The sequence below is a fragment of the Halomonas litopenaei genome (assembly GCF_003045775.1).
GTDB classification, from domain to species: domain Bacteria; phylum Pseudomonadota; class Gammaproteobacteria; order Pseudomonadales; family Halomonadaceae; genus Halomonas; species Halomonas litopenaei.
This window is the reverse complement of record NZ_PXNS01000001.1, coordinates 625,039-1,012,110: the sequence shown is the minus strand read 5'-3', so window position 1 is coordinate 1,012,110 and position 387,072 is coordinate 625,039. Positions and strand designations below refer to the sequence as shown.

Genomic DNA, 387,072 nt, shown 5'->3' with positions numbered 1-387,072 from the left:
GCTCAGGCGACTGTTGCTGCTTCTGGCGATGTGCTTTTCACAGGTATTTGAGACGCTTCTCGATACTGGAGCGGGAAACGAGATTCGAACTCGCGACCCCAACCTTGGCAAGGTTGTGCTCTACCACTGAGCTATTCCCGCTTGATCGATGCAGTCCAACGATGTCTTCATCGTGTCCTGCCTGCGCTGCGAAGTGGCGTCCCATAGGGGGTTCGAACCCCTGTTCCCGCCGTGAAAGGGCGGTGTCCTAGACCACTAGACGAATGGGACGCATGGAGCGGGAAACGAGATTCGAACTCGCGACCCCAACCTTGGCAAGGTTGTGCTCTACCACTGAGCTATTCCCGCTTGATCGATGCAGTCCAACGATGTCTTCATCGTGTCCTGCCTGCGCTGCGAAGTGGCGTCCCATAGGGGGTTCGAACCCCTGTTCCCGCCGTGAAAGGGCGGTGTCCTAGACCACTAGACGAATGGGACGCATGGAGCGGGAAACGAGATTCGAACTCGCGACCCCAACCTTGGCAAGGTTGTGCTCTACCACTGAGCTATTCCCGCAAACGCATCGCAAATTGTACCGGAAAGTGGCGTCCCATAGGGGGTTCGAACCCCTGTTCCCGCCGTGAAAGGGCGGTGTCCTAGACCACTAGACGAATGGGACGCATGGAGCGGGAAACGAGATTCGAACTCGCGACCCCAACCTTGGCAAGGTTGTGCTCTACCACTGAGCTATTCCCGCAAACGCATCGCAAATTGTACCGGAAAGTGGCGTCCCATAGGGGGTTCGAACCCCTGTTCCCGCCGTGAAAGGGCGGTGTCCTGGACCACTAGACGAATGGGACGCATTGGAGCGGGAAACGAGATTCGAACTCGCGACCCCAACCTTGGCAAGGTTGTGCTCTACCACTGAGCTATTCCCGCGCTGCGCACTACTGCCGCATTCCGGCCTCGAGATTCGAGTTGGCGTCCCATAGGGGGTTCGAACCCCTGTTCCCGCCGTGAAAGGGCGGTGTCCTGGACCACTAGACGAATGGGACGCATCCGCCTCGTCTCATCTCGAGGTGGCGCGTATGTTACTGAGCACCCTCAAAAGTGTCAACCCCGGCTGAAGGATTTCCTGCTCGATTCAGCGCCCTTCTCTATATAGGCTCTTTCTATACGCATTCGCTCTCCATCGACGCTTTAGCCACCCTCCCCTGCATCGTGGAACGCAGGAGTTGGTCAAACTGCAGCAAACGTCTTAGCTTGAATACCGAGGCTGCGACTTTGATGCAGTCGTGGGTGCCGCATCGACGCGAACCACGATGCGCAAGCCTCGACCGAACGTCACGGGAGACCGTCCATGCGCAAGAAGATCGAGAAGTCCGACGCCGAATGGCGAGAGCAGCTTACCCCGGAGCAGTACCACGTCACCCGCGAAAAAGGCACGGAACGTCCCTTTACCGGTGACTACCAGATCACCGAGGTGCACGGCATCTATCACTGCGTGTGCTGCAACGCCCCCTTGTTTGAAAACGAGCACAAGTTCGACGCTGGCTGCGGCTGGCCCAGCTTCGACCGCCCGCTGTCCTGCGAAAGCGTGCAGCGCCACGAGGACACCAGCCACGGCATGCACCGCATCGAGGTCACCTGCCATCGCTGCGATGCCCACCTGGGCCATGTGTTCCCCGACGGGCCGACCAGCACCGGAGAGCGCTTCTGCATCAACTCGCTGGCCATCGACTTTCATGAGGGGGAGTAGGCGTTGAGCCATCCCCTGGCCTACGCCTCAGACGTCTCTCTCCCCTTGCCCCTTTCCTTCTCGCTGCAAGCCCCTGTGCCCGCCGCCAGGTGTTTTTCGGCGGGCCTGGCGCGCTTGTCGCCCGGACCTTGCGACCTCGCCTCCCGCCGTGTGCGACCCTGCCCTCCATCATCTGCGGCCTTGTCATCCACCGCTCGCGACATTTGCCTCGCATTTCCATAAGATGGGGAGCCATTTGCGCAACACCCTTTAGAAAAGGCAGGAGAACGAGATGCTGGGCTGGTTTCCGGGACATATGAACAAGGCGCGACGCCAGATTCTCGAGGCGCTGCCGGAAATCGACGTGGTCATCGAGGTGCTGGACGCGCGCCTGCCCTATTCCAGTGCCAACCCGATGCTGGCGAGCCTGACCCGCCACAAGCCGGTACTCAAGATCCTGTCCCGAGCCGATCTGGCCGATCCTGAGGGTACCCGCGCCTGGACCGCCCACTTCGACGCCCAGCCAGACACCCGCGCCCTGGCGGTGACCACCACCAATACCCGCGAGCTCAAGCGCATTCCCAAGCTGTGCCATGAACTGGCTGGCCAGGTGCGTGCCGACCGCGACGTGCGAGTGATGGTGATGGGCATCCCCAATGTCGGCAAATCGACGCTGATCAATGGTCTGGCGGGACGCACCATCGCCAAGACCGGTAACGAACCGGCGGTGACCAAGCGCCAGCAGAAGGTACGCATCCAGGGTCGCGTGGCGCTGACCGACACCCCGGGCGTGCTGTGGCCAAAGATCGAGGATCAGGCCAGTGCCTATCGTCTGGCGGCCAGCGGCGCCATCCGCGATACCGCCATCGACTATGTCGATGTGGCCCTGATCACCGCCGCCGAGCTGGCCAAACGCTATCCAGAGGCGCTCAAGGCACGCTATAAACTCAAGGCGCTGCCGGCCTACGAGGCCAATCCCGACGCCGACAAGGTCGAGGCCGACGGAGACGCTCGCCCGGACCTGATGGCGCTGGCCGGCTTTGATGGCCACGCCATCCTCGCCGAGATCGCCGCCAAGCGCGGTGGCCTGCGCGCCGGTGGCGAGATCGACCTGCACCGCGGCAGCGAGGTGCTGTTGCACGAACTGCGTGACGGCAAGCTCGGGCGCCTGACCCTGGAGACCCCGGAGGACATCCCGGCGCCTGAGGAAGCCGCTGTCGAGGCCGAGGAAGATGCCTCGGAAGACGGCTCGCAGCAGGCCCCGGAAGGCACCTCGAGGGAAGCACCTCACCAGGGCGGCCAGGGCGAAGCGGCGAGCGACGACTAGGCCGCACGCCCGGCCACCGCCGCCCCGGCAACGCATCGACAGGACTCACCAACAACGACACTCCCGCCCCGGCGGGCACGGACACACGGACCCAGCGAGACCCGCGCCATGGACACGCCCACCCTTTCCAAGTCTCACAAGCTCGACAACGTCTGCTACGACATCCGCGGGCCCGTGCTCGAGCACGCCAAGCGGCTGGAGGACGAAGGACAGCGCATCCTCAAGCTCAATATCGGCAACCCGGCGCCGTTCGGCTTCGAGGCGCCGGAAGAGATCCTGCAGGACGTGATGCGCAATCTGCCCACCGCCCAGGGCTACTGCGACTCCAAGGGGCTCTACTCGGCGCGCAAGGCGATCATGCAGGAGTGCCAGCGCAAGGAGATCCCTGGCGTAGGTATCGAGGACATCTACATCGGCAACGGCGTCTCCGAGCTGATCGTGATGGCCATGCAGGCGCTGCTCAACGACGGCGACGAGGTGCTGATCCCGGCCCCCGACTACCCGCTGTGGACCGCTGCGGTGAACCTGTCCGGCGGGCGTGGCGTGCACTATCTGTGCGACGAACAGGCCGACTGGGCGCCGGCGATGGACGATATCCGCGCCAAGGTGACCAGCCACACCCGCGCCATCGTCATCATCAACCCCAACAACCCCACCGGTGCGGTCTATCCCCCCGAGGTGCTGCGCGAGCTGCTCGACATCGCCCGTGAGCACAACCTGGTGGTGTTCTCCGACGAGATCTACGACAAGATCCTCTACGACGACACCGTGCACGTGGCTACCGGGGCACTGGCCAGCGAAGACCAGCTGGTGGTGACCATGAACGGTCTGTCCAAGAGCTACCGCTGCGCCGGCTTTCGCAGCGGCTGGATGACCCTGTCCGGGGCGGTGGCACGTCAGCGCGCCAACGACTTTATCCAGGGCCTGACCATGCTGGCCTCGATGCGCCTGTGCGCCAATGTGCCCGCCCAGCACGCCATCCAGACCGCACTGGGGGGCTACCAGTCGATCAACGACCTGATCCTGCCCGGCGGGCGCCTGCTGGCCCAGCGCGACATCACGGTGGAAAAGCTCAACGCCATCCCAGGGGTCAGCTGCACCACGCCCAAGGGGGCGCTCTACGCCTTTCCGCGCCTGGACCCCAAGGTCTTCAATATCCAGGACGACCAGCAACTGGTGCTGGACCTGCTGCTGCAGGAGAAGATCCTGCTGGTCCAGGGTACCGCCTTCAACTGGCCCGACCCGGACCACGTGCGCATCGTCACGTTGCCCTGGGCCGATCAGCTCGGCGACGCCCTGGATCGCTTCGCCCGCTTCCTCTCGCGCTATCGCCAGTAAGCGGTCACGCCGACGTCATCGCCGGGTGCCAGCATCGAATCCGCTATCTCGACGCTGGCACGGTGATAGCGTCATCCGCGCCCGGGCGCTTGAAACTTGTCGCTCCAGGGCTTATCTAAGCATCTGATTCCTCCCGTCGAGCCGATTGGCTCGGCAGGTTTCCTTCCTTACGGAGAATGTCGGCAATGATGAGAATCCTGCTCTTCCTGGGCACCAACCTGGCGGTGATCCTGGTGGCGAGTATCACCCTGCGCCTGCTCGGCGTGGAGCCCTACCTCAACGCCCAGGGCATCAACTTCAACAGCCTGCTGATCTTCTGCTTCGTGTTCGGCATGGCGGGTTCCATGGTGTCGCTGTTCATCTCCAAGTGGATGGCCAAGCGCTCCACCGGCACGGTGATCATCGAAAATCCCTCCAACGCCACCGAGCAGTGGCTGGTCGACACCGTCGCCGAGCTGGCCCGCGAAGCCAACATCAAGACCCCGGAGGTCGGCATCTTCCCGGCCCAGCAGTCCAATGCCTTTGCCACCGGCTGGAACAAGAACGATGCGCTGGTCGCGGTGTCCGCCGGCCTGCTCAACCGCATGCAGCCCGAAGAGATCAAGGCGGTGCTGGCCCACGAGATCGGCCACGTCGCCAACGGCGACATGGTCACGCTTGCCCTGATTCAGGGCGTGCTCAACACCTTCGTGATGTTCTTCGCCCGGGTGGTCGCGCAGGTGGTCGACAGCTTCCTGCGGCGTGACGACAACGAGGGCCTCGGCTTCTTTGGCTACATTGCCGTGGTCATGGTCGCCGAGATCGTGTTCGGCATCCTGGCCTCGATGATCGCCGCCTGGTTCTCGCGCTTCCGCGAGTACCGCGCCGACGCCGCCGGGGCCAAGCTCGCCGGTTCCGGCGCCATGATCAATGCCCTGGCTCGACTCAAGGCCGAGACCCAGATGCCCGACCAGATGCCGGACACCCTGACCGCCTTCGCCATCACCACCGGCCAGACCCGCAAGCTGATGGAAAAGCTGTTTGCGAGCCACCCGCCGCTGGACGACCGCATCCGCGCGCTCAAGGAAGCCGCCTACCGCCAGTAAGCGCACACTTGATGCGCTCGCAACGCCCCCGCCCGGCCCTGCCTGGCGGGGGCGTTATCGTTGGAGCCGGCTTTCACTTACTCCTCTCGGCACACCCAGGATCGCTTCGCCATTTGCGCGTACGCCTCGTCACGACAATAGTTAAGCAGCGTACAACGAGGCGTTCTGGCCGCACGGCCAGCGGCCTGCAACGATCTACCGAAAACACGAGGGTATGCCATGTCAGTCTCCTACTCCCTGCGCGGGGCAATCGCAGGCTCGGCGCTAGGGCTCGCTCTGGGTCTCGTCTCGACCTCGGCGCTGGCCGACAGTCAGGCGATCCTGGAAGGTGAACGCTTCCATCCTGAGGTCAGTACCCGCGGCATGGTCGCCACCAGCCACTTCCTGGCCTCCGAGGTGGCCCGAGAGGTGCTGGCCAACGGCGGCAATGCCGTGGACGCCGCCGTCACCGCAGGCTTTGCGCTGGCGGTCACCCAGCCGCGTTCGGGCAATATCGGCGGCGGCGGCTTCATGCTGATCTCCGACGAGAACAGCGATGAAGTCATCGCCATCGACTACCGCGAAAAGGCGCCCAAGGCGGCCTACGAGACCATGTTCCAGGACGACAACGGCGACGCTGTGGCCGAGTTGTCCCGCTACACCCACAACGCCGCCGGCGTACCCGGCACCGTGGCTGGTCTGGCACTGGCGCTGGAGCGCTACGGCGCCATGAGCCTGGCCGAGACCCTGGCCCCGGCCATCAAGCTTGCCGAAGAGGGCTTCGCCGTGCCCCAGCGCTTCGTCGACGGCATCGACAGCGCCAGCGAACGCTTCGAGCCCTGGGAGGCCAGCCGCGCCAAGTTCTTCAAGGAGGATGGCTCGCGCTACCAGGTCGGCGACATCTACCGCCAGCCGGACCTGGCCGCCACCTTGAAGCGCATCGCCGAACAGGGCCCCCGTGAGTTCTACGAGGGTGAGACCGCCGAGCTGATCGCCGCCGAGATGGAGCGTCACGACGGCCTGATGACACTGGAGGATCTGGCCAGCTACGAGGCCACCGTGCGCGAGCCGGTGCATGGCAGCTACCGTGGCCACGACGTTTACGCGATGAGCCCGCCGTCCTCCGGTGGCGCCCATATCGTGCAGATCCTCAACATCCTCGAGGACGACGATATCGGCGAGCTGGGCTTCAACTCGGCCCGCACCATCCATCTGATGGCCGAGGCGATGAAGCGGGCCTACGCCGATCGCTCCCAGTACCTGGGTGACACCGACTTCGTCGAGGTGCCCCTGGCCGGGCTGACCTCCGAGGAGTACGCCGCCGAGCTACGCAGCGATATCGCCGCCGACCAGGCCACCCCGAGTGCCGATATCGCGCCAGGCAACCCGCTGCCCTACGAGTCCAATGAAACCACCCACTTCTCGATCGCCGACGGCAACGGCCTGGCGGTGTCCAACACCTACACCATCAACTTCAGCTATGGTTCGGGCATCGTGGTCGACGGCGCCGGCTTCCTGCTCAACAACGAGATGGACGACTTCTCGGCGAAGCCCGGGGTACCCAACGCCTACGGCCTGATCGGCGGCGAAGCCAACAAGATCGAGCCGGAGAAGCGCATGCTGTCGTCGATGACGCCGACCATCGTCAAGCGCGACGGCAAGAACTACCTGATCACCGGCAGCCCCGGTGGCTCGCGCATCATCACCACCACCCTGCAGGTGCTGATGAACGTGATCGACCACGACATGAATATCCAGGCGGCGGTCAGCATGCCGCGCATCCACCACCAGTGGCTGCCCGACGAAATCCGTATCGAACAGGGCGTCAGCCCCGACACCCTGGACCTGCTGGAGAGCATGGGCCACACCGTCAACCAGCAGGAGGCCATGGGTGCCGCCCAGTCGATCCTGATCGAGGACGGCGTCTTCTACGGCGGCGCCGATCCGCGCCGTTCCACCTCCTCGGCCATGGGGCTGTAACCTGCTGACACCCAGGCAACGCCAAGACTTGGCCGCAACACACGATGGAAGTCGCAGTAGAGGGTGTCCGCCCCAACAGACAAGGGCCCGGCGCATGGCGTCGGGCCCTTGGGGTGTCCATGCAGCTGGTCGGGCAAGACCACTTGGGCGGCGGTACCGTCTGTGTCAGCAGGTGCCGTCTGTGTCAGCGGTGCCGTCTGAGTCAGCGGCAGTCCACTTGAAAGCCGGCCCCGGACAGCAGGGGCGCCAGCTCCTGCGCCTGGCCGACAAGCTCCAGCGTCAGGGTCGAAAACTCACGACGCAGCGGATAACTCGCCCGACACTGATCAAAGCCCTTGCCCGGGTCATCGACGGCCATGGCTCGCAGCAGTCGATCATGATCGCGCCGCGGGTCATACACCGCCCGCATGCAAAGCGCCAGCGCCTCCTCCGGCGACAGGCCGCCATCGAGCACCAGGCGTGACAACGCGGGAGCGGGCAGCAGCTCCGCGAGGGAAACCCTTTCCCCCAGCCCCAGGTGGGCCACCAGCGCCTGATGGATCTGATGGGTACCGCGCAGCTTGCCGTCCAGGCTATGCCCCGCGATATGGGGCGTGGCCAGGGCGACCTGGTGCGCCAGTACCTGGTCGATGGAGGGCTCTTCCTCCCACACGTCGAGCAGTGCGGCGAGGTCATCACCGCGAGCCAGGCGTCGGCTCAGCGCCTGACCGTCGACGCAGTCGCCACGTCCGGCATTGAGCAGCAGCGTACCGGGCGCCAGCGCCTCGATGCGCCGGGCGTCGAGCAGGTGGCGAGTAGCGTGGCGTCCCTCGCGCACCAGCGGGGTATGCAGGCACAGCACGTCGCAGCTGTCGATCAGGGCGTCCAGCTCGACAAAGTCCTGGCCGTTCTCGTCACCGGCTCTGCTGCCGGCTTCTCTCTCTGCCCTTGGTGGGTCGCACAGCCGGTGCTCGATGCCCATGGCAGCCAGACGGGCCGCCAGCCGGCCGCCTACATTGCCGACGCCGACGATACCCACGCGACGCTCGAGCAGCGACTGACCACGACGCTCGCAGGCCAGCATCAACGCCGACAGCACGTAGTCCACCACCGGCTCGGCATTGCAGCCAGGGGCGCTTGCGAAGGTGATGGCATGGCGCGCCAGGGCGGCCTGGTCGACGTGGTCGGTGCCAATGGTGCAACTGCCGACGAAAGACAGCGGCGAGCCCTTGGCCTTGGCGGCCTCGATCAAATCGGCGTCGAGACGCGTAATCGAGCGAATCACCAGGGCATCCACATCGGCCAGGCTGTCGGCGTCGATCTCGCGCCCCGGCCGACGGCTGACCTGGCCAAGCGGCGCAAAGCAGGCATCGGCGGCGGGCACGTTGGCATCGACAAGAATCTTCATGGGGCTCCCCGGGTCGCAGGTATCGGGCTCCCGGTCATGCAACCGGGCTATTTGTGGATTAGCCTCAAGGGCTTACAATGCCCATGATAACCATAATGGAAACACTGCAAAGGCTTTATCAGCGTTTCCAGACACGGAGCCGGCGCCCGCCCTCCGTAGCCACCAAGTGATATGACGGGAGTCGCCGTGATCGTCCGCTGGGAAACCGACCATGACTATGTCCTCGTGCACGTGCACCAGGACATGTTCGGCGACTGGATCTTCAGCCGTGCCTGGGGCCAGATCGGTACCCAGTTCGGCGGGCTCAAGCATCAGCTGGCCGATGACTACGGTCAGGCCATGATGTGGCTGGAAGACGAGAAGACCATCCTCGGATCGCGAGGTTTCACCAAGGTCCTGGAAGCCGACGACCATAGCCCGGAAGGCCGTGAGGCCATGGGGCAACTGTCACTGCTGGACGGCCACTGAACATGGCGGACACCTCCCCTGCCAGCCTGGCTCCCCGACTGCGTGCCCTGCTGGAGAGCCTGCCCGACAGCGCCCTGCCGATCACCTACCAGCAGGCCGCCGAGGCCCTCGGACTCACCCCGCCACGCACCATCCGCCGGGTGGCCGAAGCCCTGGAAATCACCATGCGCGAGGACGTCGCGGCCGAACGACCGCTGATCGCCGCCCTGGTGGTCAGCCGCCAGGCACCCCAACTGCCGGGCCCTGGCTTCTTCGAACTGGCGGTGGCACTGGGGCGTCTTGACGAGGAGCCGACGTCACATCTCGAGGCCTACCAGCGAGAGCTGGCGGCTGCCCTGGCGACCCGCCGCTAACGCGGTGGCCGCCATGGCGACGAGGCCACCACCACGGGCGCTCTCGACATAGCCCTTGTTACAGTCATCCTACAGCCATCCCGGCACCCGTTCAGAGCTTGCCGAAGACGCGGCGTCCTTTCACCCGGGTCGCTGTTACTGCGGGAGCCTCCCTCCCCTGGCTCGCCGAGTCCGCTTCGGCTTGCACAGCGACCGCTTGCTCGCTCAACCACCCGCGTGTCGCCAGCCAGCGCACGACGGCGTCGGGCTCCACCCGCCCCTCCAGGACGTCATCGGGACGTTCAGCGTCGATCAGCACCGGGATCCTCTCGCCGTACCGGCGAAGCAGGGTGTCGTCTTCGCTGATCTCGATACGCTCGATGGTGAACTCCACCCGGGCAAGGGCACGCACCAGGGCTTCCATCTGCTCGCACAGATGGCAGCCCAGGGTGGTGTAGAGCGTCAGCACCATCACGACGCCTGCCGATGGCGGATGAGGAAGCAGTGGTGCAGGTCCGGCCGGCGGCTGAAGTCAGGGTCGAAGGTCTGACGCGAGATGTCCTTGACCTCGAAGTCGACGGCAAGCTCGTCATCCATCTGAAAGCGCCGCTGGTTGTTGGAGAACACCAGGGTACCGCCCGGCGCCAGCCGAGCCATGGCCAGGCGCACCAGGCGCGGATGGTCCCGCTGGACATCCAGGGTGTCTTCCATCTTCTTGGAGTTGGAGAAGGTCGGCGGGTCCATGAAGATCAGGTCGAACTCGCCGCCTGCGGTCTCCAGCCAGCGCAGGCAGTCGTCGCGCACCACCCGGTGGCGCGACGGGTCGAGCCGGTTGAGCGCGAAATTGTCCCGCGCCCACTCCAGGTAGGTGTTGGACATGTCGACGCTGACACTGTCACTGGCGCCGCCCTCGGCCTCGCTGCCGAGCGCTGCCTGCACCGTGGCCGTGGCGGTGTAGCAGAACAGGTTGAGAAAGCGCTTGCCGGCAGCCATCTCGCCGAGCATACGGCGCACCGGGCGATGATCGAGAAACAGCCCGGTGTCCAGATAGTCACGCAGGTTGACCCATAGCGTCGCGCGACCTTCGGTGACCTGGAAGCGCTGGCCGCTGCGCCCCTGCTTCTCGTACTGGGACTTGCCCTGCTGACGCTTGCGCCGCTTGATCACCACCTTGCCGGGGTCCACTTCCAGCACCTCGGGAATCACCCCGAGGGCATCGAACAGACGCCGCTGGGCCTGGGACGGGTCGATGGACTTGGGCGCGGCGTACTCCTGGACGTGGACGTGATCGCCGTAGACATCGATGGCCAGGGCATACTCGGGCATGTCGGCGTCGTACAGCCGATAGCAGCTCTCGCCGCTGCGCTTGAGCCACTTGCGCAGCTTCTTCTGGTTCTTTTCCAGACGGTTGGCAAACATCTGGGCGCCCTCGCTACGAGGTGCCGTGGATGTTGCCTGGGTATCGGAGGACGCCGCCCCTTCACCTGCCCCGGTGGCCGGGCTGGCCTGGCCGTCGACCGTCGACGTCGCCTCACCGTCATGGCCGCGACCCTGGCTCCGATCCCGGTTCTGATCCTGGTTCTGGTTCTGGCTCTGGCCATCGCGGCGTGCGATATCGATCAGCAACAGCTTGGCCTCGAGCGGGCCGTTTCTCAGCGCGTACTGCTTGTGGGCGCGCATGCCGAGACGGTGGCCAAGGTCCGGATTGCCGGTGAACAGCGCCAGGCGCCAGCCACCGAAGTCGGCCTTGAGCCGCTCGCCCAGGTCCGAATAGAGCCGCACCAGCTCCGGCAGCTCGCCGATACGCTCGCCGTAAGGCGGGTTGCTGATCACCAGCCCCGCAAGCTCGGGGTCGAGCACCCGCGGCCGCGCCAGGCGATGCACGCTGGCGCCATCGAGGTGGATCAGCGCCGGGATGCCGGCGCGCATGGCGTTGGTCTTGGCCGCCGACAGCGCCGGCGGGCTCTGGTCGAAGCCAAAGATCACCGAGCGCGCGCGTTTTCGTCCGATGCTCGCCCGGGCCTCGGCCTCGCGCAGGACCTCGCGCCACAGCGCCGGGTCGTGGCCGGCCCAGCGGGCAAAGCCGAAGCGCTCCCGGTTCAGGTTGGGCGCCATGTCGGCGGCCATCAGCGCGGCCTCGATCAACAGCGTGCCCGAGCCACACATGGGGTCAACCAGCGGCGCGCCCTGCTTGGCCAACTCCGGCCAGCCGGCGCGCACCAGCAGCGCCGCCGCCAGGTTTTCCTTGAGCGGGGCGTGGCCGGTATCGCGACGATAGCCGCGCCGGTGCAGGCTGTCGCCGGACAGGTCGATGCCCAGCGTCAAGCGGCCACGGTGCAGGTGGGCATACAGGCGCACGTCGGGATTACGGACGTCGACATCGGGACGCGCCTGGCCGGCCGCACCAAGACGGTCGACCACGCCATCCTTGACCGTCTGGGCGCCGAAGCGGGTATGTCGAATCTCGTCACTGCGACCATGAAAGTCCACCGCGATGGTGGCACCGGCAGGCAGATGGCGCTGCCAGTCGACGGCGGCGGCGGCATCGTGCAGGGCATCCGGCGTTTCGACGCCTTCCGTTCGCGACAGACACAGGATGACCCTGTTGGCCAGGCGCGACCACAGACAGGCCCGGTAGGCACCCTCGAGATCGCCCTCGGCGTTCACGCCTGCCACGGTGGTCTTGCCCGGTGTCAAGCCGAATGTGACTAGCTCGTCGGCTAACAGTTGTTCGATGCCCCGTGGACAGGTTGCCAGAAGGTCAAGCTTCTCAGGCACTTGCTTCTCCTACATTAATGATGACTGCGAAAGCCATTATTCGGTTAACCATTTCATGACGACAAGGTGAACAGGTTGTTACAAAACAACAGTCGACAATGCCGAGCGGCTTACGCTATCAATGGAATGGTAGCTACGAGATACGACACATGTGTCCCTGTCAACAAGCCTTCATTTCGTGCGACTCGGGAGAGCCTGCACATCGCAGGGCTTGGGCATCACGGGCCTGCCGCTTGCATCCCCCGAATTTCCCGCAGGGGCAGGTCAGATTGGTACCTTTGTCACGAGGTAGACCCATGAAACGACAGAAACGTGATCGCTTCCAGCGTGCCTATGTACATGGCTACAAGGCCGGTCTCTCGGGTAGATCCCGCGATGACTGCCCCAGCCAGGACATCAATCTACGGGAATACTGGATGAGCGGTTGGCGTGAAGGTCGTGGGGACCAGTGGTCGGGCATGACGGGAGTGTCCGGCATTCACAAGAACCCCATGGTGCTCTGATAACGCAGTACTGTCGAGGTAAAGGAAAGACCCGCCAAGCCCATGGCACAAGACGCCATGGGCTTTTTGCTGCCCGCCCTTTCAGCGCGCCGACGCCAGCGCCCTGGCGCACTCCCGGACCAGCCCCGGTCCGCGGTAGATAAAGCCCGAATACACCTGCACCAGATCCGCCCCTGCCTGACGCTTGGCCACCGCCGCCTGGCCACTGTCGACGCCGCCGACGCCGATGATCGGCATGTCGGGCAACGCCTGGCGCAGCCGCTCGATCACAAGGTTGGAGGCATCGAACACCGGGCAACCCGACAGTCCGCCCTGCTCATCGGCGTGCGCAAGCCCTTGCACCGCTTCACGGGATACCGTGGTGTTGGTGGCAATCACCGCGTCGATGCCATTGTCCGCCAGCGCCCGCGCCACCAGAACGACCTCTTCCTCGTCCATGTCCGGGGCGATCTTTACCGCCAGCGGCACACGACGCCCACTCTGTTCATCGAGGCGAGTGCCTGTCGAGCGCAGGCGTCCGAGCAACTCATCGAGGTGGTCGCCGAACTGCAGGTTGCGTAGCCCCGGAGTATTCGGTGACGAGATATTGACCGCCACGTAGTCGGCGTGAGCGTGAACCCGCTCCAGGCAGTAAAGGTAGTCGTCACCGGCGTCCTCCACCGAGGTGGTCAGGTTCTTGCCGATATTGATGCCGATCACCCCGCGGTAGCGGCTGGCCTTTACCTGCTCCACCAGGTGATCCACGCCGAGGTTGTTGAACCCCATGCGATTGATGATGGCGCCACGCTCGGGCAGGCGGAACAGCCGGGGCTTGGGGTTGCCGGACTGGGCCCTGGGGGTCACGGTGCCGACCTCGACGAAGCCGAAGCCCAGCGCCCCCAGGGCGTCGAGGTGATCGGCGTTCTTGTCGAGCCCCGCCGCCAGGCCGATACGGTTGGGGAAGCTCAAGCCCATCACGTTGACCGGATCGTCCACGCGGGCACCTGCCAGCAACCGCGTCGCCTTCACGCGCGCCGCCCAGTCCAGCGACGTCAAGGACAGGCCGTGGGCCCGTTCGGGATCCAGGCGAAACAACAGGGAGCGGGCGAGATCGTACATGGCGTCTCCGAGGCGAAAAAGGACGAGGGCGCGCGGCCGGGCGCGAGTATAGCGCAGCCGCGACGCCACGACGACTTCCTGAATCAGACCTCAGCCGTTTTGCCCAAACGGGCTTTCATCCCAGGTCGTCAGTGTCCAATGTCCCCTTCGGTAAACAGAAACTCGCGTAGATACTTGTCCATGGCGGGATCCTTGCGGCGCAGCCACTCCAGGGTCATGGCCGCGTGCTCCTTTTCCTCATCACGGTTATGTTCGAGGATCTTGCGTAGATCTTCGTCCTGACAGGCGTCAACTCGCTGGTTGTACCAGTCGACTGCCTCCAGTTCCTCCATCAACGACACGATGGCGCGATGATAATCCCGGGTCTGCGCCGTCAACTCTTCCACCGGTTCGTGGTAGCCCTCGCTCGATCCAGCCATTCGCCACTCCTTTTCTTTGTAAATAGTTGTGTTCTACTAACTCCATCAACGTAGGACACGATCGTTGTCTTGTCAGTCAGCGACATATGCCGGGAGGGCCCATGACAGAAGTGACCGAGACGTTTGAAAGCCAGCTGTCGCGCATCCACCTGGCCCTGGAAGACGAGAACCCCCAGGAGGTCTCCGAGGCCCTGGAGGATCTCGAACCCGCCGAGGTCGCCCTGCTGCTCGAATCGCTGCCGCTGAGCGAGCGCATCAGGCTATGGGAACAGGTACCAGCGGAGGACGACGGCGAAGTCCTGCTGCACGTCCATGACGAGGTGCGCAGCACCCTGCTCGAGGACATGGACCCCGAGGAGATCGTCGCCGCCACGGCAAGCCTGGACACCGCCGACCTGGCAGAGCTGTTCGAGGACCTGCCCAAGCAGGTGGCCGAGGACATGCTGCGCACCATGGACGAGATGCAGCGCACTCGTCTGCAGGAGACCCTGTCGTTCGAGGAAGACAGCGCCGGGCGCCTGATGCGCACCGACGCCATCGGGGTGCGCTCCGACGTCACCCTCGAGACGGTGCAGCGCTTTCTGCGCTGGAAGGAGTCGATCCCGGACAACACCGACAACCTGATGGTGGTGGACCGCATCGGCCACTTCGTCGGCGTGCTGCCGCTGGCCCGGCTGGTTTCCCATGATCAGGAGACCTCGGTGGCGGAGCTGATGGACGCCGACGTCGACGTCATCCAGGGCGACATGAAGTCCCGCGACGTGGCCACCCTGTTCCAGACCCACGACCTGACGTCGGCCCCGGTGGTGGACAACGACGGCATGTTGATCGGCCGTATCGTCATCGACGATATCGTCGACGTCATCCAAGAGAACTCCGAACAGGCGCTGATGAACATGGCCGGCCTCGACGAGGAGGAAGACCTGTTCGCGCCGGTGTTACCCAGCGCCAAGCGTCGTGCGGTATGGCTCGGCATCAACCTGCTGACCGCCTTTCTCGCCGCCTGGGTCATCGGTCAGTTCGAGGATGCCCTGGAGAAGGTGGTGGCGCTGGCGGTACTGATGCCGATCGTCGCCAGCATGGGCGGCATCGCCGGCAGCCAGACCCTGACCCTGGCCATTCGTGGCCTCGCCCTTGGCCAGATCAGCAAGACCAACAGCAACTGGCTGCTGCGCAAGGAGGTCGGCATTGCCCTGCTCAACGGTGTCGTCTGGGCACTGGTGGTGGCGGTGCTGGCGGTGCTCTGGTTCAAGAGCGTGGCGATCGGCGTGATCATCGCCGCCGCCCTGGTCATCAACATGCTGGCCGCCGGGGTCTGCGGCATCGTGATTCCCCTCGTGCTCAAGCGCATGAACATCGATCCAGCGCTGTCCGGCTCGGTCATTCTGACCACCGTCACCGACGTGATCGGCTTCATGTCCTTCCTCGGCCTGGCGACGATCTTCCTGCTGTAGCGCTTCGCTGAGCGGATTCATCGACCGGCCATCACTGCCCCACGGGCACTGATGGCCGATCGATGGTCCCGCCACCTGCATCGCTAGTCTGCCGGCACCTGCCTCCCGCTTGGTGCGCCCCTCGTCTGCTGTCGCTTATCTGCCGGCTCTTGTTTACCATCCCTTGCCTGCCGTCTCCTGTCTGCGACACCCCCCGTCGCCGGTACGCTACTCTTGTGCTGCTGTGCTGATTCGTTAGCATGGTCAGCAAGGCGCGGGTGACAAGCGCCCATCCCTGCTGGAAACAGGGATCCCCGAGACGGAAAAGGAGAGACCGCATGATGATCAAGACTCGCCCCATGATGCTTGCCCTCGGCGCCGTTGCCGCCCTCGGCCTTGCCGGCTGCGCCAGCGACAGCGCCTCGATGGAGAAAGAGAGCACCGACTACATCGTCACCGGGCTCGGCGATGATCGCCAGGAAGCCCTGGAAGAGGCCAAGGAGCGCGCACTGGAGCAGTGCGAGGCCCAGGATCGCGACGAATTCATCATCGAGGAGCAACAGGTGCTTGGCCCCAACACCAGCCCGGAAAAGCGTGAGCGCGCCGAGGCCATGGTCGAAGGCGGCACCGTCAACGAAGACACCAACCTGGCGGCGCTGAACGACGACAGCGAAGGCTTCAAGGCAATCTGGAGCATCAGCTGCCGCTAAGCCTCGGTCCGTTGGTTGCCGACAATGCCTGCAAAGGCCAGACGCAAGAAGGGCGCCCCTGGGGGCGCCCTTCTTGCGTTGTGTGTACCGCCACTTAGCAAAAACCACCGCGTTGTGTGAACCAACGCCACGGATTCACTCGATCGGTGTCGGCTACGACGAGGACGCCCGTGGGCGTCCTCTAGTGGTCGACTCACTGACCCGGGGTCTAGACCTCGCTGTTGCTCTCGGCCAGATCCACCAGCTCACGCACCGCCACGGCAAACAGCGGGAAGCCGCCCTGGGCGCCACTGTCGACCTCGTTGATCAGGCGGCACCAGCGCTTGTGCATGGACTCGTGGTGCTTGAGCCACTGATCGACACGTCCGGCGGTATCGCGGGCGCCGCTCTCCATCTTCATCACGCTGGCGGTCAACGCCATCTGCTGACGCTCGATGTCGTCGCGGAAGGTCTCCCGCGCCTGGGCCTGCCAGCTATCCTTCACCGGCAAGGCGGTAACCTGCTGGATCATCCACGGCAGCTCCAGACGGGCGCCGATCTCGTAGCAGACCTCGGCCACCTTCTGCGGCTTCTCGTTGACCTGGCGGGCGGTCTGGATGATGCCCAGCGCCGCGTACAGGCTATCGGCCGCGGCCACGGTGGAGGCCAGCGCCTCGGGCACCCCGGCGTCGACGAGTTCGTCACGGCGGGCCTGCCAGGCCTCGAGTTCCTCGCCACGCAGACGCTTGCCGATATTCTCCTGCAGCTGGGCAATACGCGGCTGGTAGTACTCGATGCAGTCACCGGCAGCCTGGCCCGAACGATGGCGCAGGAACCAGCGTGAAGCGCGGCGAATCATGCGCATCAGGTCGAGCATCATGCCGTACTGGATATCGGTCGAGATCTGGTTGTCGAGCGCTTCGATCTGCTCCCACAGCTTGGGCAGCTGGAAGCTGTCACGGGCGATGACGTAGGCCCGCGCGATGTCCGCACGCCCCATGCCGGTGGAGTCGATCAGCCGGCGGGTGAACACGATGCCCATGTGGTCGACCAGATCGTTGGCCAGCTGGGTCGCCACGATTTCGCGCTTCAGGCGGTGGCTCAGGACCTGGTCGCGGTAGCGCTCCACCAGGCTCTGGGGGAAGGCCCGGGTGGCGTGCTGGGCGATGATCTCGTCGTCGGGCACGTCGGAAGCGATCAGGTCGCCCTTGAGCGTGCTCTTGGCGTAGGAGATCAGCACCGACAGCTCCGGCAACACCATGCCCTGGTCATTGGCGGAACGCTCCTGGAGCTCCTCGTCGGAGGGCAGGAACTCGAGTTCGCGATCGATCTGACCGGCCGCTTCCAGTTCGCTGATAAAGCGGCGATAGGGCCCGATCCCCTGGTGGGACAGCCGCTCGGACAGATCCAGCGCCAGGGTCTGACGATAGTTGTCGGTCAGCACCAGCTCGCTGACTTCCTCGGTCATGTCCGCCAGCAGCTGATTGCGCTGCTTGTCGGTCATGTCACCGTTGGCCACCACCTCATCGATCAGGATCTTGATGTTGACCTCATGGTCGGAGCAGTTGACCCCGCCGGCGTTGTCGATGAAGTCGGTGTTGACGCGCACACCACGCGCCGCCGCCTCCATGCGCCCGCGCTGGGTCAGGCCAAGGTTGCCGCCCTCGCCTACCACTCGGCAGTTCAGTTCCTTGCCGTCGATGCGCAGCACGTCGTTGGCCTTGTCGCCGACCTCTGCGTCGGTCTCGGTGCTGGCCTTGACGTAGGTGCCGATGCCGCCGTTCCAGATCAGGTCGACCTTCGAGCGCAGCATCGCCTGGATCAGCTCATTGGGCGGCAGCTTGTCTTCGCTGATGCCGAAGACCTCCTTCATCTGCGGCGTGATCTTGATCGACTTGGCCGCACGGGAGAAGACGCCGCCGCCTTCGGAGATCAACGAGGAGTCATAGTCTTCCCAGCTGGAGCGCGGCATCTCGAACAGGCGCTTGCGCTCCTTGAAGGTGCTGGCCGCATCCGGCGTCGGATCGACGAAGATGTGCATATGGTTGAAGGCACCGACCAGGCGAATGGTCTCGGACAGCAGCATGCCGTTGCCGAAGACGTCACCGGCCATGTCACCGATACCGACCACGCTGAACTCGTCGGACTGGGTGTTGATGCCGAGGCCACGGAAGTGGCGCTTGACCGACTCCCAGGCGCCCTTGGCGGTGATGCCCATCTTCTTGTGGTCGTAGCCGTTGGCGCCGCCGGAAGCAAAGGCGTCACCCAGCCAGTGGCCATACTCGATGGAAATCTCGTTGGCGATGTCGGAGAAGGTGGCGGTGCCCTTGTCGGCCGCCACCACCAGGTAGGGGTCGGCCTCGTCGTGGCGTACCACGTTCTTCGGCTCGACGACCTCGCCACCGACCAGATTGTCAGTCACGTCCAGCAGCGCGCGGATGAAGGTCTGGTAGCAGGCGATGCCTTCCTTCTGGGTGGTCTCGCGATCGGCACCTTCCGGCATGCGCTTGCACACGAAGCCGCCCTTGGCCCCCACCGGCACGATCACCGAGTTCTTGACCTGCTGCGCCTTGACCAGCCCGAGCACCTCGGTACGGAAGTCCTCGTGGCGGTCCGACCAGCGCAGGCCGCCACGGGCGACCTTGCCACCGCGCAGGTGAACACCCTCGACCCGCGGCGAGCAGACGAAGATCTCGAACATCGGGCGCGGCTTGGGCATGCCGGTGACCTTGGACGGTTCCAGCTTGAACGACAGGTAGTCCTTGAAGCCGCCGTCTTCGGTCTTCTGATAGTAGTTGGTGCGCAGGGTCGCCTGGATCAGCTCCACGTAACGACGCAGCAGCCGGTCGTCGTTGAGGCTGGCGACGTCGTCGAGCAGGCCATTGATGCGCTCGACGCAGGCCTCGATCTCACCCTCGGCGGGACGATCCTCGGGATCGAAGCGCAGCTCGAACAGGGTCACCAGCTCGCGGGTGATCTGCGGGTGGGCCACCAGTGCATTGGCGATGAAGTTCTGGGAGATGCCGAAGCGGATCTGCTTCAGATAACGCGCGTAGGAGCGCAGCATCGCCACTTCACGCCAGTCGAGGTTGGCGCCGATGATCAGACGGTTGAAGCGGTCGTTGTCCGCCTCGCCGGCCCAGATGCGCTGGAAGGCCTCGATGAACGGCTTGCGCATCTCCTGCAGGTTGACCTCGGTGTCGGTGTGATGCTCCAGATCGAAGTCGTGGATCCAGTAGCTCTCGTCCACCGCCTCGACCTCGTAGGGGCGTTCACCGATGACCCTGAGCCCCAGGTTTTCCATCATCGGCAGCACGTCGGACAGCGGAATCGGCTTGCGCTTGTGGAACAGCTTGAGGTTGACGCCGCTGCCCTCTTCCTCGATCAGTCGGTACAGCGACAGCGCCAGCGGCTTGCCGTTGTCCAGCTCGCCGATGTGCTGCAGGTCGTAGACCGCGGTGCGGGCACTGAAGTCTTCCTGGTAGCTGGCCTGGAAGGCGTCGCGGAAGCGATCCAGCAGCTGGTTGGCGTGTTCCTCGCCGAAGCCTTCGATGGCGGCATTGAGCAGATCGTCACGCCAGTTGCGGGCGAGCCGCGCCAGCTTCTCTTCCAGCGCCTTGATGTCGTAGTCGGTCGGCGTGTCGCCGTTGAAGCGCAGGATGAACTGGATCCGCGCCAGCACCGATTCGGACAGGTAGGTGTTGAAGTCACCGAAGGTGGCGTCGAGTTCCTCGCAAAGCAGGTTCTGCAGACGCAGACGAAGCTCGGTCGAGAACACATCGCGCGGTACGAATACCAGGCACGAATAGAAGCGACCGAAGCGATCCTCGCGGATGAACAGCCGCACCCGGCGACGTTCACGGATATCGAGGATACCCAGCGCCGTCTGGGCCAGCTCGTCGGTGTCGATCTGGAACAGGTCGTCGCGGGGATAGACCTCGAGGATCTGGGTCAGCTGCTTGCCGTTGTGGCCCTTGGGGTTGAAGCCGGCGATATCCATCACCGTCTTGAGCTTGCGCCTCAGGATCGGAATATGACGCGGCGAGTCGTTGTAGACCCCAGCGGTGAACAGCCCCAGAAAGCGACGCTCGCCGATGACGTTGCCCTTGTCGTCATAGCGATCGATGGTCACGTAGTCCGGATAGGTGGGACGGTGGACGCGGGCGTGGAAGGCGCTCTTGGCGAATGACAGAAGCTGCGGCACCAGCACGTAGCGATCGCCCTCGACTCCCTGGTCGGTGCGGATACGCTGGCGATACTGGGCATCGGACAGACGGAACAGACCGAGCTCGCTGCCGTCGACCTGATTGAGGCTCTGGCCACCGTTGTCCTTGTCGACGGTGAACTCGTCATAACCGAGGAAGGTGAAGTTGTCTTCCAGCATCCATTCGAGGAAGGCCACCGCCTCGTCGTGATCGGCCTTGTCGATCGGGCCCGGGCAGCAATTCTTGAGCTCGTCGATGGTCTCGCGGATGCGCGCGCGCATCGGATCGAAGTCCGCCACCGCCGTGCGCACTTCCTTCAGCACCTCGTGGATGCTCTGCTCGATGGCCGACAGCTCCTCGGGGTCGGAGTGACGATCCACCTCGATGGCGATCAGCGACTCACGATGCTCGGGGGCGTCCTTTTCACCCGGAGACGACACACGCTCGACCCGGTGCTGCTTGTCACGAGCGACCGACAGTACCGAATTGTGGATGGCGTGGACGGTCATGCCACGACGGTTGAGCTCGATGCGCACCGAGTCGACCAGAAACGGCATGTCTTCGTGCAGCACCGCGACAAAGGTGTGGGTCGACTGCCAGCCGTGCTCCTCGAAGTCAGGGTTCATGACCTTGACCTTGGGTGAGGCCGGATCGAACTGCTGCAGGAAGTGCCACACCGACAGGGTGGCGCCGTACAGATCATCCAGGCGCCGCTCGCTCAGATCCTCCAGCGGCACCGTGGAGTAGAAATGGCGAGCGAAGTCACCCACCAGACCGGCCTTTTCCTGATCGAGGCGTCCTTCCAGCTTTTCCTCGAGTTGCTTGAGCAGATCCTCGCGACTGTCATCCTGTGCGACGTGTAACATCCTCACCTCGGTTGGCGGCGGCCACTTCACTGTGGCCTGTGTAAAGGTAGTGACGAGCGTGCTGCGCGGCGCTACGCATCCGGCGCTCCTGGCGCATTCGGCAAGCTTACGCCAATCCCCACCCCACCCCCATCCAGATGCCCGCCTTCTCATGGAGCATGACGGTTACGCATCCCCCCTTGACAGCACGCTTGCGTTAGGCTCGTTGGCGCCTCAGGAGCGCCGTTCCAGCAAGACCCCGCACTCACAGTGATGGGTGAAGGGGAACTGGTCAAACAGAGCGAAACGAACGATGCGGTGCGTCCTGGTGAGCTGTTCGAGATTGACGGCCAGGGTGTCCGGATTGCATGAAATATAGACGATACGCGGGTATTCACTCAGTTGATCACAGCTGTCGGCGTCCAGACCGGCCCGCGGTGGGTCCACCAGCACTGTGGAGAAGTCATAGTCACCCAGGCACATCTCGTCCACTCGCCGGCCTGTTTTCTCCCCTTTGAGCGCAGAAGAGAAGTCTTCGGCAGACATCCGCGCGACAAAGGCATTGGTCACCGCGTTGGCCTCGAGATTGACCCTGGCGCTGGCCACCGAGGTGCGCGAGATCTCGGTGGCCAGAACCCGGCGAAAATTCTCTGCCAGGGCGATGGTGAAGTTGCCGTTGCCGCAGTAGAGCTCGACCAGGTCCTGCTGCTGGCTGCCCGCGGTCACCTCCCGTGCCCAGGACAGCATGGAGGCGCAGATGCGCGCATTGGGCTGGGTAAAGCTGTTTTCCACCTGCTGGTAGTGCAGTACCTGTCCGTCCACCTCGAGACGTTCCCACACGTGGTCGCGGGTCAGCACCAGCCGCTGCTTGCGTGAGCGGCCGATGATCATCACCCCAAGCTCGCGCTCGAGTTCCCGGGCATCCCGCTCCCAGTCGTCTTCCAGCGGCCGGTGGTAGATCAGGCTGATCAACGTCTCACCCGCCAGGGTGGTCAGAAACTCCACCTGAAACAGCTTGCGCCGCATCACCGGGTTGTCACGGATGGCGTCGAGCAGCGCCGGCATCAGGGCATTGATGCGTTCACTGGCCACAGCGAACTGGTCCATGCGTACCAGCCGCTTGTCGTCGGGGTCCTCGGGATTGACCTCGAACATCACATAGTAGAGATCGTCGCCCTCATGCCAGACGCGAAACTCGCAGCGTTGCCGGTAGTGACTCGGCGGTGACGGATAAACCTCGAGCTCGGGCGGAGAAAACCGCGCAAACTGCTCGACCAGGCGATCACGCTTGGCGGCGAGCTGTTCGGCATAGCGTTCGGGTTCAACGACGGGTATGGCCACGGAAACTCCTGGAAAACGATGAACAATAAACAAATGACGTGGGCGATGACGGCGTGGTCAACGCCGCTGCCGGACGGTGTACAAGAGGTGGGTCAAGCGCTGGGCACGTCCAGCAGGCAAGGGGCCGCAAAGCCGAAGGACGCAAGCCCTCGCGTCAGCCTTTCCGAGGCGTCCGTCGCACCTGACGAATCCCGCAATAGACTCGTGACCCAGGCCGCATCGAGGCCCTGTCGGGCATCCGGGCCCACCGCCACCTGGGCCGTCCGTCGGGCAATGGCGTCGCCGGAGTCTACCCAGGTGACGGCCCGCGGCATGGCCTCGTCGAGCCAGCGACGCAGCAAGGGAAAGTGGGTACAGCCCAGCACCACCGTATCGATACGGGCATCCTCCACGAGCGCTGACAGCGCCTGGCGAACCACCGCAGGATCGATAGCGTGCCCCTGGATGGCGCGCTCCGCCTCGGCCACCAGCGCGTCGGCGGCCACCTTCTCGACCTGGCAGTGCGGCGCATAGCTGTCGATCAGCCGCTGGGTGTAGGGCCGGGCGACCGTTGCGCTGGTGGCCAGCAGTGCCAGATGCCCACTGCGACTGGCCTGGGCGGCCGGCTTGATCGCCGGCACCGTGCCCACCACCGGCACGTCCAGGCGTTCGCGCAAGGCCTCCAGTGCCAGGGTGCTGGCGGTATTGCAGGCCACCACCAGGGTATCGGCACCGGTACGATTCACCGCCGCCTCGCACACCGCGACGATCCGCTCGACCAACCAAGGGTCCGGCCGCGTACCGTAGGGCAGCATGGCGTTGTCGCAGCAGTAGGCAAGCGCCGTATCGGGCAGATGGCGTCTGAGCGCCGCCACCACGGAAAGCCCGCCCACGCCGGAGTCGAACACCAGCACAGGTCCGGCCATCAAGCCTCCTCCCTGACGGGCAAAGCCCATGCCCACCGCCACTGCCGGACGGCGGGGAAATATCCACCACGATCGGATCGGGCCGCCATCGAGGCCGACCGGAGACGGGGAAGGAGGAGGGGCAAGAGGCTGAGCAAGGGAAACGGCACCTGAATCAACATGGGCGCCATTCTACCCGACATTGGCGGACCTGCATAAGCGCAGCAAGGGCGCCCACGGATACGCCAGCGCGCCGAGGTGAGCGCAGACGTCATGCGGCCCGAACCGGAGTTCGGGCCGACGACGTGATGCTCGAGAAGCAAGGAACGAACGAGGGAAAAACCGATCAGGCGGGTACCGGCTCCTCGCGTAGCTCGGCATAGAGTTCAGGGTAGGCCGCCTGGAGTCGCTCAAGTTCGGCGGTGGCGTTCTCCGGCAGGGCGTGGGCCAGGCGATCGAGATCTTCGTCCGAGAAGTGCTCGCTGATCAGCGGGAAGAGTTCCTCACGCTCTTGGCGAAGGTAAGCACGGTGGCTGTCCAGGTACTGCTTGAGGTCATCGGCAAACTGGTCCATGGGGATGGCGACATCCATCAGGATCATGTCGATGTCACGGGACAGGCGCGTCAGCCGGGCCTTGAGCTTGCGGTAGTCGCCGGACAGTTGCTCGGCCACTGCCTCGCTTTCGGGGGCCAGCTCCTTGAGACGGTCGGTACAGATCTGCTCCAGGGGCAGGGTGAACCCCGCCATGTAGTCGAGAATATAGTCAACCACCTCCCTGACGAGCTGGAAGTTGGGCCGCTCTCCCTGCGCGAGGGTCTTTTGCTTGAGTTGCAGGACGTGCAGTATGCGCGCCATGTTGGCATGATCCCGTCGCAGTTGCTTTAGCATGGGCATGACGGAAACCTCCTGTGGTCAGCATGAGCTGAAGGCACCCTAGCTTAGACTGGCCTTCTCGGGTCAGGTTCCGGATCGTGCGGGAACCGGAATGTATCACCCTAGACGCATAATCGAGTTTTTGCCCGACGAAAATTGCCACATTCAGAAGGGTTGATTTCCTACACACCGCCTGAGCGTTGACGTCTGGCGCTCAATTCATTCTTCCCAGGAGTCGACGATGGACATGTTCGAACAGGCCCACCAGGAAGACGCCGCGCCCCTGGCCTGGCGCATGCGCCCGAGGTCCCTGGACGACTACGTGGGCCAGCCGTCGCTGGTGGGGCCAGGTAAGCCATTGCGGCGCATGGTAGAAGCCGGCCAGGTACGCTCGATGATCCTGTGGGGGCCACCCGGCGTCGGCAAGACCACCCTGGCCGATATCCTCGCCAGCGCCTCCAGCGCACGGCTGGAGCGCTTGTCGGCGGTCATGGCCGGGGTCAAGGACATTCGCGAGGTGGTGGAGCGCGCCCGGGTGGCCCAGGGCCAGGGGCAGACCACGGTATTGTTTCTCGACGAGATCCACCGCCTCAACAAGAGTCAGCAGGACGCCCTGCTGCCCCACGTCGAGTCAGGCCTTCTGACGCTGATCGGCGCCACCACCGAGAACCCCTCCTTCGAGGTCAATTCGGCGCTGTTGTCCCGGGCCCGTGTCCATGTGCTCAAGGCGCTGGACGAGGCCGCGCTGATCGAGGTCATGCGCCGCGCCCTGGCCGACCCCGAGCGCGGCCTTGGTCACCGCGACATCCGCGTCGAAGACGAGGTGCTAGCGATACTGGCGCGCGCCTCGGCCGGCGACGCCCGGCGCGCCCTGGGCCTTCTGGAGACCGCCTGCGACTTCACCCTGGCGGAAGGCGGTGCAGAGCGTCTGCCCCGCGAGGCGCTGGAAGACGTCATCGGCCACACCGCCAGCGCCTTCGACAAGCAGGGCGATCACTACTACGACCTGCTGTCGGCGCTGCACAAGTCGGTACGCTCATCACGCCCCGACGCCGCCCTTCTGTACATGGCCCGCTTTATCCAGGGCGGTGGCGATCCGCTGGACGTCATCCGTCGCCTGGCGGCCATCGCCTCGGAGGACGTCGGCAACGCCGACCCGCGTTGCCTGCCGCTGGTCATGTCGGCCTGGGATGCCTACCTGCGTCTGGGCGACTACGAAGGCCAGCGCGCCATCGCCCACGCCGCCATCCACCTGGCGGTGGCGCCTAAGAGCAACGCCATCGACCAGGCCTGGAAGAAGGCCCAGGCCTTTGTCGCGGCCCAGCCGAGCCTGGAGGTGCCGACCTACCTGCGCAACGCACCGACCAAGCTGATGACTTCCCTGGGCCACGGCGACGGCTACCGCTACGCCCACGCCGAGCCCAACGGCTACCCGGCGGGGTCGGCCCACGACTGCTGGCCCGAGGCAGTGCCGACCGAGCGCTTCTACCACCCCACCGATCATGGCCAGGAAGAGCGTTTCGCTCGCATCATGGCCTGGCGGGCGCAGCTCGATGAGGCCGCGGATGGCGGATGAGATAGCAGCGGAGGTGGCAGCGCAGATACCACTTGAGAAAAACCATCGGTCTTCGACGTGGGAAGGAAATAGGCCGCTGCAGCACAACCACGTATCGTAAGGAGCGAGCCAGGACCGCGACTACTGTGGGACTCAAGTGCCCATGGTGGGCACCCGATGCTCCGGAGGGACTGTCATGTCGGCCACCCAGCTACAGCAAGCTCGTCAGATCCTGGTACAGAACGCCCGTCACCCCAACCATCACGACGTGCTGCTGGCCTACGCCCGCCAGCAGGCGACACCCGCGGTACGTCGTGCGCTGTTCAAGCTGCTGTTCGGACCGAACTGAGGCCCACTGTCTGCCACATGTTGACCGCTCAGGCCGGCGCCTCTGGCCAGGTCTGGGCCGCCCACGGCGACCCAAAGGGACAAGTTCGCCGGCCACGTTGATCAGCCCTTGGGTGCCTCGCCCGGCTCAGCCGCCGACGGCGACTCCTGCTCCCAGCCGGGTTCGACGGGCGTTGGCTCGATAGCGGCGGCGTCTTCATCAGACTCGTGATGGTTCACCTCCAGCACGCCATCGTGGTAGCCGTCTTCATCGAAATAAGGCACGTACTGACCTTCTTCCGCTGGCGGCCCCACCATGGGCTCGGCCACGTCCACGTCCGGCACCACGTCGGACAGGTCTTCCATATGCTCGTGCTCCTTGGCGCCCGCCACCCACTCGTCGGTGACCACGAATTCCGCACCCACCGACGACAACGGCGTCGCCGGGGAGAACGGCACCACCGGCACCGGCGCCGGACGCACCAGGCGACGCCAGGCGAAGAACAGCACCAGGGCGCCACCGAGGGCGCCGAAGGCCATGAACAGGGCGGTATCGCCAAGCGCCGCCATTACCGGGCTGACCAGCGGCGGACTGACCGAGGAGCCAAGCGCGCTGATCAGCAAAAGGCCCTGACTCATGGGCACCAGGGCGCCGGCGGGTGCACGGTCCGCCGAGTGGCTGACCGAGACCGGATACAACGAGAAGACGCCACCGCCCAGCAGGAACAGCAGCGCGGCCAGCCCCCAGCTCGGCAACGGCAGCAGCAGCACCGCCAGCGAGATGGCCAGGCAGAACAGACCGATCAGGATCAGCACCAGCTGGCGGTCGTGACGATCCGACCAGCGGCCCACCGGATACTGCAGCAGCATGGCGCCGAGTACCGTTATCGCCATCAGCTGGCCGACCTCGGCCAGATCAAAGCCGGTACGCTGCAGATACAGCGGCATCAGGGCGTACACCGCAGCCGCCAGCATGCCGGAACCGAAGGCCCCCACCACCCCGGTGGGGGTGAGGATCATCAGGCGCAGCGGCGACAGCGGCTCGACCTTGTCGAGCAGTGGCGTGACCCGCGGAATCATCGCCATCGGCAGCACCGACAGCGAGGCCAGGGCACCGATGACCATGAAGGGGGCCGTTTCGCCCATATTCTGGGTGATGCCCAAAAGCAGCTGACCGAGCACACCTGAGCCGTACAGGGCGATCATGTACAGCGCCAGCAGACGCCCGCGCACCTTGGAGTCTCCGGAGGCCAGCAGCCAGCTCTCGATCACCAGGAAGACCCCGACCGTGGCCCAGCCACCGATCAGACGCAGGCCGAACCAGGCCACCGGATCCAGGATCAGCCCCTGCAGCAACACCGTCACCGCCACCAGCGAGGCGAAGCTGCCGTAGGCACGAATATGGCCGATGGCGAGCAGCAGCCGGTCGTTGAACAGGGCACCCAGGCCAAGACCGATGAAGTAGGCGCCGGAGACCCAGCCGATGACCACCGGCGATTCACCGGCGGCGTCCAGGCGCAGGGTGATAAGCGAAGACAGAAAACCGTTGCCGATGCCCAGAATGAATAGCCCCAGAACGGGGGGCAGGGCCATGGCCAGGAGTTGGGGAGACATGAGGAGTCGGGCTCCAGGGATGCGGACGACGCGGACGGCGGCGGCGGGTGGGTGTTGATGTTTCGAGTCCGTCCGTCGCGGTGCGTATCGACGACTCTTGGGCGGCGAATATACCCCCCTTTTCGCGCCTGTCAATGTCTTTCGAACGGCGTCACCCATGCATCTGTAACGCATTGTTGGTCAAGCATAAATCCGGCCTCAGTGACTCGTGTCACGGCGCATCAGAACCACATCGGCCGCGGGGAAGTCGACACTCATGCCAAGTGCCTCGGCCAACCAGCGAAAGCTCGTCTCGCTGAAGAACACCACATGGGTGGGATCACGAATATAGTGCCAGCGGGCAAAGTCCTCCGGCGTGCGCTTGGTCATCAGCCCCAGCCAGCCACCGGGTCGCAGTTGTCGCGCCAGCGCAAACAGCACCGGGCCGGGCGCGAACAGGTGCTCGACCACCTCGGTGGCGGTGATGAAATCGTAATACCGCTTCAGGTTCTCCGGCGCGGGATGGTAGTAGGGATCATGGATCCGAGTGGCAAACCCCGCCTCCTCGAACATCAGCGACAGCGTCGGACCGGGCCCCGCACCGAAATCGAGCCCCTCGGCACCCGGCGACAGACGCTCGCTCAGGGGATCAAACAGGCGCCCCAGAAAACGACGGTAGCCGGGATCATCCGGGCGGTTGTCGTGCTGATCGTAGACCGCCTTCTCGGCCTGCGGTCCCAGTCGCTGCTCGGGAGGCACCGCCACCAGGTCACATACCGAACAGCGAAAATAGTCGCGGCGCCCGTCCGCATGAAAGTGGTGCGTCGTCGGGTTTGCGCATAGCGGACAGCTTGGCATCGTCGTATTCTCTGGGACTTGGATCATTTGTGGAGAGAGGCATGCTGTCAGGTCTAGATCACCTGGTCATCACCGTGACCGATATTTCCCGCGCCGTGGACTTCTACACCCGCGTTCTGGGCCTGGACGTCCGCTATCGCGATACCGAGCGGGTCGACCTGATGCTCGGCGAGCTGGCCCTGCGCCTGCACTGGACCGCCACCGACGTGACCCCCAGGGCCGCCACCCCTACCCCAGGCAGCCTCGACGTCTGTTTCAAGAGCCATCTGCCGCTGGCTGAGGTGAAGGCTCACCTCGATGCCCTGTCGGTCGAGGTGGAACTGGGCCCCGTGGAACGTCAGGGTGCCACCGGCAAGATCGAGTCGCTGTATCTTCGCGACCCGGACGGCAACCTGCTGGAGATCAGCCGTCCGCTCAAACAGGAGTAACGTCGGTCGTCCCTGCGGGTCGCTTCGCCTGTCATGGCAATGCGGCACAGGCTGGGTATGATAACGGGGCCGTATGACATGCACCCAAGGGACCATGGATGAGCCAACACGACCTTACGCCTCAACGACCCACTGTCGAGCCTCCCTCACCTGGCGACACGCCCCCCGCCGACACCACCATGTCGCTGGTGGGCTACGCGCTGCTGCTGGCCAACCTGGTCACCGGCTTCACCGCGGTGATAGGGGTGATCATCGCCTACGTCTACCGTGGCAAGGGCCCCGAGTGGCTAGACGAGCACTATCGCTACCAGATCCGTACCTTCTGGATAGGCCTGCTCTACGGCATCGTGGCGTCGATCCTGACCTTGATCGTGATCGGCCTGCCGCTGCTGCTGGCCCTGGCGGTGTGGTTGATCGTGCGCTGCGTCAAAGGCTTCAAGGCACTGCAGGAAAAGCGCGCTCCGGACAATGTGGAAAGTTGGTTGATCTGATATGAACGTCCCCTGGCAACAGCGACTCCAGGCTACCGCGATATCACGCCTGTGGCGGATACTGTCGCGTCTGTCACCGACGACCCTGTGGCGACTCAGCGTCGCCCTGGTCAATGTGGCCTACCCCCTGCTCAAGCGCGAACGCGCGGTGACCAGGCTCAACCTGGAAGTGGTCTATCCCGACCTTACCGAGGCCCGTCGCGCCACCCTGGGGCGCGAAAGCCTCAAGCATTCCACCGCCACCATGCTGGAACTCGGCTTTGCCTGGCAGGGCGACCCCGACCGAGTGGCCGACAGCATCGTCGAGGTACATGGCCGCGAACTGCTGGATGATGCCCGCGCCGAGGGCAAGGGCGTGATCATCCTGGCGCCTCACTTCGGCAACTGGGAGGTGCTGAACTTCTGGCTGTCGAGCCACTTCCCCTTCACCGCCATGTACGAGCCGCCCAAGCTGGCACCGCTGGACCCGATCATCCGCGCCGGGCGCGAGCGCTGCGGCGCCAGCCTGGTGCCGACCAACCCCCGAGGCGTGGCGGCGCTGCTCAAGGCGCTCAAGCGATCCGAGGCCGTCGGCATCCTGCCCGATCAGGAACCCAGCTGGGGCAGCGGCGTTTTCGCGCCCTTCTTCGAGCGCCCCGCCTACACTGCCACCCTGTTGCCCAAGCTGGTGTCGCGCACCAATGCAAGGGTCGTGACCGGCGTCGCTCTGCGCCGTCCCGGGCGGGGCTTCGCGCTGTACTTCCTGGCCGCCGACGAGCGCGTCTACGATGAAGACGAGACCATCTCCTGCAGCGGGGTCAATGCCAGCATCGAGGCGGTGATCGCACTCGACCCGGCCCAGTACCAGTGGGAATACAAGCGCTACACCAAGACCCTGGAAGAACAACGTGGCGATCCCGACTTCCGCCGTTACCGCCTCTACAGCTCGAGGAACATGAAGTGACGACAGCGTCAGTGTCACCGCCGCCGGAGACTCGCGTCGGCCACGTCCTCTATCTGCTCTACCTGGCAGGGCTGGTGAGCGGATTCGTGACACTGTTGATCGCGCTGGTCGTCGCCTACGTCTATCGCACCGACGCCGCCCCCTGGCTGCGTGCCCACTACCAGTTTCTGATCAGCACCTTCTGGATCGGCCTGCTCTACATGGTCGCCGCGGTGGTACTGTCGGTGCTGATCATCGGCCTGGCACTGCCCCCACTGCTGGTCACCGCCTGGTTCGTGATCCGCTGCATCGTCGGCTGGCGTGCCCTGCACCAGCGCCTGCCGCCGCCCAGGCCATCCAGCTGGCTATGGTAGGCGCGGCAAGACTCTTCCCCCAAACATGCAACCTCCCTTCCTGGACTCCCAGTCGTTCGCTCTTGGCCACCTGAACGTTACCGCTCAGTAACCTGCCCACCCCGACACCGTCGCTAATCGGCGACACGGAACCCGAACTGGCACAAATCCTCAAATGCACTCCGCTGACATCTATTGCAACTTTTGTCTCGGCCAATAGGCTAGATTAAAGACTGGCTCGATTTGGCATAGAAAGCGACATAGAAAGTGGCATAGAAGGTCGCATAGAACATGCCATCGATGTGAACGGCAGAAGGATCCCCTACACCCCCAGCGGGCGACCCCGAGCCACCGGGCGTTCGTCCGCTCGCAAGGAGAGCGCACTTGGACACGGCAATATCTCGAGCACGACACACCCTTGCACGGCGGCGACCTGGCTCGCGCAACCTGGCGCTCGCCTTCGTCGGCGTCATCACCAGCGCCGCATTGACGACGCCGGCCATGGCCGTCGAGACCGGCGCGCTGTTCGAACAGGTCACGAACCGGGCCAAGGAACTGGCCGCGTCCCCCTATGAAGAGGCCTCTGCCGAGCTGCCCGAGGCCCTCACCGAGATGGACTACGACCGCTACCGACAGATTCGCTACCGCGATGAGCGGGCACTGTGGAAGGATGATGGCGATTTCGAGGTTGAGCTCTTCCACCCAGGCTTTCTGTATGACCAGCCGGTGGATATCCACCTGCTGGAGGATGGCGAGGTACGCTCGCTGCCCTTCGAGCCTGAGCGCTTTCGCTACGACGACGATGCCGCCGACCTCGCCGAGCTCGACCTGAGTGGGCTCGGCTATGCCGGCTTTCGCCTGCACTACCCGCTCAACCGCGCCGACTACAAGGATGAGTTCGCGGTATTTCTGGGCGCGTCCTACTTCCGCCTGGTCGGCCGCGACCAGGGCTACGGCCTGTCGGCCCGTGGCCTGGCCATCGACACCGCCCTGCCCCAGGGCGAGGAGTTTCCCGCCTTTCGTGAATACTGGCTGGTCAAGCCGCAGCCCGGCGATACCCACATGACCGTGCTGGCGCTGCTGGACAGCCCGTCTCTGGCCGGCGCCTACCGCTTCGACATCGCCCCGGGCAAGCGCACCCAGGTCGACACCGAGGCACGCCTGTTTGCCAGGGAAGACGTCGAGAAGCTCGGCGTCGCACCGCTGACCAGCATGTTCCTGCATGGCGAGATGGATCGCCGCCAGGAGGACGACTACCGCATCCGGGTACATGACTCCAGCGGCCTGCTGATGGCCACCAGCACCGGCGAGTGGACATGGCGCGTGCTGGAAAACCCCGAAAGCCTGCAGATCTCCGGGCTGCAGGACACCTCGCCCAAGGGCTATGGCCTGGTCCAGCGGCCCCAGCACTTCAACGCCTACCTGGACATGGAGGCCCGCTACGAGCGTCGCCCCAGTCAGTGGGTCGAACCCCAGGGCGAGTGGGGTGAAGGCCATGTCGAGCTGGTGGAGATCCCCACCGACAGCGAGGCTCACGACAACATCACCGCCTACTGGGTGCCCGCCACCCCGCTGATGGCCGGCGACTCCCGCACCTATCGCTATCGTACCTGGACCTTCGGCGACACCCCCACGGCCGAGCCGCTGGCTCGTGTGGTGCGTTCGCGCCAGGGCTGGGGCGGTGTGCCGGGACAGAGCGATCCCCCCGACGAGCGCCTGCGCCAGTTCATCATCGACTTCCGCGGCGGTGAGCTCGAGGGACTCGATGCCAGCCAACCGGTCGAGATGACCCTGACCACCTCCAGCGGCGAGACCGCCGAGGCCAAGGTCACACCGCTGCCCGACAACGACACCTGGCGCGCCAGCTTCACGCTGCTGCCCGACGGCGACCAGCCCGCTGATATCCGCCTGACCCTCATGCTTCGTGGCGAGCGCCTGAGCGAAACCTGGAACAGCATCTGGAGCCCCTGATGAACGCTCATACTCCCGAGGTACCCTGGCCACGCCTGCGACGTCTTGGCGTCGGCCTGGCCATTGCCGCCACCACGGCGCTGGGGGTCTGGACCATGTTCAGGATCCTCTACGTGGAGGGCATCAGTCCGCTCGAGATGGCGATCATCGGCCTGTTCGCGATCACCTTCGGCTGGATCACCATGGCCTTCTGGAGCGCGCTGATCGGCTTCGTGCTCAACCTGACCGGGCGTGACCCGCTGAGCCTGAAGCCGCGCCATTCCTATCCCATGCGGCCCGAAGGCTCCCACTCCCGCACCGCCCTGGTGATGCCGATCCACAACGAGGACGTGCTGCGAGTCGCCGCCGGACTCGAGGCCACCTGCAAGGATCTGGATGACCTGCCGCAAGGCATCGAGGTGGAAGCCTTCGTGCTCAGCGACAGCACCGACGACGAGGTGGTGGCCGAGGAAAAGGCCGCCATGGCCGAGCTCCAGAAGCGCCTGGAAGGCCACTGCCAACTGCACTACCGCCACCGTGACAGTAACGTCGGGCGCAAGGCAGGCAACCTGGGCGACTTCTGCACCCGCTGGGGCAGCCACTACGACTACATGCTGGTGATCGACGCCGACAGCCTGATGAGCGGCACCACCGTCATCGAGCTGATCGACGAGATGATGGCCAACCCGCGCCTTGGCCTGTTGCAGACGGTGCCGATTCCAGTGCGCCAGGACAGCCTGTTTGGCCGCGCCAACCAGTTCGCTGCTGCACTCTACTCGCCGATGCTGGCCAGCGGTCTGAGCTTCTGGCACGCCACCGCGGCCAACTACTTCGGCCACAACGCCATCATTCGCGTGGACGCCTTCACCGATGCCTGTGGCCTGCCGGAGCTGCCCGGCAAGCCACCGCTGGGTGGCGATATCCTGAGCCACGACTTCGTCGAGGCGGCGCTGCTGCGCCGTGCCGGCTGGCAGGTGCGCATGCGCACCGACCTGGGCGGCAGCTTCGAAGAGATGCCGAGTCATATCCTCGACTACGCCAAACGCGACCGGCGCTGGGTCCAGGGCAACCTGCAGCATATGCGCCTGCTCGGCGGGCGCGGACTGCACGTGCTCAGCCGTCTGCACTTCTTCTTCGGTGCCCTCGCCTACCTGTCGTCGCTGGTGTGGCTGGCGATCCTGGTGATCAGCACCATCGACGCCCTGATCCGGGCGCTGGTGCCGACCAACTTCTTCACCTCGAGTTCGCAGCTGTTTCCCGACTGGCCGATCGCCCCACCCAACCTGATCATGCCGCTGCTGATCGGTACCCTGGGCATGCTGCTGATGCCCAAGGTACTGGGGCTGGTGCTGGGGCTGATCCAGAACCCGCAGGCTTATGGCGGACGGGCCCGGCTCGTCGCCAGCATGCTGCTCGAGACGCTGTTTGCCATGCTCATCGCGCCGCTGATGATGGTGTTCCACAGTCGTTTCGTGATTCAGGTACTGAGCGGCCGCACCGTCGCCTGGGATCCACAGTCCCGCGAGGGCCGCGCCCTGCCCTGGAAGGAAGCCTTTCGCCACACCTGGCTATGGTCACTGATCGGCGCCTTGTGGGCGCTGGTGACCTGGGCCTTCACCCCGAGCTTCTTCATCTGGCTGACGCCGGTGTGGCTCGGCCTGGTGATGGCCGCTCCGCTGGTCCGCTGGAGCTCCAGCCTGAGCATCGGCCGGGCCCTGAGGCGCGCCGGCCTGTTGCTGGTCCCGAGCGAGACCCGCCCCCCGGCGGTGGTAGGCGAGCTTCGCGTCGCCGAGGCACCACCGCCGCCGGCGACCCCGGCCGAGCCGCCACGGGAAGTCCCCCGCGAGATGCCGGTGCAGTCCTTTCGCGAGCACGGCACGGAATCGGCGCCGGAGGTCTCCGGCGAGAAGCCCGTCGACTGAGCCGGTGCCGTGGCACAGCGTTGTGTCCTCCCCCTCCTTTTGCATCATCCGGAGGGGGAATCCCAGCGGACTACGACACGTCAAGCATAGTAGCGTGATCCATGATTCATCTGTTTGCCGCTGTCTGGTGGTAACGCTTTGCTCTACAAAGAGCGTTCTCCAGCTCCGAATAACACACATCCGCCAGGAAAACCCTTTGTCAATCTCTACTTAAAAAGCAGGATAGCCACTTTTTCCCGAACTCTTCGTTCATATGCCTGATATCATGGTCTGGATGCGCTTCCTCATCCATGGCATCCCCTACAGGCAATCTTTTACTTCCCTTCGAGAGCTCCCGCTCCGTAAAACATCCGTTGACGATGGTATCAGCAGGCTGAGCGATCAACTCGGCATTGCATTTATCATACACTTCATCGTTCATCAAATTTATTCCGGACAGGTAGCTTTCCGGAGGATAACTTCTATCATCACCTTTCTTCTGAATAGGCAGGGGATTATGTCCAACATATATCTTTTTGTTGGTCACGCTCCTGATCATTTCCATGATCTTCCAGGACGTCGTACCCTTGACACTATCCAGCACGGTTTGCTTTATTACTGCTGATGAAAAAAATTTGCCAGGTTCGACAAAAAAAACTTCCATCTGAAGTCCGTAAATCAAGAATAGATCATACTCAACGATATCAATCTCACTCTTGCCACCCGATGTATAGGTGATGGTTCTCTTTAATCTATCTGTTTTTGGAACCAGTTTATTATCGATGAGAATCAGTCCACCCAAGCCATTACTTCTAGCGGTAAAGAAGACAAGATTATATTCTTGATGCCACTCTGTCATCAGGTCCCAGGCTCTTTTCAAAGCACCAACGTGGCTATTGCCCAGCACACAAATATTCTTCTTCATTCCTTACCTCCAAAGGCGTCGAAGATCTCTTCTTCGCAAACCAGATCATTCATTTTCTTTACGCTACCTACCCTCTTGTTTTGTTTTCCGAAAATCTCAGCGCCGAACTTTGTCCTCAGAGAAGAAAAAAAATGATTCATCACAAAATCGACACCGTGGGGGTTAACACTTCGTTGATTGGGTTCGAAAAACACCCCCTTGAAAACCGGGCTGTTGATTATTTCATACGAAGGAAAATAATCCACATAATTACAACCTCTAGAAATCTGCCCAGCCACGGCACGCAACACTGACTTGGATTCCATTGTAGCGACGATCACGTTGTTCCTGGAGTTTGTCGCTACCAAAGGAACAGGGGAAACTGTCAATATAAAGCGTAACTCAGGATTCTCATGACGCATTATTTCTATGGCATCTCGCAGATCATTCATCACAGAGGGATACATCTGATTCTTGAACGCATGGATACCTTTCAGGTAGGTCCCTGCTGAAGTCCCGGGACACATCGGATACTCGTAGCCGTATTCCGAATTGAACCAGCTTTCAGTCAACCCTAGGGTGAAGACAAAGAAGTCTGATGAGACGATGCATTCCCTAAACGCTTTTATTGTCTCCTCTCGAGAGAGCATTAACTCTTCTTTACTACAGAAACCCTCTGGTTCCACCACGGGGCGAAAGGGATCATAGAACCGTCCGTTCTTTTCCCAAATCTCCTCAGGCGGCTCTTTTATCCCTGTTGCCCACTCTACCCACTGCTTCAACAATGAGGTGGTGTATATATTCCCGGTTCTTGCCGAAAATATATTGTAATTGTATTTTTTTGCATTTTCCTGCGAGAGCCCCTTGGGTGGAGTTTCTGTCGAGACCCAGTTGAACCCTCTGCTATCAAGAGCATTTCCAATATGTTGCGCAAAGCAGGAACCGAAGGTAACCACCCTACTATCCTTTGTGATCTTGAACTTTGGAGACCACAAATTGGATATGTCAAAAATCGACTTTTCGGATACAGCTTTTTTCCAGAAGGCACGGTCTGGAAGTGTCGAATATGGATTCATATTAATCACCTCAGATATAAGATATAACATCGGTCGTGAACGAACAAAATTGATAACGTCTATCTTAAATCACACATTGCCACGACGAATAGGAATGTTTACGCCAACACTGGCATCTCGTCTTCCTTTCTAAAATATTTGCATAAAAAAAGATAGGCGAAATATTTGTCTATTGTGTTGAGAAACGAGCACTGACAACGGCCCCGGAGCCCTTCATAAAAACCTTCCCCATGCACCATTTACCTGACCCACGGGTGGTTCAAAAGAGAACAAAGCAAGCATTTTTAGCTTCCATGAAAACTCGGCGAACCAATGCTGCCAATAAAACGGGACCAACACACCTGTCACTTTCTTCCCTTCTTCACAAAGGAGTCATCAAGCGCACAAAGACTGTCAGAATATCGATAAAACAAACGTACTTTTTTCACTCTAGATTCTCTCACATATTCTCTATCAGGCAGCCGCAAAACACGCAAATACAATCCAGAGAACATCCAGGAAAAACCACGCAAATATCCCTTTAAACAACAACAAAATCGTCGAAACTTTGTCGAATTGATCAATGAGGACTCTACTTCGCCACTTTTCCTCAATCGGATAAAATGCATTCTCAACCATGCGGAAACTTCTCCAGATATCTGGGCAGTTGCACTCTCGCGATATCGTGGAAACCTCCTCCCCCCAGCGGCGTATCTACTGATCGGGATCGGTTCTTGCCAAGCCGAGGTGGACTCCCTTCGAGGTCATGCTAGACTCGATCCAGACTCGCTTGACGGGGTGCCGGTGAATCCGGCTGAGATGGCGCAGGGCCAGGGTGACGAATCACCGGCCGCCAGCGCCGATCCCGTGGAACCTGATCCGGGTGCGGTGTGGCTTCACACCTTGAACCGGCGTAGGGAATCAGGCGGTGGTGCCAGCCCCTGCGCGCGCACCTCCCTCCTTTCTCGTCGCCGTGTCCTTGGCCGCCGCCCTCCGGATTCGCACCAACCGGAGGCAACATGGGCTACCGCTTTACCGATCTTGTCGACGCCTGCCGCGATGACTGGCACGCCTACATCGAACACGACTTCGTGCTCGCCCTTGGCCGTGGTGAACTGGCCGACGCCAGCTTCCGTCACTACCTGAAGCAGGACTATCTGTTTCTGCTGCAGTTCTCCCGGGCCTACGCCCTGGCGGCCTACAAGAGCCACAGCCTCGACGAGCTGCGCGGCGCCTTCGACGGCATGAAGACCATCCTCGACGTGGAACTCGGCCTGCATCTCGCCTTCTGCCGCGACTGGGGCATCGGCGAGGCCGAACTCAGTGAGCTGCCCGAAGCCCGCGCTACCCTGGCCTATACCCGCTACGTGCTGGACGCCGGCAGCCGCGGCGACCTCTTGGACCTGCACGTGGCGCTGGCCCCCTGCATGGTCGGCTACGCCGATATCGCGAGAACGCTCAACGCCCGTTCGGACACCCTGCGCGGTGCAGACAATCCCTTCGACACCTGGATCGCCATGTACGAAAGCGACGACTTCCAGGCCGCCGCACGCCAGGAGCAGGCCTGGCTCGACGATCAGCTGGCCCAGGTATCCGGCGAGCGCTTTGCGCGACTGTCACGGATATTCGCCGACGCGACACGACTCGAGATCGACTTCTGGCAGATGGGGCTCGATCTAAGCGACTAACACAATCAGCACCACGCTTGACGGGGGGCCGCCAGAGGCGGCTGAGATCATGCAGCGCATGGGACCCGTTGAACCTGATCTGGGGGTAACCCCGATGCCATGGCATCGCGGTGAGGACCAGCGTAGGGATCAAGCGCTCACGGCCCAGGCCACGACGCCCCCTCCTTCCTCACGCGATGCACACAACAACGCCAGCACCCAGTGCCGTGAGAAGGACAAGCCTATGCCACTCGATCAACCCGTTTCCGCCAGCAAACCCCGCCATAGTGCGCACTTCCTGGCCGAGACCGCCCAGGTCGACCAGGCCGCGGTTACGCCCCTGCCGGGTTCGCGCAAGGTCTATGTAAAGGGCTCCCGCGACGACCTGCGGGTGCCGTTTCGCGAGATTTCGCTGTCGGCGACCCGCACCTCCGGGGCCGACGAGGCCAATCCGCCGCTCTTGGTCTACGACACCTCCGGCCCCTACACCGATCCCCAGGTCGAGGTCGACCTGCGTCGCGGGCTTGCCGAGTTGCGCCGGCCCTGGATCGAGGAGCGCGACGACACCGAATGGCTCGATGGCCCGACCTCGGACTACGGTCGCCGACGTGCCAACGACCCGACGCTCGCTCCGCTGCGCTTCGAACTGACTCGTACGCCGCGCCGCGCACGTCGTGGCGCCGATGGCCGCGCCGGCAATGTTACCCAGCTGCACTACGCCCGCCGCGGCATCATCACCCCGGAGATGGAGTTCATCGCCATCCGCGAGAACCAGCGTCGACAGGCCCTGGCCGATGGCTATCGAGGCAGCGATGAGGTCGAGCGCATCCTCGGCCACCAGCATCCCGGGCAGGGCTTCGGCGCCCGTCTGCCAGAGGAGATCACCCCCGAGTTCGTGCGCCAGGAAGTCGCCGCCGGGCGCGCCATCATCCCCGCCAACATCAACCACCCGGAAGCCGAGCCGATGATCATCGGGCGCAACTTCCTGGTGAAGATCAATGGCAATCTGGGCAACTCGGCGGTGACCTCCTCCATCGAGCAAGAGGTCGAGAAGATGACCTGGGGCATCCGCTGGGGCGCCGATACCATCATGGATCTGTCCACTGGCCAGAACATCCACGAAACCCGTGAGTGGATCATCCGCAACTCGCCGGTACCGATCGGCACCGTGCCGCTCTATCAGGCGCTGGAGAAGGTCAAGGGCGTGGCCGAGGACCTCACCTGGGAGGTGTTCCGCGACACCCTGATCGAGCAGGCCGAACAGGGCGTGGACTACTTCACCATCCACGCAGGCGTGCTGCTGCGCTACGTGCCGCTGACCGCCAACCGGGTCACCGGCATCGTCTCCCGCGGTGGCTCGATCATGGCCAAGTGGTGCCTTTACCATCACCAGGAAAGCTTCCTCTACACCCACTTCGAGGAAATCTGCGAGATCTGCAAGCAGTACGACGTGGCCTTCTCGCTGGGCGATGGCCTGCGCCCGGGCTCGGTGGCCGACGCCAACGACGAGGCCCAGATGGCGGAGCTCAAGACCCTGGGTGAACTGACCCGTATCGCCTGGAAGCACGACGTCCAGGTGATGATCGAAGGCCCCGGCCACGTGCCCATGCACCTGGTCAAGGAGAACATGGACAAGCAGCTCGAGTACTGCGACGAGGCGCCCTTCTATACCCTTGGGCCACTGGTGACCGATATCGCCCCGGGCTACGACCACATCACCTCGGGCATCGGAGCGGCGATGATCGGCTGGTACGGCTGCGCCATGCTGTGCTACGTCACCCCCAAGGAGCACCTGGGCCTGCCCGACAAGGACGACGTCAAGACCGGCATCATCACCTACAAGATTGCCGCCCACGCCGCCGACCTGGCCAAGGGGCATCCCGGCGCCCAGCGCCGCGACAACGCCCTGTCCAAGGCGCGTTTCGAGTTCCGCTGGGAGGACCAGTTCAACCTGGGCCTCGACCCTGACACCGCCCGCGCCTATCACGACGAGACGCTGCCCAAGGACTCCGCCAAGGTGGCCCACTTCTGCTCCATGTGCGGCCCCAAGTTCTGTTCCATGAAGATCAGCCAGGAGGTCCGCGACTACGCCCGCGACAACGGCCTGGAGGGTGACGGCGACGCCGTCATGGCTGGCATGGAGGAGCGCGCCCGGGTCTTCCGCGAGCAGGGCGCTGAGCTCTACAAGGAAGTCTGAACAAGGAGGTCTGAGACAAGCCACTCCCCTGCGCATCCCCGGGCAGCGTTCGACCGCCCGGGAATGCACGTCTTGTACGCTCAGGCTCAGCCCTGCCGCACAGAGTTAGACAAAAGTCTAACTCAAAGATTCATGCACTTGACGCTCATCACGGCTTCGTCGGATCCACCAGCAAAGCCGCTCGACTACCTCCCCAGGCCAATTATTCGTGCCCCGGGGCGGTGCTAGATTCGGCGCCATCCCACGCATTCTCGCCTCACCAAGGCGTCTTTTCTGGAGATGGCATGAAAGCCCCGATTCTGGTGATCAACTGCGGCTCCTCTTCGATCAAGTTCGCGCTGATCGATCAAGCTCCCGACACTCCTCGACTGTCCGGTATCGCCGAGCGCCTGGGCAGCCACGAGGCTCGCCTCAAGCTGACGGACGAACACGGCAGCGCCCGTGATATCTCGCTTCCCCGTGCGACTCATGCCCTGGCGCTCAAGACCATCCTCGAGCACCTTGAAGTCCACCGGCCCATCGGTATCGGCCACCGGGTGGTGCATGGCGGTGAGCGCTTCACCGCCGCCACCCTGCTCGACGACGCCGTGGTGCGCACCATTCGCCAGACCATCAGCCTGGCCCCCTTGCACAATCCAGCCAACCTCGACGGCATCGTTGCCACTCGCCGGCTGTTCGAGGCGTTGCCTCAGGTGGCGGTGTTCGACACGGCATTCCACCAGACCCTACCGCCCCACGCCTACCGCTACGCCATCCCCGAAGAGCTCTACAGCCGACACGGTATTCGTCGCTACGGCTTCCACGGCTCGAGCCATGCCTACGTGGCCAGCCGTCTGGCAGAGGTCAGCTCCCGTGGCGAGGGCGGCTGGCTGATCGCTCACCTGGGCAATGGCTGCTCCGCTACTGCGGTATGGGCCGGCAGAAGCCTGGACACCAGCATGGGCATGACCCCGCTGGAGGGCCTGGTGATGGGCACCCGCAGCGGCGACGTCGATCCCGGCCTGCACCTGCATCTGGCCCGCCAGTTGGGCATGTCGCTGGAGGGCATCGATCAGTTGCTCAACCAGAAGAGCGGACTGCTGGGGCTGTCCGAGCTGACCAATGACATGCGTGAGCTCGAACAGGCCGCCAGTGAAGGCCACGCCGGTGCGAGCCTGGCCATTGAGGTCTTCTGCTATCGCCTGGCCAAGACCCTGGCGGGCCTGGCCTGTGCCCTGCCCAGGGTCGACGGCATCGCCTTCACCGGCGGCATCGGCGAAAACTCTCCCCTGGTGCGCGCGCGTACCCTCGGCCACCTGGAGGCCCTCGGTGTGCGCCTGGACTCTGACGCCAACGAGGGCCTTGGCCGCGGTGTGGAAGGCCAGATCCATGCCCAAGGCGCCACCCCGACGCCGGAGATCCGCGTCATCCCCACCGACGAAGAGGGCTATATCGCCAGCCAGACCCGGGCACTGATCGCGAGCCTGGCGTCCACGCACCAGACCGAGGAGGTTCTGTGAGCACCCAGTCCCGCACGCTGCTGCTGATCCCCGTCGACGATGGTGTCGCCCTCACTTCTGCTGGCCTCGGCTTACTCCGGGCACTGGATACCCTGGGGCTGGACGCAGGGTTTCTTCAGCCCTTCAGCCAGTCCGAAGGGGGCGAACAGGCGGGCCACAACGACGAACGCGCCCGCTCGCTGGTGGCCAGCACCCTGGGCATAGGTTCGCCACGACCGATCTCGCGCCAGACACTGGAGCAGTATCTCGGCCGCGACGATCGCGATGGTCTGCTGGAACTCGCCGTGGAGCGCCACGCCCGCGTCGCCCGCCCTGCCACCGGCAAGGCACCGGCGCTGATCGTGGTGGAGGGCGTTCGTCCACTGCCGCGAAACGCCTACGCCTTCGATCTCAACGTGCGCCTGGCCAGCGCCCTCGACGCCCAGGTGGTACTGGTCGCCGATGGCCAGGTTGCCGATCCCCAGGAGCTTGCCAAGCAGCTGCAGTTCCATCGCCAGAGCATCGACGCGGTGGGATCGGTGCGCACCCTGGGCGCCATGCTGATGCGCCTGCCGGGAGACGGCGACGGCTCGGCCATCGACCAGACCCTGGCCTCGGTCAGCGAAGTCGAGGCCCGAACCCACCGCCAGCACTGGCAGCAGCAGCTCGCTATCGGCGCCGACCTGACCCTGCCGGTGGTCGCGGCGGTGCCCTACCGGGCCTCCCTGACCGCGCCGCGGGTGGTCGACGTGGCCCGCGCCCTCGATGCCAGGATCCTGCACCATGGCGAGGCCGATCGCCGCCGCGTCGCCCATTCGACCCTGGGGGCCCGCAGCGCCGAGCACTTGCTCTACGCCCTGCGTCCCGGCGAGCTGATCGTGTCCCCCGGGGATCGCGACGACACCCTGCTGGCGGCGGCCCTGGCCACCATGAACGGCGTGCCCCTGGCGGGTCTTCTGCTGACCCACGGCGAGTCACCCAGCCAGCAGCTGATCGACGTCTGTCGCCCGGCGCTGGCCTCGGGGCTGCCGGTCCTCTCGGTGGACACCGACAGCTATGCCACCGTGGCCCGGCTCACCGAGATGTCCGGCGGCATTCCGGTCGATGATCACGAGCGCGCCGAGGCCATCTGCGCCTTCGTCGCCGATCACCTGGATCGTGACTGGCTGCTGGCACTGATCCACGACGACGCCCAGCGCCGCCTGTCACCGGCAGCCTTCCGCCATCAACTGGTCAGCATGGCCCAGCACAAGCGTCGGCGAATCGTGCTGCCTGAAGGCGACGAGCCGCGCACCCTGGAAGCGGCCATCCTGTGCCAGCGTCGTGGCATCGCCAACTGCGTGCTGCTGGGCAAGCGTCGCGCCATCCTGGAGGTGGCCAAGGCGCGTGGTCTGGAGCTGCCCGACGACCTGCAGATCCTCGACCCGGACGCCGAGCGTGGCCGCTTTATCGCGCCCATGGTCGAGCGCCGACGTGGCAAGCTGACCCCACTGACCGCCGAAGCCCAGCTTCATGACAGCGTGGTGCTGGGCACCATGATGCTCGCCGAAGGCGAGGTGGATGGCCTGGTCTCCGGCGCCGTGCATACCACCGCCAACACCGTGCGCCCGGCCTTTCAGCTGATCAAGACCGCCCCCGGTTACGGCCAGGTGTCGTCGGTATTCTTCATGCTGCTGCCCGACCAGGTGGTGGTCTACGGTGACTGCGCGGTCAACCCCGACCCCGACGCCGAGGCGCTGGCCGAGATCGCCCTGCAGAGCGCCACCAGCGCCGAGGCCTTCGGCATCGAGCCGCGGGTCGCCATGATCAGCTACTCCACCGGCGAATCCGGCAGCGGTGCCGACGTCGACAAGGTCCGCGAGGCCACCCGCATCGCCAGGGAACGGGCGCCGCACCTGGCCATCGATGGCCCGCTGCAGTACGACGCTGCGGCCATCGCCAGCGTGGCCCGGCAGAAGGCACCGGAGTCACCGGTGGCCGGCCGCGCCACGGTGTTCGTGTTCCCCGACCTGAACACCGGCAACACCACCTACAAGGCGGTCCAGCGCAGCGCTCGGGTGGTCAGCATCGGCCCCATGCTTCAAGGCCTCAACAAGCCGGTCAACGACCTGTCCAGGGGCGCCCTGGTGGAGGATATCGTCTATACGATTGCGCTGACCGCGATCCAGGCCGGTCAGTAACGACCAGCACAGCGCCACAGACCGTCAGAAATGCCAAGGCCCCGGAGAACCGGGGCCTTGGCGTTTGTGTGGATTCGCGTTCTAACTCGCCCGGGACCGCTCGCTACCACTCGGCGATGCCGGTATACAGGCACACCAGCACCAGCCCTAGCAGGAAGACGGTCTCGGCGACCATCAGGATGACGGGCTTCCAGCCGACCACGGCAAGCTTCTGGAAGGAGGTCTTGATACCGAGTGCGGCGATGGCGGTGACCAGGCACCAGCGCGACAGGTCGGTCATGCCCTCGACCATCACCTGGGGGATCACGCCAAGACTGTTGATCAGCACCAGCACCACGAAGGCCACCAAGAAGCTCGGGAACATCGGTACCTTGCCGCCTTCACCGCCACGGGCGCGGCGAAACAGCAGCATGAACACCATCACCGCCGGTACCAGCATGGCGACCCGCAACAGCTTGACGAAGGTAGAGATGTCGCCGGTCTCGTCGGAAATCATGTAGCCGGCACCGACCACCTGGGCGACGTCATGGATGGTGCCACCAAGAAAGATGCCGGCCTGGGTGTCGGTCAGTCCCAGCGCACCGACCAGCAGCGGGTAGAGCACCATGGCGGCGGTGGACAGCGTCGTCACGCCAACCACGGTCAGGATGGTATTGCGCTCGGCGATCTCGTTGCGCGGCATCGCCGCAGACAGTGCCAGCGCCGCCGAGGCGCCGCAGATCGCCACCGACCCGCCGGTCAGAAGCCCCAGGTCATTTTTCAGCCCCAGCAGTCGCGCCAGCACGCTTCCCGCCAGAATGGTCAGCACCACCCCGGCGACCACCGTCACCACCGGACCGATACCGAGTTCCGCCACCTGCTCCAGGGTGATGCGCACCCCCAGCAGGGCAACACCCAGCCTGAGGATGGTGCGGGCGGCAAACTCCACCCCCACCAGGCACGGGCCCTGCTCGCTGAGAAAGTGCAGGGTCATGCCGAACAGCAGTGCGTACAACAAGGTCGGGCCACCGTAGTGATCGGCGATAAAGGTGGTGGCCAGGGCAATGGTGATGCAGATCAGCACCCCCGGCATGCGCTCCCGGGCGGGCTCCAGATGGCGACGCCATCCGGTCACGGGCGTCTCGGGCTTGGCGTGTGTCGTTGGCTGGGACATGGGCGTCCTCTCGTTTATTCGTTGTTCGCGTATCAGGGGTCGCGCTCAGCGGGTCAGCCGATGACGCGCTATTGATTTGATCCTGGCCCAGCCCGCTACCGCGACGTTAGGGCCAGAGCGCGGCCTCGAGTAAGGCCAGGCCCCGATGGCATCGATCCGCTGTCGAGGTTCCAGCGCTGCACGTCAGGCGACGCGCGCCTGGGCACGGCGATCGGCCTTGATCATGTCCGCCGCGCGTTCGGCGATCATGATGGTCGGGGCGTTGGTGTTTCCCGAGACGATGATCGGCATGATCGAAGCGTCCACCACCCTCAGTCCCTCGAGGCCGTGCACCCGCAGTCGGTCATCGACCACCGCCAGGTCGTCGTGGCCCATCTTGCAGGTGCCCGCCGGGTGGTAGATGGTCTGACTGTAGCGCCGGGCAGCCTCGAGCAATTGCTCATCGCTCTGATACTCCCGCCCCGGCACGTATTCATCGGTGATCACCTCGGCAAGCGGTGCCTGCTCGGCGATGCGTCGCGCCACCTTGATGGCGTCCACCGCCACGCGACAGTCTTCTTCGGTGCTCAGATAGTTGGGCTGGATCGAGGGATAGACGGCGGGGTCGGCGCTGGTGATGCGAATGCGCCCTCGGCTGGTCGGGCGAAGCTGGCACACCGAGGAGGTGAAGGCCGAGAACGGATGCACCCCTTCGGCCGGCTTGTCCGCCGACAGCGGCTGCATATGGAACTGGATATCCGGGCGATCCAGGCCGTCCCGCGACTGGGTGAAGATGCACACCTGACTGGCCGCCAGGGTCAGCGGTCCGGTGCGGGTCAGGGCGTACTGGGTGCCTACCGCCAGCTTTCTCAGCGGATGACGCACCTCGTCGTTGAGGGTGCGGCAGGAGGTCTTGAACACCAGCCGGATCTGCAGATGGTCCTGCAGGTTCTCGCCGACGCCTGGCAACGCATGACGGCAGTCGACGCCGACCTCGGCCAGGTGGTCGGGATCCCCGATGCCGGAGCACTGCAGGATCTGCGGCGAGCCGATGGCGCCGCTGGACAGCAGCACCTCGAGTCTGGCACTTGCCCGCTGGATGCTCTGCCCCTGGCGGTACTCGACCCCGACCACCCGCTTGCCCTCCAGCAACAGCCGCTGGCAGTGGGCGCGCTTGACCAGGGTGAGGTTGGACCGCTTGAGCGCCGGACGTAGAAACGCCTTGGCGGTGGAGCAGCGAAAGCCCTTGTAGGAGGTCTGCTGGAAGTAGCCCACCCCTTCCTGCGTGGCCCCGTTGACGTCGCGATTCTCCGGGATTCCCGAGGCCTTGGCCGCCTCGATGAAGCGCTCGGCGATCTCGCGGCGCAGGCGCAGATCCGAGACCTTCAAGGGACCGTCGGCACCGTGGTAGTCATCGGCGCCCCGCTCCTGGCACTCCGACTTCTTGAAGTAGGGCAGCACCGAGTCGTAGTCCCAGCCGTCGTTGCCCAGCTGCGCCCAATCGTCGTAGTCCTCGCGCTGACCGCGAATGTACAGAAGCCCATTGAGCGAGCTTGACCCTCCCAGCACCTTGCCTCTGGGCCACTGCAGCCGGCGACCGTCGATGCCCTCGTCGGGATCGGTGAGGTAGCACCAGTCGGTGGCCGGATTGTGCATGGTCTTGAAGTAGCCCACGGGCACGTGGATCCACGGATTCCAGTCGGACCCGCCGGCCTCGAGCAGCAGTACCGACACCTCGGGGTCCTCGCTCAGGCGGTTGGCCAGCACGCAGCCGGCGGAGCCCGCCCCCACGATGATGTAGTCGAAAGCCTCTGGCGGTGGTGTTGTGGTTGTCATGTCGCTCACTCAATCGAGACGTTTTGTCTCAATTGATGCTAGACAATTTTCTCAAAAGATCAATATCGAGACAAAAAAACTCATTTTTATTGATCTATTCCCGAGAGACTTCTAAGGTGTGGTCAAGGCCCTTTGTCGGGCCCGGTGCCAGGCGACGATCGCCAAGCGCGAACGCCTCGGCACTACCCTGCATCCCTACACCAAACACAAGACTGGGAGCCTTCCATGAGTTCACGCCTCTTCTCATCAGACGTGTCGCGCCGCGACTTCCTGAATATCTCGGGTCGCTTCGGCATGACCTCCACGCTGCTGGCCGCCAGTGGTCTGGGCGCTGGCCTCACCGCCTCGAGCCTGGCCCGAGCCGCCGACGCCGAGCAGCAACGCCGCTATCAGACCGAACCCAAGTTCCAGCTGCGCTTTGGCGCCTCGGGCTTCAACGAGCGCAATCTCGATATCCAGAAGTCCGGGCAGCTGTTCTTCGCCCGTGACGTCGAGGAGCGCACCAACGGCGCCATCCGCGTCGAGTTCATGGGCTCCAACGAGGTCTGCAACCAGCTCGACTGCGTCAGCAAGGCCCAGCAGGGCATCGTCGACATCTTCTCGGCCTCGACCCAGAATTCCGCCGGCGGCGCGCCCTACCTGAACGTGCTGGACTTCGCCTACATGTTCCCGAGCGTCGCCTCGATGTTTCACTTCTTCTACGACCCTCGCAGCGAGGCCCTGCTGCGCGAGCCGATGCGCCAGCGCCACAACCTGCAGTTCCTGTTCACCCACTGCGACCTGCGCGGGCTGATGATGGGCCAGAGCTGGGCCGACAAGCCGCTGGTGGACAGCCTCGAGGTGCTGCAGGGCACCAAGAACCGCGTCACCGGCACCCAGCTTGGCCGCATCGCCATGGAACAGCTTGGCCTCAACCCGGTCCCGGTGGCCTGGGAAGAGACCCTGGACGGCCTGCGCCAGGGCCTGCTGGACGGCGCCGAGACCTGGATGAGCGCGGTGGCCTACGCCGGCATGGCGCCGGTGGTGTCCCAGGCGGTCGACCTGCGCTTCTTCGCCGGTACCGAGCACACAGCCATGAACCTGTCGAAGTTCGAGGCGCTGGATGCCGAGCTGCAGGATCAGGTGATGGAGTCGGCCTACGCCGCCCAGATCTTCACCCAGGGCATGAACGAGGCCGGCCGCTACCAGATCGTCGGCGCCACCGAACACCCCGCCGCCGGCACCGTGTTCGCCGAGAACAACGTGCGGGTGGCCCCGCTGTCCGACGAGATCCGTGCCCAGGCCGAGCAGCTATGCGCCCCGGAGTTCAACCCAGAGCCCTGGGAGCAGTGGCGCGAGCGGCTCAATGCCTGGGCCGGCGACGTCGACATCTACAAGGAAATCCACACCATCGCCCGGGAGATCCCGCGTGAGATGGCGGCGGTCAACGTGGCGCCGAAGCGCTGGTGGAGGGCGTAATGACCGATCACAAGGCCACCGCGGCCCAGGCGACGTCGAACGACGTCGCCGATCGGCCGACCCCCGCCTGGCTCTCGCCACTCAAGTGGCTCGACGCCAATCTTGAGAAGGTGATCATCCTGGTCTCCTACAGCGGCATGGCGGGCATCATCTTCGTCGAGGTCATCCGCCGCTTCTTCTTCAGCCTGCAGGCGCCCTGGAGCACCAGCATTCCGGTGCTGCTGTTCCTGTGGCTGACCTGGTTCGGCGCCTCGCTCAACGTCAAGCAGCGTACCCACCTGTCGCTCAACGAGATTCGCATGCGCCTGCCCTACGCCGGTCAGTTCGCCTGCCAGGTGCTCGACGCCGTGCTGTGGATCGGCTTCGGCGCCCTGGTCATCCACTTCACCATCGCCCAGGTGGAACTGGCGCACATGAACTTCGCCATCGTGCCGGGCACCGACAACGTGATGCAGTGGTGGTTCTACCTGGCCACGCCGCTGGCCTGGGCGCTGATCATCTTCCGGGTGCTGCAGAACCTGGCCAGCGACATCGCGCGCTTCCGGCGCCGCGAGCCGTTCAACCTGCAACCGTCCATCATGGACTAGGAGAGACGTCATGACCGACGGCATGCTTATCGGCCTGGTCACCGCGGGCTGCACCACCATCTTTCTGCTGGGGGTACCGATCTTCCTGGTGATCGGCCTGTGGGTGGTCGGCACCAGCCTGATCATCGACTTCACCCTGGCCAATATCGGGGTCACCCTGTTCCAGGGCCTGAGCTTCTTCGGCCTGCTGGCCCTGCCGCTGTTCATCCTGACCGGCGACTTGATCAATGCCGCCGGCATCGCCAAGCGACTGTCCGACTTCGCCTACTCGGTGCTGGGCTGGCTGCGTGGCGGCATGGGCATGGCCACCCTCGGCGCCTGCGGCCTGTTCGCGGCGATCTCCGGGTCCAACGCCGGCACCACCGCCACCATCGGCTCGATCATGCAGCCGGAGATGGTCAAGAACGGCTACGACGAGCGCTTTTCCGCCGCCACCGCCGCCTCCGGCGGGACCGTCGGCATCATTATCCCGCCGTCGATCATCTTTATCGTTTACGGCTTCATGATGAACCTGTCGATCAGCGACCTGTTCATCGCCGGCATGATCCCCGGGGCGATGATGGTGTTCGGCATGATGGCTGCCTGTCACCTGGTGGCGCGACGCCACGGCTGGGGTACCCTGATTCCGTTCAAGGCCGGCGAAAGCGCACGTTTTGCCAGGCGCGCCTATCTCGGCTTCGCCACCATCGGGGTGGTGATCTACGGCATCTATTCGGGCAAGTTCTCGCCCACCGAGGCCGCCGCCATCACCGTGGGCTTCACCCTGATCGCGGGGCTTCTGATCACCCGCGAGATCCGCTTCACCGCACTGCCCTCGATCATGCTGCGCTCGGGCCAGATCGCCGGCATGCTGGCGCCGTTGATCGCGATCTCGGTGGTGATGCAGCAGCTGCTGTCGGTGCTCGGCGCGGGCCAGGCGCTGCAGGACCTGCTCAGCGGCCTGGGCAACTACTACGTGATCCTGGGCGCCTGCATGCTGATGATCCTGCTGGCCGGGATGATCCTCGAGAGCCTGCCGGTGACCATCATCCTGGCACCGATCCTGGCACCCATCGCCCAGAACGCCGGAGTGGACCCGATCCACTTCGCGGTGATCTTCCTGGTCGGCGCCGCCATCGGCTTCGTCACCCCGCCCTTCGGCCTCAACCTCTACGTGGCCTCGAGCATCACCGGGATCCCCTACCTGCGTCTGGTGAAGTTCGTCATCCCCTACTTCATCGCGCTGATCACTTGCTGGATCGCCATCTCGATGTGGCCGGCGCTGTCACTGATGCTGGTGAACCTGTAGCACCAACAGGCAGGCAGGAGCACGCGGCAAGCCTCACCGGGCTTGCCGCGTTATCATGAGTGCCTGCCACCATTTTCCGTCGTCAAGGATCGCGTATGTCTACAGCAAGCACTCGGACCACGACCAATTCGACGCTGCAACGAGGCCTGGTACTGCTGGAAACCATCGCCACCTCGATCCACGGCGTCAGCGCCTCGGACCTGGAGCGTCAGCTCGACATTCCCAAGCCCACCCTGCATCGCCTGCTCAAGCAGCTCGAAGAGCAGGATCTGATCGTGCGCGACGTGGAAGGACGGCATCTGCTTCCCGGCGAACGACTGCACCGCATGGCCATGGGCGTGCTCGCCAACGAGAGCCTCAAGGCGCCGCGCCGTATGCTGCTCAAGCGCCTGGCCGAAGAGGTCAACGAAACCTGCAACCTGACCCTGCTCGAAGGTCACGAGGTGCTCTACTACGAACGGGTGGAGACCAACTGGCCGGTACGCATACAGCTGCCGCCGGGCTCACGTCTTCCGCTGCACTGCACCGCCAGCGGCAAGATGTTTCTGGCGCTGATGGGGCCGGCCCAGCGCCGCCAGCTGCTCAAGCACCTGCCGCTGGAGGCCTATACCCCCTACACCGCCACCGAAGCAGACGAGCTGGAGCGACGCCTGGCGGACATCGCCGAAAAGGAGCTGAGCACCGACAACGAGGAGTTCATCCAGGGCATGGTGGCCATCGCCGTGCCGGTGTACGACCAGACCGGGCGCATCCAGGCGACGCTGGCGATCCACGCGCCCCGGCTGCGCCACAGCATCGACTCGCTGATGGAGTGGGCGCCCTTGATGCGGCGTATCGCCGGGCAGCTGCAGGATACCTTCGACCACTGAGCATACGAACGCATGAACGCATGAACGCATTGCCAAGGTACGCTGACTGACCGATCGGGTCAGGACACGCTCGGCCAGCCAGACTGACGTTCTTCGTGGCTACATCGGTGGCACCACCACCACCGGCACACTGGCACGCTTGATCACGCCCTTGGTCACCCGGCCTGCATAGGACGAGGCGAAGCCGCGCTTGTTGGTGGCCATGATGATCATGTCGCAGTCATGGCGCACGGCGTAGCGGGTAATCTCCGATGCCGGGTAACCCTCCAGCACCGACTTGGCGGCCACCACCTCGCGCCCAGGCAGGTTCGCTTCGTGCTCTTGCCAGAAGGCCTCGACAAATTCGTCCAGACGCTCTCGCGCCAGACGCAGGCGCTGCTCCATCAAGCCATCCAGGGTGGCGCGTTCACCGATGTTGGCCTTGAGGGTATGCATGACGTCATCGGACAACGACTTGACCGCATGCAGCACGTGAACCTCGGCCCCGGTGGCCTTGGCCAGCGTCAGGGTGTGGGCAAGCACCTGGCGGCAATCGTCCTTCAGCCCCAGGCAACAGAGAAGACGCGAGATCGAAACAGGCATGGCGTGACTCCTTGGCGAGAGGCCGGGTCGCCGCGACATGCGAAGACACCCGGCCTTTTTTGCGGTGCGCTGACGGTGCGCAATCAATACCCCAGCATACGGGGTAGCCACAGCGATATTTCCGGGAAGTAGGCGATCACGAACAGCGCGAACACCGAGCTTGCGGCAAACGGCAGCGCCTTGATCGATATCTCCTCGATGGAGGCGCCGCCAATGCCCGAGGCCACGAACAGGTTCTCCCCCAGGGGCGGCGTCTGGAAGCCGATGGCCAGGGCACAGACGACGACGATACCGACGTGCACCGGGTCCATGCCCAGCATGTACATGATCGGCAGCAATACCGGCGTCAGGATCATGATAGCCGCCAGGGTTTCCATGAACATGCCGACAAAAAGCAGAAATGCGATAACCATGGCCCAGATCAAGTACAGGTTATCGGTCAGTCCCAGCATGCCCTCGGCGATCACCGCCGGCACCCGCTGTTCGACCAGCAAGCGGCCGAATACCGTGGCGGTGAACAGGATCAACAGCACCCGTCCGGTGATCCAGGTGGTGGTCTCCAGAGTCTTGAGCGTAGGCTTCCACTTGAGCTCGCGGTGCAGGAAGATGCCGACGATCAGGGTGTAGGCGATGGCCACGATGGCCGACTCGGTGGGCGTGAACAGACCGCTGTAGATACCGCCGAGGATGATCAGCGGCGCCAGGATCGACCACACGCCACGCTTCAGACTCCTGGCGATGGTGTCCCAGGACCAGCTGTCGCTCAGCCCGCTGTAGCCGCGCCGGCGCGAGATGATGTAGTTGACGGTCAACAGGCAGCCAGCGATCACCATGCCGGGCAGGATGCCGGCGATGAACAGCTTCGGAATCGACAGCGTCTGGAAGGCGCCGTGAGCGGCCACGGCCTCCGCCGGTGGCTGCAGCCCCATCCCCGAGATACCAAAGATGACCATGGGAATGGACGGCGGTATCACCACGCCGAGGCCACCGGAGGACGCCGTGATGGCAGAGCCATAGCCGCGATCATAGCCGCGGTTGGCCATGGCCGGGATCATCAGCATGCCCACCGCCGCGGTGGTGGCGGGCCCTGAGCCTGAAATCGCGCCGAAGAACATGCAGGCGAACACCGTGGCGGCGGCGAGACCGCCGGTCACCGGCCCGGCGAAGGCCTCGGCGATATCCACCAGGCGTCGCGAAATGCCGGCGGCTTCCATCAAGGCCCCGGCGAGGATAAAGGCCGGCAGCGCCATCAGCGGAAAGGACCCCACCGAGGTGAAGGCGATCTGCACGAAGGCCATGGGGTTCTCCCCCAGCGACAGATAGGTGGCAAGCGCGGCCACCCCCAGCGACACCGTGATCGGCGCGCCCAGCACCAGCAGCAGAAAGAACACCCCGAACAGCACGTAGATGATGGTCGTCTCCATGGATCAGTCTCCCTTCTCGTTGGATGACGACAGCGTCGAGGACTTGGCCTCGGCGATGGCCTCGGCCTCGGGATCGACGGGCTCGCGATGCTTGACGAAGCGCAGGTAGTTGTTCTGCAGGATGCGCAGGGTCATCAGCACGAAGGCCAGCGGCAGGATCAGGTAGAACACCTTCATCGGAATGCCCAGGGTCTGGGACTTCCAGAAGGTATTCATCTTGTTGAACACGAAGTCGTAACTGAGCCAGATGAAGACCAGGTTGAAGGCGATCCAGATCAGGTCGGTCAGCGCACCGCAGGCCAGCTCCACCCAGCGCGGGAAGAAACGGAACTGGAAGGTGACGCGGTTGTGGGCCGACTTCTTGGCGGCGTAGACCGCCCCCAGGTAGGCGAACCAGACGAAGGCGTAGGTAGCCAGCTCATCGGCCCAGGGCAGCGAATAGCTGAACAGGTTGCGCAGCATGATCTGGGCAAACAGCAGCGCCACGAAGGTCACCAGCAACAGCTGGCACAGCCAGTTCTCGAGGTTGTCCACGAGCTTCCATAGACGATTCATCACGACGACCTCTGAGCAGGCACCACCTGGCGTCCAATGGCAGACGTCCGGCGGTGCCATGATTCATGGCGCCTGGAGTCAGGCGCCGGGAGGATTCAAGACGATAGCGACGTCGTGACAGATCAGGGAGCTGGCTCACGTCCCAGCGCGGCGAGCGCCTCGTCGAGCTTGGCCTTGCCGCCGATGCTGTCGTAGAAGTCGGGCCAGATGGAGGTGGCCTGTTCGATCCACGCCTGCTCGCCATCGGCAGGCTCGGTGATCTCCATGCCGTGCTCTTCCACCAGCCGGGTCTTGATCGCGTCTTCCTGGGCCAGCAGATACTCGTAGCTGTGATCGGTGGCCTCCTGAGCGGCCTCCAGCACCCACTGCTGCTGCTCCTCGGACAGGCTCTGGAACATGCCTTCACCCATGATCAACGGCTCCATGGAGAACACATAACAGCTGTCGGTGACGTGATCCTGGACCTCGTAGAACTTCATCGCGTCGATGGTGATGTAGGGGTTGTCCTGACCGTCGACGACGCCCTGCTGCAGGGCGGTAAAGGTTTCCGACCAGGCCAGCGGGTTGGGATTGACGCCCCAGGACTGGTAGGCGGAGATCATGATCTCGTTCTTGGGCACCCGGATGACCAGGCCATCCAGATCCTCGGGGCTCGCCACCGGCCTCGCCGAGTTGGTCAGACGGCGACAGCCGGAGTAGGCCCAGCCCAGTATCCGCACGCCGGCGTCACGGATGGTGTTGTCGACCATCTCCTGGCCGATCTCGCCCTGGGTCAGGGTGCGGGCGTCCTCGGGACTCTGGATCACGTAGGGCAGCGTCATCACCCCGACCGTGGGCGAGAACGGCGTGATGTTGTTGATCGCCAGTACCGACAGGTCGAGCAGGCCCATGCTGGCGTTGTTGACGGTGTCCTGCTCACTGCCCAGCTGGCCGTTGGGAAACAGGTCCACGCTGACGTCGCCGCCGGACTTTTCCTCGATCAACTTGGCGAAGGTCTGACCCATCTCGTGCTGGGTGCCGCCGGCGGCGTCGCCCAGCGCCATCTTCCAGGTCGCCGCCTGGGCCGAGCCAGCGGCGCCCAGCAGCGCCAGGGCGACCGCCGCCACCAGCGGGCGTGGGCCGAAGCGCCGGGTCGAGGCGGCAGCGCCGATGGCCGCAGGGGTCATGTTGCGCGGGGGCGTGGTACGGAGGAAAGGGGACTTGGTGTGCATGCGGAACTCCCATCATTGTTGTGCCGCTTAAAGCGGAATCTTGTTGCGGGTGTCACATCTTGATCGTCATTGGCTGGCGAGCGCCGTCAGGTCCGACCCGCCATGTGACTCACTCTCCCCCGTCGAGCATCGACGCCATAGGACCAGTGGCCCCACATCGATTGGGCCAGGCACCCGCGAGCCCTCGACAAGACGCCGACGCTGTAAGATCGTAGGCGGGCGTGGCCGCCAGGCCTGGGCCACGCCGGAACTCGTCCAACAACCACCATCCGGGAACCCGTCGTCGGTATGAGCGCCCCCCTGTTTCGACTCGACGCAAAGCGTCAGGAAAGCCTTCAGTGCCAACTTCGCGAGCAGATCGCCCACGCCATCCTCGAGGGGCACCTGCCCACCGGTGAGGCGCTGCCTTCGAGCCGCAAGCTCGCCAAGGAGCTGGGTGTGGCCCGCAACACGGTGATGATCGCCTACGAGCAACTGCTGGACGACGGCTACCTGGTCGCCCGGGAGCGCAGCGGCTACTTCGTCAATCCGGATATCCTCGCCGGGCGCGTCACGCCCCCGGCCGACATCGCCCCCCCAGCCGCCAGTGCGTCCCTTCACTCCGGCACAGCGACGCCCTGGGACGAGCTGTTGACGATGCGACCCTCGCGCCAGCCGACCATCGTCAAGCCGGCCAACTGGCTCGACTATGACTACCCCTTCCTCTACGGCCAGATCGATCCCAACCTGTTTCCCACCCAGCACTGGCGGGAGTGCAGCCGCGACTCGGTCAGCGTGCCAGCCATCCGCCGCTGGTCGGCAGACCACCTGAGCGAAGACGACCCGCTGCTGATCGAACAGATCCACCAGCGACTGCTGCCCCGCCGTGGCGTCTGGGCCCGACCGGAGGAGATCCTGATCACCGTGGGCGCCCAGCAGGCGCTATGGATCACCGCCATGCTGATCCTGGGGGCGGGTCGACGCTTCGCCATGGAGAACCCTGGCTACGTCGACATGGTCAATATCGCCCGCACCTTCACCGACGATATCGTCGCGGTGGACGTGGACGACCAGGGCTTGGTGATCGACCAGCGCCTGGCCGATTGCCACCTGGCCTACGTCACCCCAAGCCACCAGTCGCCCACCGGCGTGACCCTGCCGATGCAGCGCCGCCGCGACTTGCTCGACAGCGCCAGCGCCAACAACTATCTGGTCATCGAGGACGACTACGAGAGCGAGACCAACTTCGTCGACAACCCGACGCCGGCACTCAAGAGCCTCGATAGCGATGGCCGGGTGATCTACGTGGGCAGCCTGTCCAAGACCCTGGCGCCGGGCCTTCGGCTCGGCTACATGGTGGCGCCCCCCGCCTTTATCGCCGAGGCGCGCGCCCTGCGCCGGCTGATGCTGCGCCACCCCGCCACCAACAACCAGCGCAGCGTGGCGCTGTTTCTCGACCGCGGCTACCACGACGCCCTGCTGCGCCAGATTCGCCAGACCTACCAGCGCCGCTGGCTGTTGATGCGTGACGCCCTCGCATCCCACCTGCCCGAGCTGCGTATCCGCTCCACCTTCGGCGGCTCCTGCTTCTGGCTGGAGGCCCCCGCCGACACCGACGTGGCACTGCTGAAACGGCTGGCCGAGGAGCACAGCATCCTGATCGAGAACGGCGAGGTGCACTTCCTGACCCCGGCGCATCGCCCCACCCTGAGGCTCGGCTTCTCGGCCATCGACGAGACCCGCATCGAGCGCGGCATCGAACGCCTGGCGGCCCTGCTGCCCCAGGCACGTCGCACCAGCTGAATCCGGGAGGCACTGGGCTAGCGCCCGATCGGTGCCATCGGCGCCGTATCAGTCTCGCTGTCGAGCTGCGCAAGCTCCTCCATCAACCGAGTAAAGCGTTCGCCCCGGCGACCGATGCACACCAGCACGGCGCCGGTGGCGGGCGGCCCGTGGCTCTGCCAGGCGAGGCGCTGTCCGCTCAACTGCAGACTTCGCCATTCTTCCCCGTCCGCCAGCCGACAGCGGACGAAGCCCTTGGCGCGAAACAGGCAGTCGCGGTAGCGCTCGAGCAGCGCTTGCAACTCCTCGGCCACCAGGGGGTGGCGAAGGTGCAGGGTGGCATCGGTCAGCCCCGAGTGTCGGGCACGCTCGGCGAACGGCTCCGCCGATGGCTTGGCGCCATTTCCCTGCCAAAAGGCCGGGCCAGAGGACGTCGTCCTGGACGACGCGGGAGCGACTTGTACCGGCTCTGTCGCCACCGCCGCACCAGGGGCGAGCTGGCCCAGCCACCCGAGCAGCTGGTCGCGCGCGCTGTCCTCTTGGGGCAGACGATTGACCAGCAGACGATGGGCGGCGTGCACCTGGGCGCGCCATAGCTCCCCCACCTGGGCGTCCAGCGCCAGACGGCCAGCCTGGCTCGCATCCACCAGTACCACGATATCGGCAAGCTCAAGCCCCGGCGCCAGCCTGGCGATATCGGCGATCCGTTGAGGATTGGCCACGCCGCTGGCCTCGATCAGAATTTCCGTTGGCCTGGCCTTGAGTCGCAGCGCCTGGGACAGCTGCTCGGCCAGGGTGCCCCCCAGGGTGCAGCAGACGCAGCCGTTGGACAGCGACAGCACTCGATCATCGCGGTAGTCGATCGCCGCTACATCGACGTTCACCTCGCCGACGTCGTTGACCAGAATCAGAGCATCCTCGATATCCCCCGACGCCAGCCGACGGTTGAGATAACTGGTCTTGCCCGCCCCCAGGAAACCTGCGATCACCGTCACCGGCACCCGATCATCACACCTCATGCACCTGTCCTCCCGACACCGTGGCGTGTACCCGGATGTGTCGCAGATCCTGTGCTAAAACTTGCAATGGGTCGTCATCCAGTACCGCCATATCGGCAAACTTGCCGACGTCCAGGCTACCCACACGGTCGTCCATGCCCAGCGTGATGGCAGCGCCCAGGGTGATCATTTCCAGTGCATCTTCCACGCTCACCGCCTCATGGTGACCCAGCGTCTGGCCACTGGCGCTCTGCCGGTTGACCGCACACCAGGCGGTGAACAGCGGCCCCAGCGGGGTCACCGGCGCATCGCTGTGGATAGCGGTGACGATGCCCAGTCGGCGGGCCGAGGCCAGCGGCTCCAGGCGCTGGCAGCGCGTCGGTCCCAGGGTGCGTTCCAGGTGCACATCGCCCCAGTAGTAGAGATGATTGGCGAACATGTTCAGGCACAGTCCAAGACGGGCGGCGCGACGTAGCTGAGCATGGTCGATGATCTGGCAGTGCTGCAGGGTATGGCGGTGATCGAAACGCGGCCACAGGGTCAGCGCCTCCTCCAGGGCGTCCAGCATCAACTCCACGGCCTCGTCACCGTTGGTGTGAATGTGCAGTTGAAGCCCCGCCTGGTGGTAGGCGTGTACCAGCGCCACCAGTCCCTCTGGCTCGGCGTTCCACAGCCCGTTGGGATGACCATCATGGTAGTGGGGCCACTTCAGCCGCGCGGTGTAGCCCTGGATCGAGCCGTCGGTCATCAGCTTGGCCGGGCCAAACACCAGCCGCTCATGGCTGTGGCCCATCGCCGCCTGGAGCCGCGCGATGCCCTCCTCGGCCGACCACGCCAGCACCCCCATGGCCGGCACCAGGCGCACCGGAAAATCGGCCTCCCGGGTCACCTCGACCATCGAGGCGATGGCGTCATCGCTCAAGGGGTTGTACAAATCGGTGATGGTGGTGACGCCCTTGGCCGCCGCGATGGCGCCGTAGCGCCTGAGCACCTCGGGTGACGCCACCGCCTCGAACAGATTCCTGCCAAGGGCATCGAACACCACGAACATGGCGGCCATTTCCTGGAGCTCGCCATTGGGCTGGCCGTCCTCGTCGAGCATGATGCCCTCGACCCGCGGCCCCTCGCTGATGCCGGACAGTGCCAGCATGGCCGAATTGACGGTCATCACGTGCAGGCTTGCGTGCAGCACCACCAGCGGTCGATCTCCGACCGCCTCGTCGAGCTGGTGGCGACTTAAGCGCTGGCCGGGAAAGTAGACCGGATCAAAGCCCCAGGCGACCAGCGGCTCGCCCGGCGGCAGGCTATCTGCATGCTGGCGCAGCCGTGCCTGCATCTCGGCGACGCTCTTCAGCCCCGGCCACTCCTTGCCCTCGGCATCGACCCGACTGAAATACCCGAGATAGAGGTAGTCCCACATGGCGCCTTCCAGAGCGTGGCTATGGCCTTCGACGAAGCCCGGCAGGATCACCTTGTCGGCAAAGCGATCATCGATGCGGGCGTCGATTGGCATCGCTTGCGCATCCCCCACCGCCAGGATGCGATCTCCCTGCACCGCGACATGGGTCGCCTCGGGCTGGGACGGATTCATGGTCAGGATGCGTCGAGCGGGATAGACGGTGATGCTCATCAGGAGGCAGCTCCCTTGCTGATGGTGGGCGAAGACGCGGAGGCTGAGTCTGACTGGGCAGCGGCATGGCCTTGTGTGGGAACACCCTCGGCCCAGCCCGACGAGGGCGATGAGGCTCTGCCGTGCCGCCCCCACATCAGCATCAGCGGGATGCAGGCGATCAGGGCGATGGCGGTGCCGCCGAACACCAGCAGATAGATCGCCGGCGTCAGCGACGGCACGATGGGGGCGAAGATCATCAGGATGTGCAGGTTGACCACCACGATGGCCAGATTGAAGAAGGCAAGCTCCTTGGGCACCGAGGTGGAAAAGTCGGCGTCCATCATGCGCAACAGCAAGAGCCCGGTACCGGTGGAGCCACAGCAGCATCCAAACGAGGTCACGGTACGCTCTGGTCCCAGATTGCCGCTCAACCGCCCGATCAACAGACAGCCCACCAGGGTGGCGATCGTCACCGTCACGGTCACCAGCAGGATCGGCGCCAGCAGCGCGTAGAGCACCGCGAACTGGATGCTCATGAGGGTCCCCACCACCATGAAGTCCACCGCGCTGCCGGTGATCCGCTTGAGCGTCTCGTCATCGACACGGTGGGAAAGCCCGAGCCGATCGATCACCATGCGCATCAGCACGCAGACACCCAGCCCGTGCAGAAAGAACAGGTTGTGGCTGAACAGCACCCCGACGTTGATGCCGAACGGCGAGGCATTGCCGATGATGCCCTGCACGAAGGTCAGCCACAGGTGGGTGATCACGTAGGCGATGGCAAGCAGGCCCAGATGGTAGGCCAGCGAATCCAGATTGCCCGGGTGCGACACCATGCGCCCCATCCCGGGAGCCTGCTGGTTGCCCTCGTCGTCGCCCGCCCGGGTAAAGAAGCCCAAGCGAAAGTTGTCATCCAGGCGCGAGGCGCGATTGGCGTTCAACCCCTTGGTCAGGTAGCGCCGGGCAAGCGGCACGCCCAGGGCAAACGCCATCAAGAATCCCAGAGAGGCATAGATCAGCCCCACCTGGGCGGCATTGGCGATGCCGTACTCGGTCTCCCAGATGGTGCCGTAGGTCAGCGCCTGGCCCGGCCCCTGGGTAAAGCCGTGGGTCACGATGGCTCCCAGAAATCCGCTGACGTCGCTGCCGGTCACGGCGTCGTAGCCGGTCACCACCAGAAAGCCGATGGCACCTTGCATGCCCAGGCTGATGCTCCAGGCAAGCGTCAGCCAGAGTCCGCCGCGCACGATACTGCCGCCACCACCGGGCGCGTCCTGGCGACCACCCCCGGTAAGGCATAGCGACATGAAGCTCAGGGTGAAGAAATGAAAGGTCAGAGCGGTGAAGTCGGCGGGTGAGTAGCCCGGCAGCAGATCCAGCGAAAGCGCCAGGAAACCGATCAGGCCGCCGACGATGCTGGCCGGAACCAGCGAGGCCCGAAGCCAGCTCAGCCGGCTTCGCAGCTGGCTGCCGACCCACAGCATGAGGGCAAGCAGCGCGAAGGCGATCACCCCGTGAAAGGAGTCTTGCATGATGGAGTCACCTCGACGTTGTCGTTGTTGGAAGTGAAGCGAACACTTCCAGCCTAGGCACGCCATCGTTGCGCGTATAATATCATTTAACGTTCACTTGATACCTGTGAGGCATCAATGCGCATTGAGCTTCGCCACCTTTACGCCTTTGTCGCCGTGGCCGACAGCCTGCACTTTCGCCGCGCCGCCGAGCGTCTCAACGTCGCCCAGCCGGCGCTGAGTCGCACCATCGCTCAGCTCGAGGACGCCATCGGTGAAGCGCTGTTCGTGCGCAACAATCGCCAGGTCCGCCTCACCGATCCGGGACGCATCATGCTCGAGGAGAGCCGCCAGATACTGCGCCAGGTCGATGATGCGGTGCTCAAGACGCAGCGAGCGGGCCGTGGAGAACTGGGCCGGCTGGCCATCGGCTACACCGACTTCGCCATCACCGGTGAGTTGCCGGCACTATTGGACGACTTTCGCCGCCAGAATCCGGACATCCACTTCGACCTGAGCTTCGGCTCCACCGCCCAGCAGCTCGACGAATTGACCGAGGGACGCCTGGACTTCGGCTTCGTTACCGGCCCGGTGCTGACCCCGGGGCTGCGTTCCCGTCCCATCCAGCGAGATCACTTTATCGCCGCGGTCGGTGACAACCACCCGTTGGCCGGGCGCAAGAGCATCCGGCTGGAGGAGTTGGCCCGGGAGCCGTTCATTCTTGGCGCCCGCAGCATGTGGCTGCACTTTCGCCAGATGCTCGAGCAGATCTGTCGGCAGGCGGGCTTCGAACCCCATGTCGCCCAAGAGACCTTCAACAGCGAGACCATGTTTGCCTTTGTCGCCTGCGACTTCGGCGTCACTGTGCACCTGGAGTGCGCCACCAACTATGTGCGCAAGGGCGTCACCCTGCTGCCGCTGGAGGGGGTGAAGGAGTGTCTGGTCACCGAGGTGGCCTGGCGGGAAGACGGCGTGACAGCGGTTCAGCAGGCCTTTCTCGACCGTCTCGACAAGATGCTGCCACCGGAGGAAGTGAAGTAGCCGCAGCACCCGCCGCAGCACTGCAGACATTGAAAAGCCGCGACCCCAGGGTCGCGGCATCGTCGTGAGGGTTACCCATATCCAGAACGGGACCGATCAGGTTCAGAGCACCTCGTCCTTGAAGTAGTAGTAGCGATAGAGGAAGCGCTGGCCGAATCGGCGGAAGGGGGCGAAGGCCTCCGACTCGATACGTTCGCGCAGGTTGGGAAAGGGCAGCTTCGAGGTGAAGATCGGCAGATCCAGCGACCTGCCCTCCCCGGCGATCCACTGGGCCAGGCGCTTGCCGGCCTGGGCCGAGTACATCACCCCGTTGCCGCCATAGCCCAGGGCGTAGTAGACGCTCTCCTTCGGGTCCGGCTGATGGATGCGCGGCATCATGTCATGGCTGACGTCGACCCAGCCCCACCAGGAGTAGTCGATCTCGATGCCGGCGAGCGCCGGGAACTTGCGCTCCAGATCGCCCCTGAGCACCGCCGCGTAGCGCTCCCTGGGGGCATCGCGGCCACTGATGGCGCTGCGACTGCCGATCTGCACGCGGTTGTCCGGCAGCAGCCGATAGTAGTGGCGCAGGATTCGGGTGTCGGTCAGCACCTGACGTGTGCGGAAACCGGTGGCCTCGATCTCGGCCTCGCTCAGCGGCCGAGTGACCATGGAGTTCGACAGAATTGGCAGCAACCGGTTCTTGAGGTGGGGGCTCAGCTGGCCGGTGACGTAGCCGCCGGTGGCCATGCCCACCGCCCGCGCCTTGACCACGCCGCCTGGCGTGCGCAGATGGTGCACGTCGCCATGGGTCTCCCAGCCAAGCACCGGGCTCGCCGGGTGGATCTTCACCCCCAGGGCGCGCGCCTTGCGATGGTAGCCGAAAGCCAGCTTGGCGGCGTGGATACCGATGCCCTCGGGCTCGTGCATGGCGCCGGCCGCCTCGCTGTCGCCCACCCACTCGCGCTTGACGGTGTCGCCGTCGATGATGCGAGCGTCGTAGTCGAAGGTCTCGCGCAGAAGCCGTGCCTCCTTCTCCAGGCTCGGCATCACCCTATCCTTGTGGGCGATATACAGGTGCCCGCCGGGCTGCGGGTCGCAGTCGATATCGGCGATCAGCGACTTGAAGGTCTGCATGCCTTCGACACACTCGCGGTGCAACTTGAGTGCGGTATCGAGGCCATAGCGCTGGATCCACTGAGACCGCTTGAGTCGCCCCGAGGCGCATTGGGCCTGGCCGCCGTTGCGGGTGCTGCATCCCCAGCTGACACGGTTGGCCTCGAGCACCGTGGCCTTGATGCCGTAGCGCTCGGCCAGAAAGATCGCCGCCGTAAGGCCAGTGAACCCGGAGCCGATGATCACCACGTCGGCGTCGGTGTCCGCCACGATCGGGCCATCGTCGGCCGGGGGCTCGCCGGCGGTGGCGATCCAGTAGGTCGGCGCATAGTCACAGCCGGTACCGACCTGCCTGGCGGTCAACGGGTCATAGGCGGGATCATAAGGGGCCTGGGCCGGAGTGGCCCGGGCGGCATCGTCCGACGAAGCGGCCAGCGGGGTCTGTAGATCCAGCATGTCGAAGCTCCCGAGTCAGGTATCCGAGGTCGCTCAGCCGTTGTTGACCGGCGTGGCGGGGCGCTGCTTGCGGTAGGCGTTCTTCACCGCGATCTTGCCGTCACGGAAGGTGAAGGCGTCGATCATCCGCGCCTCGGAGCGCATGCCATCGGCGGTGGTGCCGCTATAGGTGCTTTCGCTGTAGCCGCGATCTCCCACGACCTGATGCACGCCGTCGAGCCATTGGGCGTCCGGCGCGTTTTCCCAGGCGGCACGCAGCCCGGCGCGAACCTCCTGCTGACCACGAAAGGTCTTGCCGAGCAGGTCTGGACCTGCGACTGCATGAAATTCGCAGTCGTCGGTCATCATCGACATCACCGCATCGATATCGTGACGGTTGAGGGCGTCGGCGAAGTCGGCGAGAAACTGGGCGTCGGGCTGGCTCATGGTGAGACTCCTTGTTATTGGCAGCGCGGGTGGGTGTCGCTCACGCTGTGTCAGCAAAGTGGTGGCGAGGCGCAGCGCGCCTCGACTCACCTTGAGCCTATAGGGGCCGGTCGTCTGCCACTTAGCACCAGTTGCCCGCCGTCGATTGGGCCAGCCCCGCCACGGACATCGAGCCAGGGGTAGAGACAGGGCCCGCCGGCTCTTCGCGCTGGATGCGATAGGGAGCCGGATCCACGCAAGGGGTGCGCCCCAGCATCAGCTCGACGCCCAGCCGCGCCGCCGCCGGCGCCAGCACCAGGCCGTTGCGAAAGTGACCGGCATTGACGTGGAGGCCACGACATCCCGGCACCTCACCGATAAAGGGTATCCCCCCGGGGGAGCCCGGACGCAGACCCGCCCAGTGGTGCTCGATCGACGCCCGGGCGAGCGCCGGCAGCAGGCGCACGGCACTGCGATACAGCGACACCCGGGCCTCGCTGGTGGTGCGCTTGTCGAAGCCTTGATGCTCAAGGGTGGACCCCACCAGGATGCGGCCATCACGCCGTGGAATCAGGTAGCGTCCATCGGCCAGCACCACCCGCGACAGCGGCCGCGGCGTGCCGGGAGCCGGTCGCAACACCATCATCTGGCCCTTGACCGGTGCCACCGCCATGCCGACCCCGAGGTGCTTGAGCAGGGCACCGCTCCAGGCGCCGCCGCATACCAGCACCCTGGACGCGGTGAGCACGCCGGCGGCGGTGTCGACGCCCTGGATCTGCCCGGCCACGGCCTTGAAGCCGGTCACCTCACAGCCCTCGCGCAGCTCGACCCCCGGATGCCGCTCGAGCCGCGCACGCAGGGCACGGCCCAGGCGCGGATTGCGCAGACTACCCAGGGTCGGCATCCACAGTCCGCCCTGGCCCTGGCGGACCCAATGGGTGTCGGCCAACGCCGGCTCCATCCGGCGGATGGCATCGGCGTCGATGTCCTCGAGCGGCTTGGCCTGACACCTGGCCCAGCGACGCGCCGCGTCGGCATCTTCCACCGCCAGGTACAGAAGCCCGTGTCGGCTGAACTGAGGGTCGACGCCGGTGGTCTCTCTGAGTTCATCGCAGAGCCCCGGATAGACCTCTTCCGATAGTGCCGACAACGCCGACACCGGGGCGCTGTAGCGCCAGGGGTAGAGTGGCGAGACGATACCGCCACCGGCCCAGGAGGCTTCCCGGGCACAGCGCCCGCGCTCCACCAGGGTCACCGAAAGCCCCGCCTCGGCTAACTGCCAGGCGCTCATCAGGCCGATGACCCCGCCGCCTACCACCACTACATCGCTCATGCTCGCCTCCTCGCTCGTCTGCCCATGTCAATTCAGCGCCGCTGTCGCGACCGCTGCCACCGCCGTTATCACCGCTGTTATCACCGCCAAAGGCCAATCGTCGCAGCGACACAAGATCAATCAAATCTCATTTTTCGATACAATTTGCGTTATTTTTTAAAACAGGTCTATAGTAACGACACACCTTTCCACCGCGTTTCAGGATTGACGACCATGGCCGACGCCTCACCCCTGCTCGACGACGCCCTCCCCGCCCAGCGTTGGCACAGCGCCCGGGAAATCTTCGGCATCGACTCCGACCTTCAGGTCCCGGTGTTCGAGACGCGCGACGACCATGTGCCGGCCATCGATGACGCCTATCGCTTCAACCCCGACGTGACCCTGGCGATCCTGGCCGGTTTCACCCGCAATCGCCGGGTGATGGTTCAGGGCCTGCATGGCACCGGCAAGTCGACCCATATCGAGCAGGTGGCCGCCCGCCTCAACTGGCCCTGCGTCAGGGTCAACCTGGACGGCCATATCAGCCGCCTCGACCTGGTCGGCAAGGACGCCATCGTCATTCGCGACGGGGTCCAGGTCACCGAGTTTCAGGAAGGCATCGTGCCCTGGTCGCTGCAGCGCCCGGTGGCGCTGATCTTCGACGAGTACGATGCCGGGCGTCCCGACGTGATGTTCGTGATCCAGCGCATTCTGGAGCGCGACGGCCAGTTCACCCTGGTCGACCAGAACCGGGTCATCAGCCCGCATCCGATGTTTCGTCTGTTCGCCACCGCCAATACCGTGGGGCTGGGCAACCAGGACGGCCTCTACCAGGGCACCCAACTGCTCAACCACGCCCAGGTGGACCGCTGGAACATCGTCGCCAAGCTCGACTACCTGCGCCGCGACGAGGAAGTGAAGATCGTGCTCGCCCGGGTGCCGAGCAAGGACAACGAACGTGGCCGTCGCCACATCGACGCCATGGTGGCGGTGGCCGAGCTGACCCGTAAGGGCTTCGCCAACGGCGACCTGTCGACGCTGATGTCGCCGCGTACCGTCATCACCTGGGCCGAGAACTGCGAGATCTTCCGCGACCCGGCGCTGGCCTTCCGGCTATCGTTTCTCAACAAGTGCGACGAGCACGAACGGCCCCTGGTCGCCGAGTTCTACCAGCGCTGCTTCGATGCCGAACTCAGCGAATCCGTGGCCAGTGTGTCGTCAGACGACGATTCACAGGCCAGCGATTCACTGGACAAAAAAGAAGACGCCGGGGAGGCGCCATGAGCGCAGCGGGCGAGGCGGCGCTGGCGCTCGCCCGCCAGCGCCGCCAGCAGTACCTGGAGGAGTTGGAGGCCGCCGTGCTGCGCGCCCATACCGGTGAGCACGACTGGTTCTACGCCGGTCGCAGGCTCTACCGAGGGGCGTCCCGGGTGGCCCTGCGCGCGCCTCACCTCAAGCTTGCCGAGGACTGCCTGTCACTCGCCGACTATCGCGCCGTCAGCGACGCCCTGGCATTGCGCCAGCGCTTCAGCGACGACCGGCTGCACCAGCGCCTGCGCCCCGAGGAACCCGAGCCGCGACTGATCTACGACTGGCTCGAGCAGTGTCGGGTCGAGGCCCTGCTGGACGGGCCTGCCCCAGGCATGGCGCGCAACCTGAAGGCACGCTTCGAGCGCTGGTCGCTGGACTATCACCACGCCCAGCTCACCGAGAGCGCGCTGGGCCTGTTGCTGTTCTGCGTGATCCAGATCAGCCGTTCACGGCTGATGGCGGCGCCCATGCTCGAGGAATTCGAGGACTTGCTGGAAGCGACCCGCGCCAATATCGTACCGGCGCTGGGCCACGCCCTGGCGGGACTGCGGCGCGAGCGCCACGACCAGCAAGGATTCCAGCGTCACGCCCGCGACATCGCCGACTGGATCGCTGCCCAGCTCGAAGGTTACGAGCCCCAGGGCGAGCGCGAGGACGAAGCCAAGGACCCACGCCGGGCGCTGGCACTGCTGCTCGACAGCGAGGACGAACTCGACGACGAGGTGCCCCTGGCCGCCACCGGCCAGAGCCGCACCCTAGCCGACGGCGCCCATCGTTATCGCGCCTTCACCACCGCCTACGACAGCGAGCGCGAGGCCGACAGCCTGGTGCGTCAGGCCCAGTTGGAAGAGTACCGGGCGCGCCTGGACGAGCGCCTGCACGCCCAGAAGGTCAATGTGCGTCGTCTGGCCCGCCAGTTTCGTCGCCACCTGTCGGTGGCCGATCGCGATGGCTGGCAGGACGGCGAGGAAAGCGGCGTCATCGACGGCCGCCGACTGTCCCAGATCGTCTCCTCCCCTCAGGAGCGGCGCGTCTTTCGGCGCGAGCGCTACCGTCCGGTCAGTGACGCCCAGGTCACCCTGCTGATCGATTGCTCCGGCTCGATGAAGGCCCACGGCGAGTCCATCGCCATGCTGGTCGAGCTGTTGACCCGGGCGCTGGACATGGCCGGTGTCGACAGCGAGGTGCTGGGCTTCACCACCGCCGCCTGGAACGGCGGCCGAGCCCAGCGCGACTGGCTCAAGGCCGGGCGCCCCGCCACGCCGGGACGGCTTAACGAGGCGCGCCATCTGATCTTCAAGGACGCCCAGCAGCCGTGGCGACGCGCGCGAAAGCGCTTTGCCGCCCTGCTCAAGGCCGACCTGTACAAGGAAGGGATAGACGGTGAAGCGGTCGAGTGGGCCTGCCAGCGCCTGATTGCGGCAGACGTCAATCGCCGCCTGCTGGTGGTGATCTCCGACGGCAGCCCCTCGGACAGCGCCACCAACCTGGCCAACGACCGCCACTACCTCGACAGCCATCTGCGCTCGGTGGTCGCGACCTTCGGCGGTGGCAACGGCCGTCGCCCTGGTCCCATCGATATCATCGGCCTCGGCGTCGGCCTGGACCTGAGCCCCTACTACGCCCGCCACCGGGTCATCGCCCTGGACCAGACCCTCGACAACGCCCTGCTCGACGAAGTAGTAGAGCTGATGTTGTCGAGGCGTCGTTACTAGGGCTTGTCTGAAAAGTGCCTACGCTCGGTAATACGGCGTTAAAAATCGGATCAACATGCTCATTTACACCCCGTAAACTGCGCTGTCTCACCGATTTTTGCCTTGTCTAACCTTCGCTCGCCGACTTTTCGGACTAAGCCTAGCGCTCGTCTATCAGTGCTGATCTCAAAGTGCTCGTCTAGAATCGCCCTTCCTAAAACCGTGCTGGAGACAGGCTGGCGACGTAGTCAGGCAGGGCTTCGCCGTGGATCATGGCCGCGATCAATTCGCCGGTGTGGGCGGACTGGGTCAGCCCCAGGTGGCCGTGGCCGTAGGCCACGAAGAGCCCTTTTCTGCCCGTTACCTGCCCTACCACCGGCAGGCCGTCCGGTGTCGAGTGGCGCACGCCCATCCAGCGCTCCGCCAGGCTCAGGGGCCGTCCGAACAGCGCTTCCCCCCAGCCCTTGAGCCTTTCCCAGCGGCGCTCGTCGGCGGCGCGGTCAGGAGCGGTAAACTCGGTGGTGCCGGCCAGGCGAACGCCGCCATGCATGGGGGTGGCATAGAAGTGGCGGGCCAGCCAGCCCACCGGGCGCGACAGCGAAAGCGGCGTTTCAAGCCGCACATGGTAGCCGCGCTCGCTCACCACCGGCAGCGACACACCGAGCGACTTGAGCAAGGCATCATTGGCGATGCCCGCGCACAGCACGACCTGGTCGGCCTGGTACTCACGGGGCTTGCCATTCTTGCCATTCTCGCCGTTCTCACCATTCTCGCCGTTCTCGCCGTGCTCACCATTCTCGCCGTTCTCACGGTTCTCACAGATCAGGCGCCAGCCCCCCGCGGCCAGCGGCACCAGCCCCCTGATGCGGGTACCATGCTGCACCACGCCCTCGCCTGCTAGTCGCTTCCACAGGGCTCGGCTCACCGCCAGGGAATCCTTGAGGTGGCGCGTCTCGGGGAAGTACAGGCCGCCGACGAGATCCGCGGGATGGATCGCGGGTTCCAGATCGCGCACCTCCTGCGCCGTAAGCGCCTCACAGGCCACCCCATCGGCCCGCTTGGCACGGGCCGACGCCTCCAGGGTCGCGGCCAGGGGGTCGCCTTGGCGGGCGAGTTGCAGACAGCCGGTGTCGGCGTACAGATCCGGCGCCTCGAGCGACTCCAGCAACGCGTGCTGAGCCTTGACCGCATCCTGAATCAGCGCCACCAGATCCGACTTGTGGCGGGCAAAACGCGACGGCGTCGCCGCCTTGAGAAAGCGCGGACCAAAGCCCGCCAGGCGGGCCAGATAGCGAGGGTCAACCGACAGCGAGGCGTCACGCCGACACAGCTCTCCAGGCAGTTGCCTCAAGGTATCGATACTGGCCATGGGCGAGGTGGCGTAGTTGGCGATCAGGCCGGCGTTGCCGAAGGAGGTGCCCTCCCCCGGCGGGCCCGGGTCAAAAAGCTGTACCCGGTGGCCACGTCCCGCCAGCGAACGCGCCACGGCCAGCCCGACGATGCCGGCACCCACGACGGCGATGGTATTCATGCACTGTCTCCTGTTGGACGAGGGCGGCCGGCCCGTCTATGGGGCCAGCCGCGTCTTGTGGGCGATATCGTGGGTTCAGTTGTCGCGGTAGAAGCGCCAGGAGGCGATACCCACCCCCACCGCGGTAAGGATGCTGACGGCACTGACGGTATACAGAGCAAGAGCGTACAGAGTCATGGGAATCTCCTTCACTGAGCCTTGGCGGCGACAGGGGCGTCGGGGACCGAGCGGAACAGCCGGTAGACCAGTACAAACACCAGCACATTGGCGATGACGCCGGCGATCAGCGCGGTCAGACCGGTCGCCGCCTGCAGGTCGAAGGGCCCCCACTTCCACAGGATGGTCACCAGGGCGCCGGCGAGCATGGCGGCGACCGCCGAGCGGGTGCAGCGCAGATCGAACAGCACCGCGAACACGAAGGGCAGCAGAATGGTCGGCGCCCACAGCGCGTAGCTGAGCAGCAGCGCATCGATGATCGAGGTGGCGTAGAGGGCGAAGACCACCGCACCGAGGCCAATCAGCAGGTTGACCAGTCGCTCGATCCACAGCCGCTTCTTCTCGCTGACGTCAGGCTCGATAAAGGGCTTGTAGATGTCACCGACGAAGATCACCGCCGCCGAGTTGAGGTAGGAGTCGGCGGTGGACATCACCACGGCCAGGAGCGAGGCCAGCACCAGTCCGGTGATGCCCACCGGCAGGGCGTCGCGGATCAGGGTCGGCATCGCCTGGTCGGGCGAGATGGTCGGATAGAGCACCAGCGCGACCAGCCCGATGGTGGCGCTGACCAGATAGAACAGGAAGCCGAAGCCGCCGGCCACCGAATAGCCGATGCGGGCGTGGCGCGAGTCAGGGGCCGACAGGGCGCGCTGGGTGTAGGGCGGCACCAGGGTCTCGCCGAGCAGAAAGGCGATGAAGATCGACAGGAACATGCCCACCGAATAGTCGCCCATCAGGCTGAAGTGGCCCTCGGGCAACCGCTCCACCAGCGCCTGGGGGCCGCCCAGATCATGGATGCCGATCAGCATGGTCACCGGCAGGAACACCGCCAGCATCAGAAACTGCACCACGTCGGTCTGGATCACCGCCCACATGCCACCCACGGTGGAATACAACAGCACCACCGCCATGCCGATCAGGATGCCGGTGGAGACCTCGATACCGAGGATGGCGTGGAACACGGTGCCTACCGCCAGGGCCTGGGCGCCGAGGATGCCGATGCAGAACACCAGCGAGAAGATGCCGGTGAACAGTCGCGCGCTGGCACCGAAGTGCTGCGCCATGATGTCGCCTACGGTCTGGGCGTTGACGTAGCGCTTGAGCCGGGGGGCGATGAACAGACCCGCCAGTACCGTGGCCAGGGGAAAGGCCGAGGCGGCGACCATGAAGGCGTAGCCTTCGTCGAAGGACTTGCCGGCACGCCCCATGGAGGCGCCGCCGCCGAGGAAGGAAGCCGCCAGGGTGGCGAACAGCACCGGCCAGATGATCTTGTTGCCGGCCACCGCAAAGTCCGCGCTGCCGGACACTTTCTTGGCGCTGCGATAGCCGATGTAGATCAGTATCGCGAAATACAGAAGCAGACCGCCGAGGTCGATGGGATTCATGGAACTACCCTCGTTATGGTTGTTGGGGGTGGTGTCAGCATCGACCGCCATTGCCATAAAGACAACTTTGAGATAACTATGAAACCATAAATACAATTTAGAGGCGCTCGCTCACTTCCTGAGGGCGCCCGGAGGGACGCCCATGAAGGTTCGTCACCAGCTTCGCCAGCTCCAGATATTTCGCGAGGTTGTGCACACCGGCAGCCTGTCGAAGGCCGCTCGTCGTCTGGAGCTCAGCCAGCCGGCGGTCAGTTCGGCCATCGCCAATCTCGAGCAGGAGGTGGGGTTCTTGCTGTTTCGCCGCAACAACTACGGCACCGAGCTGACCCCCGAGGCCCGCTATCTGATGGAGGGGGTCGACAAGGTACTGGCGTCGGTGTCACATCTGGACGAACTCGCCGATGGCCTGCGCCAGGGCCGCGCGGGCAAGCTGATCCTGGGCTGCATGCCGGGGCTCTCGCCCACCGCCATGCCCGGGATCATGGCCGAGTACCTGGCCGACTATCCCGATACCCGGCTGTCGTTGCAGACCTTCAGCTCGCGCAAGATCCGGGACTGGGTGGCCGAGGGCCAGTTCGATGTCGGCGTGATCGAACGCCAGGATGACCTTAACGACCTCGATGCCCGCCACCTGTCCCTGCGCATGCACCTGGCGGTACCGCGCCACAGCCCGCTGGCGGGCCTTGCTCAGGTAGAGGCGGCGGATCTTGACGGCAAGGCTCTGGTGACCCTGGACGAGCACCACCAGAGCACACTCAAGTTGAAGCAGGCGCTCAGACAGGCCGGCGCCGACTGGCAGATCGCCGCCGAAACCCACCTGTTCCCTTCCGCCATCAGCCTGGTCAATGCCGGCATCGGCCATGCCCTGGTGGACCCGGTCTCGGCCTGGAGCTTTCTGATGCGTCGCGACTGCGCCGTAGCGATCCTGCCCTTCGTTCCCGCCATCGACCTCGATATCGCCGTGATCACCTCGCGCTTTCACACCAGTTCGCGCCAGTGCCAGCGGTTTCTGCCCTATCTGGAAAAGGGACTCGACACCTGGCACCGGCGCGCGCTGTCGCCGCTCAGCCCGTGACGAGCGGGTCCGGCGCCGATTGCTGCCTGCCGGCAGCGGAGCGAAGGATCAGCTCGAGTGCCGGCACAATATCGTAGACCGGGCAGCCCGCCTCCCGTCGCACCACCTCCACGAAAGCGCTCAGGTCGGTACACTCCAGCACTACCGCGTCCAGCGGCGCTTGCGCTTTCAGTCTTCGGGTTGCCTGTGCCAGCTCCTGCGCCATGGCGGCGAGATCCAGGTCATCGCGTCGACCTTCCAGGATCACCTGACGAAACTCATCACCGTCTTCGAGCCCCTGCACCACCGGCAGAGGCCCTTGCCAGCCAGCGCCGACGAAGTGGGCGCGCTTGAGCGCCCCCGAGTCTGCGGTCAGCACGCCGATCCGTCCTGTGCCACCGTGCACGCTGGCGAGCCACGGCAGCAGGGTCAGGCTGGACAATACCACCGGCACCGTCACCGCGGCCGCGACCCGTTCCTGATAGCGCGCCATGAAGCCACAGCTCCCGGCGATGGCACACACCCCCTCACGCTCCAGACGCCTGGCGCGGTCCACCAGCAGCGCGCCCAGCTCATCCCCGGGTGCATGCAGCAGGCGGGGAATATCGATGCCCTGCAGCACCTCGTAGCGTATCGGGTGGCGAAAGGTGTCGGGGTTGCGCAGATGACCAAGCGGCTTGGTAAAGGAAGAATCCAGACACAGCACCCCAAGCGGTGCCTCTTCCATGGCGACTCTCACGGGCAAACTCCTGTTCCGTTGTAGTATCTGTGCGAACCTCAAGCCCTGGTCCACAGCGCCAGGCTGCCGTCGAGCATCAGCCCCACGCCTATCACCATCAGCGTCAGCATGGCCACTCGTCTCAATAGCACGGCGCTGCAGGGCGGCGGATAGCGGCGTCCGGCCCAGGTGGCCAGCGCCACCGCCGGCAGGGTCCACAACGCCAACAGCCAGACCTGGGCATCGAGCCCGCCGGCGGCGCCGACATACAGGGTGCGCACCCCCGAGGTCATGGCGAAGCAAGCGATCAGCAATAGCCGGATGGTCTCGGTGGGCAGCGGCTGGCGATAGCAGTGGTAGATGACCGGGGGCCCGGGCATGCCAAACATCCCGGCCAGAAGGCCGGTCATGACGCCGTTCGCGGCGAAGCCTGCCGAGGACGATACTGCCGCGCGTGGGCGCGGCCGCAAGCCCACGCTGAGCCCGCCGTAGAACACCAGCGCCCCCAGCATCAGCATCAACAGCGCCTCGGCGCTGACGCTCAGCCAGTTCAGCGCCCACACCCCGAGGCCGATGGACGGCACGATGCCGAGCCCCAGTGCCAGCAGGTGGCGCCGGTCGAGATGATGCAGCTTGCCGGGCAGCGCCACGGCGCTGTTGACCAGGGTCACCAGACTGACCACCGCCACCAGGGTGGCGACGCTGACCAGCTCTAAGCCACTGGCCACGCCGATGATGATCATGCCGATACCGAACCCGGACACCGTGTGCAGGTAGCCTGCCAGAACGGTGATCAGTATCACCGCCAAAAGGCCAGACAGCTCCATTCCCTCGGGTACCAGTGTCATCTTCCCTCCCGGCCGGCCAGATGAATGTTACGCCACCGACAGGCGCTGGGCCTGGACCGTGGTGACGGCGATCACGTTGACGATATCCTCTTCGCTGCAGCCCCGCGAGAGGTCATTGGCAGGCCGCGCCAGGCCCTGCAGCAGCGGACCGATAGCCTCGGCGCCGCCGATCCGCTCGGCCAGCTTGTAGCCGATATTGCCAGCCTCAAGGTCCGGGAAGATCAGCACATTGGCGTTGCCCTTGACCCTGGAGTCCGGCAGCTTGCGCTCGGCGATCTCGGCGACGATGGCGGCGTCGAGCTGCACGTCCTCGTCGATGGCCAGGCCCGGGCGCGCGTTCTTGACCTTGCGCGCCGCCTCCACGACCTTGTCCACCGAGGCGTGATGAGCGCTGCCGCTGGTGGAGAACGACAGCATCGCCACCCGTGCCGGTTCGTCGAGCAGCGCCTCGGCGCTGTCGGCTGCGGCCATGGCGATCTGCGACAGCGCCGAGGCGTCGGGGTCCACCACCAGCCCGCAGTCAGAGAAGATCATGCCTCCCTTCAGGCTATGGAACTCCTTGCACAACATCATCAGAAAGAAGCTCGACACCAGGCTCGCCCCCGGCGCCTTGCCGATCAACTGGATGGCCGCACGGACGACGTCGGCAGTGGTGTGCACCGCCCCGGCTACACAGCCGTCGGCCAGGCCGTCGCGGACCATCAGGTTGGCAAAGATCAGCGGCTCACGTACCCGCTGGGCGGCATCCTCCTCCGTCATGCCCTTGGGCCCGCGCAGTTCAAGCAGGAGCGTTGCCAGGCGATCGGTGTGCTCGGAGTCGGCGGGATCGATCAGCTCGATCGCGCCAAGCTCGAGCCCTTCGGCCTCGGCGCGGGCGTTGATCGCCTGACGATCCCCCACCAGCAAGATGCGGGCATAGCCGGCCTGGCTTGCCGCCAGTCCTGCCTTGAGCACCCGCGCATCGTCGCCCTCGCACAGCACGATACGTCTGGGGTCCTGGCGGGCCATGTCGCGTATATGATTGAGCGCTTTCATCGGAACAGCTCTCCCGGGGTCATTGTTATCGGAGACTCCGCCCATCCCTTCACTCGGCCGGGGCTCTTTACCACCCTCTGGCGAATGTAAAAAAGCCCTGGCACCAGGCCAGGGCAATGTCGTCATACCGGACGAGAGAGTCTTGCGTGGCGAGTCAGACAGGGGAGTCCTTCGCCGCCGGTATCAGACGTAGTCCTGGTACTTCTCCAAGAGACGCACCGGCTTCTTCAGGGCGTCACGGCGGAAGGGGTCGCCCAGTTCGCGGGTACACATGATCTCGATGATGCAGGTCTTGCCCTCGTTCATCTGCATGTCCACCGCCTTCTTCAGCGCCGGGCCCACGTCTTCCAGACGGTCCACGGTGATGCCCTCGGCACCCATGGCGCGGCCGATCTCGGCGAAGCTCTCGTTGTCGAGCTCGCCGGCCACGAAGCGGCGATTGTAGAAGTCGACCTGGTTCTTCTTCTCGGCGCCCCACTGGCGGTTGTGGAACACCACCGCGGTGACCGGGATGCCATGACGCACGGCGGTCATGGTCTCCATCAGGCTCATGCCCCAGGCACCGTCACCGGCGTAGGCGATGGCCGGACGATGCGGCGCGGCGGTCTTGGCACCGATGATGGTCGGCAAGGCGTAACCACAGTTGCCGAAGCTCATCGGGGCGAAGAAGCTGCGCGGCTTCTCGAAGCGCAGGTAGCTGTGGGCCACCGAGTTGATGTTGCCGATATCGGTGGAGACCATCACGTCTTCCGGCATGGCCTTCTCGAGCTCACGCAGCACCTGACGCGGGTGCAGGTACTCGCCGCCGGAGAACGGCTTTTCGTCCTTGGCTTCCTCGATGGCGTCGAGGCTGAACGGATCACGCTCGTGGGTCCACTCGTCGAGTTCCTTCTCCCAGGCGTCCTTCTCGGCCTTGATCTTGGCAAGACGCTCGTCCTTGGAGGCGTCGCAGGCCAGGTCACGGCCCTCGAGGCGCTGGCTCAGCTCGACCGCGGCGGCCTTGGCGTCGCCGCAGATACCGACGGAAATCTTCTTCACCAGGCCGAGCATCTTGTGGTCGGCGTCCACCTGGATGATCTTGGCGTCCTTCGGCCAGTAGTCCATGCCGTGCTGCGGCAGGGTACCGAAGGGCCCGAGACGGGTGCCGAGTGCCAGCACCACGTCGGCCTGGGAGATCAGCTTCATGCCGGCCTTGGAGCCCTGGTAGCCCAGCGGACCACACCACTGCGGATGGCTGGCGGGGAAGGAGTCATTGTGCTGGTAGCTGTTGACCACCGGCGCGCCGAGGCGCTCGGCCAGGGCCTTGCACTCTTCCACCGCGTCGGCCATGACCACGCCACCACCGGAAACGATCACCGGGAACTTGGCCTCGGCCAGCAGGGCCGCCGCCTCGTCCAGTGACTGAGCGCCACCGGGGCCGCGGTCGATGCGACGCGGCTCGGGAATCTCGGCCTCGATCTCGCCGTAGAAGTAGTCACGCGGAATGTTCAACTGGGTCGGACCGATCTCCGACATGGCCCGCTCGAAGCAGCGACCGGTGTACTCGGCCATGCGCGCCGGGTGGGTGACGTGGCCCTGATACTTGGTGAACTCCTGGAACATCGGCAGCTGGTTGCACTCCTGGAAGCCGCCCAGGCCGATCCCGGTGGTGCCGGTTTCCGGGGTGATCATGACCACCGGGCTGTGGGCCCAGTAGGCCGCCGCGATACCGGTCACGCAGTTGGAGATGCCGGGGCCGTTCTGGCCGATGACCACACCGTGGCGGCCGGAAACACGGGCATAGCCGTCGGCCATGTGGGCCGCGCCCTGCTCGTGCACCACCGGAATCAGACGAATGCCGGCGGGGGCAAAGATGTCCATGGCGTCCATGAAGGCCGAGCCCATGATGCCGAACATGTCGGTGACGTCATTGGCGACGAGGGTTTCGACGAAGGCCTCGGAGGGCGTCATCTTCTGCTTACCCTTCACGACCTGGCGCTTGTTGGTGTTGTCGTTGTGACTCATGGGGCTCCTCCAGGGAACAAAAGCGGATGCTGGCGGCGTCGGCCATCAGGGCCTCGGGCCTTGTCTTGGCTTGAGCCGCTCCGGATCGGTCGCCTCAAGCTTTTCGATACCATAAGTTCCGATTTGCGAAACTTGACCCAAAGGTAGCGGCCGATTCGTGCCCGGTCAAGACGAATTTCATTATTTGATACGTTACGGTTCGTTTTTTATAAAAAAAGACCGTCGTCGTGCCACCCTGTTTGCTCCGCCAAGCCCCTGCAGCGCCTCCCGCCGCTCGCCCGCCCCTCCATCCGCGCCCCTTGCACCCTTGCCTGCAGGATCGATCACGCGCCTTTTGCCGAACACCCGCATCCCGCTGAAAGGCCCGCCATTGCTGCATTGCAGCGGCATTTCGGAGGGAAAAATACGTTGACAGTCCCGCGGGAGACTTCTAGACATACAACTCATGTACATCTGTTAAATGACTTGATCAAAACCCTCTACACACTCACCAACCTTGATGCGACCGCCATCAAGCCCGTGAAAGAAAGCACGCCAAAGGCAAACGCGCTTATCCCAACTGAATGACAACGACAACAGACGCCCGCCCCTGTGGCGTCACGGGAGGCTCAAGGTGGAACTACTGCATTACCTTCCGCAGGTTCTCAGCGGCTGGAACCTGCTTATCCTGATCGGCGGCACGATCGTCGGATTGATTCTGGGGGCGACGCCGGGGCTCAGTCCGACGATGGCGGTGGCGCTACTGATCCCCTTCACCTTCAAGATGGACGCTACCTCGGGGCTGATCCTGCTCGGCGTTCTGTATACCTCGACGGTCGCCGGCGGCGCGGTCAGCGCCATCCTGATCAACATCCCCGGGGCGCCCGCCAACATTGCAACGATGCTGGATGGCCACCCCATGGCCAAGGCCGGCAAGGCGACCCAGGCGCTGTACTACTGCTTTATCAGCTCCGCCGTCGGGGGCGTGCTGGGGGTCCTGGTGCTGATCTTCCTGACCCCTTACCTGGTCAATGTGGCGCTGAAGTTTGGCCCCCCGGAGCTGTTCTGGACGGCCATCCTCGGCATCACCGTCATCGGCTCTCTGGGCAGCGCCTCGGTACTCAAGGGCTTGCTCGGCGGCGCGATCGGCGTCTGGATCTCGCTGATCGGCTTCAACCCGGTGACCGGCACCGAACGCTTCGTCTTCAGCGAGCATCTGCAGGGCGGCATCACCATCATCCCGGCCCTGATCGGCCTGTTTGCGATACCCCAGGTGCTGCAGATGGTAGAGGGCGCCAAGGGTGCCAACGGCGGCGAACGCTTCGACATGGCACCCACCTCCGTGATCAAGGCGATCATCTTCAACCTGAAGAAGGTCAAGGCGCTGGTGATCGGCAGCCTGTCCGGCATCATCGTCGGCATCATTCCCGGCGCCGGTGGCCAGATTGCCGGGCTGATTGCCTACGACCAGTGCAAGAAATTCAGTCACAACAAGGACAATTTCGGCAAGGGCGAGCCGGAGGGCATCATCGCTGCAGAAAGTGCCAACAACGCCATGGTCGGGGCGTCACTGGTGCCCATGCTGTCGCTTGGCATACCGGGCAGCCCCACCGCCGCGGTGCTGCTCGGCGGCCTGTTGATTCAAGGCCTCTTTCCCGGACCAGACCTGTTCACCCAGCATGCTTCGGTCGCCTGGACCTTCATGGGAGCACTGCTGATCAGCCAGATTCTGCTGGTGGTGTGTGGGCTGTGGATCAGCGGGATCGGCAAGTACGTCATTCGGATTCCTCGCCACATCATGGCGGCGGCGGTGACCACGCTGGCCATCTTCGGCACCTACAGCGTCCAGAACAGCTTCTCCGACGTCATCATCATGATGTCCATGGGCTCTCTGATGTACTTCGGCATGCAGTACGGCTTCACCCCCGGGCCCATCGTACTCGGTATCATTCTCGGCCCTATTGCCGAAACCAACTTCCTGCAGAGTCAGATGCTGGCCCAGGCCGGCGACGGCATGCTGCGTTACATGTTCGGTGGCTGGCTCAATATCCTGCTGGTCTCGCTGTGCCTGCTGTCGGTGGCCTACAGCCTCTACGCCAGTTGGCAGGCCCGCAAGACCCGCCAGCGTGCGACGCCCGATCATCGAGTCCAGGTACATCCGGAGGCCAACCATGATGCTCACTAAACCGCGTCAGGTGGCCCTCGGCGCACTGATCATTGCACTTGGCCTGGTAGCCGCCTCCTGGGCAGGCGGGGCATACGGCTACAGCTTTCCCCGAGTGGTGTCATTGATCGTACTGACTCTGGCAGTCGTGCTGCTCGCGGTGGAAATCCTGGCCCCAGGCCAGGCCGAGGAAGGCGCCATCTCCATCCCCTGGGGCAGCATCATCCCGGCGCTTGCCATCTTTTTCCTGCTACTGCTCGCACTACGAATTCTCGGCTTCTACGTCACCACCCTGGTGGGGTTCGTCGTCATCAGTAGCGTCTATATGCCCGGGCTTTCCTCGAGCCGAAAGATCCTTCTCAACATCGTCATCGGTACCGGCTTTCTGGCGGTGCTCTTCGGCGTATTCACTGCCCTGTTAAAGGTGCAGTTTCCCAAAGGCCTACTTCTGTAGAAGGCATAAAACAATGACCATTCACGCCACCTCAGTAAAGCGTCAAACAGCGTCAACCCTCGCGGTCTGTCTGTTGCTTGCTCCCCTCCCCAGCCTGGCGGACTTCCCGGAAAAGCCCTTGAATCTGACGGTCGCCTATTCGGCTGGTGGTGCAACAGACTTCCAGGCCAGGATCGTCACCTCGAAGGGCGATGAGTACCTCGGGCAGCCGGTCACGGTGATCAACCGCCCGGGTGCAGGCGGACAGATCGGCTGGAATCAGTTTGTCAGTACCGGCGCTACCGATGGCTACGATATTGCGGCCTATAACGTGCCGCACTTCATCGCTCAGTCGATCATGTACGACACCGATTACAGCATCGAGAACCTGCAGCCCATTGCAAACTGGGGCGCAGACCCTGCCGTACTCATCGTCGGCAAGGACAGTGAGTTCGATTCCATCGATGACGTGGTGGAGTACGCCAGAGCCAATCCTGGAAAGTTGACGGTCTCGGGCGCCGGGCTCTACGTCGGACACCATATTGCTGCCCTTCAGCTTCAGCAAAGCGCCGAGGTGACCCTGAAGTACCTTCCTACCTCAGGAGGAGTGGACGCCCTCAGGTTTGTTGTCGGTGGTCAGGTGATGGCGGGATTCAACAACTTGTCCGACGCCTTCCGCAACCAGGACCGCATCAAGATCCTCGGCATTGCCGATCTCGAAAGAAGCGAAGATTTCCTGCCGGATGTACCCACCTTTATCGAAGCGGGATACGACGTCGACGACACCAGCCTCAACCTCAGGGGGATCATGGTTCCCAGAGGGGTCGACGCGGAAACGGTCGACTACCTCTCTTCCAACTTCATCGACATGTTCCAGGACGAGGGAATCGCCGAGCAGATGAAAGAAGGCGGATCGACCCTTCGCGTCATGGAAGCGTCCGACCTCGAGGCGCTGTGGAAACAACAGCAAGCGTACCTGACTGAACTCTTCGCTCAGCTCGAGACACCGTGACCTCTGCGGATTTCAGGCCAACGGCAACAAAAGCAAGGGTAGCGACGCGTGGAACACAGGCCTCATTCCCCTGCACCGCAGGGAGCCGCCATCCATACCCTGAGCCGCCCTTGCTTACCCCATCGACACGTCGAGGTAGCAACATGGATACCAACCACAAGCATTCTTCTGACGACAATAGCGCCTACCGGCTGGTAGCCCCCATTGTCGAACGAGCCCGAGAAGCCCAGCGCCGGTTCGAGCAATACGACCAGCAGCAAGTCGATGAAGTCGTGCTGGCCGCCGCCTGGGCGTTGATGGAGCCCACGCGAAATGAGGAGCTGTCACAACTCGCAGTGGCCACCACCGGGCTTGGCAAGGTTTCCGACAAGATCGCCAAGAACCACCGCAAGACCCTTGGATTGCTGGCCGACCTCGAGGGCAAGCGTACCGTGGGTATCGTCTCCGAAGACCCGAGCACAGGCATCGTCGAGATATCCCGCCCGATCGGCGTGGTCGGCGCCGTGGTGCCTTCCACCAACCCTGCGGCCACGCCCACCAACAAGACGATCAACGCACTCAAGGGTCGCAACGCCATCGTGCTGGCTCCCTCGCCCAAGGGCTACGCCGTGTGCGAACGGCTGGTGAACTACATGCAGGACGAGCTCGCCCGTATCGGAGCCCCCCGGGATCTGGTGCAACTGCTACCGGACCCGGTGACCAAGGCGAGCACCCATGCCTTGATGCAACTGGTCGACCTGATCGTCGTCACCGGCTCCCAGAACAATGTGCGCTCCGCCTATTCCAGTGGCACCCCGGCCATCGGCGTCGGGGCAGGCAACGTCCCGGTCATCATCGATGAAAGCGCCAATATCGCAGATGCCGCGCGCAAGATTCTTGCCTCCAAGACCTTCGACAATGCGACCAGCTGCAGCTCGGAGAACAGCCTGGTCATCCTCGACAGCGTTTACGACAGCATGGTCTCGGCACTGCGCGACCACGCGGCGGTACTGCTGACCGAACAGGAAAAGCGGATTCTCGAAGGTCGTATGTGGACGGATGGCAACCTCAGTCGTGACGTGATCGCCCGGGATGCCGGCAGTATCGCCAGCACCGTGGGGCTCGATCGTCCGGCGTGTCTCGACGCCTCGATCCTGCTGGTGGAAGAAAGCGGTATCGGGGCGGACTACCCCTTTTCGGGCGAAAAGCTGTCACCGGTGCTGACCCTCTACCGGGCCAGAGACTTCGAGGACGCCTTTGCTATCACCAGGGAACTGCTCGAATACCAGGGCAAGGGGCACTCCTGCGGTATCCACAGCACCACCGATGAGCACATCGAGAAGCTGGGACTGGAGATGCCGGTCTGCCGGGTGATCGTCAATCAGGCCCACGCCTTCGGCAATGGTGGCAACTTCGACAACGCCCTTCCGTTTTCCTTGTCGATGGGCTGCGGTAGCTGGGGCAAGAACAGCATTTCCGACAACATGAACTACCGCCACTACCTCAACACGACCCGCATCGTGCGCACCATCGAGGCCTCTCCCCCTCTGCCACAGGATCTGTTTTCCGGTTTTTTCGACAAGCACGGCATCGCCAATCCCTTCTAGAGGCCGGCCAGATGATGACCATTCAAGACACCATCAAGCATCAGTGTGAACGCCAACCCGCCACTGATTTCCTGATCTGTCCCGACACTGGCGAGACGGTCTCAATGTCCCGACTCCAGGAGCGAGTCGAGTGGGTGCATGGCCTTCTTCAGGCGCGCGGCTGCCAGCCCGGCGACTATGTGGCCATGCTGATGGACAACGGACTGTGGACCGCCTCACTGCTGCTGGCGATCATGGCCAGCGGTCGTGTCGCGGTCTCCTTGAACGCCATCGCAGGGGATGCCCAGTTGCGCTACGTGCTGGAGCACTGTGATGCCACGACTGTCATCGTATCGCCCCACTACGAGCAGCGCCTTGATGGCCTGCTCGACGGGAGCGAGAAGGAAATTCTGGTCGCCTGTCCTCGCAACGGGCCGCGGCAGCAAGAGCGTATCGCGTCTTCGCCCTTGCCCGTGGTAGCGCCCGACGACACGGCATTGTTGATGTATACCTCGGGCACAACAGGCAAGCCCAAGGGCGTCGTGCTGACCCACGCCAATCTGATCGCGGGGGGAAGGTGCACCATGGAGGCCCACTCGCTGTGCCAGAAGGATCGCGCCCTCTGCGTTCTGCCGCTTTACCATATCAACGCCCAGGTGGTCACCATCATGGCGCCACTGATCAGTGGCGGCAGTGTGGTGCTGCCGGAGAAGCTGAGTGTCTCGGCATTCTGGGACTGGCTGCTCGACAACCAGTGCACCTGGTTCAGTATCGTGCCGACGATTGTCGCCTACCTGCTGGAGCATGCCGAGAAGCCGGAGTCGAAGGACCTGCGCGAGGATCCGCGCATGCGTCAGGTGCGTTTCGGGCGATCTGCCTCTTCGGCACTGCCGGCGGAGAGCCACCGCCGTTTCGAGACCACCTTCGGTGTCAGCCTGGTGGAAACCATGGGACTGACCGAAACCGCGGCCCAGATCCTGTCCAACCCCTTGCCCCCTTTCGAATCTCGCTACGGATCCCCCGGTATCGCCTACCGCAACGAGGTCAGTGTCTTCGACTCGACAGGACAGGTACTGCCCTGCCACCAGATCGGTGAAATCGTGGTCCGCGGCGACAACGTCATGAAGGAGTACTACAAGAATCCCGAGGCCACAGCAGACACCATCGATAACGAGGGTTGGCTGCACACCGGCGACCTTGGCTATCGCGATGAGGAAGGCTTCTTCTTCATCACGGGCCGCATCAAGGAGCTGATCATCAAGGGTGGCGAGAACATCGCCCCGCGCGAGATCGATGACGCCCTGCTGGCCCATGAGGCGGTGCTGGAGGCAGCCGCCTATCCCATGGAAAACCGGCACTACGGGCAGGTCGTAGAGGCCGTCGTGGTGCTCAAGGAAGGCCATCGGGCGACCCAGCAAGAACTTCTCGACTACTGTCGCGAGGGGGTCGGTGACTACAAGGCGCCTGAACATGTTCACATCGTGAAATGGCTGCCCAGAGGGCCCTCCGGCAAGGTCCAGCGCCTCAAGATTGCGGAGATGATCGACCATCTGCATCAAGCACCGGCCTAGCCTGGCGCCCGATGCCCTGGCCTGCGCTCGCGGTACCCAGGGTCCTGCCTGATCGATGTTTCGGGCGGGCCTGGCGCCGGCGAGCCCGGCCTTGGCGTCGAAGGTGCCTCGGCCACGTCGGTTCACCGCCTGCGCCATCCAACCTTTGTGAGGATGAAGCCATGAGCTTCCAGATATCCCGGCTGCTGTATGCCACTGACCTCAGCGCCCACAGCCCCGACGTCTTCCGCAAGGCCATCGGTATCGCCGAACGCTTCGGCGCCGCGGTCCACCTGCTGCACGTCGTCGAAGATCCGGCACTGTTGAAAGACAGCCTGGCCAGCCGCTATACCGCCGTTTCCCCGCTGGACAACTATCGCGAACGAGCGACCCGGCAGGCCATCGATGAAATCAAGCGCCGCCTTGAAGACTTCGGCCACTCGACACTGGCCTCGGAAGACAGCTACCACGCCTCCCTGAAGGAGATTCACGTCCGCATTGGCAAGCCATCCCGAATCATCCTGCAGGAGGCCGACAGAATCGATGCCGATTGCATCGTCATGGGAACACAGCGCCAGTCCGGGCTGGGTCATATGGTGCTTGGCTCGGTGGCGCGCAAGATCAGTCGTCGCACCCGCCGCCCGCTGTTTCTCTTTCCGGTCTGAGGCCAGGGGTCACACGGCCGGAAAGGTGTCTGCACAGGAGCCCCGTGATAGATTGATGAAATACCACTTAAGAATGAAACGGATGAATCAAGGTGTGAAAGGGGCGAGCGCCGTCACGCTGCTGCAGGGCAGCGGCGAGTCAGACAAGCGCCTGACCCGAGCAGCCTCCCCTTCCGACCTTGCCAGCAGCGGGATCTTGCGAATGACCAGTGAAAACGAATCTGATCGCCTTGGCCTCTTCTCCCCCGAGGTGATGGTGGCACAGCCGGGGAAACCGCTGTACCGACTGCTGCAGGACCATATTCGCGGCCTGATCGAACGGGGGGACCTGGCCCCGGGCGACCTCATTCCACCCGAATGGCAGCTCGCCGACCGGCTGCAGATCAGTCAGGGAACGGTCAAGAAGGCCATCTCCAATCTGGTCTGGGAAAAACTGCTGTTCCGCCATCAGGGCAAGGGCACCTATGTCTCGCGGACCGACTTCGAGGAAACCCTGTTTCGCTTTGTCAGCTACGGGGACGCCGACGGCAAGGACGTGCGTATCCACAAGACCACCACCGATCGCGCCATCCGCCAGGCTCCCGATGAGGTCTATACCCGCCTCGGCCTGAGCCAGACCAGTCCAGTCACCTATATCGAGCGCCTGGGAGTGGTCGATGACGCCCCGACCCTGGTGGAGTACAGCTGGTGGCCAAGCGTACTGGTGCCGGGGCTGGAAGATTCCGAGCTTTATATTCCCGACTACTTCTATGCCTTGATCCTCGACCGATTCGGCATCCCCGTCGTCCGGGCCGACGAAACCCTGACCGCAGAAGCCGCCGATACCCACACCGCCGCCCTGCTGGACATCGCTCCCGGCACCCCGGTGGTGGTGCTCAAGCGGATGACCTACACCAGCCACGACCGTATCGTGGAAGTCCGTACCACCAAGGGAAGGGCCGACCGCTTCAGCTACCGTGCCGAAATCCGCTCGGACTTTTGACTCGGTGCAAGCTCAGACAGGGCAGCCTATGCCGGATACCGCGACAACCGGTTGGCCATGGCCGAGTCCTGGCTCATGGGTGCCTGTCCACTCACGTCCACAGCCCGGTTCCCGACGCCGACGTGCTCCAGTCAGAGACGACAGCGATCTCGGTGAATTCCGTTTTCCGATACACATTGATTAATTTTTAGATACGTATAGGCTTGTAGTATCGAGGAGACCCCGCCATGAGCACAGCAAGCTTTGACACCCGGATCATCGAGGGCGACACCCCGGCCCAGCGCCTGCTGGCGCTGCTCGAGGTGATCGCGGAGAAGGACCAGTACTTCACCCTGCAGAGCCTGGTGGACGAGACCGGCCTGCCCAAGCCAACGCTGCACCGGATGCTGCAGCAGCTCGAGAACTCCGGCATGCTGCAGCGCGAAGCGGACAACCGTCACTACAGCAAGGGCAGCCGCCTGCGCCGGCTGGCCGAGACCCTGCTGCTCAACGACACCGTTCAGGGCGCACGTCACGGCGTGCTGGCTGAGCTGGTCCGCGAGGTCGGGGAAAGCTGCAATATCACTGCCCTGTCCGGCAGCGAGGTGCTCTATCTGGACCGCGTCGAGACCTCGGCGCCGCTGCGCTTCTATCTGCATCCCGGCTCCCGGGTGCCTGCCCATTGCTCCGCCAGCGGCAAGCTCTTTCTGGCCCAGATGAGCGCCTCCCAGCGCCGTCGGCTGCTCGCCGATGCCACCCTGGAGGCCTTCACCCGAAACACGCTTACCGACATCGACGCTCTGGAAGCGGAGATCGAGCAGGTCAAGCGCGACGGCTACGCCTTCGACGACGAGGAATTCCTGCCGGGGCTTCTGTGCATCGCAGTGCTGGCCCCCAACCCCACCGGGGTCTCCAACGTCGGCCTGGCGATCCAGGCACCGGTGATGCGCATGGATAAACAGCGCGCCCTGGATTGCCTGCCCGCGCTGGAGCGCGCCGCCGCCGCCATCGCGCGGATCAACCAGGGTGCCCTGCCCGAGCCCATCGCAGAACCGGAAACCTCTGCCTGACGCCCTCGCCTGGTGGCAACGCCCGCCATGTCCGGAATGCGTGCCCCCGACGTCAACCCGCAAGACGTCAAACAGCCAGGCATCAAACAGCAAGGCGCCACCACCGCGACAACGGTGATGGCGCCAAGGTGCATCGGTTAGTCGCTCACGCAACGAGAGCAACGAAAGCAACGAGCGCTGCCGAGGTGACACAGGCCTCAGTTGTAGAAGAAGCTGACGCAGCGCACGAAGCTGCTGCCTCCCGCGGTCACACAGCGATGTCGTATCCAGCGGTCTCGCTTGGATAGCCCCTCATACCGGGTCCACTGCCAGTAGCCTGAAGGCAGGTGAAAGGTATGTAGATGCTTCCAGTTGCCAAAGACATTCTTGTAGTAGTGCAGGGTGGCCGCCGGCCCATGGCAGGCAGTGGTGACACCAAGAGAGTTGCGACGCTTGCGGTCAGAGGTCCAGCGATCCCGGAAGGAATAGTGGGCCTCCCGGTCGCACCACCACCAGGTGTTGCTCGGGAAGGAGACGGTCTCGCAGTTGTGGTTGCGAAACAGATGATAACCATCGCCCGGGACACAGTATTGCTGGCCTGCTCCGCCTCCTGCCGAGGACCCTGCCCTGGCAGTGTCCGGCGTTATGCCCAACTCGTCCAGATCCACCTCGATGGGTTCTTCCAACCGCTCCACGGTGCGATTCTTGAACGCCTTGCGGTCGATGTCGGGATTCAGCTCGAGCAGCATCTTCGGGATGGGCACCTCCTGCGGGGCGAGCATAAGGTAGTGATCCAGCGCGGACTTGCCAACTTCGCTTGCAAAGGTTCGCGGGGTCGCACGATCGCTCACGCCCAACTCCCGCATACCTACCTGGGCCTCCTTGTCGTCGCCTCTAAGCCCGACGAATTCGACGCGGTTGCCGTTGCTGAGATCGAAACGGGCCAGCGGCATGGGCTCCGCAGGACCGCTGACCAGCGGCGCCCCGTCCGGCCCCAGTCCCACCGCGGCCAGGTCATCTGGCCTGTCCAGCTCTGCCGGTTCGGCCAGTGTTTGCTGATATCGTGCCGACAGTTCCTGTGCCAATTGCGGGTTTCGCGCCAGCAGCACGTCGAGCTGCTCAGGCGTCAGTCCAGCGGCCTGACACGTACATGATGATGGTTCGTTCATGATCGACGTCCTCCACCTGGGAAGATCGTGCTCCGCCGGCCGGACCTCCCGGCGTCACCGACGGCGTTAGACGAAACACGCTGCGACGCCTTATTGGCAGCGGTCTTCTCAGCATGGTCAAAGTTTGCTTTGCCAGCCATCGGTCATGCCGCGCTGCTTCAGCTACTGAGATGACATCTACGCGAAATGGCTGATAAGTCTCATGAAAATCCTTATTGGCGGGTTAGGCCGTTTTTTACTCGAATCAGTACAAAAACACATATCACGACGGACTCGGATGTAACGACAGTCACACAAGGAAAATGACCGCGCCACGCGCGAGCCGCCGTCCTCTGGCCGCCACCGCCCTTTAACCTTATGCTGTAGAGAATAATGAGCGCCGAGCCCTAGCCGCTCGGCGCCGTCGTCGCTGACGCAGTCCGCGTCTTCGGCTTGTTCAACGCCCACTGTAAGGATGCGCCTCATGCCTGGCTTGCTCCCGGACGTCGATCCCGATGGCCTGCTGGAATACTCCGTGGTCTATACCGACCGCGCCCTGAACCATATGTCGCAGAGCTTTCAAGGCGTAATGCGCGACATCTCCACCACCTTGAAGCAGGTGTACAACGCCCACAGCGCGGTCATCGTGCCCGGGAGCGGCACCTTCGGCATGGAGGCGGTAGCCCGCCAGTTCGCCCAGAACCGCAGCGCCCTGGTCATCCGCAATGGCTGGTTCAGCTACCGCTGGCACCAGATCCTCGAGATGGGCAAGATCCCGGCGGAACTGTGCGTGGAGAAGGCCCGACGTCAGCAGGACAGCGATCCGACCTCGGCGTTCGCCCCGCCCCCCATCGAGGAGGTCGAGCAGGCCATCGAGCGACTGCAGCCGGACATCGTCTTCGCCCCCCACGTGGAGACCTCGTCCGGCATGATCCTGCCGGACGACTACATCCGTCGCGTGTCCGATGCGGTGCACGCCCACGGCGGCCTGATGGTGCTGGACTGCATCGCCTCGGGCACCGTCTGGGTGGACATGCAGGATACTGGCGTCGACCTGCTGATCAGCGCCCCCCAGAAGGGCTGGAGCGGCTCACCCTGCTGCGCCATGGTGATGCTCTCGGCCCAGGCGCGAGAGATCATCAAGGAAACCACCAGCACCAGCTTCGCCGCCGATCTCAAGAAGTGGCTCGAGATCATGGAGGCCTACGAGAATGGCGGCCACGCTTACCACGCGACCATGCCCACCGACAGCCTGCGCGAACTACGCGAGATCATGCGCGAGACCGACGCCTACGGCTTCGACAAGGTGAAACAGGAACAGTGGGCCCTGGGTCAGGGAGTGCGCAGCCTGCTGGCCGAGTACGGCTTCAAGAGCGTCGCCGCCGAGGGTTACGAGGCGCCCGGTGTGGTGGTCTGCTACCACAACGACCCGGGGCTGGTCGGCAAGTTCGCCGCAGCCGGCGTCCAGGTCGCCGCCGGGGTCCCGCTGATGTGCGATGAAGGCGACGATTTCCAGACCTTCCGCATTGGCCTGTTCGGCCTGGACAAGCTGCATCAGCCCGAGCGCAGCATCGACCACCTGCGCAAGGCGCTGGACAGTATCAAGGGATAGACGGACTGGCACCCACCAGATCGGGCCGCACAGAAAAGCCCAGATAGAAAAAGGGGCGACGCATCAGCGTCGCCCCTCTTGTCTTACCCGTGTTGTCGGACTGAACGGCCAGGTCTTGCACGCCTCGAGTTTCATTGCTCTCGGGTCATCCCCGTCAACTTGTCACTCTTTAGCCGACCTTTGATCGATCTTTAGTCGACCTCTTGCCACCCTCCAGTCACCCTCTAATCACCCCAGCAGCGACAGAATGATGCGCTCTCCGTAGCCCCACAGCAGGACGGTCATGCCGAGCAGTCCTTCGAGCACCAGTACCCCCACCGCAAGGGTGGTGCTGGAGACGACGAAGCCTTCCTTTTCGCTGATATCGAGAAAGGAGGGAATGCCCAGATACAGCAGGTAGGCGGTGTAACAGAGGCCGATAACGCCGGCCAGCAGGCACAGCCAGATGATCGGGTAGATCGCCACGATGCCGCTCAGGAACATCGGGGTCGCCACATAGCCGGCAAAGATGATGCACTGGCTCTGGCTGGGTGTCTTGGGAAAGCGTTTGGCCGAGTAACGGATGGTCTTGCCGACGATGTAGACCGCCGCCAGGATCACCAGATAGAAGGCGATCCCCGCCCCCAGGGCGTCTAGATAACTGAGCTTGATGGTCGTGCCGCCGCCGAGACTCCAGCCGACCTGGGTGGTACCGATGTACGAGCAGATCACCGGTATGGCGGCCAGCAACAACACGTGATGCGCGTACAGGTGCGTTATCGTCTCCCTTTCCTGCTTGATCTGCTTCCATTCGCGATTCGGGTGGGCCATCAATCCCCAGACGTGTGTCAGCATACTGACTCCCTCCTGCTACCGCTGAAGTAAGTCCCGAGACCGGCACTCGGCGCCCGCGACTCCGTTGTCCTTAACTTGCAGTATAGAAGCGATTTTTCGCTTCGCTACCAACGTTACCGTACATGCTATACAAGTCCTGTACAACACTTGATCTCCAGTCACGCTTCACCCATACGACTGATAAACACAAAAAAAACCCCGCATCGGTGAAGATGCGGGGTTTCGGTTTCAGCGCCACCCGATCAGGACATGGAGGTCCACATCGGCGTGCTTGGCATCAGCGTCGCGTCCAGTGACATCATCAGGCTCAGCGCCGTGATGGTGAGGATCGAGATGCCGAATACCTGTCGCGCCCAACGCACGTTGTCGTCGGTACGGTAGCCCTTGGCCGCGATATACAGCCAGTAGACGCCCAGCACCAGGGCAACGATGAAGTAACCGGGTCCAGCGTAGCCGGCCAGACTCAGCGACAGCGTCGCACCGATAAAGGCCAGGATATAGCCCAGGATATGGTGCTTGGCCGTACCGATACCGCGAACCACCGGCAGCACCGGAATGTTGGCGGCGCGGTAATCTTCCATGCGAAAGATCGCGATCGCGTAGGAGTGCGGCATCTGCCACAGGCTGAAGATCACCAGCAGGGTCAAGGCCCCGGTATCGAAGCTGCCGGTCACCGCGCAATAGCCCACCACCGGCGGCACCGCCCCGGAGAGGCTGCCGACCAGAGTGCCGAACTCGGAATTGCGCTTCATGTAGAGGCTGTAGGCCCCCACATAGATGACGAAGCCGAAGGCCGCCAGACCCACCGTCAACGCATTGGTCCCCAGCGCCAGCAGACCGAAGCCGGCGATGCCCAGCAGGGTGGCAAACCGAAGTGTCGCCGCTTCGCTGACCCGCCCCTGCACCAGCGGGCGGTTGCGGGTGCGCTCCATCAGGGCATCGATGTCCTTGTCGATGACGTTGTTGTAGGCGCAGCCCGAGGCGATTACCAGGGCCAGACCCAACAGCGCCGACAGGAACACCACGGCATCGAACTGGCCCTGGGCGGCCAGGAAGTAGCCGCCCAGAACAGAGATCACGTTGCCGCCGATGATGCCCGGCTTGGTGATGGTGAGGTAGTCCCTGAGAGTGTCCCTGAACATCATGCGAGTCGGCGTCAGCCGATCATCATGTTGCGATGCAGGTGGTACATGATCCATAGGGAACCTCCGATGACCAGAACCAGGATCGCCACGGTGAAGACGAAGGACATGAAGTTCCAGCCTTCATCGGCCTTGGTGTTCATGTGCATGAACAGCACGAGCTGCACCAGCACCTGAGCCACCGCGGTACCGACGATCACGATCAACGTCGCGAAGGTGTCGAAGGCGCCGGTCATCACCGCCCCGAAGGGAATGACGGTCAGCACGATGGACAGGATCAGGCCGATCACATAGGACTTGACGCTGCCATGGCTGTGATGGTCGTTGGCGTGTCCGCTCATATCACAGGGCTCCCATCAGGTAGACGAAGGAGAAGACGCAGATCCAGACGATGTCCAGGAAGTGCCAGAACAGGCTCAGACACATGATGCGCGGACGCACCATATCGTCGAGACCACGCTGCTTCACCTGGATCATCATCACCAGGATCCAGATCAGACCGGCGGTCACGTGCAGACCGTGGGTACCGACCAGCAGGAAGAAGGCCGACAGGAAGCCTGAACGATCCGGACCAAAGCCCTCATGGATCAGGTGACGGAACTCATAGAGTTCCAGCGCCACGAAGGCCGCGCCCAGCAGGAAGGTGATCCCGAGCCACTTCATCACCTTGGATGCCTGATTGGCGTTCATGGCGAGCACCGCCATGCCGTAGGTGAAACTCGAGAACAGCAGCAGGAAGGTCTCGACCAGGATGAACGGGAGCTGGAAGATCTCGCCCGGGGTCGGACCATCGGCCGTGCCCCGAAGGAGCACGGCGTAGGTGGCGAACAGTGACCCGAAGATCACCAGGTCGCTCATCAGATAGACCCAGAAACCGAAGACCTTGGTGCCCGCGGCATCATGATGGTCGTGGTCGTGATCATGGTCATGCCCGTGGGCATGACCTTGCTGGTTGAGGGTGTCGGTTGCCATGGTTATGCCTGCATCTCCACACGGTTCTGGTGTTCGCGCTCGATACGCTCGACTTCCGCGGCCGGCACGTAGTAGTCGACGTCATCGTTGAAGATACGCGCGATGAAGGTGGCAAACATGCCCAGTGCGGTCACGATGGCAAGCCACCAGATATGCCACACCAGGGCGAAGCCGAAGACCGCGGAGATCAGACCGATCACCGGACCTTCCCAGGTGTACTTGGGCATGTGAATGTCCTTGTACGGTCCCTTGGACACGCCGGCCTTGCCGCCGTTGGCCTGCTTCTGGTTCCAGAAGTCGTCGATGTCCTTGATCTCGGGCAGATGCGCGAAGTTGTAGAACGGTGCGGGAGACGAGGTCGCCCACTCCAGGGTACGCGCATCCCAGGGATCGCCGGTGACGTCCTGGTTCTTCTTACGATCACGGATACTAACGTAGAACTGGATCACGGTGCAGGCGATACCACACAGAATCAGCACGGCGCCGATCCAGGCGATGATCATCCACGGCTGCCAGGCGCCGTTGTCATAGGACTGCATGCGACGCACGGCACCGAAGAAGCTGAGCACGTACAGCGGCATGAAGGCCACGTAGAAGCCGGTCAGCCAGAACCAGAAGGAGCGCTTGCCCCACTTCTCGTCGAGGGTGAAGCCGAAGGCCTTCGGGAACCAGTAGGTCAGACCCGCCAGCATGCCGAACACCACGCCGCCGATGATGACGTTGTGGAAGTGGGCGATGACGAACAGGCTGTTGTGCAGCACGAAGTTGGCCGCCGGTACCGCCAGCATCACACCGGTCATGCCACCCAGGGTAAAGGTGATGATGAAGCCGATGGTCCACAGCACCGGAGAGGTGAACTCCAGACGACCGCGGTACATGGTGAACAGCCAGTTGAATACCTTCACCCCGGTGGGGATGGCGATGATCATCGTCATGATGCCGAAGAAGGCATTGACGTTGGCCCCGGCCCCCATGGTGAAGAAGTGGTGCAGCCAGACGATGAACGACAGGAAGGTGATGGCGATGGTCGCCCACACCATGGTGCCGTAGCCGAACAGCCGCTTGCGAGCGAAGGTCGCGATGACCTCGGAGAACACCCCGAATGCCGGCAGGATAAGGATGTACACCTCAGGATGGCCCCAGGCCCAGATGAGGTTGACGTACATCATCATGTTGCCGCCAAAATCGTTGGTGAAGAAGTGAGTCCCCAGGTAACGATCCAGCGTCAGCATCGCGATGGTCGCGGTCAGAATCGGGAAGGACGCGATGATCAGCACGTTGGCGCACAGCGACGTCCAGGTGAAGATGGGCATACGGAACAGGGTCATGCCCTTGGTGCGCATCTTCAGGATGGTGACGAAGAAGTTGATACCGGTCAGGGTCGTACCGATGCCAGATATCTGCAACGCCCATATCCAGTAATCCACCCCGACGCCGGGACTGTACTCTATCCCCGATAGTGGCGCGTAGGCCAGCCAGCCGGTCGCGGCGAACTCACCGACCACCAGCGAGACGTTGACCAGGATGACACCGGCAACGAACAGCCAGAAGCTCAAGTTGTTAAGGAAGGGGAAAGCCACGTCGCGCGCGCCGATCTGCAGCGGCACCACCAGGTTCATCAGACCGATGACCATGGGCATGGCGACAAAGAAGATCATGATCACACCGTGGGCGGTGAAGATCTGATCATAGTGGTCAGGCGGTAGATAGCCCTCGGCTCCGGCCGAGGCCATGGCCTGCTGGGTACGCATCATGATGGCGTCGGCGAAGCCACGGATCAGCATCACCAGCGCGACCAGGAAGTACATGATACCGAGCTTCTTGTGGTCGACGGAGGTGATCCACTCGCGCCACAGATAGCCCCACTTCTTGAAGTAGGTCAGGCCGCCGACCACGGCGATCCCGCCCAGGGCGATACCGATCGCCACCACCATGATGATGGGCTCCTGGATCGGAATCGAGTCTAACGTCAGTTTTCCAAACATGATTTACTCCGCTGCCTCTGCGCTCATGGACTCGCCGTGAGACTCGCTCTCGTCGCCATGGCCGCCTGCGCCGTGCCCGTTGACCACGCCGCCGTAGGTCTCGACGAACTCGGCATGCTTGCCGCCGGCCAGGAAGCTCTTGATGATGCGCTCATAGAGCGCCGGGGTGATCTCGGAGAAGTACTGGACCTCGTTGTCCTCGCTTGGCGTGGCGAGATCGTAGTACTCCTCGGGGAAGGTCAGCGTATCGGACGAGGAACGCACCTTCTCCACCCACTCTTCGAAGTCCTCGACGGAACCCACGTGGGCGTCGAAGGTCATCTCGGAGAAGCCTGCACCGCTGTAGTTGGTGGAGCGGCCCGGATAGACGCCCTGCTCTTCGGCGATCAGGTGAACGTCGTTATCCATGCCGGCCATGGCGTAGATCTGGCTACCCAGGCGCGGAATGAAGAAAGAGTTCATCACCGAACCGGAGCTCACCCGGAAGCGCACCGGAGTGTCCTCGGGGAAGGCCAGTTCGTTGACCGTGGCGATGCCCTGCTCCGGGTAGATGAACAGCCACTTCCAGTCCAGCGATACGGCCTGGATTTCCATGGGCTCGTTCTGTCCTTCCTTGGCCTCGAGACTGCGGTGCGGGTCGAGGCTATGGGAGGTGTACCAGGTCAACAGCGCCAGGAAGACGATGATGACGCAGGGAATGAACCAGACGATGGCCTCGATCTTGGTCGAATGGGCCCAGTCGGGTGAATAGGTGGCATCGGTGTTGCCACGGCGATAGCGCCAGGCAAACCACAGGGTGAGCACGATGACCGGCACCACCACGATCTGCATCAGACCGAAGGCGGTGAGGATCAAGGTACGCTGCTCACGGCCGATCTCCCCCTTGGGGTCGAGCAGCGCCGATTCGCAGCCCGCCAGCAACAGGGGCAGCGCCAGCATCAGCACAACGCTGAGCACGCGCAGGTACGACTTTCTTCTCATGTAGCAACCTCGTCAGGGCTTGGAGGCGGAATACCAGAGATTACGAGCTCAGGCTCGCGCGATGTGCAGGGGCCGCTGAGGTGGAACATTGCATGCACCTTTGGCAAAAGTTGCATGAAATGTGCCGAACCACGGACTAGACCCGCAAAATTTCGCATCCCCTACCCTGCCTCGGTACCACGACAAGACGTCGTCACCTGAACAAAAGAAGTAGATGGAATGCGACCGGGGCGTATTGTCGACAGAGCGACCAGACTTGAGAAGCGACGATTTGCCGCAGGGGTGTCGCACCTTTCCTTGATCTGTCGCACCCAGACGTCGCAACAGTGCACAAATGGCCAATTGCCTGGGCTAGCAGAACCTGCCCTGCGACCCAACACCACACCCAGCAAGCACCACCAGGAACCGTATCAGCGAGGCCGGACCCCACCCCCATGGGAAAGGCGATCTGATGGAAAAGAACGATATCCGTCGCCACGCTATCGTCTGACGTTATTTCCCCCGACGCCATCGCCCCAACGCCCCAACGCCAGGACGAAAGCGATGACGATGCCGAGAGGGCCAAACCGTGAAGTGTCAGATAAGGAAGGGACAGATAAGGGAGGATCGATAAGGAAGGGCCGGCTCACCAAGGGCCTGGTCATGAAAGAGCGAATCGGCGACGAGGGCCAGATCAGCAAGGAGGCCAAGGGAAGGCTCGAGCAGAAGGGACAGACCACAACGAGAGGCGCAACCGTGCGCCCAGGGGACCACTATCGAGAAAGGCCGTCAGAGACTGAAAGGCCAATGATCCGCAAGACAAGAAGTCACAAGACAAGGATCCACAAGCCAAGAATCCGAAAGACAAGGATTCACGCTGGGCAAGAAACCGAAACCGGGGAATCAGGGATGAACCAGCCGAGACGCCACTTCCGGCGTGCGTGACAGGCCTGCGGCACCCTCGCCGTGGGTGATGATGACATCGGCGTCGATCAGGGCGCCAAAGAAGGCGGGACGCAGCACGCCCCACTTGCTGTCGTCGAATACCAGGATCCGCTGGGCGGCGGTTTCGATGGCGGCCTGCTTGGGCGCCACTTCATGAAAGTGAAAGCAGCTCAGGCCCCGTGCGGCATGCACCCCGGCGGCGGAGAGAAAGGCGCGATTGATGCCGAGTCCCCGGACCTGGCGGGCAATATCTTCGCCGTCGAAGGACTGGGAGACGCCCTGATAGACGCCGCCCAGCAGGATCAGTCGGATGCCATCGAAATGGCTGACCGCATTGGCCACGTTAAGGGCGTAGGTCACCACCGTCAGGTCTCGTCGGCTGGCAAGTTCTGCGATCATCGGCACCAGGGTGGTGCCGCAATCGATAAACAGGGTATCGCCGTCTTCCACGTAGCCACTGGCGCGGCGACACAGACGCGCCTTGATATCGGCGCCGCGATCCTGTTGAGTTTCCAGGTCGTAGACTGGCGTGAAGTGGGGGTCGTCGCGGCGAACCAGATGCCCGCCCATCAGCATCAGAGGGCTGTCCTTGGTGGACACGTCGCGCCTCAGGGTCATCTCTGACACACCGCAGAGGATGGCGGCGTCCGCCAGCCTCAGGCTGCCGCCTCCGGCGAGCGCCTGCAAAAGGCGCTCCTGTCGCTGAATACTGCGCTGATTCATGGATTCTCCCCCGCGCCTCGACGGTCATGGCTTGCTGCCGTCGTTTTTCAATAAGCATGCCCTGAACTACCGGGTTCAGCCAGTGCCCGGGCAGGTAAGAAAACGCCACTGCACAAATGTTATTTTTCTCACATCAGGTGTTACTATACACTCATTGACGGATGGGCCCAGCCCGTGCCGGCCAATTCCGCTCGACAACAATCACTCGACACGAGCCGCCGCCATGCCCCATCACCTCTATAATTCCTGTTCTGATACCCCATTCGGCATAAGAGATTTCCGCCCCGTTCGAGGCAATTGCCCGCTATCAACGCGATGCGGGACGCCAGACCAGGCCCGAAGTGCGATGATCTATTCTTCAACGTTCATATTTTGATGAGGCGAAGGAACCTATGACACTCCTGATGAGCCTGGTCGGCATGGCCACCCTGATCGCCATCGCCGTCGCGTTCTCCTACAACCGCCGTGCCATTCGCCTGAGAACCGTGGGGGGCGCCTTCCTGATCCAGGCTGGTCTCGGGGCCTTCGTCCTTTACGTGCCCTTTGGCCAGAAGGTCCTGAAGACCGTATCGGACGCCGTCAGCCAGGTGGTGCTGTACGCCAACGACGGCATCGATTTCCTGTTCGGCGGCCTGGCCAACGCCGACAGCGTCGGCTTCGTGTTCGCGGTCAAGGTGCTGCCGGTCATCATCTTCTTCTCGTCGCTGACGGCGGTGCTCTACTACCTGGGCATCATGCAATGGGTCGTGCGGCTGCTCGGCGGCGCGCTGCAGAAGCTGCTCGGCACCTCACGCACCGAGTCGCTGTCCGCCACCGCCAATATCTTTGTCGGCCAGACCGAGGCGCCGCTGGTCGTGCGGCCCTTTATCGCCCGCATGACCGCCTCCCAGCTATTTGCGGTGATGTGCGGTGGCCTTGCCTCGGTGGCGGGCTCGGTGCTTGCCGGCTACGCCGCACTCGGCATCCCCATGGAATACCTGGTGGCCGCCTCCTTCATGGCGGCCCCCGGCGGCCTGCTGTTCGCCAAGCTGATCATGCCGGAGACCGATCCCGAGGCGGACAAGGCCGACCGCGTCTCCGAGGTCATCGAGGACGAGGACAAGCCGGCCAACGTGCTTGACGCCGCCGCCGGTGGCGCCTCGTCTGGCCTCAAGCTGGCGGCCAACGTGGGCGCCATGCTGCTGGCCTTCATCGGCTTGATCGCCCTGCTCAACGGTATCCTCGGTGGCGTCGGTGGTTGGGTCGGATTCGAGGATCTCAGCCTCGAGCTGATCCTGGGCTGGGTGTTCTCGCCGCTGGCCTTCCTGCTCGGCATTCCCTGGGAAGAGGCGACCCTGGCGGGGTCCTTCATCGGCCAGAAGCTGGTGGTCAACGAGTTCGTCGCCTTCATCAACCTGGCCCCCTATATCGACGGCGAGCAGCTCGTGGCCGCCACCGGCGAGGTGATGAGCGACCATACCGCCGCGGTGCTGTCCTTCGCGCTGTGCGGCTTCGCCAACCTGTCCTCCATCGCCATCCTGCTGGGCGGGCTCGGCAGCATTGCCCCGAGCCGTCGTCACGACATCGCCCGCTATGGCCTCAAGGCGGTACTGGCCGGCACCCTGTCCAACCTGATGTCGGCCTGCATCGCCGGCTTCTTCATGACCCTGGGCGCCTGATCCCACGTCGCGGATCCAGCGCCCGCCCTCATATCTTCGGCCGCCCGAGGCGGCGGCCTGTCCCACTCCAGGAGCCTCCCATGTCCCCCCAGTCGACCAACCCCTCCGTGATCGCTCGCCAGGCACTGTCCTTGATGGATCTGACCAGCCTCAACGATGACGATACCGACCATGTCGTCGAGGCCCTGTGCCAGCGGGCCAAGACGCCGCTGGGCCACACTGCTGCGGTGTGCATCTATCCGCAGTTCGTGGTGCCGGCGCGGCGCGCCCTCACCGCCCACAACCTCAGCGGCCAGGTCAAGATCGCCACCGTGACCAACTTCCCCCACGGCGAAGACGATGTCATGGCAGCCGCCCGCGCTACCCGCGAAGCGGTGGCTTCCGGTGCCGACGAAGTGGACGTGGTCTTCCCCTACCGCGCCTTCATGAATGGCGATGATCAGATCGGCCAGGAGCTGGTCGAGATGTGCAAGGCCGCCGCCAGCGGCCGCACCCTCAAGGTGATCCTGGAAACCGGCGAGTTGAAGGACGCCGAGCTGATCCGCCGGGCCAGCGAGCAGGCCATCGCCGGTGGTGCCGACTTCCTCAAGACGTCCACCGGCAAGGTCGCCGTCAACGCGACGCCCGAGGCCGCCCGAGTGATGCTGGAAGTCATCCGCGACGCGGACCGCCCGGTCGGCTTCAAGGCCGCCGGGGGCGTTCGCAGCGTCGAGGACGCCGCCGTCTATCTGGAGCTTGCCGCCGAGATCATGGGTGCCAACTGGGCCCGTCCCGAGACCTTCCGTTTCGGCGCCTCGGGCCTGCTCGACAACCTGCTGATGACCGCCGGTGTCGGTGTCGACGGCGGGGGCCAGTCCGGAGGCTACTGATGCTGTTGCAGGATATTCTTGCCGCCAAGCGTGACGGCCAGGCGCTGTCCAGCGAGGCCATCCGCCAATTCGTGATGGCCATCGCCGATGACAGCGCCGGTCAGGAGCAGATCGGCGCCTTCGCCATGGCCACCTATCTCAACGGCATGACGCTGGATGAGACGGTGGCGCTGACCGAGGCGACCCGGGACTCCGGCAGCGTGCTGGACTACCGACAGCTGGACCTGCCGGGGCCTATCCTCGACAAGCATTCCACCGGCGGCGTGGGCGACCCGGTATCGCTGATCCTCGGCCCCTGGCTCGCCGCCTGCGGAGCCCACGTGCCCATGATCTCCGGTCGTGGTCTGGGCCACACCGGCGGCACCCTGGACAAGCTCGAGGCCATCGCCGGCTATGACGTCACTCCTCGGCGCACCACCTTCGAGCGCCTGCTCAAGGACGTCGGTGTGGCCATCGTCGGACAGAGCGGCGATCTGGCGCCGGCGGACAAGCGCCTCTACGCGGTGCGCGACGTCACCGCCACCGTTGCCTCGTTGCCGCTGATCGTTGCCTCGATCCTCGGCAAGAAGCTCGCCGAAAACCTCGATGCCCTGGTCATGGACGTCAAGATCGGCAACGGCGCCTTCATGGCGAACGACGACGAGACCCGAACCCTGGCAGCCACCATCGCCGACGTCGCCCGACGTGCCGGCACCCCGACCACGGCGGTGCTCAGCGACATGAACCAGACCCTGGCCGAAAGCGCCGGCAACGCCATCGAGGTACGCGAGTGCCTGGCGATCATGCGCGGTGAGCAGCGCGATTCGCGGCTGTTGACGCTGACCCGCCGCCTGGCGGTGGAAGCGCTGCTGGCCGGCCGACTGGCGACGTCCAAAGAGGACGCCGAACGCCAGCTCGAGGCACGCCTGGCCAGCGGCGACGTGGCCGAGCGCTTCGAGCGCATGGTGGCAGGTCTTGGCGGACCGACCGACCTGCTGGAAAACGCAGGCGCCCTGCCCGCCCCGGCCCCGGTGATCCAGGACGTCCTGGCCGAGCATCCGGGACGGGTGGCACGCCAGGACGTCAAGGCGCTGGGCATGGCGGTGGTCGAGCTGGGCGGCGGGCGCCGCCGTGCCGGCGACGCCATCGACCATCGTGTCGGACTGGACGCCATCGCCGCCATCGGCCAGACGGTCGACCGTCACACCCCGCTGGCGCGCATTCACGCCGCCAGCCAGGCGGACGCTGACAGACTCGCAGCACGAGTACGTGAGGCCTTCACCCTCGGCGACGAGGGCACGCCCCCGCCACTGGTGCACGAGACCTTGTGCGATCCTTCGATAACGGGAGAGACACCATGAGCCGCGCGATCGTGCTGGTGATGGATTCCTTCGGCATCGGTGCTGCCCCCGACGCCGAGCGCTTCGGCGACGCCGGCGCCGATACCCTGGGCCATATCGCCGAGGCCTGTGCCCGCGGGCAGGCCGACGACCGTGGCCGCCGCGGCCCGCTGCAACTTCCCAACCTGGCCCGCCTGGGGCTCTATCACGCCCACCGCGAGGCCACCGGCGCCAGCGCCGCAGGCATCCAGCTAGGCGAGATCGACGGCGCCTACGCACACGCCATGGAGGTGTCCTCGGGCAAGGACACCCCGTCCGGGCACTGGGAAATCGCCGGGGTCCCGGTGCGCTTCGACTGGGGGTACTTCGAGGACAGGGAGCAGAGCTTTCCGCCGCAACTGCTCGAGGCATTGATCGAGGAGGCGGCGCTACCCGGTGTGCTGGGCAACTGCCACGCCTCAGGCACCGAGATCATCGCCCGTCTGGGTGAAGAACACTGCGCCAGCGGCAAGCCCATCGTCTACACCTCCGCCGACAGCGTCTTCCAGATCGCCGCCCATGAGGACAGCTTCGGCCTTGAGCGCCTGCTGTCATTGTGCGAGACCGCCCGGCGGCTGCTCGAGCCCTACAATATCGGTCGGGTGATCGCGCGCCCCTTCGTCGGTGACGACGCCGCGAGCTTCCAGCGCACCGGCAATCGTCGCGACTATAGCGTCGAGCCGCCCTCGCCCACGGTGCTGTCGAAGCTTCACGACGCCGGCGGCGAGGTCGTGGCGATCGGCAAGATCGCCGACATCTATGCCCACTGCGGCATCAGTCGTCTGATCAAGGCGTCGGGCCATGACGCTTTGATGGCGGCGACCCTGGCGGCCATGGATGAACCGGTAGCGAGCGACACCCAGCGCCTGATCATGACCAACTTCGTCGACTTCGACATGGTCTACGGCCATCGCCGCGACGTCTCCGGCTATGCGGCGGCGCTGGAAGCCTTCGACCGACAGTTGCCGGCGCTGCTCGAACGGCTGACCGACGACGATCTGCTGGTGATCACCGCCGACCACGGCTGCGACCCCACCTGGCAAGGCAGCGACCACACCCGCGAGTTCATCCCGGTACTGGCCAGTGGCGCCGGGCTTGCGGCCGGATCGCTGGGGCGTAGGCAGAGCTTCGCCGACATCGGCCAGAGCCTGGCGAGCTATTTCGGTCTTGCCCCCATGGCCGACGGTGAAAGCTTTATCGAGCGCAAACGAGCATTGGATAGACGAGGAGCTTAGATGGCTACCCCCCACATCAAGGCCGAACGTGGTGATTTCGCCGACACCGTGCTGATGCCCGGCGATCCCCTGCGCGCCAGATACATCGCCGAGACCTTTCTCGAGGATGCGCGACTGGTCAACGAGGTGCGCAACATGTACGGCTACACCGGCCGCTACAAGGGACGCGAGATCTCTGTCATGGGCCACGGCATGGGCATCCCCTCGGTATCGATCTACGCCAAGGAACTGATCACCGAATTCGGCGCCAGACGGCTGATCCGCGTGGGTTCCTGCGGCGCCGTGCGCGACGACGTCAAGGTACGTGACCTGATCATCGGCCTCGGCGGCAGCACCGACTCCGGCGTCAACCGCTCGCGCTTTCGCGGCCTCGACTTCGCCGCCATCGCCGATTTCGACCTGACCCGTGCCGCCGTGGACGCCGCCGGCCCCCAGGGCACCCCGGTCAAGGTCGGCAACATCTTCTCCGCCGACCTGTTCTATCACCCGGACCCGGCGCTGATCGACTGCCTGCGCAAGTTCGACATCGTCGGCGTCGAGATGGAGGCCGCCGGGCTCTACGGCGTCGCCGCCGAATTCGGCGCCCGCGCCCTGACCATCTGCACCGTATCGGACCATATCGTCAACGGCGACAGCCTCTCCAGCGACGAGCGCGCCACCAGCTTCGACGAGATGATGACCATCGCCCTCGAGACCGTGCTCGAGGACGACCGCCAGCAAAACAGCCGCCAGGAGACCACCCGATGAGTGATCCAAGGACGCCAGAGACCATCGACGCCGATATCGTCAAGGCGCTGATCGAGGTACGCGGTCGCGCCTACGTGCCCTACTCCAGCCACCCGGTAGGTGCCCTGCTGATCAGTGACTCGGGAGCCCGCTATGTCGGCGCCAACGTCGAGGTCGCCCACTACAAGGGGCTGTGCGCCGAGGCCTCAGCCATCGCCGCCATGGTCACCAGCGGAGAGACCCGGCTGAAGGAGGTCTACGTCATCGGTCCCGGCGAGCACCTGTGCACCCCCTGCGGTGACTGCCGTCAGCGCCTGCGCGAGTTCTCCGCCCCCGACACCCTGATCCGGGTGGTGGACGCGGACGGCCGACTGCTCAGGCGCTACACCATGGACGAGTTGCTGCCGGACTCCTTCGGGCCGGAAAACCTGGGCAAGGACTCCGCCTTCGCCAGCTAGGCGAGCGAATTCACTTCCTCGGAGTTGTCCGATCTGACGCTGCCGAATCGGCTCGATTTGCTTGGCAGACCTGCCTGAGCGCCAAACGAACTGACTCGGCAACCGGAGCGCTACTGGATGCCCTGAAACAATCTCGGATTGTAGATCCGTGCCCGGATGTCGATGAGCGAGACTTTGTCCATGTCCGGGTGCAGCGGGTTCACCACCGCCACCTGATCAATACCCGCAGCAGCGGTACTTGGCACCAGCAGTATCAAGTTGCGGGCCGCCGACAGGAACGCGGTACCGAGTCGCCGCGTGTGTTCAGGAGGGGGAAACAGGTCCCAGCCATCAGGCAATTCATCGACTCCGACCTTCTCGACGGCACTGCTTTGTACGTCATAGATGCCCAGGCGAAAATCCTTCGGGACCAATCGCGGGTCTGGAATATAGTTACCCATTTCCAGCATGGCGACGGAGGCACTGGTACCGAAATACAGCACCGGATGGCCGGGGTCATTCCAGCGCGCTCCATCGTGATAGCTGGCACCGCGCCCGGACAGGTTCGCCAGAAAACGCTCAGGAGCGATACGGTACAGCCTCATCAACTGAAGTCGCCGTGACTGATCTTCCGCAGCACCTGTCGTACCAGTTCACGGCCAGCAAAGGTATCCAGGAGTTCGATCGGGCGCGAGCCGGCGAGTGCGGGTACCTCGGCGTGCAGCCATTGATGACCGACCGCTTCGTCAGCGAACACCTCACCTACCTCGACAAACAACTTCAGCGTGTCGAGCACTTCTTCGCTTTGCGCACGCCCCAGCGCCTTGCGCTTGTAGAAGCGATGCAGATTGCCGGAGTCCGTCTCCAGCAGTCGTACAAAGAGATCGCGGTCGGCCGACAGTGCATCGATCGCCTGTTTGAGCACGCTTCCCGGCAGCCCTTGCCTGACGGTTCTGATAAAAGCGGCTGAATCGGTGTACACCTCGCGGGGCAGGTCGATCTGCGCCATCACCCCGCCACCCGCTGCACGGTCCTTTTCGAGAAGCTCCATCGCGTTCTCCCGGCGCTCACTCGCTGGCACGGCGCCAGCAACATTCCCACCTGTACGCTTCAGCATACCTCAGATCGAAGTTTTACCAACATCAATATGACCTAAGCCCAGCAAGGGTGCCGACTCGCCACCGCACAGCTGAACGCGTCACCGCCAGCGGGCAGCACCGGCCCGAGCCAATTCGGCCTATGCTCAATACTGTTCAGCGCGACCCCGCCCGGCTCACCACACTCGCTCGAGACGTGACATTCGCTTTGGCCGCGAGGCAGGACGAGGGTCACCCGCGCTGCATCACCCTGTGCAGGTCATCGGGGTGGCGGCCATCACGGCGCAAACTCCTGCGTTCAAGTACCCGCCTCAATTCAAACAACAAGGTAACGGTCCATGACCACAGACTTCTCTCCCGGCGAAAATATCGCCATGAAGATTCCCGCCCACGAGTACGAGGCGACCGTTGCCTTCTACCGCGAGATCCTGAAGTTCGAGGAATTGACGCCACCCGGTGTCCGGGAGACGCCGCGCTTTGCCTTCGGCGACAAGATACTGTGGCTGGATCGCGAGCCGCACTTGAGCCAGGCGGAGATCTGGCTTCAGATCGTTGCCAGCGACATCCAGGCCGCCTCGAGCTACCTCGAACAGCGTGGCTGTCAGCGCTGCGACGAGATCGAGCGCCTGCCGGAAGCATTCAACTCGTTCTGGATCACCAGCCCCTGCAATATCATCCACCTGGTGTCACCCGCCGATGACTCGCCCCCCGACGATATGACAAAGGAAAACTGAGCCGACGGTATTGCGACTGCCACCGCGCGCCAGACGCAAAAAAGGCCACCACTGGTGGCCCACAAGGCTTGCTGGACTTGCCTGAGATCGGTTCCATCAGACGTGCTGTAGCGTCTTTCGCGTGGCGAGACTGGCGGTGACGCCACGCGATGCGAAGGCTCGTTTGTCCCAAGTGGTGGCCGCCCTTGCTTCAGGCCACCATTGCTTCAAGCCACCCTTGTTTCGAGCCGCTTCCACTTCAAGAGCCCCACAGCGTCAGACGCTTTGCTTCAGGCTACCTTTCCCTTGCTGAAGCGCTTCTTCAGATAGGCGACGATGTCCATGGATTCGTACATCCAGGTCTCGCTGCCGTCTTCATTGGTGATCAGCAGGCACGGCACCTGAATCTTGCCGCCGCCTTCCTTCAGTGCCTTGCGGTGCGCCGGGTTGGCGCCCGCGTCGCGGATATCCACCTCGACGCCGAGCTTGTCGAGTTCACGGCGCACAAAGGCGCAGAACGGGCAGTGGGCGAAATGGTAAAGCGCGAGATCCTTGGCAACGGTCATGGTGACGACTCCCTCGTGGGTGATACCGCTCGTTGACGATATGGTCGGTGACGTCACTCCCTTCAAGAGTCGACGACACCCGAAACAGTTGGTGCAGGCGACGGCGCGTTCCGGAGGTTCAACCTTGGCGCTGAGCCTTGGTACCAGACCTTGCCGCCGCCCGACTTGCTAACTTGGTGTCGCCGCTCGCGAGTTCCTGACAGCCTTTCCCGACTTTTCTCACCTCAGTGCAATGCATGCCGGGCACAGCACAACGCTGTCAGGTCCCCGGATCGGGCGAGGCGCCGGTAGCACTGGTTTGATGGTGGGGGTCTGCCACCCCGGCCTGGCCTCGGGCGCGGCCGCTGGCATCGCGCCCCTGGTGGTCGGCCTCGCCCTCGCTGGTGGTGCCATCGAGACGCCCGCCGCCACGGCCTTCCATGCTGACGCTGAGGCGCGGCGCTCCGAGTTCGACGCCCATCTCCTCCATGCGCTGCTTGAGCAGCATGTTGAAGGCACGGGCCACGTCCCACTGCATTTCCGGCGAGGTGCGAAAGCGCATCCGCAGGATCGCGCAGCCATCCTCGAAACGATCGATACCCTGCATTTCGAGCGGTGACCAGATGTGGTGGCGCATGATCGGATCCTGGCGCAGATCCCGGGCGGTCTCCTGCATCAGGGTGGTGGCGTCGTCGATCTTCATGTCGAAGGGAATGCGGATCTTCATCAGCGCCACACCGAACTGCCGCGACATGTTATGGATGGAGTCGATACGCGAGAAGGTCAGGATATGCACGATGCCATCCAGGTCACGCAGGCGTACGGTCCTGAGCGTCAACCCTTCCACCGTGCCCATGTGGCCGTTGATCTGAACAAAGTCGTCCACCGCCAGGGAGTCCTCGATCAGGATGAAGATGCCGGTGATCAGGTCCTGCACCAGGGTCTGGGCGCCGAAGCCGATGGCCAGACCGATCACCCCGGCACCGGCCAGCAGCGGCGTCACGTTGACCCCCAGATTGGCCAGGCCGACGATGGAGGCGATGATCACGATGGCTGCGAAGATCACGTTGCGAATCATCGGGGTGATGGTCTGGGCCCGTGCCTGGTTGACCCGGCGCCCCCGCGAGCGCGCCGAGGAGGTCAGTGCCCGCTGGATGGCGGTATCGGCGAAGATCCACACCAGCCAGGCCAGCAATACGGTAAAGGCGATCGCCAGGATCGCCTGGCCGATGCGCACGCTGGCCACCCCTTCGCGGCCGATGCCCACCAGCGAGCCGCCCCACACCTGCAGCGACAGCTCGGCGAACACCAGCCAGGCAAGCACATGCCCCAGGGTATAGGCGAAACGTTCGAGCCTGCGGCGATACTCGCTGTGGTGGCGGTGGCGACCCCGGCTGTGGTCATGACGCTCGTTCTGGCGGCGCAGCAGCGCGGTGACCACCAGCGTCAGCACCAGCAGGGCGGCGTTGATGATCGAACGGGCCAGTGCGGTACCCACATCACCGACGGTGACGAAGATCGCCACCAGCGAGGCCCCCACCAGCAGCAGAGCGGGAATATGCCACAGCCGACCGATCACCCGGGTGACCTCGGTAGGACTCGAGCAATCGCTGCGGATGGCATAGGTGCGGTTGCGAATCAGATGCTTGATCGGCCGCTTGAAGCGAACGATGAAGCGGAAGGTCAGCACCGCGGCCAGGATATTGGCCAGCACCGAGGCTAGCGAGGACAGATCGACCCCCAGCAGGTCCACCAGACGTTCGGTCTTGAAGGCGTCGCCGAGGGCGATCAGTGCGCCGATGACGAACAGCGGACGCAGAGCCCGCTGCTGCAGCAGCTTGACCGCGGTATAGCGATGCCCGCGGGTGAACACCGAGATGACGATCTCGACCACCACCGACAGGATGCGCCCGCACAGTGCGGCGTAGGCGATCACCGATACGACGGTGCGCCCGGCGCTGCCGGGCACCAGCTGTGACACCCCCAGCACCGCCAGAAAGGCCAGCGCCCAGGGCAGCATGCGGCGCAGAAAGTGAGCCGCCAGCAGCCACGCCTTGGGCTCTCTCGGCAGGTCCATCGGCCAGCCTCGGCGGGACCCGATCAGACGCCCCAGCGCCACCAGGATGATCACCATGCCACCCCAGATCGTCAGCAGGATGCTGAACTCCACGGCGAACTGGGCCAGCTCGCTATGGCTGGTGTCGGCGATCAGGTCATTGATATCGCGCCAGCCCTCCGCCAGCTTGGCGCGCCACTGGGCCATGGGCGACCCGGCGCCTTCGGCCTGCTCGCCAAGCTCGGTGAAGGTGTCAGCAAGCGCCCCCAGCAGTCCCTGGGAACTGGTGCCGGTTTCCGCTGCGGCCTGGCCCGCGTCGCGCAGTGACCTGAGGCTATCGAGCAACTCCTGACGGCTCTGGTCGCTTTCCAGCGTCTGGATCAGGGTATCCAGAGATCGCTGCAGCTCTTCGGAGGAGGCTTCCTGTGGGGCCTGTTCACCGCCCCCGGCCAGGGCCTCCAGCGCCAGGCCCTGGGCCGACGCCTGAACGGGCAAAATACATGCCCCAATTAGAAAGAGAAGCACAAACCATTGAAATATGTGAACTATTTTACTTCTATGCAGCAACATTCGTGCTCCCTGCCGGTGAGGACTCGGCGCCGCCGCCGATGAAAAGTGACCGCCTATGGTAGTCTGCGAAGTAACGTCCCACTAATGCCTTATCAGGATGCCGCCATGAAAGCTCAAGCGCCACCCGAGCCCACCACCGCCGACGGAGACATCCGCAAGGTGGGAGTGGAAATCGAGTTCGCCGGCCTGGACCCCATGGCCACCGCAGAGATGGTCCAGTCCCTGTTCGACGGTCGTATCGAGGTCCAGAGCGCCCACCGGATGAAGGTCAGCGACACCCAGTGGGGCGACTTCAAGATCGAACTGGACTCTCAGTACGTCCACCCCGAATCACCCGAGGACGCGGCCAAGACACCCGGCGACGACTGGGATCGCATGCGCCGCGACCTCGACCGTCGCTCTCGCGAGCTGCTTGGCGACATGGTCACCGGACTGGTGCCGACGGAGATCGTCTGCCCCCCGGTCCCCTGGGATGAGCTCGACAAGCTCGACGCGCTGTTCGACGGACTGCGCGAGCACGGCGCCAAGGGCACCGAGGCCAGCCTGATGTACGGTTTCGGTCTGCATCTGAATCCGGAGCTCCCGAGTCTTGAGGCCGAGGACATCCTGCGCTATCTGCGCGCCTACCTGCTGTCCGCCGACTGGCTGCGCGAACAGATCCGGGTCGATATCACCCGGGAGGTGCTGCCCCACGCCAATCCCTTCCACAAACGCTACTGCCTCAAGCTGTTCGACGAGGACTATGCTCCCGATATCGACCAGTTGATCGATGACTATCTGGCCGACAACGACACTCGCAACCGCGATCTGGACATGCTGCCGTTGTTCGCCCACCTGAGGCCCGACCATCCCCACGAGCTGTTTCGCAAGGAACTTGTCCAGCCGCGACCCACCTTTCACTACCGTCTGCCCAACGCTCAGCTTTCCGAAGCCGACTGGGGCGCGGTGACCGAATGGAACCGCTGGCTCGAGGTAGAACGCCTGGCCTGCGCGCCCGAGACCTTGCATGAGCGTATGGCGGAGTATCGAGCCCGTCACCTCGACAGCTCGCTGTGGCAAAAGATAAAGCACAAGCTCAAGGGAGACTCCAAGGATGGCTGAACGCCCGGTGATCGGTATTTCCACCTCCGACCACAAGAGCCTGCTGGCCTGGTGCTTCGACTGGTTCGCGGTGTGGCGCCATGGAGGCAAACCGCTCAGGCTATCGCCGTCGCGGCCACGACCGGACCGGCTCGATGGCCTGATCGTCGGCGGAGGTGATGACATCCAGGCGCATCTGTACGGCGGCGAGATGCAGCTCGACGTGCGCGTCGATCCAGAACGTGACGAACTGGAACTCGAGCTGCTGGCCCGCGAGATCCCGCGCAATACACCGGTACTCGGTATCTGCCGCGGCTCGCAACTGATCAACGTCCACCTGGGTGGCACCCTGGACAGCGACATCTACACCACCCACGAAGGGCTCAAGCGCCGGCGCACCGTGCTGCCACGCAAGACCGTGGACATCGTCGAGGGTAGCCGACTACATCAGCTGCTGCGGGTCAGCTGGTGTCGCATCAACAGCCTTCATCACCAGGCGGTGGAACACACCGGTCGCGGTGTCGATATCGTGGCACGTGACCGGGACGGCCTGGTTCAGGGGATCGAGTCCCGTGAGCACGACTTCCTGCTGGGGGTTCAGTGGCACCCGGAATTCCTGATCTTCAATCGCCCCCAGCAACGACTCATCCGCGCTCTGGTCGACGCGGCGAGAAAGCCCCACGCCGAGCGCCAGGTGCCACCGGAACCCCGCGCCGAACGTCCCACGCAAAGCGCCTCCTGAGCACGAGCCTTCGAGGGTCAATGCAGCTGCGCGAAAAAGCCCGCCAATCGGCGGGCTTTTCCATGTGGCAACAACATCGTGGCAACGACGTCGCTGACGCGACCCGGCCGGATCAGGCCAGCTTGGCGTCCAGGCTGATCTCGGCGTTCAACAGCTTGGAGATCGGGCAGCCGGCCTTGGCCTTCTCGGCGGCCTCCTGGAACACCGACTCGTCGGCGCCGGGGATGCTGGCGCGAGTGGTCAGATGCACCTTGGTCACGGCGAAGCCACCGTCGACCTCATCGAGGGTCACCTCGGCGCTGGTGTCGATGCTGTCGGCTTCAAGGTCGGACTCGCCCAGAATCATCGACAGTGCCATGGAATAGCAGCTGGCGTGGGCCGCACCGATCAGCTCTTCCGGATTGGTCCCGGCCTGGCCTTCGAAGCGCTGCTTGAAGTCATAGGGAACATCGCTGAGCGCGTCGCTGTTGGTGGACACAACGCCCTTGCCCTGCTTGAGACTACCCTTCCACTGCGCGGATGCGGTGTTGGTGATACTCATGACGACTCCTTCCAGTTGAGATACACGGGCTGGTAAACACACTACGGTGGCGCCTCTTCCTGAGGCGCTCGCCCCGCCACCTCCCATCAATGGGCGGTACCTGCGGTGCCAATCATCCCTGGCGGGACAACTGATGACTTCACCATGCATCTTGTACCGAGGTCTGTCCAGCCTCGTCTTGCGCGCCGACGGTCATGGCTGCGATAGTCGATCGCATCTCTGGAAAACTATTCCGCAAAGGTGTGCGACATGACGACTGCCAAGGTTCTGCTGGAAACCGGAAGCACCGCCGAGGCCCTGCCTGCCCTGGGCCAGGGCACCTGGTACATGGGTGAAGGGCGTGCGCCCCGGCGCCAGGAAATCGCCGCCCTGCAACGTGGGCTGGAGCGAGGTCTGCGGCTGATCGACAGCGCCGAAATGTACGGCGACGGTGCCGCCGAACGCCTGGTCGGCGAGGCCATCCAGGGTCGCCGCGACCAGGCGTTTGTGGTCTCCAAGGTCTACCCCTGGAACGCCGGTCGCGACAGCGCCATCGCCGCCTGCGAAGCGAGCCTTGAGCGCCTGGGCACCGATTACCTGGATCTGTACCTGCTGCACTGGCCGGGGAGCATCCCGCTGGACGAAACGCTGGAGGCCTTCGATCGCCTGGTCGCTGCCGGCAAGATTCGTCGCTTCGGTGTGTCGAACTTCGACGTGGACGATATGCAGACGCTGGCTCGCCTGCCCGGTGGCGGCGACTGCGCGGTCAATCAGGTGCTCTACCATCTGGCGTCGCGGGGAATCGAGGTCGCCCTGAGGCCATGGCAACGCCGGCAACGGATGCCGCTGATGGCTTACTGTCCGCTGGCCCAGGCCGGCGCCGTCGGCGCAGATCCCCTGGCCGACCCGCAACTTGGCGAACTCGCCACGGACCTCGGCTTGACCCCGGCGCAACTGCTGCTGGCCTGGGCCATCCGACCGGTCGAGGGCCAGCACGAGGTCATCGCGATTCCCAAGGCCGCCTCCCCCGAGCACGTCGACGACAACGCCAGGGCGCTGGAGGTAACCCTGGACGAGGCAACACTTGCGCGACTCGACGCCCTGTATCCGGTGCCCCAGCGCAAGGTGCCGCTGGATATCGTCTAGCCGGGCCGGGCTCGACGAGACACGGGAGTTCGCCTTCGACTCAGCGAAAGCGTGCTTTCAACTCGGCCAGTTGCTCGGCCAGACTGTCACTGCCGATCTCCCTCAACCTTTCGATATTACGCTCGGGGATAGCCTCGGGGTCGGGATAGTGGGCCAGCGCCCTTTCCAGGCCCTCTTCACGCAGCAGATGCCAGACCGGCCAGGGAGAACGATTGGTGAAGTTGGCCGGATCATCATCATCCACGCCGTCGAAGACATAGTCAGGGTGGAAGCTCGCCAGCTGGAAGACGCCCTCGTAGCCGCGGTCGGCGAGCAATGCCTCGGCCATGGCCAGGGCGTCGAGATAGTCGTCGAAATCGGCAAGCCCTCGGGTGAACACCAGCAGACTGGTCTCCACCTCGGGTGTCGTCTCGAGGTGGTGGCAGGCCTCCATCAGCGCCACCAGGGCGTCCTCGAGCCTGCGCCCGTCGACCTCGATATAGCGAATCGACCCGCGAGTGACCTCTCGTCCGGCGAAGGGGCAGACGTTGAGGCCAACCACGAATTCCTCGACCCAGGCTGCAGTGGCGGCAACGCCGGGTGATACCTCTGTGTCGGACATGGCGAGTTCTCGGATGCTTGAGTGAAGGCCGGCTCAGCGCCGTGACGCCAGCCTGTCGGCCAGCCTTGTGGGTTCTGGCAACTTGTAGCGGCCGAGGCAGGCCACCGCCCAGGTCCTGGCCGAATCCACCGACAGCCGGTGGCCCGGCGACACGAACACCGGCTTGACGCCGGCGCGCGAGCGTAGCACGACCCCGATGCGCTCGTCGCCGTCCATCAGGTCGGTACTTTCCGCACGCCCCTCGGGGACCTCGCCATGGCGCCCGGTCAGGCGTTTCTTGGCCACGCCCAGGGTGGGCAGATCCAGCCACAGTCCAAGGTGCGCCGCCACCCCGAGGCGCCGGGGATGGGCGATGCCGTGGCCATCCACCATGACCAGATCCACGCGGCTGTCGAGTCGTTCGAAGGCCGCCAGGGCCGCCGGTATCTCACGAAAGGACAGGAGCCCCGGCACGTAGGGCATGCGCGTCGGCTGACGCGCCACCACCTGCTCGATCGGCGCAAGCCCCGGCCAGGACAGCACCACCACCGCGGCGCGGGTGGTGTCGCCTCCATCTTCGAAGCCGATATCCACTCCGGCAATGTGTTTCACTTCACCGAGAGCGTCCTCGCGTATCAGGCGTCCTGCCAGGGTACGCTGCAAGGCGATGGCCTCCTTCGGTGCCAGGTCCCAGTCGTGCAGCGCAGTCTCTCGTGTTCTGGGGTGCTGGGTCATGTCACCTCCCTGTTGATGACCTGCGGTGGCTGAAGACACCACCCGCTCGCGGTAGACTACGCGCCAGTCACGGGGATCAACAAGCTGCCGGCCGCAGGGCCTGGCGCTCCATCAGGGAGGACGGATGAGGATCATCCACACCGCAGACTGGCATCTGGGCCAGAGCTTTCACGGCCAGGAACGTCACGAGGAACATCGCGCCTTCCTCGACTGGCTGGTCGACATCCTCGCCGAACGCCAGGTGGACGCGCTGCTGGTCGCCGGCGACGTCTTCGATGTGGTCAATCCGTCGCTGCGCGCCCAGGAGCTGCTCTATGACTTTATCGTCAGGGTCCACCAGCGCTGTCCCGACCTGACCATTGCGCTGATCGCCGGCAATCACGACAGCGGCAGCCGTATCGAGCTGCCCGCCCCGCTGATGCAGCACCTGCGCACCCATGCCCTTGGCCGGGTGCGCTTCGTCGATGACGGCGCGCTGGACAGCGATCGCCTGCTGGTGCCCTTGCGCGATGCCCAGGGTGAGGTCCGCGCCTGGTGCCTGGCGCTGCCCTTCCTGCGTCCGGCGGAGATCACCGGTCGTGGCCGGCAGAGCAGACAAGCGGCGGACGCAGCAGAAGAAGAGACGAACGCCGGCGACGACTATGTGGCCAGCGTCGAGCGGGTCCATCGCGAACTGATCGCGGCGGCCCGGGAAAAGCGCGAGCCTGGCCAGGCGCTGATCGCCATGAGCCACGCCCATCTGCGTGGCGCCACCGTCTCCGAGGCCAGCGAACGCCCTATCGTCATCGGCGGCGAGGAATCGCTGTCGGCCTCGCTGTTTCCCGAGGACATCGACTACGTCGCCCTGGGGCACCTGCACCGCGCCCAGCGGGTCGGCGACGAACGCATACGCTACAGCGGCAGCCCGCTGCCGCTGGACTTCAGCGAGGTCGACTACCCCCATCAGGTGCTGATGGCGGACTTCGCCGATGGCGCCCTTGCCCATGTCGAGCCCATCAGCGTGCCGCGGGCGGTGGCCATGCGTCGCCTCGGACCTGCTCCGCTGGAAGAGATCCTGGGCGCGATCGAGGCGCTGCCGGCCCGCGACGGGGCCGGCCCGGTCGAGCGCTGGGACTGGCTCGAGATCAACGTGCGTCTGGACGCCCCGATGCCGGAGTTGCGCTCGCGCATCGAGCAGGCGCTGGGCGACCGGGCGGTACGCCTGCTGCGACTGAAGCGCGAGCTGCCGGTCACTGAGTCACAGGCACCCGGACGTGGCGAGCGCCTTGAGGACATTGGACCCCGTGAGCTGTTTTCGCGCACCTGGAAGGAGCGCTGGGGCGAGGCGCCGGACGACAGCGTGATCGCCGACTTCGACTGGTTGTGCCAGCGCGTCCAGGACGCGGATGCCGACGACCAGAGCGCGGATGGACAAGACCAGGGCGCCGCCGAAGGGAGCACGCAGCCATGAAGATTCTCGCCCTGCGCCTGTCCCAACTGGCCTCCCTGCCCGGTCCAGTCGAGCTGGACTTTACCGCGGCGCCACTGGCCGATGCCGGCCTGTTCGCCATCACCGGCCCCACCGGCGCCGGCAAGAGCACCCTGCTCGACGCCCTGTGTCTGGCGCTGTTCGGCAATACGCCCAGGCTTCGCCACGCCCCGGGGCGCGACTCCCATCTGGAGGACCTGGACGGCTCGCGGATCGCCACCGCCGACCCCCGCAGCCTGCTGAGGCGCGGCGCCGCCAGCGGCTACGCCGAGGTCGACTTCATCGGCCGCGACGCTCGCCGTTACCGCGCGCGATGGGCCGTGCGGCGCGCCCGGGACAAAGCCGACGGCAAGCTGCAGGCGGTGGAGCAATCGTTGACCGACCTGGACGACGAACGCCTGTTGACCGCCCAGAAGCGCGAATTCGCCGAGCTGATCCCCGAGCGCCTGGGGCTATCGTTCGAGCAGTTCACCCGCGCCGTGCTGCTGGCCCAGAGCGAGTTCGCGGCCTTTCTCAAGGCCGACGACAACGCCCGCTCGGACCTGCTCGAGAAGCTCACCAACACCCAGGAATACTCGCGCATCTCGGTCGAAAGCTACGCCCGGGCCAAGGAGGCCCGCGACGCGGTGGCCCGCCAGCAGGCGCTGCTCGCCGAGGACGCGCCCAGCGACGACAGCGCACGCCAGGCCATGGAGCAGGAACTCGCCGAGGCCGAAGGCGAGCTGGACACCTGCCAGCGACAGATGAAGGCGCTGGACGAAGAGGCCCAGTGGCTCGTCCAGGACGCCCAGTGGCGCCAGCGCTGTGAACAAGCCGACGCCAGCCTGGTCGAGGCAGAGGCCCGATGGGAGGCACTGAGCGACCAGCGCCGTGAGTGCGAGATGCTCGAGCGAGTCGCACCCTGGCGCCCCCAGTTGCTGCGCCAGCGTAGCCTGTCCCGACAGTTGCCGGACCAGCGCCAGCAGCTCGAACTAGCCACGTCAGCCCTGGCCCAGGCACGCACCGCCCTGGAACAACAGCACCAGCAAACCAGCCGTCGTCGCCAGACCCTGGAGGACAGCGAGCAGGCGCTCGAGCAGGCCCGTCCCGCCATCGCCCAGGCCCGTGAAATTGCCAGCGAACTCAAGGGCCGCGAGCAACAGCATCGACAGCTGGAGGACGAACACCAGAAGCGCAAGCGCCAGCGCGAGGATCTCGACGGGCAGCAGCGAGCGCTGGCAGAGCGCCATCGCCGCCATCTGGAGCAGCGCGACGCCGCCACCCGCACCCTGTCACGCCATCTTGGCCAGCATCAGCAGGTTGCAACGGCCAGGGCCGAGGCCCAGCAACACCTCGAGGACGCCGGCCATCGTCTGCTGGCGCTGTCCGAACTGGAGCAGCGCTGGCGTCTGCTGCGCCAGCTCGATGAGCAACAGCGCCGGCTCGACGCCGAGCGCCGCCGCGACAGCGCACAGCGCGACGAACTGCTGGACCAAGGCAAGCAGGCGCGGGCGCGCCTGGACCACGCCACGGCGGAGCACGAGCAGCTCACGCGCTTTATACAGCGCGCCCGCGCCACCCGAAGCGACAGCGTCGCCGACATGCGCGCCACCCTGGAACCGGACACCGCCTGTCCGGTGTGCGGCAGTCACGAGCACCCCTGGCGCGACTCGCCCCCCGCCACCCCGGAGGCCACCCAGCTCGCCGCCCAGATCGCACTGGAGGATGATCAGCTTGCCGTGTCCGAAAGCCGACTCGGCGAGCTGCGCGAGCAGCGTGACGCCCTGTTCGGGCGCTTTCAGGCGCTGAAGGCCAGCGTCGAACAGGCCGAGACCAGCCTGCTCGCGCTTGAACCTCGACGCAACGAGGCCCAGGCCGGTCTCGAAGAAGCCCAGGCCAGGCTCGACGACCCGGCGCTCGCCGAGCAGTGGCGCGCCCTCGACGCCGACGCCCGCCAAGCCTGGCTCACCGAGCACAGCGAAAAGGCCCGCCAGCGCCAGCAACAGGCTCGCGAGCGCCTCCAGGCACTGGACGACGCCGAGCGCCAACTGGCCCCGCTGGCAGAGGCCATCGAAGACGACGAGCGAGAGCGTCAGGCGCTTGCCTTGCGCGCTGCCAACTTCGACGAGGAACTCAAGCGGCTCGACGATCAGCGTCCCGAACTGACCCGCAGCATCGACGAGCACAGACGGCGCCTGGCCGAGGCGCTCGGCGATGACCGCTCGGCAGATGCCTGGCTCGAGCGCCTCGAAGCTCAGGTCCGCCAGGCACGTCAGGACCATGAGCAGGCCCGCCAGACCCATGACCAGGCCCAGCGTCAGGTGCTGAGCCTGACCCAGAGGATCGAGCACGAGGGCAAGGCGCTCTCGGTGCTGGAGGACGAAAAGACCCGCCTGGACGCGGAGCTGGAACGCTGGCGCAACGAGCACCCGGACATCACCGATGGCGACCTGGAGCGGCTGCTCGACCAGGCCGATGATGCGCTCAAGGCCCTGCGCGCCCGGCTGGACGGCGCCCGCGAGGCCTGCCAGACCGCCCGCACCAGTCGCGACGAGCGTCGCCAGGGCTGGCGCGCCTGGCGCGCCCGCCATCTGCCAGAGCAGGACCCGCAGACACTGCTCGACGAGGCCACCCAACGCCAGCTGGATGCACGCCAGGCCGACCTCGACGCCAGACGTGAGGCCAACCGGCCGCGGCTGGAGGCCGCCCAGCAACGCCGCGATGGCGCCCTGCACGCCGTGCGCGACGATGATCGACGCCGGCAGCGCCAACGTGACGGCCTCGAGGCCCTGGAAAGGGCCAGGGCCGAGCATCATCGCTGGGGCCGCATCGCCGAGCTGATCGGCGCCGCCGACGGCAAGACCTTCCGGCGCATCGCCCAGGCCTGGAACCTGGAGCGCCTGATCGACGAGGCCAATGTCCACCTGGCGGGCCTCAGCCGGCGCTACCGCCTGGTGAGAGGAGGCAGCCCGCTGGGGCTCCTGGTGATCGATCAGGACGTCGCCGACGAGCGCCGCTCGGTGCACTCGCTATCCGGCGGCGAGACCTTTCTGGTGTCGCTGGCCATGGCGCTCGGGCTCGCCTCGCTGGCCTCGGGGGAGCTGGCCATCGAGTCGCTGTTCATCGATGAAGGCTTCGGCAGCCTCGACCCCCAGTCGCTGGCGCTGGCGATGGACGCCCTCGACGGCCTCCAGGCCCAGGGCCGCCGGGTCGGGGTCATCTCCCACGTCCAGGAAATGCACGAGCGCATTCCGGTGCAGATCCAGGTGCATCCCGCCGGCAATGGCGAGAGTCGGGTCGCGCTGTCTGACTGAACCCCGTCCGCCCCGCACGTCGCTGTTGGGCGGACCTGGTCTTGGGCGGACCAGTCTTGGGCGGTTCCTGTCTTGGGCGGCCTCAGTCTTGGGTGACTCAGGAGAGCAGCGTGCTCGGGCGGTAACCCGGGGCGATACGCTGGGGCGCGTCGCCTGGCCATGGTACATTGACGCTCCTTGTGACCTCAGTCGACGGAGCCTTCATGACCGCACACGACCTGCTCAAGACCCTGGTGGGCTTTGCCACCGTGTCTCGGGATTCCAACCTGGAATTGATCGCCTTCGTCGAGCAGTGGCTCGACCGCTACGGCGTCGATCACTGGCGGGTCGAGAGCGACGACGGTTCCAGGGCCAATCTGCTGGCGCGCATCGGCCCGGCGGTCGAGGGCGGTGTGGTGCTCTCGGGCCATACCGACGTGGTGCCGGTGGTGGGCCAGCCATGGACCAGCGATCCCTTCACCCTGACCGCCGGCGAGGGCGACAATGCCGGGCGCCTGTACGGTCGCGGCACCTGTGACATGAAAGGCTTCATCGCCTGCGCCCTGGCCGAAGTACCGCGCTGGAGCGAACTGGAGCTTGAGGTGCCGATCTGGCTGGCGCTGTCCTACGACGAGGAAATCGGCTGCGTCGGCGCCCCGCGCATGATCGAGACGCTGATGGCCGAACACCCCCGCCCTGCCGCCGTGGTGGTCGGCGAGCCGACCCTGATGGAGCCGGTGGTGGCCCACAAGGGGGCCAGCAACTTCCGCACCACGGTGATCGGACGCGAAGCCCACTCGAGCCAGGTGTATCAAGGGGTCTCGGCGATCCACGTCGCCGCCCGCCTGGTCACCCGCATCGAGGACGTGATGGCGGAGCTCAAGGAAGAGGGTCGGGTCGACGAGGCCTTCAGCGTGATCCACTCGAGCCTGCACGTGGGCAAGATCGAGGGTGGCACCGCCATCAACATCATGGCCAGGCGCTGCAGCTTCGAATGGGAAATTCGCCACCTGCCCACCGATGACGCCAAGGAGCTGCTGGCCCGGGTCGAGACCACCGCCCGCGAACTCGAAGCCCGCATGCGCCAGCGCGCCCCCGAGGCCTCGATCACCACCGAGGCGCTCAACACCACCGTGCCGGCCCTGGCCGATCGTGACAACAGCGAGGCGCTGGGCCTGTGCCGCGAACTGCTCGGCGACAGCCCCGACGGCGCCGCCGTGGCCTACGCCACCGAGGCCGGTCAGTTCCAGCTCGCCGGCCTGCCCACGGTGATCTGCGGTCCCGGCAGCATCAGCCAGGCCCACCAGCCCGACGAATACATCGAGCGCGAACAGCTCGACGCCGGCAGCCGCTTCATGGTCGCCCTCGGTGATCGCCTCAAGCGCGGCTGAATCTACACCTGCAAGCGCCCCTGGATTCCCCTTTTCGAGCCAAGACCGTGACCCACACTGCTTCAAGCCCGGCGAGGCCTGTTGAGCCGCCTCGCCTAGCCATCTTCAAGACCGGCGACAGCTTCGCCGATGTCGTCGCCGAGCACGGCGACTTCGAGGACCTGTTCAGCGCACGCCTCGACGGCTTTCGTCGTCGTGGCGGCGTCATCGAGGTGATCGACGTTCGCCGCCAACCGCTGCCGGCAATCTCTGATCAGGACGGGGTGATGGTGACCGGGTCACACGCCATGGTGTCCGACCGGGAAGCCTGGAGTGAAGCGCTCAAACCCTGGCTGAGGGAGGCGCTCGACTGTGGCCTGCCGATGTTTGGCGTGTGCTATGGCCACCAGCTGATGGCCGAAGCCTTCGGCGGCAGCGCCGGCTACCATCCCCGAGGGCGGGAATGCGGCACGCGTACCCTCACGCTGACCGAGGCCGGTCGTGGGGATCCGCTGTTCGGTGCGCTGCCCGATGCTTTCGCCGCCCAGCTGACCCACGCCCAGAGCGCCCTGTCACGCCCCGAGGCCGCCACGGTCCTGGCGGCCAACGACCATGACCCCAACCAGGCCCTGCGCTATGGCCCAGCCCAGTACAGCGTGCAGTTCCACCCGGAATTCACCGTCCAGGTGACCGCGGCCTACCTGGCGCACCAGCGCGACATTCTTGTCGCTCAGGACGAGGACGTCGAGGCACTCGAGCGGTCTGTGGTCGAGACCCCCGAGGCCAGCAGCCTGCTGGACGCCTTCGCCCTGACCCTGTTCGATCGGCGAAGCTAGCCAGACGAGACATCTCCAGGCAAGCAGGTGGCCTGGCGCTGGGCGACACGCGGCGCTGCACCCTGGTGCGGCGTCGCCTCGCGTTGCGGCTCCAGTGTCAGGCGGCAGCGCTCCCGCGGGCTCGGCCCCCAGCGAAGCTGATAGCCCCGGTGTGCATCGATTCCCCTGACCACTGCCATGCGCCCCTGACCCAGCACCGCCAGCACGTCGCCATCGGCGTCGATCAACTGCGCGCCGAAAGGCGCCGGCGTGGTCACCCGCACCAGGGTCGGCGCCCCCACCAGGGTGTCGTAGGTCAGCCTGACGATAGCGCCTCGGCGAGGCGCTACCCGCCTGGCATTGCCCTTGAGCTCGACGCCATCGGTCATGCCGGAGGGATCCAGCGCCACCCGGTTGTAGCGGTAAGGTGTCAGTCCGCTGATCGCCCCCTTGCCCCGCCCGTCCAGCAACACCTGGTCATGTTGAGAAATCGCCGCGCCCTTGGCGCCCGGCGCCTCGATGACCGCCATGGTCTCGCCTTGATCCCGCGTCAGCACCAGGCCACCCGCATAGGCAATGGCGGTGCCATCGGCGCTGGCGCTGTAGCTGCGGTAGTCATCTCCGGCGCTGAGGTTGAGGCCAAGACGTACCCTGGAGGTGTCCATCCCCAGGTTGCCGCCATAGCTTGAATCGTGCGACCGGTCATCACGGCTGTGGTTGACGTAGACACCATAGTTCAGCGCACCGCTGTCGCCGCTGAGGTTCAACTGGCCCGAGCGATGATCGCCCCGATGGGCCAGATTGGAGGTCAGTTGCAGGTGGCCTCCCAGCGGAACGCTGAGATTGAGGTAGAACTCGTTGGTGTAGTCGCCTTCGGTCTCGCTACGGCCTGCGGTGGCGCTCAGGGTGCCCCAGGAGAAGCCACGACTGACACCGACCTGATAGGTGGTCGCGTCCTCGCGATCCCAGTAGTCGGCGCTGATGCCAGAGGCAAACAGCCTGGTGCCGCCGGCCAGGGTCTGGGTCAGATTGACCTCGAGACGTTGGCGCTCGCGGTCCCGTGGTGAGGATGTCGTTCCGTCATCGCGCAGCAGCGCAACGTCCGAAAGGCTCAGATAGTGCTGACTGGAAAAACGGTAGTTGACCACCGACAGCTCGGTGTCGGTGGGATCAAAACGGGTGTTGTAGCTCACACGAAAGCTCTCGCCACGCGGGCTCTCCGGCTCACCGCTCAGCGCCTCCAGGTGATTCGCCCGGGTCATGGTGGCATCCAGCGCGAAGGCGCCCAACAGGGTCGACACGGCGCCACCGGCAAGCCCCGCCATATAGTCCTCGGCCAGGATGGCGCCGGAGTATAGCGTCAGCCGATTGCTGACCCCGCGTCGGTATTCGGCCTGAACGAACCGGGGCAGGTCGACGAGGCCGTCATCCCGATACTCCCCCAGGGTCAGGTGGAAGCGGTGGGCGCCGGGTCGCAGCAACTGTGCCACCGAGGTATAGGGCAGCACGAAGGCGCGCTCGCTGCCGTCGGCCTCGGTAATGGTGACCTCAAGGTCGTCAGCCACATTGGTGGCGTAAAGGTCGTCGATGGCAAAGGGGCCGGGCGTCACGCTGGTCTCGTAGATGACGTCCTCCCCCTGACGGACCGTCACCCTGGCGTTGGTGCGAGCGGTGCCTCGCACTACCGGGGCGTAGCCCCGCCGGGAAGGAGGCAGCATGGCATCGTCGCTGGCGAGCTGGACGCCGGTGAAGGGTATCGACTCGAATCCCATCCCGGAGGTCTGATACTCGCCGATGACCAGGTCGGCCTGCCAGGGCGTCACGTCGTGGCGCAGGTAGGTGTTGGTGACATGATAGTGGGCGGTCTCGCCACTGGCGTCATCGAGACTGGCATTGTGACGAAGCTGCCAACCGCCAAGGTTCACCCCGGCGTTGATCCCGAGTCGATAGTCCTCACGGGACTCCTGCCCGTCGCGCTCGCCACGGAAGGCATTGCTGTTGTAGCGAACAAAGGCGCCATTGATGCCGTCCTGCCACGCCTCGGCCGGCACCTTTCCCCTGACGCGATGCCGCAGATAGGCCTGGGGCACGCTCAGTTCAAGTCGCATGTTCGCCGAGTCGATCGAGCTATCGACGTAGGGATAGCGAGCGGCCAGATCGACGCACTCGCGGCCTGAGTCGCCTCCCCCTGCCGCGGGCTTCAGCGGCAGGCGCTTTATCGCATCAAGCGACAGACACAGACGCGTCCCTTCCGGGTCCTCACCGATCGTCACCGTCTCGCGACCGAACGCCTGGCCATTGACCAGAACGTCGAGTTCATAGCGACCAGGGGGGATCGTCATACCCTGCTCGAAGCGGGTCAGGTCCATGCCCTGGAGTGATCCTTTCAGCAGCTTGGCGTTGAAGGCGTACTCGACCCGGCGCTCGGACGCACCACCGGTCACCCTGCTACCGTCGTCGGCCCGGGCGGACAGACCGGCGTCGGTGACGAGTGACAGCCCCAGCGCAATGAGCACAGACAGGCCTTCGTGCCGCCGCAAGCCTCGAACCTTGCCGGCTGCTGTGCCAGACAGACGTTTCACAGCTCGAATCGGCGCCGCTGCGTCACCCCGTAGTCATTGATCCAATCGAAGAAACCCTGGGAGGTTGCCAGCGGTTCGATGCCGAAACGGCGGGAGCTCTGGGCCGGGATCAGGCTGCCACGAGCCGTGACCTGGTGCTCTTCGTTGCCTAGCCCGACCCGACGAAGCGACACACTGTAGGGGCTCTCATTACGGGCCACCAGCGTCCAGCGGCCTGGCCCCCGCTCAAGCTCCCAGTGAAGCTGCTCGGCGGCCTGCTCGGGGGAAGCGGCAAGCCCGACGGGTCGATAGAACAGCTTGATGCGGGTGCGGTATGCCAGCTGCAGCACGTTTCGGTCCGGCGCCGCCTGGGTGGCGGGCACCTCCAGCACGTTCAACCAGTAGACAGACTCGCGATCGACAGGCGCCACCTCGCCCAGATAGGCGATCCGAATCGCCTGTCCGCCATGGGCATTGATGCGTGTCACCGGCGGTGTCGTCAGAAACGGCACCTCGACACTCTCCGGCGTGGAGTCCGGGTCGCCACGATCGATCCACACCTGCACCAGCGAGGGCGTATCGCCCGCATTGGTCAGCGCGACGCTCACATCCCTGGCATCGGCGGGGTAGATCACCCGGGTGCCCGAAACCACCACACTGGCATCGACACGACTGACAAGGCTGCAAAGCGCCACCAGCGCCAACAGCGCCACTCCCCTTCCCCACGACTCCCGTACACGCATGATCCCTATGCCTTTCTGTAGCCTTTATGAAGCCTTGCCAGACGCCCTACCTCCGCGCACTTCTGCCAGTGCGGGCGGACTGCGAGATCTATTGGTAGTTCAGGGTATACACCGCTGAGGTGCTGACGGTCCCCGCGACGGCGTCCGCGCCACTGGCGTAATAGCGCGCGGTGTAGCGAAGTTGAGTCGCCGTGGTGTCGTCGGCCAGATCCATCGCGGTGGCATCATTGGCGATCAGATTGATCACCTTGTTGGTATGGTCGAGCAGTTGTATCTCGACGTTCTTGGCGCCGGCGGTACCTGCGGTATTCACCAGATAGCCGGTGGCGGCATCGACATTGGTAGGCTCGAAGTACGGCTTCACATTGTCCACGGCAGCGGAGCAGTTCATGTCGATGGTGAAGGAGGTGTCACCCGCCGTCTCACCGCTCTTCAAGTCGCTGACACTGACCGTGGGAAGCACCACAGTGCCATCCCCGGTTCCCGCATTGTTGACCTTTACCGTACAGGTCGTGGCAAGCACCTTCCCGGATATCGTGATGGTGCCGGTGGCGGCGTATCCATTGCCTGCCAGGGTAAAAAGCATGACGCCAAGCAGCCATCCCTTGCCTGTTTTCCGTTCCATGTCCCGTCGCTCTCCATTGCAATCATGCCTTCAGCCCGGCCGGGACAAGAGAGACCCTGTCACCGCACCCGGATGTTACACTTTGCAACATTATGTCGTGCTTCGGCCATCAGGAGCGGCAGCATCGGGTCAGAGGTTGACGTAGGTCAGGCGGGGAGAAAGTCGACATGCAAGGGAATGGGATGAACATCGGGCCCGATCCCCGGGAGCCAACGCCCAGGAAGCAGCGAAACATGCACACGCAAACGGGCCGGTGGATATCCACCGGCCCGTTCACGAAACTTGCCTTGTCGTGATCCGATGCGTCATCGGATCAACAGGGGCCTTGTACCAGCTGTCGGCTCAGGCCCCTGGCACCTCGATCAGGCGCGCGACTGGCGACGCACAGGCGTCTCGTCATCGCGACGACGACGGGGAGCACGCTCGCCGCTGCGCTCGCCACCACGCTCAGCGCGATCACCGCCACGGTCTTCGCTGATTTCCAGCGGACGACCGGCCACACGGGCACGTGCCATCTTGGCCAGGATGCTGGCCGGCAGACCATTGGGCAGCTCCACGGTGGAGAAGCCGTTACGGATGTCGATGCGGCCGATACGGGCGCCTTCGATACCACCTTCGTTGGCCAGGGCTCCGACCAGTTGGCCAGGCTTGACGCCATCCTTGTGGCCGACGGAGACGCGGTAGCGGGTCATGCCTTCGCTGGGTCCACGGCTCTCGCGGCGACGCTGCGGCTTGCCGTCACGCGGGGCGCGGTCATTGCGCTCCTTGCGCGGCGCCTGCAGGCGACCGATGGGTGCCTCGTCGGCGCGCGCCATGGCGGAGAAGGCACAGGCCAGCTCGATGGGATCGTAGCCTTCCTCGACCAGACGCTCGACCAGAGCACGCTGCTCTTCGGCACCCTTGGTGACGGAGGCGATCACGCGCTGATGGAAGACGTTGTCGCGGTGGGCACGAATGGCGGCCTCGTCGGGCAGCTCCATGACCGCCATCTTCTGGCCGGTGGCCTGCTCGAGCCAACCTACCTTGCGGCCTTCACGGAAGCCGGCGAAGGTGATCGCCACACCGTTGCGGCCGGCACGGCCGGTACGGCCGATGCGGTGGGTGTAAGCCTCGGCATCCTGGGGCAGGTCATAGTTGATGACGTGGGTGATGCGCGGCACGTCGAGACCACGAGCGGCCACGTCGGTGGCGATCAGCACATCGACCTTGGCGCGCTTGAGGCGAGTGATGGTGCGCTCGCGCAGGCTCTGGTCCAGATCACCGGACAGGCTGGCGACGTTGACGCCACGCGCAGACAGCTGCTCCATCAGAGTGGTACAGGCGGCACGGGTGCGCACGAACACGATGGCGGCGTCCACCGGCTCGACTTCAAGGATGCGCGACAGCGCTTCCAGCTTGGCGCCACCATCGACGCGCACCAGGCGCTGTTCGATGCTCTCGGCGGTGGTGGTACGCGCCTCGATGGCGACCTTGACCGGATCCACCAGGTAGCGATTGACGATGCGCTCGATCTCGGTGGGCAGGGTCGCCGAGAAGAACACACGCTGGGCGTTCTCGGGGGTATCGGCGACAACACGCTTGACGTCGTCGATGAAGCCCATGCGCAGCATCTCGTCGGCTTCGTCCAGCACCAGAGCGTTGAGGCCGGAAAGCTTGAGGCTGCCACGATCCAGGTGATCGATGACGCGGCCGGGGGTACCGACCACTACCTGGGCGCCACGACGCAGCGCGCTGAGCTGCTCACGGTATTCCTGGCCGCCGCACAGGGTGGCGACTTCCAGACCCTTGAGGTTCTGGCCGTACTTGCTGAAGGAGACGGCTACCTGCTGAGCCAGCTCGCGGGTCGGCGCCAGCACCAGCACCTGGGGCTCACGCCGATCGAGTTCAATACGAGACAAGATGGGGAGCGCGAAGGCAGCGGTCTTGCCGGTGCCGGTCTGGGCCTGGCCCAGCATGTCGCGGCCTTCCAGCAGGGCTGGAATGGTCTGCGCCTGAATGGGCGAGGGAGTCTCGTAGCCCAGGGTCTCGATGGCGGAGAGAACGGCAGGCAGCAGGGCCAGATCACCAAAAGACGGTGAAGCGACAGTCGTCGAGGTCATGAATCACACCTTGGTAGGCCGGGGTTACCGGCAAAATAACGTGGTTGGCGTCCCTGACGCGCCCGTATTCGGGGCGAACAGAAATACGTCGCTCTACTCGTGGTAGAGCAAGGTCAACAAGTCTGTTGTCAACATTCGGAGTCGGGGACGCCGGTCGCACCTGGCATCGGCTCACGCAACTGCGTGGAGCCATCGTGGCGACCGTTTGCACCGCGGGCGTCGGGATCGACGTCGGGTGCTCCATCTTCACAATTCGAACGCGTCTTGCGCGTTGCAGCATCTGTTTGAACTCTCGAGGCCGCTTGGGCGTCGGAGGTCGCTGCGTCATGATGGTGGGGTCAACACATGCGAGGAGGGCGCATGCTACCATCGACTCATGGCTCTGACCAGCCCTTTTATGATCGAGCCCCCTTTTTCTGCCCCGGAGACACCAATGCCCCAACTATGGGTCGACGCCGACGCCTGCCCCAGAGTCGCTCGCGACATCATCGTCCGCGCCGCCGAACGCACCACCACCCAGACCTGGTTCGTCGCCAACCACCAGATCCCGTTGCCCAGTTCGAAGTGGGTCAAGGCCATGGCGGTGAGCCACGGCTTCGACGCCGCCGACAACGAGATCGTCAGCCGCATCGCTCCCGGTGACCTGCTGGTCACCGCCGACCTTCCGCTGGCACTGGAGGCGCTGGACAAGGGGGCCATGGTAATGACCAACAGAGGCGAGACCCTGGATCGCAACAACATCAAGGCACGCGTGCAGATGCGCGACTTCATGGAGACGCTGCGTGCCAGCGGCGAGCACACCGGCGGCCCCAAGGGCTACTCGGACAGTGATCGACGGGAGTTTGCCAACGCCCTCGATCGCTGGCTGGCCAGGCACGCACGCTGATCGAGCCGCCCGGACCGGCTCGCGAGCCGGTCCCCTCCTCCCCCACCAACGGCTCACCCGCGGATCCTCTCCGCCAGCGTCTGACTCAGCCCTGGTAGACGCCTTCTGAGGCCAGACGCTCTCTGTCGTGGTCCCGATCCAGTCTCAGCACAGGTCCCAGCGGCACGATGGCGTTGGGATTGATGGTGTCGTGGCTCATATAGTAGTGGCGCTGGATATGATCCAGGTCCACGGTCTCGGCGACACCCGGCCACTGGTAGAGCTCGCGCAGGTAGTGCGACAGATTGGGATAGTCCTCGATGCGATAGAGATTGCACTTGAAGTGGCCATGGTAGACGGCATCGAAACGCACCAGGGTGGTGAACAGACGAATGTCGGCCTCGGTCAGCCAGGCTCCGGCCAGATAGCGATGATTGGCAAGCCTCGCCTCGAGCCTGTCGAGACAGGCGAACAGCGCCGAGACGTGACGTTCGTAAACCGCCTGATCGGAGGCAAATCCCGCCTTGTAGACACCATTGTTGATGTTGTCGTAGACGTCGGCGTTGATCTCGTCGATGGTCTGGCGCAGGAACTCGGGATAGAAGTCGAGGCGATTGCCGGTCAGCTCGTCGAAGGCCGAGTTGAACATTCGGACCAGTTCGGCCGACTCGTTGTTGACGATGCGCTTGCGCTGCTTGTCCCACAGCGCCGGGACGGTCACCCGACCGGTGTAGTGAGGGTCGGCCAGGGTGTAGAGCTCATGATGAAAGCTCACGCCGTTGATCGAGTCACCACTGGAGCCTTCGGCCTCGTTGTAGCTCCAGCCCTTGTCGCCCATCAGCGGACTGGTGTGGGAGACGTCGATCAGCGCGTCAAGCCCCTTGAGTCGGCGCATGATCAAGGTGCGATGGGCCCAGGGACAGGCCAGACACACGTACAGGTGAAAACGTCCCGCCTCGGCCTTGATGCCTGGCTGGCCATCGGGGCCCGGCGCGCCATCGGCGCTGACCCAGTCTCGCAACTGGGCGGACTCTCGCACGAACTCGCCGCCGGTACTCTCGGTGTCGTACCACTGGTCGTGCCAGACCCCATCGATTAACAGTCCCATACGGTCTCTCCCGTGAAGCGCCTTGGAGAGCCCAGCATACGGTGGAAAGAATCGACTACAAGCGCACATTTTGCCGCCAACCTTTCGATTCTTTCGAACCCATTGCCTCCGATGTGCCCAGACCTCAGCAACTGCAGTCCCGGACAGCCTGGCGCAGATGCTCCGCCATGGCCCTGGTGGCGGGTCCCGCCCGGTCGGCGTCGCGATGATACAGCTGGATGGGCACCTCACGCGTACCGCCGGCCTGCAGCGGCAATGGCTTGAGCCGGCCACTGGCCAGTTGGTCGCGAATGCGGGTCTTGGGCAACCAGGCAAACCCCAGCCCGTGCTCGAGCATCTCTACCGAGGTGGCGATATGGCTGACGGTCCAGCGCTGCTCGGCCTTGAGCCAGCCCGAATCACGCGACGCCCTTTGCGACGAGTCCCTCACCACGACCTGGCGATGGTGCTCCAGATCCCTGAGGTCCAGCGGCCTGCTCATGGCATGTAGAGGGTGGTCCGGGTGAGCGACCGCGATAAATGGCACGCTGACCAGGGGTTCGCCCAGATAGCCCGACGTGGTCACCCCTGACACCACCAGGTCGGCTCGGCCATCCTCGAGCATTTCCACACCACCATTGAGTACCGACTCGTGCAATTGCAGCCTGACTTGCGGAAGAGCGCTGGAGAAAGCTTCCATCGCCTTGGCCAGTACGTTCGAGGGAAAGATCTGGTCGATGCTCAGCACCACCTCGGCCTCCAGGCCTTCTCGCAGTCGAGCGGCGATATCCACGAGCGCGTCGGAGCTCTCCAGCAGCTGGCGGGCACGGCGCAGCAGCAAGGCCCCTTCCTCGGTAAGCCGAACCTGGCGCCCCACCGGTTCCAGCACCTTGACCCCCAACTGCTCCTCCAGCTTGTGCACTGCATGGTTGAGGGTCGAAGGGCTCTTGTGAACGGCTTCGGCGGCCCTGGCAAAGCCACCGTGATCGACCACGGCGGCCAGCATCTGCCACTGTGCGAGCGTGACACGCGACATGCTTGAATCCTTTTGACGATATCCATTGAGCATGCCAGCCGACGGCGCCAATGGCACGACTTGGCATCGATGAACGTCGCATCGATGAAAATCACGATACGCCCCTCCCGCGCGAGGCCTTGTACGGCGCCTGGCCAGTCATTGGACTTATATCAACAAAATGAGACTTATCGTCCTTCAGGGGGAGTAGAAAGCACTACGACTTACCGGGGGGTTGCATTTGTTCAACGCTAAGGGTCCAATGAACAACAGTTAATAAACAGCGTTCGAACAAGGTTTTGTCACAGCTTCATCCATTCCTGGCGCCCCCGGTCACATAAATCACCGGGCGATGCGCCATCCGCTGTATGGCCATACAGTCTAGGCATACCATACTTCATGGGGTATGGTGCAATAGCCTATATATTTACCTTCATCAATTTTTCTATGGCCCTTTTACCATGATGCGAATCCTCCATTCGCTGCCCCGCACGCACAAGCTGCTGCTGTTACCCGTTGCCACCATGGTCACCGTGCTGGGCGCCCACAAGATTGTCACCACCTACGAAGACGTTCAGCGAGGCAATGAATCGCTGGAGTCAGTTCTGGTTCCGCTAGGAGAGTCTGCCTCGCCGGAACTGCCATCGCTGAACTTCGAGCGAACCCAGGTCGCCGAAGCCATCGACCTGGCGCTGGATGCCACCAGCCAGCACATCCCGATTTCTCAGCTCAAGGCCAGCGAAATCGTCGACATCGACTTCGTCGACGAGGCCCACGCCGACGTCAAGTTCGAGAACGCCATGCGTTCATCGTCGGGACTACCTCCTCTTACCTTACAATCCTCTCGCACGCTTCCTGGCGCCGCTGATTCATCTACCGCGGCGCCAGTTGCGTTGGACGGCAATCCGCAGCCGCCCGCCTTCAAGCTCGACGAAGGCTCCCTGCATATCGCCGTGGTGCTCGGTACCGTGGCCAGTGGGCTGCTGGAGCAGCAGTCACTGGACGTCGCCAGCGACGCCACTTCCTATGAGGATGTCAGCGAAGACGAGCTCGAACTGTTCGATGAAGGCCCGATCGTGCTCGAGGAAGAGATTGCGGCCAACGAGCCGTTCGTCCCGACCTGGCAGACCTATCGCGTCCAGCAGGGCGACACCTTTGCCGAAATGGCCGAAAAGACCCTGGGGCTGGGCTACAGCGAGGTCATGGCGCTGCTCGAGGACCTGCCCGACCAGAACGTGCTGACCCGCTGGCGCGTCGGTAACACCTTCGAGTATCAGCTTGGCGAGGACGGTCGACTGCTGGCGCTGCGCATCATGAAGAACGTGCGCGACGGCTACCTGATCGAACGCCAGGATTCAGGCTTTGACGTGGCGACCATCGAGCGTGCCGGCGAAGCCTCACAACGCCTTTACGCCGGCACCGTGAGCGGCAGCTTCGCTCGCTCCGCCGAGGCCGCAGGCCTGAGCCGTGCCGAAGTCTCGGAGATGGCGCGGGTGCTCGAGAAGAAGCTCGACTTTCGCCGCGACACCCGTCGCGGAGACAGCTTCCGGGTACTGGTCGAGTCCGACATCATCGACGGCCAGCGCCTGGACCCCCGCGTGCTGGCGGTGTCCTACGACGGTGAGCGCATGGACCTGACGCTGGTGCGCAATCCCGAGGACAACAACTTCTACACCCCCGAAGGCCAGAGCCTCGACCCGGCCTTCAACCGCTACCCGTTCTCCGGCAGCTACCGCATCAGCTCCAACTTCAACCTCAACCGCCGCCATCCGATCACCGGCCGCGTCAGCCCGCACAAGGGCACAGACTTCGCCATGCCGATCGGTACCGGCATCGAGACCCCGGCCAATGGTCGCGTGGAAAAGGTCGGCAACCACCCAGCGGCGGGTCGCTATATCGTGATTCGTCACGACAATGGCTACAAGACACGCTACCTGCACCTGTCGCGCCCGCTGGTCAGCACCGGACAGCGCGTGACCATGGGCGAACGGATCGCCCTGTCGGGTAACACCGGTCGCAGCACAGGACCTCACCTGCACTACGAGGTCATGGTCAACAACAATCAGGTCAATGCGATGCGCGTGGCCCTTCCGGAAAACCAGAGCCTGTCCGGTCAGGCGCTGGCCTCCTTCCAGCAGGAAACCGGCCCCACCCTGGCCGCGCTTCAGACCGCCAAGCCCGGCTCCGAAGTGGCGCTGGCCAACGACCTGGCCGCCGACAGCGACATCTGATGCTCCGCTGCGGTTGATCACGACAAGACCCTGCAACAAGGCCCTGCTGCGACACAGCAGGGCCTTGTCGTTTCAGCCCAGGAGACAGAGCCAGAGGAGACAGAGCCAGAGGAGACAGGGACACACGAGAGACAGGTGCAGAGAAGACAGGCTCAGTCGGTTCGGCGCCAGGCGCAGCAGCACCCTACAGCGCGTGGTATTCACCCGCCTGCCGTCCTCAGGCGCGCCCGCGCCAATAGTCCATGCGCCGGACCAGCTGGTCCTTCCAGTGTTGCGCCAGGGCTTCGACACCGTGCAATTCGGCCATGGTATCCAGGGGCGCCCTGCGGTCTTCCAGCACCCGCCAGCAGGCCTCCACGCTCCACCTTTCATCACCGCGCTCGACCACCTCGATGACAGGCCCCGGCGCAATCCATCCTTCCTCCAGCACGCGGTAGAGCCAGCCCATCCGGGCCTCCTGCATAAAGGCCCGCGCCAGCCCCGGCTGGCCGGTACGGGCATCGACCTTGGCGCAGGGTTGCCTGGGCTGGGTCACCTGCACCAGCGCTTCGCCGATGCGATAGACGTCACCGATACGCACCTCGCGCTCATCGGCGCCTTGGCTCGCAATATTCTCACCCAGCACGCCGGCCTCCAGCACCACACCGGCGTCGGGATAGCGCTCGTTCCAGCGGGGATAGTGATCGGCGCAGTAGTGACACAGGGCGCGGTCCACCCCGCCGTGGTCGACCTGATTGGCCTGGCTGTCATTGGAAAGCCCCAGTCGGGACAGCCATTGAGGCTCAGCGGCGGCGACCTTGTAGATACCGCTCTTCTCACCGAAGCCCGGCAGCATCTGGGGCTCGCTGATATAGGGCCCCCTGACATCTGAAAATTCCATCCTTGCCCCCATCCTCCTTCTCTTGTCGCTATTCGCCGCCCATGCTTGAGCGCTTGTCGTGCTCCTTGCCCCCGCTTGCGAACGCCGCCTGGGAGTCCTCCGGCTCCGCTGGACGCCCTGCAGCAAGACGCACCGTTATTCAGCCGCCACGAGCGCCTTCATACATGACCATCCAGGCGACGCCGAAGCGATCCTTCACCAGGGCAAAACGCTCGGCCCAGAAGGTTTCCGACAGGGGCAACATGATCTCTCCACCTTCAGCAAGCCCGGAACAAAGCCGTTCGGCTTCTTCGCGCGTGTCCACTGACAGCGCCAGAGAAAAGCCCTGAGGCGCCTCCCCAGAGGCGTCCGACCCCATCAGCACATGACCCGCCACCTCGATCTGCATATGCATGATGTGCTCTGGTGACGGTGTGCCCGCTTCCCCGCATCCAGCATCAGGTGTATCGGCGGGCATGTCCCTGTAGCGATGAAGCTCGCTCACTCGGCCGTTCATCAGCTCGGCATAGAACGCCAGGGCCTCTTCACACTGGCCGTCGAAAAACAGGTAAGGGTAGATTTGCATGAGCTTTTCCTGATGACTCAACGACGTTCTTTCGATGCTCGGGTCGGCGGTCCGAAGGACTGGCGCCGGACGTCATCAAGATAGCCCAGAAATCACTTCGACGAGGCGTAGTAGTCGTCCAGCAGCCGCATTCCCTGCTCGATGTCGGCGGTCACCGCGCGACAGAAGGCGTCCCTGTCCCCCCGGCGCAGCGCCTGGGTAATCTCACGATGGTGATCGTCGGCGATGGCGGAGCCGCCCCAACGCGTGCAGATAAAGCCCATGCTGGGACCGTATTGCTGCCATAGCTGCTCGACCAGCGGCAGCAATACCGTCGAGCCGCTCAGCCGGTAGATCAGAAAGTGAAAGGCGTGATTGCCACGCATATAGCTCTTGAGATCAGCAGCTTCGATGGCTCGATTGATGCCATCGTCCAGCGCCTCCAGGGCGTCGATGTGCTGGTGCTCGATCGCGGTAAAGGCTTGCCGGGCCAGCTCGGTTTCCAGCCGCCTGCGGGCGAACAGCACCTCGGTGAAGCGCTCCCGGCTCAAGTGCGGCACGATGATCTTGCGGCTGTCGACAAACTGCAGAGCCCCCTCGCTCACCAGCCAGCGCAGCGCCTCCCGAGCAGGCATGGCGCTGGTGTCATAGCAGGCGGCGATGCCGCGGATCGAAAGCACCTCGCCCGGACTGAAGGCCCCTTCGCACAGACGACGCCTCAGGTCCTGGTGAATTCGGGTCGAGGCGGTATCCGGCAGGTAGGGCGGAGGCGATGGTTCCGTGCCGATCGGCGCGACCATGGCGTCATCGCTATTGTCAGTATGAACGTCGGTCATTGCGCTTCCTTGTCACTCCTCTGTCCATTCCTCTCTCCATTCCCCTCGCCATTCATCTCTGCCATTCCGCTCTCTATTCCCTTCTCCATTCCCCTCGCCATTCCTTTCTCCACTTCACTCCTCACGCCAACCCACTATAACTTTTCTATCACTCCCCTTTTGCTTCTTTTGCCGGCCGCCCGTCGACCGCTCATCTGTCGCCATCGGCGAAAAATCCGACAGGCCGCTGGCCTGCCACCATCACGGCGATATCTACCTGCGTCTGGCGTCAAGACTAGCCCATCGCGATGACGATAGCCCAGGCCGGGACGCCGCAGCCTGGGCCGCCCAGGGTCGAATTCGCATCTTGTGCGCATCTGCAAGCCCTGCTAGTGTGATCACAACATGTGATCACACCAATAACAAGCTGTCATCGTTTCGGGAGTCGTCATGAGCGAACCGCGCTGCGCGTCCTACTACGCCGCGACCATCCACGAAGAAACCGAATATCCCACGCTCGAGGGCGAGCATCGGGTCGACGTTGCGGTGATCGGAGGCGGCTTCACCGGCGTCAACACCGCGCTGGAACTCGCCGAACGTGGCTACCGGGTAGCGCTGGTCGAGGCCAACCGGATCGGCTGGGGGGCCAGCGGTCGCAATGGCGGTCAGGTCACCGGCAGCCTGTCGGGGCAGGATGCCATGCTCAAGCAGCTCTCCGGCCCGCTAGGGCGAGAGGCAGCCGAGAACTTCGTCTGGGATCTTCGCTGGCGAGGCCACCGCATTCTGCGTCAGCGTGTCGACAAGTACGCCATCGCCTGTGACCTGAAGTTCGGCCACCTGCACGCCGCCTACCGACCGAGCCACATGGCCGAGCTTAAGCGCGACGTCGAAGCGGCCCAGGGCCACGAGATCGCCCAGCACCTGAGTTTGCTGGACGCCGATCAGACGCGCGAACTGGTGGGCACCGAGCTCTACCATGGCGCGGTGCGCAACGACTTCAACATGCACCTGCACCCGCTGAACCTTTGTCTTGGCGAGGCCCGCGCCCTTGAGGACCTGGGCGGCTTGCTGTTCGAGGACACCCGGGTCACCGAGATCCGCCACGGCGCTACTCCTTGTGTCGTCACCGAGCGTGGCCAGATCCACGCCGACAGCGTGGTGCTGGCCGGCAACGCCTATCACCGGCTGGAGCGCAAGGCGCTCAAGGGCAAGCTGTTCCCCGCCTCTCTCGGCATCGTCACCACCGCCCCGCTGAGCCGGGAGCAGCAGGCCGCGATCAATCCCCAGGACCTGGCGGTCTACGACACCCGCTTCGTGCTCGACTACTACCGCCTGACTGCCGACGGTCGCCTGCTGTTCGGTGGCGGCGCCAACTATTCCGGCCAGGACTCAGCGGATATCGGCGCCGAACTGCGCCCCCGGCTCGAACACACCTTCCCGCAGCTCAAGGGCATCGCGCTCGACTACCAGTGGCAGGGCAAGGCCGGCATCGTGATCAACCGCATCCCTCAGCTCGGCAAGCTGTCACCCAACGTCTTCTACGCCCAGGGCTATTCGGGGCACGGCATCGCCACCTCGCATATCGTCGGCAACATCATGGCCAGGGCGGTCAGCGGACAGCTGGAGGAGTTCGACCTGTTCGCCGACATGCGCCACTGGCGCATCCCGGTCAGCGAGCGCCTCGGCAACGGCCTGTTGGCCGCGGGCATGTGGTACTACCAGTTGCGCGAAAAACTGCGCTGAGCGTCCGCCACCGACTCGCCGTCGGCAGCTCGATATCGACCGGACCTTTCACCATCAACGACGCCAACGACAACATCAACGACAACATCAACGACAACCAATAGCTGTCACGCCACGCTCCTGATCGACGCGACCCACGGCCATCGCCAGGTCGCTTCACCAACAACAATGATCGTCCAGGAGGACATCCATGGAAGCGTTTTTCCCCGCAGGCGGCTGGCTGGTGCTGCTGCCCACCGCCGTTGTACTGCTGCTGGCACTGTGGAGCCGTCGCGCGCTCGAGCCGCTGGTGGCCGGCGCCTTCGTCGGCACCCTGTTGATCGAGCCGACCAGCGCCCTGTCCACCCTCTCGGAGAGCCTGCTCAACGTCCTGACCGACGAGGACGTGGCCTGGGTGATCGCGGTATGTGGGCTGATGGGTTCGATTATTGCGCTGCTGCTGAAATCCGGCGCCTCGCGTTCCTTCGCCGAAAGCCTGTTGCGCTACATCACCAGCAAGCCTCGGGCGCTGCTCGGCTGCTGGTTCATGGGCATCGTGCTGTTCGTCGACGACTACCTCAACTCCCTGGCGGTCGGCACCTCGATGCGTCAGGTGACGGACCGCTTCAAGACGTCGCGAGAGATGCTGGCCTACGTCATCGACTCCACCGCCGCACCGATCAGCGTACTGATCCCGATCTCGACCTGGGCGGTGTTCTTCGGCGCGCTGATCGAAAAGAACGGCCTGGCCGCCGACGGCCAGGGAGTCTGGACCTATATCCAGGCCATCCCCTTCATGTTCTATCCGTGGATCGCGGTGGCCATGGTGCCGCTGGTCGCCTACGGCAAGATTCCGCTGTTCGGCCCGATGAAGCGCGCCGAGCAGCGCGCCCAGCTCGAGGGTCGCTGCGTGCCGCCCGGCGCCGAGCACATCGATGAAGAGATCGCCCACCTGGCGGCCAAGGACCAGACACGCAGCAGCGTCTGGATGTTCCTGCTGCCGATGATGTCGCTGGCCTTCTTCACCTGGTACTTCGATCTCGATTTCCTGATGGGTATCTTCGTGACCCTGGCCGGCATGATCGTGGCCTTCATCGGCCTGAAGAAGCTGACCCCCGGCGAGACCTTCGACAACATTCTGGAGGGCTTCAAGTCGATGCTGGATGCCCTGGCGGTGCTGGTGGCGGCCTTCATGTTCAATGACGTCAACACCACCCTGGGACTCAACGAGTACATCATCACCACGGTCGAACCGCTGATCAACGCCCAGATCCTGCCCTTCATCATCTTTGCGCTGATGGGCTTCGTCTCCTTCGCCACCGGTTCCAACTGGGGCGTGTTCGTGATCATCCTGCCCATCGTCACCACCCTGGGCCACAATCTGGGCGCCGACATGACGCTGGTGATCGGTGCCACCCTCTCGGCCAGTACCTTCGGCAGCCACGCCTGCTTCTATTCGGACGCCACGGTGCTGACGGCCCAGGCCAGCGGCTGCACGCCCTTCCAGCACGCCTTTACCCAACTGCCCTACGCGGCCCTGGCCGGCTTGCTGGCCGCCGCCCTCTATCTGGTACTGGGATTCATGTGATGACGAAAGCACCGTCCAACGACGCCATCTTCTGGTCACACCGAGACAACGGGCGAGTCCCACTCGCCCCCCTCTCCATTGATAAACAGGCCATCAACGAACAGGCCATCGATGAACAGGCCGGGGATAAACAGGCTATCGATGAACAGACCGGTGATGAGCAGGCAGACGTGGTCATTGTCGGCGGTGGCTTCACCGGCCTGTGGACCGCCTATCACCTCAAGCGCCTGGCCCCCGAGAAGGACATCCGGGTCCTCGAGGCCAGGCGCTTCGGCCACGGCGCCTCGGGCCGAAACGGGGGCTGGGTGGTGGGCAACCTGGCGGGCCTCGAGCGGCACCTGAAGGGCCTGCCCCTGGCCCGGCGCCAGGCGCTGTGCGAGCTGTTGTCCGCCAATGTCGACGAGATCGGCGCGACCCTCTCGCAGGAAGCCATCGACGCCGACTTCCACAAGGGCGGGGCGCTCTACGCGGCGGCCCGCTACCCGGCCCAGGAGGCGCTCCAGCGGGACTACCTCGCACACCTGCTGGAACTCGGCCATCGCCAGCATGACTGCCGCTGGCTGTCCGCCGACGAACTCAGCGACCGGGCCCGCTTCCGCCGCCCCTTCGGTGGCATCTTTCATCGTCAGGTCGCCACGCTGCACCCCGGCAAGCTGATCGTTGGGCTGGTCGCGCGACTCGCGGCCATGCAGGTCAGGCTTTACGAACAAAGCCCGGCGACGAGCATCGACGACGGCAAGGTGACCACGCCCCAGGGCAGCATCCGCGCACCGATGATCGTGATGGCCACCGAAGGCTACAACACCCTGTCCCAGCTGCGTCCCCACCTGGTCCCGGTTTCCAGCCTGGTGATCGCCACCGAGCCCTTGAGTCAGAGCCAGTGGGACGCTATCGGCCTGGCACAGCGACCGACCTTCGCCGACGCCAGCCGGTTGATCAACTACGGCCATCGCAGCCGCGATGGTCGCCTGATCTTCGGCGCCAGGGGTCGCTACCGCTTCAACGCCCGTCCGCGTCACCAGGCCTCCATCACCCAGGGCGACATCCAGATGCGCAAGGCGCTGCTCCAGGATCTGTTTCCCGACCTCGGCGAGGTCGATATCAGCCACGGCTGGGGCGGCACCCTGGGCCTCTCGCGCAGTTTTCGCCCCCACGCCCTCATCGATCGGCGAGCCGGCATCGCCACCGCCGGCGGCTATGCCGGCGAAGGCGTCGCCGCCAGCCACCTGATGGCGCGCACCCTGGCCGAGATGCTCTGTGGACAGGACACACCGCTGACACGGGCCCCCTGGGCCTTCGATGGCTGTGCACTGGACCAGGTGGTTCGTCGCTGGGAGCCCGAACCCCTGCGCTGGCTGGGCGCCCAGACCATCACCCTGAGCTACGCCACCGAGGAGGCCCTGGCGTCGCGTGAGCGCCACCTGCCGCTGATCGGCCCGGCGCTGAGCCGACTCAACGACCGTTTTGCCGCCGTGATCGAGTAGACAGCGACAGCCGCGATGCAGGCCGCACACTCGTCACCTTGCCCCGGAACTGCCAAAGGAGACACCGCCATGTTGATCGTTCATAGCGACGCCACCCGCGACCGTCGCACTCTCACCGAGCTGTTTGCCGGCCAACTGGTCGCGCCCTTCGAGTGTCCCGAGCGGGTGGACTACATCATCGAACGCGCCAGGACCGAGTCCATCGGCGAGATCCGCGGCCCCGACGAGCATGGACTGGAGCCGGTGCTGGCCATCCATGACGCGGACTACATCGACTTTCTGCGGGTTGCCTGGCGCGACTGGCAGGCGGCCGGTTACGAAGGCGAAGCGATTCCCAATATCTGGCCGACACGACGGATGCCCGGCGGCCCCATACCCCGCCATATCGAGGGCCGCCTTGGCTACTACGCCCTGGCCGGAGAAACCTCGCTGAACGCAGACACCTTCGAGGCGGCCCTGCTCAGCAAGGACATCGCCCTGACCGCCGTGGACCAGGTGCTCGACAGCGGCGCGCCAGCCTTCGCCCTGTGCCGACCGCCCGGCCATCACGCCGCGCGGGACCAGTACGGCGGTTACTGCTTCATCAACAATGTGGCGGTATCCGCCCAGCGGGCACTGGACCGGGGCCACCAGCGGGTCGCCATCCTCGACATCGACTTCCACCACGGCAACGGCACCCAGGACATCTTCTACGAGCGCAGCGACGTGCTCACTCTCTCGCTGCACGGCGACCCCATGGACGAGTTCCCCTACTTTCTCGGCTTCGCCAACGAGACCGGACGAGGTGAGGGCGAGGGCTACAACGTCAACTACCCCCTACCCAGCGGCACCGACTACGCCCGTTGGGCGCAGGCGCTGGATGACGCCATCGCGCGCGTCAGGGACTTCGCCCCGGACATGCTGATCATCGCCCTCGGGGTCGACACCTTCGAGAACGATCCGATCAGCTCCTTCACCCTGCAAAGCGACGACTATCTGGACATCGGCGCCCGCCTCAAGCGCATCGGTCTGCCCACACTATTCGTGATGGAAGGCGGCTACGCGGTGGAAGAAATCGGGGTCAATGCGATCAACGTGCTCAAGGGCTTCGACAACGCCTGAGCCCCGGCACACGGCACAGGGCACAAGGCACAAGGCACAAGGCACGACCGATTCGACGAAAACGCTCGACGCCCCGTACGACATCAGTAGGTCGCTTGTCCCGGACGGGCGTCAGCGCCACGCGAGCACCGCCGGTTTCCCATACTGGTTTGCCACGGGGACCGTGCACAGCTCGGCGAAACGTCTCCCCCGACGCAGCCGCCAGACCGCATCGACGACGGCAACCTGGAACGGGCGGTAGACCACGCCCTGAGCAGCGCTCAGAACAACAACAGCAACAACAGCAACAACAGGAACCGACCCATGACACAACAACGACGTTCCAGCCTCCCCGAGGCCCCCGACGGCCAGGACAGCGGCCTCAAGCGCATCCTGGGCCTGCCCGCCCTGGTGTTCTTCGGCCTCGCCTACATGGTGCCGCTGACCGTATTCACCACCTACGGCGTGGTCACCGAAACCACCGGCGGCCATGTGCCCATGGCCTACGTGATCACCCTGGCGGCGATGTTCTTCACCGCCTACAGCTACGGCAAGATGGTCGAGCACTACCCTACCGCCGGCTCCGCCTACACCTACACACGCCGCGCCTTCGGTGGCCGTGTGGGCTTCATGGTGGGCTGGGCACTGCTGCTCGACTACATCTTCCTGCCGATGATCAACTACCTGGTGATCGGGATCTACATGAAGGAGGTCTTCCCCGCCATCGACCAAGGCGTCTGGGTGGTCGCTGCCATCATTGCCGTGACCGCGCTGAACATCCTGGGCATCAAGCTGGTGGCCAAGATGAACCTGATCATCATCGGCTTTCAGTTCGTCTTTCTGGCCACCTTCATCGCCATCTCGCTGAAGGTCATCGCCGGTGGCGAAGCCCCCTCGCTGCTGGCGCCTTTCCACAGCGAAGGGCTCCAGTGGACCACCATCGTCGGTGGTGCCGCCATCCTGTGCCTGTCGTTTCTTGGCTTTGACGCCGTCTCAACCCTGTGCGAGGAAACTCGCGAGCCCAAGCGTGACATCCCCCGCGCCATCATGCTGTGCACCCTGATCGGCGGCGGCCTGTTCATTCTGGCCTCCTGGGTCGGGCATCTGGTGTTTCCCGACTATCACAACTTCGGCAGCGCCGACTCGGCCGCGGTGGACGTGATGCGCCGCGCCGGCGGGGGCTTTTTGGTCGCCTTCTTCACCGCTGCATATGTAGCAGGCTGCTTCGCCTCGGCCATGGCCGCCCAGGCCAGCGTCTCCCGGATCCTGTTCGCCATGGGCCGCGACCAGGTCCTGCCCAAGGTCTTCGGCAAGCTCAGCCAGCGCTACGGTACCCCGCTGGGGTCGACCCTGATCGTCGGCGCCATCTCGCTGATGGCGCTGGTCATCAGCCTGGAGCTGGCCGCCACCATGATCAGCTTCGGTGCTCTGGTCGCCTTCTCCTTCGTCAACCTTTCTGTGATCAAGCACTACCTGGTGGATGAGCACCTGATGCAACCCAAGAACCTGCTGCGCTACGGCGTCATGCCAAGCGTCGGCTTCCTGTTGACCATCTGGCTGTGGTCGAGTCTGTCGCTCAACACCTTCCAGGTGGGCCTCACCTGGGTCGCCGTCGGCTTTGCCTACCTGCTCTATCTGACCCGCCTGTTCAAGGTCGAAGTACCGGACCTGGAGCTCAAGGAAAACTGAGCGCTGACCGCGGCGCCTCCGATCATAGCGTCGCGGTTTAGAGCATCTGCCTACAGCCCCTGCCCACAGCCCCTACCTACAGACCCTGCCCACAGCGCCGACATCCCGGGATGTCGGCGCTCTTCTTTGGCGCACCACAAACCTTGCAAGATCGCGCATCGAGGCATCGTATCGACCTTTTTTCCGGCCGTGTTGTGGCAAGGCACAGCCATGAAGAGCACCGCTGCAGGACTGCCCTAAGGTAAGAGACAGCTATCGAGAGTCCCTTCCCATGGAGAGCCCCGCCCATGACGCTACGCCTGCCCACCCTGATGCTGTTGACACTTGCCCCGCTGTCCACCTGCCTGGCGGCAGAAACGATCTACGTGGTCACCAACAAGACCGAAGGCAACTCGGTCGCCGCCTTCCATGCCGACGATGACGGCACGCTGTCCCTAGCCTCCGAGTATCCCACCGGGGGCCTTGGTACCGGTGATCTGGAGATACCGGCTCTGGAGAAGAACCCTGACCACCCGCTGGCCAACGGCGACGACCCCCTGATCTCCGCCAACGCCATCGCGGCCTCCGCGGACGGCGGCTGGATGGTCGCGGTCAACCCAGGCGACGGTACCCTCAGCCTGATGAACCGCGCCCCCGACGGCAGCCTTCAGGCCGTCAACAGCGTGACGGCCTCGGACCGTTTCCCGATTTCTGTCGCCATCCACGGCCACCTGGTCGCCACCGCCAGCGTGGGTGACAGCAATCAGGCCGGCTCCATCGCGCTGTATCGCCACACTCCCGAAGGACTGATCGCGATCCAGGGCAGCCGGCGCGACCTGGGCGCCCGCCCCTCGACCATCGCCTTCTCGCGTTCCGGAGCCTTCGTCATCGTCAACGAGCTGGTGACCGGCAAGATTCACAGCTTTGCGGTCAGTGACGATGGTCTGTCCGCCGATCCGATCGCCAGCGTGGACAGCCCGCGTGCGCCGGCCGAACGCTTCCACGCCATACCGGTGGGCTTCGCCATCGGCCAGGGGGACCAGGGCGAGACCCTGTTGATGTCGGAGGCACGCTTCCTGACGCCGGAGTTCGGCCTGCGTGAAGAGGCCGACAAGGTACCCCAGAGCCCGCTCTACAGCTGGCAGACCAGCTCGGTCTCGAGCTATGTGCTGGATGATCAGGGCGGACTCACCCTGAAGACCGCCGACGCCCTGACCGGCGCTGCCATGGAAGGAGGCGAGATCGCCAACTGCTGGGTCGCGCTGAACGCCGACGGCGACACCCTCTACACCGCCAACGCTCTGTCGAGTTCCATCAGCCGCTACAGCGTCAAACCGGACGGCAGCATCGCCCTCGAGGATGCTACCGCCTACAAGGACGACGGCGAATTGCTGTTCTTCTCGGACATGGCGCTGAGCCCCGACGGCGACACCCTCTATCAGCTGGTCGGCAACACCGGCCAGGTGATGGCCTTCGATGTCGCCGAGGATGGTGGTCTATCGCTGCGCACCAGTGCAGGCGGACTGCCGGAGCTCGGCAGCTACGGCCTGGTGGTGCTGGAAGACGGCTAGCCTTGTGGCACTGGAAGACGGCAGATACGGCGACGCCTGGAGCCCTGCCCGAATAGTCGACGAGCACGGGCACTTTTCAGGCTAGCCCTAGCGAAAGTGCGGATTCAGCCTGCCGATTTCGTAGAGATCGTGAAGGTAGACGTCCAGCTTGTAGACTAGGTGGGTGGCGACGATCAGCAGCGCGATCAACGAAAGCAGGATGGCGGGATCGTTGGCCCAGGCGAACGCCGGTGAGCCCAGTTCATAGCCGATGGTATAGACGCTGAGCCCACCCAGCCCCAGCACCGACAGGCACAGCGCGATGATCACGATGATCAGGGTGCCACGCAGGTCCCGGCTCGGCGGGCGGGTCGTCCAGCTGGCCAGATGGCGGACCATGATGCGCCCATTGGTGACGATCTGGCGACGCCGGCGTAGCAGCATGGCGGCATTGACCGGCTCGTCGTCCCGAGAAAAGGCCGCCAGCGCTACCCTGGGGTCGACGCGGCCATCGAAGCGCTCGTTCACCGCCCGGGCAAAGGCCTCGCGATCACCGGTATTCCTGGCCTGCTCGGCCAGCCGCGACAGCTCCTCAAGCGCCTCGGCGTCCATTCCGGGACGCTTCTCGAAGTCGGCAAAGTGCTGCTCGTAGTAGATGTAGTAGACCTGATAGATCGACAACAGCACGGCCGCGTAGATCATCACGTAGAGGACGATATCTGACATGCGTTTCTCCCTGTCCCTGGCGGTAGGCCGTCGGGACACACGATCCCGAAGCGGCACAAAGATCCCCATTATCTGAATCTTTTATTATGGCCGGTAGCGGGTGTTTTGCCGCACCCCGGTCATCCGCCCCGTTACCTAAGCAAGAGCCCCCGTCGGGTATCCGACGAGGGCTCTTGCTGCAACGGCGTTGTTTCAGGGCAGGAGCCGGATGTTCGGCTCCCCTCCCTGCTCGCCTACTGTGACGCCTGATCCGGCAGCTTGTAGGCCATCACGTAGTCACCGATGGTGGTGCCGATCGAGCCATGCCCCCCGGCCACCAGCACGACCATCTGCTCGCCTTTGCTATTGAGGTAGGTCATCGGCGTGGCCTGGCCGCCGGCTGGCAGCCGCGACTCCCACAGCTGCTCGCCGGTGGTCAGGTCGTAGGCACGGAAGTAGTCGTCCACGGACGCCGCCAGGAAGGCCACTCCTCCGTCGGTGATGATCGGACCGCCGATACCCGGCACCCCCATCTCGAAGGGCAGCGGCAGCGCTGTCATGTCTTCGATGGTGCCGTTCTTGTGCTGCCAGGCGACCTCACCGGTACGCAGGTCGGTGCCGGCCACGTAGCCCCAGGGCGGCTGCTGGCAGGGAATGCCCAGCGGCGACAGGAACGGCTTCATCTCCACCGCGTAGTCGGCACCGGCGTTCTCGTTGAGCCCCTGCTCACCCTGGTTGGTCTCGCCGAGTTCGGCGCCATCCTTGGGCACCAGGGTGCTGGTGAAGGCCAGATACAGCGGCATGCCGAACATCACCTGGCGCTTGGGGTCCACCGCCAGGCTACCCCAGTTGAAGACGCCGAAGTTGCCGGGGAAGACGATGGTGCCCTGCTCGGACGGCGGGGTGTACTGACCCTCGTAGCGCAGCGAGCGGAACTGGATACGGCAGACCATCTGGTCGATCAGGCTGCCTCCCCACATGTCGGCCTCGCGCAGCTTCGGCGGACGGAAGCTCAGGGCAGACCTGGGCTGGGTCGGTGCCGCGTAGTCGCCTTCGATGGTGCCCTGCGGTGCCGGCTCCTCGGTGATCGGGAAGATCGGCTCGCCGGTGGCGCGGTTGAGGACGTAGACGTCCCCCTGCTTGGTCGGCACCACCAGCGCGGGCTGCATGCCCTCGTCGGTCTCCAGGTCGACCAGGCTCGGCTGCGCCGGGGTGTCCATGTCCCACAGGTCGTGGTGGACGAACTGCTGGACCCACTCCACCTGGCCGCTGTCCAGACGCAGCGCCACCACCGAGGTGGCGAACTTCTCTTCGGCCTCACTGCGGAAGTGGCCGAGCTGGTCCGGGGTCCGGTTGCCCATCGGGAAGTAGATCAGCCCCAGCTCTTCGTCGGCGCTGGCCACCGCCCAGCTATTGGGGGAGCTGGTGGCGTAGGTCTCGTCCTCACCGATCGGCGCGGTCTCGTTCGGGTTGCCGGAATCCCAGTTCCAGCGCAGCTCGCCGGTCCTGGCGTCGTAGGCGCGGATCACGCCGGAGGGTGAATCGACGGCGTAGTTGTCATTGACCGCCCCGGCCACCACCACCAGGCCATTGGCCACCACGGGGGGCGAGGTCGAGTAGTAGAAGCCGGACTGGGTGAACGGCATGTTGTGCATCAGGTCCAGCTCGCCGTTGTCGGCGAAGTTGGCGCAGCGGGCACCGGTGGCCGGATCGACGGCCAGCAGGCGCGCATCGGAGGTCGGCATGAACAGCTGGGCGTCGCACTGGATCGGCTCCAGCGCCTCGGCCGGCTGGCTCGCCGCCGCGACGTCGAGGCTATCGCCATCGCCGGATGCCGGCGGCAGGTAGGAGACGCCACGACAGGTCTGGTGCTGGCGTGAGCTTTCCGCCGGCACCTTGGCGTCATACTGCCAAAGCTTCTCGCCGCTATCGGCGTCAAGCGTCACCAGCCAGTTGTGCGGCGTACACAGAAACAGCGCATTGCCGACTTTGAGTGGCGTGGCCTCGTAGGTGGTCTCCCCGACGTCGTCGGGGCCCTTCCTGTCACCGGTCTGATACTGCCAGGCCAGTTCCAGTTCGCCGACGTTATCCGGGGTGATCTGGTCCAGCGGCGAGTAGCGCTGACCCAGGTTGCTGCGGCCGTAGGCATGCCAGCTCGCCTCCGGCGAATCGCCAAGCTCGGGTGACTGGACGATCTCGTCCTCGTTGAGTCGCCCCTCGATGCGATGGGCGTCCGCCGCCAGACTACCCAGCAGGCCTACACCCAGCACCGCCCAGACCGGCAGCAGCACGACCGTGCCCAGACGCTTGCCGGCACGCGGCGGCCACAGCAGCGGAATGGCAAGCAGCATCAACAGGCCCATGCGGGTGGCCAGCGGCCACCAGTCATAGCCGGATTCCCAGAGGGCCCAGGCGGCCGTGGCGACAAGCAGACCGGCGTAAAGCAGCTGCGCCGGCACGCGACGGGAGCGCGCCATGGCGCCCACCGCGATCAGCACCAGACCGGCCAGGGCGTAGTACCAGCTTCCACCCAGGGTGGCCAGCCAGGCGCCGCCCCCCAATAGCGAAAGCCCCACCAACAACAAGATGAGGGAGTAGATGATCATGATCCAAGGTCCTTGCGCTGAATCGTTTAAGTGGCCGGCATGTTAATTGATTAGCATGAGAATTAACATGCCGGTGCACAGCTTCAGTGTAGGCCCTCTTCTTGCTATACAGGCAAGTTGCCTGCGTCTTTTCAAAGGCCGGGCAAGGCGATCCGGAGTCACCCTGGAAGGCGACAGCGCCTCAGCAAAGGCTCTCGCAGCGCTGCGGACGATCCCCCATCCTGGCCAGTCCTGCGTGCAATGCCTCGAGCTCGGCCCGACGCCCCCGGGCGCCGGCTTCGAGACAGTCGAGCGCCCAGTCGGGCAGCTCGGCGCTCAGTCGGTAGTGGACCCACTGGCCATCGCGACGATCCTGGAGCAACCCACAGCGGCGCAACTCCGCCAGGTGGCGTGACACCTTGGGTTGCGACACCTCGAGCACCGCGGTCATTTCGCAGACGCAGAGCTCTCCTTCCTGCAGCAGCAACAGCATGATCGACAGGCGCGTCTCTTCCGACAAGCACTTGTAGAGGCGTAACGGGTCCAGCGACATCATCGGCGTTTCCTGTTCATCTTTGCCTGTTCATCTTTTTTCCCTGGGCAGCGGCTTTCTTCGTTCAGCGCCACGGGGTTCCTCCGCGGGCCGACTATCCTAGGCTCTGTCCGAAAAGTCGGCGAGCGAAGGTTAGACAAGGCAAAAATCGGTGAGACAGCGCAGTTTACAGGGTGTAAATGAGCATGTTGATCCGATTTTTAACGCCGTATTACCGAGCGTAGGCACTTTTCAGACAAGCCCTAAGCGGGCCTTGCCTCGTCGTCAGCGGCTGCGGACTCAGGCTCACCATCGCCGGGCAAGGCCAGTGCCATCAAGGCGCTGGCCAGCACCAGCGCCGCCGACACCCACAGGCAGGCCGAAAGCCCCTGGCTTTGATACAGCCATCCCGACAGCAAGGTGCCGAGCAGGCGCCCCATGGCGTTGGCCATGTAATAGAAGCCCACGTCCATGGAGGCACCCTCGGCGCGGGCGTAGTGCACGATCAGGTAGCTGTGCCAGCTCGAATTGATGGCGAACAGCACCCCGAACAGCAACAGACCCACCACCAGCCAGCCCACCTGAGCCAGCGGCAGCACCGCCAGCAGGGCTGGCAGCCCCGCCAGGGCCAGCGCCCAGAATACCGTCGTGCGTCGCTGGCTTCCTGCCATCAGCGAGGTCAGCCGGGGCGCCTGGGTCTGGACACCGCCGTAGCCGATCACCCAGATCGCCAGCAGCCCGCCCACCGTCCAGTGGCTCCAGCCATGCTGGTCATAGAGAAACACCGGCAAGGCCACCACGAACCAGACATCGCGGGAGGCAAACAGACACAGGCGCGCGGCCGACAGGACATTGATCGCGCGGGACTTGGAAAATATCTCGGAGAACTTGGGCTTGCGCTTCGCGCGCCCCAGATCGGCCTTGAGGCGAACCAGCGAGAGGACCAGCACCGCCAGCAGCATCACCGCCATGACGATGACCGCACCACGAAAGCCGATCAGCGTCAGCAGCAGGCCGCCGAGGAAGAAACCGGCTCCCTTCAGCGCGTTCTTGGAGCCGGTCAGGATCGCCACCCAGCGATACAGGGTAGAGCTTGCCGAGGCACTCTCGGCGGGCACCAGTACCTTGACCGCGCTCTTGGCACTCATCTTGTTGAGGTCCTTGGCGATGCCCGACAATGCCTGGGCCGCCATGACCCAGGCCACGCTCAGCGCCGAGGACGGCACCATCAGCATGGCCAGCGCCACGATCTGCAGAGCGAGTCCCAGATTCATGGTGCGATTGAGCCCCAGCCGTGCTCCGAGCCAGCCCCCCACCAGGTTGGTGATCACTCCGAAGGCTTCGTAGAACAAGAACAGCATCGCCACTTCGAGGGGCGAATAGCCCAACTGGTGGAAGTGCAGCACCACCAGCATGCGCAGGGCGCCGTCGGTAACGGTAAAGGCCCAGTAGTTGCCGGTGATCAGCAGGTACTGGCGGATTTCGAAGGGCAGCGCCTTCACCCGCGCCATCAACGATTCAGCCACGACCCACCTTCAGCGCCAGCTCTGCGGTGCGGTTGGCGTAGCCCCACTCGTTGTCGTACCAGGCGTAGAGCTTGAGCTGGGTGGCGTTGACCACCATGGTCGACAGCGCATCGATGATCGAGCTGCGCGGGTCGGTGCGGTAATCGATGGACACCAGCGGGCGCTCCTCGTAGCCGAGAATGCCGGCAAGCTCCCCTTCGGCGGCCTCGCGCAGGGCGGCGTTGACCTCATCCACCGTCACCTCGCGCTCAAGTTCGAAGACCATGTCGGTGAGCGAGGCATTGGCCAGCGGCACGCGGATGGCGTGGCCATTGAGCTTGCCCTCGAGCTCGGGAAAGATCGCGGTGATCGCCTTGGCCGACCCGGTCGTGGTAGGGATCAGGCTCATGCCACAGGCCCGCGCCCGACGCAGGTCCTTGTGAGGCGCGTCGAGGATGGTCTGGGTGTTGGTGATGTCATGCACCGTGGTCATGGAGCCATGACGGATTCCGAAACGCTGTTGAATCACCTTGACCACCGGGGCCAGACAGTTGGTGGTGCAACTGGCGGCGGTGACGATGCGGTGACGCTCGGGCTCGTAGAGATCATCGTTGACCCCCATGACCACGTTGAGCACGCCCTCCTCCTTGACCGGCGCGCTGACCACGACGCGCCGCACGCCCTGGTCGAGATAGGCCTGAAGCCTATCCAGGGTCTTGTGCTTGCCGGAGCATTCGATCACCACGTCGCAGCCGGACCAGTCCGCGTCGGCCGGCACGCTTGCTCCGCTGAAGGCCACCGCGCGACCGTCGAAGTTCAGCTGCTCGCCCTCGCCATTGATCCCGCCCTCAGGCGAAAAGTGGCCGTGCACCGAATCGAACTCCAGCAGGTGGGCGAAGGTGGCGGCGTCACCACCGGGATCGTTGACGCGAACCAGGTCGACCTCCCCGGCGGCGATACGCGGCCACAGGCTGCGAACCACCAGGCGGCCGATCCGCCCGAAACCATTGATACCGATACGTAGTGTCATGAAAGTCTCGCTTTAGAAAGTGAGTATCGCGCCCCGGCACCCGCCAGGCTCTGCCGACAGAGGGTTACGCCATCAATCGTCGGCCAGGTGGCGGGCGCGATCACGATCCTTGATCTGCAGCCACAGCATCAGGCGCACGCGGATTTCCTGAAGCGCCTGGGCATAGGCGTTGTCACGCTCGATGCCACGGGGATCGCGGATATCCCAATAGAGATGCTCGTCGCGACTGCCCTCCCAGTCGCGACAGGTTTCCTGGGCCTTGTCGCACAGCACGATGACGGCATCGAAGTGCTGTCCCTCGAAGCTGTCGAGGGACTGACTGGCGAGCCCCTCGGTGCTGATGGACTGCTCCTTGAGCGCGGCCAGCGTCTTCTGATGCGGCTCGTCCGGCTCGGTACCGGCGCTGAAGGCATCGAAGCGATCACCGGCCAGGTGGCGCAGCAGCGCCTCGCCCATCAGCGAGCGAGCGGAGTTGGCGTGACACAGAAACAGCACGCGTTGCTTGCGGGACTCTTGTGACATCGTCATCGGGGGCGCCTCAGGATATATGGAATTTCATATATACGAGACAAGGATGTCAATTCCGTGACCGTTTCGCGTCCACCACAAGGAATCGACGACAGCCGCCAGGATCAGTGAGCGGCGGCCGAGGCCTGGCGCCTCAGGCGCACGATGGTGATGATGTTGGTGGCGAAGATCAGCGTCTCGGCCAGAGTGCCACCCAGCGAACCTGCCAGCAGATTGCTGATGATCCAGCAGAAGGCGGCGCCGGCCAGTACCAGACGCATCGCCACCCCTCTGAGCATGAACATGGCAAAGGTCCCAAGCAGCCCTGCCGCCAGGGCAGGAAGATCACGCGCATCGCTCCAGGTCAGCGCCGCTACCAGCAAGGTGGCGAGCAACATGCCGAGCATGATCGCCAGATTGCCGGGAAAGCGTCGCGCCAGAGCGATGCGCAGGATGATCAGGGCCGAGATCGACGCGGCTACCCAGCTCCCCAGCAGGGCAAACTGGGTCGCGAAGGCCAGGTTGGCTCCCAGCAGCAATACCAACAGCTTGTCGTCATGCCGGCTGGCGAAGCCGATCACGCAGAGCGTGAGCGCCACCAGGCTGACGGCCTGCCCGGCGAGCCATCGCAGCCCCATCTCCTCCATGCCAAGCCCCCAAGCGATCGAAAAAGGATCGGTCATCCTAGCACGGCTGTTGCGCTTTGCCGGGCAGGCAGGCAAGCGACCGAGCCTGTCCGCATGCGTGGTGACGACGCGCGAAGGCTGGCAAGGCCGCTGCCCTCGCACTAGGCTAAACCGAACTTTGCTACGCGTAACCGCCCATGCCCCTCTCGGACTTTCCCTGCGACCAATACCTTGAGCGTATCGGCCTTGTGCAACCCGTCGAGGTGTCTGCCGAGTGCTTGCGCGCGCTGCATCGCGCCCAGCTCACCTCGCTGCCCTTCGAGAACTTCGATATCTGCCTGGGCCGCGGCGTGGATGTCAGTGCCCAGGGCATTCTGGCCAAGCTCATCGGTCAACGCCGGGGCGGCTACTGCTTCGAGCTCAACGGCCTGTTGCTGATGGCACTTGAGGCCTTCGGATTCGAGGCCAGGGCCCTGTTGGGACGTGTGCATCTGTCGGGGACCCCCACCGGGCGCAGTCATCAGGTATCGCTGGTGACGCTGGACAAACGCCAATGGCTGGTCGACGCCGGCTTCGGCACCAATACGCCCCGAGCACCGATCCCGCTGACCCCGGACACCCCGCTCCACATCGGAGACCAGACACTACAACTGGTGGAGAACGCTCGCTACGGGATCATGCTGCAATCATTGATGGGAGCCCAGTGGGTCGACCTCTATAGCGTCGATTTCACCACGGTCTGCGAAGGTGATATTCAGATGGCCAATCACTTCACCTCCACCTGGCCAGGCCTGCACTTCACCACCTCGCGCATGGCCGCGCTGGCCACCCCCGAGGGCCAGATCAGCCTTTCCGACTTCACCCTGAAGATCCTACGCGGGGGCGCGGCAAGCGAACAGCTCCTGCCCCCGGGCGCGGCCTACCTGGCGGCGCTTGAAGAGCACTTCGGGATCGTGCTGGAGGCGAGCTACGAGGATCTCGCCCCACTCTAGGGCTTGTCTGAAAAGTGCCTGCGCTCGGTAATACGGCGTTAAAAATCGGCTGGTGCGCCAGCCCGGTCAAAATGCTCATTTACACCCCGTAAACTGCGCTGTCTCACCGATTTTTGCCTTGTCTAACCTTCGCTCGTCGACTTTTCGGACAGCGCCTAGTCGATCCCGCTGTCGATCTCTCGATCGATCCCGCAGTCGCTCCTGCTTCCACGCTATCAGAGGTCGACCGGGTCTTGTGTAGGGTTGGGTTGGGTTGGGTTGGGCTGGGCTGGGCTGGGTTGGGCTGGGCTGGGAAAAAGAGAAAATCCGACATGGCGCCGTGGTCAGTGCCCTTAACCCCTCGCGACAGTCGCCAACAGGCCCCATTCCGTGTTGAACTATGCCCCGAGCCTTTGTCTGCCAATGGATTTGGAAAGGAGCCTGCCGTTTATGTTCAATCGCCTTGCGTCCGGCCTGCGTGCCGCCGGTGTGCTGAGCCTGCTGGCGCTGTCGCCGCTGACCTTCGCCCAGAGCACCGGTAATGCCGGACCCGCCGTCAACACCGAAACCTTCCAGTCCTGGGAGGTCAACTGCCCGGTCAACCCGTCCGACGGCTCCTGCTCCATGACCCAGCTGGTCAATGGTGCCGATGGCGAGCCGGTCCTTCGCGTCGTGGTCGGCAACCCTGCTCAGCTGGACGGTTCTGCCATGACCTTCCTGGTTCCGCTGGGCGTACGTCTGGCCCCAGGCCTGCAGCTCAAGGTCGATACCAATGAGCCGGTGGGCATGCCCTACCAGGTGTGTGTGCCCCAGGGCTGCCGTGCCGACATCCCGCTGCAGCCGCAACTGCTCAACCAGTTGAAGGCCGGCAGCACCGCCACCGTCAGCATCGTCAACCCGCGCGGCCAGCGTCAGGACCTCAACGTGTCGCTGATGGGCTTCAGTGCCGCCAAGGATCGCGTCGACCAGAACTGATCGATCCTTCACGCCACCCGCCTTCGGGTGGCGTGTCCCTAATCTCTTCCCCCTCCTGTCTCTTCTCCCCACCTGTCGATTTTCTGCCAGTCGCATTGTTACCGATCTTGCGCTCGCGCATTCCTTTGGCCCCCTCTCCCCGCTGGCGTTTTCGGTCGGCAGAGCCGAGGCCGTGCTACGGCACTCGTGCACCTAAGTACGCTTAGCCAAGGGCGCCGACTTCGGCCCAAAGTGGAACAATAAGTTGCAGGTAAATTGCCTATGATCAGCTGCAGGGGCAAAGCCTCGACCGTGACACGCCAAGGCAACGGCAAGCATGGCGACAACGACCAGTGCAGTGCCAGTGAAGAGCGCAGCGATATCGCAAGCGCATCGACACTAAAGAGCACAGCGCCAACAAAGAGCGCATCGACAACAACAAGCACCAGGAGGTGAACGGTGATAACCCTGACGATCAACGACCAGCAGCATGAACTGGACGTGCCCGAGCAGATGCCGCTGCTGTGGGCGCTGCGCGATGTGGTGAATCTGACCGGCACCAAGTTTGGCTGCGGCATGGGGCTGTGTGGCGCCTGCACCGTTCACCTGGACGGCGCCGCCGTGCGCTCCTGCGTCACGCCGGTAGCGGCGGCCGCGGGCAAGCGCGTGACCACCATCGAGGCCATGGCCACTGACGCTGTCGGCAGCAAGGTGCAGGAGGCATGGCTGGATGTCGGCGTGGCCCAGTGCGGCTACTGCCAGGCCGGCCAGATCATGAGCGCGACCGCCTTCCTCAAGGACAACGCCAACCCCAGCGACGATGACATCGCCAGCGCCATGGGGGGCAACATCTGCCGCTGCGGCACCTACAACCGGATCCGTACCGCGATCCATCGTGCAGCCGGACAGGAGGAGCAGGCATGAACCGTACCGTCGATACGCTGCTGCTGGCCAACGTCAGCCGCAGACGCTTTCTCCAGGGACTGGCCGCCGGAAGCGCGCTGGTGGTAGCCGCCCGCTGGGACCTGGCCGCCGCCGCCGAGGACAAGCAGTACGGCGCCGCCGGCATGGCCTACGGCTGGGTCGACAATCCCAACGTGTTCATCCAGATCGACGAGGACGGCAGCGTCACCGTGACCAACCATCGCGCCGAGATGGGCCAGGGCATCCGTACCAGCCTGGTGATGGTGGCCGCCGATGAGCTGGGTGCCGACTGGAGCAAGGTCAAGGCTACCCAGGCACCGGGGGATTCCGACACCTACGGCAACCAGGACACCGACGGCTCGCGCAGCATGCGCCACTGGTTCGATCCCATGCGGCGGGCCGCCGCGTCGGCCCGTCGGATGCTGGAACAGGCCGCCGCCCAGCGCTGGGACGTACCTGTAGACGAATGCCAGGCCGGCGTCCACGTCATCGTCCACACGCCTAGCGGGCGCGAACTCGGCTTCGGCGAGCTGGCCGCGGCGGCCAGGGAGCTCGATGTCCCCTCCCGGGACACCCTCTCGCTCAAGCCTGAAAGCGAATGGCGACTGATCGGCAAGTCCCTCGGCCCCAGCCACGACAGTGATACCGGCAACCTCGAGCGCGCCCCCGCGGTGGATGGTGAGGACATCGTCAGCGGCAAGGCCATCTACGGCGGCGACATGCGCCTGCCGGACATGGCCTACGCGGTGATCGCGCGCCCCGATGTGCTGGGTGCAAGCGTCGCCAGCGTCGATGACAGCGAGACGCTCAAGATTCCCGGGGTGATCAAGACCGTCAGGCTCGAGGGCACCTCCCAGCCGTCGTCCTTCCACCCGCTCGGCGGCGTGGGGGTGATCGCCGACAACACCTGGGCGGCCATCGAAGGACGCAAGGCGCTCAAGATCCAGTGGAATACCGAAGGGCTCGACGCCAACGCCGGCTACGACACCAAAAGCTACCGCGAGATGCTCGAGCAGCGCGCCGATTCCCCCGGCAAGGTGCTCAGGGCCAGCGGCGATATCGAGGCGGCGCTGGCCGACGCCGAGTCCCGCCACAGCGCCACCTACTACATGCCGCACCTGGCCCATGCCACCATGGAACCACCGGTGGCCATCGCCCGGGTGAGCGCAGACGGTGCCGAGACCTGGGCGCCGGTGCAGGACCCGCAGAGCGCCCGCGACCAGGTCGCCGAGCAGCTCGGTATCGACGGCGCCAGCGTCAAGGTCAACCAGACGCTGCTGGGCGGCGGCTTCGGGCGCAAGGCCAAGCCTGACTTCGTGGTGGAGGCGGCGCACCTGAGTCGCGCCCTCGACGGCCGCCCGGTACAGCTTCAATGGACCCGCGAGGACGACCTTCACCACACCTACTTCCACGCGCTGTCGGTGGACCGCCTGGAAGCCGGCCTTGGCAGCGACGGCAAGGTCCAGGGCTGGCGTCATCGCACCCTGGCGCCGACCATCATGTCGATCTTCCAGGACGACCCCAGGTACAAGGCGACCTACGAACTCGGCATGGGCCTGACGCCCCTGCCCTTCGACATTCCCGCGCTATCGCTGGAAAACGGCGAGGCCCCGGCGCACAAGCGCATCGGCTGGTTCCGCTCGGTGGTCAACCTGCCCCACGCCTTTGCCATCCAGAGCTTCGTTGCCGAGCTCGCCGCAGCCGCCGGACGCGATCATCGCGACTACCTGCTGGAACTTCTGGGGCCGGCGCGCGAGATCGACCCGCTGGCCGTCGGCGCCACCTGGAACTACGGCGAGGACCCGGAGCGCTATACCATCGATGTCGGACGCCTGCGTGGCGTCGTCGAGCGAGTGACCGAGGAAGCCGACTGGGGCAAGTCGTTGCCCGAAGGCCGCGGCCAGGGCCTGGCGGTGCATCACAGCTTCTGCTCCTACACCGCCATCGTGCTGGACGTGGAAGTCAACGATCAGGGCAGTGTGATCGTCCACCAGGCGGACGTGGCCTTCGACTGCGGCCCCAGGGTCAACCCCGAGCGCATCCGTGCCCAGATGGAGGGCTCGGTGGTGATGGGCATCGGCATCGGCCTGCTGAACGAGATCAGCGCAAGCGGCGGTCGCATCGAACAGGACACCTTCCACCAGTACCTGCTGCCACGCCAGGCCAACGCCCCGCGTGAGGTGCGTGTCCATCTGGTCGACAATCCCGATGCGCCGATGGGCGGCGTGGGTGAGCCAGGGCTTCCCCCGGTGGCGCCGGCCCTGACCAACGCCATCTTCGCCGCCACCGGCAAGCGCATCCGGGAGCTGCCGGTGGGCAACCAGCTGAAGGGCTGACGTCCACCGAGGTGAGCCCCCTTGCGCGGTGACGTCCGCGCAAAAACGAGCGGCCAGGCTACCCTGAAAGGGTCGCCTGGCCGCTTTTTTACCGCCATTCCTTGACCGGACGGCTACCTCAACGTGAACGCACCTCGGTCCATAGCTGCTGCAGCATGGTCAGCGATTCCCCCTCGATCAGCGGCGTGGTCACCAGGTGACCGCTGGTCTCGGGATCGAGCCTGGAGGCCTCTCGCAGCGCCTCGTCGACCATCGGCAGGGCGGCCTCATTGGGGGTTCTGTAGTAGGCATAGTTCGCCGCCTTGGCGGCATTTTCCGGACGCATCATGAAGCTGATGAAGTCCTGGGCCAGTTGGGGATGGGGGGCTCTCGCCGGAACCACGAAGGTATCCATGCCGAGCTGGGCGCCTTCCTCGGGGGCGAAGAAGGCCAGATCACCATAGATCTCGGGGGAATCGGCCTTGCGGTAGTCCACGTCGCCGCTGTAGGTCACCGCCACTGCACTGACGCCTCGTGCCACCTGCTCAACCGCCGCGGTACTGTCGACGAAGCCGGTGAAGTTGCCCCGCTCCAGGGTCTGGCTGACCAGCTTGGCGGCGTTGATCCAGGCCTCCTGACCGACGCAGTCGAACCCAGCTCCCTGGTAGGCGCAGGCCATGCCGAGTGATACCTGGGGATCGCCACCCAGCAGCGCGAAGGGCTGGTCGGGATTGATCTCGGGGTCGAACAGCACGCTCCAGGAGTGCGGCAGCTCGGCGAAGGTGCTGGTGTCGTAGACGATACCGGTAACGCCCCACAGGTAGGGCACACTGTAGCGCTCTTCGGGGTCATGGGGCGGCTGGCGGAAGGCTTCCATCAGATCCTCTCGCCCCTGCTGGATGCGCGGGTCGTCGAGCTCCCTCACCAGGCCGGCGTCGATCAGCCGGGTGACGTAGTAGTCGGTGGGCACCACCACGTCGTATTGAGCGTCACCACCGGCGGCCAGCTTGGAGAACATCTCGGCATTTGAGGTGAAGTAGTTCTGCACCACCTCCACCCCGAACTCCTGCTCGAAGGCCTCGACCAGCGCCGGGTCCATGTACTCGGTCCAGTTGAACAGAAACAGCTTGTCGTCATCCTGCGCCCAGACACCGGTACTGACCATGCCCAGTGCTGCCACCGCCATCCATCGTTGCATGACTTCGCCTCATTCCATGTCGTTGTTGTTTGATCTTGTCTGAAAAGCGCTTGGTTCGCAGGCAAATAATGCGCCAGCCAGACAGCGTTGTACAACGCGAAACTGACAGGCCCGCCCCTCCCCCTCACAAGGCACGACGCCGCTTGCAAGAGCGGCGTCGTGGATACTCCAGGCCTGTTACAGGATGACCGGGGCATCCAGCGCCGTTACCACCGCCTGGTCGCGGTCGTAGATATCGGGACGGAAGGCCAGGTGGCCGTCGGTCTCGGGTTGCACCGTCCAGTAGTTGAGCACCACCGGAATGCGCCGATCCAGACGCACGTTGCGGGTCTTGCCGTCGTTGATCAGGCGGCCGACGTTGGCGGAGGTGTCCGAGTCGTCGAACAACAGCTGGGCCAGCTCCGCCACCCCTTCCACGCGGATACAGCCTGAGCTCAGCGCACGCTGAGTACGGTTGAACAGCCCTCGCGACGGGGTGTCGTGCAGGTAGACCAGATGGTCATTGGGAAAACGGATCACGACCCTCCCCAAGGGGTTGCGAGGCCCGGCCCCCTGGCGCAGCATCACCCCGCCGGGGCTCGACCAGTTGACCGAATAGGGATCAACGCGCTTGCCGGAGGGTGATAACGCCACCATGTCACGGCTGGCCAGGTACCCCGGATCGCGCTTCACTCGAGGCAGAATGTCCTCACGATAGATCGTGGGTGGCACCGTCCAGGTGGGGTTGAGGGTCAGGTGGGTAATCTCCGAACGCAATGTCGGCGTGCGCCGGTAGGGTTGGCCGACGACGATACGTGAGCGCCAGACGTCGCCGTCGGGGCGGAAGTAGCTGAGCCGATAACCGGCGATATCGACCAGCACGAAAGACTCCGGCAGGCCATGCAGCAGCCAGCGGGCACGCTCCAGGTTGGCGCGGATCTGATCGATGCGAAAGCCCACCGGAAGATTGAGCGCGGTCTGGGTATTGGGTCCGACCACCCCATCGTCGGCGAGCAGGTGGCGGCGCTGGAAACGGCGTACCGCCTCGGCCAGGGTGCTGTCGTACACCTCGGCTTCGGGGGCCTCGAGTTCCACGTGCGGGTAGTGGCCGGTGTCGGCGGACATCACTTCCAGTTCACCGATCATCGCCAGGCGCTGTCGCAACAGCGCGACGTCGGTGTCCTGATCGCCGGGACGCAGCGGCGTCTCGCGACTCGGCAGCAGTGGCCAGCCCCCCAGACGTTCGATGTTGCGATAGCGTGCCAGGGCGGCCCTTAGCTGACGATACGGCTCGAAAGGAGGCCGGGCCAGTGCCAGCGCAGCCTCGACATCGCCGTCGTCCAGGGCACGCGACAACGCCACCAGGTCGAACGACGGTGGCGCAATATCGACCTCCCAGTCACTGTCGATACGGTGTGGATCCACCTTCCCACGTTGCAGATGGGCCATGGCGGTCAGCAGCGTTTCGGTGGCCTCGAGCTCGAAGCCTCCGGGGGTCTCGAGATTCGCCCCCCTGGCCTGGCCAAGCAGCGCGTCGGGCGCATAGTCCGAGGGTGAGAGCCCATCGTCCTCGAGCGTCCTGAGTCCGTCGGCCAGGGCCTCCACGCGGCCCATGTCGGTCCACACCGGACGCTGGCCACGCAGACTGTAGAATCGCTGTGCCATCTCGGAGGCGCCGACCAACTCATTGGCCAGGGGACCCGGCACGACCCCGTCGAGATCCTGAAGGTTCTGCTCGACGCTGGCATCGCTGGCAAGCCCCTGGCCGTTGGCGCCCTCACCACTGACGTCACCTCCATCGCTTGCCGTTGCCCCCCAGACCGGGGCAACCAGCAGACCACAACAAAGCGCTACAGCGACGTCCCTCCTTGGCATGAGTCGCAATAGAACATTTGGGCTAAACATGGCATCTACTCCCTGCAACATGACGTCAATACTGGCCATCCTGGGCGGTATTGTCATAATAGAGTCGTCGGTATCGGGTTCCGCCGAGCCGACCTGATTTTTCTAGCGTGCGCGAAGATCATGTTTCTCCGCTCTGTGTATTAGCGTATCGCGTTATTTAATCTTGCGTAACGCCTGTTCGCGTATCCGCGACATCACCGACAGGAAGCCTAGAGATGTCACGAAGCTCCTCTCATGACAATGCATCACCTCGTCTCTCGATTTTTCGTTACCTCTTATTATTGACCCTAAGTGCCTTTTTTGCGGCGCCTGTTCTCGCTCAGGACTTTCTCAGGACATCCGTCAGGGCGAATGCGCCGTCAGGCACATCGCTCGAACAGACCCTGGCCCGCCTCGCCCCCAAGGCCAACCCGGGGGTACTGCGCCTGGCCGCACGGGCGCTCAACTGCGCCGACCCCGGCGCCGAGCGCCTGGCGGTCATCGACTTTTCCCTGCCTTCAACCGAACGCCGCCTGTGGGTCTTCGACCTGCGCCAGCCCAGGCTGATGTTTCGCGAATGGGTGAGCCACGGCAAGAACTCCGGCGACGCCATGGCCACGCTGTTCTCCAACGTGCCCGAGAGCTACCAGTCGAGCATCGGACTGTTTCGCACCAAGAACAGCTATGTAGGCAGCAACGGCTATTCCCTGCGACTCGAGGGTCTTGAGCCGGGGGTCAACGACAACGCCTTCGATCGCGCCATCGTGATGCACGGTGCGGACTACGTCAGCCAGGAGTTCATCGACCGTACCGGACGCATCGGCCGCAGCCACGGCTGTCCGGCGGTACGTACCGAGGTGGCGGTACCCTTGATCAACAGCATTCGCGACAATCAGTACCTGTTCACCTACTACCCGGACCAGCGTTGGCTCAACAACTCGGCCTTTCTGCGCTGTCCGAACAGCAGTGAGCGCCTAGCCCTCAACGACTGAGTCCGTCGCTTGAGGTTCCAGCGTCGGCGTCACCCGCCAGCGGCGGGTGACGCCTCCTCCTTGTTCTCTTTTTGTTCGCATCTCTGTTCGCAGTTCTGTTCGCACATCTTCTTGAGTCGTTCTCCTTTCTCTTTCTCTCCCTTCTCTCTTCCTGTTCCTTCTCTCTTCCTGCTCCTTCTCTCTTCGCTGCGCTCCTCTACCTTCTCCCTTTGGCACCAAGTCGGCGCACTGGGGCGGTGTCGAGTGCACAATGATGCAGCGCAATGATGCGATCCTGCTGAAGTGCTATTCCGCACAAAAACCACAAGATGTTGATATAACAAGGTTTCAATAAAAACAGGCATCCCGCTTGCTTGGTAGTGGTTAGCGAGAGCCAGACGTAGACCAGGCCCCAGCGGTACGAGTGCGTCGGACCCGACCTTCAATGGCGAAGGCCACACAAGTTCGAGTGTTCGTCCACCCAGCGAGGGCTGTGTTCATGAATCTGCGCAACAAGGCCAACAGGATTCGCCTGTTTTCCTTCTCGACTCCCCAGATGCGAGCCTTTCACTTCTCCTGGTTCGCCTTCCACCTGTGCTTCTTCGGCTGGTTCGGCATCGCGCCATTGATGGCCGTGGTCAGAGATGACCTCGGACTAACCAAGACCCAGATCGGCAACACCATCATCGCCTCGGTGGCCATCACGGTAATCGTGCGCCTGGCCATCGGCGTCCTGTGTGACCGTATCGGGCCGCGCCTGGCCTACACCTGGCTGCTGTGCCTGGGCGCCATCCCGGTGATGAGCATCGGTTTCGCCGACAGCTTCGAGTCCTTTCTGATGGCCCGCCTGGCCATCGGCGCGATCGGCGCCTCCTTCGTCATCACCCAGTACCACACCTCGGTGATGTTCGCGCCCAATGTGGTGGGTACAGCCAACGCCACCTCCGCCGGCTGGGGCAACCTGGGCGGTGGCACTACCCAGATCCTGATGCCGTTGATCTTTTCTGGCCTTTTGATGCTGGGCGTCAGCGAGACCCTGGGCTGGCGCCTGGCCATGGTGGTCCCAGGTGTGGTGATGTTCATTGCCGGTCTGTGCTACTACCGCTTCACCCAGGACGCGCCCGACGGCAACTTCAAGGACCTGCGTGCACGCGGCGAGCTGCCGGAAGCCTCCGGCGAAGGCTCCATGTCCAGCACCTTCGGCGCCGCCGCCCGGGATATCCGCGTGTGGGCGCTGTTCGTGGTCTATGCCGCCTGTTTCGGCGTCGAACTCACCATCAACAACATCGCCGCCATCTACTTCTTCGACAACTTCGACCTGACCCTGGCCACCGCCGGCATGATCGCCGGACTGTTCGGCCTGATGAACCTGTTCGCTCGCACCATGGGCGGGGTCTTCTCTGACCTGTTCGCCCGCAACGCCGGGCTCAAGGGTCGCGTACGCTGGCTGTTCATCGCCATGCTGTGTGAGGGCGTGGCGCTGATGTTCTTCTCCCAGATGCACGTGCTGGCGCTGGCCATCGGCCTGATGCTGGTGTTCAGTCTGTTCGTGCAGATGGCCGAAGGCGCCACCTTCGGCGTGGTGCCCTTCATCAACCGTCGCGCCCTCGGCGCGGTGGCCGGTATCGTTGGCGCCGGCGGCAACGCCGGTGCGGTGGCGGCGGGATTCCTGTTCCGTTCCGAATCGATCAGCTACCAGCAGGGGCTGTTCTACCTGGGCGCGGCGGTGATCCTGGCCTCGCTGTGCGCGCTGCTGGTGCGCTTCAGCCCCGAGGTCGAAGCCGAAGAAGCCGCCGCCTACGAACAGGCGGCCTCAGGCGAGACAAGGGGCGCGCTGTCGCTGCGCTGAGTCCGCTGTTGCGACCCCTGGCAAGACGAGCTGGGCCCGGCATCCTGCCGGGCCTTCTCGTATCGGGCCCAGCCTGACGAGCCCCTCCAGTGCAGGTCCGTCCGCCGATTTCCGACAGGACTCATCCTTTCTGCTGCCGGATATCCGGGAAAAGATGCCCCTTGAAAGTCGCAGACGCCGCCCGAAGGATTGCAACAAAGGCAATGGACGAGCATGCTGAATCAATCATACAGAGATAGCCCGTCAAGCCCCGTCACCGAGAGACCAGGAGGAAGCGATGCGAGAACGAGTGTTGCTGATCACCGGAGCGTCAAGCGGCATCGGGGCCGCCACGGCCAGGGCGGCCGCTCGAGAGGGCTATCATCTCGTCCTAGCGGCCCGTTCGAAGGATGGACTCGAGGCCCTGGCTCAGGAGCTGGGGCCGGAGAACGTGCTGACGGTCGGTGTCGACGTGACCGATCTCGAGGCCCAGAAGACCATGGTGGACGAGACGCTCGAGCGTTTTGGTCGTCTCGACGCGGTGTTCGCCAACGCCGGACGTGGTGGCTCTCCCGGCGGCTTCAGCGAGGCCGACCCGGAAAGCTGGAAGTCGATGCTGATGACCAACGTGTACGGGTTGGGGCTGACCATCCAGGCCTGCCTGCCCGAGCTCAGGCGTAGCCACGGACACATCCTGCTGACCGGCTCGGCAGCGGGGCGTACCACCATCCCCGGCTCCATGTACGGTGCCACCAAGTGGGCGGTCTCCGGCATCGGCTACAACCTGCGCGAGGAACTGCGCGGCAGCGGGATCCGAGTCACGCTCATCGAGCCCGGCATGGTCAACACCCCCTTCTTCGATGAACCACCGGAACATGCTCTGGAAGATCGCGACGTCGCCAACGCCGTGATGTACGCCATCTCCCAGCCTCACCATGTCGACGTCAACGAGATCCTGGTGCGTCCCACGCCACCGCTGGAAGAGTGAGCGTCTTCACTCTTCGGACACCACCATCACCGACGCGATTTCACCACACCCTGATGGAGACCTCATGACCATTGCTACCGGCGAACGTCTGCCCGACGTGACCCTCTTTACCAACGGCGACAAGGGTCCAGAGTCACTGACCACCGACGCCTTCTTTTCGGGACGCAAGGTGGTGCTGTTCGCTGTCCCCGGCGCCTTCACTCCGGGCTGTTCCAACACCCATATGCCCGGCTTCGTGGTCAACGCCGACAAGCTGCTGGAAAAGGCCGATGCGGTCGCCTGCCTGGCGGTCAACGACGCCTTCGTCATGGGCGCCTGGCAGAAGGACCAGAACGCCGAAGCGATCACCATGCTGGCCGACGGTAACGCCGATTTCACCCGAGCCATCGGCATGGACAAGGATGCCAGTACCGCAGGCATGGGCGTGCGCAGCCTGCGCTACGCGATGATCGTCAACGACGGCGTGGTCGAGTATCTGGGCGTCGACACCGAACGCGGCGTGATCGAGGCGTCCAGTGCCGAGACGGTACTGGCCAGGCTCTAAGGCTTGTACGAAAAGTGCCTGCGCTCGGTAATACGGCGTTAAAAACCGGCTGGTGCGCCAGCCCGGTCAACATGCTCATTTACACCCGGTAAACTGCGCTTTCTCACCGATTTTTGCCTTGTCTAACCATCGCTCGCTGGCTCTTCGTATAAAGCCTGGCACTGCAAGCGGGGGCTGACGCCCCCGCCTTCAAGCCCCCGCCTTCACCCCCTTCTTCAAGGCGGTCATCCAGCACAGTTCTGCTAGTCTTGGGGAGTAGCCCCCACTGACGAGAGCACGGTCCATGAACGCGACAGCAGACCAAGCCATGCGCCTGAGCGGTACCTGCCTGTGCGGTGCGGTGACACTCAAGGTAGCACTTGAACAGCAGAGCGTCGGCGCCTGCCACTGCCAGATGTGTCGAACCTGGGGCGGCGGCCCGCTGTTGGCACTGGAGTCGGTCAGTCAGCTGACGCTCGAAGGCGAAGAGGCTGTCACCTTCTATTCATCGTCCGACTGGGCCGAGCGTGCCTTCTGTCGCCACTGCGGCACCCACCTGTTCTACCGATTGAAGAACGGCGAGCACACTTCGGTGCCCGTTGGCCTGATCGACAGCGGAGAAGCCTGGCGGTTCGACCTCCAGTTCTTCATCGACGAGAAGCCCCACTGGTACCACTTCGGCAACGACACCCGCAATCTGACAGGCCAGGAACTGTTCGAGGCGTTTTCCAAGGACACCTGAGACTGGCTCCTGCCAGGCCCTTGGCCAGCGTTGGTGACTTTCGCCACTTGCGTCAGAGCCCGTCCTGTTCCCCCAGATAACACCAGGACGGCCAGCGCAATGCTGGCCGTCCTGTCTTTGTATCGAGCCGTGTCGAGCCGAGTCTTGTCCTGGCATCTCGGCACTTGCCGCTCGGGACGCTAAAGCATCCACTCCACCGGCAGCACCGAGATCAAGGTTACCGCCGCCCGGCGGAAGATGCCCACGTTGGGCTCGCCGTCGTACTGCACTACCCCTTGCGGCGTGCGCTCCAGCCAGATCATGCTGCCGTCTTCGTCCAGCTTGACCTCGTAGGCGTTGTCGAGCACGTCGGTATTGAACACCCGCTGCATTTCCTGAGCGAGCTCCGGACTCTCGATGATAAAGCCGAGTTCGGTATTCAGTCGCGCCGAGCGTGGGTCGAAATTGAACGAGCCGACGAACAGCCGATCGCCGTCCACGGCGAAGGTCTTGGCGTGCAGGCTGGCACCCGAGCTGCCGAAGGGGCCGGCAGATTCGCTGCGCCCCGGCGCATCTGGCGCCCGCTTGAGCTCGAACAACCGGACGCCAGCCTCCAACAGCTCGCGTCGCCGCTTGGCGTAGCCGGCGTGCACCGCGGCCACATCGGTCGCCTCCAGTGCGTTGGTCAGAATGGTCACCTCCACGCCGCGCGCCTCTAGATCGGCGAACATGCGAGTGCCCTTCTCTACCGGCACAAAATACGGCGACACCAGATGCACGCTGTCCCGGGGCGGCCCCAGCAGGCCGCGTATGCGTCCGGTCAGCAGGTCTTCATCGGCGGCCAGCCCCAGGCCCTTGGCCGGATCGTCGCTGACCATTCTGGTGTTGGCCCAGACCAGCTCAAGGCTACCGTCCTCGATCGACTCGATGAACTGGCTTTCGTCCAGCGCCTGCCGGTACTCCAGCGAATCAGGGGTACGGACGATTTCCGCCGAGGCCTGCTCGAAGCGTGCCAGCCCCTGGCGCCCCGCCGAGTCGAGCACCCGACTGGCCGGGTAGGAGGACTGGCTGGCCCAGTACAGATCGAAGTCTTCAGAGACCTGCTCGACCACCGGCCCCACGGCGACGACATCGAGATCGGCGAACATCACGTTGTCGCCGGCGCCGAAATACTCGTCGCCGATATTGCGCCCGCCGATGATGGTGGCCTGGTTGTCCACCGTCAGTGACTTGTTGTGCATGCGCCGATTGGCCCGGGAAAAGTCGGTCAGGTAGCCGATAAACCGCGGTGAGCGCACCACGAAGGGATTGAACAGGCGTATCTCGATATTGGGGTGAGCATCCAGCGCCGCCAGCTTGTCATCGAGCCCTGCGGTGTTGGTGTCATCGAGCAGCATGCGGACGCGCACGCCACGATTGGCGGCGTCCAGCATGGCCTGATACAGCATCGAGCCGGTGATGTCGTCGTGCCAGATGTAATACTGGACATCGAGGGTCCGCTCTGCCGCTTCCGCCAGCAACAGTCGTGCGGCAAAGGCGTCGTGGGGATTGCGCAGTGTATGGATACCACTCTTGCCGGGATGGGCATCCACATAGGGTGCCAGCATCTCGCCGAGCGCCGTGTCGCGGGCCTGCTCCAGCGTCAGATGCTGTGTCTGGCTACGCCCTTCCAGGGAGGGCAGGCCGCTGCATCCAGTCAACAACACGGCCACCGATAGCCACAGGACAAGCATCAGCGGTTTTCCGATAACGGGCATTCGAGAGTTCCATTCGTCGCAGGGTTGGCCGTTACAGCATAGCGAAGTTGCAGAAGAACCACCGCAAGGCTTTTTCTCATCGCCGGCCCCCTCGACCGCCCCCTCGACCGCCCCCTCGATCAACCTCTCGATCAACCTCTCGATCAACCTCTCGATCAACCTCTCGATCAACCTCTCGATCAACCTCTCGATTGCCCTCTCGATGCCCCCCAACGCCGCCACCGTTGCCACCCGAACGACGTATTGTCCACAACGGGCACCCGCAGCCTTCGTTCGTCGCTGCACTGATTTACGTCAAATCTAATTTTACTTTTTCTAATAGCCTTTCCCCGATCCCCTCACGCAGGCCTTCTCCACCGCCGTGAAAAGCCGACTGCCCCGAACAAGAGGAAACCACGATGCCCGTCCGTCACTTCTCCATCGCCCGGCTGAGCCTTGTCGCTCTGTTGCTTGCCGGCACCTCGGCCCAGGCCGCCGACGGCACCATCAGCTTCACCGGCGAAATCGTCGCGGCCAACTGCACCATACCGACGGCCGCCACTACCGTGACGCTACCCAAGGTGTCCACCAGCGCCTTCGGCGCCTCCGGCACCCGAGCAGGCCAGAAGGCCTTCCAGCTCGTGCTGAAATGCGCCGCCGGCACCACTGGCCGCAACAAGGTCTCGGTGCGCTTTACCGGAGATGACACCCAGGTGGATCCGGTCACCGGGCTATTCCTGCTCACCAGCGACAGCACTGCCAAGGACGTGGGGATCGCCGTCTACGACGCCAACGACGATTGGGTCAAGGCGGCCGACAACGACAGCACCCCGCCGGTGGACATCGTGGCAGGCGATGACACGACGGTCATTTCCCTGAGCGCCTGGTACCAGTCCACCGCCGCCACGGTAACCGCCGGCACCGTCAAGGCCAGCGGCAATATCGAGATTGTCTACCAATGACCGCGATAGAAGGCCCCGGCGCCTCGCCCTTTGCCATGCGGGCGTGGCAGCGACTGGTGATACACGCCCTCGGCCTGGGTCTGAGTCTGTGTCTTGCGCTCATGATCGCGGCGTTGCCAGGCCACAAGGCCGAGGCCAGCATCACCATCAATGGCACCCGCGTCATCTATCAGGAGGCCCAGCGGGAGCAGACGCTCCGGCTGGAAAACCAGGATAGTGTCCCGGTGCTGGTCCAGGCCTGGGCCGACCGCCACGCCGGAGGGCGCCCGGCGCGGGACGCCGAGTCGCCATTTCTGGTGACGCCATCGGTATTCCGTCTCGACCCCGGTGAGAGTCAGACCCTGCGTATCCTGCGCATTCGCGACGTGGAAAGGTCCGACCAGGAGTCGCTCTACTGGCTCAACATCAAGGAGGTGCCACCGCTACCCCAGGGGACCACCAACCGACTGCAGCTAGGCATCCTGACACGCCTGAAACTGTTCTATCGTCCGACGGGCCTCGCCGGTGAACCCGGCGACGCCATCGCCAATCTTCAGTGGCATCTGGCGCCTGGCCCCGACCTGCGCCTGGTGTGCGACAACCCCTCGAACTACCACGTGTCGTTGATCGGCGGTGCCTGGCGGCAGTTCAGCGACCACGATGATCTTTCCCTCGACATGCTGGCTCCGCACAGCGAGGCAAGCTGGTCACTGCAGACGAGGCCTGCGCCAGGGTCATCACTGTGGTACCGGGCGATCAACGACTACGGCGCCGTCGTGGTGCGCGAGGCCATCCCGGACACCGAATGAACCGACGACATGGCACTACCGTCTACCGAGTCGACGCCGCTGGCCGCTGCCAGACATCCTCCCCCCTGCCGGTGGTGCTTCACCGCCGGGCGCTACCGGTGGCGAGCGGCATTGGTGGTCGCGGCTGCTGTGGTGGCGACGGTAACTGGGCCACGGCCGGTCCAGGCCGACGAGGTGACCTTCGACCCAGCCTTCCTCGAAGACGCCAGTCTCGACATGCGTCGCTTCTCCCGACCGGACTACGTGCTACCAGGCGACTATCTGGTCGATCTGACCCTCAACCAGACGCCGCTAGGACGCTATCCGCTACGTGTCGAGGACATCCCGGACGGAACACAGCGACTTACCCTGCCCTTGGACGCCTGGTTGGCCGCACGCCTTGAGCCGGCCCTCGAACAGGAAGTGCGACATAGCTGCCGGCTGGACGCCAACTGCTTTCTGGGGGTGGACGCCGCCCTGCCCGGCGCCAGCCTGGATCTCGCCATCGGTGACCTGCGTGCCCACCTCAGCGTGCCCCAGGCGTTGCTTCATCGGCTGCCTCGTGGCCAGGTCGACAGCGCGCGCTGGGAGCCCGGCACCACCGCCCTGCTGGCCAACTATCAAGTGAACGGTTATCGCTCGAGCACCGACGAAGGGCACTATCAAAGTGCCTTTCTCGGCACGACGCTCGGCGCCAACCTTGGCCTGTGGCAGTTTCGCAGCAGCCTCAACGTTTCCCGCAGCGATGACGGCGACGTCGACTGGGACAGCCTTCATCACTACGTTCAGCGGCCCCTGCCGGACCAGGGCTTGCTGCTGCGGGCCGGCGAGATCAACACCCGAGGGGACTTCTTCGATTCGCTGGCGCTGCGCGGGGTTACGCTACGCACAGAGACCCGCATGCTGCCCGACAGTCGACGTGGCTACGCTCCCGTGGTCCGCGGCAGCGCCAGAACCCAGGCGCATGTCACCATCTCCCAGCAGGGACGGCGTCTGCTCGAGACCAGCGTGCCTCCCGGCCCCTTCGAGATCGACGACCTCTATCCCACCGGCTACGGGGGCGATCTTGAGGTGAAAGTCACCGAGGCCGATGGACGCGTCGAGCGTTACAGCGTGCCCTACGCTGCCGTCCCGGGCCTGCTGAGACCGGGGCAATCGCGCCTCTCGCTGGCCGCCGGTCAGTACCATGCCAAAGGCCTCGATGACCCTCCCTCACTGCTGGAGGCCGGCTATCGACGGGGGCTCGGCAACGCCATCACCGCCTACGGCGGCGCCCAGCTCAGTGAACACTACTGGTCTCCACTGATCGGCGTCGCCTTCAATACCCCCGCGGGGGCCATTGCTGTCGATGCCCAGTACGCCCATGCCGACCTTCCCCAGGGAGAGCGCAACGGCTGGAGTCTCGAGGCCTCCTACAGCCGCCACCTGCAATCCACCGATACCGACATCAATCTGGCGGCGTATCGCTACTCGACCACGGGGTTCGTGTCGCTGGCCGACGCCGCCTGGATTGCCGACGCTGACGACGACGGCGCTCAGGCAGACGGAGGATACGTAGACAACAGCACGACCATCGATCAACGCAGTCGTCTGCAGCTCAATCTGAGCCAGCCCCTCGGGCCACGTACACGCATCTCCGCAACCGGCAGCCTGGCGGACTACTGGCATCGCGGCGGCACCGAGTCGTCCTACCAGCTGAGTCTGAGTCACCGCATCGGGCGCGTCAGCCTGGCCCTCAACCTGTCGCGCACCGACAACCGCGAAGGAGAGGCCGAGCACCGGGCGCTGGTATCGCTGACGCTGCCACTGTCCAACGCGTCCTTCGCCCCACGTCTGGGTGTCTCCGCCAGTCGTGACAGCCGCCATCATGACGATGCCCACCTCGACCTCACCGGCACTCTGGGCGACGAACGCGAGCTGTCCTACGGGCTATTCGCCAATCAGACCCGCGGCCCGAAGGAGCGCTACCGCTCCTATGGGCTCAACCTGTCGAGCGGAACCTCCGTCGGCCGCTTCACCGCGGCAGGCTCGAAAAGCGACGACTACCGGCAACTTTCCATCGGCGCCAGCGGCGCCGTGCTGGTACACCGCCACGGCGTGACCTTCGGCCAGAGCACCGGCGATACCGTAGGCCTGGTCAGCGCCCCGGGGGGCGCCGGCGCTCGCGTCACCAACGCCGCCAACCTGACCCTCGACGATGACGGCGAGGCATTGGTCCCCTATTTGACGGCCTACCACGACAACGAGGTCCAGCTGGACCCGCGCGGCGCCGCCACCTCGGTGGAATTTCAGCGGACTTCGATCGATGTCGCGCCCTATGCCGGCGCGGTGGTGCCACTGCGCTTCGCCACTCGAACCGGGCTGCCGGTGGTGATCGTGCTGGAGCAGAACGGCCGGGGCGTACCGCTGGGCGCCGAAGTCAGCGCCACCGACGGACGCAAGCTGGGGGTGGTCGGCGCCGGCGGCATGCTGCTGCTGCGCGATCTGACGCCCGGTACCTCGCTCCAGGTGACGCTGGGGGGCGAACGACGCTGCTGGGCACGTCCTGTCTGGACGCCTCCGACGGACAGCGACGAGATACCGATCGTCACCAGTCCCTGCCAGCCGACACCACCGAAAGACCTGCTGGAGACAACGTGAATGCGCACCATCGGCTTGAAGACCCGCAGCGCGAGCGCTCCGCTGCGTTTCGCCGTCAGACTTCTCGGCTTGCTGCTGTCGATCGCCGCACTGCTGTCGGTGACCTCGGTGGAGGCCAACTGCGGACGTATCAACCCACCATGGAGTGACAAGCCTCTGACGGTAAATTTTGGCGCCGAGATCGTGCTCGACGAAAACGTGGCCGTCGGCACGCCCATCGCCACGGCGGTCATCCCCGGCAGCCAGCTCTATGCGATCAAAGGAGGCTGGGTCGCTACCTGCAACAATCAGGACGACGCGATCAAGTACTGGTGGCTCGAGCAGCACTACTCCCAGTCCAGCGGCTACTTCCCGGTCCCCGGCATCAGCGTGGACAGCGCCGACGGGCGCGTCTACATCATGCAGGACAGCGGTAGCCGCAATCCCTACGGCGGCGGGGGCAGCGGCAGCGTCGGCTATACCACCGAATTGCTGGTCAACGGCAACGCCCATGCGTTCTCCTGGGTCTCCGCTTCCCCCAACAAGAACCTTCCGCCGATCGGCGAGGAGATCCACGGCATCCCCTGCCGCGACGCCCTGCTGGGGACGGGTGCCGCCGAGGGTTACCCCCCCTTGATAGAAATCAACTGCCCCATCGGCGACTACGCCGTCAACTGGCGCCAGCTTCCCCCCTTCCAGATCAAGGTCACGCTCTACCGCATGGCCGGTTCCCCCGGCACCAGCGGTGTACAGCTTCAGAACAACAACAACGCCGGCTTCAGCCTGTTCTCGTTGCTGAACAGCCAAGGCACGCCCTCCGGGGCCAACCACGAACTGTTCAATCTGGTCAGGCTGCAGTTGGCCCAGGGCACTCGGGTTCGAATCAATCCCTGCCATGGCATCAACAATGTCTCGGTGTCACTGGGAGAGGTAGGCAGCCATCGCTTCACCACCCTGGGCCAGCCCGCCACGGGCGTCGCCGACACCCCGGTGCACGTCACCGCCTGGTGTCACACCGACGGCGACATCAAGTGGGCCGTGCTGGGCAAGGCGGCGGCCTACGATCCCGGCGGGAATCAGGGCATTCTGGCCTTGGACAACGAAGAGGAAAGCGCCAGCGGCGTGGGTATCCAGCTGATCCACACCGGTAGCCTGGCGCCACTGCCGATCACCCCCGAAGGCAGCGCCTTCGACGCCTACCGCTGGATCGACACCAACCTTCATGCGCAGGGCGGCAACATCTTGATGCTCGACTTTCTGGCCCGCTACGTGAAGACCGGCACCGTCACGCCAGGTACCGCCAACGGCCATGCCACCCTGGTACTATCGCCTAAATGAGTTTCCACCGTCTTCGCTCTACGACAGGCAGGCAGCCGGTTCAGCAACGCTCGCCCGGCTGCCGGCGACCCGCGACACCACGCCGCCGACGATGATCAGGCAGGGGGATGGCAAGGGGTTCTCCGCCAGGCGCTGATCGATATCGCCAAGGGTGCCCACCAACGAGGACATCTCGGGAAGACTGGCGTTGGCCACCAGCATCACCGGCCAGTCCTGTGGCAGGCCTGCACCACGCAGGCCACGGGTAATCGCGCCAAGCTTGTTGAGCCCCATGTAGAACACCAGGGTCTCGTCGCGTCGGGCCAGCGATGCCCAGTCCGGCTCGCCCCCCTCGCGACACTGCTGGGCGGTGATCAGACGAAGACTCTGGGCGTGGCCGCGGTCGGTCAGCGGAATCCCCATGGCGGCGCAGGCGCTGGCCGCCGCCGAGATGCCGGGCACGATCTCACGCGCAATGCCGGCCTCGTCGAGGGCGTCGAGTTCTTCCCCGAGGCGCCCGAAGATGCCCGGATCGCCGCCCTTGAGGCGCACCACTGTCTTGCCCTGGCGCGCCAGCGCCACCAGCAGAGTGCCGATCTGCGCCTGATCGACGCTGTGGTGGCCCCTGGCCTTGCCGACATAGTGGCGCTCGACGCCGGCCGGAATCATCGCCAGTACCTCGGGCCCCACCAGGCGGTCGTAGACCACCGCGTCGGCGTGTTCGATCCGATCCAGCGCCTTGAGCGTCAGCAGTTCACCCGCACCGCTGCCAGCCCCCACCAGCGCGACCCGGCCAACAGCGCCGCCTGACCGATGGCCAGCGCCGCTGGCAGCGGACAGGGAAGCCAGCCGGTCGGCCCAATGCTGGCTTTGCCCTGCCAGTCGCCCCAGCAGCATCGACAGCCCGTCCAGACGACGTGCCAGCCAAGGCTTCGTCCCCGCTTCAGCAAGGTGACCCTGCCGGTCTCTAGGCCGACTGGGGTTGTGCGCGCTCGATGCGACCACGGCTCTTCTCCTCTTCCACCAGACTCTTCAATTCGGGAATACAACTGCCGCACTGGGTGCCACAGGCCAGCCGCGCACCGAGCGCCTCGACGCTGTCGTCGCCGGCACGAATCGCCCGCTGGATCGGGGTACGCCCCACCTGATGGCAGCTACACACGATCGGCCCCTGGTCGGCGGCGCCGTCATGACAGGCCGCCAGCACTCGCCGCCGATGCTGCTGCCCCATGGCCTCGCCACGCGCGGCCTCGTCGAAGCGCTCGCACAGCCAGCCAAGCCCCGGCAGTTCGCTGACGGGGCCAACCATCAGCCACCAGCACAGGCGTCCTTGCTCGAACCCCGCCAGGCGCCAGCGACCGCTGGCCGGGTCCTGGGCCACCGGGCCCAGCTCCCCCGGCAACTGGCGTGCGGCCCAGTCGAGCCAGTCGCGTTCGACACCCGCTTTCTCGACGCTCCCTTTCTCAACACCCCCTGGCTCGATCGGCTCACCGGCCAGTTGCCATCGCTCCGCCGAGGCCAGCGGGACCCGCGTCCAGTAGTTCGTCCCCTCGACCACCCGGGCCGCCAGGCCCGAACCCTCGGGCGGTCCCTGCTGGGCCAGTGCCCGGGAAACCACCAGGGTCGCCTCCCAGGCGTGCTGCAGCGGCGTGACCGCCACCGCGCCATGCTTGGTCTCCGGCTGGCCAGAAAGCGGATCGACGTCCGGGGCGAACAGGCTCCCCGCCAACGGCGAGTGACTGAAGCGCGGTGTCCAGTGGATGGGCACGAACACTTCCCCACGGCGCTGGGCGGCAGAGACCCTGACGCGGGCGCGCATCTCGCCGCTGCGCGAGCGGATCCTGGCGAGCCCCTGGTCACACAGCCCCAGGGCCTCGGCGTCATCCCGATGGACCTCGACGAAGGGCTCGGAGCGGTGATTCATCAGTCGGCTGGCCCTGGCGGTACGGGTCATGGTGTGCCACTGATCGCGCACCCGCCCCGAATTCAGCCGCAGCGGAAAGTCGGCATCAGTCGCCTGGCGCGGCGCCCGGGCGCTCACCGGCCACAGCCGGGCCCGGCCGCTCTCGGTGTAGAAGCGGCCGCTTTCGAACAGCCGCGCGGTGCCTCGTGGTGCGCTTGCCGTCACCGGCCACTGGATCGGTGCGAGATCGTCGTACTCGACCCGGGACAGCCCCGCCAGCCCGGAAATATCGAAGGCCCGCCGTCCCTGGTTGTCGAGGCCCGACAAGCGCGCATGCTCGTCGAAGATCTCGCAGGGGTGGTCATAGGCGAAGGCCTCGCCGAAGCCCAGGCGCTCGGCCACCCGGCACAGGATCCACCAGTCGTGGCGGGCCTCGCCCGGCGGCGGCAGGAGACCGCGCTGGCGCGAGATACGCCGCTCGGAGTTGGTGACGGTACCGTCCTTTTCCGACCAGCCGCTGGCCGGCAGAACGATATCGGCGAGTTCCACCAGGTCGGTGTCGGCCATGCACTCCGACACGATCACCAGCGGACAGCGCTCGATGGCGCGGCGCACCCGGTCGGCATCCGGCAGGCTCACCAGGGGATTGGTGGCCATGATCCACAGCGCCTGGATGTCGCCGCGCTCGACGGCCTGAAACAGCTCGACCGCCTTGTGGCCAGGCTCCCGGGGAAGCCTTGGCACCAGCGCCTCGGTCGACCAGAAGCGCGTCAGCCGTTCGATGGCGCCCGGGGTGTGATAGTCCATATGGGCGGCCAGCTGATTGGCCAGTCCGCCGACCTCGCGCCCGCCCATGGCGTTGGGCTGGCCGGTGATGGAAAAGGGGCCGGCGCCGGGCAGGCCAATCTTGCCGCCTGCCAGGTGGCAGTTGAGGATGGCCTGGCACTTGTCGGTGCCGCTGGTCGACTGGTTGACCCCCTGGGAGTAAAGCGTGACAACGTGCAGCTGGGTGGCAAACCAGTAGTAGAAGGTCTCGAGGCGCTCGGCGTCGAGATCGCAGGCCGCCGCCACCGCCTCGATGTCCGAGGCCTCGTCCAGGGCGGCGGCAATCGTCTCTTCGGCGCCGTCCACATGGCGCTTCAGATAGACCTCATCGAGCCGTTGGCGATGGGCCATCCAGGCCAGCAGGCCATTGAACAGCAAAGCGTCGCTGCCGGGGCGCAGCCCCAGGTACAGATCGGCGATCTCGCAGCTGTCGGTGACCCGAGGATCGATGACCACGACCCGCATCAGCGGATTGCGGGTCTTGGCCAGACGCAGCCGCTGATACAGCACCGGATGATTCCAGGCCAGATTGGACCCCACCAGCACCACCAGTTCGGCCTCTTCCAGGTCCTCGTAGTTGCAGGGGACGGCGTCGGCGCCCAGGGTGCGCTTGTAGGCTGCCACCGCTGACGCCATGCACAGCCGCGAGTTGGTATCCAGGTGCGGTGTCCCGAGAAACCCCTTGAACAGCTTGTTGGCGACGTAGTAGTCCTCGGTCAATAGCTGCCCGGACAGGTAGCCGGCAATGGCCTGTGGGCCGCTACCCTCGGCAATCGCTCCCAGACGCTCGGCGACGGCGTCCAGCGCGCTGTCCCAGTCGGTCTCGCGACCGTCCACCCTGGGTCGCGTCAAGCGCCCCTGAACGCCAAGGGTCTCCGCCAGGGCCGAGCCCTTGACGCACAGGCGACCGAAGTTGGCCGGGTGATCCCGATCCCCCCTGAGGGTAACCGCCTCGCCATCGCGACGAAGCTCGACGCCGCAGCCGACCCCGCAGTAGGGACAGGTGGTACCTGTGGCCTCGCCGCCTGCACCGCTGTCGATCTCCGTGCTGTCGCTATCCGTCCGGGTCATCGCGCTCTCCTGTCGGCCATCTTGCTGCCTTGGCATATCGTCGGCATCTCATCGGCAGATCATCGCTCCGCTAGCGGCCGGGCCTTGATCGGTCGGGCCTTGCTGCGGCCCAAACGCACAACGCCCATCCCGTCGAGCGAGGCTCGAGGAGATGGGCGTCGTTGCCGGATGAAATCCCGCGCTGGATTTCGTGTGTGCTAGCGCCCGTTGCGGACGAGTTGTCGGACCGGCCCACCCGCCACCAGCGTCGGGACCCTTCCTGGCTCGGCCTAGTGATCTGGCTCGGCTGAGTGATGCCCATGGCACCAACAACGGCACTAGCTTTGGCAGTAATCAAAGCAAACCCTATGCCAGAACACCGCAATCGCCCCTTGTCGCGCGGAATGCCGGTGCCAGCCAATTGAAGGCACGACGTTTTTTTCTGACGTTTGCCCAGGCGATGGTGGCGAGAAGACGTCTGACAGACCCCAGGCTCGCACCACAACGAACGATGGAGGCCACCGTTTACGCACCCTTTCGGTGCGCGAGCGCCTGCCCGGTATATCTGCGGGGGCTCGGCGGCGGCTTTGCAGGGGGTTATCTCCCTGACAGAAAACGACAAGATCGAAAATGGAACGCCTTTTGCGCTGACAGGTGCAGAGGCACCCAAGGTGCACCCCTCATCACGTCGACTCGAGCTCTATCGAGCGACAGCATCATCGAGCCACGCCCATGCCCGAACACGACACCTTGAAGGTCCTGCTGGTCGACGACGAGATAGTTCGCGCCGCCATGGTCGAAGAGGCGCTTGCGCTGGACGGACACCAGGTGGTCTGCCGACTGTCAAGCCCGGCCAGCCTCAACGACATGGTGCAGCAGCATCAACCCGACGTGGTCATCATCGACATGGAATCGCCTGACCGGGACACCCTGGAAAGCATGGCGCTGCTGCAGCGGGAAAACCCTCGACCGGTGGTGTTCTTCGCCGACCAGCACGACCCTGAATCGCTCAAGGCGGCGGTGAAGGCCGGCGTCAGCGCCTATGTGGTGGACGGTCTGGCGGCCAACCGCGTCAAGGCGGTCATCGATGTCGCCATCGCCCGCTTCGAGGCCTTTCAGGGAATGCGCCGCGACCTCGACAAGGCACGCAACCAGCTCGCCGACCGCAAGCGCATCGAACAGGCCAAGGGCCTGTTGATGAAGCATCAGAGCTGCGATGAGGAACAGGCCTACCGCATGCTGCGCAAGCTGGCCATGGACCGCGGCCAGCGCATCGCCCAGGTCGCCCAGAACGTCATCGACATCCTCAAGCCACTGGAGAAGGGATCATGAGTCCATCGCTGTCTTCTGACGCGGCCAGCACGTCCAGAACTGGCGCGCCGCATCCACCCGAGCTCGCCAGCCTGACCCTGGGATTCGTGCCACTGCTGGATGCTGCGCTGTTGATCATCGCCCGGGAAGGCGGCTTCTTCGCCGTCCAGGGGGTCGAGGTCAGCCTGTCACGCGAGAACGCCTGGTCCACCCTGCGCGACAAGGTCGCCGCCGGCCTGCTTGACGGCGCCCAGATGCTGGCGCCAATGCCGCTGGCCATGAGCCTGGGGCTGTCCCGCGCGCCTTGTGACACCCTGGCCGCCGCGGTGCTGAGCCGCCAGGGCAATACGCTGGTGCTGTCTCGCCGCCTGGCCGATGCGGTCGGCGCTTCGGTCGACAACGGGGAGCCCGGCGCCTTCGGCGCGGCCAGCGAACTGGCCCGACGCTTCAAGGCCTCGCTGAAAGAAGGCACCCGGCCACGCCTGGCCATGGTCTACCCCTACTCCTGCCAGCACCTGTTGCTGCGTGACTGGCTGGCCCGCGGCGACATCGACGTCGACAGCGAGGTCGAACTGGTCGCGCTGCCGCCCCCGCGCATGGTGGACGCCCTGCGCGAAGGCGAGATCGATGGCTTCTGCGTCGGCGAGCCCTGGGGCAGCCTGGCCCAGCATCGTCAGGTGGGTCGAGTGGTGGCCAGCGGTGCGGAACTGATGCCGGCGCATCCCGAGAAGGTGCTGGGGGTGACGGCCTCCTGGGCTCGGCGCTACCCGAATACCCTGTCCGCGCTGCTGCGCGCCCTCCAGGCCGCCGCCCTGTGGCTGGACAAGGCGCCCGAGGCCAGACGCCAGACCCTGGCCTGGCTGGCACTGCCCCCCTACCTCGATGAAGCCGTAGGCCATCTCGACGAGCTGCCGCTGGAAGCCGCCCCGGGCTACCCCTGCATCGGTGAGCGACTGCGCCCCCTGACGGCCGACTTCGAGGGGCTGATCCAGCGGTTGTCGCCGCTGCTCGAGGCTCGCGGGCGACAGCTCGACACCGCCACCCTGGAGGAGTGCTACAGCGCTGTGCATTACGACGCCGCCACGCACCAGTACGGTGCCGACACGCCCTGAACCCTGCCTGACCGGTGCTGACGCCCGCCACCAGGGCCTGCACCAACAGGCTGTTTTACCAGCACAAAACGTAAAACAGGCATGAAACTTGGATAGCCTGTAGCAAGTGCCGGCGAATGCCGGCGGCGGTCAACGGCGATCGCACCGACACTAGACAAAGACGTCTCTTCACCCTCCGACGCCGGAGGTGTGAGAGACGTCTTTGGCGTTTTTGGAGCCCATGCGATGCCTTATTCCACTGGTCCTTCTGACTCCAGGCCCCGTTCCTCTGACCTGCCTGACTCAAGGTCCCGTTCCGAAATGACCCAGGCCGGCTCGTCTTCCCCGACGAGGTCTGATGACGCACGTCTTCCCCACCTGGTGATCGTCGGCAACGGCATGGCCGCGCATCGATTGATCGAGACCCTGGCGGCCCAGAGTGGTGCCCCACGACACATCACCGTGATCGGCGCCGAACCGCACGCGGCCTACAACCGCATTCTGCTGTCGAGCTGGCTGGCCGGCGATGTCGAGCAGGATGGGTTGACGCTGACACCGCCGCATGACTCCGACGTCACGGTCGATCAGCGCCTGGGCGCGCGGGTGGAACGGATCGATCGTACCCGGCGCCTGGTCGAGTGCGACGACGGCGAGGTGATCCCCTACGACCACCTGGTGCTGGCGCTGGGTTCGCGCAGCGCCATGCCACAGATCCCCGGCATCACGCTGACGGGCGTGTCGGGCTTTCGCGATCTGGACGATGCGGCGCACCTGGCCGAAGCAGCAAAGGCTGGCGGCGCGGCGGTGGTGGTCGGTGGTGGTCTGCTGGGCCTGGAGGCCGCCGCCGGCCTCGCCGCCAGAGGCATGCAGGTATGCGTGCTGCAACGCTCACCGCGCCTGATGAACCGGCAGCTGGACGCCACCGCCAGCACCATGCTGGCAAGCGAAATCGAAGGCCGCGGCATCCATCTGAAGACCGGGGCGCGGTTGGCCGAGATCGTCGGCGATGAAAACGGCCAGGTGGTCGGTGTGCGCCTGGAAGACGACGAGCGCCTGCTGCCGGCGAACTGCGTGGTGATCGCCGCCGGCATCACCCCCAACGCCGAGCTGGGCAGGGATGCGGGGCTCGATTGCGATCGCGCCATCGTCGTCGACGACACCCTGGCCACCTCAGACCCCGACATTTCTGCCCTCGGCGAATGCTGCCAGTTCGAGGACACCACCTACGGCCTGGTGGAGCCGATCTGGCATCAGGTCGAGGTACTGGCCAGTCGCCTGTGCGGCGAGCCCTCGGCGCCTTACCACGAACGCGCCTGCGCCACCAAGCTCAAGGTTTCCGGCGTCTCGCTGTACGCCTTCGGCCCCACCGAGGCCGAGGACGGACATGAGGTCCTCAGCTACCGCGACCAGGGCGAATACCGCCGACTGCTGCTGCGCGACGGCCGACTCGAGGGCGCCGTGCTCTACGGCGATACCCGCATGGGCCCCTGGTTATTCCAGCTCGCCGAGCAAGGCCAGCGACTGGACCGAGTGCGCCACTCGCTGCTGCTGGGCCAGGCCGATACCGAGGCCCTGCTGGCGGACGACGCCACCACCGACACCGACCCATCGACCACCGAACAGGATGCCGCCTGATGTCCAGTACAAAGCACAATCTCGCCGCACACAATGCTCCCGACAGCGACGCCACGGATACCCGCCCCACCCTGGTCGTGGTAGGCAACGGCATGGTAGGTCACCACCTGGTCGAGCAGCTGGTCGAACGTGATCAGCACCGCCGCTACCGCATCGTGGTATTCGGCGAGGAACGTCATCTGGCCTACGACCGAGTGCACCTGTCAGAGTACTTCAGTGGCCGCGACGCCCAGTCCCTGGCGCTCTCCACCGCCGACTACTACGCCGAGCACGGCATCGAGCTCAAGTTGCACCAGGCGGTCACCGCCATCGATCGCGATGCACGGCGCGTTCACACCGACGCTGGCTACCTCGACTTCGACCGTCTGGTGCTGGCCACCGGTTCCTTCCCCTTCGTCCCGCCGATTCCCGGCAATGATCGCGAGGGCTGCCTGGTCTACCGCACCCTGGACGATCTCGACGCCATTCGCGCCGCCGCCGCCACCGCCAATACCGGCGTGGTGGTGGGGGGCGGACTGCTCGGGCTGGAGGCCGCCAACGCCCTGCGCGGCCTCGACCTGGACACCGCGGTGGTCGAATTTGCCCCGCGTCTGATGCCGATGCAGGTGGACGAGCAAGGCGGTGAACTGCTCAAGGAAAAGATCGAGGGCCTGGGCGTCCAGGTGCTGACCGAAAGAGCGACCCGCGAGATCGTCCCCGGTGAAGCCAGCCGTCTGCGCATGGTATTTCAGGACGACAAGGTGCTGGAGACCGATCTGATCGTGTTCTCCGCCGGCATACGCCCCCGGGACGAGCTGGCCCGCGAGTGTGGGCTCGAGATCGGCGAACGTGGCGGCGTGGTGATCGATGACCACTGCCTGACCAGCGATCCCGCCATCCTCGCGGTGGGTGAGGTCGCGCTGTACAACAACAGCATCTTCGGCCTGGTCGCCCCCGGTTATCAGATGGCCAAGGCCGCGGCCGACACCCTGTGCGGTGGCGATTCGACCTTCACCGGGGCCGACATGAGCACCAAGCTCAAGCTGATGGGGGTCGACGTGGGGGCCATCGGCGACGCCCACGCCAACCGCCATCCCGGCGCCAAGCAGTACCGATACTTCGACCAGATCCAGCAGGTCTATCGCAAGCTGGTGGTCTCCGGTGACGGCAAGCGCCTGCTCGGCGCCATGCTGGTGGGCGACAACTCCGCCTACGACAGCCTGATGCAGTACTACGCCAATGGCCTGGATCTGCCGGCGGACCCCGCCTCGTTGATCGTGCCCTCCAGCGAACCGGCGCCGACGCTGGGCCCGGACGCCCTGCCGGACAGTGCCACCATCTGCTCGTGCCACAACGTCACCAAGGGCGCCATCAGCGCCGCCATCGACGCCGGCTGCGAGGATCTCGGCGCGGTCAAGGGGACGACCAAGGCCAGTACCGGCTGCGGCGGCTGTGCGGCGCTGCTCAAGAACGTCTTCGACCATGAACTGGCGGCCCGCGGCATGGAGGTCGACACCTCCCTGTGCGAGCACTTCGCCCACACCCGCCAGCAGCTCTTCGATATCGTCCGGGTCGAAGGTATCAAGACCTTCAGCGAGTTGATGACCCGACACGGCACCATCCTGGACGACGGGGCGCCGAGTCTCGGCTGTGACGTCTGCAAGCCGGCGGTGGCCTCGATCCTGGCCTCCTGCTTCAACGAACCGATCACCGACGCGGCGCATATCCCGCTGCAGGATACCAATGACACCTTCATGGCCAACATGCAGAAGAACGGCACCTTTTCCGTGGTGCCGCGTATCGCCGGCGGTGAGATCACCCCGGACAAGCTGATCGTGCTGGGCCAGGTGGGCAAGAAGTACGGCCTCTACACCAAGATCACCGGCGGCCAGCGCATCGACCTGTTTGGCGCGCGCCTGGAAGACCTGCCGGCCATCTGGGAGGAACTGATCGACGCCGGCTTCGAGACCGGGCACGCCTACGGCAAGTCGCTGCGCACGGTGAAATCCTGCGTCGGCAGCAGCTGGTGCCGCTACGGCGTCCAGGACAGCGTCGGCATGGCGCTGCGACTCGAGCATCGCTACAAGGGGCTGCGCTCGCCGCACAAGCTCAAGTTTGCGGTGTCCGGCTGCACCCGCGAGTGCGCCGAGGCCCAGAGCAAGGACATCGGCGTCATCGCCACCGAGCATGGCTGGAACCTGTACGTCTGCGGCAACGGCGGCATGCGTCCGCGTCATGCGGAGCTGTTCGCCACCGACCTGGATGACCAGGCCCTGATCCAGGCCATCGACCGTCTGTTGATGTTCTACGTACGCACCGCCGATCGACTGCAGCGGACTTCTGTGTGGCGCGAAAACCTCGAGGGAGGCCTCGACTACCTCAAGGCGGTGGTGCTCGACGACAGTCTGGGCATCGGCGAGGAGCTCGAACGCCAGATGCAGCACGTCATCGATACCTACGAGTGCGAGTGGGCGGGCGCCCTGGCCGATCCGGACAAGCTCAAGCGCTTTCGCAGCTACGTCAACGACAGCCGTCCCGACCCGGACATCATCGTCACCGAGGAACGCGGTCAGCTCCGCCCAGCCTGAGCAAGCCTCAGCCAACCCCCGTTTCCGCCCTCGTGACCACACCTCGTCACGAGACGGGCCGCCGACAACACCACAAGGAGTCTTCCATGACCGCTTCTTCCATCAGCCGTTCGCTGGACTGGATACCGCTGTGCCAGCGCAGCGACCTGGTGCCCTTCTCCGGTGTCGCCGCCTGGATCGACAGCGCCGAGGGCCCCGCCCAGGTGGCGCTGTTCTACCTGCCAGGGCATAGCCAGGAACTGTTCGCCATCGACCACCACGACCCCATCGCCAAGGCCAATGTGCTGGCCCGAGGCATCGTCGGCGACATCCAGGGAGAGCCAGTGGTGGCCTCTCCCCTGTACAAGCAGCACTTTCGCCTCAAGGACGGCCGTTGCGTGGAAGACGACAGCGTCTCGCTGCGCATCTGGGCGGTGGCCTTCGACCAGGACAGGGTAATGATCGCACCCTGAGCGCCGCAGCATTTCGGCCCGGGCCTGTGCGGCACGAAAGCTGGCGGGCTCGGTCCTGACCGTCATCTCGGGGGATATGGCCGTCGCGGCCGAATCGCAGAGGTCCAGCCCGTCGTGACCGGGAAGGTTGACCGAAGAATTGACCTGATAGCGCAGCGTTGACACTTCGCCCTTGCAGCATTTTTGTCATCGTCCATGCTTGACTCAAGGGCACCGCTGGACCGAAACAGGGTCCAATGTAAAGAAGCGCCGTTGGCAGCACGTCTTGCGCCACAGCGGGACAAGCTGCAAGGAACGGCCAACCAGCCCAAGGGTTTGAGAACCGATTGAGAACCGGTTGAGAATCGGTTGAGAACCGTTTCATGGCCACAGGAGGAGCCTATCGTGTGCAATCCGACACCTTGGCGGCTGTCACATTCCTGACATCGCGCGCTGAGAGTGTCGACATCAAGGCGTCATGTTGACGCCCAAGGTGACAATCAGGAGAGCTGTGCCGATGGTACGCATCGACAAGAAGGCCACCCGACTGTACGTGCTGGACACCAACGTACTGATCCATGATCCCAGCGCCCTCTACCAGTTCGAAGAGCACGAAGTGGTTATCCCCATGACCGTGCTCGAGGAGCTCGACAAGCACAAGAATGGCATCCGCGAAATCGCCCGCACCGCCCGGCAAGTCAGCCGGACCCTCTCTGACCTGACCGCCAACGTCGACATCGACCAGATACGCCAAGGTATTCCCATCACCCGCGTCAGCGGACCAGATGGCCGACTGAGACTGCTCTGCTACTCCGACCTCACCCTGCCCGACAACCTGGAAGACAGCCCCGACAATCGTCTGCTCGGCGAGACCTGCCGACTGCGTCAGGAACGCCCCGACGCCTCGGTGATCCTGGTCACCAAGGACATCAACCTGCGGGTCAAGGCCGCCGCCCTCGGCGTGCCGGTCGAGGACTACCTGACCGATCGCGCCTTCGATGACTCCGACGCCATGACCGACGGTGTCGCTGTGTATGAGGACGCCGGCCGTGGCTTGTGGGACGCCATGGCGCTGGACGTCAAGGTCGAGCGCGACCATGACCGTGTCATCTATCGCCTGAGTGGCGAGATTCCCCAGCACTGGCACCTGGGTATGCTGGTGTCCGACGCCGACGGCGAGGCCAGCTTCGAGGCCATCGTGCGCGAACTCGCCCCCCACCAGGCCACCCTGGAGCTTCTGACCAACTATCGCCACGGCGCCAGCGTCTGGGGGGTACACGCCCACGACAGCCGGCAGAATTTCACCCTGAACCTGCTGATGGACGACGCCGTGGACCTGGTCACGGTGGCCGGTAGTGCCGGTACCGGCAAGACCTTCATGACCCTGGCCGCGGCCTTCCAGCAGACCCTCGATACCAAGCGCTTCGAACGGGTGGTGTTCACCCGAGCGCCGATCTCCATGAGCGAGGACATCGGCTTTCTGCCCGGCACCGAAGAGGAAAAGATGTCGCCCTGGATGGGCGCCTTCCACGACAACATGGACAACCTGCTGCGCGACGAGCATGACGGAAGCTCGACCTGGAACCAGGACGCCACGCGCCAACTGCTGGGCTCACGCGTACAGATCCGGGCGCCGGGCTTTATGCGTGGACGCACCCTCAACGACACCTTCCTGATCATCGACGAGGCCCAGAACTTTACGCCAAAGCAGTTGAAGAGCCTGATCACCCGAGCGGGGCGCAACACCAAGATCGTCTGTCTGGGCAACGTCGGCCAGATCGACACCCCTTACCTCACCGCCAATACCTGCGGCATGGCCGCAGTGGTTCAGAACTTCAAGAACTGGCCCCATGCCGGCCATGTGACCTTGAAGAGCGTCGAGCGCTCGCGCCTGGCCCTGGCCGGCGAAGAGCTGTTGTAAGCGCCCCAGCGAAACGAAAGCGCCCACCAACGAAACGAAAGTGCCCCCCAACGAAACCAAAGCGCCCCCGCCTGCAAGGCGGGGGCGCTGGCGTTCGGCCCGGAGCTGACACTTCCAGTTGCCCCGGTCACTTGTCCCGGTTCATGGCCTTCTCGATCAGTTCCTCGGACTCGCTCTTGGGTGTCTTCTCGATCATCTCCTCCGCTTCGGCGTAAAGGCAGACGTAGGTCTGGCAGGAAGCGCAGTGCACCTTTTCATCGGGATTCTTGGTGCTGGGGACTCGCATGTTGTAGCTGCCGCAGTTCGGGCAGGGCTTGGGGATCCGCAGATCTTCGCTCAACGCCATCTCGATCTCCTTGTAGATGGTGGATGATGCCAGGGCCTTGCTCAACGCGAGGTTATCGCGTTCATACTCAGGAAGGAGGCCCTTCAATTGGTTGCGACCGGCACGCTTGGCATCGTAGAGCGCTCCGTCCACACGCCGCATGGCCATGTCGAGACTTTCGTCCTGCCCGACACAGATGGCTCCCATGCTCACTGTTACCTTGAGGGCACGACGGTCGACCTTCAAGGTCGATGCTTCCACGTTGCTTCGAAGACGCTCCAGTATGTCCCAGGCGTCTTCGGCATGAACGTCACCGAGCAGTACCAGAAATTCTTCGCCCCCGATACGCGCCAGCAGGTCATAGGGGCGCAGGCTTAGACGACAGGTATCGGCGAAAGCCTTCAGCACCATATCCCCGGCGGCGTGGCCGTAGGCATCGTTCAGCGACTTGAAATGGTCAAGATCCAGCATCGCCAGCACCGCTGGCTCGCCACGGCGCCGCAACCTGGCGAGTACCCGCGCTCCTGCCTCGAGGAAGGCTCGGCGATTCATCACGCCGGTGAGGACATCGGTGCTGACCAGCTTGGCGACACGCGACTCTGCCTGCTTGCGCTGGGTCACGTCCAGCAGCAGGCCATCCCAGACCACGGTGCCGTCATCGAATCGCTGGGGCGTCCCCCTGGCCTCGAACCAGCGCTGTCCTTCCGCGACGGTCTCCTGAGCATCACCCAGGGTGATGTCCAGGTGCCAGGGTGTAAGGCTGACCAGCGACTGGGCTAGCGCCAGCGTCAACTGCTCACGCGCGTCTTCGTCCAGCCTGGAAAGCACGACCTCGACGTCTTCCAGGGCACTTTGACGAGACAGCCCCGTCTGGGATTCGAAGCCAGGTCCCAGGTAGTCAAACGACAAGCCTCCCCCGGGCGACTGGCGCAGCCGGAACACCACTCCCGGGAGCCTCGCCATGCGGCTTTCAATGGTGCGGCTCAGTCGCTGAGCTGATGCCGCCTGCAGTTGCAACCGGCTGACGTCGTGCTTCATCAGCATCCAGCGGGCAGCGCACCACGACACCGGGTGGATGCTGGTACCAAGGTGACGTAGACGACCAACCCCGTCACAGGCCACCACGCCTTCCCAGCTCCCGCCTCCCTCGCGACAACGCGCAAGGGCCAGCTCCAGTGTCTCGGCTGCCGTACTGCAATGAACATCGGTCAGGCTCAGCCCCCTGATGTCTGCCAGAGACTTGCCCAGTTCATTGCACTGACGAGCGTTCGCCCAGACGATGGTTCCTTCATGGTCCAGCAACAAGGCGGACCCCGGCGCGGCGCCCAGCAGGGCCTCGGCCCCCGACTCCCCGTCACTGACCGTCATGGTCTGTGGGGGTGTGCCACTCTCAGCCTTTGTCTTGTCGCGACGGAAAAACCTCCATACAGACATCACCCTGCATCCCGTAAGCTTTTTCTTAATTTTTTGTACGAAAAAAGCTTAGAAGAACCAGACTTCCTTTGCAGGATGAAAAGTCTCATGTTCGCAGGCTGAGCAAAGCAGCCTAAGGACTCACTGTCCCAGCAGCTCACTCATCCACTCGCCGATATCCCCGATCTGCTGCGGGCAGACCGCGTGAGCCATGGGATACTGACGATAGACGGTGTGATAGCCAAGCTCCTCCAGACGAGCGAAGGCGGCTCGGCCCAGGGATTCGGGTACCACCGGATCCATGCTGCCGTGATGGATTTCCACCCTCAGGTCGCGATTGGCCTCGTTCAGCTCGATCGAGTTCGCGGTGGCGAAGTAGGTGGACATCGCCAGCAGACCACCCAGCGGCTTGTCAAAGCTGAAGGCGGCCTCGTAGGCAACGGCCCCACCCTGGGAAAACCCGGCGAGCAGGATACGTCGGCTGTCGATGCCGGCATCGATCTGGGACTGTATGACGCCCTTGATCCGCTCGGCCGACAGCCGCAGCTGCATCTCGTCCACCCGACGGTCCAGGCTCATCTCGAGAATGTCGTACCAGGCGGGCATGACCATGCCACCATTGATGGTGACCGGCAGGCGCGGTGCATGGGGCAGGATAAATCGGATCTGAGCGTAACCGGGCCTTGGCAGCATGGGCACCACCGGCTCGAAGTCACGCCCATCCGCTCCCAGGCCGTGAAGAATGATCATGCAGGCGTCCGCTTCGCCTCGGGGCTCGATGACCAGCTGGTCGTTGTCGCTCATGGGCAGATCTCAGTCTATGTTGCAAAGCACAACCTCCTAGCCTACCGCAATGCGCCAGAGGGGACGAGCCAAACAGGTGAAGTCACCCGGCTACCGAGAAGCACACAGGGCTTTTTAGAAGGGCCAGAAAAAGGGGGTCAGCACCAGCACCACGACCGCAGTCAGCAGATTCAGGGGGCCGCCGAGCTTGAGGTAATCCTGAACCCGGTAGCCACCGGGGCCCATGACCATCAGATTGGTCTGATAGCCAATCGGGGTGAGAAAACTGGCCGATGCGGCAAACATCACCACGACCACGTAGGGCAAAGGATTGACGCCGAGACTCTCGGCCCCTGCCATGGCGATGGGGAAGGTAATGACCGCTGCGGCATTGTTGGTCACCAGCGAGGTCAGCAGCGCCACCACACAGTAGGTGCCCACCAGCAGCGCCCAGGGACTGTCGCCGACGACACTCAGCAGCCCACGGGCCACCACATCTGCTGCCCCGGACGTCTGCAGTGCGGCGCCCAGGCCAAAGGATGCGGCGATGGTCAGTAACACCTGGGTGTCCATGCCGCGACGGGCACTGCGGACGCTGACACAGCCGCTCAACAGGGCTGCCGTGGCGCCCAGCATGGCGGCGTTCATCATGCTCATCAGCCCGGTGGAGGCCAGCACCACTACCGTCGCCAGGATCGCCCAGGCGCGCAGCGCTCGGTCGAAGGCGGGCCTGGCCTGACCATTGACCTGGCTGATCAACAGGAAGTCCTGAGACTGTCGATGACGTTCGATAAAGGCCGGGCGCGCCTCGAGCAACAGCACATCGGAGGGTTGCAGACGAATCTGCCCGAGGCTACCCGCCACCCTGCGCCCACCACGACAGACCGCCAGCACAGCGGCGCCATAGAGCGTGCGAAAATGGCCATCGCGAATCTTCTGCCCGATGAACTGGCACTGGTCGGAGACTACCGCTTCCACCAGGCGGCGCTCGCGAAACTCCTTCTCAAGATGCGACTCCCCCAGACGGGATGGCCTCAGACCGCGCATCTGCTGCAATTCCACTGCCCCCTCAGTGGTGCCGGCAAAGACCAGGTGATCCCCGCCCTTGAGACGTTCACCCGGCCCCACCACGCTGACCACATTGCCACCGCGTTCGATTTCCACCAGGAAGAGCCCGGAAAGATGCCGCAGCCCGGCCTCTTCGACGGTGCGGTCGACCAGCGGCCCCTGCGGATCCACTTCCATTTCGATGGTGAACTCGCGCAGGTTGGCGAAGGCCTCCTCACTGCCGGGGCGCCTGGACAGCAGACGAGGCGTTACTACCAGCAGGTAGACGACCCCAACCAGTGCCATGGGCACGCCCACCCAGGCGATTTCGAACAGCCCCAGGTGGAGGTCCGGGAAGCGCTCCTGCATCAGCGAATGCACCACCAGATTGGTACTGGTGCCCATCAGGGTGACGGTGCCGCCGAGGATCGAAGCGAAGCTCAGCGGCATCAGCAACAACTGCGGGGCAATCGAGAAGCGACGCCCCCAGCTGATCACCGCAGGGATGAAGGTGGCCACCACCGGCGTGTTGTTGAGCAGCCCGCTGACGGCGGTGACGGGCCACACCAGGCGTGACAAGGCGTGACGTTCGCCGGAGGGGCGTCCCAGCACGTGACGAATGATCAGATCGATACCACCGGTATCACGCAGGCTGGCGACCAGGATGTAGAGGAAGGCGACCGTGAACAAGCCACTGTTGGAAAAGCCGCCCAACGCCTGCTCGGCGTCGATGACCCCAAGGCTCAGAAGCACCACAAGAGCCCCCATCAGCACCATGTCGGGGCCGAGGCGGGTCAGCGCCATCAACGGGAAGACGGCACAGGCAACGGAAAGGGCGATCCAGGCATCCAGCGACATGAGGTGGCCTTGCTGAAGAGAATCAGCCTATTGTGCCTCCCTCACCTTATTCTAAATAGTTACAATGTATTATTTTTTTATCTCTTTCAGGCATATAGACCCTTCACCCTATGCCACAGCGCCTTTGCGAGAGATTCACCTCGTTTACGGATGTCCTTCACCGGCACCCACCCGGGGCGCAGAACGACACATCAGAAACGCAAAAAGGCCCGCCGAAGCGAGCCTTTTCCATGCATCAAGTGCGATGCATCACGCCGCCTGAGCGGCCATCAAGCGATCGACTTAGTCGATGACCTTGATGTTGGAAGCCTGGAGGCCTTTCTTGCCCTGAGTCACCTCGAAGGAGACCTTCTGGCCATCCTGCAGGGACTTGAAGCCGTCGGCTTGAATCTCGGAGAAGTGAGCGAACAGGTCGTCACCGTTGTCGTCCGGAGAGATGAAGCCGTAGCCCTTAGTGTCGTTGAACCACTTGACGGTACCAGTTGCCATGATCGAATCCTCGACTAGCGTATATACATTACCGGGAGATACCCGAGTTGCAGTGGGTAAAACAAGAAACCTTCCCCCGGAACATCGTCGCCAGGATGCTTCGATGACCTCTGAGACGTTCAACTTGCTAACCAACTGCGAGCAGCATGCGCCGTCTTGGCGCTCAGGTCAAACACTATTTGCACTTGGTTACGAGACGATGACGCTTTGCAGTCACCTGCAGCAGCACCTCACGACTGGCCGCCTGCCGCCGTTAGCGCGGCCTCTCTCCCGAGCCATGCCTCCGCCTTTTGCTCCACTGTGCCTGGTCGTCACCCGGTGCCGCGTGCTCTATGCCGGTGACAGGTAATGTGCTTGCATGAGTAAAGAACACAAGAAAACCGTGACTCAGGGAGAACGACATGGCCTCGTACCTTTCACGCCACGCCTCGACCCGCTTCGGCGCCTACTACATCGCCGTCGCCGGCCTGATCGTCAGCCTGCTCGGGCTACTGGCGTCACTATGGTGGCTGACGGGGGTGCTGGCGTTTGGCGCGCTGACCGCGCTGGGCACCTATGACATCGTCCAGCGTCGCCGCACGGTCAGTCGCAACTACCCGATCCTGGCGCATATTCGCTACTTCCTGGAATCCATCGGGCCCGAGTTCCGCCAGTACTTCATTGAGGCGGACACCTTCGAGTCGCCCTTCTCCCGCGAGCAGCGCTCGCTGGTCTATCGACGGGCCAAGAGCACCATCGACAAGAAGCCCTTCGGCTCGCTCCGGGACATGAACGCCCCCGGCTACGAGTGGATGGGGCCATCGCTGTCACCGGTGGAGATCACCGATCATGACTTCCGCGTGGTCGTCGGCGAGCATCGCGCCAAGCCCTACAAGGCCAGCGTGCTCAATATTTCCGCCATGAGCTTCGGTGCCCTGTCGCCCAATGCCATCAGCGCCCTCAACGAAGGTGCCAAGCTCGGGGGCTTCTACCACACCACCGGGGAAGGGGCGATATCGCCCTACCACCTGCGCGGCGGCGACCTGGTGTGGCAGATCGGTTCCGGCTACTTCGGCTGTCGTCGCGACGACGGTGGATTCGATCGCGACAAGTTCAAGGAGAATGCCCGTCGTGACGAAGTGAAGATGATCGAGATCAAGCTGTCCCAGGGCGCCAAGCCTGGCCATGGCGGCATCCTGCCGGGGGCCAAGGTGACCGCCGAGATAGCCTCGACTCGCGGCGTGCCCGAAGGCCAGGACGTACTTTCGCCGTCCAAGCACTCCGCCTTCTCGACCCCCTGCGAGATGATCCACTTCATCCAGGAGCTGCGCACCCTCTCCGGCGACAAGCCGGTGGGCATCAAGCTGGCCCTGGGCCATCCCTGGGAATGGTTCGCCATGGTCAAGGCCATGCTGGAATGCGGCGACCGCCCCGACTATATCGTGGTCGACGGTGGCCAGGGCGGCACCGGCGCCGCACCGCTGGAATTCATCAACCGCCTCGGCATGCCGCTCAACGACGCCCTGATCCTGGTCCACAACACCCTGGTCGGCGCCGGACTGCGCGACGAGATTCGCATCGGCGCCAGCGGCAAGATCATCAGCGCCTTCGACATCGCCCGTACGCTGGCGCTGGGCGCCGACTGGGTCAACATGGCCCGTGGCTTCATGTTCTCGCTGGGCTGCATCCAGGCCCAAAGCTGCCACAACGACCAGTGCCCCAGCGGGGTCGCCACCCAGGACAAGGCCCGCGGCAACCGCCTGGACGTCGAGGACAAGTCGGTGCGGGTGAAGAACTTCCACGCCAATACCAAGTTCGCCCTGTGCGAGATGCTGGAGGCGGCGGGGCTGCATCACCCCAGCGAACTTGGCCCCGAACACATCATCAGGCGCCTCTCCAATGGCAAGGCGCTGCCCTACATCAGCCTGATCGACAGCCTGGCACCCAAGGAGTTGCTGGAGGGCGGCGCCAAGAACCATCCGCTGTATCGTGAGTTCTGGGATCTGGCGGATGCGAACAGCTTCGATGCCCCCTGCGCCCTGCACAGTCTGCGACAGACCAAGCTTCTCTAGTCGCCGGCCATCCTCGCCCTCCCTGCCTCCAGGGGGGGGCGGCCACCCGCTCTTCCCTATCGGCTTGCCTTGCGCCTGCCTGACTTCATGCAGTGGTGTTGCTCAGCGATGATCGACGCAGTCCCCCACCTCTTCCAGTTGCATCGTGACATGCTCGATATCGAACCCTTGGGTCAGCACCTCCCGCACTGCCACCAGAGTTGTCTGGTGGTCTTCTCCCGAGCGCACGCCGACGTGCATCGACACCAGATGCCGTCCGGGTGTCAGCGACCAGGCGTGAACATGATGAACGTCGCATACCGCCGGTACCGCCTCGACGACGGCCCGCTTCATGGCATCGATGTCCAGGGATTCCGGAACGCCTTCCAGCAGGATGTGCCCACTCTGGCGCGTCAGTGTCCAGGCATTCCTGAGGATCAGCAGCGCCACCAGCACCGACAGCAGCGGGTCGATCGGCGTCCATCCGGTCGCCATGATCACCAGCGAGGCAACGATCGCCGCAACGGAACCGAGCAGATCGCCCAGCACGTGCAGTGCAGCACCGCGAATATTCAGATTGTCGCGATCGCCGCCGTGAAGAATGACGAAGACCACGATGTTGACCAGCAGTCCCGCCACCGCCACCGTCAGCATGACAGGCCCCAGCACCTCGACCGGACTCAGCAGGCGGCGGACCGCTTCGATCGAGATCCAGACGACGATGGCGATCAGGGTCAAGCCGTTGACGAAGGCGGCGAGGATCTGCACCCGGTCATAGCCAAAACTGCGGGCGTCGTCGGCAGGTCGCTTGCTGAGGCGTGCGGCAAACCAGGCCAGCACCAGGGCAGCGCTGTCGGTGAGCATATGGCCGGCGTCGGCCAGCAGCGCCAGCGATCCGGAGACAACACCTCCGATCACCTCGGCCACCATGAAGGACGCGGTCAGCAGGATGCCCCAGGCCAGCCGACGCTGGCTGTCGGTGTGCACATGGCCGATGCCATGGCCATGGCTGTGCGCGTCATGGGCGTGGGGATCGTGCCGATGCTTGTCTCGCTCAGCGTGCTGGTGAGCAGGGCCGTCCGCTGTGGCGCTTTCGGTCGTTCGATGTTCATGAACCATGGGAGTCTCCCGGGAAGACGAGGTCCTCATCCTTGATGCTAGCATTTGCCAGGTGCTGACCCGGACCACTCGCGCAGCCAGGTCAAGACAAGCGCTACCAGACCAGTCAGCTCAACGGCCACCTCGGGAACAGTCTGCAAGGCATACACCGGCGCTCTGGCCTCCTTGCCGCTTACCGTTGATACTCTTGATGTATTCGCCATGCGCGAGGTCTCCCCCCGGAACGGGGCTTACCGACAGCGAACCGACACAGGACCGCCATGACCGACACCGGAACGTCTCCCGACGACCTTCCCGCCATCCTCGCCGGCCCCATCCTGCGACGCTTGAGTCCCGAACGTCTGCGCATCTGGCTGGTGGCGAGCCGTCCGCTCAGCTTGACCCTCGAGCTGTCACCCAGCGGCGAGTCACCGCGCCGACAGCCGCTTGGTGAGGACGATTACCGGCTGGTGCCACTGGGCCGCCATGCCCTGCTCTACCTGATCGATGCACCGCTGGATGAGCCTCTGCCCCAGGACACCCGGATCGACTACGACCTCAAGGTGACGGACGAGCGCGAAACCTCACTCGGCGAGCTGGCGCCCCATCTGTGCCATGAAGGGCACGAGACGCCGGCATTCGTGCTGGCATCGAGCCACCGACGCCTGCTGCATGGCTCCTGCCGTCGTCCTCACTACGATGGCCCGGACGGCCTGGCCCATCTGGACAGCTGGCTCGCCCAGCGTCTCGACTGTCCTGAACAGTGGCCGGCCTGGCTGTTGATGACCGGCGACCAGATCTACGCCGATGACGTCGCCGGCCCCTTGCTGGTGGCGATACACGCGCTGATCGAGCGCCTGGGGCTGTTCGACGAGACCCTCGAGGGCTCAACCATCGACGACAGCCAATCGCTCTACGCAAGCCCCTTCAGCTACTATCGACGCGAAGAGTTGCTGCCCGACGTCAAGAGCTCGGCTGCCCTCAAGGATCGCTTCTTCGGGGGCGTTCGCAAGCCGGTGTTCACGTCGGCCAGCGCCGCCAATCACCTGATGACCTTCGCCGAGATGGTGGCCATGTACCTGCTGGTCTGGTCGCCGACGCCGTGGCGCCTCATCGAGTGCCAGCCTCCTGCACTTGAAGAAGAGCGACGAGAGACCTACGACGACCAGGCCCGGATCATAGACGACTTCGTCGCTACCCTGCCTGCCGCCGCCCGCGTCATGGCCCAGTTGCCGAGCCTGATGATCTTCGATGACCACGACGTCACCGACGACTGGAACCTTACCGCGCAGTGGGAAAGCACGGCTTACGGCCACCCCTTCTCCAAGCGCATCATCGGCAATGCCCTGCTGGCCTATCTGCTGTGTCAGGGCTGGGGCAACGCCCCCGAGCGGTTGAAGACACCGCTGGACGAGGCCCAGGCGCTGTTGAGCGACGCCAACGATAACCAAGGCTGGCTCGACAAGGATCAGCAGGATGCCTGTCTCGAGCGCCTCTTTCGCTTCGAGGGCTGGGAATTTCAGGTGGAGGGCAGTCCACGTCTGGTGGTGCTGGATACCCGCACCCGACGCTGGCGCAACGGGCGCAAGCCCGAACGGCCATCCGGCCTGATGGACTGGGAGGCGTTATCGGAATTTCAGCAGGAGTTGATCGACGCGCCGTCGGCGGTCATCGTCTCTCCGGCGCCGATGTTCGGGGTCAAGCTGATCGAGACCATCCAGAAATTGTTCACCCTGGCGGGCAAGCCGCTGCTGGTGGATGCCGAGAACTGGATGGCCCATCGTGGCGCCGCCAGCGTGATGCTCAACATCTTCCGCCACTCGCGGACCCCGGGGCACTACGTCATCCTGTCCGGCGACGTGCACTACTCCTTCGTCTACGACGTGCGTATACGTCACCGGCACCAGGGCCCGATGATCTGGCAGATCACCTCCAGCGGTCTCAAGAACTGCTTTCCCGACACCCTGCTGGATACCTTTGATCGTCTCAATCGCTGGCTTTACTCGCCACGCTCGCCGCTCAACTGGTTTACCCAGCGCCGGCCCATGGCGGTGGAGCCCAGGGACCCGGACCGCGCCAAGGCCGGAGAACGCCTGTGGAACGGGCCCGGCATCGGCCTGGTCACCCTGGCCGAGGACGGTAGCCCCGAGGACATCCGTCAGCTCGACGCCCGCGGCATGGAGGTGGTGTTCCCACCGCCCGAGAAGGCGCCATAACCCCGTCCTTGGCTCGCTTGCGTTCGAGTGGTCCGTATCGCTGGCTTATGCGCCCGGTCGGTTTACTTGCGCTGGACCGATTCGACCTTGCGTTTCAGCTTGCTCATGCGAGCACGCTCGGCCAGTGGCCGGCTGGCGTCCTCCACCGGGCCACCCTTGGCCGGTCCCAGCAGGTGGGCCATCCAGCGGGTCTGGGGGTGGCTGTCGAGGGCGATCTTCAACGTCATCGTCAGCACCACCGACAGCAACATGCCGGTGACCCCGAAGATCCAGCCCCACACCACCAGCGACAGGAAGGCGACGAAGGTGGACAATCCCAGCGCCCGCCCCATGACCCGTGGTTCGACCAGATTGCCCATGACGAAGTTGATCGACAGATAGGCAAGGCTCAGCAGCAGAGCATCGCCCATGCCCCCGTCCGGAGACACCAGCACCAGCAGCACCGCCGGCACCGCGGCGATGGCCGAACCGATGTTGGGGATATAGTTGAGCGCAAAGGCCAGCACCGCCCACAGCAGCGGGAAGTCGACCCCCACCAGCAGACAGGCCACCCACACCAGGGCCCCGGTGACCAGGCTGATCACGGTCTTGACCGCCAGGTAACGCTTGAGGGTGTGGCTGAACTCGTTGAAGCGCTCGAGGCTCGGGGCGGGGTTGGCTAGCGCCCGGGATATCTTGTCGCGGAAGTTCAGCGTCTCGAACAACATGAACATCACCAGCAGTGCCACCACGACACTCTGCATCATCAGATTGCCGAGCTGGCTGAGCAGTGCCGGAAGCCATTCGCCAAGCTTCTGGGTGTCGAGAAACCCGGCCAGCCGCTGAGTGTCGATGGCAAGCCCCATGCTGGCCAGTCCATCGAGCAGGCGCAGGTAGTATTCGTAGAGCTTTTCCTCGATCCCGGGCAAGGCCTCGGCAAAGGTACCGACACTATTGGCCAGCAACAGCGCCAGCAGGATCAGCATGCCGCCGATCACCACCAGCGTGACCCATACCGATAGTCTCAAGCCCAGCCCCCGCTCGTGCAGCCACTGCACCGGGGCGGTACACACCACCGCGATGAACAGCGACAGCAGCACCGGCACCAGCAGGTCTGCCCCCGCGCGCATGCCGGCGACGATGACCACCAGTGCAGCCAGGGCCAGCGTCAGGTTCAAGGGGAGCCTGCGCTCCTGCGCCTCGACTTCATCTTCCATGGACGGTAGCTCCTCTCGTTAACCAGCCGTCGGCTCGACGGCGTTATCGGCGCCATCATGCCCCGCCAATCGTTTCAGCACAAAGAATCATGACACATGGCGCAACATTGCCAATGTTCCGTGTATCACTCCGGCGACATTGGCCGGCCCAGCCTCAACCATGCAAGGATCGTGGAGACGCTTGAGATCCGGGAACGTCTCGCCGAGGACACCGTCCCAGTCAGTAGGCCCTGGCCGGTGCGGGTACCTGTCAGACTTGTCTGCGACGCGCCCCCTGTTGTTCGCCCTGTCGTTCATCCCCCACGTTACAAGGAGAATCCGATGTCACTCGCCACTCCCTCCGCCCGATCACGGGCGATGCCGAGCCTTCGCCTGCGCCACCTCAACCGGCTGGCGACAGTGGGGCTCGGCCTGGCGCTGGCTTCTCTGGCCGCCACGCCCTCCCTGGCCGCCGAGTCACCCACGCCACGCTATCTGGATATCCAGGCCCAGTCCGAGCTCAAGGTCGCTCCGGACGAGGCGACCTTGAACGCCCGACTGTGGGAGCTGACACCGGCCATCGCCCAGGAAAAGGACAGTGGTGACCACGGCCAGGCCCTGGCTGAGGCCCGCCAACGCCTGGAGGATCGTGCCGCCGAGCTGATCTCGGCGCTGGAAGACGCGGGTCTTTCCCGCGAGGCGATCAACGCCGGATCGCTGCGGGTACAGCAGGAGATGCTGCATCAAACACGCCAGGGCAACGACAACCCCATCCCCATGGTACGTACTCGCCTTGAACGTCCGGTGACCCTGGCGATCAGCGATCTCGATAGCCTTCCGACCCTGCTCGACGCCCTGACCGAAGCCGGCGTCAATGCACTGGACGGCGTCAGCTACGATCTTGCCGACCGCGACGCGGCCAGCGACCGCGCACTGACCCAGGCGCTCGAGCGCGCCAGGGCCAAGGCCGAACTGATGGCGGACGCCCTGGGAGTGGAGCTCGGTGAGGTGATCCATGTCAGCGAGACCAACGCCCCGGTGTTTCAGCCACGCATGATGGCGATGCGCGCGGACATGGCCGAAAGCGGCGGCAACGCCGACTACAGCCCCGGCAGCATCACCATCGACGCCGGCGTCCAGGTCCGCTGGGGGCTGGCCGAGGCAACCGCGGATATCGATCAGGATCGCCAGCAGGTCCCGGCTGCGCCGCAATGACGATAGCGGTGACGTCAGTCCGACGGCCATGGCACCGGTGGCCAACGAGTCCCCCCGCCCAACGGAAAGCGGCCGGGGTCCGGTGCCATATCGCCTAAGCCTGTTACGCCTAAGCCCGTGACGTAAAAAGCCCCGGTGGTCGCGACCACCGGGGCTTTTGCTTTTGCTTGTGCTTAAGCAAGGGCTTGAGCAAGGGCAAGCGCGCCCGCCCCTCTCAAGGACGGATCAGACGTTGATGCACTCGACCCCGCCCATATAGGGACGCAGCACCTCGGGAACGGTGATGGAGCCGTCCTCGTTCTGGTGGTTTTCCATCACCGCGATCAGGCAGCGGCCCACCGCCAGGCCGGAGCCGTTGAGGGTGTGCAGAAGCTGCGGCTTCTTTTCACCCTTGGCGCGGAAGCGCGCCTGCAGGCGGCGTGCCTGGAAGTCCTCGCAGTTGGACACCGAGGAGATCTCGCGGTACGTGTCCTGGCTCGGCAGCCAGACCTCGAGATCGTAGGTCTTGGCGGCGGAGAAGCCCATGTCACCGGTGCACAGGGTCACCACCCGATAAGGCAGCTCGAGTGCCTGAAGGATCGCCTCGGCGTGGCCGCGCATTTCCTCCAGCGCCTCGTAGCTCTTGGCCGGATCGACCAGCTGCACCATCTCGACCTTGTCGAACTGGTGCTGGCGGATCATCCCGCGGGTATCGCGACCGTGGGAACCCGCCTCGCTGCGAAAGCAGGGAGTATGGGCGGTCAGCTTCAACGGCAAGGCGCCAGCGTCGACGATCTCGCCACGCAGCAGGTTGGTTAGCGGCACCTCGGCAGTCGGGATCAGGTGGAACTCGCGCTCGTCGTCGAGCTTGAACAGGTCCTCGCCGAACTTGGGCAACTGGCCGGTGCCGTAGAGCGAGTCCCGGTTGACCATGTAGGGCACGTAGCACTCTTCGTAGCCGTGCTCCAGGGTCTGCTTGTCGAGCATGAACTGGGTCAGGGCGCGGTGCAGGCGAGCGATCGGCCCGCGCATCACGGCGAAGCGAGCGCCGGTCAGCTTGGCGGCAACCTCGAAGTCCAGATCGCCCTTCTTGGCTCCCAGATCGACGTGATCCTTGACCTCGAAGGCGTACTCGCCGGGGTTGCCCCAGCGCGACACCTCGACGTTGTCGTCTTCGCTTGCGCCTTCGGGCACGCTGGCGTGGGGCAGGTTGGGGATCCCCGCAGCGATGTCTTCCCACTGGCCCTGCACCTCGGCCAGCGCCACCTTGGCGGCGTCCAGGCGCTCGCCCAGGTCACTGACCTCGTCGAGCAGCGGCTGGATGTCCTCGCCGGCAGCCTTGGCCTTGCCGATCGCCTTGGAGCGAGTGTTGCGCTCGTTCTGCAAACGCTCGGTCTCGGTCTGCAGCTCGCGACGGCGGGATTCCAGCGAGCCAAGCGCCTCGCTGTCGAGAGAGTAACCGCGGGTGGCCAGTCGTTGGGCGAGCGTATCGAGGTCGCCGCGCAGCAGTTTCGGATCGAGCATGGAGTCTGGTCCGTCGCCTGAGTGAAAAGAACATGTCGGATGCGGAAGGCGTCACCTGGGACCGTGCGTCACCATCGCCAGCGTCGGACGCTGCTCTCGGGCCCCACCATGAGGACAGCCGAAAAGCGCCCCGCTGGTGTGCCCTGGGACCACCCTCCGCGCAGGCGACACATTGTAGGCAAAAGCGAGAGGCGGCGCCATCGACCGGGGGCGAGCGCCGGCTTCTCTCGCGATCGGGATGCACCTACCCCCCGAGACGCGGTAAAGTGGACGCCCTCCCATTCTCCTGCCCTGTCGATAGCGCCAGCCGCGCCGCCGCGGGGCCTGTATCGACCGAGACCATGATCGCACCACTGCCCCTAGCTGATGCCGCGACCCCACTGGACCAGCACTACGTCGACTTTCTCAAGGCCCTGAAGGCGGAAGGTTTCGAGGGCGAAATCGCCCCGGACTACGCCAGCCGCACGGTGCTGGCCACCGACAACTCGCTCTACCAGCGTCTGCCCCAGGCGGCGGTGTTTCCGCGTCATGCAGCTGACCTCGAGCTGCTCGGCCGGCTCGCCGGGCGCGAAGCCTTCCGCAAGGTGGCCCTGACACCGCGTGGTGGCGGCACCGGCACCAACGGCCAGTCGCTGAGCGACGGCCTGGTGGTGGACGTGTCCCGGCACATGAACCAGATCCTCGAGATCGACGTCGACAACCGCCGGGTGCGGGTCCAGGCCGGGGTGGTCAAGGACCAGCTCAACGCCGCCTTGAGGCCCCATGGGCTGTTCTTCGCACCGGAATTGTCCACCTCCAACCGGGCGACCATCGGCGGCATGATCGCCACCGACGCCAGCGGCCAGGGCAGCTGCGAATACGGCAAGACCCGCCACCATGTGCTCGAGCTCGACAGCGTACTGATCGGCGGCGAGCGCCTAATCAGCGCCGCGGTCGACGAGGACGAACTCGAGACCCTGTGCGCCGAGGACTCGGCCCGGGGCCGCGCCTATCGCGCCGCCCGCAAGATCATCGAGCAGGAGCGCGAGCGCATCGAGGCGATCTTCCCGCCGCTCAACCGCTGCCTGACCGGCTATGACCTGGCCCACCTTCGCGACGACGACGGCCGCTTCAACCTCAACAGCGTGCTGTGCGGCGCCGAGGGCTCGCTGGCGCTGACCAACGAGGCGGTGCTCAACGTGCTGCCGATCCCGCGCCACTCGATCCTGGTCAATGTGCGCTACCCGAGCTTCATGGCGGCCCTCGCCGACGCCAAGGCGCTGATGGCCGGCGGCTCATCACCTGAAAAGCCGCAGGCGCTTCGCCCCACCTCCATCGAGACCGTGGACGACAAGGTGCTGAAGCTCGCCATGGAGGACTTCGTGTGGGACTCGGTGGCCGAGTTCTTCCCGGTGGATGACGGACCGGCCATCGAGGGCATCAACCTGGTGGAGTTCAACGACGACGACCCCGAGCGCCTCGAGGCCCGGGTCGACGCCTTCTGCCGGGGACTCGAAAGCGACACCAGCGTCACACGCCTGGGCTTCACCCAGGCCATCGGCCGTGACGCCATCGGTCGGGTCTACGCCATGCGCAAGCGCTCGGTGGGCCTGCTCGGCAACGTCAAGGGCGAGAAGCGCCCGCTGCCCTTCGTCGAGGATACCGCGGTCCCCCCCGAGCACCTGGCCGACTACATCGCCGAGTTCCGCGCCCTGCTCGATGCCCGCGGGCTCGAGTACGGCATGTTCGGCCACGTCGACGCCGGGGTCTTGCATGTGCGCCCGGCGCTGGACATGAAGGACCCGCGCCAGCAGGCGATGATCCGCGAAATCTCCGATGAGGTGGCGGCGCTGACCCAGCGCTACCACGGCCTGTTGTGGGGAGAGCACGGCAAGGGTGTGCGCTCGGAGTACGCGCCAGCTTTCTTCGGGGAGCTCTACCCCAGCCTGCGACGCCTCAAGGGTGCCTTCGACCCGCACAACCAGCTCAATCCCGGCAAGATCGCCACGCCGCTGGTGGAGACCGACGAAGCGGCCAACAGTCAGCCCGAGCCCGGCGCCAGCCTCAGCGACCCAGGCCTGCTGGCCATCGACGCGGTGCCCATGCGCGGCGACTTCGACCGTCAGATCGACGAGCGGGTATGGCAGGCCCACGCCGACGCCGTCTACTGCAATGGCAACGGCGCCTGCTACAACTATGATCCCGACGACGCCATGTGCCCGTCGTGGAAGGCCACCCGGGATCGTGTGCACTCGCCCAAGGGCCGCGCCAGCCTGATGCGCGAATGGCTGCGCCTGCAGGGGAAGGCCGGCATCGACGTGGTCGAGGAGTCACAGCGCAAGAAGGATGAGACCGCGCTCGGCTGGCTCGCCCACCTGCCCCGCCGCGCGCTCAACAGTCTGCGCGGCAAGGACGACTTTTCCCACGAGGTCTACGACGCCATGGCCGGCTGCCTGGCGTGCAAGTCCTGCGCCGGCCAGTGCCCGATCAAGGTCAATGTCCCGGCCTTCCGCTCTCAGTTCCTCGAGGTCTACCACGGACGCTACCTGCGACCACTGCGCGACTACCTGATCGGCGGGCTCGAATTCCTGCTGCCGGCGCTGGCGCCACTGGCCCCGGCCTACAACGCGGCACTCGACAACCGCCTGGTGGACCGGCTGATGGCCCGCGGCCTCGGCATGGTCGACAGCCCCCGGCTGTCACGCGCCCGGCTCAAGAAGCAGCTCAAGGCCTGGGGCGTGGCCGAGGCCACCCCGCTGACGCTGGGACGCCTCAGCGAGCGCCAGAAGGCGCGCAGCGTGATCCTGGTGCAGGACGCCTTCACCAGCCACTTCGAAGCCAGACTGGTCGCCGACGTGGTGGAACTGCTGTCGCGCCTCGATATCCGCGTCTTCGTCGCGCCCTACAAGCCCAACGGCAAGCCGCTCAACGTCCAGGGCTTCCTCGGCGCCTTCGAGCGCACCGCCCGTAAGCGTGCCCGAGAGCTCTCCACCCTGGCCGCCAGCGGCGTGCCGCTGGTGGGCATCGACCCGGCGATGACGCTGACCTATCGCCAGGAGTACGTGAAGGCACTCGGTGAGCAGGCGGTGCCTGAGGTGCTGATGCTGCAGGAGTGGCTTTCGAGTCTGGGCGCCTCGCTGGTGCCCTCGGGACTCGACCTGAGCGAGGAAGCCCCCTTCCAGCTGCTGTCCCACTGCACCGAGAAGACCCAGGCGCCGGGCAGCCCCAAGGCCTGGCAGCAATTGTTTGAACGCTTCGGGCTGCGCCTGGCGCCGCTGCCCTCGGGCTGCTGCGGCATGTCCGGCACCTACGGCCACGAGGCACGCAACCTTACGACCTCGCGTACCATCTACGCCCAGTCCTGGGAACCGGTGGTGCAGGAGCACGGCGGCAGCGGTCGCCTGCTGGCCACCGGCTACTCCTGTCGCAGCCAGGCCCGACGCTTCTCCGACAGCCAGCTGCCGCATCCGCTGCAGGCGCTGCTCGGCGCACTTCGTCGGGCGAGCTGAGTCAGACCATCGTTGACGCCTATGATGGCGATGGTTTGCATGATCGACGCCGCGTCAGTACGCTGCGCGGCTTTTCCCGTTTCGGAGTCGACCGACCATGGAGCATGCCGGACTCACCCTGGCGGCCGTTGGCCTGCTGGCGCTGGGCTCACAGTGGCTAGCCTGGCGCCTCAAGGTCCCCGCCATCCTGACGCTGTTGATCGCCGGCATTGCCGCAGGCCCGGTGACCGGCCTGCTCGACCCCGACGCCTTGTTCGGCGAGCTGCTGTTCCCGCTGGTGTCGCTGGCGGTGGCGGTGATCCTGTTCGAGGGTAGCCTCACCCTGAACTTTCGCGAGCTGGGAGGGCATGGCCGCACGGTGCGCCGCCTGGTCACCTGGGGAGCCCTGATCACCGCCCTGTGCGGAGCGCTGGCCGCCCGCTGGCTGCTGGGCCTTAGCTGGGAGATGGCGAGCCTGCTGGGGGCGCTGCTGGTGGTCACCGGCCCGACGGTGATCCTGCCGCTTCTGCAGACCCTGCGGGCCCGCGAGCACCTGACCCAGATCCTGCGCTGGGAGGGCATCCTGATCGACCCGGTGGGCGCCATCGGCGCGGTACTGGTCTACGAATTCGTCGCCCTGGGCTCCGGCACCCAGGCACTGCCGCACACCCTGATGCTGTTCGCCCAGACCGCGTTGATCGGCTTCGGCTTCGGCGTCGCCGGCGGCTATCTATGGGGCCAGGTACTGCGCCAGCACCTGCTGCCGCAACGGCTGCACAGCTTCGGCACCCTGATGACCATGCTCGGCCTGTTCACCCTGTCCAACACCCTGTTTCACGAGTCCGGCCTGTTGACGGTGACGGTAATGGGCGCCTGGCTCGCCAATATGCGTGGCGTGCCCACCCGACCGATCATCGAGTTCAAGGAGACCCTGTCGATCCTTCTGATCTCGGGTCTGTTCATCCTGCTGGCGGCACGTCTGACGGTCGAGCAACTGGCGCTGCTGGGCTGGCCGGCCTGGGCCTTTCTGGCGGTGCTGTTGCTGCTGGTGCGTCCGCTGGCGGTGTGGCTGTGCACCTTGGGCAGTGGCCTGGACTGGCGCGAGAAGAGCCTGCTGGCGTTCATCTCGCCCCGCGGCATCGTCGCCGCCGCGGTGGCCTCGCTGTTCGCGCTGCGGCTGGAAGAGATAGGTGTGCCCGGCGCCGACCGGCTGGTGCCGGTGACCTTTCTGGTGATCATCGCCACGGTCGTATCCCAGAGTCTGCTGGCCCGCCCGCTGGGCGACTGGCTGAAGGTGCGCCGTCCCTCGGCCCACGGCGTGCTGATCATCGGCGCCAACCCGGTGGCCCGGCAGATGGCCCACTGTCTGCGCCAGGCCCGACTCGGCGTGCTGCTGACCGACTCGAGTTGGGACGCGGTGCAGGCCGCCCGCGCCGAGGGGCTCTCGGCCTACTACGGTGACCCGCTGTCCGAACACGCCGCCCAGCATATGGAGCTGAGCGGTATCGGCTACCTGATGCCGCTGTCGCCCTACCGAGAGCTCAATGATCTGGCCGCGCTGCACTTCGAGCATCTGCTGGGCCAGGGCCAGGTGTTCCGCCTGGCGGTCAACCTGGGGCGCCAGGCCCGGCGCCAGCACGCCACCGCCATCGAGCATGTTCCCTACCTGTTCGGCCGCGAGATGACCTTTGCCCAGCTCTCGAGCCTGGTGGAGCGTGGGGCTCGCTTCGAGGTCGAAAGGCTCGACGAAGCACCCCGCTCACGGGCGCTGCTGCGCGCCAGCGGCGACAAGCGTGCAAGTGGAGAAAGGGGAGAAAGGGGAGAAAGACGCCCAGGCCACATCCACAGCACAGACACCCGTCAAGCGCCCCTCCAGGCCAAGGACGTCGCCAGCGCGAGACGTCAGGGGGCTTTCCCCGGCGACACCGACTCGGCGCCGCTGATCTGTGTCGGCACTTCCGGGCGGCCGCGCATCGCCACCGCCGACGCGCCGCTGACACCACGCAAGGGCGATCATGTGATCCGCCTGGTCATGCCGGACCGGCAAAGTAGTCAGAAATAAAAACACCTCGGGCCGGTCGATGACCGGCCCGAGGTGTCTTCAGGCGAGTACAGGACTCAGAAGAACAGTCGCCGCAGGGCCTCGCCCGGATCTTCTTCGCGCATGAAGGCCTCGCCCACGAGGAAGCCGTGGACGTCGTTCTCGCGCATGCGCAGCACATCGTCGCGGCTGTGGATGCCGGACTCGGTGATCACCGTGACCTCGGGCGGAATCCGCGGCAGCAGTTCCAGGGTGGTCTCGAGTCGGGTATTGAAGGTATGCAGGTCGCGGTTGTTGATCCCGACCAGATCCAGATCGAGCGCCAGCGCCCGCTCCAGTTCCTGGGCGTCGTGGACCTCCACCAGCACGTCCATGCCAAGCTCGCCAGCCTGCTGGTGCAGGTCGCGCATCTGGGCGTCCTCCAGGGCGGCGACGATCAGCAGGATGCAGTCGGCGCCGATGGCCCGCGCCTCGCTGACCTGGTAGCCGTGGACGATGAAGTCCTTGCGGATCACCGGCAGACTGCACGCCTCGCGGGCGGCAATCAGGTAGTCCTCATGGCCCTGGAAGAAGTCAGCGTCGGTCAGCACCGAGAGGCAGGCCGCCCCACCCCGGGCGTACTGAGCGGCGATCTCGGCCGGGCGAAAATCCTCACGGATCAGCCCCTTCGAGGGTGACGCCTTCTTGACCTCGGCGATCACCGCGGCGTCGCCGTCGCGGATCCGCTCGGCCAGCGAGATGACGAAACCGCGCGGTGCATCCTGCTCTCGCGCACGCGCGAGCAGCGCCTGCTCGCTGACCTGGCGGCGTCGGCTGGCGACCTCCTCGTCCTTGCGCTCGAGGATTCGCTCGAGGATCGTCGGGGTGGCATTGGCCATGTTGTGATTCTCCTTGCGGCCCGTCGGGCTCTTTTCAGAAAGGTCCTACTGAGCGAACACCCGGGTAAAGTGGGCCAGTTCCTTCATCTTTTCCAGCGCCAGCCTGGTTCCCTGGGCGTCCTGGGCCATCAGCACGCCTTCCTTGAGGGAATCGGCCACGTCGGCGGCGTAGAGGGCAGCGCCGGCGTTGAGGGCGACAATATCCGCCGCAGGCCCCTCGCCTGACAGCGCCTTCTCGACCAGGCGCAGGCTGTCTTCGGCGGTCTTGACCTTGAGCGGAGCGAGCGACTGACGCTCGATACCGACATCCTCGGGGGTCAGGGTATAGCGGTGGATCTCGCCATCCTTGAGTTCGGCGATGCGGGTCGGCGCCGCCAGCGAGATTTCGTCCAGGCCGTCTTCGGCGTGGGCCACCAGCACATGCCGACTGCCGAGCTGACGCAGCACCTCCACCATCAACTCCAGCAGGTCGGCGTGGTAGACGCCGAGCAGCTGATTGGGCGCACTGGCAGGGTTGGTCAACGGCCCCAGAATATTGAACAGGGTGCGCACACCCATCTCGCGGCGCGGACCGATGGCGTGACGCATGGCCGGGTGGTGATTGGGCGCGAACATGAAGCCGACGCCGACCTCCTCGATGCAGCGGCCTACCTGTTCGGCGTCCAGATCCAGGCCGATGCCGGCCACCTGGAACAGATCGGCGCTGCCCGAGGACGACGACACCCCTCGGTTGCCGTGCTTGGCCACATGGGCGCCGGCGGCGGCGGCGACAAAGCTCGAGGCGGTGGATACGTTAAACAGGTTGGCGCCGTCCCCACCGGTGCCGACGATATCCACGACGTTGTCGCAGGACAGCGTTACCGGCGTCATCAGGTCGCGCATCACCTGGGCGCAGCCACTGATTTCCTCGGCGGTCTCGCCCTTCATCGCCATCCCCATCAGAAAGGCGGCGACCTGGGCGTCACTGGCCTCGCCGGTCATGATGGTGCGCATCACCGCATAGGCCTGCTCTCGGCCCAGGTTCTCCCGGCGCATCACCGCCGCGATGGCATTGGTCATCTGCATGCAAGTCTCCTGATGGTAGTCAGTGGCGCTCGAGGAAATTGGCCAGCATCTCGTGTCCCTGTCGCGACAGGATCGATTCCGGGTGGAACTGCACCCCTTCGATGGGCAGCTCCTTGTGGCGCAGGCCCATGATCAGGCCGGGGGTGACGTCGTCGTCATCGGTCCAGGCGGTGATCTCGAGACACTCCGGCAGACTCTCGCGCTCCACCACCAGCGAATGGTAGCGGGTCACCGAGAGCGGATCATCGAGGCCCTTGAACACGCCCTGTCCGGCATGGCGAATGTCGGATGTCTTGCCGTGCATGACCTGGGGCGCACGGACCACCTTGCCGCCGAACACCTGGCCGATGGCCTGGTGGCCGAGGCACACACCGAGCAGCGGCAGCTTGCCGGCGAAGTGGCGAATCAGCTCCAGCGAGATGCCGGCCTCGTTGGGCGTGCAGGGCCCCGGCGACACCACGATGTGGCTGGGCGCCATGGCCTCGATCTCGTCGAGGCTGATGGTGTCGTTGCGTCGGGTTACCACCTCGGCGCCCAGTTCGCCTAGGTACTGGACGATGTTGTAGGTGAAGCTGTCGTAGTTATCGAGCATCAAGATCATGGTGGCTCCAGGATTCAATATTGGGCTTCACCCAGCGAGACGACCCACACACAAAAATGCCGCCTCGCGGGCGGCACTTTCGCTGTCCTGACCGTCGTTGTCCAGACCGTGGTCCGCGACACCCCGGCGCTCAGGGTTCCTCCGCCCGCTTCAGTCGAAGGGGCGCCACCACTGCTGGCGATTACGGGACGGTGCGGAGGTCATATTCATCATGGGCTTATAGTGTGTGTCGTGGTCATGGCTGTCAAGCGGATGTCAGGCCGAACTCAGCGCAGTCCCTGCTCGGCCATGGCCACGGCACGAAACAGCGCACGCCCCTTGTTCAGGGTCTCGTCCCACTCGGACTGGGGCACCGAGTCCGCCACCACGCCGGCGCCGCATTGGACGTGCAGCTGACCGTCCTTGATCACCGCGGTGCGGATGGCGATGGCGGTGTCCATGTTGCCATGCCAGGACAGGTAGCCGACGGCCCCGGAGTAGACGCCGCGCTTGACCGGTTCGACCTCGTCGATGATCTCCATCGCGCGGATCTTGGGCGCTCCGGACAGGGTGCCCGCCGGGAAGGTGGCGCGCAGCACGTCCATGGCGCTGTAGCCCGGCTTCAGCTTGCCGGTGACGTTGGAGACGATGTGCATGACGTGGGAGTAGCGCTCGATGGCCATCTGATCGGTCACCTCGACGCTGCCGGTCTCGGAGATGCGGCCGACGTCGTTGCGGCCCAGGTCGATCAGCATCAGGTGCTCGGCGACTTCCTTGGGGTCGGCCAGCAGGTCCTCCTCCAGCGCCTTGTCCTCCGCCTCGGTCTTGCCGCGCACCCGGGTGCCGGCGATCGGACGCACCGTCACCATGCCATCCTCCAGGCGGGTCAGGATCTCCGGCGAGGCGCCCACCACATGGTGGTCGTCAAGGTTGAAGAAGAACATGTAGGGCGACGGATTGAGGCTGCGAAGAGCCCGATACAGGTCCAGCGGCTCGGCCTGGAACTCGATCGACATGCGCTGGGACGGCACGCACTGCATCACGTCGCCGGCCAGCACGTACTCCTTGATCCTTTCCACCGCCGATTTGAAGCCCTCTTCGGTGAAGCCGGAGGTGAAGTGCCCCTCCTCCACCGCCGGGCGCGCGTCACCGGGCACTCGCGAGGCCACCGACAGCGGGCTGCGCAGGGCGTCTTCCAGGGCGCTCAGCCGGGCCTGGGCGGCGCTGAAGGCCGAGGGCGTGGAAGGATCGGCGTGGGTCCACAGGGTCAGACGCCCATAAAGGTTGTCGAACACCACCAGCTCATCGCACACCATCAACAGGATGTCCGGCACCCCGATGGGGTCGTCCTTCTCCACACCGGCCAGGCGCGGCTCGATATAGCGGATGGTGTCGTAGCCGAAGTAGCCCACCAGTCCGCCGTCGAAGATCGGCTGGTTGTCGAGCACCGGCACCTTGAAGCGACGCTGAAACTCCTCGATCCAGGCCAGAGGATCTTCCACTTCGGTGGCGCCGGTCACGTCACCATCGACAATATGCTGAACCTGATAGCCCCGCACCTCGATGCGTTCGCGACAGGGCAGACCGATGATCGAGTAACGCCCCCACTTCTCGCCGCCGGTCACCGACTCGAGCAGAAAGGTCCAGGGTTGATCGGCCAGTTTCAGATAGGTGGACAGCGGCGTGTCCAGGTCGGCCATCATCTCGCGGGTGATGGGAATACGGTTGTAGCCGGCCTGGGCCAGCTCGTCGAAACGCTCGGGGGTCATCATGCCCAGATCCTCAATTCAAGAGACGAAAGTGACAACGACAAGAACGGAGTAACGGTCACCATCGCCAACCGCAGGACGTCGTAGGCAGCGACGCAGACAGATGCGGACAGGACATCGAGGAGAAGCAAGGCTGGGCCATGGGCAGTCCACCAGCGAAACGAATGAATGAAGCCAACGAGTGACAGACCGCTACCGCGAGACCCGTGCGCCGCGCTCGCGGATTCCACACGACGGGATTCCCTGTGACGGGCGCCTGGCAAGGCCTGCAATAGCGAGGATTTATCGGCATGACGCTAGCGATAGTGTCATGCCAAAAAACCCTAAACGAGTTGTTCCAGCGATTCAACCACCAGATCCGGCTCGCTCAGACTGATCGGCTCGCCGTGATTGTAGCCGTAAGGCACCGCCACGGTACGGAAACCGGCGGCCTTGCCCGCCGCGACATCGTGACGGGAGTCGCCCACCATAAGACAGTACGAGGGACAGACGTCGAACTGCTGGGACAGGTGTCGCAGCGGCATGGGGTCAGGCTTGCGACGAGGCAGGGTGTCACCACCGAGGCAGGCGGAAAAGAAGCCATCGATACCCAGGTGCTCGAGGATCGGGTGGATGAAGGCCTCGGGCTTGTTGGTGACCAGACACAGGATCAGACCCCGCCCGAACAGCCGCTTCAAGGTCTCCGTCACCCCCGGATAGAGCCTCGTCCTGTCGCAGGGACGGCGATGGTAGTGCTCGAGGAAGCGCTCGTGGGCGGTCTTCAACAGCACCTCGCTGGGGGCCTCGCCCAGTGCATCGGTCAGGGCACGTTCCAGCAGCACCCAGGCACCATTGCCGACCCAGTCGCGCACCCTGGCTTCGCCTGCCGGCGCCAGTTCGACGTCGATCAAGGCGGCATCCACCGCCGCTGCCAGGTCCGGGACCGAATCGATCAGGGTGCCATCCAGATCGAAGGCCACCAACAGCACCCCCTCCAGGGCGTCACCCATAGGCCGTCTCCTCGACTATGCCGAAATTGGAATATCTATGCGCGGCGCACATTCTGGCGCAAGCGCCGTGGTCAGCCAAGCACTTATCTGTCTATGATGGCGCTCCACCTTTTTTCTGGAGCTCATCATGAGCAAACCCACCATCGTGGTTGTCGGCGGCGGCGCCGGCGGCCTTGAGCTGGTCACGCGCCTGGGACGACGGCTCGGCAAGAAGGACAAGGCCGACATCGTGCTGGTCGATCGCAATTCGACCCACATCTGGAAACCGCTGTTGCATGAGGTCGCCACCGGCGTCCTCGACTCGGGCCTCGACGAGATTTCCTATCAGGCCCACTCGGCGGCCAACGGCTACCGCTTCCAGCGCGGCACCCTGTGCGATCTGGATCGCGAGTCCCGCCAACTGACCCTGGCCCCCATCGTCGATGACGAGGGCAACGAGATCCTGCCGGCGCGGCGTCTCGACTACGATCACCTGGTACTGGCGGTCGGCAGCGTCAGCAACGACTTCGGCACGAAAGGCGTGGCGGACCACTGCCACTTCCTCGACAGTCCTGCCCAGGCCGAAGGCTTTCGCCAGGCACTGCTCAATACCTTCATGCGCTACAGCACCCGGCTCGAGGATCAGGATCCCTGTATTACCGTGGGCATCATCGGGGCCGGGGCCACCGGCGTCGAACTGGCCGCCGAGTTGCACGACGCCTCGCGCATGCTCAAGAGCTACGGCTTTACCGCGCTGGGCCGCGAGCACCTGCGGGTCCACCTGATCGAGGCCGCACCCAAGGTGCTGCCGGCGCTGCCGGACCGCATCAGCGGCGCGGTGCACAAGGAACTCGAGAACCTGGGGGTCAAGGTCCATGTGGACACCCGGGTGACCATGGTCGACGAGCGCGCCATCCACACCACCGACGATGACGCCATCGAGATCGACCTGGGGGTGTGGGCCGCCGGCATCAAGGCTCCGGCCTTCCTGGCAGAACTGGGGCTGGAGGTGGAGCGCAACAACAGGGTCAAGGTGGCCGCCACCATGCAGAGCATCGATGACCCGCGCATCTTCGCCTTCGGCGACTGCGCTAGCTGCCCCCAGGAAGACGGCACGGTGGTGCCACCCAGGGCCCAGGCCGCCCACCAGCAGGCCGGCGTGCTCTACCGCAACCTGTGTGCCGTGGTCGACGGCAAGCCGCTCAAGGAATTTGTCTTCCGCGACCGAGGCTCGCTGATTTCGCTGGCCCACTTCGACGCCATCGGCAGCCTGATGCGCGCCGCCTCGGCCCGTAGCCTGTTCATCGAGGGTAACCTGGCGCGCTTCTTCTACGCCTCGCTCTACCGCATGCACCAGCGCGCCATCCACGGCACGGTCAAGACCGCGATGATGGTGGTGGTCGATGGGCTTAACCGCTTCCTCAAGCCCAGGCTAAAGCTGCACTAGGGCTCGTCTGAAACGTGCCTGCCCGCACACCCCTGAAAGACTTCGCACTGTGCGTTTACAGCAAGAGAGGCTGCCCCAGGGCAGCCTCTCTTGCTTGTCGTCATCGACAGCACCACATCCTGCTCAGGCGTTGGCCTGGGGCTCGTCCTTGGCGTGGTGATAGAGATGCACGTCGCGCTGGGGAAAGGGAATGCTGATGCCTTCGCGATCGAAGCGACGCTTGATCTCCTCGGTCATCTCCCAGTAGACGTCCCAGTAGTCGGATGCCTGCACCCAGGGCCGCACGATCCAGGTGATGGAGGAGTCGCCCATGGCATTCATGCGGATATTCGGCGCCGGTTCGCTGAGCACGCGAGGGTCGTCGGCGACCACGCTCTCCAGCACCCGTCGCACGGTATCGATGTCGTCGTCATAGCCGACCCCCACCGTCAGATCGACCCGACGAGTGGCGTGGGCAGAATAGTTGACCACGGCACCGCTCATCATCTGGCCGTTGGGCACGATGATCTTGCGATTGTCCGGCGTGCTCAGCTCGGTGCTGATGATCTGCACATCCTCGACGGTGCCGCTGACCCCACCGGCCTCCACGTAGTCGCCGATCCGGTAGGGGCGGAAGATGATGACCATGACCCCGGCGGCGAAGTTGGCAAGCGACCCCTGCAGGGCCAGACCCACCGCCAGACCGGCGGCACCGATCACCGCGATCAACGAGGCGGTCTGGATACCGATCCGGCTGATGGCGGCCAGGATCACGAAGGTCAGCAGCAAGGCATACAGGATGTTGCCGAGGAACTTGACCAGCAGGGGTTCGACGTCGGCACGCTGCATGCCCTTGACCACCACCCGGTGTACCGCCTTGGCCACCCAGCGCCCGATGATGAAGATCGCCGCCGCGGCGACCAGATTGATCAGAAACTGCAGCCCGGTGGTCGAGGCAAACTCGATCAGGGCCTCCACGTCCAGCTTTTGCAGGAACTCCATCTACCTCTCCTTGTATGTCGTTTTCGTTATCGAAGTACGATCCTGCTCAACCACCGCCCTCGCTTCGTCAGTGCTGATGCGCGCCGCCAGCCACTGGCGCTTGCGACGCACCGACATGCGCTTGACGGCGATTTCCAGCCGGCTGGCGTCACCTCGCGTGCCGACCGGCTCCTGATGGCGAAGCGTCAGCGGGCCCTTGCCACGCAGCGCCTTGGCGCCCTTGCCGCTGCGGTGTTGCTCGACACGCCTGGCAACATCGGTGGTAATGCCGGTATAAAGCGCCCCGGCCGCCGTCTCGACGATATACAGGTACCACGTCGTCGTCGCCGCCGCCGGCAGCTCGGGTACTGGCTCGCCTGAGACAGGCTCATCTGAGACAGGCTCGACTAAGCCCGGCTCATCCAAGCCCGGCTCGCCTAAGCCCGGCTTGCCTGAGCCAGCATAGTCCGAATCGCCAATCACCGCGTAGAGGCCAGGCGCGAGCGAAAGTCGGCGATGATGCTGTCGTAGCCGTGGGGGTCCTCGTCGCGACGCGCGCCGAACACCGCGGAGCCCGCGACGAAGGTGTCCGCCCCGGCGCGCGCGATCTCGGCGATATTGTCTACCTTCACGCCACCATCCACCTGCAGACGAATGTCCCGTCCGCTGGCGTCGATGCGCGCACGCGCCTGGCGCAGCTTGTCGAGCGTCGCCGGGATGAACGACTGACCGCCGAAGCCCGGATTGACGCTCATCAGCAGCACCATGTCGACCTTGTCCATCACGTAGTCCAGGTAGGACAGTGGCGTCGCCGGGTTGAACACCAGCCCGGCCTTGCAGCCGCCGTCACGAATCAGCTGCAGCGAGCGATCGATATGTTCGGAGGCCTCGGGGTGGAAGGTGATGTAGCTGGCACCGGCATCGATGAAGTCACCGATCAGTCGATCCACCGGCTTGACCATCAGGTGGGCGTCGATGGGCGCGGTGACGCCATGCTTGCGCAGCGCCTCACAGACCATCGGCCCGATGGTCAGGTTAGGCACGTAGTGATTGTCCATCACGTCGAAGTGGACGATATCGGCACCCGATGCCAGCACGTTGTCGACCTCTTCTCCCAGGCGGGCGAAGTCAGCGGACAGGATCGAAGGCGCGATCAGGAAGTCGTTCATGGAGTCATCCGAGGAGAGAGTCATGGTGGAGGCCACAAGGGCTCGACGAAAAGCGGCATTCTAGCAGTTGGTCCCGCCCGCATCAGCGATCTTCCTCCACGTCTTCTGCCGACTCGTCCGGTTGCAGTCGTCTATAGTATGCGCGTTGCGACATCTTATATTCCAAACAGTTTTAACAAACAGGATTGTAATTCCTTAAAATTAGCCTTAGCCTTCGTTGCGATTCGCCGATTTCCCCGGCCCACCCCCGACGTCAAGGAACCCCGACATGAAGCTGCCCCCGATCCTGCGCCGTACCGCCCTGTCCCTGTCCCTGTCCCTGGCCGCCGGCCTCGGCGGTGCCATGGCCTCGCCGGTAATGGCCGAGGACAAGGAGCTGCTCAACTCGTCCTATGACATCGCCCGCGAGCTGTTCGCCGCCATCAACCCGGCGTTTCAGCAGCACTGGCAGGCAGAGAATGACGGTGAGCTGACCATCAAGCAGTCCCACGGCGGCTCTTCCGCCCAGGCCCGCGCCATCCTGCAGGGCCTGAAGGCCGACGTGGTGACCTACAACCAGGTCACAGACGTCCAGGTACTGGCCGATGCCGGCCTGGTCGCGGAAGACTGGCAGAGCCAGTTGCCCAACAATGCCTCGCCCTACTACTCCACCACCGCCTTCCTGGTGCGCAAGGGCAACCCCCAGGGCATCGAGAGCTGGGAAGACCTGGCCGCCGAGGGCGTCGAACTGGTGTTCCCCAACCCCAAGACGTCCGGTAACGGCCGCTATACCTACCTGGCCGCCTGGGGTGCCGCCGAGCGCAACTTCGACGGCGACGAGGACCAGGTGCGCGAGTTCATGAGCGACTTCCTCGGCAATGTGAAGGTGTTTGACACCGGCGGCCGCGGCGCCACCACCAGCTTCATCGAACGTGGCATCGGCGACGTGCTGATCAGCTTCGAGTCCGAGGTCAACAATATCCGTGACGAGTACGGCAGCGACGAATACGACGTCATCGTGCCGCCGGTCAGCATCCTCGCCGAGTTCCCGGTGGCGGTGGTCGAGGAAAACGCTGAGCGCAACGGCAACCTCGAGCTCGCCCGTGCCTACCTCGACTACCTCTACACCGAGGAGGCCCAGCGCCAGCTGGCAGGCTTCAACTACCGCGTCCACAACGAAGCGGTGAAGGAAGAGTTCGCCGATAGCTTCCCCGAGACCGAGCTGTTCGAGGTTCAGGACGTGTTCGGTGGCTGGAACAGCGCCATGGACACCCACTTCAAGAGCGGCGGCGAGCTGGACCAGCTGCAGCGTCGCTGATCGTCAAGGCAAGCGACCTATCCCATGCACAAGGCCATCTCCCTGCCCTTTGCCCGATCCGCCCGGCGCCGCGTGCTGCCGGGCTTCGGCCTGTCTCTGGGCATCAGCCTCACCTTCGTCTCGCTGGTACTGCTGCTGCCGCTGACCGGCCTGGTCGGCCAGCTCAAGGGGCTGTCGCTGTCCGAGTACTGGTTCATCATCAGTGAACCCCGCGTGGTGGCAAGCTACGTCACCACCATCGGTGGCGCCCTGGTGGCGGCGCTGGTCAACGCCGTGTTCGGGCTGTTGATGGCCTGGGTGCTGGTGCGCTACGACTTCCCCGGCAAGCGCCTGCTCGATGCCCTGATGGACCTGCCCTTCGCGCTGCCCACGGCGGTCGCCGGCATCACCCTGGCAACGCTCTACTCGTCCAAGGGCTGGATGGGACAGCTGCTGGAGCCGTTGGGCTGGCAGGTGTCCTACACCTGGGTCGGCATCGCCCTGGCCATGGCCTTCACCAGCATCCCCTTCGTCGTGCGCACGGTGCAGCCGGTGCTCGAGGACCTGCCCGCGGAAATCGACGAAGCCGCCATGAGTCTGGGCGCCCGCGACGGTGTGGCCTTTCGTCGGGTCATCCTGCCCCACCTGTGGCCGGCCCTGGTCACCGGCACCGGGCTCGCCTTCGTGCGCTCCCTGGGCGAATTCGGTGCGGTGATCTTCATCGCCGGCAACATGCCCTACGAGACCGAGATCACCTCGCTGATGATCTTCGTCAAGCTGCAGGAGTACGACTACGTGGGGGCCTCGGCCATCGCGTCGGTGGTGCTGGCGACCTCGCTGGCGCTGCTGCTGGCGATCAACCTGTGGCAGGGACGCTTTATCCGCCGACTGCACGGAGGACGCGGCTGATGCAACGAATCGGTGACGCCCCCTGGCTCAGGCGCAGCCTGATCGCACTGGCGGTAACGCTCTCGGCACTGTTTCTGCTGCTGCCGCTGCTGGCCATCTTCGCCCAGGCCCTGGCCGAGGGTGTCGGGCCCTTCATCGCCAATGTCACGGATCATTTCACCCTGGCGGCGATCGGCCTGACCCTGTTCATCACCCTGCTGACGATCCCGGTCAACCTGGTCTTCGGAGTCATGCTGGCCTGGCTGGTGACCCGCTTCGCCTTCCCCGGACGGCGCCTGCTGCAGACACTGATCGACATCCCCTTCGCCATCTCGCCGGTGGTGGCGGGCCTGGTCTACCTGCTGCTCTACGGCCGCAACGGCTGGGTCGGCGGCTGGCTGGATGCCCACGACATCCAGCTGATGTTCGCCTGGCCCGGCATCCTGATGGTGACCATCTTCGTTACCTGCCCCTTCGTCGCCAGGGAGCTGATCCCGCTGATGCAGGCCCAGGGCTCCCGCGAGGAAGAAGCGGCGGTAACCCTCGGCGCACGCGGCTTTACGCTGTTTCGCCGGGTGACCCTGCCCAATATACGCTGGGCCCTGCTCTACGGCGTGATCCTGACCAACGCCCGGGCGGTGGGTGAATTCGGCGCGGTCTCGGTGGTCTCCGGGGCCATCCGCGGCGAGACCAACACCCTGCCGCTGCACGTGGAGCTTCTGTATCAGGACTACAACACCGTCGGCGCCTTCGCCAGCGCCGCCCTGCTGGCGCTGATCGCCCTGCTTACCCTGGCCGCCAAGGCCACGCTCGAATGGCGCGCCACGCGCCGGGAGGCCCTGACATGAGCATTCGTCTCGACCATATCCAGAAGCACTTCGGACGCTCCCAGGCGCTGTCTCCCATCGACCTGGACATCAACAGCGGCGAGCTGATCGGCCTGCTGGGCCCGTCCGGTTCCGGCAAGACCACCCTGTTGCGGATCATCGCCGGGCTCGAGACACCGGACGACCACCCCGACTGCCGCATTCTGTTCGGCGAACGCGACGTGACCCACGTCCACGTACGTGACCGGCGTATCGGCTTCGTGTTCCAGCACTACGCGCTGTTCCGCCATATGAGCGTGTTCGACAATGTCGCCTTCGGCCTGACCGTGCTGCCCCGCCGCGAGCGTCCCTCAAGCGGTGAGATCCGCTCCCGGGTCATGCAGCTGCTGGAGATGGTGCAGCTGTCTCACCTGGCCGAACGCTTCCCGGCGCAGCTCTCCGGCGGGCAGCAGCAGCGTGTCTCGCTGGCACGCGCCCTGGCGCTCAAGCCAGAGGTGCTGCTGCTCGATGAACCCTTCGGGGCGCTCGATGCCAAGGTCCGCCAGGAGCTGCGCCGCTGGCTCAGGCACCTGCACGACGAGCTGGGCTTCACCAGCGTGTTCGTGACCCACGACCAGGAGGAAGCGCTGGAGCTGTCTGACCGTGTGGTGGTGATGAGCAACGGCCGTATCGAGCAGATCGACACCCCGGAGACGCTGTACCGTCAACCGCGCAATCGCTTCGTGTTCGAATTCCTCGGCGACGTCAATCATCTGGAAGGCGAGGTTCGCGGCGGCGTGCTGACCTGCGGTGAGGCGCGCCTGACACTGGACCTGGACGACGGCCCTCAGGAGATTCTGCTGCGCCCCCACGAGGTACAGGTGGCCGCCGCCCCCAGTGCCGACGCTCACCTGCCCGCGGTGGTCACCGCGGTGGTCCCGGTGGGCGCCGAAGTGCGCATCGAGCTGAACGCCGACTGGATGGACGAGCCCTGGATGGCGACCCTGAGCCATGGCGACGCCGAACGCCTGGCACTTGGCCGTGGCTCCCGGGTCTACGCCCTGCCCCGCCGCTGGCACCACTATCCAGACAGTCGGCCCGATAGCCAGCAACCGGACGTGTCGGGTGATAGATCCGCCAAGAGTGGTGCCAAGCGCCGAGAATCCGGCGCCACCGTCTAAGCGCCGAGAATCCGGCGCCACCGTCTAAGCGCCGCCAAGGGTGGCGCCGCTGTCCAAGCGCTGCGGGCCCGGCGCCACTGTCCAAGCGCCGCCAAGGGTGGCGCCCTGTCCAAGCACCGCGAGTGCGGCGCAGACGCCCACCTGGCGGGCCTTGTCCGCTTCGATCAGCCCAGGAACTTTTGCTGCACGCCCCCCTCTGATAGACGTACTATCGCCCGTCCAGGCAAAGCCTCGTCCGACGAGTGCGCACTACGGTGCGATTTCTACCGATAATACGACAAGGAGTTCCCCCTATGCTTCGTCGCCTTCTGTTGGGCGCCGCTGGTGTGACCGCGCTGCTCGCGCTCAGCGCCTGCTCGAGCCCCCACCATCTGCAGCCCGACCCCAAGCGCAGCGTGGCCGTGCCGGCCTCCGGCTCTGGCCAGGCGGTCACCGTCATCGCCGCCGATGACCGCCCCTCGGACGTGCTCGGTACCCGCAGCGGCAGCGCAAGCTCCACCGCCACCATCAGCGTCAGCCCCCACGAGATCGTGCCGAGGCTTCAGGCCGAGGTGGAGCGGGCGGTGCGCGAGATGGGCTTCAGCCCCACCGCCGAACCGGCTCCGGGCCGCCCCAGCCTGACGCTGACGCTGAAGAAGCTGAGCTATGAACGCGGCCAGAGTCAGCCGCTGGTGGACGAGGCCAGACTGGAAAGCGTCATCGAGGCCGAAGCCAGCAATGACGGCCAGACCTACACCGGCACCTACACCTCGCGCCGCGTGCAGAGTTATGCGGTGAAGCCGGACAAGGCAACCAATCAGCGCATGGTCACCGACCTGCTCACCGACGGTCTGAACCGGGCCTTCGCCGACCCGGAGCTGGGCCAATTGCTGGCCCGCTGACGCTCGCCCGCCCCGCGGGGCGGGCCAGGCAGGCACACGACAGCGCGCTGCCCCTTGAGGGTGGCGCGCTTTGGTTTGATGCACTCAATCACTCGTCGGTGGTGGGACCACGCCGTACCAGCGCCCAGACCGACTCACGAAAGCCATTGGCTTCGGGCTCGCCGTCTTCCAGGTGGGTTACGATGAAGTTGGGGTCGAACAACCGCCTCACCTCGGCGCCGTCCACATGGAACGGCGGACCTTCGTCGCCGCTCCGACTCAGACTGACCAGCAGCCCCCGCGCGCCAGGCGGTATCAGCTGGGCCAGGTGAAAGGCGTAGCGCTGGCGGGTGGCCTCGGGCAAGGCGATCAGGGCGGCGCGATCATAGAAGGCGCCGATCTCCGAGGCCTGGGCGATATGGAAGTGAAAGAAGTCACCGCACCATAGCTCGATACTGCCCTGTCGCAGAATCGCGAAACCGTCCTGCTGGTAGCGCGACACCTCCCCTCGGCCATCTTCCACAAACTGTTCGAGCGCGCGCTCCGACAGCTCGATGCCGAGCACCGGATGTTGATGCTCGGCCAGCCAGCGCATGTCCAGGCTCTTGCCGCACAGCGGCACCAGCACCTTGGTCCCGGGAACCGCCCCCAGCATCGGCCAGTGGCGGATCAGTGCAGGATGAACGCTATCGCGATGAAAGCCGATGCGCCCCTCTTCCCAGCGTTTCAACCAGTGTTCGTGCATCGAATTCTCTGTCCCGGGTGCTAGAACCAGCGGTCGCGCTTGCGCCGACGCCGCGGCAGGTGCGGCACGATCAGGCCGACGATCAGGCCCGCCCCGGCGACGCCCCCGCCGTACATGAAGTAGCGCATCAGCAGGTCTTCCTTGCGGGTCTCCAGGCGAGCCTCGAGGTCCTTGTTGGTCTCGCTGATATCGCTGAAGGCGCTCTCCAGCTCATGATTGCGTGCTTCCAGTTCGGCGATGCGGCTCTCGCGCACCTCGAGGGTCTCGGTCATGGTCCGAGTGCGCTCTTCCCAGCTTTCGTTGATGCCGTCGAGCTCCTCGGTGAGTTCTTCCACCCTTGCCTCGAGCTTGGGCAGCTGGTCGCTGGCGCTGGGGGTCTGTTGCAGTTCGCTGCTGGGGACCCAGACCACGTCTCCGCTGTCGCTTCGGACCTGGGAATAGTCGCCGGAGGTGTCCAGCAGGGTCACCGGCTGGCCGGCGGTCAAGGTGCCGACGATGCGGTAGCCGTCGGTGGGGCCACTGCGCACATAGGTGGTGAGTTCGTCCGACACCCACCGTGAGGTGCCGTCGTCCTGAGCCATCGCCGGCAGGGCGGCGCCGGTCAGGGCGAGGCCCAGGGTCACTGTCTTGAGAAATTGCGTTTTCATGCCGTCTTTCCTGGCTAATCTGGGCTCGGTTGCGACTCGAGTGACGCTGCGCCGGCTTCCTGCCAAGCCGCAACGTGCGATGAGACCAAGGAGGGTGACAAACGTTCCACAGCTCCTGTGGACAAGTGTCGGGAAAACCGCTGGACATCGCTGTCCTGCGGGCGAGACACCTGGGGTTGGCACAAAATGGTCATAAAATAGCCAGCCCGCGTTCCCATCCGCCCGCAAGACTATCACATTGGCTCACCGGGATACCCCGGCCTGTGGACCAAGATCCACCGGGATCTCCGCGCGCTCTGCCCTGGTCCCTGGCCGGTACGTCGGCAAACTGGCCCCACCCGGGCCGGGTGCGTATAATGCGCCACGGTCGTTCGACCGCCAGTCTCGCGCCCATTCACCACCACTCACGTGACCAGGCACCCCTGGTGCCCATCGGGCCGGGAGCCCGACATATTGCTATGACGAAGAAACTCTTCATCAAGACCCACGGCTGCCAGATGAACGAGTACGACTCTGCCCGCATGGCGGATCTGCTCGGCGACTCCCATCAGATGGAACTGACCGACAACGAACAGGACGCGGACGTGATCCTGCTCAACACCTGTTCGATTCGGGAAAAGGCCCAGGAGAAGGTCTTCCACCAGCTCGGTCGCTGGAAGAAGCTCAAGCAGTCCAACCCCGATCTGGTGATCGGCGTCGGTGGCTGCGTGGCCAGTCAGGAAGGCGAGGCCATTCGCAAGCGCGCCCCCCACGTCGACATGGTGTTCGGTCCCCAGACCCTGCACCGGGTGCCGAGCATGCTCGACGCCAGCCGTGACAACCAGATCTCGGTGGTGGACGTCACCTTCCCCGAGATCGAGAAGTTCGATCACCTGCCCAAGCCCAGCTCCGACGGCGCCAGCGCCTTCGTCTCGGTGATGGAAGGCTGCTCCAAGTACTGCACCTTCTGCGTGGTGCCCTACACCCGTGGCGAGGAAGTCTCGCGGCCGTTCGAGGCGGTCATGGACGAGGTCTTCCACCTGGCCGACCAGGGCGTTCGCGAGATCAACCTGCTGGGCCAGAACGTCAACGCCTACCGCGGGCTCAACGACGACGGCGACGAAATCGATCTGGCCGAACTGATCGCCTGCGTGGCGGCGGTGGACGGCATCGACCGTATCCGCTTCACCACCTCGCACCCGGTGGAATTCAGCGACAGCCTGATCGAGGCCTACGCCGAGATTCCGGAGCTGGTCAGCCACCTTCACCTGCCGGTGCAGGCCGGTTCCGACCGTATCCTGGCGGCGATGAAGCGCGGTCACACGGTCGAAGAGTACGTCGACAAGATGGAGCGCATCCGCGCCCTGCGCCCGGACATCAGCTTCTCCTCGGACTTCATCATCGGCTTCCCGGGCGAGACCGAGGAGGACTTCGAGGCGACCATGGACCTGATCCATCGCATCGGCTTCGACGTGTCCTTCAGTTTCGTCTACTCCGCTCGCCCGGGCACCCCGGCGGCGGCGCTTGACGACGAGACCCCGGAAGAGATCAAGAAGCAGCGTCTGGCGATCCTGCAGGAGCGCATCAACCAGCAGGCGATGCAGATCAGTCGGCGCATGGTGGGCACTACCCAGCGTGTGCTGGTCAGCGGCTTCTCGCCCCGCGACCCGGGCCAGTTGTCCGGACGCACCGAGAACAACCGGGTGGTCAACTTCCGCGCGGCCAACCCCACCGAGCTGATCGGCTACTTCGTCGACGTCGAGATCACCGAGGCCCTGCCCAACTCGCTGCGTGGCGAACTGGCTTCCGGCGAGCGCTACTAAGGCTCGCCCTGCTCCGGGACGGGCGGCTTGGCCGTTTCACCATGACGATCGCCAATGCACAGGACCCGGAGCATTGCCCTGGCCCACGCCGGGGCAGTAAGCTGAACCTTCAAAGCCACCCAAACACGGATTCTTCACGCCTTGAGCCAGCCATCGACCCAGGCCAACCGCATCATCACGCTCAACCTCGAACCCAACGAGCCCCGCCGTCTTGCCAACCTGTGTGGCCAGCGCGACGAGCATCTGAAGCTGATCGAAAGCCGGCTCGGCGTCACCCTGCGCAACCGCGGCAACATGTTCCAGCTGGCCGGCCCCGGCGCTCGCGTCAAGGCGGCCGCGAACCTGGTGGAACACCTCTATCGTGAGGCCGAGGCCACCGAGCTGACCCCGGACACCGTGCACCTGTTCCTGCAGGAAGCCGGCATCGAGGCCCTCGACGAGGACGCCGAAGAAGACGCCGGCGAGGGCGAGGTGCTGATTCGTACCCCGCGCACCCTGATCAAGCCGCGCGGCCTCAATCAGCAGGGCTACGTCACCAGCATCCGCAACCACGACATCAACTTCGGCATCGGCCCCGCCGGTACCGGCAAGACCTACCTGGCGGTGGCGGCTGCGGTGGAAGCGCTCAACCAGCAGCAGGTGCGACGCATCCTGCTGGTGCGCCCGGCGGTGGAAGCCGGCGAGAAGCTCGGTTTCCTGCCCGGTGACCTTGCCCAGAAGATCGATCCCTACCTGCGCCCACTGTATGACGCCCTGTACGAGATGATCGGCTTCGAGCAAGTCGCCAAGCTGATCGAGCGCCAGGTGATCGAGATCGCGCCGCTGGCCTACATGCGCGGGCGCACCCTGAACAATGCCTTCATCATTCTCGACGAGAGCCAGAACACCACTCGCGAGCAGATGAAGATGTTCCTGACCCGCATCGGCTTCGGCTCCACCGCGGTGATCACCGGCGACGTGACCCAGGTCGACCTGCCCAAGGGCCAGAGCTCCGGCCTGATCCAGGTGCTCGATGTGCTCAAGGACACCGCCGGTATCGGGGTGACCCACTTCGCCGCCAAGGACGTGGTTCGCCACCCGCTGGTGCAGCGTATCATCGAGGCCTACGACCTGTTCGAGGCCAACCAGGAAGCCGAGGAGCGCGCTCGCCGCGAGGCGCGTGCCGAAGAGCGTCGGCTGGAGCGTGCCGAGCGTCTACAGTCCATGAACGGTGACGGAGACGCCCACCGATGAGCGCCTGCGTGGACCGTCAGGTGGCCAGCGAGGCCAGCGACCTGCCAGAGGCCGATGACCTCGAGCGCTGGGTCGACGCCGTGCTGGCCCGCTTCCCCGAACGGGCGGAGTCGGAACTCACGATTCGCCTGGTCGACGCCGACGAGAGCCAGACCCTCAACCGTGACTACCGTGGCAAGGATGCCCCGACCAATGTCCTGTCATTCCCTTTCGAGGCCCCGCCAGGCCTCGAGCTTCCGCTGCTTGGCGATCTGGTGATCTGCCATCCGGTGGTCGTGCGCGAAGCACGCGAGCAGGACAAGTCGCTGATCGATCACTACGCTCATATGGTCGTGCACGGCACCTTGCATTTGCTGGGCCATGACCATATCGAGGATGAGGAGGCCGACCTCATGGAAGGCCTCGAGCGCAGTATCCTTGCCGGCCTGGGCATTGACGACCCTTACGCCCCGCCGGCCCCATCTCCGGATCCCGGTAGCGAGGACGAGAGAGCCGACGCATGAGCGAAGACCGATCGAGTAGCCAGGCCCCCAACAAATCCTGGTTCGACAAACTCTTCAGTGCCCTGTCCAGCGACAGTGACGAACCCAGCTCGCGAGAAGAGTTGCGCGAATTCCTGCGCCAGGCGGGCAGCCGCCTGAAGCTTGAGCAGGATGCCATGACCATCATCGAAGGCGCCCTGAACATCAGCGACCAGCAGGTCAGGGAGGTGCTGATCCCGCGCTCCCAGGTCACCGCCCTGGAGCTCGATCAGCCGCTGGAGGACTACCTGCCGATCATTCTCGAGACCGGTCACTCGCGCTACCCGGTGATCGGCGAGAACCTCGACGAGGTCAAGGGCATCCTGCTGGTGAAGGACCTGCTGCCGTTGCTGCAGGGGTCCAGCGACGACCGCCCCTTCCAGCTTGAAGAAGTCCTGCGCCCTGCCATGTTCGTGCCGGAGTCCAAGCGCCTCAACAGCCTGTTGAAGGAGTTCCGTGACACCCACAGCCATATGGCGGTGGTGGTGGACGAGTACGGCGGCACCGCCGGGATCGTCACCATCGAGGACATCCTCGAGGAGATCGTCGGCGACATCGAAGACGAGCACGACACCGACGAGGAAGAGGACATCCGCCAGCTGGGCGATGACCGCTACGCGGTGCGAGCCCTGACCCCCATCGAGGACTTCAACGAGCGCTTCGGCACGCGCTTCTCCGACGACGAGTTCGATACCCTGGGAGGACTGGTGATGCAGCGTTTCGGCCACCTGCCGGCGCGCGGCGAACATACTCTGATCGGGGGCTGGCGCTTCACCGTGCTCAACGCCGACAATCGGCGTATCCGGCTGCTCGAGGTCGAACCCGAAAGCCGTACCGACGACTGAACCCGTGCGTCCCCGTCCGGGGACGCCTTGCCTTTCTCGCCCACACCAAGGATGGACCCCATGCTCGAGCGAGTGCTCGGCGGCAGGGCCGGCTACCTTGCCGCCCTGATTGCCGGAGGGCTGACGACCCTCGCCGCCGCCCCCTTTTCCTGGTGGTGGCTGGCCCCGCTGGCCGCCGCCCTGGTCTACGCCGGTCTCTATCGTCGGGGCGCACGCCAGGCGCAGCTGCGCGGCTGGTGTTACGGCCTCGGACTGTTCGGAAGCGGCGCCTCCTGGGTCTACGTATCGATCCACGACTATGGCTACACCAGCGCACCGCTGGCGTTCTTCCTGACCGCCCTGTTCGTGGCCAGCATGGCGCTGTTCGTCGCCTTGCCGATGGGGCTGTTCCGGCGCCTGATGCCGGCCCGCCCCACCGCGCTGGCGGGCGGGCTCGGCTTCGTCGGCTTCTGGGTACTGATGGAGTGGATCAGGACCTGGCTGTTCACCGGCTTTCCCTGGCTGCTGCTCGGCAGCACCCAGGTCGACTCACCGCTGTCGGCGCTGGCGCCGCTGGGCGGCGTCTACCTGCTGTCGCTGGTGGTGGCGGCCAGCGGTGTGTTGCTGACGGAGCTCGCGCGGCCACGACCGCTGGCCGCCCTGCCGCTGGTGGCCCTGTGGGGTCTGCCCTGGCTGCTGCCGAACCAGTGGACCTCGCCCACCGGTGATCCGCTGAACGTGGCCCTGTTGCAGGGCAACCTGCCCCAGGAGATCAAGTGGCTGCCAGAGGGCCAGCGTCAGGCGGTCAATACCTATCTGGGCATGACCGGTGACCTGGAGGCGACCGTCCCGGTGGAGCCGGACATCGTTATCTGGCCCGAGGCGGCCCTGCCGATGTTCGAGGACCAGGCCGAGCCGATCATGGCCCGCGCCCAGGCGGCGCTGGCCCCCGAGACGGCGCTGCTGACCGGCATCCTTCAGCGCGAAGCCGACGGGCGCTTCTTCAACGCCGTGAGCGCCTACGGCAACGCCAGTGGCGCCTATCGCAAGGCCCACCTGGTGCCCTTCGGCGAGTACCTGCCACTGGAAAGCCTGCTCAGGGGCGCCATCGCCTTCTTCGACCTGCCGATGCCGGCCATGACGCCGGGACCGGATACGCAGCCGCCGATGACCGCCGCCGGTCACACCCTCGGCAACGCCATCTGCTACGAGATCATCTACGCCGACCTGGTGGCCGAGCGTGCCCGTGATTCGGAACTTCTGCTCACCGTCTCCAACGACAGCTGGTTTGGCGATTCGATCGGCCCCCACCAGCATCTGGAAATGGCCCGGCTGCGCGCCCTGGAAAACGGCCGCTACGTGATGCGAGCCACCAGCAATGGCATCACCGCCATCATCGACGATCAGGGACGCCTGCTCGACCAGCTGCCCCAGTTCGAGACGGCTCGCCTGGACGGTCAGGTGCAGCCGATGCAGGGGCTGACGCCCTTCACCCGCACCGGCAGCTGGCCCACCTGGCTCGTCGCCGGGCTGATGCTGCTGGCGGGCGCACTGTGGCGCCGGCGGGACTGAGCCAACGCAAGCCGACGCAAGCCGACGCAAGCCAACGACCGTCGACGCCGCTCTGGCCGCGAACGACATTCACCACAAACGACAACGCCGCGAGGGCTCAGGCCCTCGCGGCGTTGTTGTGTTGCAACCGTGTTGCCACCATGTTGCAACAGTGCGGATTAGTGTACGAGCGTCAGGCGGGTATCAAAGGCCAGATGCGTTCCTCGGATACCCTCCTGCCTGTCACGCTGACGAAGGTTACTCGGCGGCCTCGTCGTCCTCCGCCTCGCCCAGCACTTCAGGGATGCTGGTCTTGACGAAACGCCCCGGCGCGGGCTCCAGCAGCGGCAGCTCACCGCCACCAGGCTCGCGGGCATCGACCATCTTGTCGGCGTCCACGTAGCCACCCTTGACCATCCACTCCTGCCAGTGGGGCCACCAGGAGCCTTCATTGGCCTTGGCCCCGGCCAGCCACTCTTCGTGGTTGTCGGGTAGCTCGTCGTTGGTCCAGTAGCCGTACTTGTTCTTGTGCGGCGGGTTGACCACGCCAGCGATATGGCCGGAGCCCCCCAGCACGAAGGTCACCGGGCCCTTGGGCAACAGCGCGCCGTAGTAGCTGCTGTTCCACTTGGCGATATGGTCTTCCTTGGTGGCGATGAAGTAGCTCGGCGTCGACACCTTGCGCAGGTCGATCTTGACGCCGTCGAGCTCGACACCGCCTGGCTCGACCAGCTGATTCTCCTGATACAGATGGCGCAGGTACCAGCCGTGGGTGCCCGCCGGCAGGTTGGTGCCGTCGGTATTCCAGTACAGCAGGTCGAAGGCCGCAGGATCCTCGCCCTTCAGGTAGTTGTTGACGTAGAACGACCAGAACAGATCGTTCTCCCGCAGCAGGTTGAACGAGTAGGCCATGACGCGGCCATCCAGGTAACCGTCCTGCTCGAGCTTGGCTTCGATGCCCTGAAGTACCGGTTCGCTCAGGAAGACGCCGATCTCGCCGGGGTCACGGAAGTCCTGCAGGGTCGCCATGTAGGTCACCGACTTGGCCTTGCGCCCGCGCCGGGTACTGGTCAGGTAGGCCATGGTCGAGGCCGTCAGGGTGCCGCCGATGCAGTAGGACAGGAAGTTGGCCGACTTCTCGCCAGTGGCCTGCTCGATACCGTCCAGCGCCGCGATCGGGCCAAGCTGCATGTAGTCCGCCCAGGTCAGATCGCGCTGCTCCGGTCCGGGGTTGCGCCAGGAGATCAGGAACACGGTGTGGCCCTGGTCCACCAGCCACTTCACCAGCGAGTTTTCCGGGCGCAGGTCGAGCACGTAAAACTTGTTGATCCAGGGTGGCACGATCAACAGCGGCGTCTTGAACACCTTCTCGGTGGTGGGCGCGTACTGGATCAGCTGGATCAGCTCGTTTTCCATCACCACCGCGCCTTGTGACACCGCGATGTTTTCACCGACCTCGAAGGCGCTGCGATCGGTCATGGTGACGTTAAGACCCTCGGCCGAGTTGGCCAGGTCCTCGCGCAGACGCGACAGACCGTCGACCAGGTTCTGGCCCCGGGTCTCGAGGGTCTTGCGCATGACTTCGGGATTGGTGGAGACGAAGTTGGTCGGCGACATGGCGTTGACCATCTGACGCGCGTAGAAGGACAGATTGCGCTTCTCGCCGGGGCTCAGATCGTCGAGCTTGTCCACCAGAGTCTCGACGGTGTTCGAGAACAGCAGATACTGCTGCATGATGGCGTTGTAGCCAGGATCGCTGGTCCAGGCCTCGTCCTTGAAGCGGCGATCGCCGCGGGACGGCGTCACCAAGGGCTCGAAAGCGCCACCGCTGGCCGCCGCCATGGCCTGTTGCCACAGCGCCATCTGATCCTGCATCAGCTTGGCCTGGGTCTCCCATAGCAGGGTGGGATTGCGCATCAGCGATTCGGCACCGGCCTGGAAGCTGTTGCGAATGTCCTCCATCACCGAATCCGCTGCGTCATTGGGCACCATGCGCGAAAGGAAATCTTCCATCAACGCCTGGTACTCGGCGCCCAGCACCGATAGCTGGTTGCCCCATTCCTCCGGGTTGTCCGCCGCCTGATCACCTGCCGCCATTGCGTTCTCCTCTGGCCTGCCCTGCAAAAAAGGGTGGACCACCGTCGGCCTCGCGGCGTCGCAGCTATCCACCCTCGTTTCGTCATCGTTGTTGGGGGGCGAGTCGGCCGCCGCTGTCTATGCCGTCGTGCGGCAGGCGCTTCACGCCAATGCCTGCACTCGCCTGCGGCCGCTCACTCATTGGCACGTCCAACAGTACTCTTGTCTCAGGTGCGCTTGCCTCAGACCCGCTTGCCTCAAGTGCGCTTGCGGCTGGAGGTCGCCTTGGCGGTTCCGCCGGTCGACTTGCTGGCGCTGCTGGTCTGAGACGAGGCCTGGGAGGCCGCCTGTGAAGTCGCCTGGCTGGCCTGCTGGGTGGCCTTTTCGGCTGCCTCGGTGACCTGCTGGGTGGCCTTCTCGACCGCCTCGGTCGCCTGGTCGCGGGCCTGGGTCGCCTGATCGGCAAGCTGCTGGCCGGACTCGGCAAACAGCGACTCCAGTTCGCTCTTGAACTCGAGGCTCATTTCGCTCATGGCGCGGGCATCTTCGAGCATCTGCGCCGACAGTTCGTTGAGCATCTCGGCCTGACGGGTAGAGAAGTCGCGCAGCCCCTCGGCGTCGTTGATCGCGGTGGCTTCACGCATGCGCTCGGTACCCATCTGGCTATAGCGCTTCATCGACTCCATCTGGTACTGGGACATTTTCTGCATGTTGTCCAGCATCAGGGAGTTGAGTTTGCGCATCGGCTCGAAGAACTGACGAGTCTGCTCGTTGAAGTTGTCGAACATCTTGTCTTGCATGACCGAACCTCCTGGAATCGTGTCGATGGTGTCTGTCCACTCGGCAATCCGCTGCCACTGTCCGCCAGGGAGCCTCCGTCCAGGAAGCATGCTGAGGACAGCGTTGTTGCAGCGCAACAAACTCAGTCTGGCACACCCTCGGTGACAACGCCATGACAGGCGTCGCCTCCTGCGCGATTGTGCATCAAGACGCCCCGCACCCTCGCCATCGGCGAATCTGCCCTCCCCGCCATACCCGTGGCCGCTTTCCTGCGGGCCCCTGGCGGGCACTTGACGAGCACCTGGCTAGCTCTTGCCGCCCTTGGCGCTGCGCGAGCTGGCCTTGGCCGCCCCACTGGACCGCGACGCCGCGGAGCTTGACGCCTCCTCGGCCTTGTCATCCTTGGCAGAAGAACCCTTGGCGCTCTGGGCGGCCTGGGTCAGCATATCCATCATCATCTTCTGATAGTTGCCGAAACTGGCAAGCCCCTGGGACAGTCCCTGCTGCAGCGCCGGCTGTTGCAGGAACGGCTGCATCAGGCTCATCGGATCGTAGCCTTCGACACCGGACTCCATCTGCCGATGAATGCGATCGAGCAGGTCCTGCTGGAAGGCCTCGATATTGGGAAGCCCCAATGCCTGGCGTAACTCTTCCGGGGTCAGATCGAATTCGACGTTGATCTTCATACTGGCCTCGTGATCCTTGTATGGCGGTGTGTGGCGCCGGTAGCCCGCGCTATCGGGCGCAAAGATGCCTGCATCCTGCACCTTCCCTGCCACAGTTACTTGAGTGTAGCAGTCCTGTCATGCTCTGCGATTCAGCGTAGCCGTGGTGTGCTGACTCGCACATCACTGTTCTGTGCGCGATGACGCAGCAGGTGGTCCATCAGGGTCAGCGCCATCATCGCTTCGGCGATGGGCGTGGCACGAATCCCCACGCAGGGATCGTGGCGTCCCTTGGTTACCACCTCCACCGGATTGCCGTCCACGTCGATGGAGCGCCCAGGAATGGTGATGCTGGAGGTCGGCTTGAGCGCCAGGTGAGCGATCAGCGTCTGGCCGCTGGAGATGCCTCCCAGTACGCCACCGGCATGATTCGACAGAAAACCCTCCGGGGTCATCTCGTCACGGTGCTGGCTGCCACGCTGGGCCACGCTGGCAAAGCCGTCACCGATCTCGACGCCCTTGACCGCGTTGATGCTCATCAGGCCGTGGGCCAGCTCGGCATCGAGGCGGTCGAACACCGGCTCGCCAAGCCCGGGCGGCAGCCCTTCGGCGGTGACGGTGATCTTCGCCCCCACCGAGTCCTGGTCACGGCGAAGCTGGTCCATGTAGGCCTCGAGTTCCGGCACCCGTTCGGGGTCGGGACAGAAGAAGGGGTTGTCGTTGACCGCCTCCCAGTCACGAAACTCGATGGCCAGCTCGCCCAGCTGACTCATGTAGCCACGCACCACGATGCCCTGGCTCGCCAGGTACTTCTTGGCGATGGCCCCGGCGGCCACCCGCATGGCGGTCTCGCGGGCACTGGAACGTCCGCCACCGCGATAGTCGCGCTCGCCGTACTTGTGGTGATAGGTGTAGTCGGCGTGGGCCGGCCGGAACTGGTCCTTGATCTTCGAATAGTCCTTGGAGCGCTGGTCGGTGTTCTCGATCAACAGGCCAATCGAGGTACCGGTGGTGCGTCCCTCGAACACGCCCGACAGGATCTTTACCTGATCAGGCTCGCGACGCTGGGTGGTATGGCGCGACGTGCCTGGACGGCGACGATCCAGGTCGGCCTGCAGATCGGCCTCGCTGAGCTCGATGCCAGGCGGGCAGCCATCGACGATGGCGCCGAGCGCAAGCCCGTGACTCTCGCCGAAGGTGGTGACGGTAAACAGCTTGCCGAAGGTATTGCCGGACATGGGCGCTCCTCTATTGTTGTGCAAAGGACGCCGCATGGGCGTCGAGTTCTTCGGCGGTGAGGGCGAACACGCCCTGGCCGCCGCGCTCGAATTCGAGCCACAGGAAGGGAACCTCGGGGAAGGCCGCTTCCAGATGATGATCGGAGTTGCCGACCTCGACGATCAGCACGCCGTGGTCGCTGAGGTGCGCTCTTGCCTCGCGCAGGATACGTCTGACGATATCAAGGCCATCGCTGCCCGCCCCCAGCGCCAGCGCCGGCTCATGACGGAACTCCTCCGGCATGGTGGTCAGGTCGCGGATATCGACGTAGGGCGGGTTGGACACGATCAAGTCGTAACGCTGCCCTTCCAGGCCATCGAAGACGTCGCTGTGCACCGCGCGCACGCGCCGGCCTACGTCGTGGCGATTGATGTTCTCACGGGCCACCGCCAGGGCGTCCTGGCTGATATCGGACAGGTCCACCTCGACGGTAGGCAGATACTCGGCGCAGGCGATGCCGATACAGCCCGAGCCGGTGCACAGGTCGAGGATGCGCCGAGGCGGCTCCTCGGGGAACCAGGCCTGAAAGCCCGACTCGATCAACTCGGCAATCGGCGAGCGCGGAATCAACACCCGCTCGTCCACACTGAACACAAGCCCGGCGAAGAAGGCCTCGCCGAGCAGGTAGGGCAAGGGCCGCCTGTCGCTGATCCTGGCGCGCACCAGGCCGACGATGCGCTCGCGTTCCATCGGCAGCAGCCGCGCATCCAGCACGCCGGGGTCCACGTTCCAGGGCAGATGCAAGGCGCCAAGCACCAGGGCCACCGCCTCGTCCCAGGCGCTGTCTGTGCCGTGGCTATAGGTCAGCCCCGCCAGGTGAAACTCGCTGGTTGCCCAGCGCAGACAGTCGCGCAGGGTGAACAGGCCGTCGGCCAATTCAGCGTCGGGGAGCGCCAGCGTCGAAGACCTGGAAGTGGACGGAGAGGAGGAAGAGTCGGCCAAGAGGGCATCCTGTCGATCGGGTTCAAGAAGAGGCGTGCGCCAGGATCGCATGGACCATCACCGCCTTCGACGACCTTCACGCGAAGGTCCCTTCCGTTCCAGGGGCGAAGGCAGATGCAAGATCCTGGATAGCGATATAGATAGAGATCGAGATAGCGATATAGATGGCTATCTGACTCGCAAGGCATTGTATCCGTGCCGGCGGTTCACTGCCACGGCCACCACGGTATACTGGGCCTCCCTTTTTCCGGACCCGAGGACCCCATGAGCCAGCGCCAGCCACCGCCCGACGACGAGATCAGCGCGTTTCGCCAGGCCCTGGAGCAGGCAGGTGTCCGTCGTATCCGCCACAACCGCGCCGACACCGGCAAGCCGCGCCCGACCACCCGTGCCCAGCGAGATCAGGCCGCCGCCGCGCGCCGCGCTGCCGCCGTCAGCGCGGGTGATGACGTGGCCACCGGGCGCACCTCGGATGGCCGAGTCGAGCCGGTACGCCCATCGGAGTATCTGGACTTTGCCCTTCCCGACCTGCCCTATCGCACCCGTAGCCAGTTGAAGCGCGGGATGATCGGCTGGGAAGGCGGTCTGGACTTGCACGGCTACAGCCTCGAGGAGGCTCGCTCGGAACTCGAGAGCTTTCTGCGTGACTCGGTGGCCAGTGGTCATCGCTGCGTGATCGTGGTCCACGGCAAGGCCTGGGGCGCCACCGCCGACTATCCGGTGATCAAGAGTCACGTCAATGCGTGGTTGAGAGAATGGCCGAGCGTGCTGGCCTTCTGTTCGGCCACCGACGCCGAAGGCGGCACCGGTGCGGTTTACGTGCTGCTGAGACGGCGCGGCCAGACGCCCTGAGTCCCGGTCAGACAGACACCCTGCCCCCCTGTCAGAAGGTGCATCGGTGCGACCCAGATGCTGCTGAGGCGGCGCAGTCGATATGGGCCTGGAAGTCGCGGCCGATGCCCTGGGTCAGCCTGCTGGCTTTTCAGTCTGCTCGACGATACCGCAGGTCTCGATGCGATCCAGCGCCTGGCAGGTCAGGTGACGCCCCAGACGGATCAGATCCCTGGCACGGTGGAATTCGAAGGAGCCGCAGACGGTCTTGGGTATCTCCACCAGGATGTCCGGCGGATAGCCCGCCTCCTTGTAGCGCGCCAACGCCGCCTGGGTGATGTCGAAGGAGGTCAGGATGGTGGCCAGCCGTCCCCAGTCCTTGCGCCCCAGCGCGGCATTACCGCGCTCGGCACGGTCGGCTTCGGCCTCCGATTCGGCGCTTTCCTGAAAACGCCGCGCCATCAGCGCACCGCGTCGATCGCCCCTGCGGCGTTCTCCGTTGGTACCTTTACCGCCTCGGGCCTCATCGCAGCTCGGGCACTCCACCGGCAGCAACTCCTCGAGAGAGACAAGGTTGGGGCTGTTGGCGGTGACGTTGACCGCCATCACCAGGTCCGCGTGGACCGACACGTTGGAGATGATCGGCAGCGGATTGAGCAGACCGCCATCGACCAGCAGCCGAGGCCCATCCTCGACCGGCGTGAAGACCCCGGGTATGGCGATGGAGGCACGGATAGCCTTGAGCAGGGACCCCCGCTGAAACCACACTTCTCGCTGGCGCATCAGGTCGGTCGCCACCGCGGTGAAGGGAATGGGCAGGTCCTCGATGGCGACGTCACCGATAAACGACTCGATCTTGCTCATCACCTTCCTGCCCTGCATGGCACCCATGGAGGTGAACGACATGTCGAGCAGGCGAAGTACGCCGAAGGAGCCCAGCTCCTCGACCCACTGACGGTAGGGCTCGAGCTTCCCCGCAGCAAAGATGCCCCCGACCAGGGCGCCCATGGAGCACCCCGAGATAGCCACCACTTCATAGTCGCGGGCGACCAATTCCTGCAGCACACCGATGTGGGCATAGCCTCGGGCACCACCACTACCCAATGTCAGCGCAATGCGCTTGCCGCTCGATCCCGGGGGACAATCGTGGCGATAGACGGTCATGGCAATGCCCTCCTGCTGCGGATTGGCCGCGCGGGCAGCGCTTGAACAGCGCATGCCTCGCACTCGCAGGCCTGTCTATAAGCTTAGACTAACCCACCGTGGAAAAGCTTACGCGGCCTGTCACGGCGCAGCGGCCAAGACTCATCCACCGACTGGCTGCCAAGATCGTCTTTTCGATCAAGGTGTTGCGGACAACGCCTCGACGATGGCATCGGCCACCGCGGGGGCGTGCTGCGGCGAGGCATGAAGATGGTGTCCGCCCTCCAGCACGCGACGGGTCAGGCGGAGAACGCGTGCTCGCGAAGCCACCCCTCGTGGACGTTCCCCGAGAATACCGTCACGCCCTTCGACCAGCAGTACCTCGCAGGCAATAGCCTCGAGCAGATTCGCGACCTGGTCATCGGTCAGCCGCACGGGGGAGGGGCGCAGCAGGCGCGGGTCGGTGCGCAGCCGCAGGCCGCCCTCGTCGCAGGGGGTCAGGTTCCTGGCCACGATGTCGCGCACCGTCTCGGCATCCACCGGGGTGGCGCCACCGGCGACCCGCGCCGCCACCGCGGTATCCAGATCGGCATAATGAGGAATCCGCGAGCGACGGCGACGCTGGGCCCGCAACGAACGCCCCAACTGGCCAGCGGTATCTTCAGGTGGGGTGGTCAAGGCCCCCAGACCGTCGATCAGCACCAGGCGCTCGATGCGTTCGGGCCAGGCCGCGGCGACCAGGCAGGCCACCCCGGCGCCGAGGGAGTGAGCCAGCACCGGGGCACTATCCAGTCCGAGATCATCCAGTGCATCGAGCAGGTCGTGGCAGTAGTCCCAGATGGCGTAGTCGTAGTCACCGGGCAGCCGCTCGGAGTGACCATGGCCGGCCATGTCGATGGCCACCAGGCGTATATCGAGCCGTTCGGCCAGCACCGGCGCTAAACGCGCAAAGCTTGCGGCGTTGTCGAGCCAGCCGTGCAGCGCCAGCCACACCGGCGCCTCCGTGCTTCCCCAGGCCAGTGCGGCCAGGCGACCCTGTGCCAGGCGAAGCGCTTCTCCCGCTGGCTTCATTGCGTTGCCCCTTCGCCCAGCAGACGGTCGATCATGGCAAGCAAGGCGCGTCGCGTTGCCTCGGGCTGCTCCATCGGAAACATATGACTGCCGGGCACCCTGTCTAGGGCGATACCGCGCCGGCTGAGACGTCGGCAACGTGCCTCGGTCAGCAAGTCAGACGTCTCCCCTGCCAGCACACCCAGAGGTACTCGTACCTCCGTGGGCAGACGATCCAGATGGTGGGGCAGATGACGGAAGATCTCGACCTCGATATCCGGGTCATAGCTCAACACCACCGCGCCGTCCTCCAGGGTCGTGGTGCCGGCATCGATGTAGTCGTCCAGCGCCTCCTCGGTGAAGCTGCGAAACAGGCCCTTGCGCCGAAGTTGAGCGCGCATCGCATCACGGCTTTCCCAACGGGTACGGCGCCCCTTGCTCTTGCCTGCCGGCGTCACTCGATCCACCATGCCGAGCCACTTGCTGACGCGCATGGCCAAGGCGTCGATGCCCAGCATCAGCGGCGGGTCGAGCATCACCACGGCCTGGAACCGCTCCGGCTCCTGGCGCGCCGCCATGGCGGTGATCACCCCGCCCATGGAGTGGCCGACACCGATAAAGGGTCCGGCCAGGTGACGGGTGCTCTCGAGGTATTCATCACGCAATGCCAACCAGTTGTGGCCCACGGGAAAATCGGGATGGTGGCCCAGGCGATCGAGCGGGTGGACGTCGAAGCGCTCTGCGAGTGGTGCCAGCAGGCTTCTGTAACTGCCGCCGGGAAAGCCATTGGCGTGGGCGAACAGCAAGGTTGGGGTATCTGGCATGATTCTGTCTCATCCGATGAGAGGCGGCGACCCGCCGCTGTAGCCTTGGCAGGCTAACGGCATTACCCTAGGCCGCCAAGTGAACCAAAGCCTAGATTCCCCGGAATTCCCCCTGACTCCCCGCTACCAAGGAGCAACGCGTGTCCCGTAAACCCGCCCGCGATACCCGCCTGCGCAACCGTCTGTTCTTCACCACCGTGGCCGTGGCGGTGGTCATCGGACTCTGGCTGGCGCGCTGATATCTCTCCCTGACCCCGTCTCACTGCCGCTGACTTGCCGACCCTGTCTCGCTGAAAAGTGATGATGGCGTGCATTATGAGCCAAGCCCTGCCGCGCCACCTCTCGTGCCCTCCCCCGACGTCCTGGCGTCCCTCCCTGGCGAAGGGTTAGCTTCAGGGACTGTCGACGCGGCAGCGCCAGCATCGAACGTCATGAATCAGAAGGAACGGGCGCGCTCGATCAACTGCTCGAGCTGCTTGCGCTCATCATCGCTTGGCATTTCCAGTGGGGCACGCACCGCGCCGGACGGACGGCCGATCAGGTCGGTGCCGGCCTTGATCAGGCTGACGGCGTAGCCTGCCTTGTGGTCACGCAGGGCGACAAAGGGCAGGAAGAACTCGCGGGAGATCTTGCGCACGGTGTCGCTGTCGCCGGCACGCAGGGCCTTGTAGAAGGTCACCGCCATGTCCGGCACGAAGTTGAACACCGCGCTGGAGTAGGTGTTTACGCCCACCGCCAGGTAGGCCTCGGCGATGATCTCGGCGGTGGGCACGCCACCGACGTAAGCCAGTCGATCGCCGACGGTCTTGATCACGCGGTTGAGCGCCTGCATGTCGCCCTTGCCGTCCTTGAGTCCCACCAGGTTGGGGTTGGCGTCGGCCAGCCGCTTGGCGGACTGAGCGTTGAGCACGCCGTTGCCACGGTTGTAGTAGATCACGCTGACGCTGGTGGACTGGCAGATCCGGCTGGCGTATTCCACCAGGCCGCCCTGGGGACACTCTGTCAGGTAAGGCGGCATCAGCAGGATACCGTCGGCGCCCTCTTCCTCGGCGATGCGGGCGAACTCGGAACCGGTGGCCACGCTCAGACCGGCGCTGGCGATCACCGGCAGCTTACCATCGACGACTTCCACGGCCAGACGGACGATCGCACGGAATTCCTCCAGCGACAGGCTGAAGAACTCGCCGGTGCCACCGGCGACGAACACCGCCGAAATCTTGTGGCTGATGAACCACTCGAGACGCGCGCGATAGCTCTCGGCGTCGAAACGTCCTTCGGCGTCGAAGTCCGTGACCGGAAACGACAGCAGACCATCGCTGATCGCCTGCTTGACCTGGGCATGGGAAAATTTCACCGAAACGTCCTCCTGTCTTCGTCGTGAACGGACATGAGGGTTTCGATTCCCGCCATGTCATACATCATACAAAACATAAGCTAGACGTCGGGACGCTGACTGACAATAGCCACTGTGGTAACTTTAGACCAAAGTTCACACTCCTGTTTCACCCGCCGCAATGCCGACGAGAGACTCGAAGCGGGCCCCCGGGGCCATCCGACACCCTCTCCCTGGAGGCCCAAGGACGCGCCCATGTCATTGATCGATGTCTTCCTGTCGACGCTCAACATCAGCCTGCCGGTGTTTGCCATGGTGTTTATCGGCATTGCGCTCAAGCGACTCGGCTGGATCGATCAGGCCTTCGTCAATACGGCGTCGCGACTGGTGTTTCGCGCCACCCTGCCGGCCATGCTCTTTCTCAGCCTGATCCACGCCGATCTGGAACGCACCCTGAACCCCTGGATGCTGGCCTTCTTCGCACTGGCCACCATTGCAAGCTTCGTGCTCGCCTGGGGCTACGCTGCGCTTAGGGTCAAGCGTCACCAGCGCGGGGTCTATGTACAGGGCGCCTTTCGCGGCAACTGCGGAGTGGTTGGCCTGGCACTCGCCCACGGCATGTACGGCGAGGTGGGGCTATCGCTGGGGAGTCTGCTGCTGGGGGTGGTAATCCTCTGCTACAACGTGCTGTCGGTGGTGGTGCTGGCGGCATACCAACTGGACGAGGACGGCCGGCGCAAGGCCATCGACTGGAACAGCATCTTCCGCCATATCCTGACCAATCCGCTGATCCTGGCGGTTGTGGTCGCCACGCCCCTGGCGGCGCTGCAGGTCAGCCTGCCCGAGTGGATCGAGACCACCGGTGACTACTTTGCCTCCTTGACCCTGCCGCTGGCGCTGATCTGCATCGGCGCCACCATCTCCACCCGGGCGCTCAAGACCAGCTATCGCACCGCCGTCAGCGCAAGCCTCGCCAAGATGGTGGTGATCCCGCTGGTGGCCACCCTGGCGGCGCTGGGGCTTGGCTTTCGTGGTGCCGAGCTGGGCGTGCTGTTTCTGTTCTTCGCAAGCCCCACCGCGGCGGCGGCCTTTGTGATGGCCAAGGCCATGGGCGGCGATGAAATTCTGACGGCCAATATCATCGCCCTCACCACCCTGGTGGCCAGCATCAGCGTGACGGTGGGTGTCTTCGCCCTGCGGCTCAACGGGCTAATCTAGTTCAGCCCTTGGCTTCAGTCCCCTCGACTACCTCGAACTGCTCGATACCGCCGCCCTCGCGGGTGGCCTCCGCCGGCAGCGGGTTGGCGTGGGCACGCTTGAAGTCGTCGCTGCCGACCCAGGCACGAAACGCCGCCTGGCTCTCCCACTGGGTCTCCACCACGTAGGGCGCCTGGTTGCCCAGCGGCCTCAGCACACGCATGGCGACAAAGCCCGGCTGCTTGTCGATCTCTCCGGCGCGACGGCGAAAGCGCTCTTCGAACTCGTCCTCAAAGCCCGGATTGACGAAGATGCGGTTGTTGACGAAAAAACTCATGGGCGTCCCTTCAGGTGAAAGCCCGCCAGTGACGGGCCCGTTCTATCGAGTGCGAAATATGTCAGACAGGTCGCTCGCACCACGCCAACCACTGCGGTCAGGGTCAGCGAAGTGACGATGGCGTGGTCATGCCCACCAGCCGCGCGCAACCAGCGGCTCTGACATCGGCCTCCAGTTCGGCGATTGCCGCGGTGACAAAGCCCACCCCGGCCCCTGCCCTGCCCTCCGCCAGCAGCCCGGTCAGGGCCGCGACCAGCGGCATATGGCTGACCAGCAGCAGCGGGCCCTCGTCACTTTCCAGCGTCAGCCAGTCCACCACGGCCTCGGGGGAATCGTCGGGGGTGATGATGTCCAGGGTATCGAGACTCACCTCGTCCGGCAGAGCGTCCAGCACCAGGGCGGCGGTCTGCTGGGCACGCACGTAGGGACTGGCCAGCACCTTGAGCCGGCCCCAGTCGATGTCGTCACGACTCGCCAGCCAGCGGCCCATGGCGCGAGCTTCGTCCTCGCCGCGGGTGGTCAGCCTGCGCGCCTCGTCGGGAAAGCCCGGAGTGGCCTCGCCGTGACGCATGATCCAGAGTCTATCCGCCATTCTTGGCCTCCGTCTGTCGCCGGTCCTGCTTGACGTCCTCGCGGGGGAGCACGAACTCGACGTCGCTGCTCTGCTCGCCGCGCATCAGCAGCTTGGCCATGTCACGGGCCGGCACGCCGCGAAACAACACCTGATAGAGCCCTTCCGCCAACGGCATGTAGACGCCTTCGGCATCGGCCTTGTCGCGCACCAGCTTGACGGTATTGACCCCTTCGGCCACCTGGCCGAGAGACGCCACCGCCTCGTCCAGGCTCTGACCCTTGCCCATCGCGAAGCCGACGCGATAGTTGCGCGACAGTTCCGACGAGCAGGTCACGATCAGGTCGCCGACACCGGCCAGCCCCAGGAAGGTCATCGGATTGGCGCCCTGGGAGACGGCGAAGCGGCTCATCTCGGCCAGCGCACGGGTCATCAGCATGCTGCGGGTATTCTCGCCCATGCCCAGCGCCGCTGCCATGCCGGCGGCGATGGCGTAGATGTTCTTGAGCGCACCGCCAAGCTCGACCCCGTAGCGGTCATTGCTGGCGTAGACGCGGAAATAGTCACAGCCCAGCGCCGCCTGCACCCGCGATCTCGTCTCGGCGTCGTGGCTGGCGATCACCGTGGCGGTGAGCTGCTTCTGGGCCACCTCGGAGGCCAGGTTGGGCCCGGACAGCACGCCCACGTGGGCAAACCCCGTCTCGTCCTCGAGGATCTGGCTCATCAGCTTGAAGCCATCCTCCTGGATGCCCTTGGTGGTGCTGACCAGAATCTGCTCGGGCTTGAGCCAGGGACGTGCCTGGCGCACCACCTCGGCGAAGGCCTTGGAGGGAATCGCCACCAGCACCAGGATGGCGTCCTCGAGCACCCACTCGAGTTCGGTGGATGCCTTGACCCTGGGGTTGATGGCGTAGTCGGGCAAGTAGCGCGGATTGCGATGATCACGATTGATGCTTTCCACCAGCGCGCCGTCCCTGAGCCATTGGCGCACGTGGAAGCCGTTATCGGCGGCGATGCTGGCCAGCGCGGTGCCGAAGCTCCCGCCCCCCAGCACCGCCACCCTGGTGTCCATGTCGGTCATGCTTGCTCCGCAGTCGATGAGTCTTGGTGGATTGTACCGAATCTGACGTCACGACGAGGGATCTCGTCGCCACTTTGACTGACCTGGTGCCACAACGAGCAACGCCCCTCGAAAGGGGCGTCTTTGGGCCCCTTTAAAGAGGGGCGTCTTCGGGCCCCTGTGAAGAGGGGCGTCTTCGGGCCCCTGTGAAGAGGGGCGTCGTCGGGCCCCTGTGAAGAGGGGCGTCTTCAGCCCCTACAAGGAGGGGCGTCTTCGGGCCCCTTTAAAGAGGGGGGCATCATCGGGCCCCTCTAAAGAGGAGCCCTGTACTACACGCAGCTCAGTTCAGTCGATCAGCGGAATCAGCGAATCGATACTGGCCCGGGCATCGCCGTAGAACATCCGGGTGTTCTCCTTGAAGAACAGCGGGTTCTCGATGCCCGAGTAGCCGGTTCCCTGACCACGCTTGCACACGAACACCTGCTTGGACTCCCACACCTTGAGCACCGGCATGCCGGCGATGGGGCTGTTGGGGTCTTCCTGGGCGGCCGGGTTCACGATGTCGTTGGAGCCGATGATGATGACCACGTCGGTGGAAGCGAAGTCATCATTGATCTCGTCCATCTCCAGCACGATATCGTAGGGTACCTTGGCCTCGGCCAACAGCACGTTCATGTGACCCGGCAGACGACCTGCCACCGGGTGGATGCCGAAGCGCACCTCCTTGCCGGCGGAGCGCAGCTTGCGCACCAGTTCGCTGACCGCGTTCTGGGCCTGGGCCACCGCCATGCCATACCCCGGCACGATAATCACGCTGTCGGCGTCGTTGAGGGCGCTGCTGACGCCACCGGCGTCGATCGACACCTGCTCGCCCTCGATCTCCTGGGCCGGCCCCTGGGTACCGCCGAAGCCACCGAGGATGACGCTGACGAAGTTGCGGTTCATCGCCTTGCACATGATGTACGACAGGATGGCACCGGAGGAGCCCACCAGCGCACCGGTGACGATCAGCAGGTCATTGGACAGGGTGAAGCCGATAGCGGCCGCGGCCCAGCCCGAGTAGCTGTTGAGCATCGACACCACCACCGGCATGTCGGCGCCGCCGATGCCGAGGATCAGGTGCCAGCCGATGAAGAAGGCGAGCAGAGCGATCAGCAACAGTGTCCAGAAGCCGGCACCGTTGAGGTAGGCGATGGCCAGCACCAGCGAGAGAATCGCCGCACCGGCGTTCAGGGCATGACCGCCGGGGTACTTCTTCGGCTTGCCGTCGATCTTGCCGGCCAGCTTGCCGAAGGCGATCACCGAGCCGGTGAAGGTCACCGCACCGATGAACACGCCCAGCACCACCTCGACCTGCAGGAAGGTCAGCTCGGCAGGTGTCTTGTAGGCCAGAGTAGCGGCGAACGCCGACAGGCCGTCGAGGGACTCACCGGCCGCCTTCAGCGCCAGCACCCGGGCACGTTCCATCTCGGCGTTCCAGCCGACGAACACCGCCGCCAGACCGACGAAGGAGTGCAGCGCCGCCACCAGCTGCGGCATCTGGGTCATCTCGACCCGCTTAGCCACCATGGTGCCGACCACGGCACCGACGATCATCAAGGGGATCATCAGCCAGTAGTTGCCGATGTTCGGGCCGAGCATGACGGAGAACACCGCCAGGCCCATACCGACGATGCCGTACCACACCGCGCGCTTGGCCTTTTCCTGATTGCTCAGTCCCCCCAGCGAGAGGATGAACAGCACACTCGCCGCGATCGCCGCGGCGGTTACGAATTGTTGTCCTAGCATTTCGTCTCTCCGCGGTTCAGGACTTCTGGAACATGGCCAGCATCCGGCGTGTCACCAGGAAGCCACCCACGACGTTGATGGAAGCGATCAGCACCGAGATGCCCGCCAGCAAGGCGACCAACCAGCTACCCGAGCCCACCTGGAGCACGGCACCGAGGATGATGATCCCGGAAATCGCATTGGTCACCGCCATCAGCGGCGTGTGCAGAGAGTGACTGACGTTCCAGATGACCTGAAAACCGACGAAGCAGGCCAGCGCGAAGACGATAAGGTGCTGCATGAAGGACGCCGGCGCCACCAGACCGAGCAGCCCCATGACGATGCCGCCGACCGCCAGCATGGTGACCTGGCTCTTGGTCTGCTTCATGAAGGCAGCGTGTTCGGCAGCCTTGCGCTCCTCCGGTGTCGGCTCCTTCTCCTTGGGCTTCGGCTTGGCCGCGGCGATGGCCTTGACCTTGGGCGGAGGCGGCGGAAAGGTGACCTCACCCTGGTGGGTGACGGTCGCGCCACGGATCACGTCGTCTTCCATGTCGTGAACGATCTTGCCGTCCTTCTCCGGCGTCAGATCGGTCAGCATGTGACGGATATTGGTCGAGTACAGCAGCGACGACTGGGTGGCCATGCGCGACGGGAAGTCGGTATAGCCGACCACGATGACGCCGTTGTCGGTAACCACGCGCTCATCAGGCTTGGTCAGGTCGCAGTTGCCGCCCTTCTCGGCGGCCAGGTCGACCACCACAGAGCCCGGCTTCATCGCCTTGACCATGTCCTCGAGCCACAGCTTGGGAGCCGGGCGTCCGGGGATCAGGGCGGTGGTGATGACGATATCCACCTCGGGGGCCTGCTGACGGAACAGTTCGAGCTGCTTTTCGCGGAACTCGGGGCTGGAGGGCGCCGCATAGCCACCGCTTTCGGAGCCGTCCTGGGAGTCCTCGAAATCGAGGAACAGGAACTCGGCGCCCATGGACTCGATCTGCTCGGAGACCTCGGGGCGCACGTCGAAGGCACGCACCACCGCACCAAGGCTGGTGGCGGTACCGATGGCGGCAAGACCGGCAACGCCGGCACCGATGATCAGCACCTTGGCCGGCGGCACCTTGCCCGCGGCGGTGACCTGACCGGTGAAGAAGCGCCCGAACTGGTTGCCTGCCTCGATCACCGCGCGATAGCCGGCGATGTTGGCGGTGGAGGACAGCGCATCCATCTTCTGGGCGCGGGAAATCCGCGGCACCATGTCCATGGCGACGACGCTGGCACCCTTGTCCTTGCAGGTCTCGAGCATCTCCTCGTTCTGGGCCGGCCAGAAGAAGCTGATCAGGGTCTGGCCCTGGCGCAGCAGGTCGGACTCTTCCTTCTGTGGCTCGCGCACCTTGACGACCACGTCGGCCTGCTCGAACACCGCCTCCATGCTGTCGACGATAGTGACACCGGCCTCTTCATAGGCGGCGTCGGTAAAGCCGGCAAGCTCACCTGCGCCCGTCTCGATCAGGCACTCGTGACCCAGCTTCTGAATGTGTCCGGCGCTCTCGGGCGTCAGCGCGACACGCGCCTCGCCCTTATGCCGTTCCCTTGGTGCTCCTATCTTCACGATGGATCTCCCATGTGGCCAACGTTATTACGATTGCTTGTTATGGTTTCTTGTTGTCATTCCTACCAGTGTTACCTCTTGTGGCTAGTCTGCACAAGAGGGGATCGCCAGTAATTTGTGCACTGCAATGTGAGAGCAACCACCTGAATCCATTAAGAGAACCGGCACGAAGCGGGGTGTAACCTTATGCCCTTCCGAGCCTCCCAGGCCCGGCGTGCCCGGTCTGGCGGCGTGATCACACCCTGAAGGCAACCTCCAGCGAACAACAACGGAAAATGCAGCCTGAGGTCGACCGCCCATTCACGATTGAACAAGCGCTCACTCAGCTATCTATTCGCTCAGAAAAAACGTCGACCATCTGCGCCACCTTGCCGACAGGATGGACGAAAAGATAGCTGAAAGGATGACGAATAGCGCTGGCGACAGGGCTGACGACAGGGCTGGCAAAAGCGCTGGTGAAGCTACAGGCGACGCACAGCGCGTCCACTCGACATCGCCTGTTCAGAGCGCTGCTCCGTGCCAACGCGGCCCTTACGGATACAGAATGACCTTGGCGGCGGCGCTGCGCCCGCTTGCCAGCTCCTCGAAGGCGGCCGGCCCCTCGACCAGAGGCCGCTTCTCGACCCAGGACAGCTCCCCCAGCGCACCGGCGTCGAGCAGTGCGACGGCAGCGCGAAGATCACCGAAGCTGTAGGTGTAGGCACCAAGAAAACTCAGCTCCTTCAAGGTGATGGCGCGGGTATCGGTGACCCCATCGTTGTCCTGCAGACCAAGGTGCATGATCGCGCCACCAGGACGAGCCGAGGCCACCGCCATCTTGCGCGTGGGGCCGGCCCCCACACAGTCGAACACCGCTTCCACCGAGTCGGCCCGGGGCGGCGCTTCGCGCGGGTCGAAGGCCTCGAGCCCGACCCTGAGCGCCGCCTCCCGGCGCAGCGGGTTGAGATCGGCGATACGCAGCGAGCGCACCCCGCGCTGGCGCAGGATCAAGGCGGTCATCAGGCCGATGGCGCCGGCACCGATCACCAGCACCCGGGACTCCGCCAGCGGGCGATCGAGCACCCGCTCCAGGCGGTGAATACCATGCACTGCGGTCGCCACCGGCTCGGTCATGGCGGCGACCTCGGCGCTGAGCGTCTGTGGCAGCTCGATCAGGCTGTGATCGGCGATGTTGACCGTCTCGGCGAAGCTGCCGGGGCGATTCATGCCGATCATGCTGCGGTTCTCGCATAGATTCTGGCGCCCGGCCTGGCAGTACTCGCAGTGGCCGCAGACGATCAGCGGGTTCATGGTGACCCGCTTGCCCTTCCAGGCACCCTCGACCACCCGTCCCGCGACCTCGTGGCCCAGGATCATCGGCGGCATCCGCCGGGGATCATGGCCATGGTAGGCATGCAGGTCGGAACCGCAGATGCCGGTGGCCTCCACCTGCACCCGCGACTCCCCCGGCTTGAGCGGCTCGGGCTCGGTGCCACGCATCTCCATCTGCTCGCGACCGACGTAGAACAAGGCTTGCATGGTGAGTCTCCTGAATCACTTGGCGGTAAAGCCGCCATCGACGTGAAGGATCTGGCCGGTGACGTAGGCCGAGGCCGGGGACGCCAGGAATACCGCTGGTCCCGCGATATCCTCAAGCCTTCCGTTACGGCCGATGGCGGTCTGGCGCGCCAGCGCCTCGGACCTGGCCGCATCGTCGAACACCGGTGAGGTCAGCTCGGTAGGAAAGAATCCCGGCGCCAGCGCATTGGCGTTGATACCGTGGCGCGACCAGGCCTCGGCCATGGCGCGGGTCAGCTGGGCGATACCCCCCTTGCCGGCCCCGTAGGGGGCGCTGTCGGGAAAGGCACGACTAGACTGCAGCGAGGCCAGGTTGATGATGCGACCGTAGCCCGCCGCGCGCATCCCCGGCACCAGCGCCCGTGACAGAAAGAACGGCGTGCCCAGGTGGAGCTGCAGGGTCAGCTCCCACGAGGCCAGATCGACCTCTTCTGCCGGCTGGCGCAGGTTCACCCCGGCGGCGTTGACCACAATCTGGGGATCGCCAAACGCTTCGGTAGCGCGACGTGCCACCTCATCAAGGCCCCTGGCGTCGGCCAGGTCGGCGCTGAGGGCGGCCGCCTGGCCGCCCATGCTCCGAATCCGCTCCACTCCCGCATCCAGCGCGTCCTGACGCCTGGCGGCCAGCACCACCCGGGCGCCGCTCGCCGCCAGTGCCTCGCCGATGGCAAGACCCAGCCCGCTGCTGCCCCCGGTGACCAGCGCCACCCGTCCGTCGAGGTCAAAATCGGGACGCATGGTCATACATCCTCTTCCACCGCCAGCACAAAGCGCTCATCCGGATAGTACTTGGCCAGACGGATATCGCCGGTACGGGCATGGCCTTCCATGCCCTCGCAGCGCGACAGCCTGGCGGCGGTGGCGGCTACGGTGCGGGTGGCCTCGCGGCTCTGGCGCTGGTAGGTCACGATCTTGAGGAACTTCTGGGCGCACAGCCCGCCGGTGTAACGCGCCGCCCCCTTGGTCGGGAGGATATGATTGGTGCCCGAACACTTGTCGCCGAACGCCACCGAAGCCTCCTCGCCGACGAACAGCGAGCCGTAGCTGTTGAGGCGCTCCATCCACCAGTCCAGATCCTCCACCTGCAGTTCCAGATGTTCGGAGGCATAACGATCGCTGACCTCGACGGCTTCCTCCCGGGTATCGCAGACGATGATCTCGCCGTAGTCGCGCCAGGCGGCGTCGGCGGCCTTGCGCTGGGTTTCCGGCAGGTCATCGATGCGCGCCTGGATGCGCTGATCCACCGCTTCGGCCAATTCACGCGAGGTGGTGAACAGCCAGGCCGGCGAATCCGGGCCGTGCTCGGCCTGGCCGACCAGGTCCTCGACCACGATATCGGGATCGGCGCTGTGATCGGCGATGATGCCGATCTCGGTGGGCCCGGCAAACATGTCGATGCCGCAGCGTCCGAACAACTGACGCTTGGACTCGGCGACGAAGCGGTTGCCCGGGCCGACCAGAATGTCGGCGGGCTTGCCGGTGAACAGTCCAAAGGCCATGGAGGCGATGCCCTGAACCCCGCCCATCTGCAGGATGACGTCGGCACCGGCGAGATCCATCGCATACAGGATGGCCGGGTGGATGCCGTTCTCGTCCCGCGGCACCGAACAGGCCACCACGTTCTTGACCCCGGCCACCTTGGCGGTGGCTACGCTCATGATCGCCGAGGCAATATGCGCGTAGCGCCCACCTGGCACGTAGCAACCGGCGGTCTCCATCGGGATCAGCTTCTGCCCGGCGAACAGGCCCGGCGACAGCTCGGTCTCGAAGCCCTGGATACTGTCGCGCTGGGCGGCGGCAAACCGGCTGACGCGCTCATAGGCGAAGTGGATATCCTGCTTGAGCTGCTCGGGGACCTTCTCCCTGGCCGCCTCGATCTGGTCACGGCTGACGATGACGTCGCCTTCCCAGCCGTCGAGTTCACGACAGTATTCCCGCGCCTTGGCCTCTCCCCCAGCCTCGATCTCGGCGAGCATGCGCGAGACGACTTCATGGGTCTGGGTGTCGTTGCTGGAGGCATTCTTGTCGGCTTGCTTGTAGTAGTGAATCGCCATGTTGAGTCTCCTTGAGGTCATCGGCCGGTATCGGTCGCCACACATGCTTGAGTCTTGAGCATGCGCAGTGCCTAGGGTATGCCGTCGACTCGGCCGTGATGCGCCGACGGCGTCGTTGTTTTGGTGAGCGTTGCTCTGTCGAGGCGTGGGCCGGCCAGTCGCCTAGCGTCGCCCTCGCCCTCACTTTGCATCTTTGCACCCACACTTTTGTAAGCGCTTACAAATTCGTTAAAAAAAAGGGGGAAGACAGCTCTCCCCCAACCTCTCCCTGGGCTCAGTCCGAAAAGTCGACGAGCGAAGGTTAGACAAGGCAAAAATCGGTGAGAAAGCGCAGTTTACGGGGTGTAAATGAGCATTTTGATCCGATTTTTAACGCCGTATTACCGAGCGCAGGCACTTTTCAGACGAGCCCTACCCTATCGCCCAGGTCGACAACCAAGGCAAATAAGCGATCATCAACACCACGATCAGCATCCCCAGCACGAACGGCAGCGCGTAGCGAGCGATCGACAGGACCGAACAGCGGGTCAAGCCGGACACCACGAACAGGTTGAGTCCCAGCGGTGGCGTGATGAAGCCCAGGCCCAGGGTGGTGACCATCAGGATCGCGAAGTGGAACTCGTTCATCCCCGCCTCCAGCGCCAGTGGCAGCAGCAGCGGCGCCAGGATGACGATGTTGGGGGTGGTTTCCATCACGCAGCCAGCCAGCACCAGAATGCCGATCATCATCAGGATCATCAGCCAGGGGGCGTCGGTGACACCGCTGATTCCGCTGACCAGGGTCTGGGGGATATCGAGGCTGGCCAGGCTCTGCGCCAGCGGCAGGGACACCGCGATGATCGGCACGATGACGCCGCACACCCGCGCCGAGCTCTCCAGCATGCGCGGAATGTCACCCAGCGTCAGGCGCCCCTGGCGCAGGCCGATGATGACCACCACCACCACGGCCACCGATGCCGCCTCGGTAGGAGTGAAGATGCCGGTGTAGATGCCGCCCAGGATCACCACCGGTACGAACAGCGCCCAGCGGGCGTCCCATACGGTGTCGATCCAGCGTCGCCAGGAGAAACGCTCGCGATCGCCTTCGAAGCCGTAGATGCGATTGAGCACCATATTGGTGGCCATGACCGAGATCATCACCATCACCCCGGGGATCGCCGCCGCCAGAAACAGCGTCGAGGCGGACATGCCCAACACCAGGCCCATCACGATATAGGCGATCGATGGCGGGATCAGGATGCCGGTGCAGGCGCCGGAGGCCACCAGCGCGCAGGCCGCCGGCAACGGATAGCCGCGCTCCACCAGCCGGGGAATGGTCATGCGCCCCACCGCCGCGGCACCCGCTGCGTCCGAGCCGGAGATGCAGGCAAAGAAGCCGCAGCCCAGCGTCGTCGAGCTGCCAAGGCCGGTCTTGAGCCCGCCGACGCTGGCCTCGGCCACATCCAGCAACTTGCCGGAAAGCCCCGAGCGCACCAGGGCATCGCCGGTCAGGATAAACAGCGGCACCGCGATCAGCGCAAAGGCGTTGATGCCCTCGAACAGCGACTCGCCGAACACCGACAGCGGCAAGGTCTCGGTAAAGGTCAGCATGCCCAGGGTGCCGAGACCGATGGCGACCCACACCGGCACCCCGACCAGGATCATCACGATCAGCGCCGCCAGCGGCGCATAGAAGGTCCAGTCCAGGGAGGCCGCGGCCTGTTGAAGTTCCATGAATTCCATGACGGTCCCCCTCAGTCGAAGAGCTTCTGGCCATCGAAGACCGGATCACCACGCTGCATGCGCCGGATATCCGCCAGCATGCTCTGCACCACTCGCCAGGCGATCAGCAGAAAGCCCACCGGGATGGCGGCCAGAAAGAACGCCTGGGAAACCCGCAGTCCCGCGGTGACCGAACCGAAGTTGATCGACGTCAGCACCGGTGCGATCGACAGGTACAGTGCCCACACCGCCAGCACCAGGGTGGCGATATCCGAGATCCACCAGCCCAGGCGCTTCATGCGAGGCCCACCCAGGTTGATCAGCACATCGATGCGGATATGGGCGCGGTCTCTGACCGCTGCGGCGGCGGCGAGCCATGCCAGGTAGATAAAGGCGTAGCGCGCCAGCTCCTCGCCCCAGACCGAGGAGTAGTTGAGGGCGAAGCGACGAATCACTTCCACCGCCACCGTCAGGATGATCAGCGCGTAGAAGGTCAGCAGCAGCCAGCGCTCGGTGCGGCGATCGACGTCGTCACAGCGCAGGCGCAGGGCGCGCCAGCGCGTGTCCTTAGGCGTTGCTGTCGACGAAATAGCCATTTTGCACCTCCGTGGCGGCCAGCAGTTTGTCGAATGCCTCCAGCGACCCCGCCAGTTCACGCTTGGTCTCGTCCCAGGCGGGCAGCTGATGGCCGCAACGCTCGACCCACTGGGCCTTTTCCTCGTCGCTCAGGGAGTAGACCTCGACGCCGGCCAGGCGCATCTGGTCATGGGCGTAGGCTCGCGCCGCCGGGACCTTGGCGAGGTTTTCGCGGAAGGTGACATCAGACGCCTGCATGACAGCGTCCTGAAGCGCGCCATCCAGGCTGTCGAACCAGGCCTTGTTGCAGGTGTAGACCTGGGCATCCGGCACCGACTGGATGGTGGAGATGCTCGACAGCACGTCGGTGAAGCCGAACACCAGCAGGGCCTGGACGCTGGGGTCGAGGGCATCGGCCACGCCCTGCTTGATCGCCGACGAGGTCTCGCCCCAGGCCACCGGCGTCGGGTTGGCACCGGCCAGTCGATAGACCTGCTGCAGGATCTGCGAGGACGGCACCCGGAACTTGATGCCGGAGATGTCATCGGGGACCCGCACCGGGCCATCGAGCAGCCCCTCGCGCACGGCGACGGTCCTCGGGTCGATGCAGATATAGGACAGCACCTTGAAGCCGCGCTCCTCGACCTTGTGGTGAACGGTGTCGCGCCAGGCGTCCGAGGTCACCAGATTGATCAGACGCTGGTTCTCGCCACACCAGTAGGGAATGTTCACCAGGTCGGCTTCCGGGGCGAAGGACGACAGGTTGGACAGCGAATGCTGGGCGATGGCGATGGAACCGTTCTGGACCATCGAGATCAGCGCCCCGCCGGTGGCGAGCTGACCACCGGGCGCCAGCTTCACGTAGAGCCGACCGCCGGAGAAGTTCTGCAGGTTCTCCTTGAAGTTGAGCTGCATGATCGGATAGGCCCGCGAGGCGCCCAGGGTATAGCCGGTGGCGAGCACGATGGTGCTCTCGGCCGCGTTCTCTCGCTCGGACTCTTCCTTGGCGGTGGCCGCCATGGCGCTTTCCGAGAACAACGCACCGCCGACCGCACCGACCACCGCGGCGGTAAAACCGAACTTCGCCACGGTGCCCATGAACAGCCGTCTTTCCGGCTGACTGGGAGCACCGCTGTCATTGGTGATGAAACCTCGCATGGTCATTGTCCTTGTTGTGTGGTTGGCGTGCCCGGCTCGGCGCCAGACGGCGCCTTGCCCTCGAACTTGAGGCAGGCAGAGACGAAGAAGGCGGTAGCGAGCGTCAACAGCACCGCCTCGTAGGCGGCTTCCAGCGCCCACATTCCCGGTACATAGCGCTGGATGGCGACGTTGACGAAAAAGGCGGCGAACAGACATATCGACAGCCATAACATCAACTTGGCTGAGGACGAAGACGACCTGGACATGGGTGGCGACTCCCGACTCTCGTTGTATTTGGTGGTACGCGTCGTTGTCGATCTTGCTGAGCCTGGACCGGCTCCGCTCGAAGCCGTGGTCAGGCTAACGAGGCAAAAATGCAGCAGTGAACTACGATCAACGCTGTCTGCTGCTATAATTGTAAGCGCTTACATGGCGCACTATTCAAGGTAGATTCCTCTATAGGACTTGTCCAGCCAGAATCCTGTAAAGGACCTTCGACTTTAGCCGCAACCGTGGCGCCGATCGGATCACACCGGTGGCGCCACCCAGGAGAGGCCAGATGAACGATCGTCCCACCAGAGCGTTGCTGGAAGATGTGGCCCGGGAGGCCGGGGTCTCGACGGCGTCTGTCTCGCGGGTGCTCAACGGCGCACCCCACGTCAGCGACCGCCTGCGAAAGAAAGTGGAGGCTGCCGTCGGCCGCCTCGGCTACGTGCCGGATGGTTCGGCCCGTGCACTGGCCTCACGCCGCATCGGCGCCATCGGTCTGCTGGTACCGACCCTCGACAACCCGATCTTCGGCACCATGGCCAACAGCCTGGAGCGGCGCCTCAAGGAGCATGACTGTCGTCTGCTGCTGGCCACCTACCGCTACGACCTCGAGGACGAACTGCAGGCGTTGCGGACGCTGGTCCAGCATGGCGTGGACGGCGTCGTGTTGATCGGCCATGAACACCTTGCCGACGCCTACCGTCTGCTTCACCAGCGTCAACTGCCCTTCCTCACCAGCTGGCAGACCCATGACAAGGCCGAAGCCCCCTGTATCGGCTTCGACAATCGCGGCGCCGCCAGACAGCTGGCGAGCCACCTAATCGACCTGGGCCACCGCCACCTCGCCATCGTCACCGCACCCTATGAACACAATGACCGTGCCCGGGCCCGCTTCGAGGGGTTCAGCGATGCGATTGCCGCTGCCGGTTGCCCGGCGCCAGACGTCGAGGTGGTGGAGTATGGTGTCGCCGAGGGCGCCGACGCCTGCGCCAGACTGCTGGAAATGCCCTCCCCGCCCACGGCGCTGCTCTGCGGCAATGACACCCTGGCCTTCGGCGCCCTGCTCGAGGCCCAGCGACGCGGGCTCGACCTGCCTCGGGAACTGTCGATCACAGGCTTCGACGACCTGCCCCAGGCGGCCTACATGTCGCCATCGCTGACCACCGTCTCGGTGCCCGCCAGTGACATCGGAGTGCATGCCGCCGACGCCCTGATGACGTGGATTCGCCATCGCGAACGGCCCAGCGACCTGCACCTGGATGCCAGCGTCCAGCTACGGGGATCGACGGCGCCGCCACTTACCGGAATCGGCCAGTAGGCCGGCTGAGCTGGCTGATAAAGCCATTCAGCAAAGCTATTCGGGAAAGTCGTTCTAGGCGCTGTCCGCGAACTGTATCCGCGAACGCTATCCAGGAAGCCGTACTTCTAGGAAGCCGCAATCGCCGTCAGGTCATCCACCACCGCCGTCGGCAGCGTCAACCGATCATCGCTCTGGCGTCGCAGCTGGTGGCGCCGGTCGCCGGGCAGGCGTACGCCCGGCTGCTCGAGCATCGCGGCGAACAGCACTTCACAGCGCGCGAGCACATCGGGTGCGAAGCGATCGACGTCGAACAGCAGCATCAAATGACCGACCCCGGGTGGCTCTCCCTGCGCCTCGAAGAAAGACCCCGCCTCGAAACCGAAGCGACTACCGGAAAGCCCCGCGCACAACAGCTCCACCATCATCGCCAGCGCCGCCCCCTTGGCGTCTCCTGCCGGCACCATGCTGCCCTGGATGGCGGTCTCCGGATCGGTGGTAGGCGCCCCATCCGGCCCCACCGCCCAGCCCTCGGGAATCGGCTTGCCGGCCTTGCGCGCCAGCATCACCTTGCCCCTGGCCACCTTGGACAGCGACAGGTCCAGCAGCATGGGTTCGGCCTCGGGTCGCGGACAGGCGAAGGCGATGGGGTTGGTGCCGTAGAGCGGCTTGTGACCACCCCAGGGCGCCATGGCCGACGGTGCATTGCTGAATGCCAGCGCCATGAAGCCCTCCCGAGCCGCTCGCTCCACCGGTGCACCGGCCACCCCAAAGTGGTGAGAGCGTCTGATGGAAATCGCGCATAGCCCCTGCTGCCGCGCCACCTCGAAGCCGGCGTCCAGCCCGCTGGCGATGGCCGGGAAGGCCAGTCCATGGTCGGCGTCGACCCGCACCACCGCGCCATCGGCTTCGGCCCTGGGTATGGCGCCGGCGTTGACCTTGCCGCTGGCGGCCTGGTCCAGATAGAACGGCAGGCGCGAGAGCCCGTGGGACGGCAGACCGTCACGCTCGGCGTCGAGCAGCGCCTCCACCGTGATGGCGGCCTCGCGCTCGGGGAAGCCTCTGGCACGCATCGCCTCCATGGCGAGTTCCCGCGCCTGTTCGCGGGCAAGTGTTGTCGTCTGGCTCATGCCACCCCCTCCGGCGTCAGTACCGCAACCACGTTCTCGGCGGTCATCTGGCTGATACGCGCGTTGGACTCCTCGGTCACCCCGGCGATATGCGGGGTCAGTACCAGATGGGGCACCCCTTCGAGCACCGAGCCTGCGCCAAGTGGCTCCTGTTCGAACACATCGAGCATGGCCCCCGCCAGGCGTCCACTGGTGAGCGCCTCGGCCAGTGCCGGCTCGTCCACCACCCCACCGCGGGCGGCGTTGATGACCACTGCGCCGGGCTTCATGACGGCCAGGCGATCGGCATCCAGCAGGTGTCGGGTCTGGTCATTGAGCGGCACATGCAGACTGACCACATCGGCCTCGGCCAACAGCGCTTCCAGCGTCTCGCAGCGCTGGGTCTGGCCCCAGGCCGCAGACTTGGCCGGCAGGTGGGGATCAAACGCCAGCACCTCCATACCGAGGGCCCGGGCGAGCCCGGCGGTGACCTGGGCGATGGCACCAAAGCCCACCAGACCCAACCTCGCGCCGCTGACCTCACGCCCCATCAGCGCCTGGCGGGGCCACTCCCCTGCCAACATGGCCGGGGTCGAGGCGTAGGCACCTCGGCGCAGCATCAGCGCCCCGGCGATCACGTACTCGGCCACCGAGCCGGCGTTGCCCCCCTGAGCCGGCTTGACCTCGACGTCGCGCTCGGCACAGGCCCCGAGGTCGATATTGTCGAGTCCGACACCAAGACGCCCCACCACCTTGAGGCGCGGCGCCCTTGTCAGCAGTTCGCTATCGACCTGGGTCCGATTGCGCACGATCAGCGCATCGGCGTCGGCCACCGCGTCCAGAAGGCGTCCTCGATCCTCGACCAGACGGGTGTCACACAGCACTTCGTGGTGCTCACTGAGCCAGGCCACCGCCTGCTCGTCCATGAATTCCGAAATAACTATCCTGGCCATCGTTTTACTCCATCGATGTTGCCGTCGAATCGGCCTCACAGCGTGAACCAACGCCCCGCCGGCAGCGGCACATTGAGTACCAGCGCGAACAGGGCATAGAAGAAGGCCACCAGCATGGCGCCGGTCAGCAGGTGTCCGGCCAGGCGACGAGGACTCCAGCGCCGGTACTGCGCCACCACCATCAGCCCGACGAAGCTTGCAAGGCCGGTCAACAGGAAGCCGAGCCAGGGCAGCGCCAGGGCCCAGGCCAGCATGATTCCGACCAACGCCAGACGCCGCGGGGTCGAGCCGGAGCCCGAGTCCGAGCTCGCATCAGAGCTTGAATCAGAACTTGGATCAGAACTCGAATCAGAGCCCCGCTCATGGTTGGCCACCACCCCGCGCAGCCCAAGCTGCCCCAGGCGCAGCAGTCCCGCGACGATTACCACCAGCGAGATCACCGCAGGGAATACCGCCCCGAGCTGACTCATCTCACGGGTCTCCCACAGGCATAGAGCGGCGCCAGCGACGAATAGCGTCGGCAGCAGATACTCGCTTGCGCGGGAGCAGGAGGCCTGGATGGCGTGCTTCTTCTTGCCGGCAGCGCTGGTGTTGTGGCCAGTGCTCGTGTCGTGACCAGTGCTTCTGTTGTGAACAGCGCTCATGGCGACGCCTCCCCATTGATCGTCTTGTCCTGACGTCTTGCCTCACGCCGTGCCTTGACCATCGGGTAGAAGACGCTCAGCAACGACAACGCAATGATCGTCAGGCTGATCGGACCACCGAAGAAGGTAGCGAACAGCGATCCGCTGGCCCGCCCCATCAGGAAGCCCTGGACGAAGCCCTGCTCGGCAATGGGTCCGAGGATCAGCCCCAGCACGATGGGCGAGGGCCGAAAGCCGTAGCGATTGAGCACCCAGCCCAGCACCCCCAGGCAAAGCATGATCACCACGTCGCTGGCGCTGTTGCGGATGGCGTAGGTGCCGATCACCGTCATGAAGGCGATGGTCGGTACCAGCAGCGCCTTGGGAATGGAGATGATCGACTTGAAGGCGTAGCGCCCGATCAACAGACCCAGCGGCAGCAGCAGGCAGGTGGCCAGAAACAGCCCGGCGACGAAGGTGTAGGTGATGCCGGCGTTGGTGGTGAAGAGCTCCGGCCCGGTACGAAAGCCCTGCACCAGCAAGGCCCCGAGGATCACTGCATCCGGCGGCGTGCCCGGGATGCCCAGCACCAGGGTCGGAATGAAGCCGCCGCCCACGGTGGCATTGTTGGCGGCCTCGGTCGCCAGCACCCCCTGAGGATTGCCCTTGCCGAAGCTCGCCGGCTCGTCGGCCACCCGGCGTGCCTCCGAATAGGACACCAGGCTTGCAATCGAGCCGCCCGCCCCAGGCAGGATGGCGACGCCGGTGCCGATGGTCGCCGAGCGCAGCAGGTTCAGCTTGCCCTTGATGGCAATCGCCATGCCCTCGCGAAAGCGCACCCCGCGCGACACGCCATCCACCTTGAGGTGGGCGGCGGGGGTTGCCACCAGATCGATCAGCACCGGAATGCAGTACAGGCCGATCAGCGCCGAGACCGTCTCGATGCCACCAAGCAGCACCGGCGAGCCGTAGGTGTAGCGGATATCGCCGCCGATCACCGCGACGCCCACGGTGGACAGCAACAGGCCGAAGCCCGCCCCCATGAACCCCTTGAGGGTCGAGTCCTCGGACAGCGCCGAGATCAGCGTCAGCCCGAAGATCGCCAGCCAGAAGTACTCCACCGGCCCGAAGCTGAGCGCGACCTGGGCCAGCAGCGGCGCCAGCAGCAGCAGCGCCAGCACCCCGACTAGCCCACCGACCACCGAGGCGATGGTCGATAGGGTGACGGCCAGATCACCGTCACCGCGGCGGGCCATGGGATAGCCGTCGAAGGTGGTGGCGATGGCCGAGGGCGTACCCGGCGTATTGACCAGTATCGCCGAGTAGGAGCCGCCGTAGATGGCCCCGGTATAGATGGCGCCGAGCATGATCAGGGCCGACTCCGGGGCCATGCCGAAGGTCACCGGGACCAGCACCGCCACCGCCATGGTGGCGGACAGCCCCGGCAGGGCACCGATGACGATGCCCGCCGTTACCCCGAGCAGGGCCAGCGCAAGATTGAGCGGCGACAGAGCGCCGAGCGCGTGAACGATAAGATCCATGGCGTTGACCTCAGTCGATCAGGCCGAGTTCTCGCGCGCTGGTCTCATACTGCTGGCTCTGTTCGGCCAGAAAGTCGGCAACGTCATCATTGCCGACGTCCATCAACACGAAGCCCAGATCCTCCATCTCCTGGCGGAACTGGGGATTCTGGTTGATCTGATCGAAGATCTCGGACAGTCGCGCCTGCACCTCCTCCGGCGTCTCGCTGGGCACCGCCATGCCGCGATAGGCGCCGCCCACCATGTCATAGCCGAGTTCCTGGAAGGTCGGCACGTCGGGGAACAGCGGATGGCGCTCCTCGGCGGCCACCGCCAGCATGCGCACCTTGTCCTGATGGTTGGCGGCCACGGTGGTATAGCCCCACTCGGCCTGGACCTGGCCACCCAGTAGGGCTGTCACCGCCGCGCCGGTGCCCTTGAAAGGAATGTAGGTGGTGGTGACGTCAGCCAACTGCTGGAAGCGGGTATTGGCCACGTCATTGGCACTGTAGGTGCCGCTACCGGAGAAGGTCACTACACCGGGCGCCTGGCGCGCCGCCTCGACCAGATCTTCCAGGGTCTGGTAGGGGCTGTCCTCGCGGACCAGGATGGCGTCCGGCGAGTAGTGGAAGAAGTAGAAGTTGTTGACGTCCTCGGTAGCAAAACCGGCGTCCTTGCCCATCGGCTTGAGCACGATATGGGGCAGATTGGAGCCCATGATGGTATGGCCATCGGCGGTCATGTCGTTGAGCTGGGACCAGCCCACCGCGCCGCCGCCACCGGGCATGTACTGGATGATCAGCTGCTGGCCGGTGATCTCCTCGAAGTACTTCTGCTGCAGTCGGGCACTGATATCGGACTCGCCGCCCGGACCGAAGGGGATCACGTACTGCACGTCCTTGGCGGGAAAGTCCTCGGCGTCGGCGAGAGCCAGTGGGGCCACGAGGGTTGACGCCGCCAGCATCGCGGTCAGGGTCAAGGTGTGGGAAAGGCGCATGACGTTACTCCTGATGTTGTCGTTATGGGGTGGTCAGGATCTTCGCTACGAGCAACTCGCTTTCATTGCTCGCCGTTCTTGCACAACCTTCTTTGCTACAACGGCCTGCCCCTCCCGACGAACGGCGGGAGGAGCCGGTTTTTTTGCCAGATCGCCGCCTCGGGCGCTGGCTTAGGCGCTTTCGTACAGACGGGTCAGCACAAACTCCCGATGCCCCAGCGCCTCGGCGGCGGTATTGCGGCCATTGGCGGTGCGCAGCATCATTTCAAGCAGCTGATCACCGGCCTCTTCCATGTTGATCTCGCGCTTGAGGATCGAGGACACATCGACGTCGATGTGCTCGCTCATGGTGCGCACGGTGCGCGGGTTGGCGCAGATCTTCACCACCGGCAGGATCGGGTTGCCGATGACGTTGCCCTGCCCCGTCGGGAAGAAGTGCACCACGTAGCCGGCGGCGGCGCACAGGGTCACCATCTCGGCGGCGGCGGAAGACGAGTCCATGAACCACAGGCCCGGCTTGTCCGGCGTTTCGGCCTTGTCCAGTACGCCATCCACCTTGCAGCGACGGCCGATCTTCTGGATGTTGCCCAGCGCCTTCTCCTCGATGGTGGTCAGGCCACCTTCGATGTTGCCCTTGGTCGGCTGGGACTCGGACAGGTCGCTGGTCTTGTGGCGGTCGATCATGTCGCTGTAGCGATCGAACATCGCCTGGAACTGTTCGCGCACCTCGGGGGTGGCGCAGCGCTCGGCCACCAGGTGTTCCCCGCCGGTCAGCTCTGAGGTCTCGCCGAATACCAGGGTGCAGCCGGCGTCGTACAGCTTGTCGAAGGCGTCGCCCACGGTGGGGTTGGCTCCGCAGCCGGAGGTGGTGTCCGACTCGCCGCACTTGGTGGACACCCACAGTTCGCTGACGTCGCACTCCTCGCGCTGGATCTCGCTGGCGTACTGGACGAATTCCTTGGCCTTCTTGGAGGCGGCACAGATGGTGTTGTGATCACCGTTCTGCTCGATCCAGAAGCCTTCGACCGGCTTGCCGGTGGCCTTGATGCCGTCCACCACCTTGTTGGTCCAGCCTGGCTCGATACCGATCACCACCACCGCCGCCACATTGGGATTGCAGCCGGTGCCGATCAGCGTACGGAAGTGCAGGTCCAGATCGGCGCCGAACTGCAGGCGGCCGTAGGGATGCGGCAGCGCCAGTGCGCCCTTGATGTTGTTGGCAACCGCTTCGGCGGCAGCATTGGAAATGTCGTCCACCGGCAGCACGATCACGTGATTACGGACCCCTACACGGCCGTTTTCACGCCGATACCCCTGGAACTTGCGACCCTTGATTTCCATGCTTACCACCTCTTTGTCTTGACGTTGTGTACGTGCAGGTGCTCGCCCTGCTTGATCGGCTGGACGACGCGCCCGATATCGACGCCGTACTTCATCACGGTGTCGCCCTCATCGAGGTCACGAATGGCCAGCTTGTGACCGATGGGAATGGCGTCGCTCACCTCGAAGGTGACCGTCTGGTCCTGATGCATGACCCAGCCTGTCAGGGTCTGCCCCGCCTCGACGCCTTCGACCACCACGACCCCGACACTGTCGTCGGCATCGTGCACTACGAAATCGATGCTCATGCTGCCCCTCTCCTGAACGAATGTTGTTGACGTTGTGATATCGCCGGTTGGCCCTGGGCAGGTCTCGTTTGCTGCCCTCACAACTCATGTATAGGACATAGGATATAGGTTAGTCAAGTATCAACTAGATTTCCCTCGAGCTATACTGGCGGCGAAGAAACGGGCCTCGCCCAACGCAAAGAAGGAACCCGCATGGATCAGCCAAGCCTCAGCTACCGACCGCTCTACCAGCAGATCAAGGAGGTGCTGCTTCAGCGCATCGTCTCGGGAGAGTGGGCACCCGGCACCTTTATCCCCAGCGAGTCGGCGTTGGCCAAGGAGTATCAGGTCAGTGTCGGCACCCTGAGAAAGGCGCTGGACTCCCTGGCCAGCGACAACGTGGTGATCCGCTACCAGGGCAAGGGCACCGTGGTCGCCACCCACGATCAGGACAGCTCGCTGTTTCGCTTCTTCCACCTGACCCGGCTCGATGGCACCCGCTCGCTACCGACGTCACGCATCCTGGTGCGCGAAAGGCGTCCGGCCAACGAAGAGGAAATGGAGGTGCTGGGATTGGAGGACGCAGACGACGTCATCCATATTCGCCGTGTCAGGGAGCTCGACGAACGCCCCGCCCTGCTCGAGGACGTGGTGGTCGCGGCGACACGCTTTCCGACGCTGGAAAGCCTGCCGGAGACCCTGCCAAACACCCTCTATCAGCTGTATCAGCAGCGTTTCGGCTGCAACGTCAGCCACGCCGAGGAACGCCTGTTCGCGGTGGCGGCGGGCAAGGACGAAGCCCACCACCTGGAGATCGACGAAGGCAGTCCGATCCTCGAGATCCGGCGGGTAGCAAGAGATATTCAGGAGCAGGCGCTGGAGTACCGAGTGTCCCGTTGCGAGACCCGGCATCACTGTTACTTCAACGAGTTGTAGCGCCCCGACCCAGCCAGGCTTGCTCGATTGATGGCCAGGCAGCGTGCCCGATGTGGGCAGCCACTACTGGCCTTGAAGGGTCGATCATTCTCTCCCCCGTGGACGATATCCTGGCCACGGGGGAGCCTCTCTCATCAGCTTCTCTCCTCATCTACGCCAACGCAGCGCCCCGCCTTGAGCCGCCACGTCCCCGCCAGAGATACCGCGCGAGCCACTTCGTCACTCCCGGTTAGTTTGTACTGATCTTCTTACAAATCCACCGCTTCCATTCATCCATCCATATCACCGATTCCCCCAGACAACCGATGATGCCTAATGTAGCCGTAACCATTAGATAATGGTTCGCCGTCGCTCGCCCCGTACAAGTCCGACCCGAAGTTCGACACACCTGAAGAGCGTTCCCGGACACGTTCTGGCGGAAGCGTGGGCATGGACACGCACAGGGAGCGCAAAGCAATGGAGAATGGCTCGGGCCGCTGGCTGGGATCACTGTTCGATACGGAACTCACGCAGGACGAACGACTGCTGAAACTCAGCGTCGGCAAGCATCCACTGATTCCCCATCGACTGGTGGGCAATGAGCGAATGTCCCACCCCTTCCGCTACACCCTCGACTGCATTTGCCAACACGGAGATATTGAGCTCAAACACCTGCTGGCAATGCCGGCCGAGCTCGACATTCGCCAGGCAGACGGCAGCTATCAACGACGATCAGGCTTCGTCGATACGGCAGCGCTGCTGGGAGAGGATGGTGGAGTCTTCTATTACCAGCTCGGGATAGTGCCCTGGCTGTCGCTCCTGCAACTCGGCCAGGACAGCCGCATTTTCCAGGACATGAACGTGCTGGATATTCTGGAAACGGTATTCTCGGCTTACGACATGGCCAACGGACGCTGGCTCATCCGCAGCCAGCGCCCGTATGCGGCCCGCAGCTATTGCGTTCAGTACCGCGAAAGTGACTTCCACTTCATCAGCCGGCTGATGCAGCAGGAAGGCCTCTACTACTTCTTCGAACACAGCGCCGATCAGGACCGCTATCCGGGGCATCGCATGGTGATCACCGACGACCTCAACGTCTGTCCGGCGGTCTCCCCCAGGGCGATTCGCTATCACCGTCAAGCCGCCACGGAGCACCAGGACAGCATCACTCAGTGGGGAGGTATCCGTCGCCAGCAACCGACCCGCATGACCATCGGCACCTGCGACTACCGGCAACCATCACGGCCCCGCCAATACGCACTGGATACCCTGCCCGACCAGGGAAATCTCAGTCCCCAGGAGTTCTACGACTATCCCGGGGCCTACTACTACGATACCTTCGATCGCGGCCGTACCCTGGTGGACAACCGCCTGCAGGCAGTGGAATCCCTGGCCAAGCGTTTCCGAGGCGCCGGTGGCACCCGACAGTTGCAGGCTGGCCATATCTTCTCGCTGGAACAACACGAACGTCACCTGCACGGCGATGCCAGCGAGCGTGAATTCGTCGTGCTCGACCTCAATATCCAGGCCGAGAACGCCCTGCCGGTATCCGCCCACCTCAGCACCCTGCCGGGCAGCCTGCAGCAAGCCCTGGATCAGGCAAGAAGCGCCCACGGTCTGCAGGACGAGAGCCCTCACCAAGACGACTACCAGCGTGCCGGCACCGGCCACTACCTGGTTGACTTCGAGGCGCAGCGCACCGTCGTGCCCTTTCGATCCACACTGGATCATCCACGCCCCGTTGTCGGCGGCCCCCACACTGCCATCGTCGTCGGCCCCGAAGGCGAAGAGATCCATACCGACCGCCTCAACCGCGTCAAGGTGCAGTTCCATTGGGATCGCAACGGACAGCACGACGATCGCTCGAGTTGCTGGTTACGGGTGTCCGAAGCCAATGCCTGCGCCAGCTGGGGGTCCGTGTTCGTGCCACGCATCGGCCAGGAGGTCATCGTCGACTTCCTCGAGGGCGATCCGGATCGTCCCCTCATTACCGGCCGGGTCTACAACGGTGATGCACAACCCGAGTGGCATTCCAACGGCCTGCTTTCGGGCATCAAGTCAAAGACCTACAGAGGCAGCAACTACAACGAACTGGTGTTTGACGACGCCACCGACCAGGAGCGTATCCGCCTCAACTCGGAACACGCCAAAAGCCAGCTCAATCTGGGCTACCTGATACATCAGCACGGCAACACCCGCGGGGACTTTCGTGGCACCGGCTTCGAACTGCGTAGCGATGCCTTCGGCGCAATCCGCGCGAATCAGGGGCTGTTGCTGACCAGTTGGGGGCAGCTGGGGGCTGCAGGCGACCAGCTTGCGACAGGGCCCATCCATCAGGAGCTGTCCAGCGCCTGGCACCTGTCCGATCGCCTGAGCAAGAGCGCCATGGAACACGGCGCCGATGTGCTGGAGACTCGCCTCGACCTCAAGCAGGCCGCCGAGGACACCCGGCAGATCTACGGCGAGCCAAACAGTTGTGCCGCCGACAACGACGAGCAGTCCACCGCCGAGGCCGGCAGCCAGGCAGGCACCGGACAGGCATCCGGGCTCCAGCAACCCTGGCTGCATCTTGCCTCACCGGCCGGCATCGTCTTGAGTACCCCCGCATCGACACACCTCGCCCAGCACGAATTGTTCAGCGCCAGTTGTGGCGAAGACATCAACCTGGCCAGCGGACGCAGCCTGGTGGCCACTATCCGCGAGCGCCTGTCGCTGTTCGTGCAGCGAGCCGGCATCAAGCTGTTCGCCGCCCGAGGCAAGGTAGAGGTGCAGGCCCAGAGCGACCAGATGGCGCTGAGCGCGGAAAAGACCCTCTCCATCACCTCCACCGAGGGCAAGGTGCGTATCGAGGCCGCCCAGGGCATTGAGTTCATCAGCGGCGCAGGCGTCCTGCGCATCAAGGACGGCGATATCCAGATCCACGGCCCGGGTCTTGTCAGCCTCAAGGCCACCACACACAGCTTGGCCGGGCCTTCGTCGCTGGATCCCGCGCTTCCCTACCTGCCGGACTTCGCGCCGAAAATCTGCCCACGCAGCAACGGCCAGGCCAGCAAGGACGGCGGCGGCATCGTGGAGGGCAACTGATGTCGAGCGAACCGGCAAGCTCAACTGACAACACACTCCAGCGCCTTCGTCTGCAGGCCAGCACCTCCAGGCTCTACGCACTGATCGATCCTTCCCAGGACGAGCGCTGGCAACTTTCCTGCGACGAACTGGAACTGGCGACCAGACAGTTTCGCATCATCGCCAACCCCTTTATCGACCTGCCTCCATGGCGGCGGCTCTACCTCAAACCGCTGGAGGTGCGGGACGTCGACATCCCCGAGCTGGTAGCGCAGCAACGTAGCAGCCTGCCAAGCAAGCGCACGGAGCCAAGCGGGTTTTGCGCCTTGGTCACCTCGTCGGTCCTGTCGATCTCCCTGAGTCGGTGGATCGAACGCCAACTGACGGTGACCAGTCCCGAAGGCAAGACATGCCTTCTGCGTTTTTTCGATCCAAGGGTGATGGAGTTGCTGGCCTTCCTGCTGGAACCCGGTCAGAGAACGCTGCTATTGCACCCCTTCACCGGCTGGTTCTATTTCGACCACCAGCAGGTCCTGCGTGAGATGGAGATTCCCCGGGAGCCGCCTCCAGCGCCCTTCACTTTGTCACCAGAACAATGGGCCTCGCTCAAACGCAGCGGCACCATCAACCACCTGATCGACAAGTGGCGCTCGCTTGAGCCTGACAGTGCAGCGGAGGCATCACCAGAGCGTATCAACGCGCTGATGCGTACTGCTGAACGGCATGGACTCCACTCACCTGCCGACCAGCAAAGGTTTGCCCTGCATGGTCTCCACGTGGGGGATGACTTTCACCGACACCCCTTCATGCAGCGCCTTTTGGAAAGCATCGGTCCGAGCCAGCGCTACGGCGATCTGACCGCCGCCCTGCCGGTTGCCGAGTGGAACGAGATCTCAACCTGGACGAGGAATACGGCTCATGGTCAATCCAGACCTGCTCAAGCGGATTGATGACGCCTGCATCGATCTACCCGGCGTGCAATCAGGACAGTGCCCTCTGTGCGAGAGAGTGGGTCTCCCCATCCTGCCGGTGCGCTTGACTGTGTGTGAGCGCACCTCAATAACCTCCGGCTTCACCGAGCTACCGACGGACAGGGTAGCGGAGTTCACCGATATCCGGCTCAACCAGGCCGTGACCGACCAGGGGACGTCACCACGCGCGCTGGGAGAACCCGTACGCAGCTATCTGGGCGACACCACCGATAGCCAGGTCAGCAAATATATCCTGCGCCAGCTCAGACCCGGCTACTTCTATCTGCTCGACGACGAGAACACTCGCAATACCAGCGACGGCGAGACGACGGGAGATCGCGTCAACCACAATTGGTATGCCTATGTCGTCACGACCGACGGCATGTTCTATCAGTTTGCTGTCAGTGAGGCGCCCCCCTCCCCGGAACAACCCGAATTTGCCTGCGGGCTGAACGACGAGGAACGGCGCTTCAAGACGGTCAGCGCTTCGACCATCGCCCTGGACAGCGTCGACACCGCCACCAACATCTACTACCTGTACAGCGAGCACGCGCTTCCCATCACCTTTCTCAACCACCTGCGCACCGCCTCCCACAGTGACGGTCGGCGCCTGCGCGACGTAGCCATGCAGCGCTTCGACGTCGCCGCCTGGCGCGACAACAAGACCCAGCAGCCCTTCGCCTTCAGCGCCGAGGAGCTCTCGCTGGTCGCCGAGTACAGCGACAATGCCGCCGGCATGGAGGCCTTCTTCTGGCCCGATCAGAACAATCGCCAACTATTCACCCGCGAGGAACTGCGCCAGGCCATGGGACAGCGTCTTCGCGCCGCCTCGCAGCAACTAAAGGACAAGAGTCTGGTACTGGCGGTGCATGATGAAGTCGGCCTGATCAACGAACTCAACGCCTACCGCCAGCGACCATTGGAGCTGCTCGAGGAGTTTCTTCAGCAGCATGACCCCCAGGGTTACCTGAATCGGCGCAACCTGCTGTGCTACAAGGCCATCGAGATCTTCGAGGAAAATTACCGAATACAGCGGCAGATCGCCCAGGCCCCCCTGAACCAGCGGATTGAAGAGGCCAGCCAACCGACAATCGACTCCAAGCAGCAACGGATAAATCAGATAGATCGGCAGATCGAAGCGATACGCTCCGACGGCGATCCCAACTGGCTAGATAGACAGCGGATCGAAACACTACGTATTGAAAGGCGCGACCTGCAGCGTCAGATCGATGCAGAAAGGAGGAGCATCGAACTGCTGACCCAGGAACCCGAGCAACTTATCTCCGCCTACAACAAGGAGCTAGCGGACTACTATACCTTGCCGGACGCTCCCGTAGATCCCGAAACAGGGAAACGCATCAACCCCGAGCTTGAAGACTTCAAGGCGAAGTACAAAGCGCTGGTGGAGCGGATCAATCAGCTGGTACGGGCCTTTGATGAGGACTACTCCCTGTGGGTCGAGGCACACCTTGATCGCGTCACAGTACGCTACTCCGACGATGTCTATGCACCCGGGCTGGGACTGAGCGGAGTACTCTCCAACGCACTGCTGGGCGGCATTCTGAGTGATGCCAGCAAATGGTTGTGGGACAGGCTAGCCAGCGCCATCGACTCAGCTGACTCATTGCTGATGAAGGCCATGTTCTCCAACCAGCGTCACTTGATCGACGACGCCATTACCGTTCGCCAGGCGCTACCGGCCAAAGCCTACGTACCGCCCAGGGTCTTGCTCAGATGGCGGGAGCAGTATCGTAAGCTGCTGCATGGCGAGCGTGAGTTTCGCTACGACACCACCATGGCCGGACTCATCGCCACCATGGGCAACAGTCTCTACGCCCAGGCGCTACAGGACGCCTCCAAGGTCATTCCCGACACGCCACCGGACCCAAATTCTACCGCTGACGCGGACGCCGGCAACGATGGTGGTACAACAAATATCAACAGCAACAACAACGCGATCGACGCGGCAGACCTCCCATCCGTCAAGGCGCTGGAAAGTTTCAACCGCTATCAGCAGTTGATCATTACCGGCAGCTACGACGTGCAGCAGATCCAGGCGTCACAGGACGCCAATGACCCTGCCCAGTACCTCCACCTGCCAGTGCTGGCGAGCGTTTCCGTCGGCCGCAAGGACTTCCACGACTGGCTGGATACGCTGACGCGCCAACTCTATCCCAAAGGCAAGGCCAACCCCGACGCCTCCGGTGCTCTGCAGTTCCACGAGGACGACGGCGTGGGAGGCAACTTCTCCGTCACCCATATCGAGAATGACCATCAAATCACCGTGGTCATCCCCATCGATACGACCGCCCCGGACTTCCTGGATCGCTACAACACCACTACCGATGACTTCGGCGAAGACGATATTGCAAAAAGCAACTGGAACGATCGGCAAAATGCGCGCGATCTAGGCAGCTACATTGCACAGGGCATCGGCGGCACCAACCACCCCGCCGTCGCAGGCCTCAGGAATACGTCCACGAGGGTTCAACTGCTGCTGATCTACTACAACAACTTCAGCATCCTCAACAGCGAATTTTCCTCAGGCGACGCAGACGGCATCCAGGTAACGCTTGCCTTGACAAAACTCATCATTGCCTCCGTCGACACCTTGCAATTCGCTGCCACTCTTTTGGCCAGTACCGACGGCGCCCTGGCATCGCTGGTCCGGCGCCTGCAGATCCTCAGGCTGCCAGGCGACGCCATCATAGGGGTACTCAGTATCGCGGATGGTCTTGACAAACGTGCCAACGCCCATCGGGCGGCCTTGTTGGGCCTGCCGGAGAGTATTCAGAATAAACACAGGACCGCCGGCAATATCGATGTTGCCAACGGTGTCGTCGCCTTGGTCATTGTCGTAGCTGTCGCTGTCGGGCCCATTAGCGCACCTGTCGCTCTTTTCGCGGGTGTTGCCAACGGGGTGGTTACCTCCGTTTTGAAACTCATCCTTGGGCCTGGACTCAACATCCTGGTCGCCTTCGCCGTCTCCTGCTGGGTGACCCGCTGCCGATATGGCGTTCGCGATGAGCTAGGCCAGGTACTGCCCTACGACTCCATGGAAGAGGAACAGAATGGCCTGGAACTGGTGTTCAAGGGCGTGACGGTGGAAATGTTGCTGCAAGAGCCAGATGACTACGAAAGCTATGGGGTGGTACCGACTCAAGGGCAATGGGATATCGTCAGGGAGCGCTCCCGTCAGCTACCACGCACACTTAGCATTCTGATCACCGTACCGGATTTGGATGAGATGGAGATTGGATTAAAACTGGAGCTAGGGGAAGGGCTCGACAGAGAACCAATATTTCAAGATAGTTACATCAAAACCGAAAATCCAGGCATTTTATCCAATAGAATCTACGAAAGTAATAATGACCCAAGAATCTCAAAAACAGTCGATATCAAAAAAATCAAAAACTCATACCTATTAAGTTACGAACAACATATCCAAAGTAATCAACCACCAAGATTACTATCACTATTCGTCAGCTTCACAGACTCTAAGACGCCAACTGAAGAGAAGAACGGCACATTCAAGATAATGGTATAAAATGATGATGATTTCAGAGAGAACCAAAAATAACTCGACAATTATAGCTATATACATATTAGTTTCTTTAATATTATCTGGATGCGACAACGGTAGGGACCATCTACCGAATGGACTAAATCCTACAGCGATCGCAACCATGGAAAACACTCCATATTTCATTTCCAATGCGCCCAGTCGATATGCACTGTCGGAAAGGCTTGAAAATATCGACATGACGCAACTAGCAGAAGATAGCAAAAAAAACGACGGAGAGGCCAAACTTATCCTTGGATTGATATATTTAGATATGGTCACAGGGATTGAAGAACCCGTGGACAAAGCATACGGGTTAACACTGCTTCAGGAAGCATGGCAGCTTGGCGTGGTGGATGCGGGCCATATCTTATTCAAAGTTTACTTCTACGGACATGGCGTCCGCGTCAATCATCCCCTTGCATTGGCCTATCTCGAAGCATCGGCAGAAAAAGGCTATATACGTTCGCAAAAAAACCTTGCTTATGCTTACAGGGGAAATAGCCAAGGTCCTCAACCACGAGGCATCGTCGAGCTGGATATCGAGAAGGCACGATACTGGTTTACCAAAGCGGCGGAACAGGGCGATGCCGAGTCTGCCACTCAGTTAGCACAAATTTACTATAAGGGATTAGGAGTACCTAAGGACGACAAAGTCGCTTTTGAATGGCTAAAGCGAGCAGAGAACATGCCATTTGAAGGGCGCATGAGCCATAGTGGTCTTGCCATGTGTTACGAACAGGGCATCGGCACCGAAGTAGATCTGGTACAGGCCTACAAATACTACGACCTTGAAGATCCTGCTGGAGCGCCAGACAAACGCCGCCTCGAGGAAATGATGACACCCGAGCAGATTCAGGAAGCCATTCGCCTTTCACGCGAGTGGCAGGAGGAACACGGCGTTTTCGTACCAAGTTACTATGGACTTGAGTATCAACCCGACGGCAGTTTTAAGTAACACTGACAACACTACAGTGACCTTCCACCGGTACCGCCAACCGGCGGTTCTTCGGGGCAGTTCTCTATGCCACCCTAAAAACCACCACCGTCTTCGTTGGCGCGGAGATCATCGAACGCCGTCCTTTGTTCACCGTTCCAAAAAATGCGGCTTGCCCTCAACCCTCACCGTATACGCTGCGCGATCCGTCTCCTGCTGGGTGACCCGCTGCCGATATAGCGTTCGCGATGAGCAAGGCCAGGTACTGCCCTACGACTCCATGGAAGAGGAACAGAATGGCCTGGAGCTGGTGTTTAAGGGCGTAAGGGTGAAAAGGGTTGTTGAGTACCACACCTAAACTTAGATAGTCCAGTCGGCGACAATTCCGGGGCATTCACGATGAGAATATAACCGTGCCAAACATTCAACTGCGCCTAGCAACTTTTATTTTATCTCTTCTGACAATAGCCAGCATTTCGGACTGTGATAACGCCTCCACTTTAAGCTTTATAAAATCTCAGACCACAACCATTGTCAAAATGGAAGGAACGCCATACTTTACTTTAAACACACCCCAAAACAAATCATACTGGGACCACTTCAGTAACATAACAGAAGATCAAATGAAAGAGAGAGCCAGCAACGGAGATGGCGAAGCCACCTTCCTATTGGGTCTTGTTTACTTTGGTCAGATCATAGGATTCGAGCTGCAGCCTGATACGAGCGAAGGCACGAAGTTACTTCAAGAGGCATGGAGGCTTGGCGTTATAGATGCCGGTTACTCTCTCTTCACTGTCTACTACAGGGGAATTGGCTCCCCAGTCAATAGGCCGCTTGCCCTCGCCTATCTCCAGGCATCGGCGGAGAGGGGCTATATTCTCTCCCAGAGGAAGCTGGGCCACGCTTACCGAGGCTCCAATCCTCGGGGCTTGGTGGAGGAAAATATCCAGCAGGCGCGAACCTGGTTTACCAAAGCCGCCGAACAGGGTGATGCCGAGTCCGCCACCCAGTTAGCCGGGATCTACCGGAAAGGTCTTGGTGTTCCTAAAGATGAACAAGCGGCCTTCGATTGGTTGAAACGCGCGGAAACCATGCCGTTTGAGGGACGTATCAGCCATAGCGGCCTTGCCATGTACTACGAACAGGGCATCGGCACCGAAGTAGATCTGGTACAGGCCTACAAATACTACGACCTTGAAGATCCTGCTGGAGCGCCAGACAAACGCCGCCTCGAGGCAATGATGACACCGGAGCAGGTTCAGGATGCCATTCGCCTTTCACGCGAGTGGCAGGAGGAACACGGCGTTTTCGTACCAAGTTACTATGGACTTGAGTATCAACCCGACGGCAGTTTTAAGTAACGCTGACAACACTACAGTGACCTTCCACCGGTACCGCCAACCGGCGGTTCTTCGGGGGCAGCTCTCTATGTCACCCTAAGAACTACCACCGTCTTCGTTGGCGCGGAGATCATCGAACGCGGTGCTTTGTTCACCGTTCCAAAAAATGCGGCTTGCCCTCAACCCTCACCGTATACGCTGCGCGAACCGTCTCCTGCTGGGTGACCCGCTGCCGATGTGGCGTTCGCGATGAGCAAGGCCAGGTACTGCCCTACGAGTCCATGGAAGAGGAACAGAATGGCCTGGAGCACCAGCCGGATGGTAGCTACAAGTAGCAAGAATGCTATGTCTTCGTTTTATATGTTCGTTTCCCTTCCCCAGTACTACCACACATCCAGTTTTTGGGGACGCTTCGACACTTGGTGTAGACGTATGCTGCCTACCTTACATATGTGAAATTCACTCAGGAAAAAAGGAGCCTTGATAAACCAGTCGCAACTTATTACAGGAAGTAAACTACACAAAGGAGTGTGTAATGCCTAAACGTCCTATTTCCATATCAATCATCTGCTGCGCCCTGATGATATTTTCCACAGTACAATTTGGGTTAATGATGAGAGGCTATGAAAGCATCGACTTTACCATAAAAATGCATATGATTGGGCTGCCTAGGGGAATGCAGTCATTATTACTAACCGTTAATGCTACTATGCTACTATATACAGCAACGATGATATTCGCTCGTCTAAAAAGAGGGAGAAATATCTTTGTATTCTGGCACGGCTTAACTCTTCTGTTTTTGTTTTTTTTTAACTTCGACAAATCAATAACAAATTTATTATTGTTGTTTTTTATAATATCTACCTTTTTCCTATATCGTCAAAAAGCCAATATCTATTTCAATTCTCTTGTCTCATGACGGTATCATCATGAGAAAATTATTTGGTATTCTCTTTCTAACGATCTGCGCCTTTTTTGTATATACAGTGGGCCTGCTGGCCTTCTTCGATGTCCCAGAAACCGGGAATGTAAAGTTTGAAGTAATGGGGGAATATTGCATACCTCTGGCAGGATTCCTGTTACTTGGCCTGGTGGTATACCCTGGGTCAAACTGGATGACATTGTCAGGCATCACGCTACTATCAGGGCAGGCAGTCAATGTCTTTATTACTTTTCTATTGATATCGTTCAAGCGATCGGAAGAGCTTTCAAACGTTATGGACACAAGCGCTTTCGATTATTTCAGCGACTATCTCTCCGGCTTCTCGATAATGATCGGCGTCGCTTTGCTTGGCGTCATTCTGCTTGCTTTGGGGCGCGTATACAGAAAATCACACGAGGCTCTCGATGGAGTGCCGCCGTAAATTCACCAGCAAAGGGAATCGGTGACGGTTATCGATAGAGCGCAAAAGGCCGGCATCACTGCCGGCCTTTTCTGTTGCGCCCGTCGCTTGGGTCAGGCGACCTGACGATCAGTCACCGAAGGGATTGCGCAGGACGATGGTCTCGTTGCGGTCCGGGCCAGTGGAGATGATGTCGATGGAGGTGCCGACCTGCTCCTCGAGGAAGCTGATGTAGGCGCGGGCGGCGTTGGGCAGGTCCTCGACGCGCTTGACGCCCAGAGTCGACTCGCTCCAGCCCGGCAGGTCCTGGTAGACCGGCTCGATGGCCTCGTAGCCTTCGGAGTCCACCGGGTTGTCGAGCACTTCGCCGTCCTTGCTGCGATAGCCCACGCAGACACGGATGTTCTCGAGCCCGTCCAGTACGTCGAGCTTGGTCAGGCAGATGCCGGATACCGAGTTGATCTGCACCGCGTGACGCAGCGCCACGGCATCGAACCAGCCGCAACGACGGGCGCGACCGGTGGTGGCACCGAACTCGTGGCCCTTCTCCGCCAGGTGACGGCCGTGCTCGTCGAACAGCTCGGTGGGGAACGGACCAGAGCCGACACGGGTGGTGTAGGCCTTGGTGATACCCAGCACGTAGTCCAGATACAGCGGGCCGACGCCTGAACCGGTAGCGGTGCCGCCGGCGGTGGTGTTAGAGCTGGTGACGTAGGGGTAGGTACCGTGGTCGATGTCCAGCAGCGAGCCCTGGGCGCCTTCGAACAGGATGTTCTCGCCACCCTTGCGCAGGTCGTGGACCAGGCTCACGGTGTCGGTGACCATCGGACGCAGCTCTTCGGCCATCTCCATGGCGCTTTCCAGGGTCGCCTGGAAGTCCACCGGCTCTTCGCCGTGGTACTTGGTCAGCACGAAGTTGTGGTAGTCCAGCACCTCGCCCAGCTTGGAGGCGAAGCGCTCACGATGGAGCATATCGCCCAGACGCAGGCCGCGGCGGGCGACCTTGTCTTCGTAGGCCGGACCGATGCCGCGACCGGTGGTGCCGATCTTGGCGATGCCACGAGCCTTCTCGCGAGCCTGATCCAGGCGCACGTGGTAGTCGAGGATCAGCGGACAGGCCGGCGACAGACGCAGGCGCTGGCGCACCGGCACGCCCTTGCTCTCGAGCTCGCGGATTTCCTTGATCAGTGCCTCCGGCGACAGCACCACGCCGTTGCCGATGACGCAGGTCTTGTCCTCGCGCAGCACGCCGGACGGAATCAGGTGCAGGACGGTCTTTTCACCGTCGATGACCAGGGTGTGGCCGGCATTGTGACCGCCCTGAAAACGCACCACGGCGGAGGCGGACTCGGTCAGCAGGTCGACGACCTTGCCCTTGCCCTCATCGCCCCATTGGGTACCCAGTACGACTACGTTCTTGCCCATTGCAGTTCTCGTCTCTTCTTGGTTGCGCCTTGGCGCCACAGTCGATTAAAGCGCCACGCCCCGGCGCCCCGGTATTGCTTGCCAGGCAGTGCCAGGCACTGCCGGCAGGATCATGTCGCCAGCGGTTCGAGCACCCAGCGCTGGTCTCGGGCCACAAGCTGCTCGCTGCAGCCGTGTCCCGCCGCGCGCTGGCCGGGCAGCCCCTGGATCACCCGGCGCCCCTGACGCCTCAAGGCCTGAACCGCCTCGTCGAGGCCCTCGGCGTCACCTTCCGCCGGCGCCCAGACGCTGTCGCTGGCGGCCTCGCTGGAGGCCAGCGTCGCCAACAGCTTCAGATCCATCGAGAAGCCGGTAGCTGGCCTGGCGCGACCGAAGGCACGGCCGGTGTCGTCGTAGCGCCCGCCCTTGGCCAGGGCTTGACCGTACCCCGGCACGTAGGCGGCGAACATCATGCCGGTGTGGTACTGATAGCCGCGCAGCTCGGCCAGGTCAAAGTAGCAGGCCACCTCGGGGTGTTCGCGATGCACGCCCTGATACAGCTCGCACAGCTTGTCGAGGGCGTCGTTGACCGCCTGGGGCGCCTCGGCAAAGGCTTCGCGGGCCTGGTCGAGCACCTCGGGGCCGCCGTGCAGCTCGCCCAGGGTGCGGAACATGGCCGCCAGAGCGGGATCGCTTACCGCCCTGGACACCTCTGCCTCTAGCTGCCCCGGCGACTTGAGCGCCAGCGCCGCGGAGATGGCGTATTCGGCCTCGGCGTCGAGCTCGGCGACCTCGACCAGGTTGCGGTAGATGCCGACGTGGCCAAGCGCCAGGTGCACCTCGCCGGCGCCGGAGGCCGAGAGGCTCTCCAGCGCCAGGCGCAGGATCTCGAGATCCGCCGCCAGGCTGGCGCTGCCGAACAGCTCGACACCGACCTGGACCGGGCTGCGCCCGCCCTGATGCTTGTCGGCCTTGGCTCGCAGCACATTGGTGCAGTAGCACAGACGCACCGGCCCTTCGCGCTTGAGCGAGTGGGCATCGATGCGCGCCACCTGCGGCGTGACGTCGGCGGTCACCCCCATCATGCGCCCGGTGAGCTGGTCGGTGAGCTTGAAGGTCTGAAGGTCGAGATCGGTGCCGGTGCCGGTCAGCAGGGAGTCGAGAAACTCCACCGGGGGCGGCATCACCTGGTCGTAACCCCAGAGATGGAAGAGGTCGAGCAGCGCCCGGCGCAGCTCCTCCATACGACTGGCCTGAGGTGGCAGCACCTCGTCCATGCCGTCGGGCAGGAGCCAGCGGTCAGCGATGGTCATGTCGATATCCTGCTTGGTCGATATCTTGCTTAGACGGTGGGCCTGGTCCGCGCGCACGCAAAACCTCGCGCACTGGTGAAATCCGGGAACTCATCTCGGAGCGGTCTCGGAACTTCTGGCGTGCTGGCGAATGCGTCGGACGGAACGATGTCGGGGATGACGGCCACAAAAAAACCGGGCCACGCCCGGTTTACCGATTCTATCACGTTTGGCCGCCAGTTGAACCCCGCAAGGGCAGCATTCGCCCTTGCGGTCGGCGGCCAGGGGCCACCGCTAGCCCTGGGGCTGGCTGCCAGCTCCCTGGGGATCGGCGCTCTTGAGGTAACGGAAGAAGTCGCTGGAGGGATCCAGCACCATCATGTTGCCCTCGCCGGCACCGAAGGAGTCGCGATAGGCGTTGAGGCTACGCCAGAAGCGATAGAACTCGGTATCGCCCTCGTAGGCGTCGGAGTAGATACCGGCGGCCTCGGCGTCACCCTCACCACGCAGGGTCTCGGCACGCTCGTTGGCCTGGGCCAGCAGTACCTGACGGCGGCGATCGGCGTTGGCACGAATCCGCTCGGACTCCTCCTGGCCTTGGGCGCGCCACTCGCGGGCCTCACGCTCACGCTCGGAGCGCATGCGATCGTACACCGCCGAGGACACGTCCTCGGGCAGATCGATACGCTTGACCCGCACGTCGAGGATGGCCACCCCGATCTCTTCGCGCATCAGCTTGTCGAGCTCCTCAGTGGGGCCGGACATCAGCTCGTCACGCTTCTCGGAGATGATCTGCTGCAGGTTCAACTGGCCGAACTCGTTACGCAGGCTCTCGTCGACCCGCGGCTGGATCAGGCGAACCGCCATCAGTTCGTCACCGGCCGTGGCCTCGTAGTAGCGAGTGGGGTTGACCACCTGCCACTTGACGTAGGAGTCCACGATCACCGCCTTCTGCTCCTGGGTCAGGTAGCGGCTGGCGTCGGTGTCCAGGGTCAGCACCCGGGTGTCGAACTTGCGAATGGTCTGGGTGATCGGCACCTTGACGTGCAGGCCCGGCTGGATATTTTCCTCGATGATCTCACCGAAGCGCAGCTTGACCGCACGCTCGGTCTCGTCGACCACGTAGAGGCTGTTGCTGGCCAGCCAGGCGGCGGCGGCCAGGCCGCCGACGATGAGCAGGGATCGATTATTGATCATTTAGCGACCCTCCCGCTGAATACCGGTGTCACGACCGTTGCGGTTCGAGCTTGAATTGGAGGCCGCGTTGGCGGACTCGGCACGGATGCGCTCCAGCACCTGCGGATCGAGCTGATTCTCGGCGTCGGCAGCGGTGGACGTGCCCAGACCACGGCCGATACGGTCCATCGGCAGCACCATCAAGGGGCCATCCTGATCGACGTCCACCAGTACCTTGTTGGTCTGGCCGAGCACCTCGGAGATGGCGTCGAGGTAGAGACGCTCGCGCATCACCTCGGGGGCATTGCGATACTGGGTCAGCAGTGCGGTGAAGCGGTTGGCCTGACCACGCGCCTCGGCGACCACTGATTCGCGGTAACCCTGGCCCTGCTCGACGATACGCTGCGCCTGACCCTGAGCCGCCGGGATGATGGCGTTGGCGTAGGCCATGGCCTGGTTGATCGTGCGCTGACGATCCTCGCGGGCACGGATGACGTCATCGAAGGCGTCCTGCACCGCATCGGGCGGCGAGGTGGACTCGACGTTCAGGGTCACCAGACGGATACCGGTACCGTAGTTGTCCAGGTAGGTCTGCAGACGGCTGGTCACGGCACTGCCGAGGATCTCACGACCCGAGGTCAGGATGTCGATCATGTCGGTGCCACCGACCACGTGACGCAGCGCCGAGTCGAGGGCGTTTTCCAGCGACAGCTCGGGATCACGCACGTTAAGCACGTAGTCACGCGGCGCTGCCACCTGGTACTGGGCCGAGATCTCGACCGAGACGATGTTCTCGTCCTGGGTCAGCATCGACTGGGTCTGGCTGACCGAACGCACGCGGGTGACGTTGACCATGCGCACGTCGTCGATCAGCGGCGGATTCCACTGCAGACCCGGGGTGACGACTTCCTGGAACTTGCCGAAGCGCAGTACGACGCCACGCTCCGACTGGTCGACCAGATAGAAGCCGCTGGCCGCCCATACGGCGAGACCGATGATGATCAACAGTCCCGGCAAGGCGAAGGTATTGCGCGGGCGATTGCCGCCGCCCTTGCCGCCACCCTTGCCACCGCCGCGCTTGCCGCCGCGGCCGCCGAGCATGCCATTGAGCTTGTCCTGAAACTTCTTCAGGGCCTCATCGAGGTCGGGGGGACCCTGATTGTCGCCACCGCGGTTGCCACCGCCCCCATTACCGCCACGGCGCCCCCCGCCACTCCAGGGGTCGTGCTGGTTGCCGTTGCCGCCACCAGGCTCATTCCAGGCCATACGTCGTCTCCACTCTGTGCCCCCGCCTAGACGAGGCGCATCGATTGCGATCCTTGGAAAACACTGCATACATTGCTGCGCTCGGCATCTCGGCCGCCGGCGGTGCTCAAGGTTCTCATTTAACCCTGTGTCAACTCCGACCTTTGCGCTCCGGCGGCGACCAACCTGTCGTCGCTCGCGACATTTCTTCAGTGCTTTCCTTGTGGCGTCACCATCCGGGCGACGCTCTTGCCGACCCGTCAGGCGGGTCGGTTCAGGCTTCCCAGACGTCGCGTTCCTGCAGCGCGACGGGAAGGTAATCGGCGGCACGCTCGCCAAGGCGTGCCATCAACTGATTGAAGTCACGACGCGGCAGACGCACATCCAGCTGCGTCTGGCCGTCCTCGTCGAAGGACTCGTCGCGCACGGCATTCAGCTCATGCAGCGCCGCGCGCAGCTTGCCCTGCTCCGGCGTCAGGGTCAGCGAGAAGTCGATGATGTCTTCCGCCAGCCGCTCGGTCAGGGCCTGGGTCAGCAGGTCCAGCCCCAGCCCCTTCTGCGCCGACAGCCACACCGTCTGCGGTACCCCGTGCTCGTCGCGCTCGATGCGTGGCGAACTGTCGAACAGGTCGATCTTGTTCATCACCTTGAGCGTCGGCACGTCCAGCGCGCCGATCTCGTCGAGCACCGCCTCCACCTGGGTGACGTTGAGCTCACGATCAGGATCCGCTGAGTCGATCACATGCACCAGCAGGCTGGCCTCGGCGGCCTCCTGCAGGGTGGCACGGAACGCCTCGACCAGCTTGTGCGGCAGGTGGCGGATAAAGCCCACCGTGTCCGCCAGCACCACCGGCCCCACGTCCTCGACCTCAAGACGCCGCAGCGTAGGGTCGAGAGTAGCGAAGAGCTGGTCCGCCGCATAGACCTCAGACGCCGTCAAGCTGTTGAAAAGCGTTGACTTGCCGGCGTTGGTGTAGCCCACCAGCGAGACGCTGGGGATCTCGGCACGCGAGCGGGCGCGACGATTCTGACTGCGCTGACTACGCACCTTGTCCAGGCGCTTGTGGATCGACTTGATGCGCGCACGCAGCAGGCGGCGGTCGGTCTCGAGCTGGGTTTCACCCGGACCGCGCAGGCCGATACCGCCCTTCTGGCGTTCCAGGTGGGTCCAGCCTCGCACCAGGCGCGTGGACATGTACTCGAGCTGGGCCAGCTCCACCTGCAGCTTGCCCTCGTGAGTCCGCGCCCGCTGGGCGAAGATATCCAGAATCAAGCCCGTACGATCGAGCACACGACACTTCAGCGTCTGCTCGACGTTGCGTTCCTGGGAAGGACTGAGCGCGTGGTTGAAGATCACCAGCTCGGCCTTGTGTACCGCCAGGGCCTCGCCGATTTCCTCGAGCTTGCCCGACCCCACGAAACTCCTGGGGTCGGGTCGTTGCCGCGAGCCGGTCACGAGGGTTGCGGGTTCGGCACCCGCCGACCTCACCAGCTCGTGGAACTCACCGGGATCTTCGCGCTCCTTCTCGTCCTGAAAGTCGATATGGACGAGTACCGCCGTTTCACCGGCGTCGGGACGTTCAAAAAACAATCAATACCTCACGAAATATCAGCTCTCCGGCTGCGCAGCGGGATCCTGGGCCGGCAGACGCACATTGCGTGACGGCACCACCGTGGAGATGGCGTGCTTATAGACCATCTGGCTGACGGTGTTGCGCAGCAGGATGACAAATTGGTCAAAGGATTCGATCTGGCCCTGCAGCTTGATGCCGTTGACCAGGAAAATCGATACCGGAATGCGCTCCTTGCGCAGAATGTTCAGGTACGGGTCTTGAAGGGACTGCCCTTTGGACATGTTGCTCTCCCTGAAGTGTCTTAGGGTTTTAGGTTATGGTGCCGCCCGCCGATGTCTTCAAGACGGCGGGCGACAGGTATTCGGTTGTTCGGCGGGACCCTGCAAGTGGTCGCACGAACTCGTTATCTTACGCTAAGTCCCCGCTTCGCGCACGAGTTTCACGAGGCGCTCGGCGGGGTCGGCCGCCAACGGGTCCACCCAGGTCAGCGCAGGCCAGCTACGCATCCAGGTCAGCTGCCGCTTGGCCAACTGACGCGTCGCCACCACGCCACGATGAATGAACGTCTCACGATCAAACTCGCCATCCAGGTACTGCCATGCCTGACGATAGCCCACGCTCTTCATCGATGGCAGCGACAGCGTCAAATCGCCACGCGCCTTGAGCGCCGCCACTTCATCGAGAAATCCGCCGTCCAGCATGGCGGTGAAGCGCCTGGCAATTCTCTCGTGCAGCACGGAGCGCTCGGCGGGAGCGAGCCCTATGGACAGCAGACGAAAGGGAAAGGTTTCACGACGCTGCTCATTCCACAGCTCGCTCATCGGCCGCCCGGACAGCTCGAACACTTCCAGCGCCCGCATCAGGCGCTGAGGATCATTGGGGTGAATGCGCGCGGCCGACTCGGGATCGACCTCGGCCAGGCGGCGATGCAGCGCCTCGAGGCCGTCCTGCTCGGCCAGGCGGGACAGGCGTTCACGCACGGCGCTGTCCGCCGAGGGCAGGTTGGCGACCCCCTCGACCAGGCGCTTGTAGTACATCATGGTGCCACCGACCAGCAGCGGCAGCCGGCCACTGCCGGCGATATCGTGCATCTCGGCCATGGCATCGTCGCGAAACTCTGCCGCCGAGTAGGCCTGGGCCGGATCACGGATATCGATCAGTCGATGGGGCGCCCGAGCGAGTTCCTCGGCCGAGGGCTTGGCCGAGCCGATATCCATGCCGCGATAGATCATCGCCGAATCGACACTGATGATCTCGCCCCCCAGGCGCTCGCGGATCTCGATGGCAAGATCGGTCTTGCCCGCCGCCGTGGGGCCCATCAGCAGCAGCGCCAGCGGTCGGTCGTCCTGCGCGGGCGGCGTGGCCGCAGCCGGAGCGTCTGTCGGCGCCATCATTGCCCTCGCAGAAACAGCCGGTCCAGATCCTTGAGGCTCATCTGGGTCCAGGTGGGGCGGCCGTGGTTGCACTGACCGCTGCGCTCGGTGCGCTCCATGTCACGCAGCAACGCGTTCATCTCGGCAATGGTCAACTGGCGATTGGCGCGTACGCTGCCGTGGCAGGCCATGGTCGACAGCAACTCGTTGATGTGGGCTTCGATGCGATCGGAGCGGCCGTAGCGCTCCAGGTCCGAGAGCATCTCGCGCATCAGCGGTTCCACGTCGGCATCGGCCAGCAGCGCCGGCACCTGGCGCACCAGCAGGGTCTCTGGACCGGCGGCATCGAGTTCGACACCAAGCCGGGTGAACGCTTCGCGCTCGCGCTCGGCGGTCTCGACCTCGGCGGCGCTGACCGCCAGCGACACCGGTACCAGCAGCGGCTGGGCATCCAACGCGCCACCGTGGACCTGGGTCTTCATGCGCTCGTAGACGATGCGCTCGTGGGCCGCGTGCATGTCCACCAGCACCAGCCCCTGGGCGCTCTGGGCCAGAATGTAGATGCCGTGCAACTGGGCGATGGCGTAGCCCAGTGGCGGCGCCTGGGTGGCGTCGTCTTCCGGCATCACCTCATGCGTCGACGAGGTGAGCGATGCGCCGCCGACCCCAGCAGGGGACTCACTAGCCGCGCCAGCGGCGCCGGGCCAGGTTCTTGGCGTGGGGCTATGGCGCTCGGCCTGGGCCGTGCCGGCGGCCAGACCGCCGGCGCCTGGGCCTCCTGGCTGCGGCGTCAGCAGGCTGTCTTCGTGGTCCGGGTGCAGCTTGCGGTAACCGTCCATGAAGGCGCGCACCCGGTCCGGGGTGACACCGCCCTCGCCCTCGTCGCGGCGCGGGTGCAGCGCCATCGGCTGCTGCTGCCAGGAAGGCTGTTGTCGGGACGGGTGTTGGCCGGGATTCCCGCCCTGGGGGGCCGGCTCGCGGATCTCGCCGGTCTCGGGGTCGACGTCGAGGCCATCACTCTGGATGCTTGCCTGCTGCTGCGAAGACTGACCATCCTGATGCCCTGCGCGGGCCTCGCCCAGCGCCCGGTGCAGGCTCGAGAACAGGAAGTCGTGGACCATGCGCCCGTCGCGAAAGCGCACCTCGTGCTTGGTCGGGTGGACATTGACGTCCACCACGGTGGGGTCCACGTCCAGATAGAGCACGAATACCGGGTGGCGACCATTGAACAGCACATCGCGGTAGGCCTGGCGGATGGCGTGGGCCACCAGCCGGTCGCGCACCACCCTGCCATTGACGAAGAAGTACTGCTGGTCGGCCTGGGCGCGGGAGTGGGTCGGTAGTCCCACCCAGCCCCACAGGCGCAGGCTGCCGGTGGCGATGTCCAGGGTCAGGGCATTGTCCAGGAAGTTCTTGCCCAGCAGCGAAGCGAGACGTCGCTCCACCGCGTGGTCATCCCGTGCCACCGGCAACTGGTGGATGGTCTTCTGGTTGTGGCGAAGGGTCCAGCCGATGTCGAAGCGCGACAGCGCCTGGCGCCGAAAGGCCTCCTCGACATGGTTGAACTCGGTCTTTTCGGTACGCAGGAACTTGCGCCGGGCCGGAGTGTTGAAAAACAGATCACGCACCGCCACCGAGGTACCACGCGGATGGGGAGCCGGAGTGACGCGGGGCTCCATGCGCCGCCCTTCGGCCACCACCCGCCAGCCGCCCTGAGGGTCCTGCTCGACGTTGGAGGTCAGTTCCAGTCGCGACACCGAGCTGATCGAGGCCAGCGCCTCGCCGCGAAAGCCGAGGCTGGCGACGCCCTCGAGCTCCTCCAGCGACAGGATCTTGCTGGTGGCGTGTCGTGACAGCGCCAGCGGCAGGTCCTCCTCGCCGATGCCGGAGCCATCGTCACGGATCCGGATCAGCCGGGCACCGCCGGACTCGATGTCCACCTCGATGCGGGTGCTGCCGGCGTCGATGGCGTTCTCGATCAGCTCCTTGACCACCGAGGCCGGGCGCTCCACCACCTCGCCGGCGGCGATCTGGTTGGCCAGCCGGGGGTCGAGAATCTTGATCGAGCGGCGCTGTGACACCTGGACGCCAGGCTCGCTCTCACACGGGATATCACTCATGAACTGGGAATCCTCAACACCTGGCCGACGCGAATGACGTCCCCCGACAGCTCGTTGACCTGCTTGAGCGCGCTGAGCGCCACGCCGTGACGCGAGGCGATGGCGGACAGGGTGTCGCCTGGCTGGATGCGATACTCGTTGGTAGCGGTGGACCGCCCCTGATCGCGCTGCCAGGCCAGCAGGCTTGCCGGTGGCGGGTTGCGCTCGAAGTGCGAGCGGATGCCGCCGAACACGGCACTCATCATCCGCTGCTGGTAGCCGCCGTCCTTGAGTCGTCGCTCTTCCTCCGGGTTGGAGATAAAGCCCGTCTCCACCAGCAGCGAAGGAATGTCCGGAGACTTCAGCACCACGAAGCCGGCCTGCTCGACCCTGGGCTTATGCAGGTCGTTGATGCGCCCGATGCGACTGAGCACCTCATCGCCGATGGTCAGGGAGTCATTGAGGGTCGCGGTCATGGTCAGGTCCAGCAGCACGCCTCTGAGCACCTGATCCTTGTCATCCAGCGACAGGTTGCCGTCGACCCCGCCGATCAGATCAGAGCGGTTCTCGCTGGCCGCCAGCCACTTGGCGGTCTCCGAGGTGGCTCCGCTCTGGGACAGCGCGAACACCGAGCTGCCGTGGGGACGCGGACTATTGAAGGCGTCGGCGTGAATGGAGACGAAGAAGTCGGCCTTCTGCTCGCGGGCGATCAGGGTGCGCTGACGCAGCCCGACGTAGTAGTCGCCGTCGCGGATCAGCACCGCCTTGAAGCCGGGGGAGTCGTTGATCATGCGCGCCAGGCGATCGGCCATCTGCAGCACCACGTCCTTCTCGCGGGTACCGCTCGGGCCCAGCGCGCCGGGGTCCTCGCCACCGTGCCCTGCATCCACGGCGATGATGATGTCGCGCTTGGGATGGGGCTGAGCGGTGTCGATCACCGGTGCTGCCTCCACCGGGTCACGGCCCTCGGCCACCGCCACGGTCTTGGCCCGCTCGGCGGCGATCTCCTGCTCACGGATCATCGACTCGATGGGATCGATGGGGTCTTCCACCGCGCTCTCGCCGGGGTACTCCAGATCCACCACCAGACGATCGCCGTACTGGTTGTTGGGCGCCAACGAGAAGTGACGCGGCTCGATGGCGCGGCTGAGCTCGAGCACCACGCGTAGATCGCCGCCGTCGCGCACGCCTGTGCGAACAGAGCTGATGGCGCTGTTGGACAGGTCCATGCTGGCAGGATCGGCGGCCAGGCTGGTGCCACTGAGATCGATGACCAGCCGGCGCGGGTTGTCGAGCTCGAACACGTTGGCAGTGGCCGGCGCCGACAGGTCGAACACCAGCCGCGAGTGATCCGGCGCGGCCCACAGGCGCATGTTGTCCACGCTGGCGGCCTGGGCAAGGCTCGAAAGCGTAAGGCCCAGTGTGGCCACCAACGTCAATAGACCAGCACCCATACGGGCCGGAAGGCGACGCCTCATGCCTTGCCTCCCGCCAGTCGTTGATCGCGGGAGACTTCGTCTTCCAGGCGCGTCAGCAGTGCTTCACCCAGGGTCGTGGCGGCGCTGATGCGCGCCTCGCGCCCTTCTGTCTCGGCGTGGCGTAGCGCCACCTCGAGATCCGGCGGCGTCAGCCAGCCCTCGCCGCGCTCGGCCCACTCCACCAGGCACAGATGCCCCTCGGCGAGCAGATCGCGCCCACCGATGAACTCAAGCTCCTCGGGATCGCCCAGGCGGTAGAGGTCAAAGTGGTGCAGCGTGACCAGCGCCCCGTCCAGCGAAAGCTCGTAGGGCTCCACCAGGGTATAGGTAGGACTCTTCACCGCACCTTGATGGCCGTAGGCGCGCAACACACCGCGAGCCAGGGTGGTCTTGCCGGCCCCAAGCTCTCCCGACAGGTGGACGCGTCCTCGTCCTTGCAAGGCCCGTCCCAGGCACTCCCCCAGTGCGACCTGGCGGTCTTCATCATCGAGTCGCAGCTGCATCTTCCTCGCCCATCGTCGGATTGACTAATTTTCGTGCACAGGATGCCAGATCGCTGGCCAACAGACCACGCTCACCGCCCTCTCTCGCCGCCATGTCACCGGCCAGGGCGTGTACCAGCACGCCCAGCCGCGCGGTGCGTTCCAGTGACCAGCCCGGGGCCTGGCCCTGGGCCATCAGGCCCGCCAGCACACCGGTCAGGGTATCGCCCATGCCGCCGCTGGCCATGCCCGGGTTGCCAAAAGGACACAGCGCCAGGCCGTCGGGACCGGCGATCAGGGTGCCGGCCCCCTTGAGCACGATCACCCCGCCCCAGCGTTGCTGCAGGGCGCGCGCGGCACCGGGGCGGTCCGCCTCGACCTCGGCCACGCTGGTCTCGAGCAGGCGTGCCGCTTCTCCCGGATGGGGGGTCAGGATCCAGTCGTCACGCCGCTGATCGGCAAAGCGGCTGACCAGCAGATTGAGGGCATCGGCGTCCAGCACCAGCGGAATCGAGCGCTTCAGCGCGGTCTGCAGCACCGATTGGCCCCAGCTCCCCTGACCAAGCCCTGGCCCCACGGCGAGCACACTCAGGCGATCCAGCAGCTCATCGAGTTCGCTGGCATGGGTCACCCCACGCGCCATGACCTCGGGGCAGCGCACCAGACTGGCGCCGACGTGTTCCGGCGCGGTGGCCAGCAGCACTCGGCCAGCGCCCACCCTGGCGCAGGCCTCTGCCGCCAGCAGCGCCGCCCCTCCGAACCCGGGCGCGCCACCGAAGATGCCGGCGAATCCGGCGGCGCCCTTGTGCATATCGCGCTCACGCGGAGGCAACGCCAGGTTCACCAGGCTCGACTGCAGGCGCCAGGCGGTGGGCGTGATATCGTCATGGGCCAGGGCGTCCACTCCCAGTGATTCCACCACCACCTCGCCGGCCAGGGCGGCGCCACGCCCGGTGTGCAGTCCCAACTTGTCGGCGATAAAGGTCACCGTCATCACCGCCCTGACCGCCATGCTCGGCTCGGCGCCGCCGTCGGCGGTGATGCCCGAGGGAATATCCACCGCCAGCACCGGACACCGGCTTTCATTGATGGCGGCGATGGCCGCGGCGTAGGTCGGACGCAGGTCGCCGGCAAAGCCGGTACCGAGCATGGCATCGACCACCACGTCCCCTTCCACGCGCAATCCTTCTCGCCATTCGATAAAGCCGACCCCGGCGTCGTCGGCCATCTCGGCCGCGCGCAAGGCGTCACCCTTCAGGCGTTCACGCGGGGTCAGGGAAATGCGCTGCACCTGGCGCCCTTCGGTCGCGGCCAGCGCTGCCAGTACATGGCCGTCGCCGCCGTTGTTGCCACCACCGCAGAACACTGTCAGCGACTTGGTCGCCGGCCAGCGCGCCTTCAGCCAGCGCCAGGCGACGCCGGAGGCCCGGTGCATCAGGGCGAAGCCGTCGCTCTCGCCGGCGATCGCCCGTCGGTCCAGCTCGCGTACCTGCTCGGCGGTGTACAACGGAGTCTGTCCTGGCTCAATCGCGCCGCCGTCCAAGATGTCCATGCGGTTCTCCCTTCGATCGTGATGGTCTACCATGGCGGTCACTTCCTTCCCTATGAAGTCTAAGCCCTTCTCCTCTCGCGCCAAGCGCAGAGCCGGGCTGTCTTGCCATTTGCCGGGTATGTCCTCATTTATGTCTGCATCGTCCCCGTCCACCGACGTCGACTTCAACGACCTGGCGGCGCGCATCCGCACCTGGGGGCGGGAGCTCGGCTTCCAGCAGGTCGGCATCACCGACGTCGACTTGAGCGACGATGAGGCCCATCTCGAGCGCTGGCTAGAGGCAGGTTTCCACGGCGAGATGGGCTTCATGGCCAAGCACGGCACCAAACGTACCCGTCCGGCCGAGCTCGAACCCGGCACCATCAGGGTCATCAGTGTGCGCCTGGATTATCTGCCGCCGGAGGTGGAGACCACCAAGGTGCTGGGACAGCCCAGCCGCGCCTATGTGTCACGCTATGCCACCGGGCGTGACTACCACAAGCTGATGCGCAAGCGGCTACAGCGCCTGGCAAAGACCATCGAGGCGGAAGTCGGGGACTTCGGCTACCGCGCCTTCGTCGACTCGGCCCCGGTGATGGAGCGCGGCCTGGCGCGCAAGGCCGGAATCGGCTGGTTCGGCAAGAACGCCATGCTGCTCAATCCCAGAGCCGGCTCGATGTTCTTTCTCGGTGAGCTTTACACCGACCTGCCGCTGCCGGTGGACGAGCCATTCGAGCAGGAACACTGTGGCAGCTGCAGCGCCTGCCGCACCGCCTGCCCCACTGGCGCCATCGTCGAGGACAAGGTGGTCGACGCCCGCGCCTGCATTTCCTACCTGACCATCGAGCTGTTCGGCGCCATTCCCGAGCGCTATCGCGAGGCCATGGGCAATCGAGTGTTCGGCTGTGACGATTGCCAGTTGGTGTGCCCCTTCACCCGCTTCACCCGGGCAAGCAGCGAACCTGACTTCGCGCCGCGCCACGATCTCGACCGGGTAGAGCTGCTGACCCTGTTCACCTGGAGCGAGGAGGAGTTTCTCGAGCGCACCGCCGGCAGCCCGATTCGTCGTATCGGCTACGAACGCTGGCTGCGCAACCTGGCGGTGGGGCTCGGTAACGCCCCCTGGAGCGCCGCCATCGAACGCGCCCTGCTCACCCGCCTGGCCTATCCCTCCGAGCTGGTGCGCGAGCACGTACGCTGGGCTCTCGCCCGCCAGCGCCAGCGGCGCGCCGAGCTGATCACCTCTGCTTGAGCGTCTCGAGCTAAACGCGCCCCTCGCCTCGAACCCAGCGTCAACTGCTGACTATTCCCCAGCCTTGAGGAACGTCTTGCGATAGTGCGCGAGTTCGGCGATGGATTCCTTGATGTCGTCCATGGCCAGGTGCACGTTGCGCTTGGAAAAGCCCTCCAGCGCCTGGGGATTCCAGCGCTTGGCCAGCTCCTTCAAGGTCGAGACGTCGAGATTGCGGTAGTGGAAAAATGCCCACAGCTCGGGCATCTCGCGCTCCAGAAAGCGCCGGTCCTGGTGGATCGAGTTGCCGCACATCGGCGAGGTGCCTGGGGCCACGTGGGCTGAGAGAAACTCGAGCGTCCTGCGCTCGGCCTCGCGGGTATCGATCTGGCTCTTGCGCACCCGCTCGACCAGCCCGGAATTGCCGTGGGTACGGGTATTCCACTCATCCATGCCGGACAGCAGTGCGTCGCTCTGGTGAACCGCGATCACCGGCCCCTCGGCGATGACATTGAGCTCGCCGTCGGTGACCAGGGTGGCCACCTCGATAATGCGTTCACGCTCCGGGTCGAGCCCGGTCATCTCCAGGTCGATCCAGATCAGGGCGTCGTTTCGCGGGCCGGTCTTGGCATCGTCAGGACGCGGGTTGAGGGTATCGTCGGGGCTGGCGCTGGCATCGGACATCGTCGCTTCCTTGATCAGGCGGTGGCCCTTGTCGGGACAGGGGCTGTGCGTGTAGGTACAATGCCGACCATTGTACCGACCATCGGGTGCTCATGAGCAAACGCAAGTTGAGCCGCCAGCAGCGCTGGCGCATCGAGAAGATCCAGGCCGAACGCGCCGAGCGCGCCGCCAGAAAGGCCGGCCAGGACGACGAAAAGCTTGCCGCCGGCGAATACGGCGCCGAGCGCGACGGCCGAGTGATCGCTCACTTCGGACGGACCCTGGACGTCGCCAGCCGTGCCGGCGAGACGCCCACCCGCTGCCATCTGCGCGCCAACCTCGAGGGCCTGGTCACCGGAGACCGCGTCATCTGGCGGGCCGGCGAGGACGGCAGCGGCGTGGTGGTGGCCCGAGGCGAGCGCGACAATGTGCTCGAACGCCCGGATATGCGCGGGCTACTCAAGCCCGTGGCGGCCAATATCGACCAGATCCTGATCGTCTTCGCGGTGGAGCCAGAGCCCCACGCTGGCCTGATCGATCGCTACCTGGTGGCGGCCGAGGCCACCGGCATCACCCCGGTACTGGTGCTCAACAAGACCGACCTGCTGCCCGACGAGGGCGGCGAACTGCGCGGGCTGCTCGACCGCTACCGCGGCATCGGCTACCAGGTGGTGGCTACCTCCACCGAGGTCGACGGCGGACTCGACGCCCTTTACGCCCAGCTCGCCGACCGCACCTCGGTATTCGTCGGCCAGAGCGGGGTCGGCAAGTCCTCACTGATCGACCGCCTGCTGCCCGACGAACAGTTGCGCATCGGCGCGCTGTCGGAGGACTCGCGCAAGGGTCGCCACACCACCACCACCGCCCAGCTCTACCACCTGCCCGCACCGGACGAGAGCCTGGCCTCGGGCGAGCTGATCGACTCCCCCGGCATCCGCGAGTTTGGCCTCACTCACCTGACAGAGCGCGAGGTCACCGAGGGCTTTATCGAATTCGCCCCTTACCTCGGCCTGTGTCGCTTCCGCGACTGCCGCCACCGGCAGGAGCCGGGCTGCGCCATTCGCGACGCCATCGACGAGGGGGCGATTCACCCCGAACGCTTTGCCAGTTATCGTCGTATCGTCGATAGTCTGGATAGCCAATAGGGAAACGCCAGTAGCGTCCCCTCGCGAAGTGCCAGGCGCCAGACACAGCGCCCGCCCCTTTCATCCGTGTGGATCCGCCAGGAGAGAACCATGAGCTCAGAAGACAATCTGTTGCCCTTGATCGCCGAGCCCGAGGAACTCGCCGGCGTGCTGGATCACGAGGACATCCTGGTGATCGACGTGCCGCTGAAGGCGGAAAGCTACGCCGAGGGCCATGTGCCCGGCGCGATCTTTCTCGACCATCGTCGTCTGCTGAAAGGTTCCGGCGACGTCCCCAACGACGTCCCCGATGAAGAGGCCCTGTCACAACTGTTCTCGTCGCTGGGCCTGACCCGGGACACCCACGTGGTCGCCTACGATGATGAGGGCGGCGGCTGGGCCGGGCGCCTGCTGTGGACGCTGGAGCTGATTGGCCACAAGCGCTATTCCTACCTGAATGGCGGCATTCACGCCTGGCGTGACGAGGGGCTGCCACAGTCCACCGAAGACCATGCGCCGGAGCCCTCGAACTACCAGGCCGAGGTCCTCAATCCCGAGGTCGCGATCGACCGACTCGAGCTTGAAGAGCGCCTGGGCAGCGACAACTTCGCCATCTGGGATGCCCGCTCCGTCGACGAGTTCGATGGCAACAAGGGCCAGAACCGGCACCTCGGCCACCTGCCCGGAGCGGTCAACATGGAGTGGACCGACGCCATGGACCGTGAGCGCTCACTTCGCCTGCGCGACTACGCCGAGCTGATCACCGAACTGGGCGCCATGGGTATCACCCCGGATATGGAAGTGGTCACTCACTGCCAGACCCACCATCGCAGCGGCTTCACCTGGCTGGTAGGCAAGGCACTGGGGTTCGAACGCATGCGTGCCTACCCGGGCTCGTGGAAGGAGTGGGGCAATCGCGACGATACCCCCATCGAACACTGACGCCCTTGTTCCTCTGCCCATCTAGGGCTTGTCTGAAAAGTATCTGCGCTCGTCGACTTTTCGGACTGAGCCTAGGGCACTTGATTACACCAGCGGCGCGGCCGTGAGGCCGCGTGCGCGTCATTGACCACCCGGAGATCGTCCCTTCGTGACCCTCGCCAAGCTGTTTTCCCTGATCCAGTACCCCATCCCCCACCACCTGCTGTCGCGCCTGGTCGGTCTGCTTGCCGACTGCCGTATCGGCTGGCTCAAGAACCTGTTGATCCGCGCCTTCATCAAGCGCTTCAAGGTCGACATGAGCCAGGCGGTGGAATCGGACCCCAGGGTCTACCCGAGCTTCAACGCCTTCTTCACCCGGGCGCTGGCGGCCGGCGCCCGCCCGCTGGAAGACGGCCTGTTGTGCCCCGCCGACGGCACCCTGTCCCAATGGGGCGCCATCGACCATGGTCGGCTGGTCCAGGCCAAGGGCCATCGCTTCAGCATGACCGAGCTGCTCGGTGGGGACCCCAGGGCGGCCACCCGCTACCAGAGCGGCAGCTTCGCCACCGTCTACCTGTCGCCCAAGGACTACCACCGGGTGCACATGCCGCTTGCCGGCACCCTGACCGAGATGGTCTACGTGCCCGGGCGCCTGTTCTCGGTCAACGACGCCACCACCCGCCACGTCCCGGGCCTGTTCGCCCGCAACGAGCGGCTGGTGTGCCACTTCGAGACCGAACACGGCCCCATGGTGCTGGTGCTGGTGGGCGCGATGATCGTCGCCGCCATTGAAACGGTGTGGGCCGGCCAGGTGACACCGCAGTCCGGCCGGGTCGAGCGTGTCCGCTTCGATCGCCCGATTCACCTCGCCAAGGGTGCCGAGATGGGCCGCTTTAAGCTCGGCTCCACCGTGGTCATGGCCTTCGCCGAAAAGGTCGACTTCGATGCCTTGAGCGGCAAGGCCGGCAGCCCCGTCGCGGTGAGCATGGGCCAACGCCTGGGCGGCGAGCCGGGAACCAGCGCAGCACCGGCGACGGCAGACGACGAAGCGACCGCCAGCGCGGACTGAAGCGCCAAGGTGTGTCGGCAACGCCGGTGGCATGACAACGCCTTTGGCATGAGAACACTATTGAAAGGGGCGGCGGTGGCCGCCCCTTTTGAGATTCCTCTCAACAAAATGCAGCAAGTAATCAACACTCACTTCCTGTGCGCTCTTAGGTTATCGTTTCAACGAAACATAAACCAGAAAAATCACTTCATACATTCATCTTCCTACCCCCGTCGACAATTTACTTGAAAATACTAAAAAATTTTGCAAAACTCGCTCGCCCTAACCAGAATTTTTAATCAAGCATCTCAACCACAAAAAATCCAACCAACGCTGCAGCATAAATAAAAACATTAAAAACGTGAAAAATTCAGTATCGATTGCAGAGAAAACAGATGGCGACAAAAAACCAAGCCTCAAAGTATAAAACTTTAAAACTTACACTATCGACAGCTTGAAAGCCAAATACCAAGAGACTAGAAGATTGAAAAGAACACTATTTCTAATTGCATTTTCTTTTATTTCTGGTTGCGCCGCCACAGACTATAAAGACCTTAATCTTGACACAACCTCTGACTTTAGGTCACCAACCCACGGGAAGTCTGGGGTATACGTTTACCAATGGAAAACTGGGATACTAGGAGCGGGTTCAGATGTCGACTTCGAAATAAAAGGATACCCAGAACTATCATTAAACACCGGTGAGTATGGTTATTTTGAAGTCAAGCCAGGAAACTATGAATACAAGCTATCAGGAGGAATATTTCCTCAGTACATTCCCGTCGAGTTTGAACCGGATCAAAATTATTTCTTCAGAGCCTTTCTTTTAAACTTCTCTGACTATGCAGTTTTGGTTAGAGAACAAAATGAAATAAATGAAGCCCAAGAAAACATATCATCCGGAAGGTATGAGCCACATTCCAATGACTAAAAAATAATCATGCACGAATAACGACTGACCAATTATTACCAAGGAGCTGGGAACAACTTCTCAACTTTACGACAACAGCCCCCCTCAACAGCGCGGTGTGGGAAAGGCGATCACTTCTTCAAGACGCGACTTGCCCAGCGCCAGCTGGATCAGCCGGTCGAGTCCCAGGGCGACCCCGCTGCCCTCGGGCATGCCGGCGCCCAGCGCCGCCAGCAGGCGCTCGTCGACGTCGACCTCGGCAAGGCCTTCCTCACGCCTGGCGCGATTGTCGTCGGCGAAGCGTGCGCGCTGTTCGTCCACATCGGTCAGCTCGTCATAGCCGTTGGCAAGCTCTAGCCCATCGAGATACACCTCGAAGCGCGAGGCCACCCAGGCGCCGTCGCGGGGGTCCTGGTGACGCCGGGCCAACGCCGCCTGGCTGGCCGGGTAATCCAGCACCACGTCGATGCCGTCGCGGCCTAGCTCGGGCTCGATGACGAGGCTCATCAGCAGGTCGAGACACTCATCGCGCGGCGCCTCGGCCATGTCGAGGCCACCGCGTTCACCGGCAAGACGTCGAAGTGATGCGATTTCCACCTCAAAAGGATCGATATCCAGCACCTCGCCAAACAGCTCGCGATAGCGACGCTTTCGCGTCGGGCCAGGATCGAACGGCAGCACCTCGCGGATCAGCGCCTGGGTTTCTTCGATCAAAGCATCGAGACTCCAGCCCGGGCGATACCACTCCAGCATGCTGAACTCGATATTGTGGCGGCGTCCCACCTCGCCGTCGCGAAAGCTGCGGGCGATCTGGAAGATCGGCCCACTGCCGGCCGCCAGCAGGCGCTTCATGTGAAATTCCGGCGACGTCTGCAACCACAGGGTTTCGCTGCCCGCCGGGGTGACCGCTCGACAGGACAGCGACGCCAGGTGCACGTCGGTGCTGCCGCCGTGACCGAGACAGGGGGTCTCCACCTCGAGCACGCCGCGCTCGACAAAGAAACCGCGCACCCGCTGCATCAGCACGGCGCGGCGGCGCAGGGTGTCCAGCGAGGCCGTGGGTTGCCAGTCTGTCATCGTTCGTTCCTTACCACTTGCCCAAACGACAAAGGCCACGCGATCGCGTGGCCTTTGTCTGTATCTCGATCTGCCGATCCGGGGATATCGCCCTCGCCTCAGGCGCGGGAGACGTAATCGCCGCTACGGGTGTCGATCTTGAGCACTTCGCCCTGGTTGATGAACAGGGGAACGCGCACCACCGCGCCGGAGGACAGGGTCGCCGGCTTGGAGCCGCCCTGGGCGGTGTCGCCCTTGAGGCCCGGGTCGGTCTCGACCACTTCCAGCTCGATGAAGTTGGGCGGGGAGACCGAGATGGCGTTGTCGTTCCACAGGGTCACGGTGTACACCACCTGCTCCTTGAGCCACTTGTCGCTGTCGCCCAGGGCCTTCTTCTCGACGGCGTACTGCTCGAAGGAACCGTCGGTCTTCATGAAGTACCACATGTCACCGTCGGTGTAGAGGTACTCCATGTCCAGATCCATGACGTCGGCGCCTTCCAGCGACTCGCCGGACTTGAAGGTACGCTCCCACACGCGGCCGGTCATCAGGTTGCGCAGCTTCACGCGGTTGAAGGCCTGGCCCTTGCCGGGCTTGACGAATTCGTTCTCGACGATGGCACAGGGGTCACCGTCGAGCATCACCTTCAGACCGCCCTTGAATTCGTTGGTAGAATAGTTCGCCATGAGATCTCGTTCCTTTCGGTGCCCGGCCCGGCCATCGGCTCAGAGCGGCACTCAACTGACATTTTGCGAGGACAAGCCCCTCGCACGCATCGATGGATGGCCCGCATGATAACCCGAAGCTCGACGCTTTTGCATTGCTCTGCCCCGGATGAGCCGGGACTTCCCGCCCCCGGCGGCTGGCAGCGCCAGCTGGCCGGCGCCATTCGTGACCCGCGCGAGCTGTGCCGCCGCCTGGGGCTCGACGCCTCCCTGATCCCCGGCGCCGAGGCCGGCCACTCCCTGTTCGAGGTGCGTGTGCCCGAGGCCTTTGCCGCGCGCATGCGCCACGCAGACCCGGACGACCCCTTGCTGCGCCAGGTGCTGCCCCTGGATGCCGAGCAGACAAGCCCTGAGGGCTACGTCACCGATCCGCTCCAGGAGGCCCAGCACACCGCCCGTCGCGGCCTGATCCACAAGTACGCCGGACGGGTACTGCTGATCACCAGCCCCGCCTGCGCGATCAATTGCCGCTACTGCTTCCGTCGCCACTTCCCCTACCAGGAAAACGCGCCCTCACGCAGCCAGTGGGACGACACCCTGGACTACCTGCGCGAGGACGCCACCCTGCGCGAGGCGATCCTGTCCGGTGGCGATCCGCTGGCCGCCAGCGATCGCCAGCTGGCCTGGCTGGTCGAGCGGCTCGACGCCATCCCCCATCTCAAGCGACTACGCCTGCATACCCGGCTGCCGGTGGTGATCCCCGATCGCGTCGACGGCCCCCTGCTCGAGTGGCTCACAGGCACCCGCCTGCAGAAGGTCATGGTGCTGCATATCAACCACGCCAACGAGATCGACGAGGCCGTAGCCGGCGCCTGCGCGCGGCTCAAGCAGGCCGGCGTGACCCTGCTCAACCAGAGCGTGATCCTCAAGGGAGTGAACGACTCGGTAGATGCGTTGGAAGCGCTCTCGGAGCGGCTGTTCGAGGCCGGCGTACTGCCCTACTACCTGCACGCCTTCGACCCGGTGTCCGGGGCAGCCCACTTCGACGTGGCCGACGCCCGCGCCAACGCCCTGGTCGACGAGTTGCGCACCCGCCTGCCCGGCTTCCTGATGCCGACCCTGGTCCGCGAGGTCCCCGGCGAAGCCAGCAAGACGCCGTTGTAGCCGACACCAAGCTTGCTGCAAAAAAAACGCCCCCGGGGTTTCCCCCGGGGGCGGTGCGTTTACGCCATTTGCCGGCGGCGCGGATCAGGCCACGCTGTCGGCGGTGACATTGGGCGCTACCTCTTCGGTGGACAGGCAGCGGTTGATCGCGCTCATCACACCCTTGATCGAGGCGCTGGTGATGCTCTCGTCGGTACCGACGCCGAACACCGCCTCGCCCTTGACCCGGACCTCGACGTAGGCGATCGCCTCGGCGTCGGCGCCCTGACCACGGGAGTGCTCGTGGTAGTCGATGATCTCGATGTCGTGGCCCTCGCTGCGCAGCGCCTTGACGAAGGCCGCCAGCGGGCCGTTGCCTTCGCCGCTGATGGTGTGGCGCTCACCGTCCTTGGCGATGCAGGCTTCCAGCGTCACCGTCGGGCTGTCCGGCTCGGACGACAGGCGGTGGCTGACCAGGCTGTAGGGCTCGGTCTTGGCCAGGTACTCGTCGACGAAGGTCTGGTAGATCATCGCCGAGGTGATCTCCTTGCCGACCCGATCGGCCACCTCCTGCACCACCAGGCTGAACTCCATGGACAGCCGGCGCGGCAGTTCGATGCCGTGCTCCTGCTCCAGCAGGTAGCTGACGCCGCCCTTGCCGGACTGGCTGTTGACGCGGATCACCGCCTCGTAGCTGCGGCCCACGTCGAGCGGGTCGATGGGCAGGTAAGGCACCGCCCAGACGCTGTCCGGGTCTTCCTTGCGCAGCGCCATGCCCTTCTTGATGGCGTCCTGGTGAGAGCCGGAGAAGGCGGTGAACACCAGATCGCCGACGTAGGGATGACGCGGGTGGACCGGCAGCTGGTTGCAGTGCTCGACCTCACGCATGATCGGGGTGATGTTGGAAAAGTCGAGGCCCGGATGGACGCCCTGGGTGTAGAGGTTCATCGCCAGGGTGACGATGTCGACGTTGCCGGTGCGCTCGCCGTTGCCGAACAGGGTGCCCTCGACCCGGTCGGCGCCGGCCATCACCGTCAGTTCGGCGGCGGCCACACCGGTACCACGGTCATTGTGGGGGTGAACGCTGACGATCAGGTGATCGCGGTGCTCGACGTTGCGGCAGAACCACTCGATCTGGTCGGCGTAGTTGTTGGGGGTGGCGCACTCCACCGTGGCCGGCAGATTGACGATCATCTTGTTGTCGGCGCTGGCCCCGAAGGTCTCGCGCACGGCATTGACGATCTCCACCGCAAAGTCCATCTCGGTGGTGGTGAACAGCTCCGGAGAATACTGGAAGGTCCAGTTGGTCTCGGGGGCCGCCTTCATCAGGTCACGGATCTGGGTGGTGGCATCGACCGCGATCTGGATGCACTGGGGCTTGTCGACATTAAATACCACGCGACGGAACACCGGATCGGTGGCGTTGTAGACGTGAACGATGGCGTTCTTGGCGCCCTTGAGCGATTCAAAGGTGCGCTCGATCAGGTGCGGACGGGCCTGGGTCAGTACCTGGATGGTGACGTCGTCCGGGACCTTGTCTTCCTCGATCAGGCTGCGCACGAAGTCGAAATCGGTCTGGGAGGCGGAGGGGAAGCCCACCTCGATCTGCTTGAAGCCAATCTTGACCAGCAGATCGAAGAAGCGCTGCTTGCGCTCCTGGTCCATCGGATCGATCAGCGCCTGGTTACCGTCGCGCAGATCGACGCTGCACCACTGGGGCGGGGTCTCGATGCGCTGGCTGGGCCACTGCCGATCAGGCAGGTCCACGGCCACGAAGGGGCGGTACTTGGTCGAAGGGTCCTTGAGCATCATGGCGTTTTCTCCGGAATAGGGTGTGTCGAGCGAAGCGTTATTGGAAGGCCTGTTGGGCGACCCGGCCAGCGCCTTGTGAGCAAAGGCCAGGTGAAAACGGCGACGCCCCGCTCGCCAGAGGCGAGCGGGGCGTCATAAGTCGTTCCAGGACCGAGACGATAGCGACCACGACAATTCGCGCACCAGCCATCCGTACATCGTCGCAACGACGAGAGCGGACACCACAGGTGGCGTGACGGGACGGGTTCATGGTGGGGCACTGGGTACTGACGGACATCTTGCAACCTCGACTCAACCTGACTGGTGGCGATCCTGCCGGCGACGCAAGCACAAAGGGCGTCGCCACGCGCATTCAAACGCGTAGTAGTAGTCGTAGGTCGAGGTGGCGAGATGTCATGTTCATGCGCTCTAGAAAATCAGTCTTCAGCGACGTTGTCAACTGCGGCGCGCCAGCGCGGGCGCCAAGAGCGCTCGCTGTCATGTGAATGTCCTCGAGCCGGACTAGGGTAATAGAGCGATTCCGGCGCCCCGGAACCACCGTAATCTCTGACAACACCACCAGACTCGTGCTGATGGTTCAGCATGGCTGACACAAAGGAGACGCTCCATGGATGCCCATCACCACCGCCGCCCCGCTCCCCTCGCCGCGTTACTGTCATGCGCGATCACTGCCATCGCGCTCTGCGGGGCCAGTGTCGCGCCCGCCATGGCCGAGGACAACGCCTCCAACGCCAGCGCTTCTTCCTCCCTGCCGGTCAGTCTGGGCCCCCGCCCCTACTTCCTGATCGACGACATGGACGAGGACAATGCCCAGTCCGCCGAGCTCAAGGCGACCCTTGAGCAGTGCGCAGCCAACCTTGAGCAGCCCACCCGGAGCGACTTTTCCATCGGCCACCGCGGCGCCCCCCTGATGTTCCCCGAGCACACCCGGGAATCCTACCTGGCCGCCGCGCGCATGGGCGCTGGCGTGCTCGAGTGCGACGTGGCCTTTACCGAGGACAAGGAACTGGTCTGCCGCCACTCCCAGTGCGACCTGCACGGCACCACCAATATCCTCGAGACCGAGCTTGCCGAGCAGTGCAGCGTGCCACCGACCTTCGATGCCGATGGCAAGTTGACCAACGCCGCCGACGTCCAGTGCTGCACCAGCGACATCACCCTGGCCGAGTTCAAGACCCTGGAAGGCCGCATGGACGGCGTCGACACCAGCGCCGACACCCTGGAGGCCTACCTGGCCGGCAACCCGCGCTGGCGCACCGAGCTCTATGCCGATCGCGGCACCCTGATGAGCCACGCCGAAAGCATCGCGCTGTTTCAGGACCTGGGCGTCAAGATGACCCCGGAGCTGAAGACACCGAGCGTCGAGATGCCCTTCGACGGCATGAGCCAGCAGGACTATGCCCAGAAGCTGATCGACGAGTACGTCGAGGCCGGCGTGCCCCCGGAAGACGTCTTTCCCCAGTCGTTTCTGCTCGATGACGTGCGCTACTGGGTCGACAACACCGAGTTCGCCGACCAGGCGGTGTACCTGGACGATCGCTATGACGTGGAAGGCTTCGACGTGACCGACCCCGCAAGCTGGGAGCCGTCGATGCAGGAGCTGGCCGATATGGGAGTGAAAATTCTGGCCCCGCCGATGTGGATGCTGCTGGCCGAGGGGGACAGCGAAGACCGGCCCATCGTGCCATCGGTCTACGCCGAGAAGGCCAAGGAGGCAGGACTGGAGCTGATCGCCTGGTCCTTCGAGCGCTCGGCGCCACTGACCCGTGACGGTGCCTGGTACCACCAGACCATCGACGATGTCGTCGACAACGATGGCGACAAGATGGTGGCGCTTGACGTGATGGCCCGCGATATCGGGGTAAAGGCGGTGTTCTCTGACTGGCCGGCAGCGGTCACCTTCTACGCCAACTGCATGGCCGACGAGCTGGCAAGATGAACGGCAATGACCAGCCGCGAATCTAGTCGGAACGCATAAAAACGGCCGGGTGGATAACCACCCGGCCAGAACGCCTTCCGTGGCGTTGGCGCCCCTAACGCCATTCCGAGGGCTCCATCCTAACGATCGTCAACCTGGAGAGCGCTCCCCCATCGGCGGTAGCCAGCCGCCTCCAGACGAGGGCAGGCAACCAGGCATGTCCCGCTCCTCCTTCAAGGAGTCGTCGTCTCCTGGGCGAAGCTTATGCCAGTGGCCCTGATACTCACCCGAGTGCCTGCGTGGCCTGCGACGATAGCCTCGATATCGGCCAGCGCCCCGATAACTGCAGTCTTGCCGCTTGAACGAGCAAACTCACAGGCCGCCTGCACCTTGGGCCCCATGGATCCTGCGGCAAAACCCTGGGCTTCCAGGCTATCGGGATCGGCCATCGCCACCCGACGGCTATGCGGGGTCCCCCAGTCCAGGTAGACCCCGTCCACATCGGTGGCGATGATCAGAAGATCGCTGGCGAGTTGCTGTGACAACAGCGATGAGCACAGGTCCTTGTCGATGACCGCCTCGATGCCCTCGAGCTTGCCATCCTCCCCGTAGACCGTGGGGATGCCGCCACCGCCGGCACAGATCACCACGGTGCCCTTCTCCAGAAGCCAGCGCAGCGGGCGAATCTCGAAGATCCGTTTGGGTCTAGGGCTCGGCACAACGCGGCGGTAGTGATCGCCGTCTCGCGCCATGGTCCAGCCCTTGAGCTCTGCCAGCCGGCAGGCCTCGTCGCGCTGGTAGATGGGGCCGATGGGCTTGCTCGGCTGCTGGAAGGCAGGGTCGTCGGCGTCCACCTCGACCTGGGTCAACAGCGACGCAAAGGGCACATCCGGCGGCAACAGATTGCCGAGCTCCTGCTCGATCATGTAGCCGATCATGCCTTCGGTCTCGGCACCCAGCACATCCAGAGGAAAGGCATTGTCCTCGTCGTAGGCCGCCCCTTGCAGGGCCAAAAGGCCCACCTGGGGCCCGTTGCCATGGGCAATCACCAGCTCGTTGCCTGATGCGATGCGCGCGATCTGCTCGCAGGCGATGCGAATGTTGGCGCGCTGGGCCTCGCCGTTCATGACCTCGCCACGCCGCAACAGGGCGTTGCCACCAAGGGCAATCGTGATACGCATAACAGTGTCCTTCCCGTTCGGGGTTGCTGGCGGCCCAGGGGCCGCCAGGCTATCTTGCCGATCCGTTGGTGCGTGGCTTACACATCGCCAAGGGTCGAGACCATCACCGCCTTGATCGTATGCATGCGGTTCTCTGCCTGTTCGAAGGCGATGCAGGCCGGCGACTCGAACACCTCCTCGGTGACCTCGATGCCGTCCTTCAGCATCGGGTACTGCTCGGCGACCTGGCGCCCCACCTTGGTGTCACAGTTGTGGAAGGCCGGCAGGCAGTGCATGAACTTGACCCTGGGATTGCCGGCGGCCTCCATCAGCGCCTTGTTGACCTGGTAGGGCAGCAACTGGTCGATGCGCTCGGCCCAGGCCTCCACCGGCTCGCCCATGGACACCCAGACGTCGGTGTGGATGAAGTCGACGCCCCTGACCGCCTCGCGGGGGTCCTCGGTCAGGCAGATGCGCGCGCCGCTGTCCTCGGCGAAGCGCCGGCAGTTGGCCAGATGCTCCTCGTCCGGCCACAGCGAACGTGGCGCGGCGATCCGCACGTCCATGCCCAGCTTGGCGCCGATCAGCAGAAGCGAGTTGCCCATATTGTTGCGGGCATCGCCCAGGTAGGCGAAGGAGATCTGGTGCAACGGCTTCTCGGCGTGCTCGCGCATGGTCAGGACGTCGGCGATCATCTGGGTCGGGTGGTACTCGTCGGTCAGGCCGTTGTAGACCGGCACCCCGGAGAACGCCGCCAGTTCCTCGACCACCTCCTGGCTGAAGCCGCGGTACTCGATGGCGTCGTACATGCGACCCAGTACCCGGGCGGTATCGCGCATGGACTCCTTGTGCCCGATCTGGGACGAGGTGGGATCGATGTAGGTGACGTTGGCGCCCTGGTCATAGGCGGCCACCTCGAAGGCGCAGCGGGTCCGGGTGGAGGTCTTCTCGAAGATCAGGGCGATGTTCTTGCCCTTGAGTCGCTGGGCCTCGCAGCCGCTGTACTTGGCCCGCTTGAGGTCCCGCGACAGGTCCAGCAGGTAGCGCAGCTCGCGCTCGGAGTGATGCATCAGCGACAGCAGGTGACGGTTGTGGATATTGAAGGACATGAGGGTCTCCTTGACGGCCACCAGGGCAGCCGTCGATTCACAGTTAAATAAGCGAAGTAACGCGTAACGACGTCGTCAGAAGTCGACGGGATCTCGCTGAATCGGACAGGTCATGCAGTGACCGCCGCCTCGGCCACGGCCCAGTTCACTGGCGCTGATGGTGATCACCTCGACCCCGGCCTTGCGCAGCAGGGTGTTGGTGTAGGTGTTGCGGTCATAGCCGACCACCACGCCTGGCTCCAGGGCGACCACGTTATTGCCGTCGTCCCACTGTTCGCGCTCGGCCTCGAAGCTGCCGCCACCGGTCTCCACCACCCGCAGTTTCGGCAGCCCCAGCGCCTCGGCCACCACCTCGATGAAGCTTCCCTTCTCGCGGCGCACGTCGATGCCACTGGGCTTGCTCTCGTCGGGGCGCAGACTGAAGGGAACGATGTCCTTGACCACGTCAGGGAAGACCGTCACCAGGTCGCGATCGCAGAAGCTGAAGACGGTGTCCAGGTGCATGGCGGCACGCGACCGGGGCAGTCCCGCCACGATCACCCGTTCGGCCTCGCCGGCCCTGAACAGGGCGCTCGCCACCTGACCGATGGCCTGGTGCGAGGTGCGCTCGCCCATGCCGATCAACACCACGCCGTTGCCCACCGGCATCACGTCGCCGCCCTCCAGGGTGGCCGAACCATGGTCCTGGTCGGGATTGCCGTACCACACCTTGAAGTCGGCGCCGGCGAAGCGCGGGTTGAAGCGATAGATCGCCGAGGTCAGCAGCGTCTCCTGGCGACGGGCCGGCCAAAACATCGGATTGAGTGTCACCCCGCCGTAGATCCAGCAGGTGGTGTCGCGGGTGAACAGGGTGTTGGGAAGCGGCGGAAGAACGAAGCTGGACTGTCCCAGATAGTCGCGGAAGGTCTTGAGGGTCTCGCCTCCGTGGCTCTCGGTGATGTCGGCCCAGGACACCCCGCCGATCAGGAACTCGGCGAGTCTCCGGGGCTCCAGTTCACTGAGCCAGGCGCGGACCTCATCGGCAAGGCCGAAGCCGACCAGGTTGGAGGTCACCTTGCGCTCGAGAATCCAGCGCATGGCGTCGCGATTTTCGAGGGTTTCGGTGAGCAGGTTGTGCATCTCGAGCACTTCGATGTCACGCTCGCGCATCTTGGTCACGAAGTCGAAGTGGTCGCGCTTGGCCTGGTTGGTCCACAGCACATCATCGAACAGAAGGTCATCACAGTTGCTGGGGGTCAGTCGCTGATGAGCAAGCCCAGGCGAGCACACCATGACCTTGCGAAGCTTGCCTACCTCGGAATAGACACCCAATCGTGAAGATCCACTTTTCATTCTGTTTCTCCTTCCCTTTTGCGGGACTGTCACTACCGCATCATCAATGAACCTGACCGCTGTAACATGTCGAACATCGAGGTCTAACTACATAACTACAGACTCAACCACCCCTGATAGAGCCCCAGCGTGGCCACCAGCGCCGAGGCGATAGTGACCGCGAAGATAATCTTCTCGATGGGGGTAAAGACCTTTTCATCACGCTCGCTCTTGGCCTTGTAGAAGAACACGGCACCAGGGGCGTAAAGCAGCGCCGACAGCAACAGATAGTCGATACCGCCAGCAAACAGCAGCCAGATCGCGTAGAGGGTAGCCAGGCCGCCGATAAACAGATCCTTGCGGCGTACCTCAGGCTCCTTCTCGTAGGTTTCTCCCTTTACCGCGAGCAACAGGGCGTAGGCTGCCGACCACAGGTAAGGCACCAGGATCATCGAGCTTGCGAGGTAAAGAAGGCTCAGGTAGGTGGACTCGTTGACCAGCGTCAGCAGCAGAAAGAGCTGGATCAGGCCGTTGGAAAGCCACAGGGCGTTGACCGGCACCTTGTTGGCGTTTTCCTTGCTCAACAGTTCAGGCATGGTGCCGTCGCTGGAGGCCGCGTGAAGAATCTCGGCGCACAGAAGTGTCCAGGACAGCAAGGCGCCAAGCAGCGAGATCACCAGGCCAAGGCTGATCAGATGTCCGCCCCAGGGGCCGACCACCTGGCTCAGCACCAGCGCCATGGACGGGTTCTTGAGCTCGGCGAGTTCCGGCTGGCTCATGATGCCCATGGACAGCACATTGACCATCACCAGAAGCAGAAGCACACCGACAAAGCCGATCACGGTGGCGCGCCCGACATCGCGACGATCGCGAGCCTTGGCGGAATAGATGCTGGCACCCTCGATACCGATAAATACCCAGACGGTGACCAGCATCATGTTGCGAACCTGGTCCATCACGCTGCCCAGATCGGCGTTGCCGGTGCCCCAGAAGTCCATGGTGAAGACGTCCAGGTGAAAGCCGATGGCGGCCAGCACGATGAACATGATCAGCGGGACGATCTTGGCGATGGTGGTCACCAGATTGATGAACGCCGCCTGCTGGATACCCCTGGCCACCAGGAAGTGAACCGCCCACAACAGGATCGAGGCACAGCCGATGGCTGCAGGCGTATTGCCCTCGCCGAAGATGGGGAAGAAGAAGCCCAGGGTGCTGAACAACAGAACGAAGTAGCTGACATTGCCGAGCCAGGCGCTGATCCAGTAACCCCAGGCGGAAGAGAAGCCAAGATAATCGCCGAAACCGGCCTTGGCGTAGGCATAGATGCCGGCGTCGAGTTCCGGCTTGCGATTGGCCAACGTCTGGAAGACGAACACCAGTGCCAGCATGCCGACCGCGGTAATTCCCCAGCCGATCAGCACCGCCCCTGGTGCGGCGCTCGCCGCCATGTTCTGCGGAAGCGAAAAGATGCCGCCCCCGATCATCGAGCCGACGACCAGCGCAAGCAAGGCGCCGAGTCTCAGCTTTCCTGTGTCATTTTCCATGGGAAGGGTTTCCTCGTGGGGACCAAAAGTTTGCCAATTCAGGCTACTCTCTTTTTGGCCCCGTGAGGCTACCGAAACCGCCGTACACACCTCTCTGCTGACTCGTGTCAACTACGCCTTTCGAAGTACATAATAACGACCCCGATCAGGTTATATCGCTCCACCACCACTGTTTGATCTCGGCCGCTTGCAACGACCTTTCCCTCGGATTTGCGGTCAATGGCTCGTCCCGATCGAGGGAACTTTGCTTCGCGGGTGCCTGCAGCGCCATGTCGCTACCAGGTTCGCGACAACGTCCAGGCTCGCTGGCACCGTGCGGGAATGGGAGACACAAAAAAAGGGAGCCCTGGGCTCCCTTGCAGTAGAAGTAAACATCGCGTCCAGGCAGCGATGACGTCCGAACTAGTCGTGGCCCGGTGCCTGGCAGGACAGATCCGCCTGGCGATAGCCGATCAGATAGAGCACGGCGTCAAGCCCCAGGGTCGAGATGCTCTGACGGGCCTGGGCACGCACCAGCGGCTTGGCGCGAAAGGCGATACCGAGTCCGGCGGCGGCCAGCATCTTGAGATCGTTGGCGCCATCGCCCACGGCGATGGTCTGTTCCATGGCGATCCCCTCGCGCTGGGCGATCTGGTGCAACAGCGCGGCCTTGCGATCGGCATCGACGATCGGCTCGCGTACCTCGCCGGTGACCTTGCCGTCCTCGATCACCAGTTCGTTGGCGTGGATCTCGTCAAAGCCCAGCCGCTGTTGCAGATGGCGGGCGAAGTAGGTGAAGCCGCCGGACAGGATGGCGGTGCGGTAGCCCAAGCGCTTGAGCTGGGCCATCAACTGTTCCACCCCGTCCATCAGCGGCAGCTCTTCGGCGATCTCGGCCAGCACCGACTCGTCCAGGCCCTTCAACTTGGCCATGCGCTCACGGAAGCTCTGCTGGAAGTCGAGCTCACCGCGCATGGCCCGCTCGGTAACCTCGGCGACCTCGTCGTAGACCCCGTGGCGGCGCGCCAGCTCGTCGATGACCTCAGCCTTGATCAAGGTCGAGTCCATGTCGAAGCACACCAGGCGACGGTGGGTGCGCCAGATGGAGTCTTCTTGCAGGGCGATATCGACCCCGTGGGTCGCGCCCAGCGCCAGCGCCTTCTCGCGCAGCGACTCAAGGTCGACGTCTTCGCCGCGCAGCCAGCACTCGACGCAGCTACCCTGGGCCGGTGCCTCGCCGTCCAGCGGCTCGCGCCCGGACAGGCGATGGATCAACTCCACCGTCAGCCCGTGCTCGGCGGTCAGCGCGCCCACCTCGGCCAGGATGCCGGCAGGCAGTCGCGGCGCCAGCAGGGTCATGATCAGGCGCGGCTGACTCGCGGTCTCGCTCCAGCGATGGTACTCCTCGGCGCTGATCTGGATCGCCTGGACGTCCAGGCCCAGTTCATCACCGGCGCCCGACAGGGCGCCTTCCAGGTCGGCCTCGTGGTCAAGCGCTACCAGCGCCTCCAGCGAGACGATACCGAAGGTCACGCTCTGGTTGATGTCCAGAAGGCGCGCGCCGCTGCGGGCCAGGATCCGCCCCAGGCCGGCCAGCTGGCCGGGCCGGGCCCGGCCGGTGGCGCGCATCAGGATTCGTCGTGTCATGGTTGTGTTCCTTGGGCACCCGCAGCAACCGGCGGGCGCCGTACCGTCGTAAGGGTTACGCCTCGAGGCGCTCGAGCCGGTCGACCTTCTGCAGCCCGCGAGGCAGCTTGCTGCCTCGCCGTCCGCGATCTCCCCGATAGTAGTCGAGCTCACCGTTCTTGAGCGACAGCTTGCGCTTGCCGGCGTGCACCACCAGGGTATCCCCTGGCGCCAGCACCACCAGGCCGCGCACAAACTCTTCGCGCCGGGCCGCCCGAGCACCGGGAATATCCAGCATCTTGTTGCCCTTGCCCTTGGACATCTCCGGCAACTGTTCCAGCGGGAACAGCAGCAGTCGGCCTTCGTTGGAGACCGTGGCCACGGTCAATTCCTCGGCCGCCGGCAGCTCCACCGGGGGCAGCACGTTGCAGCCCTTGGGCAGGCTCAGCACCGCCTTGCCGGAACGGTTCTTGCCGGTCAGGTCCTCGAGCCGGGCGACGAAGCCGTAGCCGCCGTCGGAGGCCAGCAGGAAGCGGGCGTCCCCCGGTGCCAGCATGACGCCGGCCATGTGCGCGCCGGCCACCACATTGACCTTGCCGGTGACCGGCTCGCCCTGGCCGCGGGCACTGGGTAGCTGGTGGGCCGGCAGGGTATAGGCCCGGCCGGTGTCATCGAGCAGCACCAGCGGCTGGTTGGTCTTGCCTCGCGCGGCCAGGTGGAAGGCGTCGCCGGCCTTGTAGGATAGCCCGGAGGGGTCGATGTCGTGGCCCTTGGCGGCACGAATCCAGCCCTTCTCGGACAGCACCACCGTCACCGGATCGGCGCCCACCAGTTCGACCTCGGACAGCGCCCTGGCTTCCTCGCGCTCGACGATCGGCGAGCGGCGCTCGTCGCCGTGCTCCTCGGCGGCCTTGCGCAGCTCCTGCTCGATCAGGTCGGTCATCGCTGCCTCGTTGCCGAGCAGCTCTTCAAGACGCTTGCGCTCCGCCTCGAGCTCGTCCTGCTCGGTGCGGATCTTCATCTCCTCGAGCTTGGCCAGGTGGCGCAGGCGCAGCTCCAGGATCGCCTCGGCCTGACGGTCAGTCAGACCGAAGGCCGCCATCAGCGCGCTCTTTGGCTCATCCTCCTCGCGGATGATGCGGATCACCTCATCGATATTGAGGTAGGCGATCAACAGGCCTTCGAGCAGATGCAGGCGATCGTTGACCTTGCCCAGCCGGTGCTCGAGGCGACGGCGCACCGTGGTGCGACGGAAGTCGAGCCATTCGCCGAGCAGCTCCGGCAGCGGCATCACCCGTGGGCGGCCGTCGAGGCCGATCACGTTCAGGTTAACCCGCACGTTCTTCTCGAGGTCGGTGGTGGCGAAAAGGTGCGCCATCAGCGACTCGATATCGACCCGGTTGGAGCGCGGTTCGATCACCAGACGGGTCGGCTCCTCGTGGGTCGACTCATCGCGCAGGTCGGCCACCATGGGCAGCTTCTTGGCCTGCATCTGCGCCGCGATCTGCTCCAGCACCTTGGCCCCGCTGACCTGGTAGGGCAGCGCGGTGATCACCACCTGGCCCTCTTCCTGCTCGTAGCGGGCGCGCATCTTGACGCTGCCGCGACCGCTCTCGTAGAGCTTTCGAAGGTCCGCGCGCGGGGTGATGATCTCCGCCCGGGTGGGAAAGTCCGGGCCTGGCAGGTGCGCCATCAGGTCGGCGGTGGTGACGCCGGGATTACGCAGCACCTCGCAGGTGGCCTCGACCACCTCGCGCACATTGTGGGGCGGGATGTCGGTGGCCATACCCACGGCGATGCCGGTGCCGCCATTGAGCAGCACGTGGGGCAGACGTGCCGGCAGCACCACCGGCTCGTTCATGGTGCCATCGAAGTTGGGCGCCCAGTCCACGGTGCCCTGGCCGAGTTCGCTGAGCAGTACCTCGGCGAACTTCGACAGCCGCGCTTCGGTGTAGCGCATGGCGGCAAAGGACTTGGGATCGTCCGGGCTACCCCAGTTGCCCTGGCCGTCCACCAGCGGATAGCGATAGCTGAACGACTGGGCCATCAGCACCATGGCCTCGTAGCAGGCGCTGTCACCGTGGGGGTGGAACTTGCCGAGCACGTCGCCGACGGTACGCGCCGACTTCTTGTACTTGGCGTTGGCGTTCAACGCCAGCTCTCGCATGGCGTAGATGATGCGCCGCTGCACCGGCTTCATGCCGTCGCCGATATGGGGCAGGGCCCGGTCGAGAATGACGTACATCGAATAGTCGAGGTAGGCCTTCTCGGTGTATTCGCGCAGGGACAGTCGCTCGACGTCGCCCTCCGCCACCTCAATGTCCAGAGTCATGATCCCTCGTTCTCAATCCTGGTCGCCTGAACCGACGACGTGAAATCCGGGAGCGTCACTGCGTGCAAGTCACCGCGATGGCGGCCCGTCACACTTCGATATCCGCCAGGTTGCCGTAGTCCTCGAGCCAGCTCTTGCGGTCCGAGGCGCGCTTCTTGGCCAGCAGCATGTCCATCATCTCCATGGTGCCGTCGCCCTCCTCCCGGGTCAGCTGTACCAGCCGCCGGGTCTCTACCGCCATGGTGGTCTCGCGCAGCTGCAGCGGGCTCATCTCGCCAAGGCCCTTGAAGCGCTGCACGTTGGGGGTGCCGCGCTTGCCTTCCAGCTTGCGCAGGATGGCCGCCTTCTCGCTCTCGTCCAGGGCGTAGTAGACCTCCTTGCCAAGGTCGATGCGGTACAAGGGCGGCATGGCGACGAAGACGTGGCCGGCGTCGACCAGCGACGGAAAGTGGCGCACGAACAGCGCACACAGGAGGGTGGCGATGTGCAGCCCGTCGGAGTCGGCATCGGCGAGGATGCAGATCTTGTGATAGCGCAGCTTGGACAGGTCGGCGCTGGCCGGGTCGGCGCCGATGGCCACGGCGATGTCGTGGACCTCCTGGGAGCCGTAGATATCGTGGGAGTCGACCTCCCAGGTGTTGAGGATCTTGCCGCGCAGCGGCAGGATCGCCTGGGTCTCGCGGTTGCGCGCCTGCTTGGCGCTGCCCCCGGCGCTGTCACCCTCGACCAGAAACAGCTCGCTCAAGGCCGGGTCCTGGCCACTGCAGTCGGCCAGCTTGCCGGGCAGCGCAGGGCCGGAGGTGACCTTCTTGCGTGCCACCTTCTTCGAGCTCTTCTGGCGCCGCTGGGCGGCGCTGATCACCAGTTCGGCCAGCGCCTCGGCCTGGTCGACATGGTGGTTGAGCCACAGCGAGAAGGCGTCCTTGACGACGCCGGAGACGAAGCCCGCCACGGTGCGTGACGACAGCCGCTCCTTGGTCTGGCCGGCGAACTGCGGATCGAGCATCTTTACCGACAGCACGTAGGCGACCCGCTCCCACAGGTCCTCGGCGGTCAGCTTGACCCCGCGCGGCAGCAGGCTGCGGTACTCGCAGAATTCCTTGAGTGCCTCGAGCAGGCCGGAACGCAGGCCATTGACGTGGGTACCGCCCTGGGCGGTGGGGATCAGGTTGACGTAGCTTTCCATCAGCGAGTCGCCGCCTTCGGGCAACCACTGAATCGCCCAGTCCACCCCCTGCTCGTCGTCGGCGAAGTGACCGACGAAGGGCGAGCTCGGCAGCACCTCGTAGCCGTCGGTGGTCTGGGCCAGATAGTCGCGCAGACCGTCCGCGAACTGCCAGGTGGTGGCGGTGCCGTCGGCTTCCACCAGCTCCACTTTGAGGCCGGGGCAGAGTACCGCCTTGGCCCGCAGCAGGTGCTTGAGCCGTCCCACCGCCAGGTTGGGGCTATCGAAGTAGCTGGTATCCGGCCAGAAGCGCACCAGGGTGCCCTTGGCACGCTTGGCGGCGGTGCCGATGACGTGCAGGTCCTCGACCTTGTCGCCGTGCTCGAAGGCCATGGCGTGGCGCTCGCCGTCGCGCAGGACCTCGACCTCGAGGCGTCGCGACAGGGCGTTGACCACCGACACCCCGACCCCGTGCAGGCCGCCGGAGAAGCGGTAGCTCGACGAGGAGAACTTACCGCCGGCGTGCAGCCGAGTCATGATCAGCTCGATCCCCGACACCCCGTGCTCCGGGTGAACGTCGATGGGCATGCCGCGACCGTTGTCCGTCACCTCGATGCCGCCGTCGTCCCGCAGTACCACGCGGATCTCGTTGGCGTGTTCGGCGAGCGCCTCGTCGACGCTGTTGTCGATGACCTCCTGGACCAGGTGATTCGGACGGGAGGTGTCGGTGTACATGCCGGGGCGCTTGCGAACGGGCTCCAGCCCGGAAAGCACCTCGATCGAACTGGCACTGTATTGGGTCATGCGTGGTCCATCATCAGGATGACTGGGATCGTCTTTGCGCCGTCGACTGAACGGCTCACTCGGCCGGTACCGGCGCCACTCGCCCGGGCGCCAGGGCGTGGCCACCGTGGGCGAACACCGCCGGCAGGTAGTCGGCCAGGGCATTGAAGCCGTGCTCGCCGCCGGGATGCAGGATCGCCTTGGCCCCGCGGTAGGCGGCGAAGGCGTCGGCGCTGTCCAGCGTCTCGTCCTCGGTCACCAGCAGCAGCAGATAGCGCCCGGGGGTCACTACCTCCGGCGTCATCTCGGCGATCTGGTCACGGTGGCCCTGCTCGACCACGAAACGCTCACCGGTGTAGGCGTTGACGAAGCTCTCGCCGAGCATGGTGTCGACCAGCCTGGCCGGTCGCACCGCCGGATTGACCAGTACCGCCGGCAGCTCATGGCGCTCTGCCAGCACCGTGGCCAGAAAACCGCCCATGGAGCTGCCCATCAGCATCGGGCTGGGCCCCAGCCGGGGTAACAGCGATTCGGCGAGCCGCAGGGCGTCGGCCGCCTGCGAGGACAGGTCCGGGGTCTCGCAGGGAAGCCCCAGCTCCGCACAGGCGGCCTTGATCAGCCGCGCCTTGGGCGAGGCGCCGGCACTATTGAATCCATGCAGGTAGAGCACGCCGCTCGCTGCGGCAGCACTCGACGCTGTTGATGGGCTCAGCATAACGGAAAACCTGTATAAATGGCCAGTTTTCGACCCTCCCCTGCGCCCGCAGGGGCGCTGTCGCTATCGCCATCACTCATGCCAACGGCCATCAGTCCCGCGCGGCTTGCCAGGTGGCCTCGATCAGCCCGCGGGTGGAGTCATCCATCGCCTCCAGGCCCTGGCGCCCCTCGATGATGTCACGGGTCTCGTTGGCGATCTTCTTGCCCAGTTCAACGCCCCACTGGTCGAAGGGATTGATACCCCAGATGGTGGCCTGGACGAACACCTTGTGCTCGTAGAGGGCGATCAACGCGCCCAGAGTCTGCGGGGTCAACCGCTCCAGCAGCAGGGTGGTCGAGGGCTGGTTGCCACGATAGCGCTTGTGCTCGGGCCTGGGACCGTCATCGGCGATGGCGTCGTCGCCCAGCATCAATACGCGGGACTGGGCGAAGCAGTTGGCCAGCGTCAGCCGGTGCTGGCCCATCAGGTGCTCGCGGGTGGCCGGATCCTCGACGTCATCGTAGCGGGCCAGCGGCGCAATAAAGTCGCACTCCACCGCCTGGGTGCCCTGGTGCAGCAACTGGTAGAAGGCGTGCTGGGCGTTGGGCCCGAGCTGGCCCCACAGCACCGGACAGGTGGAGTAGTCGACGATATCGCCGTCGTTGGTCACCGACTTGCCGTTGGACTCCATCTCGAGCTGTTCGAGGTAGGCGGCGAAGTATTCCAGGCGTCCGTCGTAGGGCAGAATCGAGTGGGCACGGATATCCAGGAAGTTGTTGTTCCAGATACCGGCCAGCGCCAGCAGCACCGGCAGATTGTCCTCGAGCGGCGCCTTCTGGAAGTGCACGTCCATGGCGTGGGCGCCGGCCAGGAAGTCGCGGAAGCCGTCCATGCCGATGACCAGGGCGATGGGCAGGCCGATGCCACCCCACAGCGAGTAGCGCCCGCCGACCCACTCCCAGAACTCGAGCTGGTGGTCGCAGGCGATGCCCCACTCGGCCATCTTGTCCGGGCTTGCCGAGACACCGATGAAGTGCTGGCGCAGCACCAGCTCGCGATCCACGCCCTCCTGGCGCGCCTCGACCAGCCGGGACAGCAGCCAATCCCGCGCGGTGTTGGCGTTTGAAAGGGTATCGATGGTGGTGAAGGACTTCGACGACAGCACGAACAACGTGGTCTCGGGGTCGAAGCGCATCAGGTAGTCGACCAGCTGGGAGCCGTCCATGGTCGAGGCGAAGTGGACCTCGACCGGATGGGTATCCGCCGGGCGATAGTCGGCCAGGGCGTGGGTCACCATCAGCGGCCCCAGGTCGGAGCCCCCGACCCCCAGGTTGACCACGTCACGGATCGGCTTGCCGGTGGCGCCGCGCCACTGGCCGGAATGGAAGCGCTCGACCATGGTCGCCATCTTGTCCAGGGTGGCGTGCACCGCCGGCACCAGATCCTCGCCTTCGACCACCAGAGATGCATCCTGCGGCAGACGCAGCGCGGTATGCAGCGCAGGGCGGTCCTCACTGACGTTGACCCGCTCACCGGCCAGCAGGCGACGGATGGCGTCGGGCACGCCGGCCTCGTCGGCCAGCGCCAGCAGATCCTCGAGGGTCTGCTGGTCCCAGCGCTGCTTGGACAGGTCGAGTTTCAGCCCCGCAGCCTCGTGGCTGAAGGTGGCAAATCGCCCGGCATCCTCGCGAAACATGTCGCACAGGTGCCGCTTGCCGACTTCCTGTGCCTTCTGCTTCAACGCCTGCCAGGCCGGCGTTTGATCGATCGATGGCATGATTCCTCTCCTTGGGCCCTGTCTGGTGGGCAAAGCTGGGCCGAACGGCGACGGCAAGCCTCATCGTGCAGCCTGACCGCGGGGCGCGTACAATCACTCCCCCCGAGCCCGACAACACTGGCAATCCATGAGTGACGCATCTTACCGTGACGCCATCTTTTCCACACCCCTGGACAAGGTGGCGCGCTTTTCGTTCGACGAGCGGGTCGTCGCCTGCTTCCCCGACATGATTCGCCGATCGGTCCCCGGCTACGGCCAGATCCTCGGCATGCTGGGGGTGATCGCCGAGCGCCACCTGCGCCACGGCGCCCACGTCTATGACCTTGGCTGCTCGCTTGGCGCCGTGGGCCTGGCGCTGGCCGGCCAGCTACCCAGGGACGCCTTCAGCCTGACCGGGGTCGACCTGTCCCCGGCGATGGTCGAGCGCGCCCGCCAGACCCTCGAGCACGAGTGCCCCGACCACGCCATCGAGGTGATCGAAGGCGACATCCGCCACCTCGACTACCGTCCCAGCGGCATGATCGTGTTGAATTTCACGCTGCAGTTTCTGGCCCCGGAAGACCGCGATGGTGTGCTCGAGAAGCTCTACCAGGCGCTGGAGCCCGGCGGTGTGTTGATCCTGTCGGAGAAGATCAAGGCCGGTGACGAACAGGACAATGCCTGGCTGGTGGAGCGCTATCACGACTTCAAGCGCGCCAATGGCTACAGCGACCTGGAGATCAGCCAGAAGCGCAACGCGCTGGAGAACGTGCTGGTGCCCGACACCCTGGAGCAGCACCACCAGCGCCTTGCGCGGGTAGGCTTTGCACGCTCGCTGACCTGGTTTCAGTATCTGAATTTCGCCTCCATGGTGGCCTTCAAATGATTCCCGAGCATCAGCGCGATGTGTACCGCGCCTTTCTCGAGCAATCCTTCCGCCACGCCGGCATGGGCGACTGGCTTGCCCGCCTGCCCGAGCAGTTCGCCCGTGGCCTCGACCGCCAGCGTCACGGCGACCTGCCGGCCTGGGAGAAGGCGGTGGCCAAGCTGCCGGCGCTGCCCGACAAGCGCCAGGTTCAGCTCGATCGCGACGAGGTCACGGTCGAGCTGGAGCTTGATGACAGTCGTCGTCGCCAGAGCGAGAACCTGCTGCGCGCGCTGATGCCGTGGCGCAAGGGCCCGTACCGGCTGGCAGGCATCGCGATCGATACCGAGTGGCGCTCGGACTGGAAGTGGCAGCGGCTGGCGCCGCACCTGTCGCCGCTGCGCGGTCGACGGGTGCTCGACGTGGGTGGCGGCAACGGCTATCACGCCTGGCGCATGGCCGGCGCCGGTGCCGACTTCGTGCTGGTGATCGATCCCTCACCGCGCTTCTACTGGCAGTTCCAAGCGGTCAAGCACTTCGTCGGCGATGCCGACGGCGGGCGCACCCACTTCCTGCCGGTGGGCATCGACGATGTGCCCCAGGGCCTGGGCTTCTTCGACAGCGTGTTCTCCATGGGCGTGCTCTACCACCGCCCTTCCCCCCTCGACCATCTGATACAGCTACGCGACGCCCTGCGTCGGGGCGGCGAACTGGTGCTCGAGACGCTGGTGGTGGAAGGCGACGAGACCCGGGTGCTGGTGCCGGGCGATCGCTACGCGGCGATGCCCAATGTCTACTTCCTGCCATCGTCACGCGCCCTGGTGGGCTGGCTCGAGAAGGTCGGCTTTCGCGACGTTCGGGTGGTGGATGAAGCACCCACCAGCCTGGAGGAGCAGCGCTCCACCGACTGGATGACCTTTCAGTCGCTGGGTGACTTCCTGGACCCTGAACGCCCCCACCTGACCCGAGAAGGCCACCCGGCCCCACGTCGGGCCGTAGTGATCGCGACGCGCCCAGCCTGATCCCGCGCCCCCCCCTGCCCCCCCTGCCCCCATAAGACACGACGCCCCGCTGATCCAGTCAGCGGGGCGTCGTCGTCAGGGGCAGTGTCAGGGGCGGTGTCAGGGGCTATGTCAGGGGCGGACCCGCGTCACACGAAGTCCAGCACCATGAAATGGGGGTTGTCGACCAGCACTTCCATGCGGGTAATGTCGTCGAGCACTACCATGCGCTCGCCGCGCTCTGTCTTCAGCGACAGACACTCCTCGCGATCCTCGTTGAAGGCGGTATCCAGTGCCTCGCCGTGCTTCTCGTCACCGTCTCGCAGCGACAGCTTGACCGGAAAATGGTACAGGCAGGCGATTTCGATATTGTCATAGAGATGGCAGGCCACCATGTTCATGCCCTCCCTGCTTCCGTGGGGGAATGGAAGACGTCGTCATGACGTCACACGCGACGCATCCTGCCTTTGGTCTAGCCCAGGCACCAGCCCGCCACCATCTGGCTGCGCAGTTGGAGTTAAACCCATCGAAAAGCACTAGCATTCTGGTTCAACCAAGCCACTGAGAAGCGGCTATTACTGTGCTCTTTCAGTGCTCATCTGACAGCGGCCCCTGCGCCGTAGCGCAGGGGCCGCTGTTGCAGCGAACCAACGATGGTGAAGCCGGTCCCGGACGTCAGCGCTTGAGCAGCTCGCGCACGTCCTTAGCTTCCCAGTGGGGGAAGTACTTGCGCACCAGGGCGTTGAGTTCCAGCTCGAAGCCGGCCCAGTCGACCTGCTCGGCAGCGCCGCCTTCGACACTGGCCGCACCGCGAATCATGCCGGCGCCCACGGTGACGTTGGTCAGCCGGTCGATGACGATAAAGCTGCCGGTGCCAGGCACCCGCGCGTAGTCATCGATGGGTACCTCGGCGGTCAGCGCCACCCGGCAGCGGGCGATGGCGTTGAGCTCGAGTCGCTCGGCGCCATGACGCTCCAGGCTGTTGACGTCGACCTGATAGTGGATGGCATCGACGTGTCCCGCCACGGCGCGCCCGGCCATGCGGATATCGTACTGACGCCCAGGCTCGAGGGCGTCGTCGTGCATCCACACGATGTCGGCGTCGAAGGCATTGGACAGGGTGATGTCCGCGTCCGCCGCCACCAGCCAGTCGCCACGCGAGATATCGATCTCGTCTTCCAGGGTCACGGTGATGGCCTGGCTCGGGTAGGCGTCGTCAAGATCGCCTTCGAAGGTGACGATACGCTCGACCCGGCTGAGCTTGTTGGATGGCAACGCCTTGACCGCCTGGCCGGGGCGCAGGATGCCCGCCTCCAGGGTGCCGGCGTAGCCGCGGAAGTCGAGATTGGGGCGATTGACGTACTGCACCGGGAAGCGCAGGTCGCTCAGGTTCTGGTCGCGGCTGACCTCCACGGTCTCCAGAAGCTCCAGCAGCGCCGGGCCCTGGTACCAGTCGAGGCGCTCGCCGCGATCGACCACGTTGTCGCCCTTGAGCGCCGACAGCGGCACGAAGTGAATGTCGCTGGCGTCGAGCTGCTCGGCGAAGGCGCGGTAGTCGGCGACGATCTCGTCGAAGCGCGCCTGGGAGTAGTCGACCAGGTCCATCTTGTTGACCGCGATGACCAGATGCTGGATGCCCAGCAGGTCGGCGATGAAGCTATGACGACGGGTCTGGGTCTGCACGCCGTAACGGGCGTCGATCAGGATCACCGCGAGGCCGGCGGTGGAGGCACCGGTGGCCATGTTGCGGGTGTACTGCTCGTGCCCCGGGGTGTCGGCGATGATGAACTTGCGCTTGTCGGTGGAGAAGAAGCGATAGGCCACATCGATGGTGATGCCCTGCTCGCGCTCCGACTGCAGACCGTCGACCAGCAGCGCCAGATCCACCTCTTCGCCGGTGGTGCCCTTGGTCTTGGAGGCCTGAGTGATGGCCGCCAGCTGGTCGTCGAAGATCATCTTGGAATCGTGCAGCAGGCGACCGATCAGGGTCGACTTGCCGTCATCGACGCTGCCGCAGGTGATGAACCGCAACAGGTCCTTGTTTTCGTGCTCGTGCAGATACTGCTCGATGTTGTCAGCAATCAGACTGGACTGGTGAGACATGCTGTACCCCTGATGGTGACCCGACGTCGTGCTGGACGCCGGGCCCTTGATCTGTCATCTGCGTCCTCGCTCCCGATCCCTGTCGGCTGGAGCAAGGCGCGTGGCTGCGTGCGGTCGGTGCCGGCGTCAGAAGTAGCCTTCGCGCTTCTTCTTCTCCATGGAACCGGCCTGGTCATGATCGATGGCACGGCCGGAGCGCTCGCTGGTACGGGTCAGCAGCATCTCCTGGATGATCTCCGGCAGGGTCTGAGCCTTAGACTCCACCGCACCGGTCAGCGGATAGCAGCCCAGGGTGCGGAAGCGCACCCACTTCTGCTCGGGCTCTTCGCCCTCGGCCAGGGGCAGGCGCTCGTCATCGACCATGATCTGCATGCCGTCGCGTTCCACCACCGGGCGCGGGGCGGAGAAGTAAAGCGGCACGATGTCGATGTTCTCGAGGTAGATGTACTGCCAGATATCCAGCTCGGTCCAGTTGGACAGCGGGAAGGCACGGATCGACTCGCCCTTGTTGATGCGGGCGTTGTACAGATTCCACAGTTCCGGACGCTGGTTCTTGGGGTCCCAGCGGTGGTGGCGGTCGCGGAAGGAGAACACCCGCTCCTTGGCACGGCTGGCCTCTTCGTCGCGGCGGGCGCCACCGAAGGCGGCGTCGAAGCCGTACTGGTCCAGCGCCTGCTTGAGGGCCTGGGTCTTCATCACGTCGGTATAGCCGCTGGAGCCGTGGTCGAAGGGGTTGATGCCGGCGGCACGACCTTCCTCGTTGGTGTGGACGATCAGCTCCATGCCCGCTTCCTTGGCCATGCGGTCGCGGAAGGCGATCATCTCGCGGAACTTCCAAGTGGTATCCACGTGCATCAGCGGGAACGGCGGCGGGCCAGGATGGAAGGCCTTGCGCGCCAGGTGAAGCATCACCGAGGAGTCCTTGCCGATGGAGTAGAGCATCACCGGGTTCGAGAACTCGGCGGCCACTTCACGGATGATATGGATGGACTCCGCCTCGAGCTGCTTGAGGTGGGTCAGTCGCTTCGGCGTGAGCGACGCCTGGGCGGCGCGCTCACGGGCTGGTGCGGAAAGGCTGGTCATGGCCGGACACCTCGCATGACGGGAAAAGTGGAGATGTCAGCGAGGATACTGCGGGGCGAGTAATAACGTAAAAGAATTAATAACTATCTTTTTAGAACCAAGCGTAAGACTCCTAGATATCGACGCGCTCCACCCAGGTCTGCCACTCTCCCTCTCGTTTCAACTCCACCACCCGGTAGCCGGGGCGCGACGCCTCGTCCACGGCGAAGTCCTCGCTGCCGGGCAGGAACTGGTCAGAGGTGGAGGGACAGGCGTAGACGTCGACCCGTCCATGGGCCAGGGACATCACGCCATGGAAGGCCTGATGCACATGACCGCACAGCACCATCTTCACCTGGGGATAGCCGTCCAGCACCTCCCAGAAGCCGTCGGCATCTACCAGGCCCAGAGCGTCGATCCAGGCGCTGCCCACCGCCAGCGGCGGATGGTGCATGGCGATCAGGGTCGGCCGGTCGTCCTCGGCCAGACGCGCGCCGAGCGCGGCCAGGGCCTCTTCTCCGAGCTGCCCGGTGGTCTCGCCGACAAGCTGGGTGTCGAGCTGCAGAAGCCGCCAGTGGCCGGCCTCGACCTCGGGCAGGATGTCCCGCTCGGCGCCCATCAATGCCACGTCGTCGTGGTTGCCGGGAATCCAAAACCAGGGACAGTCGAGCTCGCTCAATCGCTCGGTGGCGAGCCGGTAGGCGGCCTCGGACTCGTCCTGGCTGATGTCACCAGTGACCAGCACCAGGTCCGGGCGGTCGGCGTCCACCGCCTTGACCACCGCCTCCAGCTGATGGGCGGGCAGGCCTCGGCGCGAGCGCGCCATCGGGTCGGCGTACAGGTGGCAATCGCTAATCTGGATCAGGCGCATGGAGATCTCTCGACGGGCGGCAACGGCTAACCGGCTCAGGGCAACTGCGGCAGATCCAGCGAGTGGCCGTGGGCCAGCCCGTGATCGAGCCATTCGCCGAGGAAGCGATTGATCTGCAGCTTCTCGTCGGGCTGGTGCATATGCGCGTTGGGATAGCGGTAGCGGCCATCGAAGTGGCGCCGGCGCTGAAAGTCGGTGACCTCGGCCATGCGCACATCGTGATACAGGTGCACGCGCATGCGCGGGCTGTCGATGACGCCGTCGAGGATACCCTCCTGGCTGACGCGAATGATGCTGGTATAGGGCGCCAGCTCTTCGACATGCAGGCGCAGGGCACCGAGTCGACGCTCACCGTTGAGCAGTTCGACCTCGCGGCTTTCGCCCTCTTCCAGCTCGCCCAGCAGTCGCGTCAGGCGGATGTAGTTGGCCGTGCACTCGCTCTGCAACGTGCGCAGATCGGTGACGTAGGCGCTGCGTTGGGTCACGCTACCTCCTTGCTCTCAACGACGCCCGTTCGGCGGCCAGCCAGTAAAAGCCGATCAGGCACATGGCGTTATCGAGTCTCCCTTGATTGAGAAGTTCCCAGGCACGATGAAATGGCAACACATGGACGCGGATATCCTCGTGCTCTTCGTCCAGGCCATGCACCCCACCCAGTCCGCTGGTATCGACGAGGCCGCAGAAAAGCGTCACACGTTCGTCGCAGGCACCCGGACTAGGATAGTAGCTATGCAGCAAGATGAGGTCCCCGACCTCGCAACCGGCCTCCTCGAGGGCCTCGCGACGGGCCACTTCCTCGGCAGACTCGTCCTTGTCGACCAGTCCGGCCACGCACTCGAGCTTCCACGGGGTGTGGGCGTCTTCCATTGCGCCGGCACGGATCTGCTCCACCAGCACCACGCTGTCGCGCTCGGGGTCATAGAGCATGACGCCCACGGCGTCGTGCCGGCTATGCACCTCGCGCACCACCGCCTCGCTCCAGCCACCTTCGAACTTGCGATGACGGAAGGTCAGCTTGTCCAGACGAAAGAAGCCCTGGTGCAGGCAATCGCGTGACACCAGTTCGACGTCCTGGGCGGTAAAGGGGGCATCGATGTTGCTCGTTTCCGGCATGGGGACCTCCGCAGACAGATCGGCCCATTATCCGGATCGGTCAGGGGCCCCACAAGGCGAGTCCAGGTGGGGCCTCCTGTCAAGGCGGGAAACGACAGGGAAATTGGCGCGGGTCAGAGCTCGTTTAGCGCCTGATCATAGCTCGTTGAGCAGGGCGCGCGCCTCGGCCTTGAGCGCCTCATCAGAGGCTTCGCGTCCGGCGCGAACCGCACCGGCGATGGCCTTCTCGGCGTGCTGGCGGGCCTCGGCATCGCGCCCTTCATCGGCCAGGTAGGCGGCGTAGTAGTAGTTGACGTCGATACCGCCGGGGCGAATCGTCAGCGCGCGCTTGAACATTTCCTCGGCCTTGTCGTCATCACCGAAGGCCACCGGCCAGCCCGGAGCACGGTCATACAGCGCCCCCAGGGTTACGTAGGCCGAGCCATCGAGGCCATTGGCGTCCAGTGCGATGGCCCGCTCCAGCGCCCGCCGCGCGGCCTTGGCGTTGTCCAGCGCGCCGAGCCCGCCCTTGGCCTTGGCCAGGGACGCCTCGATGATGCCCTCCCAGACCAGCAGCTCGCTGACGTTGGGATTGGCCGAGCTCAGCTCGTGGGCCTCGGCGGCCAGCGCCGTTAACGGGGCTTCCTGGGCCGACAAGGTGCTAGAGGTGGTGACACTTTCCCAGCGGTTCTTGAGCTGGTCGAGCTCACCCTGCCAGGCCAGCGCCACGCCGCTGGCGAGGCAGGCGGACAGGGTGACAAGCGTCAGCGCCGTCGAGGCTAAGAGCCGACGCGGGCGTCGACGCAACGCGGTAGATGGAACATCAGGCGAGGCGGAAAACAGGGTTCGTGACATTTGGCGGCTCCGGATACTGTTATTGTGATGCACCCTGATGCTGGGTGGTCATGGTGGGCGGCCGTAGTGCGCAGTCAGGCCAAGCGATCAGGCCGAGCACTGACCGGCAGCGTTGTGACCCGATACGTAAAGCCACACGCGTTCTGGCGCCCTCCCCGAAATGTAACGAACGTTTGATTTATTCGCCAGTCGCATTCTTCGTCGACCGCTCACTGCATCGCTTCCCTGACCTTTCCCCCACCACCCAAAGCGCTTGCGACCTGACCCAAGTCGCGGCACCCTCGTGGACCTTGTCTGATTCAACGACTCACCGAGGATCGCCATGAAAGGCCGCAACATGACTCGCTGGCGTGACCCGGCGAAGGATCCCCGTCAGGAACCCAAGAGCAACCTGATCACCCTGGAAGGTGCCGAGCGCCTGAGGGGCATTCTCGACCACCTGAGCCGGGTCAAGCGACCGCAGCTATCGGCCAAGGTCGGCGAGGCGGCGGCCCTTGGCGACCGCAGCGAGAACGCCGATTACACCTACAACAAGAAGGAACTCAACCGGGTCATCGGTCGCATTCGCTACCTGACCAAACGCCTGGATGAGTTGCAGGTGGTGGACCGCCTGCCGGCGGACACCGATCGGGTGTTCTTCGGCGCCTTCGTCACCCTGGAGGACGAAGACGGTGAAGAGATGTCACTGCGCATCGTCGGCCACGACGAGACCGACACCAGCAAGCGCTGGATCAGCGTCGACGCGCCGCTGGCCAAGGCGCTGCTGGGCAAGTCGCTGGACGACGAAGTGACGGTGGCCGCCCCCGGCGGGGAGACCACCTGGCTGATCACCGAGATCCACTACCGCACGCCGGGTCAGAACACCTAGCCCGGCTGGCACCTAGCCCCTGGCGAGGCGGGCACGGTAGACCCGAAAACGGCCATTGTCGGCCAGGATCTCGAAGCCGCCGAAGGCCTTCTCCAGGGGGTCTGCGTAGGGCAGGAAGGCGTTGGCCACCAGGATCAATTGCCCGCCCGGCGTCAGGTGCTGGGGCGCCTCCTGGATCAGACGGGCCGCCGGGCCGTAGTCGATGGAGCGTTCCTGATGAAACGGCGGATTCGAGATAATGGCGTCGAAGCGACGACCCGCCAGCGCCGAGTAGACGTCGCTTTCCAGTGCCTCGCCGTTTAGCCCATTGGCCGCCAGCGAGCGCCGGGTCGCTTCCACCGCAAAGGCGCTGACATCCACCGCGGTGACATCACGCCCCTGCTGTGCCATCCAGGCCGCCAAAATGCCGTCACCGCAGCCCATGTCGAGCACCTGGCCCCGGGGCAAGGCAGTCTCTAGCTGCTCGATCAGCAGCCCCGTGCCCTCGTCGAACTTTCCGTGTCCGAAGACGCCGGGATGACTTGCCAGCGTCAGGCCGGCGGCCTCGAAACGCGTCCATACCGCTTCCGGGTCGAGGGGCTGGGGCGCCGAGCGGGTCGCGAACAGCGAGCAGCGCCGGGCGCTGTCGAGCTTGCGACAGCCCATGCCCAGGGCCGCCAGCACCTTGAGTACCCGCTTGATGCCACCCTGGTGCTCGCCCACCAGCTGCATCGGCGTGCCCTCGGGCAATACCTGACACAGCCACAGCAGCCACCACTCCCCCAGGGCGTGGGACTTGGGCCAGAACAGCACCACCCCCGGCGGCGGCGACGCCTCGGGCGAGAACGGCGACAGCGCCGGGCGCCCCTGGGCCTGCCAGGCGGCGCGCACCGACACATCGGCGCTGATCAGGGTCCCTTCGCCCTGCTCGAGCCAGCTATCCCGAGGCGGCGCCACCCACCACCAGCCGCGATAGTCGGCGTCCTGACGCTCCAGCAGTTGGCACACCGGGGTTTCGGCACTCATGTCGGGGTCTCCTCACGGGTGTCAGCGCCGCCGTCGCGCGGCGATGGACTCCCCTCGGGGTCGGCCGGACGGCGGAAGGTATAGAGCAGATAGCGGCCCAGCCGCCAGTGGGGGTCCAGGCGGCAGTAGGCGTGCTCCAGCGCCACCAGCTTGTCGAGTTCATTGTCGTTCTGGGGCGGCTGGCGCAGGTAATCGTGGAACACCCGGATCCCCGCCACGCCCTCGCAACGAAGCCCGGCGGCTTCGGTCCAGGCCATCACCTGGTCATGGGTCAGCGGCGAGATCGGCGTCAGCCGCTGGCGCTGTCCCTTGCCCTCGAGCCGATCCTCCAGCGCCTTGTCCAGGTTGCCCTTTACAACGTTGGACAGCCGCAGGGCGTCGCGGTTGAACACCATCAGCGACAGTTGAGCCCCCGGCGCCATCAGCGCGGCCAGACGATCGATGGCCGCCCTGGGGTCGCCCAGCCATTCGAGCACCGCGTGGCACACCACCAGCGGCCAGGGCCCAGGGGCCTCGCCCGCCAGGTCCTGCAGCGGCGACGTCAGATAGCGGACCCGGGACGCCTCGACACCCTGGGCGTCGATCGCCTCCCGGGCCCGGTCGAGCATTTCGCCGGCGGGCTCGGCCAGCGTCACCGCATGCCCACGCTCGAGGAACCACTGGGCCTGCTGACCGAGCCCCGCGCCCACGTCCAGCACCGGCTGGCCATCGAGATCGAGCATCTCCGGCAGCAGACGGTCCAGCAATGACAGGCGCAGCTCGCCGCGCAGGTGCCCGTAGAGCGACGCCGAGAACTTGTCCGCCAGTCCATCGAAGTGGCGATCGCCATGGACAGACAGCGGCGCACCGCCAGACGCATGACCAGCAACAGAAGCGGCAGCATCAGAAGCAGCAGCGGGAGTGACGGCAGCGTCACTCGTGGGGTGTTGAGACATCGAAAACGCCAGACAGGTGTGGATAACAAAGAGCCGTGGCGCGCATTCTACCGAGCCAGGCCAGCGCTGACACCCGCCCGGATCACCTGCCCAGCCACCTTCCCTGCCACCGTCCCAGCCACCTTCCCTGCCAACTGCGGGTTTATCTTGGCGAGTCAGCCGCTTATAATGCCGCCCCAACGCCCTCTTAGCTCAGCAGGATAGAGCAGCCGCCTCCTAAGCGGCAGGTCGCAGGTTCGAATCCTGCAGAGGGCGCCATGTCTGCTCTGCTTTCTTCATTACTTCTCGTTTCTGCTCCCCTTGGGACTTGTTGGCTGCTGGGTGGCTTGGCCGCCCCACACTCGGCCATCACGCGCATCACAAGATGGCCAGCGGCTTGATGTTGGTAGAAAACAGCATCTCTGGATCGCCCCCTGATGCCAAAAAAGCCCACCAGAGTGGCGGGCTTTCGTCTACACGATGCGGGGCAGGGCCTGGTTTCGCCTGAGGCTTAGCTTTCGCAGTTCTCGCCGACCCAGTGACCTTCCTGCTCGATGGTGACCTGCTGGCCGTTGTCCATCTCGATCATGCTATTGAAGTGCTCGTCACTGTGCATCGTGATACTGGCATCGAAGGTGGTCGTGCGAGCGCCGGCGGGACAGGTTGCCTGGGCATCGATGGTATCGCCATCGCGTCTGATCTTGATGTCTTCGCAACCAGACGATGTCCAGTCCTCGCGCAACGTGGCGATCATGTCACTGGATTCTTCCGCGGTCATGCACTGCGTCTCGGTCGTCTCCTGAGTCATCTGCTCAGGCATCTGGTCGCCCGACATGCTTTGGATAATTTCCCATTGTCCAGGCTTGAGGTCGCTGGCCATGGCGCTGGTGGATACCGCGATCAGCAGAGAGGCAAGCAAGAGGTGTCGTGACATGGATCCTTCCCGTCTTTTTTTGGTGAAAAGTCGCCGAGGTATCGGTGCCCCCAGCCTATCTCACCAATGACCGGCAAAACGGAAAAACATCCAAAAGAAAGCAATTAAACAACAGAACGTTACATCAAGGATCGTGCTGTCGATGTCGGCACGCTCGCACGCGGGAAGCCATGGTCCTGCCGGCCCGGGAGGTTCACACCGGGCTTGTCATACCGTCTGTCATGTCGCGCGCTGCACTGTGCGTCAGGTCGCGCGTCATTTCTCTCGACTAGGCGCTGTCCGAAAAGTCGATGAGCGAAGGTTAGACAAGGCAAAAATCGGTGAGAAAGCGCAGTTTACGGGGTGTAAATGAGCATTTTGATCCGATTTTTAACGCCGTATTACCGAGCGCAGGCACTTTTCAGACAAGCCCTAGGCCAGGGCGAAGCCTGTGTAATCCGTCTGCGCATCTTCCCTTGGGCTATCGTGCAGGGGTGTCGACGCAGGGTCGATGTCTCTGCGTTCATCTGTCACGCCGGTCTGGCCCGTCAGGCGTCTCACCAGATCATCGACATAGGCGGCGACATCTTCCGGGTCCAGGGCACGGTGAATGGTGCCAAGATATTCCGCCTGATCGGCTCCGTAGTCTCGGCTACCCAGCAAGGAACTCAGTCCACCGACCGGACCCACACGATTCTCGTGCCCGTAAGACTCGCCACGGGCCAGCAGCCCCGTCAAGCCCACCTCCATCGGCACGAATCTCGCAAGGCCTCTTGCGGCAATGCGTACGTCACACGCCATGACGAGCTCGTGGCCTCCATACCGGGCCATGCCTTCCACCTTGGCGATGGTGGTCTGCGGGAGGTCTTCGATTCGCGCAAGAAGACGCTTGAACTCACGTTTTCTGCTGTCGTCATCGCCGACCTGGGGGGATGAGGCACCCTTCAATGTCTTGTATCCCGCCAGGCGCGAGAACACTTCAGGGAACCGAGACTGAAAGACGATGGCATCGATTCTGGCATCGCGCTCGAGATGATCCAGCAGCTTGCTCATCTCGTCGAGAAAGATGGCACCACTCGGGTCCAGCGGGGCATCCAGGAAGGTCACCCAGGCGGCACCTCGGCGTACCGATACGTTAAAGGTGGTGAAATTTCTGTACTGCATGACAATCCCCTCGGACAGATTCGTGAATCCGTCGCCGGCCTGGCACTGCGGATGGTCGAGCCATTCTGCGCCTTGCACGCCGGCCTCCCGTGGCTACCATTCAGCTCGATGACACTCGGACCAACTTAGCCCAGTCGAGATGGCTTCAGAATGGCCGCTTTCCGGTTTCAGAATTCGCAAAATCCGTATAATGGGGACCAATTTTTGCCCTTTCAGGCACTTCCCTCACATTCTCTCCCCCGACAAGACGCCCGGCAGTGCCAGCTCTCTGTACCAGAGTTCCCTCTGCTAGCTCTCTACCAGCTCTCTTTACCGGTTCTCTCTACCGGTTCTCTCTGCCAGCCCTGTAGGCCGTGACGGCCTGCTCTCTCACAGATAGCTCCTGGCAGAGCGCTTCGGCGAACGCCTTCACCCGCCGGGGTTGGTCGCGAGCGGGAGGAAACATCAGCTGCAAGGGCTTGGGGGGCGCTGCCACGTCCTCGAGCAGTGGCACCAGCCGTCCCTGTTCAAGGTCTTCCTGGACGTCTAGCTCGGACTTGAGGCAGATGCCATGACCTTCCACCGCCCACTGGCGCACCAGTGAGCCGTCGTTGGCGATCCGATTGCCCTTTACCGTCACCTGCTGCGGTGCGCCCTCAGGCCCAAAGCTCCAGACGTTGTCCAGCGCCGCACCAAAACGCATCACCAGGCAGTTGTGCTGTGCGAGTTCCGTGGGAGTGCCAGGAACGCCATGGCGCTCCAGGTAGGTAGGGGCGGCACAGACGATCCGGCGAAATGATCCCAGCTGGCGAATGCGCAGGCTGCTGTCCAGCACTTGCCCGAACCGAAGCGCCCGATCGAAGCCCTGACCGACGATATCGGTGAAACCGTCCGACAGCGACAGTTCGAGCGATACGTCCGGGTTTTCGCGGGCAAAGTTCGCCATCACCTGGGACACCACCCCGCGGCCCAGGTCGATGGGCACGCTGATGCGAATCGGCCCGGACAGGGTCTGGGCGCCATGACGAATGCGAGATTCCAGCTCCTCAAGCTCTGCCAGCACCTGCTTGGCGCCCTCGACCAGGGTACGACCTTCTTCGGTGAGGCTGATGGAGCGGGTCGTGCGATTGATCAGCACCACGCCGAAGTACTGCTCCAGCGACGCCAGGCGCTCGGACACGGTGGTACTGGAAAGCCCCGTCTCTCTGGCCGCCGCCACCAGGCTGCCCTTTTCCACGATGGTCAGAAAGAGGCGCATGTTGTGAACGAGCATTATTCGGATTCTCCGGATTTATTTTTCGAATATAGGCGGTTTATCCCCCCAACCCCAGCCGATACCGTTCATCGCCTCACTGCTGGGCCGGTACCCATGCTCCTCCCTGCGGTGCCTTGAACGAGGCTTCGGTTGCCGACCCTTGCATTCCGAAGCTCCGGCCCCCGCGGTCCAACCATCGTCTTCTCAGGAGTGATCCCATGCGCTTGTCTGCTTTCCCCTTGCTTGCCACCAGCGTTGCGATAGCAACGCTCTCGATCGCCGGCCCAGCCACCGCCGCCACCGAGGTGGTGCTGCGCTCGGAGGTGACGCCACAGCCGCTGAACCCTGCCAGAGGCGACGCCAGCCCCCAGGCCAGCGTGCTGTGGGGCGACATCACCAAAGATGTGCCCAGTGGCGCCATCATCGAGTTCAAGGAAGGCTTTGCCTCGCCCCCACATATTCACAACATCACCTACCGTGCGGTCGTCATCGAGGGTGCGGTGCACAATGATGACCCGGATGCCGCTACCATGTGGATGGGTCCGGGGTCGTTCTGGACCCAGCCGGCTGGCGAAGACCACATTACCTCCACCATCGCCGAAGAAGGCGCCACCATCTTTCTGGAAATTCTGAAGGGCCCCTACCTGGTCCAGCCCTCGGACCAGGCCTTCGACAATGGCGAGAAACCCGTCAACCTGGAAGCCGGCAATATGGTCTGGCTAGATGCCGATGCCATCAACTGGCTCGAGGTACCCGGCCAGTCGCAGGAAAATGGCGCCGAAGTGGCCTTTCTCTGGGGAAGCACCGCGCCCGGAGAAGCCAACGGCTCCCTGCTGAAGATCCCGGCAGGAGCCTCGGGGACCATCAGCGGGGACGGTGATACCTTGCGCGCGGTTGTCATCCAGGGCGACGCCGAACTGAGCGGGGCCGATATTCAGGGCTCGTCACCGCTTCCCTCTGGCAGCTATTTCAGCGCGAATGACGACTCGGCTCCGCTCTTGACCTGCACCTCGGACGCCGAATGCCTGTTCTACGTGCGCACGGATGGCAGCTTCGACTTCGCGTCGCGCTGACCTGCTGACGCCTCGCGTTCGCCGTGCCCCCGGCCTCCCGGCCTCCTGGAAAAATTCGTGCAGGCTCGATACCGCGCCTCTGCCCTCCGGGGCGGCTCGGTGCTGCCGCCCGGCCCGGCCGGGGGGCGCTGCGCATGGTCAAGGCATCGCCGAGGCAGGGTAAGGCATCGCCGAGGTGTGGTTAAGGCATCGCCGGAGCACCACCGCGACGCGGTCCTTTCAAGCCCTTGCCTCGGCCCTGCAGCGAACCGCGCTATCTGCGGCGTGGCGCTTGCCTTAAGCTGGTGCCGAGGCCATCAACGTCACCGGGAGCCTAGTGAATGGACACAGATGGACTACGCCTGTTTGTACTGGCGGCCGAGACGCTGAATATCAGCGCGGCGGGACGCCAACTCGGCATCGCACCGGCGGTTGCCAGCGCTCGACTATCCAAGCTGGAACATCAGGTCGGTGCCGACCTGCTGCACCGCTCTACCCGCAAGGTATCGTTGTCCCAGGAAGGGGCGGCCTTTCTTCCCTTCGCCAAGGAGATGCTGGCCCAGGAGGACGCCGGGCTCGCCGCCCTCGGCAAGGACAGCGAAGAAGCGACCGGGCGCCTGCGATTCGCCGCCTCCAGCACGTTCGCCCAGCTCTATGTCGCACCGATTCTGCCGGAATTTCTCGAACGCTATCCCAGCGTCAGCCTGGAGTTGCGACTGTCGGATACCCAGACCAACCTGATCGAGGGTGGATTTGACCTGGCCCTGCGCAACTATCCAATCGAGGACAGCAACCTCAAGGCGCGCAAGCTGGCCGACGACAAGCGCGTACTGTGTGCCTCCCCCGACTACCTGAAGCGCCACGGCGTTCCCAGGACGCCGCAGGACCTGCAAAGCCATCGGCTGGTGGTCTTTCAGGGTGGCACGCCGCGGGCATTATCAAAGAACGGGATGCGCACCCCTCACACCTTTCCCCCGGCCGGGGCCAAGCCCCGCGTCTATTGCGACGATGGCGCCAGCATGAGGGTGGCCGCGGTGGCGGGCACCGGCATCACCATGCATGCGCTCTGGAGCATCCACAAGGACCTGGAGCAGGGGACACTGGTCAGAGTTCTGCCCGACCACGAGGTCGACGATCATTCCGCCATCTGGCTGGTTTACCCGAAAGCCAACGTGCTGACCGCCAAGGTCCGGGTGTTCATCGACTTCCTGCTGGAGAAGATCGGCACACCACCGATCTGGGACAGGCACTGACAGCACTACGCCCTACTACGCCGTACTACGCAGTAGCCGGCGCGCACTGTCAGCGATTTCCAGAAACTGATTCCCGGGTCATGGCGTTTTTTTCCAAGGCGGCATCGGCAATCCTGTAGGCATTGATCCACACCCTCTACAGGAGACCGACAATGTCCACCTCATCGATGTCCGCCATGGTCCTCAACCGCTACGGCGAGGACGCGCCGTTCGAATCCGCCACCCTGTCTCGCCCCCGGGTCAGCGCCGGTCAGGTGGTGGTGCGTATCGCCGCCACCAGCGTCAACACCATCGACACCATGATCCGTCAGCTGGGCCAGGAGGAGCTGCCGATCGCACCGGATCTGCCCGCCGTGCTCGGCATGGACTTTGCCGGCACCATCGAGGAAGTCGGCGAAGGCGTCACCGGCTTCGCCCCGGGCGATGAGGTCTATGGCTGCGCCGGCGGGCTCACCGACCTGCAGGGCAGTCTGGCCGAGTACATGCTCGCCGACGCCCGACTGATCGCGCACAAACCGCGTTCCCTGTCGATGCGTGAAGCCGCGGCCCTGCCGCTGGTCGCCATCACCGCCTACGAGGGCCTGACCCGCGCAGGCGCAGGAACCGGCGATAAAGTACTGGTGCATGGCGGCGCCGGTGGCGTCGGCCATGTGGCGGTGCAGCTTGCCCGCCATCTGGGCTGTGAGGTCTACGCCACCGGTTCGGGAGAGCATCAGCGCGAACTGATCGAAGGCTTCGGTGCCACCGCCATCGACTTCAAGACCCAGAGCGTCGACGACTACGTCAACCAGCACACCGACGGTGCCGGCTTCGACGTCATCTTCGACAGCGTCGGCGGCCCCAACCTGATCAACTCCTTCAATGCGGTCAAGCTCAACGGCCAGGTGGCGACGACCATGTCGCTGGCCGAACTGGACATGACGCCGGCGCACTTCAAGGGCGCCTCGCTGCACGTGATCTTCATGCTGATTCCGATGATCCACAACGTCGGCCGGGAAGTGCACGGCACCATCCTGTCGACGCTCGCCGAGATCATCGATTCGGGGGCACTGACGCCGCTGGTGGACGACAACCGCTTCGCCCTGGCCGACGTCGGCAAGGCCTACGCCCACCTCACCTCGGGCAAGGCCGTCGGCAAGGTGGTCGTGGAGGTCGAGGGCTGATCAGGAAAACCAGCGCTTCAAGGTAGCGCTGGCCCTGTCCTTGTGCTCATCCTTGACGTAGGCCGCCACGGTCATCAGCGCCACCGCCAGCATGCCCATGTCGTCGGTGTAGCCGACCAGCGGGGTCAGATCCGGCAGGGCGTCCAGCGGTGAGATGAAGTAGCCGAGCGCACCGTAGATGGTGGTCTTGGCCCACACGGGGGTGTCCTTGTCCCGGGCGGCGTAATAGAGCGTCAGCGCCCGGGACAGGGTGACCTCGCCGGCGGCCTTGGCGTAGCGCCCGACCTTGGCCCAGAAGCGCTCGTCGGAATAGTGGCCCTGGTGCTCTTCGATCGGCTCTCCGGCCAGGATGACCTGCTGGGTTGTCTCGTCTTTCATTGTTTCCTCCCGTTGCGCCGTGGCATCGCCCGCTGCCCTTCCCTGAGCCGGCCCCAGTCGGCGATACCATTATCGGCGATACCTTATATCGCCGATACCATTGTCCTAGTGAAGCAGGACTCCCGGTGTCGGTTCAATGGTGTTGCCCTGCCCCGTGCCTGCGCCAGCATCATCGGATGCTTCGTGTCGATTGTTGCCGCAAACGAAAAAGTGATTCCGCCGCGAGCCTCTTTTTCCCCGCCTCTGACGGCGCCACACTCCATTGCAACGATTAGGGCTTGTCTGAAAAGTGCCTGCGCTCGGTAATACGGCGTTAAAAATCGGATCAAAATGCTCATTTACACCCCGTAAACTGCGCTTTCTCACCGATTTTTGCCTTGTCTAACCTTCGCTCGTCGACTTTTCGGACAGCGCCTAGCGTTCTATCGAACTGATACGCCTCCCCTCGAGGCAGGAGCCAAGATGAGCTTGCAACGACTGACCAGTGGCCCCTTGACCCTGGGTCTGGAGCTGGCGCTGGACAATGACTGGAGCCCCGCCGGTGAAGCCGCCCGCCTGCGCGATGGTCGTGCCTTCGGCGTCCCCGATCTGAGCGAACACCTTCAACGTGTCCAGCTGGCCGATCGCCTCGGCTTTCGCGCGCTGTGGCTGCGCGATGTACCGCTCTACGACCCGCACTTTGGCGACGCCGGTCAGGTGTTCGAGATGTTCACCTACCTGGGCTATCTGGCGGCGTCCACGCAGCATGCACTGTTGGGCACCGCCGCTGCGGTGCTGCCGCTGCGTATGCCCTGGCTGGTCAGAAAGGCCGCCGCCAGCGTGCAACAGCTCAGCGGTGACCGGCTGCTGCTGGGTGTCGCCAGCGGTGACCGTCCGGTGGAGTATCCGCTGTTCGGCATACCTTTCGAGCAGCGTGGCGAGGCTTTTCGCGACGCCGTCGCGGTGCTGAGGGGTGATCAGGATGCGCGACTGGACGCGGGCCAGGCGCTGCTGCCGATGGCGACGCCACCGCCCCTGCTGGTGGCCGGTCTGGCCCAGCAGCGCCCGGACTGGGTCGGTCAGCACATGGATGCCTGGCTGGCCTACCCCGGCACGCCGGAGGACCACCGCCGCCGGGTCGGTCTGTGGCGCGAGGTGGCCGGCGACAAGCCCTACGTCAGCTTCCTGCACCTGGACCTGGCCGAGCGCGCGGACGAACCGCCTCGCCGCCACCGCTTCGGGCTGAGGGTCGGCAGCCAGGGATTGATCGCCGAGCTCGAGGCCATGCAGGCCGCCGGCGTCAATCACATCGGCCTGAACCTGCGCCGCAACCAGGCGCCGGTGGAAGAGACCCTGCATCGCCTGGCCGAGGAGGTGTTGCCGGCCTTCGATGCTGGCTAGGCTCACCTTGCAGCGACGTGCGACTAACAGCCGGCTCATCACCCTGGCCACACTCAGGACGCCAGACCCATCCCACCAGCGCCCTTGCCGTACATTTCGGCAAAGCCGGGGATGCGTGCCTCCCACTGGGGTGGCGAGCCGACCATCTCGCGCAGAATCTCGATAAAGCGCCGGGTACGCAGCGGCATCTCGCGGTGGGGATAGAGCAGCGTGATGACGCCGAACTCCGGCAGTGCCAGGTCGGTCATCAGCGGCACGATGCGTCCGTCGCTGACCTCGTTGTACATGGCGAAGGCCGGCAGTACCCCGATGCCCATGCCTTCCATCACCCCACGCTTGATCACCTCGGCCTCGCTGGTGCGCACCTGGCTATTGAGCGGCAGCTTCTGCTCCCGCCCCTGGTCATCCAGGTAAGGCAGATAGTCGAGCTGGAACTGCTGTGAGCTGAAGGTCAACGCCGGCAGCCGGGCCAGGGTGGCGAGGTCTCGTGGCTCACCATGGCGCTCGATAAAGGCGGGACTGGCGCCGATCAACAGATGATTGGGCGCCAGTGGCGAGGCCACCAGATTGGAATCCTTCAGGTCGCCGACCCGCAGCACCAGGTCATAGCCTTCACCGATCACGTCGACCCGTCGTTCTTCCAACTGCAGGTCCACCTGCACATCGGGATAGTGCTGGCGAAAGCGTCTCATGGCCTCGAAGCCCAGGCAGCGGCCGAGGATGCCCGGGGCGCTCACCTTGAGCCGTCCGCTCGGCATCTGCTGCAGGTTCTCCGCCAGCGCCTGGGTGTGGTACATCCAGTCACGCAGCTCACGCCCCTGCTGCACCATGGCCTGCCCCGCCTGGGTCAGTGACAGCGAGCGCGTGGAGCGATTGAGCAGGCGCACCCCCAGCTCCTGCTCGAGGCGCGCGATATGCTTGGACACCACCGAGCGATCCAATTCGCGGCGCTTGGCGGCCTCGGAAAAGCTGCCAAGCTCGGCCACATCGACCAGCAGCAGCAGACGACTCGGTTGGTCCATGAAGGTCTCCACAGAAGGTACAAGCGCACAGATGCGTGCATATTTGGCATCAATAATGTGCGACCAACCGGTCTAATACAAGCCTCAATCGAGGATTACACTGGCGAACCTTTTGCTCAGGAGTCGCCAGATGTCCGACCAACGCCCCCCGTGCGACCCCCAGGTGGTGTCGCCTGCCCCCTCCCCTGCGCTTGCCGTATCGCCACCGCAGTCTGACGACCAGCCTGCTCGAGGGGGTGCCGATAGCGCTGGCCGCACTGGACATCGCAAGGCGAGTCGCACGGCACGTCGTACAGCACCGCGTAAGACACCTCGTGCAATACGTCGCCTGGCCCGTGGCCTGGGGCTCGCCGCCCTGGCGCTGTTGCTGGCAGCCTGCCAACCCGGCAAGGGCCAGGGAGGACAGGGTGACGCTGCCGATGGCGCGGGCTCTGCGCCCGCGCCTCGGGTCGAGGTGGTTCAGGCGGTGCGTCAGCCGGTCTCGAACTGGTATCGCTACACCACCCGCCTCGAGGCTCCCGAGCGTGTCACCCTGCGCCCCCGGGTCACCGGTCAGGTGGCCGAGATCCTGTTCGAGGAAGGCTCCCTGGTCGAACAGGGCCAACCGCTGGTGCGCCTGGACCTGGCGCCCTTCGAGGCGCGGGTGCGTGAGCTGGAGGCGGGGCTTGCCAGGGGCCGGGCCGAGCTGGCCCGCGCCAACGGTGAGGCCAACCGTGCCAATCAGCTGGTCGGGCGCAACCTGATGGCCCGCGAGGAAGCCGAGGCCCGGCGCGCCAGTGCCCAGGCCCAGAATGCCGAGGTCGCCTCGCTGCAGGCACAGCTCGACAGTGCTCGTCTCGATCTGGCCCACGCCGAGGTCAGCGCGCCGATCAGCGGTCGCGTCTCCCGCGCCGACCTGACGGTGGGCAACGTGGTCAGCGCCGGCCAGAGCGTGTTGACCACCATCGTCAGCACCGACCAGGTCGACGCCTACTTCGATATCGACGAGCGCAGCTGGAACCGCGACTTTGCCGAGATTACCGCCGATCAGGGCTGGCCGGTAGAACTGCAGCTCGCCGGCCAGGACGACTTCGCCTACCAGGGCGAGCTCGACTTTATCGACAACCGGGTCGATGAGGCCACCGGCACCCTGAGGGTGCGCGCTCGCTTCGACGCCGGGCATCCCTCGCTGCGCCCCGGCGCCTTCGCCCGGGTGCGAATCGCTGCCGCCCGCCATCGCGATGGGGTGCTGGTGCCCGACCGCGCCATTGGCACCGACCTCGACGCCAACTTTGTACTGGTCGCCGACGAACAGGGCAAACTCGCCTACCGCAAGGTCACCACCGGCGCCCGCTTCGGGGCCTGGCGCGAGATCAGCGAAGGGCTCGAGGGCGGTGAGTCCGTGGTCGCCGCCGGTCCTTCGAAGTTCGGCCCCGGCATGGCGATCTCTCCTGCGCTGGTCGACGGCCCCGACCGCGCCCCGCTGGAGCAACTGCGAGAGCGTACCCGTCGCCTGGCCGAACGCCTCGACGCCGCGCCCGGCTCCCCCACTGCGTCTGTCTCTGAATTGGTCCCCGGCCCGGTTGCCGATGCCGCTCCGGACGACACCACTGGCGATGCGGGCACGCTGGCCGCCGACGCCAAGCACCTCGATCAGGAGCCTGCGCGCACATGAACCTGTCGAACTTCTTTATCCGACGCCCGGTGTTCGCTGCGGTGCTGTCGATCCTGATCGTGGTGGCTGGCAGCCTGGCGCTGTTCAAGCTGCCGGTCTCTGAATACCCCGAGGTGGTGCCGCCCACCGTGGTGGTCAAGGCCAACTACCCCGGCGCCAATCCGGAGGTCATCGCCAAGACCGTGGCCACCCCGCTGGAGCAGGAGATCACCGGGGTCGAAGGCATGCTGTACATGGACTCCCAGTCCACCGCCGACGGCAACCTGACGCTGACCGTGACCTTCGCCCTCGGCACCGACCTGGACCAGGCCCAGGTCAACGTCCAGAACCGGGTGGCCCGCGCCACGCCTCGCCTGCCCCAGGAGGTCCAGGCGCTGGGGGTGACCACCGAGAAGTCGTCGCCCAACCTGACCATGGTGGTCCACCTGACCTCACCGGATGGGCGCTACGACCAACTATGGCTGTCGAACTTCGCGCGGCTGAACCTGCAGGACGACATCGCACGCCTCGAGGGTGTGGGTGACGTCGGCCTGTTTGGGGCCGGCGAGTACGCCATGCGGGTGTGGCTAGACCCGGACGCCATCGCCTCCCGGGGCCTCGGCGCCAGCGACGTGGTGGCGGCGCTGCGTGAGCAGAACCAGCAGGTCGCCGCCGGCAGCCTGGGCGCCCAGCCGGCCCCGCGCGAAAGCCAGTTCCAGCGTCTGCTCAACGTCAAGGGACGGTTGTCCTCGCCTGAAGAATTTCGCCAGATCGTGATCCGGGTGGACGACGACGGCCGCATCACCCGCCTGGGCGACGTCGCCCGGGTGGAGCTCGGCGCCGACCAGTACGCCCTGCGCGCCCAGCTCGACGGCAAGGACGCGGTGGCCTTGCCGGTGTTCCAGCGTCCGGGCTCCAACGCCATCGCCCTGTCCGACGGCGTGCGCAACTATATGGCCGAGGCCGCCGAGTCCTTCCCCGACGGCGTCGACTACGACATCGTCTATGACCCCACGGTGTTCGTGCGCGGCTCCATCGAGGCGGTGGTGCATACGCTGCTGGAGGCGGTGCTGCTGGTGGTGGTCGTGGTGGTGCTGTTCCTGCAGACCTGGCGAGCATCGCTGATTCCGCTGATCGCGGTGCCGGTCTCGCTGATCGGCACCTTCGCGGTGATGCAGCTGATCGGTGTGTCGATCAATACGCTGTCGCTGTTCGGCCTGGTGCTGGCCATCGGCATCGTGGTGGACGACGCCATCGTGGTGGTGGAGAACGTCGAGCGCAATATCGAACTCGGCCACTCGCCCTATGAGGCCACCCGCATCGCCATGAGCGAGGTCACCGGGCCGATCATCGCCATCGCCCTGGTGCTGACCGCAGTATTCGTGCCGACCGCCTTCATCAGCGGTCTGACCGGCCAGTTCTACCAGCAGTTCGCGCTGACCATCACCATCTCGACGCTGATCTCGGCGTTCAACTCGCTGACCCTGTCACCGGCGCTGTCGGCGCTGTTGCTCAAGCCCCACGGGGCGAAGCCCGACTGGCTGACCCGGCTGATCGACGCCCTGTTCGGCCGCTGGCTGTTCGCCCCCTTCAACCGCGCCTTCGCTGCCATGTCGCGGGGCTACACCGGGCTGATTCGTCGCCTGCTGCGCTTCGGGCTGATCGTCGGTCTCGGCTACCTGGCGTTGCTGGGACTCACCGGCAAGCTGTTTCAGGAGGTCCCCGGCGGCTTCATTCCGTCCCAGGACAAGCAATACCTGGTGGCCATGGCCCAGTTACCCGACGCCGCGAGCCTCGAGCGCACCAGCGAGGTGCTCGCCGAGATGCAGGAGATCGCCCTGGCAACGCCGGGCGTGGCCAACACCGTGGCCTTCCCCGGTCTTTCGGTGAATGGCTTCGTCAATGCCTCCAACTCGGGCATCGTCTTCACCCCGCTTGCGCCCTTCGACGAGCGCCAGTCGCCGGAGCTTTCGGCCGGCGCCATCGCCGCCCGCCTCAATGCCCAGTTCGCCCAGATCGACGAGGCCTACGTGGCGGTGTTCCCGCCTCCGCCGATCCTTGGCCTCGGCACCACCGGGGGCTTCAAGCTGCAGCTGCAGGACCGCGGCAACGTCGGCTTCGACGGGCTGTTCGAGGCGACCCAGGCGGTGGTCGGCGCCGCCAATCAGGACCCGCGGCTGGCCGGTGTCTACTCGAGCTATCGCATCCAGGTGCCGCAGTACGACGTGGAGGTGGACCGCGAGCAGGCGCTGGTGATGAATGTCTCGCTGGACGCGGTGTTCGACACCCTGCAGATCTACCTGGGGTCGCTCTACGTCAACGACATCAACCGCTTCGGCCGGACCTATCAGGTACGCGCCCAGGCCGACGCCGAATACCGCCTGGACGCCGAGGCCATCCGCCAGCTCAAGGTGCGCAGCAACGACGGCCGGATGATCCCGCTGGGCAGCTTCGTCGAGATCAGCCCGACCACCGGGCCGGACCGGGTCATGCACTACAACACCTTCGTCAGCGCCGACATCAACGGCTCGCCGGCGCCGGGCATGTCCAGTGACCAGGCCAAGCAGGCGATCGAGGAGGTGCTGGCCACCACCCTGCCGGCCGGCGTGGCCTACGAGTGGACCGAGGTCACCTACCAGCAGGTGCTGGCGGGCAACACCATGATCTACGTCTTCCCGCTGGTGGTGCTGCTGGTGTTCCTGGTGCTGGCGGCCCAGTACGAGAGCTGGTCGCTACCGTTCTCGATCATCCTGATCGTGCCGATGACGCTGCTGTCGGCCATGGCCGGTGTGTGGCTGACCGGCGGTGACAACAACATCTTCACCCGCATCGGCTTGATCGTGCTGGTGGCGCTGGCCTGCAAGAACGCCATCCTGCTGGTGGAGTTCGCCCGCGAGCAGCAGAGCCAGGGACAGTCGCGACTGGACGCCGTGCTGACCGCCTGCCGCCTGCGCCTGCGGCCGATCCTGATGACCTCGGTGGCCTTCACCGCGGGCGTCATCCCGCTGATGCTGGCCTCCGGTGCGGGTAGCGAAATGCGTCAGGCGATGGGCGTGGCGGTGTTCTACGGGATGATCGGGGTGACCCTGTTCGGGCTCTTGCTGACCCCGCTGTTCTATGTGGGCGTGCGTCGCCTGGTGGAACGTCGCCGGCCACGCTCAGGCGATAGCGATAGCGATACCGATAGCGATACCGCGTCACCCGAGGCGACATCACCCTCCGCCTCCTGAGGCCCTGTCCGCTGCCGAGTCTGGCGTTGCACCAACGTCGGACTCGGCAGGCGGCCCACCATTGGCGGACGTGCATCAGAACAGGCGGCCGCTATCAGGAAAGCCGCAGTGCCTCGATCGAGCGGGCCATATCGTCGGCCAGGGCGTGCACCGCCTGGCTGTCGACCTCGCGCTGGGCGTAGGCGCGAAGGCCCATCACCTCGGCCTGTAGCCGCCGTCCCAGGCGCACCGGGTCGGCGCTCGGCTCAAGCTCTCCGGCGTCCTTGGCTGCGCGAAACTGCTCGACGAAGCCGGCTTCCATGGCCTCGAGCAAGGCCTCGGCCTTGCCCAGCGCCGCCTGCTCTCGCTCGCCCAACTCCAGCAGGCTCTTCACCAGCATGCAGGCCCGGCTGGGAAGCTCCTGGTCCCGCAGACAGCCCAGCTTGCGCAGGTAGGCGGCCAGCCCCGCCAAGGGCGAGTCGTACTCGGCCAGGGTACGCTCGAGCTCGACCAGCCCGAGCCGGGCATAGCGTTCCAGCGCCTCCTGAAACAACGCATCCTTGCTGCCGAAGGCGGCATAGATGCTGCCCGGCCGCATATCGAGGGTGCGTTCCAGGTCCTTGAGCGAGGTAGCGTGGAACCCCTTCTGCCAGAACAGGTGCAGGGCACGTTCAAGCGAATCCTGACGGTTGTGTAGTGTCGCGCGCGGCATGGATGGGTCCGGTGTCGTGGCCGGTACGGCCTTCAGAAAATTGAGCAACTGCTCAAATTTTAACTTGAGTGATCGCTCAGGTATAGCTAGAGTGTGCCCGAACGGCTTTCAGCAGGGCCTGCTGGCGGCCAATTTTGAGCAATCGCTCAAAAAATTCGGAATCAATGGCGCGTGCAACGCCCCGGTCTGCAACGGTCTGCGGCCTTGCCACAGGCGCCATCACACAGGAGAACCCGATGACCGACTTTAGCCTCCACGACAAGCAAAGCGCCCCCGAAGAGAGCCAGGCACTGCTCGACAACTCGGTCAACGCCTTTGGCATGATCCCCAACCTGCACGCGGTCATGGCCGAGGCACCGGGCCTGCTGGAAGGCTACCAGCGCCTGCACCAGCTATTTCTGGATTCCTCCTTCGATGCCGAGGAAACCACCGTGGTGTGGCAAACCATCAACGTCGAGCACAACTGTCACTACTGCGTGCCGGCCCACACCGCCATCGCCAAGCAGATGGAAGTGGATGACGCCGTCTCCGACGCCCTGCGCAACGAAGACCCGCTGCCCAACGAGCGCCTCGAAGCGCTGCGTACCTTCACCCTGTCGGTCGTGCGCGAACGTGGCAACGTCGATGACGACGCCGTGCAGGCCTTCCTCGACGCCGGCTACACTAAGCGCCAGGTGCTCGAAGTGATCCTGGCCCTGTCCCAGAAGGTCATGAGCAACTACACCAATCACCTGGCCAACACCCCGGTGGACGAACCCTTCGCCAAGTTCGACTGGAAGAAGGCCGAGTAACGACCACCCTATCGACAGGACGCTACTGTGGCGTCCTGTCGTGGTGCCTGGTCGTGGTACCTGGCCGAGGCCACCGAAGGCCCCGTCGATCGCGACGGGCTCGATCAAGGAGACGCCATGACTGCCCCAGAACGCCCCGACGTGCTGGTCTTCGACGTCAACGAAACGTTGCTCGACCTGACCCACCTTGAGCCGCTGTTCGATCGGCTGTTCGGCGACCCGGCGATGCTGCGCGAATGGTTCGCCCAGCTGATCCTCTACTCCCAGTCGATGACCCTGTCGGGTCTCTATACGCCCTTCGGCCAACTCGGCGCAGGCGCCCTGCGCATGACCGCCGAGATTCACGGGGTCACCCTCGAGCAGAACGATCTCGACGAACTGGGTGAGCGCATCGGCTCCATGCCGGCGCACTCCGACGTGGCCCCGGCACTCGAGCGGCTTCGTCAGGCCGGCTTTCGCATGGTCACCCTGACCAACTCGGCACCGGGCGCTGGCCCCACGCCGCTGGAAAAGGCAGGACTGGCCGAGTATTTCGAGCGCTCGTTCAGCGTCGACCAGGTCAAAAAGTTCAAGCCCGCGCCGGACACCTACGCCCAGGTCGCCGAGGCCATGCAGACACCGCCATCTAGACTGTGCCTGATTGCCTGCCACCTGTGGGATACCATCGGCGCCCAGGCCGCCGGCTGGCAGGGTGCACTGGTGCTACGACCCTACAACGCCATGTTGCCGGCGGACGGCGTCCCGGTACCGGACTATAGCGTCGACGATATCGGCAAGTTGGCGGATCGGTTGATTGGTTCCTGATCAAGCAGCTCCGCTACTTGATTCGGCGGCCAGTCCCGCAGGCCGGGCCTGGTACTGCCTCCCGAAGACACCTTGCGAAATCACATTCTTTGCTCTACCATGCGCAGCCTCTCGACGCCGCATCCCCTGCGGCATCTGCGCGCCCGTAGCTCAGCTGGATAGAGTACCTGACTACGAATCAGGTGGTCGGAGGTTCGAATCCTCCCGGGCGCGCCATCGATTGTCTTTCTTGTATCTTGTCTGTCTTTTCTTTCTGGCTTTTCTGTCTAGCCTTTCTATCTGATCTTTCGTTCGACGCCCTTCCAATTTCTGTACCGACGTCGACCGCGTCATCAAAACACTTTTTTACAAAAATACGACAATCCAGCAACTCCTTGTATTTGACGCGAAACGTCCGCCAACATCGGACTTTCTCGCCGCAATGAGACGCTTTCTCTCCTTACCCTGATTATCCTCCCCCGCCTTACCTCTTCTGTTGCACTGAATCGTCAACAACTCCTCCTATACTCGTTCGATCGGGCTCCCTTGGAGCCTCTCATCGCGTCAAATCACTGGTCATCGTCGTACGTGACCGGGTCAGGGAGACAGACGGTGTTCGCATTCAATCCTTATCGCAACAGAGCGCAACGCTGGAGCGGTTATCTAGCGGCCAGCCTTATCATGACGATGTCCACGTCGGTGCTTGCCCAGGAGAATGACTCCCAGCAGCAGGACAACGGGAACTCGTCCAAACCCAACATCCTGGTGCTGTGGGGCGACGATATCGGGCAGTCCAATATTTCGGCCTTCACCCACGGTCTGGTGGGCTACCAGACCCCCAATATTGACCGCATCGCCGACGAAGGCATGATGTTCACCGACTACTATGGTGAACAGTCCTGCACCGCCGGCCGCTCGTCCTTCATCACCGGCCAGAGCGTGTTTCGCACAGGGCTATCCAAGGTCGGCCTGCCGGGCGCCGCTCAGGGCATCAGCGAGAAGGACCCGACCATCGCCGCCCTGCTCAAGGCCGAAGGCTACGCCACCGGCCAGTTCGGCAAGAACCACCTGGGTGATCGCGACGAACACCTGCCGACCAATCACGGTTTCGACGAATTCTTCGGTAACCTCTATCACCTCAACGCCGAGGAAGAACCCGAGCACCCGGACTACCCTGCCGATATGGAAATGCCGGACGGGCGTACCTTCCGCGAGGCCTTCGGCCCCCGTGGGGTAATCAAGTCCAGCGCCGACGGGCAGATCGAGGACACCGGACCGCTGACAAGCCAGCGAATGGAGACCATCGACGAGGAATCCTCCGCCGCGGCGCTGGACTTCATCGAGCGCAAGACCGCCGAGGGCACCCCCTGGTTTGTCTGGTGGAACGCCACCCGCATGCACTTCCGTACCCACGTCAAGGACGAGCTGCGCGGTATCTCCGGTCAGAACGAATACGCCGACGGTATGGTCGAGCACGACATGCACGTGGGCCAGTTCCTCGACAAGCTTGACGAGCTGGGCATCGCCGACAACACCATCGTGTTCTACTCCACCGACAACGGGCCGCACATGAATACCTGGCCCGACGCTGGCATGACGCCATTCCGCGGTGAAAAGAACACCAACTGGGAAGGCGGCTGGCGGGTACCCGCCATGGTCCGCTGGCCAGGTCAGATCGAGGAAGGCTCCATCTCCAACGAGGTCATGCACCACATGGACTGGATGCCGACCTTCATGGCCGCCGTCGGCAACGATTCCATCAAGCAGGACCTGCTGGAGGGTGGCGTTCAGGCCATCGGTCGCGAGTACAACGTACATCTGGACGGCTACAACTTCCTGCCCCTGCTCACCGGGGAAAGTGAGGAAGGCCCCCGTCATGAGGTGTTCTACTTCTCCGATGACGGTGACCTGACCGCGCTGCGCTACGATGACTGGAAGCTGGTGTTCATGGAGCAGCGCATCGAGGGTACCTTCGAAGTGTGGGCGAACCCCTTCACCCCGCTGCGTGTCCCCTTGATGTTCAACCTTCGCCGCGATCCCTACGAGCGTGCTCAGCTGACCTCCAACACCTACTATGACTGGTTGCTGGATCACTCCTTCCTGGCCCTGCCCGCCCAGTCCTATGTGGCAAACTTCCTGGAGACCTTCAAGGAGTTTCCGCCACGCATGAAGGCAGCAAGTTTCAGTCTGGATCAGGTAATGGAAGCCCTGGAACAACCCGCCAGCGTTCACTAACGCCGGCTTGAACGCCACGAGCCGCTCCCCCGGGGGCGGCTCGTCGGTGAAAAAAGACGGGTCGAAGAGCCCCTTCCATTCTCTCAAGGAACCGAGTGCATGAATCCCCCTAATCCGAGCATCCTCCAACGACAGTCACTGGCAACGCTGCTGCCCGCGGTACTGTTGTCTCTGCTTCCTGCGATGGCACTGGCCGACCCGCTGCCTTCCTGGAATGCCGGTCACAGCAAGAGCACCATCGTCGACTTTGTCGAGACCACCAGCGATCCGGACAGCGAAGACTTCGTGCCACAGGAGCGACGCATCGCGGTGTTCGACAACGATGGCACCCTGTGGAGTGAACAGCCCGCCTACACCCAGTTGCTCTACGCCCTGGACCGCGCCAGCGAGGCCGACCCCGAGGCGCTCGACACGCCGCTCAAGAAGGCCGCCGCCGAAGGTGACATCGACACCCTGCTGGAGGCAGGCGAGGAAGGCATCCAGGCGCTGCTGTCGCTGTCCCACCAGGACCTGTCGCTGAGTGACTTCCAGCAGGACGTGAGCGACTGGCTGGCCAACGCCACCCACCCCGCGACCGGCCGCTTCTACACCGACATGGTCTACCAGCCGATGCTCGAACTGCTCGGCTATCTGCGCGACCACGGCTTCTCGACCTACATCGTCTCCGGTGGCGGGCTCGAGTTCATGCGCGTCTTCGCCAGCGACGTCTATGGCGTGCCGCCCCAGAACATCATCGGCAGTACCGGCGAGATGGAACTGGTCGATCTCGAAGACGATCCGCAGCTCTACAAGCGCGGCGGCGACATCTGGCTCGATGACGGCCCCGGCAAGGTGATATCGATCAACCGCCATCTGGGCCAGCGCCCTATTCTCGCCGTGGGCAACTCAGACGGCGACGTGCCGATGCTGATCTGGACCACCGAGGGCGAAGGCCCGCGCCTTGGCGTGCTGGTTCACCACACCGATGGCGAGCGCGAGGTCGCCTACGACAGCGACAGCCATATCGGACGCCTGGCCGATGGCCTGGAACAGGCTGAAGCGCGCGACTGGCAGTTGATCGACATGGCCCGCGACTGGCAACGCCTTTACCCGGAGAAACCATGAGCCTCAACGACGACATCAAGGGACTCGAGGCCGCCATCGGCGAGTCGATCATCGGCCAGCGCGACGTCATTCGGCGGCTGGTGATCGGCCTGCTGGCCGGCGGCAACCTGCTGATCGAAGGCCTGCCGGGACTGGCCAAGACCCGCGCGGTCAAGGCCATGGCGCGCCACCTGGAGGCCGACTTCAGTCGTATCCAGTTCACGCCCGACCTGCTGCCTTCCGACGTGACCGGCAGCGAGGTCTACCATCAGGGCGAGGAAGGCGCGGTATTCCGCTTTCACCCGGGCCCGCTGTTCGCCAATCTGGTGCTGGCCGACGAGATCAACCGCGCCCCGGCCAAGGTACAGTCGGCCCTGCTCGAGGCCATGGAGGAGCGCCAGGTCACGGTGGGCGGCACGACCCACAAGATGCCGGCGCTGTTCATGGTGCTGGCTACCCAGAACCCGATCGAGCAGGAAGGCACCTACCCGCTGCCCGAGGCGCAGATGGACCGCTTCATGATGCATGTGCGGGTCGACTACCCCAGCCGCGAGGAAGAGGTTCAGGTGATTCGCCTGGTGCGTCAGGAAGAGCAGGCCAACAATCGCGAGGCAAGCCCGGCCGCCGGCGACGCTCCTGCTCAGGTCCCCGTGGCCCTGGCCCAGGAGGCGATCTTCGCCGCCCGCCGCGAGATCGCCGCCCTGCACGTGGCCGAGCCGATGGAGCAGTACATGGCTACGCTGGTGGACGCCACCCGTCACCCGGCGGACTTCAGCGACGACCTGGCCCGCTACATCGAACTCGGCGCCAGCCCGCGCGCCTCGCTGGCGCTCGACCGTTGCGCCCGCGCCCACGCCTGGCTCGAAGGCCGCGACTACGTGGATCCGGTGGACGTCCAGCAGGTGGCTCCGGAGGTGCTGCGCCACCGCATCGGGCTGAGCTTCGAGGCCCAGGGCCAGGGCTTCAGCGCCGACGACGCGGTCGCCACCCTGCTTGGCTGCGTGGCGCTCCCCTGAGGCCTGGTCTCGTGCAAACCCGGTCCGTACACGCCTTCTAGCCGCCAGACTTCGCCATGGCGTGAGCCTCGCCCCGGCAAGGGACGGATCCCTGGACAAGAGGTATCGATGCGCCTGCCATTCGCCAGACACCCGGCTTCCCGGACGGTGCCCGGCTCCACGGAGCGAACCACGCTGGATCCGCGCGTGCACCTGGACCTGGCCCAGCTGACGGCGCTGGAACCCCAGGGCCGCCGCCTGCGACTGCTGCCGCGCCAGCCGGCTCGCAGCGTGCTCAATGGCCGCCATGGCTCGCACCTCCGGGGGCGCGGCCTGGACTTCCTTGAACTACGCGACTATCAGCCATCGGACGACGTGCGCAACATCGACTGGCGGGTCACCGCGCGCACCGGCACTCCCCATGTACGGGTGTTCACCGAAGAGCGCGATCGCCCCGCCCTGTTGGTGGTCGACCAGCGCATGTCGATGTTCTTCGGCAGCCGCCACGCCATGAAGTCGGTCACCGCCGCCGAAGCCGCCGCGCTGCTGGGCTTCGCTGTGCTGGAGCAGGGCGACCGGGTGGGCGGCATCGTGGTCAGCGACGAGGCCGTCGAAGAGTTCCGACCGCGTCGCTCCCGGGCCCAGCTGATGCGCTACCTGAGCGCCCTGGCCCAGGCCAACCAGGCCTTGCATCCACAGCGCAAGGCACCCGCGCCGACCTCGCTGGATCAGGTACTGACGTCGGTGGCACGCCTGGCCAGCCGTGACCACCTGATCATCCTGCTCAGCGATTTCGACGTTCCGGGCCCGCGCACCGAAGCACTGCTCGGCGCCATCCGCCGCCACAATGACCTGATGCTGGTGGCGGTCAGCGACCCCTTGTCCGAGCGCTTGCCTGACGACCTCGCCTGCGTGGCCACCGACGGTCAACGCCACGCCCGCTTTGATACCTCCGACGCCGATCAGCGCCGGGCGTTGGAAAGCGTGGCCAGGGAGCGCCGCCAGCAGCTTGAGCGCTGGTCACGACAGCTTGGCGTCGGCCTGGCGTCGCTGTCTGCGGGCTCCCCCACCCTGCCCCAGCTGCGTACCTTACTGGGGCTGCCGTCCGAGGGTGCTGCTGGTTCAGACGCTGGCGATGACCCGGCGACAGGGGGGCCGCGATGAGTACCGCTGCGAGCAACGACGATATCGTGATGTTGCCCGACCTGATCGATCAGCTGTCCGAGGCACCGGTTCCCCCTGCGATCCCCTGGATACCCCAGACCTGGGGCTGGTCGCTGCTGGCCGTCGTGATAGTGGCGCTATTGGCGCTATGGGGCATCCGTCGGTATCTGCGCTGGCGTGCCGATGCCTATCGCCGCGCCGCCCTGATCGAGCTCGACCAGCGCCTGGATGACGAAGGAGCGATCGCCCTGGCGGAGATCCTCAGGCGGACCGCCCTCTCTGCCTATCCGCGAGAGCGTGTCGCCGGCCTGACCGGCCAGCGCTGGTGGCGCTTTCTCGATGCAAGCCTGGGCGACAGACGCACCCCGCATTTCGACGGCCCGCTGGGCCAGGAGCTGTCCACGGCGCCCTACCGGGCCACCCCGACAGACGGCACCAATCCCCCATCGGCGGAACTCGTGGCACTGAGCCGACGCTGGATCCGCCACCACCGTCGCGATATTCCCCAGGAGTCGGCGTCATGATCGAACTGGCGACGCCCTGGGCGCTGGCCCTGCTGCCGCTGCCGTTACTGGCCTACTGGCTGCTGCCAGCCCACCGCCAACGGCTGGCAGCGCTGCGCCTGCCGTTCTTTCAGCGACTGGTGGAGGCCGCCGGTGTCTCGGTTCCGCGCGGCCGCCAGCGCTCGCCGCTGGCTCGGCTGACACAGCCGCTGGTGTGGGGACTGATCGTGCTGGCCCTGGCCCGTCCGGAGAAACTCAGCGAACCCATCGTCTGGCAGAGCGCCGCCCGCGACCTGATCCTGGCGGTGGACATCTCCGGCAGCATGGATGAGTCCGACCTGATCGATGCCGAGGGTGAGCCCCGCCAGCGCCTGGCGGCGGTCAAGGAGGTCATCGCCGACTTCGTCGCCGATCGCGAGGGCGAGCGTCTGGCGCTGATCGTGTTTGGCTCGCGGGCCTACGTCCAGGCGCCGCTGACCGAGGACCTCAAGACGCTGACCACGCTGCTCGACCAGACCGAGGTCGGCATGGCCGGCCCGCATACCGCGCTGGGTGACGCCATGGGTCTGGCCATCCGCCAGTTCGAGGCAAGCGACGTGGAACAGCGGCTGTTGATCCTGCTGTCCGACGGCGCCGACACCGGCAGCCGCATGAGCCCCATCAACGCCGCCTCCATCGCCGCCGAGCGCGACGTGCGGGTGATCACCATCGCCATGGGTGATCCTCAGGGCAGCGGCGAAAACCGCGTCGATAGCGAAACCCTCGAGGCCATCGCCGAGACCACCGACGGCGCCTTCTTCACCGCCACCGACCAGCAGGCACTTGCCGCCATCTACGCGCGGATCGATGAACTGGCACCGCGTGAGGTCGCCACCCACAGCTATCGCGAGCACCGCTCGCTGAGTCACTGGCCGCTCGCTCTGGCGGCGGCGCTGGTGCTGCTGACCCTGGCGCTCGATCGCCGGCAGTTGGTCCGCTCACGGACGGCTGGCGCTCCCGCTGGCGGGAAGGCAGATACCCGGACAGACGTCGCCGAACACCCTGATACCAGCCGCGGCGACAACACGCAGGAGGGCACGCCATGAGCGAATGGCTCGACGGTCTCTCCGCGCTGCACCTGCTGCGTCCACTGTGGTGCCTGCTGCTGCCGCTGGTGGTGGTGCTGTGGTGGTGGCGCCGCCGGACCCCCTCGGCGGACATCGGCGGTGACCATTTTGCCCCCCACCTGGCATCTGCCCTGCGTGCCGATGGGCACGACCGCCGCCGACTGCGGCCGCTGGACACCCTGGCGCTGCTCGCCATCCTGCTGATCCTGGGCGTTGCCGGTCCCGCCTGGACGCGCATGCCCAACCCGCTGATCGCCCAGAGCGCCCCGCTGGTGGTGGTGCTGGAGGTCAGCGCCAGCATGGACCAGAGCGACGTGCCACCAAGCCGCCTGGAGCGCGCCAAGCACAAGATCCAGACCCTGCTCGAACGTCGCGACGGCGCCCGTACCGCCTTGATCGCCTACGCCGGCAGTGCCCACCAGGTGGTGCCGCTGACCGACGACCCGGCGCTGGTCACGCCCTACCTCGAGGGGCTTTCCAGCGACGTCATGCCGGAAGACGGCGACGCCGCCGGGCAAGCGCTGGCGCTTGCCGCCAGCGTGCTCGACGGGGCTCGACGCGACAACGCAGGGCTTCCCGGCGCGGTACTGCTGGTGAGCGACGGCGTCACCGCGCAGGGTTCCGTCACGGCCGGTCTCGGCGAGGATGACACCCTGCTGGTGCTGGACGTGAACGCTCCCCGCAGCTCCGGGACAAGCACGGCGTCGGTGGCAGGCGCGACCCGCGTGGGGCTGAGCGTTGACGACGCCGACGTGGACGAGATCACCCGCCGTCTGGCCGCCACCTACCAGCAGGCGCTACGCGATGACGACCGCCTGGCCTGGGAGGATCGCGGCGTATGGCTGGCCTGGCCGGCGGCACTGCTCGCTCTACTGGGCTTTCGCCGCGGCTGGCAGCTCGGCCTGTCCGGCCTGGCGCTGCTGCCGGTGCTGTGGGCCGGGCCCGTCACGCCGGCCCTGGCCCAGGAGGCGTCCAGGGCCACCGAGACCCTCGACACCAGCCTGGCGGGAAGGCTGACCCAAGGCCTCGCAGACGCCTTTCTGACGCCGGACCAGCAGGGCCGATGGTGGGCCGAACACAACGACTACGGCCGTGCGGCCCGCCACTTCGAGGATCCGGCCTGGCTCGGCTATGCGCTCTACCGCGATGGCCAGTACCAGGCGGCGGTCGAGGTGCTCGAACGGCTCGACAGCGCCGATGCTGCCTTCACCCAGGGTCTGGCGCTGATCAAGAATCGTCAGTACCGCCCCGCCATCGACGCCTTCGAGACGGTGCTCGAGCGCGACCCCGACTATCCCGAAGGTCAACGCAACCTGGAACTGGCCAGGGAGATACTCGCCTACGTCGAGGACACCCGTGAGCAGTCCGATACCGGCGAGGAGCTCGGCATCGGCGCCGACGACGTGGTATTCGACAATGAAGAGGCCCGGGGTGAGGACACCGAACAGCCGGTGGAGAAACCTGGCCAGCAGATCACCGCCGAGCAGTGGATCGAGACCCTGGACACCGATACCAGCGACTTCCTACGCCAGCGCTTCGCCATCGAGGCGCAGGCTCCCGCTAGCTCCGTGAGTGGGACCGATAGTGATCGTGATAGCGACAACGACAGGGAGACGGCGCCATGAACCCACGTCGAGTCAGCCGCGCCTCGCGCCCTGGCAAGAGTGCGCCGAGTCTGGCGGGGCTCATGCTGCTGTCGTTGCTGCTGTCGTCGCTGGCGCTGATGTCGACACTTTGCTCGGCCGCAGCGACAGCGGCGAATACCAGCTCGTCCCCGGTCCGGCTCACGGTCGAGCTCGAGCCGCAGGAGCTGGCGCCCGGCGACAGCGCCGAGCTGCGTGTCCAGGTGCTGGTACCCACCTGGATGCCTGAGCCTGTCACCTTTCCGAGCCTGGACCAGCCGGGGCTCAGGGTGACCCTGGGCGATCGCGCCACCACCCCGACCAGCCAGCGCGTCGATGGAAAGACCTGGTCCGGTGTATCGCGCCGCTATCGCCTGACGCCACTGTCCGCCGGACGCTTCGAACTGGGCAGCGGCAGCCTCGAGGTCACCTACGCCTCTCCCGAGGACAACTCCCCGACCCAGCAACGCCTCACCCTGCCACCGGTGACCCTGACGGCCCAGCTGCCCGAGGCCGCCGAGGGACTCGAGCCCTATCTGTCGGCCCGCGACATCGAGCTGACCCAGACGCTCGAGATCGTGCGAGCGGGCAAGCACGGAGAGAACGGCAAGAACGGCAAGAACGGAGAGAATGGCAAGAACGGTGAGCAGGCGCAGGGCCAGAAAGGAGACGATGGTGATGCTGACGACACCGAAAACGCGGGCGACGACCGACAGTCACCGGAGCAAGACGGTGCCGACGGTGACAGCGGCCCCATCGAGCTCGAGGCCGGCGACAGCGTCACCCGCACGGTCACCGCGCGACTGAGCGGCGGCAGCGCTCTGCTGCTGCCCGACCTGCTGTCTGCACCGGCCAAGGAGGCAGGCGACGAGACAGCGATGGCCCCGCTCGGGGTCTATCCCGAGACACCACGCCTTGAAGAGTCCAGCGATGGCGGCACCCGTACCGACCGCGTGACCTATGTGGCAGAAACCGGTGGCAAGAGTTCTCTGCCCGGAGTCTCGCTGCGCTGGTACGATCCCGAGAGCGACAGCCTGGAGCAGGCAGAGCTTGCGCCACTCGAGGTCAGCGTCTCGGCACCCCGCGCCGCTCGCAGCGCAGAGGACTGGTCGCGCCTCGTTCTCGGCGTCTTGCCCTGGCTGCTGGGACTGGTGCTGCTGGTGTCGCTCACCGCCTGGCTGTGGCGGCGCCTTGCCATCGGTGCCAAGGTGCGTGCGCATTGGCAATATCACCAGCAACAACAGCGCCAGCGTCGCGAGGCCAGCGGCGTGGCCGGGCTTCATCGCCTGAAGCGATCCCTCGATGCCCGCGACCTGGTCGCGGTGCGCCGACACTGGGAGGCCCTGGAACCCCATCTGGACAGCAATAGCGAGGCGCGCGCCCGCTTTGCCAACCGACTCGACGCCCTGTGTCGCGCCCGCCTCGGTCCCGATCGCGAGATCGCCAAGCCAGCGGCAGGTTTTCGCGATACTGGTGGCGACGGCGGCAGCGATGGGGATGGCGGCGGCGAAGGCGATGGCATGGACAGTAAAGAATCCCTCTGGCAACGCCTGGCACAGGCCCTGCCAAGTGCACGAGAGCTTGCATCATCGCGCTCTGCAAACCGACAGCTTGCCCACGACCGCCTGACGGCGTTGAACCCGACTGCACAAGTGACCCGACGTAATGCGTGAACCTGGCCGTTTATCCTTTCTTCGATGCCTGCGTGCTCGACTTGCGACGCTCCTTCCGAGCGTCGAGTCCACAGGGCCCGCACCTGCGCTTTCGTCGACGCTGACACCAGCGCTTTCGATGGTATCGGCACCAGCGCTTGCCATGGCCCTGATGGCGGGGTTGCTGGCCGCACCGGAGAGCATTGCCCAGGCGCCTCAGGGAACGCCCCCGACGACGGCCACCGAAGCCAAGGGCTACGCCCCCGAAGGAAGCTGCGCCTCCTGTCACGAGGCCGAGACCCAGGCATGGCAGGATTCCGACCACGCCTGGGCGCTGCGCGACGCCACCCCCGACAATGTACTGGGCGACTTCGACGACGCCAGCTTCGAGGATGGCGAGGTCAAGGCACGCTTTCACCGCCGAGGCGATACCTTCCTGGCGACTCTGGAAGGCCCACAGGACCCCGCCGAGACCTTCGAGATCCGCCACACCTTCGGCGTACGCCCGCTGCAGCAGTATCTGGTAGAGCAGCCAGGGGGACGACTGCAGAGTTTGACCATCGCCTGGGACTCGCGCCCCGCCGACGAAGGTGGGCAGCGCTGGTTCTCGCTCTACCCGGGCCAGGCGTTTACCCCGGATGACCCCCTGCACTGGCGCGGGCGCTACCAGAACTGGAACGCCATGTGCGCCGACTGCCACTCGACCAACCTCGAGAAGCACTACGATCTTGAAAGCGACAGCTTCGCCACCACCTGGCACGAGCAGAGTGTCGGCTGCCAGAGTTGCCACGGCCCCGCCCAGGATCACCTGGACTGGGCGGCCCGGTGGCAGGCCGACGAAGTCGCTCCCGCGTCCTCTCCCGCCTCAGCCGGCGATATGGGCCTTGCCCTGGATCTCGCCGACATGGACGCCCCCGAGCTGGTCGAGCAGTGCGCTCGCTGCCACAGTCGCCGCCAGATGCTGGGCGCGGGCCCGGTGCATGGTGCTCCGCTGACCGATGCCGCCCTGCCGAGCCTGTTGGGCGAGGGCATGTACCACGCCGACGGCCAGATCCAGGGCGAGGTCTACGTCTATGGCTCGTTCACCCAGAGCCGCATGTACCAGCAGGGTGTCAGCTGCATGGACTGTCATGACCCGCATACCAGCGAGGTAAAGATCGAGGGCAACGGCCTGTGCCTGCAGTGCCACAACCCGGCGCCTCCGCCGCGCTTCCCGACCATGCAGCGCAACAACTACGACAGTCCCGAGCACCATCACCATACCCCCGGCAGCGAAGGCGCCCAGTGCGTGAGCTGCCATATGCCCGAGACCACCTACATGGTGGTGGACCCGCGTCGCGACCACAGCTTCCGGGTGCCCCGCCCGGATCTCGCCGAGGCCACCGGTAGCCCCGACGCCTGCACCGGCTGCCACCAGGACCTGTCGCCCGCCGACGCCGCGGCGCAGATTCGTGAGTGGTTCGGTGACGACAGCCGCAGCGCCAGTCGTTCCCACTACGGTGTGGCGCTTCAGTCGGCCCGCCTGGGCCGCCCTGAAGCGCCGGACTATCTGAAGGCGCTGATTGAGGATGACGATACTCCGGACATAGTGCGCGCCACCGCGGTGGACGCGCTCACCCCCTTTGCCGGCGACGCCCTGCCGACGCTTGAGCAGGCGCTGCAAGACGAGTCCCCACTGGTCCGTGCCGCCGCAGCGCCAGTATTCGCCCAGGCCCCCGAAGGCGCCAGGGTCGAGCTGCTGCTTCCATTGATCGATGACGAACGCCTGGCGGTACGCGACGAGGCGGTCAAGGCGCTGGCCGGCACCTCGTTGATGGTCATGCCACAAGAGCGTCGTGCAGCCTTTCTCGAGGCACGTCGCGACTACGAGCGGCGCCTGGAGCAGAACGCCGACCTGCCCGGCAACCGCCTCAACCTGGCGGTACTGCTGGCGCGTACCGGACGCGAGGACGAAGCCGAGCAACAGTATCGTGCGGCGCTGGCGATGGACCCCTACTTCCTGCCGGCCCGCGCCAACCTGGTCACCCAGCTCAGCGCCGAAGGCCGCCAACAGGACGCCCGAGCACTGCTGAAGGACGGCATCGCCCTCGATGGCATGCCCGCACCGGATCGAGGCCACCTGGCCTACCTGCTGGCACTGTCGCTGGCAGAGGATGGAGGGATGCAAGAAGAGGGTGGGATGGAAGAGGCCCTGTCCTGGCTCGAGAAGGCGGCCGAATGGCGCCCGGACCACGCCCGCACCCACTACAACCGCGGACTGATGCTGGACCGCCTGGGACGCAAGGACGAGGCCCTGGCGGCACTCGAACAGGGACGCCGGCAGGCACCCGGAGATCCCGACCTGCTCTACGCCCTGGTCTACGTCAACGCCACCAGCGGGCGCATCCCCCAGGCGCTGTCGGCCCTGGCCGAGTTGCGCCGACTACGCCCGGACGACCCACGACTGGGGCAGCTGGAGCGCCAGCTACGCGGCAATCAATAGCATCCCTGAAGATGCCCTGCCCCCTTCGGCCTGGATGAAAAAGTGCCTGGGCGTCATCGGACGTCGACCGACGTCGCCCAGGCGCTGATGCGACAGCCAAAGAGTCGTCGGGTGGTTGGCGGTGGGGTCGTTGGTTGGGTCGTCGGTGCGGCCGGCCTTACGCCTCGCTCTCGTCCACCACCAGGCGATTGCGCCCCTGGCGCTTGGCCGCGTAGCTGGCCGCATCGGCACGTTCGATGGGGGCGTGAATATCGGCATCGCCTTCACGAAACTCGGTGATGCCGAGGCTCGTGGTGACATGGTATTCACGCCCCTCGTGGACCACACAGGTGTCGTTGATCACCGCCAGGATGGCCTCGCCGATGCGTTGCGCCTGGGCCAGTGTGCAACTTGGCAGCAGCACCGCGAATTCATCGCCGCCCTGGCGTGCCACGTGATCGCTGCTGCGAACACAGCGGCCGACTTCCCGAGCGATGCGACGCAGCATCTCGTCACCGAGCGGATGGCCACCCTCATCGTTGATCGGCTTGAAGCGATCCAGGTCGAACAGCATCAGAACGGAGGGCTTGGCCAACTTGCGCCAGTCCGCCATGGCCTCCTCGAGGCGACGCTCGAAGCCTCGACGGTTCAAGAGGCCGGTAAGGGGATCGTGTTCGGCCTCCCACTGACGTATCGCCTCCTGCTGACGACGGGCGGTGATGTCCTTCACGGTACCGACGAAGCCGATCACCTCGGTATCGATGGCGACCTGGCTGGCGTGAACCTCCAGCCACAGAAGCTCGCCATCGGCCCGCCAGTAGCGGTATTGACGCAGAAAGTCCTTCCCTGAGGCCATGCTGTAGCGCCACAGCTCGATCGCCGCATCACGATCCTCGGCGTGGATCGCCTGGACCCAGCCGTAGCGGTCCTGCCCTTTCATGGTACGACCGGTCAACTGGGCCAGGGCGTCATTCATGTAGGTGATGCGCCCCTGGGTGTCGGTCACGAACATGCCCACCGGCGAGGACGCCAGCACGCTGTCGAGGAACGCCTGACGTCCGCGCAGATCATTCAGCGCCCGGTTTCGCTCGACCTCCACGGCATTGAATGCCTCGGCGACCTGGGTCAATTCCTTCATCTCGGTACCCAGCGAGACGCGCCCACGCAGCCCCTTGCCTACCTGGGCGATCTGCGACTGCAACTGGTAAAGCGGCCGCAGCAGCAGCCAAACCATCCAGCCAAGAAGCGGCAGCAGCAATAGCGCGATACCCACCCCGACCCAGCTGAGGCGTTTCAGCAAGCCCCACAAGGGCGCCAATACCTGGCCTTCCGGCAAGAACACGCCGACGATCCAGTCCGCCGGCCACACCTGCCGGTAGGCCTGAAAGGTCATTTCGCCATTTACCGTAGGTCCATAACGCTCGCCCTCCCAGCCATCGAGGGCCAGGTCCAGGGCCGGGTTGTGGGACAGGTCTCCCAGCGTCCCCATCACGCGCCGACGGTCAGGGTGGTAGAGCACCTGCCCTGAGGCGCTGAACACGGCTGCGTAGCCTTCGCCACCCAGCCGGACCCGGCTCAAGCGTCGGAAGATACCGCCCGAATGAACTTCGACTACGCCTCCCAGAGCCCCCATGAAACGACCGTCGTCGCCCTTCAGCGGCACCAGCATCAGCACCAGCGGAAGCCCGGTAATACGCCCATAGATGGGGTCACTGACGTAGGGCCGCCCGACCTCGCGCAAAAAACTGAAGTACTCACGATCGCTGATATCGAGCCCTTCGCGCCCCGGTGTCACCGGCCAATCGGTGACCACCTTGCCGTCGCCGTCGAACACCACCAGGCCGTCGAACAGTTCGAGCAGTACGCTGTTGTCCTTCAACACCCCACCGCCGGGGTCGAGCAACGCGCCACTCGGGTGCCTGGACGCCACCCGCTCAAGCATCGCCAGGCGTGTCTCGATCTCTTCGGTCACCTCATCGGCGATCAGATGCGTCTCGTAACGCAGGTGAGAAAAGTTCACCTCACGCACCAGGTCCTTGCCGGTGTACCAGCCCCACGCCAGCAGGATCGTCACCACGACAACCCAGGTCATCGCCAGGCCAGTCATCATTCTCAGTTGCAGCGAGAGCGAAGCGACAAATCTGCACAGCTTGGGCACGAAGGCTTTCCTTCAGGGTCGAACCGCCGGTGGCGGTGGTGCGAAATACGTTACATGCATCGTGAATAGCATAAATAGTAACGCTAAACATCCATTTCCTATAAACGAAATAGAAAGGTTCGATTGTTCTTCGTCGACAGCGGTCTATACCTTATATCGGACCAGACCAAGAGCAGGAGACGCCACATGACCCGCAAGACAATGACCACCAGCGCCGGTGCCCCCATCGGTGACAACCAGAACAGCCTGAGTGCGGGCCCCCGTGGACCTCTGCTGCTCGAGGACTACCAGCTTCTCGAGAAACTCGCTCACCAGAACCGCGAGCGCATCCCCGAGCGCACCGTCCACGCCAAGGGCTGGGGCGCCCACGGCACCCTGACCATCACCCAGGACATCACCCGCTACTCCAGGGCCAAGGTCTTCACCCCGGGTAGCCAGACGCCGATGCTGGCCCGCTTCTCCACCGTGGCCGGCGAACAGGGTGCGGCGGACGCCGAGCGTGACGTGCGCGGCTTCGCCCTGAAGTTCTACACCGAGGAAGGTAACTGGGATGTGGTCGGCAACAATACGCCGGTGTTCTTTATCCGTGATCCGTCCAAGTTCCCGGACTTCATCCATACCCAGAAGCGCCACCCGCGCACCAACATGCGCTCGGCCACCGCGGCCTGGGACTTCTGGTCGCTGTCGCCAGAGTCACTGCATCAGGTGACCATGCTGATGTCGGACCGTGGCCTGCCCACCGACGTTCGTCACATCAATGGCTACGGTTCCCACACCTACTCATTGATCAACGCCGACAACCAGCGCGTGTGGTGCAAGTTCCACTTCCGCACCGCCCAGGGTCACAAGCACTTTACCGATGCCGAGGCCGAACAGGTGGTGGGCAAGAGCCGCGAGACCACCCAGGAAGACCTCTACAACGCCCTGGAAAACGGCGACTACCCGCGCTGGAACTTCTTTATCCAGGTGATGACCGAGGAACAGGCCAGGCAGGCGCCGTTCAATCCCTTCGACCTGACCAAGGTGTGGCCCCATGGCGACTACCCGCTGATCGAGGTCGGCTACTTCGAGCTCAACCGCAACGCCGACAACTACTTTGCCGAGATCGAGCAGGCTGCCTTCTCACCGTCCAACAAGGTGCCGGGCATCGGCTTCTCGCCGGACAAGATGCTGCAGGCACGGGTGTTCTCTTACGCCGACGCCCACCGCTACCGCCTCGGCACCCACTACGAGGCGCTGCCGGTCAACCAGCCGAAGTGTCCGGTCCACCACTACCACAAGGACGGCCCGATGCGCTTCTTCGCCAACGGAGAGCAAAACGGCGACGCCTACTACGAGCCCAACTCCTTCGATGGACCGACCGAGGACCCGAGCGTAGTGGAACCGCCGCTGCCGCTGGAAGGCGACGCCTGGCGCTACGACCATCGCGAAGGCAACGACGATTATTCGCAGCCGCGCGCCCTGTTCGAATTGATGAGCCCGGAGCAGCGGGAGCGACTGTTCGGCAATATCGCCCGGCATATGCAGGGTGTCCCGGACTTTATCAAGGAGCGTCAGCTCGGCCACTTCGAGAAGTGCCACCCGGAGTATGCTGCCGGTGTCCGTGAGGCCATCGCAAGGGTCGGTGACTGACCCATCTTGCCACCAGGCGAGAAGTGCCACCCGCTGACCAATCCCGTCACAGCACGTCCCCATGCCCCCGCCTAAAGGCGGGGGTATTTTTTTGTGTCCACCGTGGTGGCATCGTTCGGCTTGTCGGGCGACCCCACCGGCCAGAGACCAACGTCTTGCACAAAAAACGGGCCCCGAAGGGCCCGTCCTGTTGTCACCACTCGCGACGATACGTCGCTCGCGATATCAGTTGTCGAGCACGACCTTGAGCTCGTAGTTGTTGGGGCCGTCCTGCGCGTTGCCGAACTTCTGACCGGTGACCCGAATGTGGTACATACCCGGATCCAGCTGGGTGGTCAGATCGACGTTGCCGTTGAAGCCCTGACCTTCACCCTCGGCGACGATACGCCCGGAGGCATCGGCCACCTCCATGGTCAGGCGATAGGTGTCTTCGTCGCCCGGCGGGAAGGTCGAGGTGGTGATACGCACGCTGCTCGGCTCGGCCACGTTGAAGCTCAGTACCTCACCACGAGCGCGAATCTTGACGTCGGTCTTGACGCTCTGCACCTGACGCTCATCCGGGTTATCGCTGCGCGCTGCACTACCGCTGACGCTGGCTGCCGCGCCAGCGCCGGCGGCTGCACCTGCTGTGGCACCGGCCGCCGAGGAGGAACCCGCCACCCCGGCCGTGGACGCCGTGGTGGCCGCCGAGGCACCTGCGCTTGAGGCCACTTCGCCTGCTGCCGCTGCGGAGGAGGCAGACGCAGAAGTCGCTGCTGCGCTGGAGGACTGGGCTGCGGCAGACTGAGTCGCGGCGGCCCCGGAGGCACCGGATTGACTACCCAGGGTAACCACGGCGTCACGACTGGTGACAAAGGCGCTCTGGCTCCCGTCACGATCCGAGCCCACGAACTGCAAGCCGGTGCCATCATCCACCTCGATACGATTACCACGATCATCGAGACCCACCACGGCGATGCTGTAGCCGTCGCCGGCGCGACCGCGTCGACCAAAGCGGGTGCCCTTGACCTGCAACTCGTACTTGCCGGGTGTCAGGCGACTCTCCAACTGGAGACCACCATCCTGGCCGTAGCCCTCGCCCCGAGCGATCACGTTGCCGGCATCGTCCATCAGCACCGCATCGATCTGGTAGCTGTCTTCATAGCCTGCGCTGACACGGCTCTCGAAACGATAGACCCCTTCTTCCTCTACCTCGAAGTCATGGGCATGGGGGGACCCGAACATGAAGCTCTGGCTGCGGGCGTCACTCTCCGGCTTGAAGAAGCCGGTCAGATCGAGCTGGCGGTTCTCCTCACGGAAGCGCTCGGTCATGGCACTGTCAGAAGCCTGTACGGTGGTACCTGCAAGGGCAACACCAAGCGCCAGCAGCGCCGCGGGTAGGGTGACGTCTTTCATGGATCCTCACATGCTTGCCGATTGAGAGCAGAAAAAAAGCCGATCCCGGAGGATCGGCTTTCGTTTATAGCGTTCCAACGCTAGGGGGTCAAACCTGTCGGATTAGAACAGGTAGGTCAGACCCACGGCGTAGCCGTCACCCTGGTCGTTGTCACGGTCACGCACGGCGCCTTCCACGTAGGTGTACATGGCGTCGGAGATGTTGTAGGTCACGCCGGCAACAAACTCGTTGTGGTTGTCGTCGTCGTTCTCGTCATCGTTGGCGCTGTCGAAGTCGCTGAAGCCGCTGCCACCGAAGTCGATGTACTGGTAGGAGCCGTAAACGTCACCCATACCGTCCAGGTAGCCGTAACGGGCACCGATGGCGTAGTAGTCAGCGTCTTTCAGCAGGTCGTTGTCGGACTCGAAGCGCTCGTACTTGACGGCAACGCGCAGGCTGTCCCACTGGTACTGCATGGTGACACCGTACTGGTCGCCCAGGTCGCTATCGATGTCCACCGTTTCTACACTGTTAGTGACGCTATCACCATCAACATCGGTAGCGATGTAGGTGAATGACTGATCTTCGATGTCGTAGATACCCAGATCGTCGTAGACACCGGCGATGGAGAAGCCGCCGTAGGTGTACTTCAGACCACCGAAGATAGAGGCCTCACCGGAATCGGTCAGGTTCTCGGACTCGCCGTCACCCTTGTACTGGGTACCCAGAGCGAACTGGAAGCCGCCCCAGACCGGAGAGGTATAGGTGATCTTGTCGCCTTCGGGATCACCGACGATAACGTCAGCGTCGCCAGCTTCGTCACCCGGAGCACCCTTGAAGGTGTTGGAGTCGGAAACGTCGAAGTATTCGTTGTTGGAGATCGGATCCTGGATCCAGTCGTCCAGCAGGGAATCGTAGGAACCAACGCGAGCGTCACCGAAGTTGCCCTTCAGGCCGATGTAGGCGGTGTCGCCTGCATCACGACCGGCGACCTTCATTTCGTCGGCCTTGAAGTCGTCGATTTCGATCTTGGCGTAGCCGATCAGACCGTTGTAGATGACGTGCTCGGCGGCGAAGCCGAAGGTAGAACCGTTGTCGGCGATCTCGTCACGAGTTTCGCCATCGTCATCCTTGACTCCGGCGTAGACCAGCTGGACGTTGCCGTAGATGTCGAGTTTGGTGCCGTCTTGGTTGTAGACGGTGGCGGCCTGGGCACTGACGGCGGTAAAGGCGGCAGCACCGGCGATGGCAGTCGCTAACAGTGTCTTTTTCATTGCTGAGTTCCTTTTGACTAGCTTGCTGTTTCGATCGTTGCTGCGCTTGGCAGCCTTGGCTTGCCGGTCGTTGCCGGCTCGTTTTTCTGGCCTTGTGGTTCCTGGCAGGGAACCGAGGCAGCGAGCCTGACAGCGGCGAAGCCTTGTTATAGTCCAATGCTCGCAAGGGCAACCATATACCGGGATTCTCAGGAGCGCAACAAGAAAAAAACACTGTTTTCGTTCCCGCCGCCCCTCGATTCGACACCGATCCCTGCGAAGGCGCCGCCAGCGCTGGAACCGGAAAAACGACTTAACGAACATTGTTCGCTAACCTCGAACCGATTCTGCACAAAGTGCTGCGCCGGGCATAGCGACTACATCATGCCCCGCTGATGTGACGCTTTCAAGTCAGCTGGGTTGAACACTGTCGACAGTCGTCAACGGCGGCGGCCGTCCATAAGGACCGCACAATTGAGGACCGCACATCAGGACCAGGCATAAAGCGCCCAGACAACGACCACACCCAAGGAGCGCGGTCAGTGACTACCATTGTGGCGGGCCATCAGGGCGTCGAGTTTGCGCTGTAGCCGCGACTCCTCGCTGTCGTGGCCATGAGACTGGTGCCTGGACTCGTTCTGCGGCTGGTGGAGATGCGGGGGGCGCCCCTGTGACATCGCCGTGCGGCTGCTCTGTTCACTCTCGACTTCCCGATGGGGCTGCGGGTCGGCCTTTGATGCCCCCTGGGGTTGATTGCCCTTGCCTGCGCCAGCGCGCCGCCGGCCCTGGCCGCTGCGCCGCTGCGACACCTTGCCGCGCCCTTGCTGCTCCGCCTGCAGGCGGTCCAGCTTGCGCTTGGCGTGTTCGGCGGCCTGGGCATCGACCGCTCCGACCAGCGCGCCCTGCAGATCGATACGCTCGGCGCCTTCCCTGACCGACTTGAGATACCGCGGCAGGTTGACGTAGCAGGCCAGGGCCCGCCGCACCAGCTTCTCGGGCCAGGGCTCGCTGGCCGCCAGGTCCTCGTGGATGCCCACCTTCAAGGGACGGGTGTGGCCCTTGAAGAAGGTCTTGTCATAGCGCTGGTACCACTCACCCAACAGCGCCTGGGGAGACGGCGCCTTGTCGATGGCCAGATCCCCCTGGCGGCCAGCCTCGTCGGAGGCCGTCGCTTCGGATGTATCACCCTGGAGGTCAGCGTCCCTGGAAGGCGCCCCTTGGCTTTGTTGGCTTGACTGCGACCGAGAGGCGTCGGATGACACCGTCGCGTCAGTGGACGGGGCCGGGGACGCTTCGCTGGCCGTTACAGCCGATGCGACCTCGCCGGCAGGCCCGTCCACTCGCCCAGCATCCAGGTCAGAGGCTTGCTCAGGAGACTGGACAGGGGCTTGCTCACCGCTGTGCTCGGCAGATGTCTTGTCGGCTTGCTCGGTTTGCTCAACGGCTGTATGAGCCGCTGTCTGGTCAGACGCCTGGTCGGCTGCTTGTTCAGTCGTCCGATCGTCTGTCTCGTCGGCTGACTGATCACCACTGGCATGACGCGGGCGATGCTGCATCAATGCAGCCAGGCCCTGGGCGCGTCGCTTGGGACGAACAAAGGCGGGGGACTGAGGCTCGGCTTCGGGATGTTCGACGCGCTCACGCAGCCTGGCGTTGTGGGCCTCGAGTTCACGATTCTGTTCGTCGAGTTCGCGATTTTCCTCGGTCAGTTCGCTGTTTTCTTCAAACAGCGCCTGGCGCTCGGCGCGCAGTGCCTCAAGCTCCGTCTCGAGCTGACCGCTGCGTTCGACGGCGCTGCCAAGTTGCGACTCGAGCTCACGCTGACGTTCTCGGGCGGCGGTCAATTCGGCGTTCAGCTCAGCGCTCAACCGCTCTCGTTCGGACGCCAGCCGTTCGCACTCCTCCATCAAGCGCTGGCGCTCGTCGGCCATACGCTGGTGCTCGCTGGACAGCTGACGCTCGCGCCGACGCCCTTCACGCAGTCCGTCCAATAGCGTCGCCGTGCGTTGCTCGAGCGCCTCCAACGGGTGTTCTGCGTGTGTCTCGATCACGTCGACTCCTCCAGGCTCAGCAAAATGCCGCGTTGCAGGGGTGACTCCGGTCACGCCCCGCTGTTGTCAGGGTTGTCGCCACAGTCTGTGCCAGGGCTTGCGATGTCGCAATTGTCGCCGCTCGGCGACGCTCATTGTGTCACCTGCAAGACGCCAATTTCGTCCCGTGGCGACTACCGCAAATCCGCAACCAGGCATTAGGCGCTTCAGCTCTCGGCTGAACGCTCGTAGCGAACGAAGCGGTAGGCGGGCTGGCCTTCGCTCGGCGAGCCGGCTTCGCTGGCGACTTCCTGCCAGTCGCCTTCAAGCGCCGGGAAGTGGGCGTCACCTTCGATATCGACATCCACCTCGGTGAGATAGAGCCGCGATGCGATCGGCATGGCCTGGGCGTAGATCTGAGCCCCGCCCATGACCATGATCTCTTCGGCGGCCTCGATGGTGGCCTGACTGTCGGCCAGTTCGATCGCGCTGGCCAGGTCGTGACAGACCCTGACGCCATCGTGATGAAAGGAGGTGTCACGGGTGACCACGATATTCAGCCGGTTAGGCAGCGGACGGCCGATGGACTCGAAGGTCTTGCGTCCCATCACCAGGGGCTTGGCCTGGGTCATGCGCTTGAAGAACTTGAGGTCCTCCGGCAGGTACCAGGGCAGCTGGTTGTCGACCCCGATGACCCGGTTACGCGACATGGCGGCGATCATCGCCACCGGCACGAAGGTGTCGAGCCTCGCCAGATCCTGGCCTTCGCTCGCATTGTCGGCGCTGCTCATACCGCTACCTCGGCCTTGATATGGGGATGGGGTTCATAGTCGTGGATGCTGATGTGCTCGAAACGGAAGTCGAACAGGTTATCCACCGACGGCTCCAGCTCCAGGCGAGGCGCCCGGGTGGGCGTTCGACTCAGCTGCAACTCGGCCTGTTCGAGATGGTTCAGATAAAGGTGGGCATCCCCCAGGGTGTGAACGAAATCACCGGGGGCAAGACCCGCCACCTGGGCGATCATCCGAGTGAGCAGCGCGTAGCTTGCGATATTGAAGGGAACGCCAAGGAAGATGTCGGCACTGCGCTGATAGAGCTGGCAGGACAGCTTGCCGTCGGCCACGTAAAACTGGAACAGGCAATGACAGGGAGGCAGTGCCATCTCGTCCACCAGCGCCGGGTTCCAGGCGGACACGATCAGCCGCCGTGAGCGCGGGTTGGTGGCAAGCTGGTCGAGCAGTGTCTCGATCTGATCGACGCTGCCACCGCGAGGATCCGGCCAGCTACGCCACTGATAGCCATAGACAGGGCCGAGGTCGCCGTTCTCGTCGGCCCACTCGTCCCAGATACGCACGCCGTTTTCCTTGAGGTAGGCGATATTGGTATCGCCCTTCAGAAACCACAGAAGCTCATGGATGATCGACCGCAGATGCAGCTTCTTGGTGGTCACCAACGGAAAGCCGCGGGACAGATCGAAGCGCATCTGATGACCAAAGATCGAGCGTGTGCCCACGCCGGTGCGGTCGTCACGCTCGACCCCTTCGTCCAGCACCTTGCGCATCAAATCCAGATACGGCTGCTCCAGGGCGGGGAGGTCGGTGGCTTCGGCAGCGCTATCAACAGGCATCGGGATTCACTCGCTTGGTCGTGACGGATTCGGGACGGTTTCTCGAAACCAGAAAAACCGGCAATTGTACTGCTCGGCATGCTTCGATACCAGACGCGGCCAGCTTGGCGCGGCCAGCTTGGCGCGGCCACCGGGGCCCTGTCGGCGTGACGCAGCCTCTCGGGCATGACCAACCGGGCCGGGCCAAGGCGGCCGCATCATGCATCGGCGGATCGTCAGCGCCTAGTCGGCCGCAGGCGCGGTACGGACATCCATCGGCTGGCGGCGAGACCAGGCCACCAACAGCACGCCGAACAGGATCATCGGCAGGCTAAGCAGCATGCCCATGGTGACCCAGCCAAGGGCAATGAAGCCAAGCTGCGGGTCCGGCTGACGCACGAACTCCACGGCGAAGCGACTCAAGCCGTAGATCAACAGGAACAGACCAGAGACCAGGCCGCGACGTCGCGGTGTGCTCGACACCCACCACAGCACCACGAACAGTACCAGGCCTTCGAGCAGCGCCTCGTACAGCGAGGAAGGATGGCGCGGCTCGGGGCCGTAGCCAGGGAACGGCATGCCCCAGGGAAGGTCAGTGACGCGGCCCGGCAGTTCGTGATTGATGAAGTTACCGATGCGCCCGGCCCCCAGGCCGATCGGCACCAGCGGCGCGACGAAGTCGGTCAGGGTGAAGAACGCCAGGTTCTTGCGCCGGGCGAACAGCAAGGCCGCCAGCAACACCCCGAGCAGGCCGCCATGGAAGCTCATGCCGCCGTCCCACACCTTGACGATCCACAGCGGGTCCGCGAGCCACTGATCCAGCCCGTAGAACAGCGCGTAGCCAAGGCGTCCACCGAGCACCACGCCGAGGGCGGCGTAGAACAGCAGGTCGCCCACGTCGTCCCGGGTCAGGCCGATGCGGTGGGCGCGTCGACAGCCCAACCACCAGGCAGCGACAAAGCCCACCACGTACATCAGTCCATACCAGTGGACCTGGAGCGGACCCAGCGAGATGGCAACGGGATCGATCTGGGGATAAGACAGCATAGTCGGTAGATTTCCTGAAAGTGACCGAGGTGACCAGAGAGTAACGTAGCGCTATACAAGCGGATGACCGCCAGAAAAACGCCACAGCGGCAATAGGACAGCAAGCGGCGGCGACGGTTCGCTACAGCAGGAAGCCGAGCCCCACCACCGTCAGCAACAGCGCGAACGACAGCTTGAGCACCCGAGCGGGCAACCGATGCGCCAGTCGCACACCAAGCCGCGCACAGGGAACGCTGGTCAGGGCAATCCCCAAAAGCGCCGGCAGCATGACAAAACCGAAGGCGCCATCGGGCAGTCGCGGATCACCAAGGCCAACGGCGATGAAGGTCACCGCGCCGACCAGGGCGATGGGCATTCCGCAGGCCGCCGAGGTACCGACCGCCTGGGTCATGCTGGCACCGCAGCGAATCAGCCAGGGAACGCTCAGTGTCCCCCCACCGATACCGAAGAGGGCAGAGACACCTCCGATGACACCGCCGGCGACGACCATGCTGCCACGCCCGGGGGCCTGACGCCCCGCCTTGGGCGAGCGCCCCAGCACCAGCTTGGCGGCGACCAGCAGCAGAAAGACGCCGAACAGCGTGCCGAGCAGGCCGCCCGACAGGGCGCCGGCAACGAACACCCCAAGCACGGCGCCCATCACCAGCCCCGGCAGCAGCGCTACCAGCCAGTCACGCCGAATGCTGCCCCGGCGAAAGTGGCCCCAGGCGGACGAGGCGCCGGTGATCACGATGGTCGCAAGCGAGGTCCCCACCGCCAGGTGCATGGCCACCTCGCCGGACACCTGTTGCAGCGCGAATACCGTCATCAGGCTGGGCACGATGATCAGCCCGCCACCCACGCCGTAGAGACCGGCCAGGAAGCCCGCCGCGGTGCCGAGCGCCAGATAGGAGACCAGGGACGCCAGCATCAGACCGACCTCGTCGGCAGCGGCAACCAGTGATCGAGCAGTTCGAGCAGCGCCTGGGGACGATAGGGCTTGGCCAGCCAGGCGTCCATGCCGGCCTGCTGAAAGCGCGCCTGGTCCTGGTCGCTGGCATTGGCGGTCAGGGCGATCACCACCGCACGCGGGCGGCCCGAATCCGCCGCCTCCATCGCGCGCAGACGACGGCAGGTCTCGACGCCGTCGATATCCGGCAGCACGATATCCATCAGCACCAGATCGACGGCAACCGCCGCCAGCCGCTCCAGCGCTTCCTCTCCGCGGGTCGCGGTCACCACCTCGACGCCTCGGCGCTCGAGAACCTCCCGCGCCAGCATCAGGTTGACCGGACCGTCGTCGACGATCAGCACCCTGGGTGTCGCTTCGTCGGCCGATGACTCGGAAGGCTCTGCCACAGGCGCCGTGTCGGTGCCGTCCTCGAGGTTGTCGAGCAACAGGCGAATATCGCTCAGTCGGCGTAACGCCTCGGGCTCGGCGCCGTCGCCGGCCCGGTTGATCAGCTGATCGAGCTCGGCGATCAAGGGTGCCAATGCCTTGCCGACGTGGCTCAGGTAGCTCGACTTCAGACGCGACTCTTCTCTGGCGCGGGACAGCGCGGCGGCCAGGCGCCGGCTTTCGTGCTCCCAGTCGCTGGGCTCGCCCAGCGAATCCGGCGTGTTCTCTGCTCGGCTATCTGCTCGGCTATCTGCTCGGCTATCTACTCCGATATCTGCTCTGACTTCCCCCTGGCTTTCGAGCCAAACCGCATCACCGCTCTCGACGTCAGGCGGACTGCCGCGCCGTCTTTGGCCTGCCTTCGGTCGAGCGTCGATGGCCTCGAGCAGCCACCTGACTCGCTCCATCAGCGAGTCTTCCGGCGAGGGGGCTTCGTGCCGCCCATCGAGTTGTGGCGACAACTGGCTCTCGACCCGTTCGAGCAGGCTGTCGAAGTCACGCTGAGCGCGGGATAGGCGATGCTTGAGCAGCACCAGGAAGACGAGGATGTTGAGCGTGGTGCCCACCAGCAGACCCATGACGATCCACAGGGTGGTGCTCCAGCCGGCGGCGGCGGGCATCAGCCAGTGCAGCGAGGCGCCCAGCACCAGACACAGCGCCAGCAGCACCCCCTGGGCGGCTACCACCGGCCACAGGATGGGAATCACCAGCCTGCGCCAAAAGCGATCCCTGCTATCGTCGCCTTCCATCTTCCATCCTGTTGAATGAAGAAGCCAAGAGTGTACGTTGCCGGCCGCAGCCTGTCATGGTGGCACAGTTGCAGGCTCTCCCCGGATTCCCCTGGGCAGAAAATCCGGCTACGCTGCGCCCATGTGCCTGATTGCCTTTCACTTCGCCCCGGACAGTGCGCGGCCGATCACCTTGATCGCCAACCGCGACGAGGTCCACGCGCGCCCCACCGCGCCCCTGGCCGCCTGGCCGGACGCCCCGGGACTGGTCGCCGGTCGCGACCTCGAGGCCGGCGGGACCTGGCTCGGCATCCATCGTCGCGGCCGCTTCGCCGCCATCACCAATGTTCGCGACCCGGAACTGATACCACCGCAACCGAGCGAAAGCCGCGGCCTGCTGGTGCGCCGTGGCCTCGAAACCGATGACCTCGAGGCCTGGCTCGAATGCCAGAGTGCGGGCGAGGCATTGCGCTACGGTGGCTTCAATCTGCTGATCGGCGACGGCAAGCGGCTTTGGCACCTCGAGCGGCATCGCCACGGCTGCGCACTGCAGGCGGTCGAGGCCGGAGTGCACGGCCTGTCCAACGCCTCTCTGGATACCCCTTGGCCCAAGCTGGTCCAGGTGCGCAACGCCCTGGCCGAAGACATCGCCGAGGCCAGACACGCCTCCCTGGCAAACGCCCGCCAGGGCTTCCTCGACCGCCACCCGGCGCCGGACGCTAGCCTGCCGGACACCGGCGTGGGGCTGGAGCTCGAACGCTTCCTGTCACCGGCCTTTATCGTCGGCGACGACTACGGCACCCGTGCCACCAGCGAGTTGACGCTGCACCGCGACGTGAACGGCGAGCGTTTCGACATCTCGGAACGGCGCTTTGGCCCGGGCGGGCGGCCTCAGGGCGAGACCCGGCTGGCGCTGACCATCGACCGAGACGGCTGAAGCGTCGCTGGCCACGCTGCGAGATGCCAAGGCGCGCGGCCATCCTTGACGGCCGCTGCCTCGCTCAATCCCTGGGCGGCAGCAGATGGGCCAGCTGCCAGGCCTGCATGCGGCTCGCCAGGTGGGCGCGCACCTCGGCTGGCGTTTCCAGCGCAAGGGTCTGCTCCACCAGCTCGGCTGCCGCCTCTCGCGATACCCGACGAATGGCCGCCCGCACGCGGGGCAGGTTGGGGCCATTCATCGACAGCACCCGGAAGCCCATGCCCATCAGCAGCAGCGCACCAGCCGGGTCGCCGGCGAGTTCGCCGCACACCGAGGTCGGCACATTCAGCTCGCTGCTCTCGGCGGCCAGGCGATGCAGCGCCGACAGCACCGCAGGGTGACAGGAATCGTAGAGGTCAGCGACCCGCGGGTTGTTGCGATCCACCGCCAGCAGGTACTGGGTCAGGTCGTTGCTGCCCACGGAGAAAAAGTCGACCCGCGCCGCCAGTGCCCTGAGCTGGTAAAGCGTCGCCGGCACCTCGAGCATCACCCCGAGGCGCGGCCGGCGCACTTCCACCCCCTCTTCGCCCAGCTCGATGATCGCCCGCTCGATCAGCTTCAGGGTGTCATCGACTTCATCGACATTGGTCACCATGGGCAGCAGCAGCTCGAGGTTGTCGAGCCCCTGGGAGGCCCGGAGCATGGCGCGCAGCTGTACCATCAGCACTTCGGGGTGATCCAGGGTGACGCGAATACCGCGCCAGCCGAGGAAGGGGTTGGCCTCTTCGATGGGGAAGTACGGCAGGTCCTTGTCGCCACCGATATCCAGGGTCCGCATCACCACCGGAAGCGGGGCAAAGCTCTCGAGCTGCTCCCTGTACAGCCGGGTCTGCTCCTGCTCGCCGGGGAAACGTTCGGTGATCATGAACGGCACTTCGGTGCGATACAGCCCTACCCCGCCGATACGCGTCTTGAGCGATGCGACCGTATCGACGGTCAGTCCGGTATTGACCATCAGCGTCATGGCGTGACCGTCCGGGGTCACGCTGGGCAGGTCCTGCTCGTGTTCGAGCAGCGCCGCCAGGGCCTTCTCCTCGTCGATCTGGCTCTGGTAATGGGCCACCAGCTCCGGGCCAGGACGCACGAACACGCGCCCTCGGTGACCATCCAGCACCAGCGGGGCGCCGTCGAGTCGCGGCAATGGCAGGTCGATCATCCCCGACACCAGCGGAATCCCCATGGCACGGGCGATGATGGCCACATGGGAGTTGCTCGACCCTCGTACCGAGATCAGTCCGCCAAGTCGGTCCCGGGGCACCTCGCCAAGCAGCGCGACGCTGATCTCGTCACCGATCAGGATGGCCCCCTGGGGGTAGTGTTCGGGCAACCGCGGCGACTCTTCCTGCAGATGGGCCAGCACTCGGCGTCCGAGATCGCGCACGTCGGCGGCACGCTCTCTCAGGTAATCGTCGTCCACACGCTCAAGATACTGCACATGGCGGCGCACCACGTCGGCCAGGGCGCCGGGCGCCCACTGGCCCTCGCGGATACGCTTTTCGACTTCCTGGGACAGCGCCGCCTCGCCGAGCATCTGCTGATAGACGTCGAACAGCGCCAGTTCCTGGGCCGAGATACGATTGGCCAGCCGCTCGCCGGCGGCACGAATCTCTTCGCGCACCCGAGCGATGGCGTCCTTGAGCCGTGCGATCTCGAACTCGACGTCGGTGGGCACCAGATCCGGCACGCTGTCGAGATCGGCCGGCGGTGACAGCACCACCGCCTCGCCGATGGCCATGCCGGGTGAGGCGGCGACCCCGATGAAGGTCGCCTGGACGCCGGGAAAGGCCGGGCAGGTCAACCCACCAGTGGCCAGCGCATGGGCCAGCACGCCGGCAAGCTGGGCGCCCATGGTGACCAGGAAGGCCTCGTCGGATTCATCGTAACGACGACGCTCTGCCTGTTGCACCACCAGTACACCGAGCATGCGGCGCTGATGGATGATGGGCACACCGAGAAAGCTCGAGTAGCGCTCTTCACCGGTGGCCTCGAAGTAACGGAAACTGGGGTGAGCCTGGGCGTCCTCCAGGTTGAGCGGTTCCTCGCGGCGGGCCACGGTGCCGACCAGCCCCTCCCCTACCGGCAGCGCCACCTGGCCCACCGCCTGGGTTCTCAGGCCGATGGTCTCCATCAGCACCAGCGCATCGCGTTCGCCGTCGAACAGGTAGAACGAACAGACATCGGTCTGCATCGCCTTGCGTGTCCGGCGCACCAGGGTCGCCAGCGCCGCGTCCAGGCTGCGCGCGCTGTTGACCTCCTGAATGATTCGTTGCAGGACCTTGAGCATGGAAAGGTCTCACCCCTGTTCTTGTACTGGTCCGGCCATGGGGCGACCGAACGATAAGTGGGAGGCAGCAACGCCACCGGCCTCTCGCCGACGTGGCTGATGTGCTGCCGCGGGCGCTGGATTCATCCCTTCTCCAGCGCCAGGCTCTGGGCGCGAGGCAATAGCTCACGTAGTGCTCGGCGGTAGACCTCCCTCTTGAACGGTACCACCTGCCCCAGCGGATACCAGTAACTGACCCAACGCCAGCCATCGAACTCGGGCTTGGGGGTGCCATCCACACAGATGCGGCTTTCCTGGCAGCGGATCCGCAGCAGGAACCACTTCTGTTTCTGTCCTATGCACACTGGGCGCGAATGTGTGCGAACCATGCGTCGCGGCAGGCGGTAGCGTAGCCACCCCCTGGTGCAGGCCAGTACCTCCACATCCTCGGCGGTCAGGCCGATTTCTTCGTGGAGCTCTCTGAACAAAGCCTGCTGGGGCGTCTCATCTGACTTGATGCCTCCCTGGGGAAATTGCCACGCGTTCTGCCCTACCCGACGCGCCCATAGCAGCTGCCCCTGGTCGTTGACGATGATGATGCCAACGTTGGGGCGAAAGCCGTCTGCGTCGATCACGGGCTTCACCTTTCCAATCGGTATTGACTGCATTCTTCCACAATGGCTCGAAGCGCATCAATACGACATCTCGAACCCCTGCCGAGGTTCTGACATAATCGCCCTCTTTGTGGCCTTCCCGGGCCAGGGGCCCATGGGCATGACGTACGCCTGTTGCTGGCCACTCCGACACAGATCGCCGGGCCGGGAGGTCGCCTCACCCAAGCGCCGGGAGACACACCTTGAGTCTGGCCATCTTCGATTTGGACAATACCCTGCTGTCGATCGACAGCGACCATGCCTGGGGCGAATTCCTGCTCGAGCAGGGCGCCGTGGACGCGGTGGCCTATCGCGAGGCCAATGACCGTTTCAAGGCCGACTACGACGCCGGTCGTCTCGACATGATGGCCTTCCTGGAGGTGGCCCTGAAGCCACTGGCGGACAATTCCATGGAACAGCTCGCCGCCTGGCATCAGCAGTTCATGGCCAGCAAGATCGAGCCCGCCATCCTGCCCCAGGCCGAGGAACTGATCGCCCGCCACCGCGCACGGGGCGACACCCTTCTGATCATCACCGCTACCAATCGCTTCATCACTGGCCCCATCGCCGAACGCCTGGGCATCGATGACCTGATCGCCGTGGAACCGGAGCTCGTCGATGGCCGCTACACCGGCCGGGTCAGCGGCGTGCCGAGCTTTCAGCAGGGCAAGGTGACCCGCCTGGAACAGTGGCTTTCTGAGCGCGACGACACCCTCGACGGCGCCTGGTTCTACAGCGACTCCCACAACGACCTGCCGCTGCTCGAGCAGGTCGATCATCCGGTCGCGGTGGACCCGGACCCGGCCCTGCGCGAAGTCGCCGAGGCCAAGGGCTGGAAGATCATCTCCCTGCGCGGTTGAGCCAAGCGCGGTTGAGACAAGCCCCCTCGCACGACGCCGACGCCATCCACAAAAGAACCCCGCCACATTGTGGCGGGGTTCTTCGTTGGCACGATGACCGCTGGTCGACGTGCCGGCGATGCTGTGCAAGGCCCTGTCGGGCCTTGCGAGACCGATATCAGCCCAGCAGGTGCTCGACCGCAGCGCGCTCTTCGCGCAGCTCGTCTTCGGTCGCCTTCATCTTGGTGCGGCTGAACTCGTCGACCTCGAGGCCCTGGACGATCTCGTACTTGCCGTCCTTGCACACCACCGGGTAGGAATACATGATGCCCGGCTCGACGCCGTAGCTGCCGTCGGCAGGAATGCCCATGCTGACGATGCCGTCGCTGCCCAGCGCCCAATCACGCATGTGATCGATGGCGGCGGATGCGGCGGAGGCAGCGGAGGATGCACCACGCGCCTTGATGATGGCGGCGCCACGCTGCTGCACGGTCGGGATGAAGTCGTTTTCGTACCAGTCGCGCTCGACCAGGTCGAAGGCCGGCTTGCCGTCCACCTTGCAGTGGGACAGATCCGGGTACTGGGTCGCGCTGTGGTTACCCCAGACGATCATGCTGTCGACGTCGGTGACGTGCTTGCCGGCCTTCTGCGCCAGCTGGGTCTTGGCCCGGTTGTGGTCCAGACGCATCATCGCGGTGAACTGACCGGCGTCGAGGTCCGGCGCGTTGCAGGAGGCGATCAGGGCGTTGGTGTTGGCCGGGTTGCCCACCACCAGCACGCGAATGTCACGGCTGGCGTTGTCGTTGATGGCCTTGCCCTGGGCGGAGAAGATGGCGGCGTTGGCCTCGAGCAGATCCTTGCGCTCCATGCCCGGACCGCGCGGACGGGCACCCACCAGCAGGGCGAAGTCGGCGTCCTTGAAGGCCACGTTGGCATCGTCGGTGGCGACGATGTCCTGAACCAGCGGGAAGGCACAGTCGTTGAGCTCCATCACCACGCCATTCAGCGCTTCCATGGCCGGAGTGATCTCGAGCAGCTGCAGGATGACCGGCTGGTCCGGGCCCAGCATATCGCCGGCGGCGATACGGAAGGCGAGAGAGTAGCTGATCTGACCGGCGGCACCGGTGATGGCAATACGTACGGGGTCTTTCATCATGGCTCCTTGGGATTGTCGCCGTGAAGGGGCCCGGGCGGCATCATGCAGACGTCGGCCGACACCTTGGCTGCCTCGGGCGGCGTTCAGGACGCGGAAAATCTTATGCTTGCAGTGCACAAAACTCAATTGGCCCGACGCAATTGACCTGGCCTCGCACCGCCGACCTGGGTTGTCGCCAGGCACGTCCGCCTGGACGATCTGACGTGGCGGCCCTCAAGAGCCAGATCCAGAAGTGTCGGATCCTCTGAGTATCGGGAGCGGGCGAAATCGGCGGCCTGGTGCGAACAACGCCACCAAAGCCTTCGGTGTTATCGAAGGCGATCAAGGCGCTGCGCTGGCCTTGCGCGCCCACTCACCCTCTCACTAACCCTCTCACTCACGGTCCGCCCTCACGGTCCGCCCTCACGGTCCGCCCTCACTACCCTCCTTCACCGCCGGCACCCCTGTCAGGAGATGCCTTCGGCGGGGGCGTGCTCGTCGTGGAGCCGTGCAATCAGCTGATCTTCCAGGCCGAAGCGCTCCGACAGGCCCTTCTTCAGACGCTCGAGCCAGGCCGGCAAACGCGGCAGAAAGCGTTGGCAGCGCACCGGAGTAGAGTAGTCCTCGTCAAAGGACAGCACCAGTTCGGTGGACATCTCGAGGCGTTCCAGCAGACGATCGGCGATATTCAGTGCCGACGTGTCATCGAAGGCACGCGCCTCTTCCCTCAGTTGCGGATAGACCTCGAAATGGCCGGCGCTGATGTAGTCCATCAGCGTCTCGCTGAAGGTGTCGATGCGTTCCTTGGTGATGGTTTCCAGATCCGCATCGCATGACTGTTCGAGCTCATTCAAGACAACGAGCAAACCCTCGCGCTGCTCGAGCCAGCGGTCGATCAGTCGATGGACGCCTCCCCAGCGTTCGCGAGCGGTCTTGCAATCTTCCAACATGGCGGCCTCCCTAGCACTGCCTCACCCCGAATCCAGGCGGATGAACAGACTCCCTCGTGCCGCCGCCCCTGTCAACGAATGCATGCCAAGTACCTGATTGGCCGTCATCACCGACAGCAAAACGGCGCAGAGAACGCCTCTACCGCCAAGCTTCAGCCGTTCCAGCGATAGCCGCTGGTCGTGGCCCGCAGCGTCGTGAGCATGCCCACCGGCACCGCCAGCAGTACCACAAAGCCAATCAACGTCCAGCCTGGCAGCGACAGCCCGAGCAGGGTAGCGCCGACCTCGGCGCACTCGCCGGAGCCGGACAACACCGAGGCGATGACCTTCTGCAGCGGCAGCACATCGATCATGTAATCGAGACCGGGGCCACAGCTCGGCACCTGATCCGCCGGCAGCGACTGCAGCCACAGATGACGCCCGGCAACGGCGATCCCGGACAGCACCGCCAGGGCCGCCAGACCGCTGTAGGCCACTGTGGCGAATGCACCACGGGGTCCATGCAGCGCGGCCACGGCAAACACCAGCCCTGCCGCGATCACCGCCACCCGCTGAAACACACAAAGCGGACAGGGCTCGAGCCCGACCAGGTGCTCAAGCCCCAGGGCCACGGCCATCATTGCCACGCAAAAGCCCAGTCCCGCCAGGCTCCACTGCCGCAGGCTCCACTCGCTCATTTCAGGCTCTCTCCGCTATGGGTCGGTTGATCCGTGGGTGCCAACGCCCGGGTCTCCCGGGCTCGGCTGAAATAGTCGCTCAGGAATTGAGCAAAATCGCTGGTGTCGGATGCCTCGATCTCCCGCTGCTGCTGATGAGAGGTCTCGACCAGGTCTTCCAGCATGGACGCACGACACCGATTGAGCGGCTCGTCAGCCAGCGCAGCGGCCTGCTCACGGGCGATGGCGACCATGGCCTCGACAAACTCCTCACCGTTGTCCTCGAGGCGCGCCAGCACGCGAGCAGAAGGCGTCAGCGACGGATCATCGATGCGCGGCGCGATCGCGTCCACCGCCTGCTGGTGGGGACTGCCATCCTCGAGCTGGTCGAGCAGCGCGGCGACCTCGCGCATCTCGGCGACGATGGCACGACTCCAGTCGACCAGACCGCGGCGGTTGCCTCGGTCATTGAGCTCGAGCCCGGGCTCGCGACCGCGCTCCACCACCAGGCGCCGATTGTCGTCCAGGTGGTCACACTCCTCGTCGGAGATCCAGGGACTGTCGGACAGCAGACACCACACCAGGAAGGTGTCGAGAAAGCGGGTCTGGGCGGCATCGATCCCCAGGGTAGCGAAGGGATCGATATCCAGACAGCGGACCTCGATGTACTCGACACCACGGGCCTCGAGGGCCTGGCTCGGTGTCTCGTCGTGACGGGTGACCCGCTTGGGACGGATATCGCTGTAGTACTCGTTCTCGATCTGCAGGATGTTGGCGTTGAGCTGACGCCAGCTATCGCCATCACGCACACCCAACGCCTCGTAGTCCGGCCAGCCGGTGGCGATGGCATGGCGCAGGGTGTTGACGTAATTCGACAACGAATTGAAGCAGATCTTGAGCTGATCCTGCACCTTGTTCTGGTAGCCCAGATCGGACATCCGCAAGCTCGTCGCATAGCGAGATACCAGGGTGCGCTCGCCGAGGCGTTCCAGCCCCTCGGGGATCTCGCCATCATCCAGGAAGCTGTCGTCGATGGCGGGCGATGCACCGAACAGATACAGCAGTAGCCAGCTATGGCGCCGGAAGTTGCGGATCAGTCCGAAGTAGCGCGACGAGCGGTACTCGCCCATGGACACCTGCTCCTGCTCGTCCAGGGTCTGCAGCAGCGTCCACAGGTCGTCGGGCAGCGACACGTTGTAGTGGATGCCGGCGATCGACTGCATGATCCGCCCGTAGCGAGCGTCCAGGCCGCGACGATAGACATGCTTCATGGTGCCGACGTTGGAGCTCCCGTAGTCGGCAATGGGCACGCTGTCGTTGCCATTGAGCCGGGAAGGCATGCTGGCCGGCCAGATCCACTCTCCGTCCAGATGGCGATAGGTGTAGCGATGGAGATCGGCCAGAAATTCCAGCGCCTCGTCGGGACGGCTGTAGACCGGCGTGATGTACTCCAGCAGCGCCTCGGAGTAGTCCGTGGTGATATGGGGGTGGGTCAGTTTGGAGCCCAGCGCCCGGGGATGGAAGGTCGCCGCGATCACGCCGCGGTCGTCGACCCGAAGCCCCTCCTTTTCAATGCCGCGGCGCAGGCGGCCGAAGCGTCGTGCGGCCGCCGGGCCGCGCAGGCGTTCGAGGAGCGAAGAAAGCTGAGTGGACAAGGTGAACACCCCGTGTCGTGGAAGGGCCCGGGGGCCTGCTTCGAATGGCGGCGACGGCAACGGGCGCTCAGGCGCCCGTTGTTTCAGTCGACAGATACGGTCGACAGCGAAGGTCGACAGTCGAGATCGCTGGATAAGGTCGACAGATTATGGCGTTCCATTGGCAGGTTTCAAGAACGGCCCTGCTTCGCCTTGAGCAGAGCGGCACCCAGAGCGCCCATGGGAGCGGCCTCGTCGCGCCCTCCCTTGCCTGCCTGACCGCGACCCTGCTGGCTCCGAGGGCCCTTGCCCTTGCCACCGCCTTCGCGACGTCTGGGGGCCTGGCGAGCGTCACCTCCGTCGGCGCTGTCGGGAGTATCGTCCATGCGCATGGACAGCCCGATACGCGAGCGCTGCAGATCCACGTTCATCACCTTGACCTTGACGATGTCGCCCGCCTTGACCACGGTGCGTGGATCCTCGACGAAGCGGTCCGACAGCGCTGAAATGTGCACAAGACCGTCCTGATGCACACCGATATCGACGAAGGCACCGAAGTGGGTGACATTGGTCACGGTACCTTCCAGCACCATGCCCGGCTCGAGGTCCTTGAGCGTCTCGACGCCCTCGCGGAACTGCGCTGCACGGAACTCGGGACGAGGGTCGCGGCCAGGCTTGTCGAGCTCGGCGATGATATCGCTGACGGTGGGCACCCCGAAGCGCTCGTCGGCAAACTCGCTGGGCTTGAGCGCCTTCAGCGTGGCGCTGTCGCCGATCAGCCCGGACAGCTCGCGCCCGCTGCGCTCGGCGATGCGCTCGACCAGCGGATAGGCCTCCGGGTGCACGGCGCTAGCGTCCAGCGGATTGGCGCCGTTCATGATGCGCAGGAAGCCGGCGCACTGCTCGAACGTCTTGGGCCCCAGCCGGGACACCTCGAGCAGATCACGGCGATCACGGAAGGCGCCCTTGGCGTTGCGCTGGGTGACGATGTTCTCGGCCAGCCCCGGATTGAGCCCCGCCACCCGCGACAGCAGCGCCGAGGAGGCGGTATTGAGGTCGACCCCCACCGCGTTGACGCAGTCCTCGATGACCACCTCGAGGCTGCGTGACAGCTGGACCTGGGAGACGTCGTGCTGGTACTGGCCGACGCCGATGGACTTGGGTTCGATCTTGACCAGCTCGGCCAGGGGGTCCTGCAGGCGGCGCGCGATCGACACCGCGCCACGAATGGTCACGTCGAGATCAGGCAGCTCGCGGGAGGCATACTCGGAGGCAGAGTACACCGAGGCCCCCGCCTCCGAGACCATGACCTTCGACAACCGGGGATCCTTCATCGCCTTGAGCAGATCCCCGGCCAGCCGATCGGTCTCCCGGCTGGCGGTACCGTTGCCTACGGCGATCAGCTCGACGCCGTGTTTCTTGACCAGTTTCGCCAGTTCGGCAAGCGACGCATCCCACTGATTCCGCGGGGCGTGGGGAAAGATGGTGGCCTGCTCGAGGAACTGCCCGGTGGCATCGACCACCGCCACCTTGCAGCCGGTGCGCAGGCCGGGATCGATGGCCAGCGTGGCCTTGGGGCCGGCCGGCGCCGCCAGCAGCAGATCCTTGAGGTTGGCGGCGAAGACGTCGATGGCCTCGCCTTCTGCCCGCTCACGCAGACGCCCCATCAGCTCGGTCTCGAGATGGGTGTAGAGCTTGACCCGCCATGTCCAGCGCACCACCTCGGCCAGCCAGCGGTCGGCCTTGCGCCCCTCGTCGCGAATCTCGAAGTGACGCGCGATGGCGACCTGGGCTGGGTGCACCGGCGCCTCGTCTTCGCCAGGCAGGCGCAACGCCAGCGCCAGCACACCCTCGTTACGGCCACGGAACATCGCCAGGGCGCGGTGAGAAGGCACCTTGGCGAGCCGTTCGTCGTGTTCGAAGTAGTCGGAGAACTTGGCGCCCTCCTGCTCCTTGCCGGCGATCACGCGGCTGGACAGCTCGCCCTCGCTCCACAGCCTCTCGCGCAGGCGTCCGACCAGCTCGGGGTCCTCGGCGAAGCGCTCCATCAGGATCTGCTTGGCGCCATCGAGCGCCGCCTTGGCGTCTTCGATCGCCGGCGTCTCGCCTTCGGCAGGCCGCAGGTAGCCCGCGGCTTCGGTCTCGGGGTCGAGGGTTGGATCGGCCAGCAGCGCGTCGGCCAGCGGCTCGAGACCCGCTTCCCGGGCGATCTGTGCCTTGGTCCGGCGCTTCTTGCGATAGGGCAGGTAGAGGTCTTCCAGGCGCTGCTTGGTATCGGCAGCCTGGATGCTGGCGGCCAGCGAATCGCTGAGCTTGCCCTGCTCGTCGATGGCCGCAAGCACTGTGGTGCGGCGCTCTTCCAGTTCACGCAGATAGCCCAGGCGCTCTTCCAGGTTGCGCAGCTGGGTATCGTCGAGTCCTCCGGTCACTTCCTTGCGATAGCGCGCAATGAACGGCACCGTCGCGCCGCCATCCAGCAGCTCGACGGTCGCGGAGATCTGAGGGGCCTTGACCGCCAGTTCTTCGGCCAGGCGGGCAATGATCTTGGCTGTAGCGTCCATGAAATCCTTGGCAATACGACGTCTGTGATCCGGCCAAGGTATCACAAAGCGCCCTTTTGCGCCGCCGCCACCCGCTGCCCGGCGTCATCCCCCGGGCAGCTTTTCGTTCAGGCCGGAACGAACTTGAGCGCGACCCCGTTGTTGCACCAGCGCAGACCGGTGGGATCGGGCCCATCCTCGAACACGTGCCCCTGATGACCACCACAGCGAGCGCAGTGGTACTCGGTACGCGGCCACAGGATCTTGTAGTCCACACTGGTCAGCAGGTGGCCCTCCACGTGCTCGTAGAAGCTCGGCCAGCCGGTGCCGGAGTCGTACTTCATGGCGCTGGTGAATAACAACAGATCACAACCGGCACAGCGAAATTCGCCTTCACGCTTCTCGCCGTCGAGCGGACTGGAGCCTGCCGGCTCGGTCCCTGCCTCGCGCAGCACATCGTACTGGGCCGGGCTCAGGCGCTCACGCCACTCGCTCTCGCTCAATTCCAGCGGCTCGATATCGGGACTTGGCGAAAGCTCCAGCTCCGGGCGGGCATTGGCCACCGCCGGCACCATGCTGGCGAGGCCGCCGAGCCCGAGCAGCGCGAGGAAATTGCGTCGTTTCATTGTAGAGTCTCCTGCGTCAAGGATTGTGCTGGGTCGGTCTGCCCCTCCCCTTCCTTACACTCAATCGTCGCTGTCCGTCCGGACCTTCGCCAACTATCGACGGCAAGGCGCTGGAACAAGAGCAAAAAAAGAGGAGAAGGCCATCGCCTTCTCCTCTTCTCGACCCCTGCCTCGCGGCAAGGTTCAGTCGTTTACTGCCTTGGCAACCCGCAGGTTAAACCAGGCCCGGAGCCGCCTAGACCAGGCTCGGGCCTGCCTTGACGATGGCGTCGCTGACGCCGTCGAACTTCTTGAAGTTCTCTACAAACTTGCCTGCCAGTTCGCTGCGCTTGCGATCGTAGGCCGCCTGGTCTTCCCAGGTCTGACGCGGGTCCAGCAGGCTGGAGTCGACGCCGGGCACGGACACCGGCACCGACAGGTTCAGGCCGTCGATGTGGCGGGTTTCCACGTCACGCAGCACGCCGGTCTGGATCGCGTGGATGATGGCGCGGGTGGTCGGGATGGAGAAGCGTGAGCCGCCCTCGCCGTAAGCACCGCCGGTCCAGCCGGTGTTGACCAGGTAGACCTGGGCGTCCTTCTCGGCCACGCGCTTGATCAGCAGATCCGCGTACTCGCGGGCCGGGCGCGGGAAGAACGGCGCACCGAAGCAGGTGGAGAAGGTCGCTTCCAGACCGCTGGAAGAGCCCATCTCGGTGGAGCCCACCTTGGCGGTGTAGCCGGACAGGAAGTGATAGGCGGCGGCCTCCTTGGACAGCACCGACACCGGCGGCAGCACGCCACTCATGTCACAGGTCAGAAAGACGATGGCGTTGGGCTCGCCGGCGCGGTTCTCGGCCACACGCTTGTCGACGTGCTCGAGCGGATAGGCGGCGCGGGAATTCTGGGTCAGGCTGTCGTCGGCGTAGTTCGGCTCACGACGATCGTTGAGCACCACGTTCTCGAGCACGGTACCGAACTTGATGGCATTCCAGATGACCGGCTCGTTCTTTTCCGACAGGTCGATGCACTTGGCGTAGCAGCCACCCTCGAAGTTGAACACGGTACCGACGCCCCAGCCGTGCTCGTCGTCGCCGATCAGGTAGCGACCCGGGTCCGCTGACAGGGTGGTCTTGCCAGTGCCGGACAGGCCGAAGAACAGGGTGGTCTCGCCGTCTTCGCCGACGTTGGCGCTGCAGTGCATGGGCAGCACGTCGGCCTCGGGCAGCAGGAAGTTCTGCACCGAGAACATGGCCTTCTTCATCTCGCCGGCGTAACGCATGCCGGCGATCAGCACCCGGCGCTTGGCGAAGTTGATGATCACGCAGCCATCGGAGTTGGTGCCGTCACGGCTCGGCTCACACACGAAGTGCGGGGCATTCTGGATTTCCCACTCGTCCTTGCGTGACGCATTGTAGGCCTCGGGACGCACGAACATGGTGCGGCCAAAGAGGTTGTGCCAGGCGGTCTCGGTGGTCACACGAACCGGCAGGTAGTGGGTCGGATCGCTGCCCACGTGAAGCTCGCTGACATAGCTGTCCTTCTCGCCCAGGTAGCCTTCCACTCGCTCCCACAGTGCATCGAAACGCTCGGCGTCGAAGGGACGGTTGACGCTGCCCCAGTCGATCTGGGCACTGGTGGACGGTTCGTCGACGATGAACCGGTCCTTGGGGGAGCGCCCGGTACGTTCACCCGTCTTGACCACGAGGGCGCCGTGGGAGGCCAGTCGGCCCTCGCCCTGGGCCACCGCACGCTCGATGAGCTCGGCAGTGCTGAGGTTGACGTGAACGGTAGAAGACTGCGTGGTGGTGGTCATAGGATTCCTGGGCCTTCGGCTTCTCTCTCGTGGACTGGCGCCATCCGACAGGGCGAACGGCGCAAGGGATCCGGCGAGTCGACTACGCGGTTCGACCGTCTTCTTCGACTGACGACGCGTCCGGGATCGGCGGGGATTATGGCAAAAAACCCCGAGACAGGAAATGCCCATTTTTCAAGACGTTATTGTAGTTTAATTACAACATTTCGGCCTTTTTGGTGCATTTCCTGTCATTCCACTACAAACCTGCAACCGCCACCGCAGTCCCGATAACCTCGAGCCTGCCATTCATGCCAGCGAAACGGCTCGGGCCTGGACGCTGCAACCGCTCAATGCACCGTTGGGCTGCCGTCGCTGGGGTCCTCGATCAAGGCTTCGACATCGGCCGCGGTGAAGGCGTAGCGGGTGTTGCAGAAGTGACACTGGGTCTCGATCGTACCTTGCTCCGCGACGATCTGACGCAATTCCTCGTGCCCCAGCGACATCAGTCCCCCGGCGATGCGCGAACGAGAACAAGTACAACCAAAACGCAACGCCTTGGATTCGAAGGTACGCAATGGCTCCTCATGGAACAGCCGCACCAGCAAAGTTGCCGCATCCAGTTCCAGCAATTCCTGTTCGCTGAGGGTGGCAGCCAAGTGATAGGCGCGATCCCAGGCGTCGTCATCCTGATTGAGCGACTCGTCGGGCAGTCGCTGCAGCAGCAGGCCACCGGCGCTGACACCGTCCGCCGCCAGCCACAGCCGCGTGGGCAGCTGCTCGGACTGGGTGAAGTAGGCTTCCAGGCAGCCGGCCAGGCGATCGTGCTCGATGCCGACGATACCCTGATAGCGGCGCCCTTCCTTGGGGTCGAGGGTGATCACGATCTGGCCTTCTCCCACCAGCTCGCGAAAGCCGGCCTCATCGCCGGGCAGTGCCGCATCTTCGGCGAGGCGGGCGATGGCGCGAAGCTCACCGCCAGGATTGGACTCCGCCATCATCAGGGAGACGTCACCACTGCCGCGCACCTCGAGGGTCATGGTGCCGTCAAGCTTCACGGTGTCGGTCAACAGAGCCACCGCCGCCAGCAGTTCACCGAGCTGACGATTGACGGCGGCCGGATACTCGTGACGCTTGAGCACCTCGTCGTAGGCCTCGGACAGGCGGGTGACTTCGCCGCGGACGTTGGTGTCATCGATAATGAATCGCTGTATCTGATCAGCCATGAAAAACGATCTCTGCTGGGCGCGCCCCGGCGGGCGCGCGTCTGACGAAAAGAAGGGTGTTCGACGAGGGCGCTGGGATGAGCGCGACGCGCGCCGTCAGGAGCCGCCCTCGCGCTGGAAGCGCTTGATATCGCGGCGCGCCCGCTTGTCGGGGCGCTTGAGCGGATGCTTGAAGACCTCGTTGGCCTGGCGGCGCTGATCGGCCTCGCGCTCGCGACGTTCGCGACTCTGCTCGGTCTCCTGGTACAGCCGCCGCGCCTCCGGCGCCCCACGACGCTGCTCGCTGACCTCGAGCACCTCGACCTCCCACACATCCCAGCCCTGAGGCGCACGTATCAACATGCCGGGGCTCACCGACTTGCTGGTCTTGGCCCTGGCCCCGTCGACCTCGACCTTGCCACCCTCGATGGCCTTCTTGGCCAGGGCGCGGGTCTTGAAGAATCGTGCCGCCCACAGCCACTTGTCGAGTCTGACGCTATCCACGGGGGGCCTCCGGAGTCTGCGGCGCCGAGGGCATGATATCGGCGAAACGGTCCAGCGCGATAAAGTCCTTGAGCGACTTCTCCGGCCGCCGGCTGTCCGGCTGGCGGATCCCCAGCAGATGGCGAATACCGTACTCGCGGGCGCTTTCGAGCACCGCCGCGTTGTCGTCGATGAACAGGGTCCGCTCGCGGTCGAAGGGCTCGATCTCGTTGAGCGCATGCCAGAACGCCTGTTCTTCCTTGGGCTCACCGATATCGGCAGACGACACGATGGCGTCAAGGTAGTCGTCGAGGCCCGTCAGCGGCAGCTTCAGCGCCAGACTCTCGCGATCGGCGTTGGTCGCCAGCACCACTCGCGGATGGGCGCTCTTGAGCCAGCCCAGAAAGTCCAGAGCATCGCCGCGCAGGCCGATCAGATGCTGGACCTCGCGCTTGAGCGCGACGATATCCACGTCGAGCTCGCGGCTCCAGTAGGCCAGGCTGTACCAGTTGAGAGTGCCCTGCTCCCGGATGATCCGCGCGCGCACCACTTCCTGGGTGGCCTCATCCAGCTTGTGCAGTTCTACGTAGCGGCGAGGCAGATGCTCCAGCCAGAAATGACTGTCGAAGTGCAAGTCCAGCAAGGTGCCGTCCATGTCCAGCAGCACGGTATCGATGGTGTCCCAATCGAGCATTACCTCATCTCCAGCCATCACCAGCTCAATGCTTGTTCCACTGCGCCGGCGAACGTCCGCCGACACCTGAGTAACGTGTTAGTGTACCTCAAAGGCATTCGGGCTCGCAGCCCGGGCGCTTGCGCCTGGTCTCGGCCCGGTGCGGACGGCGGATGTCCCGCGACGCCGCCAACCCCGCCTGCCCCCTGTTCATTGCGCTAGTCATTGCGCTATTCATTACGCGATCCACCAGCCCATCCCACCGCCCAGGAGCTCCCATGGACGACAGTTCCCCGGAAAAACCCCGCATCCTCTCACGCAAGACCGTCGCCGAGAGCCGTCTGTTCCGGGTCGAGGAACTCGAACTGCGCTTTTCCAACGGCGCCGAGCGTCACTTCGAACGGCTGCTTGGCAACGGCAAGGGCATCGGCGCGGTCATGATCGTCGCCATGCCCGACCCCGACCATGTGCTGCTCATCCGAGAGTACGCCGCCGGTTTCGAGGACTATGTACTGACCCTGCCCAAGGGCGTCGTGGACCCCGGCGAGGACATCGTCACCGCCGCCAACCGCGAGCTGATGGAAGAGTGTGGTGTGGGCGCCCGGCGTATCGAACCGCTGGTCGAGCTTTCCCTGTCGCCCAACTATATGCGCCAGCGTATGCAGGTCATGCTGGCGAGCGACCTCTACCCCAAGCGCCTGGAGGGCGATGAGCCGGAGCCGCTGGTGGTGGAGACCCATGCGCTGGACAGCATAACCGCGCTGCTCGCCCGGGAGGACTTCCACGAGGCCCGCGCCATCGCTGCGCTGTACATCGCCCGGGACAAGCTCAAGGGCGAGCAGGCCGATACCTCACTTTGGTAAGACCCACCCTACCAATACGACCAGGGGGCCCTGACGGCCCCCTGGTCAACGTGCCTTGGTCGAATTTGCCTTGGCCAAGCTTCCTTGGCCAAGGCCCTCTTGTCGTGCCTGGCTGATTCGCCTCAGCGACGGGCGTGCAGCCGGCGGAGGTTGCTGTTGCCTTCCTTCAGGCGCACCCAGCGCCCCTGGCGGTAGCTGTCGAGCCCCGCTTCCAGCAAGGTCATCACGTCCACCGCCTGCTCGCCGGACACCGGCGGCGGGTCGCCATGCAGCAGGGTCTGAGCGACGGCAGTGTAAAAGGCGGGATAATTGCCCGGTTCCGACAGCCACTCTTCGGTGACCAGGTCCGGCTCCTCGGCGCTGCCCCGGTTGAGGGTCAGTTGTCCCGGCGCATCGTCGACGCCCCAGTCTTCACTCGGCATCAGTCCCTGCTTGAGCCAGCCTTCCTGGGGGTCGAGCCCGTAGATCGAATAGCTGCCCTCGGTGCCGTGCACCACGAAGCGCGGGCTGGGCTCGGCTACCAGCGAACTGGCCTGCAGGGTCACCCTGAGGCGGTCGTACTCGAGCAGCGCCAGAAAGTCGTCATCCACCTCGGCGCCGTCTCTGGCGGAGGCCAGTTCCAGCAGAATTGCCCGAGGCATGCCGAACAGCTCTATGGCCTGATCGAGCAGATGCGGGCCGAGGTCGTACCAGATGCCGCCACCGGGCTTGTGCTGCTCTCGCCAGCGGTTGTTCACCGCCGGTCGATAGCGATCGAAACGCGAGGTAAAGGACGTCACTCGCCCCAGCCGGCCCTGCTCCAGAAGCTTGCGCACCGTCAGGAAGTCGCAGTCCCAGCGACGATTGTGAAAGACGCTGAGCAGCAGTTCCGAGCGGTCCGCCTGGGCGCGGAGCTGACGCGCCTCCGAGGCCGACACAGTGATCGGCTTGTCCACCACCACGTGCTTGCCTGCCGCAAGAGCCGCCTTGGCCATGGCATAGTGCTGCTCGTTGGGTGTAGCAATCACGATCAGGTCAACGTGGCGCACCTCGAGCAGCTCGTTGAGCTTGGCGTGCACCGTCACGTCCGGAAGGTCACGCAAGACCTTGTCGGCGTCGGAGCTGACCACCGAGGTCAGCTCGAGCCCTGGCGCGGCCTGGATCAAGGGGGCATGGAAGGTCTTGGCAGCCATGCCGTAACCCACCAGGCCCACATTGAGAGTCTGTGTTTTCATAGCGGTCCCCGTGCCTGCATCTCGCCCATCTTGTCGAGGGCTTCTTTGATCTGTCGATCCCCTGTCACGTCAGAATGACCAAATCCCCGGAAATTATCGAGTTCCGGCGTACACGCAAGCTGTTTCATTTCGCTGATCGGTCGCTCATTTCTTCAAGCGAGTCGCCTGAGCGCTGGACGCCATCAACGATGAAGGCCGGCGTATGCCGGCCTTCATCGAGCTACTCTGTGCTAAAAAGCGCAGATATTAGTCGTCAAGCTTTTCCAGATCGCGCACCGCGCCCATGTCAGCCGAGGTGGCCAACAAGGCATAGGCCTTCAGCGCAGGAGTCACCTTGCGCAGACGCTGAATGCTCGGCTTCCAGGCATCCTTGCCGCGCTCCTGCTGGCGCTGGCGGCGCTCGGCAAGCTCGGCGTCGTCCAGCAGGACATTGATGGTCCGAGCGGGGATGTCGATGCGGATACGGTCGCCGTTTTCCACCAGAGCGATGGCGCCGCCGGCGGCGGCCTCCGGTGAGACGTGGCCGATCGACAGCCCTGAGGTGCCGCCGGAAAAGCGTCCGTCGGTGAGCAGGGCGCAGCCCTTGCCCAGCCCCTTGGACTTGAGATAGGACGTCGGGTAGAGCATCTCCTGCATGCCCGGGCCGCCCTTGGGGCCTTCGTAGCGGATCACCACCACGTCGCCTTCCTTCACCTTGTCGCCAAGGATATGTTCCACCGCCTGATCCTGAGACTCGACCACGTGGGCCGGCCCTTCGAACACCAGGATGCTGTCGTCGACGCCGGCGGTCTTCACCACACAGCCGTTCTCAGCGATGTTGCCCTTCAGCACGGCGAGCCCGCCCTCCTTGGAGAAGGCGTGTTCGTAGTCGCGGATACAACCGGTGGCGCGGTCACCGTCCAGGCTCGGCCAGCGGGCGCTCTGGGAAAACGCCGTCTGGGTCGGGATACCACCGGGGCCGGCCTTGAAGAAGTTGACCACCTCCGCCGACGGATTGCGCATGATGTCCCACTCGTCGAGGGCCAGCTTGAGGCTGTCGCCGTAGACCGTGGGCACCGAGGTATCCAGCACTCCGGCGCGATCCAGCTCGCCGAGGATCGCCATGATGCCGCCGGCCCGGTGCACGTCCTCGATGTGATACTTCTGGGTATTGGGCGCCACCTTGCACAGCTGAGGGACTTCGCGGCTCAGCCGGTCGATGTCCATCATGTTGAAGTCGACGCCTGCCTCCTGGGCGGCGGCCAGCAGGTGCAGGATGGTGTTGGTGGAGCCGCCCATGGCGATATCCAGGGTCATGGCGTTCTTGAACGCCGCCTTGGAGCCGATGGCACGGGGCAGCAGGTGCGCTTCGTCACCTTCGTAGTAGCGCCTGGCCAGCTCGACGATGCGCTCGCCCGCCGTCTCGAACAGGCGGCGGCGATCGGCGTGGGTGGCCAGCACCGTGCCGTTGCCCGGCAACGCCAGACCCAGCGCCTCGGTCAGGCAGTTCATGGAGTTGGCAGTGAACATGCCGGAGCAGCTGCCACAGGTGGGGCAGGCGCTGCGCTCGACCTCGTTCAGGGTTTCCTCGTCCACCGAATCGTCGGCGGCCATGACCATGGCGTCCACCAGGTCCAGGCCGTGATCCAGCAGCTTGGTCTTGCCGGCTTCCATGGGGCCGCCGGAGACGAAGATCACCGGCACGTTGAGGCGCATGGCGGCCATCAACATTCCAGGCGTGATCTTGTCGCAGTTGGAGATGCACACCAGAGCGTCGGCGCAGTGGGCGTTGACCATGTACTCCACGCTGTCGGCGATCAGATCGCGGCTCGGCAGCGAATAGAGCATACCGTCGTGGCCCATGGCGATACCGTCGTCCACGGCGATGGTGTTGAATTCCTTGGCCACACCGCCGGCCTTTTCGATTTCACGGGCGACCAGCTGGCCCATGTCCTTCAGGTGAACGTGGCCCGGCACGAACTGGGTGAAGGAGTTCGCCACCGCGATGATCGGCTTCTGGAAGTCGCCATCCTTCATGCCGGTGGCGCGCCACAGGGCGCGAGCGCCGGCCATGTTGCGACCGGCGGTGGTGGTACGGGAGCGATACTCAGGCATGGAATCCTCGTCATTTTTCGTCCACCCGTGATGCAGAAGGCAACCGGGCGGTGTCGCGTGTCCAGACTGTCGATTCTGTCACGCACAGACGGCACTGACTAGCCTTGCACAGGCCATCACGCCACGGGCCCGAGAACCGCGTCATGCGGCCTCGGGCCCGATCCGGAACGGCTTGACGGCTCACTGTCGGCGAAATGCACCGTCATATTGCCGTTAGGCGAACACCACCTTGGCGACATCCCTGCAGTGGCCGACGAGAGCGGTCGGCGAAATGCGCCGAAGTGCCGTCGTTAGCCAAATACCACCTTGGCGACGTCCTTGTAGCGATTGGCGAAATGCACGGTCATGCCGTCCTTGAGGTACTCCGGCAGTTCGTCATAGTCGCGCCGATTGGCCTCGGGCAGGATCACCTCGAAGATATCGCTGCGGCGCGCGGCGATGACCTTCTCGCGGATCCCCCCCACCGGCAGCACCTGTCCGGTCAGCGTCAGCTCGCCTGTCATCGCCAGGTTGCGCTCGATGGACTGATGACGCGCCAGTGACAGCAGCGCCGTGGTCATGGTCACCCCCGCCGAGGGGCCATCCTTGGGGGTGGCGCCTTCGGGCACGTGCAGGTGAACAAAGGAGGCATCGAAGAAGCCGGCATCGGCGCCGTACTCGGTCAGGTGCCCCTGAACATAGCTGTAGGCGATGTTGGCCGACTCCTTCATCACGTCGCCCAATTGGCCGGTGAGCTTGAAGCCGCGATCCAGCCCGTGCACCTTGCCGGCCTCGATGGACAGGGTGGCACCGCCCATGGAGGTCCAGGCCAGGCCGGTGACCACGCCCTGCCCTTTCATCACCTTTTCCTTGCGGAACAGTGGGGCGCCGAGGAATTCCTCGAGGTTCTTGAGCGAGACCTTGACCGTCGCCTGGTCGTTCTCCAGAAGCTTGACGGCGGCCTTGCGCACGATCCGGTGCAGCTGTTTCTCCAGTTGCCTGACACCGGCCTCCCTGGCGTAGCCCTCGACCACCTGGCGCAGGGCTGCGGCGGTCAGATTGATACGCTTTTTGGGGATGTTGTCGCGCTTGAGCAGCTTGGGCCAGAGGTGGTTCCTGGCGATGGCCTGCTTCTCTTCGGCGATGTAGCCCGACAGGCGAATCTGCTCCATACGGTCGAGCAACGCCGGCGGGATGGAATCCAGGGTATTGGCGGTGCACACGAACAGCACCTTGGACAGATCCAGACGCACGTCCAGGTAGTGGTCGAGGAAGTCGACGTTCTGCTCCGGGTCCAGCACCTCGAGCAAGGCCGAGGCCGGATCGCCCTGGAAGGACTGGCCCATCTTGTCGATCTCGTCGAGCATGATCACCGGGTTCTCGACCTCGACCTCCTTGAGCGCCTGGACCAGCTTGCCGGGCATGGCGCCGACGTAGGTGCGCCGGTGGCCCTTGATCTCGGCCTCGTCGCGCATGCCACCCACCGAGAAGCGATAGAACTCACGGCCGAGCGCCTCGGCGATGGAGCGACCGATGGAGGTCTTGCCGACACCTGGTGGTCCCACCAGCAGCACGATGGAGCCCCCCACGTCACCCTTGAAGGTGCCCTCGGCGAGGAACTCGACGATCCGCTCCTTGACGTCGGTGAGTCCGTCATGGTCGCGGTCGAGTACCTGTCTGGCGTGGGCCAGGTCCAGCTGGTCCTGGCTGCGCTGGCCCCAGGGCATGGCCGTCAGCCAGTCCAGATAGTTGCGGGTGGTGCCATATTCGGGCGAACCGGTCTCGAGCACCGACAGCTTGGCCAGCTCGTCGTCGATGCGTTCCTGCACCCGCTCGGGCACCTCGCGGCCCTCGAGGCGCGCGCGGAAGGTGTCGACGTCGTTTTCACGGTCGTCCTTGGAGATGCCCAGCTCGCGCTGGATCACCTTGAGCTGCTCGCGCAGGAAGAATTCGCGCTGACGCTCCTGCATCTGGGCGTTGACCTGCTCACTGATCTCGCTCTGCAGCTGCGCTACCTCGATCTCCTTACGCAGCAGCGGCAGTACCTTCTGCATCCGCGGCACCACCGGCAGCGTGGCGAGCACGTCCTGCAGCTCCTGCCCCTGGGCGGAGGTGATGGCGGCGGCGAAGTCGGTCAACGGGCCCGGCTCGTGGGGACTGAAGCGATTGAGGTAGTGCTTGAGTTCCTCGCCGTACAGCGGATTGATCGGCAACAGTTCCTTGATGCCGTTGATCAGCGCCATGGCGTAGGCGCGGGTCTCGTCCTCCTCCGCGTCCACCGGCTCACGAGGGTAGGACACCTCGACCAGAAACGGCGGGGTGCGCGACAGCCAGCGCTCGATCTTGAAGCGTCGCACGCCCTGGGCGATGAACTGGATCTGGTTGTCCTCGCCCTGCAGCTTGTGGGCCTTGACCGCGGTGCCGATGGTCGGAAAGTCCTCGTAGGACAGCTCCTCGACACCGGCCTCTCCGACGAAGGCGAGACCGACGGTGTCATGGGGCGTATTGGCGACCCGCTCGATGGTCTCGGACCAGCGTTCGCGGTTGATCACCAGCGGCTGCACCTGGGCGGGAAAGAAGGGACGATTGTGAATCGGCAACAGGTAAAGCCGTTCCGGCAGCGAGGCGCTGGCAGGAATCACCGCATGGCCCTGGACCTGCTCGCCATCGGCCAGGCCGTCCGCGGTTCCGTCTTCGGCGTCGCCACTCATGGGAATCCAGTCCAGATCGTCGGACCGGGGATCGCGATCATCGCTCATGGTGTCCTCATCCTGAAGTAGGGGGCGTCTTGCCCGTCTGGGTATCAGCAATGCGGGCGACCACGACCAAGTTCAAGGCGTGACAGGAGGATAGCAGCAGAGTGACGCCATCGGGGACGCTGCCGGGCCCGGCCGGGAGGGAATTCAGAGGACAGGAATCTGGTGGCTCTTCTGACGGTGTGAACGGAGTCCGCTCAACCACCCAGCAGCGGTGGTAACGGACGTCCGTTGACCCGCAGTCGCCCCTTGACCACGTCGATGCCCAGCATCGAGGTATCCAGCGGCAACCCCAGCCACAGCGCGACCACGGCCGGCGGATCACGCCATTCGAAGTCTCCGTCCAGGCGCTGGCGAAAGCGCTCGCGCATCTCGGGGCGATCCAGCGACAGCAGGCTCAGCGACGCAAGATCTCGGGGGTCCAGCACCAGCACGCCCTCGCCCTTTAGACTCAGTCCCAGCATGGGGCTGTCGAGATCCACGTCCTTCAGATCCAGACGCGGTGAGTCCTTGAGCAACTGGGCCAGGGCGCGATCCATCGCCGAGTAGGCCTCGGCGTCCTCGAGCGAGACGGTGCCTAGCGCGGTCTTGTGACGCGCCAGGGCCACCACCGAACGCAGCGCCTCGGCGTTGATGCGAGACAACTCCAGACTGACCTCGCCGTCCACCAGCATGTCGTCGCCGGAGCGCACCTCACCGATGGTCAAGGTGCTCTGCAGCCTCAGCTCGCTGTCATCCAGCAGGGTGCGGGCCTCGAGCACCAGTTCGGTGCCATCCAGGTTGACCTGAGGGTGACGCAGACTGACGGCGTCCAGGGTCAGCTTGTCCTGCTGGGTGAAGTGCAGGGCCCCGGGGGTATAGGCGTAACGGCTTTCGTGATGGAGCGGGCCGATTTCCAGCACCGCGTCTCCATCGCGCAACTCGATCGCCTCCAGCAGCACCTGGGTGCGCCAGTCGCCATAGACTCCGTCAAAGGCGATACGTCCACCGGAGAATTGCAGCGAGCGAGGCGCTTCACCGGACGGCGACTGACTGATGAGAAATGGTGCCAGCCGCAACTCCCCCTGCAGCGTGCCCCCCAGGGTGCGGTAGTGAGCTTCCCAGCGGGGCGGGCTTGCCGGCATGGCATCACCGAACAGGCGCCGGTCGGCGTCGCCGACGTGTACGTCGAGCCGGCCAAAGACGCTGGTATCGAGTACGCCGTGGCGTGCCTCATAGGGAATCGCAAGATGCCAGGCGTGACCGATCAGGGGAGCCACATGCAACACGCCGGAGGAACGCAGCCAGCCCTGCTCCACGTCGTCGCGCGAGATTCGCAGGTCACCGCGCGCCTCGAGATCGGCAAGCGCCCTCTCCAGTTCGCGCTCGAACAGC

At 64.5% G+C, this 387,072-nt stretch carries 314 protein-coding genes, 12 tRNA genes and 2 riboswitches (1 of these 328 only partly in view); of the genes, 140 read left to right on the top strand and 186 right to left on the bottom strand.

The genetic code is table 11. From position 1 onward, the window contains the following. Positions 1 to 66 precede the first annotated feature (66 nt). The 10 genes from C6W88_RS04535 to C6W88_RS04490 all read right to left on the bottom strand — a co-directional run bounded on the left by C6W88_RS04535 (position 67) and on the right by C6W88_RS04490 (position 1,034). Positions 67 to 141, bottom strand: a tRNA-Gly gene (locus C6W88_RS04535). Positions 142 to 194: 53 nt separating this feature from the next. Then, positions 195 to 270, bottom strand: a tRNA-Glu gene (locus C6W88_RS04530). 3 nt (positions 271 to 273) lie between these two features. After that, positions 274 to 348: transfer RNA gene (locus tag C6W88_RS04525), tRNA-Gly, on the bottom strand. 53 nt (positions 349 to 401) lie between these two features. Next, a tRNA-Glu gene (locus C6W88_RS04520) sits at positions 402 to 477 on the bottom strand. Positions 478 to 480: 3 nt separating this feature from the next. After that, a tRNA-Gly gene (locus C6W88_RS04515) sits at positions 481 to 555 on the bottom strand. A gap of 27 nt (positions 556 to 582) precedes the next feature. Beyond that, positions 583 to 658 (bottom strand) — tRNA-Glu (locus tag C6W88_RS04510). A 3-nt stretch (positions 659 to 661) separates the two neighbouring features. Continuing rightward, positions 662 to 736, bottom strand: a tRNA-Gly gene (locus C6W88_RS04505). Between the two features lie 27 nt (positions 737 to 763). Continuing rightward, positions 764 to 839 (bottom strand) — tRNA-Glu (locus C6W88_RS04500). Between the two features lie 4 nt (positions 840 to 843). Further along, positions 844 to 918, bottom strand: a tRNA-Gly gene (locus C6W88_RS04495). A 40-nt stretch (positions 919 to 958) separates the two neighbouring features. Further along, positions 959 to 1,034: transfer RNA gene (locus C6W88_RS04490), tRNA-Glu, on the bottom strand. A 305-nt stretch (positions 1,035 to 1,339) separates the two neighbouring features. On the opposite strand from C6W88_RS04490, the gene msrB (C6W88_RS04485) reads away from it, so the two are divergent. The 5 genes from msrB (C6W88_RS04485) to ggt all read left to right on the top strand — a co-directional run bounded on the left by msrB (C6W88_RS04485) (position 1,340) and on the right by ggt (position 7,426). After that, positions 1,340 to 1,738 carry a peptide-methionine (R)-S-oxide reductase MsrB gene (msrB, locus tag C6W88_RS04485; protein WP_045994885.1) on the top strand — a complete coding sequence of 133 codons (399 nt, stop codon included), beginning with the start codon at positions 1,340 to 1,342 and terminating at the stop codon, positions 1,736 to 1,738. A 271-nt stretch (positions 1,739 to 2,009) separates the two neighbouring features. After that, the gene (gene ylqF, locus C6W88_RS04480) at positions 2,010 to 3,044 is read left to right on the top strand and encodes a ribosome biogenesis GTPase YlqF (RefSeq protein ID WP_108131590.1); all 1,035 of its coding nucleotides are present in this window, start codon (positions 2,010 to 2,012) and stop codon (positions 3,042 to 3,044) included. Between the two features lie 108 nt (positions 3,045 to 3,152). Next, positions 3,153 to 4,382 (top strand): pyridoxal phosphate-dependent aminotransferase, encoded by a 1,230-nt coding sequence (locus tag C6W88_RS04475; protein WP_045994887.1) that lies wholly within the window; start codon positions 3,153 to 3,155, stop codon positions 4,380 to 4,382. Between the two features lie 185 nt (positions 4,383 to 4,567). Further along, the gene (gene htpX, locus C6W88_RS04470; protein WP_045994888.1) at positions 4,568 to 5,467 is read left to right on the top strand and encodes a protease HtpX; all 900 of its coding nucleotides are present in this window, start codon (positions 4,568 to 4,570) and stop codon (positions 5,465 to 5,467) included. 219 nt (positions 5,468 to 5,686) lie between these two features. Next, positions 5,687 to 7,426 (top strand): gamma-glutamyltransferase, encoded by a 1,740-nt coding sequence (gene ggt, locus C6W88_RS04465; RefSeq protein ID WP_108131589.1) that lies wholly within the window; start codon positions 5,687 to 5,689, stop codon positions 7,424 to 7,426. Positions 7,427 to 7,628: 202 nt separating this feature from the next. Here the strand turns inward: ggt and pdxB are convergent, their stop codons facing one another. Beyond that, positions 7,629 to 8,813 carry a 4-phosphoerythronate dehydrogenase PdxB gene (gene pdxB / locus C6W88_RS04460; RefSeq protein ID WP_108131588.1) on the bottom strand — a complete coding sequence of 395 codons (1,185 nt, stop codon included), beginning with the start codon at positions 8,811 to 8,813 and terminating at the stop codon, positions 7,629 to 7,631. 186 nt (positions 8,814 to 8,999) lie between these two features. Here pdxB and C6W88_RS04455 point away from each other — a divergent pair, with 186 nt between their 5' ends. Both C6W88_RS04455 and C6W88_RS04450 read left to right on the top strand, forming a co-directional pair. Then, the gene (locus tag C6W88_RS04455) at positions 9,000 to 9,281 is read left to right on the top strand and encodes a hypothetical protein (RefSeq protein ID WP_108131587.1); all 282 of its coding nucleotides are present in this window, start codon (positions 9,000 to 9,002) and stop codon (positions 9,279 to 9,281) included. A gap of 2 nt (positions 9,282 to 9,283) precedes the next feature. Further along, the gene (locus C6W88_RS04450) at positions 9,284 to 9,634 is read left to right on the top strand and encodes a hypothetical protein (protein ID WP_045994891.1); all 351 of its coding nucleotides are present in this window, start codon (positions 9,284 to 9,286) and stop codon (positions 9,632 to 9,634) included. A gap of 91 nt (positions 9,635 to 9,725) precedes the next feature. On the opposite strand, the gene C6W88_RS04445 is transcribed toward C6W88_RS04450, so the two are convergent. Together C6W88_RS04445 and rlmKL are read right to left on the bottom strand one after the other, a co-directional pair. Next, positions 9,726 to 10,085 (bottom strand): glutaredoxin family protein, encoded by a 360-nt coding sequence (locus tag C6W88_RS04445; protein ID WP_231498503.1) that lies wholly within the window; start codon positions 10,083 to 10,085, stop codon positions 9,726 to 9,728. Continuing rightward, a complete protein-coding gene (gene rlmKL, locus C6W88_RS04440) occupies positions 10,085 to 12,391 on the bottom strand; it encodes a bifunctional 23S rRNA (guanine(2069)-N(7))-methyltransferase RlmK/23S rRNA (guanine(2445)-N(2))-methyltransferase RlmL (protein ID WP_108131585.1) in 2,307 nt (768 codons plus the stop codon). The genes C6W88_RS04445 and rlmKL overlap by 1 nt, the downstream gene beginning before the upstream one ends. 296 nt (positions 12,392 to 12,687) lie before the next feature. On the opposite strand from rlmKL, the gene rmf reads away from it, so the two are divergent. Beyond that, entirely contained in the window at positions 12,688 to 12,894 is a 207-nt protein-coding gene (rmf, locus tag C6W88_RS04435; protein WP_045994893.1) for a ribosome modulation factor, read from the top strand. A gap of 81 nt (positions 12,895 to 12,975) precedes the next feature. On the opposite strand, the gene C6W88_RS04430 is transcribed toward rmf, so the two are convergent. Together C6W88_RS04430 and C6W88_RS04425 are read right to left on the bottom strand one after the other, a co-directional pair. Continuing rightward, positions 12,976 to 13,992, bottom strand: a complete 1,017-nt coding sequence (locus tag C6W88_RS04430) for a quinone-dependent dihydroorotate dehydrogenase (RefSeq protein ID WP_045994909.1) — start codon at positions 13,990 to 13,992, stop codon at positions 12,976 to 12,978. Positions 13,993 to 14,120: 128 nt separating this feature from the next. Continuing rightward, positions 14,121 to 14,411 (bottom strand): encapsulin-associated ferritin-like protein, encoded by a 291-nt coding sequence (locus C6W88_RS04425; protein WP_045994894.1) that lies wholly within the window; start codon positions 14,409 to 14,411, stop codon positions 14,121 to 14,123. Positions 14,412 to 14,512: 101 nt separating this feature from the next. Here C6W88_RS04425 and mgtE point away from each other — a divergent pair, with 101 nt between their 5' ends. Together mgtE and C6W88_RS04415 are read left to right on the top strand one after the other, a co-directional pair. Then, the gene (gene mgtE / locus C6W88_RS04420) at positions 14,513 to 15,865 is read left to right on the top strand and encodes a magnesium transporter (RefSeq protein ID WP_108131584.1); all 1,353 of its coding nucleotides are present in this window, start codon (positions 14,513 to 14,515) and stop codon (positions 15,863 to 15,865) included. Positions 15,866 to 16,182: 317 nt separating this feature from the next. Continuing rightward, positions 16,183 to 16,554 (top strand): hypothetical protein, encoded by a 372-nt coding sequence (locus C6W88_RS04415; protein ID WP_045994896.1) that lies wholly within the window; start codon positions 16,183 to 16,185, stop codon positions 16,552 to 16,554. A gap of 208 nt (positions 16,555 to 16,762) precedes the next feature. On the opposite strand, the gene C6W88_RS04410 is transcribed toward C6W88_RS04415, so the two are convergent. From C6W88_RS04410 to C6W88_RS04390, 4 genes are all read right to left on the bottom strand, one after another. Further along, positions 16,763 to 21,604, bottom strand: coding sequence for an NAD-glutamate dehydrogenase (locus C6W88_RS04410; protein WP_108131583.1), 4,842 nt, complete (start codon positions 21,602 to 21,604; stop codon positions 16,763 to 16,765). A 213-nt stretch (positions 21,605 to 21,817) separates the two neighbouring features. Continuing rightward, positions 21,818 to 22,924 (bottom strand): tRNA (uridine(54)-C5)-methyltransferase TrmA, encoded by a 1,107-nt coding sequence (gene trmA / locus C6W88_RS04405; RefSeq protein WP_108131582.1) that lies wholly within the window; start codon positions 22,922 to 22,924, stop codon positions 21,818 to 21,820. Positions 22,925 to 23,016: 92 nt separating this feature from the next. Beyond that, positions 23,017 to 23,829, bottom strand: coding sequence for a glutamate racemase (gene murI, locus C6W88_RS04400; protein WP_108131581.1), 813 nt, complete (start codon positions 23,827 to 23,829; stop codon positions 23,017 to 23,019). 325 nt (positions 23,830 to 24,154) lie between these two features. After that, positions 24,155 to 24,697, bottom strand: coding sequence for a hemerythrin domain-containing protein (locus C6W88_RS04390; RefSeq protein ID WP_045994910.1), 543 nt, complete (start codon positions 24,695 to 24,697; stop codon positions 24,155 to 24,157). Between the two features lie 226 nt (positions 24,698 to 24,923). Between C6W88_RS04390 and C6W88_RS04385 the strand changes: the two genes are divergently transcribed. Both C6W88_RS04385 and C6W88_RS21485 read left to right on the top strand, forming a co-directional pair. After that, positions 24,924 to 26,258 (top strand): replication-associated recombination protein A, encoded by a 1,335-nt coding sequence (locus C6W88_RS04385; RefSeq protein ID WP_108131580.1) that lies wholly within the window; start codon positions 24,924 to 24,926, stop codon positions 26,256 to 26,258. Positions 26,259 to 26,433: 175 nt separating this feature from the next. Next, entirely contained in the window at positions 26,434 to 26,586 is a 153-nt protein-coding gene (locus C6W88_RS21485) for a hypothetical protein (protein WP_156088597.1), read from the top strand. A 101-nt stretch (positions 26,587 to 26,687) separates the two neighbouring features. Here C6W88_RS21485 and C6W88_RS04380 read toward each other — a convergent pair whose 3' ends face one another. Beyond that, complete coding sequence (locus C6W88_RS04380) at positions 26,688 to 28,178, bottom strand: MFS transporter (RefSeq protein ID WP_108131579.1); 1,491 nt, start codon at positions 28,176 to 28,178, stop codon at positions 26,688 to 26,690. A 198-nt stretch (positions 28,179 to 28,376) separates the two neighbouring features. Then, positions 28,377 to 29,015 (bottom strand): class I SAM-dependent methyltransferase, encoded by a 639-nt coding sequence (locus tag C6W88_RS04375; RefSeq protein WP_108131578.1) that lies wholly within the window; start codon positions 29,013 to 29,015, stop codon positions 28,377 to 28,379. A 41-nt stretch (positions 29,016 to 29,056) separates the two neighbouring features. On the opposite strand from C6W88_RS04375, the gene C6W88_RS04370 reads away from it, so the two are divergent. The 6 genes from C6W88_RS04370 to mdoH all read left to right on the top strand — a co-directional run bounded on the left by C6W88_RS04370 (position 29,057) and on the right by mdoH (position 35,081). Then, positions 29,057 to 29,443, top strand: coding sequence for a VOC family protein (locus C6W88_RS04370; protein WP_108131577.1), 387 nt, complete (start codon positions 29,057 to 29,059; stop codon positions 29,441 to 29,443). 98 nt (positions 29,444 to 29,541) lie between these two features. Continuing rightward, positions 29,542 to 29,934 (top strand): DUF4870 family protein, encoded by a 393-nt coding sequence (locus tag C6W88_RS04365; protein WP_045994904.1) that lies wholly within the window; start codon positions 29,542 to 29,544, stop codon positions 29,932 to 29,934. A gap of 1 nt (position 29,935) precedes the next feature. Further along, positions 29,936 to 30,877, top strand: coding sequence for a lysophospholipid acyltransferase family protein (locus tag C6W88_RS04360; RefSeq protein WP_045994905.1), 942 nt, complete (start codon positions 29,936 to 29,938; stop codon positions 30,875 to 30,877). Continuing rightward, entirely contained in the window at positions 30,874 to 31,230 is a 357-nt protein-coding gene (locus C6W88_RS04355; RefSeq protein WP_231498501.1) for a DUF4870 family protein, read from the top strand. Before C6W88_RS04360 ends, C6W88_RS04355 begins: the two co-directional genes overlap by 4 nt. A gap of 363 nt (positions 31,231 to 31,593) precedes the next feature. Next, on the top strand, positions 31,594 to 33,180 hold the full coding sequence (locus tag C6W88_RS04350; RefSeq protein ID WP_231498500.1) for an OpgD/OpgG family glucan biosynthesis protein: 1,587 nt from the start codon (positions 31,594 to 31,596) through the stop codon (positions 33,178 to 33,180). Next, positions 33,180 to 35,081 carry a glucans biosynthesis glucosyltransferase MdoH gene (mdoH, locus tag C6W88_RS04345; protein ID WP_045991957.1) on the top strand — a complete coding sequence of 634 codons (1,902 nt, stop codon included), beginning with the start codon at positions 33,180 to 33,182 and terminating at the stop codon, positions 35,079 to 35,081. Before C6W88_RS04350 ends, mdoH begins: the two co-directional genes overlap by 1 nt. Before the next feature lie 199 nt (positions 35,082 to 35,280). Here the strand turns inward: mdoH and C6W88_RS04340 are convergent, their stop codons facing one another. Then, the gene (locus C6W88_RS04340; RefSeq protein ID WP_108131576.1) at positions 35,281 to 35,985 is read right to left on the bottom strand and encodes a hypothetical protein; all 705 of its coding nucleotides are present in this window, start codon (positions 35,983 to 35,985) and stop codon (positions 35,281 to 35,283) included. Further along, positions 35,982 to 37,040, bottom strand: a complete 1,059-nt coding sequence (locus tag C6W88_RS04335; RefSeq protein WP_108131575.1) for a GSCFA domain-containing protein — start codon at positions 37,038 to 37,040, stop codon at positions 35,982 to 35,984. Before C6W88_RS04335 ends, C6W88_RS04340 begins: the two co-directional genes overlap by 4 nt. A gap of 763 nt (positions 37,041 to 37,803) precedes the next feature. Next, positions 37,804 to 37,957: riboswitch (TPP riboswitch) on the top strand. A gap of 81 nt (positions 37,958 to 38,038) precedes the next feature. Here C6W88_RS04335 and tenA point away from each other — a divergent pair. The 4 genes from tenA (at position 38,039) to pta (C6W88_RS04315) (ending at position 44,541) form a co-directional block, all read left to right on the top strand. Beyond that, entirely contained in the window at positions 38,039 to 38,707 is a 669-nt protein-coding gene (gene tenA / locus C6W88_RS04330; RefSeq protein ID WP_108131574.1) for a thiaminase II, read from the top strand. Positions 38,708 to 38,718: 11 nt separating this feature from the next. After that, positions 38,719 to 38,853: riboswitch (TPP riboswitch) on the top strand. A 77-nt stretch (positions 38,854 to 38,930) separates the two neighbouring features. Continuing rightward, positions 38,931 to 40,883: a phosphomethylpyrimidine synthase ThiC gene (gene thiC / locus C6W88_RS04325; protein ID WP_108131573.1), complete on the top strand. Its 1,953-nt coding sequence runs from the start codon at positions 38,931 to 38,933 to the stop codon at positions 40,881 to 40,883. A 284-nt stretch (positions 40,884 to 41,167) separates the two neighbouring features. Further along, positions 41,168 to 42,382, top strand: a complete 1,215-nt coding sequence (locus C6W88_RS04320; RefSeq protein ID WP_108131572.1) for an acetate/propionate family kinase — start codon at positions 41,168 to 41,170, stop codon at positions 42,380 to 42,382. Then, complete coding sequence (gene pta / locus C6W88_RS04315; RefSeq protein WP_108131571.1) at positions 42,379 to 44,541, top strand: phosphate acetyltransferase; 2,163 nt, start codon at positions 42,379 to 42,381, stop codon at positions 44,539 to 44,541. The genes C6W88_RS04320 and pta (C6W88_RS04315) overlap by 4 nt, the downstream gene beginning before the upstream one ends. A gap of 103 nt (positions 44,542 to 44,644) precedes the next feature. Here the strand turns inward: pta (C6W88_RS04315) and C6W88_RS04310 are convergent, their stop codons facing one another. After that, a complete protein-coding gene (locus tag C6W88_RS04310; protein WP_108131570.1) occupies positions 44,645 to 45,694 on the bottom strand; it encodes a YeiH family protein in 1,050 nt (349 codons plus the stop codon). Between the two features lie 183 nt (positions 45,695 to 45,877). After that, a complete protein-coding gene (locus tag C6W88_RS04305; RefSeq protein WP_108131569.1) occupies positions 45,878 to 47,509 on the bottom strand; it encodes a GMC family oxidoreductase in 1,632 nt (543 codons plus the stop codon). A gap of 225 nt (positions 47,510 to 47,734) precedes the next feature. Here C6W88_RS04305 and C6W88_RS04300 point away from each other — a divergent pair, with 225 nt between their 5' ends. The 4 genes from C6W88_RS04300 (at position 47,735) to C6W88_RS04285 (ending at position 51,711) form a co-directional block, all read left to right on the top strand. Then, a complete protein-coding gene (locus C6W88_RS04300) occupies positions 47,735 to 48,967 on the top strand; it encodes a TRAP transporter substrate-binding protein (RefSeq protein ID WP_197037057.1) in 1,233 nt (410 codons plus the stop codon). Beyond that, positions 48,967 to 49,554 (top strand): TRAP transporter small permease, encoded by a 588-nt coding sequence (locus C6W88_RS04295; RefSeq protein ID WP_108131568.1) that lies wholly within the window; start codon positions 48,967 to 48,969, stop codon positions 49,552 to 49,554. The genes C6W88_RS04300 and C6W88_RS04295 overlap by 1 nt, the downstream gene beginning before the upstream one ends. Positions 49,555 to 49,564: 10 nt before the next feature. Continuing rightward, on the top strand, positions 49,565 to 50,842 hold the full coding sequence (locus C6W88_RS04290; RefSeq protein ID WP_108131567.1) for a TRAP transporter large permease: 1,278 nt from the start codon (positions 49,565 to 49,567) through the stop codon (positions 50,840 to 50,842). A gap of 95 nt (positions 50,843 to 50,937) precedes the next feature. Further along, positions 50,938 to 51,711: an IclR family transcriptional regulator gene (locus tag C6W88_RS04285; protein WP_045991949.1), complete on the top strand. Its 774-nt coding sequence runs from the start codon at positions 50,938 to 50,940 to the stop codon at positions 51,709 to 51,711. A 99-nt stretch (positions 51,712 to 51,810) separates the two neighbouring features. Here C6W88_RS04285 and C6W88_RS04280 read toward each other — a convergent pair whose 3' ends face one another. The 4 genes from C6W88_RS04280 to C6W88_RS04265 form a co-directional block, all read right to left on the bottom strand. Then, positions 51,811 to 52,293: a universal stress protein gene (locus C6W88_RS04280; protein WP_045991948.1), complete on the bottom strand. Its 483-nt coding sequence runs from the start codon at positions 52,291 to 52,293 to the stop codon at positions 51,811 to 51,813. Between the two features lie 83 nt (positions 52,294 to 52,376). After that, positions 52,377 to 53,717: a TRAP transporter large permease gene (locus C6W88_RS04275; RefSeq protein WP_108131566.1), complete on the bottom strand. Its 1,341-nt coding sequence runs from the start codon at positions 53,715 to 53,717 to the stop codon at positions 52,377 to 52,379. 3 nt (positions 53,718 to 53,720) lie between these two features. After that, positions 53,721 to 54,272, bottom strand: coding sequence for a TRAP transporter small permease (locus tag C6W88_RS04270; protein ID WP_108131565.1), 552 nt, complete (start codon positions 54,270 to 54,272; stop codon positions 53,721 to 53,723). Positions 54,273 to 54,394: 122 nt separating this feature from the next. Then, positions 54,395 to 55,483, bottom strand: coding sequence for a TRAP transporter substrate-binding protein (locus tag C6W88_RS04265; protein WP_231498498.1), 1,089 nt, complete (start codon positions 55,481 to 55,483; stop codon positions 54,395 to 54,397). Positions 55,484 to 55,771: 288 nt separating this feature from the next. Here C6W88_RS04265 and pdxR point away from each other — a divergent pair, with 288 nt between their 5' ends. Continuing rightward, a complete protein-coding gene (pdxR, locus tag C6W88_RS04260) occupies positions 55,772 to 57,265 on the top strand; it encodes a MocR-like pyridoxine biosynthesis transcription factor PdxR (protein ID WP_108131564.1) in 1,494 nt (497 codons plus the stop codon). A gap of 17 nt (positions 57,266 to 57,282) precedes the next feature. On the opposite strand, the gene C6W88_RS04255 is transcribed toward pdxR, so the two are convergent. Genes C6W88_RS04255 through C6W88_RS04245 form a run of 3 tightly spaced genes read right to left on the bottom strand, consistent with a single transcriptional unit; the run spans position 57,283 to position 61,386 of the window. Continuing rightward, positions 57,283 to 58,263, bottom strand: a complete 981-nt coding sequence (locus C6W88_RS04255) for a CobW family GTP-binding protein (protein WP_108131563.1) — start codon at positions 58,261 to 58,263, stop codon at positions 57,283 to 57,285. Continuing rightward, positions 58,253 to 59,872: an amidohydrolase gene (locus tag C6W88_RS04250; protein ID WP_108131562.1), complete on the bottom strand. Its 1,620-nt coding sequence runs from the start codon at positions 59,870 to 59,872 to the stop codon at positions 58,253 to 58,255. Before C6W88_RS04250 ends, C6W88_RS04255 begins: the two co-directional genes overlap by 11 nt. Further along, positions 59,872 to 61,386 carry a sodium/glutamate symporter gene (locus C6W88_RS04245; protein ID WP_071211096.1) on the bottom strand — a complete coding sequence of 505 codons (1,515 nt, stop codon included), beginning with the start codon at positions 61,384 to 61,386 and terminating at the stop codon, positions 59,872 to 59,874. The genes C6W88_RS04250 and C6W88_RS04245 overlap by 1 nt, the downstream gene beginning before the upstream one ends. Before the next feature lie 117 nt (positions 61,387 to 61,503). On the opposite strand from C6W88_RS04245, the gene C6W88_RS04240 reads away from it, so the two are divergent. After that, on the top strand, positions 61,504 to 62,406 hold the full coding sequence (locus C6W88_RS04240) for a LysR family transcriptional regulator (protein ID WP_108131561.1): 903 nt from the start codon (positions 61,504 to 61,506) through the stop codon (positions 62,404 to 62,406). 102 nt (positions 62,407 to 62,508) lie between these two features. Here the strand turns inward: C6W88_RS04240 and C6W88_RS04235 are convergent, their stop codons facing one another. The 3 genes from C6W88_RS04235 to thiO form a co-directional block, all read right to left on the bottom strand. Further along, positions 62,509 to 63,957, bottom strand: coding sequence for an NAD(P)/FAD-dependent oxidoreductase (locus C6W88_RS04235; RefSeq protein ID WP_108131560.1), 1,449 nt, complete (start codon positions 63,955 to 63,957; stop codon positions 62,509 to 62,511). A 33-nt stretch (positions 63,958 to 63,990) separates the two neighbouring features. After that, complete coding sequence (locus C6W88_RS04230) at positions 63,991 to 64,383, bottom strand: nuclear transport factor 2 family protein (protein WP_045991941.1); 393 nt, start codon at positions 64,381 to 64,383, stop codon at positions 63,991 to 63,993. 121 nt (positions 64,384 to 64,504) lie between these two features. Beyond that, positions 64,505 to 65,695 carry a glycine oxidase ThiO gene (thiO, locus tag C6W88_RS04225; RefSeq protein ID WP_108131559.1) on the bottom strand — a complete coding sequence of 397 codons (1,191 nt, stop codon included), beginning with the start codon at positions 65,693 to 65,695 and terminating at the stop codon, positions 64,505 to 64,507. 213 nt (positions 65,696 to 65,908) lie between these two features. On the opposite strand from thiO, the gene C6W88_RS04220 reads away from it, so the two are divergent. Both C6W88_RS04220 and C6W88_RS04215 read left to right on the top strand, forming a co-directional pair. Then, a complete protein-coding gene (locus C6W88_RS04220; protein ID WP_108131558.1) occupies positions 65,909 to 66,958 on the top strand; it encodes an AAA family ATPase in 1,050 nt (349 codons plus the stop codon). Further along, positions 66,955 to 68,700, top strand: coding sequence for a cobaltochelatase CobT-related protein (locus C6W88_RS04215; RefSeq protein ID WP_181248557.1), 1,746 nt, complete (start codon positions 66,955 to 66,957; stop codon positions 68,698 to 68,700). Before C6W88_RS04220 ends, C6W88_RS04215 begins: the two co-directional genes overlap by 4 nt. Before the next feature lie 193 nt (positions 68,701 to 68,893). On the opposite strand, the gene C6W88_RS04205 is transcribed toward C6W88_RS04215, so the two are convergent. Further along, positions 68,894 to 70,210, bottom strand: a complete 1,317-nt coding sequence (locus C6W88_RS04205; RefSeq protein WP_108131557.1) for an NAD(P)/FAD-dependent oxidoreductase — start codon at positions 70,208 to 70,210, stop codon at positions 68,894 to 68,896. A gap of 188 nt (positions 70,211 to 70,398) precedes the next feature. Beyond that, a complete protein-coding gene (locus C6W88_RS04200; RefSeq protein WP_197037056.1) occupies positions 70,399 to 71,811 on the bottom strand; it encodes a sodium:solute symporter family protein in 1,413 nt (470 codons plus the stop codon). Between the two features lie 142 nt (positions 71,812 to 71,953). On the opposite strand from C6W88_RS04200, the gene C6W88_RS04195 reads away from it, so the two are divergent. Further along, positions 71,954 to 72,886 carry a LysR family transcriptional regulator gene (locus C6W88_RS04195; protein WP_052704284.1) on the top strand — a complete coding sequence of 311 codons (933 nt, stop codon included), beginning with the start codon at positions 71,954 to 71,956 and terminating at the stop codon, positions 72,884 to 72,886. On the opposite strand, the gene C6W88_RS04190 is transcribed toward C6W88_RS04195, so the two are convergent. The 4 genes from C6W88_RS04190 to xsc all read right to left on the bottom strand — a co-directional run bounded on the left by C6W88_RS04190 (position 72,876) and on the right by xsc (position 77,470). Then, positions 72,876 to 73,604: an aspartate/glutamate racemase family protein gene (locus C6W88_RS04190; RefSeq protein ID WP_146164632.1), complete on the bottom strand. Its 729-nt coding sequence runs from the start codon at positions 73,602 to 73,604 to the stop codon at positions 72,876 to 72,878. The genes C6W88_RS04195 and C6W88_RS04190 overlap by 11 nt on opposite strands. Before the next feature lie 38 nt (positions 73,605 to 73,642). Next, positions 73,643 to 74,431, bottom strand: a complete 789-nt coding sequence (locus C6W88_RS04185) for a TSUP family transporter (RefSeq protein ID WP_197037055.1) — start codon at positions 74,429 to 74,431, stop codon at positions 73,643 to 73,645. Positions 74,432 to 74,458: 27 nt separating this feature from the next. Further along, positions 74,459 to 75,466 carry a phosphate acetyltransferase gene (gene pta, locus C6W88_RS04180; RefSeq protein WP_108131555.1) on the bottom strand — a complete coding sequence of 336 codons (1,008 nt, stop codon included), beginning with the start codon at positions 75,464 to 75,466 and terminating at the stop codon, positions 74,459 to 74,461. A 183-nt stretch (positions 75,467 to 75,649) separates the two neighbouring features. Then, positions 75,650 to 77,470 (bottom strand): sulfoacetaldehyde acetyltransferase, encoded by a 1,821-nt coding sequence (xsc, locus tag C6W88_RS04175; RefSeq protein WP_045991934.1) that lies wholly within the window; start codon positions 77,468 to 77,470, stop codon positions 75,650 to 75,652. Between the two features lie 613 nt (positions 77,471 to 78,083). Between xsc and C6W88_RS04170 the strand changes: the two genes are divergently transcribed. The 8 genes from C6W88_RS04170 to C6W88_RS04140 all read left to right on the top strand — a co-directional run bounded on the left by C6W88_RS04170 (position 78,084) and on the right by C6W88_RS04140 (position 86,869). Continuing rightward, positions 78,084 to 79,634: a tripartite tricarboxylate transporter permease gene (locus C6W88_RS04170; RefSeq protein ID WP_045991933.1), complete on the top strand. Its 1,551-nt coding sequence runs from the start codon at positions 78,084 to 78,086 to the stop codon at positions 79,632 to 79,634. After that, the gene (locus C6W88_RS04165; protein ID WP_045991932.1) at positions 79,621 to 80,067 is read left to right on the top strand and encodes a tripartite tricarboxylate transporter TctB family protein; all 447 of its coding nucleotides are present in this window, start codon (positions 79,621 to 79,623) and stop codon (positions 80,065 to 80,067) included. Before C6W88_RS04170 ends, C6W88_RS04165 begins: the two co-directional genes overlap by 14 nt. Positions 80,068 to 80,080: 13 nt before the next feature. Then, on the top strand, positions 80,081 to 81,058 hold the full coding sequence (locus C6W88_RS04160; RefSeq protein WP_108131554.1) for a tripartite tricarboxylate transporter substrate binding protein: 978 nt from the start codon (positions 80,081 to 80,083) through the stop codon (positions 81,056 to 81,058). 143 nt (positions 81,059 to 81,201) lie between these two features. Further along, positions 81,202 to 82,644, top strand: coding sequence for an acylating sulfoacetaldehyde dehydrogenase (sauS, locus tag C6W88_RS21590; RefSeq protein WP_181248558.1), 1,443 nt, complete (start codon positions 81,202 to 81,204; stop codon positions 82,642 to 82,644). Positions 82,645 to 82,655: 11 nt separating this feature from the next. Continuing rightward, on the top strand, positions 82,656 to 84,194 hold the full coding sequence (locus C6W88_RS21585) for an AMP-binding protein (protein ID WP_181248559.1): 1,539 nt from the start codon (positions 82,656 to 82,658) through the stop codon (positions 84,192 to 84,194). Positions 84,195 to 84,355: 161 nt separating this feature from the next. Further along, on the top strand, positions 84,356 to 84,838 hold the full coding sequence (locus tag C6W88_RS04150) for a universal stress protein (protein ID WP_181248560.1): 483 nt from the start codon (positions 84,356 to 84,358) through the stop codon (positions 84,836 to 84,838). Between the two features lie 202 nt (positions 84,839 to 85,040). After that, positions 85,041 to 85,820 carry a GntR family transcriptional regulator gene (locus tag C6W88_RS04145; RefSeq protein WP_181248561.1) on the top strand — a complete coding sequence of 260 codons (780 nt, stop codon included), beginning with the start codon at positions 85,041 to 85,043 and terminating at the stop codon, positions 85,818 to 85,820. A 227-nt stretch (positions 85,821 to 86,047) separates the two neighbouring features. Next, positions 86,048 to 86,869: an IclR family transcriptional regulator gene (locus tag C6W88_RS04140; protein WP_108131551.1), complete on the top strand. Its 822-nt coding sequence runs from the start codon at positions 86,048 to 86,050 to the stop codon at positions 86,867 to 86,869. A 197-nt stretch (positions 86,870 to 87,066) separates the two neighbouring features. Here the strand turns inward: C6W88_RS04140 and C6W88_RS04135 are convergent, their stop codons facing one another. Next, complete coding sequence (locus C6W88_RS04135; RefSeq protein WP_108131550.1) at positions 87,067 to 88,017, bottom strand: hypothetical protein; 951 nt, start codon at positions 88,015 to 88,017, stop codon at positions 87,067 to 87,069. 463 nt (positions 88,018 to 88,480) lie between these two features. On the opposite strand from C6W88_RS04135, the gene C6W88_RS04130 reads away from it, so the two are divergent. Beyond that, positions 88,481 to 89,608, top strand: a complete 1,128-nt coding sequence (locus C6W88_RS04130) for an aminotransferase class V-fold PLP-dependent enzyme (RefSeq protein WP_045991926.1) — start codon at positions 88,481 to 88,483, stop codon at positions 89,606 to 89,608. Between the two features lie 228 nt (positions 89,609 to 89,836). Here C6W88_RS04130 and C6W88_RS04125 read toward each other — a convergent pair whose 3' ends face one another. The 7 genes from C6W88_RS04125 to C6W88_RS04095 all read right to left on the bottom strand — a co-directional run bounded on the left by C6W88_RS04125 (position 89,837) and on the right by C6W88_RS04095 (position 97,169). Beyond that, complete coding sequence (locus tag C6W88_RS04125) at positions 89,837 to 90,442, bottom strand: Yip1 family protein (protein ID WP_083970270.1); 606 nt, start codon at positions 90,440 to 90,442, stop codon at positions 89,837 to 89,839. A 242-nt stretch (positions 90,443 to 90,684) separates the two neighbouring features. Next, complete coding sequence (gene cyoE / locus C6W88_RS04120; RefSeq protein WP_231498497.1) at positions 90,685 to 91,584, bottom strand: heme o synthase; 900 nt, start codon at positions 91,582 to 91,584, stop codon at positions 90,685 to 90,687. 14 nt (positions 91,585 to 91,598) lie between these two features. Next, complete coding sequence (gene cyoD / locus C6W88_RS04115; protein WP_045991965.1) at positions 91,599 to 91,925, bottom strand: cytochrome o ubiquinol oxidase subunit IV; 327 nt, start codon at positions 91,923 to 91,925, stop codon at positions 91,599 to 91,601. Between the two features lies 1 nt (position 91,926). Continuing rightward, positions 91,927 to 92,556: a cytochrome o ubiquinol oxidase subunit III gene (locus tag C6W88_RS04110; RefSeq protein ID WP_108131549.1), complete on the bottom strand. Its 630-nt coding sequence runs from the start codon at positions 92,554 to 92,556 to the stop codon at positions 91,927 to 91,929. A 2-nt stretch (positions 92,557 to 92,558) separates the two neighbouring features. Continuing rightward, positions 92,559 to 94,541 (bottom strand): cytochrome o ubiquinol oxidase subunit I, encoded by a 1,983-nt coding sequence (cyoB, locus tag C6W88_RS04105; RefSeq protein WP_045991923.1) that lies wholly within the window; start codon positions 94,539 to 94,541, stop codon positions 92,559 to 92,561. Between the two features lie 3 nt (positions 94,542 to 94,544). Beyond that, entirely contained in the window at positions 94,545 to 95,522 is a 978-nt protein-coding gene (gene cyoA, locus C6W88_RS04100) for a ubiquinol oxidase subunit II (protein WP_045991922.1), read from the bottom strand. 882 nt (positions 95,523 to 96,404) lie between these two features. Further along, positions 96,405 to 97,169, bottom strand: a complete 765-nt coding sequence (locus C6W88_RS04095; protein ID WP_108131548.1) for a DeoR/GlpR family DNA-binding transcription regulator — start codon at positions 97,167 to 97,169, stop codon at positions 96,405 to 96,407. A 392-nt stretch (positions 97,170 to 97,561) separates the two neighbouring features. On the opposite strand from C6W88_RS04095, the gene C6W88_RS04090 reads away from it, so the two are divergent. The 6 genes from C6W88_RS04090 (at position 97,562) to cdd (ending at position 103,473) form a co-directional block, all read left to right on the top strand. Beyond that, positions 97,562 to 98,827, top strand: coding sequence for a NupC/NupG family nucleoside CNT transporter (locus C6W88_RS04090; protein ID WP_045991920.1), 1,266 nt, complete (start codon positions 97,562 to 97,564; stop codon positions 98,825 to 98,827). 80 nt (positions 98,828 to 98,907) lie between these two features. Then, positions 98,908 to 99,696 carry a deoxyribose-phosphate aldolase gene (gene deoC, locus C6W88_RS04085; RefSeq protein WP_108131547.1) on the top strand — a complete coding sequence of 263 codons (789 nt, stop codon included), beginning with the start codon at positions 98,908 to 98,910 and terminating at the stop codon, positions 99,694 to 99,696. After that, positions 99,696 to 101,036, top strand: a complete 1,341-nt coding sequence (deoA, locus tag C6W88_RS04080; protein WP_108131546.1) for a thymidine phosphorylase — start codon at positions 99,696 to 99,698, stop codon at positions 101,034 to 101,036. The genes deoC and deoA overlap by 1 nt, the downstream gene beginning before the upstream one ends. Beyond that, positions 101,033 to 102,289 carry a phosphopentomutase gene (locus C6W88_RS04075; protein ID WP_108131545.1) on the top strand — a complete coding sequence of 419 codons (1,257 nt, stop codon included), beginning with the start codon at positions 101,033 to 101,035 and terminating at the stop codon, positions 102,287 to 102,289. The genes deoA and C6W88_RS04075 overlap by 4 nt, the downstream gene beginning before the upstream one ends. Beyond that, positions 102,290 to 103,036, top strand: a complete 747-nt coding sequence (gene deoD / locus C6W88_RS04070) for a purine-nucleoside phosphorylase (protein ID WP_108131544.1) — start codon at positions 102,290 to 102,292, stop codon at positions 103,034 to 103,036. After that, a complete protein-coding gene (gene cdd, locus C6W88_RS04065; protein WP_108131543.1) occupies positions 103,033 to 103,473 on the top strand; it encodes a cytidine deaminase in 441 nt (146 codons plus the stop codon). Before deoD ends, cdd begins: the two co-directional genes overlap by 4 nt. Before the next feature lie 110 nt (positions 103,474 to 103,583). Here the strand turns inward: cdd and C6W88_RS04060 are convergent, their stop codons facing one another. Both C6W88_RS04060 and C6W88_RS04055 read right to left on the bottom strand, forming a co-directional pair. Next, positions 103,584 to 104,057 carry an RES family NAD+ phosphorylase gene (locus C6W88_RS04060; protein WP_108131542.1) on the bottom strand — a complete coding sequence of 158 codons (474 nt, stop codon included), beginning with the start codon at positions 104,055 to 104,057 and terminating at the stop codon, positions 103,584 to 103,586. Next, positions 104,057 to 104,503 (bottom strand): Xre family toxin-antitoxin system antitoxin, encoded by a 447-nt coding sequence (locus tag C6W88_RS04055; RefSeq protein WP_045991913.1) that lies wholly within the window; start codon positions 104,501 to 104,503, stop codon positions 104,057 to 104,059. Before C6W88_RS04055 ends, C6W88_RS04060 begins: the two co-directional genes overlap by 1 nt. A 384-nt stretch (positions 104,504 to 104,887) precedes the next feature. On the opposite strand from C6W88_RS04055, the gene C6W88_RS04050 reads away from it, so the two are divergent. Continuing rightward, a complete protein-coding gene (locus C6W88_RS04050; RefSeq protein ID WP_108131541.1) occupies positions 104,888 to 105,283 on the top strand; it encodes a VOC family protein in 396 nt (131 codons plus the stop codon). Positions 105,284 to 105,552: 269 nt separating this feature from the next. Here C6W88_RS04050 and C6W88_RS04045 read toward each other — a convergent pair whose 3' ends face one another. Together C6W88_RS04045 and C6W88_RS04040 are read right to left on the bottom strand one after the other, a co-directional pair. Beyond that, on the bottom strand, positions 105,553 to 105,828 hold the full coding sequence (locus C6W88_RS04045) for a glutaredoxin family protein (protein ID WP_052704282.1): 276 nt from the start codon (positions 105,826 to 105,828) through the stop codon (positions 105,553 to 105,555). 259 nt (positions 105,829 to 106,087) lie between these two features. Continuing rightward, positions 106,088 to 108,433, bottom strand: coding sequence for a mechanosensitive ion channel domain-containing protein (locus C6W88_RS04040; RefSeq protein ID WP_108131540.1), 2,346 nt, complete (start codon positions 108,431 to 108,433; stop codon positions 106,088 to 106,090). 105 nt (positions 108,434 to 108,538) lie between these two features. On the opposite strand from C6W88_RS04040, the gene C6W88_RS04035 reads away from it, so the two are divergent. Continuing rightward, the gene (locus tag C6W88_RS04035; RefSeq protein ID WP_108131539.1) at positions 108,539 to 109,534 is read left to right on the top strand and encodes an amidoligase family protein; all 996 of its coding nucleotides are present in this window, start codon (positions 108,539 to 108,541) and stop codon (positions 109,532 to 109,534) included. Beyond that, positions 109,527 to 110,255, top strand: coding sequence for a gamma-glutamyl-gamma-aminobutyrate hydrolase family protein (locus tag C6W88_RS04030; RefSeq protein ID WP_045991909.1), 729 nt, complete (start codon positions 109,527 to 109,529; stop codon positions 110,253 to 110,255). Before C6W88_RS04035 ends, C6W88_RS04030 begins: the two co-directional genes overlap by 8 nt. A 112-nt stretch (positions 110,256 to 110,367) precedes the next feature. Here the strand turns inward: C6W88_RS04030 and C6W88_RS04025 are convergent, their stop codons facing one another. Beyond that, complete coding sequence (locus tag C6W88_RS04025; RefSeq protein ID WP_045991908.1) at positions 110,368 to 110,796, bottom strand: OsmC family protein; 429 nt, start codon at positions 110,794 to 110,796, stop codon at positions 110,368 to 110,370. 249 nt (positions 110,797 to 111,045) lie between these two features. On the opposite strand from C6W88_RS04025, the gene C6W88_RS04020 reads away from it, so the two are divergent. Next, positions 111,046 to 111,921, top strand: a complete 876-nt coding sequence (locus C6W88_RS04020; protein WP_108131538.1) for an aldo/keto reductase — start codon at positions 111,046 to 111,048, stop codon at positions 111,919 to 111,921. Positions 111,922 to 111,961: 40 nt separating this feature from the next. Here C6W88_RS04020 and C6W88_RS04015 read toward each other — a convergent pair whose 3' ends face one another. Next, positions 111,962 to 112,522, bottom strand: a complete 561-nt coding sequence (locus C6W88_RS04015; protein WP_108131537.1) for a DUF1415 domain-containing protein — start codon at positions 112,520 to 112,522, stop codon at positions 111,962 to 111,964. A 33-nt stretch (positions 112,523 to 112,555) separates the two neighbouring features. Continuing rightward, positions 112,556 to 113,236, bottom strand: a complete 681-nt coding sequence (gene nfi, locus C6W88_RS04010; RefSeq protein ID WP_108131536.1) for a deoxyribonuclease V — start codon at positions 113,234 to 113,236, stop codon at positions 112,556 to 112,558. Between the two features lie 124 nt (positions 113,237 to 113,360). Here nfi and C6W88_RS04005 point away from each other — a divergent pair, with 124 nt between their 5' ends. The 4 genes from C6W88_RS04005 to C6W88_RS03990 all read left to right on the top strand — a co-directional run bounded on the left by C6W88_RS04005 (position 113,361) and on the right by C6W88_RS03990 (position 120,182). After that, on the top strand, positions 113,361 to 114,686 hold the full coding sequence (locus tag C6W88_RS04005) for an exonuclease SbcCD subunit D C-terminal domain-containing protein (protein WP_108131535.1): 1,326 nt from the start codon (positions 113,361 to 113,363) through the stop codon (positions 114,684 to 114,686). Further along, positions 114,683 to 117,997 (top strand): AAA family ATPase, encoded by a 3,315-nt coding sequence (locus tag C6W88_RS04000; RefSeq protein WP_108131534.1) that lies wholly within the window; start codon positions 114,683 to 114,685, stop codon positions 117,995 to 117,997. Before C6W88_RS04005 ends, C6W88_RS04000 begins: the two co-directional genes overlap by 4 nt. Positions 117,998 to 118,200: 203 nt before the next feature. Beyond that, a complete protein-coding gene (gene argE, locus C6W88_RS03995) occupies positions 118,201 to 119,367 on the top strand; it encodes an acetylornithine deacetylase (RefSeq protein ID WP_108131533.1) in 1,167 nt (388 codons plus the stop codon). A gap of 47 nt (positions 119,368 to 119,414) precedes the next feature. Beyond that, the gene (locus tag C6W88_RS03990; RefSeq protein WP_108131532.1) at positions 119,415 to 120,182 is read left to right on the top strand and encodes a glutamine amidotransferase; all 768 of its coding nucleotides are present in this window, start codon (positions 119,415 to 119,417) and stop codon (positions 120,180 to 120,182) included. On the opposite strand, the gene C6W88_RS03985 is transcribed toward C6W88_RS03990, so the two are convergent. The 4 genes from C6W88_RS03985 to C6W88_RS03970 form a co-directional block, all read right to left on the bottom strand. Continuing rightward, positions 120,179 to 122,677: a fimbria/pilus outer membrane usher protein gene (locus C6W88_RS03985; protein ID WP_146164631.1), complete on the bottom strand. Its 2,499-nt coding sequence runs from the start codon at positions 122,675 to 122,677 to the stop codon at positions 120,179 to 120,181. The two genes, C6W88_RS03990 and C6W88_RS03985, sit on opposite strands and share 4 nt — an antisense overlap. 62 nt (positions 122,678 to 122,739) lie before the next feature. Further along, positions 122,740 to 123,465, bottom strand: coding sequence for a fimbrial biogenesis chaperone (locus C6W88_RS03980; RefSeq protein WP_045991900.1), 726 nt, complete (start codon positions 123,463 to 123,465; stop codon positions 122,740 to 122,742). Between the two features lie 88 nt (positions 123,466 to 123,553). Further along, the gene (locus tag C6W88_RS03975; protein ID WP_146164630.1) at positions 123,554 to 124,090 is read right to left on the bottom strand and encodes a fimbrial protein; all 537 of its coding nucleotides are present in this window, start codon (positions 124,088 to 124,090) and stop codon (positions 123,554 to 123,556) included. A 362-nt stretch (positions 124,091 to 124,452) separates the two neighbouring features. After that, entirely contained in the window at positions 124,453 to 126,189 is a 1,737-nt protein-coding gene (locus C6W88_RS03970) for a DEAD/DEAH box helicase (RefSeq protein ID WP_108131530.1), read from the bottom strand. A 433-nt stretch (positions 126,190 to 126,622) separates the two neighbouring features. Between C6W88_RS03970 and C6W88_RS03965 the strand changes: the two genes are divergently transcribed. Beyond that, positions 126,623 to 127,075: a YaiI/YqxD family protein gene (locus C6W88_RS03965; RefSeq protein WP_045991898.1), complete on the top strand. Its 453-nt coding sequence runs from the start codon at positions 126,623 to 126,625 to the stop codon at positions 127,073 to 127,075. Between the two features lie 85 nt (positions 127,076 to 127,160). On the opposite strand, the gene C6W88_RS03960 is transcribed toward C6W88_RS03965, so the two are convergent. Both C6W88_RS03960 and C6W88_RS03955 read right to left on the bottom strand, forming a co-directional pair. Beyond that, positions 127,161 to 128,162, bottom strand: a complete 1,002-nt coding sequence (locus C6W88_RS03960) for a glutathione S-transferase family protein (RefSeq protein ID WP_108131529.1) — start codon at positions 128,160 to 128,162, stop codon at positions 127,161 to 127,163. A 124-nt stretch (positions 128,163 to 128,286) separates the two neighbouring features. Continuing rightward, complete coding sequence (locus C6W88_RS03955) at positions 128,287 to 129,177, bottom strand: LysR family transcriptional regulator (protein ID WP_045991896.1); 891 nt, start codon at positions 129,175 to 129,177, stop codon at positions 128,287 to 128,289. 440 nt (positions 129,178 to 129,617) lie between these two features. Here C6W88_RS03955 and C6W88_RS03950 point away from each other — a divergent pair, with 440 nt between their 5' ends. Beyond that, complete coding sequence (locus tag C6W88_RS03950) at positions 129,618 to 131,387, top strand: peptidoglycan DD-metalloendopeptidase family protein (protein ID WP_045991895.1); 1,770 nt, start codon at positions 129,618 to 129,620, stop codon at positions 131,385 to 131,387. 217 nt (positions 131,388 to 131,604) lie between these two features. Here the strand turns inward: C6W88_RS03950 and C6W88_RS03945 are convergent, their stop codons facing one another. The 3 genes from C6W88_RS03945 to C6W88_RS03935 all read right to left on the bottom strand — a co-directional run bounded on the left by C6W88_RS03945 (position 131,605) and on the right by C6W88_RS03935 (position 133,647). Further along, positions 131,605 to 132,267 carry an MOSC domain-containing protein gene (locus C6W88_RS03945; protein ID WP_181248562.1) on the bottom strand — a complete coding sequence of 221 codons (663 nt, stop codon included), beginning with the start codon at positions 132,265 to 132,267 and terminating at the stop codon, positions 131,605 to 131,607. Positions 132,268 to 132,406: 139 nt separating this feature from the next. Further along, positions 132,407 to 132,853: a VOC family protein gene (locus C6W88_RS03940; RefSeq protein WP_197037054.1), complete on the bottom strand. Its 447-nt coding sequence runs from the start codon at positions 132,851 to 132,853 to the stop codon at positions 132,407 to 132,409. A 71-nt stretch (positions 132,854 to 132,924) separates the two neighbouring features. Continuing rightward, the gene (locus C6W88_RS03935) at positions 132,925 to 133,647 is read right to left on the bottom strand and encodes a GntR family transcriptional regulator (RefSeq protein WP_108131526.1); all 723 of its coding nucleotides are present in this window, start codon (positions 133,645 to 133,647) and stop codon (positions 132,925 to 132,927) included. Between the two features lie 429 nt (positions 133,648 to 134,076). On the opposite strand from C6W88_RS03935, the gene C6W88_RS03930 reads away from it, so the two are divergent. The 6 genes from C6W88_RS03930 (at position 134,077) to C6W88_RS03905 (ending at position 142,739) form a co-directional block, all read left to right on the top strand. After that, positions 134,077 to 135,369 (top strand): NAD(P)/FAD-dependent oxidoreductase, encoded by a 1,293-nt coding sequence (locus C6W88_RS03930; protein ID WP_108131525.1) that lies wholly within the window; start codon positions 134,077 to 134,079, stop codon positions 135,367 to 135,369. A 190-nt stretch (positions 135,370 to 135,559) separates the two neighbouring features. Then, positions 135,560 to 136,936, top strand: coding sequence for a Na+/H+ antiporter NhaC family protein (locus tag C6W88_RS03925; protein ID WP_045991891.1), 1,377 nt, complete (start codon positions 135,560 to 135,562; stop codon positions 136,934 to 136,936). Further along, entirely contained in the window at positions 136,936 to 138,420 is a 1,485-nt protein-coding gene (locus C6W88_RS03920; RefSeq protein WP_108131524.1) for an NAD(P)/FAD-dependent oxidoreductase, read from the top strand. Before C6W88_RS03925 ends, C6W88_RS03920 begins: the two co-directional genes overlap by 1 nt. Positions 138,421 to 138,489: 69 nt before the next feature. After that, a complete protein-coding gene (locus tag C6W88_RS03915) occupies positions 138,490 to 139,521 on the top strand; it encodes a histone deacetylase family protein (RefSeq protein ID WP_108131523.1) in 1,032 nt (343 codons plus the stop codon). Between the two features lie 303 nt (positions 139,522 to 139,824). Further along, positions 139,825 to 141,189: an APC family permease gene (locus C6W88_RS03910; protein ID WP_108131522.1), complete on the top strand. Its 1,365-nt coding sequence runs from the start codon at positions 139,825 to 139,827 to the stop codon at positions 141,187 to 141,189. Positions 141,190 to 141,476: 287 nt separating this feature from the next. Continuing rightward, a complete protein-coding gene (locus tag C6W88_RS03905) occupies positions 141,477 to 142,739 on the top strand; it encodes a lactonase family protein (RefSeq protein ID WP_045991888.1) in 1,263 nt (420 codons plus the stop codon). Positions 142,740 to 142,826: 87 nt separating this feature from the next. On the opposite strand, the gene C6W88_RS03900 is transcribed toward C6W88_RS03905, so the two are convergent. The 7 genes from C6W88_RS03900 to C6W88_RS03870 form a co-directional block, all read right to left on the bottom strand. Further along, positions 142,827 to 143,444 (bottom strand): hypothetical protein, encoded by a 618-nt coding sequence (locus tag C6W88_RS03900; RefSeq protein WP_108131521.1) that lies wholly within the window; start codon positions 143,442 to 143,444, stop codon positions 142,827 to 142,829. Between the two features lie 233 nt (positions 143,445 to 143,677). Beyond that, complete coding sequence (locus tag C6W88_RS03895) at positions 143,678 to 146,029, bottom strand: glucose/quinate/shikimate family membrane-bound PQQ-dependent dehydrogenase (protein WP_108131520.1); 2,352 nt, start codon at positions 146,027 to 146,029, stop codon at positions 143,678 to 143,680. 181 nt (positions 146,030 to 146,210) lie between these two features. Then, positions 146,211 to 146,564 carry a metalloregulator ArsR/SmtB family transcription factor gene (locus tag C6W88_RS03890; protein ID WP_108131519.1) on the bottom strand — a complete coding sequence of 118 codons (354 nt, stop codon included), beginning with the start codon at positions 146,562 to 146,564 and terminating at the stop codon, positions 146,211 to 146,213. A gap of 239 nt (positions 146,565 to 146,803) precedes the next feature. Then, the gene (gene arsJ, locus C6W88_RS03885) at positions 146,804 to 148,051 is read right to left on the bottom strand and encodes an organoarsenical effux MFS transporter ArsJ (protein ID WP_108131518.1); all 1,248 of its coding nucleotides are present in this window, start codon (positions 148,049 to 148,051) and stop codon (positions 146,804 to 146,806) included. Between the two features lie 7 nt (positions 148,052 to 148,058). Further along, positions 148,059 to 149,075 (bottom strand): ArsJ-associated glyceraldehyde-3-phosphate dehydrogenase, encoded by a 1,017-nt coding sequence (locus C6W88_RS03880; protein ID WP_108131517.1) that lies wholly within the window; start codon positions 149,073 to 149,075, stop codon positions 148,059 to 148,061. Positions 149,076 to 149,147: 72 nt separating this feature from the next. After that, the gene (locus C6W88_RS03875) at positions 149,148 to 149,603 is read right to left on the bottom strand and encodes an arsenate reductase ArsC (protein ID WP_308812402.1); all 456 of its coding nucleotides are present in this window, start codon (positions 149,601 to 149,603) and stop codon (positions 149,148 to 149,150) included. A gap of 104 nt (positions 149,604 to 149,707) precedes the next feature. Continuing rightward, positions 149,708 to 150,265, bottom strand: coding sequence for a YgjV family protein (locus C6W88_RS03870; protein WP_231498492.1), 558 nt, complete (start codon positions 150,263 to 150,265; stop codon positions 149,708 to 149,710). Positions 150,266 to 150,486: 221 nt separating this feature from the next. Here C6W88_RS03870 and C6W88_RS03865 point away from each other — a divergent pair, with 221 nt between their 5' ends. From C6W88_RS03865 to C6W88_RS03850, 4 genes are all read left to right on the top strand, one after another. Continuing rightward, a complete protein-coding gene (locus tag C6W88_RS03865; RefSeq protein ID WP_231498490.1) occupies positions 150,487 to 151,200 on the top strand; it encodes an arylamine N-acetyltransferase family protein in 714 nt (237 codons plus the stop codon). 429 nt (positions 151,201 to 151,629) lie between these two features. After that, positions 151,630 to 152,154, top strand: coding sequence for an invasion associated locus B family protein (locus C6W88_RS03860; protein ID WP_045992593.1), 525 nt, complete (start codon positions 151,630 to 151,632; stop codon positions 152,152 to 152,154). Between the two features lie 438 nt (positions 152,155 to 152,592). Continuing rightward, entirely contained in the window at positions 152,593 to 153,057 is a 465-nt protein-coding gene (locus C6W88_RS03855; protein ID WP_045992594.1) for a (2Fe-2S)-binding protein, read from the top strand. Then, positions 153,054 to 155,393 (top strand): xanthine dehydrogenase family protein molybdopterin-binding subunit, encoded by a 2,340-nt coding sequence (locus C6W88_RS03850; RefSeq protein WP_108131514.1) that lies wholly within the window; start codon positions 153,054 to 153,056, stop codon positions 155,391 to 155,393. The genes C6W88_RS03855 and C6W88_RS03850 overlap by 4 nt, the downstream gene beginning before the upstream one ends. Positions 155,394 to 155,511: 118 nt before the next feature. On the opposite strand, the gene C6W88_RS03845 is transcribed toward C6W88_RS03850, so the two are convergent. Further along, complete coding sequence (locus C6W88_RS03845) at positions 155,512 to 156,570, bottom strand: polyamine ABC transporter substrate-binding protein (RefSeq protein ID WP_108131513.1); 1,059 nt, start codon at positions 156,568 to 156,570, stop codon at positions 155,512 to 155,514. Positions 156,571 to 156,747: 177 nt separating this feature from the next. Continuing rightward, entirely contained in the window at positions 156,748 to 158,454 is a 1,707-nt protein-coding gene (locus C6W88_RS03840) for a L,D-transpeptidase family protein (protein WP_231498488.1), read from the bottom strand. A gap of 281 nt (positions 158,455 to 158,735) precedes the next feature. Here C6W88_RS03840 and C6W88_RS03835 point away from each other — a divergent pair, with 281 nt between their 5' ends. The 5 genes from C6W88_RS03835 to C6W88_RS03815 all read left to right on the top strand — a co-directional run bounded on the left by C6W88_RS03835 (position 158,736) and on the right by C6W88_RS03815 (position 163,485). Beyond that, positions 158,736 to 159,425, top strand: a complete 690-nt coding sequence (locus C6W88_RS03835) for a murein L,D-transpeptidase catalytic domain family protein (RefSeq protein WP_231498486.1) — start codon at positions 158,736 to 158,738, stop codon at positions 159,423 to 159,425. A gap of 478 nt (positions 159,426 to 159,903) precedes the next feature. After that, entirely contained in the window at positions 159,904 to 161,253 is a 1,350-nt protein-coding gene (locus C6W88_RS03830) for an MFS transporter (protein WP_045992599.1), read from the top strand. Positions 161,254 to 161,530: 277 nt separating this feature from the next. Then, positions 161,531 to 162,220: an SDR family oxidoreductase gene (locus C6W88_RS03825; protein WP_108131511.1), complete on the top strand. Its 690-nt coding sequence runs from the start codon at positions 161,531 to 161,533 to the stop codon at positions 162,218 to 162,220. Between the two features lie 64 nt (positions 162,221 to 162,284). Then, on the top strand, positions 162,285 to 162,764 hold the full coding sequence (locus C6W88_RS03820; protein WP_108131510.1) for a peroxiredoxin: 480 nt from the start codon (positions 162,285 to 162,287) through the stop codon (positions 162,762 to 162,764). 283 nt (positions 162,765 to 163,047) lie between these two features. Next, positions 163,048 to 163,485 carry a GFA family protein gene (locus C6W88_RS03815; protein ID WP_108131509.1) on the top strand — a complete coding sequence of 146 codons (438 nt, stop codon included), beginning with the start codon at positions 163,048 to 163,050 and terminating at the stop codon, positions 163,483 to 163,485. 179 nt (positions 163,486 to 163,664) lie between these two features. Here C6W88_RS03815 and C6W88_RS03810 read toward each other — a convergent pair whose 3' ends face one another. Then, positions 163,665 to 165,221: a phospholipase D family protein gene (locus C6W88_RS03810; protein ID WP_231498483.1), complete on the bottom strand. Its 1,557-nt coding sequence runs from the start codon at positions 165,219 to 165,221 to the stop codon at positions 163,665 to 163,667. A gap of 398 nt (positions 165,222 to 165,619) precedes the next feature. Between C6W88_RS03810 and C6W88_RS03805 the strand changes: the two genes are divergently transcribed. The 4 genes from C6W88_RS03805 to C6W88_RS03790 are packed head-to-tail and all read left to right on the top strand — an operon-like array spanning position 165,620 to position 170,886. Continuing rightward, entirely contained in the window at positions 165,620 to 166,162 is a 543-nt protein-coding gene (locus tag C6W88_RS03805; RefSeq protein WP_045994382.1) for a fimbrial protein, read from the top strand. Next, the gene (locus C6W88_RS03800) at positions 166,159 to 166,950 is read left to right on the top strand and encodes a fimbrial biogenesis chaperone (protein WP_052704486.1); all 792 of its coding nucleotides are present in this window, start codon (positions 166,159 to 166,161) and stop codon (positions 166,948 to 166,950) included. Before C6W88_RS03805 ends, C6W88_RS03800 begins: the two co-directional genes overlap by 4 nt. A 9-nt stretch (positions 166,951 to 166,959) precedes the next feature. Then, positions 166,960 to 169,569 carry a fimbria/pilus outer membrane usher protein gene (locus tag C6W88_RS03795; protein WP_108131508.1) on the top strand — a complete coding sequence of 870 codons (2,610 nt, stop codon included), beginning with the start codon at positions 166,960 to 166,962 and terminating at the stop codon, positions 169,567 to 169,569. Then, positions 169,570 to 170,886, top strand: a complete 1,317-nt coding sequence (locus tag C6W88_RS03790; protein WP_108131507.1) for a fimbrial protein — start codon at positions 169,570 to 169,572, stop codon at positions 170,884 to 170,886. 18 nt (positions 170,887 to 170,904) lie between these two features. Here C6W88_RS03790 and cobA read toward each other — a convergent pair whose 3' ends face one another. Both cobA and C6W88_RS03780 read right to left on the bottom strand, forming a co-directional pair. Continuing rightward, positions 170,905 to 171,762, bottom strand: coding sequence for a uroporphyrinogen-III C-methyltransferase (cobA, locus tag C6W88_RS03785; protein ID WP_108131506.1), 858 nt, complete (start codon positions 171,760 to 171,762; stop codon positions 170,905 to 170,907). 70 nt (positions 171,763 to 171,832) lie between these two features. Beyond that, on the bottom strand, positions 171,833 to 174,664 hold the full coding sequence (locus C6W88_RS03780; protein WP_108131505.1) for a nitrate reductase: 2,832 nt from the start codon (positions 174,662 to 174,664) through the stop codon (positions 171,833 to 171,835). A gap of 711 nt (positions 174,665 to 175,375) precedes the next feature. Here C6W88_RS03780 and C6W88_RS03775 point away from each other — a divergent pair. The 6 genes from C6W88_RS03775 (at position 175,376) to C6W88_RS03750 (ending at position 183,599) form a co-directional block, all read left to right on the top strand. Continuing rightward, entirely contained in the window at positions 175,376 to 175,975 is a 600-nt protein-coding gene (locus C6W88_RS03775; protein ID WP_045994380.1) for an ANTAR domain-containing response regulator, read from the top strand. Next, positions 175,972 to 177,066: a CmpA/NrtA family ABC transporter substrate-binding protein gene (locus tag C6W88_RS03770; RefSeq protein ID WP_108131504.1), complete on the top strand. Its 1,095-nt coding sequence runs from the start codon at positions 175,972 to 175,974 to the stop codon at positions 177,064 to 177,066. Before C6W88_RS03775 ends, C6W88_RS03770 begins: the two co-directional genes overlap by 4 nt. A gap of 300 nt (positions 177,067 to 177,366) precedes the next feature. After that, on the top strand, positions 177,367 to 178,680 hold the full coding sequence (locus C6W88_RS03765) for an NAD(P)/FAD-dependent oxidoreductase (RefSeq protein ID WP_108131503.1): 1,314 nt from the start codon (positions 177,367 to 177,369) through the stop codon (positions 178,678 to 178,680). Then, entirely contained in the window at positions 178,680 to 181,247 is a 2,568-nt protein-coding gene (gene nirB / locus C6W88_RS03760; protein ID WP_108131502.1) for a nitrite reductase large subunit NirB, read from the top strand. Before C6W88_RS03765 ends, nirB begins: the two co-directional genes overlap by 1 nt. Before the next feature lie 86 nt (positions 181,248 to 181,333). Beyond that, entirely contained in the window at positions 181,334 to 181,699 is a 366-nt protein-coding gene (nirD, locus tag C6W88_RS03755; protein WP_108131501.1) for a nitrite reductase small subunit NirD, read from the top strand. 496 nt (positions 181,700 to 182,195) lie between these two features. Next, positions 182,196 to 183,599 (top strand): PhoH family protein, encoded by a 1,404-nt coding sequence (locus C6W88_RS03750; protein WP_045994377.1) that lies wholly within the window; start codon positions 182,196 to 182,198, stop codon positions 183,597 to 183,599. 127 nt (positions 183,600 to 183,726) lie between these two features. Here the strand turns inward: C6W88_RS03750 and C6W88_RS03745 are convergent, their stop codons facing one another. The 4 genes from C6W88_RS03745 to C6W88_RS03730 all read right to left on the bottom strand — a co-directional run bounded on the left by C6W88_RS03745 (position 183,727) and on the right by C6W88_RS03730 (position 188,514). Continuing rightward, positions 183,727 to 185,292 (bottom strand): sensor domain-containing diguanylate cyclase, encoded by a 1,566-nt coding sequence (locus tag C6W88_RS03745; protein ID WP_181248563.1) that lies wholly within the window; start codon positions 185,290 to 185,292, stop codon positions 183,727 to 183,729. Positions 185,293 to 185,478: 186 nt separating this feature from the next. After that, positions 185,479 to 186,141 carry an alpha/beta hydrolase gene (locus C6W88_RS03740; protein WP_108131499.1) on the bottom strand — a complete coding sequence of 221 codons (663 nt, stop codon included), beginning with the start codon at positions 186,139 to 186,141 and terminating at the stop codon, positions 185,479 to 185,481. 114 nt (positions 186,142 to 186,255) lie between these two features. Further along, the gene (locus C6W88_RS03735; RefSeq protein ID WP_045994374.1) at positions 186,256 to 188,025 is read right to left on the bottom strand and encodes an SLC13 family permease; all 1,770 of its coding nucleotides are present in this window, start codon (positions 188,023 to 188,025) and stop codon (positions 186,256 to 186,258) included. 282 nt (positions 188,026 to 188,307) lie between these two features. Then, positions 188,308 to 188,514 (bottom strand): cold-shock protein, encoded by a 207-nt coding sequence (locus tag C6W88_RS03730; RefSeq protein ID WP_045994373.1) that lies wholly within the window; start codon positions 188,512 to 188,514, stop codon positions 188,308 to 188,310. Positions 188,515 to 188,915: 401 nt separating this feature from the next. Between C6W88_RS03730 and C6W88_RS03725 the strand changes: the two genes are divergently transcribed. Next, positions 188,916 to 190,565 (top strand): FMN-binding glutamate synthase family protein, encoded by a 1,650-nt coding sequence (locus C6W88_RS03725; protein ID WP_045994372.1) that lies wholly within the window; start codon positions 188,916 to 188,918, stop codon positions 190,563 to 190,565. A gap of 102 nt (positions 190,566 to 190,667) precedes the next feature. On the opposite strand, the gene C6W88_RS03720 is transcribed toward C6W88_RS03725, so the two are convergent. Next, positions 190,668 to 191,663 (bottom strand): cation diffusion facilitator family transporter, encoded by a 996-nt coding sequence (locus C6W88_RS03720; protein ID WP_108131498.1) that lies wholly within the window; start codon positions 191,661 to 191,663, stop codon positions 190,668 to 190,670. A gap of 260 nt (positions 191,664 to 191,923) precedes the next feature. Between C6W88_RS03720 and C6W88_RS03715 the strand changes: the two genes are divergently transcribed. Then, positions 191,924 to 193,858, top strand: coding sequence for an alkaline phosphatase D family protein (locus tag C6W88_RS03715; RefSeq protein ID WP_108131497.1), 1,935 nt, complete (start codon positions 191,924 to 191,926; stop codon positions 193,856 to 193,858). Between the two features lie 62 nt (positions 193,859 to 193,920). On the opposite strand, the gene C6W88_RS03710 is transcribed toward C6W88_RS03715, so the two are convergent. Then, complete coding sequence (locus C6W88_RS03710; protein WP_045994370.1) at positions 193,921 to 195,054, bottom strand: AI-2E family transporter; 1,134 nt, start codon at positions 195,052 to 195,054, stop codon at positions 193,921 to 193,923. Positions 195,055 to 195,375: 321 nt separating this feature from the next. Here C6W88_RS03710 and C6W88_RS03705 point away from each other — a divergent pair, with 321 nt between their 5' ends. Next, positions 195,376 to 196,248 (top strand): SIMPL domain-containing protein, encoded by an 873-nt coding sequence (locus C6W88_RS03705; protein WP_231498481.1) that lies wholly within the window; start codon positions 195,376 to 195,378, stop codon positions 196,246 to 196,248. A 225-nt stretch (positions 196,249 to 196,473) separates the two neighbouring features. On the opposite strand, the gene serS is transcribed toward C6W88_RS03705, so the two are convergent. Further along, entirely contained in the window at positions 196,474 to 197,751 is a 1,278-nt protein-coding gene (gene serS, locus C6W88_RS03700; protein ID WP_108131496.1) for a serine--tRNA ligase, read from the bottom strand. A gap of 341 nt (positions 197,752 to 198,092) precedes the next feature. Here serS and ydiJ point away from each other — a divergent pair, with 341 nt between their 5' ends. Continuing rightward, entirely contained in the window at positions 198,093 to 201,239 is a 3,147-nt protein-coding gene (gene ydiJ, locus C6W88_RS03695; protein WP_108131495.1) for a D-2-hydroxyglutarate dehydrogenase YdiJ, read from the top strand. 97 nt (positions 201,240 to 201,336) lie between these two features. Then, a complete protein-coding gene (locus C6W88_RS03690; RefSeq protein WP_108131494.1) occupies positions 201,337 to 203,280 on the top strand; it encodes a cation:proton antiporter in 1,944 nt (647 codons plus the stop codon). A gap of 56 nt (positions 203,281 to 203,336) precedes the next feature. Here C6W88_RS03690 and trpC read toward each other — a convergent pair whose 3' ends face one another. From trpC to C6W88_RS03665, 5 genes are all read right to left on the bottom strand, one after another. Continuing rightward, complete coding sequence (gene trpC, locus C6W88_RS03685; RefSeq protein WP_108131493.1) at positions 203,337 to 204,137, bottom strand: indole-3-glycerol phosphate synthase TrpC; 801 nt, start codon at positions 204,135 to 204,137, stop codon at positions 203,337 to 203,339. A gap of 45 nt (positions 204,138 to 204,182) precedes the next feature. Further along, a complete protein-coding gene (gene trpD / locus C6W88_RS03680) occupies positions 204,183 to 205,202 on the bottom strand; it encodes an anthranilate phosphoribosyltransferase (RefSeq protein WP_045994365.1) in 1,020 nt (339 codons plus the stop codon). Between the two features lie 19 nt (positions 205,203 to 205,221). Continuing rightward, complete coding sequence (locus C6W88_RS03675; RefSeq protein WP_045994387.1) at positions 205,222 to 205,803, bottom strand: anthranilate synthase component II; 582 nt, start codon at positions 205,801 to 205,803, stop codon at positions 205,222 to 205,224. Positions 205,804 to 206,069: 266 nt separating this feature from the next. After that, positions 206,070 to 207,551 (bottom strand): anthranilate synthase component I, encoded by a 1,482-nt coding sequence (gene trpE, locus C6W88_RS03670; RefSeq protein WP_045993597.1) that lies wholly within the window; start codon positions 207,549 to 207,551, stop codon positions 206,070 to 206,072. Positions 207,552 to 207,874: 323 nt separating this feature from the next. Beyond that, positions 207,875 to 208,540: a phosphoglycolate phosphatase gene (locus tag C6W88_RS03665; protein ID WP_108131492.1), complete on the bottom strand. Its 666-nt coding sequence runs from the start codon at positions 208,538 to 208,540 to the stop codon at positions 207,875 to 207,877. 127 nt (positions 208,541 to 208,667) lie between these two features. Here C6W88_RS03665 and C6W88_RS03660 point away from each other — a divergent pair, with 127 nt between their 5' ends. After that, positions 208,668 to 209,966: an NAD(P)/FAD-dependent oxidoreductase gene (locus C6W88_RS03660; RefSeq protein ID WP_108131491.1), complete on the top strand. Its 1,299-nt coding sequence runs from the start codon at positions 208,668 to 208,670 to the stop codon at positions 209,964 to 209,966. Between the two features lie 123 nt (positions 209,967 to 210,089). Here the strand turns inward: C6W88_RS03660 and C6W88_RS03655 are convergent, their stop codons facing one another. The 3 genes from C6W88_RS03655 to rpe are packed head-to-tail and all read right to left on the bottom strand — an operon-like array spanning position 210,090 to position 212,119. After that, the gene (locus C6W88_RS03655) at positions 210,090 to 210,947 is read right to left on the bottom strand and encodes a mechanosensitive ion channel family protein (RefSeq protein WP_045991780.1); all 858 of its coding nucleotides are present in this window, start codon (positions 210,945 to 210,947) and stop codon (positions 210,090 to 210,092) included. After that, positions 210,948 to 211,352 carry a GIY-YIG nuclease family protein gene (locus C6W88_RS03650; protein ID WP_231498480.1) on the bottom strand — a complete coding sequence of 135 codons (405 nt, stop codon included), beginning with the start codon at positions 211,350 to 211,352 and terminating at the stop codon, positions 210,948 to 210,950. Between the two features lie 53 nt (positions 211,353 to 211,405). After that, positions 211,406 to 212,119, bottom strand: coding sequence for a ribulose-phosphate 3-epimerase (gene rpe / locus C6W88_RS03645; protein WP_045991820.1), 714 nt, complete (start codon positions 212,117 to 212,119; stop codon positions 211,406 to 211,408). A gap of 319 nt (positions 212,120 to 212,438) precedes the next feature. Between rpe and cysP the strand changes: the two genes are divergently transcribed. From cysP to C6W88_RS03620, 5 genes are all read left to right on the top strand, one after another. Beyond that, complete coding sequence (gene cysP / locus C6W88_RS03640) at positions 212,439 to 213,392, top strand: thiosulfate ABC transporter substrate-binding protein CysP (RefSeq protein ID WP_240184296.1); 954 nt, start codon at positions 212,439 to 212,441, stop codon at positions 213,390 to 213,392. Between the two features lie 24 nt (positions 213,393 to 213,416). Then, positions 213,417 to 214,280 (top strand): sulfate ABC transporter permease subunit CysT, encoded by an 864-nt coding sequence (gene cysT / locus C6W88_RS03635; RefSeq protein ID WP_108131489.1) that lies wholly within the window; start codon positions 213,417 to 213,419, stop codon positions 214,278 to 214,280. Beyond that, positions 214,280 to 215,107 carry a sulfate ABC transporter permease subunit CysW gene (gene cysW / locus C6W88_RS03630; protein ID WP_108131488.1) on the top strand — a complete coding sequence of 276 codons (828 nt, stop codon included), beginning with the start codon at positions 214,280 to 214,282 and terminating at the stop codon, positions 215,105 to 215,107. Before cysT ends, cysW begins: the two co-directional genes overlap by 1 nt. Continuing rightward, on the top strand, positions 215,104 to 216,246 hold the full coding sequence (locus C6W88_RS03625) for a sulfate/molybdate ABC transporter ATP-binding protein (protein WP_108131487.1): 1,143 nt from the start codon (positions 215,104 to 215,106) through the stop codon (positions 216,244 to 216,246). The genes cysW and C6W88_RS03625 overlap by 4 nt, the downstream gene beginning before the upstream one ends. Before the next feature lie 293 nt (positions 216,247 to 216,539). Beyond that, positions 216,540 to 217,127 (top strand): YajG family lipoprotein, encoded by a 588-nt coding sequence (locus C6W88_RS03620; RefSeq protein ID WP_045991784.1) that lies wholly within the window; start codon positions 216,540 to 216,542, stop codon positions 217,125 to 217,127. 88 nt (positions 217,128 to 217,215) lie between these two features. On the opposite strand, the gene C6W88_RS03615 is transcribed toward C6W88_RS03620, so the two are convergent. Together C6W88_RS03615 and C6W88_RS03610 are read right to left on the bottom strand one after the other, a co-directional pair. Then, entirely contained in the window at positions 217,216 to 217,851 is a 636-nt protein-coding gene (locus C6W88_RS03615) for a class I SAM-dependent methyltransferase (protein WP_108131486.1), read from the bottom strand. 20 nt (positions 217,852 to 217,871) lie between these two features. Continuing rightward, positions 217,872 to 218,498, bottom strand: coding sequence for a TIGR04211 family SH3 domain-containing protein (locus C6W88_RS03610; protein ID WP_108131485.1), 627 nt, complete (start codon positions 218,496 to 218,498; stop codon positions 217,872 to 217,874). 458 nt (positions 218,499 to 218,956) lie between these two features. Between C6W88_RS03610 and miaB the strand changes: the two genes are divergently transcribed. The 5 genes from miaB (at position 218,957) to lnt (ending at position 224,450) form a co-directional block, all read left to right on the top strand. Then, complete coding sequence (gene miaB / locus C6W88_RS03605; RefSeq protein WP_045991787.1) at positions 218,957 to 220,300, top strand: tRNA (N6-isopentenyl adenosine(37)-C2)-methylthiotransferase MiaB; 1,344 nt, start codon at positions 218,957 to 218,959, stop codon at positions 220,298 to 220,300. Positions 220,301 to 220,441: 141 nt separating this feature from the next. After that, positions 220,442 to 221,533 carry a PhoH family protein gene (locus C6W88_RS03600; protein ID WP_045991788.1) on the top strand — a complete coding sequence of 364 codons (1,092 nt, stop codon included), beginning with the start codon at positions 220,442 to 220,444 and terminating at the stop codon, positions 221,531 to 221,533. Further along, on the top strand, positions 221,530 to 222,036 hold the full coding sequence (gene ybeY / locus C6W88_RS03595; protein WP_108131484.1) for an rRNA maturation RNase YbeY: 507 nt from the start codon (positions 221,530 to 221,532) through the stop codon (positions 222,034 to 222,036). Before C6W88_RS03600 ends, ybeY begins: the two co-directional genes overlap by 4 nt. Beyond that, positions 222,033 to 222,899 carry a CorC family transporter gene (locus tag C6W88_RS03590; RefSeq protein ID WP_045991790.1) on the top strand — a complete coding sequence of 289 codons (867 nt, stop codon included), beginning with the start codon at positions 222,033 to 222,035 and terminating at the stop codon, positions 222,897 to 222,899. Before ybeY ends, C6W88_RS03590 begins: the two co-directional genes overlap by 4 nt. A gap of 60 nt (positions 222,900 to 222,959) precedes the next feature. Continuing rightward, on the top strand, positions 222,960 to 224,450 hold the full coding sequence (gene lnt, locus C6W88_RS03585) for an apolipoprotein N-acyltransferase (protein WP_108131483.1): 1,491 nt from the start codon (positions 222,960 to 222,962) through the stop codon (positions 224,448 to 224,450). A gap of 237 nt (positions 224,451 to 224,687) precedes the next feature. Here lnt and phaC read toward each other — a convergent pair whose 3' ends face one another. The 5 genes from phaC to prmB all read right to left on the bottom strand — a co-directional run bounded on the left by phaC (position 224,688) and on the right by prmB (position 230,170). Further along, the gene (phaC, locus tag C6W88_RS03580; protein WP_045991792.1) at positions 224,688 to 226,526 is read right to left on the bottom strand and encodes a class I poly(R)-hydroxyalkanoic acid synthase; all 1,839 of its coding nucleotides are present in this window, start codon (positions 226,524 to 226,526) and stop codon (positions 224,688 to 224,690) included. Between the two features lie 236 nt (positions 226,527 to 226,762). Further along, on the bottom strand, positions 226,763 to 227,305 hold the full coding sequence (locus C6W88_RS03575) for a phasin family protein (RefSeq protein WP_045991793.1): 543 nt from the start codon (positions 227,303 to 227,305) through the stop codon (positions 226,763 to 226,765). A gap of 285 nt (positions 227,306 to 227,590) precedes the next feature. After that, positions 227,591 to 227,971 (bottom strand): hypothetical protein, encoded by a 381-nt coding sequence (locus C6W88_RS03570; protein WP_108131482.1) that lies wholly within the window; start codon positions 227,969 to 227,971, stop codon positions 227,591 to 227,593. Between the two features lie 131 nt (positions 227,972 to 228,102). Then, positions 228,103 to 229,188 carry a chorismate synthase gene (gene aroC / locus C6W88_RS03565; protein WP_108131481.1) on the bottom strand — a complete coding sequence of 362 codons (1,086 nt, stop codon included), beginning with the start codon at positions 229,186 to 229,188 and terminating at the stop codon, positions 228,103 to 228,105. A 10-nt stretch (positions 229,189 to 229,198) separates the two neighbouring features. Next, positions 229,199 to 230,170: a 50S ribosomal protein L3 N(5)-glutamine methyltransferase gene (gene prmB, locus C6W88_RS03560; RefSeq protein ID WP_231498478.1), complete on the bottom strand. Its 972-nt coding sequence runs from the start codon at positions 230,168 to 230,170 to the stop codon at positions 229,199 to 229,201. A gap of 264 nt (positions 230,171 to 230,434) precedes the next feature. Here prmB and C6W88_RS03555 point away from each other — a divergent pair, with 264 nt between their 5' ends. Then, positions 230,435 to 231,022, top strand: coding sequence for a Smr/MutS family protein (locus tag C6W88_RS03555; RefSeq protein WP_045991797.1), 588 nt, complete (start codon positions 230,435 to 230,437; stop codon positions 231,020 to 231,022). Between the two features lie 114 nt (positions 231,023 to 231,136). Here the strand turns inward: C6W88_RS03555 and C6W88_RS03550 are convergent, their stop codons facing one another. The 4 genes from C6W88_RS03550 to kdgD form a co-directional block, all read right to left on the bottom strand. Next, a complete protein-coding gene (locus tag C6W88_RS03550) occupies positions 231,137 to 232,165 on the bottom strand; it encodes a patatin-like phospholipase family protein (protein ID WP_045991798.1) in 1,029 nt (342 codons plus the stop codon). Positions 232,166 to 232,342: 177 nt separating this feature from the next. Continuing rightward, on the bottom strand, positions 232,343 to 233,215 hold the full coding sequence (locus C6W88_RS03545; protein ID WP_108131480.1) for an alpha/beta fold hydrolase: 873 nt from the start codon (positions 233,213 to 233,215) through the stop codon (positions 232,343 to 232,345). Further along, positions 233,212 to 234,018, bottom strand: a complete 807-nt coding sequence (locus C6W88_RS03540; protein WP_108131479.1) for an alpha/beta fold hydrolase — start codon at positions 234,016 to 234,018, stop codon at positions 233,212 to 233,214. The genes C6W88_RS03545 and C6W88_RS03540 overlap by 4 nt, the downstream gene beginning before the upstream one ends. A 436-nt stretch (positions 234,019 to 234,454) precedes the next feature. Further along, positions 234,455 to 235,372 (bottom strand): 5-dehydro-4-deoxyglucarate dehydratase, encoded by a 918-nt coding sequence (gene kdgD, locus C6W88_RS03535; protein ID WP_108131478.1) that lies wholly within the window; start codon positions 235,370 to 235,372, stop codon positions 234,455 to 234,457. 234 nt (positions 235,373 to 235,606) lie between these two features. Here kdgD and C6W88_RS03530 point away from each other — a divergent pair, with 234 nt between their 5' ends. Then, positions 235,607 to 236,569: an AEC family transporter gene (locus C6W88_RS03530; protein WP_108131477.1), complete on the top strand. Its 963-nt coding sequence runs from the start codon at positions 235,607 to 235,609 to the stop codon at positions 236,567 to 236,569. A gap of 1 nt (position 236,570) precedes the next feature. Here the strand turns inward: C6W88_RS03530 and C6W88_RS03525 are convergent, their stop codons facing one another. The 12 genes from C6W88_RS03525 to C6W88_RS03470 form a co-directional block, all read right to left on the bottom strand. Then, the gene (locus tag C6W88_RS03525) at positions 236,571 to 236,885 is read right to left on the bottom strand and encodes an antibiotic biosynthesis monooxygenase family protein (RefSeq protein WP_045991811.1); all 315 of its coding nucleotides are present in this window, start codon (positions 236,883 to 236,885) and stop codon (positions 236,571 to 236,573) included. Between the two features lie 103 nt (positions 236,886 to 236,988). Continuing rightward, on the bottom strand, positions 236,989 to 237,477 hold the full coding sequence (gene sixA, locus C6W88_RS03520; protein WP_108131476.1) for a phosphohistidine phosphatase SixA: 489 nt from the start codon (positions 237,475 to 237,477) through the stop codon (positions 236,989 to 236,991). Then, positions 237,467 to 238,537, bottom strand: a complete 1,071-nt coding sequence (locus C6W88_RS03515; RefSeq protein WP_108131475.1) for an NAD(P)H-dependent glycerol-3-phosphate dehydrogenase — start codon at positions 238,535 to 238,537, stop codon at positions 237,467 to 237,469. The genes sixA and C6W88_RS03515 overlap by 11 nt, the downstream gene beginning before the upstream one ends. Positions 238,538 to 238,861: 324 nt before the next feature. Then, positions 238,862 to 240,304 (bottom strand): NAD(P)(+) transhydrogenase (Re/Si-specific) subunit beta, encoded by a 1,443-nt coding sequence (locus C6W88_RS03510; protein ID WP_045991814.1) that lies wholly within the window; start codon positions 240,302 to 240,304, stop codon positions 238,862 to 238,864. Positions 240,305 to 240,320: 16 nt separating this feature from the next. Then, positions 240,321 to 241,892 carry a Re/Si-specific NAD(P)(+) transhydrogenase subunit alpha gene (locus C6W88_RS03505; protein ID WP_108131474.1) on the bottom strand — a complete coding sequence of 524 codons (1,572 nt, stop codon included), beginning with the start codon at positions 241,890 to 241,892 and terminating at the stop codon, positions 240,321 to 240,323. Positions 241,893 to 242,423: 531 nt separating this feature from the next. After that, entirely contained in the window at positions 242,424 to 243,410 is a 987-nt protein-coding gene (locus tag C6W88_RS03500) for an alcohol dehydrogenase catalytic domain-containing protein (RefSeq protein WP_108131473.1), read from the bottom strand. A 15-nt stretch (positions 243,411 to 243,425) separates the two neighbouring features. Beyond that, entirely contained in the window at positions 243,426 to 244,187 is a 762-nt protein-coding gene (locus C6W88_RS03495; protein ID WP_231498475.1) for an SDR family NAD(P)-dependent oxidoreductase, read from the bottom strand. A 2-nt stretch (positions 244,188 to 244,189) separates the two neighbouring features. Then, positions 244,190 to 245,503 (bottom strand): histidinol dehydrogenase, encoded by a 1,314-nt coding sequence (gene hisD / locus C6W88_RS03490; RefSeq protein WP_108131471.1) that lies wholly within the window; start codon positions 245,501 to 245,503, stop codon positions 244,190 to 244,192. Positions 245,504 to 245,914: 411 nt separating this feature from the next. Next, complete coding sequence (locus C6W88_RS03485) at positions 245,915 to 247,216, bottom strand: TRAP transporter large permease (protein WP_231498473.1); 1,302 nt, start codon at positions 247,214 to 247,216, stop codon at positions 245,915 to 245,917. A gap of 20 nt (positions 247,217 to 247,236) precedes the next feature. Continuing rightward, positions 247,237 to 247,800 (bottom strand): TRAP transporter small permease, encoded by a 564-nt coding sequence (locus C6W88_RS03480; RefSeq protein WP_083970439.1) that lies wholly within the window; start codon positions 247,798 to 247,800, stop codon positions 247,237 to 247,239. Next, positions 247,772 to 248,938, bottom strand: a complete 1,167-nt coding sequence (locus C6W88_RS03475) for a TRAP transporter substrate-binding protein (protein ID WP_108131470.1) — start codon at positions 248,936 to 248,938, stop codon at positions 247,772 to 247,774. Before C6W88_RS03475 ends, C6W88_RS03480 begins: the two co-directional genes overlap by 29 nt. Before the next feature lie 2 nt (positions 248,939 to 248,940). Then, on the bottom strand, positions 248,941 to 249,186 hold the full coding sequence (locus C6W88_RS03470) for a hypothetical protein (RefSeq protein ID WP_045993114.1): 246 nt from the start codon (positions 249,184 to 249,186) through the stop codon (positions 248,941 to 248,943). Positions 249,187 to 249,479: 293 nt separating this feature from the next. Between C6W88_RS03470 and C6W88_RS03465 the strand changes: the two genes are divergently transcribed. Beyond that, positions 249,480 to 250,508: a LacI family DNA-binding transcriptional regulator gene (locus C6W88_RS03465; protein ID WP_108131469.1), complete on the top strand. Its 1,029-nt coding sequence runs from the start codon at positions 249,480 to 249,482 to the stop codon at positions 250,506 to 250,508. Positions 250,509 to 250,615: 107 nt separating this feature from the next. Here C6W88_RS03465 and C6W88_RS03460 read toward each other — a convergent pair whose 3' ends face one another. The 7 genes from C6W88_RS03460 to C6W88_RS03430 form a co-directional block, all read right to left on the bottom strand. Beyond that, complete coding sequence (locus tag C6W88_RS03460) at positions 250,616 to 251,617, bottom strand: Ldh family oxidoreductase (protein WP_108131468.1); 1,002 nt, start codon at positions 251,615 to 251,617, stop codon at positions 250,616 to 250,618. Beyond that, positions 251,614 to 252,549 carry a hydroxyacid dehydrogenase gene (locus C6W88_RS03455; protein WP_108131467.1) on the bottom strand — a complete coding sequence of 312 codons (936 nt, stop codon included), beginning with the start codon at positions 252,547 to 252,549 and terminating at the stop codon, positions 251,614 to 251,616. Before C6W88_RS03455 ends, C6W88_RS03460 begins: the two co-directional genes overlap by 4 nt. 35 nt (positions 252,550 to 252,584) lie before the next feature. Continuing rightward, a complete protein-coding gene (locus C6W88_RS03450) occupies positions 252,585 to 253,193 on the bottom strand; it encodes a tripartite tricarboxylate transporter TctB family protein (RefSeq protein ID WP_108131466.1) in 609 nt (202 codons plus the stop codon). Continuing rightward, positions 253,190 to 254,713, bottom strand: coding sequence for a tripartite tricarboxylate transporter permease (locus C6W88_RS03445; RefSeq protein ID WP_045993110.1), 1,524 nt, complete (start codon positions 254,711 to 254,713; stop codon positions 253,190 to 253,192). Before C6W88_RS03445 ends, C6W88_RS03450 begins: the two co-directional genes overlap by 4 nt. Before the next feature lie 10 nt (positions 254,714 to 254,723). Further along, the gene (locus C6W88_RS03440) at positions 254,724 to 255,689 is read right to left on the bottom strand and encodes a tripartite tricarboxylate transporter substrate binding protein (RefSeq protein ID WP_108131465.1); all 966 of its coding nucleotides are present in this window, start codon (positions 255,687 to 255,689) and stop codon (positions 254,724 to 254,726) included. Between the two features lie 171 nt (positions 255,690 to 255,860). Then, a complete protein-coding gene (locus C6W88_RS03435) occupies positions 255,861 to 257,030 on the bottom strand; it encodes a UxaA family hydrolase (RefSeq protein WP_045993108.1) in 1,170 nt (389 codons plus the stop codon). A 2-nt stretch (positions 257,031 to 257,032) separates the two neighbouring features. Next, positions 257,033 to 257,317, bottom strand: coding sequence for a UxaA family hydrolase (locus tag C6W88_RS03430; RefSeq protein WP_045993107.1), 285 nt, complete (start codon positions 257,315 to 257,317; stop codon positions 257,033 to 257,035). Positions 257,318 to 257,509: 192 nt separating this feature from the next. Between C6W88_RS03430 and C6W88_RS03425 the strand changes: the two genes are divergently transcribed. The 7 genes from C6W88_RS03425 to C6W88_RS03395 all read left to right on the top strand — a co-directional run bounded on the left by C6W88_RS03425 (position 257,510) and on the right by C6W88_RS03395 (position 269,448). Then, positions 257,510 to 258,232, top strand: coding sequence for a GntR family transcriptional regulator (locus C6W88_RS03425; RefSeq protein ID WP_108131464.1), 723 nt, complete (start codon positions 257,510 to 257,512; stop codon positions 258,230 to 258,232). A gap of 456 nt (positions 258,233 to 258,688) precedes the next feature. Continuing rightward, on the top strand, positions 258,689 to 261,295 hold the full coding sequence (locus tag C6W88_RS03420) for a type VI secretion system Vgr family protein (RefSeq protein ID WP_108131463.1): 2,607 nt from the start codon (positions 258,689 to 258,691) through the stop codon (positions 261,293 to 261,295). Further along, positions 261,295 to 262,224 carry a DUF4123 domain-containing protein gene (locus C6W88_RS03415; RefSeq protein WP_108131462.1) on the top strand — a complete coding sequence of 310 codons (930 nt, stop codon included), beginning with the start codon at positions 261,295 to 261,297 and terminating at the stop codon, positions 262,222 to 262,224. The genes C6W88_RS03420 and C6W88_RS03415 overlap by 1 nt, the downstream gene beginning before the upstream one ends. Next, entirely contained in the window at positions 262,193 to 265,792 is a 3,600-nt protein-coding gene (locus C6W88_RS03410; protein WP_108131461.1) for a T6SS effector BTH_I2691 family protein, read from the top strand. The genes C6W88_RS03415 and C6W88_RS03410 overlap by 32 nt, the downstream gene beginning before the upstream one ends. A gap of 139 nt (positions 265,793 to 265,931) precedes the next feature. Beyond that, positions 265,932 to 266,765: a tetratricopeptide repeat protein gene (locus C6W88_RS03405; protein ID WP_162816520.1), complete on the top strand. Its 834-nt coding sequence runs from the start codon at positions 265,932 to 265,934 to the stop codon at positions 266,763 to 266,765. 392 nt (positions 266,766 to 267,157) lie between these two features. After that, a complete protein-coding gene (locus tag C6W88_RS03400) occupies positions 267,158 to 268,105 on the top strand; it encodes a tetratricopeptide repeat protein (RefSeq protein ID WP_146164629.1) in 948 nt (315 codons plus the stop codon). 908 nt (positions 268,106 to 269,013) lie between these two features. Continuing rightward, positions 269,014 to 269,448 (top strand): hypothetical protein, encoded by a 435-nt coding sequence (locus tag C6W88_RS03395; protein WP_108131458.1) that lies wholly within the window; start codon positions 269,014 to 269,016, stop codon positions 269,446 to 269,448. A 108-nt stretch (positions 269,449 to 269,556) separates the two neighbouring features. Here C6W88_RS03395 and C6W88_RS03390 read toward each other — a convergent pair whose 3' ends face one another. The 11 genes from C6W88_RS03390 to C6W88_RS03340 form a co-directional block, all read right to left on the bottom strand. Further along, positions 269,557 to 270,852, bottom strand: coding sequence for an adenylosuccinate synthase (locus tag C6W88_RS03390; RefSeq protein WP_045993100.1), 1,296 nt, complete (start codon positions 270,850 to 270,852; stop codon positions 269,557 to 269,559). A 110-nt stretch (positions 270,853 to 270,962) separates the two neighbouring features. Further along, entirely contained in the window at positions 270,963 to 272,144 is a 1,182-nt protein-coding gene (locus C6W88_RS03385) for an ATP phosphoribosyltransferase regulatory subunit (protein WP_045993099.1), read from the bottom strand. 273 nt (positions 272,145 to 272,417) lie between these two features. Continuing rightward, positions 272,418 to 273,320: a protease modulator HflC gene (hflC, locus tag C6W88_RS03380; RefSeq protein ID WP_045993098.1), complete on the bottom strand. Its 903-nt coding sequence runs from the start codon at positions 273,318 to 273,320 to the stop codon at positions 272,418 to 272,420. After that, the gene (gene hflK, locus C6W88_RS03375; RefSeq protein WP_108131457.1) at positions 273,321 to 274,565 is read right to left on the bottom strand and encodes an FtsH protease activity modulator HflK; all 1,245 of its coding nucleotides are present in this window, start codon (positions 274,563 to 274,565) and stop codon (positions 273,321 to 273,323) included. A gap of 253 nt (positions 274,566 to 274,818) precedes the next feature. Then, positions 274,819 to 276,135: a ribosome rescue GTPase HflX gene (gene hflX / locus C6W88_RS03370; protein WP_045993096.1), complete on the bottom strand. Its 1,317-nt coding sequence runs from the start codon at positions 276,133 to 276,135 to the stop codon at positions 274,819 to 274,821. 18 nt (positions 276,136 to 276,153) lie between these two features. Further along, positions 276,154 to 276,399, bottom strand: coding sequence for an RNA chaperone Hfq (hfq, locus tag C6W88_RS03365; protein WP_045993095.1), 246 nt, complete (start codon positions 276,397 to 276,399; stop codon positions 276,154 to 276,156). A 132-nt stretch (positions 276,400 to 276,531) separates the two neighbouring features. Further along, a complete protein-coding gene (gene miaA / locus C6W88_RS03360; protein WP_108131639.1) occupies positions 276,532 to 277,509 on the bottom strand; it encodes a tRNA (adenosine(37)-N6)-dimethylallyltransferase MiaA in 978 nt (325 codons plus the stop codon). Continuing rightward, positions 277,509 to 279,611, bottom strand: a complete 2,103-nt coding sequence (gene mutL, locus C6W88_RS03355) for a DNA mismatch repair endonuclease MutL (protein WP_108131456.1) — start codon at positions 279,609 to 279,611, stop codon at positions 277,509 to 277,511. The genes miaA and mutL overlap by 1 nt, the downstream gene beginning before the upstream one ends. Further along, positions 279,608 to 281,044 carry an N-acetylmuramoyl-L-alanine amidase gene (locus tag C6W88_RS03350; protein ID WP_108131638.1) on the bottom strand — a complete coding sequence of 479 codons (1,437 nt, stop codon included), beginning with the start codon at positions 281,042 to 281,044 and terminating at the stop codon, positions 279,608 to 279,610. The genes mutL and C6W88_RS03350 overlap by 4 nt, the downstream gene beginning before the upstream one ends. Before the next feature lie 20 nt (positions 281,045 to 281,064). Continuing rightward, positions 281,065 to 281,571 (bottom strand): tRNA (adenosine(37)-N6)-threonylcarbamoyltransferase complex ATPase subunit type 1 TsaE, encoded by a 507-nt coding sequence (gene tsaE, locus C6W88_RS03345; protein ID WP_108131455.1) that lies wholly within the window; start codon positions 281,569 to 281,571, stop codon positions 281,065 to 281,067. Continuing rightward, a complete protein-coding gene (locus tag C6W88_RS03340) occupies positions 281,552 to 283,102 on the bottom strand; it encodes an NAD(P)H-hydrate dehydratase (RefSeq protein ID WP_108131454.1) in 1,551 nt (516 codons plus the stop codon). Before C6W88_RS03340 ends, tsaE begins: the two co-directional genes overlap by 20 nt. Before the next feature lie 130 nt (positions 283,103 to 283,232). Between C6W88_RS03340 and queG the strand changes: the two genes are divergently transcribed. Next, the gene (queG, locus tag C6W88_RS03335; RefSeq protein ID WP_108131453.1) at positions 283,233 to 284,333 is read left to right on the top strand and encodes a tRNA epoxyqueuosine(34) reductase QueG; all 1,101 of its coding nucleotides are present in this window, start codon (positions 283,233 to 283,235) and stop codon (positions 284,331 to 284,333) included. Between the two features lie 51 nt (positions 284,334 to 284,384). Here queG and orn read toward each other — a convergent pair whose 3' ends face one another. Beyond that, positions 284,385 to 284,996, bottom strand: a complete 612-nt coding sequence (orn, locus tag C6W88_RS03330) for an oligoribonuclease (RefSeq protein WP_108131452.1) — start codon at positions 284,994 to 284,996, stop codon at positions 284,385 to 284,387. A gap of 92 nt (positions 284,997 to 285,088) precedes the next feature. On the opposite strand from orn, the gene rsgA reads away from it, so the two are divergent. The 4 genes from rsgA (at position 285,089) to C6W88_RS21325 (ending at position 288,999) form a co-directional block, all read left to right on the top strand. After that, positions 285,089 to 286,120: a small ribosomal subunit biogenesis GTPase RsgA gene (gene rsgA / locus C6W88_RS03325; protein ID WP_045993090.1), complete on the top strand. Its 1,032-nt coding sequence runs from the start codon at positions 285,089 to 285,091 to the stop codon at positions 286,118 to 286,120. Positions 286,121 to 286,210: 90 nt separating this feature from the next. Further along, positions 286,211 to 287,041, top strand: coding sequence for a sulfurtransferase (locus C6W88_RS03320; protein ID WP_108131451.1), 831 nt, complete (start codon positions 286,211 to 286,213; stop codon positions 287,039 to 287,041). 148 nt (positions 287,042 to 287,189) lie between these two features. Continuing rightward, a complete protein-coding gene (gene asd / locus C6W88_RS03315) occupies positions 287,190 to 288,089 on the top strand; it encodes an archaetidylserine decarboxylase (RefSeq protein ID WP_108131450.1) in 900 nt (299 codons plus the stop codon). Positions 288,090 to 288,552: 463 nt separating this feature from the next. Continuing rightward, positions 288,553 to 288,999, top strand: coding sequence for a DUF2846 domain-containing protein (locus tag C6W88_RS21325; RefSeq protein WP_146164628.1), 447 nt, complete (start codon positions 288,553 to 288,555; stop codon positions 288,997 to 288,999). 84 nt (positions 289,000 to 289,083) lie between these two features. On the opposite strand, the gene epmA is transcribed toward C6W88_RS21325, so the two are convergent. Both epmA and efp read right to left on the bottom strand, forming a co-directional pair. Next, on the bottom strand, positions 289,084 to 290,055 hold the full coding sequence (gene epmA / locus C6W88_RS03310; protein WP_108131449.1) for an EF-P lysine aminoacylase EpmA: 972 nt from the start codon (positions 290,053 to 290,055) through the stop codon (positions 289,084 to 289,086). 98 nt (positions 290,056 to 290,153) lie between these two features. Then, entirely contained in the window at positions 290,154 to 290,720 is a 567-nt protein-coding gene (efp, locus tag C6W88_RS03305) for an elongation factor P (protein WP_045994506.1), read from the bottom strand. 105 nt (positions 290,721 to 290,825) lie between these two features. Here efp and epmB point away from each other — a divergent pair, with 105 nt between their 5' ends. Further along, a complete protein-coding gene (gene epmB / locus C6W88_RS03300; RefSeq protein ID WP_108131448.1) occupies positions 290,826 to 291,863 on the top strand; it encodes an EF-P beta-lysylation protein EpmB in 1,038 nt (345 codons plus the stop codon). Between the two features lie 84 nt (positions 291,864 to 291,947). Here epmB and leuA read toward each other — a convergent pair whose 3' ends face one another. Further along, the gene (gene leuA / locus C6W88_RS03295; RefSeq protein WP_108131447.1) at positions 291,948 to 293,654 is read right to left on the bottom strand and encodes a 2-isopropylmalate synthase; all 1,707 of its coding nucleotides are present in this window, start codon (positions 293,652 to 293,654) and stop codon (positions 291,948 to 291,950) included. Positions 293,655 to 294,261: 607 nt separating this feature from the next. Here leuA and C6W88_RS03290 point away from each other — a divergent pair. Continuing rightward, positions 294,262 to 295,593, top strand: a complete 1,332-nt coding sequence (locus C6W88_RS03290) for a glycerophosphodiester phosphodiesterase family protein (protein ID WP_108131446.1) — start codon at positions 294,262 to 294,264, stop codon at positions 295,591 to 295,593. Between the two features lie 212 nt (positions 295,594 to 295,805). Here C6W88_RS03290 and arcC read toward each other — a convergent pair whose 3' ends face one another. From arcC to pgi, 9 genes are all read right to left on the bottom strand, one after another. Then, complete coding sequence (gene arcC / locus C6W88_RS03285; protein WP_108131445.1) at positions 295,806 to 296,753, bottom strand: carbamate kinase; 948 nt, start codon at positions 296,751 to 296,753, stop codon at positions 295,806 to 295,808. A 77-nt stretch (positions 296,754 to 296,830) separates the two neighbouring features. After that, entirely contained in the window at positions 296,831 to 297,841 is a 1,011-nt protein-coding gene (locus tag C6W88_RS03280) for an ornithine carbamoyltransferase (protein WP_045994511.1), read from the bottom strand. Between the two features lie 75 nt (positions 297,842 to 297,916). Continuing rightward, on the bottom strand, positions 297,917 to 299,173 hold the full coding sequence (arcA, locus tag C6W88_RS03275) for an arginine deiminase (protein WP_108131444.1): 1,257 nt from the start codon (positions 299,171 to 299,173) through the stop codon (positions 297,917 to 297,919). Between the two features lie 95 nt (positions 299,174 to 299,268). After that, positions 299,269 to 300,696, bottom strand: a complete 1,428-nt coding sequence (gene arcD, locus C6W88_RS03270; protein WP_108131443.1) for an arginine-ornithine antiporter — start codon at positions 300,694 to 300,696, stop codon at positions 299,269 to 299,271. Positions 300,697 to 301,098: 402 nt separating this feature from the next. Further along, a complete protein-coding gene (serB, locus tag C6W88_RS03265) occupies positions 301,099 to 302,322 on the bottom strand; it encodes a phosphoserine phosphatase SerB (RefSeq protein WP_108131442.1) in 1,224 nt (407 codons plus the stop codon). Between the two features lie 55 nt (positions 302,323 to 302,377). Next, entirely contained in the window at positions 302,378 to 304,633 is a 2,256-nt protein-coding gene (parC, locus tag C6W88_RS03260) for a DNA topoisomerase IV subunit A (RefSeq protein ID WP_108131441.1), read from the bottom strand. A gap of 88 nt (positions 304,634 to 304,721) precedes the next feature. Next, a complete protein-coding gene (gene parE / locus C6W88_RS03255) occupies positions 304,722 to 306,602 on the bottom strand; it encodes a DNA topoisomerase IV subunit B (RefSeq protein WP_045994516.1) in 1,881 nt (626 codons plus the stop codon). A 55-nt stretch (positions 306,603 to 306,657) separates the two neighbouring features. After that, positions 306,658 to 307,296: a YqiA/YcfP family alpha/beta fold hydrolase gene (locus C6W88_RS03250; RefSeq protein ID WP_108131440.1), complete on the bottom strand. Its 639-nt coding sequence runs from the start codon at positions 307,294 to 307,296 to the stop codon at positions 306,658 to 306,660. 91 nt (positions 307,297 to 307,387) lie between these two features. Then, complete coding sequence (gene pgi / locus C6W88_RS03245) at positions 307,388 to 309,055, bottom strand: glucose-6-phosphate isomerase (RefSeq protein WP_045994518.1); 1,668 nt, start codon at positions 309,053 to 309,055, stop codon at positions 307,388 to 307,390. 127 nt (positions 309,056 to 309,182) lie between these two features. On the opposite strand from pgi, the gene cmoA reads away from it, so the two are divergent. Both cmoA and cmoB read left to right on the top strand, forming a co-directional pair. Continuing rightward, positions 309,183 to 309,920 carry a carboxy-S-adenosyl-L-methionine synthase CmoA gene (gene cmoA, locus C6W88_RS03240; RefSeq protein WP_108131439.1) on the top strand — a complete coding sequence of 246 codons (738 nt, stop codon included), beginning with the start codon at positions 309,183 to 309,185 and terminating at the stop codon, positions 309,918 to 309,920. Next, a complete protein-coding gene (gene cmoB, locus C6W88_RS03235) occupies positions 309,917 to 310,921 on the top strand; it encodes a tRNA 5-methoxyuridine(34)/uridine 5-oxyacetic acid(34) synthase CmoB (RefSeq protein WP_108131438.1) in 1,005 nt (334 codons plus the stop codon). Before cmoA ends, cmoB begins: the two co-directional genes overlap by 4 nt. A gap of 128 nt (positions 310,922 to 311,049) precedes the next feature. Here the strand turns inward: cmoB and C6W88_RS03230 are convergent, their stop codons facing one another. The 7 genes from C6W88_RS03230 to C6W88_RS03200 all read right to left on the bottom strand — a co-directional run bounded on the left by C6W88_RS03230 (position 311,050) and on the right by C6W88_RS03200 (position 316,883). Beyond that, a complete protein-coding gene (locus C6W88_RS03230) occupies positions 311,050 to 311,301 on the bottom strand; it encodes a Rho-binding antiterminator (RefSeq protein WP_231498472.1) in 252 nt (83 codons plus the stop codon). A gap of 274 nt (positions 311,302 to 311,575) precedes the next feature. Further along, the gene (cysN, locus tag C6W88_RS03225) at positions 311,576 to 313,003 is read right to left on the bottom strand and encodes a sulfate adenylyltransferase subunit CysN (protein ID WP_108131437.1); all 1,428 of its coding nucleotides are present in this window, start codon (positions 313,001 to 313,003) and stop codon (positions 311,576 to 311,578) included. A gap of 126 nt (positions 313,004 to 313,129) precedes the next feature. After that, entirely contained in the window at positions 313,130 to 314,086 is a 957-nt protein-coding gene (gene cysD, locus C6W88_RS03220; RefSeq protein ID WP_045994523.1) for a sulfate adenylyltransferase subunit CysD, read from the bottom strand. Between the two features lie 112 nt (positions 314,087 to 314,198). Next, entirely contained in the window at positions 314,199 to 314,936 is a 738-nt protein-coding gene (locus tag C6W88_RS03215; RefSeq protein WP_108131436.1) for a metallophosphoesterase, read from the bottom strand. Positions 314,937 to 314,971: 35 nt separating this feature from the next. After that, positions 314,972 to 315,421 carry a DUF1249 domain-containing protein gene (locus C6W88_RS03210; RefSeq protein WP_045994525.1) on the bottom strand — a complete coding sequence of 150 codons (450 nt, stop codon included), beginning with the start codon at positions 315,419 to 315,421 and terminating at the stop codon, positions 314,972 to 314,974. A gap of 1 nt (position 315,422) precedes the next feature. After that, positions 315,423 to 316,049: an NUDIX domain-containing protein gene (locus C6W88_RS03205; RefSeq protein ID WP_108131435.1), complete on the bottom strand. Its 627-nt coding sequence runs from the start codon at positions 316,047 to 316,049 to the stop codon at positions 315,423 to 315,425. A gap of 135 nt (positions 316,050 to 316,184) precedes the next feature. After that, complete coding sequence (locus C6W88_RS03200) at positions 316,185 to 316,883, bottom strand: hypothetical protein (RefSeq protein ID WP_231498468.1); 699 nt, start codon at positions 316,881 to 316,883, stop codon at positions 316,185 to 316,187. A 322-nt stretch (positions 316,884 to 317,205) separates the two neighbouring features. Here C6W88_RS03200 and greB point away from each other — a divergent pair, with 322 nt between their 5' ends. Then, entirely contained in the window at positions 317,206 to 317,751 is a 546-nt protein-coding gene (gene greB, locus C6W88_RS03195; protein ID WP_108131434.1) for a transcription elongation factor GreB, read from the top strand. A gap of 12 nt (positions 317,752 to 317,763) precedes the next feature. Here the strand turns inward: greB and C6W88_RS03190 are convergent, their stop codons facing one another. Both C6W88_RS03190 and C6W88_RS03185 read right to left on the bottom strand, forming a co-directional pair. Continuing rightward, positions 317,764 to 318,756, bottom strand: coding sequence for a methyltransferase (locus C6W88_RS03190; RefSeq protein ID WP_108131433.1), 993 nt, complete (start codon positions 318,754 to 318,756; stop codon positions 317,764 to 317,766). Continuing rightward, entirely contained in the window at positions 318,753 to 319,691 is a 939-nt protein-coding gene (locus tag C6W88_RS03185; RefSeq protein ID WP_108131432.1) for a methyltransferase domain-containing protein, read from the bottom strand. The genes C6W88_RS03190 and C6W88_RS03185 overlap by 4 nt, the downstream gene beginning before the upstream one ends. Positions 319,692 to 319,872: 181 nt before the next feature. Here C6W88_RS03185 and C6W88_RS03180 point away from each other — a divergent pair. Continuing rightward, positions 319,873 to 319,949: transfer RNA gene (locus C6W88_RS03180), tRNA-Arg, on the top strand. 232 nt (positions 319,950 to 320,181) lie between these two features. Here the strand turns inward: C6W88_RS03180 and C6W88_RS03175 are convergent. From C6W88_RS03175 to C6W88_RS03165, 3 genes are all read right to left on the bottom strand, one after another. After that, positions 320,182 to 320,604: a DUF3617 domain-containing protein gene (locus C6W88_RS03175; RefSeq protein ID WP_108131431.1), complete on the bottom strand. Its 423-nt coding sequence runs from the start codon at positions 320,602 to 320,604 to the stop codon at positions 320,182 to 320,184. A 411-nt stretch (positions 320,605 to 321,015) separates the two neighbouring features. Next, on the bottom strand, positions 321,016 to 321,825 hold the full coding sequence (locus C6W88_RS03170) for an enoyl-CoA hydratase/isomerase family protein (RefSeq protein WP_108131430.1): 810 nt from the start codon (positions 321,823 to 321,825) through the stop codon (positions 321,016 to 321,018). A 244-nt stretch (positions 321,826 to 322,069) separates the two neighbouring features. Further along, positions 322,070 to 322,999 carry a LysR family transcriptional regulator gene (locus tag C6W88_RS03165; protein ID WP_108131429.1) on the bottom strand — a complete coding sequence of 310 codons (930 nt, stop codon included), beginning with the start codon at positions 322,997 to 322,999 and terminating at the stop codon, positions 322,070 to 322,072. Positions 323,000 to 323,199: 200 nt separating this feature from the next. Between C6W88_RS03165 and C6W88_RS03160 the strand changes: the two genes are divergently transcribed. The 3 genes from C6W88_RS03160 (at position 323,200) to C6W88_RS03150 (ending at position 326,449) form a co-directional block, all read left to right on the top strand. Continuing rightward, complete coding sequence (locus C6W88_RS03160; protein ID WP_108131428.1) at positions 323,200 to 324,054, top strand: DUF4437 domain-containing protein; 855 nt, start codon at positions 323,200 to 323,202, stop codon at positions 324,052 to 324,054. A 320-nt stretch (positions 324,055 to 324,374) separates the two neighbouring features. Further along, complete coding sequence (locus C6W88_RS03155; protein ID WP_108131427.1) at positions 324,375 to 325,286, top strand: LysR family transcriptional regulator; 912 nt, start codon at positions 324,375 to 324,377, stop codon at positions 325,284 to 325,286. A 152-nt stretch (positions 325,287 to 325,438) separates the two neighbouring features. Continuing rightward, on the top strand, positions 325,439 to 326,449 hold the full coding sequence (locus C6W88_RS03150; RefSeq protein ID WP_231498466.1) for a zinc-dependent alcohol dehydrogenase family protein: 1,011 nt from the start codon (positions 325,439 to 325,441) through the stop codon (positions 326,447 to 326,449). Here the strand turns inward: C6W88_RS03150 and C6W88_RS03145 are convergent, their stop codons facing one another. Beyond that, the gene (locus C6W88_RS03145) at positions 326,450 to 326,827 is read right to left on the bottom strand and encodes a YkvA family protein (RefSeq protein ID WP_045994728.1); all 378 of its coding nucleotides are present in this window, start codon (positions 326,825 to 326,827) and stop codon (positions 326,450 to 326,452) included. Positions 326,828 to 327,289: 462 nt separating this feature from the next. Here C6W88_RS03145 and C6W88_RS03135 point away from each other — a divergent pair, with 462 nt between their 5' ends. Next, positions 327,290 to 328,207 (top strand): TIGR03571 family LLM class oxidoreductase, encoded by a 918-nt coding sequence (locus C6W88_RS03135; protein WP_108131425.1) that lies wholly within the window; start codon positions 327,290 to 327,292, stop codon positions 328,205 to 328,207. A gap of 53 nt (positions 328,208 to 328,260) precedes the next feature. Here the strand turns inward: C6W88_RS03135 and C6W88_RS03130 are convergent, their stop codons facing one another. After that, complete coding sequence (locus tag C6W88_RS03130; RefSeq protein ID WP_108131424.1) at positions 328,261 to 329,229, bottom strand: LysR family transcriptional regulator; 969 nt, start codon at positions 329,227 to 329,229, stop codon at positions 328,261 to 328,263. A 130-nt stretch (positions 329,230 to 329,359) separates the two neighbouring features. On the opposite strand from C6W88_RS03130, the gene C6W88_RS03125 reads away from it, so the two are divergent. Together C6W88_RS03125 and C6W88_RS03120 are read left to right on the top strand one after the other, a co-directional pair. Then, on the top strand, positions 329,360 to 330,883 hold the full coding sequence (locus tag C6W88_RS03125) for an efflux RND transporter periplasmic adaptor subunit (RefSeq protein ID WP_108131423.1): 1,524 nt from the start codon (positions 329,360 to 329,362) through the stop codon (positions 330,881 to 330,883). Beyond that, positions 330,880 to 334,092: an efflux RND transporter permease subunit gene (locus C6W88_RS03120; RefSeq protein WP_197037052.1), complete on the top strand. Its 3,213-nt coding sequence runs from the start codon at positions 330,880 to 330,882 to the stop codon at positions 334,090 to 334,092. Before C6W88_RS03125 ends, C6W88_RS03120 begins: the two co-directional genes overlap by 4 nt. A 94-nt stretch (positions 334,093 to 334,186) precedes the next feature. Here C6W88_RS03120 and C6W88_RS03115 read toward each other — a convergent pair whose 3' ends face one another. Beyond that, positions 334,187 to 334,783 carry a TetR/AcrR family transcriptional regulator gene (locus tag C6W88_RS03115; RefSeq protein ID WP_108131422.1) on the bottom strand — a complete coding sequence of 199 codons (597 nt, stop codon included), beginning with the start codon at positions 334,781 to 334,783 and terminating at the stop codon, positions 334,187 to 334,189. 236 nt (positions 334,784 to 335,019) lie between these two features. On the opposite strand from C6W88_RS03115, the gene C6W88_RS03110 reads away from it, so the two are divergent. The 12 genes from C6W88_RS03110 to C6W88_RS03055 all read left to right on the top strand — a co-directional run bounded on the left by C6W88_RS03110 (position 335,020) and on the right by C6W88_RS03055 (position 349,199). Continuing rightward, the gene (locus C6W88_RS03110; RefSeq protein WP_108131421.1) at positions 335,020 to 335,574 is read left to right on the top strand and encodes a carboxymuconolactone decarboxylase family protein; all 555 of its coding nucleotides are present in this window, start codon (positions 335,020 to 335,022) and stop codon (positions 335,572 to 335,574) included. 117 nt (positions 335,575 to 335,691) lie between these two features. Further along, positions 335,692 to 336,378 carry a haloacid dehalogenase type II gene (locus C6W88_RS03105; RefSeq protein WP_108131634.1) on the top strand — a complete coding sequence of 229 codons (687 nt, stop codon included), beginning with the start codon at positions 335,692 to 335,694 and terminating at the stop codon, positions 336,376 to 336,378. 139 nt (positions 336,379 to 336,517) lie between these two features. Then, positions 336,518 to 336,594: transfer RNA gene (locus C6W88_RS03100), tRNA-Arg, on the top strand. Between the two features lie 444 nt (positions 336,595 to 337,038). Further along, complete coding sequence (locus tag C6W88_RS03095; RefSeq protein ID WP_108131420.1) at positions 337,039 to 338,592, top strand: arylsulfatase; 1,554 nt, start codon at positions 337,039 to 337,041, stop codon at positions 338,590 to 338,592. Between the two features lie 99 nt (positions 338,593 to 338,691). Continuing rightward, a complete protein-coding gene (locus C6W88_RS03090; RefSeq protein ID WP_108131419.1) occupies positions 338,692 to 339,696 on the top strand; it encodes an HAD family hydrolase in 1,005 nt (334 codons plus the stop codon). Further along, on the top strand, positions 339,693 to 340,691 hold the full coding sequence (locus tag C6W88_RS03085) for an AAA family ATPase (RefSeq protein WP_108131418.1): 999 nt from the start codon (positions 339,693 to 339,695) through the stop codon (positions 340,689 to 340,691). The genes C6W88_RS03090 and C6W88_RS03085 overlap by 4 nt, the downstream gene beginning before the upstream one ends. Before the next feature lie 108 nt (positions 340,692 to 340,799). After that, complete coding sequence (locus C6W88_RS03080; protein ID WP_108131417.1) at positions 340,800 to 341,834, top strand: DUF58 domain-containing protein; 1,035 nt, start codon at positions 340,800 to 340,802, stop codon at positions 341,832 to 341,834. Next, positions 341,831 to 342,358, top strand: a complete 528-nt coding sequence (locus C6W88_RS03075; protein ID WP_108131416.1) for a DUF4381 domain-containing protein — start codon at positions 341,831 to 341,833, stop codon at positions 342,356 to 342,358. The genes C6W88_RS03080 and C6W88_RS03075 overlap by 4 nt, the downstream gene beginning before the upstream one ends. Next, entirely contained in the window at positions 342,355 to 343,422 is a 1,068-nt protein-coding gene (locus C6W88_RS03070; RefSeq protein WP_108131415.1) for a VWA domain-containing protein, read from the top strand. Before C6W88_RS03075 ends, C6W88_RS03070 begins: the two co-directional genes overlap by 4 nt. Then, on the top strand, positions 343,419 to 345,068 hold the full coding sequence (locus C6W88_RS03065) for a VWA domain-containing protein (protein WP_108131414.1): 1,650 nt from the start codon (positions 343,419 to 343,421) through the stop codon (positions 345,066 to 345,068). The genes C6W88_RS03070 and C6W88_RS03065 overlap by 4 nt, the downstream gene beginning before the upstream one ends. After that, the gene (locus C6W88_RS03060; RefSeq protein ID WP_108131413.1) at positions 345,065 to 346,738 is read left to right on the top strand and encodes a BatD family protein; all 1,674 of its coding nucleotides are present in this window, start codon (positions 345,065 to 345,067) and stop codon (positions 346,736 to 346,738) included. Before C6W88_RS03065 ends, C6W88_RS03060 begins: the two co-directional genes overlap by 4 nt. A 118-nt stretch (positions 346,739 to 346,856) precedes the next feature. Then, positions 346,857 to 349,199 (top strand): tetratricopeptide repeat protein, encoded by a 2,343-nt coding sequence (locus tag C6W88_RS03055; protein ID WP_197037051.1) that lies wholly within the window; start codon positions 346,857 to 346,859, stop codon positions 349,197 to 349,199. A gap of 157 nt (positions 349,200 to 349,356) precedes the next feature. Here C6W88_RS03055 and C6W88_RS03050 read toward each other — a convergent pair whose 3' ends face one another. Further along, a complete protein-coding gene (locus tag C6W88_RS03050) occupies positions 349,357 to 351,336 on the bottom strand; it encodes a sensor domain-containing diguanylate cyclase (RefSeq protein ID WP_308812403.1) in 1,980 nt (659 codons plus the stop codon). Between the two features lie 186 nt (positions 351,337 to 351,522). On the opposite strand from C6W88_RS03050, the gene C6W88_RS03045 reads away from it, so the two are divergent. Beyond that, on the top strand, positions 351,523 to 352,968 hold the full coding sequence (locus C6W88_RS03045) for a catalase (RefSeq protein WP_108131411.1): 1,446 nt from the start codon (positions 351,523 to 351,525) through the stop codon (positions 352,966 to 352,968). Between the two features lie 225 nt (positions 352,969 to 353,193). On the opposite strand, the gene C6W88_RS21575 is transcribed toward C6W88_RS03045, so the two are convergent. The 8 genes from C6W88_RS21575 to C6W88_RS03005 all read right to left on the bottom strand — a co-directional run bounded on the left by C6W88_RS21575 (position 353,194) and on the right by C6W88_RS03005 (position 362,406). Further along, a complete protein-coding gene (locus C6W88_RS21575) occupies positions 353,194 to 354,363 on the bottom strand; it encodes a hypothetical protein (protein WP_108131410.1) in 1,170 nt (389 codons plus the stop codon). Between the two features lie 102 nt (positions 354,364 to 354,465). Further along, entirely contained in the window at positions 354,466 to 355,617 is a 1,152-nt protein-coding gene (locus C6W88_RS03035; protein WP_108131409.1) for a porin, read from the bottom strand. A gap of 518 nt (positions 355,618 to 356,135) precedes the next feature. Beyond that, entirely contained in the window at positions 356,136 to 357,647 is a 1,512-nt protein-coding gene (locus tag C6W88_RS03030; protein ID WP_231498464.1) for a ProQ/FINO family protein, read from the bottom strand. Positions 357,648 to 357,853: 206 nt separating this feature from the next. Continuing rightward, positions 357,854 to 358,417 (bottom strand): dihydrofolate reductase, encoded by a 564-nt coding sequence (locus tag C6W88_RS03025; RefSeq protein ID WP_108131408.1) that lies wholly within the window; start codon positions 358,415 to 358,417, stop codon positions 357,854 to 357,856. Then, positions 358,414 to 359,253, bottom strand: a complete 840-nt coding sequence (locus C6W88_RS03020) for a thymidylate synthase (protein WP_108131407.1) — start codon at positions 359,251 to 359,253, stop codon at positions 358,414 to 358,416. The genes C6W88_RS03025 and C6W88_RS03020 overlap by 4 nt, the downstream gene beginning before the upstream one ends. 222 nt (positions 359,254 to 359,475) lie before the next feature. Next, the gene (gene lgt / locus C6W88_RS03015; protein ID WP_108131406.1) at positions 359,476 to 360,279 is read right to left on the bottom strand and encodes a prolipoprotein diacylglyceryl transferase; all 804 of its coding nucleotides are present in this window, start codon (positions 360,277 to 360,279) and stop codon (positions 359,476 to 359,478) included. 121 nt (positions 360,280 to 360,400) lie between these two features. Continuing rightward, positions 360,401 to 361,189: a sulfite exporter TauE/SafE family protein gene (locus C6W88_RS03010; RefSeq protein WP_108131405.1), complete on the bottom strand. Its 789-nt coding sequence runs from the start codon at positions 361,187 to 361,189 to the stop codon at positions 360,401 to 360,403. Continuing rightward, on the bottom strand, positions 361,189 to 362,406 hold the full coding sequence (locus C6W88_RS03005) for a response regulator (protein WP_108131404.1): 1,218 nt from the start codon (positions 362,404 to 362,406) through the stop codon (positions 361,189 to 361,191). Before C6W88_RS03005 ends, C6W88_RS03010 begins: the two co-directional genes overlap by 1 nt. Positions 362,407 to 362,527: 121 nt before the next feature. On the opposite strand from C6W88_RS03005, the gene C6W88_RS03000 reads away from it, so the two are divergent. Next, positions 362,528 to 363,322: an NRDE family protein gene (locus C6W88_RS03000; RefSeq protein WP_108131403.1), complete on the top strand. Its 795-nt coding sequence runs from the start codon at positions 362,528 to 362,530 to the stop codon at positions 363,320 to 363,322. Between the two features lie 64 nt (positions 363,323 to 363,386). On the opposite strand, the gene ptsP is transcribed toward C6W88_RS03000, so the two are convergent. Together ptsP and C6W88_RS02990 are read right to left on the bottom strand one after the other, a co-directional pair. After that, entirely contained in the window at positions 363,387 to 365,648 is a 2,262-nt protein-coding gene (gene ptsP, locus C6W88_RS02995; protein WP_108131402.1) for a phosphoenolpyruvate--protein phosphotransferase, read from the bottom strand. A gap of 122 nt (positions 365,649 to 365,770) precedes the next feature. Continuing rightward, positions 365,771 to 366,262, bottom strand: coding sequence for an RNA pyrophosphohydrolase (locus C6W88_RS02990; RefSeq protein ID WP_045994143.1), 492 nt, complete (start codon positions 366,260 to 366,262; stop codon positions 365,771 to 365,773). Positions 366,263 to 366,483: 221 nt separating this feature from the next. Here C6W88_RS02990 and C6W88_RS02985 point away from each other — a divergent pair, with 221 nt between their 5' ends. Further along, complete coding sequence (locus tag C6W88_RS02985) at positions 366,484 to 367,140, top strand: histidinol-phosphatase (RefSeq protein WP_045994142.1); 657 nt, start codon at positions 366,484 to 366,486, stop codon at positions 367,138 to 367,140. Positions 367,141 to 367,297: 157 nt separating this feature from the next. On the opposite strand, the gene C6W88_RS02980 is transcribed toward C6W88_RS02985, so the two are convergent. From C6W88_RS02980 to yrfG, 10 genes are all read right to left on the bottom strand, one after another. After that, positions 367,298 to 368,272, bottom strand: a complete 975-nt coding sequence (locus tag C6W88_RS02980) for a malate dehydrogenase (RefSeq protein ID WP_045994141.1) — start codon at positions 368,270 to 368,272, stop codon at positions 367,298 to 367,300. A 449-nt stretch (positions 368,273 to 368,721) separates the two neighbouring features. Beyond that, positions 368,722 to 369,204 (bottom strand): sigma D regulator, encoded by a 483-nt coding sequence (gene rsd / locus C6W88_RS02975; protein ID WP_045994140.1) that lies wholly within the window; start codon positions 369,202 to 369,204, stop codon positions 368,722 to 368,724. A gap of 152 nt (positions 369,205 to 369,356) precedes the next feature. Further along, complete coding sequence (locus tag C6W88_RS02970; protein WP_108131401.1) at positions 369,357 to 369,881, bottom strand: disulfide bond formation protein B; 525 nt, start codon at positions 369,879 to 369,881, stop codon at positions 369,357 to 369,359. Next, the gene (gene gshA, locus C6W88_RS02965) at positions 369,878 to 371,524 is read right to left on the bottom strand and encodes a glutamate--cysteine ligase (RefSeq protein WP_375037771.1); all 1,647 of its coding nucleotides are present in this window, start codon (positions 371,522 to 371,524) and stop codon (positions 369,878 to 369,880) included. The genes C6W88_RS02970 and gshA overlap by 4 nt, the downstream gene beginning before the upstream one ends. Before the next feature lie 161 nt (positions 371,525 to 371,685). Next, positions 371,686 to 374,055 carry a Tex family protein gene (locus C6W88_RS02960; RefSeq protein ID WP_045994137.1) on the bottom strand — a complete coding sequence of 790 codons (2,370 nt, stop codon included), beginning with the start codon at positions 374,053 to 374,055 and terminating at the stop codon, positions 371,686 to 371,688. 107 nt (positions 374,056 to 374,162) lie between these two features. Continuing rightward, complete coding sequence (msrB, locus tag C6W88_RS02955) at positions 374,163 to 374,660, bottom strand: peptide-methionine (R)-S-oxide reductase MsrB (protein WP_045994136.1); 498 nt, start codon at positions 374,658 to 374,660, stop codon at positions 374,163 to 374,165. A 235-nt stretch (positions 374,661 to 374,895) separates the two neighbouring features. Continuing rightward, positions 374,896 to 376,452 (bottom strand): phosphoenolpyruvate carboxykinase, encoded by a 1,557-nt coding sequence (locus tag C6W88_RS02950; protein WP_045994135.1) that lies wholly within the window; start codon positions 376,450 to 376,452, stop codon positions 374,896 to 374,898. 329 nt (positions 376,453 to 376,781) lie between these two features. Further along, positions 376,782 to 377,657 (bottom strand): Hsp33 family molecular chaperone HslO, encoded by an 876-nt coding sequence (gene hslO / locus C6W88_RS02945; protein ID WP_108131400.1) that lies wholly within the window; start codon positions 377,655 to 377,657, stop codon positions 376,782 to 376,784. A gap of 96 nt (positions 377,658 to 377,753) precedes the next feature. Next, the gene (locus C6W88_RS02940) at positions 377,754 to 378,140 is read right to left on the bottom strand and encodes an Hsp15 family ribosome-associated heat shock protein (RefSeq protein WP_108131399.1); all 387 of its coding nucleotides are present in this window, start codon (positions 378,138 to 378,140) and stop codon (positions 377,754 to 377,756) included. Further along, positions 378,133 to 378,813, bottom strand: a complete 681-nt coding sequence (yrfG, locus tag C6W88_RS02935) for a GMP/IMP nucleotidase (RefSeq protein WP_108131398.1) — start codon at positions 378,811 to 378,813, stop codon at positions 378,133 to 378,135. Before yrfG ends, C6W88_RS02940 begins: the two co-directional genes overlap by 8 nt. 257 nt (positions 378,814 to 379,070) lie before the next feature. Between yrfG and nudE the strand changes: the two genes are divergently transcribed. After that, the gene (nudE, locus tag C6W88_RS02930) at positions 379,071 to 379,655 is read left to right on the top strand and encodes an ADP compounds hydrolase NudE (RefSeq protein WP_045993076.1); all 585 of its coding nucleotides are present in this window, start codon (positions 379,071 to 379,073) and stop codon (positions 379,653 to 379,655) included. 122 nt (positions 379,656 to 379,777) lie between these two features. Here the strand turns inward: nudE and C6W88_RS02925 are convergent, their stop codons facing one another. The 4 genes from C6W88_RS02925 to C6W88_RS02910 all read right to left on the bottom strand — a co-directional run. Further along, positions 379,778 to 380,869: an oxidoreductase gene (locus tag C6W88_RS02925; protein ID WP_045993077.1), complete on the bottom strand. Its 1,092-nt coding sequence runs from the start codon at positions 380,867 to 380,869 to the stop codon at positions 379,778 to 379,780. A 246-nt stretch (positions 380,870 to 381,115) separates the two neighbouring features. After that, entirely contained in the window at positions 381,116 to 382,963 is a 1,848-nt protein-coding gene (ilvD, locus tag C6W88_RS02920; protein WP_108131397.1) for a dihydroxy-acid dehydratase, read from the bottom strand. A gap of 290 nt (positions 382,964 to 383,253) precedes the next feature. Further along, positions 383,254 to 385,701, bottom strand: a complete 2,448-nt coding sequence (lon, locus tag C6W88_RS02915) for an endopeptidase La (RefSeq protein ID WP_108131396.1) — start codon at positions 385,699 to 385,701, stop codon at positions 383,254 to 383,256. A 194-nt stretch (positions 385,702 to 385,895) separates the two neighbouring features. Then, on the bottom strand, positions 385,896 to 387,072 hold the 3' portion of the coding sequence (locus tag C6W88_RS02910) for a DUF945 family protein (RefSeq protein WP_045993080.1). It continues 80 nt past the right edge of the window; only the last 1,177 of its 1,257 coding nucleotides appear in the window; its start codon lies off the right edge, out of view — the gene reads right to left on this strand; its stop codon occupies positions 385,896 to 385,898.

Excerpts from the sequence above, each read along its gene's own strand:
- C6W88_RS03430 (WP_045993107.1), bottom strand. The coding sequence starts at position 257,317 with ATGAGCATCGATTTCGTAGTGCACGATGCCGACGACAGTGTCGGGGTC.
- C6W88_RS03540 (WP_108131479.1), bottom strand. The coding sequence starts at position 234,018 with ATGCCAGATACCCCAACCTTGCTGTTCGCCCACGCCAATGGCTTTCCC.
- parC (WP_108131441.1), bottom strand. The coding sequence starts at position 304,633 with ATGACTCTGGACATTGAGGTGGCGGAGGGCGACGTCGAGCGACTGTCC.
- C6W88_RS03010 (WP_108131405.1), bottom strand. The coding sequence starts at position 361,189 with ATGCTGGCGTCCCTGGTCTCCTATCTGGCGCTCGGCACCGCGGCGGGC.
- C6W88_RS03105 (WP_108131634.1), top strand. The coding sequence starts at position 335,692 with ATGACTGCCCCAGAACGCCCCGACGTGCTGGTCTTCGACGTCAACGAA.
- C6W88_RS03460 (WP_108131468.1), bottom strand. The coding sequence starts at position 251,617 with ATGAGCCAGACGACAACACTTGCCCGCGAACAGGCGCGGGAACTCGCC.
- hflC (WP_045993098.1), bottom strand. The coding sequence starts at position 273,320 with ATGATCAATAATCGATCCCTGCTCATCGTCGGCGGCCTGGCCGCCGCC.
- ptsP (WP_108131402.1), bottom strand. The coding sequence starts at position 365,648 with ATGCTCAAGGTCCTGCAACGAATCATTCAGGAGGTCAACAGCGCGCGC.
- C6W88_RS03020 (WP_108131407.1), bottom strand. The coding sequence starts at position 359,253 with ATGCCTGTTGATAGCGCTGCCGAAGCCACCGACCTCCCCGCCCTGGAG.
- nudE (WP_045993076.1), top strand. The coding sequence starts at position 379,071 with ATGGACGACAGTTCCCCGGAAAAACCCCGCATCCTCTCACGCAAGACC.
- C6W88_RS03895 (WP_108131520.1), bottom strand. The coding sequence starts at position 146,029 with ATGATCATCTACTCCCTCATCTTGTTGTTGGTGGGGCTTTCGCTATTG.
- pdxB (WP_108131588.1), bottom strand. The coding sequence starts at position 8,813 with ATGAAGATTCTTGTCGATGCCAACGTGCCCGCCGCCGATGCCTGCTTT.
- C6W88_RS04055 (WP_045991913.1), bottom strand. The coding sequence starts at position 104,503 with ATGGAGCTTCTCGAAAAGGACCGTGCAGCGGGTGGCGGGGTGATGGCG.
- C6W88_RS04310 (WP_108131570.1), bottom strand. The coding sequence starts at position 45,694 with ATGTCCCAGCCAACGACACACGCCAAGCCCGAGACGCCCGTGACCGGA.
- ylqF (WP_108131590.1), top strand. The coding sequence starts at position 2,010 with ATGCTGGGCTGGTTTCCGGGACATATGAACAAGGCGCGACGCCAGATT.
- argE (WP_108131533.1), top strand. The coding sequence starts at position 118,201 with ATGACCGCACACGACCTGCTCAAGACCCTGGTGGGCTTTGCCACCGTG.
- C6W88_RS03215 (WP_108131436.1), bottom strand. The coding sequence starts at position 314,936 with ATGCGCCTGATCCAGATTAGCGATTGCCACCTGTACGCCGACCCGATG.
- C6W88_RS04230 (WP_045991941.1), bottom strand. The coding sequence starts at position 64,383 with ATGAGCCAGCCCGACGCCCAGTTTCTCGCCGACTTCGCCGACGCCCTC.
- nfi (WP_108131536.1), bottom strand. The coding sequence starts at position 113,236 with ATGACCCAGCACCCCAGAACACGAGAGACTGCGCTGCACGACTGGGAC.
- C6W88_RS04275 (WP_108131566.1), bottom strand. The coding sequence starts at position 53,717 with ATGGAGACGACCATCATCTACGTGCTGTTCGGGGTGTTCTTTCTGCTG.
- C6W88_RS03660 (WP_108131491.1), top strand. The coding sequence starts at position 208,668 with ATGAGCAAACCCACCATCGTGGTTGTCGGCGGCGGCGCCGGCGGCCTT.
- epmA (WP_108131449.1), bottom strand. The coding sequence starts at position 290,055 with ATGACAGACTGGCAACCCACGGCCTCGCTGGACACCCTGCGCCGCCGC.
- C6W88_RS03200 (WP_231498468.1), bottom strand. The coding sequence starts at position 316,883 with ATGTCACGAACCCTGTTTTCCGCCTCGCCTGATGTTCCATCTACCGCG.
- C6W88_RS04025 (WP_045991908.1), bottom strand. The coding sequence starts at position 110,796 with ATGAGTATCACCAACACCGCATCCGCGCAGTGGAAGGGTAGTCTCAAG.
- ydiJ (WP_108131495.1), top strand. The coding sequence starts at position 198,093 with ATGATCGCACCACTGCCCCTAGCTGATGCCGCGACCCCACTGGACCAG.
- epmB (WP_108131448.1), top strand. The coding sequence starts at position 290,826 with ATGATAACCCGAAGCTCGACGCTTTTGCATTGCTCTGCCCCGGATGAG.
- C6W88_RS03800 (WP_052704486.1), top strand. The coding sequence starts at position 166,159 with ATGACCGCGATAGAAGGCCCCGGCGCCTCGCCCTTTGCCATGCGGGCG.
- C6W88_RS04240 (WP_108131561.1), top strand. The coding sequence starts at position 61,504 with ATGCGCATTGAGCTTCGCCACCTTTACGCCTTTGTCGCCGTGGCCGAC.
- C6W88_RS03070 (WP_108131415.1), top strand. The coding sequence starts at position 342,355 with ATGATCGAACTGGCGACGCCCTGGGCGCTGGCCCTGCTGCCGCTGCCG.
- C6W88_RS02950 (WP_045994135.1), bottom strand. The coding sequence starts at position 376,452 with ATGACCACCACCACGCAGTCTTCTACCGTTCACGTCAACCTCAGCACT.
- cysW (WP_108131488.1), top strand. The coding sequence starts at position 214,280 with ATGCAACGAATCGGTGACGCCCCCTGGCTCAGGCGCAGCCTGATCGCA.
- serS (WP_108131496.1), bottom strand. The coding sequence starts at position 197,751 with ATGCTCGATCCGAAACTGCTGCGCGGCGACCTCGATACGCTCGCCCAA.
- C6W88_RS03625 (WP_108131487.1), top strand. The coding sequence starts at position 215,104 with ATGAGCATTCGTCTCGACCATATCCAGAAGCACTTCGGACGCTCCCAG.
- C6W88_RS03205 (WP_108131435.1), bottom strand. The coding sequence starts at position 316,049 with ATGCCGGAAACGAGCAACATCGATGCCCCCTTTACCGCCCAGGACGTC.
- C6W88_RS03775 (WP_045994380.1), top strand. The coding sequence starts at position 175,376 with ATGCCCGAACACGACACCTTGAAGGTCCTGCTGGTCGACGACGAGATA.
- C6W88_RS03135 (WP_108131425.1), top strand. The coding sequence starts at position 327,290 with ATGAGCTTGCAACGACTGACCAGTGGCCCCTTGACCCTGGGTCTGGAG.
- cyoD (WP_045991965.1), bottom strand. The coding sequence starts at position 91,925 with ATGAGCGGACACGCCAACGACCATCACAGCCATGGCAGCGTCAAGTCC.
- C6W88_RS03425 (WP_108131464.1), top strand. The coding sequence starts at position 257,510 with ATGGATCAGCCAAGCCTCAGCTACCGACCGCTCTACCAGCAGATCAAG.
- C6W88_RS03075 (WP_108131416.1), top strand. The coding sequence starts at position 341,831 with ATGAGTACCGCTGCGAGCAACGACGATATCGTGATGTTGCCCGACCTG.
- C6W88_RS03655 (WP_045991780.1), bottom strand. The coding sequence starts at position 210,947 with ATGGAGTTCCTGCAAAAGCTGGACGTGGAGGCCCTGATCGAGTTTGCC.
- C6W88_RS03005 (WP_108131404.1), bottom strand. The coding sequence starts at position 362,406 with ATGGAAGGCGACGATAGCAGGGATCGCTTTTGGCGCAGGCTGGTGATT.
- C6W88_RS03550 (WP_045991798.1), bottom strand. The coding sequence starts at position 232,165 with ATGACCGTCTATCGCCACGATTGTCCCCCGGGATCGAGCGGCAAGCGC.
- C6W88_RS03440 (WP_108131465.1), bottom strand. The coding sequence starts at position 255,689 with ATGCGCCTTTCCCACACCTTGACCCTGACCGCGATGCTGGCGGCGTCA.
- C6W88_RS03395 (WP_108131458.1), top strand. The coding sequence starts at position 269,014 with ATGAGAAAATTATTTGGTATTCTCTTTCTAACGATCTGCGCCTTTTTT.
- C6W88_RS03975 (WP_146164630.1), bottom strand. The coding sequence starts at position 124,090 with ATGGAACGGAAAACAGGCAAGGGATGGCTGCTTGGCGTCATGCTTTTT.
- ggt (WP_108131589.1), top strand. The coding sequence starts at position 5,687 with ATGTCAGTCTCCTACTCCCTGCGCGGGGCAATCGCAGGCTCGGCGCTA.
- C6W88_RS03060 (WP_108131413.1), top strand. The coding sequence starts at position 345,065 with ATGAACCCACGTCGAGTCAGCCGCGCCTCGCGCCCTGGCAAGAGTGCG.
- C6W88_RS03045 (WP_108131411.1), top strand. The coding sequence starts at position 351,523 with ATGACCCGCAAGACAATGACCACCAGCGCCGGTGCCCCCATCGGTGAC.
- C6W88_RS03715 (WP_108131497.1), top strand. The coding sequence starts at position 191,924 with ATGACCGACACCGGAACGTCTCCCGACGACCTTCCCGCCATCCTCGCC.
- C6W88_RS03850 (WP_108131514.1), top strand. The coding sequence starts at position 153,054 with ATGAACCGTACCGTCGATACGCTGCTGCTGGCCAACGTCAGCCGCAGA.
- C6W88_RS03110 (WP_108131421.1), top strand. The coding sequence starts at position 335,020 with ATGACCGACTTTAGCCTCCACGACAAGCAAAGCGCCCCCGAAGAGAGC.
- C6W88_RS03950 (WP_045991895.1), top strand. The coding sequence starts at position 129,618 with ATGATGCGAATCCTCCATTCGCTGCCCCGCACGCACAAGCTGCTGCTG.
- C6W88_RS04050 (WP_108131541.1), top strand. The coding sequence starts at position 104,888 with ATGACCACAGACTTCTCTCCCGGCGAAAATATCGCCATGAAGATTCCC.
- C6W88_RS04125 (WP_083970270.1), bottom strand. The coding sequence starts at position 90,442 with ATGCTGACACACGTCTGGGGATTGATGGCCCACCCGAATCGCGAATGG.
- C6W88_RS03725 (WP_045994372.1), top strand. The coding sequence starts at position 188,916 with ATGGCCTCGTACCTTTCACGCCACGCCTCGACCCGCTTCGGCGCCTAC.
- C6W88_RS03955 (WP_045991896.1), bottom strand. The coding sequence starts at position 129,177 with ATGTCGCGTGTCACGCTCGCACAGTGGCAGATGCTGGCCGCCGTGGTC.
- C6W88_RS04320 (WP_108131572.1), top strand. The coding sequence starts at position 41,168 with ATGAAAGCCCCGATTCTGGTGATCAACTGCGGCTCCTCTTCGATCAAG.
- C6W88_RS03830 (WP_045992599.1), top strand. The coding sequence starts at position 159,904 with ATGAATCTGCGCAACAAGGCCAACAGGATTCGCCTGTTTTCCTTCTCG.
- C6W88_RS03945 (WP_181248562.1), bottom strand. The coding sequence starts at position 132,267 with ATGGAATTTTCAGATGTCAGGGGGCCCTATATCAGCGAGCCCCAGATG.
- C6W88_RS03055 (WP_197037051.1), top strand. The coding sequence starts at position 346,857 with ATGGTATCGGCACCAGCGCTTGCCATGGCCCTGATGGCGGGGTTGCTG.
- lnt (WP_108131483.1), top strand. The coding sequence starts at position 222,960 with ATGCTCGAGCGAGTGCTCGGCGGCAGGGCCGGCTACCTTGCCGCCCTG.
- hslO (WP_108131400.1), bottom strand. The coding sequence starts at position 377,657 with ATGGCTGATCAGATACAGCGATTCATTATCGATGACACCAACGTCCGC.
- C6W88_RS04285 (WP_045991949.1), top strand. The coding sequence starts at position 50,938 with ATGTCTACAGCAAGCACTCGGACCACGACCAATTCGACGCTGCAACGA.
- C6W88_RS04015 (WP_108131537.1), bottom strand. The coding sequence starts at position 112,522 with ATGTCCGACACAGAGGTATCACCCGGCGTTGCCGCCACTGCAGCCTGG.
- C6W88_RS03980 (WP_045991900.1), bottom strand. The coding sequence starts at position 123,465 with ATGCGTGTACGGGAGTCGTGGGGAAGGGGAGTGGCGCTGTTGGCGCTG.
- C6W88_RS03350 (WP_108131638.1), bottom strand. The coding sequence starts at position 281,044 with ATGGGTGCTGGTCTATTGACGTTGGTGGCCACACTGGGCCTTACGCTT.
- C6W88_RS03675 (WP_045994387.1), bottom strand. The coding sequence starts at position 205,803 with ATGATCTTGATGCTCGATAACTACGACAGCTTCACCTACAACATCGTC.
- C6W88_RS03770 (WP_108131504.1), top strand. The coding sequence starts at position 175,972 with ATGAGTCCATCGCTGTCTTCTGACGCGGCCAGCACGTCCAGAACTGGC.
- C6W88_RS03960 (WP_108131529.1), bottom strand. The coding sequence starts at position 128,162 with ATGGGACTGTTAATCGATGGGGTCTGGCACGACCAGTGGTACGACACC.
- C6W88_RS04000 (WP_108131534.1), top strand. The coding sequence starts at position 114,683 with ATGAAGATTCTCGCCCTGCGCCTGTCCCAACTGGCCTCCCTGCCCGGT.
- C6W88_RS03915 (WP_108131523.1), top strand. The coding sequence starts at position 138,490 with ATGTTGATCGTTCATAGCGACGCCACCCGCGACCGTCGCACTCTCACC.
- C6W88_RS04110 (WP_108131549.1), bottom strand. The coding sequence starts at position 92,556 with ATGGCAACCGACACCCTCAACCAGCAAGGTCATGCCCACGGGCATGAC.
- arcA (WP_108131444.1), bottom strand. The coding sequence starts at position 299,173 with ATGAAAAGTGGATCTTCACGATTGGGTGTCTATTCCGAGGTAGGCAAG.
- ybeY (WP_108131484.1), top strand. The coding sequence starts at position 221,530 with ATGAGCGCCTGCGTGGACCGTCAGGTGGCCAGCGAGGCCAGCGACCTG.
- C6W88_RS03025 (WP_108131408.1), bottom strand. The coding sequence starts at position 358,417 with ATGAGCAGCGCCGACAATGCGAGCGAAGGCCAGGATCTGGCGAGGCTC.
- orn (WP_108131452.1), bottom strand. The coding sequence starts at position 284,996 with ATGTCCGATGCCAGCGCCAGCCCCGACGATACCCTCAACCCGCGTCCT.
- cdd (WP_108131543.1), top strand. The coding sequence starts at position 103,033 with ATGAGTGATCCAAGGACGCCAGAGACCATCGACGCCGATATCGTCAAG.
- arsJ (WP_108131518.1), bottom strand. The coding sequence starts at position 148,051 with ATGGCGCGGGTGAAGGCGCTGCCCTTCGAAATCCGCCAGTACCTGCTG.
- C6W88_RS03385 (WP_045993099.1), bottom strand. The coding sequence starts at position 272,144 with ATGACCATCGCTGACCGCTGGCTCCTGCCCGACGGCATGGACGAGGTG.
- hflK (WP_108131457.1), bottom strand. The coding sequence starts at position 274,565 with ATGGCCTGGAATGAGCCTGGTGGCGGCAACGGCAACCAGCACGACCCC.
- C6W88_RS04430 (WP_045994909.1), bottom strand. The coding sequence starts at position 13,992 with ATGTACGATCTCGCCCGCTCCCTGTTGTTTCGCCTGGATCCCGAACGG.
- C6W88_RS03615 (WP_108131486.1), bottom strand. The coding sequence starts at position 217,851 with ATGCACGAACACTGGTTGAAACGCTGGGAAGAGGGGCGCATCGGCTTT.
- C6W88_RS04280 (WP_045991948.1), bottom strand. The coding sequence starts at position 52,293 with ATGCCTGTTTCGATCTCGCGTCTTCTCTGTTGCCTGGGGCTGAAGGAC.
- mdoH (WP_045991957.1), top strand. The coding sequence starts at position 33,180 with ATGAACGCTCATACTCCCGAGGTACCCTGGCCACGCCTGCGACGTCTT.
- rmf (WP_045994893.1), top strand. The coding sequence starts at position 12,688 with ATGAAACGACAGAAACGTGATCGCTTCCAGCGTGCCTATGTACATGGC.
- queG (WP_108131453.1), top strand. The coding sequence starts at position 283,233 with ATGTCTGCATCGTCCCCGTCCACCGACGTCGACTTCAACGACCTGGCG.
- C6W88_RS21575 (WP_108131410.1), bottom strand. The coding sequence starts at position 354,363 with ATGAAAGACGTCACCCTACCCGCGGCGCTGCTGGCGCTTGGTGTTGCC.
- C6W88_RS03165 (WP_108131429.1), bottom strand. The coding sequence starts at position 322,999 with ATGCTCGTTCACAACATGCGCCTCTTTCTGACCATCGTGGAAAAGGGC.
- C6W88_RS04390 (WP_045994910.1), bottom strand. The coding sequence starts at position 24,697 with ATGCTAAAGCAACTGCGACGGGATCATGCCAACATGGCGCGCATACTG.
- C6W88_RS04160 (WP_108131554.1), top strand. The coding sequence starts at position 80,081 with ATGACCATTCACGCCACCTCAGTAAAGCGTCAAACAGCGTCAACCCTC.
- C6W88_RS03160 (WP_108131428.1), top strand. The coding sequence starts at position 323,200 with ATGCGCTTGTCTGCTTTCCCCTTGCTTGCCACCAGCGTTGCGATAGCA.
- arcC (WP_108131445.1), bottom strand. The coding sequence starts at position 296,753 with ATGCGTATCACGATTGCCCTTGGTGGCAACGCCCTGTTGCGGCGTGGC.
- murI (WP_108131581.1), bottom strand. The coding sequence starts at position 23,829 with ATGGCCGGACCTGTGCTGGTGTTCGACTCCGGCGTGGGCGGGCTTTCC.
- C6W88_RS04410 (WP_108131583.1), bottom strand. The coding sequence starts at position 21,604 with ATGTTACACGTCGCACAGGATGACAGTCGCGAGGATCTGCTCAAGCAA.
- C6W88_RS04030 (WP_045991909.1), top strand. The coding sequence starts at position 109,527 with ATGGCTGAACGCCCGGTGATCGGTATTTCCACCTCCGACCACAAGAGC.
- C6W88_RS03690 (WP_108131494.1), top strand. The coding sequence starts at position 201,337 with ATGGAGCATGCCGGACTCACCCTGGCGGCCGTTGGCCTGCTGGCGCTG.
- C6W88_RS04340 (WP_108131576.1), bottom strand. The coding sequence starts at position 35,985 with ATGAAGAAGAATATTTGTGTGCTGGGCAATAGCCACGTTGGTGCTTTG.
- deoC (WP_108131547.1), top strand. The coding sequence starts at position 98,908 with ATGTCCCCCCAGTCGACCAACCCCTCCGTGATCGCTCGCCAGGCACTG.
- C6W88_RS04380 (WP_108131579.1), bottom strand. The coding sequence starts at position 28,178 with ATGTCTCCCCAACTCCTGGCCATGGCCCTGCCCCCCGTTCTGGGGCTA.
- C6W88_RS04035 (WP_108131539.1), top strand. The coding sequence starts at position 108,539 with ATGAAAGCTCAAGCGCCACCCGAGCCCACCACCGCCGACGGAGACATC.
- cyoB (WP_045991923.1), bottom strand. The coding sequence starts at position 94,541 with ATGTTTGGAAAACTGACGTTAGACTCGATTCCGATCCAGGAGCCCATC.
- C6W88_RS03935 (WP_108131526.1), bottom strand. The coding sequence starts at position 133,647 with ATGACCGACGTTCATACTGACAATAGCGATGACGCCATGGTCGCGCCG.
- C6W88_RS03450 (WP_108131466.1), bottom strand. The coding sequence starts at position 253,193 with ATGAGCGCTGTTCACAACAGAAGCACTGGTCACGACACGAGCACTGGC.
- C6W88_RS03805 (WP_045994382.1), top strand. The coding sequence starts at position 165,620 with ATGCCCGTCCGTCACTTCTCCATCGCCCGGCTGAGCCTTGTCGCTCTG.
- C6W88_RS03475 (WP_108131470.1), bottom strand. The coding sequence starts at position 248,938 with ATGCGAGGTTTCATCACCAATGACAGCGGTGCTCCCAGTCAGCCGGAA.
- C6W88_RS03875 (WP_308812402.1), bottom strand. The coding sequence starts at position 149,603 with ATGACGATGTCACAAGAGTCCCGCAAGCAACGCGTGCTGTTTCTGTGT.
- mgtE (WP_108131584.1), top strand. The coding sequence starts at position 14,513 with ATGACAGAAGTGACCGAGACGTTTGAAAGCCAGCTGTCGCGCATCCAC.
- C6W88_RS03405 (WP_162816520.1), top strand. The coding sequence starts at position 265,932 with ATGGAAAACACTCCATATTTCATTTCCAATGCGCCCAGTCGATATGCA.
- sauS (WP_181248558.1), top strand. The coding sequence starts at position 81,202 with ATGGATACCAACCACAAGCATTCTTCTGACGACAATAGCGCCTACCGG.
- C6W88_RS03435 (WP_045993108.1), bottom strand. The coding sequence starts at position 257,030 with ATGGAAATCAAGGGTCGCAAGTTCCAGGGGTATCGGCGTGAAAACGGC.
- C6W88_RS03555 (WP_045991797.1), top strand. The coding sequence starts at position 230,435 with ATGAGCCAGCGCCAGCCACCGCCCGACGACGAGATCAGCGCGTTTCGC.
- deoD (WP_108131544.1), top strand. The coding sequence starts at position 102,290 with ATGGCTACCCCCCACATCAAGGCCGAACGTGGTGATTTCGCCGACACC.
- C6W88_RS03790 (WP_108131507.1), top strand. The coding sequence starts at position 169,570 with ATGCGCACCATCGGCTTGAAGACCCGCAGCGCGAGCGCTCCGCTGCGT.
- C6W88_RS04020 (WP_108131538.1), top strand. The coding sequence starts at position 111,046 with ATGACGACTGCCAAGGTTCTGCTGGAAACCGGAAGCACCGCCGAGGCC.
- C6W88_RS03970 (WP_108131530.1), bottom strand. The coding sequence starts at position 126,189 with ATGACCTCGACGACTGTCGCTTCACCGTCTTTTGGTGATCTGGCCCTG.
- miaA (WP_108131639.1), bottom strand. The coding sequence starts at position 277,509 with ATGGCGCCGACAGACGCTCCGGCTGCGGCCACGCCGCCCGCGCAGGAC.
- C6W88_RS03420 (WP_108131463.1), top strand. The coding sequence starts at position 258,689 with ATGGAGAATGGCTCGGGCCGCTGGCTGGGATCACTGTTCGATACGGAA.
- cysT (WP_108131489.1), top strand. The coding sequence starts at position 213,417 with ATGCACAAGGCCATCTCCCTGCCCTTTGCCCGATCCGCCCGGCGCCGC.
- cyoA (WP_045991922.1), bottom strand. The coding sequence starts at position 95,522 with ATGAGAAGAAAGTCGTACCTGCGCGTGCTCAGCGTTGTGCTGATGCTG.
- leuA (WP_108131447.1), bottom strand. The coding sequence starts at position 293,654 with ATGATGCTCAAGGACCCTTCGACCAAGTACCGCCCCTTCGTGGCCGTG.
- cmoB (WP_108131438.1), top strand. The coding sequence starts at position 309,917 with ATGATTCCCGAGCATCAGCGCGATGTGTACCGCGCCTTTCTCGAGCAA.
- C6W88_RS04385 (WP_108131580.1), top strand. The coding sequence starts at position 24,924 with ATGGACATGTTCGAACAGGCCCACCAGGAAGACGCCGCGCCCCTGGCC.
- C6W88_RS03445 (WP_045993110.1), bottom strand. The coding sequence starts at position 254,713 with ATGGATCTTATCGTTCACGCGCTCGGCGCTCTGTCGCCGCTCAATCTT.
- C6W88_RS03735 (WP_045994374.1), bottom strand. The coding sequence starts at position 188,025 with ATGTCGCTGGATGCCTGGATCGCCCTTTCCGTTGCCTGTGCCGTCTTC.
- rpe (WP_045991820.1), bottom strand. The coding sequence starts at position 212,119 with ATGACTCTCTCCTCGGATGACTCCATGAACGACTTCCTGATCGCGCCT.
- C6W88_RS03080 (WP_108131417.1), top strand. The coding sequence starts at position 340,800 with ATGCGCCTGCCATTCGCCAGACACCCGGCTTCCCGGACGGTGCCCGGC.
- trpE (WP_045993597.1), bottom strand. The coding sequence starts at position 207,551 with ATGACCCCCGAGCGTTTCGACGAGCTGGCCCAGGCCGGCTACAACCGT.
- C6W88_RS04045 (WP_052704282.1), bottom strand. The coding sequence starts at position 105,828 with ATGACCGTTGCCAAGGATCTCGCGCTTTACCATTTCGCCCACTGCCCG.
- C6W88_RS03745 (WP_181248563.1), bottom strand. The coding sequence starts at position 185,292 with ATGACGGTCAGTGACGGGGAGTCGGGGGCCGAGGCCCTGCTGGGCGCC.
- C6W88_RS03290 (WP_108131446.1), top strand. The coding sequence starts at position 294,262 with ATGGATGCCCATCACCACCGCCGCCCCGCTCCCCTCGCCGCGTTACTG.
- C6W88_RS04370 (WP_108131577.1), top strand. The coding sequence starts at position 29,057 with ATGCTGTCAGGTCTAGATCACCTGGTCATCACCGTGACCGATATTTCC.
- C6W88_RS03545 (WP_108131480.1), bottom strand. The coding sequence starts at position 233,215 with ATGAAGCCAGCGGGAGAAGCGCTTCGCCTGGCACAGGGTCGCCTGGCC.
- C6W88_RS04445 (WP_231498503.1), bottom strand. The coding sequence starts at position 10,085 with ATGGTGCTGACGCTCTACACCACCCTGGGCTGCCATCTGTGCGAGCAG.
- pta (WP_108131555.1), bottom strand. The coding sequence starts at position 75,466 with ATGAAAGCGCTCAATCATATACGCGACATGGCCCGCCAGGACCCCAGA.
- lgt (WP_108131406.1), bottom strand. The coding sequence starts at position 360,279 with ATGCTGTCTTATCCCCAGATCGATCCCGTTGCCATCTCGCTGGGTCCG.
- C6W88_RS04140 (WP_108131551.1), top strand. The coding sequence starts at position 86,048 with ATGAGCACAGCAAGCTTTGACACCCGGATCATCGAGGGCGACACCCCG.
- sixA (WP_108131476.1), bottom strand. The coding sequence starts at position 237,477 with ATGGCGGATAGACTCTGGATCATGCGTCACGGCGAGGCCACTCCGGGC.
- C6W88_RS04215 (WP_181248557.1), top strand. The coding sequence starts at position 66,955 with ATGAGCGCAGCGGGCGAGGCGGCGCTGGCGCTCGCCCGCCAGCGCCGC.
- C6W88_RS03415 (WP_108131462.1), top strand. The coding sequence starts at position 261,295 with ATGTCGAGCGAACCGGCAAGCTCAACTGACAACACACTCCAGCGCCTT.
- hfq (WP_045993095.1), bottom strand. The coding sequence starts at position 276,399 with ATGTCCAAAGGGCAGTCCCTTCAAGACCCGTACCTGAACATTCTGCGC.
- trpD (WP_045994365.1), bottom strand. The coding sequence starts at position 205,202 with ATGCAGATGACCAATGCCATCGCGGCGGTGATGCGCCGGGAGAACCTG.
- C6W88_RS03340 (WP_108131454.1), bottom strand. The coding sequence starts at position 283,102 with ATGGACATCTTGGACGGCGGCGCGATTGAGCCAGGACAGACTCCGTTG.
- C6W88_RS03495 (WP_231498475.1), bottom strand. The coding sequence starts at position 244,187 with ATGCGTCCCGATTTTGACCTCGACGGACGGGTGGCGCTGGTCACCGGG.
- yrfG (WP_108131398.1), bottom strand. The coding sequence starts at position 378,813 with ATGCTCGATTGGGACACCATCGATACCGTGCTGCTGGACATGGACGGC.
- C6W88_RS04335 (WP_108131575.1), bottom strand. The coding sequence starts at position 37,040 with ATGAATCCATATTCGACACTTCCAGACCGTGCCTTCTGGAAAAAAGCT.
- C6W88_RS03120 (WP_197037052.1), top strand. The coding sequence starts at position 330,880 with ATGAACCTGTCGAACTTCTTTATCCGACGCCCGGTGTTCGCTGCGGTG.
- cyoE (WP_231498497.1), bottom strand. The coding sequence starts at position 91,584 with ATGTTCAGGGACACTCTCAGGGACTACCTCACCATCACCAAGCCGGGC.
- C6W88_RS04205 (WP_108131557.1), bottom strand. The coding sequence starts at position 70,210 with ATGAATACCATCGCCGTCGTGGGTGCCGGCATCGTCGGGCTGGCCGTG.
- C6W88_RS03845 (WP_108131513.1), bottom strand. The coding sequence starts at position 156,570 with ATGCAACGATGGATGGCGGTGGCAGCACTGGGCATGGTCAGTACCGGT.
- htpX (WP_045994888.1), top strand. The coding sequence starts at position 4,568 with ATGATGAGAATCCTGCTCTTCCTGGGCACCAACCTGGCGGTGATCCTG.
- C6W88_RS03825 (WP_108131511.1), top strand. The coding sequence starts at position 161,531 with ATGCGAGAACGAGTGTTGCTGATCACCGGAGCGTCAAGCGGCATCGGG.
- C6W88_RS04090 (WP_045991920.1), top strand. The coding sequence starts at position 97,562 with ATGACACTCCTGATGAGCCTGGTCGGCATGGCCACCCTGATCGCCATC.
- C6W88_RS03610 (WP_108131485.1), bottom strand. The coding sequence starts at position 218,498 with ATGAAAACGCAATTTCTCAAGACAGTGACCCTGGGCCTCGCCCTGACC.
- C6W88_RS04005 (WP_108131535.1), top strand. The coding sequence starts at position 113,361 with ATGAGGATCATCCACACCGCAGACTGGCATCTGGGCCAGAGCTTTCAC.
- C6W88_RS03150 (WP_231498466.1), top strand. The coding sequence starts at position 325,439 with ATGTCCACCTCATCGATGTCCGCCATGGTCCTCAACCGCTACGGCGAG.
- C6W88_RS03115 (WP_108131422.1), bottom strand. The coding sequence starts at position 334,783 with ATGCCGCGCGCGACACTACACAACCGTCAGGATTCGCTTGAACGTGCC.
- C6W88_RS02980 (WP_045994141.1), bottom strand. The coding sequence starts at position 368,272 with ATGAAAGACCCCGTACGTATTGCCATCACCGGTGCCGCCGGTCAGATC.
- C6W88_RS03230 (WP_231498472.1), bottom strand. The coding sequence starts at position 311,301 with ATGAACATGGTGGCCTGCCATCTCTATGACAATATCGAAATCGCCTGC.
- C6W88_RS03130 (WP_108131424.1), bottom strand. The coding sequence starts at position 329,229 with ATGGACCAACCGAGTCGTCTGCTGCTGCTGGTCGATGTGGCCGAGCTT.
- C6W88_RS04150 (WP_181248560.1), top strand. The coding sequence starts at position 84,356 with ATGAGCTTCCAGATATCCCGGCTGCTGTATGCCACTGACCTCAGCGCC.
- C6W88_RS03000 (WP_108131403.1), top strand. The coding sequence starts at position 362,528 with ATGTGCCTGATTGCCTTTCACTTCGCCCCGGACAGTGCGCGGCCGATC.
- C6W88_RS04185 (WP_197037055.1), bottom strand. The coding sequence starts at position 74,431 with ATGACACTGGTACCCGAGGGAATGGAGCTGTCTGGCCTTTTGGCGGTG.
- C6W88_RS03900 (WP_108131521.1), bottom strand. The coding sequence starts at position 143,444 with ATGTCAGATATCGTCCTCTACGTGATGATCTACGCGGCCGTGCTGTTG.
- C6W88_RS03280 (WP_045994511.1), bottom strand. The coding sequence starts at position 297,841 with ATGTCCTTCAATATCCACAACCGTCACCTGCTGTCGCTGATGCATCAC.
- cysP (WP_240184296.1), top strand. The coding sequence starts at position 212,439 with ATGGCCTCGCCGGTAATGGCCGAGGACAAGGAGCTGCTCAACTCGTCC.
- C6W88_RS04250 (WP_108131562.1), bottom strand. The coding sequence starts at position 59,872 with ATGAGCATCACCGTCTATCCCGCTCGACGCATCCTGACCATGAATCCG.
- C6W88_RS02970 (WP_108131401.1), bottom strand. The coding sequence starts at position 369,881 with ATGAGCGAGTGGAGCCTGCGGCAGTGGAGCCTGGCGGGACTGGGCTTT.
- C6W88_RS03500 (WP_108131473.1), bottom strand. The coding sequence starts at position 243,410 with ATGCAAGCCTTGTTCTACGTCGGTCGCGAGCAGATGGAGATGCGTGGC.
- C6W88_RS04425 (WP_045994894.1), bottom strand. The coding sequence starts at position 14,411 with ATGGCTGGATCGAGCGAGGGCTACCACGAACCGGTGGAAGAGTTGACG.
- C6W88_RS03815 (WP_108131509.1), top strand. The coding sequence starts at position 163,048 with ATGAACGCGACAGCAGACCAAGCCATGCGCCTGAGCGGTACCTGCCTG.
- C6W88_RS03730 (WP_045994373.1), bottom strand. The coding sequence starts at position 188,514 with ATGGCAACTGGTACCGTCAAGTGGTTCAACGACACTAAGGGCTACGGC.
- C6W88_RS03575 (WP_045991793.1), bottom strand. The coding sequence starts at position 227,305 with ATGCAAGACAAGATGTTCGACAACTTCAACGAGCAGACTCGTCAGTTC.
- C6W88_RS04290 (WP_108131567.1), top strand. The coding sequence starts at position 49,565 with ATGACCGACGGCATGCTTATCGGCCTGGTCACCGCGGGCTGCACCACC.
- C6W88_RS03065 (WP_108131414.1), top strand. The coding sequence starts at position 343,419 with ATGAGCGAATGGCTCGACGGTCTCTCCGCGCTGCACCTGCTGCGTCCA.
- C6W88_RS04145 (WP_181248561.1), top strand. The coding sequence starts at position 85,041 with ATGACCAGTGAAAACGAATCTGATCGCCTTGGCCTCTTCTCCCCCGAG.
- C6W88_RS03515 (WP_108131475.1), bottom strand. The coding sequence starts at position 238,537 with ATGACCGACATGGACACCAGGGTGGCGGTGCTGGGGGGCGGGAGCTTC.
- C6W88_RS04195 (WP_052704284.1), top strand. The coding sequence starts at position 71,954 with ATGAAGGTTCGTCACCAGCTTCGCCAGCTCCAGATATTTCGCGAGGTT.
- C6W88_RS04360 (WP_045994905.1), top strand. The coding sequence starts at position 29,936 with ATGAACGTCCCCTGGCAACAGCGACTCCAGGCTACCGCGATATCACGC.
- C6W88_RS03510 (WP_045991814.1), bottom strand. The coding sequence starts at position 240,304 with ATGCTAGGACAACAATTCGTAACCGCCGCGGCGATCGCGGCGAGTGTG.
- thiO (WP_108131559.1), bottom strand. The coding sequence starts at position 65,695 with ATGAGCGATGTAGTGGTGGTAGGCGGCGGGGTCATCGGCCTGATGAGC.
- C6W88_RS04200 (WP_197037056.1), bottom strand. The coding sequence starts at position 71,811 with ATGAATCCCATCGACCTCGGCGGTCTGCTTCTGTATTTCGCGATACTG.
- C6W88_RS03890 (WP_108131519.1), bottom strand. The coding sequence starts at position 146,564 with ATGATGTCGCTGGACCCGTTACGCCTCTACAAGTGCTTGTCGGAAGAG.
- C6W88_RS03485 (WP_231498473.1), bottom strand. The coding sequence starts at position 247,216 with ATGGAACTTCAACAGGCCGCGGCCTCCCTGGACTGGACCTTCTATGCG.
- C6W88_RS03250 (WP_108131440.1), bottom strand. The coding sequence starts at position 307,296 with ATGCTGAGCCCATCAACAGCGTCGAGTGCTGCCGCAGCGAGCGGCGTG.
- msrB (WP_045994885.1), top strand. The coding sequence starts at position 1,340 with ATGCGCAAGAAGATCGAGAAGTCCGACGCCGAATGGCGAGAGCAGCTT.
- C6W88_RS04300 (WP_197037057.1), top strand. The coding sequence starts at position 47,735 with ATGAGTTCACGCCTCTTCTCATCAGACGTGTCGCGCCGCGACTTCCTG.
- nirB (WP_108131502.1), top strand. The coding sequence starts at position 178,680 with ATGTCCAGTACAAAGCACAATCTCGCCGCACACAATGCTCCCGACAGC.
- efp (WP_045994506.1), bottom strand. The coding sequence starts at position 290,720 with ATGGCGAACTATTCTACCAACGAATTCAAGGGCGGTCTGAAGGTGATG.
- rsd (WP_045994140.1), bottom strand. The coding sequence starts at position 369,204 with ATGTTGGAAGATTGCAAGACCGCTCGCGAACGCTGGGGAGGCGTCCAT.
- tsaE (WP_108131455.1), bottom strand. The coding sequence starts at position 281,571 with ATGCAGCTGCGACTCGATGATGAAGACCGCCAGGTCGCACTGGGGGAG.
- C6W88_RS04415 (WP_045994896.1), top strand. The coding sequence starts at position 16,183 with ATGATGATCAAGACTCGCCCCATGATGCTTGCCCTCGGCGCCGTTGCC.
- thiC (WP_108131573.1), top strand. The coding sequence starts at position 38,931 with ATGCCACTCGATCAACCCGTTTCCGCCAGCAAACCCCGCCATAGTGCG.
- pdxR (WP_108131564.1), top strand. The coding sequence starts at position 55,772 with ATGAGCGCCCCCCTGTTTCGACTCGACGCAAAGCGTCAGGAAAGCCTT.
- C6W88_RS03480 (WP_083970439.1), bottom strand. The coding sequence starts at position 247,800 with ATGGCTATTTCGTCGACAGCAACGCCTAAGGACACGCGCTGGCGCGCC.
- xsc (WP_045991934.1), bottom strand. The coding sequence starts at position 77,470 with ATGAGTCACAACGACAACACCAACAAGCGCCAGGTCGTGAAGGGTAAG.
- C6W88_RS04060 (WP_108131542.1), bottom strand. The coding sequence starts at position 104,057 with ATGAGGCTGTACCGTATCGCTCCTGAGCGTTTTCTGGCGAACCTGTCC.
- C6W88_RS04245 (WP_071211096.1), bottom strand. The coding sequence starts at position 61,386 with ATGCAAGACTCCTTTCACGGGGTGATCGCCTTCGCGCTGCTTGCCCTC.
- serB (WP_108131442.1), bottom strand. The coding sequence starts at position 302,322 with ATGACACGACGAATCCTGATGCGCGCCACCGGCCGGGCCCGGCCCGGC.
- C6W88_RS03705 (WP_231498481.1), top strand. The coding sequence starts at position 195,376 with ATGTCACTCGCCACTCCCTCCGCCCGATCACGGGCGATGCCGAGCCTT.
- miaB (WP_045991787.1), top strand. The coding sequence starts at position 218,957 with ATGACGAAGAAACTCTTCATCAAGACCCACGGCTGCCAGATGAACGAG.
- pgi (WP_045994518.1), bottom strand. The coding sequence starts at position 309,055 with ATGCCATCGATCGATCAAACGCCGGCCTGGCAGGCGTTGAAGCAGAAG.
- C6W88_RS03720 (WP_108131498.1), bottom strand. The coding sequence starts at position 191,663 with ATGGTTCATGAACATCGAACGACCGAAAGCGCCACAGCGGACGGCCCT.
- C6W88_RS03590 (WP_045991790.1), top strand. The coding sequence starts at position 222,033 with ATGAGCGAAGACCGATCGAGTAGCCAGGCCCCCAACAAATCCTGGTTC.
- C6W88_RS04220 (WP_108131558.1), top strand. The coding sequence starts at position 65,909 with ATGGCCGACGCCTCACCCCTGCTCGACGACGCCCTCCCCGCCCAGCGT.
- hisD (WP_108131471.1), bottom strand. The coding sequence starts at position 245,503 with ATGGCGATTCACTACTACAAGCAAGCCGACAAGAATGCCTCCAGCAAC.
- C6W88_RS03870 (WP_231498492.1), bottom strand. The coding sequence starts at position 150,265 with ATGACCGATCCTTTTTCGATCGCTTGGGGGCTTGGCATGGAGGAGATG.
- C6W88_RS03190 (WP_108131433.1), bottom strand. The coding sequence starts at position 318,756 with ATGAGTGCCGAAACCCCGGTGTGCCAACTGCTGGAGCGTCAGGACGCC.
- C6W88_RS03530 (WP_108131477.1), top strand. The coding sequence starts at position 235,607 with ATGTCATTGATCGATGTCTTCCTGTCGACGCTCAACATCAGCCTGCCG.
- C6W88_RS04295 (WP_108131568.1), top strand. The coding sequence starts at position 48,967 with ATGACCGATCACAAGGCCACCGCGGCCCAGGCGACGTCGAACGACGTC.
- C6W88_RS03740 (WP_108131499.1), bottom strand. The coding sequence starts at position 186,141 with ATGAGCGACAACGACCAGCTGGTCATCGAGCCCCGAGGCGAAGCGGAC.
- C6W88_RS04265 (WP_231498498.1), bottom strand. The coding sequence starts at position 55,483 with ATGCACACCAAGTCCCCTTTCCTCCGTACCACGCCCCCGCGCAACATG.
- C6W88_RS03390 (WP_045993100.1), bottom strand. The coding sequence starts at position 270,852 with ATGGGCAAGAACGTAGTCGTACTGGGTACCCAATGGGGCGATGAGGGC.
- C6W88_RS03665 (WP_108131492.1), bottom strand. The coding sequence starts at position 208,540 with ATGGGTGACGCCCTGGAGGGGGTGCTGTTGGTGGCCTTCGATCTGGAT.
- C6W88_RS04365 (WP_045994904.1), top strand. The coding sequence starts at position 29,542 with ATGAGCCAACACGACCTTACGCCTCAACGACCCACTGTCGAGCCTCCC.
- cysN (WP_108131437.1), bottom strand. The coding sequence starts at position 313,003 with ATGTCTCACCAGTCCAGTCTGATTGCTGACAACATCGAGCAGTATCTG.
- C6W88_RS03525 (WP_045991811.1), bottom strand. The coding sequence starts at position 236,885 with ATGAGTTTTTTCGTCAACAACCGCATCTTCGTCAATCCGGGCTTTGAG.
- tenA (WP_108131574.1), top strand. The coding sequence starts at position 38,039 with ATGGGCTACCGCTTTACCGATCTTGTCGACGCCTGCCGCGATGACTGG.
- C6W88_RS03320 (WP_108131451.1), top strand. The coding sequence starts at position 286,211 with ATGAGCTCAGAAGACAATCTGTTGCCCTTGATCGCCGAGCCCGAGGAA.
- C6W88_RS03965 (WP_045991898.1), top strand. The coding sequence starts at position 126,623 with ATGCCCCAACTATGGGTCGACGCCGACGCCTGCCCCAGAGTCGCTCGC.
- C6W88_RS04075 (WP_108131545.1), top strand. The coding sequence starts at position 101,033 with ATGAGCCGCGCGATCGTGCTGGTGATGGATTCCTTCGGCATCGGTGCT.
- nirD (WP_108131501.1), top strand. The coding sequence starts at position 181,334 with ATGACCGCTTCTTCCATCAGCCGTTCGCTGGACTGGATACCGCTGTGC.
- cobA (WP_108131506.1), bottom strand. The coding sequence starts at position 171,762 with ATGCTGCTGGGGCGACTGGCAGGGCAAAGCCAGCATTGGGCCGACCGG.
- C6W88_RS03035 (WP_108131409.1), bottom strand. The coding sequence starts at position 355,617 with ATGAAAAAGACACTGTTAGCGACTGCCATCGCCGGTGCTGCCGCCTTT.
- C6W88_RS03145 (WP_045994728.1), bottom strand. The coding sequence starts at position 326,827 with ATGAAAGACGAGACAACCCAGCAGGTCATCCTGGCCGGAGAGCCGATC.
- phaC (WP_045991792.1), bottom strand. The coding sequence starts at position 226,526 with ATGGCGGCAGGTGATCAGGCGGCGGACAACCCGGAGGAATGGGGCAAC.
- C6W88_RS03795 (WP_108131508.1), top strand. The coding sequence starts at position 166,960 with ATGGCACTACCGTCTACCGAGTCGACGCCGCTGGCCGCTGCCAGACAT.
- C6W88_RS02925 (WP_045993077.1), bottom strand. The coding sequence starts at position 380,869 with ATGAAAACACAGACTCTCAATGTGGGCCTGGTGGGTTACGGCATGGCT.
- lon (WP_108131396.1), bottom strand. The coding sequence starts at position 385,701 with ATGAGCGATGATCGCGATCCCCGGTCCGACGATCTGGACTGGATTCCC.
- trpC (WP_108131493.1), bottom strand. The coding sequence starts at position 204,137 with ATGGCCAATGCCACCCCGACGATCCTCGAGCGAATCCTCGAGCGCAAG.
- C6W88_RS04475 (WP_045994887.1), top strand. The coding sequence starts at position 3,153 with ATGGACACGCCCACCCTTTCCAAGTCTCACAAGCTCGACAACGTCTGC.
- C6W88_RS03185 (WP_108131432.1), bottom strand. The coding sequence starts at position 319,691 with ATGTCTCAACACCCCACGAGTGACGCTGCCGTCACTCCCGCTGCTGCT.
- aroC (WP_108131481.1), bottom strand. The coding sequence starts at position 229,188 with ATGTCCGGCAATACCTTCGGCAAGCTGTTTACCGTCACCACCTTCGGC.
- C6W88_RS04130 (WP_045991926.1), top strand. The coding sequence starts at position 88,481 with ATGCCTGGCTTGCTCCCGGACGTCGATCCCGATGGCCTGCTGGAATAC.
- C6W88_RS03175 (WP_108131431.1), bottom strand. The coding sequence starts at position 320,604 with ATGTCACGACACCTCTTGCTTGCCTCTCTGCTGATCGCGGTATCCACC.
- C6W88_RS03095 (WP_108131420.1), top strand. The coding sequence starts at position 337,039 with ATGACGATGTCCACGTCGGTGCTTGCCCAGGAGAATGACTCCCAGCAG.
- C6W88_RS04135 (WP_108131550.1), bottom strand. The coding sequence starts at position 88,017 with ATGAACGAACCATCATCATGTACGTGTCAGGCCGCTGGACTGACGCCT.
- cysD (WP_045994523.1), bottom strand. The coding sequence starts at position 314,086 with ATGACCAGCCTTTCCGCACCAGCCCGTGAGCGCGCCGCCCAGGCGTCG.
- rsgA (WP_045993090.1), top strand. The coding sequence starts at position 285,089 with ATGAGCAAACGCAAGTTGAGCCGCCAGCAGCGCTGGCGCATCGAGAAG.
- C6W88_RS04040 (WP_108131540.1), bottom strand. The coding sequence starts at position 108,433 with ATGTTGCTGCATAGAAGTAAAATAGTTCACATATTTCAATGGTTTGTG.
- deoA (WP_108131546.1), top strand. The coding sequence starts at position 99,696 with ATGCTGTTGCAGGATATTCTTGCCGCCAAGCGTGACGGCCAGGCGCTG.
- C6W88_RS04305 (WP_108131569.1), bottom strand. The coding sequence starts at position 47,509 with ATGACAACCACAACACCACCGCCAGAGGCTTTCGACTACATCATCGTG.
- C6W88_RS03085 (WP_108131418.1), top strand. The coding sequence starts at position 339,693 with ATGAGCCTCAACGACGACATCAAGGGACTCGAGGCCGCCATCGGCGAG.
- cmoA (WP_108131439.1), top strand. The coding sequence starts at position 309,183 with ATGAGTGACGCATCTTACCGTGACGCCATCTTTTCCACACCCCTGGAC.
- C6W88_RS04165 (WP_045991932.1), top strand. The coding sequence starts at position 79,621 with ATGATGCTCACTAAACCGCGTCAGGTGGCCCTCGGCGCACTGATCATT.
- C6W88_RS04235 (WP_108131560.1), bottom strand. The coding sequence starts at position 63,957 with ATGCTGGATCTACAGACCCCGCTGGCCGCTTCGTCGGACGATGCCGCC.
- C6W88_RS04375 (WP_108131578.1), bottom strand. The coding sequence starts at position 29,015 with ATGCCAAGCTGTCCGCTATGCGCAAACCCGACGACGCACCACTTTCAT.
- C6W88_RS03090 (WP_108131419.1), top strand. The coding sequence starts at position 338,692 with ATGAATCCCCCTAATCCGAGCATCCTCCAACGACAGTCACTGGCAACG.
- C6W88_RS03840 (WP_231498488.1), bottom strand. The coding sequence starts at position 158,454 with ATGTTTAGCCCAAATGTTCTATTGCGACTCATGCCAAGGAGGGACGTC.
- parE (WP_045994516.1), bottom strand. The coding sequence starts at position 306,602 with ATGACCCAATACAGTGCCAGTTCGATCGAGGTGCTTTCCGGGCTGGAG.
- C6W88_RS03780 (WP_108131505.1), bottom strand. The coding sequence starts at position 174,664 with ATGACCCGGACGGATAGCGACAGCACGGAGATCGACAGCGGTGCAGGC.
- C6W88_RS03620 (WP_045991784.1), top strand. The coding sequence starts at position 216,540 with ATGCTTCGTCGCCTTCTGTTGGGCGCCGCTGGTGTGACCGCGCTGCTC.
- C6W88_RS03710 (WP_045994370.1), bottom strand. The coding sequence starts at position 195,054 with ATGGAAGATGAAGTCGAGGCGCAGGAGCGCAGGCTCCCCTTGAACCTG.
- C6W88_RS03470 (WP_045993114.1), bottom strand. The coding sequence starts at position 249,186 with ATGTCCAGGTCGTCTTCGTCCTCAGCCAAGTTGATGTTATGGCTGTCG.
- C6W88_RS03925 (WP_045991891.1), top strand. The coding sequence starts at position 135,560 with ATGGAAGCGTTTTTCCCCGCAGGCGGCTGGCTGGTGCTGCTGCCCACC.
- C6W88_RS04450 (WP_045994891.1), top strand. The coding sequence starts at position 9,284 with ATGGCGGACACCTCCCCTGCCAGCCTGGCTCCCCGACTGCGTGCCCTG.
- C6W88_RS03750 (WP_045994377.1), top strand. The coding sequence starts at position 182,196 with ATGGTACGCATCGACAAGAAGGCCACCCGACTGTACGTGCTGGACACC.
- C6W88_RS03820 (WP_108131510.1), top strand. The coding sequence starts at position 162,285 with ATGACCATTGCTACCGGCGAACGTCTGCCCGACGTGACCCTCTTTACC.
- C6W88_RS04255 (WP_108131563.1), bottom strand. The coding sequence starts at position 58,263 with ATGAGGTGTGATGATCGGGTGCCGGTGACGGTGATCGCAGGTTTCCTG.
- arcD (WP_108131443.1), bottom strand. The coding sequence starts at position 300,696 with ATGGAAAATGACACAGGAAAGCTGAGACTCGGCGCCTTGCTTGCGCTG.
- ilvD (WP_108131397.1), bottom strand. The coding sequence starts at position 382,963 with ATGCCTGAGTATCGCTCCCGTACCACCACCGCCGGTCGCAACATGGCC.
- C6W88_RS03860 (WP_045992593.1), top strand. The coding sequence starts at position 151,630 with ATGTTCAATCGCCTTGCGTCCGGCCTGCGTGCCGCCGGTGTGCTGAGC.
- C6W88_RS03910 (WP_108131522.1), top strand. The coding sequence starts at position 139,825 with ATGACACAACAACGACGTTCCAGCCTCCCCGAGGCCCCCGACGGCCAG.
- msrB (WP_045994136.1), bottom strand. The coding sequence starts at position 374,660 with ATGAAACGACGCAATTTCCTCGCGCTGCTCGGGCTCGGCGGCCTCGCC.
- C6W88_RS03455 (WP_108131467.1), bottom strand. The coding sequence starts at position 252,549 with ATGGCCAGGATAGTTATTTCGGAATTCATGGACGAGCAGGCGGTGGCC.
- C6W88_RS03810 (WP_231498483.1), bottom strand. The coding sequence starts at position 165,221 with ATGCCCGTTATCGGAAAACCGCTGATGCTTGTCCTGTGGCTATCGGTG.
- C6W88_RS21585 (WP_181248559.1), top strand. The coding sequence starts at position 82,656 with ATGATGACCATTCAAGACACCATCAAGCATCAGTGTGAACGCCAACCC.
- C6W88_RS04095 (WP_108131548.1), bottom strand. The coding sequence starts at position 97,169 with ATGAATCAGCGCAGTATTCAGCGACAGGAGCGCCTTTTGCAGGCGCTC.
- C6W88_RS03155 (WP_108131427.1), top strand. The coding sequence starts at position 324,375 with ATGGACACAGATGGACTACGCCTGTTTGTACTGGCGGCCGAGACGCTG.
- C6W88_RS03920 (WP_108131524.1), top strand. The coding sequence starts at position 136,936 with ATGACGAAAGCACCGTCCAACGACGCCATCTTCTGGTCACACCGAGAC.
- greB (WP_108131434.1), top strand. The coding sequence starts at position 317,206 with ATGAAAGGCCGCAACATGACTCGCTGGCGTGACCCGGCGAAGGATCCC.
- C6W88_RS03880 (WP_108131517.1), bottom strand. The coding sequence starts at position 149,075 with ATGACACTACGTATCGGTATCAATGGTTTCGGGCGGATCGGCCGCCTG.
- C6W88_RS03905 (WP_045991888.1), top strand. The coding sequence starts at position 141,477 with ATGACGCTACGCCTGCCCACCCTGATGCTGTTGACACTTGCCCCGCTG.
- C6W88_RS21485 (WP_156088597.1), top strand. The coding sequence starts at position 26,434 with ATGTCGGCCACCCAGCTACAGCAAGCTCGTCAGATCCTGGTACAGAAC.
- C6W88_RS03410 (WP_108131461.1), top strand. The coding sequence starts at position 262,193 with ATGGTCAATCCAGACCTGCTCAAGCGGATTGATGACGCCTGCATCGAT.
- C6W88_RS03930 (WP_108131525.1), top strand. The coding sequence starts at position 134,077 with ATGAGCGAACCGCGCTGCGCGTCCTACTACGCCGCGACCATCCACGAA.
- C6W88_RS03465 (WP_108131469.1), top strand. The coding sequence starts at position 249,480 with ATGAACGATCGTCCCACCAGAGCGTTGCTGGAAGATGTGGCCCGGGAG.
- C6W88_RS03765 (WP_108131503.1), top strand. The coding sequence starts at position 177,367 with ATGACCCAGGCCGGCTCGTCTTCCCCGACGAGGTCTGATGACGCACGT.
- C6W88_RS02960 (WP_045994137.1), bottom strand. The coding sequence starts at position 374,055 with ATGGACGCTACAGCCAAGATCATTGCCCGCCTGGCCGAAGAACTGGCG.
- C6W88_RS03570 (WP_108131482.1), bottom strand. The coding sequence starts at position 227,971 with ATGAAGATCAACGTCGAATTCGATCTGACCCCGGAAGAGTTACGCCAG.
- mutL (WP_108131456.1), bottom strand. The coding sequence starts at position 279,611 with ATGAGTGATATCCCGTGTGAGAGCGAGCCTGGCGTCCAGGTGTCACAG.
- C6W88_RS03125 (WP_108131423.1), top strand. The coding sequence starts at position 329,360 with ATGTCCGACCAACGCCCCCCGTGCGACCCCCAGGTGGTGTCGCCTGCC.
- C6W88_RS04270 (WP_108131565.1), bottom strand. The coding sequence starts at position 54,272 with ATGAATCGTCTATGGAAGCTCGTGGACAACCTCGAGAACTGGCTGTGC.